432 protein-coding genes, 1 riboswitch and 2 other annotated features (1 of these 435 cut by a window edge) are annotated in these 461,373 nt (G+C 37.5%); of the genes, 355 read left to right on the top strand and 77 right to left on the bottom strand.

The genetic code is table 11. The features are described from left to right. Positions 1–18: 18 nt before the first annotated feature. From fliS to prfB, 6 genes are all read left to right on the top strand, one after another. Positions 19–429 carry a flagellar export chaperone FliS gene (fliS, locus tag ACMGGO_RS19260; protein ID WP_420282138.1) on the top strand — a complete coding sequence of 137 codons (411 nt, stop codon included), beginning with the start codon at positions 19–21 and terminating at the stop codon, positions 427–429. Between the two features lie 181 nt (positions 430–610). Further along, positions 611–994, top strand: coding sequence for a PilZ domain-containing protein (locus ACMGGO_RS19255; protein WP_048392058.1), 384 nt, complete (start codon positions 611–613; stop codon positions 992–994). A 90-nt stretch (positions 995–1,084) separates the two neighbouring features. After that, positions 1,085–1,636: a ribosome hibernation-promoting factor, HPF/YfiA family gene (gene hpf, locus ACMGGO_RS19250; protein WP_004227537.1), complete on the top strand. Its 552-nt coding sequence runs from the start codon at positions 1,085–1,087 to the stop codon at positions 1,634–1,636. A gap of 144 nt (positions 1,637–1,780) precedes the next feature. Next, entirely contained in the window at positions 1,781–4,291 is a 2,511-nt protein-coding gene (gene secA / locus ACMGGO_RS19245) for a preprotein translocase subunit SecA (RefSeq protein ID WP_054549768.1), read from the top strand. Positions 4,292–4,619: 328 nt separating this feature from the next. Then, positions 4,620–5,162 (top strand): competence protein ComK, encoded by a 543-nt coding sequence (locus ACMGGO_RS19240; RefSeq protein ID WP_048392056.1) that lies wholly within the window; start codon positions 4,620–4,622, stop codon positions 5,160–5,162. A 122-nt stretch (positions 5,163–5,284) separates the two neighbouring features. Continuing rightward, positions 5,285–6,389, top strand: a protein-coding gene (prfB, locus tag ACMGGO_RS19235; RefSeq protein ID WP_237497242.1) for a peptide chain release factor 2 whose coding sequence is annotated in 2 segments (ribosomal slippage) — positions 5,285–5,359 and positions 5,361–6,389 — 1,104 coding nt in all. Because the reading frame shifts where the segments join, the coding sequence is not laid out codon by codon here. A 43-nt stretch (positions 6,390–6,432) separates the two neighbouring features. Here the strand turns inward: prfB and ACMGGO_RS19230 are convergent. Next, entirely contained in the window at positions 6,433–6,942 is a 510-nt protein-coding gene (locus ACMGGO_RS19230; protein WP_048392055.1) for a competence protein ComK, read from the bottom strand. A gap of 227 nt (positions 6,943–7,169) precedes the next feature. Here ACMGGO_RS19230 and ACMGGO_RS19225 point away from each other — a divergent pair, with 227 nt between their 5' ends. The 12 genes from ACMGGO_RS19225 to ACMGGO_RS19170 all read left to right on the top strand — a co-directional run bounded on the left by ACMGGO_RS19225 (position 7,170) and on the right by ACMGGO_RS19170 (position 22,389). After that, on the top strand, positions 7,170–7,418 hold the full coding sequence (locus tag ACMGGO_RS19225) for an IDEAL domain-containing protein (protein WP_054549770.1): 249 nt from the start codon (positions 7,170–7,172) through the stop codon (positions 7,416–7,418). A 430-nt stretch (positions 7,419–7,848) separates the two neighbouring features. Then, positions 7,849–9,828: an excinuclease ABC subunit UvrB gene (gene uvrB / locus ACMGGO_RS19220; protein WP_115674275.1), complete on the top strand. Its 1,980-nt coding sequence runs from the start codon at positions 7,849–7,851 to the stop codon at positions 9,826–9,828. Between the two features lie 7 nt (positions 9,829–9,835). Then, positions 9,836–12,703, top strand: coding sequence for an excinuclease ABC subunit UvrA (uvrA, locus tag ACMGGO_RS19215; RefSeq protein WP_420282137.1), 2,868 nt, complete (start codon positions 9,836–9,838; stop codon positions 12,701–12,703). Between the two features lie 283 nt (positions 12,704–12,986). Then, positions 12,987–14,174 (top strand): DUF4097 family beta strand repeat-containing protein, encoded by a 1,188-nt coding sequence (locus tag ACMGGO_RS19210; RefSeq protein WP_420282136.1) that lies wholly within the window; start codon positions 12,987–12,989, stop codon positions 14,172–14,174. 240 nt (positions 14,175–14,414) lie between these two features. Then, on the top strand, positions 14,415–15,101 hold the full coding sequence (gene ftsE / locus ACMGGO_RS19205; protein WP_016991524.1) for a cell division ATP-binding protein FtsE: 687 nt from the start codon (positions 14,415–14,417) through the stop codon (positions 15,099–15,101). Beyond that, positions 15,091–15,975: a permease-like cell division protein FtsX gene (gene ftsX / locus ACMGGO_RS19200; protein WP_004227513.1), complete on the top strand. Its 885-nt coding sequence runs from the start codon at positions 15,091–15,093 to the stop codon at positions 15,973–15,975. The genes ftsE and ftsX overlap by 11 nt, the downstream gene beginning before the upstream one ends. Before the next feature lie 53 nt (positions 15,976–16,028). Further along, complete coding sequence (locus tag ACMGGO_RS19195) at positions 16,029–17,333, top strand: murein hydrolase activator EnvC family protein (protein ID WP_279493980.1); 1,305 nt, start codon at positions 16,029–16,031, stop codon at positions 17,331–17,333. A 650-nt stretch (positions 17,334–17,983) separates the two neighbouring features. Next, on the top strand, positions 17,984–18,616 hold the full coding sequence (locus ACMGGO_RS19190) for a hypothetical protein (RefSeq protein WP_054549775.1): 633 nt from the start codon (positions 17,984–17,986) through the stop codon (positions 18,614–18,616). Then, positions 18,613–19,200, top strand: a complete 588-nt coding sequence (locus tag ACMGGO_RS19185; RefSeq protein WP_048392048.1) for a redoxin domain-containing protein — start codon at positions 18,613–18,615, stop codon at positions 19,198–19,200. Before ACMGGO_RS19190 ends, ACMGGO_RS19185 begins: the two co-directional genes overlap by 4 nt. A gap of 221 nt (positions 19,201–19,421) precedes the next feature. After that, a complete protein-coding gene (locus tag ACMGGO_RS19180) occupies positions 19,422–20,864 on the top strand; it encodes a S41 family peptidase (RefSeq protein ID WP_048392047.1) in 1,443 nt (480 codons plus the stop codon). A gap of 122 nt (positions 20,865–20,986) precedes the next feature. After that, complete coding sequence (locus ACMGGO_RS19175) at positions 20,987–22,168, top strand: PDZ domain-containing protein (protein WP_259951056.1); 1,182 nt, start codon at positions 20,987–20,989, stop codon at positions 22,166–22,168. Further along, on the top strand, positions 22,168–22,389 hold the full coding sequence (locus ACMGGO_RS19170) for a DUF2198 family protein (protein ID WP_004227503.1): 222 nt from the start codon (positions 22,168–22,170) through the stop codon (positions 22,387–22,389). The genes ACMGGO_RS19175 and ACMGGO_RS19170 overlap by 1 nt, the downstream gene beginning before the upstream one ends. A gap of 34 nt (positions 22,390–22,423) precedes the next feature. Here the strand turns inward: ACMGGO_RS19170 and ACMGGO_RS19165 are convergent, their stop codons facing one another. Both ACMGGO_RS19165 and ACMGGO_RS19160 read right to left on the bottom strand, forming a co-directional pair. After that, positions 22,424–22,750, bottom strand: coding sequence for an AzlD domain-containing protein (locus ACMGGO_RS19165; protein ID WP_048392045.1), 327 nt, complete (start codon positions 22,748–22,750; stop codon positions 22,424–22,426). Further along, positions 22,747–23,481, bottom strand: coding sequence for an AzlC family ABC transporter permease (locus tag ACMGGO_RS19160; protein ID WP_420282135.1), 735 nt, complete (start codon positions 23,479–23,481; stop codon positions 22,747–22,749). Before ACMGGO_RS19160 ends, ACMGGO_RS19165 begins: the two co-directional genes overlap by 4 nt. 124 nt (positions 23,482–23,605) lie before the next feature. On the opposite strand from ACMGGO_RS19160, the gene ACMGGO_RS19155 reads away from it, so the two are divergent. From ACMGGO_RS19155 to ACMGGO_RS19120, 8 genes are all read left to right on the top strand, one after another. Then, complete coding sequence (locus ACMGGO_RS19155; protein WP_048392043.1) at positions 23,606–24,157, top strand: helix-turn-helix domain-containing protein; 552 nt, start codon at positions 23,606–23,608, stop codon at positions 24,155–24,157. An 11-nt stretch (positions 24,158–24,168) separates the two neighbouring features. After that, complete coding sequence (locus ACMGGO_RS19150; RefSeq protein WP_004227497.1) at positions 24,169–24,807, top strand: TVP38/TMEM64 family protein; 639 nt, start codon at positions 24,169–24,171, stop codon at positions 24,805–24,807. A gap of 323 nt (positions 24,808–25,130) precedes the next feature. Then, positions 25,131–28,640 carry a helicase-exonuclease AddAB subunit AddB gene (gene addB / locus ACMGGO_RS19145; protein WP_420282134.1) on the top strand — a complete coding sequence of 1,170 codons (3,510 nt, stop codon included), beginning with the start codon at positions 25,131–25,133 and terminating at the stop codon, positions 28,638–28,640. Between the two features lies 1 nt (position 28,641). After that, positions 28,642–32,358, top strand: a complete 3,717-nt coding sequence (addA, locus tag ACMGGO_RS19140) for a helicase-exonuclease AddAB subunit AddA (RefSeq protein WP_420282133.1) — start codon at positions 28,642–28,644, stop codon at positions 32,356–32,358. Positions 32,359–32,440: 82 nt separating this feature from the next. Next, entirely contained in the window at positions 32,441–33,607 is a 1,167-nt protein-coding gene (locus tag ACMGGO_RS19135; RefSeq protein WP_420282132.1) for a DUF418 domain-containing protein, read from the top strand. A gap of 124 nt (positions 33,608–33,731) precedes the next feature. Continuing rightward, positions 33,732–34,634, top strand: a complete 903-nt coding sequence (locus ACMGGO_RS19130) for a fumarylacetoacetate hydrolase family protein (RefSeq protein ID WP_048392038.1) — start codon at positions 33,732–33,734, stop codon at positions 34,632–34,634. A 200-nt stretch (positions 34,635–34,834) separates the two neighbouring features. Next, positions 34,835–35,203, top strand: a complete 369-nt coding sequence (locus ACMGGO_RS19125; protein ID WP_004227486.1) for a YisL family protein — start codon at positions 34,835–34,837, stop codon at positions 35,201–35,203. Positions 35,204–35,387: 184 nt separating this feature from the next. Continuing rightward, a complete protein-coding gene (locus ACMGGO_RS19120) occupies positions 35,388–36,854 on the top strand; it encodes an alpha-amylase family glycosyl hydrolase (protein ID WP_259951053.1) in 1,467 nt (488 codons plus the stop codon). A gap of 50 nt (positions 36,855–36,904) precedes the next feature. Here the strand turns inward: ACMGGO_RS19120 and ACMGGO_RS19115 are convergent, their stop codons facing one another. Beyond that, positions 36,905–37,762 (bottom strand): DegV family protein, encoded by an 858-nt coding sequence (locus tag ACMGGO_RS19115; RefSeq protein WP_036076685.1) that lies wholly within the window; start codon positions 37,760–37,762, stop codon positions 36,905–36,907. A gap of 139 nt (positions 37,763–37,901) precedes the next feature. Then, positions 37,902–38,711, bottom strand: coding sequence for a Cof-type HAD-IIB family hydrolase (locus ACMGGO_RS19110; protein WP_131522075.1), 810 nt, complete (start codon positions 38,709–38,711; stop codon positions 37,902–37,904). A 121-nt stretch (positions 38,712–38,832) separates the two neighbouring features. Here ACMGGO_RS19110 and ACMGGO_RS19105 point away from each other — a divergent pair, with 121 nt between their 5' ends. After that, positions 38,833–39,597 (top strand): prolyl oligopeptidase family serine peptidase, encoded by a 765-nt coding sequence (locus ACMGGO_RS19105; protein WP_066036275.1) that lies wholly within the window; start codon positions 38,833–38,835, stop codon positions 39,595–39,597. 53 nt (positions 39,598–39,650) lie between these two features. Further along, complete coding sequence (locus ACMGGO_RS19100) at positions 39,651–39,959, top strand: metal-sulfur cluster assembly factor (RefSeq protein ID WP_004227477.1); 309 nt, start codon at positions 39,651–39,653, stop codon at positions 39,957–39,959. Between the two features lie 60 nt (positions 39,960–40,019). On the opposite strand, the gene ACMGGO_RS19095 is transcribed toward ACMGGO_RS19100, so the two are convergent. Next, on the bottom strand, positions 40,020–40,706 hold the full coding sequence (locus ACMGGO_RS19095) for a Crp/Fnr family transcriptional regulator (RefSeq protein ID WP_048392033.1): 687 nt from the start codon (positions 40,704–40,706) through the stop codon (positions 40,020–40,022). A gap of 266 nt (positions 40,707–40,972) precedes the next feature. Between ACMGGO_RS19095 and ACMGGO_RS19090 the strand changes: the two genes are divergently transcribed. Next, a complete protein-coding gene (locus ACMGGO_RS19090) occupies positions 40,973–43,099 on the top strand; it encodes an ATP-dependent Clp protease ATP-binding subunit (RefSeq protein ID WP_131522073.1) in 2,127 nt (708 codons plus the stop codon). Positions 43,100–43,148: 49 nt separating this feature from the next. Here the strand turns inward: ACMGGO_RS19090 and ACMGGO_RS19085 are convergent, their stop codons facing one another. Further along, positions 43,149–43,343: a YjzD family protein gene (locus ACMGGO_RS19085; protein WP_004227469.1), complete on the bottom strand. Its 195-nt coding sequence runs from the start codon at positions 43,341–43,343 to the stop codon at positions 43,149–43,151. Positions 43,344–43,808: 465 nt separating this feature from the next. On the opposite strand from ACMGGO_RS19085, the gene ACMGGO_RS19080 reads away from it, so the two are divergent. From ACMGGO_RS19080 to ACMGGO_RS19070, 3 genes are all read left to right on the top strand, one after another. After that, positions 43,809–44,747 carry a beta-ketoacyl-ACP synthase III gene (locus ACMGGO_RS19080; protein ID WP_048392032.1) on the top strand — a complete coding sequence of 313 codons (939 nt, stop codon included), beginning with the start codon at positions 43,809–43,811 and terminating at the stop codon, positions 44,745–44,747. 30 nt (positions 44,748–44,777) lie between these two features. Further along, the gene (gene fabF / locus ACMGGO_RS19075) at positions 44,778–46,019 is read left to right on the top strand and encodes a beta-ketoacyl-ACP synthase II (protein ID WP_048392031.1); all 1,242 of its coding nucleotides are present in this window, start codon (positions 44,778–44,780) and stop codon (positions 46,017–46,019) included. Between the two features lie 106 nt (positions 46,020–46,125). Beyond that, complete coding sequence (locus ACMGGO_RS19070; protein ID WP_016994330.1) at positions 46,126–46,347, top strand: hypothetical protein; 222 nt, start codon at positions 46,126–46,128, stop codon at positions 46,345–46,347. A gap of 2 nt (positions 46,348–46,349) precedes the next feature. Here the strand turns inward: ACMGGO_RS19070 and trpS are convergent, their stop codons facing one another. Further along, positions 46,350–47,339 carry a tryptophan--tRNA ligase gene (gene trpS, locus ACMGGO_RS19065; protein WP_420282131.1) on the bottom strand — a complete coding sequence of 330 codons (990 nt, stop codon included), beginning with the start codon at positions 47,337–47,339 and terminating at the stop codon, positions 46,350–46,352. A 116-nt stretch (positions 47,340–47,455) separates the two neighbouring features. Beyond that, positions 47,456–47,677: a binding site (T-box leader), on the bottom strand. A 490-nt stretch (positions 47,678–48,167) separates the two neighbouring features. Between trpS and spxA the strand changes: the two genes are divergently transcribed. The 4 genes from spxA to pepF all read left to right on the top strand — a co-directional run bounded on the left by spxA (position 48,168) and on the right by pepF (position 52,846). Beyond that, positions 48,168–48,563, top strand: a complete 396-nt coding sequence (gene spxA, locus ACMGGO_RS19060) for a transcriptional regulator SpxA (RefSeq protein ID WP_025116803.1) — start codon at positions 48,168–48,170, stop codon at positions 48,561–48,563. Between the two features lie 433 nt (positions 48,564–48,996). Beyond that, on the top strand, positions 48,997–49,665 hold the full coding sequence (gene mecA, locus ACMGGO_RS19055) for an adaptor protein MecA (protein ID WP_004227456.1): 669 nt from the start codon (positions 48,997–48,999) through the stop codon (positions 49,663–49,665). A gap of 193 nt (positions 49,666–49,858) precedes the next feature. Beyond that, positions 49,859–50,977 (top strand): competence protein CoiA, encoded by a 1,119-nt coding sequence (locus ACMGGO_RS19050; RefSeq protein WP_420282130.1) that lies wholly within the window; start codon positions 49,859–49,861, stop codon positions 50,975–50,977. Between the two features lie 51 nt (positions 50,978–51,028). Beyond that, on the top strand, positions 51,029–52,846 hold the full coding sequence (pepF, locus tag ACMGGO_RS19045) for an oligoendopeptidase F (protein WP_420282129.1): 1,818 nt from the start codon (positions 51,029–51,031) through the stop codon (positions 52,844–52,846). Between the two features lie 391 nt (positions 52,847–53,237). Here the strand turns inward: pepF and ACMGGO_RS19040 are convergent, their stop codons facing one another. The 4 genes from ACMGGO_RS19040 to ACMGGO_RS19025 all read right to left on the bottom strand — a co-directional run bounded on the left by ACMGGO_RS19040 (position 53,238) and on the right by ACMGGO_RS19025 (position 56,043). Then, complete coding sequence (locus tag ACMGGO_RS19040) at positions 53,238–54,047, bottom strand: DsbA family protein (protein ID WP_004227450.1); 810 nt, start codon at positions 54,045–54,047, stop codon at positions 53,238–53,240. Next, the gene (locus ACMGGO_RS19035) at positions 54,040–54,447 is read right to left on the bottom strand and encodes a hemoglobin (RefSeq protein WP_004227447.1); all 408 of its coding nucleotides are present in this window, start codon (positions 54,445–54,447) and stop codon (positions 54,040–54,042) included. Before ACMGGO_RS19035 ends, ACMGGO_RS19040 begins: the two co-directional genes overlap by 8 nt. A 220-nt stretch (positions 54,448–54,667) precedes the next feature. After that, positions 54,668–55,426, bottom strand: coding sequence for a lytic transglycosylase domain-containing protein (locus ACMGGO_RS19030; protein WP_048392027.1), 759 nt, complete (start codon positions 55,424–55,426; stop codon positions 54,668–54,670). Positions 55,427–55,455: 29 nt separating this feature from the next. After that, positions 55,456–56,043: a CYTH domain-containing protein gene (locus tag ACMGGO_RS19025; protein ID WP_054549786.1), complete on the bottom strand. Its 588-nt coding sequence runs from the start codon at positions 56,041–56,043 to the stop codon at positions 55,456–55,458. 126 nt (positions 56,044–56,169) lie between these two features. On the opposite strand from ACMGGO_RS19025, the gene ACMGGO_RS19020 reads away from it, so the two are divergent. The 6 genes from ACMGGO_RS19020 (at position 56,170) to ACMGGO_RS18995 (ending at position 61,232) form a co-directional block, all read left to right on the top strand. Further along, positions 56,170–56,553, top strand: a complete 384-nt coding sequence (locus ACMGGO_RS19020; protein ID WP_004227440.1) for a hypothetical protein — start codon at positions 56,170–56,172, stop codon at positions 56,551–56,553. A 56-nt stretch (positions 56,554–56,609) separates the two neighbouring features. Beyond that, positions 56,610–57,281 (top strand): GTP pyrophosphokinase, encoded by a 672-nt coding sequence (locus ACMGGO_RS19015; protein WP_004227437.1) that lies wholly within the window; start codon positions 56,610–56,612, stop codon positions 57,279–57,281. Further along, on the top strand, positions 57,278–58,072 hold the full coding sequence (locus tag ACMGGO_RS19010; RefSeq protein WP_004227435.1) for an NAD kinase: 795 nt from the start codon (positions 57,278–57,280) through the stop codon (positions 58,070–58,072). The genes ACMGGO_RS19015 and ACMGGO_RS19010 overlap by 4 nt, the downstream gene beginning before the upstream one ends. Then, on the top strand, positions 58,047–58,982 hold the full coding sequence (locus ACMGGO_RS19005; RefSeq protein WP_328012704.1) for an RluA family pseudouridine synthase: 936 nt from the start codon (positions 58,047–58,049) through the stop codon (positions 58,980–58,982). The genes ACMGGO_RS19010 and ACMGGO_RS19005 overlap by 26 nt, the downstream gene beginning before the upstream one ends. Positions 58,983–59,400: 418 nt before the next feature. Next, positions 59,401–60,777: a magnesium transporter gene (gene mgtE, locus ACMGGO_RS19000; RefSeq protein WP_048392024.1), complete on the top strand. Its 1,377-nt coding sequence runs from the start codon at positions 59,401–59,403 to the stop codon at positions 60,775–60,777. Positions 60,778–60,830: 53 nt separating this feature from the next. Continuing rightward, the gene (locus tag ACMGGO_RS18995) at positions 60,831–61,232 is read left to right on the top strand and encodes a hypothetical protein (protein ID WP_231595610.1); all 402 of its coding nucleotides are present in this window, start codon (positions 60,831–60,833) and stop codon (positions 61,230–61,232) included. A gap of 63 nt (positions 61,233–61,295) precedes the next feature. Here the strand turns inward: ACMGGO_RS18995 and ACMGGO_RS18990 are convergent, their stop codons facing one another. Next, positions 61,296–61,820: a CotY/CotZ family spore coat protein gene (locus ACMGGO_RS18990; protein ID WP_004230953.1), complete on the bottom strand. Its 525-nt coding sequence runs from the start codon at positions 61,818–61,820 to the stop codon at positions 61,296–61,298. Positions 61,821–61,953: 133 nt separating this feature from the next. Here ACMGGO_RS18990 and ACMGGO_RS18985 point away from each other — a divergent pair, with 133 nt between their 5' ends. The 6 genes from ACMGGO_RS18985 (at position 61,954) to ACMGGO_RS18960 (ending at position 64,794) form a co-directional block, all read left to right on the top strand. Next, on the top strand, positions 61,954–62,358 hold the full coding sequence (locus ACMGGO_RS18985; protein WP_225340734.1) for a YhcN/YlaJ family sporulation lipoprotein: 405 nt from the start codon (positions 61,954–61,956) through the stop codon (positions 62,356–62,358). Next, the gene (gene spoVAC / locus ACMGGO_RS18980) at positions 62,359–62,814 is read left to right on the top strand and encodes a stage V sporulation protein AC (RefSeq protein ID WP_004230957.1); all 456 of its coding nucleotides are present in this window, start codon (positions 62,359–62,361) and stop codon (positions 62,812–62,814) included. It begins immediately after the preceding gene. Next, positions 62,808–63,803, top strand: coding sequence for a stage V sporulation protein AD (locus ACMGGO_RS18975; protein WP_054549787.1), 996 nt, complete (start codon positions 62,808–62,810; stop codon positions 63,801–63,803). The genes spoVAC and ACMGGO_RS18975 overlap by 7 nt, the downstream gene beginning before the upstream one ends. Before the next feature lie 16 nt (positions 63,804–63,819). Continuing rightward, complete coding sequence (spoVAE, locus tag ACMGGO_RS18970; RefSeq protein ID WP_369700615.1) at positions 63,820–64,179, top strand: stage V sporulation protein AE; 360 nt, start codon at positions 63,820–63,822, stop codon at positions 64,177–64,179. 65 nt (positions 64,180–64,244) lie between these two features. Beyond that, positions 64,245–64,415: a YjcZ family sporulation protein gene (locus tag ACMGGO_RS18965; protein WP_009374137.1), complete on the top strand. Its 171-nt coding sequence runs from the start codon at positions 64,245–64,247 to the stop codon at positions 64,413–64,415. A 130-nt stretch (positions 64,416–64,545) separates the two neighbouring features. Then, positions 64,546–64,794, top strand: coding sequence for a stage VI sporulation protein F (locus ACMGGO_RS18960; RefSeq protein ID WP_004230969.1), 249 nt, complete (start codon positions 64,546–64,548; stop codon positions 64,792–64,794). A gap of 119 nt (positions 64,795–64,913) precedes the next feature. Here ACMGGO_RS18960 and ACMGGO_RS18955 read toward each other — a convergent pair whose 3' ends face one another. The 3 genes from ACMGGO_RS18955 to ACMGGO_RS18945 form a co-directional block, all read right to left on the bottom strand. Beyond that, positions 64,914–65,342 (bottom strand): GNAT family N-acetyltransferase, encoded by a 429-nt coding sequence (locus tag ACMGGO_RS18955; protein WP_054549889.1) that lies wholly within the window; start codon positions 65,340–65,342, stop codon positions 64,914–64,916. Positions 65,343–65,345: 3 nt separating this feature from the next. Beyond that, on the bottom strand, positions 65,346–65,861 hold the full coding sequence (locus tag ACMGGO_RS18950; protein ID WP_054549788.1) for a YjcG family protein: 516 nt from the start codon (positions 65,859–65,861) through the stop codon (positions 65,346–65,348). Between the two features lie 83 nt (positions 65,862–65,944). Further along, positions 65,945–66,664 carry an alpha/beta hydrolase gene (locus ACMGGO_RS18945; RefSeq protein WP_054549789.1) on the bottom strand — a complete coding sequence of 240 codons (720 nt, stop codon included), beginning with the start codon at positions 66,662–66,664 and terminating at the stop codon, positions 65,945–65,947. A gap of 113 nt (positions 66,665–66,777) precedes the next feature. On the opposite strand from ACMGGO_RS18945, the gene ACMGGO_RS18940 reads away from it, so the two are divergent. Further along, the gene (locus ACMGGO_RS18940) at positions 66,778–67,359 is read left to right on the top strand and encodes a phosphatidylglycerophosphatase A (protein ID WP_054549790.1); all 582 of its coding nucleotides are present in this window, start codon (positions 66,778–66,780) and stop codon (positions 67,357–67,359) included. A 60-nt stretch (positions 67,360–67,419) separates the two neighbouring features. On the opposite strand, the gene ACMGGO_RS18935 is transcribed toward ACMGGO_RS18940, so the two are convergent. The 3 genes from ACMGGO_RS18935 to ACMGGO_RS18925 are packed head-to-tail and all read right to left on the bottom strand — an operon-like array spanning position 67,420 to position 72,184. Continuing rightward, positions 67,420–69,231: an ABC transporter substrate-binding protein gene (locus tag ACMGGO_RS18935; RefSeq protein ID WP_374806062.1), complete on the bottom strand. Its 1,812-nt coding sequence runs from the start codon at positions 69,229–69,231 to the stop codon at positions 67,420–67,422. 12 nt (positions 69,232–69,243) lie between these two features. Next, a complete protein-coding gene (locus tag ACMGGO_RS18930) occupies positions 69,244–70,740 on the bottom strand; it encodes an ABC transporter permease (protein ID WP_048392016.1) in 1,497 nt (498 codons plus the stop codon). 13 nt (positions 70,741–70,753) lie between these two features. Further along, a complete protein-coding gene (locus ACMGGO_RS18925; protein ID WP_054549793.1) occupies positions 70,754–72,184 on the bottom strand; it encodes an ABC transporter permease in 1,431 nt (476 codons plus the stop codon). A 121-nt stretch (positions 72,185–72,305) separates the two neighbouring features. On the opposite strand from ACMGGO_RS18925, the gene ACMGGO_RS18920 reads away from it, so the two are divergent. Next, entirely contained in the window at positions 72,306–74,045 is a 1,740-nt protein-coding gene (locus ACMGGO_RS18920; RefSeq protein ID WP_054549794.1) for an ABC transporter ATP-binding protein, read from the top strand. Positions 74,046–74,178: 133 nt separating this feature from the next. Beyond that, positions 74,179–74,799 carry a thermonuclease family protein gene (locus ACMGGO_RS18915; RefSeq protein ID WP_288581755.1) on the top strand — a complete coding sequence of 207 codons (621 nt, stop codon included), beginning with the start codon at positions 74,179–74,181 and terminating at the stop codon, positions 74,797–74,799. Positions 74,800–75,355: 556 nt separating this feature from the next. On the opposite strand, the gene ACMGGO_RS18910 is transcribed toward ACMGGO_RS18915, so the two are convergent. Then, on the bottom strand, positions 75,356–76,231 hold the full coding sequence (locus ACMGGO_RS18910) for a glycine betaine ABC transporter substrate-binding protein (protein WP_420282128.1): 876 nt from the start codon (positions 76,229–76,231) through the stop codon (positions 75,356–75,358). 220 nt (positions 76,232–76,451) lie between these two features. Between ACMGGO_RS18910 and ACMGGO_RS18905 the strand changes: the two genes are divergently transcribed. The 8 genes from ACMGGO_RS18905 (at position 76,452) to ssuE (ending at position 85,378) form a co-directional block, all read left to right on the top strand. Next, the gene (locus tag ACMGGO_RS18905; protein WP_048392011.1) at positions 76,452–77,024 is read left to right on the top strand and encodes a manganese efflux pump; all 573 of its coding nucleotides are present in this window, start codon (positions 76,452–76,454) and stop codon (positions 77,022–77,024) included. 311 nt (positions 77,025–77,335) lie between these two features. Continuing rightward, on the top strand, positions 77,336–77,863 hold the full coding sequence (locus ACMGGO_RS18900) for a YceI family protein (protein ID WP_420282127.1): 528 nt from the start codon (positions 77,336–77,338) through the stop codon (positions 77,861–77,863). Positions 77,864–78,049: 186 nt separating this feature from the next. Then, positions 78,050–78,991, top strand: a complete 942-nt coding sequence (locus ACMGGO_RS18895) for an NAD-dependent epimerase/dehydratase family protein (protein ID WP_420282126.1) — start codon at positions 78,050–78,052, stop codon at positions 78,989–78,991. A gap of 94 nt (positions 78,992–79,085) precedes the next feature. Next, complete coding sequence (locus ACMGGO_RS18890) at positions 79,086–80,363, top strand: AAA family ATPase (protein WP_066036265.1); 1,278 nt, start codon at positions 79,086–79,088, stop codon at positions 80,361–80,363. Continuing rightward, on the top strand, positions 80,360–80,935 hold the full coding sequence (locus ACMGGO_RS18885; RefSeq protein ID WP_048392008.1) for an RloB family protein: 576 nt from the start codon (positions 80,360–80,362) through the stop codon (positions 80,933–80,935). The genes ACMGGO_RS18890 and ACMGGO_RS18885 overlap by 4 nt, the downstream gene beginning before the upstream one ends. Before the next feature lie 125 nt (positions 80,936–81,060). Further along, positions 81,061–83,142: a catalase gene (locus ACMGGO_RS18880; RefSeq protein WP_054549798.1), complete on the top strand. Its 2,082-nt coding sequence runs from the start codon at positions 81,061–81,063 to the stop codon at positions 83,140–83,142. Positions 83,143–83,344: 202 nt separating this feature from the next. Continuing rightward, positions 83,345–84,682, top strand: a complete 1,338-nt coding sequence (lpdA, locus tag ACMGGO_RS18875) for a dihydrolipoyl dehydrogenase (protein ID WP_259951158.1) — start codon at positions 83,345–83,347, stop codon at positions 84,680–84,682. 162 nt (positions 84,683–84,844) lie between these two features. Further along, positions 84,845–85,378: an NADPH-dependent FMN reductase gene (gene ssuE, locus ACMGGO_RS18870; RefSeq protein WP_054549800.1), complete on the top strand. Its 534-nt coding sequence runs from the start codon at positions 84,845–84,847 to the stop codon at positions 85,376–85,378. A 43-nt stretch (positions 85,379–85,421) separates the two neighbouring features. Here ssuE and ACMGGO_RS18865 read toward each other — a convergent pair whose 3' ends face one another. Then, positions 85,422–85,577: a hypothetical protein gene (locus tag ACMGGO_RS18865; RefSeq protein ID WP_004224556.1), complete on the bottom strand. Its 156-nt coding sequence runs from the start codon at positions 85,575–85,577 to the stop codon at positions 85,422–85,424. A gap of 210 nt (positions 85,578–85,787) precedes the next feature. Between ACMGGO_RS18865 and ACMGGO_RS18860 the strand changes: the two genes are divergently transcribed. The 7 genes from ACMGGO_RS18860 to ACMGGO_RS18830 all read left to right on the top strand — a co-directional run bounded on the left by ACMGGO_RS18860 (position 85,788) and on the right by ACMGGO_RS18830 (position 97,576). Further along, the gene (locus tag ACMGGO_RS18860; protein ID WP_420282125.1) at positions 85,788–87,176 is read left to right on the top strand and encodes an aldehyde dehydrogenase; all 1,389 of its coding nucleotides are present in this window, start codon (positions 85,788–85,790) and stop codon (positions 87,174–87,176) included. Positions 87,177–87,494: 318 nt separating this feature from the next. Continuing rightward, positions 87,495–88,961, top strand: coding sequence for a UDP-N-acetylmuramoyl-L-alanyl-D-glutamate--2,6-diaminopimelate ligase (locus ACMGGO_RS18855; RefSeq protein ID WP_420282124.1), 1,467 nt, complete (start codon positions 87,495–87,497; stop codon positions 88,959–88,961). Positions 88,962–89,096: 135 nt separating this feature from the next. After that, a complete protein-coding gene (locus tag ACMGGO_RS18850; protein WP_048392002.1) occupies positions 89,097–90,674 on the top strand; it encodes a peptide chain release factor 3 in 1,578 nt (525 codons plus the stop codon). A 195-nt stretch (positions 90,675–90,869) separates the two neighbouring features. Further along, positions 90,870–93,923, top strand: coding sequence for an efflux RND transporter permease subunit (locus ACMGGO_RS18845; RefSeq protein WP_420282123.1), 3,054 nt, complete (start codon positions 90,870–90,872; stop codon positions 93,921–93,923). A 19-nt stretch (positions 93,924–93,942) separates the two neighbouring features. Then, positions 93,943–95,028: an SDR family oxidoreductase gene (locus ACMGGO_RS18840; RefSeq protein WP_269898988.1), complete on the top strand. Its 1,086-nt coding sequence runs from the start codon at positions 93,943–93,945 to the stop codon at positions 95,026–95,028. 325 nt (positions 95,029–95,353) lie between these two features. Continuing rightward, positions 95,354–96,109: a TerC family protein gene (locus ACMGGO_RS18835; RefSeq protein WP_054549805.1), complete on the top strand. Its 756-nt coding sequence runs from the start codon at positions 95,354–95,356 to the stop codon at positions 96,107–96,109. Between the two features lie 111 nt (positions 96,110–96,220). Next, positions 96,221–97,576, top strand: a complete 1,356-nt coding sequence (locus ACMGGO_RS18830) for a TrkH family potassium uptake protein (protein ID WP_054549806.1) — start codon at positions 96,221–96,223, stop codon at positions 97,574–97,576. 341 nt (positions 97,577–97,917) lie between these two features. Here ACMGGO_RS18830 and ACMGGO_RS18825 read toward each other — a convergent pair whose 3' ends face one another. After that, complete coding sequence (locus ACMGGO_RS18825) at positions 97,918–99,657, bottom strand: B12-binding domain-containing radical SAM protein (protein ID WP_048391998.1); 1,740 nt, start codon at positions 99,655–99,657, stop codon at positions 97,918–97,920. A gap of 260 nt (positions 99,658–99,917) precedes the next feature. Here ACMGGO_RS18825 and ACMGGO_RS18820 point away from each other — a divergent pair, with 260 nt between their 5' ends. After that, positions 99,918–101,336 carry a PAS domain-containing sensor histidine kinase gene (locus ACMGGO_RS18820; protein ID WP_231595608.1) on the top strand — a complete coding sequence of 473 codons (1,419 nt, stop codon included), beginning with the start codon at positions 99,918–99,920 and terminating at the stop codon, positions 101,334–101,336. A 122-nt stretch (positions 101,337–101,458) separates the two neighbouring features. Continuing rightward, positions 101,459–101,905: a MarR family winged helix-turn-helix transcriptional regulator gene (locus ACMGGO_RS18815; protein ID WP_004224579.1), complete on the top strand. Its 447-nt coding sequence runs from the start codon at positions 101,459–101,461 to the stop codon at positions 101,903–101,905. 84 nt (positions 101,906–101,989) lie between these two features. Here ACMGGO_RS18815 and ACMGGO_RS18810 read toward each other — a convergent pair whose 3' ends face one another. The 3 genes from ACMGGO_RS18810 to ACMGGO_RS18800 all read right to left on the bottom strand — a co-directional run bounded on the left by ACMGGO_RS18810 (position 101,990) and on the right by ACMGGO_RS18800 (position 103,629). Next, positions 101,990–102,682 (bottom strand): hypothetical protein, encoded by a 693-nt coding sequence (locus ACMGGO_RS18810; RefSeq protein ID WP_048391996.1) that lies wholly within the window; start codon positions 102,680–102,682, stop codon positions 101,990–101,992. Between the two features lie 61 nt (positions 102,683–102,743). Beyond that, entirely contained in the window at positions 102,744–103,361 is a 618-nt protein-coding gene (locus tag ACMGGO_RS18805) for a CPBP family intramembrane glutamic endopeptidase (protein ID WP_004224581.1), read from the bottom strand. 79 nt (positions 103,362–103,440) lie between these two features. Continuing rightward, a complete protein-coding gene (locus tag ACMGGO_RS18800) occupies positions 103,441–103,629 on the bottom strand; it encodes a YkvS family protein (RefSeq protein WP_004224583.1) in 189 nt (62 codons plus the stop codon). A 123-nt stretch (positions 103,630–103,752) separates the two neighbouring features. Here ACMGGO_RS18800 and ACMGGO_RS18795 point away from each other — a divergent pair, with 123 nt between their 5' ends. The 3 genes from ACMGGO_RS18795 (at position 103,753) to ACMGGO_RS18785 (ending at position 105,376) form a co-directional block, all read left to right on the top strand. Then, positions 103,753–103,941 (top strand): hypothetical protein, encoded by a 189-nt coding sequence (locus ACMGGO_RS18795; RefSeq protein ID WP_048391995.1) that lies wholly within the window; start codon positions 103,753–103,755, stop codon positions 103,939–103,941. A 92-nt stretch (positions 103,942–104,033) separates the two neighbouring features. Next, positions 104,034–104,210, top strand: coding sequence for an aspartyl-phosphate phosphatase Spo0E family protein (locus tag ACMGGO_RS18790; RefSeq protein WP_004224595.1), 177 nt, complete (start codon positions 104,034–104,036; stop codon positions 104,208–104,210). A gap of 299 nt (positions 104,211–104,509) precedes the next feature. Then, entirely contained in the window at positions 104,510–105,376 is an 867-nt protein-coding gene (locus tag ACMGGO_RS18785) for an NAD(P)-dependent oxidoreductase (RefSeq protein ID WP_048391994.1), read from the top strand. A 67-nt stretch (positions 105,377–105,443) separates the two neighbouring features. Here ACMGGO_RS18785 and ACMGGO_RS18780 read toward each other — a convergent pair whose 3' ends face one another. Beyond that, positions 105,444–105,836, bottom strand: coding sequence for a DoxX family protein (locus ACMGGO_RS18780; RefSeq protein ID WP_048391993.1), 393 nt, complete (start codon positions 105,834–105,836; stop codon positions 105,444–105,446). 157 nt (positions 105,837–105,993) lie between these two features. Here ACMGGO_RS18780 and ACMGGO_RS18775 point away from each other — a divergent pair, with 157 nt between their 5' ends. The 6 genes from ACMGGO_RS18775 to ACMGGO_RS18750 all read left to right on the top strand — a co-directional run bounded on the left by ACMGGO_RS18775 (position 105,994) and on the right by ACMGGO_RS18750 (position 114,709). Next, complete coding sequence (locus ACMGGO_RS18775) at positions 105,994–106,314, top strand: winged helix-turn-helix transcriptional regulator (RefSeq protein WP_016992449.1); 321 nt, start codon at positions 105,994–105,996, stop codon at positions 106,312–106,314. A gap of 203 nt (positions 106,315–106,517) precedes the next feature. Further along, entirely contained in the window at positions 106,518–107,840 is a 1,323-nt protein-coding gene (locus ACMGGO_RS18770) for an MFS transporter (RefSeq protein ID WP_048391991.1), read from the top strand. 65 nt (positions 107,841–107,905) lie between these two features. Then, positions 107,906–108,808, top strand: coding sequence for a chemotaxis protein (locus ACMGGO_RS18765; RefSeq protein WP_048391990.1), 903 nt, complete (start codon positions 107,906–107,908; stop codon positions 108,806–108,808). Between the two features lie 164 nt (positions 108,809–108,972). After that, complete coding sequence (locus ACMGGO_RS18760) at positions 108,973–110,520, top strand: Ppx/GppA family phosphatase (protein WP_048391989.1); 1,548 nt, start codon at positions 108,973–108,975, stop codon at positions 110,518–110,520. Beyond that, complete coding sequence (locus ACMGGO_RS18755; RefSeq protein ID WP_115673826.1) at positions 110,517–112,673, top strand: RNA degradosome polyphosphate kinase; 2,157 nt, start codon at positions 110,517–110,519, stop codon at positions 112,671–112,673. The genes ACMGGO_RS18760 and ACMGGO_RS18755 overlap by 4 nt, the downstream gene beginning before the upstream one ends. 29 nt (positions 112,674–112,702) lie before the next feature. Beyond that, the gene (locus ACMGGO_RS18750) at positions 112,703–114,709 is read left to right on the top strand and encodes a GGDEF and EAL domain-containing protein (RefSeq protein ID WP_115673825.1); all 2,007 of its coding nucleotides are present in this window, start codon (positions 112,703–112,705) and stop codon (positions 114,707–114,709) included. Positions 114,710–114,755: 46 nt separating this feature from the next. On the opposite strand, the gene ACMGGO_RS18745 is transcribed toward ACMGGO_RS18750, so the two are convergent. Further along, positions 114,756–115,367 carry a TetR/AcrR family transcriptional regulator gene (locus tag ACMGGO_RS18745; RefSeq protein WP_048391986.1) on the bottom strand — a complete coding sequence of 204 codons (612 nt, stop codon included), beginning with the start codon at positions 115,365–115,367 and terminating at the stop codon, positions 114,756–114,758. A gap of 235 nt (positions 115,368–115,602) precedes the next feature. On the opposite strand from ACMGGO_RS18745, the gene ACMGGO_RS18740 reads away from it, so the two are divergent. The 17 genes from ACMGGO_RS18740 (at position 115,603) to ACMGGO_RS18660 (ending at position 136,253) form a co-directional block, all read left to right on the top strand. Then, positions 115,603–116,496 (top strand): NAD(P)-dependent oxidoreductase, encoded by an 894-nt coding sequence (locus ACMGGO_RS18740; protein ID WP_259951166.1) that lies wholly within the window; start codon positions 115,603–115,605, stop codon positions 116,494–116,496. Between the two features lie 15 nt (positions 116,497–116,511). After that, a complete protein-coding gene (locus ACMGGO_RS18735; RefSeq protein WP_326141104.1) occupies positions 116,512–118,032 on the top strand; it encodes a CoA-acylating methylmalonate-semialdehyde dehydrogenase in 1,521 nt (506 codons plus the stop codon). 63 nt (positions 118,033–118,095) lie between these two features. Beyond that, a complete protein-coding gene (locus ACMGGO_RS18730; RefSeq protein ID WP_054549811.1) occupies positions 118,096–119,412 on the top strand; it encodes a GntP family permease in 1,317 nt (438 codons plus the stop codon). Positions 119,413–119,424: 12 nt separating this feature from the next. Continuing rightward, on the top strand, positions 119,425–120,186 hold the full coding sequence (locus tag ACMGGO_RS18725; protein WP_326141105.1) for a 3-hydroxybutyrate dehydrogenase: 762 nt from the start codon (positions 119,425–119,427) through the stop codon (positions 120,184–120,186). Positions 120,187–120,201: 15 nt separating this feature from the next. Continuing rightward, complete coding sequence (locus ACMGGO_RS18720; RefSeq protein WP_326141106.1) at positions 120,202–121,386, top strand: iron-containing alcohol dehydrogenase; 1,185 nt, start codon at positions 120,202–120,204, stop codon at positions 121,384–121,386. Between the two features lie 151 nt (positions 121,387–121,537). Beyond that, complete coding sequence (fadH, locus tag ACMGGO_RS18715; RefSeq protein ID WP_066037225.1) at positions 121,538–122,305, top strand: 2,4-dienoyl-CoA reductase; 768 nt, start codon at positions 121,538–121,540, stop codon at positions 122,303–122,305. Between the two features lie 64 nt (positions 122,306–122,369). After that, positions 122,370–122,609, top strand: a complete 240-nt coding sequence (locus ACMGGO_RS18710; RefSeq protein ID WP_048391979.1) for a hypothetical protein — start codon at positions 122,370–122,372, stop codon at positions 122,607–122,609. A gap of 195 nt (positions 122,610–122,804) precedes the next feature. Next, positions 122,805–123,245 carry a cyclic-di-AMP-binding protein CbpB gene (gene cbpB / locus ACMGGO_RS18705; RefSeq protein WP_004224640.1) on the top strand — a complete coding sequence of 147 codons (441 nt, stop codon included), beginning with the start codon at positions 122,805–122,807 and terminating at the stop codon, positions 123,243–123,245. Positions 123,246–123,313: 68 nt separating this feature from the next. Continuing rightward, positions 123,314–124,201, top strand: coding sequence for a LysR family transcriptional regulator (locus tag ACMGGO_RS18700; protein WP_048391978.1), 888 nt, complete (start codon positions 123,314–123,316; stop codon positions 124,199–124,201). Between the two features lie 161 nt (positions 124,202–124,362). After that, the gene (locus ACMGGO_RS18695; protein ID WP_416141374.1) at positions 124,363–126,756 is read left to right on the top strand and encodes a DUF7408 domain-containing protein; all 2,394 of its coding nucleotides are present in this window, start codon (positions 124,363–124,365) and stop codon (positions 126,754–126,756) included. Continuing rightward, on the top strand, positions 126,756–127,691 hold the full coding sequence (locus ACMGGO_RS18690) for an ABC transporter ATP-binding protein (protein ID WP_048391976.1): 936 nt from the start codon (positions 126,756–126,758) through the stop codon (positions 127,689–127,691). The genes ACMGGO_RS18695 and ACMGGO_RS18690 overlap by 1 nt, the downstream gene beginning before the upstream one ends. After that, a complete protein-coding gene (locus ACMGGO_RS18685; RefSeq protein WP_054549813.1) occupies positions 127,688–128,533 on the top strand; it encodes an ABC transporter permease in 846 nt (281 codons plus the stop codon). Before ACMGGO_RS18690 ends, ACMGGO_RS18685 begins: the two co-directional genes overlap by 4 nt. Positions 128,534–128,545: 12 nt before the next feature. Continuing rightward, the gene (locus ACMGGO_RS18680) at positions 128,546–130,039 is read left to right on the top strand and encodes a hypothetical protein (RefSeq protein ID WP_420282122.1); all 1,494 of its coding nucleotides are present in this window, start codon (positions 128,546–128,548) and stop codon (positions 130,037–130,039) included. 11 nt (positions 130,040–130,050) lie between these two features. Continuing rightward, positions 130,051–131,046 carry an AAA family ATPase gene (locus tag ACMGGO_RS18675; RefSeq protein WP_048391973.1) on the top strand — a complete coding sequence of 332 codons (996 nt, stop codon included), beginning with the start codon at positions 130,051–130,053 and terminating at the stop codon, positions 131,044–131,046. Further along, the gene (locus ACMGGO_RS18670; protein WP_066037221.1) at positions 131,043–131,918 is read left to right on the top strand and encodes a DUF58 domain-containing protein; all 876 of its coding nucleotides are present in this window, start codon (positions 131,043–131,045) and stop codon (positions 131,916–131,918) included. The genes ACMGGO_RS18675 and ACMGGO_RS18670 overlap by 4 nt, the downstream gene beginning before the upstream one ends. Positions 131,919–131,929: 11 nt before the next feature. Beyond that, a complete protein-coding gene (locus ACMGGO_RS18665; RefSeq protein WP_048391971.1) occupies positions 131,930–133,675 on the top strand; it encodes a vWA domain-containing protein in 1,746 nt (581 codons plus the stop codon). After that, positions 133,659–136,253, top strand: a complete 2,595-nt coding sequence (locus ACMGGO_RS18660) for a VWA domain-containing protein (RefSeq protein ID WP_279494037.1) — start codon at positions 133,659–133,661, stop codon at positions 136,251–136,253. The genes ACMGGO_RS18665 and ACMGGO_RS18660 overlap by 17 nt, the downstream gene beginning before the upstream one ends. Before the next feature lie 154 nt (positions 136,254–136,407). Here ACMGGO_RS18660 and thiW read toward each other — a convergent pair whose 3' ends face one another. From thiW to ACMGGO_RS18625, 7 genes are all read right to left on the bottom strand, one after another. Continuing rightward, positions 136,408–136,908 (bottom strand): energy coupling factor transporter S component ThiW, encoded by a 501-nt coding sequence (thiW, locus tag ACMGGO_RS18655; protein ID WP_054549817.1) that lies wholly within the window; start codon positions 136,906–136,908, stop codon positions 136,408–136,410. 94 nt (positions 136,909–137,002) lie between these two features. Beyond that, positions 137,003–137,110: riboswitch (TPP riboswitch) on the bottom strand. 66 nt (positions 137,111–137,176) lie between these two features. After that, a complete protein-coding gene (locus tag ACMGGO_RS18650; protein WP_048391968.1) occupies positions 137,177–138,373 on the bottom strand; it encodes an MFS transporter in 1,197 nt (398 codons plus the stop codon). Between the two features lie 490 nt (positions 138,374–138,863). After that, complete coding sequence (locus ACMGGO_RS18645) at positions 138,864–139,937, bottom strand: ABC transporter substrate-binding protein (RefSeq protein WP_054549818.1); 1,074 nt, start codon at positions 139,935–139,937, stop codon at positions 138,864–138,866. After that, positions 139,934–140,731 (bottom strand): ABC transporter permease, encoded by a 798-nt coding sequence (locus ACMGGO_RS18640; protein WP_048391966.1) that lies wholly within the window; start codon positions 140,729–140,731, stop codon positions 139,934–139,936. The genes ACMGGO_RS18645 and ACMGGO_RS18640 overlap by 4 nt, the downstream gene beginning before the upstream one ends. Continuing rightward, positions 140,728–141,537, bottom strand: coding sequence for an ABC transporter permease (locus ACMGGO_RS18635; RefSeq protein WP_048391965.1), 810 nt, complete (start codon positions 141,535–141,537; stop codon positions 140,728–140,730). The genes ACMGGO_RS18640 and ACMGGO_RS18635 overlap by 4 nt, the downstream gene beginning before the upstream one ends. Continuing rightward, positions 141,527–142,633, bottom strand: coding sequence for an ABC transporter ATP-binding protein (locus ACMGGO_RS18630; protein WP_048391964.1), 1,107 nt, complete (start codon positions 142,631–142,633; stop codon positions 141,527–141,529). Before ACMGGO_RS18630 ends, ACMGGO_RS18635 begins: the two co-directional genes overlap by 11 nt. Before the next feature lie 17 nt (positions 142,634–142,650). Beyond that, complete coding sequence (locus ACMGGO_RS18625; RefSeq protein WP_004224674.1) at positions 142,651–143,193, bottom strand: helix-turn-helix domain-containing protein; 543 nt, start codon at positions 143,191–143,193, stop codon at positions 142,651–142,653. A 406-nt stretch (positions 143,194–143,599) separates the two neighbouring features. Here ACMGGO_RS18625 and ACMGGO_RS18620 point away from each other — a divergent pair, with 406 nt between their 5' ends. From ACMGGO_RS18620 to ACMGGO_RS18585, 8 genes are all read left to right on the top strand, one after another. Beyond that, complete coding sequence (locus tag ACMGGO_RS18620; RefSeq protein ID WP_004224676.1) at positions 143,600–144,142, top strand: peroxiredoxin; 543 nt, start codon at positions 143,600–143,602, stop codon at positions 144,140–144,142. A gap of 149 nt (positions 144,143–144,291) precedes the next feature. Next, entirely contained in the window at positions 144,292–144,747 is a 456-nt protein-coding gene (locus tag ACMGGO_RS18615) for a TlpA family protein disulfide reductase (RefSeq protein ID WP_004224678.1), read from the top strand. 141 nt (positions 144,748–144,888) lie between these two features. Further along, positions 144,889–145,551, top strand: coding sequence for a potassium channel family protein (locus ACMGGO_RS18610; RefSeq protein ID WP_004224679.1), 663 nt, complete (start codon positions 144,889–144,891; stop codon positions 145,549–145,551). A gap of 6 nt (positions 145,552–145,557) precedes the next feature. After that, positions 145,558–146,037, top strand: a complete 480-nt coding sequence (locus tag ACMGGO_RS18605; RefSeq protein WP_279494043.1) for a hypothetical protein — start codon at positions 145,558–145,560, stop codon at positions 146,035–146,037. Between the two features lie 133 nt (positions 146,038–146,170). Beyond that, positions 146,171–147,274 (top strand): GNAT family N-acetyltransferase, encoded by a 1,104-nt coding sequence (locus ACMGGO_RS18600; RefSeq protein WP_420282121.1) that lies wholly within the window; start codon positions 146,171–146,173, stop codon positions 147,272–147,274. A gap of 17 nt (positions 147,275–147,291) precedes the next feature. Next, on the top strand, positions 147,292–147,438 hold the full coding sequence (locus tag ACMGGO_RS18595; RefSeq protein WP_155483381.1) for a hypothetical protein: 147 nt from the start codon (positions 147,292–147,294) through the stop codon (positions 147,436–147,438). Continuing rightward, a complete protein-coding gene (locus tag ACMGGO_RS18590) occupies positions 147,410–147,925 on the top strand; it encodes a GNAT family N-acetyltransferase (RefSeq protein ID WP_115673816.1) in 516 nt (171 codons plus the stop codon). Before ACMGGO_RS18595 ends, ACMGGO_RS18590 begins: the two co-directional genes overlap by 29 nt. Continuing rightward, entirely contained in the window at positions 147,922–148,902 is a 981-nt protein-coding gene (locus ACMGGO_RS18585) for a S66 peptidase family protein (RefSeq protein ID WP_326141113.1), read from the top strand. The genes ACMGGO_RS18590 and ACMGGO_RS18585 overlap by 4 nt, the downstream gene beginning before the upstream one ends. A gap of 37 nt (positions 148,903–148,939) precedes the next feature. Here ACMGGO_RS18585 and ACMGGO_RS18580 read toward each other — a convergent pair whose 3' ends face one another. From ACMGGO_RS18580 to ACMGGO_RS18570, 3 genes are all read right to left on the bottom strand, one after another. Next, positions 148,940–149,482, bottom strand: coding sequence for a GNAT family N-acetyltransferase (locus ACMGGO_RS18580; protein ID WP_420282120.1), 543 nt, complete (start codon positions 149,480–149,482; stop codon positions 148,940–148,942). Positions 149,483–149,578: 96 nt separating this feature from the next. After that, positions 149,579–149,782, bottom strand: a complete 204-nt coding sequence (locus tag ACMGGO_RS18575; protein WP_279494052.1) for a hypothetical protein — start codon at positions 149,780–149,782, stop codon at positions 149,579–149,581. A gap of 176 nt (positions 149,783–149,958) precedes the next feature. Next, the gene (locus ACMGGO_RS18570) at positions 149,959–151,221 is read right to left on the bottom strand and encodes a dicarboxylate/amino acid:cation symporter (protein WP_054549825.1); all 1,263 of its coding nucleotides are present in this window, start codon (positions 151,219–151,221) and stop codon (positions 149,959–149,961) included. A gap of 395 nt (positions 151,222–151,616) precedes the next feature. On the opposite strand from ACMGGO_RS18570, the gene ACMGGO_RS18565 reads away from it, so the two are divergent. Next, positions 151,617–153,218 (top strand): ATP-binding protein, encoded by a 1,602-nt coding sequence (locus tag ACMGGO_RS18565; protein ID WP_054549826.1) that lies wholly within the window; start codon positions 151,617–151,619, stop codon positions 153,216–153,218. Beyond that, entirely contained in the window at positions 153,219–153,926 is a 708-nt protein-coding gene (locus ACMGGO_RS18560; protein ID WP_048391959.1) for a response regulator, read from the top strand. A 366-nt stretch (positions 153,927–154,292) separates the two neighbouring features. Here ACMGGO_RS18560 and ACMGGO_RS18555 read toward each other — a convergent pair whose 3' ends face one another. Continuing rightward, positions 154,293–155,540 (bottom strand): MFS transporter, encoded by a 1,248-nt coding sequence (locus ACMGGO_RS18555; protein WP_054549827.1) that lies wholly within the window; start codon positions 155,538–155,540, stop codon positions 154,293–154,295. A gap of 538 nt (positions 155,541–156,078) precedes the next feature. Between ACMGGO_RS18555 and ACMGGO_RS18550 the strand changes: the two genes are divergently transcribed. Further along, a complete protein-coding gene (locus tag ACMGGO_RS18550) occupies positions 156,079–157,647 on the top strand; it encodes a glycoside hydrolase family 10 protein (protein WP_054549828.1) in 1,569 nt (522 codons plus the stop codon). Between the two features lie 61 nt (positions 157,648–157,708). On the opposite strand, the gene ACMGGO_RS18545 is transcribed toward ACMGGO_RS18550, so the two are convergent. Further along, positions 157,709–160,798 (bottom strand): efflux RND transporter permease subunit, encoded by a 3,090-nt coding sequence (locus tag ACMGGO_RS18545; RefSeq protein ID WP_103117526.1) that lies wholly within the window; start codon positions 160,796–160,798, stop codon positions 157,709–157,711. Between the two features lie 99 nt (positions 160,799–160,897). Between ACMGGO_RS18545 and ACMGGO_RS18540 the strand changes: the two genes are divergently transcribed. After that, positions 160,898–161,731, top strand: coding sequence for a TetR/AcrR family transcriptional regulator (locus tag ACMGGO_RS18540; RefSeq protein WP_004224709.1), 834 nt, complete (start codon positions 160,898–160,900; stop codon positions 161,729–161,731). A 46-nt stretch (positions 161,732–161,777) separates the two neighbouring features. Here ACMGGO_RS18540 and ACMGGO_RS18535 read toward each other — a convergent pair whose 3' ends face one another. The 4 genes from ACMGGO_RS18535 to ACMGGO_RS18520 form a co-directional block, all read right to left on the bottom strand. Then, positions 161,778–162,566: a protein kinase domain-containing protein gene (locus ACMGGO_RS18535; RefSeq protein WP_279494058.1), complete on the bottom strand. Its 789-nt coding sequence runs from the start codon at positions 162,564–162,566 to the stop codon at positions 161,778–161,780. Between the two features lie 408 nt (positions 162,567–162,974). After that, a complete protein-coding gene (locus ACMGGO_RS18530) occupies positions 162,975–164,324 on the bottom strand; it encodes an IS1182 family transposase (protein ID WP_420281576.1) in 1,350 nt (449 codons plus the stop codon). Positions 164,325–164,612: 288 nt separating this feature from the next. After that, the gene (rnjA, locus tag ACMGGO_RS18525; protein ID WP_004224711.1) at positions 164,613–166,280 is read right to left on the bottom strand and encodes a ribonuclease J1; all 1,668 of its coding nucleotides are present in this window, start codon (positions 166,278–166,280) and stop codon (positions 164,613–164,615) included. Positions 166,281–166,285: 5 nt separating this feature from the next. Continuing rightward, positions 166,286–166,495, bottom strand: a complete 210-nt coding sequence (locus ACMGGO_RS18520) for a DNA-dependent RNA polymerase subunit epsilon (protein ID WP_004224712.1) — start codon at positions 166,493–166,495, stop codon at positions 166,286–166,288. Positions 166,496–166,931: 436 nt separating this feature from the next. Here ACMGGO_RS18520 and ACMGGO_RS18515 point away from each other — a divergent pair, with 436 nt between their 5' ends. Then, a complete protein-coding gene (locus ACMGGO_RS18515; protein WP_279494061.1) occupies positions 166,932–167,702 on the top strand; it encodes a Cof-type HAD-IIB family hydrolase in 771 nt (256 codons plus the stop codon). Positions 167,703–167,760: 58 nt separating this feature from the next. On the opposite strand, the gene ACMGGO_RS18510 is transcribed toward ACMGGO_RS18515, so the two are convergent. Further along, entirely contained in the window at positions 167,761–168,516 is a 756-nt protein-coding gene (locus ACMGGO_RS18510; RefSeq protein WP_053075690.1) for a DeoR/GlpR family DNA-binding transcription regulator, read from the bottom strand. Positions 168,517–168,668: 152 nt separating this feature from the next. On the opposite strand from ACMGGO_RS18510, the gene ACMGGO_RS18505 reads away from it, so the two are divergent. The 5 genes from ACMGGO_RS18505 to phnX are packed head-to-tail and all read left to right on the top strand — an operon-like array spanning position 168,669 to position 173,944. Beyond that, complete coding sequence (locus ACMGGO_RS18505) at positions 168,669–169,421, top strand: ABC transporter ATP-binding protein (protein ID WP_048391952.1); 753 nt, start codon at positions 168,669–168,671, stop codon at positions 169,419–169,421. Next, a complete protein-coding gene (locus ACMGGO_RS18500) occupies positions 169,414–171,045 on the top strand; it encodes an ABC transporter permease subunit (protein ID WP_279494063.1) in 1,632 nt (543 codons plus the stop codon). The genes ACMGGO_RS18505 and ACMGGO_RS18500 overlap by 8 nt, the downstream gene beginning before the upstream one ends. Continuing rightward, entirely contained in the window at positions 171,042–172,028 is a 987-nt protein-coding gene (locus ACMGGO_RS18495) for an extracellular solute-binding protein (protein ID WP_279494064.1), read from the top strand. Before ACMGGO_RS18500 ends, ACMGGO_RS18495 begins: the two co-directional genes overlap by 4 nt. Positions 172,029–172,041: 13 nt before the next feature. After that, positions 172,042–173,142 (top strand): 2-aminoethylphosphonate--pyruvate transaminase, encoded by a 1,101-nt coding sequence (phnW, locus tag ACMGGO_RS18490; protein ID WP_279494065.1) that lies wholly within the window; start codon positions 172,042–172,044, stop codon positions 173,140–173,142. After that, positions 173,132–173,944, top strand: coding sequence for a phosphonoacetaldehyde hydrolase (gene phnX / locus ACMGGO_RS18485; RefSeq protein ID WP_374806182.1), 813 nt, complete (start codon positions 173,132–173,134; stop codon positions 173,942–173,944). Before phnW ends, phnX begins: the two co-directional genes overlap by 11 nt. A 41-nt stretch (positions 173,945–173,985) precedes the next feature. Here the strand turns inward: phnX and def (ACMGGO_RS18480) are convergent, their stop codons facing one another. Continuing rightward, positions 173,986–174,543 (bottom strand): peptide deformylase, encoded by a 558-nt coding sequence (def, locus tag ACMGGO_RS18480; protein ID WP_048391947.1) that lies wholly within the window; start codon positions 174,541–174,543, stop codon positions 173,986–173,988. A gap of 394 nt (positions 174,544–174,937) precedes the next feature. Between def (ACMGGO_RS18480) and pdhA the strand changes: the two genes are divergently transcribed. The 5 genes from pdhA (at position 174,938) to ACMGGO_RS18455 (ending at position 180,907) form a co-directional block, all read left to right on the top strand. Beyond that, a complete protein-coding gene (gene pdhA / locus ACMGGO_RS18475; RefSeq protein WP_004224731.1) occupies positions 174,938–176,053 on the top strand; it encodes a pyruvate dehydrogenase (acetyl-transferring) E1 component subunit alpha in 1,116 nt (371 codons plus the stop codon). 3 nt (positions 176,054–176,056) lie between these two features. Further along, positions 176,057–177,034 (top strand): alpha-ketoacid dehydrogenase subunit beta, encoded by a 978-nt coding sequence (locus ACMGGO_RS18470; RefSeq protein ID WP_004224734.1) that lies wholly within the window; start codon positions 176,057–176,059, stop codon positions 177,032–177,034. A gap of 47 nt (positions 177,035–177,081) precedes the next feature. Further along, positions 177,082–178,431 carry a dihydrolipoamide acetyltransferase family protein gene (locus tag ACMGGO_RS18465; RefSeq protein WP_066037206.1) on the top strand — a complete coding sequence of 450 codons (1,350 nt, stop codon included), beginning with the start codon at positions 177,082–177,084 and terminating at the stop codon, positions 178,429–178,431. Positions 178,432–178,436: 5 nt separating this feature from the next. Further along, positions 178,437–179,852, top strand: coding sequence for a dihydrolipoyl dehydrogenase (gene lpdA, locus ACMGGO_RS18460; RefSeq protein WP_004224738.1), 1,416 nt, complete (start codon positions 178,437–178,439; stop codon positions 179,850–179,852). A gap of 272 nt (positions 179,853–180,124) precedes the next feature. After that, a complete protein-coding gene (locus tag ACMGGO_RS18455) occupies positions 180,125–180,907 on the top strand; it encodes an SDR family NAD(P)-dependent oxidoreductase (protein WP_279494071.1) in 783 nt (260 codons plus the stop codon). Between the two features lie 52 nt (positions 180,908–180,959). Here the strand turns inward: ACMGGO_RS18455 and ACMGGO_RS18450 are convergent, their stop codons facing one another. The 5 genes from ACMGGO_RS18450 to ACMGGO_RS18430 form a co-directional block, all read right to left on the bottom strand. After that, complete coding sequence (locus tag ACMGGO_RS18450; RefSeq protein ID WP_420282119.1) at positions 180,960–182,486, bottom strand: tripartite tricarboxylate transporter permease; 1,527 nt, start codon at positions 182,484–182,486, stop codon at positions 180,960–180,962. A gap of 15 nt (positions 182,487–182,501) precedes the next feature. Then, a complete protein-coding gene (locus tag ACMGGO_RS18445; RefSeq protein ID WP_054549838.1) occupies positions 182,502–182,978 on the bottom strand; it encodes a tripartite tricarboxylate transporter TctB family protein in 477 nt (158 codons plus the stop codon). A 92-nt stretch (positions 182,979–183,070) separates the two neighbouring features. Further along, complete coding sequence (locus ACMGGO_RS18440) at positions 183,071–184,090, bottom strand: Bug family tripartite tricarboxylate transporter substrate binding protein (protein ID WP_279494073.1); 1,020 nt, start codon at positions 184,088–184,090, stop codon at positions 183,071–183,073. Positions 184,091–184,215: 125 nt separating this feature from the next. Next, the gene (locus tag ACMGGO_RS18435) at positions 184,216–184,905 is read right to left on the bottom strand and encodes a response regulator (RefSeq protein WP_048391939.1); all 690 of its coding nucleotides are present in this window, start codon (positions 184,903–184,905) and stop codon (positions 184,216–184,218) included. Then, the gene (locus tag ACMGGO_RS18430) at positions 184,892–186,550 is read right to left on the bottom strand and encodes a sensor histidine kinase (protein WP_279494074.1); all 1,659 of its coding nucleotides are present in this window, start codon (positions 186,548–186,550) and stop codon (positions 184,892–184,894) included. Before ACMGGO_RS18430 ends, ACMGGO_RS18435 begins: the two co-directional genes overlap by 14 nt. 282 nt (positions 186,551–186,832) lie before the next feature. On the opposite strand from ACMGGO_RS18430, the gene ACMGGO_RS18425 reads away from it, so the two are divergent. Then, positions 186,833–187,279, top strand: a complete 447-nt coding sequence (locus tag ACMGGO_RS18425) for a CidA/LrgA family protein (RefSeq protein WP_279494075.1) — start codon at positions 186,833–186,835, stop codon at positions 187,277–187,279. Continuing rightward, complete coding sequence (locus ACMGGO_RS18420; RefSeq protein WP_115673804.1) at positions 187,272–187,949, top strand: LrgB family protein; 678 nt, start codon at positions 187,272–187,274, stop codon at positions 187,947–187,949. Before ACMGGO_RS18425 ends, ACMGGO_RS18420 begins: the two co-directional genes overlap by 8 nt. Before the next feature lie 259 nt (positions 187,950–188,208). On the opposite strand, the gene ACMGGO_RS18415 is transcribed toward ACMGGO_RS18420, so the two are convergent. Beyond that, positions 188,209–189,678: an aminotransferase class I/II-fold pyridoxal phosphate-dependent enzyme gene (locus ACMGGO_RS18415; RefSeq protein ID WP_004224764.1), complete on the bottom strand. Its 1,470-nt coding sequence runs from the start codon at positions 189,676–189,678 to the stop codon at positions 188,209–188,211. A gap of 145 nt (positions 189,679–189,823) precedes the next feature. Here ACMGGO_RS18415 and ACMGGO_RS18410 point away from each other — a divergent pair, with 145 nt between their 5' ends. Together ACMGGO_RS18410 and ACMGGO_RS18405 are read left to right on the top strand one after the other, a co-directional pair. Then, positions 189,824–190,783, top strand: coding sequence for an NAD(P)H-dependent flavin oxidoreductase (locus ACMGGO_RS18410; RefSeq protein ID WP_048394725.1), 960 nt, complete (start codon positions 189,824–189,826; stop codon positions 190,781–190,783). Positions 190,784–190,803: 20 nt separating this feature from the next. After that, positions 190,804–191,091, top strand: a complete 288-nt coding sequence (locus ACMGGO_RS18405) for a UPF0223 family protein (protein WP_054549842.1) — start codon at positions 190,804–190,806, stop codon at positions 191,089–191,091. A gap of 103 nt (positions 191,092–191,194) precedes the next feature. Here the strand turns inward: ACMGGO_RS18405 and ACMGGO_RS18400 are convergent, their stop codons facing one another. Then, positions 191,195–191,821 carry a YktB family protein gene (locus ACMGGO_RS18400; RefSeq protein ID WP_279494076.1) on the bottom strand — a complete coding sequence of 209 codons (627 nt, stop codon included), beginning with the start codon at positions 191,819–191,821 and terminating at the stop codon, positions 191,195–191,197. A 126-nt stretch (positions 191,822–191,947) separates the two neighbouring features. On the opposite strand from ACMGGO_RS18400, the gene ACMGGO_RS18395 reads away from it, so the two are divergent. After that, on the top strand, positions 191,948–192,145 hold the full coding sequence (locus tag ACMGGO_RS18395) for a hypothetical protein (RefSeq protein WP_004224768.1): 198 nt from the start codon (positions 191,948–191,950) through the stop codon (positions 192,143–192,145). Positions 192,146–192,357: 212 nt separating this feature from the next. Next, positions 192,358–193,152, top strand: a complete 795-nt coding sequence (locus tag ACMGGO_RS18390; RefSeq protein ID WP_004224769.1) for an inositol monophosphatase family protein — start codon at positions 192,358–192,360, stop codon at positions 193,150–193,152. Between the two features lie 42 nt (positions 193,153–193,194). On the opposite strand, the gene ACMGGO_RS18385 is transcribed toward ACMGGO_RS18390, so the two are convergent. Continuing rightward, a complete protein-coding gene (locus ACMGGO_RS18385; RefSeq protein ID WP_004224770.1) occupies positions 193,195–193,380 on the bottom strand; it encodes a DUF5325 family protein in 186 nt (61 codons plus the stop codon). 138 nt (positions 193,381–193,518) lie between these two features. Here ACMGGO_RS18385 and typA point away from each other — a divergent pair, with 138 nt between their 5' ends. The 5 genes from typA to ACMGGO_RS18360 all read left to right on the top strand — a co-directional run bounded on the left by typA (position 193,519) and on the right by ACMGGO_RS18360 (position 198,557). Further along, positions 193,519–195,363 carry a translational GTPase TypA gene (gene typA, locus ACMGGO_RS18380; protein ID WP_054549845.1) on the top strand — a complete coding sequence of 615 codons (1,845 nt, stop codon included), beginning with the start codon at positions 193,519–193,521 and terminating at the stop codon, positions 195,361–195,363. Positions 195,364–195,393: 30 nt separating this feature from the next. Continuing rightward, complete coding sequence (locus tag ACMGGO_RS18375; RefSeq protein ID WP_004224772.1) at positions 195,394–195,792, top strand: YlaH-like family protein; 399 nt, start codon at positions 195,394–195,396, stop codon at positions 195,790–195,792. A gap of 216 nt (positions 195,793–196,008) precedes the next feature. Continuing rightward, positions 196,009–197,001: an ABC transporter substrate-binding protein gene (locus tag ACMGGO_RS18370; protein WP_004224773.1), complete on the top strand. Its 993-nt coding sequence runs from the start codon at positions 196,009–196,011 to the stop codon at positions 196,999–197,001. 1 nt (position 197,002) lies between these two features. Next, the gene (locus tag ACMGGO_RS18365) at positions 197,003–197,770 is read left to right on the top strand and encodes an ABC transporter ATP-binding protein (protein ID WP_279494079.1); all 768 of its coding nucleotides are present in this window, start codon (positions 197,003–197,005) and stop codon (positions 197,768–197,770) included. Beyond that, positions 197,763–198,557, top strand: coding sequence for an ABC transporter permease (locus tag ACMGGO_RS18360; protein WP_081010995.1), 795 nt, complete (start codon positions 197,763–197,765; stop codon positions 198,555–198,557). The genes ACMGGO_RS18365 and ACMGGO_RS18360 overlap by 8 nt, the downstream gene beginning before the upstream one ends. A 54-nt stretch (positions 198,558–198,611) precedes the next feature. Here ACMGGO_RS18360 and ACMGGO_RS18355 read toward each other — a convergent pair whose 3' ends face one another. Beyond that, positions 198,612–198,815, bottom strand: a complete 204-nt coding sequence (locus ACMGGO_RS18355; RefSeq protein ID WP_048394712.1) for a YlaI family protein — start codon at positions 198,813–198,815, stop codon at positions 198,612–198,614. Positions 198,816–198,826: 11 nt separating this feature from the next. Continuing rightward, entirely contained in the window at positions 198,827–199,327 is a 501-nt protein-coding gene (locus ACMGGO_RS18350; RefSeq protein WP_048394710.1) for a hypothetical protein, read from the bottom strand. A gap of 182 nt (positions 199,328–199,509) precedes the next feature. Between ACMGGO_RS18350 and ACMGGO_RS18345 the strand changes: the two genes are divergently transcribed. The 5 genes from ACMGGO_RS18345 (at position 199,510) to ACMGGO_RS18325 (ending at position 205,413) form a co-directional block, all read left to right on the top strand. Then, positions 199,510–199,791: a YlaN family protein gene (locus ACMGGO_RS18345; protein WP_004224778.1), complete on the top strand. Its 282-nt coding sequence runs from the start codon at positions 199,510–199,512 to the stop codon at positions 199,789–199,791. A 60-nt stretch (positions 199,792–199,851) separates the two neighbouring features. After that, positions 199,852–201,033, top strand: a complete 1,182-nt coding sequence (locus ACMGGO_RS18340; protein ID WP_374806186.1) for an FtsW/RodA/SpoVE family cell cycle protein — start codon at positions 199,852–199,854, stop codon at positions 201,031–201,033. A 12-nt stretch (positions 201,034–201,045) separates the two neighbouring features. Further along, on the top strand, positions 201,046–204,480 hold the full coding sequence (gene pyc / locus ACMGGO_RS18335) for a pyruvate carboxylase (protein ID WP_416141384.1): 3,435 nt from the start codon (positions 201,046–201,048) through the stop codon (positions 204,478–204,480). Between the two features lie 131 nt (positions 204,481–204,611). Further along, the gene (locus ACMGGO_RS18330; protein WP_115673800.1) at positions 204,612–205,232 is read left to right on the top strand and encodes a TetR/AcrR family transcriptional regulator; all 621 of its coding nucleotides are present in this window, start codon (positions 204,612–204,614) and stop codon (positions 205,230–205,232) included. Next, positions 205,225–205,413, top strand: a complete 189-nt coding sequence (locus ACMGGO_RS18325; RefSeq protein WP_004224783.1) for a hypothetical protein — start codon at positions 205,225–205,227, stop codon at positions 205,411–205,413. The genes ACMGGO_RS18330 and ACMGGO_RS18325 overlap by 8 nt, the downstream gene beginning before the upstream one ends. A gap of 62 nt (positions 205,414–205,475) precedes the next feature. Here ACMGGO_RS18325 and ACMGGO_RS18320 read toward each other — a convergent pair whose 3' ends face one another. Continuing rightward, positions 205,476–206,399, bottom strand: coding sequence for a COX15/CtaA family protein (locus ACMGGO_RS18320; RefSeq protein ID WP_048394700.1), 924 nt, complete (start codon positions 206,397–206,399; stop codon positions 205,476–205,478). A 336-nt stretch (positions 206,400–206,735) separates the two neighbouring features. Between ACMGGO_RS18320 and cyoE the strand changes: the two genes are divergently transcribed. The 7 genes from cyoE to ACMGGO_RS18285 all read left to right on the top strand — a co-directional run bounded on the left by cyoE (position 206,736) and on the right by ACMGGO_RS18285 (position 213,342). Next, positions 206,736–207,653 carry a heme o synthase gene (cyoE, locus tag ACMGGO_RS18315; RefSeq protein ID WP_048394698.1) on the top strand — a complete coding sequence of 306 codons (918 nt, stop codon included), beginning with the start codon at positions 206,736–206,738 and terminating at the stop codon, positions 207,651–207,653. 99 nt (positions 207,654–207,752) lie between these two features. Then, complete coding sequence (coxB, locus tag ACMGGO_RS18310) at positions 207,753–208,841, top strand: cytochrome c oxidase subunit II (RefSeq protein ID WP_048394696.1); 1,089 nt, start codon at positions 207,753–207,755, stop codon at positions 208,839–208,841. A gap of 40 nt (positions 208,842–208,881) precedes the next feature. Beyond that, positions 208,882–210,765: a cytochrome c oxidase subunit I gene (gene ctaD, locus ACMGGO_RS18305; RefSeq protein ID WP_004224787.1), complete on the top strand. Its 1,884-nt coding sequence runs from the start codon at positions 208,882–208,884 to the stop codon at positions 210,763–210,765. Further along, entirely contained in the window at positions 210,765–211,391 is a 627-nt protein-coding gene (locus ACMGGO_RS18300; protein ID WP_004224788.1) for a cytochrome c oxidase subunit 3, read from the top strand. Before ctaD ends, ACMGGO_RS18300 begins: the two co-directional genes overlap by 1 nt. Further along, on the top strand, positions 211,391–211,735 hold the full coding sequence (locus tag ACMGGO_RS18295; RefSeq protein ID WP_004224789.1) for a cytochrome C oxidase subunit IV family protein: 345 nt from the start codon (positions 211,391–211,393) through the stop codon (positions 211,733–211,735). Before ACMGGO_RS18300 ends, ACMGGO_RS18295 begins: the two co-directional genes overlap by 1 nt. 181 nt (positions 211,736–211,916) lie before the next feature. Then, the gene (gene ctaG / locus ACMGGO_RS18290) at positions 211,917–212,840 is read left to right on the top strand and encodes a cytochrome c oxidase assembly factor CtaG (protein ID WP_004224790.1); all 924 of its coding nucleotides are present in this window, start codon (positions 211,917–211,919) and stop codon (positions 212,838–212,840) included. Positions 212,841–212,880: 40 nt separating this feature from the next. Further along, positions 212,881–213,342 carry a DUF420 domain-containing protein gene (locus ACMGGO_RS18285; protein ID WP_016992774.1) on the top strand — a complete coding sequence of 154 codons (462 nt, stop codon included), beginning with the start codon at positions 212,881–212,883 and terminating at the stop codon, positions 213,340–213,342. A 14-nt stretch (positions 213,343–213,356) separates the two neighbouring features. Here ACMGGO_RS18285 and ytvI read toward each other — a convergent pair whose 3' ends face one another. Continuing rightward, positions 213,357–214,418: a sporulation integral membrane protein YtvI gene (gene ytvI, locus ACMGGO_RS18280; protein WP_081010996.1), complete on the bottom strand. Its 1,062-nt coding sequence runs from the start codon at positions 214,416–214,418 to the stop codon at positions 213,357–213,359. Positions 214,419–214,563: 145 nt separating this feature from the next. Next, positions 214,564–214,965, bottom strand: coding sequence for a YugN family protein (locus ACMGGO_RS18275; protein WP_004224795.1), 402 nt, complete (start codon positions 214,963–214,965; stop codon positions 214,564–214,566). A gap of 147 nt (positions 214,966–215,112) precedes the next feature. Between ACMGGO_RS18275 and ACMGGO_RS18270 the strand changes: the two genes are divergently transcribed. Together ACMGGO_RS18270 and ACMGGO_RS18265 are read left to right on the top strand one after the other, a co-directional pair. Beyond that, positions 215,113–216,267: a CAP domain-containing protein gene (locus tag ACMGGO_RS18270; RefSeq protein ID WP_048394693.1), complete on the top strand. Its 1,155-nt coding sequence runs from the start codon at positions 215,113–215,115 to the stop codon at positions 216,265–216,267. 151 nt (positions 216,268–216,418) lie between these two features. Next, the gene (locus ACMGGO_RS18265; RefSeq protein ID WP_048394690.1) at positions 216,419–217,891 is read left to right on the top strand and encodes a UDP-N-acetylmuramoyl-L-alanyl-D-glutamate--2,6-diaminopimelate ligase; all 1,473 of its coding nucleotides are present in this window, start codon (positions 216,419–216,421) and stop codon (positions 217,889–217,891) included. On the opposite strand, the gene ACMGGO_RS18260 is transcribed toward ACMGGO_RS18265, so the two are convergent. Next, positions 217,872–218,372, bottom strand: a complete 501-nt coding sequence (locus tag ACMGGO_RS18260) for a PaaI family thioesterase (RefSeq protein ID WP_066037197.1) — start codon at positions 218,370–218,372, stop codon at positions 217,872–217,874. The two genes, ACMGGO_RS18265 and ACMGGO_RS18260, sit on opposite strands and share 20 nt — an antisense overlap. A gap of 87 nt (positions 218,373–218,459) precedes the next feature. Between ACMGGO_RS18260 and ACMGGO_RS18255 the strand changes: the two genes are divergently transcribed. Continuing rightward, positions 218,460–218,906, top strand: a complete 447-nt coding sequence (locus ACMGGO_RS18255; RefSeq protein WP_004224800.1) for a YlbF family regulator — start codon at positions 218,460–218,462, stop codon at positions 218,904–218,906. Positions 218,907–219,013: 107 nt separating this feature from the next. Then, positions 219,014–220,066, top strand: coding sequence for a tartrate dehydrogenase (locus tag ACMGGO_RS18250; protein WP_259950995.1), 1,053 nt, complete (start codon positions 219,014–219,016; stop codon positions 220,064–220,066). A 90-nt stretch (positions 220,067–220,156) separates the two neighbouring features. Here the strand turns inward: ACMGGO_RS18250 and ACMGGO_RS18245 are convergent, their stop codons facing one another. Further along, on the bottom strand, positions 220,157–221,068 hold the full coding sequence (locus ACMGGO_RS18245) for a glycerophosphodiester phosphodiesterase (RefSeq protein ID WP_420282118.1): 912 nt from the start codon (positions 221,066–221,068) through the stop codon (positions 220,157–220,159). 400 nt (positions 221,069–221,468) lie between these two features. Between ACMGGO_RS18245 and ACMGGO_RS18240 the strand changes: the two genes are divergently transcribed. Then, a complete protein-coding gene (locus tag ACMGGO_RS18240) occupies positions 221,469–221,741 on the top strand; it encodes a YlbG family protein (protein ID WP_004224806.1) in 273 nt (90 codons plus the stop codon). A gap of 2 nt (positions 221,742–221,743) precedes the next feature. On the opposite strand, the gene ACMGGO_RS18235 is transcribed toward ACMGGO_RS18240, so the two are convergent. Continuing rightward, a complete protein-coding gene (locus tag ACMGGO_RS18235; protein WP_036077099.1) occupies positions 221,744–222,133 on the bottom strand; it encodes a DUF7147 family protein in 390 nt (129 codons plus the stop codon). A 56-nt stretch (positions 222,134–222,189) separates the two neighbouring features. Here ACMGGO_RS18235 and ACMGGO_RS18230 point away from each other — a divergent pair, with 56 nt between their 5' ends. The 3 genes from ACMGGO_RS18230 (at position 222,190) to coaD (ending at position 224,742) form a co-directional block, all read left to right on the top strand. Continuing rightward, positions 222,190–223,611: a hypothetical protein gene (locus ACMGGO_RS18230; protein ID WP_048394682.1), complete on the top strand. Its 1,422-nt coding sequence runs from the start codon at positions 222,190–222,192 to the stop codon at positions 223,609–223,611. A 71-nt stretch (positions 223,612–223,682) separates the two neighbouring features. Beyond that, a complete protein-coding gene (gene rsmD / locus ACMGGO_RS18225; RefSeq protein WP_048394681.1) occupies positions 223,683–224,249 on the top strand; it encodes a 16S rRNA (guanine(966)-N(2))-methyltransferase RsmD in 567 nt (188 codons plus the stop codon). Between the two features lies 1 nt (position 224,250). After that, a complete protein-coding gene (coaD, locus tag ACMGGO_RS18220; RefSeq protein ID WP_004224812.1) occupies positions 224,251–224,742 on the top strand; it encodes a pantetheine-phosphate adenylyltransferase in 492 nt (163 codons plus the stop codon). A gap of 59 nt (positions 224,743–224,801) precedes the next feature. On the opposite strand, the gene ACMGGO_RS18215 is transcribed toward coaD, so the two are convergent. Beyond that, a complete protein-coding gene (locus ACMGGO_RS18215) occupies positions 224,802–225,701 on the bottom strand; it encodes a hypothetical protein (protein ID WP_231595723.1) in 900 nt (299 codons plus the stop codon). A 118-nt stretch (positions 225,702–225,819) separates the two neighbouring features. On the opposite strand from ACMGGO_RS18215, the gene ACMGGO_RS18210 reads away from it, so the two are divergent. After that, the gene (locus ACMGGO_RS18210; RefSeq protein WP_048394679.1) at positions 225,820–226,866 is read left to right on the top strand and encodes a SepM family pheromone-processing serine protease; all 1,047 of its coding nucleotides are present in this window, start codon (positions 225,820–225,822) and stop codon (positions 226,864–226,866) included. A gap of 44 nt (positions 226,867–226,910) precedes the next feature. Here the strand turns inward: ACMGGO_RS18210 and ACMGGO_RS18205 are convergent, their stop codons facing one another. Next, the gene (locus ACMGGO_RS18205) at positions 226,911–228,122 is read right to left on the bottom strand and encodes a nucleotidyltransferase (protein WP_259950993.1); all 1,212 of its coding nucleotides are present in this window, start codon (positions 228,120–228,122) and stop codon (positions 226,911–226,913) included. A gap of 167 nt (positions 228,123–228,289) precedes the next feature. On the opposite strand from ACMGGO_RS18205, the gene ACMGGO_RS18200 reads away from it, so the two are divergent. From ACMGGO_RS18200 to ileS, 31 genes are all read left to right on the top strand, one after another. Continuing rightward, positions 228,290–228,823 (top strand): YceD family protein, encoded by a 534-nt coding sequence (locus tag ACMGGO_RS18200; protein WP_004224818.1) that lies wholly within the window; start codon positions 228,290–228,292, stop codon positions 228,821–228,823. Positions 228,824–228,847: 24 nt separating this feature from the next. Beyond that, a complete protein-coding gene (gene rpmF, locus ACMGGO_RS18195) occupies positions 228,848–229,021 on the top strand; it encodes a 50S ribosomal protein L32 (protein WP_004224819.1) in 174 nt (57 codons plus the stop codon). Positions 229,022–229,184: 163 nt separating this feature from the next. Continuing rightward, positions 229,185–229,952, top strand: a complete 768-nt coding sequence (locus ACMGGO_RS18190; RefSeq protein ID WP_305193122.1) for an enoyl-CoA hydratase/isomerase family protein — start codon at positions 229,185–229,187, stop codon at positions 229,950–229,952. Positions 229,953–230,063: 111 nt separating this feature from the next. Beyond that, a complete protein-coding gene (locus ACMGGO_RS18185) occupies positions 230,064–230,441 on the top strand; it encodes a transcriptional regulator (RefSeq protein WP_004224822.1) in 378 nt (125 codons plus the stop codon). Between the two features lie 377 nt (positions 230,442–230,818). Continuing rightward, positions 230,819–231,721: a ketopantoate reductase family protein gene (locus ACMGGO_RS18180; protein WP_387254941.1), complete on the top strand. Its 903-nt coding sequence runs from the start codon at positions 230,819–230,821 to the stop codon at positions 231,719–231,721. After that, positions 231,718–232,113: a DUF3397 domain-containing protein gene (locus tag ACMGGO_RS18175; protein WP_048394673.1), complete on the top strand. Its 396-nt coding sequence runs from the start codon at positions 231,718–231,720 to the stop codon at positions 232,111–232,113. Before ACMGGO_RS18180 ends, ACMGGO_RS18175 begins: the two co-directional genes overlap by 4 nt. A 397-nt stretch (positions 232,114–232,510) precedes the next feature. Then, positions 232,511–234,127, top strand: coding sequence for a bacillithiol biosynthesis cysteine-adding enzyme BshC (bshC, locus tag ACMGGO_RS18170; protein ID WP_420282117.1), 1,617 nt, complete (start codon positions 232,511–232,513; stop codon positions 234,125–234,127). Positions 234,128–234,381: 254 nt separating this feature from the next. Next, a complete protein-coding gene (gene mraZ / locus ACMGGO_RS18165) occupies positions 234,382–234,813 on the top strand; it encodes a division/cell wall cluster transcriptional repressor MraZ (RefSeq protein ID WP_004224832.1) in 432 nt (143 codons plus the stop codon). A gap of 62 nt (positions 234,814–234,875) precedes the next feature. Then, positions 234,876–235,826: a 16S rRNA (cytosine(1402)-N(4))-methyltransferase RsmH gene (gene rsmH / locus ACMGGO_RS18160; protein WP_048394669.1), complete on the top strand. Its 951-nt coding sequence runs from the start codon at positions 234,876–234,878 to the stop codon at positions 235,824–235,826. Beyond that, positions 235,827–236,198: a cell division protein FtsL gene (gene ftsL / locus ACMGGO_RS18155; RefSeq protein ID WP_004224836.1), complete on the top strand. Its 372-nt coding sequence runs from the start codon at positions 235,827–235,829 to the stop codon at positions 236,196–236,198. Then, positions 236,195–238,417 (top strand): penicillin-binding protein, encoded by a 2,223-nt coding sequence (locus ACMGGO_RS18150; RefSeq protein WP_115673792.1) that lies wholly within the window; start codon positions 236,195–236,197, stop codon positions 238,415–238,417. The genes ftsL and ACMGGO_RS18150 overlap by 4 nt, the downstream gene beginning before the upstream one ends. Positions 238,418–238,474: 57 nt before the next feature. After that, on the top strand, positions 238,475–240,391 hold the full coding sequence (locus tag ACMGGO_RS18145; RefSeq protein ID WP_048394665.1) for a stage V sporulation protein D: 1,917 nt from the start codon (positions 238,475–238,477) through the stop codon (positions 240,389–240,391). A gap of 125 nt (positions 240,392–240,516) precedes the next feature. Then, entirely contained in the window at positions 240,517–241,488 is a 972-nt protein-coding gene (gene mraY / locus ACMGGO_RS18140; RefSeq protein WP_048394663.1) for a phospho-N-acetylmuramoyl-pentapeptide-transferase, read from the top strand. Continuing rightward, the gene (gene murD / locus ACMGGO_RS18135) at positions 241,488–242,837 is read left to right on the top strand and encodes a UDP-N-acetylmuramoyl-L-alanine--D-glutamate ligase (protein WP_048394660.1); all 1,350 of its coding nucleotides are present in this window, start codon (positions 241,488–241,490) and stop codon (positions 242,835–242,837) included. Before mraY ends, murD begins: the two co-directional genes overlap by 1 nt. A 40-nt stretch (positions 242,838–242,877) precedes the next feature. Continuing rightward, positions 242,878–243,957, top strand: a complete 1,080-nt coding sequence (gene ftsW / locus ACMGGO_RS18130; RefSeq protein WP_048394659.1) for a putative lipid II flippase FtsW — start codon at positions 242,878–242,880, stop codon at positions 243,955–243,957. A gap of 21 nt (positions 243,958–243,978) precedes the next feature. Continuing rightward, entirely contained in the window at positions 243,979–244,812 is an 834-nt protein-coding gene (locus ACMGGO_RS18125) for a cell division protein FtsQ/DivIB (RefSeq protein ID WP_048394656.1), read from the top strand. Further along, positions 244,790–245,518: a DUF881 domain-containing protein gene (locus ACMGGO_RS18120; protein ID WP_048394654.1), complete on the top strand. Its 729-nt coding sequence runs from the start codon at positions 244,790–244,792 to the stop codon at positions 245,516–245,518. Before ACMGGO_RS18125 ends, ACMGGO_RS18120 begins: the two co-directional genes overlap by 23 nt. Before the next feature lie 123 nt (positions 245,519–245,641). Next, on the top strand, positions 245,642–246,361 hold the full coding sequence (locus ACMGGO_RS18115) for a DUF881 domain-containing protein (RefSeq protein WP_036077135.1): 720 nt from the start codon (positions 245,642–245,644) through the stop codon (positions 246,359–246,361). A 3-nt stretch (positions 246,362–246,364) separates the two neighbouring features. After that, positions 246,365–246,736: a small basic family protein gene (locus ACMGGO_RS18110; protein WP_048394651.1), complete on the top strand. Its 372-nt coding sequence runs from the start codon at positions 246,365–246,367 to the stop codon at positions 246,734–246,736. A 95-nt stretch (positions 246,737–246,831) separates the two neighbouring features. Further along, positions 246,832–248,115 (top strand): cell division protein FtsA, encoded by a 1,284-nt coding sequence (ftsA, locus tag ACMGGO_RS18105; RefSeq protein ID WP_004224856.1) that lies wholly within the window; start codon positions 246,832–246,834, stop codon positions 248,113–248,115. Positions 248,116–248,168: 53 nt separating this feature from the next. Next, positions 248,169–249,326, top strand: coding sequence for a cell division protein FtsZ (gene ftsZ, locus ACMGGO_RS18100; protein WP_004224858.1), 1,158 nt, complete (start codon positions 248,169–248,171; stop codon positions 249,324–249,326). A 182-nt stretch (positions 249,327–249,508) separates the two neighbouring features. Then, a complete protein-coding gene (locus tag ACMGGO_RS18095) occupies positions 249,509–250,342 on the top strand; it encodes a sigma-E processing peptidase SpoIIGA (protein ID WP_054549862.1) in 834 nt (277 codons plus the stop codon). Positions 250,343–250,355: 13 nt separating this feature from the next. Beyond that, positions 250,356–251,063 carry an RNA polymerase sporulation sigma factor SigE gene (gene sigE, locus ACMGGO_RS18090; protein ID WP_009373518.1) on the top strand — a complete coding sequence of 236 codons (708 nt, stop codon included), beginning with the start codon at positions 250,356–250,358 and terminating at the stop codon, positions 251,061–251,063. A gap of 114 nt (positions 251,064–251,177) precedes the next feature. After that, positions 251,178–251,951 (top strand): RNA polymerase sporulation sigma factor SigG, encoded by a 774-nt coding sequence (sigG, locus tag ACMGGO_RS18085; protein WP_004227313.1) that lies wholly within the window; start codon positions 251,178–251,180, stop codon positions 251,949–251,951. A 131-nt stretch (positions 251,952–252,082) separates the two neighbouring features. Beyond that, positions 252,083–252,325 (top strand): PRC-barrel domain-containing protein, encoded by a 243-nt coding sequence (locus tag ACMGGO_RS18080; RefSeq protein WP_225340754.1) that lies wholly within the window; start codon positions 252,083–252,085, stop codon positions 252,323–252,325. A gap of 119 nt (positions 252,326–252,444) precedes the next feature. Beyond that, entirely contained in the window at positions 252,445–253,149 is a 705-nt protein-coding gene (locus ACMGGO_RS18075) for a YggS family pyridoxal phosphate-dependent enzyme (RefSeq protein ID WP_054549893.1), read from the top strand. Then, a complete protein-coding gene (locus ACMGGO_RS18070) occupies positions 253,133–253,630 on the top strand; it encodes a cell division protein SepF (RefSeq protein WP_004227319.1) in 498 nt (165 codons plus the stop codon). Before ACMGGO_RS18075 ends, ACMGGO_RS18070 begins: the two co-directional genes overlap by 17 nt. Positions 253,631–253,650: 20 nt before the next feature. Beyond that, complete coding sequence (locus ACMGGO_RS18065) at positions 253,651–253,932, top strand: YggT family protein (protein ID WP_004227322.1); 282 nt, start codon at positions 253,651–253,653, stop codon at positions 253,930–253,932. 169 nt (positions 253,933–254,101) lie between these two features. Then, positions 254,102–254,890 (top strand): RNA-binding protein, encoded by a 789-nt coding sequence (locus ACMGGO_RS18060; protein WP_339280642.1) that lies wholly within the window; start codon positions 254,102–254,104, stop codon positions 254,888–254,890. Positions 254,891–254,985: 95 nt separating this feature from the next. Beyond that, positions 254,986–255,510: a DivIVA domain-containing protein gene (locus ACMGGO_RS18055; RefSeq protein WP_004227329.1), complete on the top strand. Its 525-nt coding sequence runs from the start codon at positions 254,986–254,988 to the stop codon at positions 255,508–255,510. A 96-nt stretch (positions 255,511–255,606) separates the two neighbouring features. After that, positions 255,607–255,830, top strand: a binding site (T-box leader). Between the two features lie 112 nt (positions 255,831–255,942). Beyond that, the gene (ileS, locus tag ACMGGO_RS18050; protein ID WP_103117547.1) at positions 255,943–258,711 is read left to right on the top strand and encodes an isoleucine--tRNA ligase; all 2,769 of its coding nucleotides are present in this window, start codon (positions 255,943–255,945) and stop codon (positions 258,709–258,711) included. A 99-nt stretch (positions 258,712–258,810) separates the two neighbouring features. On the opposite strand, the gene ACMGGO_RS18045 is transcribed toward ileS, so the two are convergent. Further along, positions 258,811–260,016, bottom strand: coding sequence for an AraC family transcriptional regulator (locus ACMGGO_RS18045; RefSeq protein ID WP_066037185.1), 1,206 nt, complete (start codon positions 260,014–260,016; stop codon positions 258,811–258,813). 202 nt (positions 260,017–260,218) lie between these two features. Here ACMGGO_RS18045 and ACMGGO_RS18040 point away from each other — a divergent pair, with 202 nt between their 5' ends. The 19 genes from ACMGGO_RS18040 (at position 260,219) to opp4C (ending at position 282,102) form a co-directional block, all read left to right on the top strand. Further along, positions 260,219–260,554 carry a hypothetical protein gene (locus ACMGGO_RS18040; RefSeq protein ID WP_048394642.1) on the top strand — a complete coding sequence of 112 codons (336 nt, stop codon included), beginning with the start codon at positions 260,219–260,221 and terminating at the stop codon, positions 260,552–260,554. Between the two features lie 24 nt (positions 260,555–260,578). Then, a complete protein-coding gene (locus ACMGGO_RS18035) occupies positions 260,579–262,147 on the top strand; it encodes a cation acetate symporter (RefSeq protein ID WP_004227344.1) in 1,569 nt (522 codons plus the stop codon). Positions 262,148–262,311: 164 nt separating this feature from the next. Continuing rightward, the gene (lspA, locus tag ACMGGO_RS18030; RefSeq protein ID WP_004227346.1) at positions 262,312–262,791 is read left to right on the top strand and encodes a signal peptidase II; all 480 of its coding nucleotides are present in this window, start codon (positions 262,312–262,314) and stop codon (positions 262,789–262,791) included. Further along, the gene (locus ACMGGO_RS18025) at positions 262,788–263,699 is read left to right on the top strand and encodes an RluA family pseudouridine synthase (protein WP_054549866.1); all 912 of its coding nucleotides are present in this window, start codon (positions 262,788–262,790) and stop codon (positions 263,697–263,699) included. The genes lspA and ACMGGO_RS18025 overlap by 4 nt, the downstream gene beginning before the upstream one ends. 240 nt (positions 263,700–263,939) lie before the next feature. Continuing rightward, positions 263,940–264,488 (top strand): bifunctional pyr operon transcriptional regulator/uracil phosphoribosyltransferase PyrR, encoded by a 549-nt coding sequence (gene pyrR, locus ACMGGO_RS18020; RefSeq protein ID WP_004227349.1) that lies wholly within the window; start codon positions 263,940–263,942, stop codon positions 264,486–264,488. Between the two features lie 14 nt (positions 264,489–264,502). Beyond that, positions 264,503–265,813, top strand: a complete 1,311-nt coding sequence (locus ACMGGO_RS18015; RefSeq protein WP_054549867.1) for a uracil-xanthine permease family protein — start codon at positions 264,503–264,505, stop codon at positions 265,811–265,813. Positions 265,814–266,007: 194 nt separating this feature from the next. Then, positions 266,008–266,886, top strand: coding sequence for an aspartate carbamoyltransferase catalytic subunit (locus ACMGGO_RS18010; RefSeq protein WP_048394636.1), 879 nt, complete (start codon positions 266,008–266,010; stop codon positions 266,884–266,886). A 1-nt stretch (position 266,887) separates the two neighbouring features. Continuing rightward, the gene (locus tag ACMGGO_RS18005) at positions 266,888–268,165 is read left to right on the top strand and encodes a dihydroorotase (protein WP_103117551.1); all 1,278 of its coding nucleotides are present in this window, start codon (positions 266,888–266,890) and stop codon (positions 268,163–268,165) included. Then, positions 268,165–269,265 carry a glutamine-hydrolyzing carbamoyl-phosphate synthase small subunit gene (carA, locus tag ACMGGO_RS18000; RefSeq protein WP_115673785.1) on the top strand — a complete coding sequence of 367 codons (1,101 nt, stop codon included), beginning with the start codon at positions 268,165–268,167 and terminating at the stop codon, positions 269,263–269,265. Before ACMGGO_RS18005 ends, carA begins: the two co-directional genes overlap by 1 nt. Further along, a complete protein-coding gene (gene carB / locus ACMGGO_RS17995; protein WP_420282116.1) occupies positions 269,258–272,455 on the top strand; it encodes a carbamoyl-phosphate synthase large subunit in 3,198 nt (1,065 codons plus the stop codon). The genes carA and carB overlap by 8 nt, the downstream gene beginning before the upstream one ends. Position 272,456: 1 nt before the next feature. Further along, positions 272,457–273,230, top strand: coding sequence for a dihydroorotate dehydrogenase electron transfer subunit (locus tag ACMGGO_RS17990; RefSeq protein ID WP_004227355.1), 774 nt, complete (start codon positions 272,457–272,459; stop codon positions 273,228–273,230). Continuing rightward, positions 273,227–274,138: a dihydroorotate dehydrogenase gene (locus ACMGGO_RS17985; protein ID WP_048394627.1), complete on the top strand. Its 912-nt coding sequence runs from the start codon at positions 273,227–273,229 to the stop codon at positions 274,136–274,138. The genes ACMGGO_RS17990 and ACMGGO_RS17985 overlap by 4 nt, the downstream gene beginning before the upstream one ends. Further along, positions 274,138–274,842: an orotidine-5'-phosphate decarboxylase gene (pyrF, locus tag ACMGGO_RS17980; RefSeq protein WP_054549870.1), complete on the top strand. Its 705-nt coding sequence runs from the start codon at positions 274,138–274,140 to the stop codon at positions 274,840–274,842. The genes ACMGGO_RS17985 and pyrF overlap by 1 nt, the downstream gene beginning before the upstream one ends. Positions 274,843–274,845: 3 nt before the next feature. Beyond that, positions 274,846–275,475: an orotate phosphoribosyltransferase gene (pyrE, locus tag ACMGGO_RS17975; RefSeq protein ID WP_048394623.1), complete on the top strand. Its 630-nt coding sequence runs from the start codon at positions 274,846–274,848 to the stop codon at positions 275,473–275,475. A gap of 880 nt (positions 275,476–276,355) precedes the next feature. Continuing rightward, positions 276,356–277,351, top strand: coding sequence for an ABC transporter ATP-binding protein (locus ACMGGO_RS17970; RefSeq protein ID WP_048395394.1), 996 nt, complete (start codon positions 276,356–276,358; stop codon positions 277,349–277,351). Positions 277,352–277,355: 4 nt separating this feature from the next. Then, the gene (locus ACMGGO_RS17965; RefSeq protein WP_048395393.1) at positions 277,356–278,345 is read left to right on the top strand and encodes an ABC transporter ATP-binding protein; all 990 of its coding nucleotides are present in this window, start codon (positions 277,356–277,358) and stop codon (positions 278,343–278,345) included. A gap of 54 nt (positions 278,346–278,399) precedes the next feature. Next, positions 278,400–280,133 carry an oligopeptide ABC transporter substrate-binding protein gene (opp4A, locus tag ACMGGO_RS17960; protein WP_048395392.1) on the top strand — a complete coding sequence of 578 codons (1,734 nt, stop codon included), beginning with the start codon at positions 278,400–278,402 and terminating at the stop codon, positions 280,131–280,133. 82 nt (positions 280,134–280,215) lie between these two features. Beyond that, positions 280,216–281,181: an oligopeptide ABC transporter permease gene (gene opp4B, locus ACMGGO_RS17955; RefSeq protein WP_016994271.1), complete on the top strand. Its 966-nt coding sequence runs from the start codon at positions 280,216–280,218 to the stop codon at positions 281,179–281,181. A 12-nt stretch (positions 281,182–281,193) separates the two neighbouring features. Continuing rightward, positions 281,194–282,102 carry an oligopeptide ABC transporter permease gene (gene opp4C, locus ACMGGO_RS17950; protein ID WP_048395389.1) on the top strand — a complete coding sequence of 303 codons (909 nt, stop codon included), beginning with the start codon at positions 281,194–281,196 and terminating at the stop codon, positions 282,100–282,102. Positions 282,103–282,653: 551 nt separating this feature from the next. Here the strand turns inward: opp4C and ACMGGO_RS17945 are convergent. From ACMGGO_RS17945 to ACMGGO_RS17915, 7 genes are all read right to left on the bottom strand, one after another. Beyond that, complete coding sequence (locus ACMGGO_RS17945; protein ID WP_048395387.1) at positions 282,654–283,580, bottom strand: ABC transporter ATP-binding protein; 927 nt, start codon at positions 283,578–283,580, stop codon at positions 282,654–282,656. After that, the gene (locus tag ACMGGO_RS17940) at positions 283,573–284,628 is read right to left on the bottom strand and encodes an ABC transporter ATP-binding protein (RefSeq protein ID WP_257961583.1); all 1,056 of its coding nucleotides are present in this window, start codon (positions 284,626–284,628) and stop codon (positions 283,573–283,575) included. Before ACMGGO_RS17940 ends, ACMGGO_RS17945 begins: the two co-directional genes overlap by 8 nt. A 13-nt stretch (positions 284,629–284,641) precedes the next feature. Next, positions 284,642–285,562, bottom strand: coding sequence for an ABC transporter permease (locus ACMGGO_RS17935; RefSeq protein WP_279494109.1), 921 nt, complete (start codon positions 285,560–285,562; stop codon positions 284,642–284,644). Continuing rightward, positions 285,562–286,491, bottom strand: a complete 930-nt coding sequence (locus ACMGGO_RS17930) for an ABC transporter permease (protein ID WP_279494110.1) — start codon at positions 286,489–286,491, stop codon at positions 285,562–285,564. The genes ACMGGO_RS17935 and ACMGGO_RS17930 overlap by 1 nt, the downstream gene beginning before the upstream one ends. 127 nt (positions 286,492–286,618) lie before the next feature. Continuing rightward, entirely contained in the window at positions 286,619–288,280 is a 1,662-nt protein-coding gene (locus tag ACMGGO_RS17925; protein ID WP_279494111.1) for a peptide ABC transporter substrate-binding protein, read from the bottom strand. Between the two features lie 907 nt (positions 288,281–289,187). After that, on the bottom strand, positions 289,188–290,873 hold the full coding sequence (locus ACMGGO_RS17920) for a methyl-accepting chemotaxis protein (RefSeq protein WP_279494112.1): 1,686 nt from the start codon (positions 290,871–290,873) through the stop codon (positions 289,188–289,190). 253 nt (positions 290,874–291,126) lie between these two features. After that, complete coding sequence (locus ACMGGO_RS17915; protein ID WP_279494113.1) at positions 291,127–292,824, bottom strand: Rqc2 family fibronectin-binding protein; 1,698 nt, start codon at positions 292,822–292,824, stop codon at positions 291,127–291,129. Positions 292,825–293,083: 259 nt separating this feature from the next. Between ACMGGO_RS17915 and ACMGGO_RS17910 the strand changes: the two genes are divergently transcribed. The 15 genes from ACMGGO_RS17910 to spoVM all read left to right on the top strand — a co-directional run bounded on the left by ACMGGO_RS17910 (position 293,084) and on the right by spoVM (position 307,505). Next, positions 293,084–293,959: a YicC/YloC family endoribonuclease gene (locus tag ACMGGO_RS17910; protein ID WP_066037833.1), complete on the top strand. Its 876-nt coding sequence runs from the start codon at positions 293,084–293,086 to the stop codon at positions 293,957–293,959. Positions 293,960–294,002: 43 nt separating this feature from the next. Continuing rightward, a complete protein-coding gene (gmk, locus tag ACMGGO_RS17905) occupies positions 294,003–294,620 on the top strand; it encodes a guanylate kinase (protein WP_004227379.1) in 618 nt (205 codons plus the stop codon). 4 nt (positions 294,621–294,624) lie between these two features. After that, the gene (gene rpoZ, locus ACMGGO_RS17900) at positions 294,625–294,852 is read left to right on the top strand and encodes a DNA-directed RNA polymerase subunit omega (protein WP_004227380.1); all 228 of its coding nucleotides are present in this window, start codon (positions 294,625–294,627) and stop codon (positions 294,850–294,852) included. A gap of 134 nt (positions 294,853–294,986) precedes the next feature. After that, positions 294,987–295,991, top strand: coding sequence for a bifunctional phosphopantothenoylcysteine decarboxylase/phosphopantothenate--cysteine ligase CoaBC (coaBC, locus tag ACMGGO_RS17895; protein WP_279494114.1), 1,005 nt, complete (start codon positions 294,987–294,989; stop codon positions 295,989–295,991). Beyond that, complete coding sequence (gene priA / locus ACMGGO_RS17890) at positions 295,988–298,399, top strand: primosomal protein N' (RefSeq protein WP_279494115.1); 2,412 nt, start codon at positions 295,988–295,990, stop codon at positions 298,397–298,399. The genes coaBC and priA overlap by 4 nt, the downstream gene beginning before the upstream one ends. Before the next feature lie 84 nt (positions 298,400–298,483). Then, positions 298,484–298,978 (top strand): peptide deformylase, encoded by a 495-nt coding sequence (gene def, locus ACMGGO_RS17885; protein ID WP_004227388.1) that lies wholly within the window; start codon positions 298,484–298,486, stop codon positions 298,976–298,978. Position 298,979: 1 nt separating this feature from the next. Then, a complete protein-coding gene (fmt, locus tag ACMGGO_RS17880; RefSeq protein WP_103117565.1) occupies positions 298,980–299,921 on the top strand; it encodes a methionyl-tRNA formyltransferase in 942 nt (313 codons plus the stop codon). Beyond that, positions 299,918–301,279, top strand: coding sequence for a 16S rRNA (cytosine(967)-C(5))-methyltransferase RsmB (gene rsmB / locus ACMGGO_RS17875; RefSeq protein WP_420282115.1), 1,362 nt, complete (start codon positions 299,918–299,920; stop codon positions 301,277–301,279). Before fmt ends, rsmB begins: the two co-directional genes overlap by 4 nt. Then, a complete protein-coding gene (rlmN, locus tag ACMGGO_RS17870; protein WP_048395368.1) occupies positions 301,279–302,421 on the top strand; it encodes a 23S rRNA (adenine(2503)-C(2))-methyltransferase RlmN in 1,143 nt (380 codons plus the stop codon). The genes rsmB and rlmN overlap by 1 nt, the downstream gene beginning before the upstream one ends. A 6-nt stretch (positions 302,422–302,427) precedes the next feature. Then, entirely contained in the window at positions 302,428–303,177 is a 750-nt protein-coding gene (locus tag ACMGGO_RS17865) for a Stp1/IreP family PP2C-type Ser/Thr phosphatase (RefSeq protein WP_054549883.1), read from the top strand. 2 nt (positions 303,178–303,179) lie between these two features. After that, positions 303,180–305,168: a Stk1 family PASTA domain-containing Ser/Thr kinase gene (gene pknB, locus ACMGGO_RS17860; RefSeq protein WP_048395364.1), complete on the top strand. Its 1,989-nt coding sequence runs from the start codon at positions 303,180–303,182 to the stop codon at positions 305,166–305,168. An 11-nt stretch (positions 305,169–305,179) separates the two neighbouring features. After that, positions 305,180–306,064: a ribosome small subunit-dependent GTPase A gene (rsgA, locus tag ACMGGO_RS17855; RefSeq protein ID WP_048395362.1), complete on the top strand. Its 885-nt coding sequence runs from the start codon at positions 305,180–305,182 to the stop codon at positions 306,062–306,064. A 2-nt stretch (positions 306,065–306,066) separates the two neighbouring features. After that, a complete protein-coding gene (rpe, locus tag ACMGGO_RS17850) occupies positions 306,067–306,735 on the top strand; it encodes a ribulose-phosphate 3-epimerase (protein ID WP_048395360.1) in 669 nt (222 codons plus the stop codon). Beyond that, positions 306,732–307,385 carry a thiamine diphosphokinase gene (locus tag ACMGGO_RS17845; RefSeq protein WP_048395359.1) on the top strand — a complete coding sequence of 218 codons (654 nt, stop codon included), beginning with the start codon at positions 306,732–306,734 and terminating at the stop codon, positions 307,383–307,385. The genes rpe and ACMGGO_RS17845 overlap by 4 nt, the downstream gene beginning before the upstream one ends. 18 nt (positions 307,386–307,403) lie before the next feature. After that, positions 307,404–307,505, top strand: coding sequence for a stage V sporulation protein SpoVM (gene spoVM, locus ACMGGO_RS17840; RefSeq protein ID WP_099805045.1), 102 nt, complete (start codon positions 307,404–307,406; stop codon positions 307,503–307,505). A 91-nt stretch (positions 307,506–307,596) separates the two neighbouring features. On the opposite strand, the gene rpmB is transcribed toward spoVM, so the two are convergent. After that, complete coding sequence (rpmB, locus tag ACMGGO_RS17835) at positions 307,597–307,785, bottom strand: 50S ribosomal protein L28 (RefSeq protein WP_004227417.1); 189 nt, start codon at positions 307,783–307,785, stop codon at positions 307,597–307,599. 186 nt (positions 307,786–307,971) lie between these two features. Continuing rightward, on the bottom strand, positions 307,972–308,715 hold the full coding sequence (locus ACMGGO_RS17830; protein WP_048395357.1) for an IclR family transcriptional regulator: 744 nt from the start codon (positions 308,713–308,715) through the stop codon (positions 307,972–307,974). A 305-nt stretch (positions 308,716–309,020) separates the two neighbouring features. Between ACMGGO_RS17830 and ACMGGO_RS17825 the strand changes: the two genes are divergently transcribed. The 105 genes from ACMGGO_RS17825 to ACMGGO_RS17305 all read left to right on the top strand — a co-directional run bounded on the left by ACMGGO_RS17825 (position 309,021) and on the right by ACMGGO_RS17305 (position 418,460). Further along, positions 309,021–309,893 (top strand): dimethylarginine dimethylaminohydrolase family protein, encoded by an 873-nt coding sequence (locus ACMGGO_RS17825; protein ID WP_054549885.1) that lies wholly within the window; start codon positions 309,021–309,023, stop codon positions 309,891–309,893. Between the two features lie 14 nt (positions 309,894–309,907). After that, positions 309,908–310,669, top strand: coding sequence for a dimethylarginine dimethylaminohydrolase family protein (locus tag ACMGGO_RS17820; protein ID WP_081010999.1), 762 nt, complete (start codon positions 309,908–309,910; stop codon positions 310,667–310,669). A 110-nt stretch (positions 310,670–310,779) separates the two neighbouring features. Then, entirely contained in the window at positions 310,780–312,207 is a 1,428-nt protein-coding gene (locus ACMGGO_RS17815; RefSeq protein ID WP_054549887.1) for an amino acid permease, read from the top strand. 39 nt (positions 312,208–312,246) lie between these two features. Then, entirely contained in the window at positions 312,247–313,851 is a 1,605-nt protein-coding gene (locus tag ACMGGO_RS17810) for a M20/M25/M40 family metallo-hydrolase (RefSeq protein WP_420282114.1), read from the top strand. Between the two features lie 171 nt (positions 313,852–314,022). Continuing rightward, positions 314,023–315,228 carry a diguanylate cyclase domain-containing protein gene (locus tag ACMGGO_RS17805; protein WP_420282113.1) on the top strand — a complete coding sequence of 402 codons (1,206 nt, stop codon included), beginning with the start codon at positions 314,023–314,025 and terminating at the stop codon, positions 315,226–315,228. Between the two features lie 108 nt (positions 315,229–315,336). Then, complete coding sequence (locus ACMGGO_RS17800) at positions 315,337–315,696, top strand: Asp23/Gls24 family envelope stress response protein (protein ID WP_004269431.1); 360 nt, start codon at positions 315,337–315,339, stop codon at positions 315,694–315,696. An 18-nt stretch (positions 315,697–315,714) separates the two neighbouring features. Further along, positions 315,715–317,364, top strand: a complete 1,650-nt coding sequence (locus tag ACMGGO_RS17795) for a DAK2 domain-containing protein (protein ID WP_374805826.1) — start codon at positions 315,715–315,717, stop codon at positions 317,362–317,364. 351 nt (positions 317,365–317,715) lie between these two features. Further along, the gene (gene sdaAB / locus ACMGGO_RS17790; protein WP_004269429.1) at positions 317,716–318,378 is read left to right on the top strand and encodes an L-serine ammonia-lyase, iron-sulfur-dependent subunit beta; all 663 of its coding nucleotides are present in this window, start codon (positions 317,716–317,718) and stop codon (positions 318,376–318,378) included. Positions 318,379–318,392: 14 nt separating this feature from the next. Further along, on the top strand, positions 318,393–319,301 hold the full coding sequence (sdaAA, locus tag ACMGGO_RS17785; protein ID WP_004269428.1) for an L-serine ammonia-lyase, iron-sulfur-dependent, subunit alpha: 909 nt from the start codon (positions 318,393–318,395) through the stop codon (positions 319,299–319,301). Between the two features lie 161 nt (positions 319,302–319,462). Then, positions 319,463–320,323: a LysR family transcriptional regulator gene (locus ACMGGO_RS17780; RefSeq protein ID WP_054550499.1), complete on the top strand. Its 861-nt coding sequence runs from the start codon at positions 319,463–319,465 to the stop codon at positions 320,321–320,323. A 296-nt stretch (positions 320,324–320,619) separates the two neighbouring features. Further along, a complete protein-coding gene (locus tag ACMGGO_RS17775) occupies positions 320,620–322,023 on the top strand; it encodes a YfcC family protein (protein WP_420282112.1) in 1,404 nt (467 codons plus the stop codon). A gap of 12 nt (positions 322,024–322,035) precedes the next feature. Further along, positions 322,036–323,187, top strand: a complete 1,152-nt coding sequence (locus tag ACMGGO_RS17770) for a M20 metallopeptidase family protein (protein WP_115673199.1) — start codon at positions 322,036–322,038, stop codon at positions 323,185–323,187. A 33-nt stretch (positions 323,188–323,220) separates the two neighbouring features. Continuing rightward, positions 323,221–324,324, top strand: coding sequence for a mandelate racemase/muconate lactonizing enzyme family protein (locus ACMGGO_RS17765; RefSeq protein ID WP_083225383.1), 1,104 nt, complete (start codon positions 323,221–323,223; stop codon positions 324,322–324,324). Between the two features lie 133 nt (positions 324,325–324,457). Continuing rightward, positions 324,458–326,503 (top strand): ATP-dependent DNA helicase RecG, encoded by a 2,046-nt coding sequence (gene recG, locus ACMGGO_RS17760; protein WP_054550503.1) that lies wholly within the window; start codon positions 324,458–324,460, stop codon positions 326,501–326,503. Between the two features lie 132 nt (positions 326,504–326,635). Beyond that, positions 326,636–327,208: a transcription factor FapR gene (gene fapR, locus ACMGGO_RS17755; RefSeq protein ID WP_004269421.1), complete on the top strand. Its 573-nt coding sequence runs from the start codon at positions 326,636–326,638 to the stop codon at positions 327,206–327,208. Positions 327,209–327,210: 2 nt separating this feature from the next. Next, on the top strand, positions 327,211–328,203 hold the full coding sequence (plsX, locus tag ACMGGO_RS17750) for a phosphate acyltransferase PlsX (RefSeq protein ID WP_048391651.1): 993 nt from the start codon (positions 327,211–327,213) through the stop codon (positions 328,201–328,203). A gap of 18 nt (positions 328,204–328,221) precedes the next feature. Then, a complete protein-coding gene (gene fabD, locus ACMGGO_RS17745) occupies positions 328,222–329,175 on the top strand; it encodes an ACP S-malonyltransferase (RefSeq protein WP_004269419.1) in 954 nt (317 codons plus the stop codon). Further along, entirely contained in the window at positions 329,168–329,914 is a 747-nt protein-coding gene (gene fabG, locus ACMGGO_RS17740; protein ID WP_054550504.1) for a 3-oxoacyl-[acyl-carrier-protein] reductase, read from the top strand. The genes fabD and fabG overlap by 8 nt, the downstream gene beginning before the upstream one ends. Positions 329,915–329,972: 58 nt before the next feature. Then, on the top strand, positions 329,973–330,209 hold the full coding sequence (acpP, locus tag ACMGGO_RS17735) for an acyl carrier protein (RefSeq protein ID WP_009371143.1): 237 nt from the start codon (positions 329,973–329,975) through the stop codon (positions 330,207–330,209). Positions 330,210–330,597: 388 nt separating this feature from the next. Further along, positions 330,598–331,362, top strand: a complete 765-nt coding sequence (gene rnc / locus ACMGGO_RS17730; RefSeq protein WP_012293239.1) for a ribonuclease III — start codon at positions 330,598–330,600, stop codon at positions 331,360–331,362. 3 nt (positions 331,363–331,365) lie between these two features. Further along, positions 331,366–334,947, top strand: coding sequence for a chromosome segregation protein SMC (smc, locus tag ACMGGO_RS17725; protein ID WP_279494161.1), 3,582 nt, complete (start codon positions 331,366–331,368; stop codon positions 334,945–334,947). After that, positions 334,944–336,221 (top strand): signal recognition particle-docking protein FtsY, encoded by a 1,278-nt coding sequence (ftsY, locus tag ACMGGO_RS17720; RefSeq protein ID WP_054550506.1) that lies wholly within the window; start codon positions 334,944–334,946, stop codon positions 336,219–336,221. The genes smc and ftsY overlap by 4 nt, the downstream gene beginning before the upstream one ends. A 295-nt stretch (positions 336,222–336,516) precedes the next feature. Further along, positions 336,517–336,852 carry a putative DNA-binding protein gene (locus ACMGGO_RS17715; RefSeq protein WP_048391643.1) on the top strand — a complete coding sequence of 112 codons (336 nt, stop codon included), beginning with the start codon at positions 336,517–336,519 and terminating at the stop codon, positions 336,850–336,852. A gap of 12 nt (positions 336,853–336,864) precedes the next feature. Continuing rightward, positions 336,865–338,223: a signal recognition particle protein gene (gene ffh, locus ACMGGO_RS17710; protein ID WP_048391641.1), complete on the top strand. Its 1,359-nt coding sequence runs from the start codon at positions 336,865–336,867 to the stop codon at positions 338,221–338,223. A gap of 94 nt (positions 338,224–338,317) precedes the next feature. Next, the gene (rpsP, locus tag ACMGGO_RS17705; RefSeq protein ID WP_004269411.1) at positions 338,318–338,590 is read left to right on the top strand and encodes a 30S ribosomal protein S16; all 273 of its coding nucleotides are present in this window, start codon (positions 338,318–338,320) and stop codon (positions 338,588–338,590) included. Positions 338,591–338,605: 15 nt separating this feature from the next. Beyond that, positions 338,606–338,839, top strand: coding sequence for a KH domain-containing protein (locus ACMGGO_RS17700; RefSeq protein ID WP_004269410.1), 234 nt, complete (start codon positions 338,606–338,608; stop codon positions 338,837–338,839). 373 nt (positions 338,840–339,212) lie between these two features. Then, positions 339,213–339,728: a ribosome maturation factor RimM gene (gene rimM / locus ACMGGO_RS17695; RefSeq protein WP_054550508.1), complete on the top strand. Its 516-nt coding sequence runs from the start codon at positions 339,213–339,215 to the stop codon at positions 339,726–339,728. Further along, positions 339,728–340,465: a tRNA (guanosine(37)-N1)-methyltransferase TrmD gene (gene trmD, locus ACMGGO_RS17690; protein ID WP_066037837.1), complete on the top strand. Its 738-nt coding sequence runs from the start codon at positions 339,728–339,730 to the stop codon at positions 340,463–340,465. Before rimM ends, trmD begins: the two co-directional genes overlap by 1 nt. A 116-nt stretch (positions 340,466–340,581) precedes the next feature. After that, positions 340,582–340,926: a 50S ribosomal protein L19 gene (gene rplS, locus ACMGGO_RS17685; protein WP_004269407.1), complete on the top strand. Its 345-nt coding sequence runs from the start codon at positions 340,582–340,584 to the stop codon at positions 340,924–340,926. Positions 340,927–341,031: 105 nt separating this feature from the next. After that, positions 341,032–341,601, top strand: a complete 570-nt coding sequence (gene lepB, locus ACMGGO_RS17680) for a signal peptidase I (protein WP_048391637.1) — start codon at positions 341,032–341,034, stop codon at positions 341,599–341,601. A gap of 57 nt (positions 341,602–341,658) precedes the next feature. Beyond that, positions 341,659–342,534: a ribosome biogenesis GTPase YlqF gene (ylqF, locus tag ACMGGO_RS17675; RefSeq protein WP_048391635.1), complete on the top strand. Its 876-nt coding sequence runs from the start codon at positions 341,659–341,661 to the stop codon at positions 342,532–342,534. A 164-nt stretch (positions 342,535–342,698) separates the two neighbouring features. Then, positions 342,699–343,460, top strand: coding sequence for a ribonuclease HII (locus ACMGGO_RS17670; RefSeq protein WP_054550509.1), 762 nt, complete (start codon positions 342,699–342,701; stop codon positions 343,458–343,460). A gap of 56 nt (positions 343,461–343,516) precedes the next feature. Then, the gene (locus ACMGGO_RS17665; RefSeq protein ID WP_374805828.1) at positions 343,517–345,406 is read left to right on the top strand and encodes a hypothetical protein; all 1,890 of its coding nucleotides are present in this window, start codon (positions 343,517–343,519) and stop codon (positions 345,404–345,406) included. Continuing rightward, positions 345,403–345,705 (top strand): EscU/YscU/HrcU family type III secretion system export apparatus switch protein, encoded by a 303-nt coding sequence (locus ACMGGO_RS17660; protein ID WP_048391628.1) that lies wholly within the window; start codon positions 345,403–345,405, stop codon positions 345,703–345,705. The genes ACMGGO_RS17665 and ACMGGO_RS17660 overlap by 4 nt, the downstream gene beginning before the upstream one ends. 162 nt (positions 345,706–345,867) lie before the next feature. Further along, positions 345,868–347,028, top strand: coding sequence for an ADP-forming succinate--CoA ligase subunit beta (gene sucC, locus ACMGGO_RS17655; RefSeq protein WP_036080495.1), 1,161 nt, complete (start codon positions 345,868–345,870; stop codon positions 347,026–347,028). A gap of 17 nt (positions 347,029–347,045) precedes the next feature. After that, on the top strand, positions 347,046–347,948 hold the full coding sequence (gene sucD / locus ACMGGO_RS17650) for a succinate--CoA ligase subunit alpha (RefSeq protein WP_004229280.1): 903 nt from the start codon (positions 347,046–347,048) through the stop codon (positions 347,946–347,948). Between the two features lie 198 nt (positions 347,949–348,146). Further along, the gene (gene dprA, locus ACMGGO_RS17645) at positions 348,147–349,043 is read left to right on the top strand and encodes a DNA-processing protein DprA (RefSeq protein ID WP_279494180.1); all 897 of its coding nucleotides are present in this window, start codon (positions 348,147–348,149) and stop codon (positions 349,041–349,043) included. 91 nt (positions 349,044–349,134) lie between these two features. Continuing rightward, a complete protein-coding gene (gene topA, locus ACMGGO_RS17640; RefSeq protein ID WP_279494181.1) occupies positions 349,135–351,213 on the top strand; it encodes a type I DNA topoisomerase in 2,079 nt (692 codons plus the stop codon). 19 nt (positions 351,214–351,232) lie between these two features. Beyond that, positions 351,233–352,546, top strand: coding sequence for an FADH(2)-oxidizing methylenetetrahydrofolate--tRNA-(uracil(54)-C(5))-methyltransferase TrmFO (gene trmFO, locus ACMGGO_RS17635; RefSeq protein WP_016994086.1), 1,314 nt, complete (start codon positions 351,233–351,235; stop codon positions 352,544–352,546). A gap of 287 nt (positions 352,547–352,833) precedes the next feature. Next, a complete protein-coding gene (xerC, locus tag ACMGGO_RS17630; RefSeq protein ID WP_004229272.1) occupies positions 352,834–353,733 on the top strand; it encodes a tyrosine recombinase XerC in 900 nt (299 codons plus the stop codon). 21 nt (positions 353,734–353,754) lie between these two features. Then, positions 353,755–354,300 (top strand): ATP-dependent protease subunit HslV, encoded by a 546-nt coding sequence (hslV, locus tag ACMGGO_RS17625; RefSeq protein ID WP_004229270.1) that lies wholly within the window; start codon positions 353,755–353,757, stop codon positions 354,298–354,300. Then, positions 354,300–355,700 (top strand): ATP-dependent protease ATPase subunit HslU, encoded by a 1,401-nt coding sequence (gene hslU, locus ACMGGO_RS17620; protein WP_048391623.1) that lies wholly within the window; start codon positions 354,300–354,302, stop codon positions 355,698–355,700. The genes hslV and hslU overlap by 1 nt, the downstream gene beginning before the upstream one ends. 87 nt (positions 355,701–355,787) lie before the next feature. Further along, positions 355,788–356,567, top strand: coding sequence for a GTP-sensing pleiotropic transcriptional regulator CodY (gene codY / locus ACMGGO_RS17615; protein WP_004229266.1), 780 nt, complete (start codon positions 355,788–355,790; stop codon positions 356,565–356,567). Between the two features lie 928 nt (positions 356,568–357,495). Further along, a complete protein-coding gene (gene flgB, locus ACMGGO_RS17610; protein WP_048391621.1) occupies positions 357,496–357,888 on the top strand; it encodes a flagellar basal body rod protein FlgB in 393 nt (130 codons plus the stop codon). Between the two features lie 3 nt (positions 357,889–357,891). Then, on the top strand, positions 357,892–358,353 hold the full coding sequence (flgC, locus tag ACMGGO_RS17605) for a flagellar basal body rod protein FlgC (RefSeq protein WP_054550512.1): 462 nt from the start codon (positions 357,892–357,894) through the stop codon (positions 358,351–358,353). Positions 358,354–358,379: 26 nt separating this feature from the next. Further along, the gene (fliE, locus tag ACMGGO_RS17600; RefSeq protein WP_004269303.1) at positions 358,380–358,685 is read left to right on the top strand and encodes a flagellar hook-basal body complex protein FliE; all 306 of its coding nucleotides are present in this window, start codon (positions 358,380–358,382) and stop codon (positions 358,683–358,685) included. 120 nt (positions 358,686–358,805) lie between these two features. Continuing rightward, a complete protein-coding gene (fliF, locus tag ACMGGO_RS17595; protein WP_279494188.1) occupies positions 358,806–360,401 on the top strand; it encodes a flagellar basal-body MS-ring/collar protein FliF in 1,596 nt (531 codons plus the stop codon). A 15-nt stretch (positions 360,402–360,416) separates the two neighbouring features. Then, positions 360,417–361,430 (top strand): flagellar motor switch protein FliG, encoded by a 1,014-nt coding sequence (gene fliG / locus ACMGGO_RS17590; RefSeq protein WP_008180783.1) that lies wholly within the window; start codon positions 360,417–360,419, stop codon positions 361,428–361,430. Further along, positions 361,423–362,211, top strand: coding sequence for a flagellar assembly protein FliH (fliH, locus tag ACMGGO_RS17585; RefSeq protein WP_066037815.1), 789 nt, complete (start codon positions 361,423–361,425; stop codon positions 362,209–362,211). Before fliG ends, fliH begins: the two co-directional genes overlap by 8 nt. Before the next feature lie 5 nt (positions 362,212–362,216). Further along, entirely contained in the window at positions 362,217–363,542 is a 1,326-nt protein-coding gene (fliI, locus tag ACMGGO_RS17580) for a flagellar protein export ATPase FliI (protein WP_066037836.1), read from the top strand. Next, the gene (gene fliJ / locus ACMGGO_RS17575; RefSeq protein WP_048391613.1) at positions 363,543–363,992 is read left to right on the top strand and encodes a flagellar export protein FliJ; all 450 of its coding nucleotides are present in this window, start codon (positions 363,543–363,545) and stop codon (positions 363,990–363,992) included. A gap of 4 nt (positions 363,993–363,996) precedes the next feature. Continuing rightward, a complete protein-coding gene (locus tag ACMGGO_RS17570; RefSeq protein ID WP_009371153.1) occupies positions 363,997–364,605 on the top strand; it encodes a MotE family protein in 609 nt (202 codons plus the stop codon). A 25-nt stretch (positions 364,606–364,630) separates the two neighbouring features. Beyond that, positions 364,631–365,902, top strand: coding sequence for a flagellar hook-length control protein FliK (locus ACMGGO_RS17565; protein WP_279494192.1), 1,272 nt, complete (start codon positions 364,631–364,633; stop codon positions 365,900–365,902). A 2-nt stretch (positions 365,903–365,904) separates the two neighbouring features. Further along, positions 365,905–366,597, top strand: coding sequence for a flagellar hook assembly protein FlgD (gene flgD, locus ACMGGO_RS17560; protein WP_257961813.1), 693 nt, complete (start codon positions 365,905–365,907; stop codon positions 366,595–366,597). A gap of 15 nt (positions 366,598–366,612) precedes the next feature. Continuing rightward, positions 366,613–366,981 (top strand): TIGR02530 family flagellar biosynthesis protein, encoded by a 369-nt coding sequence (locus tag ACMGGO_RS17555; protein ID WP_279494193.1) that lies wholly within the window; start codon positions 366,613–366,615, stop codon positions 366,979–366,981. Positions 366,982–367,067: 86 nt separating this feature from the next. After that, positions 367,068–368,036 carry a flagellar basal body rod protein FlgG gene (gene flgG / locus ACMGGO_RS17550; protein ID WP_279494194.1) on the top strand — a complete coding sequence of 323 codons (969 nt, stop codon included), beginning with the start codon at positions 367,068–367,070 and terminating at the stop codon, positions 368,034–368,036. Positions 368,037–368,129: 93 nt separating this feature from the next. Continuing rightward, positions 368,130–368,351: a flagellar FlbD family protein gene (locus tag ACMGGO_RS17545; protein ID WP_048391601.1), complete on the top strand. Its 222-nt coding sequence runs from the start codon at positions 368,130–368,132 to the stop codon at positions 368,349–368,351. Then, complete coding sequence (gene fliL / locus ACMGGO_RS17540; RefSeq protein ID WP_004269291.1) at positions 368,341–368,769, top strand: flagellar basal body-associated protein FliL; 429 nt, start codon at positions 368,341–368,343, stop codon at positions 368,767–368,769. Before ACMGGO_RS17545 ends, fliL begins: the two co-directional genes overlap by 11 nt. Positions 368,770–368,800: 31 nt before the next feature. After that, on the top strand, positions 368,801–369,796 hold the full coding sequence (fliM, locus tag ACMGGO_RS17535; protein ID WP_004269290.1) for a flagellar motor switch protein FliM: 996 nt from the start codon (positions 368,801–368,803) through the stop codon (positions 369,794–369,796). Next, positions 369,789–371,021 (top strand): flagellar motor switch phosphatase FliY, encoded by a 1,233-nt coding sequence (gene fliY, locus ACMGGO_RS17530; protein WP_066037810.1) that lies wholly within the window; start codon positions 369,789–369,791, stop codon positions 371,019–371,021. Before fliM ends, fliY begins: the two co-directional genes overlap by 8 nt. A 21-nt stretch (positions 371,022–371,042) precedes the next feature. After that, complete coding sequence (locus tag ACMGGO_RS17525) at positions 371,043–371,405, top strand: response regulator (protein ID WP_004269288.1); 363 nt, start codon at positions 371,043–371,045, stop codon at positions 371,403–371,405. 10 nt (positions 371,406–371,415) lie between these two features. Next, positions 371,416–372,093 carry a flagellar biosynthetic protein FliO gene (locus tag ACMGGO_RS17520; RefSeq protein WP_254660045.1) on the top strand — a complete coding sequence of 226 codons (678 nt, stop codon included), beginning with the start codon at positions 371,416–371,418 and terminating at the stop codon, positions 372,091–372,093. Continuing rightward, positions 372,090–372,755 (top strand): flagellar type III secretion system pore protein FliP, encoded by a 666-nt coding sequence (fliP, locus tag ACMGGO_RS17515; RefSeq protein ID WP_048391597.1) that lies wholly within the window; start codon positions 372,090–372,092, stop codon positions 372,753–372,755. The genes ACMGGO_RS17520 and fliP overlap by 4 nt, the downstream gene beginning before the upstream one ends. Before the next feature lie 13 nt (positions 372,756–372,768). Further along, entirely contained in the window at positions 372,769–373,038 is a 270-nt protein-coding gene (fliQ, locus tag ACMGGO_RS17510; RefSeq protein WP_004269285.1) for a flagellar biosynthesis protein FliQ, read from the top strand. 4 nt (positions 373,039–373,042) lie between these two features. Beyond that, positions 373,043–373,816: a flagellar biosynthetic protein FliR gene (gene fliR, locus ACMGGO_RS17505; protein WP_048391595.1), complete on the top strand. Its 774-nt coding sequence runs from the start codon at positions 373,043–373,045 to the stop codon at positions 373,814–373,816. A gap of 1 nt (position 373,817) precedes the next feature. Continuing rightward, entirely contained in the window at positions 373,818–374,906 is a 1,089-nt protein-coding gene (gene flhB, locus ACMGGO_RS17500; RefSeq protein ID WP_048391594.1) for a flagellar biosynthesis protein FlhB, read from the top strand. 23 nt (positions 374,907–374,929) lie between these two features. Then, complete coding sequence (gene flhA / locus ACMGGO_RS17495; protein WP_004269282.1) at positions 374,930–376,963, top strand: flagellar biosynthesis protein FlhA; 2,034 nt, start codon at positions 374,930–374,932, stop codon at positions 376,961–376,963. Further along, positions 376,960–378,156 carry a flagellar biosynthesis protein FlhF gene (gene flhF / locus ACMGGO_RS17490; protein WP_374805830.1) on the top strand — a complete coding sequence of 399 codons (1,197 nt, stop codon included), beginning with the start codon at positions 376,960–376,962 and terminating at the stop codon, positions 378,154–378,156. Before flhA ends, flhF begins: the two co-directional genes overlap by 4 nt. Then, positions 378,153–379,028, top strand: coding sequence for a MinD/ParA family protein (locus ACMGGO_RS17485; protein ID WP_066037807.1), 876 nt, complete (start codon positions 378,153–378,155; stop codon positions 379,026–379,028). The genes flhF and ACMGGO_RS17485 overlap by 4 nt, the downstream gene beginning before the upstream one ends. Further along, positions 379,029–380,183 carry a protein-glutamate methylesterase/protein-glutamine glutaminase gene (locus ACMGGO_RS17480; RefSeq protein WP_103117586.1) on the top strand — a complete coding sequence of 385 codons (1,155 nt, stop codon included), beginning with the start codon at positions 379,029–379,031 and terminating at the stop codon, positions 380,181–380,183. Between the two features lie 15 nt (positions 380,184–380,198). After that, a complete protein-coding gene (locus ACMGGO_RS17475; protein WP_048391586.1) occupies positions 380,199–382,271 on the top strand; it encodes a chemotaxis protein CheA in 2,073 nt (690 codons plus the stop codon). Between the two features lie 27 nt (positions 382,272–382,298). Then, entirely contained in the window at positions 382,299–382,745 is a 447-nt protein-coding gene (locus ACMGGO_RS17470; protein WP_004269272.1) for a chemotaxis protein CheW, read from the top strand. 9 nt (positions 382,746–382,754) lie between these two features. Further along, entirely contained in the window at positions 382,755–383,387 is a 633-nt protein-coding gene (locus tag ACMGGO_RS17465; protein WP_004269270.1) for a chemotaxis protein CheC, read from the top strand. 1 nt (position 383,388) lies between these two features. After that, a complete protein-coding gene (locus ACMGGO_RS17460; RefSeq protein WP_004269269.1) occupies positions 383,389–383,892 on the top strand; it encodes a chemotaxis protein CheD in 504 nt (167 codons plus the stop codon). After that, on the top strand, positions 383,892–384,263 hold the full coding sequence (locus ACMGGO_RS17455) for a hypothetical protein (RefSeq protein WP_054550522.1): 372 nt from the start codon (positions 383,892–383,894) through the stop codon (positions 384,261–384,263). Before ACMGGO_RS17460 ends, ACMGGO_RS17455 begins: the two co-directional genes overlap by 1 nt. A gap of 371 nt (positions 384,264–384,634) precedes the next feature. Next, positions 384,635–385,036 (top strand): nucleoside deaminase, encoded by a 402-nt coding sequence (locus ACMGGO_RS17450; protein ID WP_048391582.1) that lies wholly within the window; start codon positions 384,635–384,637, stop codon positions 385,034–385,036. A gap of 22 nt (positions 385,037–385,058) precedes the next feature. Then, complete coding sequence (locus ACMGGO_RS17445; protein WP_420282111.1) at positions 385,059–386,282, top strand: amidohydrolase; 1,224 nt, start codon at positions 385,059–385,061, stop codon at positions 386,280–386,282. Between the two features lie 28 nt (positions 386,283–386,310). Next, positions 386,311–387,534, top strand: a complete 1,224-nt coding sequence (locus tag ACMGGO_RS17440; RefSeq protein WP_420282110.1) for an amidohydrolase — start codon at positions 386,311–386,313, stop codon at positions 387,532–387,534. A gap of 436 nt (positions 387,535–387,970) precedes the next feature. Beyond that, positions 387,971–388,741, top strand: a complete 771-nt coding sequence (locus ACMGGO_RS17435) for a FliA/WhiG family RNA polymerase sigma factor (protein ID WP_036080567.1) — start codon at positions 387,971–387,973, stop codon at positions 388,739–388,741. A gap of 23 nt (positions 388,742–388,764) precedes the next feature. Next, positions 388,765–389,067 (top strand): hypothetical protein, encoded by a 303-nt coding sequence (locus tag ACMGGO_RS17430; protein WP_048391575.1) that lies wholly within the window; start codon positions 388,765–388,767, stop codon positions 389,065–389,067. A 9-nt stretch (positions 389,068–389,076) separates the two neighbouring features. Continuing rightward, positions 389,077–389,655, top strand: a complete 579-nt coding sequence (locus ACMGGO_RS17425; protein ID WP_048391573.1) for a hypothetical protein — start codon at positions 389,077–389,079, stop codon at positions 389,653–389,655. Between the two features lie 156 nt (positions 389,656–389,811). Continuing rightward, positions 389,812–390,531: a 30S ribosomal protein S2 gene (gene rpsB, locus ACMGGO_RS17420; protein ID WP_004269262.1), complete on the top strand. Its 720-nt coding sequence runs from the start codon at positions 389,812–389,814 to the stop codon at positions 390,529–390,531. Between the two features lie 101 nt (positions 390,532–390,632). Next, entirely contained in the window at positions 390,633–391,520 is an 888-nt protein-coding gene (gene tsf / locus ACMGGO_RS17415) for a translation elongation factor Ts (RefSeq protein ID WP_257961805.1), read from the top strand. Positions 391,521–391,736: 216 nt separating this feature from the next. Next, positions 391,737–392,462, top strand: coding sequence for a UMP kinase (pyrH, locus tag ACMGGO_RS17410; protein WP_004269260.1), 726 nt, complete (start codon positions 391,737–391,739; stop codon positions 392,460–392,462). Next, positions 392,462–393,019 (top strand): ribosome recycling factor, encoded by a 558-nt coding sequence (gene frr, locus ACMGGO_RS17405; protein WP_004269259.1) that lies wholly within the window; start codon positions 392,462–392,464, stop codon positions 393,017–393,019. Before pyrH ends, frr begins: the two co-directional genes overlap by 1 nt. Before the next feature lie 309 nt (positions 393,020–393,328). Beyond that, entirely contained in the window at positions 393,329–394,123 is a 795-nt protein-coding gene (locus ACMGGO_RS17400; protein ID WP_004269258.1) for an isoprenyl transferase, read from the top strand. Then, positions 394,120–394,920, top strand: a complete 801-nt coding sequence (locus ACMGGO_RS17395; RefSeq protein ID WP_048391571.1) for a phosphatidate cytidylyltransferase — start codon at positions 394,120–394,122, stop codon at positions 394,918–394,920. Before ACMGGO_RS17400 ends, ACMGGO_RS17395 begins: the two co-directional genes overlap by 4 nt. Positions 394,921–394,982: 62 nt before the next feature. After that, positions 394,983–396,128 carry a 1-deoxy-D-xylulose-5-phosphate reductoisomerase gene (dxr, locus tag ACMGGO_RS17390; protein ID WP_004269256.1) on the top strand — a complete coding sequence of 382 codons (1,146 nt, stop codon included), beginning with the start codon at positions 394,983–394,985 and terminating at the stop codon, positions 396,126–396,128. A 46-nt stretch (positions 396,129–396,174) separates the two neighbouring features. Continuing rightward, positions 396,175–397,437: an RIP metalloprotease RseP gene (rseP, locus tag ACMGGO_RS17385; RefSeq protein ID WP_054550529.1), complete on the top strand. Its 1,263-nt coding sequence runs from the start codon at positions 396,175–396,177 to the stop codon at positions 397,435–397,437. Between the two features lie 131 nt (positions 397,438–397,568). Beyond that, entirely contained in the window at positions 397,569–399,275 is a 1,707-nt protein-coding gene (locus ACMGGO_RS17380; protein WP_420282109.1) for a proline--tRNA ligase, read from the top strand. A 268-nt stretch (positions 399,276–399,543) separates the two neighbouring features. Further along, positions 399,544–403,875, top strand: coding sequence for a PolC-type DNA polymerase III (locus tag ACMGGO_RS17375; RefSeq protein WP_420282108.1), 4,332 nt, complete (start codon positions 399,544–399,546; stop codon positions 403,873–403,875). 335 nt (positions 403,876–404,210) lie between these two features. Then, complete coding sequence (gene rimP, locus ACMGGO_RS17370; RefSeq protein ID WP_004269252.1) at positions 404,211–404,687, top strand: ribosome maturation factor RimP; 477 nt, start codon at positions 404,211–404,213, stop codon at positions 404,685–404,687. A 24-nt stretch (positions 404,688–404,711) separates the two neighbouring features. After that, the gene (nusA, locus tag ACMGGO_RS17365; protein WP_048391564.1) at positions 404,712–405,851 is read left to right on the top strand and encodes a transcription termination factor NusA; all 1,140 of its coding nucleotides are present in this window, start codon (positions 404,712–404,714) and stop codon (positions 405,849–405,851) included. A 136-nt stretch (positions 405,852–405,987) separates the two neighbouring features. Further along, a complete protein-coding gene (gene rnpM, locus ACMGGO_RS17360; protein WP_004269250.1) occupies positions 405,988–406,266 on the top strand; it encodes an RNase P modulator RnpM in 279 nt (92 codons plus the stop codon). Continuing rightward, positions 406,263–406,571 (top strand): YlxQ family RNA-binding protein, encoded by a 309-nt coding sequence (locus ACMGGO_RS17355; RefSeq protein ID WP_004225011.1) that lies wholly within the window; start codon positions 406,263–406,265, stop codon positions 406,569–406,571. Before rnpM ends, ACMGGO_RS17355 begins: the two co-directional genes overlap by 4 nt. 14 nt (positions 406,572–406,585) lie before the next feature. After that, positions 406,586–408,868 (top strand): translation initiation factor IF-2, encoded by a 2,283-nt coding sequence (gene infB, locus ACMGGO_RS17350; protein WP_048391561.1) that lies wholly within the window; start codon positions 406,586–406,588, stop codon positions 408,866–408,868. Beyond that, complete coding sequence (locus tag ACMGGO_RS17345; RefSeq protein ID WP_008178987.1) at positions 408,868–409,146, top strand: DUF503 domain-containing protein; 279 nt, start codon at positions 408,868–408,870, stop codon at positions 409,144–409,146. The genes infB and ACMGGO_RS17345 overlap by 1 nt, the downstream gene beginning before the upstream one ends. Positions 409,147–409,224: 78 nt before the next feature. Next, positions 409,225–409,566, top strand: coding sequence for a 30S ribosome-binding factor RbfA (rbfA, locus tag ACMGGO_RS17340; RefSeq protein WP_004225003.1), 342 nt, complete (start codon positions 409,225–409,227; stop codon positions 409,564–409,566). A 115-nt stretch (positions 409,567–409,681) separates the two neighbouring features. Next, a complete protein-coding gene (gene truB, locus ACMGGO_RS17335; protein ID WP_004225000.1) occupies positions 409,682–410,593 on the top strand; it encodes a tRNA pseudouridine(55) synthase TruB in 912 nt (303 codons plus the stop codon). A gap of 12 nt (positions 410,594–410,605) precedes the next feature. Beyond that, on the top strand, positions 410,606–411,553 hold the full coding sequence (gene ribF / locus ACMGGO_RS17330; protein ID WP_004224996.1) for a riboflavin biosynthesis protein RibF: 948 nt from the start codon (positions 410,606–410,608) through the stop codon (positions 411,551–411,553). A gap of 174 nt (positions 411,554–411,727) precedes the next feature. Next, the gene (rpsO, locus tag ACMGGO_RS17325) at positions 411,728–411,997 is read left to right on the top strand and encodes a 30S ribosomal protein S15 (RefSeq protein WP_004224992.1); all 270 of its coding nucleotides are present in this window, start codon (positions 411,728–411,730) and stop codon (positions 411,995–411,997) included. Between the two features lie 440 nt (positions 411,998–412,437). Beyond that, positions 412,438–412,956: a DoxX family protein gene (locus ACMGGO_RS17320; protein ID WP_420282107.1), complete on the top strand. Its 519-nt coding sequence runs from the start codon at positions 412,438–412,440 to the stop codon at positions 412,954–412,956. Between the two features lie 120 nt (positions 412,957–413,076). Beyond that, positions 413,077–414,431, top strand: a protein-coding gene (locus ACMGGO_RS17315; protein ID WP_139111235.1) for an IS3 family transposase whose coding sequence is annotated in 2 segments (ribosomal slippage) — positions 413,077–413,530 and positions 413,530–414,431 — 1,356 coding nt in all. Because the reading frame shifts where the segments join, the coding sequence is not laid out codon by codon here. A 601-nt stretch (positions 414,432–415,032) separates the two neighbouring features. Continuing rightward, positions 415,033–417,147 carry a polyribonucleotide nucleotidyltransferase gene (gene pnp, locus ACMGGO_RS17310; protein WP_048391556.1) on the top strand — a complete coding sequence of 705 codons (2,115 nt, stop codon included), beginning with the start codon at positions 415,033–415,035 and terminating at the stop codon, positions 417,145–417,147. An 89-nt stretch (positions 417,148–417,236) separates the two neighbouring features. Further along, positions 417,237–418,460, top strand: coding sequence for a M16 family metallopeptidase (locus ACMGGO_RS17305; protein ID WP_054550531.1), 1,224 nt, complete (start codon positions 417,237–417,239; stop codon positions 418,458–418,460). Positions 418,461–418,807: 347 nt separating this feature from the next. Here ACMGGO_RS17305 and ACMGGO_RS17300 read toward each other — a convergent pair whose 3' ends face one another. The 4 genes from ACMGGO_RS17300 to ACMGGO_RS17285 all read right to left on the bottom strand — a co-directional run bounded on the left by ACMGGO_RS17300 (position 418,808) and on the right by ACMGGO_RS17285 (position 421,283). After that, the gene (locus ACMGGO_RS17300; protein WP_420282106.1) at positions 418,808–419,365 is read right to left on the bottom strand and encodes an ABC-2 transporter permease; all 558 of its coding nucleotides are present in this window, start codon (positions 419,363–419,365) and stop codon (positions 418,808–418,810) included. 67 nt (positions 419,366–419,432) lie between these two features. Beyond that, the gene (locus ACMGGO_RS17295; RefSeq protein WP_103117595.1) at positions 419,433–420,059 is read right to left on the bottom strand and encodes an ABC-2 transporter permease; all 627 of its coding nucleotides are present in this window, start codon (positions 420,057–420,059) and stop codon (positions 419,433–419,435) included. A gap of 2 nt (positions 420,060–420,061) precedes the next feature. Beyond that, positions 420,062–420,904, bottom strand: coding sequence for an ABC transporter ATP-binding protein (locus ACMGGO_RS17290; protein WP_004224974.1), 843 nt, complete (start codon positions 420,902–420,904; stop codon positions 420,062–420,064). A gap of 1 nt (position 420,905) precedes the next feature. Next, positions 420,906–421,283, bottom strand: a complete 378-nt coding sequence (locus ACMGGO_RS17285; protein ID WP_004224968.1) for a GntR family transcriptional regulator — start codon at positions 421,281–421,283, stop codon at positions 420,906–420,908. A 142-nt stretch (positions 421,284–421,425) separates the two neighbouring features. Between ACMGGO_RS17285 and ACMGGO_RS17280 the strand changes: the two genes are divergently transcribed. The 36 genes from ACMGGO_RS17280 to ACMGGO_RS17105 form a co-directional block, all read left to right on the top strand. After that, the gene (locus ACMGGO_RS17280; protein ID WP_004224966.1) at positions 421,426–421,689 is read left to right on the top strand and encodes a hypothetical protein; all 264 of its coding nucleotides are present in this window, start codon (positions 421,426–421,428) and stop codon (positions 421,687–421,689) included. Between the two features lie 9 nt (positions 421,690–421,698). Then, complete coding sequence (locus ACMGGO_RS17275) at positions 421,699–422,478, top strand: NAD(P)-dependent oxidoreductase (RefSeq protein ID WP_004224963.1); 780 nt, start codon at positions 421,699–421,701, stop codon at positions 422,476–422,478. After that, positions 422,472–423,062, top strand: a complete 591-nt coding sequence (locus ACMGGO_RS17270; RefSeq protein WP_004224962.1) for a dipicolinate synthase subunit B — start codon at positions 422,472–422,474, stop codon at positions 423,060–423,062. Before ACMGGO_RS17275 ends, ACMGGO_RS17270 begins: the two co-directional genes overlap by 7 nt. A gap of 82 nt (positions 423,063–423,144) precedes the next feature. Beyond that, positions 423,145–424,182, top strand: a complete 1,038-nt coding sequence (locus ACMGGO_RS17265) for an aspartate-semialdehyde dehydrogenase (protein ID WP_131521871.1) — start codon at positions 423,145–423,147, stop codon at positions 424,180–424,182. 13 nt (positions 424,183–424,195) lie between these two features. Then, entirely contained in the window at positions 424,196–425,095 is a 900-nt protein-coding gene (gene dapA / locus ACMGGO_RS17260; protein WP_048391545.1) for a 4-hydroxy-tetrahydrodipicolinate synthase, read from the top strand. A 277-nt stretch (positions 425,096–425,372) separates the two neighbouring features. Next, the gene (locus ACMGGO_RS17255; RefSeq protein ID WP_048391543.1) at positions 425,373–427,040 is read left to right on the top strand and encodes a ribonuclease J; all 1,668 of its coding nucleotides are present in this window, start codon (positions 425,373–425,375) and stop codon (positions 427,038–427,040) included. A 154-nt stretch (positions 427,041–427,194) separates the two neighbouring features. After that, positions 427,195–429,486 (top strand): DNA translocase FtsK, encoded by a 2,292-nt coding sequence (locus ACMGGO_RS17250; RefSeq protein ID WP_420282105.1) that lies wholly within the window; start codon positions 427,195–427,197, stop codon positions 429,484–429,486. A 199-nt stretch (positions 429,487–429,685) separates the two neighbouring features. Continuing rightward, on the top strand, positions 429,686–430,414 hold the full coding sequence (locus ACMGGO_RS17245) for a GntR family transcriptional regulator (RefSeq protein ID WP_036080379.1): 729 nt from the start codon (positions 429,686–429,688) through the stop codon (positions 430,412–430,414). 53 nt (positions 430,415–430,467) lie between these two features. Further along, entirely contained in the window at positions 430,468–431,553 is a 1,086-nt protein-coding gene (locus tag ACMGGO_RS17240; RefSeq protein ID WP_048391537.1) for a BMP family lipoprotein, read from the top strand. A 376-nt stretch (positions 431,554–431,929) separates the two neighbouring features. Further along, on the top strand, positions 431,930–433,477 hold the full coding sequence (locus ACMGGO_RS17235; protein ID WP_054550535.1) for an ABC transporter ATP-binding protein: 1,548 nt from the start codon (positions 431,930–431,932) through the stop codon (positions 433,475–433,477). Further along, the gene (locus ACMGGO_RS17230) at positions 433,477–434,523 is read left to right on the top strand and encodes an ABC transporter permease (protein ID WP_004224945.1); all 1,047 of its coding nucleotides are present in this window, start codon (positions 433,477–433,479) and stop codon (positions 434,521–434,523) included. Before ACMGGO_RS17235 ends, ACMGGO_RS17230 begins: the two co-directional genes overlap by 1 nt. 1 nt (position 434,524) lies before the next feature. Continuing rightward, positions 434,525–435,484 (top strand): ABC transporter permease, encoded by a 960-nt coding sequence (locus ACMGGO_RS17225; protein ID WP_048391533.1) that lies wholly within the window; start codon positions 434,525–434,527, stop codon positions 435,482–435,484. A 168-nt stretch (positions 435,485–435,652) separates the two neighbouring features. Next, entirely contained in the window at positions 435,653–436,924 is a 1,272-nt protein-coding gene (yfmF, locus tag ACMGGO_RS17220; RefSeq protein WP_054550536.1) for an EF-P 5-aminopentanol modification-associated protein YfmF, read from the top strand. Beyond that, the gene (gene yfmH, locus ACMGGO_RS17215) at positions 436,921–438,222 is read left to right on the top strand and encodes an EF-P 5-aminopentanol modification-associated protein YfmH (protein WP_420282104.1); all 1,302 of its coding nucleotides are present in this window, start codon (positions 436,921–436,923) and stop codon (positions 438,220–438,222) included. The genes yfmF and yfmH overlap by 4 nt, the downstream gene beginning before the upstream one ends. Beyond that, positions 438,219–438,947 (top strand): elongation factor P 5-aminopentanone reductase, encoded by a 729-nt coding sequence (gene ymfI / locus ACMGGO_RS17210; protein WP_274771975.1) that lies wholly within the window; start codon positions 438,219–438,221, stop codon positions 438,945–438,947. The genes yfmH and ymfI overlap by 4 nt, the downstream gene beginning before the upstream one ends. Before the next feature lie 45 nt (positions 438,948–438,992). Beyond that, positions 438,993–439,250: a DUF3243 domain-containing protein gene (locus tag ACMGGO_RS17205; RefSeq protein ID WP_004224939.1), complete on the top strand. Its 258-nt coding sequence runs from the start codon at positions 438,993–438,995 to the stop codon at positions 439,248–439,250. 216 nt (positions 439,251–439,466) lie between these two features. Continuing rightward, complete coding sequence (locus tag ACMGGO_RS17200; protein WP_026023397.1) at positions 439,467–440,252, top strand: DUF3388 domain-containing protein; 786 nt, start codon at positions 439,467–439,469, stop codon at positions 440,250–440,252. A 16-nt stretch (positions 440,253–440,268) separates the two neighbouring features. Continuing rightward, on the top strand, positions 440,269–441,198 hold the full coding sequence (locus ACMGGO_RS17195; RefSeq protein ID WP_175400707.1) for a helix-turn-helix domain-containing protein: 930 nt from the start codon (positions 440,269–440,271) through the stop codon (positions 441,196–441,198). A 47-nt stretch (positions 441,199–441,245) separates the two neighbouring features. After that, complete coding sequence (pgsA, locus tag ACMGGO_RS17190; RefSeq protein WP_004224936.1) at positions 441,246–441,824, top strand: CDP-diacylglycerol--glycerol-3-phosphate 3-phosphatidyltransferase; 579 nt, start codon at positions 441,246–441,248, stop codon at positions 441,822–441,824. Between the two features lie 16 nt (positions 441,825–441,840). After that, positions 441,841–443,100: a competence/damage-inducible protein A gene (locus ACMGGO_RS17185; protein WP_054550950.1), complete on the top strand. Its 1,260-nt coding sequence runs from the start codon at positions 441,841–441,843 to the stop codon at positions 443,098–443,100. Between the two features lie 161 nt (positions 443,101–443,261). Then, entirely contained in the window at positions 443,262–444,326 is a 1,065-nt protein-coding gene (recA, locus tag ACMGGO_RS17180; protein ID WP_016992835.1) for a recombinase RecA, read from the top strand. Positions 444,327–444,841: 515 nt separating this feature from the next. Beyond that, positions 444,842–446,401, top strand: coding sequence for a ribonuclease Y (gene rny, locus ACMGGO_RS17175; protein ID WP_004224930.1), 1,560 nt, complete (start codon positions 444,842–444,844; stop codon positions 446,399–446,401). A 226-nt stretch (positions 446,402–446,627) separates the two neighbouring features. Then, positions 446,628–447,356 carry a YveK family protein gene (locus tag ACMGGO_RS17170; RefSeq protein WP_420282103.1) on the top strand — a complete coding sequence of 243 codons (729 nt, stop codon included), beginning with the start codon at positions 446,628–446,630 and terminating at the stop codon, positions 447,354–447,356. After that, on the top strand, positions 447,356–448,057 hold the full coding sequence (locus ACMGGO_RS17165; protein ID WP_420282102.1) for a CpsD/CapB family tyrosine-protein kinase: 702 nt from the start codon (positions 447,356–447,358) through the stop codon (positions 448,055–448,057). The genes ACMGGO_RS17170 and ACMGGO_RS17165 overlap by 1 nt, the downstream gene beginning before the upstream one ends. Before the next feature lie 40 nt (positions 448,058–448,097). Then, positions 448,098–448,853, top strand: a complete 756-nt coding sequence (locus ACMGGO_RS17160) for a tyrosine-protein phosphatase (RefSeq protein WP_233732463.1) — start codon at positions 448,098–448,100, stop codon at positions 448,851–448,853. 95 nt (positions 448,854–448,948) lie between these two features. After that, positions 448,949–450,067 carry a glycosyltransferase family 4 protein gene (locus ACMGGO_RS17155; RefSeq protein WP_420282101.1) on the top strand — a complete coding sequence of 373 codons (1,119 nt, stop codon included), beginning with the start codon at positions 448,949–448,951 and terminating at the stop codon, positions 450,065–450,067. 114 nt (positions 450,068–450,181) lie between these two features. Next, the gene (locus ACMGGO_RS17150; RefSeq protein ID WP_420282100.1) at positions 450,182–451,372 is read left to right on the top strand and encodes a glycosyltransferase; all 1,191 of its coding nucleotides are present in this window, start codon (positions 450,182–450,184) and stop codon (positions 451,370–451,372) included. Beyond that, a complete protein-coding gene (locus ACMGGO_RS17145; protein ID WP_054550541.1) occupies positions 451,359–452,702 on the top strand; it encodes a hypothetical protein in 1,344 nt (447 codons plus the stop codon). The genes ACMGGO_RS17150 and ACMGGO_RS17145 overlap by 14 nt, the downstream gene beginning before the upstream one ends. 5 nt (positions 452,703–452,707) lie before the next feature. After that, a complete protein-coding gene (locus tag ACMGGO_RS17140) occupies positions 452,708–453,799 on the top strand; it encodes a glycosyltransferase (protein WP_066036554.1) in 1,092 nt (363 codons plus the stop codon). Further along, positions 453,789–455,300, top strand: a complete 1,512-nt coding sequence (locus ACMGGO_RS17135; RefSeq protein WP_420282099.1) for a lipopolysaccharide biosynthesis protein — start codon at positions 453,789–453,791, stop codon at positions 455,298–455,300. The genes ACMGGO_RS17140 and ACMGGO_RS17135 overlap by 11 nt, the downstream gene beginning before the upstream one ends. Positions 455,301–455,377: 77 nt before the next feature. Further along, a complete protein-coding gene (locus ACMGGO_RS17130) occupies positions 455,378–456,487 on the top strand; it encodes an acyltransferase family protein (RefSeq protein ID WP_420282098.1) in 1,110 nt (369 codons plus the stop codon). A 136-nt stretch (positions 456,488–456,623) separates the two neighbouring features. Beyond that, positions 456,624–457,421 carry a TIGR00282 family metallophosphoesterase gene (locus tag ACMGGO_RS17125; RefSeq protein ID WP_257521325.1) on the top strand — a complete coding sequence of 266 codons (798 nt, stop codon included), beginning with the start codon at positions 456,624–456,626 and terminating at the stop codon, positions 457,419–457,421. Between the two features lie 177 nt (positions 457,422–457,598). After that, positions 457,599–457,865 carry a stage V sporulation protein S gene (locus ACMGGO_RS17120; RefSeq protein ID WP_004224903.1) on the top strand — a complete coding sequence of 89 codons (267 nt, stop codon included), beginning with the start codon at positions 457,599–457,601 and terminating at the stop codon, positions 457,863–457,865. A 263-nt stretch (positions 457,866–458,128) separates the two neighbouring features. Then, positions 458,129–459,868, top strand: coding sequence for a 2-oxoacid:acceptor oxidoreductase subunit alpha (locus tag ACMGGO_RS17115; protein ID WP_221682722.1), 1,740 nt, complete (start codon positions 458,129–458,131; stop codon positions 459,866–459,868). Beyond that, positions 459,868–460,734: a 2-oxoacid:ferredoxin oxidoreductase subunit beta gene (locus ACMGGO_RS17110; protein WP_004224896.1), complete on the top strand. Its 867-nt coding sequence runs from the start codon at positions 459,868–459,870 to the stop codon at positions 460,732–460,734. The genes ACMGGO_RS17115 and ACMGGO_RS17110 overlap by 1 nt, the downstream gene beginning before the upstream one ends. 154 nt (positions 460,735–460,888) lie before the next feature. After that, on the top strand, positions 460,889–461,373 hold the 5' portion of the coding sequence (locus tag ACMGGO_RS17105; protein ID WP_420282097.1) for a lantibiotic protection ABC transporter ATP-binding protein. It continues 223 nt past the right edge of the window; 485 of the gene's 708 nt are visible here — the first part of the coding sequence; it begins with the start codon at positions 460,889–460,891; its stop codon lies off the right edge, out of view.

Below are 461,373 nucleotides of genomic sequence, written 5' to 3'. Positions count from 1 at the left end.
AAAAGGGGTTGACCTTGTATGTCAGCTAATTTATCGGCGCAAAATGCCTATAAACAAAATACGGTTTCTACTGCTTCTCCAGGAGAACTAACACTGATGCTTTATAATGGTTGCTTGAAGTTTTTACATCTGGCTAAGAAAGCTACTCAAGAAAAAAAGATTCAAGCTAAAAATACCAATATTCAAAAAGCGCAAGCTATTATTCAAGAGTTAATAGTGACATTAAACATGGATTATGCTATTTCAAAAAATATGTTAGCATTATATGAATATATGAACCAACGTTTAATGGAAGCTAATATGCTAGATGATGTAGCCATTATTGAGGAAGTGGAAGGATTGGTGACGGAATTTCGCGATACGTGGAAGGAAGTAATTCGCATTAATCGACAACAGCAATTTGGTCAGGGAAACAGCGGACAAATTTAGACACAATTAGAGACCATCGAAAGAGATGGTCTCTTTTTTGTTAAACCGTTATTATCATGAAATAGTCATAAATTAGGCTATTCAACGGTAAAATATGTTACTTATTCCCTGTGGCTGTTAGTTGGGCATCATGGCATAATCAAAGCAATAAACATGTTTAAAAGAGTACTGGGGTGGGAATATGATCTTTAAGCGTCAAGAAGGTTTCCGATTTAAATTTAAGGAGCCTATTCAAATAACTTTTGCTATTTATGAGAATGGGAAGGTCAATCATGGACAAACGGCTATGGCTGACTTGTTGGATATAAGTCCACGTGGATTAAAGATGTTTACGGAGGTGGATTTAGGTATAAACCCTCCTCCATTAGATATCCATTTTGTGCTTGATACACAAGAAGTTCGTGCTTATGGAGAAGTGATTTGGAGTCGTCCATTTGGGAGTGGCAAGCAATATGGCATCTATTTCAATAATCAAGGACCCGTGGAAGATTTGATTGTTGAAGAACTAAAGCTTCGACGAAAAAAGGAAGCAGCAGAAGCGAAAAAACAAAATAATAATTTATAAAAATTTTTGTAAAAAAAAGAATGATTTTAGAGGAATTTCACACACTTGTGTAGAAATAGATAGTATAGCAGTTATAAAGGAGGAGTTTACATGTTAAACTTTAACATTCGTGGTGAAAATATTGAGGTAACTCCAGCTATTCGAGAGTATGTTGAGAACAAAATCGATAAAGTTGAACGCTATTTTAACGAAGATGTTAATGCCAACGCTAATGTCAATTTAAAGGTTTACAATGACAAACAAACTAAAGTGGAAGTTACTATTCCAATGAAGAATCTAACTCTTCGTGCTGAAGAGCGTCATAATGATATGTATGCTGCTGTTGATCTAATTGTTGATAAATTAGAGCGTCAGATCCGCAAGCATAAAACAAAAGTAAACCGTAAATTCCGCGAGCGTGAAGGTGCAGGCCTTTATTTTGCTACTACTCAAGCAGCCGCTGATGCTGTGTCAGAGGAAGAAGAGTACTCAATTGTTCGTACAAAGCAATTTGATTTAAAGCCTATGGATCAAGAAGAGGCAGTTCTACAAATGAATATGCTTGGACATGATTTCTATGTCTTTACAGATGCTGAATCGAACGGCACAAATATTGTATATAAACGTAAAGATGGAAAATATGGCTTAATTGAAACAACTTAAAACTTCATGATGACGAAGGCTCTCGCGATGGCGAGGGTCTTTTTTTGGTATGACAATCATATGTAGTCGAGGTGACAGTTTGCATGAAACTGTTACACAATGGTAAAATGAAAGTTGAATCTATATAGGAAGTGAAAAACATTCATGGCAAACCTATTAAATAAATTATTTGATTTCAATAAACGTGAGCTAAAAAAATTAGAAAAAATCGCTGACCAAGTTGAGAGATTCGCTTCTCAAATGGAACAGCTTTCAGATGATCAACTACAAGCGAAAACAGATGAATTTAAAAAGCGCTATGCTGAGGGTGAGCATTTAGAGTCGATTCGTGCCGAAGCGTTTGCTGTTTGTCGAGAAGCGGCAAAACGTGTATTAGAGATGTACCCATTCCGCGTTCAAATCATGGGGGCAGCCGCTCTTGATGAGGGGAATATTGCGGAGATGAAAACCGGGGAAGGTAAAACTTTAACAGCGACAATGGCTGTTTATTTAAATGCCATCACTGGTAAAGGTGTACATGTTGTAACAGTCAACGAATACCTAGCGAGTCGTGATGCTGCTGAAATGGGACAACTTTATAATTTCTTAGGCTTATCTGTTGGGCTTAATTTAAATAGCCTTTCAAAAGATGAAAAACGTACTGCTTATGAGGCAGATATTACGTATAGTACAAACAATGAGCTAGGATTTGACTACTTACGTGATAACATGGTGCTTTACAAAGAGGAACGTGTACAACGTCCATTGCACTATGCTGTCATTGATGAGGTGGACTCGATCTTAATTGATGAAGCTCGTACGCCATTAATTATTTCGGGTCAAGCTGGGAAATCAGCACAGCTTTATAAACAGTCTAATGCGTTTGTGCGTATGTTAAATGCAGAGACAGACTATACGTATGAAGAGTCAACAAAAGGTGTTACGTTAACAGATGCAGGTGTGGAAAAGGCAGAAAAAGCATTTGGCATCGATAATCTATTTGATTTGACACATGTTCGTTTAAATCATGCGATCAATCAATCATTAAAGGCGCATGTTAGTATGCATAATGATGTCGATTATGTTGTGCAGGATGGCGAAATTGTGATCGTTGATGGCTTTACTGGTCGTTTGATGAAGGGTCGTCGTTATTCTGATGGCTTACACCAAGCGATTGAGGCTAAAGAAGGCGTTGAGATTCAAAATGAATCGATGACAATGGCGACAATTACCTTCCAAAACTACTTCCGTATGTATCAAAAGCTTGCAGGGATGACAGGTACAGCGAAAACAGAGGAAGAGGAATTCCGTAATATTTACAATATGAATGTTGTCGCTATTCCGACGAATAAACCAATTGCTCGTGATGATCGTGCTGACTTGATTTTTGCAACGATGGAAGGGAAATATAAAGCAGTTGCTGCTGATATCGCAGAGCGTCATAGAGCTGGTCAACCTGTTCTTGTTGGTACAGTTGCTATTGAAACGTCTGAGATTATTTCTAAACTATTGGATAAACATAAAATTCCTCATAATGTATTAAATGCGAAAAATCATGAACGTGAAGCTGAAATCATTGCGAACGCTGGTACAAAGGGTGCAGTGACAATTGCAACTAACATGGCTGGACGTGGTACAGATATTAAACCTGGCGAAGGAGTACTCGAAATTGGCGGTTTAGCGGTAATCGGTACAGAGCGACATGAATCACGTCGTATTGATAATCAGCTTCGTGGACGTTCTGGTCGTCAAGGGAATCCAGGGGTTACACAATTCTACCTATCCTTAGAGGATGATTTAATGCGTCGTTTTGGCTCTGATAATATGAAGTCGATGATGATGCGCTTAGGTATGGATGATTCCCAGCCATTGCAATCTAAAGTAGTGTCGAGAGCTGTAGAATCAGCGCAGAAACGTGTCGAGGGTAATAACTTTGATGCGCGTAAACGCTTATTACAATATGACGATGTACTACGTCAGCAACGTGAGATTATTTATAAAGAGCGTTATGATGTACTAGAAACAGAAAATATGCGTGTGCTTGTTGAGTCTATGATTCAAGAAACAATTGATAATGTTGTTAGCCTGTATACTCAAGGTGAACAGAAGGATTGGAACCTAAAGGCTATTGAAGACTTTGTAGCGGCTAATCTTTTAGAGGAAGGTCAACTTAAAGTATCTGATTTCCAAGGCAAGTCTGCTGAAGATATTAATCAGCTAATCTCTGATGCTGTTCATGTTCGTTATGATGAAAAAGAGGCAGAACTGACACCAGAGCGTATGCGTGAGTTTGAAAAGGTTATTTTATTACGATCAATCGATACAAAATGGATTGATCATATTGATGCAATGGATCAACTACGTCAAGGTATCCATCTGCGTGCTTATGGTCAAAACGATCCTCTTCGTGAATATCAACAAGAAGGCTTTGCGATGTTTGAGGATATGGTAGCCTCTATTCGCGAGGATGTTGCGAAATATGCGATGAAAGCAGAAATCCGCAATAATCTGGAGCGAGAAGAGGTGGCAAAGGGGCAGGCTGTTAATCCAAAAGAAGAAGGTGGCGCTGCGCCGAAAAAGCAACCAGTACGTAAAGCTGAAAACATTGGTCGTAATGATTTATGTCCATGTGGTAGCGGCAAGAAATTTAAAAACTGTCATGGCACAGCTCAATAATATCTAGGTGAAAAAATCATTTTAACTACGTGTTAAAATGATTTTTTCTTTATAAAATTACTTAAAAATGAAGAAATTTTAGTATTAAAAGTCAGAATTTATAGACAATTGAAAAATATGGGTATACAATAGCTGTAATAATAGGAATATAGTACAAGTCATTTATCCTATTATTATCCTGAATTTTTGATGGTGATACTAAGTCTTAAGGAGGATCGGAATTTTCAAGCAATCTTACTCATTGAAAATAGCGGGAATGTACGCATATTTGTATATTCCTTTTTATTTTGACTGGAAGCAACATAAAATGTATAAAGGGGGACTATAGATGCATAAAAAAGATATTATGAATAGTGAAACAATGATGTATATGCCTGTGTATGATTCCTTTGGAAATTTATGTACGCAGGTGTATGAGAAAAATAATGAGTATATATCTACGTTACCACCAACGAAATTATTGGACTTTAATCTGCGTTATTTTGGTTCTAGTTTAAGAGGAGCGTTCGATGGTTCGAAAATGATCCTAGGCAAGCTTAATAAAAATCCTATTGTCGTGCACGAACGTTGTAATATTTTATGGTTCCCTAGTAGGTCTCCTTTACATCCTGACTGTATCTGGTTCGCTGTTCATCATATAGATGACTATGTCGCTGTGGATAAAAAGAGGACAAAGGTTACTTTTATGAATGGCAAGGAATTTATTGTGGATGTCAGTGTCAATGCGTTAGAGTCTCGGATTCAAAGAGCTTTTTTATTAAAATATAGACTAGAGAAACGAACAAAATATTTACTTGTTCAGTATGACCGTGTGAAAGTATTTCAACGTCTTGCCAAGAATATGTTTGAGGACGAGACGCAGGATAGTTGACTTAATTCCACAAAACATCTGCTAGATAGTATGTTTTCGTTTCTAAAAACGTTATAATAAAAAGATACGGAGCTTTATGAATAAAGTGTTAGCTCCATGACTAACGTTCGGAGGATTTAACGATGATTGAATTAGCAGATGTACGCAATGTGTTAGACACTACAGCCAAAAAATTGGCGGACTTTAGGGGGTCTCTTTGACTTAGAGAACAAAGAGGCACGTATTCAGGAGCTAGATGAAATGATGCTAGAGCCAGGCTTTTGGGATGATCAGCAAGGTGCTCAGGTGATCATCAATGAAGGAAATGGCTTAAAAGCTATTGTCAATGAATATAAAGATTTAGTGGAAACACATGAAAATTTAGATATGACACTGGAACTTTTGCGTGAAGAACCAGACGAAGAATTACAAGAAGAACTAGGCAAAGAACTAGCAGAATTCCAACAAAAGATGGCTGATTTTGAGCTTCAATTACTGCTAAGTGGCCCATACGATCAAAACAATGCCATTTTAGAGCTACATCCTGGTGCTGGTGGTACGGAGTCACAGGACTGGGGTTCAATGCTATTACGTATGTATACACGATGGGCTGAGAAGCGTGGATTTAAAGTGGAAACAGTGGACTATCTACCAGGAGATGAAGCTGGGATTAAATCTGTAACATTGTCGATTAAAGGTCACAATGCTTTCGGTTATTTACAAGCGGAAAAGGGTGTGCATCGTCTAGTACGTATTTCTCCATTCGATTCGTCTGGCCGCCGTCATACGTCCTTCGTTTCCTGTGATGTTATGCCAGAGTTTGACGACAATATAGAAATCGATATTCGTACAGAGGATTTAAAAATTGATACGTATCGCGCAACAGGTGCAGGTGGTCAGCATATTAATACGACAGATTCTGCCGTTCGTATTACGCATATTCCTACTGGTACGATTGTACAATGTCAAGCTGAGCGCTCCCAGATTAAAAACCGTGAAAAAGCGATGACGATGTTAAAAGGGAAGCTATATCAATTAGAACTTGATAAACAGCAGGCACAATTAGATGAAATACGCGGTGAGCAAAAAGAAATAGGCTGGGGCTCCCAAATTCGTTCGTATGTCTTCCACCCATACTCGATGGTGAAAGATCATCGTACAAATGAAGAAACAGGTAATGTGGGTGCTGTGATGGATGGCGACTTAGATCCATTTATTAATGCCTATTTACGTTCAAAAATAAATTAATACCCAGATTCCCCAAGAGTGAGATGCTCTTGGGGAATTTTTGTTAAAAGGGTGGATGATAGGGTGCATCTTGGCTAAGCTGTTTTCGTTCATTCATGTAATATTTATACAGCATAGATGCGTTAAGAAATTGTTTACTAATGGAAGCATAACGAATAGGTAGTTCGATTTGTTTATCATTTTTTAACGTTACAATACACCCCAATTCACTAGGTGTAATATTAATAATTGCATGAAGCCCTATCCATATATTGTGAATGGAGCTGGGTGAATAAGTTGGCAGAAAAATACAGGGATAACCATAATCAAAGGCCACGACGATTGGTAGCTTGTGTTGATTGCCGAAAAAACGTTTAGCCGATTGTTTTGCGGCTTCATAAGTTGATCCTAATGAGAGACAGGATTTTCGAAGGACATGCATCGGTTTGCGTGTAACAATCAGCTCATTATGCTTATCAATCACATGCGTGAAGACTTTGGAGTCATGCTGAATAGGTTGCAGCAAATAAGTATTGAATGAAATTAAGTAGCCGTTTACAAAGTTAGTTGTCATATAGGGAGTGCCTCCTTTTTTCTAGTGATAACGGTAGTGTAAAACAGAATATGACTTTCTTAAATTAAATGAAATAGTTGAAAATCGTTCAGAAAAGCACGAAATGCCTAGAGAATTTGCTCTAAATATCAATTGATTAATAGCTAATCCAAGATATTTTCGAATCGTAAGCATTGCTTTTTAATTTCAATTTTCATATAATTTAGAAAAGGATCGAGGTGAGATCGTTGGATAAATATTATTCGTATACAGATTTTCTGAAAGCCGTTGGTCAGTCGAAAAAAGTTGATGAGGCAGAGAAATTATTAAACGAGATTTATTTAGATTTATTTTTAAATCGTATCCAGCGTATGCATCGGCAAGAGCAGCTCATGGTTCTGATAGATAGAGCACTCGATGAAAAAGATGAAAACGCATTTTATCAATACGCATCCGAACTAACTTCCTTACACCAAACAGAAGATGAATCATATTGACGAACCCGCTCTCCATATCTATTGGAGAGTGGGATTTTTTTGCCTTTGAAAATAGTTGCAGAGTATGTGAAGATTGTATGTTTTGGTTAGAAGAAGTGATCTTGCTTATAGAATGGGGAAAGTCATTTAAAAAGTTTGAGACGCTGTTTATTAAAAAGTGAGAGTCGCTCTAAAAGTACATAGCCCGACTCCTGAGAGAGTGTGAGCTGCACATAAAGCAAAACAGGAAATCCCATCCATCGATAAAGCTTGAAAACCTAATAAAACGGCTATTATAAGAGTAACAAGTTAAATTGACTGTATTGTTATGTATTAAAAATTTTAGAGATGAAAAAAATTTTTACAAACATTCGTTCGTTAAATGTTCGAAATTTTAATATTGCTATGCTAAAATATATGTACAAATTGGAAGGAAAGGACGGGGACATGAGTGCAAACATTTGATTTACAAGCGCCATATCAGCCTAACGGGGATCAGCCACAGGCCATTGCGGAATTAGTGGAGGGTGTGAAAGCAGGCAAACGTCATCAAACATTGCTTGGTGCTACTGGAACAGGTAAGACGTTTACCATTTCGAATGTCATCCAGCAAGTTAAAAAACCAACACTAATTATGGCACACAATAAAACACTAGCTGGCCAGTTGTATAGTGAATTTAAAGAGTTCTTCCCGAATAACGCCGTTGAATATTTTGTCAGCTACTATGATTACTACCAACCAGAAGCTTATGTACCGCAGACAGATACCTATATAGAAAAAGACTCTAGCATTAACGATGAAATTGATAAGCTGCGTCACTCTGCTACTTCTGCATTGTTTGAGCGTGAGGATGTCATTATTATTGCATCCGTGTCCTGTATCTATGGTTTAGGTTCTCCCGAAGAATATCGAGAAATGGTTGTTTCCATTCGTACAGGTATGGAAATTGAACGTAATCAGCTATTACGCAAGCTTGTAGACGTTCAGTATGAGCGAAATGATGTTAGTTTTACTCGCGGAACATTTCGGGTACGTGGAGATGTAGTGGAAATCTTCCCAGCCTCTCGTGATGAGCATTGTATTCGTGTGGAATTTTTTGGGGATGAAATCGATCGCATTCGTGAGGTAGATGCACTAACGGGAGAGATTTTATCGGATCGAGAGCATGTTGCTATTTTCCCTGCATCTCACTTCGTTACACGAGAAGAGAAAATGCGTAAAGCGATTGAAAACATTGAAAAAGAATTAGAGGAACGACTTGCATTATTACGTGCAGAAGATAAATTACTAGAGGCACAGCGTTTAGAACAGCGTACACGCTATGATTTAGAGATGATGCGTGAAATGGGCTTTTGCTCTGGGATTGAAAACTATTCACGTCATTTAACATTGCGTGAAGCAGGTGCTACTCCATATACTTTGCTAGATTATTTCCCCGAAGACTTTTTACTTGTGGTTGATGAAAGTCACGTAACACTTCCACAGGTTCGAGGAATGTACAATGGTGACCAAGCACGTAAAGGAGTGCTCGTAGAACATGGCTTCCGATTGCCATCTGCTCTAGATAACCGTCCATTACGTTTTGAAGAGTATGAAAACCGCGTACATCAAGCGATTTATGTATCAGCCACACCAGGTCCTTATGAACTGGAGCATACACCAGAAATGGTAGAGCAAATTATCCGTCCAACTGGATTATTAGATCCATTAATTGATGTACGTCCTATTGAAGGTCAAATTGATAATTTAATTGATGAAATACAAGATCGAATTGCGCGTGATGAGCGAGTTTTAGTGACAACGCTAACGAAGAAAATGTCTGAGGATTTAACGGCTTACCTGAAGGAAATGGGCTTAAAAGTAGAATACTTACATTCAGAAATTAAGACACTAGAACGTATTGAAATTATCCGTGAGCTACGCAAAGGAACGTATGATGTGCTAATAGGTATTAATCTATTGCGTGAAGGTCTTGATATCCCTGAGGTGTCCCTTGTGGCAATTTTAGATGCTGATAAAGAAGGATTTTTACGTTCAGAGCGTTCATTGATTCAAACCATTGGTCGTGCTGCTCGTAACGCGAATGGTCATGTCATTATGTATGCGGATCATATAACAGACTCGATGAAAAAGGCGATTGATGAAACGCAACGTCGTCGTGCGTTACAAATGGCTTATAACGAGGAGCATGGCATAACACCTCAAACGATCATTAAGAAAATCCCAGATGTGATTCGCGCAACACAAGTAGCAGAAGAAGAGGAATCGTATGTAACAAAGGCAACAAAAGGCAAAAAGCTGACAAAGGCGGAAAGAGAACAGCTCTTAGCTTCCCTAGAAGTCGAAATGAAGGAAGCAGCAAAAGCGCTTGATTTTGAACGTGCGGCTGAGTTACGAGATACAATATTTGAATTGAAGGTAGAAGGGTGAATGACTTGTGAAAAATACTGAAATTGTCGTGCAAGGCGCACGTGCTCATAATTTAAAAAATATCAATGTCACAATTCCACGTGACCAATTAGTCGTTTTAACAGGATTATCAGGCTCTGGAAAGTCTTCTCTAGCATTTGACACAATTTATGCGGAGGGCCAACGTCGTTATGTTGAGTCCCTCTCCGCCTATGCCCGCCAATTTCTTGGACAAATGGATAAACCAGATGTCGATGCAATAGAAGGCTTGTCGCCTGCTATTTCCATTGACCAAAAAACAACTAGTCGTAACCCGCGATCTACTGTCGGTACGGTAACGGAAATCTATGATTACCTACGTTTACTTTATGCACGTATTGGTAAACCGATTTGTCCAAATCATGGCATAGAAATCACTTCCCAAACGATTGAGCAAATGGTGGATCGTTTATTAACCTATCCTGAGAGAACTAAGATGCAGCTCCTTGCACCAATGGTTTCTGGACGTAAGGGTACCCATGTTAAACTACTAGAAGATTTAAAAAAGCAGGGGTTTGTTCGTGTACGAATTGATGGGGAATTGCGTGATTTAGATGATGCTATCGAACTTGATAAAAATAAAAAGCATTCCATCGAAGTAGTAGTGGATCGTGTTGTTATGAAGGAAGGGATTGCTGCTCGTCTGAGTGATTCTTTAGAAACGGCTTTACGCCTGGCAGATGGACGTGTGCTTGTCGATGTGATGGAACATGAAGAGTTATTATTTAGTGAGCATCATGCCTGCCCATTATGTGGTTTTTCTATTGGTGAGTTAGAGCCTCGTATGTTTTCATTTAATAGTCCATTCGGTGCTTGTCCAAGCTGTGATGGCTTAGGTTCAACACAAGAGGTAGATTTAGATTTAGTGGTGCCTGATTGGGATCGTTCCTTGTTAGAGCATGCCATCGCACCATGGGAACCAACAAGTTCGCAGTACTACCCACAATTACTAAAAGCTGTATGTGATCATTACGATATTCCAATGGACGTGCCTGTGAAGGATTTGCCAAAGGAAAAGATGGATAAAGTTTTATATGGCTCTGGAAAAGACAAGATACACTTCCATTATGAAAATGAGTTTGGCAATGTGCGAGATCAAATGATTGAATTTGAAGGGGTGGTGCGCAATGTTGAGCGTCGTTTTAAAGAGACGACATCCGATTATGTTCGTGAGCAGATGGAAAAATACATGGCACAGCAGGCTTGCCCTTCATGTAAAGGGTATCGATTAAAGCCTGAGACGCTAGCAGTGAAAGTAGCTGATAAACATATCGGTGAGGTCACACAATATTCAATTCAGGAAGCAGACACTTTCTTTAAAGAGCTTGATCTCACTGAAAAGGATATGCAAATTGCTCGATTAGTTTTACGAGAAATCGAAGAACGATTGGGCTTCCTTGTGAATGTTGGTTTAGACTATTTAACATTGAGTCGTGCAGCAGGTACATTATCTGGTGGAGAGGCACAACGTATTCGCCTTGCTACGCAAATTGGTTCACGATTAACAGGAGTCCTCTATATTTTAGATGAGCCTTCGATTGGTTTGCACCAGCGTGATAATGATCGGCTGATAAGCACATTACAAAATATGCGTGACATTGGGAATACGCTGATTGTGGTAGAGCATGATGAAGATACGATGCTTGCAGCAGATTATCTCATCGATGTAGGACCTGGAGCAGGCGTCCATGGCGGTCAAATTGTGGCAGCAGGTACACCAAAGGAAGTTATGAATAATGAAAAATCCTTAACTGGACAATATTTAAGTGGTAGAAAGTTTATTCCTTTACCAATTGAAAGACGCCAACCAAATGGCCGAAAGCTCTCCATTAAAGGTGCCAAGGAAAATAATTTACGCAATGTTAAAGTAGATGTTCCATTAGGCTTATTTGTAGCAGTGACAGGTGTGTCTGGTTCAGGGAAATCTACACTGATTAATGAAATTTTATATAAATCTTTGGCACAGAAGCTGAATCGTTCAAAGGTTAAGCCTGGCGAGCATAAAGAAGTGACAGGTATCGATGAGCTTGAAAAAGTAATCGATATTGATCAATCGCCAATTGGTCGTACACCTCGTTCAAACCCAGCAACTTATACAGGTGTTTTTGATGATATTCGCGATGTTTTCGCAGCAACAAATGAAGCAAAGGTACGAGGCTATAAAAAAGGACGCTTTAGCTTTAATGTCAAGGGCGGTCGTTGTGAAGCATGTCGTGGTGACGGCATTATTAAAATTGAAATGCATTTCCTTCCAGATGTTTATGTACCATGTGAAGTATGTCACGGCAAACGTTATAACCGTGAAACACTTGAAGTGAAGTATAAAGATAAGAGTATTGCAGATATTCTCGATATGACAATTGAAAATGCAGTAGTGTTCTTTGAAAATATTCCAAAGATCCAGCGTAAGCTACAAACGATTGTTGATGTGGGGTTGGGTTATATGAAATTAGGGCAACCAGCCACAACCTTATCGGGCGGTGAGGCACAGCGTGTAAAACTAGCCTCTGAATTACATCGACGCTCCACAGGGAAATCCTTCTATATTTTAGATGAACCAACGACAGGATTACATGCCGATGATATTGCTCGTTTACTTGTCGTTTTACAGCGTCTTGTTGAAAACGGTGATTCGGTATTAGTTATTGAGCATAACTTGGATGTGATTAAAACAGCTGATTATATCATTGACTTAGGTCCAGAAGGCGGAGACAAAGGTGGTACGATTGTTGCAACTGGTACACCTGAAGAGGTAGTAGAAGTAGCAGGCTCCTATACAGGCAAATACTTAAAACCAATTCTGGAACGTGATCGTATGAGAATGGATGCATTGCTAGCAGAAGCTACTAAGTCTTAAGGGTTTTACATTCGAACGGAAATGATTAATCTGGATTGAAAGGTGATCTTAAATTGGGGAAAGTCGCTCAATCCAGATTGAAAATGATTCGAAATGTGAAGAACCCACTAAAACAGAGGTCAGAAGTGATCCAACTAATCTAAAAAACGAGCAATAAAATCTTCAGAGGTAAAAGCCTGTCGATGTTGAAATGAAAAGACCCAATTTATTCAATTTTGCAGTGAAACTTTTCACATGATGAATCGTATAAATAGTATAACGAACTGAGGGAGGCTATTTATTTATGCAAAATGAACGTCAACGAATTTTAGAACTTGTAGAAAAAGGAACAATTTCGGCACAAGAGGCGATTACATTATTAGAAGCATTAGAGCAACCTGGCAAGTCTACTCAACATGTTATGAATGATGTGTCGAAAGAGACGCAATCCTTTTCAAATGAAAAAGAGCCATTATTTGAAGAAAAATCAAAAGATGGTGACAAGAAAAAAGATGATTTTATGAAATACTTCCAAGATGAAATGCAGGATTTTCGTAAGGATTTAACGCAAATCGGTTCTCTTTTTATGGATATGATGAATACGGCTGTTAAAAAGGTAAAGGAATTTGATGTAGCTTCTCCATTTGGAGATAAAATTGAATTTACCCATACAGAAGAAGTGGCTGCTGCCAATGTGGACAATATTATTGTTGAATTACCGAATGGTAACTTCTCATTGGAATCCAGTGAAGGGGAAACTATTCAGGTGATTTGCAAGGTAAAGGCACCTTTGATGAACGAAAGTGAAGAAGAAACTCGTAATCACTTCTTAGAGCAATTTGTTGTGAAAAAGGAAGCGCAATCACTTCGTATTTTGAGCCAATTAAAGCTTGTTCAAGTCAATGTGAAGGTGCTAGTACCAAAGGATAAACTTGAAAAATTATCTGTTCGTCTAATGAATGGTAGTGTTTCATTACAGGATACAGAATTTGAAGAATTAAAAGTGAAAACGTTAAACGGTGCCATTAAAGGTACGAAATTTAATTTTGGAAAAGCTGAAGTGGATTCTTCTAATGGTTCCATTGAATTAACGAATGTTCGAGGTAAGGATTTAGAGGCTGAAACATTGAATGGGCGTGTTTATTTGGATGGTGCATTGGATGAAGTTGAAGCTAAGTCTGTCAATGGACATGTAGTCGTAACAACATGCTCGACAAATTCTTCTAAAATTAAAGCTCAAACAGTTGCTGGAGCAGTGGAATTATATGTCCCAAGAACAATTTCATTGAGCGGTAAAGTCGTAACGAATTTCGGTAAAGTGGATGTGGGGATCCAGGATGTTTCTAAAATGGAGTCACAAGATCAATTCTTATCCAAAGTAGTCCGTTTCGACAAAGAAGTTGAAAATGCGAATCGCCTATTTATCGAGGGTGAATCGAAAACTGGTGCTGTTTTAGTGCGTTACACAACAACAGATGAACAACAAATTTAACAGTAGGAGCATTCAAGTTAAAGCTTGAATGCTTTTCTTTTCAAACAGGATTCGACCTAGCACATAGAGGCGAATCTTGTTTTATTTTTGTCATATTCTTAAGGATAATGGCAAGGAAAGAATGAAATAGAAGGAACTGCCACGGATTGAAATGAAACTGTAATAAAAAAACAGAAATAGAGTGCTATAATAGTAAAAGAAATACCTCTTACATAGATGAGAGTTTTAGGTGGTTTAATCATGATAGAAATGAAAAATGTGACAAAGAAATACCCAAACGGTGTTGTTGCGACAAATGGTATTTCAGTTAATATAAAGCAAGGCGAATTTGTGTATGTAGTTGGCCCAAGTGGAGCAGGGAAATCCACATTTATTAAATTGATGTACCGTGAAGAAAAAGCAACATCAGGACAAATAATTGTAAATGGTATTGATTTAGCAACTTTAAAGAATAAGAAGGTCCCTTTTTTGCGCCGTCAACTTGGTGTAGTTTTCCAAGATTTCAAATTGCTACCTCGTTTGAATGTCTATGAGAATGTAGCGTTTGCGCTTGAAGTAATAGAGGAAAAGCCAGATGAAATCCGACGTCGGGTTATGGAAGTGCTAGAACTAGTTGGATTGAAGCATAAAGCAAGAATGTTTCCAAATGAACTTTCAGGAGGAGAGCAGCAACGAGTATCGATTGCTCGTTCAATCGTCAATGTCCCAAAAGTGGTGATTGCAGATGAACCTACAGGGAATCTTGACCCTGAAACATCATGGGAAATTATGAATTTATTTGAGGAAATTAATGCACGTGGGACAACGATTGTAATGGCAACCCACAACCGTGAAATTGTAAATACGATTCGACGTCGTGTTATTGCAATTGAAGGCGGCTTAATTGTCCGTGATGAACACGGAGGTGAATACGGCTATGAAATTTAGTACAGTAAAGCGCCACTTCCGGGAAAGTATCAAATCACTTGGTCGAAATAGCTGGATGACCATTGCCTCTGTCAGTGCCGTTACCGTTACGCTCATTCTAGTAGGTGTTTTTGCGCTTATTATGATGAATTTAAATAAAGTAGCAACGGATTTAGAAAATGATGTCGAAATTAAAGTGTTAATTGATGAAACAGCAGATGAAGCTGCTGAAAAAGCACTCATCGAAAAAGTCAAAAAATTGCCTGGTGTCTCCGAGATGACGTATTCCACTAAGGAAGATGAGTTAACCAAGCTAGTAAAAGACTTCGGTGATGATTTTAAACTATTTGAACAAAGTAACCCTTTACGTAACGTTATTTATGTAAAAGCTGCTGATCCACAGCAAACAGCAAAAGTTGCGAAAACCATTGATAAATATGAGTATACATATGATGTAATGTATGGCGAAGGAAAAGTTGAAAAACTATTTAACTTCTTAAATATTAGTCGTAATGTAGGAATCGTACTTATTTTAGGGTTATTATTTACGGCAATTTTCTTAATTTCGAACACAATTCGTATAACGATTATAGCTCGACGTGATGAAATAGAAATTATGAAACTTGTAGGGGCTACAAATTCATTCGTGCGTATCCCATTCTTATTAGAAGGTATGTGGCTTGGAATTTTAGGTTCAATTATTCCGATTGCGGTTGTCACGACCCTTTACCACAATATATATAAAATTATTGCACCACGTTTACAAGGAGAGCTTGTTCAATTACTAGATTTTTCTCCACTTGTGTATCAGGTAAGCGGTCTTCTGTTACTCATTGGTGTACTGATCGGTATTTGGGGAAGTTTCATGTCAGTACGTAAGTTTTTAAAAATTTAGTCACAACGGATATTTGTGAAAAAGAAAAGAATAGTCGAAGGGGAGTTCAATCGGTGAAAAGTAAGGCGAAAAACATATTAAAAACACTTGCAGCAGCATCTGCTCTAATTCTTTTTATCCAAACTCCATCAGCATATGCAACAAGTTTATCGGATTTAAAAGAAGAAAAGAAACAAGTTGAAACAAAGAAGAATCAGTTAAATTCATCTATCAGCAATAAATCAAATGCAATTACAGCTAATCAAGAAAAGCAACAACAAATCTTAGATCAAATTCAAGCATTGAACGCTGAAATCGACAAAACTAATAGTAATATTAAAAAAGTACAAGCAGATATTCGGGCAACAAATGAGGAAATTAAAAAGTTAGAAGCTTCTATTGAAGAGCTTTTGCATAAAATTGAAGAGCGCGATTTATTGTTACAAGAACGTGCACGTGCCATTCAAGCTGGGGGCTCTGTAAGTTATTTAGATGTTTTGCTAGGCTCTAATAGTTTTGTAGACTTTATTGATCGTTTCTCTGCAGTTAATGCATTATTGGAAGCGGATCGTCAAATTATTCAAGATCAAAAAGATGATAAACAAAAATTAGAAGAGCAAAAGCAAAGTGTAGAAGAGAAACGTAAAAACTTAGAAGGTAAAAAAGCCGAGCTTGAACGATTAAAAGCATCATTAGACAGTCAAAAAACTGAGAAAAATAAACTAGTAGACCAATTAGAAAAAGAGCAAGAAAAGCTGAAATCAGAAAAGGTATTACTTGAAAAAGAATACTCAGAGGCTTTGGAAGTAAGTCAGGAATTGCAAGATCAAATTATTGCTGAACAAAATCGTTTGGCTGAAATTGCACGTCAGCAAGAGGCAAAACGTAAAGCAGCGGCCGCGGCAGCAGCTGCTGCTGCTAACAATGGTGGCGGATCATCTGGTGGTACAGTCCATGCGCCTCAATCAAACGGAACTTGGATAAAACCAACGAATGGTCGCTTAACATCACCATATGGTTGGCGAAATCTTGGAGCAGGTCCTGAATTCCATTATGGTGTCGATCTTGCAAATGCAACGGGAACACCAATATGGGCAGCAGCAGATGGCGTTGTTTCTTACGCAGCACCACTTAGTTCGTATGGTAATGTTGTCATTGTAACGCACTCTATCGATGGACAAATTTACACAACCGTTTATGCACATTTAAGTGCATTTAATGTTAGTGTAGGACAAGAAGTAACACAAGGTCAGCAAATTGCAGCCATGGGTAGTACAGGTCGCTCTACTGGCCCACACTTACACTTTGAAGTGCATATTGGTCCTTGGAAAGGACAAGCAGTCGGCAGTGTAAATCCACTGAAATATATTCCATTGTAAACATAAAAGCTATACACTAGCGTTTTCTAGTGTATAGCTTTTAATATTTCATCGAATGTTTCACCATTCACCAACTTATAGGTTTGCCCATTAATAGCCAATAAGCCATTTTTGCAGAACAGTATTTTTAATGTATGGTCAAAATAAGTAAGATCCAATTGATAGACAACATCAGCTTTTTTGTTATTTAATAAGGTTCTTTTTAATTCCAAAGTACGTAAGTCTAAACGCAAACATCTAATCGTGGATTTTCACGATTGAGAATGCAAAGCTTTTATTGGTACCATTGTCAACTTCCAAATCGTTATCTTATTTACTATTTCTAGAAGATCTTTATTAAGAAAAAATCTTGTAGTAAATTCTTTGTTCAATACTCTGAGTACAGCATCAGAACACTATTACTAAGACAAATAGCAGCAATCCATAGTATAAGTCGCTTTGAAAGCATAATTCCTCCCCTTTTCTCATTTTACGAAATATTCCATTGAAAGTTTCATCGCTATTATAAGATTCTAAATAATGTTATGATGAATATATACTTAGTGGGGTATTTTTATTGTTGTTATTTCTGAAGATTTTCTTAAAACAGTGTGAAATAGTCTTTTTTTAAAAAGGTTCTATGCTATGCTTTCGGAGGAGGATTCGTTGAATTGATAAATACAGAGTGGTACTCAATCCGAACATTAACTTTACCAGCTACTGCAGTCGCTTTACTTATTACTTTTTTTATTGTGTGGCTTATCTTGCGCTTACAATTTTCTAAAAAGTGGTCTGAGCTATATAGTGATGCCATTTTCACCTTTATTATTGTTTGGAAGTTAAGTTTACTTGTAACAGATTTCAAAACGGTAGTAAACAATCCAATTACATTGCTTTATTTTAATGGCGGAACAATGGGTGTTCTTCTCGGTGTCATTGTAGCATCTTTGCAAATATGGAGAAAGCGACAGAGTCTACAGCTTGAGGAACAGGAGATGATAGCTGGCAGCTGGGCTATTATTCTCACGCAATCCATTTATCAAATGCTTGCTGTGCTATTTAATGACAACAATATATCGAGTGAAGTTATAACATTAGCTGTGCTAAGTGTAGTCACGCTCGTCATATTATGGAGATTAGTAGCGGTGAAACAAGCTCTCATACTCTATACAATTAGCTATTTGATAGTGGCTATCTTCCAGCCGCTTGGTATAGGGCAAACAGCTGTGGCTGTCAGTGTAATACTACTTTGTTTGGGCTTAACTATTCAGCATGAACGAATCAATGTGGGAGGTAAGAAATGAAAAAAAATATTGGACTGCTGATCGTTGTGCTATTAGTGGTTGCGATGATTGGTACATATGTAAAACAACAAATTGACGAAGAACGTGCTATTGATAAATCGGCCCTAGGTAAGGATATGGAGGAGCTAGAAACCGGCTTAAGCAAAGGGGATATACCGCCTGATTTCACCTTAACAAGCTTAGACGGGGAAGATATCACGTTAAGCGATCTTCGTGGAAAAAAAGTCGTTTTAAATTTCTGGGCGACATGGTGCCCACCTTGTAAGGCGGAAATGCCTCATATGCAAAGCTTCTATGATGAGTATGCAAAAGAGAAAAACGTTGAAATTATAGCGGTCAATTTAACAGAAGCCGAACGTGATGTGACCGCTGATGCCAAAGTGGACACAGTGATGACATTTAGAGATAGCTTTGAGCTAACGTTCCCTATTTTATTGGACCCTGACAATGAAGCTGGCTTGAATTATCAAGTCATCACGATTCCAACCACTTATTTTATTGATTCCAAGGGCCTCATTCAACGCGCCATCAGAGGACCAATGGACGTGGATATGTTAAATGATTATGTAGATGCACTAGATTGATTCATAAAAAATCTGCTCGTTTTCTATAGTGGAAACAAGCGGATTTTTTTATTTTTCATGAAATCAAGGTGAATACTCGCGGGAACCAAGGTATATCCGTGCGAATCAACAGCCAACATCCATGTGTAAAGTGAAATATTCTCTCTTAACAAATTTGAAAGGTAATTTTGTATGTTTGAAAAAATAGAGTCATACAGTAAAAGAGACGGAGGAGGGAAGATTTGCGCAAATTAACAGCCGGTGTCGGAGTCCTACTTAGTAGTTTGGTGGTGGGCAGTGGTATTTACTTTGATTGGTTTAATATTGGCGATAAAAAGGAGCCTGTTACGGAGGTTGATACTATTGGTGAGGCTATGACAATCATTGAAGAAAAATCAGTATACAGTACAAAAAAGGATGAATTAGTGGAAGGGGCTCTTCGTGGGATGGCTGATGCCATTAAAGATCCTTATAGTACGTATTACTCCAAGGAAGAGGCTGAGCAACATCGGCAAATGCTAGCTGAGGAACGAGTAGGCATCGGTATTGAACTAACCGAAAATAAAGGGAAGTTTATTGTTGTGTCACCTGTTCGCTCATCACCAGCAGAGAAAGCAGGCATGCGTTCACTCGATGAAATTGTACAAGTTGATGGGGTACGGATTGATGGGAAAACGATGAGTGAATTAATGCATTTAATTCAAGGTGAAAAGGGAACGAAAGTAACCATTGTTGTCTATCGTCCAAGTGAAGATAAGCATATTAAGATGACGATGGAGCGTGCAGCAATTTCCAATAAAACGGTAACTAGTGAGGTAGTGAAGGTAGAAGATACAGCTATTGGCTATGTAGTGATCTCATTATTCGGTGAAAAAACCGCCAATGAATGGGTGGCAGAAACGAGTAAATTACTTCGTAAAGATGTGGAAGGAATTGTGATCGATGTACGGGATAATCCAGGTGGTTATTTACATAGCGTCGCAGCGCTACTGAGCACAGTATTGGACAATGGCAAAGTATTTGCATATATGCAAAATGCGGAAGGTGCTATGGAACCATTAAAAACGCAAACAAAAGGCTTTGATGAAAAATATATAGAAACGATGAATAAAATTCCAATTGTTGTTTTGCAAAATCAAGGTAGTGCATCTGCTAGTGAAGTATTGAGCGGAGCTTTAAAAGGCTGGGGACGCGCTTCACTTGTTGGGGTTAAGAGCTTTGGAAAAGGGACTGTACAAGAATCTTGGGAGCTTTCCAATGGCGGCGAGCTTAAATTATCAACCAATAAATGGCTAACACCAAAACGTGAATGGATTCATGGGCAGGGCATTGAAGCCAGTTTAATGATTGAGCAAAATGAGTTATTTGCTTTTCAACTTCATCCACTAACAGGTAAGTTTAAAGTGGGTGATATGAGTGAAGAGATTTCCTATTCACAAAACGCCTTGCAGAAACTAGGCTATCAAATCGATCGTTTAGATGGCTATATGGATGAAACGACCGCTGAGGCCGTTAATCTTTATCGTAAACAGAAAAAATTAAAGCTAGCAGAAGATGAATTTTATATGGACACGACTTTCTTTAATAGTTTAAACGAAACGTTAAAGGATTTTAAAGCCGATCGTCAAAATGACCAACAATTCCAAATGGCCACTAGTTTTTTACTGCATACGATTGACCAATAAAACTCGCAGACAGAACAAAAATACCATAATACAAAGCTTTCTATGAGTTTGTACTACGCAAGCGTGTAGTCCTTTGATACAATAAATTCATAGTATTCAAGATAGAAATGGCGGGTGTTCGTATGGTTAGTGAGATATTAATAGAAATTGTAACAGCGATTGGCCGCTTTTTACTCAACCCATTACTATATATAGTCATATTATTTGCTATTATTTTAGGTTATCGTCGAGTAAAACAGGAGCGTAAATATTTTAATAGACGTATTATTTGGGGCTGGACGGAGCTAATCGGACAATGGAAAGATGGGTGGCTCTATGCACTAATTATTTCTATCATTAGTATTGGAGCAGGTCTAACTGTCCCAAAGGAATTTTTAATCATTTTAACGGCAGTTTCTATAGTAGCACTTATCTTATTTGTCATGAATGCAATGTCGCCTATTTTGACAATGGGGATTGCCACACTTGCCATATGGGGTATGTCCTATTACAATTGGTCATTTTCCTGGTGGAAAATTTCAGTAGAGGATGTCCATTTAGAGAGTGGCGCAATTGTGACAATTACCATTCTTGCGGGCCTTTGTGTTATTGCAGAAGGGCTATTAATTCGACGTATGGCGATGAAGGTTACAACACCTTGTATTGAGAAAACGAAGCGGGGTATGCAGGCAATTGTCTATCGGTCAAAAAATGTATGGGTATTACCTATTTTCTTTGTTATTCCTGGTGATGCGATCTCGGCTATATTCCCATATTGGCCACAGTTTACGATAGGTCATAATAGCTTTGCACTTGTGTTATTTCCACTTGTCATTGGCTTTACTAAACTGACAAGAAAGGAATTACCAGCTTACATGTATCCAAAAATTGGCCGACCTGTCTTTTTACTAGGACAGCTTATTTTAATAGGAGGATTGGCTGCATATTTTGAGCCAGTGATTGGCTTCATTACACTTGCTGTTGGTGTAATTATCCGCATTATAATTGCTATCTACTTTGCACAACAGGAAAAAACAGATCATTATGCAGTTGCGCCAAGTACGAAGGGTGCTATTATTGCAGCTGTTCTTCCTGATTCACCTGCTGAGAAGATGGGCTTACTTGCAGGAGAATGTATCCGCAAAGTAAATGGTGTGTCAATTTTTACAGAAAATGAGTTATATGAAGCACTGCAATTAAATGCAGCTCATTGTCGTCTAGAGGTTTTAGACCGAAACAATGAATTACGTTTAACACAACATGTGATTTATAGCAATGATCATTACCGTATTGGATTATTATTAGCTGAGCCGAGGGAAGTATAATGGACGTTTTTGGGAAAATGATGCTAGCATTATTCATACCAGCTTTATTGGTATTACTATTCACTAGAATTACCTATAACCGCTATGTTGCATTATTATTAGCCATTGCACTTATTGCTGCCTCTGTATATGCAGGCTATACATCCCCACCTATTATTTTCGTTATCGATGCATTTTCATTAACAGTAGGCTTTTGGCTAGCAAGTAAAATGAATAAATAAGGAAAGGTCAGTCCAGGCAATAGGACTGACCTTTTTACATGAAAAATCGCACTGCTGCCATAATGATTACTCCTGCAACTACTGTAATCGATAAGCTTTTTGTGACAAGGGCAATAATAAGAGTAGGAACAAATGTAATAAAGACTGGCCAATCAAGTGTCACTACTTTGCCGCTTTCAGTATCTATTAAATTTTCAATGACAAGAGCACTTAATATACAAACAGGAATAAAACTAAGCCATTTTAGCACAACATCAGGTAGTGTTACACTACGCACAAAAATAAATGGAATGACACGCGGTAGCCATGTTACAAGTGCGCAGCCGATAATAAGCCAGACCATATAAGAAGTTGTTGTCATTTATCTGTCACCACCCCAATTGTTGCGACAATCACAGTTGCCAGTAGCACAGCCACATGTGAAGGGACTACAAAAGAAAGACCGTACATAATAACCGCCATATAGCCAATTAACTTGATATAATGCATGATTTTACTTTTACCAACACTGCTCAATTGCAAAACTAAAAGTGCAACAAACATGGCAACCAAGGCAAAATCTAAACCCCATTTTTCAGGATTTGCTACCCACTGTCCTAAAAAGGCACCCGTAACACAGGAAAGAATCCAGAAGATATAGGCTGTTATATTTAACCCATCCATCCATTTACCATATAATTTACCTGTTTGCATTTGCTTTGTTACTGCTACACCAAAGGTTTCATCCGTTAATAATGTACCAAAGCCCACATTTCTAAGCATGGAGTAGCGCGTAAAGTGAGGTGCTAATGTTAAACTCATTAATAAATGGCGTAGATTCACTACGAAAATGGTTACAATGATAGCAGAGGCAGGGCTACTTGTTAAAAGAAGTGCACAAAAAATAAATTGTGCAGAACCTGCATAAATCAGTATCGTTAATAGCGCGATTTCAAGGACGGATAACCCTGAAGCGGAACCTACAACCCCAAATGCAAGTCCTATACTAATATAACCGAGTAATGTAGGCACGCAATCTTTCACGCCTTGTAAAAAACTGTCATTGGAAGAGCTTGTTGTGTCATCATGTTGAAGCTCTGTTGTACTTGTCATAAATAGGTCATCCTTTCTTGATAATTTCCATGTATACTATTGATGGAATTGTTTGATAGTTCTTGATGTTTATTAAAGTATACATATGTCTGATAAAATAAACAATAGAAATTGGTGAGTAAAGATGGAACAAATGAGCCGAAATTTAGCATTTCAATTAAAGAAAATTAGACAGCAACGTCATTTAAGTCTCGATGATGTGGCCAAAGCGACAGGTGTCAGTAAAGCACAGCTTGCACAAATCGAAAAAGGAGAGGCCAATCCGACTGTTTCAACAATTTGGAAAATTGCAGCGGGTATGCGTATGTCATTCTCTTCATTATTACAGCCACCAACTGCCCATTACATGCGTTATAGCAGTAAAGATGTACCACATGTAGATGAGGATGAGGGACGCTATCGTGTTTACTCCATAATTCCGTATAATCCAGAGCGAGGCTGGGAGTTTTATAAGGTTGAAATGGAGCCAGGGGCAGTTAGTAGGAGTGAAGCCCATACAGAAGGGGTAGAGGAAACTGTAATGGTTATTAAAGGACAAGCAGTTATTTCTGCTGGAGACATGCATGAATTACTGGATGAAGGGGACACACTAGTATTCTCAGGGCATCAACCCCATGAATATCGCAATACTTCAGAAGGGTTAACAATTTTTCATTTAATTTTACAGTATAAATAGAGGTGTCGATATTGAATGAATGGTTTACTGTAGAAAATATTGAACAGGTTGCGGCACAGTATCGAACGTTCGGCCCAATCATTGGTTTACTGCTCCCGTTTTTAGAGGCGTTTTTACCATTCCTACCATTAGTCGTATTCGTTGTGGCGAATGCCAGTGCATTCGGCTTATGGCTAGGATTTCTATTATCTTGGCTAGGCTCTGTAGCTGGCTCCTATGCGGTTTTCTTACTTGTGCGTCATTTTGGCAAACATCCAAGACTACAATTTTTAACAGGTAGTAAAAAAGTACAGAAGCTTATTAAATGGGTGGATATGAATGGCATCAGCCCTCTTTTTGTCCTCCTCTGCTTCCCTTTTACACCATCTGTGATTGTCAATATTGTAGCGGGATTGTCACATATCCATAAAAAATTTTACTTAATCGTTTTACTTGCAGGAAAGTTTGTCATGATTTTAGGTATGAGTGTATTGGGCTATGATTTAAAATCGCTCTTGACTAGCCCAGTGAGATTGATAATTGCAGCAGTGGCCATTGTTATTTTATGGTGGGTTGGGAAGTTGATAGAGAAGCGTTTGAATGCCCGTGTAGAAAGAGATTTAAAGCAAGCGCGAAATTTGACGAAAAAGCAGGACCACCATGCCAGTTAGTAAAAATTTGTAGCCTCTTTCATTATGTGAAGAGGCTGCTTTTTTGTGTAATAAATTAACCTTTTTATAGGTAGGTGAAGGTTGATAGATAGTATTTACTAGTTTTTTTCGATAGAATTTAAGATAGATGATTTATGTTGTTTTTAGTAGGCTGGGAAAACTGCTCCACCATAGATGAGAAGCGATCAATAGTCTGGAGAAGCCGCTCCAAAATAGATGAGAAGTAATCAATTCAGTGAAAGAATCGCTCAAATAAAAGTACAAATTTTTATTTCATTAAAAGAGACACCCGCAACAGCAAGTTAATGAGGAGGGGAAAGTAAATGACATTGCGTATTGTTTCAGGACGTTCGGGAACAGGGAAATCAGCATTTATTCATCAGGAAATTGTTGAGCAATTAAAGACAGATCCATTGGGACATCCAATTTTCATTATAGTGCCTGACCAAATGTCTTATTCTACGGAATATGAGCTGACAAATAAGCATGGTTTACAAGGCTTGATTCGAGCACAGGTGATGACGTTTAAACGTTTAGCATGGTTGGTTTTACAGGAAACAGGAGGTATTGCTCGTAAAGAAGTGAATGGCTATGGCTATCGAATGCTTATACGTAAACTTTTGGAGGAACAAAAAAGCGAGTTTTCCTTATTTCGACAAGCAGCAGGAAAACGTGGCTTTACGGAGGAAATTGAAACCCTTTTAAGAGAATTTAGTCGCTATAGCGTCAATAGCTCAGTCTTGGCAGAGGTAACGGAATCGTTAAAGGCAATAGATGCACCTAATACATTGCAGGCGAAAGCGAATGATTTACATGTCGTTTTGCAGGCATTGGAGGAACGACTTGGTACGACCTATGTTGACAGCGAGGGCTATTATCCGATTTTAACGGAGCAACTGAAGTATGCAGAAACGATGAAGCAAGCGACCATCTATATTGATGGTTTCACCGCTTTCACTGTGCGAGAGTTAGAACTGGTTCGTGAATTGTTAAAGGTAACGAAGCAAGTAACTGTCGTCCTTCCATTTGATCATATGGATGAAGCCTTTGATGAACAAGCTTTATTCCATGAAGCAGCGTTAACGAATCAACGTCTTCATGATATAGCAAAAGAAGAGGGCATTGATGTTGAATTACCATTACATTTTTATAAGACTCAAAGATTTCATTCTAAAGATTTACAGCATGTGGAGGCAAAGTTTGCTGTTTTGGAGCCCCAAACGATAAAAACTTCAGGAGATGTAACCGTGCTTGAAGCATCAAATCGTCGAGCAGAGATACATGCGATTGCCCGGGAAATAACAAAACTGACAAGAGAAGACGGTTTTCGCTATCAGGATATCGTACTTTTGTATAGACAAGCAGATCTCTACGATCCACTTATTACAAGTATTTTCCAACAATATGAAATTCCTATTTTTACAAATACAAAAAAGACAATGCTACATCATCCATTAATAGAGCTAAGTCGTTCAGCCTTGGAGGTTATGACCTCGAATTGGAAATATGAGCCAGTTTTTCGTAGTGTCAAAACCGATTTGTTTTTCCCATTACAAGCGGAGCTAACAATTTGGCGTGAGCGAGCAGATCGATTAGAAAATTATTGCTTGGCACAAGGCATCTATGGTGAACGATGGTTTGAGGAGGCACGTTGGTTTTATAAAAAATATCGAGGTCTAGAATTCCATTCGCGTGTACAAACAGATGAGGAGCGTGCAATGCAGGCAGAAATCGAGGCCATTCGAGATGAAATTCGCCAACCTCTAAAACTTTTACAAGACAAGCTTGATAGCGCCAAAAATGGCAGGGATATTGCAACTGCTTTATTTGAACTTATAGAGTCATTACAGGTATATGATAAACTGCAAGCCATGAAAGATCGTGAGCTAGAGCGAGGTGACGCATTAGCTGCAAGTGAACATGAACAAGCTTGGAATGAATGGATTGCTGTTCTTGACCAATTCGTTTATATGTTTGGAGAGCAGGATATGTCTGTAGAGCAAGCAGCCAAAATTCTTGATGAAGGCTTTGATACATTAGAATTTTCAAGAATTCCGCCAACCCTTGATGAAGTAATGGTGGCTACTGTTGATTTAGCTCGTTTATCCAATATCAAAGTCGCTTTTGTAATAGGAATGAATGATGGTGTTTATCCAACTCGGATGGAGTATGAGGGCTTGTTGTCAGATATCGAACGTGAATGGTTTAGTCAAATTGGCTATGAGCTTGCTCCTACCTCTACTAATCGTTTATTACAGGAAAATTTCTTGTTCTATCGCGCTATTACAACGCCATCTAACAAATTATATATGACTTATCCTACGGCGGATGAGGAAGGCAAGGCACTTCTAGCCTCACTTTATATTAAGAAAATAATAGGAAATGACAAAAAGGCTGGCTTATTAAGTGGTGTTTCGATAGAACGAGTGGTAGTCGATCCGATTGAATTACTAGATGGGGATGTTTTACCATATTTACGCCATCCAAGGACTGCATTGGCACATCTAATGGTACAGCTACGTCAAGCTGAACATAGCCGTGAACTAGCGCCAGAATGGCTAGCTTTACAAAGATTTTATAAACAAGATCCGTATTGGGCACTCATTTTCGACCGCGTACTTTATCCAATTACCCATAAAAATGAGGCTGAGCCACTTGAAACCTATATTACACAGGAATTATATGGTCAGAAGCTAACATCCAGTGTGTCGCGAATTGAGAAATACTTCAGATGTCCTTTTTCTCATTTCACTACGTATGGCCTACGTCTTGAAGAACGAGCTGAGTATCGGCTAGAAACGTTTGCAATGGGTGACTTATTCCATGAGGCATTAAAGTGGATTACAGAGGAAACACATCGTCAGCAATTATCTTGGATTCGTTTAACAACAAAGCAAATTAAACAATTAGCACGTCAAGCAGTAGAACAAATTGTTCCAGTTTTTTCCCATCAAATCCTATTATCCAGTGCCCGCTATCGCTATATTCAGCGTAAGCTAATTCGAATTGTTGAGCGTACAATGACAGCACTGACACAGCATGCAAATGTATCACACTTCAAACCAATTGCAATTGAGGCGTCGTTTGGTCCTGGACAACATGAACAGCTACCACCATTAGAGATTGATTTGACTGGTGGTAAGAAAATGTTTATGCGTGGACGTATTGATAGAGTGGATAGTGCAACGATAGATGACCGCTCTTATTTGCGGATTGTCGACTATAAATCCTCAGCTCGTGACCTTGATTTAAATGAGGTTTATTACGGATTATCCTTACAGGTCCTAACGTATTTAGATGTGGCAATGGAAAATAGTTCTTACTGGCTCTCAGGTGAAGCAGAGCCAGCAGGGGTACTGTATGTCCATGTTCATAATCCGATGCTGAAGCTGGATAAAGATTTGACGGACAGTGAAATAGAAGAGGATCGTTTAAAGCAGTATAAAATGAAAGGTTTGCTATCTGAAAATGCTGAAGCGATTTTATCAATGGACGAACAATTAGAAGAAAGTAGTGGACATTCAAAAATCATTCCTGTCTATATGAAAAAAGATGGAACACCGTCAGAATCACAATCGCGTATAGTTCCTGTCAATGATATGAAAAAGTTGCAGCATTTTGTTCGTCGTAAACATCAGGAGGCAGGGAATGGTATCTTATCTGGTGATACGGCCATTAGCCCCTATAAATTAAAAGCTAAAACGGCATGTGATTATTGTCAATTTGCTGCGGTTTGCCAATTTGATCCATCAGATGGTAAACAAAGCTATCGTCAATTAATGCAAGCAAAGCCGAATGATATTGTCGATAAAATTCGGAAGGAGATAGAATAGCATGGTACAAACAATTCCTGTTAAGCCAGTAGATGTCACATGGACAGACGATCAGTGGAAGGCCATTTATGCTAGCGGTCAAGATACGCTTGTTTCGGCTGCAGCAGGGTCTGGGAAAACAGCGGTTCTGATCAATCGTATGATTGAAAAAGTCATTGCTACTGAAAACCCGATCAATGTAGATGAACTATTGGTAGTGACCTTTACAAATGCCTCAGCTGCTGAAATGCGCCATCGTATGTCTGAGGCATTAGAAAAGGCGATAGCAGAAAATCCAACATCTAATCATTTAAGACGGCAGCTAAGTCTTGTGAATAAAGCACAAATTTCTACGCTACATTCATTCTGTTTAGCAATTGTGAAGCAATATGCGTACTTACTTGATATAGACCCAGGCTTCCGTATTGCCAATGAAGCAGAAATAGCATTATTGCGAGATGATGTTTTAGCAGAAGTTTTAGAAGATGCCTACGATGCGGAGAATGAGGCTCACGTACAAGCCATCTATCGTCTTGTCGATAGCTTTACCTCAGATCGTGATGATCAAGCCATCGAAACGCTGATTAGTAAACTTTATGATACGTCTCGTGTCCATGCTGAGCCTCAAAAATGGCTTTGGAGCCTGCCGAAAGCTTATGAATTAGCTGAGGAAGTGACAATCGATGATTTAGAGCTATCTCAATACGTCAAATTAACCGTACGTCATATCCTGGAAGAGGCGTTTATGCTAATTTCTGAAATGCGCACAATTACATTACAGCCAGATGGACCTGCACCCTATGCAGAAACGGCAGAGGTAGATTTTGCTATGATTCAGGAAGGGATACGCATTAGTCAAAGTGGGACATGGCAGGAGCTATTTGATTATTTTGCAACGGTTAAATGGTCTACCTTAAAGCGGGTATCGAAGGATGCACTAGTTAATGTAGAGCTACAGGAGCTTGCGAAGAAAAAACGAGAAGCAGCCAAAAAAATGATGAATAAAATCAAGGAGACGTATTTTGTTCGTACGCCTGCACGGCTACTTGAGGAAATAAGGTTAATGGCACCGACCATTGCTACGCTAGTTGAATTGACCACTACATTTAGTGAACAATTTCGACTAGCCAAGTTAGAACGGGGAATCATTGACTTTTCAGATTTAGAGCATTATGCACTTCAAATTTTAACGGTAGAGATAGATGGTGCACTTCATCCATCACCGGTTGCACTAGATATGAAAAAGCGTTTTAAAGAAGTACTTGTGGATGAATATCAAGATACCAATATGCTACAGGAAACCATCTTACAGCTTGTCAAAACGGGTGAAGAACAAGACGGCAACCTTTTTATGGTTGGGGATGTTAAACAAAGTATATACCGTTTCCGATTAGCTGAGCCAAAGCTTTTTATGAGAAAATATAGTGAATACTTGGAGTCACCTGATGTAACGGGGATGCGAATTGATTTAAACGCTAACTTCCGAAGTCGAAAAGAAGTATTAAATGCTACAAACTATGTTTTTGCACAAATTATGGGTGAGCGTGTCGGTGAGATTTCGTATGATGACAATGCGTCACTAAAGCCTGCTGCGCCCTATGATGATAAAGAAATACCTGTTGAGCTGGTCGTATTGCATCCACCACAGGAAGAGGAAACACCAGAAGAACTGGAAGAACTAAGCAATGAGGCAACGGAGCTAGAGGAATTAAAAAAATCACAATACGAGGCACGATTTATTATCGATCGTATACGTCAAATGATGGAAGATGGAACAACCGTATACGATACGAAAACAAAAACAGAGCGACCATTAAAGTATAGTGATATTGTGATTTTAATGCGCTCGATGACATGGTCAACAGACTTAGTAGAGGAATTTAAGCTGGCAGGGATTCCACTCTATGCAGAATCATCTAAAGGTTATTTTGACGCACTCGAAGTAATGATTATGTTAAATGTCCTGAAGGTAGTCGATAATCCCTATCAGGATATCCCCTTAGCCTCTGTACTGCGCGCACCGTTTGTTGGTTTAACGGAAAATGAGCTGGCGAAAATTCGTTTAGCCGATCAAAAGGTACCTTTTTATGATGCTTTACGACAATTTATTCGTAGTGAAGGACATGGTGTGCAAACCACTACATTTGAGAAGTTGCAACGCTTTATGCTAGCCTTTGAAAATTGGCGTGATTTAGCACGTCGTGGATCATTATCAGATTTAATTTGGAAAATTTATTTAGATACACATTATTATGAAATGGTTGGGGCAATGCCGAATGGCAAACAGCGTCAAGCAAATCTACGCGTATTACATGATCGTGCATTAATGTATGAAAAAACAGCATTTCGTGGGCTATTCCGTTTTTTACGCTTTATTGATCGTATGCGTACGCGTGGCGATGATTTAGGTACTGCCAAATCAATTGGCGAAAAGGATGATGTAGTACGTCTGGTAACAATACACTCTTCCAAGGGTTTAGAATATCCAGTAGTTTTTGTGGCAGGAATGGGACGTCCGTTTAATAAAATGGATTTTCATCAGCCCTATTTGTTTGATCAAGATTTTGGACTAGCTGTTAAGGCCATTGATCCCGAAAATCGTATCACCTATACATCGTTACCGTTTTTAGCATTGAAGGAGAAAAAAGAACTGGAGATGCGTGCAGAAGAAATGCGTGTCTTATACGTTGCGATGACTCGTGCGAAGGAGCGTTTGATTTTAGTAGGCTCAGTGAAGAACTGGGAGAAAACACGCGACAACTGGCAGGACGCACAAAGTTTACCAATGGATGCACCGCTTCAAGAATATTTACGTGCAAGAGCTAACAGCTATTTGGACTGGGTTGGCCCAGCAGTAGCAAGACATGCAGATTTTGCAGTAGTAGCAAGCACATCTTATAAAGAAGTGGAGGATCAATCACATTGGTGGGTTCAAGTCATCAATACAAAGCATTATTCATATGAGATAGAGGCGATGGGCGATGAAGTACAGCAAGTGCTTGCGATGCAAGAGGATGAGGACTTGCTGGCTGAAATCACTACCCGCTTTCAAGCGCAGTATGTCTATCAAAAATCTACAAGAAAGCGCTCCAAAACATCTGTTAGTGAAATAAAGCGATTAGAAAATTTACAGCGCCAGGAGGAACCTGAATTTTATTTTGCCTCTCCTATCACGCAAAAGGCTTCGTCCATTGCACCTCGACCCGCTTTTTTACAGGAGCAACAGCTAACTGGTGCTGAAATTGGTACAGCTGTGCACACAGTGATGCAGCATGTTCCTCAATATGGCTTTAGTCATATCGATGCTGTAAGGGACTTTGTGGAGGATTTAGTGGCAAGACAGCTTTTAACAGAGGCGGAGGGCAAAGTAGTTCCGCAAGCGAAAATTTATCGTTTTTTTGAGACAGAAATAGGGCAACGCTTTCAACGCGCGAGGCAGATACGTAGAGAAATGCCGTTTACAATTAGTAGAATCGATGAAGATGGTGATGCTCAAATTGTGCAAGGGATCATTGACTGCCTATTTGAGGATGAATACGGTAATTGGGTCTTGTTGGATTATAAAACGGATCGTATACAATCTCATTTTGCGCAGGAGCCAGCCTTGTCAAAGGAAATACTAGGTCGTTATGCCGTACAGCTTCGTGTTTATAGCGAAGCCATTGAATCCATCTTACACATCAAGGTGAACGATAAAGTATTATTTTTATTCGATAATGAACAGATCATACACGCATAAAGAACTTGTTACGGGCAAAGTGGGGCAAAGTTTTTTCTTGCCCTGCTTTCACCATAGCTGTTAGTCAAGAGGAGGCTATTTTGTGGAGTTAAAACCAACAATGTTGCAAGAACGAATAGCAACATTAGATATTTTACGAGGTATTAGTTTAGTAGGTATCTTATTAGTAAATATGTATACCTTTTATTTGCCAATGCCGCATATTGATTTGGCATCATGGTTTACAACCCCATCAGATATTGTTTGGCAGAAAAATATAGATATTTATGTGCAAGGCAGCTTTTACCCGCTTTTTGCCATGCTATTTGGTTATGGGCTAGCCATGCAGTGGCAAAAGGCTCAAAGTCGTCAACAAAACTTTTATACGCTGGGGCTTCGTAGACTGTCCAACCTGTTTGCTTTTGGTTTTATCCATGCTGTGCTAATTTGGTGGGGCGACATATTAATGATGTATGCATTTTGTGGCGTTTTCTTAGTGCTTTTACTACGATTGAGTCCCATCTGGTTATTAGCGAGTGCTTTGATTATTAATGGCTTGATGCAAGCTTTTATGCTCTTTGTAGTAGGGATTGTAAATTTTAATACAAAAGTAGATGATTACTTAGATATCGTTTCAGTAGAGAAGGCCATCACGGCTTATGGGACAGGAAACTGGGTAGATGCCTTTTTGCAACGCTTAACAGATTTATCAACGCAGGCAGGCATCGAGATGTGGTTTGTCGCACTGTTCACGATTTTACCGTATATGTTAATAGGGGCCGCTGCCTCTAAATGGCATTTAGTAGAACGGGCTAAAGAATTGAAGTGGCTCTGGCTGACGTTTGCAATTGCTGGATTGGTCATCGGTATTGGTATAAAAAGCTTATCTATTATGTTTACAAGAACATATTTACTAGATTATTTAAAGGTATACATAGGGGGCCCAGTTCTATCGGTGGGCTATATTGGGGTCATTGTGTTACTTTGCTTAGTGCCAATAATGCCAAAACTACTTAGTCCTTTTGCTAAAATCGGACGCATGTCATTAACGATGTATATTCTTCAATCTATTATAGGTACTTGTTTATTCTACCAATTTGGCTTTGGCTGGTATGGTAAAGTAAGTGTAGAAACAGGGGTATTAATTGCTGTCGGCATTATTGTTGTGCAAATGATCATAGCAGAAATCTGGTTATCTAAGTGGAAACAAGGACCGTTAGAAACAATATGGCGTAAATTAACATATAAGCAAAAAGTAGAAGTGCGTTAATATATTCCTCTTCACATGCATATTTTATGAAGATATAACAACTTATAAAAATGTTGTCGCAAAAATGAGGTAATTTCTATCATATTGTTGTATTATGTAGAAAAAAGAAGGAGCTCTTTCAATCATGAAAATTTTATCATTCAAATTAGGTGGACATGTAAGCTTTGGACCAAAAGTAAAAAAAGAAGAAGCGGTATGGGATGTACTCGCTATTCAAAGTGAACTTCAAGTTCTCCCTTCTTTTTCAAGTTCAATCGTGGATGGCATTGCTTTAGGCTTTGATTTTGTGGAACAGATTCGTAAATTAGTAGAAGCAGCAGAAAAATCAGATAATGCTAATAGTTTTAAACGTGAATTTACAGAGATCGAATGGCTTTCACCAATTCCACGTACACCTAAAAATATTATGTGTATTGGTAAAAACTATGATGAACATGCAAAGGAAATGGGTGCAGAGGCAGCACCAACGGATTTAATGGTATTCACAAAATCACCAACTGCAATTGCTGCAGATGGACAAACAATTTCCATACATGCAGATCTTTCTTCAAAAATGGATTATGAAGGTGAGCTAGCTATCGTTATTGGTAAACGAGGCAAAAACATTCCTAAAAACTTAGCGTTTGATTATGTATTTGGTTATACTATTGCCAATGATGTAACAGCTCGTGATTTACAAGAGAAACATAAACAATTCTTCTTGGGTAAAAGCTTGGACGGTACTTGCCCTCTTGGACCATACCTTGTGACAAAGGATGAGATCCCAAATCCACAAGACTTAACAGTAGTGACAAAGGTCAATGATGAAGTACGTCAAAATGGCTCTACGAAAGATATGATGTTCTCTGTTGAAACGTTAGTATCCATCCTATCTCAGCATGTAACATTAGAGCCAGGAGATGTGATTTTAACAGGTACGCCAGCTGGTGTTGGCAAAGGGATGAACCCGCCACAATTCTTAAAAGCTGGAGATACAGTAAAAGTGTCTATTCAAGGAATTGGTACTTTAGTCAACCATTTTGAATAATGATGATATCAATCCGCGTGAGTCTATACTCCGCGGATTTTTTACTGCTTTAAGGCATAGTAACAGATGTAAAAACTATGAAATGCAAGGATTCCAAGTTTTAAATGATGTAAATTATGTGAACACTATTGTAATATTTGAAACCCTTTCCATCGCATGGTAGGATAGAGTTTGATAGAAAAAGAATGAGGGGGACAAACATGAGTTTTTTAACTAGCCAAACGCATTTGCATATTACTACGTGGGTAGTAGGTATTGTCATCTTTTTAATTGCGGCACTAATGGGCAAGCAATCAAAAGGCTTACATATGACATTACGTCTGTTTTATGTACTAATAATCATCACAGGTGGGGCATTATTTATCGAGGCAATGGACTATGGTAAAGGTATGCTTTACGGATTTAAGTTCTTAGGTGGCATACTTGTAATTGGCATGATGGAAATGGTCTTAGTGCGTCAAAAGAAAAATAAACCAACAGCTATGTTTTGGATTTTATTTGCAGTATTCCTATTAATCACTTTGTTCCTAGGATTTAAACTGCCAATGGGTCAAGATTTCTTAGCATAATGATTTAAAAGTCGTGAAGTAGTTGCTTCACGGCTTTTATTTTGTAAACGAAAACGGAAGACGGAATTGACACCTTTTTGTCGTAATTCATTTCGCTTTTACGCAAAATCTTTGGAAAAGATAGCGACGTGACAGAGTTATTTGGTAAAATGACGTTGATTGGTTTGAAAGAGAGGGAATAACAGTGAAATTTAAGAAGTGGATAAGTGCGACGGCTGCATCACTTTTATTAGCAACTTCATTAGTAAGTACTATACCAGTAGCACATGCGGATGAATCAGCGACTAGAACAATAGCAGAAGAAAGCATCTATGATTTACTCGTTGACCGTTTCTTTAATGGCTCGGGCACAAACGATTTTGATACAAATACGCAGGACCCTTCGAAATTTGCGGGGGGCGATTTTACAGGTTTACAGGATAAACTGAAATTTATCGGTGAGATGGGCTATACAATTGTTTCCATTGGGCCTATTTTTTCTACAGAGAAGTATGATGGATCAATGCCCACAAGTTATACTACAATAGAACGTCATTTTGGAACAACGGAAGAATTCCAAAGTACTGTAGAGGCCTACAAAGCTAAAAATATGTCCATTATGGTGGATTTTCCACTTACAAATGTGAGTCCAAATCATGAGTGGGCAAAGGATGCATCGAAAGCGGATTGGATTGCATCTACCAATAATGGACAAGTACAGTGGGATTTATCGAATAAGGATGTGCAAGAAGCACTTATTCAAGCAGTAACTGAATTTGTTTCTACATATGACATCGGTGGCATTCGTTTAACAAATATCGCAGGGGCTGATACAGCGTTTATCAATGCAGTAATAGCTGCATTAAAAGAGACAAAAACATCACTTTATGTGATAGCAAATGAAGAAAGCGATGCTGACTTTGATGCAACTTTCTCACCTGTAACGGCAGATATCTATCGTAATATATTTAAAAACGTGGATATGGATTCTTCTAAATTAATGGAACCCTTCACAGGAGAAAAACCGACACAAATTATGGTGGATTCACTTGAAACCCATCGTTTTACATTTGACTCTGCTAATGAAAATATGTTCCCACCTACCCGCTTAAAAATGGCGATGGGTGCTTTATTTATGCTACCAGGAATTCCTGTCGTACAATACGGGACAGAAATTGCTATGAATGGGGAAGCAAAACCAGATACACACCAGCTTTATAACTTTAAAACAGACGAAGAACTGATTGATTATATTAAAAATGTTCAATCTTTACGTAATCAATCAGCTACTTTACGTAATGGTGATTTTGAAGTCATTACAAATGAAAATGGCCTTCTTGTCTTTACACGTTCTTCTGACGAAGAAAAGTGGGTAATCATGGTTAATAATACTGGTAAAACACAACGCGTCGACTTAACACCTGAACAACTTGGTGAAGGGAAAATGCTGAACGGTATTTTACATGAGGAAAAAGTTCGCATAAATGAAAAAGAAGTCTATCCTGTTATTTTAGACCGAGAAATGGTTGAAATTTATCAAGTTCGCAATGATGAAGGCTTAAACACTCCTTATATGGTGGCTCTTGGCTTAGTATGGGTGATCTTTATTGGCTTTGTTGTCATCATCATTAAACGAGGGAAAGTTCGTCGTCAGGAGCAAGACGTCCAATAATAATAACACGACAAAAAAGCATGCCAGGAGCCATCCTAGCATGCTTTTTATTAGCCTTCAAAGCTTTTGTTTGTGAAGAAAATTGCAATAGTCCCAGGTCCGACATGTGAGCCGATCGCGGAACCTATCATGGTAATTTGCACAGCTTGAGGTGAAAAACGCTCCTGGATAGAGGCTTTTGCTTCATTCGCAAAGGCAGCGTCGTCACTATGGCTAATACCTACGATTTTATTTGTAAAGCTGCCACCACGCTCCTGCATTAAATCTAACATACGATTAAGTGCTTTTTTTCGACCGCGTGACTTTTCAATCGGTACAAGTTTGCCATCTTCTACATTTAAAATAGGCTTAATACTAAGAAGGCCACCTAAAAATGCACTAGCTTTTGATACACGACCACCTTTTGCAAGGTAATCTAAGTCTTCTACAGTAAATAAATGCTCGACCTGAGGTGCAAGGGTGTTTATTTTAGAGGCCATGTCTTCTAAGGATACTCCTATATTTCGCAGTCGTACAGCTTCTTCAACGACAAGGCCATGTCCTAGTGATGCGCATTTAGAGTCGATAATGACTAGTTTTAAGGAAGGATACTGCTCAAGTACCTGATTGCGAATCATTTGAGCAGTGCTATATGTGCCTGATAATTCTGATGAAAACGCGATATAAATACCTTCTTCATCATTTTTAGCTAGCTCCTCAAAATGCTTCAAAAAGAGCTCAGGTGACACTTGTGATGTTTTTGGCTGAGCACCTTGGCGTATTGCATCATAGATCTCTTTGGAATCAATTGAAATCACATCTTCATATTCTTTGTTGTTCAATTGCACTCGTAAAGGGAGTAGCACGACATCATTTTCTTCATAGTAAGATTTTGGTAGATCACATCCACTATCCGTAAAAATCTTCATTCTCTTGTCCCCCTAATTTCAACTTACTTTTGCTTTTTAACTTTATTCAGTAGATACTCACTTTAGATAAATGGAAGGGGTACCACTGAATAAAGTTAAACTGGTAAAAATGGAATGTTAACTTGAACTTACTACTTAACTATGATAATTTCAAGCGTTCAATGAGTATTTTTGCAATTCCATCATCATTATTCGTTGTCGTAATTTCATTGGCAATGTTTTTAAGACTTGAAATACCGTTCCCCATCGCTACACCAAGTCCAGCATATTCGATCATTTCTAAATCATTGTCTTCATCACCAAATGCGATGATGCGCTCACGAGGAATACCTAAATCTTTTGCCACATGTGCAATACCCACAGCTTTATTTAAGCCGCGACGCACAATTTCAATAATATGAAGTGGCGCGCCCCATCGACGATGCTCAATGACCTCAGCATGCACTGCCTGTAAATGATCACGTATAATTACCGAATTTGCTTCATTTGCCTGAATCAGCAAACTTGTGGGATTTTCCAAGAGATGTGTGTATAAATCGCCAAGTGTAATTCTTGGATTTCCCATATTAAAAATATTTAAAATACGATCGTCTTCTGTGTGGACATAAATATCATCTTTTACCTCAGCGATAATATTTTCGTATTCATAACTGTTAATAGAATCAACGACATCATGTACGACACTTAAATCAATTGGTGTGTGCATATGTTGCCAAGAGACATTTTTAGGATGATGCACATATGCGCCATTAAAATTAACAATGGGTGTAGTGAGCCCAAGTTCATGATAATAAAGATCGCTTGCACGGTATGGACGTCCCGTCGCAATCATCACTTGATGCCCTTGTTCCTTAGCCTGCAATAATGTTTTTTTCGTTTTTGCAGAAATTTGCTGTTGATCTGTTAATAAAGTTCCATCTAAGTCTAATACGATTAAATGCGGTTTCATAGCTCGTTGCCCCTTTCCTATAGTTTGAATAGTATCTCTTTGTCTTACATTCGTCAAAATTTTGTCACAGTGAAAAAAGTTTGCTAACATAAAGATGAGAGAATAGTTGGGAGTGACAATAATGTTTGTAGAAAAAGAAGTGTGGGGAAATATTCCTTTATTACATATACATACAGACAATATGAATGAAGAAACCCCGGTAGTCATTTTTTTGCATGGTTTTATGAGTGCAAAAGAACATAACTTACACTATGCATACCAATTGGTGCATAAAGGGGTGCGTGTCCTATTGCCAGATGCAAAATTTCATGGTGAGCGTAGCGAAGGCCTAACAGAAATGCAAATGAATTTAAATTTTTGGGACATTGTTTTAAATTCTATTCATGAAGTTCAACAATTATATGATGAATTAAAGAATAAAAATTTATTAGCTAGTCATAAAATTGGCATAGGAGGCACTTCAATGGGTGGCATCGTGACATCAGGCTGTCTGAAACTTTATGATTGGATACAAACAGCTGCAATATGCATGGGTGCACCTGGTTTTATAAAATTGGGTGAATACCAATTGCAACAATTTGCTAAAAGCGGAGTTAACTGGCCGATGTCAGAGGAAGACGTAGAAAAAATTAATGAAGCCCTTGCTAAATATGATGTCAGTTTAACACCAGAAAAATTCGCGGGTCGCCCTGTATTCTTTTGGCATGGAGAATTAGATAAAACAGTTCCTTTTCACGAAACGTATAAATTTTATGAAACATTACGGGAATACTATGAAGCAAACCCTGAATATTTAAAGTTCATGGTTAACAAAAGGGCTGGACATGCTGTACCACGTGACGGTATGCTAGCAGCTACAGCATGGCTTGCACAGCATTTGGCATAACAGGGTGCATCTGCTATGATAAGGTTAACACTATGATGGAAGGAGAAATACGAATGGATCAGGATATGAAAGATAGCATGTTAGGTGCTTTAGAAAACGTAATTGATCCTGAGCTTGGCATTGATATTGTCAACTTAGGTTTAGTATATGATGTGGAATTAGATGATGAAGGTGTTGCAACTGTTACGATGACACTAACATCTATGGGCTGTCCACTTGGTCCAGTCATTGTGGATCAAGTGAATACGGCGTTAGGTGAACTTCCAGAAGTGAAAAGTACAAATGTTAATATTGTATGGAATCCGCCTTGGTCGAAAGATAAAATGTCACGCTATGCCAAAATGGCATTGGGCGTACGTTAAAATGGCTTATTTAAAACCCTGCTTATTTTTCAATAAGCAGGGTTTTTGCTTGTAACGAAACTAATCGATACGGCATATTTGTAATGGACAATTTTCACAGGCAATTTCATTTTTTAAAAATTGTAAATCATGAATGGTAATAAATCCTTTATCAAAAGTGATAATCTCATGTTTTTTTAAATCATTCAGCATACGATTAATCATTTCCCGACTTGTCGCACACAGATTTGCAATTTCTGTATTTGTTAGCTGAAAATCAATAAAAATCGAGTCATTTTCTACAGGTTTACCATACGTATTGGACAGCCGAATGAGCGTTGAAAATAGAGCACCTTTTTTACCGTTTAACACTAAATCGCGCAAACGACTCTGATGCTTTAAGTTTTCTGTTTGTAGCCACTTCATGTATTCCACCATAACTGTCGGCTGCTCTTCTAGTAAATGCTCCAAAGATTTACGACTCAAAACATACAACGTAGAGGGTTCTAAAACTTTGGCAGTCATTGAATTATAGACGAGATTACAAAATAACGAACCTTCTCCTATTATGCTGTCAGGGCCACAAATACGAATGGTTAATTCCTTACCCGTCTCGGATTCTTGGCTAATCGAAATAACACCTGATTGGATGTAATAAATTTCTTTTGCCCGTTCACCCTCTAGAAAAATTTTATTTCCTTTATTCACTTTGATAAAAACACCGTGGTTTTGAAAAAGTTCTTTAATTTTTTCAAACATATTATCCATTAAAACCATATCTCCAACACATCGCTTTCTTTTTGTAATAAATGGCGATTATTACAAAAGGATAGTGGATTTCGATACTAAAACATAGAAACATACCATTATTATAACGTAAACTTCCATAATAAGTGAAAAAATTTTAGGACGATTTCTTTGCTAAGCATTGTCGAGTGATGTAAAATAAAGTTAGTCAAAAAAGGTCAAACTTTTTTAATGAATAAGAATGGGTATATAAATAATGAGAAATATGAAAAAAAGGAGTGCTAGCTATGCAATTTCAACAAACAGACAATAAAAAACCATTAGAACAATTTGGGCGCAATTTAATTGAAGAAGTAAAAAACGGCAAGATGGATCCTGTTATCGGGCGTGATGAAGAAATTCGAAATGTAATTCGTATTCTAACACGTAAAACGAAAAATAATCCTGTATTAATCGGTGAACCAGGAGTTGGTAAAACGGCAATTGTGGAAGGTTTAGCACAGCGTATTGTTAAAGGTGATGTACCAGAAGGCTTGAAAGAATGTGTATTATATGAATTAGATATGAGTGCGTTAATCGCTGGTGCAAGTTATCGTGGACAATTTGAAGAACGCTTAAAAGGTGTGCTAAAAGAAGTAAAAGAATCAGAAGGACAAATCATTCTATTTATTGATGAAATTCATACGATCGTAGGTGCAGGAAAAACAGATGGCGCTATGGATGCAGGAAATATGCTAAAACCTATGCTAGCACGTGGTGAATTACACTGTATTGGTGCTACTACCTTAGACGAATATCGTATGTACATTGAAAAGGATCCTGCCTTAGAACGTCGATTCCAGCAAGTACTAGTACGTGAGCCATCTATAGAGGATACGGTATCCATTTTACGTGGTTTAAAGGAACGCTTTGAATTACATCACGCAGTACGTATTCATGACAGAGCAATTGTTGCGGCAGCAGAACTATCCAATCGCTATATTACAGAACGATTTTTACCTGATAAGGCCATTGATTTAATTGATGAGGCTTGTGCAATGATTCGTACAGAAATTGATTCAATGCCACAGGAATTAGACGCAGTCACACGTCGTATTATGCAGCTTGAAATTGAGGAACAGGCATTGCGTAAGGAAAAGGACGAGGCAAGTAAAAAACGTCTGGAGCAATTACGCGAAGAATTAACTAAGTTAAAAGAATCATCTAAGGGCATGCGACAACAATGGGAAGCAGAAAAAGAAAAACTACACGATATTCAGAAAAAACGTGAAACATTGGATAAATATCGTCGTGATCTAGATGAGGCAGAAAGTAAATATGATCTAAATAAAGCTGCTGAATTACGTCATGGTAAAATTCCAACACTTGAAAAAGACATTCAGGTACTTGAAAAGGAATTAGAGAACGGTGCAGAATCTCGTATTTTACGTGAAGAGGTAACAGCAGATGAAATCGCTGCAATTGTTTCACGTTGGACAGGAATCCCTGTAACAAAATTAGTAGAGGGTGAGCGTGAAAAACTATTACGTTTAAAGGATACATTACATGAACGTGTGGTTGGACAAGATACAGCAGTTCAATTAGTGACAGAAGCGGTATGGCGTGCACGTGCAGGTATCAAAGATCCACACCGACCTATTGGTAGCTTTTTATTTTTAGGTCCAACTGGTGTAGGTAAAACAGAACTTACCAAGGCACTTGCTGCACAGTTATTTGATTCAGAAGATCACTTTATTCGGATTGATATGAGTGAATACATGGAGAAACATAGTGTGTCTCGACTTGTTGGGGCTCCTCCAGGCTATGTGGGCTATGAGGAAGGTGGACAACTAACGGAAGCAGTTCGCCGAAATCCTTATTCTGTGGTGCTACTAGACGAGATTGAAAAAGCTCATCCTGATGTGGCGAACATTTTATTGCAAATTTTAGATGATGGGCGCATTACAGATAGTCAGGGACGAATGGTGAATTTTACAAATACAGTAGTCATTTTAACTTCGAATATCGGATCAAGTTATTTAATGGAGGCAAAGGAAAATGATGCGGCTGTGGAGGACTTAGTCATGTCAGCCCTACGACAACATTTTAAACCTGAGCTATTAAACAGAATGGATGATATCATCTTCTTCCATGCATTATCTACTAAACATTTTACTGCGATTGCCTGGAAGTATGTGGAGCAATTGATTAAACGTGTCGCAGAGCAAGAAATTACTTTATCTGTCGAGCAAGAAGTCATTGATTGGGTAGTAGAGCAAGGTGCAGATGCCCAATTTGGAGCAAGACCACTAAAACGCTTTGTACAGCGACATATCGAAACAGCCGTTGCTAAAGAACTATTACGCGGAGAAGTTTTACCAGGGGAGACGTTGCATGTGAAAATGCATGAGGGTCAATGTGTTGTGGAAAAATAACAGAAAAAACCTGTTCGGCATGAAGCTGAACAGGTTTTTTCTAGCTGAATTAATGATGGTCTGCAGCTTCTGGTGTAGGGTCGTTTGGAATGATTGCTCCAATAATAAAGATAAGGATGGAGAATACAACAGAAACGATTGCCCCAGTTTTGAAATCAAATGGTACACCAAGTACAGAGCTGACTACGTAGTTTAACATAGAAACTAGTAGGAATGACCATATGAACGTTACGATATATTGCATTAATTTCACCTCAACCGAACTTTTTTCATCATAAGGTTTTACTCATATTCATTATCATATCATAACATAAATCAAAAAAAAATGAACCATTTATGTGAAACATGGCGATTTTGTCACAACAAATATGAGATTTAGTATTTTATGTTTAGTAATGTAAAGTATTTAGGAACAGCTCTGAAATAGGGGAATGCGCTCCTAAGCGGGTGAAAAGTGATCCAAAAGGGAAGAACACCGCTCATACATGATGCAAGGTGCTTTGAAAAATAATGAACAAGCTCAACAAAGTACGATAGATAAAGCTCTAAACAGAATAACCTCATTCCATAAAATTCTTCACTTCTATATTCAAAGAACACTACCCTCAGCCGCATAAATTTTAAATCATATTGCGTCATTCCTTTTATATGCGTTATAATTATGACCAGTTACTAATAATTGATAGTAAGAAAGCTGAGGGGTTGCTATATGAACGCTGGTATTATAGGAATAGGCAAATATGTTCCTGAGAAGGTCGTTACAAATTTTGATTTGGAAAAAATCATGGATACTTCTGATGAATGGATTCGTACTCGAACAGGCATTGAAGAACGTCATTTTGCGGCAGATGATCAGGAAACTTCAGATTTGGCAGTAGCTGCTGCAAAAGAAGCTATTGCAAATGCGGGTATTACGCCTGAGGAAATTGGTTTAATTCTTGTAGCAACTGTCACACAGGATCAAACTTTTCCAAGTGTAGCTTGTATGATTCAGGAACAAATCGGAGCAGTAAATGCTGCAGCAATGGATCAAGCAGCAGCATGTGCAGGATTTATATATAGTTTAGTGACAGCAAAGCACTTTGTTGAGGCAAATGCTTATAAATATGTCTTAGTAGTAGGTGTTGAAAAGCTGTCTAAAGTCGTTGATTGGGAAGATCGCAATACAGCTGTATTATTTGGCGATGGTGCCAGTGCAGCTATCATTGGGCAAGTCTCTGAAGGTAGAGGTATTCTATCCTTTGAACTTGGTGCAGATGGTACAGGCGGAAAGAATCTTTATTTAACGAAGCAAGATACAATTGCGATGAATGGTCGTGAAGTGTTTAAATTTGCTGTTCGACAAATGGGTGAATCGGCTGTTAATGTATTAGAGAAAGCGGGATTAACAAAAGAAGACGTTGATTTCCTAGTGCCACATCAGGCAAATATACGTATTATGGAATCTGCACGTGAGCGTTTAGAGCTACCACCAGAAAAAATGTCAAAAACGATTCATAAATACGGAAATACTTCAGCAGCATCTATTGGTATTTCCTTGGTAGATGAGCTCGAAGCAGGTAAGATTAAAGAGGATGATTTATTAGTCCTTGTAGGTTTTGGTGGCGGCTTAACATGGGGTGCCGTAGCCATGAGATGGGGAAAATAAGTAGGAAAAATGCTTGAGGGGAGTAAGACAATGAGTAAAAGACGAGTAGTAATTACAGGAATTGGCGCAGTTACACCACTAGGAAATAGCATCGAAGAAACATGGGCAAACATTAAAGCTGGTAAATCTGGCATTGGTGAGCTGACACGTTTAAATAAAGATCTTTTTGCCGCAAAAATCGCCGCAGAAGTAAAGGACTTTGATATTGAAAAATACATTGATCGTAAAGAAGCACGTAAAATGGATCGCTTCACACAATACGCATTAGCGGCTTCTATTATGGCAATGGAAGATGCACAGCTAACAATTGATGAAGAGCTAGCTCCACGAGCAGGTGTATGGATTGGTTCTGGTATCGGTGGGATGGAAACATATGAACAACAATTTTTAACATTCCAAGAGCGTGGCGCAAGACGTGTTAGTCCTTTCTTTATCCCAATGATGATTCCTGATATGGCATCGGGCCAAGTCTCTATTCACTTTGGTGCAAAGGGGATAAATTCTTGTTCTGTAACGGCATGTGCTTCAGGCACAAACTCTATTGGTGATGCCTTTAAAGTAATTGAGCGTGGAGATGCTGATGTTATGATTTCTGGTGGTGCTGAATCACCAATCGTAACAATGGCGGTTGCAGGTTTTTGTGCCAATACAGCACTATCATTAAATCAAGATCCACAAGCTGCATGTCGCCCATTCGATAAAAACCGAGATGGCTTTATTATCGGAGAAGGAGCGGGTATTGTCATTTTAGAAGAATATGAACATGCAAAAGCTCGTGGTGCCAAAATCTATGCTGAAGTTTTAGGTTATGGTGCAACTGGGGATGCGCATCACATTACGGCTCCAGCTCCAGAGGGTGAAGGTGCAGCACGTGCGATGACGCAAGCATTAACAGATGGTGGCGTAGAGCCATCACAAGTTGATTATATTAATGCCCATGGTACAAGTACGCCATATAACGATTTATTCGAAACACAAGCTGTGAAAACTGCTTTTGGTGATCATGCGTATAACCTTGCAATGAGCTCAACAAAATCTATGACGGGTCACTTATTAGGAGCAGCAGGTGGTGTGGAAGCTATTTTCACAGCATTAGCTCTTAAAGAGGGGATTTTACCACCTACAATCAATTTAAAAGATCCTGATCCTGAATGTGATTTAGATTATGTTCCAAACGAAGCAAGAGAAGCAAATATTCAATATGCAATGAGTAATTCTCTTGGTTTTGGTGGTCATAATGCAAGTCTCCTATTCAAAAAATATGAAGCATAATAGATAAACATAAAAAAACGTCAGCCAAATTTAAATGGCTGACGTCTTTTTTTATAGTTTTGTGAATAAATGATAAGTAAGAAGAAATAGAAAGGATGCCCTTACTATGTTTCGTCTCTTTTTATTTTTAGTAAGTTATGGCTTAATGATCCTCTCTGTAGGGAATCTCATATTGTATTTAAATTACCGCACACTAGGTTATTCATGGAAGGTTGTTTTCAAATTTATTTTTCAAACAACAGAATTTTATATGGCGGTAGGAGCCTGTATCATCATCTGCGCAGTTGTGCTTGATTTGGGCTTTGATCGATCCTCAGACAAGCCGTAAGTTTAGCGACGTGCGCGACCAAGACCCATAGCATCTTCCATACGTTTTAATGTAGCACTAGCAATCGCATTCGCCTTTTCAGCACCTTCATCTAGAATGACATCTAATTCTGATGATTCTACTAGATGATAGAATTTCTCTTGAATAGGTGTTAGGTGTTCAATTACTGCTGTTGCTACACCCTGCTTGAATCCACCATAACCAATTCCCTCATATTTTTTGACTAAATCTTTAACGGCTACCCCTGAAATAGCTGATTCGATTGTCAATAAATTTGAAACACCTGGTTTATTTTCCACATCAAATGCAACGATGCCGTCAGAGTCAGTTACAGCTGATTTAATTTTTTTCTCAATGTCTTTCGCAGTATCTAATAAGCGAATTGTCGCTTTCGTATTTGGATCTGATTTACTCATTTTCTTTGTTGGCTCTTGTAAGGATTTAATGCGTGCGCCAGCTTTAGGTAATTGAATTTCAGGAATTGTTAAAACATCGCCAAAGCGTTTGTTAAAGCGTTCTGCAAGGTCACGAGTTAGCTCAATATGCTGCTTCTGATCATCGCCGACAGGGACAATATTTGTGTTATAAAGTAGAATGTCTGCAGCCATTAGCGGTGGATATGTTAAAAGAGCAGCAGATACGCTTTCCTTACCATGTGATTTATCTTTGAATTGTGTCATACGTTCTAGCTCACCGATAGACGCAACACATTGTAACATCCATCCTGCCTGAGCATGCGCTGGCACCTCTGATTGAATAAATAATGTCGATTTTTTAGGGTCAATGCCAGTAGCAATGTAGGTAGCAGCAAGCTTACGAATACTTTCTCGTAATTCTTTAGGATCTTGTGCAACAGTGATGGCATGTTGATCAACGATACAATAAATAGCGTTTCCTTCATCTTGTAGTGCCGGGAACTGCTTGAATGCTCCTAAATAGTTCCCTAATGTTACGATACCTGTAGGCTGTACGCCAGAAAAAATAGTTGTCATTAAAAAATTCCTCCTCGAATTCAATTGCTGTAACTTGTGTCACAGCGTTGTCTTCACCTTTCAACTTGGTGATGAAGACAAAAAAACATCATGCGTCCTCATTAGATTTTTTCTAATGAAGGGACGAATGATGTTTGAATCCGCGGTACCACCCAGCTTGCCTAAAAAGGCCACTCAGCTTCGTAACGTGAAGGGACGAGCTTTGCTAATAGCTTCAAGTAGCGTTCACAAAGCTAACTCGGAAGTCCATTCCACATGCATCCACGATCTGTTTACAGCAACCACAGACTCTCTATACGTGAATTAGCATATGTACTACTCTTCGTCAGCGTTTTTCTCAATTTAAATTGTTCAAATTGATTTGATTGCAAAGAATTATATTATAAAGATTCCTTTGTGTAAAGTCAGACTTTTGACGGTGTTTTTTTTCTAGAAAAAATTATATGCTTTTTTTGTTATGTAATTTTGTTATAAATTTATAATTTTTTATTAAAAAATTGTTTGGATGTACACATGGGATTGACAATTTTCTCGATTATTTTTCTTAAATGAGAACAACTGAGATATCTGTTTAGATGTTTAAAATGCTTTAAAAATGGGAATGGTAGTAGTAGCACATAAGTTTGAAGAAAATACATCATATTTGAAAGCTGTATGAATAGACAGAATATTTATGGATAGGTTCAGATTTTTTTATTGGAACTATATTCAAATACAGCTGAGTACTGTATAATGGTACTGTGTATTTTACATTACATTAATTCTAATTTAACACATTGGTTCTGGTTTATAGATAATGATTTTTAAATGAAAGGATGTGTCAGAATGATCGTAACCCTATTTACATCACCAAGTTGTACCTCTTGTCGTAAAGCAAAAGCTTGGTTAGAGGAGCACGAAATTCCATATACAGAACGTAATATATTTTCTGAACCGCTTAGCATAAGTGAAATAAAAAAAATTTTACGAATGACAGAAGATGGAACTGATGAAATCATTTCCACTCGTTCTAAAATATTCCAAAAATTAAATGTGGATGTTGAAAGCTTACCATTACAACGTTTATATGAATTAATTCAGGAATATCCTGGCTTACTACGTAGACCAATCATTTTAGATGAAAAACGTCTGCAGGTTGGCTACAATGAAGATGAAATTCGTCGTTTCTTACCTCGAAAAGTTCGAGCATATCAATTACAAGAAGCGCAACGAATGGTGAATTAAACCTTTCTATTCTGAATAATATATGTAATAGATGTTACAGATGTGGAATACATGTTGTGACATCTTTTTTTTATGTTTTACTTCTGTAAAACCTTCTATATGAAGTATAATAATTAATAGGGAAAAGTCATATATTTCCGTAAAAGTATGTTAAACTTGATTTAAGTTAAATAGTTTACTACAATTTCAATAATTCAAATATCTTCTGTGAAACGGTGTATATCCTTTTCATTTTATGACAGAACAGCATACAATAGAGTTAGAGACAACTGTGAACACAAAAATTCATGTTTACGGTTACTCGATGGTTTTACTGTAGTGTGGTCAAAGGTTGAAAAACAAATGCAGTATGAAGGTTAAAAACAAAGAATAAAAGCATACTAATGAAACAAACTGTTTTTCGACATATGACAGTGAAGGGAGATGAGGTCTAGTGGACATCGAACGTGTAAATGAAAATACACTCAAGCTCTTTATTACGTACAATGATATAGAGGATCGCGGCTATAGTCGTGAAGAAATTTGGTACAATCGAGCAAAGGGTGAACAACTTTTTTGGGATATGATTGATGAAGTAAACACGGAGGATTATTTTGATGTAGAGGGTCCGATTTGGATTCATATCAATGCATCTGAAGTAGGCTTAGAAATCATTGTCACACGTGCACATATTTTAAAAGACGGTGAAACATTAGATGGTCATTCGAATTTTGATGAACACAAAGATATGTTTGCACCATTCGATGAAGTTGGAGAGGATCTTCTTAGCCAACTAACTCAATTTGGTGACATGGATGAGTCAGAATTATTTATGGATACAGACATTTATGTTTATAAATTTAAAGATATTGATGAGTTAATCCCTGTCGCAAAACGAATGACAGACGAATTAGTGGATTCCTCATTATTCAAATATGAAAATTGGTACTATCTAGTTGTTGATTTCGGAAACGCAGATGAGGATTTAAATCGTCATGATAGAAATGCAGTTATCAAGGAATTTTTAACACCATCCAATTTTACAATTCATCGTCTAGAGGAGTACGGTGAAAAGATTATGGAATTCAATTGCTTTGAAACAGTTCGAAAATACTTTGCATAGGCAATGAAATACTAATTATTTTAGACTGTAGTGAAACTCGTAAATGAATCGAGTTTCGCTACAGTCCTTTTTTATGTTTTCAGCATCAAAGAGCTTGAATAAGAGCGCATTTTTAAAATTTCAAGAAAAAGGTGCTTTATTTTTGTTAGTGAAAATCCATTCTATTATAGTTGGCTAAAAAGGAGCTGATACTATGCTGATTGCCTATAACAATCAACAGCAACTATTTCTCCCATATCAATATACGAGGAAAGCTTTACAGCGATATAGGCGGCAAATGAAATTTTATTGCCCTCAATGTTTAGAACAAGTTCAATTGAAAATAGGTAACTATAATATTCCCCACTTTGCTCACTTCACAAAAAATCAATGTTCACAGCTGTTCGCAGAAGGTGAATCTAAAATACATTTACAAGGTAAAGTGCAATTATATGAGTGGCTCCAAAAGCATGGACATCAGGTGAAACTAGAACCATATTTAAAGGAGCTTTCTCAGCGCCCAGATTTGCTTGTTACACTCGATAAGGAGCAGTTTGCAGTTGAATTTCAATGTAGTACTATCTCTCATGAAAAATGGCACCAACGAACAATGGGCTATGAAAGAAACGATATACAAGCAATTTGGCTTTTTCAAACTCCGCAAGGCAAAGAAGCTGTCAACGGCATCAGAAAAATTAGAATCTCTCCACTCTTGCAAAAGGCGTTTATAACGACAACGGATTTACCATATTTATTGACGTACAACCCGGTGACAGCCCAGTTTGTTTATTGGACGAATCTTCTTCATGTTCATGGGCATACTTTCATAGGTAAAGTACAGAAAATTTCGGTCGATCTACAACATTTCCCTTTTTATAGACCTCAACGTATTACCCCAGAAGAATTTCAACGCTATTGGCAGCTCTATAAACAGACTTGTAGGCAATTTGCGCATAGTCGTCTTTTACATAGCAAGAAGGGGGCACAAGATCCATTTTTACGTAATTGCTATGAATTAAATCTTTCTCTTACTGCTCTGCCACCATACATTGGTATTCCAGTGAAAGAAGGAGCAGCTATCCCTTTGTTTACGAGCGAGTGGCAAATAATGCTGTTTTATTTTAGTAAACAATTAGGACGTCTTCCATTTGAATTAACAAAGGGGCAGATGGAAAACTTTTTATGTAAGCATCAACTGGAAGTAACCGAACAAGCACTCAGGGCTATTCAAAATTATGGGTATCTTCTTAAGCGTATGCATCATGAGAATGGTTTACTAGATAATTGTGAGCAAGTCTATGTACATTTATTTGCAATTGCCACAATATACTGAGAAAATATGAGAGTAAAAGGAAAAAAGCACATATAAAGGGGGCTGGCATATATGGCTAGTAACAGTAATCAGGTTTTAGTTCGAAAAGAAGTACCAGAAGAATTAACATGGCGCTTAGAAGACATCTTTGCAACAGATGCAGCTTGGGAAGAGGAATTGAAGGAGGTTGCAGAGCTTGCTAAACAAGCACCTAGCTATGCAGGTACTTTAAATAATGGGGCAGAGGCATTATTAGCAGCTTTACAGTATCATGATCATATATATGAACGTGCAATGAAGCTCTACACATATGCTCATATGCGCTATGATCAAGATACTACAAATAGCTTTTATCAAGATATGAACAGCCGTATTCAAACATTGGCAACGAGTATCTCAGCTGGCCTTTCCTATTTAACGCCAGAAATTCTGTCATTAAGTGAAGAAACGATTGAACGCTACTTAACAGAAAATCAAGACCTACAACTATATAAGCAATCTTTAAAAGAAATTACAATGGCACGTCCACATGTATTACCAGCCGAACAGGAGGCATTGCTAGCGCAAATGTCTGAGGTGACAGGTACAGCTTCGAATACATTCAGCATGTTAAACAATGCCGATATGGTATTCCCTCATGTGAAAAATGAAGAGGGAGAAGAAGTACAACTTACGCATGGTAATTATATCAAGTTTTTAGAGAGCAAGGATCGCTCTGTACGTGAAGGCGCATTTAAGGCTATGTACGAAACATACGGCAAGTTTAAAAATACGTTCTCGGCTACGCTAACTGGTAATGTAAAGAAGCATAATGTAAGTGCTCGAATTCGTCATTATGAATCTGCACGCCACGCTGCCATGTCTAATAACTTCATTCCTGAAAATGTCTATGATCAGCTGGTGGAAACAATTCATAAGCATTTACCAGCTATGCAACGTTATATTTCGTTGCGTAAGAAATTATTGGGTGTAGACGAATTGCATATGTGGGATTTATTTGCGCCACTAGTTAAAGAGGTGGAAATGAAGGTCTCTTATGATGAAGCGAAAGATATTTTAGTAAAGGCTTTAGCTCCATTAGGGGAGGAATATCAAAGCATCGTTCAAAATGGACTGGATAACCGCTGGGTCGATGTTTTAGAGAATAAAGGGAAGCGTAGTGGAGCCTATTCTTCAGGCGCCTATGGTACGAATCCGTATATTTTAATGAATTGGCAGGATAATGTGAATAATCTATTTACATTAGCACATGAATTTGGCCATAGTGTTCATAGTTATTATTCACGTAACAACCAGCCTTTTGTTTATGGAGACTACTCTATTTTTGTGGCAGAGGTCGCTTCTACTTGCAATGAAGAGTTATTAAATGACTATTTACTGAAAACAATTGATGATCCACAACAAAAAATATACTTATTAAACCATTGGCTAGATGGCTTCAGAAGTACGGTATTCAGACAAACGATGTTTGCAGAGTTCGAACACCTTATTCATCAGATGGATAAGAACGGTGAATCCTTGACAGCAGATCGTTTAACAGAAGTTTACTATGAATTAAACAAAAAGTACTTCGGTGATGATATGGTGGTTGATGAGGAAATAGGCTTAGAATGGGCTCGTATTCCACACTTCTACTATAATTACTATGTTTATCAGTATGCGACTGGTAAATCAGCCGCTACAGCATTGAGTAAACAAATTTTAGAGGAGGGTGCACCAGCTGTAGAACGTTATATTAATAACTTCTTAAAAGCGGGATGCTCTGATTTCCCTATTGAGGTATTAAAGGCAGCAGGCGTTGATATGAACGTAGCTAAGCCAATTGAAGATGCATGTAAAGTATTTGAAGAACGTTTAAATGAATTAGAAAAATTTTTGTTAAATAACTAATTAATTGGGCTATAGGAATGTTCCTATAGCCCAATTCTTTTTATTAACAGCATAAATTAAAAGGAAAGAATAATGTTTTTTTTTGATTTCTAAATAGTTTAAAAGTGTGCATCTTGGAAAAATACTGTTTGTAATCGCTTTCTATTTGACAAATTTGTGAATCTAGTATTGGTTTCATTGCTAAATATATTATTCCATGATAGAGTAATTCTTGTGAAATAAATCACAAAACAAACATACACCCCTTTGTTTGAACGTGAACATTTCTCCCATCCCCTTTGTGAAAAAGAAGCGTCTCTATCGGTCGAGGATAGAGGCGCTTCTTTGTATTTTGCATTATCTTGAAAAAGGGACTCCATCATGATGATTGGAGTCCCTTTTGTTTATTTTATTATTTAAGACGCCATAACGTAGCGTGAGTAGTCTGGATTCGTTCGATCTTTTGTTGCAGCATGCGTTTCTTTAGTTCACGCTCTGCTGCTTGCTCAGTTAATGAATAGATAAAAGCTATTTCATTTGTAGAAAGAGTATGGAATTTAGAAAATAAGTCCTCTATTGATGGTAAAGGCTGACGGACAAGCTGTTCGTTCAGCATTTCTTGTAAAATATGTTCATAAACTTCATAGGAATAGCTACCACTAACTTTTAGTCCCTCATCTTCAATACATTCATTGAAAAATACGATACTTGGTACTTCATCTACTTCCATTTCGCGTTTAATATATAAATCGCATTGGAAAGCACGTGCTGCCTCTTTTGAACCAAAGTCAACAGTAAACTCATTCATATCGAGTTGAACATCCTCAGCTATTTTTAAAAGCGTTGCATAGGAGTTTACATCTTGATGACTTAATAATACGTATTCTTGTAGTTTCGACAAATAACGCGCACCTGCACGTTTCCCCTGTAATTCAGCTGCTTTAATAGCGATAGAAGGTAAAACAGGGTGATTAATATCAAGTTCGATGCCTGAAATACAGCCTTTGACACGTTTACTTAAGCAATTTAAAGAAGTAAGTTCTGTACTTAAAACAAAGCGCCATGTGAAGTAATGGTTGTATTCAAGCTGTAATTTACGAAGAGTTGCTTGCATACTGAAAGCTTCAGGGCAAAGTGGATCTACGAAAATATACAATTCAATTGGCTTGTTTGCAGTAGAAATCGTTGGCGTTGGCTCTTGCAACATTTGAATATTATTCACGTAACAATTCCCCCTCATCGTCATTTGGCGTATTAACCATGTGATGAGCTGTTAATACTAAACGTTGATAATAAGTTTCACGGAACTTCCCTTCCAAACCTACCTCATCCATTGCTTCTGACATACACTCTAGCCAAGCTTGAGCGCGGTCAGGTGTAATAGGAAAATTCATGTGACGTGCACGCATCATCGGATGACCATGCTCCTCAGTAAAAAGATTTGGCCCTCCTAAATACTGTGTTTGAAATTGAATTTGTTTACGGGCTGTTTCTGTTAAATCCTTTGGAAAGATTGGAATAAGATCAGGATGCTGAGCAACTCTTTTATAGAACGCATGAATGAGTTCTGACAGTTTTTCAGCTCCCAGCTCCTCATAAGGAACAGTGTATTTTCGACTCATAAGTTATATGCTCCTTTAATTCTTTATATCGTAAAGTACCATATTGTATACTTCATCCTCATCAAATTGTGAAATTCTTGTGACTACCTTCATTCTATCAACGTCTTTTCGTTAACACAAACAAAGAGCTCTTTCGAATTGCTGTTCGCTACAAAAGCACAAATTTCACCACTATGGGTGAAATTTGTTGGAAATGACATAGATAACAGGAAAGATGCGATTACACTGTAAAGTAATTCATCACTTTTTTGACATAATTCTGTGTTTCTTTGAAAGGAGGGATTCCTCCATATTTCGTAACACGAGATGCGCCAGCATTATAAGCTGCTAATGCTAGTGAAGGGTCATTATTAAACTTATCTAGCATTTGACGCAAATATTTTGCACCAGCCATAATATTCTGCTCTGGATCAAAAGCGTTAGTCACACCCAAATATTGTGCTGTTTTGGGCATGAGTTGCATTAAACCTTGCGCACCCGCATGGCTTACTACAGTTGGATTAAAATTAGATTCTTGTTTAATAACCGCTGCAATAAGCTTCGCGGGTATCTGATAAGTAGCGGCTGCTTTTTCAATAATGGCAGTATACTCATTTGATCCTGCTAGTGAATTAGCATATGCTGTAGAGCCTATTACATCGTCTGAAACATAGGAATCAAGTTTGTTATTAGCATATGTGTTTGCTAAAGCTTGTTTGACTGATTCAGGTATAAACACAGCATTAGACCCTTTGTAAAGTAATGATTCTAATGGACTTTGCTCCAAAGTAGCTAATTCTTTGACGAAATTTGAATTATTTGCTGTTCCTGTAGCAAGCAAGCTTGATAATTTAGCATTACTTGCTGTCGAAGTTTCTCCTAATAATTCGTTAATCATATCAGAAAAAATAGACTCATTGTCTGTGGGTGAACTTTCGCTTGATCCAAGTGTTTGCAAAGCCCGAATTTCTAGTAAAGATTTGAATGATTGAATATCCAAGGAGTCAGACACCTTCCTTTTTTCTACTTTTATAAATTTTGTGCTTTTAGTGCCTTCATAAAACGAGCAATTTTTTTATCAGTTGGTTGCTTATCAATACCATATTGTTGTAAAAATTCGTCGAAAATTATATTTCCTTTTATTGCATCTTTTGCTTCATATTCTACCTCATAATCGTCACGCTGCAAATAGAAAGAATGATCAAAAACGAGAAGTCCCTCTTTGTAGGGAATTTCGACACGATCTGTAGTGAGAGAACCAAATACATGCAATTGTTCTAAAGGAATGTGATGAAGAGCTAATCTTTTAGCTACCTCTTGAGCATAAAATCCTTTGCCATCTAACATTTGTTGCGCCTCTATTGCTGTTATTTCATCCGTCGTTTCAAGGTGAGCATGCTCGGCGTTTTTTTCCTTGAGCGTACATTCGTAATAATCACCAATTTGTCTAATACGAAGACCACTTTGTAGGTTGCGAATTGCTTGATTAGGTGTGTCAAAATAATGATTTGTTTGACGATGAATAGCATTTTGGCTAATGTGGAACTCTTGTAATAATTGCTCGTATTGTTGTTTTGTTAATAGATTTTTAAATTCAATTTCAATTTCTTGTGTCATTTATAGTCACCTATTTATTTTTTATTTTTCATCCGTTGTTTCGCTCGAATTAATATTTACACACTGCAACTATTTACCCTGTGTGCTAAAATAAGAGGAAGAGTACAACGAAAAGGGGAACCGCATGTGCGTAAAATTTATACAATAGATACATCGAATTTTGAACAAGATCAACTTCATTTTAGTTTAAACGACAATGAAGTAAATTTACAGTTAAAACCTGCTGGACAACTCATTGCAGATTCAGATGATTTTGCATTCATTTATTTACTTGATGCAGGTGAAGACTATCATTACTTGCGTTTTCCACCGAGTAGTTGGGAGAATCTTGTACATATTTTACAAAAAGGGAAAAATCCATTGCTACGAATAGGTGAAGAAGTGATTGAGCTGACAAATTTCTACGAGGAATTGGAAATGCTCGTGTATAATATTGAAGGAAATTACAATTATGGGGCAGAATTTGTCCAGGCAGTGGAACAACACTTCAAGGCTATTCTTGCTGAATAGAAAGACAAAACGAACAGACGGTGGTGTTCGATACCGATTGTCGGGAGGTTTTTACAATGGGACAATGGGAAATTTTTTTAAGTCCTTATAAACAAGCAGTAGACGAATTAAAAGTAAAATTAAAGGGCATGCGTTCGCAATTTGGTATTGTTAATGCCAATTCGCCAATTGAATTTGTTACAGGACGTGTCAAGCCTTTAGCAAGTATATATGACAAAACGTTAGAAAAAGGACTAGCTTTTGAGCCTTCTAAACAACTTGGTGATGAACTTGGTGATATTGCTGGCCTTCGGATTATGTGTCAATTTGTTGATGATATTTCAACGGTAACTGAGCTAATTCGTCAGCGAAAAGATATGCGTGTAGTGGAAGAACGCGATTATATTACACATAATAAGCCTAGTGGTTATCGCTCCTACCATATGATAGTGGAGTATCCTGTTGAAACAATTCAAGGAAAAAAAGTAGTATTAGCAGAAATACAAATCCGTACACTAGCCATGAATTTCTGGGCTTCAATAGAGCATTCTTTAAATTATAAATATAAGGGCATGTTCCCAGAAGAGATTAAGAATCGCTTGCAAAGTGCTGCCGAGGCAGCATTTCGGTTGGATGAGGAAATGTCATCCATTCGTAGTGAAATTCAAGAGGCACAGGCCTACTTTAGCGAATATAAAGAAGCATCGAATCCTAATTTACTAACGGAGAAGGAGCGTGACGCACAATGAAATTTTCGATTCAATCACGTAGAGATGCACAATCCAACGAGCTGATGGAACTTGCTAAAACCTATTTACAGGATTTTGGCTTGACCTATGATGAAGAGACGCCAGAAATTGTTGTTTCGATTGGAGGAGATGGCACACTATTGCATGCCTTTCATCGATACTCCCATTTATTAGATCAGGTAGCCTTCGTTGGTATCCATACAGGGCATTTAGGATTTTATGCGGATTGGAAACCATCTGAATTAGAAAAATTAGTTTTGTCCATTGCTAAGAAGGATTTTAATGTTGTGGAATATCCACTGCTGGAAGTAAGGGTAGAGCATCATAATGCCGAATCAAATACGTATCTTGCTTTAAACGAAGCAACCGTCAAATCGCCAGATGTTACACTTGTGATGGATGTAGAGTTAAATGGCAATCAATTTGAGCGTTTCCGTGGTGATGGTCTTTGTGTATCCACTCCCTCGGGTAGTACGGCTTATAATAAAGCTCTAGGTGGAGCCATCATACATCCTACACTAGCGGCACTCCAAGTCACTGAAATTGCCTCAATTAATAACCGCGTTTTCAGGACAGTAGGATCGCCATTAATCTTACCAGCACACCATCATTGTGTATTGCGTCCTGTAAATGAACAAAATTTTAATATGACTGTTGATCACTTGCAAATTACTCAAGGTGATGTCAAAGCCATAGCGTTTAATGTAGCAAATGAAAGAGTACGTTTTGCCCGTTTCCGACCATTCCCATTTTGGGAGCGAGTGCATGAATCATTTGTTGCAAATGAATAACGTGGATACAAGATTTACATTACAATTTGAGGCAAAGAAAAATGGCCAATTATTACGAGAGGCTCTTCAAGAGTGGCGTATTTCTAAGCGAGCTCTAACAGCTATTAAGTTTGATGGTGGCATGTTGACTGTGAATGATGTCGAACGTAATGTGAGACATATCCTGCAAGTTGGAGATTGTGTGAAAGTAACGTTTCCTCCTGAAGAAAAAAGTGAAGGGCTTGCTATCGAGCATGGAGATTTGTCCATTGTATACGAAGATGATGCCATCTTAGTGCTCAACAAACCAGCTCATCAAAGTACGATACCCTCACGAGAGCATCCAACCAACAGCATTGCAAATTTAGTTTGTGGCTATTTTCAGCAACAAGGATTGGCCTCTACGGCTCATATTGTTACAAGGCTAGACCGAGATACATCAGGTTTACTATGCATAGCTAAGCATGCTCATATTCATCATTTAACAGGGCTTGCTCAGCGTAAGAGAGAGATTTCAAGACAATATGAAGCCATTGTACATGGACATATCGAACAAAACTTTCAATCGATTATAGCTCCGATTGGTCGTAAAGAAGCTAGTATTATTGAAAGAGAAGTACGAGAAGATGGACAATATGCACATACGGATGTAAAGGTTCTGAAGCGTTTTTCACTGGGTGCTGAACCAATGACACATGTACGACTTCAATTGCATACAGGGCGTACACATCAAATTCGCGTGCACATGTCACATCTTGGACACCCACTTGTGGGGGATGACCTTTATGGTGGTAGTCGTCTTCAGATTGATCGACAAGCATTACATTGTGTATCTTTAAGTATGGAGCATCCTTTAACAAGTGTGCCATTACACTTTACAAGTATGCTAAATGAAGACATGCAAAGATTACTGAAGGAATCTTCAGCATAAATTTTTGATAAAAGGAGGTGTTCGCGCAAACGAGCATCTCCTTATCGTTTTTTGAATTAGGTTAAACTGCGTATTTCTTCACGAGGGAGATTCTTAATATCACAGGTTGTATGGTAGGTGAAAATTGGATGTATTGTTTATCTGCGCGTCAACAACAACTATCTTGGAGTTTGGCTAGAGAAGTAGATTATTTTTTACACCTTATTCATAACAAAGTGACAAAGGTAAGGTATAGTAAAATAGAATCGCCATGATTTTAGGCGTAATATTGAATTTTATAAAAATCTGCCCAATTGCTCATAAATATAACTTAAAAAAGAGTTTGCAGAAAAGGTACATTACACTCTATTATATAGAAGGTAGATTTACGGCAGCATTGCCCGTAAAATGATTGAAAGCTCGGAAGGAGGGGACAAGCATGATAGAGGAAAGAAATGAAAAGGATGATGTGCAATTTGATGAGGCACATCTACGAGAAATGCTGGAAGCACATAATATTGACGCATTCCGTGATGAGTTTTTAGAACTTCATCCATATGATCAGGCAACGTTTTATGAAAAGGTGGAACCTGATATAAGGAAAATCATCTATTCGTTCTTGTCTCCGACAGAAATGGCTGATATTTTTGAGGCAATCGATATTGAAGATGATGAGTATAAAGCATATCTTGCTGAAATGGATCCATCATACGGTGCAGAAATGCTATCTCATATGTATGCGGATGATGCGGCAGATGTCTTAAATGAACTGGATACAGCACAGCGCGAAAGCTATTTAGAAATGATGGATGAAGAAGCGGCAGAAGATATTAATGAGCTATTAAGCTACGATGAATATACTGCTGGTTCTATCATGACCACTGAATATGTCGCTATACCAGAAAATTCAACAGTTCGTTCAGCTATGGCCATTTTGCGTAAAGAGGCACCAGATGCAGAGACCGTTTATTATATTTTTGTTGTGGATGAAGAACATCGTCTAACGGGTGTTATTTCGTTACGTGATTTAATCATTGCTGACGAGGATACACTTATTCGTTCCATTATGAATGAACGTGTCGTGATGGTACATGTAGGCGATGACCAAGAAGAAGTCGCGCAAATTATGAAGGATTATAATTTTTTAGCGACACCTGTTATTGATGATAAAGGAGAATTACTTGGTATTATCACGGTTGACGATATTATTGATGTTATTGATGAAGAGGCTTCTGAGGATTACTCTAAATTGGCTGGTATTTCGGATATGGATAAATTTGATGTAACACCATTCCAAGCAGCTAAAAAACGTTTGCCATGGCTAGTAGTTCTACTGTTTCTAGGTATGTTAACAGCTAACCTAATGGGGCAATTTGAGGATACTTTAGATAAGGTTGCCTTACTAGCGGTCTTTATTCCATTAATTTCAGGAACTTCAGGTAATAGTGGAACACAGGCATTGGCCGTGGCCATTCGAGGGATTGCAACAGGTGATGTAGAAGAACATAGTAAATTGAAGTTACTATTACGTGAAGCAGGTACTGGCTTAATGTCAGGCATTGTTTGTGGATTAATTGTTATTGGGATCGTTTATTTTTGGAAACATGAACTTGTCCTAGGTATGTTAGTAGGGGCAGCGCTTTGTGGTTCTATTTTAGTGGCAACATTAGCTGGTTCATTTATTCCATTGTTAATGCATCGACTAAAAATTGACCCTGCTGTTGCATCAGGACCCTTTATTACTACATTAAATGATATTACAAGTATTTTAATTTATTTGGGCTTAGCAACAGTTTTCTTAAGCCAAATAGGCTAAGAACCAATTTGCTTACTTTCGCATATTGTATGGAAAAAAGGGAAGTGAGTAAAGTGGATCAAGAACCACGCTTGTTTATAAAATCACCATCATATTTTTTAAATATTTCTAAGGTGTTACATGAACTTGATTTGGATGAAAGTACATCTGTCTATGTAAAGGACACTATGTTCGATGAGCAAATAGTTGAAGAAAAAAATGAGACAGTGGATGAAGTACAAATAGATCCTTATTTACTGAAACAGCTCCAGTTTTTAGAAAAACCATTTCGTCAGAGAGCCTATCAGCCATTATTAGTTTGTTTAAAGGATGGTAGAAAATTAACTGGGACAGCTTCAGATGTACAGAATGATTCTTTAATGCTCACATCATTAGAATTAAAAATACAGGAAATCATTCATTTTGAAGATATACAGCAAATACTTTGGCGAGGAAGAAAATTGCCAACTTTATAAAAAAAGTGTACAGCAGAGGATGCTGTACACTTTTTTTATGTGTGTGTGTCAAAGGTGAAAGAATTAGTCACAAATCCCTAAGTCAACATCAGCGATACATTGTACAGCGCAGAAGCAAGATAAATCCACAGTAATACAGCTATCTGTTGAGCTCCAGTCATCTACTTTACAGATTTTCTTCATGTTGATACAACAACCATCTTTGCTTAGTAAGTCTACTGTACTTTCACTAGAGTCAAATGTACATAATGGCTCTAAAACACGTAAAGTAGCACAGCATTCATCAAACATATCTTCTACGCGGAAGAATACAGATGTACAAATACAAGGATCTGCTGTTGGAGAGTTAAAGAATGCTTTGAAAGGAGTACCATCTTTTGTAATTAACATGAAAACACGTGTATCTGCTTGTGAGCGTGCAGGACTAACAATCCCGCCTAGTGGCTCTAAGAAACAGTTTGCTGTACATGGAGAACACTCATCTCGCACCGCTTGATTTTGAATATCTAAAATAGCGCGAACTACGTCACAAACGCAGCCTGCTGAATGGATTGGTCCAATAGGATTTGTTGGCTTACCACAACCCATATTGTCACCCCCTTTCCTTGTTACTACTTCTACAATATGTACTTTTGAAAACTGGACTCGGGCTTTTGTGTATTTCTTTGAATGAATAGTTTTTTTATGTGTGGAGAAACTGTAAAGAAAAGGAGGGTAAAACTTGAGGCTACTAGGAATGACGTTACCTCTCTTAGTTGTTTTATCGCTGTTAAATGGTTGTGCTGAAAAGGAAAAATTTATCGTCTATGGGTCTCCACAAAATGAAAGTGAAGTCGAAACCCTTATTAAAGAAGAAGACTATGTTGATCGCTCAACGGTTATTCAATATGACGATAGTATGCTTATCGCAGTACAAATTAAACCATGGGAAAAGTGGAAAAAAACTAAGTTAGAGAAAAAATTGCAAAAGAAATTTGAAGAGAAATATCCAAACAAAGAAGTGTTTGTCTCCGCTGATTACAAAATTTTTTATGAAGCCAATAAAATAAAAAAGGATCAGATGGAAGATAATAAATTAAGCGATAAAATTACAGAACTAAAAGAGCTTGCAAAGGAGGAGACATAAATGGAAAAAGAGCAGTATCAACAGTTAGAGCAAAATGTTACACCAAAGCCCCCTTATTTAAAGAATGTAGCAAAAGCCTTTTTCGTTGGCGGTTTTATTTGTGCAATCGGTCAAGCTGTGTCTCTTTTTTATATTATTTTCTTCAATTTTACAGAAGCAACAGCAGGAAATCCTACGGTTGCAACGATGGTATTTTTCGCAATGATATTAACAGGTCTTGGCCTTTATAAAAGAATTGGTCAATTTGCTGGGGCTGGATCAGCAGTTCCAGTAACAGGCTTTGGTAATGCTGTTATTTCGGCAGCAATCGAGCATCGTTCTGAAGGGCTAGTATTGGGAGTCGGAGGAAATTTATTTAAATTAGCAGGATCAGTTGTTTTATTTGGTGTAGTGTCAGCATTTTTTGTAGCGCTCATTAAATATATCCTCGTAACGATAGGAGTGGTTTCATGGTAATTGTATTTCAATCGAAGCCCTCTCTTTTAGCAGGTGGTGTGGTAGCAGGTCCATTAGAAAATAGGAGTATTTTTAGTCAATATTTTGACTCTGTGTATGATGATGAACGTTGGCAAATGAAAACAAACGAACAGGGACATCGTAAAATGATCGAAGAGGCCTGTGAATTTGCTATGAAAAAAATGGGCGTACAAAAAGGTGATATCAATTATTTAATGGGTGGAGATTTAGTCAACCAAATGACGCCAACTAATTTTGCCGCTAGGGATTTAGAAATCCCTTTTATTGGACTCTTTTCGGCATGTGCCACATCTGTATCTTCAGTCATTATTGCATGCCTGTTAACCGAGTTAGGTGCTGCTAATTTTTCATTAGCAGGTGCCTCTAGTCAACATAATGCAATTGAACGCCAGTTTCGTTACCCCATCAATTATGGAGCACAAAAACCACAAACAGCTCAGTGGACTGTAACTGCTGCTGGTTATGCGTTAATTGGCAAGCATCGCGAGGAATATCCTTCTATAGAAGCGGCAACAATTGGCAAATCCGTTGACTATGGTATGGATGATCCTTTCCATATGGGTGCAGCAATGGCACCTGCTGCATTTCAGACGATTCAATCTCATTTACAACAGAGAAATCAAAAAATTTATCATTACGATTTAATTTTAACAGGCGATTTGGGCCAGCTTGGCTTAAAGCTATTGAAAGGAATGCTTGTGGAAAATGGCGTGAAAAATGAAGAGCTCACGTTATTACGTGATGCAGGTGCTGAATTTTATGGACAGGATGAAGCATTCCAATCTGGTGCAAGTGGTGCAGGCTGTTCGGCAGCTGTTTTTTTTAGTTATGTTATTCAACAAATGCGTGCAGGGAGCTATAAGCGAGTATTACTAGTAGCAACGGGTGCGTTATTATCTCCGCTATCCTATCAGCAAGGCGAGACGATTCCATGTACGGCACATGCGATAGAAATTACGATGAAATGAGGCAAAAAACATGGTTATGACTTTTGTATTTGCATTTATTGTTGGAGGCATTATTTGCGTCATAGGCCAATTATTAATGGATGTTGGCAATTTAACACCGGGCCATACACTAAGTACGTTAGTGGTTGTAGGTGCGATTTTGGATGGTATGGGCTTATATGAGCCATTAATTAATTTTGCTGGAGCAGGGGCGACAGTGCCCATTACATCCTTCGGGAATTCATTAACACATGGTGCTCTGGCGGAGGCAGAAAAACATGGACTTGTTGGCGTATTAACAGGCATGTTCGAAGTAACAAGCTCAGGAATCAGTGCTGCTATTGTGTTCGGCTTTATTGGTGCCTTAATATTTAGACCAAAAGGAAATATTGACTAGACGAATACCCCTCCCATTTTTACGACCGAAACATATTATAGGTTGTAGAAGGGAGGGGTGCTTTTATGGGATACCAAGGCTGGGGCTCACAACCGTACGGAAATAACGTTGGTGGGTGGAACAATAGCTACTGCGGAGGATACTCTGGAGGTAACAACTATGGTTATGGTTCTACATTTGTTCTAATTGTTGTACTATTCATTCTATTAATTATTGTTGGCGCTACTTACATCTAATTTGATGAACATAATAAAGGCTTTAGCTTTTATTTAGGAAATTCTAAATAAAGTTAAGGCCTCCACCATTTGCGAAATGTTTCGTGCAAGAAGCAAGGTCATATTGAGTTTTAATGATAGGAGGGAAAACATGCATCGCTCGTTTTTTAATTCGATTGAGCAAAAAACAGGTGTATCGATGGATGAAATCTTCGCATTAGCCAATGCCATTCAACATGCGGATTTTACCAGTGAAAAACAAGTAAGAAAAATTGTACGACGTGTTGCTAAAATATCTAACAGATCAATTACGCAAGAGTTAGAAGATAAATTAGTACAATCTATTATTCAAGATGGCGCATCACTAGATTTCGATAAAATCACTAGAATGATGAAGTAGCGCATGGCATATCTACTTGGCAATGCAGCTTGTTACGATAGAGTAGATAAATGGTGGCAAGCGAATTCGTCTCATAAAAAGGGGTGTTACGACATTATAAATATCGTAACACCCTTTCATTAAATATTCTTCTCCATAGCACGGTGTGGAATACCTGCATCCATAAACTCAGGTGAGGTAACTGTAAAGCCTAGCTTTTCGTAAAAGGGAATTGCATAGCTTTGTGCATGAAGTTTTAAGGTTTTTTTATTAATAGAAATGGCATGCTTCTCCATTTCCTTCATAATTAAAGCGCCTAATTTTTTGCCGCGTTGGGATTGTAAAATACAGACACGCTCAATTTTAGCTGTATTGTTGTCAATACTGCGTAAACGTGCTGCTCCTACAGGCTCATCGTTATCATACATAATGAAATGTGTTGCAGTTGCATCCTCAGCATCACATTCTAGATGAAGCGGAACACCTTGCTCTTCAACAAATACTTTTTTGCGAATAGCAAAGGCATCATCGTGTTCTTGCTTTGTTTCAACAATTTTAACGTTATACAACAATCACTCAGCTCCAGACAAACGGAATGTTTCGTAAGTTGTCCATGAACCATCTTCTAATTGATATAAAAGATGAATGCGATCAATTGTATCTTTTTCATCAACGCCTGTCATGCGTAATTGACCAAAAATGTCATCATGCTCTGAATCTGACATTTTTTGAGCGATTGTAATGTGTGGAACAAATACATGCTTCATTTCCCCATAAGGGATTTTTTCTTGAAGTTCATGTTGGAATGCTGCTAATTGTTCTGTTGGTTCAATGCGGAAGTAAATCGCATTTGTTGTAGGGAAAAACGAACTAATGCGAGATGCATGAATGTTTAAAGGTGCATATTTAGCAGCAAGTTCATCTAATTGCTTGACGATGGTTTGAATCTCTTCTTCAGACGCATCGAAGCTGTCCTTTAATGTCATATGCGGTGTAATCTTTGCATAATGAGGATCGTATCGTTTGCGATAAGTATTCGCTAAATCTTGCAATTTTTTTGATGGAAATGCCACAATACCGTACTTCATAGTCCATTACCTCCCGAAAATAAACAATTTTTCTAATTAAGTATAACAGAAATTTCAGTTTTCGTAATTTGAATCGCTTCATATTAATTGAAATTTTCAATTAATGCACGTCGAAGGTCTGGTTTCCAATATTTCCATGTATGATTGCCATCAAACTCGTCATAAAATGTAGTAAACCCTTTATTTATCATGAGATCATGCAATTGACGATTAGGTGTTAAAAAATCTTTGATGGTTTTATCCATTGTCACAACTTGATCTTCGCCTTTGCCGACGATATGGTAGATAGAAATAGATCCTGGATCTTTAAAATTTTCCACAGCCTTTAATACATCAGCATCTACATAAGGTGATTGTAGGATGACTTTGCCAAAGATGCTTGGATACTTTAAAGCAGCCATTAAGGAAGCAGTGGCAGCCATAGAGTCACCAATCACTCCACGACTCATACCCATTTGGTAAGTGGCATACTCCTGATCTAAATAAGGCACTAGCTCATGTGCTAAAAAGCGAAGATAGGCTTCATGTTGCTCACCGCTCGGGATATATTTATGACGTCGATCTTTTATGTCTTTGTAAGGAACAAATGCAATAATTAAATTTTCGATTTCATAGTCATCAATCAGTTCATCAGCTAGCTTTGTAATACCACCAAGTTGGAAATAATCTTTACCGTCTGATGCGATTAAAATGTTGTATTTATATAGTGGAGAATAATTTGCAGGAACATAAATATAGAGCTGTAATTCTTCCTGTAATGACTCACTGTAAAATGTTAAATCCTGTACTGTTCCCTTATCCAATGATGACACTCCTTCTTGTGTTTGTAACAAAATTGTACCATATTACGTAAGTAAAGGTATAATAGGTTGGGCTAGCATTATACTAGCAATAAAAATCGAAATGAGGGTTAAATATGCATAATAAAAGTATTCGTGTGCACTCTGACGAAGTAGCAAAGGCAGCTCAAGCCGCGTTAATTCGTAGAGGTGTAGCGATAGAGGATATCGCGCAAATTGTTTACGAAATGCAAAAAACCTATAATGAAGGTTTAACACTAGAGCATTGTGTTCATTCTGTTGAACGTGTATTACGTAAGCGAGAAGTGCAACATGCTTTATTAGTAGGGATTGAATTAGATGAATTAGCAGAGAAAAAATTATTATCTTCACCACTACAACAAATTATCGAATCAGATGAAGGTCTATTTGGTGTAGACGAAACAATTGCACTAGGATCTGTATTTACATATGGCAGCATTGCCGTTACTACTTTTGGTCATTTAGACAAGCAGAAAATAGGGATTATTAAAAAACTGGATACAGAACCCGGACATCATGTCAACACGTTCTTAGATGATTTGGTTGGTAGTATAGCAGCGTCAGCAGCTTCCCGTATTGCACATCGTATGCGTGACCTAGAAGAAGAAGGCGAAACATTCGCTGATATCGAACCTGAAGAGCTAGGACCAAAACCAAAATCACATAATGAAATTTAAAATGAGTTTCTTCTATATAAAAGTGAGCCTTCTCAAATTTTGAGAAGGCTCTAATTTGTATTACTTTTTATCGTTATATGCTTTTACCAATTCTTTTACTTTTTCGCTATCTGCTTCAAGTTTTAAACCAGTATCAATTAATGGAGAGACTGTGGATACAGCTGGTTTTTTATTGCCTTGATAATAGCTAATGAATTCATCTTGGTTAATAGAGTATAGAATTGCTTTACGTAAATCTGCTGAATCAGAAACCGCACGGCCAGATGTATTCATTTGTAGGTAAGACACAGCATTACTATCTGCCGTATTTAATGTTAATTTAGCATCTGATTTGACAATATCCAGTTTCGTTTCTGGTACTGTTTGCAGAACATGAATTTCACCATTACGTAATGCAGATAGGGCACTATCAACATCAGAGATAAAACGGACATTGATTTTAGCAATTTTTGGCTCATATTCGCTACCAGCTCGATAAGCAGGATTTTTCACAAACTGTGCTTCATAATCATTTTTCTTCACTAAAATGTAAGGACCACTTGCATATAACTGGTTATTGAATGTAGCTGAACCTTCCGTTACAGTAGCTTGATCACCATAGGCAATGTCCTTGTCAGGGTTGTAGTTAGCCACATCATACGTATTAACACTTGTTACTTGTTTTTCAGATACGATACCACCAGATTGGTGTGCTAAATAGTTTAATACTTGTGGGAAAGGTGTAGGTGTTGTAATTTTAACAACTTGGTATGCACCTGCTGCATTATTAACAGCACCTTTATCTTTTGCTAATTGCGCTACAGAAGCAGGTAGGTTTTGTGATAATGCTTCTAAAACGGATTGCTCAGAGCCTGCTACTTTTTTATTTTGTAATTCAGTTAATTCAGAAACGATTTCGACTGTTTCAATGTTTTCATGAATGCTGTAAGTACGATGATCTGGTACTGAATTAGCGTCTTTCGCACGGTTTAATGAAAAGACTACATCTTCAGCTGACACTAATTCACCTGAATCAACAGCTGCACCATCTTTCACTGCTGCAAAATTGATATCATCTCGTAAAATGAAGTAATATTCTTGATTCCCTTCAGCCATTACATGGTTGTAAGATAATGAACCATCTGACACAACTTCATCTGTGTCTGTTAAGTTAACAAGACGAACATACATATTCGTGTTTAATGTGTTGATTGAACCATCATTCCCTTTGATTGGGTCTAGTGAAGTAAGAGAATTGATTGTTTGGTGTAAAATTAAAGGTTCTGTTGTATTTTTAGATGTATCATTAAATTCTATTTTTTCCCAAACTTGTGCTCGAGATTTTGGTAAAAGTACTGTTTTAGGGTTTACAAGTTCAGAGTAGATACCTTGATACTTATTGGAAATATATAAAGGCGCAATATAAGCTTCATCGAATACTAATAATTGTTCTAAATCTTTATATTTAGCTGCTGCTTCTTCACCAGTCAATGTACTCGCTTCATCAATCAATGCATCTAGTTTTGAATCTGCCACCACACTGTAGTCACCGCCAGTTTTAAATAAACCACGAACAGCATAGTCTGGGTTCCCTGTAACTGTCGTCCAGCTTGAAAGAGCAAGATCATAATTACCTGCTTCTTTTTGAGCAGAGAAAGAACCGTAATCAGGTTGAATATTTAGCTTTACATCAAAACCATTTTTCACTAATTGGTCACGCACAATATTCATATCTTCTTCAGAAGCTGCCATCCCTAATACTTCAATGGCAACCTTGCCATTGCTCTTGTCACTATCTTTTGAATCTTTACTGCCTTCTACGTCAGTTTTTGTTTGTACACAGCCAGCCAAAGCTAGTACTGCAACGAATAAAAATACAAGTAATTTCTTCATAGTTACCTCCGATTAATTTGTTTTTGGATCTAAAGCATCTCGTAAACCATCTCCTAAGAAGTTAAAGGAGAGGACAAGAAGCATAATACAAAGACCTGGGAAAATCGCGACATATGAATGTGTTTCCAGGTACGTACTACCAACTTTTAAAATATTGCCCCATTCAGGAATGTGTGGCTCAATACCTAGCCCTAAAAAACTTAAACTACTTGTGGAAATAACAGCTCCACCAATCGTTAATGTTGCTTTCACAATCATTGGTGCTAAAGAATTGGGGACAATGTGCTTGAAAATAATAGCTGCATCAGATGCACCTAAAGCTCTAGCCGATTCTACAAACTCATAATTAGCAAGCTGCATAACATTTGCCCGCATTGTACGGGCATAGGTTGGAATTGCTCCAACACTAAGTGCAATAATAAGATTCACAGTATTAGCACCAAATGCGGCGATAATAGCAATGGCTAACAATATCCCAGGAATGGCATATAAAATATCGAGACTTCGCATGATGATATTATCAGTGGATTTACCATAATAGCCTGAAAATGCTCCTAATGCGCCACCAATAACTGCGGGGATAATCGTGGAGAAAAATCCGACGATTAATGATATTTGTGCCCCAAACACAATACGAGAAAATAAATCTCGACCATAATTATCTGTACCTAGTGGATATTCTAATGTCGGTGTTTGTAGCAATGCTCCATAATTATTTTCAGTAGCGAAATCATAGTCGAAAGTCCAAGAACTTGTAACGGATAACGAGAACATGAAAATAATGAAGAATAAGCCGAATACAGCCATTGTATTGCGTAAAATCTTCTCCCATATTTTTTGCCATTTCTCAATAGAAGATGGATTTGCCCTTCGAGCCTTTTGGATAAGGCTATATCCTAGTAAAGTCGCAAATAGATTACCAGTGAAAGTCGCCAATAATAGGACAATACCTGGAATGAGCATCCATTTAGGTGCCTCAGTTGCTGTGACATATTTCGTACATAAAATGGCCATCACGATATAGAGAAGCGAGAGTACTAAGAAAACGCCCATTGCCAGTACAAAGGTATCTGTGACATATGGCTTAAATAAATTCAATGCTGCAATACCTAAGATGAATAGCTGTGTTATAAAGGCATAGGCAGCAAAAGTATATTCAGCAGTCTTTCTTTTTGACACAAGCATAAATGCAAAGGATGTCGAAAAAATATTGCCTGACAGTATCGTTATTAAAAGAGGATAGCCAAACATTCGAGTATTTTTTTGAATGTCACCATACGTTGCTAAATCCTTTTTAATTCGTAAATTGACGAAGGCAACATATGCCGTAGTGATGACATAAATAACAAAAAGAAGCAGAACCACTGGTCGCCAGCTATTGCTGGAAAAATTATAGCTATAGGCTAGAAATAGTAAAGAAAACAGTAAGGAAAAGACAAAAGTAAAATGAGAATTGACATATTCCTGTGTAATCTTCAAGAGTAGTTTGACATGTAAGATGTTTTTCACAGGTGATCCTCCTTTAAGACTTCTTCATTTTCGAGCGAATGCGTGGATCAAAAAAGGCATACATGATATCAATGAATAAATTGACAATCGAAATGGTGATGGCAATATAAACAACGCCCCCAAGAATTGCCGGAATATCAGGGATAAATTGTTTATCGACGATATAGCTACCTATACCACTAATGTTGAATACCTTTTCTGTTACAGATGCGCCTCCCAACATACCTCCAAAAAGAAGTCCAATCACCGTAATAATCGGAATCATAGCATTGCGAATGGCATGTTTTGAAATCACTTTGAATTCATTTAAGCCCTTAGCTTTTGCTGTAATAATGTAATCCTCATGAATCACCTCAAGCATACTTGACCTTGTCATCCTAGCAATAGAAGCCGTAATGGATGTTCCTAAGACGACAATTGGCATGATAAGCGAGAGCCAATTATGAGGGTTATAGGTAGCTGGAAACCATTGTAGCTTTAGAGCAAATGTCAAAATAAAAATTAAACCTTGCCAAAAGCTTGGGATGGATAGACCAATTAAAGCAATGAACATAAATGTATAATCCAAATATGAATTTGGACGAACAGCTGAAATAATTCCAACTGGTATGGCAATAGCAATAGCCATTAGCAACGACAATACGGCAATTTCAAGAGTGACAGGAAATTTTGTAGCAATGCTATGTGTGATATCTTCTTTACCTGCAAAGGATGTACCTAAATCAAATGTAAATAGACCAGATAATGCGTTCCATAGCTGTGATAAATAAGGTTGATCCAAACCATGAATGCGATTAAAGTTTTCTATTTGCACAGGTGTTGCTTCAACTCCGAGTAGGTTTCTTGCTGGATCAAAAGGTGATAAATATAAAATGGTAAACACTAATGTAGCCACTCCAACAATCACAATGAAGCTTTGTAAAATACGTTCAATGATAAATTGCAGAAATGGATTCGCAAATAAGATAAGTACTACATAAAATAAAACAGCTGGTAGAAAGGTAAGAGCCACAAAACGTTTGTTAGTTAGTTGCTGATTAAAAAATTGGGCATAGGATAGTTGTTGTATGTCCTCTTTTTGTAAATCCTGATCCACTTGCTGTTGAAGCTTCCTTTGAGCTAAGTGCTTGGCTGTGAACTGAATTTGTGACTCCAATACAGCCTCTTTAAAAAATGTAGCTTTTGCTATTTCTTGTTGCTCAAATTCCTTTTGCCACTGGGCAACCAATCCATGCTCTATATAGTACTGACTACGCAATGCAAAAGCCTGATCATAAGTGTTTGAAAGTTTCCTTTTCCGATAGATAAAGTATGTAAAAGGGTGAACTAAAATACTAAAAAGAAAAAGAAGTAGATGATAAGGCTTTTGATGCATTAGTTTTTGATAAACCGTAGAAAAGAAAATAAATTTCTCTGGTTTTAAATGATTTTTTGAAGTAACCATGCATTTCCTCCAAACGTAAATAAAATATTCAGCATTATATTGTATAATTCCTATCAGTATTGTAAAGTATGGATTATACTTGAAAGTAAGTCAATCACAAATTTTAAAAAGGATGGGTCGAATGAGTGAAAAGCTTTTAGAAATCAATAATCTTCGCGTATCCTTTATCACAGGGGAGACAGAATTTGAAGCCGTTAAGGACGTTAACTTCCATCTAAATAAAGGTGAAACACTAGGAATTGTGGGAGAGTCTGGGAGCGGGAAAAGTGTAACGGCTCGCTCCATTATGCGTTTATTACCATCGCCACCTTCATTTTTGAAATCTGGCTCAATTGTGTTTAAAGGGCAAGAACTCACTGAATTTAGTGAAAAACAAATGGAAGGGATACGTGGACAAGATATTAGTATGATTTTCCAAGATCCGATGACATCCACAAATCCTACTATTCGAATAGGTGATCAAGTGGCTGAAAGTTTAATCAAGCATCAGTCAATGTCAAAAAACGAAGCCTATCAACAAACAATAGAATTATTAAAATTGGTTGGTATTAGAGACGCCGAAGAACGGTATCGACAATACCCTCATGAATTTTCAGGTGGTATGCGTCAACGGGTAATGATTGCTATGGCGCTTGCTTGTAATCCCTCACTGCTTATTGCAGATGAGCCAACAACAGCACTGGACGTTACTATTCAAGCTCAAATCCTAAAATTGATGCGCGATATGCAAAAGAAAATGGGAACGTCTATTATTTTAATTACACACGATTTAGGCGTTGTTGCAGGTATGTGTGATCGCATCATAGTGATGAAAGAAGGAGAAATAGTTGAACAGGGCACAACAGAAGAAATTTTTGCAAATGCCCAGCATCCGTATACCCAGAAATTATTGAATGCCTTACCAAAACTGCATGAGAAAAAGCAGCCAAAAGAGATTGCTACTATTCAGCCAGGTATCGATCGACATAAGCCGTTAATCGAAGTGACCCATCTATCCAAAGAATTTCCATTAGGTCGTGGTCAAACGTTGAAAGCAGTGAATGATTTATCGTTCTATATATATCCTGGTGAAACATTGGGCTTGGTTGGTGAATCTGGTTCAGGTAAATCGACTACAGGTAGGACGATTCTTCAACTTCATCAGCCTACAAATGGAGAGGTTCTATATCAAGGAATACCTGTAACGAGGCTATCGAAAAAACAGCTAAAGGCAATGCGTCGCCATATGCAAATTATTTTCCAAGACCCCTATTCATCGTTAAATCCTCGCAGAAAAATCTTAGATATTATTGGCGAGGCTCTTGATATTCATGGTCTGGTGAAGACACATGTGGAGAGGCGACAACGGGTAGAGGAATTGCTTGAACTTGTTGGTTTGAAAAAAGAGCATGCCATGCGTTATCCTCATGAATTTTCGGGAGGTCAGCGTCAACGAATTGGTATTGCGAGAGCATTAGCGGTTGAGCCAAACTTTATTGTTTGTGATGAACCCTTATCGGCACTGGATGTTTCCATTCAAAGGCAGATTGTTGATTTATTAAAAGAATTACAACAAAAGCTTGGGCTGACGTATTTATTTATTGCCCATGATTTATCCATGGTGAAGCACATCAGTGATCGTGTAGCCGTGATGTATGGTGGAAAGATTGTAGAACTGGCAGAAAGTGAAGAGCTATACGCTAACCCACAACATCCATATACACGTGCATTACTACGTTCTATTCCTATTCCAGATCCTGCAATTGAGAAGCAGAAATATACTGATGCTGATCATGCAGAAGACGTGAAAATACGTTATGAGGTAGAAAATAGTCAGTTAGTAGAGGTTTTACCAAATCACTGGGTAGCAGTGACAATATGATAGCTTGAATGTAGTAGCTTGATATTTTACAATAGAAACATCGTGAAACTTGTTGTCTTTCTGATGATGAGGTGCACAACTTATACGAATCGTAAGTATAAGCAATGATGATTAGTTGTGAGGGGCCTACTACATGAAAATGCAAGATATAAAAACATTAATAACAAGTGGTACGATTATTTTGGCTGTAGCATTGTACATGATATTTGGCAGATCACCTGCGGAAGATCAAAGTACTAAATCAGTTACAGATCAGCAAGGTACTATTACCATTGAACAAGTGGAAGGAAAAACAGGTAATAAACGCTTTGAGATAGACTATAATAAAGCATATGATGGGGATACGATTCAGGCGACAATTAATGGTGAGAAACGAAAAATTCGTCTATTAATGGTGGATACTCCTGAAATGAATTACAATAAAGGTGGCGCTCAGCCATATGCGGAAGAAGCAAAAGAGTATACGATCAATTTATTGGAAAAGGCTAAGAAAATTGAAGCGGTCTATGATGTTGGACCAGAAACAGACAATTATGATCGCCTTCTAGCCTACGTGTTTGTAGATAATGTCTTATTGCAGGAATCTTTATTAAACGAAGGGCTTGCAGTTGTACGTTATATTCATAAACCAAACAATACATTTGAAGATGCATTTAGAGCTATTCAACAAAAAGCTCAGGATGCAAAATTAAATATTTGGTCACATGAGGATTACTTCCAAAAAGATGGTTTTCACCCTGAAGTAGTTCAATAATCTATAAATCCATTACTATACGCTTTTAAGTTTAATTTTAGCTAGGAAGCTGCTTCCAGTATCTTACTGGTAGCAGCTTCCTATTTTAAATTCCCTTTGCAGAAGCTTTTGGCATGAGACGGTGTTTCCCTTTTCTAGGGTCGTCTCTCTGTATATAATGCACTCATGATATTGGTCGTAAAAATCTACTGTAGAGGTTCAGCACACGGTAGCGGAAAGCGATTGCACAAAGGAAAGCAAGATACCAGCAACGTTTTGTTTACTTAACAGTGGAAGACGGCTACTGATAAATGAAAAAATCATTTTTATTAATGTTGACAATCAATATGATAATGATTATCATTATCATATAAAGAATATTCCTTGTTCTACAATACAGTGTAGAGAGGATGAACTTTAGCTACTTTTCTCCAGAAGTTTGCTAGTTCATGATTACGCTCCTGAAACCCCCCTCATTTTTGGGAACGTTAAAAATTGTAGACGGCTCATTCTATAATAGAATGAGCCGTCTACAGTCTGAATCTATTTACTAATGAGTAGTAAATGGGTTCTCTTTTTATGCTTGTACATCTTTCGTCCATTCGGCTACTTTCTCTTGATTATTGGCAATCCATTTTTTCGCAGCATCTGTGGCACTCATGCCTTCCATTATATCAAACATTACACTTTCTATATCTTCAGTACTCCAGTTGAAACGGTCAAGGACGCTATAGGCTTCAGGGGCATCCTCTTTTAAACCATTCCGCGCAAAAGTGCCAATATATTCTTCGTCTCCATATAAACCTTTGGGGTCATCTAAGTACTTTAAATCATAGGCATTAAAGATCCAGTGTGGTGACCAGCCTGTGATGATGATTTCTTCATTATTAGAGATAGCTTGACTGAGGGCTGCGGTCATTGCACCAGCAGACGAGGTCAATACATTCCAACCTTCTAGATTCTTATATTCCTTATAGGCATTTTCTGTGGTAGCCATCATATTAGCTCCTGGTTCAATGCCTGTAATGGTTTGATTAGCTTGGTTTGTTAAATCTTCAATAGAATCGACATCCATATAACTTGGTACAACCAAACCAATCTTAGCACCAGTTAGGTTTTCTCCTAAGTTCTCTATCTTATTGTTGTATTTTTCTACTTGTGGAGCATGTGTTTGTGGCAACCAAGCAGATACCATACCATCGACCTCGCCGTTTGCAAGTGCTTCCCACATGATCCCATTGTCTAAAGGTGTCAGTGTTACCTTATATCCTAAATCTTCTAGTACTTGTCCTACTACATGTGTAGATGCAACCTCAGTATCCCATTCAACATATGCTAAATTGATTTCACCTTTATCAGTATTCTTTGTGTCTCCATTTTCTGAACCACATGCAGTTAACACAATAAGGCATATAAATGCTATTCCTATTTTCAATAACTTGATGAGTTTCATATTACATCTCCTTTCTATTATTTCTTACATAAAAATTAAAAATATTAACAAGTAACAACTTAATCTTATAAACAAGTTGTTACTTTTGTCAAATTGATGGTTTAGTCACACCGTGCTAAAAAGATGAAACATAATCAACTAACTTATTTGAGCCCATTAATTTTTTTATTGTTGTCATACGATAGGTGAAAATGGAGACGGAGATTTGAGGAGGCTTAGTATGCATTGGATTACAATTATTCTAATAGGAATCGCTGCGAATTTAGATAACTTGGGGATTGGTCTAGCCTATGGAGTTAAACAAGTTAAAATTCCAATTTTATCAAATGCTGTGATTGCTGTTATGTCGATGATTGTCACATATGTCGCAGTAACAGCTGGTAGCACAGTTGTTGAGTATATTTCACCGCATACTGCCAATTTACTAGGGAGTTTACTACTGTGTGTGATTGGTATATGGACTTTGATGTCCAATAATTTTTCTAATCAGCGGATAGCAGGAAATCCCGAATTATTTGATGAAGATAAAAATCTAGTAATCTCAACAAGAGAAGCAATGGCACTTGGCTTTGTCTTGTCAGCAAACTGTTTAGCAGGGGGGATTGCAATAGGCGCAAATGGCATCTCAGCCCTTTGGACAGTCATTTCCATCGGCGTATTTTCCTTTATCACAGTTGGAGTAGGAAGTAGATGTGGCTCTTTACTAGCAAAAACGTTTATTGGCAAGCATTCTACAGCAATCTCAGGATGGCTACTTATCATGATTGGTATTTTTGAGGTTTTTGCAAAATAATATATTGCTGCGGCTAAATATCACCAAATATTGGTGATATTCTTTTTATTACATAGAGAGGGATGTACCGATGACTCGACTTTTTTTATGTTTTAAAAATTTATTTTTAATTACTTGACGTAACTAAATTATTAATATATAGTAGGTTACAGAAAGTAATTAAAAACTTTTCATAAGCTAAGATGTAAACACATAAGTAACTACAAATGTTTATCCTATCCAATTTTGGGTAACATAAAAGATGTAGTTGCTTCATATTTTAAAATATATCTCGAAATCGAGATAAAATCAACCAATTGGAGGAATTTATAATGGCAAAATGGAACATTGATTTAGGACACTCAGCAATTAACTTTCAAGTAAAACACATGATGGTATCAAAAGTTAAGGGTGTATTTGACAGTTACTCAGCTGATATTGAGGCAGCAGATCTTGCAGATTTAACAACTGCTATCATTAGTTTTACAATCGATCCAGCAAGTATTAATACACGTAGCGAAGATCGCGATAATCATTTAAAAGCAGCAGATTTCTTTGATGCCGAAAAATATCCAACGATTACGTTTAAATCTACAAATATTGCTAAAAAAGCAGGCGATGAATATGCAGTAACTGGTGATTTAACAATCAAAGACGTTACAAAATCAGTAACATTTGATACAGAATTTAATGGAAAAGGCACAAATCCATGGGGTCAAGAAGTATACGGCTTTGAAGCTGAAACAACAATTAATCGTGAAGACTTTGGTCTAACTTGGAATGCGGCATTAGAAACTGGTGGGGTCCTTGTTGGGAAAGATATTAAAGTAACGGTTGAATTAGAAATTAATCCAGCTTAAAAATAGATAGCTAGGGCATGTTTGAAGTAATCTTCAAACATGCTTTTTATATAGCTCAAAATAGATACTTGTGAATGAAGAAATCTAGTAAAAAGAATTTGAGAAAAATTTCCAGTAAATAAGTTTCTTGCATATTTTTAGTAATTACTGCATATAAATCATCATATTGTTTTTGGGGGCGATAGGATGAATGTATTAGTGACAGGTGGCTATGGTTTTATTGGCAGTGCAGTAGGTAGGCGCTTTTTTGAAGAAGGTGCAACGGTTTATATTATTGATAATTTAAGTACGGGGCATTTACGGAATGTTGACTTCGAGCATAAATCCTATCTTTTAAATGTTGAGGATGAGGTTTGCGAGCATCTCTTTAAGGAAATAAACTTTGATGTGGTCGTCCATTGTGCAGCGCAAACGAGCGTGCAGCAATCTATCCAGGAGCCAGTAAAGGATATTTTGACAAATATAGTTGGGCTTAGCCAAATGCTTTTTTTATCATCCAAGTATAAGGTACAGCACTTTGTCTTTGCCTCCTCAGCAGCTGTTTACGGGGATAGTCACTATCCTCCATTAGAGGAATCAGATGTCTGTGAACCAATATCTATGTACGGATTAAACAAGAGCATTGGCGAAACCTACTGTGAGAAATGGCAAAAAGATTATCGTTTGCCCGTTCTTATCTATAGATTTGCCAATGTTTTCGGGCCAAGACAGCAAATGCAAGGTGAAGCAGCTGTGATTCCAAGTATGATAAAAAGCAGTATGGCAGGTAAACCATTTACAATTTATGGTGATGGTGAACAAACACGTGATTTTATTTATGTAGACGATATTGCTGATGCTATTTACGCAGGTGTATCTGCACGTTTACAAGGCACGTATAATGTATCCACTAATGAGGCTTGGTCAATTCACCAGGTCATCTTACTGCTCCAACACTTAAACCATCCACTTGAAATTCAATATGCCCCAGCACGAGAAGGAGATATTGAGCATTCATTTTTAAATAATGATAAATTAGCCAATGCAATTGGTTGGAAGCCTAAAATATCTTTTGCAGAAGGCATTGAACGTACATTGCATGCGCTACAAAATGAATCATTAGCAGAAATTCAACAAAAAAGTGGATAAAGTAAAAAGACATATTACATTGAGTAATATGTCTTTTTCTATGTCTATAGTATAATAATTCATTAAAGAAATGGTTGTGGACGGAGGTTTACATATGCTTGTAGATTTTAGAGTAAAGAATTGTTTAAGTTATAAAGATGATACGTTGTTTTCAATGGTAGCTGGAAGTCGCCTACGAAAATGGAAGGATACCCATACAATTCAGTTTGATACACTTCGTCTTGTAAAAAGCGCATTTATTTTTGGTCCAAATGGAAGCGGAAAATCTAATCTGTTTACGGCTATTAAAGTATTACGTTCCTTGCTTTTTAATTTTGAAAACTTAAATAATGTAAAGCAATTACGTCTACCCTATCAACCGTTTAAGTTAGGAAGTCAGCAAGACAAACCAACAGAGTTTATGATATCGCTTTTTTTGGACGGAGCTTTATATGATTATGAAATTCAGTATAATGCTTCTCAAGTTCTCTATGAACGTCTTGTGAAAACGAACAAGTCACTGAAGGAAGAATTATTTGTCAGACAATGGGATGGTACAGAATATTCTTATGAGACATTTCAAACAGCTTCACAGGAATTGACAAAATATACACGTAATAATACAGCCTTTCTATCCGTATTACATGTTTTTAATGATCCAGACGCTTTAAAGATATTCGATTGGTTTTTACATAAAATTCTTTTCCTAGATGAAGCAAATCGGTTATCAAGTCATCCTCTTATTCGTAAACTTGAAGAGGAGCCCTTTAAAAAGGAAGTGATCAAACTGCTAAAAATTGCAGACCTCTCCATTCAAGATGTCACGGCTAGACGTGTGGAACGCAGAGAGAAAAATACAATTGGCTATGAGTTTGATTCGCCTGAGGTGATACAAGAAGTAGATATTGATCTACATTATTTATCATTTGATGAAGCAGGTGCACCGATAGGGACAAAAACAATTAATTGGACAATGGATTCTAAGGGCACAGTGCGAATGCTACATTTAGCCTGTGTGATGGTGGATGCTTATAATAAAGGAAAAACCATTTTTATAGACGAATTCGACACAGCCTTCCATGTATCGATTTGTGAGTTTTTAATGGCTATTATGAATAGCAAACGCAATAGCAGTAATCAATTTGTCGTGACAAGTCATGAAATAGAATTACTTGATCAGCCACTACGCGCCGATCAAATTTGGTTTGTTAATAAAAGCTTTAAAAATGAATCGGAACTATACTCCTTATTTGATTTTGCAGATTTACAAAGGAAACGTGGAGATCTTTCTTATGCGAAACGCTATATGAAAGGGGAATTTGGTGCAACGCCTGTCATTAATGAGTATTTATCTGAACAATACTTAGAAGAAGCGGAGGTATCTGAGCAGTGAGAGTACGTCAACAAGGGAGCCGAACACTGCGTAAAACTATTTTAATTTATTGTGAAGGTGAAACAGAACGCATCTATTTTGAACAAATGCGTATTTTAAAGCGCTCTAAGATGGTTAGCGTCAAGATAAAAAACGTTAAACGTTCAGCGATTAAGCTTGCCCAACATGCTTATCGAGATTCCAGCTACCAATACTTTGATGAAGTTTGGATTGTTTTTGATAAGGATGATCTAACCGAAAAGCAACTAGAGGAAGTAAATCAATTTTGTGAGGAAAAAAATATTCATATTGCCTATACAAATGAAGCATTTGAATTGTGGTTACTCTTGCATTTTGAGGAAGTTGATAGTACAGAAAAGTACCCTCGTGCTGTCCTTAATGACAAAATGGAACAGCACCTTGGTGTGAGTCGTTATTTCCGGCATAAGGCTGATGAATCCCTCATAGCCCCCATTGCATTACGACATGAGTTAGCGATTAAAAATTGCACAGATATGATGGCACTTCGAGAGACAGAGAGCCGTGACAACCCATACTGTAACATACATGAAATGATACGATACATATTTTAAGATTGAGCAGGTTTTCTATTAACAAATAGAAGCCTGTTTTTTATCTTACATAATGCTTTATCGGAATGAAGGCATGTTTCTTTTTCCGAAACATATAGTGTATATGGAGCGAAATTAGTACATGTATGAAAGGGGATTGTGTGGATAACTCAAAGTCGAATCAATCCAAAAATGGAGAAGGAAACCCAAAGGATCATCAATTAGAGCCGTTTCGTGTCGAAAATGAGGGTACGAAAATGACAACGAATCAGGGACTAAGGGTGTCCAATGATGAGGATTCGTTAAAGGCAGGTGTTCGTGGTCCGACAATTATGGAGGATTTTCATCTTAGAGAAAAAATTACCCATTTTGATCATGAACGCATTCCAGAGCGTGTTGTACATGCCAGAGGTTTTGCAGCACATGGCGAGTTTGAATTATATGAATCCATGTCGGAATATACGAAGGCAAAATTTTTGCAGGATCCGAAAAAGAAGACACCTGTGTTTGTCAGATTTTCGACAGTGGTAGGGAGCTTAGGTTCAATGGACACAGCTCGTGATGTACGTGGGTTTGCAACAAAATTTTATACGGATGAGGGGAATTATGATTTAGTTGGTAATAACATCCCTGTATTTTTTATTCAGGATGCCATTAAGTTTCCCGATTTAATTCATGCCGTAAAGCCTGAGCCTCATAATGAAATGCCACAAGCAGCCTCTGCACACGATACTTTTTGGGATTTTGTAGCCAGTAATCAGGAAATTGCACATATGGTAATGTGGGTAATGTCTGACCGTGCCATTCCACGAAGCTTTCGTATGATGGAAGGTTTCGGTGTGCATACATTCCGTTTCGTCAATGACAAGGGAAGATCAAGATTTGTGAAATTCCACTGGAAGCCTGTGCTAGGAGTGCATTCTCTTGTTTGGGATGAAGCACAAATAATTGCAGGGAAGGATCCAGATTTTCAACGGAGAGATTTATGGGAAGCCATCGAAATTGGAGATTATCCAGAGTTTGAGTTAGGCATACAGATACTAGAACCTGAGGATGAATTTAAATTTGATTTTGATATTTTAGATGCGACAAAGCTTTGGCCAGAGGAATTAGTACCTGTGAAGAAAATTGGAAAGATGACCTTAAATCGCAATGTAGATAATGTCTTTGCTGAAACAGAGCAAGTTGCCTTTCATCCAGGTAATGTTGTACCTGGCATAGATTTTACGAATGATCCTCTACTACAAGGTCGATTGTTTTCCTATTTAGATACACAATTGATTCGATTAGGTGGACCAAATTTTGCAGAAATCCCTATTAATCGCCCGATTTGCCCAGTGCATAACAATCAACGTAATGGCTTTAGTCGACAGACCATTAATTTAGGCAGGGTAAGCTATCATAAAAATTCATTAGCAAATAATACACCAGCTACCTCTACTGCAAGAGAAGGCGGATATGTTCATTATGAAGAAAAGGTTGAAGGAAGAATCACGAGAGCGCGTAGTAAATCCTTTAACGATCACTTTTCACAAGCAAGGCTATTTTGGAACAGCATGTCTCCACCTGAAAAACAACACATTATCGATGCCTTTAGCTTCGAAGTAGGAAAAGTGAAAAGTAAATCTGTTCGACAGCAAGTAGTGGATATGTTTGTTCATGTGGATAAAGAAATGGCTACCACAGTGGCAGACAACGTTGGTGTTAATCGACCTAATGGCGAGCAGTCTAAAGTAACGGCCTCTTCACCTGCACTGAGTCAAGCCAATACCGTTAAATTACCCTATACGTTGAAAGTAGGCGTCTTAATTGGTGATGGCTTTGATGCAAATGAAGTCGGGGAAGTATTGAAATATTTAACAAGACAAGGTGTGCGCTATAGCATAATCTCTGATCGACTAGGTGTGGTAATAGGGAATAATGGTGTGCAATTAACGGCTACTGACACATTTATTACAACCGATGCTGTATTATTTGACTCATTATATGTTGTTGGAGTAAAGGCAAGTAATCAGGCGAAATTCAATACTTATATCGTCAATTATATAAATGAAGCATATCGCCACTTTAAGCCTATAGGATTTGCTGCAACTGGCACAACCTTCTTCAATATGTCGAATGCCAATGTAGGGCCAGGAATCGTTTTAGCTACAGGTAATAAAGATTTTCCGAAAAAGTTTGTAGCTGCCATTGCCCAGCAACGATTTTGGCAACGAAATATTTATTAAAAAGATCAATGAGCGTCGAATACTCATGAAAGAGAAGCAAATACCCGCGGAGAGAAAGCCTTATACCTGCGAAAGAGAAACGAATGCTCATAAACGTATATAAATAAGTCAAAAGGCCTTTCATTGTAATGAAAGGCTTTTACTATGTCTGTCATTGCATTCAAAATTTGCAAATGATATGGTGGTACATGAGGTGAAAATTATGGAAAATTTTGATATTGCTATTATTGGAGCGGGACCAGGTGGCTATGTGGCTGCCATACATGCAGCCAAGAATGGCAAAAAAGTAGCACTCATCGAACGAGATAAATTGGGAGGAGCCTGCTATAATGTTGGCTGCATTCCATCTAAGATTTTATTGGAGCATAGTAAACTTGTGCAGGAAATAAAAAGAGGGAATAGCTGGGGAATAGAAGTGCCTAAAGTGGAAATTAATTTTCCTCGACTAATGCAACGGAAAGATACAATTATTCATGAACTACTAACAAACCTTGAGCAATATATTATCAATAATCATATAACTTTATATCGTGGTGAAGCTTCAATCGGAAAGGACTTAACGATAACTATCGGGAATGAGACGATAATGGCATCAGATATAATTTTAGCGACAGGTAGTAAACCCTTTGTTCCACGATTCAAAGGGTTAGAGACATCCACCTACCATACGACGGACACATTTTTTGAGATAGACAAGCTTCCAGCACAGCTAACAATCATTGGCGGGGGCGTAATTGCCATTGAAATGGCGTTTAGTTTAGCACCACTTGGTACAAAGGTAACAGTGCTTAATCATAGCGAGGATATTTTACAAACGGAAGAGGCGGAAGCAAGACCGCTGATTCGAGAAAAGATGAAGAAACTTGGTATTGAACTTGTGACAGATTTTCAATTTGAAAAATTTGAAGGTAATATCATTCATACATCTAAAGGATCTTATACATATGAAAACCTTTTATTTGCAACTGGACGTCGTCCTAATATAGAAATTGCTGAGCATCTAGGATTAGCTTTTGATGGTCGATTAATAGCTGTCAATGAGCATTTTGAAACAAGCCTGCCGAATATTTATGCAATTGGTGACTTAGTGGGTGGTTATCAACTTGCACATTCTGCCAGTGCTGAAGGAATTTACGTTGTCGATTATATTGTAGGAAATCAACCAATACCAATTGATCAAACAAGCATTCCACGTTGTGTTTATACAAACCCTGAAATTGCTACATTTGGTTTACTAGAAGAGCAAGTAAAGGCACCGTACATTGTAACGAAAATGCCACTACAAACAAACCCAAAGGCATTAATGGAGGGGAATACTGAAGGCTTTGTCAAGCTAATTTCATCTAAGGATAATGGGCAAATTTTAGGGGCTTGTGTAGTAGCTGATGGTGCAACAGAAATACTTAATGCACTATTAGCAACAAAAAATGCTGGTGGTACAGCTCGAACACTTGCACATATGATTTTTCCACATCCTACTGTATCGGAGCATATTGGAGATGTGGCTAAAGCTGTGTTTGGGAAAGCAATACACCAATAAAAAGCTGTTGACATTCTAGAAATTTATGTTAAATTAATTTTATAAGAATACTAGGAATTTAAGTTAACTAGACATCTAGAGGCTTCTATTTTACAAAACGATGTTTCATCGATTTGTAGAATAGGGGCCTTTTTTATAACATTGCTAAAAGGAGTGGGCAAGATGACAAAAGCAGTCATTATTAATGGAAGTAATTCGAAAAATTCTAGAGTTACCGCCATTCATGAAAAGGTGGAGAATCATTTCATTGCACAAGGAGTAGAGGTTCACTCAAATTATATACATGAGCTCCCAGCTACAGATTTATTAACAGCGAATTTTTCTAGTAAGCAAATACAGTCTGAAAATGAGCATGTTAAGGAAGCAGATTTTATTGTCATCCTTACACCAATTTATAAAGCATCCTATACAGGTATTTTGAAGACTTACTTGGATCTACTACCGCAAAAAGCCTTGCTCGATAAGGCTATACTCCCTATTGCTGTAGGAGGTTCGATCAGTCATTTGTTGGCATTGGAATATGCATTAAAGCCAGTATTAGCTGTACTAGGAGCCACTTCCATTACCAATTCTGTTTACATTGTAGATAAACAAATTATACGTTTGGAAGAGGGCGGCTTTGCGATAGAAGAAGAGGCTATCAGTAGACTTGAAGCACAATTAGATCAGTTGCAGCAAGCATTCATTGTTAATTAGAAATAAAAACGCATTATAGGGGCATCCTATAATGCGTTATTTTTTAATTTCCTTCTGGATTTTCTTCATTCTCCACAGGTATTGTAGAGAGATATAAGAAAGCCTCATCTTGCAATAGCAATATTTTTTCTTCACAAATTCCATGCGATAATGGTCCAGAAAAAATGGACTCCCACCATGTTCCTGTTGTTGTTGTCATTCATCTACGCCCCCGTTTCGGTTTTAATATGTAGTTGTATATTTCCCGAGATGAAAAAACTAAAACATTTCATTTCACATATTGCTATTTCACCCCCTCGATGTAGAAAGAGGATTTTTGCCTCTCGATGTTGTATCGTATAGACAAAGATAGTTTGTTTCAAAATGAAAAAACTATGTATGCCATTTTAAAAAAAGGGGTGCTTTATTGATGAATTTTACGTCACAAGATGTGGAAAATATGATTACAGAGCAACGTCAATTTTATTTTTCCCGTGCTACAAAAAGTGTGAAATTTAGAAAAGAGCAATTAAAGAAATTAAAAACTTCAATTTTGAAATATGAGAAGGAAATATTGAATGCGCTTTACTTAGACCTTCGTAAAAGTGAATTTGAAGCGTATGCAACAGAAATTGGCATTGTATTAGATAGTATTTCATATATGGTAAAACATGTAGAAGAATGGATGGAACCAGAAGCAGTCAAAACACCAATACAATATCAAATGGGTAAGAGCTTTATTGTTCGTGAGCCCTATGGCGTAACGTTAATTATTGGGCCATTTAATTATCCATTCCAACTTGTAATGGAGCCACTGATTGGCGCCATAGTTGGAGGAAACACAGCAATCGTCAAACCATCAGAAACCTCTGTACACACAGCAGTCATTGTGAAAAAAATCATTGAGGAAACATTCCCGTCTTCATATGTACGTGTCGTGGAAGGCGAAAAGGAAGAGGTTACGGCTCTTATTCATGCTTCCTTCGATTATATCTTTTTTACAGGTAGTGTAGCTGTTGGTAAAGTAGTAGCAAAAGCTGCTGCAGAACGTTTGACACCAGTTGCGTTAGAGCTTGGTGGCAAAAGTCCAGCAATTGTCGATCAAACAGCAAATCTAGAGGTAGCAGCAAAGCGGATTGTGTGGGGTAAATTTACTAATACTGGACAGACATGTGTGGCCCCTGATTATCTGCTTGTACACAAAGACGTTTATGACCGTTTTATGAAAATATTAAAAGAAACAATCCGTTCGTTTTATGGCAAAAATCCTTTAAAAAGCCCTGATTATGGACGTATCGTTAATTTAAAACAATTTGATCGTTTACAGCAAATAATTGTGAACGAACGTGATGCCATTACATATGGTGGACGAATAGATCGGGATGATTTATATATTGAACCTACAATCGTAGAATATGTAAAATGGACAAGTCCATCCATGCAGGAAGAACTATTTGGTCCTATCTTACCTGTTATGATGTATAATGATTTGCCACTTGCCATTCATCAAATCCGGCAATTACCAAAGCCTTTAGCGGCATACTTCTTCTCAGAACATGAAAAAGCCATGCAATACTTTTTAGAAGAATTACCATTTGGTGGGGGATGTATTAACGACACCATCACACATGTTGGAAATTTACATTTACCATTTGGTGGTGTAGGTCCATCAGGTGTGAAAGCATACCATGGCAAAGCGAGCTTTGAAAACTTTACTCACCAGAAATCTATCTTGAAGAAATCTTCCAAGCTGGAGACAAATGTGTTGTTCCCGCCATATAAACAGAAAGTGAAAATTGTGCGCTCAATTATGAAATAGTTTAACAATGGAGGTATCTTCTTGATGCCTCCATTGTAACTATAAGCTTACCATGCATAGACAAGTGTTCTCTAAATAACCTTTTCTCGTTATGTCGAAAAATGCCGATTGGTGATTATAAATGAAAATTTGAAGAAAACATGATTTTTTCCTCAAATGAAAGCGGTTTCGTTGAAAAAACACTAGAGAGGCATTTTATTTATCATGAAATAAGTAGTAAAATAAGTTCAATAGAACGTGGGGGATTTCATATTGTCGTTTTTTGTCGATTATTAAGAATGATGACATGAGTGTAGAGATTGATTGGAGGATTATGAAATGTATGCAGAGGAATTGTTAAACGCATTACCTTTGAAAAAAATAATTGGCGTGCTGCCAGATCAGGTTAGTGATATCGTAGTAGATTCAAGAAGTGTGCAACCAAATAGCATGTTTGTTTGTATCAAAGGGTATACAGTAGATGGGCATGATTATGCGCAAAAGGCTGTAGATGGTGGCGCAACAATTGTTGTGACAGAGCGAGAATTACCGCTAGGAGAGACAATCGCACAAGTGATTGTGAAAGATACAGATCGTGCAGTAGGTTTACTAGCTGCAAAGTTCTTTGATTATCCTTCAAAGGACATAACGATGATTGGTGTAACGGGAACGAATGGTAAAACATCCGTAACAGGAATTATTCAAAATATAATGCATGGTATGGGCGAGAAATCGGCTTTATCCGGCACAATTGGCTTTAATTTAAATGGAATTTTATATGAATCAGCTAATACAACGAGTGATGCGTTATCGACACAACAAATGATTTTCCGTGCAAAAATGGAAGGCTGTCGATTAATGACAATGGAAGTTTCATCACACGGGTTAGCACTTGGACGTTTAGCAGGTGTTGATTATGATATCGCTATTTTTACGAATCTAACGCACGATCATCTTGATTTCCATGGTACGATGGAGGAATATGGCCATGCAAAAGGCTTATTATTTTCCCAACTTGGACAAGATTTAGAAAAAAATAAATTTGTTGTGTTGAATGCAGACGATGCTTGGTCAGAGAGATATGCTGCAATGACACCATTTCCAGTGTGGACATATGGTTTAAAAAATGAAAATGCTGATTTCCGCGCCATTAACTGTGAATATCACGACTATATGACATCATTTGACGTGGAAATGCCTGAAGGAATTTATCGTGTAAAAATGAATTTGCTTGGGGAATTTAATATTTATAATGTATTGGCAGCCATGATTGCGTTTTATGGTAGGGGCTATTCAATGGAGTCCATTATTGAACAAATCGAGCAACTACCGCCAGTCAAGGGTCGTATGGAGAAAGTATGTTCAGATCTACCTGTGCAAATTTTTATTGATTATGCCCATACTCCAGATGCAATTGAAAAGGCAATTCAAGCAGCGCAACCTTATAAAAAGGGCAAGTTGATTTTCTTAGTTGGAACAGGTGGCAATCGTGATAAATCAAAGCGTCCTGCCATGGCTGAAAAAGCGTCTGCTGCGGAATATGTTATTTTAACGACAGATGATCCACGCTATGAAGACTACGATAGTATTACAGGCGATCTTGCTAAAGGTATGCTTCATGATAATTATGCTTGTATTGGAGATCGTGCAGAGGCAGTGCGCCATGCGATTGAAATTGCTGAACCAGGTGACATGATTATTTTTGCTGGTAAAGGCCATGAGGATTATCAAATTATCGAAAATACCAAATTTCCACATAGTGATGCAGAAATTGCGATAGAAGCAGGCCGATTAAAATTCGTGTGATGAAAGCTAAATTCTTAGGAAACCCTTTTAGTTGTAACTAAAGGGTTTTCTTTTTTGAGATTTCATGTAAAAAGGTTGTACGAAAGGCAAGTCTTCTTTTATTATTATTAAGTATGAAAAAAGGAGAATGACGAGATGAATTCAAATTTAGAACAAGATATACTATCGCGTCGTACTTTTGCCATTATCAGTCACCCTGATGCTGGGAAAACGACGATTACAGAAAAGCTTTTACTTTTTGGTGGTGCCATTCGTGATGCAGGTACAGTAAAAGGTAAAAAAACAGGTAAATTTGCAACATCGGACTGGATGGAGATCGAAAAACAACGTGGGATTTCGGTTACTTCATCTGTCATGCAATTCGATTATAACGGCTCTCGTGTGAATATTTTGGATACCCCTGGTCACCAAGATTTCTCGGAAGACACATATCGTACATTGATGGCTGTAGATAGTGCCGTCATGGTAGTGGATGCTGCCAAAGGGATCGAGGCACAGACTTTAAAGCTATTTAAGGTTTGTAAAATGCGTGGTATTCCTATTTTTACATTTATTAATAAGTTAGACCGTCAAGGGAAAGAGCCGCTTGAATTGATCGAAGAGCTTGAAGAGGTATTAGGTATCAATGCATATCCTATGAACTGGCCAATCGGTATGGGTAAAGAGTTCCTTGGTATTTATGATCGTTACAATAAACGCATTGAGCAATTCCGTACAGATGAAGCGGAACGTTTCTTACCAATTGACGACAATGGGGAGCTTGCTGTGGAGCATCCAATGAAGGTGACTTCTTATTATTCACAAGCAATGGACGATATTTTACTTTTAGATGAAGCGGGAAATGCATATTCTGAGGAAAAAATTCGTCGTGGGGAATTAACACCTGTATTCTTTGGTTCAGCATTAACGAACTTTGGTGTTCAAACTTTCCTGGAAACCTATTTACAATTCGCACCGACGCCGCAGCCAAGAATTACTGAAGATGAGCAGTTTATTGATCCTGTGGAGCATGATGAGTTTTCAGGTTTTATTTTCAAGATTCAGGCCAATATGAATCCAGCACACCGTGATCGTATTGCCTTTGTACGTATTGTTTCTGGTAAATTTGAACGTGGAATGAATATGACGTTATCTCGTACAGGGAAGTCATTTAAAGTCACACAATCTACACAGTTCCTTGCAGACGATCGTGAGACAGTAGATGAAGCAGTTGCTGGTGATATAATTGGTTTGTACGATACAGGAACATACCAAATTGGAGACACTGTTGTAGGTGGCAAGAAAACATTCCAATTTGAAAAATTACCACAGTTTACACCAGAATTATTCGTCCGCGTAACGGCGAAGAACGTTATGAAATCAAAGCAATTCCATAAAGGGATTTTACAATTAGTGCAAGAGGGTGCTATTCAATACTATAAAACGCTGCATACAGAGGAAGTTATACTTGGAGCAGTTGGTCAATTACAATTTGAAGTATTTGAACATCGTATGAAAAATGAATACAATGTGGAAGTAAAAATGGAGCCAATTGGTTCGAAAATCGCACGCTGGATTGAAAATGAAGAGGATGTCAAAGAATCAATGTCATCAGGTCGATCAATGCTTGTAAAAGACCGTTTTGACAATCTTGTTTTCCTATTTGAAAATGAGTTCGCTATGCGTTGGTTTGCAGATAAAAACGAAAACATTAAACTTTATAGCCTTTTATAATTATAAAACACGAATCGACAATTTTGCGATTCGTGTTTTTTTGCAAGGAAAAATGACACTGTTTGTAGAATATGTACATTATTAGGAAATATAAGTTTCCTTAGAGATAGTATCTCAATAATGGGAGCTTATTTATAAAATAATCTCCTTTTCGGCTATCATAGAAAGGAAGAGGTAGAAAAGGGGTTTGTTTATATGAATATTAGTCATTTTTCTATTAAAAGACCTGTCTTTACGATTGTTACTATGCTTTTTGTCATCATACTAGGCGGTGTATCTTTATTAAAAATACCGATTACGTTAATTCCAGAGTTAAATCCTCCTATTGGAGTGGTTGTCACCTCTTATCCTGGGGCAAGCCCGACGGAGGTAAATGAAAAGATAACGAAGCCATTAGAGGCTACACTTGCCACCTTACCTGGTATCAAAAAAATCCAGTCAACCTCCCAGGAAGGCTCCAATTTAATTGTGCTTGAGTTCAACTGGTCCACAAATATGGATGTTGTCCAACTTGATATTTTACAGCGAATTGATATGACCCCATTGCCTAATGATGCTGGCAAGCCTAGTTTCCTAAAATTTGATCCGTCTCAATTTCCTATTATTCAGCTGTCTTTACGTGCGGAAAATAATCAAGTAGATGTACGTGTATTAGCAGAGCACTTAGAGAAGGAACTGCTACGGACAGAGGGTGTTGCCAGTGTGAATGTTTCTGGCAAATTGATTGATGAAATCCAAATAGAATTGGATGAAGCAAAGCTAGTTGAAAAAGGCTTGACTCAGACAGACGTGATGCAAATAGTTCAAGCGAATAATGTGTCTCTTCCTGGTGAGCCTGTTTCAACAGATGATGGCAAAATGCTAACAACACGTATAGTTAGCACATTATCTTCTCCGGAAAGTATTGCCAATTTAATTGTTTCGGTGGACCCTTTAACGGGCAAATCATTAACCATTGGTGATCTTGCAACCGTTGAGAGGACAGAACAACAATCTATTACCACAACACGAGCAAATGAGCATCCAGCAGTTCTTATGTCTGTATTACAGGAATCTGGTGCAAATACGGCAGAGGTTTCTAAGGATTTCCAGAAGGCCTTAGAGACATTACTAAAGAAAGATCAGTATAAAGGTATCACAGCAGATATTTTAATTGATCAAGGTAATTATGTGGATTTAGCGATTAGTAATATTGGCTCTTCCTTACTCTTAGGTGGATTATTTGCGATGTTCATCCTATTTGTTTTTTTACGTAGTGTAAAGAGTCCGATCATTATTGGTATTGCGATTCCTTACTCGGTTATTGTCACATTTGTTTTGATGTTTTTTGCGGATTTTTCCCTCAATATTATGACATTAGGTGCTCTGGCACTTGGAATTGGTATGCTTGTGGATAATGCCATAGTCGTTATTGAGAATATAGAAAGACATCTAGGACTAGAAAAGGACCCGATAACTGCAGCAAAGGAAGGAACAAAGGAAGTAGCCCTTGCCATTACAGCTTCTACTTTAACCACAATAGCAGTATTCATTCCTGTTATGTTCATCGAAGGATTGATTGGTCAAATATTTACAGAGTTTGCCTTAACAATCTCATTCAGCTTAATTGCATCTTTAGTAGTTGCGCTTACAGTCGTTCCGATGCTAGCAAGTCGACTTTTAAAAATGAAAAACAATAATTTTTATGTACAACGCAGTAAATCACGTTTTTATAGGCATTACAAGGCATCAATTGTATGGGTACTAAAGCATCGAATGCTTATACTGCTTTTTACAGTGGTTTGCTTTAGTCTTTCTTTGTTTGGACTGACTAGAATAGGTACTGAATTTTTACCGCCTACAGATGAGGGATTCACCTCTATAAGTGTCAATCTTGAAAAAGGTGTCGCTGTATCAGAAACAGAAAAGATTGTTAAGCAAATTGAGGAACGTTTAAAGCAGGAAAAGGATGTAGATGTGTATGTTAGTTTAATTGGCGGTACACAACAATCCCAAGCACGTGGACAAACTAGCGCCAACCAAGCTGAGATATATGTAAAGCTTGTCCCATTAGCAGAAAGGCAACGTTCCATTTTTAAATTTGTAGAAGAGCTAGAACAAGATATACAGGGAGAGCTTGAAGAGCAAGCTGAAATTACATTTAATGTATCGACAGCTACAGGATCGTCACCACACACCTTAACATTCCGTTTAACAGATTCCGATGAACAGAGGCTACAGCAAACTGTTAAGAAAGTGCAGCAGGAACTACTAGCGATTCAGCAAGTGACAAATGTCTCTACGGATTTAGATAATACTGTTCAAGAGATTCAAATTGAGGTTAATCGTGAAAAAGCAAAAGACTATGGTTTTGCTCCAGCACAAATCGCTCAAACTGTAAATCAAATGACAAAAGGTCAATTAACGTCCCAATTGATTACTGATGACGGCGCAGTATTACCCGTTTATACAGGTTTTGGGCAGTCATTTAATACGAGTATAGATGCTTTAAAAGCCATGCAGCTGCGTTCGCCTGCAGGATTATTTGTAAAATTAGAGGAAGTGGCTACTGTTTCTATACAAGAGGGGCCGGTATCCATTCGTCGTTCTGATCAAGCAGCAGCAGTGGCCTTTTTTGTAGATTATGAAACAAAGGAATCGTTGGGAGGAATCTCTGCAAAAGTAGATAAAGCATTAGAACAAGTTAATTTACCATCTACTACTCAAATTGTTTTCAGTGGGGACAGAGAGCTCTATGATAGTGCAATTGATGATATGTTACTAGCTGTGATGCTAGCCATCGTGCTTGTATATATTGTGATGGCAGCTCAATTTGAGTCATTTAAATATCCGTTTGTTATCATGTTTACTGTCCCATTAATGATCATTGGTGTGGCGATAGCTATGTTCCTAACAAATACTTTAATTGGTGTAACCTCAGTTATCGGTATCCTAGTGCTAGTAGGAATAGTCGTAAATAACGGTATTGTGCTGGTAGATTATATTAATCAGCAAAAGGCAATGGGCATGCCAGCTTATGAGGCAATTTTACTTGCTACCCAAGATCGGCTTCGTCCAATTTTAATGACAGCCTTAACAACTATTTTAGGGCTTTTACCACTCGCACTGGGCATTGGAGAAGGGACCGAGATGAATCAGCCAATGGGGATTGCTGTTATCGGAGGGCTTGTGACCTCAACTTTACTGACGCTGTATATTGTACCGATCATTTACAGTTTAATGGATAAAGATACAAGAAAGATGCACTAGGGTCAAGGGGGAATGTGAGATGAAGGTTCATTTTTTTACAGGTTTTCCTGGTTTCATTTCGAGTCAACTAATTCGAGCATTATTTCAAAAGAAACAAGCACAACAAGTAATTACCATCGTATTGGCTGGTGAAACCATAAAGGCACATAAAGAAAAAAACAAAATATTAGAGGATTTTCCTGACTGTTCGATTCGAATTGTGGAAGGCGATATTACACTACCAAACCTTGGATTAGAAAATCAAATCATCAAAGAAATTGTACCGCAAATTGAAGTGCTTTGGCATTTAGCTGCTATCTATGATTTAGCTGTACCACGTGATATTGCCTGGAAGGTAAATGTTCATGGTACAACAATGGTTAATGATTTTGTTCGCACCTTACCAAATATACAGCGCTATATGTATTTCAGCACTGCCTATGTGGCTGGTACACGTGAGGGCATACTGCGTGAAAATGAATTAATCCGACCAAGAGCATTTAAAAACCACTATGAGGAAACAAAATATGAGGCTGAGCACCGAGTAGAAGATTTAAAATCGGAAATACCATTGACAATAATTAGACCTGGAATTGTTCGTGGTCATTCCCAAACTGGTGAAACCATTAAATTTGATGGTCCTTATTTCTTCTTAAACTTAGTTGAACGTTTAAAGGGTTTACCTTTTATTCCGTACATTGGTCAAACTTCATCGACAATTAATGTAGTGCCAGTTGATTATATTATAAATGCTTCTACTTTTCTGGTTAGTGAACAGAGTGCAGAAGGGAAGACACTTCATTTAACTGATCCTAATCCTCACCCTGTACAGGAGGTATACCGTACAATGGTGAAACTAGTTACAAATTCTTATCCAAAAGGACGTTTACCATTTACATTGGCTAAGCTTTCATTGCAGATTCCATTTATTCGAAAAAAATTAGGTGTCGAACAAGAAACATTAGATTATTTAACATGGAATGCCTCATTTGATACGACTGAAGCACATCATATCTTACAAAAAGGTGGTATTACATGCCCTGATTTTATACAGACGATGCCAAAAATGATTGAGTTTTATTTAGCACATAAGGAAGAGAAGAGCTATCAAATTCAGATTAAGTAACGAAAAAAACATATAGATATTTTTGTCAGTTGTAAATGATAGTGCTATAATATTTGAAAGAAGATACCTTCGACAATTTGTCAAAGGGGAGTAGCTAACAGGTAATTAACTTTCCCTGGTTTCACATTCGTCAAGACATGGTACAACCATCGGGTGTGATAGTGAATGGCTCTATACGTATGACGTGTAGATTGAAGTACCATAAATAGAAAGGGTACGAATTTACTTAGCGAGACCTTTGCCTGAATTAGGGCAGGGGTTTTTTTCTTTTATACTTGAATGACAGGGTCATTGAGGGTATAGAGAGCTTAGAGGAGGCACTAGAATGGAAGCGATTTTATTACAATATGGCTGGGTGTTAATTGTCCTTGTTGTATTAGAGGGATTACTAGCAGCTGATAACGCGGTAGTAATGGCTGTTATGGTGAAGCATTTACCACAAGAGCAGCAAAAAAAGGCGTTATTTTATGGACTATTTGGAGCATTGATATTCCGATTCTCCGCATTATTTGTTATTACAGTTTTAGTGAATTATTGGCAAATACAAGCGGTCGGTGCAGCTTATCTATTATTTATGTCTGCGAAAAATATATATGATTTACGAAAACATAAAGATGAAGAAGAAGCAGCAACCGAAAATGGTGGAAAAAAGGGTTCTGGTTTCTGGTTAACAGTACTAAAAGTAGAGGCTGCCGATATAGCATTTGCTATTGATTCGATGCTAGCAGCCGTTGCAATTGCTGTAACTTTGCCACACTTAGGTGAATTTGATATTGGTGGCATCAATGGCGGTCAGTTCATTGTGATGCTCCTTGGCGGATTTATTGGTGTCATTATGATGCGGTTTGCTGCCCAATGGTTTGTAAAAATATTAAATGATTACCCTTCACTTGAAACAGCGGCATTTCTAATCGTTGGCTGGGTAGGTGTGAAGCTAGTGGTCTTAACATTGGCACATGAGAAGGTGGGAATATTGCCTAAAGAATTTCCACATTCCACGGCATGGGAGTTAACATTCTGGATTGTTCTAGTAGGTATTGCTTTTGTCGGCTATTTAGTCGGTGTAAGAAAGAAAAAATAAGTAGATGAACGTTGGAGGAATAGTTATCACTATTCCTCTTTCTTTTTTTATGTATTTTTTCTATACTATAATCTATCTAGTTGGGCATCATATGTGGGAGGAGTTGTTAAAGTGCCTTGGAAAAAATCATCAAATAAACTAGTCACACCATTTCAGGTACTTGTTTCTTATTATTTTATAGCGATAGCGATTTCCTTCCTGTTATTACGGCTTCCAGGCGTTCATCAAGAAGGTGTAAAAGTCTCTTTTTTAGATAGCTTGTTTACAGCAGTAAGTGCAGTAAGTGTTACTGGGTTAACAACCATTAATATTTCGGAAACCTATACTACCTTTGGGCTTGTAATGATTCTTGTTATTTTACAGTTAGGCGCCATTGGTATTATGTCACTTGGTACCTTTGTGTGGCTGCTTGTTGGGAAAAAAATAGGCATGCGTGAGCGACAGTTAATCATGATTGATCATAACCAGTACAGTGTCTCTGGTGTTGTTAAATTAATCCGCGAAATTTTAAAAATTTTATTTGGCATTGAATTAACGGGTACCATTATTTTAACGCTACATTTTACCAATTATTTTGATACATTAGAAGAAGCCTTTTTACATGGAATTTTTGCCTCTATTTCTGCTACGACAAATGGAGGATTCGATATAACGGGAATGAGCTTACTCCCATTCCATGATGATTATTTTGTACAGATGGTTACCATGGTACTGATTGTATTAGGTGCTATCGGATTTCCGGTATTAATTGAATTGAAGACTTTTTTGCTTAATCGACGCGAGAATTTCCGTTTTAGTTTATTTACTAAAATCACTACTTCAACATACGCTATTTTATTTATAGTTGGTGCACTTGTCATTTTACTCCTTGAATCATTCCATTCTTTTAAGGAAATGTCTTGGCATGAGGCATTATTTTCAGCAATGTTCCATTCTGTATCAACGAGATCAGCTGGACTGACTACTTACGATGTCACGACTTTTAGTGAAGCTACAGATATATTCATGAGCTTCCTGATGTTCATTGGCTCTTCCCCAAGCTCAGTTGGTGGAGGTATTCGCACCACAACTTTTGCCTTGGCCATTTTATTCTTAATTACCTTTGCTAGAGGAAGAGAGGATATCCAAGTATTTGGACGAGAAATTCATTTGATTGATGTCTTCCGATCATTTGTCGTAATTTTATTAGCCTTTTTCATGGTATTAGTTGCAACCCTTATCTTGCTTATAACAGAGCCACACGCATCTCTTATTCAAATTATTTTTGAAATTACTTCAGCGTTCGGTACATGTGGTATGTCGTTAGGCATAACATCTGATTTATCAGTGGTTGGTAAAATCATTATCATTATTTTAATGTTTATTGGTCGAGTTGGATTAATATCATTCCTTTATACTCTTGGGGGTGGCGGAAGAGGAAAGAAATCAGGCTTCCACTATCCGAAGGAACGAGTAATTATTGGTTAAATTTTTAAAGTATGTGAGGCATTAAGTAAGGAGTAATTCCATCGTAAACCTCATATAAAAGTAAAAAATATTATCTTGTCATAAAATATTCAAAAAATTTAAAATTTTATTTCCTGATTAGATAGATTGTTTTTTGGGCATTTTTTACAAAGTTTTATCAATCTTTATTTAAGGAATTTGACCTATATTGGTAAGGCTGGCTATGAGTACTTAACTAACCGAACAATGAAGCGCAGAAGGAATAAATTTAGCAGTCTTTATTGTTACTATGAGGATTTAAGAATCGTTTAAGTAATAAAAAAAGCTAGTCCTGATAGTTATGACAGGACTAGCGTTTCTTATTAGTTAGAGTAGATTGTTGCAAAGTAAGGTGCTTGACCATGTCGGAAATAGGTTAACAGATAGCCATTTTTTTGTACAATTTTGCCATTTGCAAACTCTTGGTAATCAAGAGCATGAGGGATAATCAAGGTATGCTTAAACAACTCTTTTTCAGTTAACTTAAAGTTAGCAAATTCCTCGCCTGCGATAGCTGGATCTTCTCGTAAAGCGTGATAAAGGGCTTTTTGTTGCTCTTCTGTAGGACGCTCATTCCACCATAGCTTCCGTGGTTGGAACTGCTGAGCCATTAAGTAATCAAGCTGCATTAAACTCTGGACAATGTTTAAATTCACATCATCAATCGTTTCTAAAAACATTAATAAACGACGGAATAAATCCTCTAGCTGATGACCAATACGAGACCAACCTTTTGTTTCCCAATATGTTCCGAAGTTTTGGAAGAAATCAAATGGTGTATCAAAGACCTCTGTAACCAAGTATTCAATCGTATGATCCATACGGTGATCATTCCAATACTTTTCAAGAACATCCTCTGCATGCTTAATACGGACGATATCATCAAATGTTAGAACATTATTTGAAAAGATTTCGTAAGGAGATAGATCCACATAGGTATAGCCAAACTTCTCGGCTTCTAATCGAAGTCCTGTGCCGCGTAAAAGTTTCAAAAATCCAAGCTGTAATTCCTCTGGCCGCATTGCAAAGACATCATTAAATGTTTGACGAAAACTAGCGTAATCTTCCTCTGGTAAACCTGCAATTAAATCTAAATGTTGATCTATTTTTCCGCCATCTTTCACCATAGTAACTGTTCGCTTTAGTTTTTCAAAGTTTTGACGACGTTTTACAAGAGTATTTGTTAAATCGTTCGTAGATTGAACACCTATTTCGAATCGGAACAAACCTTTTGGTGCATTATCATTTAAGAATTGAATGACTTCAGGGCGCATTATATCAGCCGTGATTTCAAACTGGAATACAACACCTGGTTTGTGTTCATCAATTAAAAATTGGAACATTTCCATTGCGTAGCTACGACTGATGTTGAAGGTGCGATCCACAAATTTAATTGTTCGAGCTCCGTTATCCATTAAGAAACGAATATCCTCTTTTATTTTTTCACGGTTAAAGTATCGGACGCCAACTTCAATAGAAGATAAACAAAATTGGCAGCTAAATGGGCAGCCTCGGCTTGTTTCGATATATTGAATTCGCTTACCTAGATAGGGAAGATCCTCCTCAAAACGAAAAGGACTTGGTAATTCGCGCAAATCAATTTTAGGTGGCATAGCGTGAATCTTGACTTTCTCGTCCTCTAAATAACAAATACCAGGAACATCTTCTAACAATATTTCACCGTGGAAATAGCGCAGTAATTGTTTAAATGAAGTTTCTCCTTCACCCATCACAATGAAGTCTACCTCAGGTATTCGACGTAACCAATGGTGACAATCATAAGAAACCTCAGGTCCCCCGAGCAGAATTTTAACATTTGGACAGACAGTTTTTAACATCTTGATAACGTGAATTGTTTCTTCGATGTTCCAGATATAGCAACTAAATCCAACGATATCAGGTTTTTTTTGGAATAAATCTGATACAATATTAAAAGCAGGGTCTTTAATAGTATACTCTGCTATAATTGGATTAAACTCCGGTAAAGCTGCGCCTTTTAAATAGCGCAATGCTAAATTTGTGTGAATATACTTTGCATTCAAAGTAGTTAAAATAGTATTCATGCAATAATCTTCCTTTCAACATCCTATTGTATCAGTCAAGTATCTGACATACAATATAATTCTTTTTACCTATTTATTTTGTGAACGGTTCGTGAAATAATTTAAAATACTTAAATTTACTAAATTTTGTAATAATAGAATCGTGCTGTCATAAAGTATAGTAAAGGCTCAAAATTCGATTTTAGAGGTTTTTTACTCTTTTGAAAGGTTCGGTGAGAAAGTTGAAGCAAAATGATATTAATCAATGTTTTGGAAATCTTATGAAAAGTACTTCGTCACCAACACTTATACTCAATAAAGCAGGGAAAATTTTAAACGTCAATGAGGCTGCTATCAATCTTTTCAATCTTAATTTAACCTATATTGGCTATTTAGCTATGGACGAGCCATCTAATTTTAAATGGACTAAGTTCGTCAAACAGTTACAAAATGATTTACGTTCAGAGGAAATTTTCAATATTCGCACAGTTGGAAATGACTACGAAATGTTATCTTTCAAATGCTTTTACGATCCTAATACAGAGGAAATTGTTGCGCAAATTTCAACATTAAATGATGATGTTGCCCATAAATTATATGTTAGCCAAGCACATGAGAGAGCGCAATCTTTTAATGCCTACGATTACTTACCTTATGCTGTTATTGTTAGTGACGCTAGTGGTATTATTCTTGGGCTAAATAAATATGCGGAAATGTTTCTGAAAGTTGAAAATTCGCAGCTTCTTCATAAAGCGCATCAGCATATATTTGATTCATTTACATTGAAAAAGGGGCAAATTACAACCTACCTTTCTAAGTTAATGGGTGAAAAACATGCAAGCATTCATGTAGTCGATGAAACACAAGTAAGCAGAACTTGCTATTATGAAATTTCAAGTATTTTTGATGAATACAATAATATTATTGTCACTGTGATTAATGATGAAACAGAGAAAAAGCAACTTCAACATAAAGTTGAGCATCAGCAAGCATTAAACGTTGTGGGACAGATGGCAGCGAGTATTGCACATGAAATTCGTAACCCATTAACTTCTTTAAAGGGTTTTACTGAATTACTAAAATTAAATGCTGATGATGAATCACGCATGTATCTCTCTGTTATTGACAGTGAGCTTCAACGGATGGAACAAATCTTATCCGAATTATTAGTATTGTCTAAGCCAACAACGATGAAAGTGGAATTATTAGAACTGGATCATATTGTAAAGCAAGTCATTGAGTTTATGCTACCAGATGCACTCATGAAAAATATTATGATTCAGTATATTTCAACCTCTAATCAAGTCTATATTGGCGGCAACGAGAATCGACTAAAGCAAGTGCTGATGAATTTAATTAAAAATGCAATGGAATCCATGAATAATGGTGGTACGATTACCGTCGAAATGGCAACAAATGACTGTGCGATTGTCGAACTTATGATAAAAGATGAAGGTGTTGGCATGGACAGCACGACACTTCAAAACCTATTCCAGCCTTTTTACACGACAAAATCAACAGGGACAGGACTGGGCCTTGCTTTCGTGAAAAAGGTGATTGAAGAACATGAAGGAGTAATTGGCGTTAGTAGTGAACTACAGAAGGGGACATGCTTCCATCTGCAGTTTCCAATTTACACATTCAATCAGATGGATACAATGGAAGTATCCACAAAAGATTCTGCTTATTTAGTAACATAAAGAAAGTAAAAATGGTTGCATAATGAACAACAAAACCTTCTAAATCATATATTGCTTTTGACAATGCTTTTCTAATGTCGCTATAATGTCATGTATAAAGAGCGAAGTGAGAGGAAAAGAATATGCCGTCAGAAGATCTAAAACAATCTTTAAAATTATATATTGTATTATCACGTGCACTAAAAGCAATTAATGAAACAACACATCAATTATTTCAGGATAATGGTTTAAACCCAACTGAATTTGCTGTTCTAGAACTTCTCTATCATAAAGGAAGACAGCCATTACAGCAAATTGGCAATAAAATTTTGTTAGCCAGTGGGTCTATTACGTATGTCATTGATAAGCTAGAGAAGAGAGGTTACTTATTACGAGTATCTTGTCCTGCTGATCGTCGTGTTACGTATGCAGAAATCACCCCTGAAGGTGAAGCTTTTATGGGAGAGCTGTTCCCAAAACACGAACAGCATTTGCATGAATTAATGAGTGTACTATCCCCAGAAGAAAAAGAGCAAGCTATTACGTTATTGAAGAAAATTGGCCTTTCTATCAAAGACCTATCTTATTAAAAAAGTTGTCTCATTGATTTGAGACAACTTTTTTGTGATCAAATAGAAGGACGATAGACTATGTCTATCGTCCTTAGCATTTTATTATTTTTTAGATATAGTTGCTGCCATATTAAGCATAGCATCTGTTAAATCTTGTTCATCATTATCATGAATAGTTAATTTTGTAATGAGACCATCTTTCTCAAGGACAACCCCAATTACTTTCTCAGTGTCGAAGTCCACAACATAACCCTCGATATTTTGAACATCTTTAAATGCTGCTAATTCCTCAGCAGTTAGAGCTACTGTTTCACCCACTGCGTTCATATAATCTTGCATAGTTGTTTTTACTTCTTCAAAGCTCGATTGTGAAGCTTCAATTGTTTCAATACGCATAAACACTTCGTCATCATCATTGGACACTAACATGTCTTTACCAGGCTCTTCTTGTGTCAGTGTAAAACCAGGAAGCTGTTGTAGTTTATAGCTTTGATCAACACTTGCTGATTCAGTTGCCTTTTCAGTTTTATCTACACCATTTTGGACGTATTTTACATCTTGTTGAGGCTGTTTAGAAGCATCCTCTGTATTTGTATCATTTGATGCAGGTGTATCTTCTTCTTCCTCATTTGATTCACCTGCTGTATCATCTCCAGATGGTTTTTGATCGGCAGCAGTATTTGATGGCTCATTTTGTTGAGCATCTGAATCCCCTGTTTTATCAGATGTATTACAACCTACAACTAATACGGCTGTTAGTAATAATGCAAGAATAGAAACTAATTTTTTTTGCATAAAAAACCCTCCTTTTCTAAATTAAACGTTAGTAAAGATAAAATGTTTCCAAATATTAATGTTATGATGTTAATGGCAACACTAAAAATAATAATAGTACAAAAACGACATGAGCTACAATAACAAGTGGCATACTTTTACGCCATTCATATAAGAAGCCCCAAATAATGCTTGTTACCAATGCAGCAATGACACCAAGCATAAATCCGCTAAGGGCAATTGATACAGCACATAATACTGCGGTAACTATGACAGCCAGCGGTGGGCGCATAAAACGTTTTAACTGTTGTTGGATATAACCACGCCAAAATAATTCTTCACCTATGGCAACGATAAATACTAGTAAAACATAGTGCCAAATATTTTGTGGTCCGTAGCTTGCTAAAAATTTTTGAACGGATTGTACTAAGTTATTATTAATATATGGAGCGAGCCAGTAACCAAAGCGAATAATACCATATGTGATGGTACCGTATCCAATACCAAAGAGTAAAAATTGCCAAGTAGGTAATTGATCTTCAATGGAGCCAGCTAAGATGGCAATGGCAATACATACTAGTAGAGTGAATGCATACATGTACCAAAATACAGCTTGGTTAGCAAAGGTAAAAGCAAGCATACCATAAACGAATAATAAAGAAAGGAGAAATAGTATTGTTTGTTTCGAATTTGTTAGCATATTCGACCTCCATACCTTAATCTTATCAAAAAAATAGTCCCTTATCATCTATTAAGACAAATAGGGACTATTCAGACTATTAAGCTTCATTAGTATATAAAATTTTATATCGTTTATGATTGACGACCGTTTTTTCTTCAATTTCAAGGGAATCAAAATTCTCCATATATGTTAAGTTAACGATCACCGAATTTTCATTTACCTTTTCTACAATACCTTGGAGACCATTTTTAAACTCGATAATATTTCCAACTTCAGCTATTTTCACAGACAGTCAGCTCCTTCATCGACTAATAATATACAGTTTGCATGAAAAATTGGTAAACGTAAAGCTTTTTTTAAATAATTCATAATTTATTACACAAATGAGGCAAAGAGAGGAATAAAGTTCATGGAAAAATACGAAAATATGCTTAAACAATTACAAAATGGGGAAAGAGAAAGTATTGAAATTCAAAAGGAAGAATTTTACGAATTTCGTGAAATTCTTGTAAAACACCCATTATTTAAACATTATAGAGGTGAGGCCAAGCAAAATGGGCGAATTATCTATACTTATACTGAAACACCTAGAAGTTAATTTGTCGAACATTGTCGTAAGTTAATGCTGTAAGAAATGAAATATAAATGTATAATAATGGTATGATTATTTGTGTGTGGAGGGTTGTATGAATGGTCAATCTACTCTTGAAACAAATGGAACAAACTCGTGAGATGATGATTCGCTCAGGTGTAGAAAACGGGTTACAAAATGCAAAAACCATTCAACTGAGTCGCAGATTAGATCAGTTAATGAATACTTATTATAGACAGATGGCATTTGAAGAAGAAAAAGATCAAGAAGACTAAAAAAGATTGTTCCAGTATTCAGAGTAAAAAACATTTTAACATATATGTTTAAAATGCATTTCAATGGGGAATAACTTACTATGAACACAGCAACATTCTCATTTCCCCCTTTAGAGCAGTGATCCCCCAATCACTTGCTCTCTTTTTTTGCTTATTCGGTATATATGCCCTACATATAAATTTTAGTACAAGTTGTGGGAAGAGTTTGAATTATTTCATTCCTTCACCTAAACTGAAAAGATATAGAGTTGGACTCTCACGGAGAGTACAGACATTCTAGAACAAAGGAGCATGTACATATGACAAAGAAACGTATTGCATTTATTGGAACTGGAGTAATGGGTGCTAGTATTATTAAGCATTTACTAAAAAATGGTCATGAAGTAACCGTCTATACTCGTACGCAAGAAAAGGCAGAGCCTCTTGTTGCCTTAGGGGCGTCATGGGCAAGCTCACCTGCTGAAGCATTTAAAAATCATGAAATTGCCTTTACAATGGTTGGCTATCCTTCAGATGTAGAGGAAGTATATTTTGGGGAAAATGGCCTCTTCCAAACAGCAGAACAAGGCAATATTGTCATTGATATGACGACTTCAGAGCCATCTTTAGCAAAGAAAATTTATATGTATGCTCAATCCATCGGTGTAGAGGCTTTAGACGCCCCTGTTTCAGGTGGGGATATTGGTGCTCAAAATGGCACTTTGTCTATCATGATTGGTGGCGATCAGGTCACATACGACAAGGTATTGCCAATTATGAAGCAATTTGGAGAAAATATAATTTATCAGGGTGAAGCAGGAGCTGGGCAGCATGCAAAGATGTGCAATCAAATTGTTATTGCCTCTGGTATGATTGGCGTGTGTGAATCACTAGCTTATGGACTAAAGGCAGGATTAGATTTACCTACCGTATTACAATCGATCTCTTCAGGTGCAGCAGGTTCATGGTCTTTAAGCAATTTAGCCCCACGTATGATAAAAGAAGATTTTGCGCCAGGCTTTTATATTAAACATTTTGTAAAGGATATGAAAATAGCTTTAGACGAGTCAAACAAAATGGGCATAACATTACCAGGACTTGCATTAGCCTATGAAATGTATGAGAAATTAATCGCAGCAGGCTATGGTGATAATGGTACACAAGCACTCTTAAAGTATTATAAATAATTCGCGATGGGATTCTGAATAGGAAACCTGAAGGCTCCTTAAATGGGAGACCTTCAGGTTTTTTGTTTTACTCTTTCCCGAAAAGTTGAGAATCCAGTGAGAAGCTGGATGCGCCTGCGAGAGTAAAGTAAAGAGCTATTGCACCTAAAGCTAAATCTAATTCATAACCAGCCAATCCATCTGCCCCGATAAAGCCGATGCTAAGTTTTGCTGTAAAGATCGCCACAATCATTGTAATGGTTAATAAAGCACCAAATATTCTTGTTGCTAAACCTAAAATGATTGCAATTCCTCCAACTAATTCAATAATTGCCACGATATACGCCATAAATCCTGGTATACCTAGGCTATCAAAGAAGTCAGCTGTATAGCTAATGCCACCTTGAAATTTTTGAAAACCATGCACTGCAAAAATAACGCCTAGAACGATACGTAAAATTGTTGAACCAATATTTTGCATAATAAAGTAACTCCTTATCTTTTTTGCTTACAATTCGTAACTTAGTTTATTTTTAAAAACAACTTTTGTCAAGTAACTTAATGTATTTTTAGAACAAGTTTTTTTAAAAAGTGATATACTCTTAAATAGGAACTAATATACAAAGGGGGGAAGTCATTTGGATCAAAAAAATATTTGTCCGCGATTTGAAAAAGCACTCATGATATTAAATCATCGTTGGAATACGCTACTTATTTATCAGCTATTAGATGGTCCGCAAAGGTATTCGACCATTAAAAATCAGTTGAATATTAGTAGTCGTGTATTAACAGAACGTTTAAAGGAATTAGAGACTGAGCAAATAGTGCTACGTACAGTAATTCCATCAACACCAGTTGTCATTGAGTATGAACTTACAGAAAAGGGTTATGCTATTGCACCTGTGCTAAAAGCGATTGAGCAATGGTCCTCTGAATGGGTAACCATAGATATAGAATGATAAAAAGGTATTCAAGCGAGGGGCTTGAATACCTTTTTTGGTTTTACACAGAAAATAAGCGTTCAATTATCGACCATTTGGCAGTTATTTTTCAGTGAATTTACTGTTATATTGTAAATAATATTAATTTTCTTTAAAAAAAGGTATTTTTTATTTCAGAGAGAAATTAATTGTTTATTATAGAGAATGGAGAGGAGGGTTTTATGAAGAAGAGTACAGCTATAGACGTACAACATCGAAGTCAATTAGCCATTTATTTATCATTACCGATACTTTCATGGGCATTTTATGATTTTGCGAATACAATTTTTTCTTCAAATATAAATACAATATTTTTTCCCTTTTACATGGATGAGGTTTTAGGAACAAATGAAGTCATGCAACAAGTTGCGAGCACCTTTATATCTTATGCAAATGCCATTGCAAGCTTGTTGCTCGTTATCTTTTCACCCCTTTTCGGTGTGTGGATTGATAACACAGGTTATAAAAAGAGATTTATTGTATGGTTTGCATCCATATCTATTCTATTTACATTTATGATGGGAATATTTGCTAATGCACAAACCACTGTCAATTACTCTGGTGTGCCTCTTAGTTTATTTTTGGTAGTTGCAAGTTTTGTCATAGCAAAATTTTTCTTTAATTCAAGTTTAGTATTTTACGATTCTATGATGGGTGATCTAGGGACAAAAGAAGAGATGCCGCTCATTTCAGGGTATGGTGTTGCAATCGGGTATCTTGGTACACTTTTTGGATTACTTGTTTACTTGTATGTTGGTAACAGCGATTTTCATCGAGCATTTATCCCAACAGCCATTCTGTATCTACTCTTTTCATTGCCATTATTCTTAATTAATAAAGATACACCGATCCCAAAGTCCCAACGAAAGTCCTTAAAGTTTTTAGATGGTTATAAAGAAATCATTCAAACATTTAAAGATATGAAGCAATATAAAGCAATCTTTACCTTTATGATTGCTTATTTCTTTCTAAATGATGCCATTGCTACAACGATTGCTATGATGGCTGTTTATGCGACAACGATTGTTGGCTTTAGTTCTGGACAATTTATCGTACTTTATTTGGTCTCTACTGTCTCAACAATCATTGGGTCACTTGCCTTTGGGTATATTACGAAATCAATAGGTGCTAAACGTGCCATTACAATTGTTGCACTTATTATGATTGTTGCTCTGGTATTCGCTGTTTTTGCTTCAGCACAATGGATGTTCTGGCTTGCTGGTAGTCTATTTGGTATATCACTTGGCTCAATGTGGGTGACATCTCGGACATATATTATTGAATTATCACCGAACGAAAAACGTGGACAATTTTTTGGGTTGTTTGCTTTTTCAGGTAAAGTATCCTCCATTATTGGTCCAGCTATATATGGAACTGTTACATTATGGATGAAGGATTATGGTACTATTGCTAGTCGTGTAGCATTATCAACGTTGATCGTTATGACTGTCGTTGGTCTATTGGTACATCTAAAAGTTAATGATAAAAATGGAAATAGCAAGTAGGAGAAATGTATTGCCTATGATACAATTGAATTATAAACAGATGTAGAGAAAGGAGCGGGGTTGCATTGGAACATAAAGGAATATTATTAGAAAGTGGCACAAATGAGCTAGAGATTGTTGAATTTGAAGTAGCAAACAATAAGTTTGGCATCAATGTTATTAAAGTAAAAGAAATTATTCAACCGATCCCAGTAACGTTTATCCCACACGCGCACCCGCATGTAGAAGGAATCATTCAATTACGAGGTGAGGTATTACCTGTTGTAGATATGCTACGAGTATTAGGAATTCAAGGTGCTGAGCGTAATCCACAACAAAAATATATTGTCGCAGAATTTAATAAACAACGTGTCGTTTTCCATGTAGATAATGTAACACAAATTCATCGTATTTCTTGGAATCAAATCGAAAAGCCTTCAGATATGTATCAAGGGGGTACATCACAAGTAATTGGTGTGATTAAACAGAATGAGCAAATGATTCTATTACTAGATTTCGAAAGAATTATGGTGGATATCAATCCTGCATCAGGAATTAGTGTGGAATCTGTTAAAAAGCTCGGTAAACGTGAGCGATCTGGAAAGCGAATTTTAATTGCAGAAGATTCACCGTTATTACGTAAATTACTGTTTGATACTATGAGTGAAGCTGGTTATGACAATGTTGAATTCTTTGAAAATGGCCGCGATGCTTATGAATACTTAGAGGGAATTGCAAAGAGTGGTAGTGACATAGCAGAGCATATTCAATTGGTGGTAACGGATATTGAAATGCCACAAATGGATGGCCATCATTTAACACGAAAAATCAAAGAGCATCCCGATCTTCAAAAGCTTCCTGTTATCATTTTTTCAAGTCTAATTACAGATGACCTTCGTCATAAAGGCGATCAAGTAGGGGCTGAGGATCAAATAAGTAAGCCAGAAATTGCAGAGCTCATTTTACGTGTTGACCAACTTATTCTGTAATCACCATGGCTTACATGATACTTCTCAATTTTAATAATGGGTATCCTGCAAGTATAAATAAATGAAAGTAAAGTCGGATGCCTTAATTAAGAGGGTCCGATTTTTTGTATATGTCCAAATATTATGAACAAAATAAATGGTAGATGCTTGAAGGATGTGATTATTTGAATGAATTAAAAACAGCTATTATTGATATCGGCTCCAATACTATACGATTAGTATTATATCAATATGATAATGAAGAGGGACTTCGTGAGCTTGGAAATATTAAGACGGTAGCACGTTTGCGTACATATTTACAGCCCTCAGGAGAGATGTCTGATGAAGGTATTCAAGTGTTATCAGAAACTTTATTAACATTTAAAGCCATGCTTGAGGATTTTGAAGTAACAGATGTAAAAGCTGCTGCGACTGCGGCTATTCGACAAGCCACTAATCGAGACAAAATTATAGAGGAAATGAAAGAACGGACTGGTATCCAAATAGAGCTTTTATCAGAAGAGGAAGAGGCCTATTTTGGCTACGTTGCTGTTGCTTACTCCATGGGTACAAAATCGGCCGTAACAATCGATATCGGTGGTGGTAGTACCGAAATTACGCTGTTTGAAAATAAAGAAATTCAGCAATCACATAGTTTCCCTTTTGGGACAGTTTCTTTAAAGCAACGTTTTGTAAAAGGTGACATTATCAATAGTAGTGAGAAAAAAGAGCTTCTTGCCTTTGTCAAAGAGCAGTTCCAAACACTCCCTTGGATAAAAAATGTTGCTCTACCTATTATCGCAATTGGTGGTAGTGCGCGTAATATTGCTCAAATACATCAACAAAAGCATGATTATCCTATTGCCAGCGTACATGGTTATGAAATGACAAAGGAAAATTTGGATGATTTAAGCTTATTTTTAGGGCAATTAAGCTTTCAGGAATTGAAACAATTGGATGGTCTCTCATCTGACCGTGCAGATATCATTGTTCCTGCATTAGAGGTATTTAGAGTGTTGATGGAGGTAGTTGGTAGTGAGACCTTCCAACTGACAAAGCGAGGTTTACGTGAGGGACTCATTATTCAACGGATTTTGCAAACAGATACAAAGGCGTTTGATAAATATAATGTATTTGAAGGAAATGCTAGAAGATTAGCACGTCAGTATGGTCGGAGTGAAGTGGAAGTAGATTATTTAATGCATTTAGCAGACCAACTGTATCGTGAATGTTGTCATTTAGGCTACTTGCAATATCATCCAGAAGATTTGCATTTATTAGCAAAAGCGGCGAAGGTTTTTAATATAGGAGAGTATATCGAATTAAGCTCTTCAAGCCAACATACTTTTTATTTAATTGCGAATCAATCCATTGATGGTTTAAATCATTTAGAACGAGTAAAACTAGCACTTCTTGCCTCCTATAAAAATAAAGATTATTTCGAACGATTTGCTGCTCCATTTGCTACATGGATGAGTCGGGAGGAACATCGTAAAATAAGAGATTTCGGAGCGTTATTAAAATTTGTCTATGCATTAAATGTTTCAAAACGCAATATAGTACATGCTATTGAAATGCACACCGAAGAAGATCATGTTCAACTTAATATTTATGTAAAAAAGAATGCTGCGGCTGAAAAGTATCAAGCCAATCGACATAGAAAGCATTTAGAACGTGCATTAAAAATCCCAATGAAGATCAATTTTATTGAAGAAGGGTGGAACAATGGATGACAACTGAAGTAACGAAAAACGAGCTACATGGGGAAGAGTTTTCCGAAAACTACAATCTATTGTTAGAGGAAATTGCAAAGCCTCAATATTATAATAATCGTGAATTAAGCTGGCTTGCCTTTAATGAACGCGTGCTAGAGGAAGCAGAGGATATTAATAATCCTCTGCTTGAGCGTTTAAAATTTTTAGCTATATTTAGTTCCAATCTAGATGAATTTTTTATGGTTCGTGTTGCAGGCTTACAGGACCAGGTACGTGCTGGTTTTCATAAGCCCGAAAACAAATCTGGCTTAACGCCAAAGGAACAGTTGGCCAAAATAGCAGAACGCACACAAGCATTAGTGCGTCGACAAACTGAGGTGTATAGACATTTAATCTATGATTTACTACCTCAACATAATGTACATATTGCGGACATGAAAGATTTAAATAGCAAGCAAAAATCATTTATCAATGAAATGTTTGCAGAAACTATCTTCCCTGTTTTAACCCCTGTTGCAGTGGATGCATATCGTCCATTCCCAACCTTGCTTGGTAAAACTTTGAATTTATTAGTGCTGTTAGAGCAGGATGAGTCAGATCTTGAAAGTCGTGAAAAAGTGGCGATTGTCCAGGTTCCATCAGTGTTAGATCGCTATATAAAAGTACCGTCCGAAGAAGGTAAGACAGTTGTAGTTTTATTGGAGGATGTGATAGTAGCGCATATTGAAAAGCTGTTTTATGGCTATAGCGTAAAATCAGCACAAGCCTTCCGCTTAACAAGAAATGCAGATTTAACTATCCATGAAGAAGGGGCTCGAGATCTTCTCGTGGAGATCGAAAAAGAGCTGAAAAAGCGAAAATGGGGAGTAGGAAGCCGTTTAGAAGTTCGAGTTGGAGAAATGAACGAGGAAGTGCTGCAATACTTACTAGATGAATTCGAAATAGAAGAATCGGATGTTTTCCATATTGATGGTCCTTTGGATTTAACGTTTATGTTCTCTTTTGTGAAAGGTATTTCAGTAGGTCGTGAGCATTTAGAATATGAAAGCTTTATCCCACAGCCACCTTTAGATTTACAGTCTGACGAAAATATTTTTGAAAAAGCACTTCAACAGGATATATTTTTCCATCATCCATATGAATCTTTTGCCCCTATTGTTGATTTTATTTCTGAGGCCGCTATCAACCCAAATGTGTTGGCTATAAAACAGACATTATATCGAGTAAGCGGAAATTCACCGATTATTCAAGCGTTAAAACTTGCCGCTGAAAACGGTAAACAAGTAACGGTATTAGTGGAGCTAAAGGCTCGCTTCGATGAAGAAAACAATGTGCACTGGGCAAAACAATTAGAACAAGCAGGTTGTCTTGTGATCTATGGGATGAATAATTTAAAAACGCACTCAAAAATCACGCTAGTCGTTAGTCGTCGTAACGGCAAAATTGAACGTTTTGTCCATTTGGGTACAGGAAATTATAATGATGCTACTGCAAAAATTTATACGGATATGGGCATAATAACGACAGATAAAGAGTTTGGCATTGATGCGACAAATTTCTTTAACTACTTAAGTGGCTATACAGAAAAGCCTACCTTTAATCATTTAGTCGTTGCACCATTTGATATACGCGATGAGTTTATTCGGTTAATGGATGAGGAAATTGCCTGTCATAAAAAATATGGAAATGGTTTTATTCGTGCAAAAATGAATTCATTGACAGACAAAGATTTAATGATGAAGCTTTATGAGGCATCGATTGCGGGTGTAAAGGTCGAGCTTATTATTCGTGGTATATGCTGTATTAGACCAGGAATCCCAGGTATTAGTGAGAACATTACCGTAACAAGTATTGTTGGTCGTTTCCTTGAACATTCTCGTATTTATTGGTTCCATCATAATGGGGAAAATAAAGTATATTTATCCTCTGCAGATATGATGACACGCAATATGATTAAACGTGTGGAAATTTTATTCCCTGTATATGCAAGTGAAGCAAAAACTCGTATTATTGACATAATGAATGCACAATTAATGGATACTGCCAAAGCCCGTATTCAAGACTCTAATGGTAAGTATCATTATAAAGAGTTTGATCGTAGCGAAGATCCATTAAATAGCCAGGAAATTTTCTTGAAGGATGCATTAAAGCCTACGCTAGACGAAGAATAGAGCAAACACGCTACTTAGTGAGGGATAGAATGAAAAAATGTAGAGAAAATGTAGCGCCATTTGCAGAATATCAACAGCTCATGCAACTGAATCCATTTGATGCAATCATTTGTTTGAGACAAGTTGATAAGACAGTGTTTGAGGTCGTTGAATTTAATGAAAAGCTATCGTCAATGATTGAGTTGGAGGATATAACAGCCAAAAACGCTGAGAACTTTTTTACTAAGCAATGCTGGCTGCAATTGTCGGGATTTCTAATTGAAGAAATCAATAAACAGCATACTCTAAAATTAGGTAACGGTCTTCAAGAGAAAACATTTATGCTTCATGTTCAGCACTTTTCTGAATCAATAGTTGCCATTATTCTTCGAGCGACACCATTTGAAGAAAATCCCTATTTACAGTTCATTGAACAACATATAAGTCCAGTGTTAACGACAGATTTACAAGGTCGAATAATTCATCAAAATATTGCTGCTACTGCTACACTATCGAGAGAGCAGCACAGTCTAATTGGACTAGATATTTTTTCATTACTCGAAAGTAAATATCTCAATGAGTTTAAACTATTATTTACCAAAACAATCGAAGGTTCAGCGTTTGGCATGCCTAAATGCTTATTGAAAGGTGATTTACTAAGCAAAGAGCCCTTTTATTTAAGAACGCATCCAACCTATTATAATGGAGAAGTTGTGGGTGTCCACCTATTTGTTAAAGATGCTAATTCATTTATGAATGATCATGAAGCATTCTATTACCTAGCACTAATGGATGAATTAACAGGTATTTGGAATCGAAAAGCTTTTAAGGAGCATTGGCTACAGCATTTAAATGATAAAAAGCAAGAGCATAAGCAAGCCGCTCTTATTTTAGTTGACATTGACCGTTTTAAAAAGTTTAATGAATCCCTTGGCGAGAGCAAGGGAGATGATTTGATGCGTATGTTTAGTCATAGGTTACGGGAGCTTTGCTACTCAAAGTGTTCGCTATATCGATATAATAGTGATGAGTTTATTTTTGTGCTAAAAGATGCAACCATCCAAAAAATTGAACGAACTGCAAACTTGATTATGGACGTATTAAAACAGCCATTTATGATAGATGGACAGGAATATTTTATTAGCGTATCGATTGGGATTTCACTTAGCCCAGCAGATGGTAAAGATATCGAGACACTTGTACGGAAAGCAGATAAAGCTTTATTTTCTGTTAAAGAACATGGTCGTTCACATTATCGCTACTACCGTGAAGATATGACGGCCATTTTTCCAAACGAAGCATTAATGGAGGCACATTTACGTCGAGCAATTGAATTTAATGAGCTAAGTCTTCATCTACAACCGCAAATGGATTTAGCAAATAATAGCATCAATAGCTTTGAAGCATTATTACGATGGAATAACCGTAAATTTGGTTTTGTATCACCAGCACAATTTATTCCTATTGCGGAAGCCTCAGGGTTGATTATTGAAATCGGTGATTGGATTATTGATGAGGTATGTCGTTACCAAAAAGAATGGCAATCGAAAGGATATCGTCCTGTACGGATTGCAGTCAATATATCCCCAAAACAGTTTAGAAAAGAAAATTTTGCCCGAAAAATTAAAACAGCTTTAAAGAAATATGGTGTACCCCCTGAATTATTAGAAGTAGAAATTACCGAAAGTTCCATGACAAATGTACATGAAACATTTTCGATTCTTACAGAACTGAAGCAATTAGGTGTTTATGTGTCTGTGGATGACTTTGGGACAGGCTATTCCTCATTAAGTTATCTCAAGCGTTATCCGATTGATATTATTAAAATTGATCAGTCATTTATTGCAGATATAGCAAAGGATGACAAAAATGAAGCCATCATAAAAGCCATTATTTCGATGTCTCATAATTTAGGATTAGAGGTCATTGCTGAGGGAATTGAAGAACCAATACAAGTTGATTTTCTCAAACGCCATCGTTGTCAAAAAGGGCAAGGCTATTTGTATAATAAACCATTACCAGTTGAAACGATTGTACAACAATATTTTGTAAGCTAGAAAACGGGTAGCACTTTCATCACAAAATAGATGAAGTGCTACTTTTTTATTTGCCGTTTTTAAGACCGTTTAAGACAATTGCTGTGAATTGCGCCATTTCAGAGGCTAGGTCAAAGTCTTCACTATGTATCAACCAATCATAGACATTCGCACGCATACAGCGCTGAATAAGTGTTTGTATGGTAGCAGCAGAAACATCTTGTCTAAATTCACCATGTTGAATTCCTTCCTCGATATATGTATTCATTATCTGAAAAATCTTACGTTGTGGATTGATTAAATAATGATCCTGTTCTACTTGGTTTGTCATAGCAGCCGTATATACTGTCCGTAATAAATCCTTTCCCACAATATTGGTTAAATATCTCATTTGCTCTTGATACACTAAGAGTATTTTTTCACTTGCTGGTAATGTGGGATCAATATTTTTTTCAACTGTACGATAAAAATTATCAAGCTCCTTAAATTTTTCTAAAATAACATCATATTTAGATGGGAAATGTGTATAAAATGTACCCTTTGAAACATTACATGCCTTTGTAATTTGTTCAACAGAAACATGTTCATAACCATGCTTGTTAAATAAATCTAAAGAAGTTTTCAATAATTTTTCACGTGTTTCTAATGCCTTTTTCTGTCTGCTTGTGAGTGTTTCCATTGGTAGCTAATACCTCCTATATTAAATATTGTAAAATATCTTTTGTAAAAAATATTCTGAAAATATTAATTTTTTAATTGACGAGATGGATTTCGATTGATTATGATTTAAATGACCGAAGTCAATGACTGCGGTCAATAATATTATCTCGTTCTTAATGTTACTTTAAAAAATGAAAGTTGGCTAGTATATCATCAAGTTTTCTGTTGTATTTTCAAGGAATGGGGAGGTCACAATGAAGAAAAAATTGGGTTTTATTGGCTTAGGGAATATGGGTTTACCGATGGCTATTAACTTATTAAGAGCAGATTATCAGGTATATGGTTTCGATACGAATGCGGAAGCAATGGAACAATTCGCAGCAGCAGGGGGTTTCGGCCTTGAGACAGCTATGGATATTGCGAAACAATGTGATGTTATTATGACAAGCTTGCCTACCCCTCAGGTTGTAGAATTGGTTTATCGATCAGAGCAAGGAATTTTACAACATGCAAAGAAAGGGTGCCTACTGATTGATTTTAGTACTGTTAATCCCGAATTGAATGATACGTTACATACAGAAGCTATAGCTTTGGGATTACGTTATTTGGGAGCGCCTGTCAGTGGGGGTGTCATAGGGGCTATCAATGCGACATTAACTATTATGGTTGGTGGTGGCACAGATGATTATATAAGTGCTGGTGAAATATTCAGAATAGTCGGTAAAAATATTTATCATTTGGGCACATCTTCAAGTATAGGAACGCGAATTAAATTACTCAATAACTTAATGATTGGCTTTTACACAGAGGCAGTCGCTGAAACGATTGTACTTGGCGAAAAAATGGGTATTCAGGCAGACACGCTCTATGAAGTATTAAATAATAGTTATGGACAAAGCCGTATTTATGAACGTAATTATTTGGAATATATGAAAAATGATAATTATGAGCCGGGCTTTTCGACAAATCTACTATTAAAAGATTTGAAGTTAGCTAAGGAAATGGCGGATGAAGCAGGCGTATCGCTGCGAATCGGCGAAAAGTTAGTGGATCTTTATAGTGAAATTGCTCAGCAGGGCTATGGAGAAAAAGATATGTCTGCAGCTTATTTAAGTTTAAAAGAAAAATGTAAACTAGAACAATTTTAAGAGGAGGAAATGGATATGACAACGACACAAGAGGTTAAAACATTAACACATTTTATTGGTGGCAAATTGGTTGAAGGAAAAAGTGGCCGATTCGGTTCGGTATTTAACCCAACAACAGGTGAAGTCATTGCTAAGGTACCCCTTGCAACAGTAGAGGAAACACAAGATGCAATCGAGCAAGCTCAAGCAGCATTTCCGGCTTGGCGTGATACATCAGTGGCTAAGCGTGCAGAAATTGTATTAAAGTTCCGTAACCTTATCACTGAAAATATGGAAGAGCTATTACAAATCATTTGTACTGAAAGCGGCAAAACGATTGAAGATGCCAAAGGTGAGATTACACGAGGACTTGAATCTGTTGACTTAGCCATTGGTGCGCCACATTTAATGAAAGGAGAATACTCCGTAAATGTTGGAGGTCAAATAAATGCTTATTCTGCAAAATATCCATTAGGGGTTGTGGCAGCAATTTCTCCATTTAATTTCCCCATCATGGTGCCTCTAGCACAAACGAGTATGGCCATTGCTGTAGGAAATGCGGTTATTTTAAAGGCATCTGAGCGTGTGCCAATGACTTCATTATATGTTAGTGAGCTTTGGAAGAAGGCGGGATTGCCTGATGGTATTTGGACAGTAATCAATGGTGATAAAGATGCGGTCAATGAACTTTTAGAAAACCCAGCTGTGCAAGCGATTTCATTTGTTGGATCAACACCAGTAGCTAAATATATTTATGAAACAGGATCAAAGTACGGTAAACGTGTCACGGCTCTTGGTGGTGGTAAAAACAATATGGTCGTGATGCCAGATGCGGATCTTGAACAGGTTGCTAATGCCTTTATTGGTGCAGCTTATGGAGCAGCATCCCAACGTTGCATGGCAATATCTACTATCATGCCTGTAGGAAAGGATACTGCTGATCGCCTAGTGGATATTCTTAAGGAAAAAATTTCTAATCTGAAAGTAGGCCCATATACAAACCCTGATTCAGATTTTGGCCCTGTTATTTCTCAGCAATCAAAAGAAGCAATTCTTACTGCAATTAATCGAGGGGAAGCCGAAGGAGCTTCAGTAATTTGTGACGGACGAGAACTTGATATTGTCAAAGAGTCTAAAGGGTTTTATGTAGGGCCTACATTATTAGATCATGTAAAGCCAGGCATGGAAGTTTACGAGCAAGAAATATTTGGTCCAGCTCGCAATGTTGTTCGTGTAGATTCCTTAGAGGAAGCTATTACACTTATCAATAAGCATGAGCTAGGTAATGGTGTCACAATCTTTACGAATGATGGATTAGCAGCTCGAAAATTTACAACAGAAATTGATGTTGGCATGGTTGGTGTCAATGTACCAATTCCAATTCCTGTTGGCTACCATAACTTTGCAGGCTTTAAAGGATCTCGTTTTGGTGAGGGGCATATGTTTGGCCCAGATCAAGCACGATTCTTTACAAAAACTAAGACAATTTCAGAGCGTTGGATGGCTAGCAATGCCTCCTCAGCATCCACGTTTGCATTCCCAAGCAATAACGACTAATAAAACCTAGAGCTGTAGAGTTATACAGCTCTTTTTCTAAAAAAGGGGATGGGTGGGGTGTAAATGTTAGAGTATATTGGTCTTTTTGGTAGTTTAGCATTATTAGTTTATTTAACAATGAAGGGTGTAAATCTACTTATTTCAGCACCGTTAACTGCGCTGTTAGCAGCCTTAACAAACGGTCTTGCATTTTTTCCTCAAACAGCTGATAAAGATCAGGCCAACTTTCTAACGAGCTATATGGATGGGTTCACCGGATTTGTTGGTTCATGGTATTTAATGTTCATGGCGGGCGCCATTTTCGGCAAAGTCATGGAGGACACAGGCGCTGCAGATAGTGTCTCTAAATGGATTGTAGAAAAAATAGGGGTGAAATATGCCACATATGCTGTAGTTTTAGCTGCAGCAGTACTCACATATGGTGGTGTTTCAGTTTTTATCGTAGCCTTTTCAGTTTATCCAATGGCTATTAGTTTATTTAAACAAGCAAACTTTCCACGACGTTTTATTCCTGCTGCACTGGGCCTAGGTTCTGTCACATTTACGATGACATCAGCAGGCTCACCTGAGATTCAAAATTGGATACCAATTCCATATCTTGGTACAACTCCATATGCAGGTTGGCAAGTTAGTATTGTCGTGGCTATTTTTATGGCCGTTGGTGGCTCGCTTTGGCTGAATTGGATGATTAAACGCGCTGTTAACAATGGGGAAATTTTCATTGAGCGCTCCACCGATCCAGTAGCTGATGAAACAAGAAAGCTTCCGAGTCCCCTTTTGAGTCTCATACCATTATTAGTTGTTTTAGTCATTTCTTATATTTTCCATGATTCACTTGGAACCTCTGCTTTAATTGTAGCCTTAACTAGTGGCTGTATCGTTGCTTATTTAGTGAGTTACAAATATGCAAAGTCAGTTGGCGCAACATTAGCAGCAGGTGCAATGGGTGCTATTATTGCCATTGCAAATACGGCGGCTGTTGTCGGCTTTGGCGGGGTAGTAAAAGCAACACCATCCTTTGTTGCAACTGTTGATGTAATGACCAATATCCCTGGCAGTCCGCTGATTGGAGGAGCCTTAGCAATTGCGGTTATTGCTGGTTTAACAGGTTCAGCATCAGGGGGACAAACAATTGCTATGCCCTTACTAGCACCGCATTATATCGAGATGGGTGTAGATACAGAGGCGTTGCATCGGACAATCGCTATAGCATCTGGTTCCCTAGATTCATTGCCGCACGGAGGATATGTTGTGACAACCATCAATTCAGTATGTAATGAAAAGCATAAGGATGCATATATGCCATTTGGAGCTTTGACGGTTATTATCCCTATCATAGGTACAATACTTGCAATCATATTATTCTCATTAGGGATGTAGGAGGGATGAAGTATGCAAGGAAAAACGGTTTTTATTACAGGGGCAGCTCGTGGTATTGGTCTTGCTATTGCACAAGCATTTGCTGAGCAAGGGGCTAATGTTGTGATATCAGATAAAAATGAACAGCTTCTTGAGGAAGCCGTCGCACAATACCCCTCTTTAACTTCCTATATATGTGATGTGACAGAAGAACAAGCCATAAGAGAAGCCATTGATTTTACGATTAATAAATTCTCAACATTAGATATTTTAATCAATAATGCAGGATTTCAACATGTGTCGCTTATTGAGGATTTTAAGACAGAAATTTTTGAGTCAATGCAAAAAGTGATGGTCGTTGCTCCCTTTGTGGCGATGAAGTATGCGTTACCACATATGAAGAAAAATCAATTTGGTCGTATTATCAATATGGCCTCCATCAATGGCGTCATTGGGTTTGCTGGGAAGGCGGGATATAATGCAGCAAAGCATGGTGTGATTGGGCTTACTAAGGTAACGGCACTAGAGGTGGCGACAGAGGGAATTACGGTAAATGCTATTTGTCCAGGGTATGTTGACACGGAATTAGTACGTAATCAGTTTATGGATTTAGCACAGACACGGGGTATTCAAGTGGAAGAAGTTCTTGAGCAAGTGTTATATCCACTTGTACCGCAAAAACGTTTACTTGATGTCTCAGAAATTACAGGACTTGCATTATATTTAGCAAGTGATGTAGCAAAGGGGTTAACCGGCCAGGCCATACTATTAGATGGTGGCTATACAGCTCAATAGCTTAGGAGGGAAAATATGATTCAAACAAAAACCATCTTTACTGTTCATTCTCCAGGAACGATTGTATATGGTCGAGATTCATTTGAAGAAGTAGGAGAGTATGCGAAAAAACTAGGTTCAAAGGCATTAATTATTAGTGATCCAATTATGGACAGTTTAGGCTTTATCAAGAAATGCCATACACTGTTAAAGACCCAAGGGATAGACGTCGTTTCATTTATAGGGGTGACAACTGAGCCAGATGATACGTATGTAGCAGAGGGATTGCAGCTTTTGCAGAAAGAAAACTGTGATATCATTATTTCTGTTGGTGGTGGTAGCTGTATTGATACGGCGAAGGCGATTGCAGTAGTGGCTACAAATGGCGGCTACATAGGAGATTATATGAAAATGGCAAAGGTTGCAGCTGAAGCACCAATTCCACACATTGCGATACCAACAACAGCAGGTACAGGCTCTGAAGCAACAGATGCCACTGTTATTACCAATACAAAAAGTGATGTGAAAATGATGATTAAGCAACCAGCTTTTATGCCCACTATAGCGATTGTTGATCCTATTTTAACCATTACCTCACCTCCAGCAATTACCGCAGCAACTGGAATAGATGCATTGAGCCATGCCATTGAGAGCTATTTATCGCGTTTAGCTCATCCTTATTCGAATGTGCTCGCCTTATCTGCTATGGAATTAATTGTGAATAACATCATAAGGGTTTATGAACATGGAGATGATGTTGATGCTAGGGAAGCGATGTCATTGGGTTCGATGCAGGCAGGGCTGTCATTTTCTAATGCTTCTGTTGCCCTTGTACATGGAATGTCCCGTCCGATTGGTGCACTTTTCCACGTACCGCATGGCATCTCCAATGCGATGCTTTTACCAGCTGTACTAGATTATTCAAAAGACGCTTGTATAGAACGATTGGCAGATTTAGGACAATTTTTTAATAAAACAAAAGAACGTCTATCGCAAGAGGAGCTTGCTCAGCTTGCTATTACGTCCATTAAAGATATGTGTAAGTATATGAAAATTGGCAATTTAAAGCAGTGGGGAATCAAGGAGCATGCTTATTATCAGGCTATTCCTAAAATGGCTGAGGATGCACTTGCAAGTGGGAGCCCTGGTAACAATCCGAAGATACCAACTTTAGAAGAGTTAATGGAGCTATATAAAATTGTCTATACGTATGAGTTTTAATGATATTGGAGAGCTATTCATTGAATGAATGGCTCTTTTATATTTTTTCAGAAAATAAACTCGCATTCTATAGAATTAATATGACATATTCGAGAATATATAGTAAACTTTTAGTGAATCACCATTCATTTTTAACAAAGGGGGAAATGGAATGTTGCAAGGGAAGACGATTATTATTACGGGTGGATCAAGTGGTATGGGGCTGTATATGGCAAAGCAGTTCGTAACTGAGGGAGCTAATGTTGTCATAACAGGTCGTAACGAAGAACGATTAGCAGAGGCAAAGAAATTTATAGCGGAGGCGGGTCCCTCTATTGAGACATTCCAAATGGATGTACGTGTACCTGAGCATGCTGAGGCTATGCTCGAATTTGCTATTGAAAAATTTGGTCAAGTGGATGGGCTTGTGAATAATGCAGCGGGTAACTTTATTGTACGTGCAGAGGATTTATCACCGAATGGCTGGAAGGCTGTTGTAGATATCGTATTAAATGGTACATTCTATTGCTCTTCAGCAGTAGGCAAGTATTGGATTGAGAATAAGATCAAAGGGTCTATATTAAATATGGTAGCGACGTATGCTTGGAATGCAGGAGCAGGTGTGATCCATTCAGCTGCAGCAAAAGCAGGGGTACTATCATTGACGAGAACGCTAGCTGTTGAGTGGGGGAAACAGTATGGGATTCGGGTTAATGCTATTGCACCAGGCCCGATCGAGCGTACTGGTGGAGCCGATAAGCTTTGGGAATCAGAAGCAGCGGCAGCTCGTACACTAGATTCTGTTCCACTAGGCCGTATAGGAACACCAGAAGAAATTGCTGATTTAGCTACATTTATGATGTCTAACAAAGCAAGTTATATGAATGGAGAATGTGTAACTTTGGATGGTGGGCAGTGGCTCAATCAATATCCATTCTAAAAAATCTTTGCATAACGAATAGCTGGGTTGACGCATACTAAGGGTAAAGAAAGGAGTTTTGCCGATGGGTATGTGGTTAATACCAGCAATTATTGCCATTGTGATCATTTCTGCTATTTCGTTTGTTTATACATTAAAAATAGCTAAAATGACTTCTGAACGGAAATCTGAAAATGATACCCCTATTTCAGAAACAGTTGAAGAATATGCAACGATGTTGAACCCAATTGTTTGGGTCTATGCAATTTTTTTACTTTTTTTAGGAATCATGATTTTTTACTACTGGAGTAAGGCTGGCTATTAGTTCAGAACCATCTTCATTCAGTCACGAAAACTTGACTGGATGAAGATATTCTAAGTTTTTGCTGTAAAGGCTAAAATAATTCATTGTTCATGAAAACTCTTCTCGGCCTGGTCATGGTCATACATAGAAAAGTTGTGATATGATGAAAGGGAAGGACTGTTCTACACAGTGAGGACAGAAAAGGAGAAGAAGTTCATGATTTCAACTAACAGCAAAGACTTATTAGCAATGCCAATTAGTGATTTTATCATTTCCTCTGAAAAAGTTGCGCATGTACAAAGTGGAAATAGTGCGGAACATGCACTCCTTGTACTAACACGTACAGGGTACTCGTCCATACCTGTATTAGATTTGAAATATCGACTTCAAGGTTTACTTAGCATGAAAATGATTACCGAATCGATTCTTGGACTTGAGCATATTGAATATGAAAAGCTACCTGATATTAAGGTTGACTCTATTATGGAAAAAGAGATCGCTGTATTGAAGCTGACGGATACTTTCCAGCGTGCTTTGGATTTAGTTATTAACCACGCCTTTTTATGTGTAGTGGACGAAGATGGTACATTTGCAGGGATATTAACAAGACGTGTTATTTTAAAGCAATTGAAAAAATATATTTATCAAAAAGAGTAGTAGCTTAAGAGGGAACTCAGATGAAAATCATGAGGCCCTCTTTGCTTGTATTGGAGGTTTACAGATTGATGGCAACAGAGGCAGAAATTTTAAAAATCTTAGCTGAAGAACGCAATATGCGGAAAGCAGCAGAACGTCTATTTTTATCCCAACCAGCCCTTTCACAACGATTGCAAACGATTGAGAAAGACTGGGGTGCACAATTATTTATTCGTTCACAAAAAGGTTTAACAGCAACACCTGCTGGTGAACAAGTTATTGCTTATGCAAAGGAAATGCTAGCCAAAAAGGAAGAAATATTTGAAACGATTCAATCCTTAACGACAAAGGTAAACGGGACATTGAAAATTGCTTGTGCATCCATTGTTGGTCAGAACTGGCTACCAAAAATCTTGAAGGAGTTTGTGTCAAAATATCCAGAGGCTAAAATATCACTGATGACGGGCTGGAGTTCTGAAATTGTGAAGGCTCTTTACGAGGGCGAGGCCCATGTAGGCATTGTACGAGGCCAAGTTGACTGGAAAGGAGAAAAGATCCACCTTTTCAGAGATACTCTTTATTTAGTGGACAAAGAGGTTAAAACAATTGAAGATGTGTTAAAGACAGACCGTCCATTTATTCAATATAAGAGTGATTCCAACTATTATCAAGAAATTCAGCAATGGTGGCAGCAGCATTTTGCCTCGAATCCAAGAAAACAAATTTTAGTGGATCAAATTGAAATTTGCAAGCAAATGGCATTAAATGGTATCGGTTATGCGATCTTGCCTTCTATTACGTTAAATGACCACGATGCCATTCACAAAATCCCTCTATCAAATGATGAAAAAGAGTTTGGTCTTACACGCGATACTTGGCTAATTGGTTATGAATCCTCTTTTGAATTAAGACAAGTAGAGGCGTTTGTGGAAGTAGTGCAGGATCATGCACGGTGTTTGTTTGATTATACTAAATAGAAAATCAGGCAGCTCCAGGTTGTTTTGGAGTTGCCTTTTTGCATTGTAGAATTCTTAAGAGTTTATGAATATTAATGAAGATAACATAAGAAATGGAACAAAATGCAATATAAATCGTATAATTATGTAACCATCTATTTACATAAAAAGGGGTTGAGCTTTTGAAAAAGACAAAATGGACGGCACTGGCCTTACTAGTCATGCTGGTAATGAGCTTTATCTTGCCTACAACTCAGGCAAGTGCTGCTGCTACGCTAGAGGTGAAAGCAACAGCGGGTGTTTCTGGTAAAGCGAAATATCAATCAGTAGTACCACTCCAAGTTACAGTGAAAAATAATGGAGCTGACTTCTCAGGAGATATGGCGATTAATTCATCAAATTCTTATGAGGCAGCTTCAGCACTTGTCGTTCCAATTGATATAGCAGCAGGAGAGGAAAAGACATTTACTTTCTATCTTGATGGTTTAGCTGACTATAGTTATTCGGACACCGATTTATTTGCTTTTTATGAGGGAAGCATTGAAAAAGGAAAAAAGATTGCCTATAAGGGAACTAAACGTCTGCAATCAAATTTTTTAGACCCCTCATCAACATTCATTTATACATTAACAGATAAAAGTGATCGTCTTTCTGCACTATTACGTTTATCAACATTTGTAGCTCAAAGTAATGTGGAAGTATTTAATATCAATCAATTAAAAGATTATACACTTCCAGAAGATTCGCAGGGACTTGCGATGGCCAATGTCATTGTTGTAGATGAAGTGGCTATTGCTGATTTAACACCGAAACAACAAGAAGCATTACTAAAATGGGTACAGGATGGTGGTACCTTACTTCTAGGTGCTGCTGACCAAATTAATGCTACAGCAGGGGTTTTTAAAGAGTATTTACCTTTGTCATTATCACAAGAAATGACTGCGATTTCTGCAGAAGCTTTAACTAAATTGTCAGGAGGCGGCATTTTTACACAGCCGATTTCAGTATACTCAGCTACTAGTAGTGAAGGAAGTTTACCTGTATTAACAGAAAATAATGAAGTGTTAGCAGCAAAGAAAAAAGTGGGTAGCGGGGAAGTGATTCAAACAACCTTCTCTTTAGGTGATCAACCACTTGCTTCTATGGACGGCTACGGAGCACTTTTAGCCAAAGTGATAAATATTCAAAGTATTTCACAGCAAGGAATGATGAGACAGGGACAATCTCCTCTCGATCAAATATCTTATGAACTTCGTAACATTAATGAACTATTTCCATCATTCGAAGTATCAGTGAGCTATATGCTAATTGTCATTATTCTTTATATTTTAATAATCGGGCCAATTCTTTATTTTGTCTTGAAAAAAGCGGACAAGCGTGAACATGCATGGTGGATAATACCGTCCATCTCTGTTGTTCTTTCCATTGTTCTCTTTATTGTCGGAGCGAAGGATCGTATTGTTCAGCCACAAGTTCAACAATCTGCATTCTATAAAGTAAATGAAGACAATAGTGTAAATGGCTATTATGTAGAGTCCATTCTAACGAATCGTAGTGGGGACTTTGTGGTCAATGCTGACCAAAATACAACTGCTGTTGCATTAAGAAATTATAATAACTTCACAGGCACGATGGGACCATTACATGAATCTTCTTATATAAAAGAAAATGCTAGCGGTTCAACACTAACATTACGTGATTTAAGCTACTGGTCTGTGCAATCCTTTGGTGGAAAAACATCAGCACAAAATATCGGGAAGATGGATATAGATATAACACTGAAAAATGAAAAACTAACAGGAACAGTTAAAAATAATTTCCCGTTTGCATTAAAAGATGTCACATTAATCTCTGGTGTGAAAGAAGTAAAACTAGGTGATATTGAAGCAAATGGAACATTACAGGTAAATAAGGAACTGAAAACAACGGTTCTTCAAAAACCATCTATTTTCAATAATTATAATTATAGTTACCCATCGAAAAAGGATGAGGTAAACCCAATGCGGATTGAACGAATGAAAACTTTAGCATTGCCGCTTGTCGAAAAGGATAACCAGCCAATACTTACAGCTTGGACAGATCAAGCTGTGGTAGGTGTTGAATTAGAAACAAGTGCCAATATGTCACCGATTACGATGCTTGTTCAACCATTTAAAGGAAAAGTTGAGCTAACAGGGCCATTTACAATGAAGCGTAATAACTTCTCGTATTCAGTAGAGCCACTATCAGCAAATGGCTATTATGAAAAGATCGAGGAAGAATTGAATAAATGGTACCTATCTGAAGGTTTGTACGAAGTAACGATGACCATGCCAGATCAATTCATGGATGCCGTTGAATCACTTAATGAGCTGACAATTTCTAATAAGGATGTCTCACGTATGCAGCTATCCATTTGGAATAATGAAACGAATATATATGAGCCTTTAGTCGATACAAAGCAAGTGTTTACAGACAAGATTTCCACATACTTTAATCAAGATGGAGAGCTTCGAATTGAAATCAAATATGGTCCCGATCCATCAGGAGAACAAACGAAGTTACCAGACATAGAGCTGAAAGGAGTGGCAAAATAATGATTGAAATTCGTGATTTAACGAAACGATACGGCTCCTTTACAGCATTAGATCATTTAAACTTATCTTTAGAAGAAGGCGTTGTATTTGGATTTGTTGGCGCAAATGGAGCAGGGAAATCAACGACATTCTCTATTTTAGCTACACTATTGTCACCGACTTCAGGAGATGCTCTGATAAATGGCAAAAGTGTTGTGAAGGAACCAAAAGAAGTTCGAAAGCAAATTGGTTATATGCCCGATTTCTTTGGTGTTTATGATCAGTTAAAAGTAGATGAATATTTAGATTTTTATGGAGCGAGCTACGGTATCCAATTAGCAGAGCGTCAAGTGTTAATTCCACAACTATTAGAACTAGTGAATTTAACAAGTAAACGCTATGAATATGTTGATTTATTATCACGTGGTATGAAGCAACGCTTATGTTTAGCTCGTGCACTCATCCATGATCCAAAGGTACTGATTCTAGATGAACCTGCATCAGGACTAGATCCGCGTGCTCGTGTGGAAATGCGAGATATTTTACGGAATTTAAAGTCTATGGGAAAAACAATTTTAATTTCGTCGCATATTTTACCTGAACTTGCTGAGATGTGTGATGAAATCGGTGTTATTGATAATGGTAAATTAATTGCACATGGAAATGTAGCCGCGATTCAGGCCCAGCTACAAGGAGAAAAGCGTATTGTGTTGAAAGTGACAGATCAATTGGATGCAGTACGAGCGTTTTTAGAGGAAGATCCTCATATTTCATCAATTGATGTCATTGAAAATCGTTTAGAAATAGCCTTTAACTATCGAGGAACAAATGCTGAACAGGTGGCATTGCTAAAAAAAGCTATGCTTACAGATTTACCAATCTATGCATTAAGTGAAGAAGAGAAGGATTTAGAGGATGTCTTTATGGCGATTACGAAGGGAGCGGACAATCAATGATGGAAAGATTTTATAATCCAGTACTTGTTAAAGAATTGAAGTTACGCTTCCGTTCTTTTAAAAGCTTTTCAGGTTTAATGTTTTATTTAGCGGTACTGTGTATTTTCATTGCAGGGTTTTTATTGCTTACAACTGAATTTACTGGCAGAGGCTTCTTTAAACCAGAGACAAGCTTTATGATGTTTGCTGTGCTAACCATCTTGCAAATGGCATTAGTTCTTTTCATTACACCAAGTTTGACTGCTGGTGCTATCAGTAGTGAGCGCGAAAAGCAAACATTAAATATTTTATTAACAACGACACAAAGTTCTACACAAATTGTTATTGGAAAATTACTATCCTCCGTAGCATTTCTAGTATTGATGCTGGTAGCGGGATTACCACTATACAGTCTAGTGTTTCTATTCGGTGGTGTGTCGCCTTCACAGCTTATTTCTATATTTTTATTTTATTTAGTCACTGTAGTAGCAATAGGTAGTATAGGCGTGATGTTTTCTACGATTACTAAGAGAACTATTGTTGCCATGATTGCCACATACGGCTCAATCATTTTCTTAGGAGGTATTACAGCATTCTTCTTCTTTTTAACAATGGCCTTTCATCAAATGGGCAATGCCATTGGAACAGGTGCCTCCTTTATGACCTATTTCTGGGCATCTATTAATCCAGGTGCCTTGATGCTGACACTTATTTCTCCAGAGATGGGGGATGCATTAGCAGAGCTGTCGGGTGTAGAACTACCTGTATGGATTACTTATTTAATTACTTATGTATTCATCATTGTGCTTTGTTTAACGATTGCGATTAAAAAATTGCGTGCCAACATGAAAAGTAACCGATGAGGAGGAATTGGTATGGAGCGTCGTAAGCAATTACGAAAATATATTCAGCGTGCAAAATCGAGATTAACTCTTGAAAGAAGCATTCCCATTGCACAATACGGTTTGTTTTTGGCATTGCTTTCGAGTGCTTCTCTCGTACTTATTTCCCGACTATTTGTCTGGCCATATTATCGCCAAATAGCGTTAGGAGCCTTTATTACCGTTATTATTTCAACCATTGCTTATATTTGGTGGAAACGGGTCAAAGAGAAAGAGGCATTGCATAAACTGGATCATTATTTCTCACATAATGAATTAGTGACAGCTTTATCATTTAAAGATGATCAGGATCCTCTTGTTCAATCATTATTATCGAAAGCTATCCAAAATGCTGAAAAAGCTTTCGCAGACTTTAAGGCTCGAAAGAAAAATCTATTTCGTCCAAAGGCGTTTATCGGTTTATTTATTACAACAGTTGTACTAGCCATTCTTTATATGTTCCCAGCAGCTACGCAAATTGAAGCAATAGAGGTTGAAAAGGAGCAAGCAGTTATCGAAGATATGAAGAAGGAAGTTGCTGAATTAGAGAAGAAGGCGGAAACAAAAGAAGTAAAGGAGCAATTGCAAGAACTTCAAAATACTTTAAAAGAGGCTGAAACAGCAGAAGAAGCTTTACGAGAAGTTGTCAAAAAGCAAAAGGAGCTAGCATTAAAGGAGCAGCAATTAAAGGATAAACAAACGGCTAGTCAAGATGGCACAACAGAAGGCCAAGGATTATCGAAGGAAGAGGTTGAGCAGCTAAAAGAGCTTGCCCAAATGCAGCAAGGGCTCACAGAAAATGCAAATGCCACACAAACTGCTATGAGTAAACTTGGTAAACCAGCGAGTAACTCCTTACAAAATGCAATTGCGAGTGCCAATAATGCCAGCAGCCACAATCAAAACAGTCAACAGTCATCTGGTAATTCCCAACCTAGTAATCAACAAAGCCAGTCTAGTCAAAATAATGCTCAAAGTGGTTCTCAACAGCAAAATGGTAGTAGCCAGAGCAATGGTCAAGGACAGGGCCAAGGACAGGGACAAGGCCAAGGACAGGGCCAAGGTCAGGGACAAGGCCAAGGACAGGGCCAAGGTCAGGGACAAGGACAAGGACAAGGACAAGGACAGGGACAAGGCCAAGGACAGGGCCAAGGTCAGGGACAAGGACAGGGCCAAGGTCAAGGTCAAGGTCAGGGACAAGGTGGTCAAGGAGCAGGAAGTGGCCAAGGCGGTCGGAATTTGCTAACGACACCGAATCGAATAGGTGGGGCAAGTGAGACATCAGTAGATGGTGGCGCATTAGGAGATGGTTCCCATGTATCTGAGCAACAAGGAAATGGTCCGATAACAAAAGGTTCTATTCGACCTTATGAAGAAGTAATTGGCTCTTATAAAGACAGCTATTTAGAGAGTTCAGAGCGCTTACAATTACCAAAGGATTTACAAAATGTCGTGCAATCTTATTTCACGTCAATTGAGTCGCAGTAGGAGGAAAAGAAATGGCCTTTACAGAGCAACAGTATGTAGATATGAGTACGAAATTACAACAAGTTAAAGAAGAAATCCATCGCTTCATTGTTGGACAGGAAGAAGCAATTGATTATACCCTGTATGCAGTATTAGCGGATGGTCATGCATTGTTAGAAGGTTTACCTGGTTTAGGAAAAACGATGTTAATTCGTACCATTTCAGAGGTACTTGATCTGTCGTTTTCACGTATTCAATTTACACCAGATCTTATGCCAGCAGATATAACAGGTACGAGCATGATTGAACGTACACCCGATGGGAAGCAGCAATTTACCTTTCAACCTGGGCCAATCTTTAGTCAAATGGTATTGGCTGATGAGATAAATCGCGCAACACCCAAAACCCAAAGTGCCTTGTTGGAAGCAATGGGAGAAAAAACGGTAACCATATTAGGGGATACAAAAAAAATGGCGAGACCATTTTTCGTGCTGGCAACTCAAAACCCTATTGAAATGGAAGGAACATACCCATTACCAGAAGCACAGATGGACCGTTTCCTTTGTAAAATTCTTGTACCCTATCCAGAAAAAAGCGAACTTATGGAAATTATGAAGCGAACGACAGGTGCCCAGGAAATTGGTTTACAGAAACAGATGGATACGGATGCTCTCATTCAAGCTCAGCAAATGGTAAAGGAAGTGATGGTTGCTGATGAAATGCTAGAGTATGCAACTGATCTAGTAGTGGCTACGCATCCTGAGAGAACAGATGCGCTTGATGAGGTTAAACAATATGCAATGTATGGCAGTGGTCCACGTGGTTTGCAGAGCTTAATCAAATTGGCAAAGGCAAGAGCTTTAATGAATGGTCGTTTTCATGTTTCTGTAGCGGATATTAAATCTGTTGCTAAGCCTGTTTTACGTCATCGCATGCTGTTGAATTATGAAGGGGAGGCTTCAGGAAAAACAGCAGACGATGTGATTGATGTTATTTTAGAAAAAGTTCAGCAAGGTATTAGCAAGTGACAGCAAAATACTTATTGCCCGAAGACTGGTTAGCGAAAATCAGTCGCTTTCAAGTAGCGACGGCCTCCAAACTACGCGGGCAACATAAGGGCTCGCACCGTTCTCAACGCTTCGGGGCATCCCTTGATTTCTCGGATTTTCGAGAATACCATTTAGGAGATGATGTACGCCAAGTGGATTGGAACGTCTTTGCTCGTACAGATAAATACTTTATTAAAAGGTTTTTAGATGAGCAAGAGATGCGTGTACATATTCTACTAGATGCTACCAAATCAATGGGGCAACATGCTAAGTGGTTATTTGCTCGTCAAATTGTGGCCTCCCTCGGTCTGATGGTATTAGGTCGAGATGATCGTCTATCCTTTTCTTTTGTCCAAGATGAAGTGAAGCCACCATTTCGACGGAAGGGTACCATGTATCGCCGAGCTTTTTTACAGCTAGTAACAGATATAGAGGAAGCTAATTACTCTAATCGTTTTGCCAAGGATGCACTTAAAGCTTTACCTAAAGATAGTACCGTATTATTCATTGTTACAGATGGATTAGAGCCAATTGAGGAATGGGAACAGCTATTAAAAAGGCTACCACGCTATGCTGGAGATGTTCGCATTTTGCAAATTGTAACGCAAGAAGAACTGTCACCAAATTATTCGGGTGATGTACGTCTCCTTGATCGTGAAACAGGTAATGATGTGAATGTGACGATGTCCTCTAAAGTATTAGAGTCCTACCATGCAAGACGCATACTACATGAAGAAGAATTTGAAGCCATTTGCCGTCGCTTTGGTGTTCGAAAATTACAATTGAAAGTGGAAGATGGATTGCAACATGCGATTTTCCAGCAATTATTAAAAGCACATTGGATTAGGTGAGGTGAGCCGTATTGGGCTTTAGTCAAATTATATTTAGCTGGACGGCCATCATCCCGGTCATTGTCCTACTTTATTATTTCTTTCGAAAAAAATATACAGATCAAACAGTTTCTTCGACGCTTTTTTGGTCGGAGATTATGCAGGAAACGCGAGTATCGCCTTATTTAAAGCATTTACAAAAAAATGCCCTACTATATTTACAGCTTCTTGCTTTACTGCTACTTGTTTTGGCATTGATGAATCCTTATATAAAAAAATCAACCATTGTTGGTGCACAAACCATATTTATTGTAGATACTTCAGCCACAATGCTGGCAGGTAAAGAGCAATCAACCTTTGACGCTCATAAACAGGAAATGCTGAACTTGATGAATGAATTGAATGGTCGACCTGTCACATTAATTACAACTGGTGCTGCACCAAAAGCTGTTTTACAGCAAGAAACAAACACGAGTGAAATAAAAAAAGCTATTCAAGATTTACAAGTAACCTATGAAACTGCTGAAATGAATAAGGCGCTGGATGTAGCACAGGCATTTGTGGGCGACACACCGACTTCTATCTATGTTTTTACAGATACACTTGATAAAAAGCAATTACCGATGGACAAGGATTCTGTGAAATGGCTAGTAAGAGGTGCTACAAAAGACTTAACAAATATCGCTATCACCCGCTTTGCTGCTACGACAGATGGGCAAGCTACGCTGGCACTTGTACAACTCCATAATGATACAAATACCGAGCAAAAGGTAACGCTCGCATTGAATAATGCAGAGGGTGAGGAGCTGGTAGCAGAAAGTGTCGTTGTGCCTCCAAATGAAGCCATTACGAAAACATTTAAAGATTTGCCTTTAGCAAAATCCATGACAGCTATTATTGATGCAAAAGATGATTATGACATAGACAATCAACAAACAGTTTTACTACAAACGACTACGTCAAAAATTATTGTTGATCAAGGCTTGCATCAACTGATACAAAAAGGTTTTCAAACAGTTAGTAGTGGCGTAAAAATCGTCCCTTCCTTGCAAGTCGCTGACAATCAAGATGCTACCATAATCACAAACCAATCAGCGTTATTGGAAAAGATGGACAATCCCCTCGTATTATTTGGTCGTGATGATGCAGAAAAAGTAGATGCGAATGGGACGGTAAGCACTAGCAGTGATGCATTATTTGCCTTTAGTGAACTAAAGGATGTTTATGTTAGTGCTGTTTATCCTGGTTTTGCGGACTATGAAACGATTGCTTCTGTTGGAGAAGAGCCGTTCATCCAACGCTCCCCAAAAGGAGATATCGTTGTTTTAGCCGATATTGCTGATACAGATTGGCCTTTACATCCATCATTCCCACTATTTCTATGGAGTACAGAGCAGCAGCTAACAGAATCAGTTGGGTCACTTGGGATTTTTTCACCCAATGAACAACGTGCAGTTGCTTTAGCGCAAGGAGACTGGAATGTTTATTCGCAAGAAGACGAGTTTCTTTCGTCTGTTACGAAGGGGATGCTAACTGCGCCCAAACAGCCAGGCATTTATATGGTACGCTCAAATAATGAGGAAAAACAATTGATTGTACAATTGCAAGCACAAGAACGTGTCATTGAACAAGGAACAAGTTTTACATTAGGTGATATTTCAGACAATGGAAAGGAAGAAGTGTCGATGACCTCTTTCGTGCCTTGGCTAATTGTAATTATTTTACTATTGCTTGTTTCAGAGTGGGAGGTGCAACGACGTCGTGGATTTACGAATTGATATGCCGTTAGTATTGTTGTTACTCCTTCCATTATTCTTGTATTTTGGATGGACATACTTTCATGAGCGACAGCGACTTAAAAGAAGTCATATTGTTGTACTTACTATTCGCATAGTGGCAGCAGGCTGTTTAGTTTTTGCACTCGCAGGTCCATATCTATTATTACCAATCAAAGAAGAACAAATTATTTATTTAGTAGACCGTTCTGCTTCTATGAATGGTACGGAAGATGAGATGGTTCAGTTTATACAGGAGAGCCTCCAATCAAAAAAAGAACCGCAGCTTGCGGGCATTTATTCATTTTCCTCTACTTTACAAACAGAAGCCATTTTATCTAAAACATTAAAGGAAGTACCGAAACTAACTGAAATTAAAGCTACCGATCAAACAAATATAGAACAAAGTCTACAGCTTGCTTCAGGGATTATAGATCCTAAAAAAGCAACTCGTCTTGTGCTATTAACAGATGGTAATGAGACAAAGGGCGATGCTTTAGAATTTGCTACGAAGTTGAAAGGCTCTAATATTAGTGTGGATATTAAGCCTTTTAGTCAACCAGTTGTCAATGATGTATCACTAAAAAGCTTTGTATCCCCTCAAGTTGCTTACGTTGGAGAGCAACAACAATTAGTGACTGACATACTTGCAACATCAGCAGGCCAAGGCGAGCTATTACTATATGAAAATGATGAGCTTATTCATCGAGAGGCAGTTGAGCTGACTGAAGGCACGAATGTGTTTACCTATAAACATGCAGCAACAGCTGAAGGACTTGTAAAATATGAAGCCGTTGTTCAAGTTGGTCAGGATGCCATTTTTGAAAACAATAAGTTAACTAGTGTCACAATGGTTCAAAGTGAACCACATTTATTAATCGTTAATGGTTATGAAACAGCTTCACCCATCGCAGCAGCACTTGGTAGTCAATCCATTGCCTATGATGTTGTAGCACCTAAAAGTTTACCAAATGAACTATCCAGCTATTTGCAATATAATGCTATCATCTTCGACAATGTACCAGGTCATTTAGTGGGTGAAGCAAAAATGAGTGTTATTGAGCAAGCAGTCAAAAACTTTGGAGTTGGTTTTACAATGGTGGGTGGAGAAAATAGTTTTGGTCTAGGTGGCTATTTTAAAACACCGATTGAAACCTTATTGCCAGTGGAAATGGAAATTAAGGGCAAAGAGCAATTACCTTCCTTAGGATTAGTGATTGTACTTGACCGTTCTGGCAGTATGCAAGGCTCGAAGCTTGAGCTTGCTAAGGAAGCAGCGGCACGTTCTGTTGAGATGTTGCGAGACGAGGATACATTAGGATTCATCGCCTTTGATGATCGTCCTTGGGAGATTATAGAGACAGGGCCTCTTAACAGTAAAGAAGAGGCTGTGGATACTATTTTATCAGTAACACCTGGTGGGGGAACAGAAATCTATAGTTCATTAGCTAAAGCCTACGAGAACCTTGCTGATTTAAAGCTCCAACGTAAGCATATTATCCTCTTAACAGATGGGCAGTCACAGGCAGGGAACTATGAGGATTTAATTGGTGAAGGGAAAGAAGAGGGTATAACCTTATCGACAGTAGCGATTGGACAAGATGCCGATGCGAACTTATTAGAAGCGCTTAGTGACATGGGCAGTGGACGTTTCTATGATGTGATAGATGAGCAAACCATTCCTTCTATTTTATCTCGAGAAACAGCTATGATTTCCCGCACCTATATTGAGGACAATCCATTCTATCCGGCAATTTATAATGCAGCAGGATGGAACTCACTGTTTGCTAATGGTGTCCCACAAATGAATGCATATATTGGGACAACGGCAAAACAGGGGGCTACTGTTGTAGCAAAAAGCGAGAAAGAAGATCCTGTGTTAGCGCAGTGGCAATATGGTCTTGGTAAAACATTTGCCTTTACATCTGATTCAACGGGTAAATGGACAGGAGATTGGGCAAGATGGCAGAATTGGGGAGCATTTTGGCAAACACTTATTTCTCAAATGCTACCAAGCTACAATGATGTAGCCTATGATGTAAGATTGGAAGCAGATGGTTCCTTTATGATTACAGACCCTACAAATGAAGCCGCATTTTTAGATATTGTAGCGGTAAATGAAGCAGGGGAGGAGCTAGAAACACAACTTGAAACCATTTCCGCATCTCAAGTTCGAGCTGTAGTACAAGCTGAACCTGGATTAATTTTCTTCCGTATAGCAGATGAAAAGCAGGCCATTTATCAGGCAGGGCTAAGTGTTCCTTATAGTGCTGAATACGAACTACTCCCTGTAAATAACCAACTGATAGAAGAGTTAACTCAACGAACAGGAGGCACTGTTTTAAAGGAACCACAAGATGTCTTCCGTGACTTTACGACAAAAGGAGCAGATCGGCAAAATATTGCCACATGGCTACTCTTAGCAAGTATGCTTCTTTTCTTTATTGATATTACGATAAGACGTTTTGGTTGGAATTTCCTAACGAATGCGAAGAAAAAAGAGCCGCTGGTTGAGGAAAAAACTATACCAGAAGACACGAATGTAGCACAGTTGTTAAAAGGCATGAAAAAACGATCTTAAAATAGAGGAAGCAGTGCAAATTCGAATAGTTTTGCACTGCTTTTTATATTCCTTGAAATAGAGAGTTATCCCCTTTGTAAAGAGGGTAAATGAGAAGAAAAGCGATCCAAATTGGACTACCCCAGCTCAATGAATGCTCATAATTCAATCTCTCTCAATAAAGAGAAGAATTAAACCTCTTTACTAGCTCTGTTTTACGCAAGCTACTTGCAACCATTACACCTAAAATAGCACCGATCGTACTTGATGTTAAAAAGGCTGGTAGGAAGAAGAATGCTGCTACAGATGTTCCCATGAATAATTTTGCATAAGGGACGGCAATAAGTGAAGCCAGAATGCCCGTTCCGATAACTTCTCCGATACCAGCTAACCACATTTTATTGCTATATTTATAGGCAAGGGCAGCACAGAACGCACCGATGATACTACCAGGGATAGCTAGTAGAGAGCCTGTTCCAGTAAGGATACGAATGATGGCAGTGACAAAGGCAACTATAACTGTTGGTACGGGTCCAAGTATAATGGCTCCTATCACATTAATAGCATGCTGAACTGGGTAAGCACGTGCGATTCCTGTTGGGATGGATACGAAAGTAGAGCCTGCAACAGCAACGGCTACTAATAAAGCCATGACTGTTAATTTACGAATTGACATAAAGTTCACTCCTTTTGGTAAAGTTCGTGAGGAAAAATAAAAAGGCCACCCCCTTTAAACAATAGGAAGCGGCCTTGCGTGTATATAGTGACAACAGCAAGTAGCGCCACTTCCCTCCGCTAGTGTGAACTAGATCAGGTTCAAAGGGTCCGTATATTACCATATACGTCTCAGCCTTTAAAAGACTCCCCTAGTGGTTAAAATCATTCAATTTTGTGAATCAACAATAATGTAACATACTGCTAAAAATAGTCAATGATTTTTCAGACTATTTTGTATCGGGATGCATTAAATGAGGTGCTTTTTTCACTGTCCAGATGAGCGCAAGGAAGAAACAGGCTAATAATATGATAGAACCGAAAATATATGGGCTATTCATATTCCAGTCAAATAATAAACCTGCCAAAGCGGGTCCAATCATATTTCCGAGGCTCATATAGGCATTATTCAAGCCCGCAGCAAATCCCTGCTCTTTCTCTGCAAGCTTTGAGATGAGTGTATTAACAGCTGGACGAATTAATGTCGTTGCTGTAGAGAAAATTGTTGCTACAACTAAAATAAGGGCAAAGCCAGAAACAAATAATATTAAGAAAATAGCAACGGATGCAATAAATAAATTTACTAGTACTACTTTCATTTCACCATAACGATTGAACAGTGGTGTAATAATAAACATTTGTACTACTACTCCAAAAGCACCACCAACAACTAATATAATCGCTATATCTACAGGTGTGTAATTAAACTTTTCTGTCACAAATAATGACAATGTCGTTTGGAAATTTGCAATTCCAAACGAGAACACCAGCATAATTATGAGCATAACAAAATAAGGCATATGTATGGAACGAGCCATTTGCTTCGCCAGATTGTCTTGCTTTTGTTTCTGTTGAGCAGTGTTTGGTTTGGTAGAAGGTAATAAAAAGTAAGATAAAATAGATGCTACAATGGCTGCAGCTCCAGCTGTGAAAAATGGGAAATGTAAGCTTACCTTTGCTAAAAAGCCACCAATACCTGGTCCAATCATAAAGCCAAGAGACATAGCGGCACCCAACATCCCCATACCTTTCCCACGTTCTTCATAGGTTGTGACGTCAGCGACAAAAGCCATAATAGGAGGTGCAACAAATGCGGAACCTAGACCACCTAAAAATCGTGCTAAAAAGAGCATCCATACATCTGTAGCAAGGCCAAATCCGATTTGTGCAAGACCTGTTACGATAAGACCGAAAATAATTAAATTTTTTCGTCCGTACTGATCTGAAAGATTCCCAGCAATAGGAGAAAATACGAATTGAGCTAAGGCGAACGTTGCGATTAGCATACCTAGAACTTGTCCTGCTGCACCAAATATTTTTAAATACTCTGGCATGACAGGAATAATAATGCCAATACTCCCCATTGCGATAAACATATTAAACATTAAAATATACAAAGCCGCCTTATTGGACTTCTGCTGGGTCATCGAATGAACCCCCTTTTTGTAATCAAATATAGTACAGTCTATCATAAAGAATTATTGCTTGGCTAATAGTTAAGATTATAGTACTGGTTCTATATTTAGAATGGTTTTCCACAAAAGTTTTTATCCACGCACCTATGCATGATGAAATAATACATTTTAGTCATAAAAGTTGAGGGAAAAGAAGCTATGGGAGGATAAATTAGTAAAGCAACAACAATTGAGGGACTTCTCTTATAAAGGGAGAATTAAAAATTTGGAGAGTCTGTCTGTAATGGTATAAAGCATGGCTATAAATTGTAGCGATGTTGAGCGTTAGAAGTTATGGACTATCAAAAATACACTAATGTGAGAATCTATTAAAATTTAGATAAAATATTTTATAAATATAATAATGCAAATAGTGATTGAAAATGTTCTTAGTTTAATAAACAGTTAGATAAGCAAAGTAAAAAACTAGCGAATTGGTGTGAAAACCAATTCGCTAGTTTAATTATCTGATACTCATTTTAAATTCTAAAAATAATTCGTTGTATTTCCCTAAATAATCAGGTCCTAAATTTTTGTAGACCTCTAATGTATCGCGTTGTTCTTCAGAAGGATAGTAGCGTTCGTCAGAAACAACTTCTTCGTCCATTAAGTCCATAGCGGCAATATTAGGAGTAGAATAGCCTACAAAATCAGCATTTTGAGCACCTGATTCAGCACTTAGCATGAAGTTAATAAAGGCGTGGGCACCATCAATATTTTTTGATGTTTTTGGGATGACCATATTATCAAACCATAAGTTTGAGCCTTCCTCAGGTACAGCAAAGTCTAACTCTTCATTTTCATACATCATATCAGCTGCTTGGCCAGACCATGTAAGGGCAACAGTTGCCTCATTATTGATCATTAACGGTGTGATTTCATCTCCAATGATCGCTTTAACATTTGGTGCAAGTGTAATTAATTTGTCAGTAGCTTCACGAAGTTCCTGATCATCTAGTGAATTCAGAGAATAGCCAAGACTGTTTAAGCCCATCCCAATGACTTCACGCGCACCATCTACTAAAAAGACTTTTCGCTTTAAAGAAGGGTCCCATAAATCGTCCCAAGAGGAGAAGTCTAAGTCTCCAACAAGGCTCGGATTGTAGACAATACCTACTGTTCCCCAAAAATAAGGGACAGAATATTTATTGTTAGCATCGAATGGTAAATCTAAAAAGTAAGGATCAATATTTTTTAAATTAGGGATTTTCGTTTTATCTAAAGGAATTAATAATTTTTCTTCCTTCATCTTCTCAATCATATATTCAGAAGGGACAGCAATATCGTAAGCTGTTCCGCCTTGCTGAATCTTTGTCATCATAGCTTCATTGGAATCGAATGTTTCATAGATGACATGAATGCCTGTTTCTTTTTCAAATTCTTTTAACAAATCAGGATCAATATATTCTCCCCAGTTAAAGATGGTTAACGTGTCTTTTCCACTTTTACCGCCTCCCGCACTTAAGGCATCAGCCGCATAGAATAAAAGGGCTGAAACGACAAGGATGGCGATGGTAGCTTGAATTAGTGACTTCATCGATGCCCCTCCATTCTTTTACTCGTACGACTTGTCATGAAATAATAACCAACAACAACTAAAACCGTAACAAAGAATACTAATCCAGAAATTGCATTCACCGTTAGAGAAATTCCTGCGCGGGCCATTGAATAAATTTCTACGGATAAAGTACTAAAGCCATTACCTGTTACAAAGAATGTCACGGCAAAATCATCTAATGAATACGTAAGGGCAAGGAAGAAGCCTGCAAAAATACCTGGCTGAATATAAGGAAGAATGACACGCATCATAACGTCCTTTTTCGTTGCCCCTAAATCTAATGCTGCATCGATTAATGAGTTATTCATTTCTAGTAGCTTTGGTAAAACCATTAATACAACAATCGGTACACTAAATGCAACATGGGCTAGTAAAACAGATGCAAAGCCCAGTTTAATGCCTACCATTGTAAATAAAATTAAGAAGCTAGCCCCGATAATTACGTCTGGGCTGACGATTAAGACATTGTTTAAGGATAATAAAGTATTACGCATTTTAGAATCCTTAACCGTCACAATTCCAATTGCTCCTAGCGTACCAATAATAGTAGAAATGAGAGCAGAAAGTAATGCCACGATGACCGTATTTATTAATATAACAAGAAGACGTGAATCTTCAAAAACAGCTTGATAATGCTCCAAAGTAAAGGATTCAAAATTATTCATGGAGCCGCCACTATTAAACGAGTAAAAGATTAAATAGAAAATTGGAGCATAGAGAACGATAAAAACAATTGTTAAATAGACTTTGGCTGAAGCAGATAGTTTGTTCATCGTACGCGACCTCCTTTATCCTTTTGTCCCGTAATTAGCATGATAATCACCATGAATAAAATTAAGAATACAGCAATAGTGGAGCCCATACCCCAGTTTTGCGTCACAAGGAATTGCTGTTCAATCGCTGTGCCTAGAGTAATGACACGGTTCCCTGCAATTAAGCGAGTAATCATGAACAGGGATAGGGCAGGGATAAAGACAACTTGAATACCAGATTTAACGCCATCCATTGTCAATGGTAAAACAACACGACGGAAGGTTGTAAAAGCCGAAGCACCCAAATCCCGTGCTGCATAAATGAGCGTTGGGTTTAAACGATCTAAAGAATTGAAGATCGGTAAAATCATAAATGGAATAAAAATATAGACCGACACAAAGACAAAGCTAATATCGGTAAAGAGCATTTGCTTTGGATCGAAGCCAAATACTTCGATAAATGCATTAATAGGCCCGTATAACCCAAAGATGCCGATAAAGGCATATGTTTTTAACAAAAGATTAATCCATGAAGGAATAATAATAAGTAGAAGCCAAAGTTGTTTATGCTTAGTCTTCGTTAAAAAATAAGCAGTTGGGTATGAAATTAATAGTGTAAAGAATGTAATTAAAAATGCATACCAAAACGAGCTCAAAGTCATCTTTAAGTAAACAGAAGAAAAGAACGCTTTATAGTTATCGAGCGTAAAGTTGCCATGTAAATCAAGCAGGGAATAATAGACAACGAGTGCAATTGGCGCGATAACGAAAAAGGCAATCCATAACACATATGGAAATAACGCTGATTTTGATGTTTTAGTTTGCATCTTCATCGTCTCCATACGATTCTAATCGTTTATCAAACTCTTCCTCTGTTTCGTTTAAGCGCATTACGTGAATCGCCTCAGGATCAAAGTCTAAGCCAATCTCAGTCCCTACTTCTGCTTTCTTCAATGAATGGACTAGCCACTCATTACCATCTTTATCGTATGTGGATAATTCATAATGTACCCCTCGGAATAATTGTGTATCCACTTTTACCACAAGTTTGCCTTTATCGATCGTTGTCATTTCTAAATCTTCTGGTCGAATGACAATGTCTATTTTTTCATTTGGCTTCATCCCTTGGTCGACACATTCAAAAACTTTGCCAGCAAATTCAACCTTGAAATCCTCAATCATCACGCCGGGTACAATATTGGATTCACCAATAAAGTCAGCAACAAAGCGGTTAATCGGTTCATCATAAATATCCACTGGTGTACCTGACTGCTGAATTTGTCCTTCACTTAAGACAAAAATTTCATCACTCATGGCAAGTGCTTCTTCTTGATCATGTGTAACAAAGACAAATGTTTTACCAAGACGTTGCTGTAATTCACGTAGCTCATATTGCATTTCTGTACGTAGCTTTAAGTCTAAAGCTGAAAGTGGCTCATCCAGTAAAATTACTTCAGGGTCATTGACAATGGCACGTGCAATCGCGACTCGTTGTCGTTGTCCACCAGACATTTCAGATATTTCGCGGTTACCATAGCCTGCCAAATTGACAAACTTTAAGGCTTCAGCTACACGCTCTTTTATGTCCTTTTCAGGAAGCTTTTTAATACGTAGGCCAAATGCGACATTTTCAAACACATTTAAATGAGGGAACAGCGCATAATCCTGAAAAACAGTATTAACTTGACGTTCATTGGCAGGAACTGCATTAATCTTTTTATCATGGAAAAATATATTTCCTGTTGTAGGTTCCGTAAATCCTGCAATAATTCGTAAAATGGTTGTTTTACCACAACCTGATGGACCAAGCAGTGTATAAAATTTCCCTTTTTCAAGCTCCAAATTGATATTTTTTAAAACGACGGTACCGTCGCTATATGACTTTGAAACATTTTCAAAGCGGATAATTGAATTGGTTGTCATGGATGCGCCTCCTTAAGCTATAAATAAGAATCTGTTGCGACAAGTAAAATTTTTGTTTCATCATCATGTGCATTAAAAATCTGATGATGGTCTGTCGCGTCATAATAAAGTGCGTTACCTTCACTTGCGATATACTGTTCATTCCCTAAAACGAGACGAATACGCCCTTTAACAACATAAATAAATGTTTCAGAAAGCGAAGGCTCAAACTGTTTAAACTCGCCATCTGCTGCAAAGGTTAAGAAAATGGGTTCCATCTCTTTTTCATTCGAAGTAGGAATCAGCCATTGAATTTCATATTTTTTTTCTTCATCTGTATAGGTAGATTGGTCTTCCTCTGTATAAACAACCTTCTGTTCAGGTGATTCATCATCAAAAAAGTCTTTGGGTCTTGACCCTAATACTTCTAAGATTGAAAATAATGTTTCAATTGAAGGTGAGTTTAGATCACGTTCTAATTGGGAAATATAACCTTTGCTTAAATCTGTACGTTCTCCAAGTTCCTCTTGGGTAAGACCTTTTTTTAAACGAAGCGCTTTAATTTTTGCTCCTATTTGCATCTTTTCCCTCCTAAGAGAAGTTTAGCAATGATAAACTTTCGAAATATGAAGTTTACTTTAACGAAACTTTTAGTTTACTAAAACCATTACAATTATACATAATAATAAAAAATTTGCAATCGTTTTTCGTGAAAAAAATAGCTGTAAAAAGTTAAAAAATAGGGTATAAATGAAAGTGAGAAAAATTTTGAATAGAGTAGAATATTATTGTCAAAAATAGCTTGTAGATAGACAATAGCAATAATTCCAGTTATGGATTTGACGAATTTTTGTCAATCCATTTTAATCATCCAAACGGGCGGAGTTTACTTGTTTGAAAAACTGCGGTTACTCTGCTATCGTAGAAGACGAGTTCGCTAGTGCGAATGGAATATATAAACTACATATTTATTCGGAGGGATTTATTATGGCAGAACGCATGGTAGGTAAACAAGCACCTGACTTTACAATGGAAGCAGTACTTTCAGACAAATCGTTTGGTAAAGTATCATTAGAAGATATTAAAGCACAAGATAAATGGACAGTTCTTTTCTTCTATCCAATGGACTTTACATTTGTATGTCCAACTGAAATCACTGCAATGAGCGATCGTTATGACGAGTTCGAAGACTTAGATGCAGAAGTAATCGGTGTTTCTACTGACACAATCCACACACACTTAGCATGGATTAACACAGACCGTACGCAAAATGGTCTTGGTGAATTAAAATACCCATTAGCTGCTGATACAAACCATCAAGTATCTAAAGAATATGGTGTATTAATTGAAGAAGAAGGTATCGCATTACGTGGTTTATTCATCATCAACCCAGAAGGCGAATTAAAATACCAAACAGTGTTTGATAACAACATCGGCCGTGATGTTGATGAAACACTACGTGTACTTCAAGCACTACAAACTGGTGGTCTTTGCCCAGCTAACTGGCGTCCAGGCCAAGCAACTCTATAATCTAAATAGAGTCGAATCATTATGCGAAAAATTAAAAGTCCCCACGACAAGCTTGTGGGGACTTTTAACTGAATTTTTGTTTTGGGAAAGAGTTTTTATACCGTTATCTAAATATTTGAAGACAAACGATCTTTTAGAGGAGGATTTTTATGAAACTTCGTGAACAAATGCCTGAATTAGTTGGCGCAACGACTTGGTTAAATGGTGAAGTAACTAAAGCAGAATTAGTAGGCAAAAAACCAACATTAATCCACTTCTGGTCAGTAAGCTGTCATTTATGTAAAGAAGCAATGCCAGATGTGAACAATTTCCGCGATCAATATAAAGATGAATTAAACGTTGTAGCAGTACATATGCCACGTTCTGAGGCAGATACTGATTTAGACACAATTAAAGCAGTAGCAGCAGAGCATGATATTGTGCAACCAATCTTTGTAGATAGTGAAATGAAGCTAACAGATGCTTTTGAAAACCAATATGTTCCAGCATATTTTGTGTTCGATAAAGATGGTCAGCTGCGTCATATGCAAGCTGGTGGTAGTGGTATGAAAATGCTAGAAAAGCGTGTAAACCGCGTGCTAGATGAGATGCGTAACGCAGAATAATAATGATATGTTGAAGACGGGGATTAAGGTCCTCGTCTTTTTTGTTGTCCACCATTGACGAATTGGCTCTTGTTTTGACAATACATATCGCAGAGAATAGGCTACAATGGTGGTATAGTAGTTTTCGGAGGGATTTTTATGATGAAAAAAGAGTTTGCAGTCATAGGGCTTGGACGTTTTGGAGGCAGTATTGTTCGTGAATTAATGAGTCAGGGCGCACAGGTAATGGCAATTGATCATTCTTCAGAGCGTGTAGATGAGTTTGCTTCCATTGCTACACAAGCTGTTATTGCAGATTCAACCGATGAATCGGTGTTGAATTCATTAGGTATTCGTAATTTTGAGCACGTGATTGTAGCAATTGGGGAAGATATTCAAGCAAGTATATTAACAACAATCATTTTAAAGGAAATTGGTGTTGAGCAAATTACAGTAAAAGCTCAAAACGATTACCATGAAAAGGTTTTACGTAAAATTGGCGCAGATTTTGTCGTCCATCCTGAGCGAGATATGGGTATTCGTATTGCTAATAATATGTTGTCGAATACTGTTCTAGATTATTTAGAGCTATCAGATGAACACTCCATTATGGAATTAAAGGCTAATGATGCGATTGCTGGCTATTCCATTATGGATTTAGATATTCGCGCTAAATATGGCATCAATATTGTAGGAATTAAGCGTGGGGCTGATATTATCGTATCTCCACAGGCGAGTGACAAGATTTTATTAGGAGATATTATGCTTGTTATAGGCGCTGATGTTGATATAAATCGCTTTGTTAAAAAGGCCTTGAATGGGTAAGAGCAAATGACGAAACGCAGATGGAGACTTGTTATATTCGCTGGTATTTTATTAGTCGGTGCTTTTATTATGCAAAACAGAGAAAAAAGTGAAGATGAAGCTATTTCTCTTGTTCTAGATCATGCCACAGAAATTGACGACATTGAATTATTCCAAGGAGATCAATCACTATTTCATGCTACAGGCGATGAAGCACAAGGCTTTATTGAGAAATATCCTTTAAGTCATGTAAGGAAGCTTTCCAAAAAGGAAAGAACTATTTTTGAAGAAAAGCCTGTATATCATATCGTTTATAAAATGAAGGATAAGCCTCTTTATGAGGTAGAAATATTAAAAGTGGCTATTAGTTCTGAACTTGATGAAGAGTTACAGCAAATGGTTTTTCGTGTGGATGATGCACAATATTTGGTTTATTGGGCAAAAGAGAAAAAGGTACTCGAACAATCGACCAACACGCAACGATTACTTGAACAATACGGGCAATAATGCAGGTAGTGATACAGCAATTCATGCTGGTCACTACTTTTTTATTCTATTTTTAAGAAAAAATTGGAAAAAATATTTGATTTCATCGAGAGAGTTAGATTAAACTTTGACATAAAGAAGGGGGCTAGATGTAATGAAAATCATGTCAACTAATTGTGTAATCGAACAATTACAACCAGAGCATTTTACAGATATACAAAAACTCTACTCTAATAAACAAGTTCGAACTTATCTCGGTGGTGTTCCATCAAACAGCTATATAGAAGCATCTTTTAAAGGCATGCTAGAAGCGCCATTCCCTAATACATATTTATATATTACTTTAAAGGAGACAGGTGAATTTATAGGTCTTGTCTCGATCGATGAATACCATGATAAGGAGTTATATGAGCTTTCCTATCAATTTTTACCTCAGTTTTGGGGGAAGGGGTTAGCTTTTGAAGTGCTAACGCAGGTAATTCAGGATGGTTTGAATTATCTGAATATAGAATCTATTGTGGCAGAAACACAAACAGCGAACAAGGCATCATGTCGCTTGCTCGAAAAATTAGGAATGAAAAATGTACAGATGTTAGAAAGATTTGGGCAGGAACAAGCTGTCTATGAATTAAGTAAAAATAATGATTCGATAAGACAAATCATCGCCCTATCAGGTGGTGGGTTTTCTCAGCAGAACCTTTCATTTATCGATGAGTACATTTTACGACAAACTCAGAAAAATGAACGAGTTAAAATTTGTTTTATTCCCACAGCAAGTAATGATGCGCAAGGGTATATCGAGAAGTTTTATGCAGCATTCTATCATTGTGATGCAACCCATATCTTGCAAAAAGATATGCATGATAGAAGCATTCGAGAAAAAGTACTAGCGCAGCATATTATCTATGTGGGTGGAGGGAATACAGGTTATCTTCTTGAAAAGTGGCGAGAATATGGTTTTGATAAATTGTTAAAGGAAGCTTATCAAAAAGGGATTATATTAGCTGGCATCAGTGCTGGGGCAATGTGTTGGTTTGAAAAATGCTATAGTGAAAATACATATGATGATTTTGAGGAATGGAATGGCTTAGGACTATTATCAGGTACCTATTGTCCACATTATAATGATCCAGAGAGAAGGAGGGCATTTGATCGCTGGATAGAAAATCATCCCACATTACAAGCATACACACTCATAGATACTGAGACACTCCATTTTAGGGATGAAAAGCTAGTAGCTAAAATTCAAACCTACTAGAAGGGACGAAGAAAAGTATGAGAATTCCAGCAAAATTAACACTGGGTGATGAGATACTTTGGTGGCAAGGTCCATATAAATACAAAAGAATTGAGGATTCAGGTGACTATATTTTAGAAGGAGAGCGTGTTCAACATGATCATAAGAGAAGCAACCCGACATGACAGTGAACGAATTATAGCTGTTATGGCAAATGCAGAGGCATCAAATTATATGTTATTTGGACCAGGTGAGCGCAATTTAGCACCTAAGCCATTTGGGGAGTATATAGACAAGCTATATCATAGTCACCACTCAGCTTTGTTCATAGCTGAAATGGATGAGCAGGTTGTGGCGTACTTAATTGTACAAGGCAATGAGCCGTCAAGAATTGCTCACCGTGCTTATCTTGTCATAGGCATACATAGTGACTATAGAGGAAGAAAAATTGGAACAGCTTTATTTCAACACGTAGAAAATTGGGCAATAGTGAATGGTGTACATCGTCTAGAATTAACCGTCATGGAAAATAATGAGGCTGGTGTTGCTTTGTATAAGAAAATGGGCTTTGATATTGAAGGAACGAAGCGGGCTTCGCTGTATGTAGATGGACAATATATTAATGAATACTACATGTCAAAACTATTGATTGGGAAAGGAACTACCGTATGACTTCAAAAATAAACATCGGCATTTATTCCCCGTCCTCCCCAGCAACGGTGACGGCTTTGGAACGATATGAACGTGCTAAAGCATTTCTCGAGAATAAAAATTTTCAAATCGTGACAGGTTCTCTAACTGGTAAAACTGATTATTATCGTTCAGGTTCGCCAAAAGAAAGAGCAGAAGAATTGAATGAGTTATTACGTAATCCAAATGTGGATATGATTATGTCTACGATAGGGGGCACCAATGCCAATAGTATGCTACCTTATATTGATTATGAGGCTTTTCGTCAACATCCCAAATTGGTCGTAGGTTATTCAGATGCAACGGCCGTTCTACTGGCACTTTATGCAAAGACGGGAATCTCAACTTTTTATGGTCCAGCCCTCGTACCTTCCTTTGGCGAGTTTGAACCATTGGTAAATGATACCTTCAAATTTTTTGAGCATTATTTCTTTAAGCCTCAAGCATTACCATACGAAATTCCAATGCCTTCTTATTGGTCGGATGAACCTGTTAATTGGCTAGAGAAGACAGTGGATAAAAAACTCAAGAAGAATGAATGGTTAGCGATTCAGGGTGGGGTTGCTGAAGGAAGGTTAATTGGCGGGAATGCCAATGCCATGTATGGATTTATTGGTACGCCGTATTTCCCTAAAATTGTGGAAGGTGATATTTTATTAGTGGAGGACTGCTTAAAAAATGCTGCTGTTGTTGAAAAGAATTTTGCAATGCTAAAATTGCATGGTGTCTTTAACAGAGTTAGTGGGATTATTTTGGGGAAACATGAATGCTACGATGATTTAGGAACGGATCGACAGCCATATCATATTCTACTTGAACAGTTGGATGGAATAAAGATTCCTATATTAGCAGAGGTGGATATTTGTCATACACATCCTATGCACCCAATTGCGATAGGCAAACGAGTAAGGATAGATGCCACAGCTAAGAAGATATACTGTTTGGAAAGATGGTTGTAATGATAAAGCCTTGCAAATCGTAGCAAGGCTTTATTTTCTAGAGGTTCCTATAATCATCATCAGTGATAGCGTACATTTTTACATTTTGGTATTGTCCCTTAACAAGCATACTTTTCCGTAATAACCCTTCAAACTGCATACCTGACTTCTCCATAACCTTTTGTGAGCCAATGTTTTCTTCAAAGCATCGTGCTTGGATACGTACTAAATCTAACTCATTAAAACCGAAGTCAATGAGTTTTTTTGTTGCTTCTGTTATGAACCCCTTATTCCAAAAATCCTCAGAAAGCACATAGCCAATTTCCGCGTATCTATGGGTGTCATTAATCGTCACAAAATCAATCGTTCCAATAATTGTGCCTGCATATTCAATACCCCATAACATCAAATTGCCTTGCTGATAGCCATTAAAAATTAATGCCATAAAAGCCTTTGTATCCTCTAAGCTCGTGTGTGCTTGCCATGTCACATAACGCGCCACATTTTTACTGGAAGAGTAGTCATACATTGCTTCTAAATCCCCATGTGTAATTGGTCTTAATAGTAACCTTTCCGTTTTCATAATTGGTATTTTACTCATGATTTACCCCCTTTAACAAATAGTATATAAAAAAGTCGACCTATAATTATGAATTAGGTCGACTTTTTATATTTATTCATTTTTGCAGCGATCACATTAAGGATAGCGCTTATCTGTTGCAGAGGAATCCTTAGTTTTGGTTTTATATTGTTCATCTTTCACTTTTTCATTCAATTCTTCGACAGGTATTGGATCTACTGTTTTCATGTCCTCGTGTTTATCAAAAATGCTTTCTTTATCTGTATCCAAAACATCAGGGTTATTCGTATTACGTGTTTTTGCCTGTTTTTTATCATTCATTCACTATCACCTCTTACTATTAACTTTCACTTTTTTACTAGAGTGTAAACATTTTATTTTGGGTGATAGTGTAAGCTAATTGTTTGTTGTCAGCGTCAATCCATAAGGACATAGCTTTTACTCGAATGATAATGAGTATAGTGAAACAGAGATGGCTATCATTCCTACCATTTTTGTTAGGAAGATATAGTGGTCTTTCCCTGAAGTGCACGTTCTTCCATAGCTGTGTCAAACTCTTTTTCAGATTTTGACACGACAACACAAGCTACGCCATTACCAATTAAATTTGTAACAGCTCGAGCCTCAGACATAAAGCGATCTACACCGATTAACAGCGCTATTCCTTCCACTGGTATCATTGGGAAGGCAGCCAAAGTTGCTGCTAATGTAATAAATCCTGAGCCTGTTACACCTGCTGCACCTTTAGAAGTAATCATTAAAATTCCGAGCAGTGTAATGATTTGAATCCAAGTTAGTTCCATTCCATATGCTTGTGCGATAAACAATGCAGCCATGGACAGGTAGATGGAAGTCCCATCTAGATTGAAGGAGTACCCTGTAGGAACGACTAAACCTACAACCTGCTTCGAGCAACCATAGTTCTCAAGCTTTCGCATCATAGATGGCAGAGCTGATTCAGAAGAGGAAGTCCCGATTACTAAGAAAATCTCATCTTTGATATAAGCGATAAATTTAAAGATGTTGAATCCAAAGAACTTTGCAATGGCACCTAAAATAAAGACAACAAATAAAAACATTGTTATATATACGGCAGCCATTAATAAACCTAGATTACCTAAAGATTTTAAACCAAAATTTCCAATTGTATAGGCCATTGCACCAAAAGCTCCGATTGGTGATATTTTCATAACCATACTTACAATCTTGAAGAATATCTCTGCTACTTGCTCAAAGAATGTGATGACTGGTTTTGCGGGTGCACCGATTGAGGCAGCTGCTAAGCCAAATAAAACAGCAGAGAATAGGACTGGTAATAATTGACCAGTTGCCAATGCACCAACTACATTTTCTGGAATAATACTAGAAATGAAGGCACCCAAGCCTTGCTCAGATTCAGCTGCAGCAGTTGTATATTTTGAAATATCAGCATCAGATGCACCTGATGTATCCAAGCCCGTACCAGGACTTACGATTAAAGCAACAGCAATTCCGATTGCTAATGCAATTGTGGAAACTATTTCGAAGTAAAGCAATGCCTTACCTCCGATTTTCCCGACCTTTTTCATATCTCCCATACTGCCGATTCCAATAACAACTGTTAGGAAAATAATAGGCGCAATTAACATTTTAATTAATTTGATGAATAGGTCTGCTAAGATTTTCAAGCTGGCACCGAACTCGGGGAAAATGGCTCCGACAATAATCCCAAGTATGATAGCCACTATAACCTGAATAGTCAAATTTTTCAGTAACTTCATTTTTTGCTACCTCTTTTCTAAATTTTCTCTTTGATATCGCTTTCACTAAAAGTATCATAGCGAATATTTCTTTAAAAAAGAGATTTAGAAAATAAGAATCATATCGTTCATTAAGTACATTTACTTACATTTACATATAAATATAGTAATATCAATAACTATCTCTGTTATGGTACGCTATAGTTAATTAATTATTGTTATAATACAAAAACATAGAGTGATAATTAAGTTCTTTTTAAATTATCAGTTTATAATATTGTTCATTAAATTCAATATTTTCTGCTACTTATATCGACTAAATATGTTGTCAAAAGATTTTTTTGCAGATAATCTTAAAACTAAATATGTGTGCCACTGATTATGAGAATGCAAATTTGAAAGGAAGGAATTTTTTAATGATGAAAATGCCTGTGAACGGCAAAATACTGTTAGTGACATTTTTAATCATTGCACTCTCCTTTTTACTAGGTGGTATTTTTTTACTCGGTAACCTATTATCTGAACAGGAAAAAGATTTTGGACAGCGAGCAATGCTTGTGGCAAGAACTGTATCAAATGTACCAGAGCTTAGTGTACATCTGGAAAATGCCAATATAAAAGAATCTGCAAAAAATATTAATAAAATTGTAGATGGCATTAGAGTGATTCATAAGGCCGAGTATATTGTTGTAATGAATATGGAGCGTATTAAACTATCACACCCAGTAAGTAAGGAAATAGGAAAACGCAGTGAGTCGCAGGATTTAAACGCCGCATTTAGTGAACATTATTATGTATCAAAGGCACGTGGAGAATCGGGTGTTATGATACGGGCTTTCGTGCCAATTATTAATGATAAAAGGGAACAAGTGGGCATTGTAGTCGTTGGCTATTCATTACCAGATTTTCTGGAAATGTTACAAAGTTATGAGCGAGAAATTATGATAACTATTGTTATATCACTGATTTTTAGTATTTTCGGTGCCTATACACTAGGACGACATATAAAAAAACAAATGTTTGGGCTTGAACCTCATGAAATTGCAAAAATGTATGTGGAAAGAACAGAAACCTTTAATGCCATGCATGAGGGAATAATAGCGGTAGATAAGGAAATGAATATCACCATTTTTAATGAAAAAGCGGCCGATATTTTAGGTGTTACTAGGAAAATAGAGGACTGTATTGGACAAAAGATTTATGACGTTTTGCCTGATACCCGTCTGCCTGAAATTGTTGAAACAGCAACACCTGTTTATGATCAAGAGCTTTACATTAATCATCATAGTATCTTAAGTAATCGTGTACCTATTATTGTGAATGGAGAGCTAGTTGGTGCAGTTGCTATGTTTAAAGATTTAACAGCTGTGAAAAAGCTTGCGGAGGAAGTAACAGGTGTAAAGGCCTTTGTTCAAGCATTACGTGTACAAACCCATGAGCATAAAAATAAGATTCATACGATTGCGGGACTACTGCAATTGGGACATACAAAGCAAGCACTTGAATATGTTACTGTTACTACTGAAAATGAAGCCTCATTAACGAAATTTTTAAATGAACGCTTTCATAATGAAAATATTTCAGGTTTGTTATTAAGTAAAGTAAGTTATGGAAAAGAACTGGGTATCGAGGTTGAAATTGATCGGAAAAGTCATTTTAAACGCTTTCCACCTCTATTAGATCATCATGATTTTGTTGTGTTGTTTGGCAATTTAATTGAAAATGCTTTTGAGGCATTAAATGTACTTTCTAAGGAAGATAAATATGTAGCCATCTCTGTAGACGAGCATGATGGCGTCTTAGCGATTGCAGTTACCGATAACGGGATTGGCATGACTAAAGAGGTGCAGGAGCGTATGTTTGAAAATGGATTTTCGTCAAAGGCTAGTGAAAATCGAGGCATTGGCTTGCATTTAGTCTATGAAATTGTAAGAAAAGGCAATGGAGATATTGAAGTAACAAGTGAATTTATGAAAGGAACAAGTTTCTTAATTTTATTTGAGTTAGGAGAAGTATAGATGGATGTAATAAATGTCTTATTGATTGAAGATGATCCAATGGTACGAGAAGTGAACAGACAATTTATTGAACAAATCAAAGGTTTTTCATTAGTTGGCTATGCTAGCAATGGAATTGAGGGAATTCAAAAAATTAAACAATTAACCCCAGAGCTTGTCTTTATGGACATTTTTATGCCAGAGCAGGATGGCATTATTACGTTAGGGAAAATACGAGAAGAGCATCTTCATGTTGATGTTATTGCTGTAACAGCTGCGAATGATATGCCCACTGTGCAGCGAATATTACACTTAGGTGTCTATGATTATATTATGAAGCCCTTTACGTTTGAGCGGATTGAGCAGACTTTAAAAAATTATCAAAGCTATAGAAGGAAAATAAGCGGGATGCAAGATTTAACTCAGCATGATGTCGATCATTTAATGCAACAGCGTCTTCCTGAACAAATTGTAGTAGAAACAACAGGAATGGATGCCATTCTTATAGAAGAACTCCCAAAAGGGTTTAATCGAGCTACCTTAGATAAGGTACTTGCATATATAAAAAAAAGTGGCGAGGCAGTATCAGCGGAGGAGGTATCAGCTTATATAGGTACAGCACGTGTTACAGCTAGACGCTATCTAGACTTTTTAGAAAAGCAGAAACTATTAAAAGTAGATATACAATATGGAAACGTAGGACGTCCTATTCATCGTTATTATATTTAGTTCAATTAGATTAAAGTCCGTATTTTAATAAGTTATGGTGAAAAATGTACAGATAAATTCTAAGCGTCCTATTTCCTAATACATATCTTTAAATTCCTTTAAGGGCAACATCTAAAATTTTTGGATACCGAAGTTGTTGCGTATTGGAAGAGATCTTCATGACCATTTAAATTTTAAATAATTACAATTCAGATATTGTGGGAAGCAAGATGCTAAAGCACAAAAAATTATTCCCAAGACATAAATTAAGATGGAAAAAGCCCTGCATAAAGCAAGGCTTTTTTAGCGTCAACGTTGTTTGAGATTGTGTATAGGCTAAATTTAAATGTTATTTTTTTTATTAACAATTTTCTTGAAATAAAATCTTCACTTTTTTTCTAGCGAGTCAACATGCTCAGCAGTAGGTTTACCAGCTTTTAATAAGACTTTACTGCCCAGAAGGAAAAATCCTTGGATGAAGAGTAATAATCCTGTACCGATGAGTAGCCACTCAATAGCAATAATATCAGCTATTGGCCCGAAAATTAGCATTCCTAAAGGCATCATAGAGGTAGATATCATACTAAGAATGCCAAATACTCTTCCCATATAGTCACTTTCCACTTTTTCTTGTAATAACACCGTTGCAGGTGTATTAAAGATTGGCATGGCTATGCCAGTAATGGCCATGATTCCGAGATACAACCAAAAAATAGGAATGACGCCGAGAGCTATTGTACAAAGACCAAATAACAAAGCAGATAATGTCATTGTATGCACTTTATTTTTAAAGCCACCCCATGTTGCGATTGCGATACCACCGATTAACATCCCAATGGCAAAGGCCATTTCGATGGCAGTCAAACGCCATACATCATTGCCAAAAGTTCGTGTAACTTGTAAAGGCGTTAAAAAGGCAGCAGGTGCAGCAAGCAGCATGAAAAAGGCAAAGAACAAGAATAATTGTTTCAAGAAAGCATGCTCTTTAATATAGATGAAGCCTTGTTTCATATCACTAAAATAGCCTGTTGTTTGTGGCTGATTAGCTTTTGCATGTGCAGGGATATGCAGAAATAATAAGAAGATAGCGATGGCAATAGCCGCTGTTGTCACATCAATAAAGAAAATGGATTCAATAGAAGCCATCGTTAATAATGCACCACTTGCCATAGGTGCAAGAATCATGATGAAGGCTTGAATACTACTATTTGCACCATTAACCTTCATTAAATGCTCTTCAGGAACAAATTGTGGCAAAATTGCGCCCACTGCTGGTGTTTGAATACCTGCACCAACTGCGCGTACGGCTGATATAACAAATAGTAGCCAGAGCTCATCATAGCCGATTAAAAATAAAATAGCTAGAATTAGCGTAGATAAGGCAATCATTCCATCTGCTAAAATAATAAGCCATTTACGGTTATAGCGATCTGCCCAGACACCAGCAATAGGTGCTAAGAAGAAGGTTGGTAAAAAGCCGCAAATGATCGCGATGGTCATCATGCTGCCTGATTGTGTTGTAAGTGTGATATACCATGTAATGGCATATTGCACAAGAGCAGAGCCAAAAAGTGAAATCGTTTGACTACTTAAAAAAAGTATTGTGTTACGTTTCCAATGTTCCAATTTCGTCATCCCTTTCTAACAGTAGTGCCTGTGTGGAAAGTAAAAGACAACACAAAAAAAGAGGGGAGTAGAAGTCCCCTCTTTTCCAGTATTCCTAAAACAGACTAGACCTAATTCCATTTCCCTTGCACAGCAGGCAAAGTGTACACATATTTAATTAATAAGGTGAAATCGTAGTCTAATTGAAGCTGTCATTTGGAATACCCTCCGTTCTATATAAGTTGTGTTGATTGTAGCATAAAGTTCATCGATGCGTAAAGAATGAATTAAGCAAAAACTAGGTTGAATTTAAAAATTTGGAAATTGTAAAATGAATCTCATAAAATGAAACGCCATGCATCTATATTTATCGATTTCTTTAAAGGAAAAGTACTATACATTGTCTTTTCAGTAGTTTTTTTATACATATTTTGAAACTATCGAGAACGTTTGTTAGAGATGAAACTTATTATCTGCTTGCATTGTTTCCGATAAAGTTGCTTCGGAGACGTGCATATAGCGAGTACTTGTCATATACTAAAATAGAAAAATAGCAAATGGAGGAAATATGAGAAAGAAAAATAGTAAATGGAAGATCTTAACTTTAGTCGCGATGATTTTTGTGTTATGCCTATCGACAATCCCTACAAAGACTGCCATGGCAAGCACGACACAGCCAAAAAGGGAGATGAGGGCTGTCTGGATTTCAACCGTTCTTAATCTTGATATGAAAGCAGGTATGACGAAGGAGCAGTACACGGCTTGGACACGCCAAACTTTGGATCAACTAAAAGCCAATAAATTCAATACTGTTATTTATCAAGTAAGACCAACAAATGATGCAATGTATGCCTCTGATTTAGCGCCATGGTCATCTTACATAACAGGCAAAAAGCAAGGCACGAATCCAGGCTACGATCCTCTTGCGATCATGATAGAGGAAAGTCATAAACGGGGTATGGAGCTACATGCATGGATGAATCCTTATCGTGTAACAATGTCTGGACAAAAACTGACAGACCTTGCTGCTGATAATGTGGCTAGAACACATCCAAATTGGGTTATCAAATACGGTAAGCAATATTATTTAAATCCTGGTTTACCAGAAGTACAAGACTATTTAGTTGAAGTAGTAAGAGAGCTAGTAGCCAATTATGATATTGACGCAGTGCATATGGATGATTATTTTTATCCATATAAAGTTGCTAATGAAGTTTTTCCAGATCAAGCAGCTTTTAAAAACTATGGTGCTTCCTTCAAAAAGGTGGAGGATTGGCGACGAGATAATGTCAACCGTCTTGTAGAAAATCTTTACACGGCCATTAAAGACACAAAGCCATATGTTCAATTTGGTATTTCACCATTTGGTGTATGGCGCAATAAATCGCTAGATAAAACAGGAAGCGATACAAGGGCTGGTGTTAATAATTACGATGATTTATATGCAGACGTCAGAACATGGATTCAAAATGGCACAATTGATTACATTACACCACAAATTTATTGGTCAAGAACATTATCTGTTGCGAAATATGGAACGCTGCTAGATTGGTGGAGCCATGAAGTGCAAACCTACGCAACAACACACCCTGTACATCTATACATTGGGCTTGCTGATTACAAAGTTGGCAATGATAGTGATGCAGCATGGAAAAATAAAATGGAGCTACCTAGTCAAATACTAGCGAATCGTTCGGAAAAGGTAGCGGCTGAGGGGCAAATGCATTTCTCCTTGAGAAGCTTTCAAAACAATAAACTAGGCTATGCAACGATTGTTAGTCAACAATTATATAATTACACAGCACTGACACCAGAAACAACTTGGGATGATGACACAGTGCCGAACGTGCCGACTTTTGTGCAAGTGACAAAGGAAGCGGCAGGTCGTAAGATAGAGATTATAGACGAAAATGAAACACAACCACGCAAGTATGTCATTTATCGTTTTACAGGAAACAAAGAAGGCTCTTATGATGACCCTCGAAATATAGTGGATGTTGTTTATAATATGGATGGATTCACTAAATTTGTGGACAAGTCAGCTCTTGCTAAGCATAGCTATACATACGGCATTAAGGCTGTATCAAATACAGGTGTGGAAAGCAAGGAAGTTTTTGTAGTAATAGAAAATCAATAAAAAGCTTAGGATAAAAAATAACCACTCGCGCAAAGATTGCATGAGTGGTTGTTTTTTTTTATTAATTTTCTTCAATATCTTTACGGTTTTTCTTTAACATTTTAGATAGCATTTCATAAACAATTGGTACAACAACGAGTGTTAATAGGGTAGAAGATAATAAACCGCCAATTACAGTAATAGCTAAGTCTTTGGAAATTAACCCACTACCGCCAGTACCAAGTGCCATTGGAATCATAGCTCCAATTGTAGCGATGGCTGTCATCAGGATAGGACGTAAACGTGTTGCTCCTGCTTCAAGGATCGCTTCACGCATGGCAAGACCATCATGTTCCATATGAATGATACGGTCAACTAATACGATGGCATTTGTTACGACGATACCAATCAACATCAATAGACCCATCATGACAGATACAGAAATAGTCTGCCCTGTAACGAATAAACCAATAAATGCACCAATTACTGCGAATGGTAGTGAGAAAAGAATAGCGAATGGAGCTAAACCTTCTCCGAATGTTACCACTAGAATGAAGTAAACAATGGCAATGGCTGCTAACATCGCAATACCAAGCTTAGTGAATGTTTCTTGCATATCTGCAGCAACACCAGCAACACCAAGTGTTACACCTTTTTGTAAATCTAATTTATCAATTTTTTTATCAGCAGCAGTAGTGGCTTTTGAAATATCGTCACCGATAATCGTACCAGATACTGTTGCGAAATATTCACCTTTTGAACGAGATAATGAGTTAAGTGTTGTACCTTCCTCAACATCTACTAATTCTCCGATAGTCATTGTTGTACCTAATGCTGTTTTAATTTCAGTGGCTAAGACATCATCAAGTGAAGTCGCAGCTGCTTTAGCATCGCGTTGAACGATGACATCGATATCTTTACCATCGTTTTTCACGGTAGTTAATACTTCTTGCGATGTATTTGAATTTAATGCCATCACGATTTGAGCTGTCGTTAACCCGTATTGAAGGACATTTTTTTGTTCAACTTTTAGCACATGCTCTACGTATGGATCTTCATTATCAGATTTAATATCTTCTAAGCCATCCACTTCTTTTAGAGCACCCTCTACTTGTTTCACAGCATCTCGAAGTTTATCTAAATCATCACTATACAGTGTATAGCTGACTTCGTTTGATGACATCGACATAGAAGTGAAGTTTTGAGACTTCCATTCTCCTGATTGCCCGATGTTAAATACATAGTCTTCAACCTCATCACGAGCTTTAGGGAAGTCTTCCATATCCGGATCAAAGATAAGGTACATTAAGGCACCGCCAGCACCTCCACCCATCATCATTGCTGATGGATCGACATTCTTCGCATCTGTAATGGAAACTTGTAAAATATCAACATCTTTACGTTTCATTAATTCTTTTTCTACTTTTTCAACATTTGCTGCCGTTTCGTCAGCCAGCTCTCCCGTTGCAGGCGTATACGTTAAGTACATAACTTTTTCTTCTTGTGAGCCCATAAAACTAAAACCAATAAGTGGTGTTAATGCAAGAGAACCAACAAGTAAAAGAATCGCAAGGACAGATGTAATAATTTTGTGATTTAATACTTTTTCTAAGACACCTTTGTACCAGGTAGCAAGTTTACCAACTTCTTTATGTTGGCTTTCAGTCTTCTCACCGTATAACTTTTTACGGAATAAGAAGTGAGATAAAGCAGGTACGATTGTGATCGCAACTAATAACGATGCACCTAATGCAAATGTCATTGTAAGGGCAAATGGCATGAATAATTCGCCTACCATACCACCTACGAAAATAAGAGGAGCGAATACAGCGACCGTTACCAATGTTGAAGAAAGAATTGGTTTGAACATTTCAATTGTTGCTTCGCGAATTAGGGCACGACCTGTAAGTTTTTCTTGTTTTAAGTGAATTCGTCGGTAAATATTTTCTACAACTACGATTGAGTCATCGATAACACGACCGATTGCGACGGTAATCGCGCCGAGGGTCATGATGTTTAAAGTAATATCCATCCAGTTTAATAGGAGTAATGCCATGAAGATAGAAACTGGGATAGAAATAATTGAAATAATCGTTGATTTGAAATCACGTAAGAATAGTAAAATGATTAATACGGCAATTGCGCCGCCAAAGACTGCTTTTTCGATCATTGTAAATACAGAATCTTCAATTGGGGCACCTTGGTCAAGAGAGATCTCTACGTTTAAGCCGTCTAATCGTTTTTCCTCATCCTTCATAAGGTCTTTTACGGCATTAACAACTGTTACCGTATTCGCATCTTGGCCTTTTACGATTTGAATAGCAATGGCATCTTGACCATTTGTACGTGAAACAGATTGCACTTTACCTTCTACTTCAATTTTTGCAATATCACCTAGACGAACGAAAGGTGAAGGATTTGTAGCTGAAGGTGTAACTGGAATTAATAAGTCTTTCAGTTCATCCACTGATTTTACCTTACCATCTACTGAAACGGCTTGTTCCCCGACAGTAAATTGATATAAACCAAGTGACAGTGACATATCACTTGCCTGAATCATTTGTTTAACAGTTTCCTCTGTTAAACCAAGTGCTGCCATTTTTTCTTCATCGTATTTAAACGATACTTGTTCAATATGCTGACCTGTGATGGTAGCAGATGCAACACCATCAATCTTTTCGATTTTAGGCAGTAAAACTTCTTCTACTGTTGAAGTTAAATCAACAATATCTTCCTTAGAGCTACTTACAGATAAAGCGACTACGGGCATCATGTTCATGCTGATTGCCATAATAGTAGGCTCTTGAGCACCTTCAGGTAGTTTAAGATTATCTAAAGCTGCTTCTAATTGACGTTTTTTCTCATCCATATCAATTCCATAGTCGTATTCCACTTGAACTTGTGCTACGTTGGAAGAGGAAGTTGAGTAAACAGCCTTCACATCTTCTAAACTTTCTATGGATTTTTCGAACGGAATGGAAAGTTCATTCATGACTTGTTCAGGCGTTGCGCCAGGATATACGCCCATGACAATTAAATACGGGATCGAAATATCAGGTATCGATTCCATTTTCATCCTTGTACCCGAATAAATACCAGAGACAGTGATGATAATTGTTAATAACCACACTGCCAATTTGTTCTTTAATACGAAATTAACTAAACCTTTCACCTTCACACCTACCCTTTATTGACTATCTAAATTCAATTATTTATACTAATGACTAATCGGTCATTTGTCAACGAAATGCATTAGGAGAGAGTTAAAAATATGTTAAAAAAGCAATTAATTATGGAGAAAGCGTTAGAACTGTTTTCTGAACAGGGTTTTGAAGCTACGTCAGTACAACAAATTACAGAACGCTGCGGGATTTCTAAAGGTGCATTTTATTTATCCTTCAAAACCAAAGATGAGCTTGTTATATCTATGGTTGATTACTATTTACAGCAGTTTATTACAGATGTTGACCAAGTAGTCAGAGGAACGTATAACAAAGAAACTGTTTTGGTTGAATTTTATAAAAGTATTTTTCAAGCATTCAAAGACCATTCTGCATCTGCACGTGTATTCTTTAATGAAAAGGTCTTTTTAACAAAAAAAGAGCTATTTCATAAAATAACAGCGTATGAAGCAGAAATGTCGAAATCAATTCTCTATATGCTTGAGCAGCTTTATCAGGATCAATTAAAAGAAATGAAATATGATGTAATGTACTGCATAAAAGGATTTATGAAGAGCTATGCTGAGCTTTTTATTTTTTCAGATATGCCACTTGATTTAGAGCAATTAGCTAAATCTTTAGCAGAAAAGACAGATATTATTGCCCATCATACAACCATTCCATTTATTACAGCAGATCTTGTGCCGTTTATTGCAAAGCCGTGTGAGGAAGACGTGTCAAAAGATGCTTTACTACAATTATTGGAGCAAAATATAAATCATACTGAGGATTCTATAGAAAAAGAATCCATTGAGTTGTTAAAGCAAGAAATAGAAAATCCTACTTATGGTAAAGCAATCATTAAGGGGCTAATTGAAAATCTACGTTTAGACCCAGCGTATCATTGGATTGCATATGTAACTGCAAAATACTTTAATATTTGAACTCTAGGATAGAATTGTTCACGTTTGGCGGTGAACAATTCTATTTTTAATGGTTTTTATCTATGAATGGGGGCATAGATTGCAAGGCCTCTAACGCACTTGCAAAGGGTTCTTGAATCCATAATAGGCGCTCAAGAAAATCTTGGACTTTGATTGGTAATTTTAATTCCTGCTGCCAAACTTTCTCTTTTTTCTTGCTTGGCTTGTAGTCTGAGTATAGTAAAAATAATAAAAAATGGCCGACAAAATAAAGATCACTAATATGATTTTCGGCGCGTTTTGGATTTTCAATCGTAGAGATATCGATTTGCTTTTGATAAGTGGTAGCTAGACCAAAGTCAATAATATGCAATTGCTGACCCACTAACAATATATTCGGAATCCGTAAATCGCGATGTACAATACCATAATTGTGTAACTGTACAATTTGCTCTAATAATTGCTTTGTAATAGCAAGGGATTGAGCAATTGTAAATTTGGTACCATTCTGAAAAATAAGCTCCTCAAAAGTTTGCCCATTGACATAGTCCATGATAAAAAATGGGCTGTCTGAAATTGTTCCTGCTGAATGGATGGTAGGAACATAGGGTAGTGAAAGTTGCTGGAGTATGTGAATTTCTTGTTGAAATTTATGAATGGTTTTCTGGTGGTGACGATGTTTGGGTCGCAAGCATTTTAAAACAAATAGACTTGCTGACGAGCAATCTTCAATTAAATACGTACGACCATATGAGCCATAGCCAAGGAATTTTTTAAAAGAAAAATCGGGATGTTCGGCTATGTAAAGTTCTACAGCCTGGTCAAAACTTTTTTCGGAAATTCGTTTCCACCACATTAGCTACTAAAGAAACTCATAGAGCTGAAAAAACTGCGTGAGCTTTTACGAGAGCCACGCTTATAATGCTTGTGACCATAATAATTATGTCGCTTTGAATATCTACTACGGCTACTTGATGAAGAATAATGGCGTTTGGATTTACTATTGAGTAAGGAATGAAGAATTTTATCTAGCATAAAAACGCTCCTTTTTGATGTTGTTATTACTATATACGCAAAAATAAAAAGGAGGTTTCAAAAATAAAAAAGAAACTATGTAAATTTTACATAGTTTCTTCAGACTGTAGACAAAAGCCATCGAGAGGTTCACTCTCGATGGGCTTTTGTCATTTTTCTTCCTATTTTATCTTTAACATTTGATAATATACTACCAAATTCAACATACTCTTCGAGCATAGCTACCTTCTTAAGCTGCCTGCCACGTCCAAGTAGCCAGTTTCTTTAAATTCATGGCAGCAAAAGTAAGCATCGCCTGCATGGACAATTTTTTTAGACCTCTTAAGGTTGTCCATCGCATACCATGCTTTTCTTTTGCATCCGCAAATACACGCTCAATCGTTTCTTTGCGCTTTGCATAAATCTGTTTGATGTCATAGGAATGGCGTAAATGTTCAGCTTCCTCCACATACGACTCCCAAATATGGCGTTGAATGAGTTTTTGATGATGCTTACTTTCTGTACATTGGGAAAGGCTTGGACACTTCGCACAAATCAAAGGATTCGATTTATATTGCCGATATCCTTCTTTCGTCGTTGTTGCATACTTCAATATCTGCCCTTGTGGGCAAAGATAACAATTATAGTGCTCATCATATATATACTCATGCTTTCGGAAGAATCCATCTTTCGTTTTAGGACGTGTATAAGGAAGAACAGGCAACATTTGATTCTCTAATAAAAAATTCGTAATCGCTGGTGTTTTATAGGCTGCATCTGCCGCAACAGCTAATGGTTTTTGAACGTTTTCAATGACTTTTTCCACAAGTGGCTGTAATACATGACTATCGTGCACATTTCCCGGAGTTACAATGGCACCCAAGACAAAGCCCTTTTCATCTGTCGCTGCATGAAAAGAATACGCAAACTGCTTCGTACGTTCATCCTTCACGTAATAGCCACTTTCAGGATCTGTCGTGCTTTCCTTTATTTCTTTCCATTCTTCCTTTTCAAACTTCTCCGGGGGAAAGGGCTTTTTTCCGTGTTCCTCACGATCAATATTTAACTCTAATTGAAGTTTCTCTTCATAAGCCCGTGTTTCTTTTCGCACAACTTTTTTATCATACTTTCGTTTATTCGCACTCGCTTTCACATGCGTAGAATCGATAAATAAATGGTCTGCATGGAGGAGTCCTTGATGCATAATCTCTTTTAATATACGATAGAATATCTGCTCAAATATATCAGTGTCTTGAAAGCGACGGACATAATTTTTACCGAAGGTAGAGAAATGCGGGACTTCTGTATGGAAGCCAAACCCTAAAAACCAACGATACGCCATATTCGTTTCAATTTCTTTGATGGTTTGACGCATGGACCGTATACCAAAAACGTACTGAATAAACGTCATTTTAAAGAGAACAACAGGATCAATACTAGGGCGTCCTTTAGCAGAGTAGAGGTTTTCTACTAAAGGATAGATAAATGAAAAATCAATAGCCGCCTCTAGTTTTCGTACTAAATGATCTTGGGGAACTAATTGATCAATCGTTAGCATTTCTAATTGTTCACGTTCATTGATTTGATTTTTCGTCATCATGGTTGATCACCTCGAAAGTGTACTTTTTATCAATAATTCTTTATGTAGAAGTTGATTGGAACGAAGGGTGGCGACTCCTGCGGGAAAAGCGGGAAAGTCGAGATCCTGGACTGAGCGAAGCGAGGGAAGCAGCTCGACCCCGCCCGCGGAAAGCGTCCGCCCGTAGTGGAAATCAACGGCTTTACTTTATTGTAAAAGAAAAAAGACTGTAGGCAAACTCAAAATTCATTGAGTTTGTCTACAGTCTGAAGAAACTATGTAAATTTTACATAGTTTCTTTTTACGAGGTTAAACCTCCATAATAATCGGTAAGATCATTGGACGACGTTTTGTTTTTTCGAATAGATAAGGTCCCAATACGTCTGTAATTTCATTTTTCAATTCTGTCCATTGAGGAGTTTTGCTTTGAATTGTTTCATTCAGATGACGGTTTAGCATTTTTTGTGCCTCGTTGATCATCGTACCTGATTCACGCATATAGACAAATCCACGTGAGATGATGTCAGGGCCAGAAACAATTTTTTGGTTTTCCATATCAACACTTACAACTACAATCACTAAACCTTCTTCAGAAAGAATACGGCGATCACGTAACACGATATTACCGATATCGCCAATACCATTGCCATCAATGTAAACATCTCCTGAAGGAATACGCCCAGCTACATGTGCTTCATTGGCACTTAGTGCTAGAACATCACCATTTTCCATAACAAATGTATTGTCTAGTGGAACATCGCAATCTTCAGCTAAATGTGTATGCATTTTTAACATACGGAATTCACCATGGATAGGCATAAAGAACTTAGGCTTCATTAAACGAAGCATCAGTTTTTGTTCTTCTTGAGATCCGTGACCAGATGTATGAATGTTGTTTAATGCACCATGAATGACTTCTGCACCTGCACGGAACAATAAATTAATGATTTTATTAACACTCACGGTATTACCTGGTACTGGTGAAGAAGAAAAGATAACTGTATCGCCAGGCTGTATTTGAATCTGACGATGTGTCCCGTTGGCAATACGTGACAAGGCAGCCATTGGTTCACCTTGAGAGCCTGTACATAAAATCATCACTTCGTTTGCAGGAAGTCGATTGATGCTTTGAGCATCAATAAATGTATCCTTTGGAGCAGTAATGTAACCTAGCTCACGACCAATCGTAATAGCATTGTCCATTGAGCGACCAAAGACAGCAATCTTTCTTCCGTATTTTACGGCTGCGTCTGTGGCTTGCTGTAAACGGTGAATATTTGATGCAAAGGTAGCAAAAATAATACGGCTATCCACCTTACGGAAAATCTCGTCGATACTTTTTCCAACTGTGCGCTCTGACATTGTGAAATTAGGCTTTTCAGCGTTAGTACTATCAGATAGTAAGCAAAGCACGCCATCACGTCCGATTTCAGCCATCTTTGTTAGGTTGGCTGGTTCACCCACTGGTGTAAAGTCAAATTTAAAGTCACCTGTGTGAACGATATTACCAGGTGGTGTTTTAACAACAATTCCATAAGCATCAGGAATACTATGTGTTGTTCTAAAGAAGCTAACAGATGTTTTTCTGAATTTAATAACATCCTCTTCTTTAATTTCAATGAGTTTTGTTGTACGTAGCAAGCCATGTTCTTCTAATTTATTACGTAATAAGCCAAGTGCAAGCTTACCGCCATAGACAGGGATATTTACTTGACGTAAAAGGTATGGAATACCACCAATATGATCCTCATGCCCATGGGTAATAAACAGTCCTTTGATTTTATCGACATTACGTACTAAGTACGTGTAATCAGGAATAACATAGTCAATGCCGAGTAAGTCGTCTTCTGGAAATTTTATACCGGCGTCAATTAAGATAATTTCATCTTGAAATTGAACGCCATAAGTGTTTTTGCCGATTTCGCCCAGTCCGCCGAGCGCGAAAACAGCTGCTTGGTCATTTTTAACAAACTTCATGTTTGTTAAATTTCCTCCAAGACGAAGTTCGGGCTTGCTTGTTCGTACTCTAAGTAGTTACCCTCAAGCAGTTGAATGAACTCGATGTTATAGTTTCGGTCTTTTAGCTTTTCACGTACTTCACGTTCTGAAGTAGCTTCTAGGTATAGACTTTTAGTATTTTCGCGAACTGGAATCTCATTTGCATTTTCTTGATAATAAACTTTGTAAATCATAGTTTGCTCTCCTTTAATTGCGTACAATTTTCTTGCACCTTTGACTACTACCACACACGTGCTACAAGAAAACAACGAATTTCTTTTATTGAAGAAATGTACGTTTGTAATACTTGTATCTCAATGCTTCAGATGTGCACTATGTTATAAAATTGTATAGGAAGTAGTGAGACAGTGGTTGCGTATAGCCAAATAAATGCATTTCCTTTATATTATCACGCACTTCCTCTAAAATAAAGAAAAGCCCTTCAAATAATGAAGGGCAAATGTTAGGCAATTGATTTTTTTCCGAGTACGCCGCGAAGTTGCTTCAATAATTTTCGTTTGAGTTTCTTCAGCATGGCACATCACTCCTTAGGATCATTATAATTAAAATTATTGTCTATGTAAAGTCATTTAGCTTGAAAGGATAATATTTATGGAAAGGGTTAATAGAATGAACAAAATTTTATTTTTTGATGTCGATGGTACTCTCTATAACAGTGAAAAAAAGTTACCTTCATCTGCAAAAGAGGCACTTTTGACAGCACGACGTAATGGTTATGAATTGGCAATTGCTACTGGTCGAGCACCATTTATGATTGAGTCATTGCTAGAAGAATTAGAGATCGATACGTATGTTACCTTCAATGGCCAATATGTTGTCTATAAAGGTGAGGTTGTCTATACAAATGGGATTGCGAAAGATGAACTAGCTAAAATTATTGCCTTTGGTGAGGCGCGTAACGAACCGGTAGTGTTTTTAGATGATAAACGGATGATTGCCTCAGTTGGCGATCATCGTATGGTAGCTGAAAGCTTAGATACTCTTAAATATCCGTATCCAGAATTAGACTCATCTTATTATATGCAGAACAATGTATATCAAACACTTATTTTTATGGAAGAAAAAGATGAACCTTTATATAATGAAACATTCCCAAATGTTCAATTTGTACGTTGGCATCGTTATTCTTGTGATATTTTGCCAAAGGGAGGTTCGAAGGCTGCTGGTATTGAAAAGGTGCTTGAAAAAATGGGCATCACTTTACAAGATACCTTTGCTTTTGGCGATGGCATAAATGATATTGAGATGCTACAGGCAGTTGGGACAAGTGTTGCTATGGGAAATGGCCATGAGCGAGTGAAGGCAGTTGCTCATCATATTGCAGACCATGTAGACGAGGATGGTCTCTCTAAAATAATGCGTAAGCTATCCATTATTTAAAAATGAAAAACAACTAGTTGTGAAATTTACAACTAGTTGTTTTTTATTGATTAATGGTCTATGCCATATTGACGGTTTTTATTTGAACACCTTTTTCCGAAAAATGTTGAATCGTCTTTTTGGATAGTGCGTCATCTGTGATAATGACATCTACGTCATCCACTGGACAAACTTGAATCGCTACATCTTTATTAAATTTTGAGGAATCTGTAGCTACGTAGACTTTTTGAGAGATGGAAATAATTTGCTTTCTAGTAATCGCTTCATCCAAGCTAAAATCAGATATGCCTTTTTCAATTGAAACGCCACTAGCGCAAATAAAAGCTTTATTGATATTAAGATGCTCGAAGCGAAATAAAAATTCATTTGATGTCACTGATTTTTCAGAATGGCGTACTTTACCCCCAAGCAGTATAACCTCAATGTTAGAGCCGATTAGATCAAATGCTACAGGTAGTGAATTTGTCACCACTGTTAGTTTTTCCTTGTCCAATAAAAATGGTGTCATTTGATAGGTGGTTGTTCCACTATCAATGAAAATACATTCCCCATCTTGAACGAGCGAAGCACATGCTTTGGCAATGGCGATTTTCTCTGTTAACTGTTCGTGAAGTCGGTGATCAATTAGTCCTTCTACTGGCTCAATATATTTAACGCCCCCATAAAATTTTTCAATTTTTTTGTCTTGCATCAACTGTTGGACATCACGACGGATCGTTTCCATTGAAACGTTAAACTCTTTTGTAAGTGTTACTAATTTTACTACCTTATGTTGACGTATAAACTGCAAAATTTGGTGTTGCCTTTCTATCATATACATTTCATCACCTCTACTAGATATTTACTCAAAATAACCATAACTTTGTCAACAGTTGGTCAGAATTTACTCAACATTTACACAAATAAGCATTTTCCTTTACAAATAGTCTCTATACTGAAGCTAAGAACTGAGTGAGGTGACCCAATTTGTTAGAGCTAAAAAATATCTCAAAAAGCTATAAAAATAAAAAAGTTTTAGTAGATATCAATGTAACCGTCGAATCAGGTGAGATTATTTCTTTGCTAGGGCCGAGTGGCTGCGGTAAAACTACTTTGCTTAATATCATTTTAGGACTTGTAGATCCAACTGCTGGTCAGCTTGTCTACAATGGACAAGATATTTCCAAGCAATCAATGCAAGAAAGAGGATTTAATATAGTGTTTCAGGATTTTGCGTTATTTCCTCATTTAAATGCATACGACAATATCATTTATGGATTAAAAAATAAAAATGTGAAAATGTCCAAAGAGGAGATACAAGAATACATTGATTTTTTAGAGCTAGCTCCTCATTTGCATAAGAAGATTCATGAATTGTCTGGTGGGCAAAAACAACGCGTTTCCATTGCAAGAACACTCGTGATGCAACCTAAAATTCTATTATTAGACGAACCACTAAGTGCACTAGATGGCGTTATAAAGGAATCTATAAAGGAACGTATTAAATCCATCGCCCGTGAATTTAATTTGACGACGATTATCGTGACACATGATCCGGAAGAAGCCCTTACCTTATCGGATAAAGTCATCATTATTAATGAAGGTACAGTTGCTCAATTTGGCACACCTCATGAAATTGTTACAGCGCCAAAAAATCAATTTGTAGAAGATTTTATCTTAAGGCAGCTTCATATTAAGCGACATAACATCTATCAATTGTTTGGAGAAACATATGCTTAAAACGAATAAAATAATGAAATTAATTTTTCTACCGATTCTACTATTTTTTCTATTCTTTTTAATTGTGCCATTGCTTTATATGTTTTGGCAGTCATTCAAAATAGGCAATGTCGTTACCACTCAAAATTATATAGAAGCTTTACGGAATATCGAAATTCGTGAAGCTTTTACGAATAGTTTTAAAGTTTCTTTTGTAGCATCAGTGATTACAACCATTTTAGCCTTTTGGTTGGCCTATGCTGTTCATTTTACTACGATGCATCGCCATACAAAAAAGCTAGTTCAAATTGGAATTACCTTGCCGATGCTACTGCCAACCATCACCTATGGCTTTGTATTGATTTATACATTTGGGAATCAAGGAATTCTAACAAAACTAGTGGGGCAGCCTCTTTTTACAATCTATGGGTATAACGGCTTGGTGATCGGTTACGTCTTATACACATTACCAGTTGCTTTTATATTAATGCAAAACTCCATGCAATATATCGATAAACGTTTTTTACTTGTTTCAATATTAATGCATGATCAGCCAATGCGTCGTTTTTATCATACCGTATACCGTCCTATGGTTGGGTCAATTGGCGGGGCATTTATTTTAACATTTGTTTTAAGCTTCACAGACTTTGGAATCCCTGCATCGGTTGGTGGCAATTACAGGGTAATAGCTACTGAACTCTACCAAGCTATGTTAGGTTCCATTGTGCATTTTGAACGTGGAGCAGTCATTTCTGTGTTAATGCTAGTACCTGCTGTATTAGGTGTTGTCATGCTAACGATTTTAGAGCGCTTTAATTTTCAATATAAACAGGTTGGGCAAAGTGAACTTGTAAAGCATCGTTTACGAGACGCGCTATTTACAATTTATTCAATTCTCTGTGTAACAGCTGTATGTATTATTTTTTCAACCATGTTTATCGTGCCTTTTACCAAAGGCTATCCGTACGATTTCAGCTTTACATTAGAGCATGTTCAAAATGTACTCGCAGAGAAAGATTTAACAAAGGTTTACATCAATTCTCTCATCGTAGCGGTTCTAACAGCAATATTAGGTGTGGGCATAACATTTATGTCGGCGCTTCTTAATACAAGGACACCATTAAAGGGAAGAAAAAGCTTAGATGTAACTTCTATGATGACAAATACAGTTCCAGGTATGGTACTTGGATTATCCTACTTATTTTTCTTTAATGGAAGTTCTTTAAAGGGTACTTTTCTTATCATTATCGCATGTAATATCGTGCATTTTTTTACGACACCTTATTTAATGGCGAAAAATTCATTGCAAAAAATGGATCCTACGTGGGAAGTGACAGCTGAGCTGTTAAAGGATTCGTGGTTAAAAACCGTGATACGAATTATTTTACCGAATATTAGGCCAACGATTTATCAAATGTTTAGCTACTATTTTTTAAATGCGATGGTTACAGTCAGCGGTGTTATTTTTCTTGTCAGCACAAAGACAATGCTTGTATCGACAAGGATAAAAGAGCTACAGCATTTCGCAAAGTACACCGATATTTTTGTTTTATCGATATTCATTTTATGTACAAACCTCATTGTGAAATTAGGTTGTGATTATATAGCAGCACATAAAGAAAAAACGGAGGAGATTACAAAATGAAGAAGTCAACAGGCATGATGTTAGGGACAGTAAGTGCAGCAGCAGTCGTTTTAGCTGCATGTGGAGGAGTAGCAGCAGATTCCAAAGAGCAAGTCATCATTTATTCAAATGCTGATGATGAAGCTATTGAAGTGATGGAAACTACATTAGATGATAAAGGCTATAAAGGTAAGTATTTAATCCAGTCGTTTGGTACTTCTGAGTTAGGTGGCAAAATGATGGCGGAAGGGACAGATATTGAAGCAGATGTTGTAACAATGGCTTCTTATTTTATAGAAAGTGCACAAACCTCAAAATCTATGTTTGTGGATATTTCTTCAGACTTAAAGCCTCTTGATGGGAGTGTTACGTATGCATTACCGATTTTAGGCAATATAGGCTCTATCTTTATTAATACAGAGGTATTACAACAAAAGGGGCTATCTATTCCGAAATCCATTAAAGATTTGACGGACCCTGCCTATAAGGATTTAGTGTCATTCCCAAACATTATGGACTCCTCAACTGGGTGGCTTCTAGTACAAGCTATTATAAAGGAATATGGTGAAGAGGAAGGGGAAAAAGTTCTAGCCGAGTTAATTAAAAATGCAGGACCACATATTGAAAGTTCAGGCTCTGGCCCTATTAAAAAGGTGAAAACAGGAGAAGTTGCTACAGGCTTTGGTTTACGTATCCAAGCTATTGATGCCAAAAACGAAGGGTTACCGATTGATTATATTGACCCGACAGAAGGAAATTTCACTTTAACGGAATCTGTAGCTGTTGTAGATAAAGAAGGTGAGGAAGCATTAGCAAAAGAAATTGCAAAGGTAATTGCAACAGAGGCTCGTGATGGTCTTCTAGAGCAATATCCTGTAGCTCTATATGAAGGAGAACAAGTAAAGGACGAGCACGTTCCTACCTATTTGAAAAAATGGGATACTACCTTAACCGTAGATTTATTAGAAAAACACCAAGCCTTCTTTAAAGAAGCACAGCGATAAGGAGTTATAGCAGATGAGTAACTATAAATTATTGACGCCAGGTCCATTGACAACAACTGAAGCAGTGAAACGAGAAATGTTAAAAGATCGTTGTACATGGGATGACGATTATAAAAATGTGACACAAGTGATTCGTAAGCAACTCTTAAAATTAGCAAAAGTTGATGAAGCTGATTACACTACGGTACTAATGCAAGGAAGTGGAAGCTTTGTAGTAGAGTCTGTACTAACAACAGCAATTGGTGAAAATGATAAGGTGCTGATACTAACAAATGGTGCTTATGGTGAAAGAATTGTTGAAATGGCCAAAGCCTTAAAGTTACAGCATGTTGTTTATAGTGCTCCTTATGATGAACAGCCCTCCTTGTTAGAAGTTCAATCCTTCCTTAAAAGAGATAGGAGTATTACTCATGTAGCTCTCGTACATTGTGAGACGACTACTGGTATTTTAAATCCTATTAAAGAAATTGGGGAAGTTGTTCATTCGTTCAACAAAACGTTTATTGTGGATGCCATGAGTAGCTTTGGAGGCGTACCAATGGATTTATCAAGCTTGCATATTGATTTTTGTATTAGTAGTGCCAATAAATGTATTCAGGGTGTCCCAGGCTTTGGTTTTGTTATCGCGAATACAAGAGCACTGGAAAAATGTAAGGGACAAGCTCGAAGTGTTGCATTAGATTTGCATAGTCAGTGGGAAGTAATGAAGCAAGATGGGAAATGGCGTTTCACATCGCCTACACATGTAGTGGCAGCTTTTGCGAAGGCGCTTGAAGAGTTGAATGAAGAAGGCGGAATTCATGCCCGCTACAAACGCTATGCGTATAATAATCAACTACTTCGCTCTCGCTTGTCGGTGCTGGGATTTAAAGCGTATATTTCGGAGGAGCTTCAATCACCAATTATCACAACATTTTTATTCCCGTATAAAGAGTTTTCTTTTGAGCATTTTTATCAGGAAATAAAAAATGCAGGTTTCGTTATCTATCCAGGTAAGCTGACGGATGTCGATACATTCCGTATTGGCAATATTGGTGATATTCATGAGGAAGATATTCTTGCATTATGTGAAATCATTGAAAATTATATGGTGGTGAAAAACAATGAAAATTGAGACGGTTATTTTGGACTGGGCAGGCACTGCAGTTGACTTTGGTTGTTTTGCTCCTGTTAATGTTTTTTTAACAATTTTTGAAGATGCTGGTGTAATAGTTACACTGGAAGAGGCTCGTAAACCAATGGGGATGCTGAAAATTGATCATATACGCACCATGCTAGAAATGCCAAGAATTAAAGCAGCATGGCATCGTGTACATGGACAATCCTTTACTGAAAAGGATGTACATGTATTTTATAATCATTTTGAAACAAAATTAATGGAGTCTTTGGCGACCTATACAGATCCTATCCAGCACGTGAAAACAACAGTACAGCAATTAAGAGATGCAGGTATTCGAATAGGCTCTACAACTGGCTATACAGATGCAATGATGGAAGTAGTGACAAAGCATGCTGCTGACAAGGGCTATCAACCTGATTTTCTTGTAACACCAACACAGGTTGGTGATAAAGGGCGACCATATCCATATATGATTTTTAAAAATATGGAGGTATTAGGTTCGCAAGCGACGAAGCAAGTTGTGAAGGTTGGCGATACAACATCAGATATAAAGGAAGCCTTGAATGCAGGTGTTTGGGCTGTTGGCGTTATTATTGGAAGCTCAGAAATGGGACTATCCGAAGAAGAATTCAATGCCCTGTCTTCAGAAGAACAGCAACAAATCATAGAGAAAACAAAATGTGTTTTTGAAGAATCTGGCGCTCATTATACAATTGAAACAATGGCGGAGTTGCCAGCATTAATTGAAACGATCAATGCTCGGTTAAATATGGATAGACAATTAGAATGTAAATAATAATTAACCTCGGCAGAAGTAAAAAACTGCCGAGGTTGTTTTTAGTCGCGCTCATATGGGATTGAATCTGGTATTTCCGCAAATGGATTCTTTTCATTAATACGGTCATAAAACATAATGCCATTTAGATGATCTAATTCATGCTGAAAGGCAATAGCTGGCAAGCCCTTAAGGCGCATTTTTTTCTCTTCACCATCAATTGTTTTAAATTTTACTGTGATGCGTGCATGGCGAGGTACATACCCAGGGATATTACGGTCAACAGAAAGACATCCTTCTCCTGCTGATAGGTATGTGTTTTCAACAGAATGGCTAACGATCTTTGGATTTATGGCTACAAAGCTTAATTGTTCACCAGCCTCATCTTTTAAATGAAGAGCAAACATACGCTGTAAGCTATTTACCTGATTGGCAGCCAAACCAATGCCACTACGCAAATTATATTTTTCTGCCATTTCAGGATCTTGGCTGTTGATTAAATATTGAAGCATATCCTCAGCAAGCTTTCTTGTTTCTTCAGTTAAAGGGAATTTAACTTCCTCTGCTTTTGTGCGTAAAGTCGGATGACCTTCGCGGATAATATCATCCATTAAAATCATAATAGTAATCTTCCTTTCAACTTTGTAGTGCTTACTAATAAGTATACATCACGTTTTCGTACAATCCCATGAAAAAAGTCCTTATTTGAATATACTCAAAAAATTTTTCTAATGCTATTAGATTTTCGAGAATGGGGTATTCTACTAGGGGAAAACCTGTTGGAAAACGTAAGAGTTGTATGGTGTGAGTAAGGTGTTGTAATACAGAATTTGAATATTAGTAATACAGTATAGGACAGTTGTGTTTGATTGTTATTCTAGAAAAAATCTTTGTATATAGCAGTAATAGATGATTGACCGACAGTATTTTATTCAGTATACTGAGTGTCAAGAATAAGTTGTACTAGTTAAAAAGGTGATTTATTTTAATACAGCTGAAAGGGAGATGTGACAAATGAGCAAGAAAAACAATAATATTTTTGATGCTAAACAAACGCTAACTGAAATCGAAGATAAGTTTGAAATGTTTCAAATTTTGAATGAAGAAGGCGAAATTATAAATAAAGAGGCAGATCCGAAATTATCAGATGAGGAACTAGTTGAGTTAATGACACGTATGGTTTACACACGTATTTTAGATCAACGTTCAATCTCATTAAATCGTCAAGGACGTTTAGGCTTCTATGCACCGACTGCTGGTCAAGAAGCTTCACAACTTGCTTCTCACTTTGCATTAGAACAAGAAGATTGGATTTTACCAGGTTACCGTGATGTACCTCAAATTGTATGGCATGGCTTACCTCTTGAAAAAGCATTTTTATTCTCACGTGGTCACTTCATGGGGAATCAGGTTCCTGAAGGTGTAAACGTTTTAGCTCCACAAATTATTATTGGAGCACAATATATTCAAGCTGCTGGGGTAGCACTTGGTATTAAAAAACGCGGGAAAAAAGCTGTTGCAGTAACTTATACTGGTGACGGTGGTTCTTCTCAGGGAGACTTCTATGAAGGCATTAACTTTGCAGGTGCATTTAAATCTCCAGCAATCTTCATCGTACAAAATAACCAATATGCAATCTCAACACCTCGTGAATTGCAAACAGCTGCTAAAACAATTGCACAAAAAGGTGTAGCAGCAGGATTACCAAGTATTTTAGTAGATGGAATGGATGCGCTTGCAGTTTATGTAGCAACTCGTGATGCTCGTGAGCGCGCGGTTAATGGTGAAGGCCCAACATTAATTGAAACAATGTGTTACCGTTATGGTCCTCATACAATGGCTGGGGATGACCCAACTCGTTACCGTACTTCTGATACAGATAATGAATGGGCTCAAAAAGATCCTCTAGTTCGCTTCCGTAAATACCTAGAAGCAAAAGGTATATGGGATGAGAAAAAAGAAGAAGCAGTTATTGAGCGAGCAAAAGAAGAAATTAAAGAAGCAATCAAAAAAGCAGATGCTGCTCCAAAACAAAAAGTAACAGAATTAATGGAAAATATGTATAAAGGCGAAATGCCATCTAATCTAAAAGAACAGTATGAAATCTATAAAGAGAAGGAGTCGAAATAACCTATGGCACAAATGACGATGATTCAAGCAATTACAGATGCACTTCGCACAGAATTAAAGAATGATGAAAACGTTCTTGTATTCGGGGAAGATGTAGGTGTCAACGGTGGGGTATTCCGCGCGACAGAAGGCCTACAAAAAGAATTTGGGGTTGACCGCGTATTTGATACACCATTAGCAGAATCAGGTATTGGTGGCTTAGCAGTTGGCCTTTCTCTTCAAGGATTCCGTCCAGTTCCTGAAATTCAATTCTTTGGTTTCGTTTATGAAGTAATGGATTCAATTAGTGGCCAGCTAGCACGTATGAGCTACCGTAGTGGTGGCGTCTACAATGCTCCAGTAACAATCCGTTCACCATTTGGTGGTGGTGTGCACACACCTGAAATGCACTCAGATAGCTTAGAAAGCTTAATGACAGCACAACCAGGATTAACAGTTGTTGTTCCATCAACACCATATGATGCAAAAGGTTTACTTATTTCTTCTATTCGTAATGACAACCCAGTTATTTTCTTAGAGCATTTAAAACTATACCGTTCATTCCGTGAAGAAGTGCCTGAGGAAGCATACGAAATTCCACTAGGAAAAGCGGATGTAAAACGTGAAGGTACTGATTTAACAATTGTTGCTTACGGTTTAATGGTTCATGAAAGCTTAAAGGCTGCAGAAGAACTTGAAAAAGAAGGACATTCTGTAGAAGTAATTGACTTACGTACAATTCAACCAATCGATGTGGAAACAATTATCGCATCTGTTGAAAAAACAGGTCGTGCAATCGTTGTCCAAGAAGCTCAAAAACAAGCAGGTATCGCTGCGAACGTAGTAGCAGAAATTACAGAGCGTGCAATTCTAAGCTTAGAGGCTCCTGTTCTTCGTGTGGCTGCACCAGATACTGTGTACCCATTCCCACAAGCTGAAGGTGTTTGGTTACCAAACTACAAAGATGTAATGGAAACAGCGAAAAAAGTTTTAACATTCTAATAAAGCTTCTAAACTTGAACAACAGTAAATAGAAAGGATGGGTACAAATGGCATTTGAATTCAGATTACCGGATATTGGCGAGGGTATTCACGAAGGCGAGATTGTGAAATGGTTCGTTAAAGCTGGAGATACAGTAAAAGAAGACGATATTCTTTGTGAAGTACAAAATGATAAAGCAGTAGTAGAAATCCCTTCACCAGTTGAAGGAACAGTAGAGGAAGTTTTAGTAGGAGAAGGAACAGTTGCCGTAGTTGGCGATGTTTTAATCCGATTAGACGCACCTGGCTATGAAGACTTAAAGCTAAAAGGTGACGATCATGCCGAAGCAAAAACAGAGGCACAAGTTCAAGCAACTGCTGAATCTGGTCAGAACGTAGAAAAAGCTCCTGCTAAAGAGGAAAAGGCACCAGAAAAAGCTCCCGAAAAAGCTCCAGAAAAAGTGGAGACAGTAGTTGATGAAACAAAACGTGTGATCGCGATGCCTTCTGTACGTAAATTTGCCCGTGATAACGATGTAAATATTCGTGAAGTGAAGGGTACAGGCAAAAACGGTCGAATCCTTAAAGAAGATATTGAAAACTTCTTAAAAGGTGGAGGCACTGTAGAGGCTGAAACTACAAATATCGAAACATCAGAAGATACAGTTCAACAAGAAACGTCTACACCAGCAGCACCAGTAGTTCTTGAGGGGGATTTCCCAGAGACTCGTGAAAAAATGTCAGGTATTCGAAAAGCGATTGCAAAAGCAATGGTACACTCGAAACAAACGGCTCCTCATGTTACACTAATGGATGAAGTCGATGTAACAGCTCTTGTAGCACATCGTAAAAAATTCAAAGATATCGCTGCCGAAAAAGGTGTTAAATTAACATACTTACCATATGTAGTGAAAGCACTTATTTCAACTTTACGCGAGTTCCCAGAATTTAATCGCTCTTTAGATGATGCAACACAAGAAATTATCCAAAAGCATTACTATAACATTGGTATTGCAGCAGATACTGAAAGAGGCTTACTAGTACCAGTTATTAAGCATGCAGATCGTAAATCTGTATTTGCAGTGTCTAATGAAATTAATGAATTAGCGACAAAAGCCCGTGAAGGTAAGCTAGCACCACATGAAATGAAAGGTGCTTCCATGTCCATTACGAATATTGGCTCTGCAGGAGGACAATGGTTTACACCAGTTATTAACCATCCTGAAGTAGCAATTCTAGGTATTGGTCGAATTTCAGAAAAACCTGTAATAAAAAATGGTGAAATTGTAGCCGCACCTGTGTTAGCATTATCATTGAGCTTTGATCATCGTATGATCGATGGAGCCACTGCGCAAAATGCTTTAAATCATTTAAAGCGTTTGTTAAGTGAGCCAGAATTATTATTAATGGAGGCGTAACAAAAATGGTAGTAGGAGATTTCCCAATCGAAACAGATACTCTTGTCATTGGTTCAGGTCCTGGAGGATATGTAGCAGCAATTCGTGCAGCTCAAACTGGCCAAAAAGTAACAATCGTTGAAAAAAATGTACTTGGTGGAGTGTGCTTAAACGTAGGTTGTATCCCATCAAAAGCATTAATTTCAGTAGGTCACCGTTTTGAGCAAGCTAAACATTCAGATGACATGGGAATCATCGCTTCTGATGTGAAATTAGACTTCTCAAAAGCACAAGCATTTAAAGACAGCGTTGTTAAGAAATTAACTGGCGGTGTTGAAGGCTTACTTAAAGGTAACAAAGTTGAAATAGTACAAGGTGAAGCTTATTTCGTTGACGCTCATTCAGTGCGTATCATCAATGGTGAATCTGCTCAAACTTACACATTTAACAATGTCATTATTGCAACAGGTTCTCGTCCAGTTGAAATTCCAACATTCAAATTCACTGATCGTGTATTAAATTCTACTGGTGCACTTTCTCTACAAGAAGTACCTGGTAAATTAGTTGTTATCGGTGGCGGTTATATTGGTACTGAGCTTGGATCAGCTTATGCGAACCTTGGCTCTCAAGTAACAATTATTGAAGGCGGAAAAGATATTTTAGCTGGCTTCGAAAAACAAATGACGCAAATCGTGAAAAAAGGCCTTAAAAAGAAAGGCGTTGAAATTGAAGTTAACGCATCTGCAAAAGGCGTAGAAGAAACTGAAAACGGCGTAGTAGTAACTTATGAAGTAGGCGGAGAAGAGAAAAAAGTTGAAGCTGATTACGTATTAGTTACTGTAGGACGTCGTCCAAATACAGATGAAATGGGCCTTGCTGAAATCGGAGTTGAATTCGGTGAACGTGGTCTAATCAATGTTGACAAACAATGTCGTACAAATATTCCAAACATCTATGCAATCGGTGATATCGTAGCAGGTCCACAACTTGCACATAAAGCATCTTACGAAGGTAAAGTTGCTGCTGAAGCAATTGCGGGTGAAAAATCAGTAGTTGATTATCTTGCTGTGCCGGCTGTATGTTTCACAGATCCAGAAATGGCGACAGTTGGTTACAACGAAGAACAAGCAAAAGCTGAAGGCATTGAATACACTGCAGCGAAATTCCCATTCGCAGCAAATGGTCGTGCTCTTGCATTAAACCAATCAGAAGGTTTCGTGAAACTTGTTGCTCGTAAAGAAGACGGCTTATTAATTGGTGCTCAAATCGTAGGTGCTGGTGCATCTGATATGATCGCTGAAATGGGCTTAGCAATTGAAGGCGGCATGACTGCTGAGGATATCGCATTAACAATTCACGCTCACCCAACATTAGGTGAAATTACAATGGAAACTGCTGAAGTATTACTTGGCAACCCAATCCACATTGTAGCGAAAAAATAATTTGAATAAAGGAGTGTAGATAAAGCGAGACATTCGCTTATCTACACTCTTTTTTTAGCCAATGTTTTATATGAACAATTAATTTTTCTATTAGCTTTTTCCTGTAACAGGCTTGAATGATAATGATAAGTAATAAGTAGCTCCTCATGGAAAATATTCAATTATTATAGCTTTTAAATCGTATTTCTACCTTTTACAAGCTCCTTTGATTATTCTGAATAATCGATAAATGCTATAATGATAGCATTGTAGAAAGTAAGGAGGATTTAATAATGGAGCTTAATTTAACGGGGAAAGTAGCAATTATAACAGGATCGAGTAAAGGAATTGGCTATTATACAGCCATGCAGCTTGTTAAAGAGGGTGCACAGGTTGTACTTTGCGCTCGTGGTGAAAAACAACTGCAAGTGGCTGCAGGATGCATAAAAAATGAAACAGGCGTAGATGTATTAATTGTTCCAACTGACATTACAAAAGAAAAAGATTGTAAGTATCTCATTGAGCGTACTGTAGAGCATTTTGGACGTGTGGATATTCTTATTAATAATGCTGGTACAGCTTCAGCGAATTCCTTTGAAACGGTGAGTAGTGAGCTGTGGCAGGCAGATTTAGATTTAAAGGTATTTGGAGCTATTCATTGTTCAAAATATGCTGCTCCATATATGCGAAAGGCTGGGGGCGGTGCAATCGTTAATGTGACTGCCGTGATGGCTAAAACTCCACCTGCAAGTTCACTTCCAACTACTGTAAGCCGTGCTGCGGGGCTTGCCTTGACAAAAGCGATGAGCAAGGATTTAGGGAAGGATAATATTCGAGTAAATTCTGTATGTATAGGACTTATTCGTAGTGATCAAATCGAAAAGAAATGGAAAAAGGAAGAACCAAATTTATCATGGGAAGAATATTCTCGTAAAGTGGGGCAAGTAATTCCGCTGGGTCGTGTAGGTGATACGCAAGAAGCAGCAAACGTTATCACTTTTTTAGTATCTGATGCGGCGAGCTATGTTACAGGTACAGCTGTTAATATTGATGGTGGCTCTGGTCACGCATTATAGAATAGTAAAAATCCACTATACTAATAGAAGTATAGTGGATTTTTAAGAATATTTATCCTTCTTCATTAATAAGAACATTTTTACCACGTATTTTCATAATCAGTGGTATAAGTAACCAAGAAATGGCAACCACTAAAAATAGTAATGATAAAGGCTTTGTTATAAAAATAGAAAAGTCTCCATTCGAAATGGTTAATGCACGGCGCATATTATTTTCAATCATCGGCCCTAGTACTAATGCAAGTACTAATGGAGCTACTGGGTAATCATTTTTAGCAAATAGATAACCAAGTACACCACAAGCTACTAATAAAAATAAATCAAACGTGGCGAATTGTACGGCATAAACTCCAAAAATTGAAATTGCAATAATAATAGGCAATAAATATTTTTTAGGTGTTTCGATGATTTTGGCAAAAATGCGGACCAAAGGCATATTTAATGCTAATAACATTAAATTTCCAATAAACATACTGGCAATTAATCCCCAAGCAACTTGTGGATGTTCATCAAATAATAATGGACCTGGCTGAATATTATACATAATAAGTGCACCCATTAAAATAGCAGTAGTACCTGAGCCGGGAATTCCTAAAGTTAGTAATGGGATCATTGCACCGCCTGATGCAGCATTGTTCGCTGATTCAGGTCCAGCTACACCCGCAATATGACCTTTTCCAAATTGCTCGGGTGTTTTACTGAATTTTTTCTCGGTAATATAAGAAAAGAATGAGGCAAGTGTTGCGCCTGCGCCGGGTAATACGCCGATGAAAAAGCCTAATAAGGAGCCGCGAGCAATAGGAACAGCACTATCCTTTAAATCTTGCTTTGTTGGTAATACACGATTAATTTTGGCTAATTGACCATCCTCTTCTTCTTTTTCAAGAATGGTTTTAAATACTTCGCCTAATGCAAATAAACCAACAGCGATGGTTAAAAATTCAATGCCAGAGAACAGCATTGGCTGACCAAATGTAAAACGTTCTATACCTGATACGGCATCAATATCAACTGTTCCGAGCATAAGCCCTAAAACAGTCATAATTAAAGCTTTGGTAATAGAACGTCCTGCTAGGCCACTTACTGCTGCAAGTCCTAATAACATCAAAGAAAAGTATTCTGCGGGTCCAAATTTAAGTGCTAATTTTGACAATGGATTAGCTAATAATATCAGACCTAGTAGTGCTACAACGCCTGCACAAAATGAGCCAATGGCCGCGATAGAAAGAGCACTTCCAGCACGACCTTGTTTAGCCATTTGATAGCCATCCAATGTTGTCACAACTGATGAGGATTCACCAGGCGTGTTTAATAGAATGGAAGTTGTTGATCCACCATACATGGCCCCATAGTATACCCCTGCAAGTAAAATAATTGAGCTGGTAGCGGCAGCCTCAGTAGGTAGTCCAGCTGTAATGGTTGCTGTAACGGGGATTAATAATGCAACTCCACTCATGGGACCTATACCTGGAAGTACACCAACTGCTGTACCAATTATGACACCAACAAGAGCGAATAAAAGGTTTTGCCATTGAAGGGCAACTGCAAATCCATCAGCTAAAAATTGCAATGTCGACATATGTTCACTCCTGTACTAAAAAATTGGGAAACTAGGCAATGACCCTCCTAGTAAACTTGTAAATAAATAATAGACGCCCAGTGAAAATCCAGCTGCAATAATAATTGAATAAATAAGTTTAGTACGTTCCATTGTTTGGAAACTAATACACAAAAATAAAAATGTTGTTATCATATAGCCAATTTTTTCAAGGAAAAATACATACGCAAGAGCGCTACCTAAAATAATTAAGAACTTTTTGAGCTCTGTTGAAGATATTTTAGAAGAAGTAGTTGGTCCTCCTGTGACTCGCTCTCTCACAGCTTTTTTCCATGATTCATAAAATAATTGAAGACTTAATAAACCTAAAATAATACCTAAACCTAATGGGAAAATTTTGGGACCAACTGTAGACCCATAAGCACTATCAGAAATCTGTGTTGCTTGAAAAATAAACAAAATACTAAGTGCTAAGAGGGTAATGCTAAATGTTTTATCAAATGTATAGCTCAACCGTTTTACACCTCCATTGAAAATAGATAAAGTTACACAAGTAGTTCTATATTTAATGGAAATACTTGTGCCTTTTTTAAAAAAACGATTCGTTATTTTTGCATACCAAGAGCTGTTAGTAGTTCAATGATTATTTTATTTTGACTGTCTAGATAAGCTGTAAATTCTTCCGCATTACGGTATTCTGCTTGCCAGCCATTACGTGTCACCTCAGCTTGCCATTCTTTTGATTCAGACATTGCCTGTAATTTTTCAGACCAATAGGCAATCGCATCTTCACTCATATTTTTTGGACCAAAGATACCACGCCAAATTGTAAACTCCTCATCAATACCGGCTTCTTTAAAAGTAGGAACCTCTGCTAGCTCACCTTCTAAGCGTTCAGAGGAACTGACAGCTAATACACGAACATCTCCGGATTTAACATAAGTAGCAATTGTGGAGGCATCTGTTGCAATTACATCCGCATTGCCACCTAATAATGCTGTAACTGCCTCACCGCCACCGTCATAAGAAACATATTTAATTGTTTTTAAGTCAATCCCCGCTTTATAAGCCGGGATAATTCCTACTAGATGATCCATCGAACCTGGTGCAGACCCACCTGCTAATGTGACATCTTTTGGTGAAGTTTTCATGGCATTTAAAACATCTGCAAGCGTTTGGAAAGGAGAATCCTTTTTAACAACGATTGCGCCATAGTCACGTGTTAATTGTGCTAAAGGTGTAGTATCCTTATAGCCAAATTTACTATTTCCTTCAGCCTTTTCATGATTTATAAGGATCGGTGGTGATTTAACCATTAATATATAATCATTATTGGCTTCCTTTGTAGCAAATGTTGCCATGAAGGCAGCACCACCACCACCTGGCTTATTCTCAACTTGAATCGCCTTATCAATCAACCCAGTATCACTCATTGTTTTTGCTACTGCACGAGCTGTTAAATCCCAGCCACCACCAGCACCTGATGGAGCAACAATGGTAATATTACTTTTTGGATAATCACTGGCATTCTTTCCCTCTGTTTTTTCTCCATTTGATGCTGAACAGCCAACCAAACTAGTAAATAGTAAGCCAGCTACCATTATTTTAGAAATGTTCCTCCACATAAAAATCCCCCTTAAAAATAAAATGGTAGCGCTATCAATTTAGCGCTACCCATACTATAACTTACTTCTCAATTTTGGAAATATTGTGATAATAATGTGGATTAACATCATTTTGTTCATAAAGTTTATGTGGAAATAAAGTATCGTCGTTCAGGACGCCCAACTGTACCATAAGTCAGTTCGGTATAGACCTGCTTTTGTGTAACTAAAAATTCTAAATAACGACGAGCGGTGGAACGGCTGACACCTATATTCTTTCCCAACAGCTCAGCTGTACTACCATTCTCCATTATACTTAAATGGTTGATAACATGATTCATTGTTGTTGGATCTATCCCTTTTGGTAATAATAACGGTGTTTCTTGAAGGGGGGATGAACCTGCTTTTGGCCAAAGGTATTGAATTTTTTCATGTGTAAATTTCTCATTATTTTTCAGCAATAGATACTTGTAACGGAATTTTTCTATACTCTCTTTTAGCTGTTCGAATGTAAATGGCTTTAAAATGTAATCAGTAACATTTTTCTGATAAGCTTTCTGTACTATATGTGCCTCTGTAGCTGCGGTAATCAAAATAATACTACTTGTTGGGCTCACTTCTTGGATTTTATCAATTAAATCTACTCCCAGTATATCTGGCAAAAAGACATCGAGTAATATAAGGTGTGGTGAAAATGATTGAAGCCAATCTAAAGCTTCTTCTCCCGTACTTGCCCGTGCAATTACTGTAAAGCCTTCAATTTTTTCTAAAAAACGACAATGTACATCTGCTACACGTACATCATCTTCAATTACTAGCACTTCAATATTGTTCATGGATCATAGTCCCCCTTTTGCTAATAGATACGATAAATAGGGCACCTCCTAAATCTCCTTCTTCAAGAGCAAGAGTACCGTTTAAATCATGGATACTGGAAATGACTTTCCTTAATCCATAGCCTCGATGCTTACTATCTTTCGTAGAAATATTTTCTGAAAATAGCACGTCTAGTTTTTCTTGTGCAAAACCTTGTCCCGAGTCCTCGACCTCAAAGATGATTTCCTCTCCATTATCAAATATAAAAAGCCTAATAATTGGTTGTCGCTCTTTGTTTTTTTCAACCTCTTCAAAAGCATTGGTTAATAAATTTCCAATAATAGAAATAATTAGGCTTTTTTCGATGCTTTCAGGGAATGTTTCTAAATAACTATCCTCATCAAAAATCAACTTGATTTTTAATTCACGTGCACGATTAAAAAATCCGATAATTAAACCATTTAAAAATGGGTCCTTTACACGCTTTGTTATAAATTGGGTTAGAGAAGAATGTCCTTGTACCTCTTTATGAATAATAGATAGTGCTTCATCAGATGCATTTAATTGAATAAGGCCTGATATTGTGTAAAGGACATTATTAAACTCATGTGTTTGAGCACGTAAAGCTTCCGTATATTGCTTTACTTGTGATAATTCGATAGCCATTTGTTCTATTTCTGATTGTAATCGGAAACTTGCAACTGCGCCGACAACTTTATCATTCACCTTCATAGGTACACGGTTAACAATAATTTCATGACCATTAACAATCATCAATTTATCAAGTTGTTTTTCACCCTTCATTAATACGTTTAGCAGATGTGTGTTTGGTATATGCTCTTCTATATTATCGCCCATGATAGAAGCTGAATCCGTTAAATGTAAGATTTTCGCGGCAGCATTGTTTAGGGTCGTAATTTCACCTTTCTGATTTACCGTAATAATAGCTTCACGGACTGATTCAATTAAAGTATTTTTTTCTGTTAATAGACTGGCAATTTCACTTGGCTCCAGATTAAAAATTTGCTTTTTAATGTTTCGGGATAAAAAAATAGAGCCGATAATACCAATGCCTAGTGCAATAACCATCGTATAAAAAATATTATCAAGGTATAAAAAATATAAGCGATCTAATTCACTTGTTAAGTAACCAATTGAAACAACACCAATAATCGATCCATTTGAGTCTAAGATAGGTGCTTTCCCACGAATGGATTGTCCCATTGAACCATTTGCAATGGAAATATAAGACTCACCGTTGATTAATGCTCGGTCATTATCATCTCCGACCATCGATTTACCAATACGGTCAGCGATAGGATGGGTGTAGCGTATACCATTTTTATCTCCTATTACAACATAAGTAGTTTTTGCAGCAAGCATAATCTCTTTGCTAATTTTTTGCAGACTTTCGGAAGGGTTATTTGTATGAAACGCTTCAATTACATCACCCCTGCTAGCCGTTGTTTCCGCCAAATATAGTGCCCGGTTTCCAATTTGTGTTTGCAATGCATCAGATATGGTCATATAAAAGAGGATGCCTGCTAAAATAACAATAATAAAAATTAAAAAACTGCTGTAATAGGCAAAGCGGGCTTGGAGTGTTAATGTTTTAAAGATAATAGTGAATCCCACCTTTGTGTTTATTCTAGAAATTTTAGTCATTGATAATACTAGTAATCTTTTGTAATTTTCGATTATATAAAAAAATTTCGAAATTTGCTAGATGATCATTAAAAAAGTGATTTGAAGTGGATAGGCACAATATAAAAAAGTTGATAAGTCATAATGATAAAAAGTGAAGTTCTTATAGAATAGGACTTTTAATACTGTTTCATAGAATTGCTTGGATATTTCGGTATTTGATTATTATTTTTCTAAAATTACAATAGACAGAAAATTCCTACAGATGTAGAATGAACGATATAGGGGGTGAAAAGTGGCGAAATGTTGAACGAAAATTTTGCTACGTTGTTGTTACGAGCTGTTCGGATTATTGTGCAAATCGGTATACTTACTATTTTCTATTACATGGGGGTTGGTTTTGTTTCTTATCTGCACATACCTCTTCCAGGAAGCGTTATTGGCTTACTTTTATTAGCACTTTCACTCAATTTTAAAATTATTAAGGTCGAATATATACAAGATGGAGCAGGTTTTTTAATTGGCATCTTAACGTTGTTTTTCATTCCAGCAACTGTAGGTGTTATTGATTATCCAGAGCTCATGACATTCACTGGTCTGCTCATCATTTTAGCAGTTATTGCTAGTACATTAATCTCTATTTATGTAACAGGATTGCTGACACAACTCATTGAAAAAAGAGAACTGGCCAAAAAAGAAAGCTCAAAGCCTAATGTGGAAGAAGGAAAGGGGGAATTAACTGTTGATTGAAGTAACGGTTGTCCTTAGCACCATCATCATGTTTATTTTATTTACAAAGCTCTATCAACGATTTCCTCATCCTATCATGATTCCCTTGGTCACGACTACGATTGTCAGTGCAATGATTTTACTTGTATTTGATATTCCTTATTCAACTTATATGCAAGGTGGGGAATGGCTTCAGAAAATGCTTGGGCCTGCTGTTGTGGCACTTGCATATCCTCTCTATAATCAACGAGCTATTATTATGAAATATAAGTATTCTATTTTATCAGGACTTCTAATCGGCATGATAACAGGCTTAGTGACAATTTTTGTGTTACTAAAATGGATCGGTGTAGAACCTAGCTGGATGCTGACAGCCTTACCTAAATCGTTAACAACGCCTGTTGGAATGCAGGTGAGCGAAACGATTGGGGGCATTCCTCCTTTAACGGCTGTTTTCGTCATGATTGCAGGGTTTGTAGGGGCCATTATCGGACCATTAGTCATTAAGTATGGCAAAATTGACTCTGCCGTGAGTAGGGGAGTGGCAGTAGGAAGTGCCTCACATGGGGTAGGTCTTGTGAAATTAAGAGAATATGGGGAACAGGAATTATCAGTTGGTTCCTTATCAATGGGTTTAACGGCTATTATCGGAGCCTTCTTCTGCCCTTTATTTGTGTATTTATTTTTATAATAGAATGGTGCTTTATAGAAAAAGGAGCTGTCTCAAAAAAGATAGGAAACAACCCTTTTGTTTTAAATAAATGGTTATTTCTAGAAGCAATTATTCATTGTGAAAATGAAATGAAAAAAACTTCAGATAATATTCTATTATAACTATTTTGTAATGAAGAGAATGTTTTCTGGTTGTGTTCAAGAAGAAGAATATACTCACATCTGTATTTATAAATATAAAAGCTAGCCCTTCTTATTGAAGAGCTAGCTTATATTTTTTAGAAAATTGGCTTACGTTCTTTGATAACACGAATTGTTTTTAATGTTGTATCCTCTGGTCCTTGAACGGGTAAACCTGCTTCAATATTCATTTGAATATAATGAATATTTTCTTGAGTAATTATTTCCCCGGGAATAAAAATAGGAATTCCGGGAGGATACACCATAATAAATTCTGCACAAATACAGTTATCTGCTTCTGCAAGTGGAACGACTTCTGTATCTGCATAAAAAGCATCACGTGGAGACATAGCAAGAGCTGGAATTTCTGGCACGTTTACCAAAGCCTCTGTTATAGCCGCTTCAGAATCAAATGCTTTTGACATACGAGTTAACGCATTTATTAAAAGATTAATTTCCTTTTTTGTATCTCCTAAAGTCACTAAACATAAGATATTATAAAGGTCAGACAATTCGACTTCAATATTGGCATTATAACGCAACCATTCCTCAGCTCGATGACCAGAAATACCTAAATCTTTCACACTAATCAGAAGTTTTAATGGATCCATATCATAAGTTGCAGAAGAATGTAACTTTTCCTTACCTGCGCACTTTAAATGTGGTATTTGATTGATGCGTTTACGAGCATCCTTTGCTAAACGTAATGCATCGTCAATTAAATCGTATCCATGAATGGCTAACTGACGTCGAGCTGTGTCAAGTGAAGCAAGTAATGGATAGGATGTCGATGTAGTTGTTAACATAGAAAATACAGCTTGTACACGTTTTGCAGAAACAAGACCCTCACGTACATTTAAAATAGACGTTTGTGTCATGGAGCCACCAAGCTTATGAACGCTTGTTGCTGCCATGTCAGCACCTGCTTCCATAGCTGAATATGGAAGGTCATCATGGAATTTTATGTGTACACCATGCGCTTCATCTACTACTACCGGAATATTACGGTCATGAGCAATCTCCACAATACGCTTTAAATCAGCTGTAAAGCCAAAATATGTTGGATTAATAACAAGTACTGCCTTTGTATCTGGGTAAGCATTTAATGCTTTTTCAACAGCTTCAGGAGATATGCCATGAGAAATCCCATATTCGCTGTCAACTTCAGGATGAATAAAAATTGGAATGGCACCAGCGAATACAATCGCCGACATAATAGATTTATGAACATTCCGTGGCACTAGAATTTTATCACCTGGACCGACGACGGTCAGAATCATCGTCATGATGGCGCCACTAGTACCTTGAACGGAAAAGAATGTATGATCAGCACCAAAGGCTTCAGCTGCTAAGTTTTGCGCTTCTTTTATAGCACCCTTTGGTGAATGTAAATCGTCTAGTGGAGCAATATTAATTAAATCAATTGATAAAACGTTGTCGCCGACGAATTCTCGGAAAGCAGGATCCATTCCTTGCCCTTTCTTATGGCCTGGAATATGGAACTGAATGGGATGTCTGTTCCGATGTTTTAATAATACGTCGAACAATGGAGTCTCTAATTGTGACAACGCAGGTACCACCTCACTTTATAATATCTAAGAAAACAAATGAATTATAGCACCTAACGACACGAAAAAATAGGCTTTTCCTAAAAAATAAAAGGATTTTTTTCAGGATACCGAGAAAATAGTATTGAACGAAAGGGGAGGTACTATGAATTGGAATACACGTGTGACGGATCTTTTACAGGTTAAATATCCAATTATTCAAGGGGGATTAGCCTATTTAGCATATGCTGATTTAGCCGCAGCTGTGTCGAATGCTGGTGGTTTAGGGCAAATAACGGCTATGAGTTTACGAGATCCTGAATTATTACGAGCAGAGATCCATAAGGTACGAACATTAACAGATAAACCATTTGGCGTAAATTTTGCGATTGGCATGCATGGTACAGGCTATGAGGATATGGTGCGCGTTGCAATCGAAGAAGAAGTTCCAGTTGTTACAATGACAGGGGGAAATCCAGCGCCTATATTTAATTTACTGGCAGGCACAGCTATAAAAAAATTAGTCCTTGTAGCTGCTCGTAGACAAGCTCAAAAGGCTGAACAGCTTGGAGCAGATGCTGTAATGGTTGTGGGTCAAGAGGGTGGCGGTCATCTTGGGCGTGATGATGTCGGTACAATGGTTCTTGTTCCCCAGGTGGTTGATAGTGTTAGTATTCCTGTCATTGCTTCAGGTGGAATTGGTGATGGACGCGGCTGGATGGCTGCTCAAGCATTGGGAGCTGAAGGCATTGAAATGGGCACTCGTTTTATAGCAACACGAGAGTGTGTTGATGCTTCTGAGGCTTATAAAGAGGCACTAGTTGCAAGTACTGAGGCAGATACAACCATTATTAAGCGCTCAATTGGTGCGCCGGCTCGTGCATTACGCAATGACTTTACTACAAAGATTTTGGAAATTGAGGAAAAAACACCAACATATGAGGCGTTGAAAGAATATATAAGTGGTTCAGCAAATAAACGCTTTATTTATGATGGTGATAAGGAACAGGGTTTTGGCTGGGCTGGACAAGTGACCGGAATGATTCACGATATCCCAACCGTTGATGACCTTATTAAGCGAATGGTTGCAGAAGCTGAAAGTATACGGTTAAAATGGGGGCAATAACGTAAAGGTGGTTTTGTCGAATGGAATACTCTTATCCGTTTTCAACTGATTGGTCCACAGAGGAGATTGTGGATGTTGTTCAATTCTTTGAGGGAATTGAGAAAGCTTATGAAAAAGGCATCAAGCGTGAAGTTATGCTAGCTAAATATCGACGCTTTAAAGAGATTGTTCCTTCCCAAGCAGAGGAAAAATCAATTTTTCGCGAATTTGAAGAGGCGAGTGGCTACATTAGCTATCCAGTTGTAAAACAAACAAAGGAAGCCGAAGATGGGATGATTATAAAAGTTACCCCAAGAAATGGCCATTAAAAAAGTGGATGTGAGATCAACTCACATCCACTCTTTATTTTTTTGTGTTAAAAAACGACATATTGCATAAACTACATCAATAAAAAAACTTTATAAGGTTAGCTTATTTTCCAACAATAATGTTGTAAAGAGGAAGTAAGCTGTTAAATGTGTCTTCTGTTAATTGATGTAATTCGCTTGCTGTTAGTTTGGTTGCTTGTTCTTTTGGAATATGACGGCCAATTAAAAACTCACCCTTTTTGACATCTCGTAGGCGAATAAGCATTTCTTCAAGCTTGTCTTCTTTTGCCACTTCGAGAGAAACGGCCTCAGGGGACATATGATCTCCTGACACGATAAAATCATCTGGAAGCTGCTCAATTAAAGATTTATGAGCTAGTAAACGCTCAGCCATAACATTTTTTTGAGGGGCTTCATAAATAATAGCTAAGACGATGAATAAATGTGTGCGCCATAGACCAATCTGAAAGTGAGGCAATGATTTATAACCTCTTTTATAAGGGGCGAAGGCAACCCAACTATCTTTTGGAGGGTTAACAGTTCTTCGAGCATGTTTAGCCACATGCGGGAAGAATTCTTCACCTAATTGGCTAGAGAAAAATGCAGAAAAATCTTCACCTAGCTGATTGAATTTTGGACGTACATGTAAATTTAAAGCATCCATTCTTTGTTCTAAACCGTCTATTGTAAAAACCTTAAAGTCTTTGTTTGTCCACTTTATTTTTGGCAATTTTATTTTACTCCTTTCGTTTTATAAGGTTTATTTTACGCTGAATTTGGGAAAAAATCTTATAACAAGAACTTTATCAAATGAGTAAAGTTTTTGTGAAAAAATTAAAAAAAGGAAGTGTTTTTTATGAAACCATTCGTAAAAATTATACGTAAAGTTGACATTGAAAAGCAATATGAGCACATTTTACAATTAGAATTAGATTATGAATTAGCTTCACTTTTTGCAGCAATGAATGAAAAAAATGACATGGAAATTGAAAAAAGTAAAAAACGTCTGGCAGAAATTCAGATGGAACTTGAAAGTTTGCACGCCTATGCGTAATCAAAATCTAATACCCATTTAAAAAATCACTTGCTGAATATTCCGACAGCAGGTGATTTTTATTGTGACAAAGGGTAAAATAGAAATTATATCATAAGGTAGTACTAGGTTTTATATAGCAAAAGTTGTGAAGTAGTGGGAAAAGGCATCATAAACATACGAGAGCGATTAATATAAAAGGCCTTTTCTTATATTCGAAGGGTGGGTTATGAGTGGATTTACAACAAATTGATAAATTTGCAAAAGATATTATTTTTGAAGCTGGGCGACGTATTCGAGAGGCTTTTTCGTATAATCTAGTAATTGAGACAAAATCAGGTGCAAATGACCTCGTTACCAATATTGATCGAGAGACGGAGTTATTCTTTATTGAGCAAATTAAAGCTTTTGATCCAACCCACAAAATTCTAGGGGAAGAAGGAATGGGCGAACAGGTTAAATCACTGGATGGTGTAGTTTGGATTATTGATCCAATTGATGGAACGATGAATTTTGTTAAACAGCATCGCCATTTTATGATTTCAATCGGTATTTTTGTCAATGGCGTAGGAAAGTTAGGTTACATATTTGATGTCATGCGGGAGGATTTATTTAGTGCCATAGAGGGGCAAGGGGCATGGTATAATGATTCACCATTGCGTAAACTACAGTCTGTTACAATGGAGGAGTCTGTCATTGGCATAAATGCACATTGGGTCGCACCTAATCGACATATTCACCATGAAAAGGTGATAGATATGGTTCGTAAAGTTCGCGGTACACGGTCCTATGGCTCCGCAGCAATGGAAATTGCATTTGTTGTAAGTGGCAAATTAGATGCCTATGTCTCTATGCGTTTAGCACCATGGGATATTGCAGGAGGGACCATCATTGCTCAGGAAGTTGGAGCAGTTGCTACAAATCTACATGGTGAAGGCTTTGATTTCCTTCATCAGGATACATTTATTATTGCTAATCCCGCTATTCATAAAGAATTATTAGAAAAATATATAGTGCCATATGAATAAAAAGGAGCCGTCTATTTATTAGACAGCTCCTTTTTATGTTCTTTAAAGTAATCCTTGCGCACGTAGTTTACGCTTCATTTTAAAGGCTGTCATGAAAATGACACAAGTAGCCACAATACCAGCTATTACACCAAATACATTACTAGCTGCAACAGAGTAGCCGATAGAACACATTGCTAATACAGCTGCCAATGCATAGATGGCCATTACGATTTTTGCACGATTCATAGCCTAGCCTCCTATATAAAAAATTTGTCGATCAAATATATTTTTTAGAATGATGGAAATTCTAATAAGGACATTTCTATCCTTCTTGTGCTATAATATCACAGTTAAACATTCGAAAAAAGAATATGGAGTGGAATAATGACAAACTTACGTCAAGATCTTCGCAATATCGCAATTATCGCCCACGTTGACCATGGTAAAACTACTTTAGTCGACCAATTATTAAAACAATCAGGTACATTCCGTTCAAACGAACATGTTGAAGAACGTGCAATGGACTCTAATGATATTGAACGCGAACGTGGTATTACAATTTTAGCAAAAAATACTGCAGTAAACTATAACGGAACTCGTATTAACATCCTTGATACGCCTGGACACGCCGACTTCGGTGGTGAGGTAGAACGTATTTTAAAAATGGTAGATGGCGTTTTACTAGTTGTCGATGCGTATGAGGGTTGTATGCCGCAAACACGCTTTGTACTGAAAAAAGCGTTGGAACAAAAGTTAACACCGATTGTAGTTGTAAACAAAGTTGATAAAGATTCAGCTCGTCCTTTAGAAGTAGTAGATGAAGTATTAGAATTATTCATCGAGCTAGGCGCTGATGATGATCAATTAGATTTCCCTGTTGTGTATGCATCAGGTGTAAACGGTACAGCTTCTCTTGATGCTGATCCAGCAAAACAAGAAGAAAATATGCAATGTCTATTTGAAAAGGTAATTGAAGCAATTCCTGCACCAGTAGACAACTCAGCAGATCCATTACAATTCCAAGTGGCATTACTTGACTACAATGATTATGTTGGTCGTATTGGGATTGGACGCGTATTCCGCGGAACAATTGAAGTAGGGCAACAAGTTGCTTTAATGAAGTTAGATGGGACTGTGAAACAATTCCGTGTAACAAAACTATTTGGTTTCTTTGGTTTAAAACGTGAAGAAATCCAATCAGCAAAAGCTGGTGACTTAATTGCTGTTTCAGGTATGGAAGACATCAACGTTGGGGAAACAGTATGTCCGGTGGAACATCAAGAAGCTTTAACACCATTACGTATAGACGAGCCAACATTACAAATGACTTTCTTAGTGAATAATTCACCGTTTGCAGGTCGTGAAGGGAAATGGGTAACTGCTCGTAAAGTAGAAGAGCGTTTACGTTCACAACTTCAAACGGACGTATCTCTACGTGTAGAAGATACAGATTCACCAGATGCATGGACGGTTTCTGGACGTGGTGAGCTACATTTATCAATTCTTATTGAAAATATGCGCCGTGAAGGCTTTGAACTACAAGTATCAAAACCTCAAGTTATCATTCGTGAAATTGATGGTGTAAAATGTGAACCATTTGAACGTGTACAAATCGATGTTCCAGAGGAAAATGTAGGTTCGGTTATTGAATCGATTGGTACGCGTAAAGGTGAAATGTTGGATATGGTGAACAATGGCAATGGCCAAGTACGTTTAACATTCCTTGTTCCTGCCCGTGGTTTAATTGGATATACAACAGAATTCATGTCTATGACGAAAGGTTTTGGTATCATTAACCATACATTCGATTGTTACCAACCATATATTCCAGGCCGTATTGGTGGCCGTCACCAAGGTGTTCTTGTATCAATGGAAACTGGTAAATCGACAACTTATGGTATGATGCAAGTAGAGGACCGTGGTACACTATTTGTTGAGCCAGGTACTGAAATTTATGAAGGTATGATTGTTGGTGAAAATACACGTGATAATGATATCACTGTAAACATAACAAAAATGAAGCAAAAAACGAATGTTCGTTCTGCGACAAAAGATGCAACAAACGTTATTAAAAAGCCGCGTCTATTAACACTAGAAGAAGCATTAGAGTTCTTAAATGATGATGAGTATTTAGAAATCACTCCAGAATCTATTCGCCTTCGTAAACAAATTCTAGATAAAAATGAACGTGAAAGAATAGCGAAAAAACTAAAAAACGCTGAACAATAATTTTTTGCTTCCACGAAAGGAAGAGGAGTCTTGGATCTGAAGTCCGCTTTATTGGGTGAACTAAATGTTATTCAAGTTGCTGCACAGACAGGTACAGATGAAACAACACGAGTTTATGGGAGAATGGCTGGTATCACTAGATTTTTATATGAAAATTTACCAAGCTATGAAATAGCAGGTTATGTTGTATTTCTTCTTGTATTTGTACTTTCTGCCATTGTCTATAAACTAGGCTTTGCCAAGAAATTAAAGTTATCTCAAAATATTATTATTTATGCGTTCCTATTTTTAGGTTGTATCATGCTTACATTCTTCGCCCTATTCTTACCAATGATTGAAGGTCTTATTGTAGCGGCCTTAATTCTAATTGTCTATAAAACAAGACTATGGCGTGAAAAAAGAGAAGAGCAACAAGCTACCAATCAATAACAATTACGTACTTTATAATAAGAACTTTTTATCTGTTATAAACAGTCTTAGCGGTTTTAATGCTAAGGCTGTTTTTTTGTATGTTTCCCCCTGTAGTCAAGCTGAGGAAAACACCCACACTCTACACAAATTAAAAAATGATAGGCACCGAAATCTTCTTATGTGAATAAGTTAATGTCGATAGGCTTATTTTCAACACATCAAGGAGGAAAGGGAATGCGTTGGCTTACAAAAGGTTTATTATTAGGTGTCATTGCTTTGTTACTCCTTTCTTTGACGGCATGTAATAAAGCAGAGCTAGAAAAAGTCAAAGTAGGAGAAGTAACTCGTTCGATTTTCTATGCGCCTCAATATGTAGCACTTGAGAAAGGTTTCTTCGAGGAGGAGGGTCTTTCTGTTGAGCTACAAACGATTGCAGGTGGCGATAAAACGATGACGGCGTTACTGTCAGATGGAATTGATATAGCTTTAGTTGGGTCTGAGACGTCTATTTATGTCACTTTACAAGGTGCAAATGATCCCATTCAAAATTTTGCACAGTTAACACAAACGGATGGTACCTTTTTAGTGGCAAGAGATAAGATAGATAATTTTTCGTGGGATCAATTGAAGGGCTCAACGTTTTTGGGGCAACGTAAAGGTGGAATGCCACAAATGGCAGGTGAATTCGTGCTGAAAAAACATGGCATCGACCCTGTAAATGATTTAACGCTCATTCAAAATATTGATTTTGCCAACATTGCTACTGCTTTTGCATCAGGTACTGGTGACTATGTTCAATTATTTGAACCTACTGCGAGTGTCTTTGAGAAAGAAGGAAAGGGTTATATTGTAGCTTCGTTTGGAACGGAGTCTGGTAATCTTCCTTACACGTCCTTTATGGCCAAAAGTAGTTATTTAAAGGATGAAGCTTCAACTGTTCAAGCCTTTACAAATGCATTGAAACGAGCACAGGATTTTGTGCAAAATGAGAGTGCTGCTGAAGTAGCAAAAATTATTCAACCGTATTTTGAAAATGTGGATATAGAGATAATTGAAACGGTAATTGAGCGATATAAAGCACAAGGCTCTTATGCTACTGACCCAATCCTTGATGAAGGAGAGTGGGATAACTTGCAAACAATTATGGAGGAAGCAGGTGAACTTCCTCAACGAGTGGAGTATGAAAAACTTGTGAACACTACTTTTGCCAAAAAGGCTGCTGAGTAATATGGAATTTTTACAGCTGGAGAATATTCACCATAGTTATTTTTCAAGTACACAGGCAAAGGAAGTATTACGTGATATCAGTTTAGCCATTCATGAAGGAGAGTTTGTTTCGTTTATTGGGCCGAGTGGCTGCGGTAAAACCACATTATTATCAATTATTGCAGGATTATTCCCTGCCACTGAAGGCAATGTTTATATAGATGGTGAAAAGCTATCAGCAAGTAATCAATCAAGCATTGGCTATATGCTTCAGCAGGACTATTTATTTCCTTGGAAGACCATTGAAGAAAACGTCACAATAGGATTGAAAATAATGGAAAAAAGTCATAAAACACATAAAGTAACGGCCAATGCGTTATTACAGGAAGTAGGATTACCGCATGTGGGGAACAATTACCCTCGAGAATTATCAGGAGGTATGCGGCAACGTGTGGCCCTTGCTCGTACCTTAGCTGTAAATCCTAAAATTTTATTATTAGATGAACCATTTTCAGCGTTAGATTATCAGTCGAAATTAAAGCTTGAGGATTTAGTGGTGGAAACATTAAAAACTTATAAAAAGACTGCTATTCTTGTGACACATGATATTGGTGAAGCAATCGCAATGAGTGAGCGCGTAGTTCTATTTTCTGCAAACCCAGGGGCAGTTCACAAAGTGTTTGAAATACCTGAAGCCCTTAATGAACTATCACCTTTTGATGTAAGACAGCATCCAGCCTATGCAGATATTTTCCAAACTATTTGGAAGGAGCTGGAGAGCCTTGGATAATACATTATTTAAGCAATATCAGCAATTGTTAAAAAAAGAAAAACGCTATGTTCGAATATATCAGCTTATTATTTTACTGCTATTCTTTGGTGGATGGGAGCTGCTTTCAAGATTAGAATGGATTGATCGGTTAATTTTTAGCTCGCCAACTCATGTATGGCATACATTTATTGAGAAAGTCATTGACGGTTCTTTAACATTGCATGTGAGTGTTACATTAATGGAGACCGTAATTGGCTTTTTAGCGGGGACTTTATTAGGAACATTGATAGCTGTTGTCTTGTGGTGGTCCCCGTTACTATCAAAAGTACTCGATCCCTATCTAGTAATTTTAAACGCGATGCCAAAAGTTGCACTTGGTCCGATTTTGATTGTTGCACTCGGCCCAGGTTATTTTTCTATCATAGCTATGGGTGCATTAATATCCATCATTATAACAACGATTGTTGTATATACGGCATTTAAAGGTGTCGATCCGAATTATAGTAAGGTTTTACAAACCTTTGGAGCGACAAGATGGCAAATCTTTCGTGAGGTCATTTTGCCAGCCTCATTTCCTACAATCATTTCGACCTTGAAAGTGAATGTTGGCTTATCATGGGTAGGGGTTATTGTAGGGGAATTTTTAGTAGCTTCAAAAGGACTTGGTTATTTAATTATCTATGGCTTCCAAGTATTTAATTTTAACCTTGTCCTTATGTCACTTCTGATCATTGCCTTTTTTGCTACCATTATGTATCAAGTTGTAGAATTAGTTGAAAAAACGATTATTAAAAATAATGGATAGTATAAAAAAGAGGTGTCTCAAAATAGAGGCACCTCTTTTTAATCTGTTCTTTAGTTAAAATTCTTTATCCATCTGGGGTGAAGTACGATAAAAACGGAAATTGCCTGTTTCCATTCGTGCTACAGTATTTTCCGAAATGCGATCATGACAAATATCGCACATATAAGTATGAATTGGTCGATTACGCAATTTTTTTGCTAAAGGTAAATTATCATCTAAATTATGAATCGTATCGCAAATAACGCATTTAACGCGCATTGCATTCCCTCCTATTCAGCGCGAATGGCTGATACGTTTTTAATAGGATTGTCAATATTTGAACCGTCTCTTAGTAATACATGGATGGGACCGTCTTCTAAAAGAGGCTTACCGTCTTGGCTATATTTTAAAATAAGTGTATAAGCTTCTTCAATTGTAAAAGGATATTCTTCGCCATCTTTGCAAGTTAAGACGATTTTTGTCGCTTCTGGTTTAATTTCAGCATTCTTCAAGAAGTGACTTAATTCGATACCAAATGTACCTGTCTCCATTCCTTTACGGTCAAATTTCCTTTCTGATTTTAATGTAGGTGGGAATGTTGCTCCTTCCATAATTTCACGTGACCAGTGTGCTCCTACTTCACGCATATATTTGACGTCAGCATCTTCCTCAACATTTTGAGTAGTGAAGTAAGTGTTTAAATCTAATTTACGATCATCGAAAATCCACACAGTAGGATCTAATGTTAGTTGGTATGTGACTGCACCTGTGATAGGAATTATTGTTTCCATAATAGAAATCCTCCTCAAATCTTGTATATCCATGACATAGTATAACGCTAATGCCTAGAGATAATAAAGAAATATAATTCGAATTCTCTATTTTCCAATGAAGACACTTGCATTTTTATCGACTAAAAGATAAACTTTATTAAGATAGAATCGAAGAAATATCAGATAATGGGGGCGTCCTCATGGATACGAAATCACAAACTTCTTTTCAAGAGAAGGCTTTGGAGCTATTAGTTGCTGATGCAGATAAGATTGCTCGCCTTATTCGAGTACAAATGGATCATTTAACAATGCCACAATGCCCTTTATATGAGGAAGTATTAGATACACAAATGTTCGGTCTATCACGTGAAATTGACTTTGCTGTGAAGCTTGGATTGATTGAACGTGAAAAAGGCAAAGAAATTCTCGATTCACTCGAGAAGGAACTTTCTGTACTACACGACGCGTATACAGACAAATAAAAAGAAAAACTCAAACGCTTCTTTGCGCTTTGAGTTTTTTTACTAGAACGAGGTTTTCCAATGAGACAATACTTAAAACGCTATGCACAAAATTTTGATTATCCCTTATTTTTCACGGTACTATTATTAAGTTTATTTGGGTTAATAATGATTTACAGTTCAAGTATGATGGTTGCTATTGCACAGAAAAAACAAGCACCTGATTATTTTTATCAAAAGCAAGTGATCAATTTAATGGTGGCTTTTCTCGGTTTTATAGTGGCGGCCTTTTTTCCATATAAACATTATGCGAATAAGAACATTATGTTATTGCTAACGGTCGTGTTGGCGGTGTTATTCACGTGGTTAAAATTGTTTGGTCATGGGGCAGATGAAGTAGGCTCTCAAAGTTGGATTGCTATTCCAGGATTAGGGAATTTTCAGCCTTCAGAGTATGCGAAACTATTTATAATTTTATATTTTGCAGCTGCTTTTTATCGAAAAGCGCAAAAATATACATTTGAAAAGCTACAACCTACTGAAATTTTTTACCCAATTTTTCTATGGATTTTAGTGGTTGCTGGGGTAGCCTTTGAAACAGACTTAGGAGCAGTCATTATTCTATGTGGTATTGCCGTTTCAGTTGTAGCTTCAAGTGGCATTCCGTTTAAAACATTTTGGAAATTTTTCGGTGTATTAGGTGCGTTTGGTACAGCTATTCTTGGTATTCTATGGATATTTAAGGGAGAGCTACTAACAGGAAATCGAAAAGGACGGATATTGTCTTACTTAAATCCATTTGAGTATGAGGATGGTAGTGGTCACCAAGTGGTGAATAGTTATTATGCCATTGGCGGAGGCGGCTTAGAAGGGCGGGGCCTTGGTCAATCCATTCAAAAATTAGGATATTTGCCTGAACCACAAACAGATTTTATTATGGCAATCATAATGGAAGAGTTAGGGATATGGGGCGTTTTGATTGTCTTATGTGGCTTGGGATTTATTGTATATAAAGGTTTTTCTATTGCATTGCGGACAAAAGATCCATTGGCACGCATGATTGCGGCTGGTATTGCGAGCTGGATAGGCTGGCAATCATTTATTAATCTTGGGGGTGTAACCGGGTTAATCCCGTTAACCGGTGTAACGTTACCTTTTATAAGCTATGGCGGTACATCTATAATCATTCTATCTTTAGCGATGGGAATATTGATCAATGTTTCTATGTTTGAAAAGGTAGAGAGGAAAAAAACACAATCATAAAGGGGGATACCTATGGAATCAATCAACAAAATTCTCGTAGCCAATCGAGGAGAAATTGCAATTCGTATTTTCCGTGCTTGTACGGAGCTGAATATCCAAACTGTTGCCATCTATTCAAGAGAAGATAGTGGTGCTTTTCATCGCTTTAAAGCAGATGAAGCTTATTTAGTGGGAGCTGGCAAGAAACCAATCGATGCTTATTTAGATATTGAAGGTATTATTGCCATCGCAAAAGATGCAGATGTTGATGCGATTCATCCAGGGTATGGTTTTTTATCAGAAAACGTGGAATTTGCACGTCGCTGTGAGGAAGAGGGCATTGTCTTTATCGGACCAACTTCTCAGCATTTAGATATGTTTGGAGATAAGGTCAAAGCACGTTCTCAAGCCATTGCGGCTGAGATTCCTGTTATTCCTGGTACAGATGGCCCAGTAGCCGATCTAGCAGAGGTAGAGACGTTTGCTAGCAATTATGGCTATCCAGTTATGATTAAGGCAGCACTTGGCGGTGGTGGTCGAGGGATGCGTCTAGTCCATACGCCAGAGGATCTTGCTTCCTCCTATGAAAGAGCAAAATCTGAGGCAAAGGCTGCTTTTGGTTCCGATGAAGTATATGTAGAAAAAGCAATCATAAAACCAAAACACATTGAAGTACAAATTATTGGCGATAAGCATGGCAATATTGTGCATTTATATGAGCGTGATTGCTCAATTCAGCGTCGACATCAAAAAGTGGTAGAAATTGCGCCATCTCATTCGATTTCACAAGAGTTAAGAAATCGTATTTGCGATGCTGCTGTGAAATTAATGAAGAATGTCTCGTACATAAATGCAGGGACAGTGGAATTTTTAGTCGCAGGAGACGATTTTTATTTCATCGAGGTAAACCCTCGCATTCAAGTAGAACATACAATTACAGAAATGATTACAGGTGTTGATATCGTCCATGCCCAAATTAAGGTAGCGGCAGGCTATGGACTTCACAGTGAAGAAATTCATATGCCAAAGCAAGAAGATATGCCAATGATTGGCTATGCCATTCAAGCACGTGTGACAACAGAAGACCCTGCAAATGACTTTATGCCAGATACAGGAAAGTTAATGGTTTACCGTTCAAGTGGTGGTTTTGGCGTGCGATTAGATGCTGGGAATGGCTTCCAGGGTGCTGTCGTTACACCATACTATGACTCTTTGTTGGTGAAAATTTCTACTTCGGGTATGAACTTTAAAGAAGCTGCTGCGAAAATGGATCGTAATTTAAAAGAATTCCGTATTCGTGGCGTTAAAACGAATATTCCGTTTTTAAATAATGTGGTGACTCATGAAAAGTTTTTATCAGGGGCCTTTGATACTAGCTTTATTGATACAACACCAGAGCTTTTCGAGTTCCCTGTGCGTAAAGACCGTGGAACAAAGCTGTTAAGCTATATTGGGAATGTGACCTTAAATGGCTTCCCTGGTGTAGAGAAGAAGTCAAAACCTATCTTTGTCCAGCCAAACCAACCTAAAATTGATCCTTTAATCGTACCATCAGCAGGTACAAAGCAGATTTTAGATACACAGGGAGCAGATGGCTTAGTGCAGTGGATTTTAGCACAGGAAGACGTACTACTAACAGATACTACATTCCGCGATGCTCACCAATCCCTGCTTGCAACACGTGTTCGTTCACAGGATATGTATCAAATTGCAGATGCAACAGCTCGCATGATGCATCAGTTATTCTCGCTGGAAATGTGGGGCGGTGCAACATTCGATGTAGCATATCGCTTCTTAAAAGAAGATCCATGGGAGCGGCTAGCGAAACTGCGTGAGCAAGTGCCGAATGTGTTATTCCAGATGTTACTGCGTGGAGCTAATGCTGTTGGTTATACAAACTATCCTGACAATCTAATCCGAGAATTTATCGCTGAATCGGCTTCATCAGGAATTGATGTATTCCGTATTTTCGATAGCTTAAATTGGATTAAAGGCATGGAAGTAGCGATAGATGCTGTGCGTCAATCAGGAAAAATTGCTGAAGCAGCCATCTGTTATACGGGGGATATCCTCGATGACAGTCGTGCGAAATATTCAGTGCAATACTATAAGGATATGGCGAAAGAGCTTGAAGCAGCTGGTGCCCATATTTTAGCGATTAAAGATATGGCTGGTTTATTGAAACCGGAAGCGGCGTACCGTTTAATTTCCGAGTTAAAAGAGACGACAAGTCTGCCAATCCACTTGCATACACATGATACTAGTGGCAATGGAATTTACTTATATGCTAAAGCGATAGAAGCAGGTGTTGATATTATTGATACAGCGCTTGGATCTATGGCAGGTCTAACATCTCAACCAAGTGCAAACTCCTTGTACTATGCAATGAAGGGCGGAAAACGTGAGGTACGAGCGGATATCGATGCATTAGAAAAATTATCGTACTACTGGGAAGATGTTCGTAAATACTATAAAGATTTTGAAAGTGGCATGATCAGCCCGCATTCTGAGATTTACGTACATGAGATGCCTGGTGGTCAGTATAGTAACTTACAGCAACAAGCAAAAGCTGTAGGGCTTGGTGATCGATGGGAAGAAGTGAAACGCATGTATTCCCGTGTAAATCTACTATTTGGTGATATTGTTAAAGTTACACCATCCTCCAAGGTAGTGGGTGATATGGCTTTATTTATGGTGCAAAATGATCTAGACGAAAATACAGTCTTAACAAGAGGGAAAACGATTGACTTCCCAGATTCTGTGATTGAATTCTTCCAAGGTTATCTTGGGCAGCCACATGGCGGGTTCCCAGAGGCATTACAACAAGTAGTGTTAAAAGATCGAGAAGCAATTACAGTTCGTCCAGGAGAATTATTAGAGCCTATTCAATTTGATCAATTAGAGGCTGTGCTAGAGGAAAAGTTAAATCGACCAGTTACGAAAAAAGATGTACTGGCTTATGCACTTTATCCAAAAGTCTTTGAGGAATATGCGAAAACAGCAGAATCCTTTGGCAATATTTCAGTTCTTGACACACCGACATTCTTATATGGCTTAAAGCTTGGTGAAATTATTGAGGTCGAAATTGAAAAAGGTAAAACATTGATTATTAAACTCGTTTCAATCGGGGAACCACAACACAATGGAACACGTGTCCTTTACTTTGAGCTTAATGGTCAATCGCGTGAATTGGTGATTCAAGATATGACTGTTGAGGTTGATGGCAATTTAGCATTAAAAGCCGATCCAAGCAATCCAAACCAAATCGGTGCTACAATGCCAGGTACTGTGTTGAAAGTTGTTGTTTCTAAAGGTAGTCCTGTTAAACGTGGTGATCACCTGTTAATTACAGAAGCCATGAAAATGGAAACAACTGTCCAAGCACCTAAAGATGGCATTGTAAAAGAGGTATATGCAAGTGCAGGAGATGCCATTTCAACAGGGGATCTATTAATTGAAATTGAATAAATAGTCATGAAAAAAGGTTATTAGATGCTTTTATTAGTATCTACATAACCTTTTTTATTGTGTTTAAGCGATAAATCATATAAAATCTGATTACTTAATCAGAAAAATGTTTGGTTAATCAGGAGAATTCTATGGATAACAATAAAAATACCTTTATTCAGGAAGCAAGAAAGCAGCAAATTATTGAAGCTACGATAGCGACACTTGATGATATAGGCTATGTAAAGGCAAGTTTAGCACAAATCGCTAAACGTGCTTCTATTAGCACAGCATTAATTTCTTATCACTTTGTAGATCGACAAGATTTAATCAACCAAAGTCTGCAAGCACTAATTGAGCAATCCACAACTTTCATTTTGACAAAAACATATACTGCCAGTGACCCTGTCACACAATTAGCAAACTTCATAGAGGCAAGCATTGCTTATCAAGCGACACACCCAAAAGAAAATGCAGCATTATTAGAAATTGTCTTCAACGCTCGGACTGCACATGACATCCCTTACTATAAACTGCCAGATGAAGAGGAAGACCCACTATTGACGGCATTATGTAATATTTTGGAAGATGGTAAAAAACAGGGGACTTTTAGTGTTCGCTCTGTCAATGTAATGGCAAAAGTAATTCAAGGAGCGATTGGTGAATATATGCTTATAGGGGGACCGCTTGCGATTGCGGCAGAGGATTACAGTCTCGAAGTAACAAATATTATATGGACAGCAATGAAAGTAGAGGGGCCAAAAAATGCTTAGAGCGCTATTTAACTGGATGTTAGTCATTGGTTTAATTTTATTAGGAGGCCGTCTCGTAACGCTAATTTGTCGATATTTCGACATTCCTTTTACAACATTTTTTAAAGATTATGCACTGGTATCCATGATTATTTTAATTGTTGGAATTATAGGGACTGAAGCTATGAAGAAACAAAAATAGTCATAGAAAAAAGATTCGACACATCTTTGGTGGCGAATCTTTTTTAATGGGCTATTTCTGGGCTATTTCTTTTTCTCATTATAATTACTTCGAGCAACTAGCATGATCATATAGCATAATAAACCGAATAAAAGGGAAATAAATAATGAATGCAGTAAAGCTACCGTTAAATTCAGTTTAGTAAGAACTACTAACATACCTGCAATAACTTGTAAAACTACTATAGTAAAGGCAATTATCCATCCATAGTAGATAACACGTTGATGTTTATATTCCTTTACAGCGTGCCAAGTTATGTATGCTATCCAAATGAAAATAATAAGAACAGCTAATCGATGTCCCATTTGCACCCATTCATACATATTATTCGGGGGTGCCAAAGGTGTTTCATTATAGCAAAATGGCCAATCGGGACAAATTAAGCTCGAATCTGTATGTCGAACTAGCGCCCCAGTATAAACGACTAAATAAGAATAAATTGTGACAGCAATTGTATGCCAACGTAACTTTTTACCGATAAATACGTTATCGGCATCAAATTTCCGATCGACTTCAAATACAATCATAGAGAGAAGAAGAACAGCGGCAAAGGAAATCAGAGATATCCCAAAATGAAGTGCTAAGATGAAATCACCTTGCCCCCATAATACTTGAGCTGCTCCAATAAGAGCTTGCGCAATTAAGAAAAACATTGCTAGGAAACCTAATAGTTTTACTTCGCGAATATGTCCGAGCTTACGCCATGTCCAAACGGTTAACACAAGAATTGAGATAGATACAACTCCTGTTACGAGACGATGTGAGAATTCAATAAGGACTTCTGGTGTAATCTCCTTTGGAATAAGAGATCCATTACAATCAGGCCAGTTTCGACCACAGCCTAGGCCACTATCTGTTTTGGTAACGAGAGCCCCACCTAGTAATATAAGGAGCATCCCTACTGTAGCGGCAACAGCAAACCACTTCAAATACCTGTTGTGTTGCATAAAATGAGTCACCTACTTTATCTATCAACATTACAAGAACGTAATGTTTCTGCTACTAGATAATATCGAAAATACGTATAAAAAACAACTTGTAAAGAGAAGGGACTACTAGATGTCGATTCCATTTCACAAATTGTTCATAATTTCGTGCTTTAACCTTCACAATTCATTTTAGAAAATGTTTTACTATAGATATGTTGTTTTTAATTATATTTCTAGACAAAACTAATTTTTACAACTTCATCTAAATTTCACTTAATGTCTAGAAATCAATCGCAAATTTCGCTATAGTTATTGTTAGCGGAATATGCTTACAAAAATGAAAGGAGAGGTATTATGTCAAACGGTCGTACACTGGCGGCTACTAGAAATCCTGGTCCAGAAACAACATCTGTTGTAAAAGATTTCTTAGCACTAATAAAAATTGGAATCGTTAACTCGAATCTTGTCACAACGTTTACAGGGATGTGGCTGGCTTTTCAGTTTACTAGTAGACATTTCTTGCAAGAGCTTGATGTCATATTTTACACCATGCTGGGTGCGGCATTAATCATTGGTGGCTCAGGTGCAATGAATAACTTCATTGATCAGGATATAGATCCCATCATGAAAAGAACTAAGGCAAGACCGACAGTGACAGGCAGATTTAAGCCAAACTTTGTGTTGACCATTGCCCTCTCATTTTTAATTGTAGGTGAAATTTTGTTATTTGCGGCATCGTTTGCAGCCGGCATGTGGGGACTAGTAGGAATATTTGCTTATGTCGTTCTGTATTCAATGTGGTCAAAGAGGAAGCATGTTAGTAACACGGTTGTAGGTAGTATTTCGGGGGCTATTCCTCCTGTTATTGGATTCGCAGCGATTGAGCCTGCCTTAGGTCCAGGAGCACTAGCCTTATTCCTTATCATGTTTGCATGGCAACCACCACATTTCTATGCGCTTGCAATGAAACGGACTGAGGAATATCGTGCAGCTAAAATACCAATGCTACCTGTTGTAAAGGGATTTAAACGTACAAAGTACTCAATGTTATTCTGGATTCTTTTATTATTACCGTTACCTTTCCTTTTAACAGAGCTTGGAATTGGCTTTTTAACTCTTGCTACTGCATTGAACTTGGGTTGGTTAATACTAGCTCTGAAAGGCTTTACAACAAAAGATGATATGAAATGGGCAAATAAAATGTTTATTTATTCGTTGAATCATATGACCATACTATTTGTAGCCATCATAATATTTGCGGTGTTTAGCTAAAGTTAGGGATTCTTTCTTTTTATAAGAATTCATATAGACAGAACTGATGTCCTAGGTACACATGAAAATACAACAAAGAAAGAGGGGTTTAATTAAGCTATGATGAAAGGGCTTAAAAAATGGCGTCTTTTTTCACTTCTAGCAGTGATGATGGTTTTCCTTTCAGGTTGTGGTGAAGATTATCTTTCTACACTAAAACCATCTGGAGAAGTAGGTAAACAACAATTAAATTTATTACTGTTAACTACTGTAATTATGACGCTAGTAGTAGTAATAGTATCTGTTATCTATTTACTTGCATTCCTAAAATACCGTCGTGCACGCGTAGGTGAAAATGTTATCCCTAAGCAAGTAGAGGGTAGTCATACTTTAGAAGTGATTTGGACAGTTATTCCGATTATTTTATTATTAATTATCGCTGTACCAGTTGTTACAACTACTTATAAATTTGCAGATGTTGCTGCAATGGATGAGGTAGATGAAGAAGGGAACAAAACAGCCCTAACAATCAATGTAACGGCAAAATTATACTGGTGGGAATTCGAATATCCTAACCAAGGTATCGTAACGGCTCAAGAGCTAGTGGTACCAACAGGTGAAAAAGTTTACTTTAATTTAAAAGCTGCCGATGTTAAGCACTCATTCTGGATTCCTGCTGTAGGCGGTAAAATGGATACAAACGTGGAAAACTTAAACAAATTCTACTTAGTATTCGATAAAGAATCAAAAGATCTTAAAGATGGCGTATTTTATGGAAAATGTGCTGAATTATGTGGACCTTCACATGCATTAATGGACTTTAAAGTAAAAACATTAAGCCCAGACGCATTTGATGCATGGGTTGATGCAATGAAAGCAACTGAAGGACAAACTGCTGACAAAGCTTCAACAGATCTTGGTGAAGCAACTTTTGCAAATAGCTGCTTAGGCTGTCATGCTATCTCTGGTTCAGGAGCAGGCGGTACACCAGGTCCAAACTTAACTACGTTTGGTGACCGTAACCGTGTTGCTGGTTTCTTAGAGCATAATGAAGAAAGTTTAAAAGCTTGGATTAAAAACCCTGAGGAATTTAAACCAGGTAACTTAATGATGAATGCTGATGGCACTGCGCCTATCTACGGTAATTTATCTGATGAAGAAATTGAAGCTCTTGCAACTTACATCATGGGCTTATCAGTAGAAAAATAATTTTCGTTCTATGTAACAAATTTTGAGGGAGGTAAAAGTTGTGAGCTCATACACACAGAAAAAGGGCTTTGGAGCAGCTGTCTGGGATTACATCACTACTGTTGACCATAAAAAGTTAGCAGTGATGTATTTATTAGCCGGTACATTGTTCTTCGCTATCGCTGGTTTTGAAGCATTATTAATGCGTATTCAATTAATGAAACCAAATAATGATTTCGTATCAGCTGGTTTTTTCAATGAATTATTAACAATGCATGGAACAACAATGTTATTCCTAGCTGCTACGCCACTACTATTCGCATTTATGAACATGCTTGTACCATTACAAATTGGTGCGCGTGACGTTGCATTCCCGTTCCTTAACTCATTAGGGTTCTGGTTATTCTTCCTAGGTGCAGTATTCCTTCACCTGTCATTCTTTATGGGTGGCGCTCCTGATGCGGGCTGGACTTCTTATGCATCATTATCTTTATACTCTCCAGGACATGGTATTGATTTCTATGTTCTTGGTTTACAAATTTCAGGGGCAGGTACATTAATTTCAGGTCTTAACTTTATCGTTACGATTATTACAATGCGTGCTCCAGGTATGACATTTATGCGTATGCCATTATTCACTTGGACTGCTCTTGTATCAAGTGCCTTAATCTTATTCGCATTCCCTCCATTAACAATTGGTTTATTAATGATGTTATTTGACCGTATGTTCGGTGGTAACTTCTTTGACCATACAATGGGTGGTAACACAGTAATTTGGGAACACTTATTCTGGATCTTCGGACACCCAGAGGTTTATATCTTAGTATTACCAGCATTCGGTTTATTCTCTGAGATTATTCCAGCGTTCTCTCGTAAACGTCTATTCGGATACTCTTCAATGGTATTCGCTACAATTTTAATTGGTTTCTTAGGGTTCATGGTTTGGGCTCACCATATGTTTACAGTTGGTCTTGGGCCAACAGCAAACGCAATCTTCGCTGTTGCAACAATGGCAATTGCGGTTCCAACAGGTATGAAAGTATTCAACTGGATCCTAACTATTTGGGGTGGATCTATTAAAGTTACAACACCAATGCTTTATGCACTTGGATTTATCCCGTCATTCGTTGCGGGTGGTGTTACAGGGGTCATGCAAGCATCTGCACCTCTTGACTATCAATTACATGATTCTTACTTTATCGTTGCTCACTTCCACTACGTAATCGTTGGTGGTATCGTTACAGCATTATTCGGTTCAGCGCACTTCTACTGGCCAATTTTCTTCAACCGTATGTTAAACGAAACGCTTGGTAAAATTACTTTCTGGGTATTCTTTATCGGATTCCATTTAACATTCTTCCTTCAACATTTCTTAGGTTTGATGGGTATGCCACGTCGTGTATTCACTTACATGGAAGGTCAAGGTTGGGATCAATTCAACTATATCTCTACAATCGGTGCATTAATGATGGGTGTAGGGGTTATCTTAATGGTAATCAACTGCTTAATGTCTATTAAGGGCAAACCAGCAGGACGCGACCCATGGGGCGATGGACGTACTTTAGAATGGTCAATTCCACAACCAATTCCATTCTATAATTTCCGTCAAACTCCACTTGTTCGTGGTTTAGATCCATGGTGGATTGAAAAACAAGAAGGTAATAAAGAAGTAACATTTGCTGAACCACTAGGTGATATCCATATGCCAAATAACTCAGCGATTCCATTCGTTATTTCATTAGGTATGTTTATTGCAGCATTTGGTGCACTTTACAATCCAGACGCAGATAAGCCATGGTCTATTTATGTATTAATCATTGGTTTAGCAATTACATTTGGTGCGATGATTGCTCGTTCTGTTAAAGACGATCATGGTTTCCATTTACACAAAGAAGAAATTCTTGAAATTGAAGAACATCTTTACGGCAAAGGAGGAAATAAATAATGGATTTCAATACTAAATTTACTCCTCATACTTGGCCAGATCATCCTGAACAAGCTACGATGGAAGGTAAAAATAAAGTCGTTGGTTTCTGGATTTTCCTTGCCTGTGAAGTTGTACTTTTCGCAAGTTTATTCGCTACTTATTTAGCGCTTAAGAACAAAGGGCCAGCTGGCATGGAGTTCACAACTCAAGGTTTATTTGAATTACCATTAGCATTTGCTATGACGATGTTATTATTAACATCATCACTAACATCTGTTTATGCAATTTACCATATGCGTAACTTTAACTTTAAAGGTATGCAAACTTGGTTAGCGATTACATTAGCTTTAGGTCTTGGATTCTTAGCACTTGAAATCTATGAGTTCAACCACTATGTGCACCTTGGTTTTACATTTAATCAATCTGCATTCGCAACAGCGTTTTATTCGTTAGTTGGTACACACGGTTTCCACGTAACTTTAGGTCTTGTATGGATTGGTACTTTAATGATCCGTAATGCTAAACGTGGATTAAACCTGTACAATGCACCTAAATTCTTCGTTGCTGCTTTATATTGGCACTTTATCGACGTAGTTTGGGTATTTATCTTTACAGTAGTATACTTGATGGGAGTGATCGGATAATGTCTTCACACGATACACCTATAGTTGCTAAGTCACAGGCACAGTATGAGTATGATCGTCATCATAATGCCGTTCATATGCGTAAACAAGTAATCAACTTTGCGATTATGATTTTCTTCACTTTTATCGCATTCGCAGTAGTTGCAGCTGATTTTTCTAAATACTTAATTATGCCATTCGTATTATTATTGGCTGGCGTTCAAGTTGTACTTCAACTTTATTCTTTCATGCACTTAGAAGATAAAAAAACTCACTTTGGTGGTGTTATTGGTTTCTTCATGTGGATGGGAATTTTAATCGCATTTACATTCTTCTTAGCATTTTTAACAATCATTTGGTGGTAATCACCAAAAAAGCACGTTCGTTATATTGTACGAACGTGCTTTTCTTATGTTTTGAGGTTATTTAGGTATCCAAAGAGGCAAACACTGTTGAAACTTAACATTTGTTCACCTTTCGTTCATTGCAGTATAGCTGTAAGCGTTTTATAATAGGAGTACTGAAGTTTAAAGGAGTGCGTTCCATATGCCACTTAGTATATTTGGTTTCCAAGCATTGTGGAGCCCGTATTTAATAGGGGTTCTTGTTTTTATAACAATCATCTATTTTTTAGTCACAACAAAGTGGCGTAAAGATTTTAAAGTAAGTGAACCTTTGAAAAAAAGTGAAGCTATTTACTTTGTTTTAGCTATGATTACCATCTATATTATCAAAGGATCTCCGATTGATTTAATGGCTCATATTATGTTTACCATGCACATGGTGCAAATGGCTATTCTGTTATTGCTGGTCCCTATTTTCTTAATTAAAGGGATTCCCTGGTGGGTTTGGAAGGTGGCTATTGAGGCACCTGTAGTTAGAACTTTGTTTAAAGTGCTAACATTACCAGTTGTTGCTGTCTTTGTATTTATCGGTCTATTTTCTTTCTATCATTTACCGTCCATATTGGATTACATTAAATTAAATGAAACATTACATGGTACCTATACATTTGTATTATTTCTATCTGCAGTGTTTATGTACTGGCCTTTAATTCAAAATATGCCAAATAGTAATCAAATGAAGCCTTTGCATAAATTGGCGTATATTATTGCTAATGCTGTTTTAATTACACCTGCTTGTGGATTAATCATCTTTGCGCCAAATGCAATGTATGAGACATATACAAACGGCGATGCATGGTTAAAGGCAATGGAGCTTTGTGTACCAGCCTCTACATTGTCAGGATTATCTTTATCTGGACCAGAGCTATTTACAGACATGAAACCAGTTGCAGATCAGCAATTAGGTGGCGTGTTAATGAAAATCTTACAAGAGCTTATTTTTGGTGTACTAATTGGTACGATCTTCACAAGATGGTATCGATCTGAGCAAAAAGATCCAGATAAAATCACTGCTGACGCTTTAGCTGCCCACCAAAAGAAGTGGGAAAGTCAACAGCAACATTAATTGAAGAATAGAAATTTACTTTGTGTAAGGGGTTTTGACAATGGAATTGCAAATATTGCCTACTATTAGTACATCGTTTATCGTTATTAGTGCTGTACTAGTAGCGATAGGGTGGGGCTTAATTATAAAAAGAAATGTAGAGGGACATAAGAAAGTGATGCTTGCTGCAGGTGTTGCAGCACTTATTTTCTTTATCATCTATGCGTCCCGTACAATCTTTATTGGAAATACAGCTTTTGGCGGTGGAGAAGATTTAAAACCATACTATACGTTCTTCTTGATTTTCCATATTATTTTAGCGACATCTGGAGCTGTGTTTGGTATCGTTAGTATTATTTCAGGTTTGAAAATGAACATTAAATTACACAGACGAATTGGGCCAATTACAAGTATTATTTGGTTCTTTGTTGCCATAACTGGTGTATTAGTTTATTTATTATTGTATATTTTATTTGAGCCTGGTGAAACAACATCAGTAATTAAAGCCATTTTAGGATTTTAAAAAAATCTCCCTCCTTATTTCTGTGCAGGAGGGAGATTTTTTATAGTTGGTTGGAATAGTGAAAGCACTACAACAACCAGTAATGGACCAATTAATATTCCAATAAATCCAAAGATTTTAAAACCAATAAACATGGCAATAAAGGTATTCAAGGAAGAAAGTCCAATTTTATCGCCAATAATTTTTGGCTCAATCATTCGTCGGACTAGAAATTGTCCAATGGTTAGTAAAATTAAGACAGCTGCATATAAATAATCGCCAGCAAAGACCTGATAGATTGCCCATGGGACTAATAAAATAAATGAATCAAGAAAAGGGATAAAGTCTAAAACAACAAGTAAAATTGCTAACAATATAGGGAATGGTGTTTTTAAAAAATAAAATGCAGCGAATGATATAGCAAAGATCCCTATCCCTACAAGTAATTGAGCTTTCAGAAATCCAAATAAGGCTAGCTTAACACGTTGGCCAATAAAGATAATTTTTTGATGGTAATGAAAAGGAACGGGTGATAATAATTTACGATTAATTGTTGGTAATTCTAAAAGCAACATATACAACACAATCCAATAAACAAATATATCAAAAAGACGTGTGGGAATATATGTTAGTAACGTTGACCAAACATTGACGTTCGTTAAGGATAAAGAAAATTTTTCGATGGATGCTAAAGCTTTTGCAATCATAAATTGAATTTGTGAAACTAGCTCTACCGGTAAATGATAGGTGTAATTGCTGAGCTTAGATTGCATTTGAATCCATAGGGCAGACAATTGATTAAGATAATCAGGTATATCAATAATAAAGGAAGAAAATTGTTTCCAGCTTATATAAAGGATTAGTGTACATAATAATAAAGATATACTTAGAAAAAACAAAAAAAAGAAGAAGACAACGATTTTCCGTTTTTTTCTAAACCGTTTGCTCATTCGAACGATGATTGGTTCTAACAATAACGCGGTTAAGTAGGCAAGTAAAATTGGTAATGATATGGAGATGGACCAAAGGATCAGTATACCCATTGCAATAACAATAATGGGATGACGAAAAAAAGGACGATTAAAAAATGATAACATTTTTCTCACCTACATCTTGTAATAGATATAGGTAGTATGAGAAAAAAAATTTTTTTTACTCAAAATAAAAAAGACTGGACCACCAGTCTTTTTACAACCATGAAGCTATTTACGCTTACTTGCCGTCACTTCAATGTACGAAAGATTAGCGTGCGTTAACAGGTTCAAAGTTATTTTTATTTGTAGGCTCGATTGAGAATTGATCTAACTCTAATTTAACCTTTTTTAAGATTTCTTCACATTTTTTTACAAGGTGTGCTGGATAAACCTCGTCATCTCCATATTCAACACCATGCGGATAATAGTATTTACCAAGGACTGGTTTCATTAATGTAAGGATAGCATCGTGTGCACCTACGTCACCAGAAATAGCATATGCGAATACGCGTAGGTAATAACGACCTTCACGAGTATCGAATCGTTTATCGAATGTCATACGCTCGTAATCCCAGCCGCCATCACATTCTAAACCATGTTTTTTCATAATGCTGACAAGTAGCTCTTGATCAGCTGTTAAATTTTCAAGGTTAGTATTTTCAAAATACATGTATAGTCCTCCTTTAGGTTCTCGTACAAAGTATACGCTCATTTTTATAATAGAGCATATTCGACATTGTTGCAATGACAACATTGTGTCAACCCAATTACAATTGATATAATAACTTACAATAATGGTGATGAAAAGGAGCCCTGTATGAAAGCTTTATTCCGCATTTTAATGGTTTGTGGTGCAGTTGCATTAATTGGTTTTATGTTTTTTAATACCCCTAAGGAAAATGAGCCACTAGAAGGCCCAAATACCAATTCGAATATCATACCTCAAACACAGCTAAAGCAGGAACCTGCAATAGGAGCAATGACACGTCCACAAACGGGTATATCCACATTGATAGGAAAAGGCACACAAACTGTTTTAGAACAATATGGGGAGCCTGCAAGAAAAGAGCCGTCTTCATTCGGTTATCAATGGTGGGTCTACAATGAAGACGTTTCAACTTTTTTTATGATTGGTATTGATAATAATATTGTGACACAAATTTACATAGCAGGACAAGAAATTGATGCATTTCCTTTTAAAGTAGGCCAAAAACGTGATGAAATATACAGAATGACGATCATTGATTATGAGGTAGCCGCCACTGTAGGCGAAAATATTTTCATTTTCTCAATGAGTGAAGAAGATATGCAAACAAGGCTGCTTATCAAATTTGATGGTCTTTATGCACAGCTTTACATAGATAGGGAGACAAGTGAGTTGCAAGGGATACGATATACAGACAGTGAAACACTTGTCCTTCATCAGCCATATGAAATGAGCTATCAAGGGGAGCTTGTTAGACGTGCTCCACCTTCCTCTTTCTTACAGCAAGAAATTGATGTGGCTAGTGCTAAACAATTAGACGATTTGCTAAATGTAACAAGAGTCCATCATGATTTACTTCCTTTAGAAATGGATGAATCATTGGAGGAAGCAGCAAGAATGCATAGTGAGGACATGAAGGTGCAAAATTTTTTAGCGCATGAATCTCCAACCTATGGTGATCTAAAAAAACGATTACAGACGCAAAAAATCGAGTATAGTGAAGCGAACGAAAACCTGGCAACTGCTTATTTTGATGCGATTGAAGCCATGCATGGCTGGACAAATTCTCCTGAACATAGAAAAGTTCTTTTGAATGATCGATATACACGCGTTGGTTCTGGCGCCTTTGTAGATTATTATACGCAAATATATCTTGAACCTACTACACAAGAAGTGGGTAGAGAAGAGCAAGATAATGAAGAGACGAAAAATGAAAAACAAGATAGCGAAGAATCTACAGATAAATCAAATCAAACCTTACCATAACAGAAGAATATTCAGATGAAGACAAGCTTTCAACAGACGGGCTTGTCTTCATTTTTTATGTGGAGTTTCTCCTTCTTTTAGGCTTCTACATTTTTCGTCACACCGTTACAAACGCCATCATATGATAGAGAACTGAAAGGGGGAATGAGGTTTGCAATTAGCAGAGTTATTAAAAGACTGGCCATGTAGCGTGACGGGAGGATCTATACGGACAGAAATTACTGGTGTAGAGGACTATGCACAGGCGGTACAACCTGGTGATATATTTATTGTGCGAAAAGGTAAAAAAACATCGGGAAGTCGGTTTGTCAAAGAGGCATTGGCACGTGGAGCTGCTGCCATCGTTTCAGAAGAAAGTATCTCTTTGCCAATAATAGATAAAGAAATTCCTTTTGTATGGGTTCCAAATACAGCATTATTTTTATCGTATGCAAGTGCGAAGCTTGCTGCTTTTCCAGCAGAAGCTTTAACTGTTATCGCCATTACAGGTACAAATGGAAAGACGACAGTGAGCCATTTTGTTAGTCAGCTTCTAAATGCACTACATAAACATGCAGCAGTTATTGGAACGGTTGGCTTTTTCATCAATGGTGAGAAACAACAAACGGCTTATGAGCAATTAACAACATTGCAAGCTAAAGAATTACACCCCATTCTTAAGCAATGTGTGCGAAAAGGTGTGACCCATGTTGTATTAGAAGCTTCTTCAATGGGGTTGCAGCAGCATAGGCTCGATCATTGTGACATTGACTGTGGTGTATTTTTAAATTTATCAGAAGATCATTTAGAAGATCATGGAGGTTTAGAAGCTTATAAACGTGCCAAGAAACGTTTAGCGGATTTATCAAAAAAGCTAGTATTAAATGGAGATGATAATTTTTGCCGTTCTGTTGGTATTTATGATAAGAAAAAATCTTGCTCATTTGGTTTTGATAATCACAATGATTTACATATTCAAATCGTCAGTGAATCAGTTGGAAAAACCGTACTTTGTTTACAGACTTCCGCGAGTGAGCATATTGTAGAAATTCCTTTTGTCGGTAAATACCATGTGCAAAATGCTGTTGCATCCTTAATGGCTGTATGGCGCTTAGGTGTCCCTATGGAAGATATAGTTGGACATATGTGGTCGTTAAGGCTACCAGAGGGCAGGCTAGAGAAGATTGAAAATCCATTAGGAATTGATGTTTATGTAGATTATGCCCATACAGCAGAAGCATTGCAAGCGGTATTGCAAACCTTTGATCGCTCTAAAACAATTTACCTTGTCTTCAGTTGTGGAGGAAATCGAGACAAGGCGAAACGCTTTGCAATGGGGGCAGTAGCAAGTAAATATGCTGATGTTATTTATTTAACAACAGATAATCCTCGTGATGAAGATCCTATTGTGATTAATGAAAGTATTATTGCTGGATTTACAGAGCAACAATATTATGAAATTTATTTAGATCGCAAACTTGCGATCCATCAAGCATTAGCAAAGGCAGAAAAGGGAGACATTGTCCTTGTTGCCGGAAAAGGGCATGAACAAACACAGCAAATTAAAAATCAAAAGTTCCCTTTTTCCGATCAACAATGTATTAAAGACTATTTTGCGAGTTTAATTACGGACGACGCTGAATAACGAAGAAAGATCCTGTAGCAATGGCAAGCCTTCGACCAGTCTCATCTTCAACATCACATTCCATGACAAGCGTTTGGCGTCCCTTATGAACAAAACGACCACGTGCAATCAATTCTTTATTTGTAGTGGTAGCAATATACGATATATTCATGTTCGTAGTAACTACATTATAGCCCTCAGGCACAGAGCGCGAAGCAAGCCCTCCCATAGCGGCATCAGCAATCGTTGCAACAATACCTCCGTGTGGCACCTTTATCGTATTATGGATGACCGGTGTAATAGGGATACGGACCTCACTGACCTCAGGCTCAAATTTACCTACCATATGTAAAGTAGCATTAATATAACGACGGTGAATGCCTTGCTGTTTCTCCCGTAGGCCATTTAAAAGATGTAATAAAACTTCTTCATCTTCCTCGGTACTGTCTTGTAAAATCTCGGCCACTAACTGTTCAACCTGCTCCTTAGATGTTGTCATCATTTGGAAAACCTCTTTCATTAAAATTATCATTAATGTAAAATTACCATAAAATCTGTTATGATGGGAAAGAGATTGGGGGAATTAAAGATGATGATGACCTCTGACTGGGTAATCATTTTGGATGAGGCGGAAGCGCTTTGTGAGATGATTCTTTCCTCAGAACCTGCGATGGCGCTACAACAAGCGTATGAAGCTGTATATAGTGATGCACAAATTGTAGAGGCTATATATGCATTTAATCGCATGAAAGAGCAGTACGAAGATGTACAACGTTTCGGAAAATATCATCCGGACTACCATACAATTATGAAGTCGATTCGCCAACAGAAAAGGGCACTTGACTTAAATGAGAAAGTTTCAGCCTTGAAAATTGCTGAAAACGATTTTCAGGATTTACTGGATGAGATTAGCCTATTAATAGGAAAAACGGTCTCTGAAGCGGTAAAAGTTCCTGTTAGTAATCCATTCTTTGCATCTGGTTCATCTTGTGGAGGTGGATGTGGCTCGGGCGGTTCATGCTCTTGCTCAGCGTAAATAGGATGTGTATATAACATATCTCTTCTAGACTGTAGACAACTCGAAGGCAATAACTGAGTTAGTTTACAGTCTTTTTTATAATTAAATTCAAGGAGGAAGCATTAATGAAAACTTATCGAATTGCCGTAATACCTGGGGATGGAATAGGAAAAGAGGTTGTGCCAGCTGCAATAAAAGTTCTTGATCAGGCAGCGTTGTTAGATGGACGCTTTCAATTTGAATGGACAATTTTTCCATGGGGCTGTGAATACTATTTAGAGACAGGAAAAATGATGCCTGATAATGGCATTGAGCTGTTAAAACAGTATGACCAAATATTTTTAGGTGCAGTTGGTATGCCTAACTTGGTTCCGGATCATGTATCATTATGGGGCCTTCTCATTAAAATTCGACGTGAGCTACAGCAATTTATTAATGTACGACCTGCAAAGCTACTTCAAGGGTTACCATCACCTTTACGACAACCAAATGATTTTGATTTTATTGTTGTAAGGGAAAATTCTGAAGGGGAGTATGCTGAAAGCGGAGGAAGAATACATAGTGGACAAGATGAGGTGGCAATCCAAAATGCTGTTTTTACAAGAAAGGGTACAGAACGGGCGATGCGCTATGCATTTGAATTAGCCAAAACACGTAATGGACATGTGACAAGTGCTACAAAATCAAATGGGATTACATATAGCATGCCTTTTTGGGATGAAGTGTTTACTCAAGTAGGAAAAGAATATGAAGAGGTAGGTCAAGCATCTAATCATATTGATACACTAGCGGCATTTTTAGTGATGAAGCCAGAAAATTTTGATGTTATCGTAGCATCGAATTTATTTGGGGATATTTTGACAGATCTAGGCGGTGCCATTATGGGAAGCATTGGTATTGCACCTGCAGCAAATTTAAACATTGAAGGGCTATATCCATCAATGTTTGAACCTGTCCATGGTTCTGCACCAGATATAGCTGGTCAAGGAATTGCCAATCCTATTGGACAAATTTGGACAGGTAAGATGATGCTCGATTTTCTTGGTTATCAAGATGTGGGAACAAGGATATTGAATGCTATAGAGCAAACATTAGCGCGGGGTATAAAAACGCCTGATTTGGGTGGAGCTGCCACACTACAAGAAGTAACTGATGCAATCATAGATTATTTAACTTAAGTATTACTGTAATGGGAAGTAATAATGGATCTAACATTTACATGAAAGGGAAGCACATCAGTTCAGTGTGCTTCCCTTTCATTCCTAGTCTTATTTAGACTCTTGAACTTGTAATAACTCAACTGCAATATCCGGACGATCTGTAATAATGCCCTTTGCTCCATTATTGAGTAATTTTTTCATCGTATCTAGGTCATTGATTGTCCAATAGTGGACAGGAATATTGAGGTTGTTTAAAAACTGAATAAATTTAGGAGAATCTAATGCAATAACCCCTGACTTTGGAGGGATTTGAAAAACATCCACTTTAGGGTGATATAAATGTCCAAACTGACTTGAGAAAGAAGCAAATGCTTTTCTGACATCTGATTCACCTGCACCAAGTGCTACTTGATTTTGAGCATATAAATTAAAACGATCTATTTGCTCACCATAAAAGCTTGTCATAACAACACGATGTTCAGCTTGAAGTTCTTCAATTAAGCGCCAAAGTTTAGAAGGCATCAGACTCCCTTCGTACGTATCAGGAGCATCTTTGATATCAATGTTGATTAACATATTTGGATAGGCTTCAAGCAACTCTCGTAAAGTTACGACTTTTAATTTATCCTCTCGATATGGGAAATTTCCCTCTAAATCTTCAAATTGGTAGCCGTGGTTCAAGGCATTGATTTCTGCCAACGTCATATCTGCAATGAGACCATAGCCATCCGTTGTACGTTCAACTGTCTCGTCATGGAAAACAATAATTTCCTCATCTTTTGTTAGGCGAATGTCGATTTCAAAGCCATCGACACCTAGCTGTGCAGCTTTTTCAAATGCAACCATTGTATGTTCTGGTGCTAAAAGAGCTCCGCCACGATGTGCAAGAATTATGGGGCGTTCGAATTGTAATGCTTGTTTACCTTCGCGTTGCTGTGGTTTTGAAATAGCTTTACTGCCTGCCCAAGCTGCTGCACTTGCTGCTGCAATTGCAAGCGCAATTTTTGTTTTCTTACCCATATTCGTCCTCCTTAACAATTATCCTCATATAAAAAGTAGTAGTGAATTCATTGTTTAATCAATAGTAGTAAGTACAGGGCCTACTATTAAAATTAGTTATATAAGTGAATGATGATTTTTTTATGCCGATTTTTGCCATCCTATTTGAAAAACAATCATTATGGAGGTGCAAATGTCTTGTAAAGGGTTCATTTGAGGCATGATCATCTTTCAGCATTCTTCTGTTCCTGTAATGATGCTACAATTGAATTTAATTAAAACAACTGATTCATCTTCACGATGTTCAACGTCGTATGCTTTTCCATTATAACGGAAAATTGAGCGTTCTGTCAGCTAAACTCTGTTGCTATCATTTTCTGGTCTATGGTATTCTTTTATGTAAGAAATGAGGGAATCCACTATGAACGAACGACAAGGGCTAATCGTTTACGTCCATCAATTAAAACATGCGAAGTCACTTCGGAAATATGGTCATGTTCTTTATATTTCTAGAAGGCAAAAATACGTAGTGCTTTACTGCGATCGTGAGGATATTGACATGATGACAACAAAACTACAACGCCTTCCATTTGTGAAAGACGTTGTGGCGTCTTATCGTCCTTTTGTAAAAACTGAATATGAAAATGCAAAACCAGATAAAGCAAAGGAATATGACTACAAAGTAGGTCTATAAACTTATGTTAATGCAGGTATATAGTTATTTAGTCTTAATATACCTATTAAGTATTGATAAAATAGTTTTGATTCCGAAAATATAGATGAGTGCTTTATTTCTACAACTACTGCTTTTCGACCGAGTTGTTCTATTTGTGCTTCAAACATTTTTTGTCGCTGTGTTGGCTGTTCTTCATTGTATGGGATGCCTTCTCGACAAATATAAATAGGCATGAACTTACTTTCGCCGACTGGTTTAAGGGCGACAGCTAAAGAAATCACCTTCTTGTCTTCTTTTGTAGATGTTAGTAAAAAGGCTTGATGAAAACGTTCCTGGTTGGTTTTAATAATTTCGAGTAGCTCGTAAACATCACCATAGCCTTCACCTAATTCTATAAATTGTTGTGGCATAATAATTGCACATCCTTTCCAATATTCATAGTATCATGCTGCGGGAGGTCAAGCACATGAAATTTGCATTAAGCTTTTTTTCTATTTTAGCACTAATCATTACAGGAACGGTATTTTTCCAATACCATGCTTATTCATCTGATTTAGAAACAGGCATAGGGGATTTTCATTATTCTCAGGAAATAGAAATTGTCTATCGCGAAAATAGCTTAGATATTCGTCAACATTTTAAAAACCTACCAAATCAAAAGGTGAAAATTAAATGGCCTGAAAAAGCAACAAACGCTAGTTGCTTTATTGAAAATGAAAAAAGCTGTGATCGTTTATCAGATGAAGTTTCTTACTTTGCAAAAGGGGAGACAAAATCACAATCTGTGTCATACATAATTCCAATTGAGGGTGGCTTAAAAAATAAGATGCTCCTTCAAAATGTTTTTGCTACACTTATAAATGGTGAAGCATCGTATTCAATTGTTTCAATTTCTACAGACAGTAAGGTGAAAGGACAATGGGTTACGGGTTTGCCCCTAGTAGGTCAACAACAACTTGTACTTGTCAATTACACAATGTTTAGAGGAAACGGTACTGTTCAAGATTTATATTGGCAAGCCGGGGAGCTTAAAGCGCAAGAACAGACACCGGTGTTATCAATTTATGCCCAGCAAGAAGTCCCTAATGATTTTCTAAAGTCATTAAAAAATTTACAGCTTCTAAGTGATGAGCATATTGCAATTATTCAAGAAAAAAGTCCAGTAGCAGTTCATGACGAAAGATTGTTATTTTTACCAACACTTACTGCACAAGCTGTAGAGCAAGAAGTAATTTTATCACAAATCAAATCACAATATAATTTTGTAGATTCCCCAGAATGGTTGCCTGAGGTTGTGGCATCCTATTTAATAAGCGATCCAATTGGTGGAGAAAAAACAAAGAAAATCATCAAGACATTAAATGATTACATGACGGATGCTCAACAACAAGCTTGGCAGGAAACATTGAAAAAGCTTGGAGATGAATCGATTTCACCAGATACAATGGACAAGTACTTATCACAGGTATTAGATGCCAAGACATCTTATTTTACATTAAATGCAGCTCAGCAAAATGGAACCTATCCACTTTTATTTGAGGATGCACGTGATGTCTATGTGGATGATACATTGAAGGAAGATGTTCATGTTATTCTCTATGAGGGACAGGTATTGTATACGGCAGATACATTATTGCCTTACCTCGGCTACTCAGCTGCGGAAGGAAAGAATGGCTATTATGTAAATAGTGAGCATCGTACATTCCGTTTCCCTAAAGAGCCTGGATTTTATGTATTCAACCAGCGTAGGTATTCGACTATCTCTGAACCAATCATTAAGATTGCTGATCATTATTATGTAGAAGAAGCTTGGTTACAGCGATTATTCCTAGTTGAACTACAAAAAAAGGATGAGCGTATTCAAGTATTAAAACAAGAGCAACAATAACTTTTGCAGCGGAGGGCCAACCTTTCGCTGCAAAATACTTTATATAGACGAAAGTACGGTGAGATGCTGATATGAGAGTTGTAGCAGGAGAGCGCAAAGGAATGCCGCTTAAAGCAATAGCAGGAAATACGACAAGGCCTACAACTGACAAAGTAAAGGAGTCCATTTTTAATATAATTGGGCCATTTTTTGATGGAGGTTTAGCGTTAGATCTGTTTGCTGGAAGCGGTGGCTTGGGGATTGAATCATTAAGTAGAGGAGCAGAACGTGCTATTTTTATTGAGAAAGATCCTAAAGCATTCCAGGTGCTACAAGAAAATATAAAAAAATGCCGTTATGAAGAATATACAGAGCTTTTTCGTATAGATGCAAAGCGCGCTGTGAAAGCGCTATTAAAGCGTGATATTACATTTAAACTCGTTTTTTTAGATCCACCTTACCATCAGCAGGAATATTATGACCTCGTACAGATTTTGGTCGATAACCGTAAAATACAACAAGATGGTATTATTTTATGTGAACATGCAAAAGAGATAGGATTACCTCAAAATTTTGGGGAGTTTGTTTTAACAAGACAAGAAACCTATGGCGGAACAATTATTTCTGTTTATCGCTGTACAGAGGAAGAGGGAGAATAAGTTGTCTGAAAAAATTGCTGTAGTTCCTGGAAGTTTTGACCCTGTAACATTCGGCCATTTAGATATAATTAAACGTGCGGCTGATGTGTTTGATATCGTATATGTAGCAGTATTAAACAATTCAGCAAAGAATCCTTTGTTTTCTGTAGAGGAACGTATGGCTTTGATGGCTGAAGTGACAAAAACCTTACCTAATGTTCGTATAGAGAGTTCTTCAGGCTTATTGATTGATTATGCTAAGGAAAAAAAGGCGAAGGCAATTGTTCGTGGCTTACGAGCAGTTTCAGATTTTGAATATGAGATGCAAATTACATCTATGAACCGTTTCCTTGATGAAACAATCGAAACATTTTTCATCATGACGAAAAATCAATATTCATTCCTAAGTTCTAGTATAGTAAAAGAGGTTGCGAAATACGGTAGTGATGTTAACGAGCTAGTCCCTACATGTGTCGTAAAGGCTTTAAAAGAAAAATATGGTTTTACACAATAAGGATGCAGAGGATGTCAAAAGAACGATGACATCCTCTTTTTTGATATTTAGAGCGATTGTTATTTTAGAAAAAATAGAGCATAAATAGTTGGTACAATGATTATGCTAAGGAGGCGGAATTTAATATAAGGTCGTACAGAAAGTTTTGCAGATTTGGCGATAACAAAAATTTGTAAGTGAATACTTATACTTTGCATCGTTAACAAAATCACAACAAGTAAATGGATATAAGGAAGATCTGGAAATGCTGTAACTGTCATTTTAAGACCGTTCGTTACCTCCAGAACAGCTGCTATGGAAAGCTCAATCGTATAGGGAAGCTTTGGTATCAGCTGATCTAAGCCTTGTTGTACAATGGTTTGAATCGTTGTGAAAAAGATGATGGTTGTACCAACTAGTAGAATGGTTGGGGCTGTTTCTTTAATACTTTCCGAAAATGGAGCACTATAGAGTGGTGTGTTGTGTACGGAGATATTAGGTGAATCAGTTTTGCGAAAGAAAAAGTAGCCAGTTACTAGGCAACAAATATTAAACGTATGTAGTAAACATAAAAACAACCATCCAAACGTATTACTGTGTAGTAAATCAAGGCTTACAAAACCTAATACAAAAAGTGGACTAGGTGCATGACAAACAGCTAGCAAGAAATTTGCCTCTTTAGGGTGTAATTGACCACTATTTTTCAAATAAACAATAGTGGTTGCACCAGTTGGATAGCCTCCAAGAGCACTAATAATATAGGCTTGTACGTATAAAGAAGCCCTTTTTGTTTTGGTACGCATAGGGGCTGTTAAACGCAGAAGCCATTGTGTTAACACAAGATACGGCAATAAGTACGGAAAAAGTGCTTCCATGAAAAGATTTAAGCCTAAATCAGTACCACTGTGAGCGGTTTGTGGGAATAACAAGAGTAAGAGAATTAGAATTACGCAGAGCACTATTTGAATTGTAGCAAACATGTTATCATCTCGTTTCAACTTTTTGTCATTCACATAGGCAAATGCTAAAATCAATATATGTGAGAAAGGCAAAAACATGAACGTATGGTTTTGCAAGCGTCCTAGGAGGTGTTTTCAAGTGAAGAAAAAAATTAGTATTTATGCAGTGTTGATAGTCGTGATTTGTTTTATGATGTTATACCGACTAGACGCGTATATTATGAAACCTGGCAGTGCCTATGATGTCAGTAAATTTGTTACTGTGGATAGTAAAGAGGCAGATAGTGAGGGGTCTTTAAGTTTAATGACAGTTGCTATGCAGCAAGCCACACCATTTTCGTATTTGTGGGCGAAAGTTCAAAAATATCAAAAGCTAATGGATATTGAACAAGTACGAAATCCTTTAGAGGATGATGAGGAATATAATATTCGACAGTTAAAGTTAATGTCTGATTCACAATTTAATGCCAAATATGTAGCCTTCCAAAGAGCAGGGCTAGAGACAAAGGTACTTTTTAATGGTGTATTCATATTAAACGTTTTAGACGGAGGAGCTTCGGACGGTATTTTAAAAGCGGGTGATGAAATTGTCGAGGTTGATGGACAAAGAATAACTAGCCAGCAAATGCTTGTGGATCTATTAAAACCTAAGCAGCTTGGCGATAAGGTAACCATTCAATTTATACGTAATGAAGAACAACACCAGGAGACTATTACACTACAGGAAATTCCTAACGCCCAAGAACATAGAGCGGGTTTAGGTATTTCTTATACTGAAAGCAAATCGATTGAAACTAATCCGAAAGTGACGATGAAAACAGAGGATATAGGGGGACCTTCTGCTGGACTGATGTTTACACTTGAAATATTAGACCAATTACTTGATGAAGATTTAACAAAAGGCTATGCAATTGCTGGAACAGGTGAAATGCTAATAGATGGATCTGTTGGAAGAATTGGTGGAATAGACTATAAGGTTATTGCCGCTGATCGTGACGGCATGGAAATCTTTTTTGCACCAGATGATGAAATCTCTCAAGAAATGAAAGCGAAGTACCCAGAGCTAGAATCGAATTATGCAACGGCTGTCAAAACGGCCAAAGAGATTAAAACAAAAATGAAAATCGTTCCAGTGAAGAGCGTTGACGATGCTATCAATTATTTAAAGCAACTTCAACCAAAATAATATAAAGGGATGCTAAAAGGACTTTAGCATCCCTTTTGATGTCTTTAGCAACGAATAGGTGGTGTTTGATAATCCTTCGGCAGCGTAAAATCCTTTGTTCCTTGCTCGATACTTAAATTATAAAGCTCTGCTGAATGTATATCGATAGCTAACATCGCATCATTTGTAGCTGCAACTCGACTGATTAAGGGTAATTCTATATTCTTTTTTTGCTGACCTAAATAAGCTTGTCCTGTCGAACTCATACCCAATAGCCGAATAAAAGAGGGCGCGTTAAAACTTTGAAGCTGCTTTTTGGTAAACCCTGTATAGATATGTGTTATCATCCGTTGAAGGCGGGTCCAAGTATAACGCTTAGATTTTATTTTTTCCATAAAGCTATAAAATGTAGAGCTGTTTTTGGCTGCTTTTACAATTGCGTTTTCTATGCCCTCTGTTACTTCTGCATAACGAGTAAGTTCTGAAGGGGTATGTCTTATAATGGTGAACTGTAATAACGGCCAAAATGTTTCCCAGCTTGCAAATTGGTTATACTTTGTATGCCAGTCTGTTAAATAATCAAAAGTAGCTGTAGGAACAACATTTTGTACACTTTGTAAAGAATTTGTAGAGGCAAGGGCTTTACGTATGCCAGTGGCACTGGCGATCGATGCATCTTCCTTTAATGCATCATGATATCCTGCTGCAACGCGAGGAATTGTTAATGGTTTAATGTTGCTGTTAAGTGCCCTCGCTGCTTCAAGATAATGAAAGCCCAATATATTATTTGGTTGTGCAAGATCGATGTATGGAGCAGGGTACATCTGAGAAAGCTGTTCATAGGCGTAATGTAGGCTTTTTGGGTAGCTGGCACCTGTTTTAAGGCTGTCTTTAATGAACAGGTCATATTCTGCACGGTGGCTGTCAATCAGCTCGAAAGTGTTTAGAAAGGGCTGTATAGAGCCGTCTTCACTTCCAAAGGCAAAAGAGTTGCAACCAACAGCACTTAATAAGGAAATGGCTCCTTTTGCGAAATCTGTAGCAGGTGCTGTACTATAGACATAAGGCAGTTCAATAACAATATCTACACCGCCAGAAAGCGCCATTTTAGTACGTGTCCATTTATCTACCATGGCAGGTTCTCCACGTTGTAAAAATGTGCCGCTCATAACAGCGATTACGAGATCTGCCTGTGCTGCTTTTTTAGCCTGTTCTAAATGATAAGCATGTCCGTTGTGAAAAGGATTATATTCAACAACAATTCCAACTGCTTGCATGCTTCTCCCCCTTATAATTTGTGTCTTTATTTTAAACTGTTAGGAGTAAATACACTTCTCATAGTATATAATTATAGGTGGGTTTTAAAGTGGTGACAAGAAATTATCTTGACATCTATTTTTACACATTATATAATCAACAGTGTTGTCTCGAGGTGATTAAACGAATGAAATGGTCAATTCATCAATTATCTAAATACCGCCAAAACGGGATGCCAATCGATGCCTTTGTCCAGCTGGATGAAGTGATGGAGCGAAACCAGGATATTCGAGCAATTTCGCCCGTTCATGTAAAAGGGCTATGTACTTTTGGTGCATCGCAAATGACATGTCAGTTAACTGTGACAGCAACGTTAACACTACCATGTGCTCGCACATGGGAGGATGTTGAGTTTCCAATTGAAGTTGAGACAGTTGAAATTTTTAGCTGGATTGACGAAGATAAACGAGGAGACGATGACGGAGACATTCACTATATTGACGGTGAAGTCATCGACATGAAACCGGTTCTTGAGGAATTAGTTTTGCTTGAGGTACCAATGCAAGTGTTCAAGGAAGATTCTGAAGGACAAGTGCATGGTGGTAAAAATTGGTCTTATGCAACAGATGAAGACGTAGAGCTACACAAAAAAGCTGACGAACAAAAAGTGGATCCAAGACTAGCTGCTTTAGCTAAGTATTTTGATCAAACAGACGAATAGACGATCTGTAAGGAGGTGCCATCAATGGCTGTACCATTTAGAAGAACTTCTAAAACTGCAAAAAGAAAGCGTCGTACGCATTTCAAATTATCTGTACCTGGTATGGTAACTTGCCCTAACTGTGGTGAGGCTAAATTATCACACCGTGTTTGCAAAGCTTGCGGACAATACAAAGGTAAAGAAGTAGTAAGCAAATAATACAGTGTTTGCTCACTTAAAAGGCTAGTAGAGAGACCATGGCTCTTTACTAGCCTTTTTGTTTGCTTAAAAAGACGGAATATTTCGTTGATTATGAAGTTCTTTACAATAGTGAAATAATTGTGTGATACAATTTATTCATTGCGACAAAGGGGGTAGTAATATGTCTTATACGATTGACAATCATGATGGCATTATGACGTTTACCATTAACCGTGAAGAGAAACGGAATGCTGTCAATGATGATGTGATGAACGGTCTTCAAGAAGTCATTACATATATTCGTGGGCATGAAGATGTGCGTTTCTTAGTAGTGACTGGTGCTGGCGATAAATCGTTTTGCTCAGGAGGGGATTTATCTGAGTTTCATTCTTTGGAAACAGAGGATGAGGCGTTTGGTATGTTAAGTAAGATGGGGAAAATATTATATGACCTTGCTACGCTTCCTGTACCAACTATAGCACTTATAAATGGTACCGCTGTTGGAGGGGGCTGTGAGATTGCAACAGCTTGTGATTTTCGTTTAGTAGCTAGCCATGCGAAATGTGGATTTATCCAAGGAACACTAGCCATTACAAGTGGCTGGGGTGGCGGTACATATTTATTTGAACGAGGTTTGCGTCATGATCGTGCGATGAAGATGCTCGTGGATGCGAAGCCTTACCCTGCGCAATTATTATATGAGATAGGATGGGCTATGCGTGTTTTTGAAGGCTCAAAAGAAGATGCCTTGAACGATTTTATTGAACATATGCGAAAAATTCATCCTTCTGTTCATAAAGCTTATAAGGAGATTGAGCTTAGAAAGTGGCGTGAACGAAATATGTATGAGCGTGTGATGGAAGAAGTTCGTACCTGTGCAAAGTTGTGGGAAAGTGAAGCGCACCATCAAGCGGTTAATAATTTCTTGACAAAGAAGAATAATAAGTAATGTATAAAGACAGTGTTGAGAGTGAAAACATCATCACTGTCTTTTTTCATGCAATGATTCTATTTTGCTTGCTTTTGCATATAGTAGTAAAAAATGCGAGGGTGATAGATTATGGAATTGAAAAAAAGAAAAGATCAATGGACAAAGGAAGATGATGAAAGACTAGCAGAAATCGTATTGCATAATGTGCAAAATGGCAAAACACAGCTAGAGGCCTTTGAAATGGCGGCCATAGAACTAGGTCGTACAAAACAAGCGTGTGGCTTCCGATGGAATAAAACATTGCGTGGTCAATATAGTCAGTCACTACTAGCTGTGCGAAATCAGCCCCAACAATCTATGCGAAGTCATTTGAAATTAGCGTTGACAAGTTTTGACGAATTAACGGAGGCTTATCAAACGCTTGAAATGAAGCATCGGGAATTGCAAAATGAGCATGAGAAGCTAGTGAAATGGCTTCAGCAAGGTTATTCATTAATGAAAGATTAAAATTATGATTACGTGGTTTTTGGAACATGAATTACATTGCTTTTCTTTTATGGACATAAAACCCTTTCTGTATATCGTCAATAATCAGTCTATCCTGTATAATAAAAGAACCTGCGTAGAAGGTGCCTTAGATGTATTCTAAGGCACCTTATTCTTATAGTTTTATGAATGTATACTATTCAGAGGTGAAGCATCAGATGGGTGTTTTAAAGTCTACTGTTATAGGAGGCATGCCAAAAAGTGCGTCACCCTTTTTGATGGTGTGAATAGTATCGTGTTGCTTCAAAGTATCACAGAGTGTTTTGAGTATTTTGGAATAATATGGATGTGGTGACATCGAGGAACATTGATCAGTAAAGATGGAAAGGGTGTAGACAATGAAAGTAGCGATAATTGGAGCAGGGGCAGTTGGTCAATTAACAGCAAGTTTTTTAGCGGAGTCTGGTGTACCAGTAACGTTGGTTGCCAGAAGGCAGGAACAAGTAATTGAACTAAATGCCAAGAAGTTAACACGTATCAACGTTGATGGGACTAAAACTGTGCAAAGGATTGTTGCTACTACAGATTTGGCTAATCTACCAAAGCAAGATTTACTAGTGATTGCTGTTAAATACGGACATTTGCAAAAGCTCTACAATCAATTAGCCTTATTCTCAAGTGAAATGCCGTTGCTTTTTATGCAAAACGGCTTAGCGCATTTTGAGGAGGCACTACTCTTGCCACAAAAAAATATCGCCTTTGGTTCAGTGACCTTTGGAGCTCAATTGTTGGACCATTCAACGGTTCAACATAGAGGAGTAGGGCTATTTAAAATAGCAATAGAACGAGGAGAACACCAGGCTTTTCAACAGCTACTACAATTACAACGTTCCTTATTTCCTATTGAATTGGCTAGTAAAGCAGAGCAAATGCTTTTTGCAAAAGCGGTACTTAATAGCTTAATTAATCCATTGACAGCTGTATTGCAAGTAAAGAACGGAGAGTTAGTGACTAATCAACAAGCATTTTTACTGCTAGAAAATATTTATCGAGAGCTTACGGAAGCTTTTGAAGATATTGAACACACCATATCTTTTAGTGATGTGATAGACTTATGTAGGAAAACGGCCAACAATACTTCATCTATGCTAGCGGATCGTCTGCAGGGGAGAAAAAGTGAAATCGAAACAATTGTTGGTGTCATTCTAAATAAAGCTTTAGCAAACGGTCATAATTTACCTACTTTGCGTACTTTATATCATCAAGTGCTTGCAATAGAGGAGAGCGGTGAAAGAAGTTGAAAGACCTTTTACATATAGTTATTAGTATCATTATTTTTTGTCCAATTGTTCTTTTCGTAATTGTTTATCTGGTTGGCAGGAAAGTTAAAATTCGAGGCACACATGCTTTTGGAGCAGCCTCTGATGTTACGACATTGTGCTTGTTTTTTTCTGTTCCGTTAGCTATCGGTGTGCTTTGGCGTGTGAATGTTGGGGCGCTTTTAGTGATCCTTGCGATAATGATGGCCATGATTTTTACATATATTGATTGGCGGACTAAAAAGGAAATAGAAGTAAAGCCGTTATTAAAGAAAATTTGGCGTTTTTTATTCTTAATACTTAGTACAGCTTATCTGGTGATATGTATCGTGGGTGTTATCCAATCCATTATGGAATATTTACAGGTTGTCTAAGCATTTTCTTTTCATGTTGAAGCTTTAAGCGTTAAAATAATAGCATTAAAATAGTTATAAAAATCATTCTGTGGGGATGAGAATATGGATTGCATTCATAAACCTTCGAAACTAGAAGTGTAGTTCAGTGATATGAGGAAGTGAACCAGCGCATGTTTTTTTCTACCGAAAGCAAAGTTAGGTATAGAAAATATTTCTCGAGGGAGAATGATGGCTTTTAAATCGAAATGTCTGCTGCAACATTGTTGCCTAAAAGCCGCTAATAGATGCCGCGGATTTTTTTGAGCAATTTGAATGTCAAGGCAACATTGAAAGCCTCATGTGCATAGTATGAATGAAATTCAATTTCTTGTTATGAGTAAGGAAATGATTTAGTGAGTAGAGGAGTTTATGTTAAATGAAACTGGAGTCAATCCAAGTACCTATAAAAAATCATGTACTAGCAGATTACTGGTCGCCAAATACTGCCATTCATCAATTTTTTGAGTATGAATACAATGATCAAGCTTTTGAGAAAAGAGCGGAGCATTTAGCGCGAAATTCCCGTGATCAAAAAGAGTTAACAACAATCATCCGTCAATTTATGGAGCCGCTGGGGTTATCCAAAAAAACGAATGAACATTTAGAACAACTAGAGCAAGGAGCTATGGTAATAGTTGGTGGACAACAAGCAGGTATCTTAACAGGCCCTCTTTACTCCGTTCATAAAGCTATTTCAGTTATTGCATTAGCGAAAGAGCAAAGTACGAAGCTTCAACAGCCTGTTATTCCTGTTTTCTGGATAGCTGGAGAAGATCATGACTTAGAAGAAATCAATCACACCTATACGGTACATGGGGAATTGCTGAAAAAAAGAGCTTATGGGGAGCGCTCTAGACGTAAAACGATGGCTTCTGCAACAGCCCTCAACAAAGAGTCGATGACGCAATTAATTAATACAATTATTCGTGATATTGGAGAAACAGAGTATACAGAAACGCTGATTAAGCAATTAGTTGACGCATTGAACAATAGTGAAACATTTACAGATTTCTTTGCCTGTCTAATGAATCAATTATTCAAAGAGGAAGGCTTATTATTAATCGATGCCGCTAACTTTGAATTCCGTCAATTTGAACATAAATATTTTGCTCAAATTATTCAATCCAATGAAGAAATTGCTAGAGTAGTAACGGAAAAGGAGCAAGAGCTTGAACGTGCTGGCTATGGTAAGCCTATTTTAGCAACATATGAAGCCGCCAATTTATTTTACGTAGAAGATGGGGAGCGACATCTTTTAGAAAGAAAAAATGATCTGTTTGTTAATTTAGCGGCAAACCTTAAATTTACACAAGAAGAGCTATTAGAAGTGGCGCATAATCATCCTGAACGTTTAAGTAATAACGTAGTAACTCGCCCATTGATGCAGGAGATGACATTGCCAGTATTAGCGTTTGTTGGAGGTCCAGGAGAGCTAGCTTATTGGGCGACACTGAAAAATGCATTTTCAGTGCTAGATTTACAAATGCCGATTTTTGCTCCGCGCCTACATATAACTATTGTCACTCGTCATGTAGAGCAATTATTACGCGAGCATCAACTAACTGTTACTGACGTATGGGAAGGGAAAGCATTACACCTGAAAGAACGTTTTATTGCAGATGTACAGGACAGTGAAGCCAAACGTCAAATTCAAGCTATGCAGCAGTTGTTAGTAGAAAAATATGAAGAGCTAGCCTCCTATTTAGAGAAACAACATCTGCAATTAGATAAGATTCTTGAGAAAAATCAAGAAAATCATGCGAAGCAATTTGACTATCTACAGCAAAAAATTGAACAAACTGTATTGGGTAAGCATGAAACGACGATTCGTAAATTTATGACATTGCAAAATGAATTATATCCGAATGATGGTTTCCAAGAGAGATCCTTTAATCCGTATCAATATTTCAATGAGTTTGGACCTATGTTAATTACTGAAATGCTGAAGCAAAATTATAGCATCGGTAAACACCACTATTTACTTTATTTATAAAATTAATAAACAGATACTTTTTACCTAAGTAGTAATTTGATATCCTGTGAATTTGATGAATAATGTCGAGATAAATAGTATTTAAAGAGCTATCCTACCAGGGGTGGCTCTTTTTTTGTATCATTTAGCACATGTCAAAAAAATTCCTAAAGGTCTAATTGCATATTAAGTGATAAAATGTCAAGTTTTTTTTAAAAAAAGTGGAGGAAAGTGGGGGGATGTGGTACATTATTTAATAAAGTGGGGTGAGTAGTATGTTCATGGGAGAATATCAACACTCCGTTGATGCGAAAGGGCGATTAATCGTACCGGCAAAATTTCGTGAAGCTTTAGGCGAAACGTTTGTTGTCACAAGAGGTCTCGATAACTGTCTATTTGGCTATCCTATGAATGAATGGCGAAAACTCGAAGAGAAATTAAAAGGTTTACCAATGACCAAAAAAGATACACGAGCATTTGCGAGGTTTTTCTTTTCTGGAGCAACAGAGGTAGAGATAGACAAGCAGGGGCGTATCAACATCCCAGCTACCCTTATGCAGCATGCGCATCTAGTAAAAGAATGTGTGGTGTTGGGTGTTTCAAATCGAATCGAGATTTGGGCTAAGGATGCTTGGGAAGCTTACTTTAGTGAATCTGAACAATCTTTTAATGAAATTGCAGAAAATATGATTGGCTTTGATTTTTAACTTGTAATAGGCATTACAACGTGATAGTTGAATGAGGTTAAGGCCTGAGAGGAGCGAGTGGTATGTTCGATCATACAACCGTGTTATTAAAAGAAACTGTTGATGGGTTGAACATAGATCCTGATGGTGTATATGTGGACTGTACACTAGGTGGTGCGGGACACAGTGAATATCTAGTACAACAATTATCAGATAAAGGCCGCTTAATTTGTTTTGATCAAGATATGACGGCTATTGAAAATGCGAAAATTCGATTAGCACCTTATATAGAGCGTGTTACATTTATCCATTCGAATTTCCGTTACTTAAAAGAAGAACTATTAGCTCATGGCATTAAGCAGGTTGATGGTATTTTATATGACTTAGGCGTATCTTCTCCACAATTAGATACACCTGAGAGAGGCTTTAGTTATCACCACGATGCACCACTTGATATGCGTATGGATCAAACTGCAACACTGACAGCATCAGATGTTGTTAATCAATGGGCATACGAAGATCTTGTTCGTATATTTTTCCGTTATGGAGAAGAAAAGTTTTCTAAACAAGTTGCCCGTAAAATTGAAGAGGCTCGAAAAACAGCACCGATTGAAACAACTGGTCAACTTGTAGAATTAATTAAAGAGGGTATTCCAGCAGCGGCACGCCGAAAAGGTGGACATCCGGCAAAGCGCATTTTCCAAGCAATAAGAATTGCTGTTAATGATGAGCTAGGCGCAGCAGAGGATTCATTAGTCGATGCGATTGATATGATTAACGTAGGGGGGCGCATTAGTGTCATTACGTTCCATTCATTGGAGGACCGCCTATGCAAGACAATCTTTAAGGAAGCGTCATCATTACCGGAATTACCGCCAAATTTACCTGTAATTCCTGATGACATGAAGCCAACTTTAAAGCTTATTACACGAAAGCCTATTATTCCTTCTGATGAAGAATTGGCAGTTAATAATCGTGCGCGTTCAGCGAAGCTTAGAGTGGTGGAGAAAATTAACGACAAAGGGCGTGAGTAAATGGCAGCAGTTCGTGTAAGGCAACAGCACCAACATCAACAAGTGCAACAACCGATAACACCACCTAGTCCACAACCCACTATCATACGTCGTAAAAAAACGAACCAGAAGTTTGAAAAGACAATGCTAATTGTTTTAATTGGCATTATTGCTGTACTAGGAATTCTTGTATTAAATAAACAAGCAGCGATTCAAACAACAAGTATAGACATTCAAAAAATCGAATCAGAAGCAGAAGAGATTGCGAAACAGAATGTTGACTTAACGGTTCGTGTAAGTGAACTTTCTACATACGAAAACATATGGAAAAAAGCCAAAGAACTCGGTTTAACTCAAAATGAGAAAAATGTAAAGGTAGTGCCGGGAGAATGAAAAAAAAGAGATTTCGATTCCAATGGGGAGCCTTTCTATTATTAATTTTTTATGGAGGGCTCTTTTTTCTATTATTCACAAGAATGGTGACATTACAGGCTACAGGTGAAGTGGAAGGACAAGAGCTTGCAGCGAGAGCAGCAGCTAAGTATGGTAAGGAAAGTGTAATTACAGCTAATCGTGGGAAGATTTATGATCAAAATGGACAAGTAATTGCAGAGGATACATTGAGTTATCGCATGATTGCCATTGTAAGCGAAAAGGCTACAACAGATCCAAAGAATCCTCGTCATGTAGTGGATTCGGAGAAAACGGCAAAAGTACTAGCGAAATATATTCCAGCGATGAAGGAAAAGGAAGACGAGATTGTTAAAAAATTGAACAATCGATATAGAAGTGATGGTGAACCTTTATATCAAGTTGAGTTTGGTAGCGCAGGCCGTGGCATTAGTCACGAGGTCATGAGTAAAATAAAGGAAGAAAAATTACCAGGAATTCTCTTTGTGAGTGACTTAAAACGGTATTATCCAAATGGTGTATTTGCCTCGCATTTAATTGGCTATGCTCTCAAAAAAGATAATGAAGATGGCACGGTTACAACCAAGGGAGAAATGGGTCTAGAATATACGTATGATAAAGAATTAACAGGCGTTAATGGCAAGGTGGAATATGAGACAGATGCTTTCCGCTATTTGCTTCCAAACAGTGAGAAAATGATTACACCTGCAAAAAATGGGGACGACATTTATTTAACACTTGATAAAACAATCCAAAGCTTCTTAGAGGAAGCAATGACAAAGGTTGAACAGGAATATAATCCTGAGTCCATGACCGCGGTAGTAGCAGATCCGAAGACTGGAAAGATTTTAGCAATGTCACAGCGTCCTACATTTAACCCAGAAACACGTGATAGTCAAAATATGAAGTGGCTGAATGAGGTGATTGAGGAGACAATTGAGCCTGGCTCGACGATGAAAACTTTCACGCTTGCTTCAGCTATCGATACGGGAAAATGGACACCGAATGACTCATTTAAATCAGGATCATATACAGTGTTTGACCGTACGATTCGAGATCACAATAGATATGGTTGGGGTTATATCACTTATTTACAAGGGTTCCAACGCTCTGCCAATACTGCTATGGCCCATTTATTAACAAAGATTGGCGATGATGTATTTATTGATTATCTAGACCGCTTTGGTTTTGGGCACAAAACGGGTATTGATTTACCGAATGAAGCAACGGGTACTATTTTATCGAAGTACCCTATTCAAAGAGTAACAACAACTTACGGCCAAGGTTCTACAGTAACACCTATTCAGTTAATCCAAGCGATGACTGCTATTGCGAATGATGGCAAGATGATGCAACCGTATGTTATCGACCGTATTGTTGATTCTTCTACTGGGAAAATTATTCAAAATCATGAGCCTGTTGAAAAAGGACAGCCGATTAAAGCTGATACAGCGAAACAAGTACGAGAAATCCTAGCTTCAACGTTAACATCAGAATATGGTACAGCTAAGGATTTTATATTGGAGGATTATGAGGTTGCAGGGAAAACGGGTACTGCCCAAATTCCGAAAGCTAGTGGTGGATATCTTTCAAACCAATACCTTTATTCATTTTTAGGTTTGGCTCCTGTAGATGATCCACAGCTAATTGTATATGTCTCAGTGAAAAAACCTAAGCTGAACAATGAGCTTGGATCTGTACCAGTATCAAAAGTCTTTAATCCAGTTATGTTAAATAGCTTAAAGCACCTTAATATCAACCCAGACGATGTTCAACATGTCAATAAAGTCAGTATTCAGGACTTTACAGGTCAAAGTGCTGAAGCGGTTGAAGTAGAATTAGCCAATGATGGTTTACAACCAATTGTTGTTGGTAGTGGTGGTAAAATTATTGAACAATATCCAACGAACACTCAAAAGCTGGTAAAAGGTAGTTTTGTATTTTTAAAGACAGATGGCGAGGTAACATTGCCTGACTTTACGAATTGGTCATTACGTAATTTACTAGTCTTCAAATCTATGACTGGACTAGAGATGGAAATATTCGGCGAAGGTTTTGTAGCAAGTCAAAGCGTTTCAGCTGGAACCGTCATCACTGATAGTTCCCCGATTGTTGTTAAGCTCAAAACACCTGCTGAAAGCTTTGTACAAGACGTTGAAGCTGCCTCTGAGGGTGAAGTTGAAGAAGTAGAGGATGAATAATACTGAATAGAAGTCCACTTTATTTCATACGTTGTAAAAAACAAGGTGTGATGTCGAATGAAGTGGATTTCTATCCATTCTAAAAAGCGTTTACGTATTTTATATGTGTTGTTTATGTGTGTAGCAGTGGCAATTGTTGTTAGGTTGTTCTTTTTGCAAGTGTTAGATCAAAAAGAATTGACTACTAAGGCAGAGGAGAACTGGGACAGGGAAATTCCATTTGCGAATGAACGAGGGCATATAACAGATCGAGATGGAGAGAGTATTGTAACTAATAAGCTAGCGCCTACTTTATATTTCATGCCTTCACAAAGTGATGATATTGAAGGAGCTGCTGAAAAAATTGCCCAGGTTCTAGAAGTGGATAAAGCGAAGCTATTAGAGAAAATGCAAAAAAAAGCGTACTTAGTGAAACTAGCACCTGAAGGCAAAAATATACCTTATGAAAAAGCAGTAGAATTACAAGGCATGCAAATTGAAGGATTGTATAGTGGTGTTGATTATTCTAGGGATTATCCTTATGGCACGCTATTATCTCGATTTTTAGGTTTTACGGGGTATGATGCCCAAGGATTAGCTGGGATTGAATATGAATATGATAAATTTCTGCAGGCTAATTCTTCTGCTATCCGTCTCTTTACAGATGCAAAAGGTAATAATTTGCCTAATGTTTCAAGTGCTTGGAAAGCAGGAGAAGATGGTGCTACGATTGAGCTAACAATTGACGTTGATGTACAGCAAGTCGTAGAGCGCGAAATATCGCAAGCAATGAAGCGCTATGAAGCTGACCAAGCACTAGCGATTGCGATGAATCCAAACACTGGCGAAATTTTGGCATTAGCCTCTTATCCTACTTTCCACCCAGCGGAATATCAATTAGTAGAGCCAGCCATCTACAATCGAAATTTACCTGTATGGATGACGTATGAGCCCGGTTCTACTTTTAAAATTATTACCCTTAGTGCTGCGTTGGAAGAAAACTTAGTGGATTTGGAGCATGAAACCTTTTATGATCCAGGTTATACGATGGTGGCGGGAGCAAAGCTTCGCTGTTGGAAACGTGAAGGACATGGGCATGAAACCTTTTTAGAGGTGGTTGAGAACTCCTGTAACCCAGGCTTTATAGAATTAGGTCAGCGTCTAGGCAATGAGCGATTACTACAATATATTAAAGACTTTGGTTTTGGAAAAAAGACAGGGTCTAATATAGCTGGTGAAGCATCGGGTATTTTATTTTCCAAGGATGCCTTTGGTCCTGTTGAGCAGGCCACCACTTCATTTGGGCAAGGGGTAGCCGTGACACCTATTCAACAAGTTCAAGCAGTAGCTGCTGCCATAAATGGAGGCAAGCTTTATACGCCATATGTTGTGAAAAAGGTATTTAATCCAAATACAGGTGAAGTCATACAAGAAACGCAACCAGTTGTTAAAAATCAGGTAATTCGTGAAGAAACCTCTGCTAAGGTTCGAGGTGCTTTGGAATCAGTAGTAGCGAATGGTTCAGGTCGACAAGCCTTTCGAGACGGACTGCGAATTGGTGGTAAAACTGGAACAGCGCAAAAAGTTGAAAATGGCCGTTATAAAAGTGGAGAATACATCGTATCCTTTATTGGCTTTGCACCAGCAGACAATCCGCAAATTGTTGTCTATGTAGCTGTTGACAATCCGAAAAAGACAACCCAGTTTGGTGGTGTTGTAGCAGCACCTATAGTGGGGCAAATTATTGAGGATGTTGCGCCTTTTGTAGGTATTGAAAAATCGAAGGAACAACTGGAAAAGGATTATCGTTATGGTGACCCAATTACTGTGAAGGTACCGAATTTTATTGGTCAAACAAAGGATGATATTGCCAAGCAATTTTATCCATTCCGTATTGAATGGCATGGAGAAGGGACTAAAATTGGTAATCAATTACCTGAAGTGGATAGTGTTATCAAACAAGATGGTACCATTCATTTATATTTGGAGAACTAAAATAACTTTACCTTTAAAAAATGGGAAAGAACCACTATTATTATGAAGGGTAGTAATAATAAAATGAAAGTTAATGCTTTTTTCTTAAAGAAGAAAGTGAAACAAGATTTAAAGGAGATTTTTCAATGAAACTCGCAACAACACTTACCATTTTAGCTCTTGCTTTTATAGTAACAGTTATCCTGGCACCAATTAGTATTCCACTTCTTCGTCGTCTAAAGTTTGGGCAAAGTATTCGAGAAGAGGGACCAAAATCACATATGAAAAAAGCTGGTACACCAACAATGGGGGGAATCATTTTCTTAATATCCATCCTCGTAACAACTGTTGGTGTAGGTAGCTTTTTAGATTTATTAACGACACAGACCGTAGTACTTTTATTAGTATTAGCAGGATTCGGCTTAATAGGTTTATTAGATGATGGTTTAAAGGTTGTATTTAAAAGAAATTTAGGTTTAACCTCTCTTCAAAAATTGATTGGTCAAATTGTTATTGCTATTCTTGCGTATTTCCTTCTACATGTAGGATCGTTTGATACAACGTTAGCTATTCCATTTACGGAGTGGACTATTGATCTAGATGTATTCTATGTAGCCTTTTTAATTTTTTGGTTAGTAGGCTTCTCCAATGCAGTGAATTTGACAGATGGACTAGACGGGCTAGTGGCGGGTACTGCCTCAATTGCCTTTGCAGCATTTGGTGTTATTGCGCTATTCCAAAGTCAGGCAGATATTGCACTATTTTCGTTTGCTGTAACAGGTGCTTTATTAGGCTTTTTATTATTTAATGCAAATCCTGCAAAGGTATTTATGGGGGATACGGGGTCATTAGCATTAGGTGGAGCATTAGCTATGGTATCTGTCTTAGTAAAAGAAGAATTCTTGCTTTTACTAGTTGGCTTAGTGTTTGTGATCGAAACACTTTCCGTTATTTTGCAGGTAGGTAGCTTTAAGCTTCGAAAAAAGCGTATTTTTAAAATGAGCCCTATTCATCATCATTTTGAATTATCCGGTTGGTCAGAATGGAAAGTAGTGCTTGTCTTCTGGTCAACTGCCTTAGCAGTAGCATTAATTGCAGTCTTATCGGAGGCGTTCTAATGAAAAACTATACAGATTTACAACATAAAAAAGTACTTGTGTTAGGTCTAGCAAAAAGTGGTGTGGCCGCTGCTGAAATTTTACATGAGCTTGGTGCATTTGTAACAGTAAATGATTCAAAACCATTTGATGAAAGTCCAGATGCACAAGGGCTCTTACAGAAGGGGATTACAGTTATCTGTGGTCGCCATCCTGAAGATTTACTTGATGAAGGCTTTGAGTTAGTGGTAAAAAATCCAGGTATACCTTATAGCAATCGAATTGTGGCTGATGCCCTTAGTCGAGAGATTCCAGTCTGGACAGAGATTGAGCTAGCTTTTTTAATTAGTGATGCACCATTTATTGGTATAACAGGCTCAAATGGCAAAACAACGACGACAACTTTAATATTCGACATGTTAAGTAACGGAAGTAAAAATCCTTTAATTGCTGGAAATATTGGGACAGTTGCTTGTGGCGTCGCAAAAGAAGCTAATCAAGATGACATCATTGTAACAGAATTGTCTTCTTTCCAATTGATGGGGATTAAAACGTTTAAGCCTAAAATTGCTATTTTGACGAATCTTTATGATGCGCATCTAGACTATCATGGAACATTTAATAACTATGCTGAAGCGAAGTTTGGCGTAACTCGTAATCAAGATGACAGTGATTATTTTATTTATAATGCCGACCAACCGATAGTGGTTGGATATGCAGCACAATCTCATGCACAGAAGATTCCATTCAGTTCGAAGGGGCGTACTGCAAATGGAATTAGTGCAGATGATACAACAATTTATTGGCAAGGTGAACCATACATGGATCGCGCGAACATTGCCTTGCCTGGTAAGCATAATTTAGAAAATATCCTAGCAGCCGTGGCAGCCTGTATTTTAGTTGGCTGTGACAAAGAGAAGATGGAAGAGGTTTTAGCGACATTTGGTGGAGTTAGACACCGTACACAATTCGTACGTGAATGGAACGGTCGTAAGATTTACAACGACTCTAAGGCAACCAATTGCTTAGCGACAAAGAGTGCTTTAGATGCTTTCCAAGCTCCTGTCATTTTACTCGCAGGTGGCTTAGATCGTGGACATTCTTTCGAAGAGCTTCGCCCTTGTATGAGTCATGTAAAGGGTGTTGTTGCGTTTGGAGAAACTGGCTTACGATTTGTAGAATTTGCAAAATCGTGTGGTGTCCAACATACCGTCATTGCTCAAAATGTAGAAGACGCTGTTCAATATGCAGCACCGATGTCTGCAGAAGGAGATGTTATTTTACTATCTCCAGCATGTGCAAGTTGGGATCAATATGACAGCTTTGAAATACGTGGAGATGTTTTTATTGATGCTGTAATGAAGCTGTAATGAGCCTGTAACTATTTTAGAATATACTTGACTTGGAAGGATGGCATTACTGAGAGGTAAAGAAAGCTACTTATTGCTCGTCACAACTTTGATGCTATCAATAATCGGCATTATTTTCGTCTATTCTGCAGGTACCTATTGGAGTGCCGTTCATTATAGTGGAAAAATGCCGTTTTATATGAAGCAAAGCGTATACTTTGTGGTAGCCATTGTCGTATTTTTAATCACGATTCGATTAAATATTTTGAGAGAGCAGTCCTTTTGGAAAATGGCCTATATATTTTCGTTAATTTTACTCGTTCTCGTCCTGATTCCTGGTATAGGATTAGTGCGAAATGGTTCGCAAAGCTGGATTGGTGTAGGTCCATTAACAATACAGCCGGCAGAGCTAACGAAAATTACCGTCATTGTGTACTTGAGCCATATATTAGCCCAACATAAAACGGGCACTCCTGTTGTTAACTGGCGACATGGTTTTATCCTGTTACTTCCTGTTGTTCTTATCATGTTGCAGCCGGATTTTGGCTCAGTATTTATTCTCGTTGTATCTGTGTTTTTATTGTTTTTTGTCGCTGGCTATCCTCTAAAATTATACGCCATGATTATGCTAGCTGGTGTCGCTGGATTAGTAGGTCTCATAGCGACAGCGCCATATCGTCTAAAGCGTATAGAAGCATTTCTTGATCCATGGGCTGATCCCTTGGTTAGTGGGTTCCAAGCGGTGCAATCTTTAATGGCTATCGGTCCAGCAGGGATTTTTGGGCATGGCTTTGGACAAAGCCGACAAAAGTTTCTGTATTTACCAGAGCCTCAAAATGATTTTATTTACGCCATTATTTTAGAAGAAGTCGGATTGATTGGTGGCCTCGTTATTTTAGTGCTTTTTGTACTAACGATCTATGCAGGCTATAGATTTGCTGTACAGGCTAAAAACCGAACGTCCTATTATGCGATTATCGGGCTAGTCACAATGCTTATGGTGCAGGCTTTTCTAAATATAGCCGTAGTAATAGGTTTAGTGCCAGTAACGGGTGTTACATTACCTTTTATTAGCTATGGTGGAACATCTTTAGTAACAATGTGGTTAATAATAGGTATTATTTATCAATTAGCGAAATAAATATAAAGGAGGAGTACTTTTATGGAGAAAGTAATTGATATAGAAGAACGCATACCTACGCTAAAAAAGCGACGAAAAAAGCGTACAAACCGGAAATTTATAGTGCTAATATTACTTTTCTTTATTGTGTTAGCAGTACTCCTTTATTTTCAATCTCCATACAGTAACATCAATAAAATCACTGTCAATGGTGCGAAGCTAGCGAATGACCAATATTATTTGGAGGCAAGTACTCTTGCGCCAGGAAAATCAATGTGGAGTTTCAAAGTGGAAGATATTGAACAGATTTTATTAAAGGATAAATGGGTAAAAGAAGTACAGGTTAACCGTAACTGGTTACAAGGCGTAACAATTGATATTAAAGAATGGAAAAAAGTTGCGTACTTAGCTGGGGATGGGACTTATTATCCTTTGCTAGAAAACGGCAAGCGCTTTGAACAAACGGGAAATGATACACCCATTGATGCACCTGTTTTTATCGGGATAACTGGTGAAAAGACAATTAATAAGCTTGTTGAACAGCTAGCACAATTAAAGCCCGAAGTATTAGCTTTAATTTCTCAGGTTAACACGAATAGTAATGAAGCAAATCCAAATGCAGTAAAGCTTTATATGAATGATGGCTACGAAGTACGTGCTGTTATTCAGACACTAGCGGAAAAGTTAAATTACTACCCCTCTATCGTCGCACAAATTGCTAACTTAGAAAAAGGTGTGATTGATTTAGAGGTCGGTTCATACTATCGTCCTTTTAACGAGGAATACAACAAGATTAGTATTGACATGGAAGTAAATGCAGATGGTGAAATGGTTAACCAGGAAGTGACAGAAGATGAACAACAAGAAGACGAATAGCAAAGGTAGTTTTTTTACTAGAAAACAATTCGAATTACTAATTGTTTGTGTAACAACAGGATTTATCATCGGCTATTCATACAACCAGGCGAAAGATAATCGAGAAGCAGGCACTATTAATTCTGAGCTTTTTGAGCAAGAAGATTCTTATCGTGAGGAGCTAATCACTCAACAAGAGCGCAATAAAGAACTTACGGAAGAACTAAATCATTTACAAGAACAAATTCGGAAGTATGAAAAATCCTTTGCTTCAAACGAAAAGGACTACAAGAAGCTTGTTGAGCAAGCAGAAGATTTACGGCTTTTACTCGGTGAACTAAAGAGTGAGGGGAAGGGCATACGCATAACCCTTCAAGATGGAGACTATGATCCAAAATCCTTAAATCCAAATGACTATATTGTCCATGAAAGTCATGTATTTAAATTGTTAAATGAACTAAAAATTTCAGGCGCGCAAGCTATTGCTATTAATGGACAACGTGTATTAGCGAGTTCTTATATTCGCTGTAATGGCCCAGTAATAACAATTGATGGTACACAACATCCAGCTCCGTTTGTAATCGAAGCGGTTGGTGATTCAGATACATTAATAGCTTCTTTAAACTTAAACGGGGGCGTGGTGGATCAATTATTAAATGACAATATTGTTGTGTCACTTGAAGAAAATCAGAAGCTTACCATGCCAAAAGTAAAAATAGAAAGTTAGGACAAGTTCTATACTTTAAACTTCATGTTTAATTTAGCCTTCAGTTATATAGTCGATTGTAGAAAATTATACAATTCAAAGTCGTATTCTGAGGGGCATACGATACGTCTAGGAGGGGCTATTTTGAAAAGAAATATGTACACCCGAATAACGATCGTGCTATTTATTATCGGTTTGATGATAGCGGTACAATACAATACCATACAAAAACCAGCTGAGCGAGATACACGAGATATTTGGGCAATAAGAGAGGAATTAGCACAAGAAAAACAAAGACATTCCGCACTACTGGCAGAAATTCGCTCACTTCATGAAGTAGTGGATCGCTATGAGCAATCTGAAAAAGTAAATCAGCAAGCAGCTTTAAATGAAACATTAAATCGTTTAAAGCTACAAGCAGGATTAACAGAAGTTATAGGGCCAGGTGTTGTACTTCGAGTTGAACCTGCACCTGAACTGATAGAAATGGGCTATGAAATTAAAGAGATTTCACCCGATTTGTTAACTCAATTATTGAATACCCTTTTTAAGAACAATGCTACTAATGTCTCAATTGATGGTAATCGGGTAGTACAAACAACAGCCATACGGGATATTAATGGTAAGACAACAGTAAACAGTATACCACTGTCTTCGCCTTCATTTGAGATATTTGTTGGGACAAGCGATTATAAAGCAGCACAAAAAATGTATAATTCCTTGCAGGCCTCAACATTTATAGACTCATTTTATTTAGACAATTTTAATTTAGTAATTGAAGAACCAATTGAACAGTTACAAATTCCAGCATTTGATCAGCCGTTGACAAATGATTATTTAGCAGAGGTAAAAAAAGGAGATTAATATATGTGGCTACCATTTTTAGGTTTGGTATTTGGACTTGCCCTTGGCTTGTTAACAAATATACAAATCCCCTCTATGTATGAAAATTATCTGTCAATAGCTGTTTTAGCAGCTTTAGATACATTATTTGGAGGTATTCGTGCTCAATTACAGCAAGTTTACGATGATAAAGTTTTTGTATCAGGATTCTTTTTTAATATAGTTCTAGCAGCAGGATTAGCTTTTATAGGAGTGAATTTGGGGATAGATTTGTATTTAGCAGCGATTTTTGCTTTTGGAGTACGTTTATTCCAAAATATAGCAATTATTAGGCGTATATTACTAACTCGGTTAGATGAGAAACGTCACAAGCGGAAAAAAACTTCCATAGAATGAGAGAAAAATTGACCAAAATACTCGATTTGCTTAGACATTATGCCAAATTTACAATAGAATGAAAACAAGAGCATTTTTCAAGGAGGTGCAGCGAATTGAATCAGCAAGATTTATACATTTCCCTTGATATTGGGTCCTCCTCTGTCAAGGTATTAATAGGTGAAATGAGTGACGGGCAATTACATGTAATTGGCGTCGGAAATGTAAAGTCGAATGGAGTTCGAAAAGGTGCAATTGTTGATATTGATGCAACAGTACAATCTATTCGAAAAGCAATAGAACAGGCCGAACGAATGACTGGTTATCAAATCCATGAAGTCGTTTTAGGCGTTCCAGCTAACCAGACGATGTTACAGCTAGTTAAAGGTGTTGTCGCTGTAAATAGTGAAAATAGAGAAATTACAGATGATGATTTAGACAGAGTGGTAGAATCTGCACAAGTCATGTCAATACCTCCTGAACGTGAATTAGTTAACATCATTCCAAGACAGTTTATTGTGGACAACCTTGATGAAATTAAAGATCCTCGTGGTATGATTGGCATCCGTCTTGAAATGGATGCAACAATGATAACGACATCCAAAACGCTTTTACACAATGTTCTTCGCTGTGTTGAGCGAGCGGGTTTAAGTATACGAGAAATATATTTGCAGCCATTAGCATCAGGCTACTTTGCATTAACAGAAGATGAAAAAAACCAAGGAACTGCCTTTATTGACTTAGGTGGCGGATCTACAACAATTGCAGTTTTTGAAGAGGGATTATTAACGCATACGGGTGTCATACCAGTTGGTGGTGATCATATAACGAAAGATATTTCAATCGTTTTAAAAACACCAACAGAACAAGCAGAACAAATTAAACACCAGTTTGGACACGCCTTTTATGATGACGCATCAGATGACGAACTCTTTGAAGTGCCTGTCGTGGGTACAGATTCTACTGATCAGTACAGCCAACGTTATATATCGGAGATTATCGGTGCTAGATTAGAAGAATTACTAGAGTTAGTTATAGATGAATTAGCACGTTTAGGTGTTAGAGATTTACCAGGCGGTGTAGTTTTAACTGGTGGTGTTGCAAAGCTTGAGGGGATTGCCCAATTAGCACGTCAAATTCTACAAACGCGTGTTAGAATCTATACACCCGATTATATCGGTGTTAGAGAGCCTTCATTTGCGACGGCAGTTGGACTTATTCGTTACGCCTATTTAGAAGATGATTTTTACGGTAAAAGTACGAATACGCAGCCTGTTGAATATGCAGTTGTAGGGGCTCAACCAGCTATAAGCAAAAAGCAAGAGTATTCTGCACCTTCAGAACCAAAAGAAAGCGTAATTGGGAGAGCAAAAAAATTATTTGATAAGTTTTTTGATTAACTAGAATGCGTAATGAATGATACAGAGTCGAGTTACCGTGGGAGGAAAAAGAGATGTTAGAATTTGATACAAGTGTTGATGAACTTGCAGTAATAAAGGTCATAGGTGTTGGTGGCGGCGGTAACAACGCTGTCAATCGAATGATAGAACATGGTGTACAAGGTGTTGACTTTATCGCAGTTAACACGGATGCTCAGGCATTAAATTTATCCAAAGCGGAAGTAAGGCTACAAATTGGGGCTAAATTAACGCGTGGATTAGGTGCAGGTGCAAATCCAGAAGTAGGAAAAAAAGCTGCTGAAGAGAGCAGAGAACAGCTAGAAGAGGTTTTACGAGGCGCCGATATGGTATTCGTGACTGCTGGTATGGGCGGCGGAACGGGTACTGGGGCAGCTCCAGTGATTGCACAAATTGCACGTGAATTGGGAGCCCTAACAGTAGGTGTTGTCACACGTCCATTTACTTTTGAAGGTCGTAAACGTCAAACACAAGCAATCGGTGGAATTGGCGGAATGAAAGAAGCAGTAGATACACTGATTGTGATACCAAACGACAAGCTACTACAAATAGTTGATAAATCAACACCAATGTTAGAAGCCTTTAGAGAAGCCGATAATGTATTACGTCAAGGTGTACAAGGTATTTCAGATTTAATTGCTACACCTGGTCTTATTAACTTAGACTTTGCTGACGTGAAAACGATTATGTCCAACAAAGGTTCAGCTTTAATGGGAATTGGTATTGCAACAGGTGAAAACAGAGCTTCTGAGGCTGCAAAGAAAGCTATTTCAAGTCCATTGCTTGAATCATCCATTGATGGTGCTAAAGGTGTCCTTATGAACATTACAGGTGGTTCAAATCTTAGCTTATTTGAAGTACAAGAAGCAGCAGATATCGTAGCTTCTGCATCAGATGAAGAGGTAAATATGATTTTCGGTTCTGTAATTAATGAAAATCTTAAAGATGAAATCATTGTTACAGTTATTGCGACAGGCTTCACAGAGGAAGCTTTACAGCAACAACGACCTACAGCAAAACCGACACTTAATATGAACAGACAATCTGCTCCACAGCAACAAGCACCTATTCGTGAACAACGACAAGAAATGCATGTTCAACATGAGCAGCCACGTCAAAATCAGCAAAATTATGCACAGGATGACATGCTTGAGGTTCCGGCATTTTTACGTAACCGCAAAAATCGTGGTTAATTAACTTCTAAAAAGCTCGTATTTTACATATGTAAAATACGAGCTTTTTATATTGTCTGCCATGATGTTCAAATGTGTAAGGAAACCATGTTTTTTGTCAAAACATTTTTAGGAAATGATGCGATTGTTTGACAATATTTGTGGGAGTAACGTGCTAACTTTGTAAGTAGGAGGCGGCTGTTATGTATGGAGAATGGCTGGTGCTCATTAATACGCTTTTTAATCTAGCGATACTCACGTTTACGGCAAGAGTAACAGGAGTCCTTGTAAAAAATTCAAGATTATTAATGAGTTCTATTTGTAGTAGTTTTGTAGCTGTCATTGGCGGTCAAATGCTGTGGACGACAATTCTTAGTTTTATATTGTTAATTGGTATAGCGTTTCACTTTAAGATTCGAAGCTTTCAGAAGCAAGGACCTATTGTGTTAACAGCAACGATCGTTATTGGCGGATTGTTAACAGCACTACAACCTTTTTTAAAAAATCTTTCTTCCACCCATTTCATTATGATTTGCTTTTTGCTTGCAGTTTTAAATCTTATTGCATTTTATAAGCAATGGGGTTTTGTAAAGTTAGAACGCTTAAGTGGTCAATTTGTATTTGATACAACTTTAACAATCTTTGGGGCAAAGATACCACTTTCTGCCTTTGTAGATACAGGAAATCAAGCCATTGAGCCATTATCAGGAAAGCCGGTTCATTTTGTTTCCTATACTGCTTTGAGACCACATTTACCTTCAGCGTTCCGGGAATCATTAATGGAATGGCAAGAAACAGATCCGTACAATGTATCTATGTTTTCAGAAGATTATCAGCGTTATATACGATTTATTCATGTCAATACAGTACAGCAGCAAACCGTTGTCCTTGGTTTTCGCTTTGATGAGTGGCATATAAAGGGGGAGCCTTCGCAAGTGAAAATGAATGAATATATCGTATTAACCAAAAAAGCTAAAAATTTTCCACATAGCACAGCAGCAATTTTACATTTTTCAGCGCTTTCAAATAACTCATAGAGGGGGAGAACTATTGCTTCTTAGGCTACTTGCTAGCTTGAAAAAATTATGGAGTAAGTTTCGGAGTCGTGAAACGTACTATATAGGGGGAAATGATTCATTGCCAGTGCCATTAAGTCGAGAAGAAGAAGTTACAGTCATTGCATCCTTTATGAATGGTGATTTACGAGCTAGAGACACACTAATTGAACGTAATTTACGTCTTGTTGTTTATATTGCTAGACGTTTTGATAATACGGGAACGCCAATCGAAGACTTAATCAGTATTGGCTCCATTGGTTTAATAAAAGCAATTGAGACGTTCAATACGGATAAAAATATTAAGCTTGCAACATACGCATCACGCTGTATTGAAAATGAAATTTTAATGCATTTACGAAAAACAAGTCGTATGAAGGGTGAAGTATCCTTAGATGAGCCACTAAATTCTGATGCAGATGGAAATGAATTATTACTGTCAGATATTTTAGGAACAGAAGAGCATATTATTTTAGATAATGTGGAGAAAAAAATTGAACGTCAGCATATGTTCCACGCTATTAATTTACTAGGTGCGCGTGAACGTTATATTATGGAATGTCGCTTTGGTCTCAATGGAAAAGTTGAAATGACACAAAAAGAAGTTGCAGATCATTTAGGCATATCGCAATCATATATTTCCCGTTTAGAAAAGAAAATTATTCAAGATTTACGTGAAAATTTAAATCAACCAATTTCTTAGAAAGGGAAATTTATCCTACCTAAAATTGGTCGCAGCTTTTGTGCATATTCTTGTTTCTCTCGGACAAACTGATGTCACGGTTTAGTCAGAGAATAACATCCGGAGGAATCGAATATGCGAACAAAAGTAGATCTTTGCGGCTTAGATACATCGACTTTGCCAATTCTAAAGCACGAGGAAATGAAGGAACTCTTTATCCGATTACAAGCTGGAGAAACAGAGATTAGAGAAGAGCTTGTGATGTGCAATTTAAGGTTAGTGCTTAGTATTGTCGGTAGATTTGCCTATAGAGGTGAACAGGCAGATGATTTATTTCAAGTAGGCTGTATTGGCCTCATGAAAGCCATTGATCATTTTGATTTAAAGCATAATGTACGATTTTCGACATATGCTGTACCAATGATTATTGGTGAAATTCGTCGCCATCTGCGTGATCATCATGCATTACGTGTATCTCGCTCTCTAAGAGATATAGCTTATAAGGCAATGCAGGCAAAAGAGCAATGGATAACCGATAATTTGCGAGAACCAACGATTGAAGAAATTGCCGAGATGATTGACATGAAAAAGGAAGACGTTTTATTTGCTTTAGATGCCATTCAAGATCCAGTTTCATTACAGGAACCCATTTATTCAGATGGCGGAGATGCTGTTTATATGATGGACCAATTACGTGATGATGATGTATCAGAAGATCAATGGGTTGCCTATGTGTCGGTAAAGGAAAGCTTGCAAAAGCTAGATGAACGTCAGCAAATGATCGTTGCCAAACGATTTTATTATGGAGAGACCCAAACTGAGATTGCCAAAGAACTTGGGATTTCTCAAGCACAAATTTCACGTCTTGAAAAAAATGCAATTGAAACAATGCAAAAAGATTACAAATAAAAAAATGCGCATCGTATAATTCGGTGCGCATTTTATCTTCATTCAATGAACAAATGATACATAAATATAAAGTAACAGCAAAGTTTGATGGTAGTAGAAATGTTTATACGAAAGTAAACAATAGAGGAGGTATGTCATTGCGTTTTTCGATGTTACAACAAAAAGAAGTCATTGAAGCAGGAAATGGACGATTTATAGGCTTTGTCATAGATGCTGAAGTATCAAAAGAAACAGGCTATGTGACAGCATTTTTGATTGCAGAGCCTCGCAAATATCTTGGTTTTTTTAAAGGTGAAGAGTCTGTGAGAAAAGTGTATATGAAGGATGTGCTTGTTGTTGGTAAGGATGTCATTTTAGTCAAAGCCCTTTCCTAAGACATAGGCACATTAAAATTGTGAGAATTGTATGCTGACATAGGTCAGGCTATTCATTGATAAATCAAGCATTGCTTGTTACAATAAAGGAAACTATTGTTGTAAAGTTGGGAAAAACAGTGACAAAAATCTTAACAAATTTAAACAAACTAAATGATTTAATAACAGCAGCAGAAAAAAAAGGGAATCGTGAGGGCGAAAAAGTCCAAATAATTGCCGTGACGAAGGAAGTTTCTGTTGAAAGAACACAAGAAGCAATTGAAGCAGGGCTCACTCATTTAGGAGAAAACAGACCAGAGGGCTTACATCGTAAAATTACTGAGATACATGCTGATGTTCATTGGCATTACATTGGGTCGCTTCAAACACGTAAAGTAAAACAAGTGATTAACAGCATTGATTATTTACACTCCTTAGATCGTTTGAGTTTGGCAGAAGAAATTGAAAAAAGAGCCGAACAACCTGTTAAATGTTTTGTACAAGTAAATATTTCTGGTGAAGAATCAAAACATGGTTTAACTATCGAAGAAGTTTTGCCTTTTGTAGAAGCGTTAAAAGGTTTTACTAAGATTCAAGTTGTAGGTTTAATGACTATGGCACCAAACACCGAAAACGAAGCAATTATTCGCTCTGTTTTCAAGCAATTAAAACAATGTCAACAGCAAATAGCCGAGCAAGGATTCGCACACGCACCTTGTACCGAGTTATCAATGGGCATGTCTAATGACTTTGAAATTGCGGTAGAGGAAGGGGCTACTTTTGTTCGAGTCGGAACGGCTCTTGTTGGAAATGAAAGAGGGGAACAGGATGAGCATGAAAAATAAGATTAAAAACTTCTTTTACCTTGAAGAAGAATTAGAAGAAGAAATCACGCAAGCTCCTATTCAGCAACAACAACCCATACAACAACAGCAACCGATTCATTCAGTTAAGCCAAAAAAAATGATGAAAGAACGCAAAGCACCTATTCATGAAATCATGCCACAAAGCACAGCAACTCCTAATAACATTGTCAGTTTGCAGGCAGCTATGAGTTCTAAGGGAGCAAAAGTTGTTTTAATAGAACCGAGAGTTTATGCAGAAGCACAAGATATCGCAGAGCATTTAAAAAATAAACGTGCAACAATTGTCAATTTGCAACGTATCGAAAGAGAACAAGGTAAACGCATTATTGATTTTTTAAGTGGCACAGTCTATGCTCTTGCTGGAGATATTCAACGTATTGGTAAAGATATCTTCCTTTGTACGCCAGATAATGTAGAAGTGACTGGTGAAATTACAAACTTTATTTTAGACGATAATTAATAGCGAGGATTGTAGTTTATATGACTTTTTTTATTATACTTGGTTATGTATCATTAGCATTTAAGATTTACTCATTCATGCTAATTGCATATATCTTAATGTCTTGGGTGCCTGCCGCTCAAAATTCAGCAATTGGTCGCATGCTTGAAAAAGTTTGTGAGCCATATTTAGGTATTTTTAGGAAATTCATTCCGCCTCTTGGTATGATTGATATTTCGCCAATTGTGGCCATCTTTATGCTGAATTTTATAGAAAGAGGGCTTTATATAGTCATTCAGAAAATATATTTTATGTTCGCTTAGAAGTAAATCCTCACGTTTTGGTGGGGATTTTTTATTTATTTTAATTTTCTATGCTACTAAAGCGACTAATAAAAAATTTAAAACAATGACGTTCAAACGTCATTAATTGGGAATACTAAGTTTCCAACTAACAAAGCAAAATGGAACTAGTGAAAGAGGAGACAACAAGATGGAACACTTAATCCAGCATTTTCGAAAAGATGAACAGCCCTTTATTGAACAGGTAATAAGCTGGCAGCGTGAGGTTGAAGATCGTTATGCGCCTAAGCTGACAGATTTTCTTGATCCAAGACAACGTTTTATTGTGACATCGATTATCGGGCAAAATGATACCCTAAAAACTGCATGCACAGGTTTATTTGAAGAGGCGGAGAGGCAGCGTATGCTTATTTTTCCTACTTACTATGAAGCAATAGAAGAAGACTTTCAGTTAGTGGCATTTACGATTCAATATCCAGTGAAATTTGTCCAATTACGACATCCTGATGTTTTAGGTGCGTTGCTTTCATTAGGTTTAAACCGTGGCAAATTTGGTGATATTCGTGTAAATGATCAGCAGGTGCAATTCGTTGTAGCTCAAGAGGTAGCAGAATACGTTCGATTACATTTAACAGGTATTGGTAAAGTTAAGGTGCATATTGAGTCTTTAAAAGAAGCGGATTCCCTTATTGTAAATGAGGAAGAATGGTTGGAGGAATCTCATACAGTATCTTCCATGCGCTTAGATGTAATAATTGCGACTGTATTAAATGTATCACGCCAAAAAGCTCAAGCTTTAATTACTGGGAAAAAAGTTCGTGTAAATTGGACAGAAAGAGATACAGTTGCTTTTGAATTACAAGAGGGAGATATTTTATCGATACGTGGAAGTGGTCGGGTGAAAATTATTATGACTGAAGGCCGAACAAAAAAAGATAAAATCCGTCTTCAAATCGGTCGATTGGCCCAAAAAAGCTGAAAGTGAAGTAAATTTCATTAATTTTTACTGCTAAGTTGTCGGAACAATTGTATAATAGGAATTACGAATGTACATGTAAAGGAGAGAAGGATTGTATGCCATTATCACCTATTGATATACATAATAAGGAGTTTACAAAAGCCTTCAGAGGTTATGCTGAAGATGAAGTAAATGAATTTTTAGATCAGATTATTAAAGACTATGAAATTCTGCTTCGTGAAAAAAAAGAGGTTGATAAGCAATTAGAGATGGCTTTAGAACAAGCGAGGCATTTCAACACCTTAGAAGAAACTTTGCAGAAGTCTATTGTCGTTGCACAAGAAGCGGCTGATGAAGTGAGAAGAAATTCTCAAAAAGAGGCAAAGCTCATTGTAAAAGAAGCTGAAAAAAATGCTGATCGAATTGTCAATGAAGCTTTGACGAAGGCTCGTAAGGTGACGATTGAAATTGATGAGCTTAAAAAGCAATCTAAGGTATTTCGTAATCGTTTCAAGATGCTTGTAGAAGCACAGCTGGATTTACTTAATGCAGATGACTGGGATCATTTGCTGCAATATGATATCGATTTAACAGAAATTCAAGCATCTGTTGAAGAAGCACAGGATTCTGAGGATATTTAACTTTTCTTTTTAATTGCTGTAATTGACAAATGAAACTTGACGCGATTGTTTGAATTTCATATACTTTGTAATAGTAATTATTTTGAACAGATATGCATAAAAGCAGAGACGAAGACAGTATTTGTTAGGCGTTGTTAAGCGATTTGGGGACAGTGAGAGCCCAAACATACAACTAGCATTGAACATCACTTCTGAGCTAAATAACTGAAAAAAGTAGGTTATTTCGTGATGCACGACGTTAAACGTGCTTTTAAGAGGTAGTGCAAATTTTTGTACTACAATTAGGGTGGTACCGCGAGTAGAAGCTTCTCGTCCCTTAGTGGGATTGAGGGCTTTTTTTGTTTGTTTCCGAATCGTTTTAGATAATTTTGCCAATAACTGTCTTATGAGAAAAATGTCTACCTGTTTGTGTAAAATAAAGGAGGAATTTTAATGGTTGAATACAAAGATACTTTATTAATGCCAAAAACAGATTTCCCAATGCGTGGAAATTTACCGGCAAATGAGCCAAAAATGCAAGAAAAATGGAATGGCATGGATATTAACAAATTACAGATGGAGCGTACGGAAGGTCGACCAGAATTTGTTCTACATGATGGTCCTCCCTATGCAAATGGTGATATCCATATAGGTCATGCTCTAAATAAAGTATTGAAGGATATGATTACACGTCATCGCTCCATGACTGGCTACCATGTCAATTATATTCCAGGTTGGGATACACATGGTTTACCAATTGAGCAAGCATTGACTAACAAAGGTGTAAAACGTAAAGAAATGTCAGTAGCAGCATTCCGCCAACTTTGTGAAGAGTATGCTTATGAGCAAATTGACAATCAACGTGCCCAATTCCGCCGTCTAGGCATTCGAGGTGATTGGGAAAATCCATATATTACATTAAAGCCTGAGTTTGAAGCTCGTCAAATTGAAGTATTCGGTAAAATGGCGGAAAAAGGTTATATCTATAAAGGGTTAAAGCCGGTTTATTGGTCTCCTTCTTCTGAATCTGCTTTGGCGGAAGCTGAAATTGAATATAAGGACATCAAATCTCCATCCATTTATGTAAGCTTTGCAATTAAGGATGCGAAGGGTGTTGTTCCAGCAGATGCTAAATTTATCATTTGGACAACAACACCATGGACATTACCAGCAAACTTAGGGATTTCTTTGAATCCTGAATTTATCTATGTAGTAGTTGCAGTGGCTAATAAAAAATTCATCATTGCCAAAGAGTTATTAGAGTCAGTGGCAACTACGCTTGGATGGGTAGACTATGAGGTTGTACAAGAGGTAAAAGGAGAGGCATTAGATCGTATTGTAGCACAACATCCATTCTACGATCGTGAATCGCTTATTATGGTAGGTGAACACGTAACTGCTGAAGCGGGTACAGGTTGTGTTCATACAGCCCCAGGGCATGGTGAAGACGATTATCATATTGGTAAACAGTACGGTTTAGGTATTCTTAGCCCTCTTGATAATAGTGGCTGTTATACAGATGAAGCACCTGGCTTTGAAGGCGTGTTTTATAATGATGCGAATAAACTCGTCACAGAAAAACTAAAAGAAGTAGGAGCGTTAGAAAAGCTTGATTTCTTTACGCACTCCTATCCACATGACTGGCGTACGAAAAAGCCTGTTATTTATCGTGCGACACCACAATGGTTTGCATCTGTTGAAGCATTCCGTGGGGAGTTATTAGAGGCTGTAAAAGCAACAGCATTTACACCAGCTTGGGGAGAAACTCGTCTTTATAATATGATTCGTGATCGTGGAGACTGGGTAATTTCACGTCAACGTGCGTGGGGTGTGCCGATTCCGATTTTCTATGCTGAAAATGGTGAACCTATTATTACACCTGAAACAATTAGTCATGTCTCAGCATTATTCCGTGAGAATGGATCAAATATTTGGTTCCAAAAAACAGCAAAAGAGTTATTACCAGAAGGCTTTACACATCCAGGTAGCCCGAACGGCGAATTTACAAAAGAAAATGATATTATGGATGTTTGGTTTGATTCCGGTTCATCACACCAAGGTGTACTAGTAGAACGTGGTATGAAATATCCAGCTGATCTCTATTTAGAGGGTTCTGACCAACATCGTGGTTGGTTTAATTCCTCTCTTATTACATCTGTAGCTATTAACGGCTATGCACCATACAAAGGACTTTTAACACATGGTTTTGTACTTGATGGTGAAGGACGTAAAATGAGTAAATCTTTAGGGAATGTGATTATTCCGCAAAAAGTAATGGATCAGTATGGAGCAGACATACTTCGTTTATGGGTTGCTTCTGTTGATTATACAGCAGATGTGCGCATCTCTATGGATATGTTAAAGCAAGTATCTGAAGTGTATCGTAAAATTCGTAATACTTTCCGTTTCTTACACGGCAATATTGCTGATTTCGATCCTACGAAAGATCGTGTAAGTTATGCTGAGCTTCGTGAAATGGATCAATATGTGTATATGCGCTTACAGGATGTCTTAAAAACTGTGCGTGCTGCCTATGATCGCTATGATTTTGCTGCTGTCTATCATGTAGTCAATAATTTCGTTGCTGTAGAGTTATCTTCATTCTATCTTGATATTGCCAAAGACGTAGTCTATATCGAGGGTCATGACAATAAGGATCGTCGTGCGATGCAAACAGTTATTTATGATACATTGATGACATTAGTAAAAATCATGACACCAATTATCCCACATACAACAGATGAAATGTGGTCTTATCTACATGCTCAAGGTATTGTAGAAGAAGTTTCTGTTCAATTAACAGATTTCCCAGAGGTAGATGTTCAAGCGAATTTTGACAGCCTACGTACAAAATGGGAAAAAATTATTGATGTACGCGATGATATTTTAAAAGCATTAGAGGAAGCACGTAATGCGAAAACAATTGGTAAATCACTTGAAGCAAAAGTCACTGTCTACGCGAAAGAAGATGTTGTCGCATTATTGAACGATGCCAACATTGACTTTGCACAACTTTCCATCGTTTCAGCTTTTGAGGTAGCTGCTATCGAGGAGGCACCTGCTGAAGCTTTAACACTTGAGCATGTTTCCATTGTTGTTGAGAAGGCTACAGGTGAGAAATGTGAGCGTTGCTGGTCAATTTCTGAAACAGTTGGTTCAAATGAAGCACAACCTACAGTATGTGCTCGCTGTGCAGAAGTTGTAGAAAAGTATTACGTTTAATCTATAAATAACAAGAATCTGCATTTTAATGTAGAGGATGTGCAAGTCTCCTTGTTGGAGGCTTGCTTTTTTCATGGAAGTTTTGCAGATTCTTTTCCATTATTTAAATAAAATTTCTGTCGTATTGCGATAGTCTGTTGGAGATATACCTACATATTTTTTAAAAGTTAAACTATAGTAATTTGGTGTATTGAAGCCACAGGTGGAGGAGATTTTTTCTATGGTGTAGTCGTACTTGCGTAAAAAAGGTAAGGTTTTGATAATGCGTGTATAAGCAACATAGTCAACAAAATTACGACCTGTTTCTTTTTTAAATAGTCTACTAAAATGAGTTGGGCTAAAGTTAATATATTTTGCAACATCACGAATGGTCAGTTGTTCGTCGTAATGTTCTTCAATATACTGAATAGCTTTTTGCAGCTGCTCATGCTTTGTTAAATCTTCGTAATATCGGATGTGTATATTATGGATAGGTGGTTTTCTACGTGCTTTTCTAGCCTGGCTATAGGATTCCTTCACTTGCATAGCATCCTGAAATACACCTCCAACCCCCATAAAAAGATGAATAGAACAATCCCTTTTTAGGGTCTCGATAACCTCTAATAAACAGGCTTCACCCTCAGTCCAATGTTTGAAAGAGTTGTAGTCAGTAGGAATTCGCATGAGAAGTAATAAATAGCGTTCAAAATGTAAAAAGGATAATGAGGCCTTCTCAGCAAAGTGCTGACGAAAAACAGTTGTAATACTACTACTTGCATCGTGTGGGACAGCTTTCTTATTAGCCCCATCAATATAGCCTTGAATTAAAAATACAATATTAGGTATACAGCTTGTCGATAAAAATGAAGCAGATTGTATTATTTCTTGTTCATTGTCAATTTCTCCACGGATCAGGCGTTTTAAAAATGCTTCCCTAAATGGAGAGGTATGTTGTTGGGATACTTGTTGTGATAGCTCAAGCATTGTAAGTGTACTCGCCTTTTTTTCCTGATAGGACGTATACAGCTTTTTTACAATTCGTAAAAATTTTGATTTTTGTAATGGTTTTATGAGAAGTGCGGGTAAAGCTAATTCAATTGCTATACCAGTCGAGTAGGTAAGGTGTTCTGTAACAAACGGGACAATAATACTATTAGGATAATTTCTTTTTAATCGATTAATCTTTACCCAATCAAATAACCGATTGACTTCATAGACAATAATGACCTCATCTTCTGGCTTTGGCACTTTACATTCCTCTAAAGCGTTTGGTAAAACCTCTTTTAACCATTCACTCATTTGCTGCTTGTCAAATGAGCTTTCCATATACCATACCACCTTTAAAATGCTACCAGCCCCCTACGAATAAAAAGATAAAAATATTTTAACTTAAAATAGCAATTTTTTGTACTAATACAGCAATATTTTATATCTATATTGAAGTTGAAATAGAATAGAATAATTGTAGTGAATAATAATTTGAAATTTCAGACAATTATTCACTTACCAAAAAAGGGGGAGTTGGCTTATGGCGGAAGTAGGCAGTCATGATTATGACTATGTAGAAGCAGGAACAATTGATGTGAAAGATCTACCACCTTTAGATGCAACAACAAACAAAATTATGAAAGATGAATTTACAACAGGTTTAGGTTTATCGATATTTTACTTTATTTTGATTTTTAGTATCCCTGTTATGAATTGGTTTGCGCCAGCATTTGCGTTTAAGAAGATCTGGGGTGGTATGACAGTCACATGGTTTGTGACAACGATTGTAATGATGGCTATGGCATTTATTATTGCATATGTTCACACAGCCATGTACGAGAAACGTCTAAAGCAATATGATATAGCAAATAAGTAGTTGGAACAAAGGGGGAAATGTTGAATGATGGAAGCTCTATTAGAACCAAAGATGTTAATGACCATTGCTTTAATGGGAACAATTGTATACATTACGTATTTAACAAAAAGAAATGCAACAGCTTCGGATTTCTTTGTAGGTGGCCGAAGCTTCGGATGGTTTACAAATGGGTCTGCCATTGGTGGGGATTACTTAAGTGCAGCAACATTTCTGGGTATCGCAGGGTTAACATTTCAACTTGGATATGATGGTGCTTATTATGCTTTTTGCTTCTCCATTGGGTTAACATTATTAGCGATTTTTGTGGCAGGTCCTTTAAGACGTTTTGGTGCATTTACCGTTGCAGATTTTTTAGGCTATCGTTTTCATAGTAGACGAGCTCGGCTTGTAGCTGTGGCAGTGGTGTTAGCTATTTCAGGCTTTTATGCAGCTCCCCAATTATTAGGTGCTGCACAGATTTTAAGTATGTTTTTCGGTACTTCTTATGAATTCGGCATTATATTTACTTGTGTTGTTATGATTTTTTATGTAGGTATTGGTGGTATGAAAGGAACAACCATCAACCAAGCATTAGAGTTGTGGATTCGTCTTGGTGCGTTTATTGTGATGTTAATTGCAGCAGTTTATGGCGGTTTACATTATGATAAAATTTTAGCAGCCATCCATTCATTTAGCGGTCCAATTACAGGCACTTCACCGTATGCCTTAGATGGCAATGATATCAATTTTGATGGTGCTGCTTGGACAGGCACGGGCTTTTATTTCCCCACGTTCTGGCAAACAATTAGTATGACGATAGGATTAGCGCTAGGAACAATTGGTCTTCCTCATATTTTATTGCGCTTTTATACAAACCCAAGTGCTAAAGCAGCCCGTAAATCTGCACTCATGGCCATTGGAATTGCAAGCGCGTTCTTCTTGTTAGCTGTTTATTTAGGTGTTGTAGGTCGATCTATTTTCATTTCTGGGACAGCTAGTGAGGAAGTCATGCGTGATTTAGTGCTGGGTGGGAATAATATGGTCATTCCTACTACAGCCCTTGCACTAGGTGGCAAATGGCTACTTGGATTAGTTATAGCAGGAGCATTTGCAGCTATTTTCTCCAATCTTTCAGGATTGTTTATTACAAGCTCAGGTGCACTAGCTCATGATTTATATGCCAATATCATGAAAAAGGATATTACACAAAAACAACGAGTTATTGCTGGGAAAGTGGCTATTGTATTATTAGGTATTTTATATGGAGCATTGGGTTTACTTGTAAAGGATGCATCCATTGGCCATTTAGTGGCGCTCGCTTTTACTGTCGCTGCAAGTACATTTACCCCAATATTCATTTTAGGTATTTGGTGGAGAGGCATGACAGAAAAAGGAGCCATTGCAGGATTATTAATAGGACTTGGCGTGTCTATGTGGATGATCTTTTTACCAGGAACGTTACCAAGCTTCTTGCAGTTTAAAATTCCAGGTATTGTGACAGTACCTGTGGGCTTCTTATCTGTTATCATCGTGTCATTAATAGATCGCAAAGTTCCTGCTGATGTTAATGACTTCATGAAGCGAGTACATTCAAAAGAATCTGAAACTGTCTAACCAATAAGTTATGGCTATTTCTATTGCTTAAACGTAATAGGGGTAGCCTTTTTATATTTCTTGAAGAGATTTAGAATCAGCCATATTTAGATATGATATTAGTTATTGTGAATGGTACTGTTATGGTAGAATAGGTAAGATGTTGAGTGAACGGAGGAATGTCTGTGTATAAATATTATGGATTAGCTGCTTTTGTCGTTTTACTGGATCAATGGACAAAATGGCTGATTGTGAAAAATATGGAATATGCTGAACGCATTGCTGTATGGGACCCATGGTTTGGTATTTTGTCTCATCGAAATAGAGGGGCAGCATGGGGGATGCTAGAGGGGCAAATGTGGTTGTTTAGTATTGTCACAGTTGCTGTTATCTGTGCGATTGTCTATTTTTATCATAAAGAAGCAAAGGGAAAGCCTGTTTTTCAAGTCGGCTTAATGCTCTTGCTTGGTGGTGCAGTAGGAAACTTTATAGACCGTCTATTTAGAGGAGAAGTGGTCGATTTTGTAGATGTTTTAATTCCAATTATTAATTATGATTTTCCTATTTTTAATGTGGCAGATGCTGCATTAACAATAGCGGTTGTCGTGCTGATGATTGGCTTAATTATGGAAGATAAAAAAGAGAAGAAACAGGTGAAACAATGACGCAAGTAACATATACAATCGAAGAACAGCAGCAAGGAGAGCGCATTGATAAAGCACTTTCTAGCTTACAATCTGAGTGGTCACGCACGCAAATTGGGAACTGGATTAGTGAGGGAGTCATTAAAGTAAACGGTGATGCTGTAAAGGCAAAATATAAGGTTAAAGCTGGTGACATCATCGCTATTGATGTACCAGAAGTGGAAGAATTGGATGTTGTCGCAGAAAATTTAGATTTAGATATTGTTTATGAGGATGCAGATGTTCTTGTTGTGAATAAACCAAAGGGTATGGTGGTACATCCAGCACCGGGCCATATGGGAGGTACACTGGTAAATGGCTTAATGTATCATTGTAAAGACTTATCAGGGATTAATGGTGTACTACGACCAGGAATTGTCCATCGTATCGACAAAGATACATCGGGCTTATTGATGGTTGCTAAAAACGATACGGCTCATGAATCATTAGTCAATCAATTAGTGAATAAAACAGTTACTCGTAAATATATTGCTCTTGTCCACGGGCATATTGCACATGATAAGGGGACAATTGATGCACCAATTGGACGTGACCAAAAAGATCGCCAAAAACAGGCTGTTGTCGATAATGGTAAACATGCTGTCACACACTTCCAAGTTGTTGAACGTTTTGGTGACTATACGCTTGTGGAATGTCGTTTAGAAACGGGCCGTACACACCAAATTCGTGTGCATATGAATTATATTGGCTTCCCACTTGTTGGAGATCCAAAATATGGTCCGAAAAAGACAATCGACTTTGGGGGACAAGTTTTACATGCAGCGACTTTAGGATTCGATCATCCTTCATCTGGAGAATACTTGGAGTTTGAAACACCACTTCCAGCTGATTATGAACAATTATTAAATGATTTACGAAATAGGCATTGACGTATACGAAAAGAAAGTCTATACTAACGACAGTGAATGAACAACATAACTAAATATTCACCTTTAATGGCAGTCCAGAGAGGCTGAGAAGGGACATGTGATAGTGTTGTGGAAATTTGTGCTGCAAATTTTTCCAACATGCTTTTTCGACACGTATACAACCCTCTCAGGCTATTCGCCTCGAGAGGTTTTTTTATGGACACATGGCCGATAATAGATTGAAGAGAGGAGGATACGAATATGGCACAAAATGAATTATTAGATGGCCCATCAATGACACGAGCATTAACACGTATTGCCCATGAAATAATTGAACGTAATAAAGGAATCGATGAATGTATTTTAGTTGGCATTAAAACACGAGGTGCCTTTCTAGCCAGACGTTTGGCGCAGCGAATTGAAAAAATTGAAGGTAAACCGATTCGTACAGGGGAACTTGATATTACACTTTACCGAGATGATTTAACAACGAAACATGAAAACGAACAAGCACATGTAGAACAAGTTGATATCGAGTATCAAGTGAAAAATCAAAAAATCATCTTAGTAGATGATGTACTTTATACAGGTCGAACAGTACGTGCAGCTCTAGATGCTGTAATGGATTTAGGAAGACCTGCACAAATTCAACTAGCTGTTCTAGTAGATAGAGGACATCGAGAGCTACCAATTAGAGCAGACTATGTGGGAAAAAACGTTCCAACTTCTGGCTCTGAGCGCATTGTTGTCAATTTACAAGAAGTAGACGGAGAAGATTGCGTCATTATTTACAAAGAAGACGAACAATAAAGTGAGGAAACAGTATGTCAAATGCAGTTTTAGATATTAAGGATAAACCGACCCCGCTCCAGCTAGTGACATTAAGTTTCCAGCATATGTTTGCGATGTTTGGTTCAACGATTTTAGTACCGCAGTTAGTAGGTCTTAGTCCAGCGATTGCCCTTTTAACAAGCGGAATTGCTACATTATTCTTCCTATTAATTACGAAATTCCAGGTACCGGCTTATTTAGGCTCATCCTTCGCCTTTATTGCACCAATCCTACTTGCTGCAGGTGGTTTAAATGAAGACGGTTCGAGTGTAAACCCAGGCAATGCCATGATCGGTGCTATGGCTGTCGGCATTACGTACGGAATTGTATCCTTAATCATTTGGAAAAGTGGTTATAAGTGGATTATGAAAATCTTGCCACCGATTGTGGTAGGTCCAGTAATTATGGTAATTGGGCTTGGACTTTCTGGTACGGCTGTGAATATGGCAATGAACGTTAATGGAGAGTATAGCTTTTTACACTTCTCAGCTGCTTTAGTTACGGTCTTTACAGCGATCATCTTTACGATTTTCTTTAAAGGAATTTTAAGCACTATGCCAATTTTGATGGGCCTAATTGTAGGTTACATTTACTCCATGATAATTGACATAGTAGACTATACACCGATTGCCAAAGCAAAATTCTTCGCTATGCCTGATTTCTTAATACCGGGTGTGCATTATGAGTTTGAAATAACAACAAAAATTCTACTTATCATGGTACCGATCGTTATTGTAACAATTTCAGAACATATTGGTCATCAACTGGTATTAGGAAAAGTAGTAGATCGGGATTATATTAAAGAGCCAGGACTACACCGTTCGCTACTAGGTGACGGACTTGGCACATTTGTGAGTGCTTTAATCGGAGGCCCTCCGAAAACAACGTATGGTGAGAATATTGGTGTACTAGCCATTACTCGAGTATACAGTATCTACGTTATTGCAGGTGCAGCAGTGGTTGCTATCTTACTATCATTCTTCGGGAAAGCAATGGCCGTAATTGCAACGATTCCAACCGCAGTACTTGGTGGGGTCTCCATCTTACTCTTCGGAATTATCGCAGCAAGTGGCTTACGTATGCTAGTAGATAATCATATTGATTTTGGTAACAGTCGTAACCTAGTAATTGCTTCAGTGATTTTAGTCATTGGTATTGGCGGTGCCAAGTTTGTTATCTCAGAATCATTGAGTGTTGAAGGAATGGCCCTAGCAGCGATTATTGGTGTGCTATTGAATGCGATTCTACCAGGTAAAAAAGAAGCTGATATACCCGTACAATACAATCAAAATAAAGATTCATAGTAGTACCTTTTAATGAATTGTCCAGAGAGGCAAAAAAAGGGAAGTTGTGGACAGGCTGAAGTAGGATGTATGTCTTGCTGTAGTTTGTCACGCCTCCTCATGCCTCGTTGATGACATCAACGGGGCTTTTACTTTATATACAGAGAACGTCAGACAAAGACGTTCACGATTCACAACCTAATGGAGGTCACATGATGAAGAACTTATTATCGATGGAACATTTAACAACAGAAGAGATTAACCAAATCCTAGATCTTGCGCAAGCATTTGAAAATGGTGAAACATCATCGTTATCTCGCACACACAAAGTGGCCAACCTATTCTTTGAACCAAGTACTCGTACAAAAACAAGCTTTGAAATGGCAGAATACAAAATTGGCTGTCATGTTATCCCTTTTGATGCAGGGTTTTCGAGTGTTACAAAAGGGGAAACGATGTACGATACGGTCAAAACATTGGAAATGATTGGTTTAGATGCTGTCATCATTCGAGCGTCAGAAGATGAGTATTACAATGAGCTGCTGAATGGTATCAACGTAGCGATTATTAATGCAGGAGATGGTGCTGGGCAACACCCTTCACAATCCTTATTGGATCTTTATACCATCAAAAAAGAGTTTGGCTATTTCGAAGGGTTGAATGTCACAATTGCAGGAGATATCTCTCATAGTCGAGTAGCGAAATCAAATGCAACAGCATTACAAAATTTAGGGGCAAATGTTCATTTCCTTTGCCCAGAAGAATGGTCTGGCGGTTTTGAAGCGCACCATTCATGGGATAATCTGATCGAAATAAGTGATGTCATTATGTTACTACGTGTGCAACATGAACGTCATAAAGTAAATAAAAGCTTCTCAAAGGAAGGTTACCATCAAGAGTTTGGTTTAACAATTGAACGAGAAAAGCAAATGAAAGAATCGGCCATTATTATGCATCCAGCACCCGTCAATCGTGATGTCGAAATTGCTTCTGAGTTAGTCGAGTGTGATCGCTCTCGAATTTTTGAACAGGTGCGGAACGGTGTTTACACAAGGATGGCTATTATGGAAACCATTTTAAAGGGGAGAGAATAACATGACAAAGGTACTTCAAAATGTACAAATGCTAGATGAACAAGGTGAATTGAAGACAGTCAATATTGCAATGGCAGACGGAAAGATTACGGCTATTGGTCAAGATGTGACTGTAGCAGGTGCAGAACTGATTGAAGGACATGGTTTAATCGTAGCACCAGGCTTTATCGATGTTCATACACATTTACGAGAGCCAGGATTTGAGCATAAGGAAACCATTGCAACAGGTTCGGCATCAGCAGCAAAAGGCGGCTTTACGACAATTTGCGCAATGCCTAATACTAAGCCAGTACCTGATTCGGTTGAAAACATGCAACTTATCAATGGGCTCATTAAGGACAGTGCGGTTATTCGAGTACTCCCATACGGTTCCCTAACAAAGGATATATCGGGTGAGGTTCGAACAAATATTGAAGAATTAAAAGCACATGGAGCAGTGGCATTCTCAGATGATGGTGTTGGTATCCAGCTAGCCTCAACGATGTATGAGCAAATGAAAGATGCGGCCCAGCACGATATGGTCGTTGTAGCACATTGTGAGGACAACTCATTAATCTATGATGGTGTGATGCATGAAGGAAAGCGTAATAAAGAGCTAGGCCTCCCAGGAATACCTTCCATTTGTGAATCCGTACAAATTGCACGAGATGTACTACTTGCAGAAGCAGCAGGCGCTCGTTACCATGTTTGTCACGTATCGACGAAGGAATCAGTGCGTGCGGTAAGAGATGCAAAGGCTGCAGGAATCCGTGTCACAGCAGAAGTTTGTCCACATCATTTATTACTAGAAGAGATGGATATTCCATCTGATGATGCTAATTGGAAAATGAATCCACCATTACGCGCAGCGGATGATAAAGATTCTCTACATGCAGCACTACTTGATGGCACAATCGACTGCATTGCAACAGATCATGCGCCACACACAGTAGAAGAAAAATGCTGCGGTATGGTTGGCGCACCATTTGGTATTGTAGGTTTCGAAACAGCTTTCCCACTACTTTATACACAGTTTGTAGAAACAGGAAAGTGGACGTTAAAACAATTAGTTGATTGGATGACAGTGAAAGCAGCTGAGATTTTTGATCTGCCATATGGCACATTAGAAGTGGGTGCTTCAGCGGATATGATTTTAATTGATACTCAAAAAGAACAAACGATTGATGCAGAAGGCTTTGTATCAAAAGGTCGTAATACACCATTCAACGGCTGGGTGGCAAAGGGTTGGCCAGTACTAACGATTTTTGAAGGCAATATCGTATATCAGGAGGCAGAGTAATGAAAAAACGTTTACTAGTTTTAGAAGATGGCACAGTATTTACAGGTACAGCATTTGGTAGCGAGCGCGCTTCACAAGGTGAGGTTGTTTTCACAACAGGGATGACGGGTTATCAGGAAACGATTTCAGATCCTTCATTCTATGGACAAATTGTCACTTTAACTTATCCTTTAGTTGGTAATTACGGCATTAACCGTGATGACTTTGAATCGATTACGCCAGCTATTCGTGGATTTGTTGTGCGTGAATTAGCTAAAAATCCTTCAAATTTCCGCTGTGATTTAACTTTAGATGATTATTTGACATCAAAGGATATCCCAGGAATTGAAGGAATTGATACACGAAAATTAACACGTATTATTCGTAGTAAAGGTTCCGTAAAAGCGATTTTGACAGCTGCTGATGAAGAAGTAAATGTGGATGAAATAGTAGCACAATTACAAGCAACGCCAGCCATTACGCACCATGTTCGTGAAGTATCACCAAAAGCGGCCTATCCATCTCCAGGGCGTGGTAAACGAGTTGTCCTAATTGATTATGGAATGAAGCATGGGATTTTACGTGAATTAAACAAACGTGATTGTGATGTGCTAGTAGTACCTTATAATACGTCAGCTGAGGAAATTTTAGCTTGGCATCCAGATGGCATCATGCTGTCAAATGGACCAGGAAATCCTGAAGATGTTCAAGAAGGCATTGAAACAGTACGTAACTTAATTGGAAAAGTGCCAATGTTCGGTATTTGTTTAGGCCATCAAATCTTTTCTTTAGCAAGTGGTGCAAAAGCCTTTAAATTACCGTTTGGACACCGTGGTGGTAACCATCCAGTAAAAGATTTACGCACAGGTCGTACAGATTTAACATCTCAGAACCATGGCTATGCCATCGATATCGAATCATTAAAAGATACAGAGTTAGAATTAACACATATCGCGTTAAATGATGGAACATGTGAAGGTGTGCGTCATAAAAAATATCCAATTTTCACAGTGCAATATCACCCAGAAGCATCACCAGGTCCAGAAGATTCAAACCACTTATTTGATGAATTCATCGAAATGATGGAAGTAGAAGCAGGGAAGGGGAAACAACATGCCTAAACGTACAGATATTGAAACTATTTTAGTAATCGGCTCAGGCCCAATTGTTATCGGACAAGCAGCAGAATTTGACTATGCAGGAACACAAGCATGTCTTTCATTAAAAGAAGAGGGCTACCGCGTTATTTTAATCAATTCAAACCCTGCTACAATCATGACAGATACAGAAATTGCAGACAAAGTCTATATTGAGCCAATTTCTCTTGATTTTGTATCGCGTATATTACGTAAAGAACGTCCAGACGCGATTTTACCAACACTTGGTGGTCAAACGGGCCTAAATATGGCGATCGAATTAGACAAATCAGGTATTCTAGATGAGCTTGGGATTGAAATTTTTGGTACTAAATTAGATGCCATCCATAAAGCAGAGGACCGTGATTTATTCCGTAATTTAATGTATGAGCTAGGAGCTCCAGTTCCTGAATCTGATATTATTCATAACTTAGATGAAGCGAAAAGATTTGTTGCGAAAATTGGCTATCCTGTCATTGTTCGACCTGCCTTTACACTTGGCGGTACAGGGGGCGGTATTTGCTACAACGATCAAGACTTAGAAGAAATTGTGACATCGGGTTTAAAATATTCACCTGTAACGCAATGTCTATTAGAGAAATCAATCGCAGGCTATAAAGAAATTGAATACGAAGTAATGCGTGATGCAGCTGACAATGCCATCGTTGTATGTAACATGGAAAACGTTGACCCAGTAGGGATTCATACAGGTGACTCAATCGTTGTTGCACCAACGCAAACATTATCTGATCGCGAAAACCAAATGCTACGTAATATTTCACTCGATATTATTCGCGCATTAAAAATTGAAGGTGGCTGTAACGTACAGCTTGCACTTGATCCATATAGCTTTAATTACTATGTGATTGAAGTAAATCCACGTGTCTCTCGATCATCTGCATTAGCATCAAAAGCAACAGGTTATCCAATTGCTAAGCTAGCCGCTAAAATTGCAGTAGGCTTAACGTTAGATGAAATTAAAAATCCTGTAACAGGCTCAACATATGCTTGTTTTGAGCCTGCACTGGACTATATCGTAGCAAAAATTCCTCGCTGGCCATTCGATAAATTCGAATCTGCTAAACGTAATCTTGGTACGCAAATGAAAGCTACTGGTGAAGTAATGGCGTTAGGTCGTACTTTTGAGGAAGCTATGCTAAAAGCGGTTCGTTCTCTTGAGACAGGTCAAGTACACTTAGAGTTAAAACATGCTGAAGAAAATTCAGATTCTTGGATTGAAAAACGCATTCGCAAGGCTGGGGATGAGCGTCTATTCTTCATCGGTGAAGCTTTACGTCGAGGTGTAACAATTGAACAAATTCATGAATGGTCAGCAATCGATCTATTCTTCTTAAATAAATTTAAAAATATTGTGGATATGGAACAAACGCTTGCTGACAATAAGAATGATAAAGACGTACTACGAACAGCTAAACGTTTAGGCTTTGCAGATAAGAAAATTGCTGAGCTTTGGGAAACAACACCAGAAGAACTGTATGCTTATCGTAAAGAGCATGGTATTATGCCAGTCTATAAAATGGTGGATACATGTGCAGCAGAATTTGAATCAGAAACACCATATTTCTATGGCACTTATGAAGACGAAAATGAATCGATTAAGTCAGAAAAACCTTCTGTGGTGGTACTCGGTTCAGGTCCAATCCGCATTGGCCAAGGGGTAGAATTTGACTACGCCACAGTACACTCAGTATGGGCGATTCAAGAAGCAGGTTATGAAGCGATCATCATTAACTCAAATCCAGAAACAGTGTCAACAGATTTCTCAATTTCCGATAAATTATATTTTGAACCATTAACAATTGAGGATGTTATGCATATTATCGACTTAGAACAACCAATTGGTGTTGTTGTTCAATTCGGTGGTCAAACGGCTATTAACCTTGCTGATAAATTAGCTGCTAATGGTGTGAAAATCTTAGGTACGTCTCTTGAGGATATTGACCGTGCAGAAAACCGCGATAAATTTGAGCAGGCGCTACGTGAATTAGATATTCCACAACCTCAAGGAGAAACAGCGGTTTCTACAGAGGAAGCTCTTGCCATTGGTGAGCGTCTAGGCTTCCCAGTGCTTGTCCGCCCTTCTTATGTACTTGGTGGACGTGCAATGGAAATTGTTTATAACCAAGAAGAATTACAGCACTATATGGAAAACGCGGTAGAGGCATCTCCAGATCATCCAGTATTAGTAGACCGTTACTTAACAGGACAGGAAATTGAAGTAGATGCTATCTGTGACGGTGAGAATGTGTTAATACCAGGAATTATGGAGCATATCGAGCGTGCAGGAGTTCACTCTGGTGACTCAATCTCTGTTTATCCACCGCAAAAATTAACACAGGCACAAAAAGATACATTAGTTGACTATACAACTCGTCTTGCGAAGGGGCTAGGCATCATCGGCTTAATGAACATCCAATATGTCATTTCACAAAACGAAGTATTTGTTATCGAGGTGAACCCACGTTCATCACGTACAGTACCGTTCCTAAGTAAGATTACAAATATCCCAATGGCTAATATTGCAACAAAAGCAATCCTTGGCAAATCCATTGTAGAGCAAGGCTATCCAACAGGCCTAGCAGCTGAGCAAAAAGGCGTATTTGTAAAAGTACCAGTGTTCTCATTCGCTAAATTACGACGTGTAGACATTACATTAGGACCTGAAATGAAATCTACTGGTGAAGTAATGGGGAAAGATGCAACATTAGAAAAAGCTCTTTATAAAGGCTTAGTTGCAGCAGGTATGGAAATACGAACAGAAGGTACAGTATTATTCACTGTGTCTGATAAAGATAAGGAAGAAGCGATTGCATTAGCAAAACGCTTCTCAACAGTAGGCTATCGCATTGTAGCAACTGAAGGTACAGCAAAAGCATTTGAAGCAGCAGGCGTACGAACTGATGTAGTAGGCAAGATTGGGGCGAAAGGACAAACATTGATTGACCTTATCCAAAATGGGGAAGCTCAGCTTGTTGTCAACACTTTAACAAAAGGCAAGCAACCAGCTCGTGACGGCTTCCGAATTCGTCGTGAGTCTGTAGAAAATGGTGTTCCTTGTCTAACATCTTTAGATACAGCAGAAGCCATGGTACGTGTTATCGAATCTATGACATTTACAGCAGAACAAATGCCAAAAGCGGAGGTAGTACACTAATATGATACGTCAAGAGAAAATGACGGTCGTCTCTCAAAAGCAAATTGCGACAAACATTTTCGAACTGACACTTCATGGTGAACTGGTTCAGGAGATGACTCCTGGCCAGTTTGTCCATGTAAAGGTGTCGGATTCATTGGAGCCGCTTTTACGTCGACCAATTAGTATTGCAAATATTGATAAAGACAACAATGAGTTTACAATGATCTATCGTGCTGAGGGGCGTGGTACGAAAGTTCTGGCAACAAATCGAGAAGGTCAGCTGGTCAACGTACTTGGACCAATTGGGAATGGTTTCCCAGTAGAAGCGGTGCAAGAGGGAGGTACTGCACTACTAGTTGGTGGTGGCATTGGTGTCCCTCCATTACATGAGCTAGCCAAGCAATTGAATGCTCGTGGTGTGAAAACAATCCACGTCTTAGGCTTCCAAACAAAAGATGTCTGCTTTTATGAGGATGAATTTAGTGCACTTGGTGAAACGCATTATGTTACGGTGGATGGCTCGAAAGGTACAAAAGGCTTTGTAACAACGGTTTTAGAGTCGCATGCTCCTGAATTTGATGTTTTTTATTCCTGTGGACCCTTACCAATGTTAAGAGCATTAGAAGGCTTTTATCCTGAAAAAGAAGGCTATTTATCATTTGAAGAACGTATGGGCTGTGGTATTGGAGCTTGCTTTGCATGTGTATGCAAAACAACTGATCAGGTTGAAAAAGACTATGTTAAAGTTTGCTCTGATGGTCCAGTTTTCCCGAAAGGAACGGTGGCACTATGAGTCGTTTAACAATTCAAATACCAGGCTTAGATTTAAAAAACCCTATTATGCCAGCCTCAGGTTGCTTTGGCTTTGGTCGTGAATATGCACAGCTTTATGATTTATCTAAACTAGGGGCTATCATGATTAAGGCAACAACGGTCGAAACGCGTGCAGGTAACCCTACGCCACGTGTTGCCGAAACAGCAGCGGGGATGTTAAATGCCATTGGTCTACAAAATCCGGGCATTGAAAAAGTGATGAATGAGGAATTAAAATTTTTAGAGGATTATAATGTGCCCATCATCGCCAATGTTGCTGGAACAGAGACATCAGACTATGTAGAAGTAGCACGCCGTATTTCAACAGCCTCAAATGTTAAAGCATTGGAGCTGAATATTTCGTGCCCTAATGTGAAATGTGGTGGTATTCAATTTGGAACAGATCCTGCTACTGCACGTGAGCTGGTCAAGGCTGTCAAGGCTGTGTCAGAAGTGCCAGTCTATGTGAAGTTATCACCAAACGTGACGAACATCGTTGATATTGCCCTAGCTGTTGAAGCAGGTGGAGCAGATGGTATTACCATGATTAATACATTGGTTGGTATGCGTTTAGATGAGCGTACAGGTAAGCCAGTCATAGCTAATGGCACAGGTGGACTATCTGGTCCTGCTGTAAAACCTGTAGCAATACGAATGGTTTATGAGGTGTACAAGGCTGTCAATATTCCGATAATTGGTATGGGCGGTGTAACGGAAGCACAGGATGTCATTGATTTTATGTCCGCAGGTGCTTCAGCTGTAGCAGTAGGAACAGCTAACTTTGTTGACCATTTCGTTTGCCCGAACATTATTGAAGAATTACCAGCAAAGCTGGATGCATTAGGTGTAGAACATATAACAGAGATTATTGGAAGGAGCCATCGTTGATGAATACGAAACCTATACTAGCTCTAGATTTTCCAGGAGAAAAAGAAGTATTCGATTTTCTTAAAAAATTCGATGAGCCTCTTTTCGTGAAAATTGGAATGGAATTATATATGCAAGAAGGACCTGATATCGTACGCAAAGTAAAGGATTTAGGTCATGATATTTTCCTTGATTTAAAATTACATGATATCCCAAATACAGTAGGCTCTGCGATGAAGGGGCTAGCAAAATTAGGGGTAGATTTAGTCAATGTCCATGCTGCAGGCGGACGTGCTATGATGGAAGCAGCTCTAGAAGGACTTGAAGCAGGAACACCAACAGGCAAAGAACGTCCTGCACTAATAGCTGTTACTCAATTAACATCCACAACAGAAGAACAAATGCAAGCAGAACAAAAGATTGCTCTTTCATTGCAAGAGTCTGTCCTACACTACGCAGGGCTGACAAAGGAAGCAGGCTTACAAGGTGTTGTTTGCTCTGTCCATGAGGCTAAGGCGATTGCTGAGGTGTGTGGAGATGAATTTCTACGTGTCACACCTGGGATTCGTTTAGCTGGAGGTGCTGCACACGATCAAAAACGTATAGCAACACCTGATGGGGCAAAGCGTGATGGTTCATCACTCATCGTTGTTGGCCGTGCTGTAACAGGTGCACAGGATCCAGTAGCAGCATATAAAATCGTAAGTGAATTATGGGAGGCATAAATTATGACATTACAAAATGAAATTGCACACGCTATGTTAAAAGTTGGAGCAGTAGAATTAAATCCTACAGAGCTATTTACATGGGCATCTGGTATTAAATCACCTATTTACTGTGATACACGTTTAACAATTTCCGATCCAGTTATTCGTAAACAATTAGCAAATGGTTTAGCCTCTGTCATCAAAGAAAATTTCGGAGCGACAGAAATTGTAGCAGGAACAGCTACAGCAGGTATCCCACATGCGGCATGGGTAAGTGATATTTTAGAATTACCAATGGTTTATGTACGCTCTAAAGCGAAGGAGCATGGCCGTGGTAATCAAATTGAAGGAAAATACGTAGCAGGACAAAAAGTAGTGGTTGTGGAGGATATCGTTTCTACAGGTGGTTCTTCCATTACAGCAGTAGAAGCATTGCGTGCAGCAGGCTGTGAGGTGCTTGGAGTTGTTTGTGTTTACACATATAATCTTCCACGCGCTGAACAAGCATTTGATGAGGCTGGCATTCAATACGTATCATTAACAAATTTTGATTATCTGATTGAAGCAGCAAATGAATCCGGCGCTATTAAAGAAGAAGATATTCCATTCTTAAAAGAGTGGCATGGAAAATTAAAAGCTGGAGAGCTATAATTAGAAATCTTGTAAAAGTAGTAGTGAAACATAGAGTTACTGGAATATAAAAGAGAGCAAATGCATAGAAACAACTATCGATACTTTTGTTGATAGTTGTTTTTTTGTGTTTTTTCGATGTAGTCAAAGGAAAATAAACTTTATTAACTTTTAAGAGAAGTATGGCCTATAGATTAAAGAAATTATAAAAATAATTTATTTTTTTAATGTAATATAAAACACTTCATTTGTTTAGTGCTTTAGTAAATAAAATTATTCGTTAATAATAATTAGGAAAATTTAGTATCATTCTCTGAATTAAATAAACAATAAAAATCCTTTTATAATCATGTTTTCCAAATAAAAGTAAATTTTGACGTAGTATGTGTGGATCAATTGAGTAGGTTATTATTATTTTAATAAAATAAAAAAATGATACTTTAGGCAAATAAAGTTGAAAATGAACTAATATTCAGTATGCTTAAACCTAAAGTGTCCAATTTGAAATGGTATAGTTGTATGGATTATTTTGTATGTAATATTATGAGAATTGTAAAAATTCACTTGATTAAATGTATTATTTCCAGATAAAATAGCATTACGCCTAATTGTCAGAATATTATATACTGATCCAGTTACTATTACATTTGGAAAATAGGATCAATTTATGTAATGAAGATGTTCTTTTTAAAATTTGATGTTTTTTTTAGCTAATATAATTTTGAAATAGGTTTAACATCTTAGGATCTAATTTTTCGGAATATTGAATCTTATGAAGGAAGTCAAAAGCTAATTTCTTTTTACATCTTTTACTTAAAGAATACATTTTAGACATATGTTTCTGTTGCTTACATAAAGGATGTAGTGATTTTTAGTAAAAAAATTAAAGGTGTGATATTAAATGAGCTTAATGTTAGAAGTGAAAAACCTTAAAACTGGTTTCGATATAGATGGGGATATCTATCATGCTGTTGATGATGTTTCTTTTTCAGTCAAATCAGGTCAAATTATTGGGGTAGTTGGAGAATCTGGATGTGGAAAAAGTGTCATGTCACTTTCAGTTATGCAGCTTCTTCCAAAAGGGATTGGCAAAATTACAGGCGGAGAAATTAAGTTTGAAGGAAAAAACATCGAAAATTATTCTAGCGATGACATGAATAAGATTAGAGGAAAAGATATCAGTATGATTTTCCAAGAACCCATGACATCATTAAATCCCGTTTTTACAATTGGTTCACAAATACAAGAGATTATCTTAAATCACTCTAAAATCTCAAAGGCTGAGGCTAAAAGTAAAGCAATAGACTTATTAAAGCAAGTCGGCATACCCAGAGCGGATCAAATTGTAGATGAGTATCCTCACCAATTATCTGGTGGTATGAGACAAAGGGTTATGATTGCCATTGCCATTGCATGTCAACCTAAACTATTAATTGCAGATGAGCCTACTACGGCACTTGATGTGACGGTGCAAGCTCAAATCTTAGAGCTATTAAAGACAATTCAAGCAAAAAATGATATGTCCATCGTACTTATTACACATGATTTAGGCGTCGTAGCCGAAATGTGTGATGAAGTAATTATCATGTACGCGGGGAAAATTGTAGAAAAAACAAATGTAGATAATTTGTTCCACAATCCGCAGCATCCTTATACAAAGCTATTAATGGCTTCTATACCAAGAATCGATGAGGAAGTTGAAAAGTTAACGACCATTCAAGGGATTGTACCTTCGTTGAAAAATATGCCCCAAATAGGTTGCCGTTTTGTGGATAGATGTCCTTCAGCTATGCCTGATTGTAGCAAGGTTACGCCGCAACTTTCCTTTATAGATGATGGACATGAGGTATCTTGTTTACTTTATGAAAGTTGCGATACTAGAAAGGGTGTGAGCTGACAACATGAATGAAACAATCGTAAAACAAAAAAAGGATAACTTATTAGAAATAATTGATTTGAAAACATATTACCCAATCAAAGGTGGCTTCTTAAGGCATACTGTTGGTCATGTAAAAGCAGTGGATAACATTTCTTTTTCTATTAAAAATGGCGAGACATTAGGGTTAGTTGGAGAATCGGGTTGCGGAAAATCGACAACTGGACGGACAATTTTAAGATTATTAGACTCGACGGATGGAAAAATTATCTTTGATGGTAAAGATATTACAAACTTGAGAGGGAAATCTTTAAGAGATATACGAAAAGATATTCAAATGGTATTTCAGGATCCATACGCATCTTTAAATCCTATGCAAATGGTAGGAAGCATTGTTGCAGAGCCAATTATGAATTTCAGTAACAAATCATTGAAATCATTAAAAGGCGAGGTAATGGAGCTATTAAGAAAAGTCGGCTTACCTGAAGATGCCTATTATAAATATGCTCATGAGTTCTCAGGTGGTCAGCGCCAGCGTATTGGTATTGCTCGGGCACTAGCACTTAGACCAAAGCTTATTATTGCAGACGAGCCTGTTTCAGCCTTAGATGTATCAGTACAATCACAAGTTCTTAATCTATTAAAAGAACTTCAGGATGAGTTTGATTTAACATTCCTGTTTATCGCACATGATTTAAGTGTGGTCAAGCATATGAGCGATCGAATTGGCGTGATGTATCTAGGAAATATTGTAGAAATAGCTGATAAGGAACATATTTACGATGAGCCATTACATCCTTATACACAAGCATTGATCTCTGCAATACCTGTGCCAGATCCGAGAAAGAAAAATAGTCGTATTGTTTTAGAGGGAGATATACCGAGTCCTGCTAATCCACCATCAGGCTGTCCATTCCATCCAAGGTGTCCAAAGGCAATGGCAGAATGTTCATTATCTAAGCCAGCTTTAAAGGAGGTGAAGTCGGGGCATAGTGTTGCTTGTCATTTATATTAAAAACTAAAAACGGAAAATAGTTATTGACAAAAATAAAATTACGGGGGGAAAAAAATGAAAAAATCAGCATTATGGTCATTTATGCTATTGCTAGTTATGGCATTATTTTTAGCTGCATGTAATAATGACTCATCAAAAACAGAGAAGGAAAATGAAAAGGATACAAGCGGGGATACAACGACAACAACAGATGAACCTTCTACAGAGGGTGGCATCGTAACATATGGTACGGATGTTGCACCTGAAGGCGTATATGATCCTGCTTATTCAGGTAGTATTGTAGACAGCTATATTCAAAATTTCACAATGGAAGGTATTTATGATGTAAATGATGACTTAGAATATGTTCCAAACTTAGCTTCATGGGAAATTAGTGAGGATAAATTAACGTATACGTTTACATTCCAGAAGGGTGTAAAATGGCATAATGGTGAGGAATTAACAGCTGATGACTGGGTTTTTGCTTTAGAAACTCTTGCGCATCCTGATTATGCTGGACCTCGCTACAATTATGTTGAGGGAATTAAAGGTGCCAAAGCTAAAAAAGAAGGTAAGGCTGACAAAATCGAAGGTATTGAAGTAGTAGATCCATACACTGTAAAAATCACTTTTGAACAAGTGAAAATTAATAATTTAGAAAATCTATGGTCAAATCCAATGCCGAAGAAACATTATGAAGGTATTGCTGTTAAGGATTTAGAGGAGTCAAAGCAAGTTCGTGAAAATCCTGTTGGCTTAGGGCCATTTAAGGTGAAAAAAGTTGTAGATGGAGAATATTCTGAATTAGAGCGTTTTGATGATTACTGGAAGGGCAAACCACAGCTTGATGGTGTTATTGTAAAAGTAATTGACCCATCATTAGCAACTGGTGCATTCCAAAATGGAGAAATTGACATTATGGATATTAGACCACAATCCGTAAAAGAATTAGAAGCATTAGGCAATGTACGTATTGAAGAAACTAATGGTGTGGGCTATTCATACATCGGACTTCGTTTTGGTCATCGTGATAAAGCTACATTAAAAAATGTGGCAGATTTTGATAAATTTAATGCAAAAGAATTACGTCAAGCATTATTATATGCAATTAACCGTCCAGCAATGATCGATGCTTTCTTAGAAGGAAAAGCAACAGTTGCCAACACTGTGATTCCAACTACTTTCTGGACTGCTGCACCAGAGTCAGAACTAAACCAATATGAATTCAACCCAGAAAAAGCAAAAGAGCTATTAGCATCTGCAGGTTATGTAGATAAAGATGGTGATGGTTTCGTAGAAGATCCAAAGGGACAACCATTTAAAATTTCATTTGGTCACTATGCAGGTTCAGCAGCATTTGAAGGACGTGCACAAGCAATTGTTCAATCTTGGAATGATATTGGTGTAAAAACAGAATTAGCGACAGGTAGTTTAATTGAGTTTAACTTATATAATGATATGAAAGATAATGATGATGCAGCTTTAGAAGCATTCTTCGGTGCGTGGAGTACAGGTGCTGATCCAGATCCATCAGGATTATGGGGTAATGACGCTGAGTGGAACTATGGTCGTTGGGTAGATCCTAAAAACCAAGAATTATTGGATAAAGGCTTAAGTGAAGAAGCATTTGACAAAGAAAAACGTATGGCAACATATGTTGAATGGCAAAAATACTTCAACGAAGAATTACCTGCACTTCCTTTATGGGAAAACTTAGATTTATATGGTATTAATAACCGTTTACAAGGTGTTCATGTCAACGCTGTTGGCTTCCAAACGGATGTTTATAAATGGCATATTAAAGAATAAGCTATTGTGTACTTTAATTCTTGCTAACTAAGTCCTTGAACAGAGGACTTAGTTAGTAAATTTATAGATAAGGAGACGTTACATGCTTCAATATACACTTCGACGACTACTTGGCATGATCCCATTGTTACTCCTTATTTCGTTGGTGGTATTCTTTTTAGCGAAAATGATGCCAGGAGATGCATTTGCTGGTGAAATTGATCCTTCTAATACGAATCCACAATATATCGAAGAAATGAGAGAAAAATTAGGCTATAACGATCCTATTATCCAGCAATACGGTAGATGGATTGTTAATTTTATGCAAGGGGATTTTGGTAAATCAACTGTTTATAAGAAACCAGCAGTAGAAATTATTGCGCAGCGTATACCTAATACCATATTTTTAGCTCTAACATCGTTAATTTTTACCTACATATTTGCATTTATCATGGGCATGTATGCTGGTAGAAAACCCTATACACTTGGGGATAATTTGATTGCAACGTATAATTATCTAGCTTTAGCCATTCCGTCATTTGTTGCGGGAATTGTAGCCATTTACTTTTTCTCGTTCAAATTAGGTTGGTTCCCATTTAACGGATCTGTTGGTGTCGGGCTAGAGCCTGGAAATTTGGACTACTATATAAGTAGATTCCACCATGTTTTACTACCTGCGCTTATATTAGGATTGATGGGAACAGCATCCTATACACAATTTTTGCGGAATGACATTATTGAAAATAGTAGAAAAGATTTTGTAAGAACTGCGAGAGCAAAGGGAACAAAAGAATCGAAAATTTATAACAAACATATTTTACGAAATTCTATTATTCCTCTTATTACGTTCCTTGGGTTTGATATCGCAACATTAATTAGCGGTGCAGTAATAACAGAAACAATCTTTACGTATCCTGGAATAGGTGCTCTCTTCCTTGAATCTGTTGGAAGAAGGGATTATGCAGTCATGATGTCGATCACAATGTTACTTTCGTTTTTAACACTTTTTGGAAATTTAATAGCGGATTTATTATATGGTGTAGTAGATCCACGTATTAGATTGGATTAAGGAGGGGGAAATATGACATTGGTAACGGATCAAGAAGTTTTAACGCCAAAATCGCCAAAGAAAAGCCCCTCGCCATGGGTAATTGCGAGACGAAAGTTCTTTAAAAATAAACTAGCCTTGATTAGCCTTATATTTCTACTGATCGTTATTATCTTATCGTTTCTAGCACCATATATTACAACTAAAGATATTGTCCGGGTTGATTTTACCCAAATAAGTAAACCACCATCTAGTGAAAATTGGTTAGGAACAGATACAAATGGACGAGATGTGTTTACAAGAATGCTCTATGCTGGTAGATCCTCCTTAACAGTAGGATTAAGCTGTATGTTCTTTATTGTTTTAATTGGAACTACTGTCGGCGCCATTTCAGGGTACTTTGGTGGAAAAATAGATCAAATACTCATGAGATTTACAGATTTTATCTTAATGTTTCCATTTATGATTTTTGTAATTGTTTTAAATCAAATTCTAATTGGAAAAGTATCTGGTCTATGGACTTTGATTTTTGTTATCTCACTGTTAATGTGGGGATCAGTTGCAAGGATTGTACGAAGTAGGGTGCTTGCTGAAAAGGAAAATGAGTATATATTAGCAGCTCAATCAATAGGATGTAAATCATCAAAGATTATTATGAAGCATTTACTACCTAATGTTGCTTCGACGATTATTGTACAAGCAACATTGCTGATGGCTGTAACAATCGTCGCTGAATCTGGTTTAAGCTTTTTAGGGTTGGGCGTACCAGCAGATACACCAAGTTGGGGGAATATGCTGTCCGAAGCTAGAAACTCAGAGGTATTAAAGGAGAAGCTTTGGATGTGGGTGCCTCCTGCAACAGCTATTACGCTAGTAATTTTGTCCATTAATTTTATCGGAGAAGGGTTAAAGGATGCATTAAATCCAAAATCTAGAAGGTAATTAAAAAATGGATATTAAATAAGTGACAAGAAAATAGGGCACCTTTAAATGTAAAAGTAATCACATTTAAAGGTGCCGAATTTTATAAAGGATAATAGTTTAATACATAGTAATATTGATTGTCCTTACAGAGACCATAGAGACCTGGAAATAATGTTTTGAGAGCAACTATTATGGTCTAATCACACAAGGCTTTGGACTGTGGCATGGACCAGGGTAGGCAGATGCTGTGGTAGAACCAACACTAATTAATACGATTGTAAAACAACATGTAGCAAGAAGAAGTTTCATACTTCTTTTCATTGAATACACCCCTTTATTCGTGTTAACTCTATCATAATATATTCCTTAAAATATTTAAACTAATTTTACATAAATGGTATTTATTTACTAATTATTTTATGTAAAATAAAAGAATGAAGGGAATTATAGTCTACTAAAAGGTAGTAAGTTTATTTAGGTTTAGTCTGATGGGGATATTGGGTAATAAAAGAAGAAAATTAAAAAAACTCCCATCACAGTTTTTATACTGTCGATAGGAGTTATAGCTTTTAGCGATTACCAACCCAAGTTTTTACTAGATCAGCAGTACCATAAACATAATGCTGGTCACCTACTTCATGGTAGGTTGCACTTTCGTCAACCTCTGTATGCTTGTACTGAATACGTTGACGGCGCTTCTCTGACATTGGATCAGGAAGTGGGATAGCTGATAATAAAGATTTTGTATACGGATGAACAGGGTGATTGTAAATATCATCTGCTTTACCGATTTCCATGATTTTACCACGGTACATTACAGCAATACGGTCACTGATGTATTTTACCATAGATAAGTCATGGGCAATGAAAAGATATGTTAAGCCACGTTCTTTTTGTAGTTGTTTTAGTAAGTTAACAACTTGCGCTTGGATAGATACGTCTAGCGCAGAGATTGGCTCATCTGCAATGATAAACTTAGGATCTAAACTTAGTGCACGGGCAATCCCAATACGTTGACGTTGACCACCAGAGAATTCGTGTGCGTAACGATTCGCGTGTTCTTTGTTTAAACCAACAGCTTCAAGTAACTCTTGAATTTTTGCACGACGTTCTTTTTTATCCTTGTAAAGGCCATGAATATCAAAGGCTTCACCAATGATCTCACCAGCCGTCATACGAGGGTTTAAAGAAGCATAAGGATCTTGGAAAATCATTTGCATTTGACGGTTAAATTTCTTTAACTCATTTTTAGATTTTTTTCCATGGACATTTTCACCATCGAAAACAATCTCGCCACCTGTAATATCATATAAACGAATTATTGAACGACCAGTTGTTGACTTACCACAACCTGATTCACCCACAAGACCAAGTGTTTCACCTTCGTAAACATCGAAGCTGATACCATCTACAGCTTTGATAGGATTACTTGGCGAACCAAAATGCTGCTGTAAATTTTTGATTTCAAGAATTTTTTTCGCACCAGTTTTAGTCATTTTCTTGTGCCTCCTTTGCTAAATACCCTTCAATACGTTTAGCAACCGCATCTGGAAGAGGAATCTTTGGTGCATCAGGATGCAACAACCAAGTCTTTGCAAAATGTGTTTCACTTACTTGGAACATTGGTGGCTCTTGTTCATAATCAATGGCCATAGCATACTCGTTACGAGCTGCAAATGCATCACCCTTAGGTGGATTCGTCAGATCTGGTGGTGAGCCTGGAATCGTACGTAATAGCTCATCAGTATCATTATCTAAATCTGGCATTGAACCAAGTAGACCCCATGTGTAAGGATGCTTTGGATTATAGAAAATATCATTTACAGTACCATATTCAACGATTTGTCCAGCGTACATTACTGCTACACGGTCAGCGATATTCGCCACTACACCTAAATCGTGTGTAATGAAAATGATAGATGTTTGCGAGTTTTTCTGAATTTCTTTCATTAATTCTAAAATTTGCGCTTGAATTGTTACGTCTAGAGCTGTTGTCGGCTCATCTGCAATTAATAGCTTAGGATCAGCTGCAAGGGCAATGGCAATAACAACACGTTGACGCATACCACCTGAAAATTCATGTGGGTATTGGTTATAGCGTTTTTCAGGGAAGGGGATACCTACCTGTGTTAAAAGCTCAATTGCACGTTTTTTCGCTTCGTCTTTAGAAACTTTTTTGTGTTGCAAAATTACTTCAGTTATTTGACGTCCGACCTTCATTGTTGGGTTCAAACTTGTCATAGGATCTTGGAAAATCATTGCAATTTCATTTCCGCGTACTTTAGACATTTCTTTATCAGTTAATGGAACTAAATCACGGCCATTGAATAAAATTTGTCCTGACTCATAAATACCAGGTGGCTGGGGAATTAGTTTCATTAATGCATTACTTGTAACACTTTTACCAGAGCCTGATTCACCTACTATAGCGAGTGTTTCACCCTCCTTTAAATCAAAGTTAACACCACGTACAGCACGGACAAGCCCTGCATAAGTTTTAAAGTTAATTCTTAAATCTTTTACTTCTAGAATTGTTTTACTCATTTCGGCCACCTCCTTATTTACGTAGTTTTGGATCTAAAGCGTCACGTAAGCCGTCACCAACTGCGTTAAACGCAAAGATTGTTAGTGAGATAAATACTGCTGGGAAAATCAAGCGCCATGGAGCATTGGCAATAGCTTTATTACCATCAGAGGCCATTGTACCCCAAGAAGCTGTTGGAGCAGGCACCCCAAGACCAAGGTAGCTTAGGAATGATTCAGTGAAAATAGCAGATGGAATTGTTAACGTCATCGTTACTAAGATTGCACCAAGAGCATTCGGAACTAAGTGTTTAATAATTAAATGACCTGTACTAGCACCTAATGTACGAGCAGCAAGAACATATTCTTGATTTTTAATAGATAATACTTCACCACGAACGATACGAGCCATGTTAATCCATCCAGTGATGGACAGGGCAATAATCATAGGAATTAAACCAGGTTGCATAACAACTAAAAGTACGATTACTACTAAAAGGTAAGGTACAGCTGTTAAAACGTCAGCAATACGCATCATGATGTTATCAACACGACCGCCTGCTAAGCCTGAAATACTTCCCCAAATTACACCGATGATTAAATCAATAACCGCTGCAGCAATACCGATAAATAGGGAAATACGAGCGCCTTCCCAAATACGAACGAAGATATCACGACCAAGGTCATCCGTTCCAAACCAAAATTGTGCAGATGGTGGTGCATTGTAAACACCTAGTTGATCACTTGATTTATACTGAGAAAACATTGGTACGAAAATAGCCATTAAAATAACAATGATTAAAATGATTATCCCAATGATGGCCATTTTGTTATGAGAGAAACGGAGAAATACTTCTTTCCAAAAGGAGACTGATTTATCAGCTAATTTTTCCGTTGCTTCATGATTTCCACCAACAATTTTAAACTTATCTTTTTCAATTTGTTGCTGTGTCATTATTTTTTCGCTCCTTTCAGTTTAATACGCGGATCAATCACACTATATAGTATATCAACGATTAATACCGCAAATAAAAGGATGATGGAATAGAACACCGTCGTACCCATAATGACTGTATAGTCACGGTTTGTAATACTTTGAACGAAGTGCTTACCAAGTCCAGGAATAGCGAAAATTTGCTCAACAATGAAACTACCTGTTACAACACCAGCTGTTAATGGGCCTAGGTATGTTACGACGGGTAAAAGAGCATTTCGTAATGTATGGCGGAAAACAACTGTCCATTTTCCAATCCCTTTGGCACGAGCCATTTTTACATAATCACTATTGTTTTGCTCAAGCATACTTGAACGTGTTAATTTTGCGATAAACCCCATATGTGAAAACGCAATCGCAAGGGCAGGTAATATGCTGTAAGTAAATCCTTTCCATCCACTAACTGGGAACAACCCTAATTTAAAGGATAAGAAATACTGCATTAAACCAGCTAAAATAAATGAAGGTACTGATATACCGAGCACCGCAAAGGACGTTGCCAAATAATCCGGGAACCTATTATGATATAGCGCGGAAACTACGCCAATTAAAACTCCAAATCCAACTGCTAATAGCATAGCTTCAATCCCTAATGTTAAAGACACAGGGAAACTTTCAGAAATCATATCATTTGTAGAACGCGCTTTATATTTCATTGACTCACCGAAATTGAAAGAGGCCGTATCGATTAAATAATCTTTATATTGAATATACCAAGGGTTATTTAATCCATACGTTTCGTTTAACTTCTCCTCGATTTGAGGTGGGAAATTACGTTCACTCGCAAATGGACTACCAGGAGCGAGACGCATTAAGAAAAACGTAACCGTTACGATGACGAAAAGCGCGAGAAGTATATACATCAGCCTTTTCAAAATATATTTAATCACATAAAACTCCTCCTTCTATTTGTCAATTGTCAGACAAATATATGCCTTCGTATTTTAAAAAGAGCTGACTCGAGCCTAAGAGACTACGAGGCAGCTCTTTTTTAAAGAGCTTAATTAAACAATAGAATTATTCAGCAATTTTAACATCTTTAAGTTGAATGATACCGATTCTATCTGGAGACATATTTTGTACTTTATCATCTTTAACATATAAGTTAGTGTAGTAATAAATTGGTCCAACTGGGAATTCAGTCATAGCAATTGCTTCAGCTTGTTTTAAGATTTCAGTACGCTTTGCAGTGTCTATTTCTGAAATAGATTGTTTTAGTAAATCTTTATATTGAGAGTTTTCCCAACCAGTATCGTTATTACCATTGGCAGCAGTATCGTACATTTCTAAGAATGTATAAGCATCGTTGTAGTCAGCAATCCATCCCATACGACCAACTTGATAGTCTAATTGGTTAAGTTTTTCTAAATATACTTGCCATTCAGAGTTATCAAGGTTTACTGAAATTCCAAGGTTTTTGCTCCAACCTTCTTGAATAAATTGAGCGATAGCAGCATGTCCTTCACTTGTATTAAATGAAAGGTTGATGCTGATTTCTTTTGGATCAGAAATACCAAGCTCTTTCATTCCAGCTTCAAGTGCAGCTTTTGCTCCTTCAATATCATTGTCTTTATAATAACCACGGTCTTCTTCAAAACCAGAAATTGCAGATGGAACCATACCTAGAGCAGGCTTTTGTTCTCCTTTAGTAACGTTATCGATTAAGCTTTGGCGATCAATTGCTAATGTTAAAGCTTTTCGAATGTTAGCGTTTCCAGTAATTTTATCTTTTGTATTAAATTTGTACCAATAAATAGCTGCATAGTCCTCAATTTGTAATGAGCCATCAGCTTTAAAACCATCAATTGCATCAAGTGCTACTGTTTGGTATGGAGAACCTAAGTAGTCAATTTCTCCATTTTTAAACATTGTTACTGCCGTAGCTTCATTCTCAACCATTCCGATATTAACTGTTTCAAGGTCTACATTTGCAGCATCCCAGTAATCAGCATTTTTCTTAAGAACTATTGAGTCACTGTGTTTCCAAGTATCTAAAACGAAAGGTCCGTTTGTTACATAGTTTTCACCAGCATCTGTATACCATTCATCATTACCTTCAACTACTTTTTGGTTAACAGGTGCGTACGTTTTGAAAGCAGTTAATTCTAAGAAGTAAGCAGTTGGATTTGCTAATGTAACTACTAAAGTTTTATCATCTTCAGCTTTAATTGCTACATCATCAACAGCCCCTTCACCAAGATTGTAAGCTTCAGCACCTTTAATTGGGTAGAATACAGAAGCATATTCTGATAGATTTTCAGGATTTAAAGCCCATTTCCAAGCATATTCGAAGTCACCAGCAACTACTGGATCTCCGTTTGTCCATTTTGCATCACGTAAATGGAAAGTGTAAGTAAGCCCATCTTCACTTACATCCCATTTTTCAGCCATTGCTGGAGTTGGTTTACCTTCTTTGTCTGTACGTGTTAGACCTTCAAAAATGTTAATTAATACTGCGCTAGATGTAGAATCCGTCGCAAGTTGTGGATGTAAAGATGGTGGTTCAGAAGTTACTACTAAGTTTAATTCACCACCTGATGAAGCAGTTTCAGATGAACCTGAATCTTTTCCATCGTCTTTTGATTTTTCAGACGAATCTCCGCCGAAGCCACATGCAGCAAGTACTAAAGAAAATACTGCAAGGACTGTTAGTAATAAAAACTTTTTGTTTTTATTCATGTGAATCCCCCTTATACAATTTTTAAGCCTTTTGTGAAGCTCCTATTTAATATACCAAAAAAATCATTGTGTACAAAATAAAAAAGATTCGAATTTATATAGTATTATCTGACATTTAGGAGAATAATAAATTTTTCCGATTTATCACACTAAAGAGGCGAAGTGTATATATATTAAAAATTTGATATTTACTTATTCTGAATATCAAAAATAAAGTAAAAATAAAAAAATGATTTACTATACGGAAAATTCCTATTTTTTTGATAATATTATCGATATTTGAAAAATGAATCAAAAGTCATAGATGTAATACCTTGAGGAATTTGTATAGATTTGTAGAAAATCTATGTAAAACTCAGTGAATTAGATTCTATTACAGGTAATTTCTTGTAATTTATTATCGCAAAACATGAATATTTTTATCTATTAATGATATATAAGAAACTTGTTTTGTATTTTTCTAGGATTATCCATTTGTGGGGAGGAAAAAGAAAAAAATGAGCATTTGTATGAAAAAAGGTACCCATACTAAGAAAAATTTGGATTTAGTGACAAGCTAGTTTACGAGATTAAGTTTTTTTGAAATAATTTTTGAGCTAGTTGTATATACATGCATATATGCAGTTGGTTACTGTTTTATTCATCAGTTAAAAAATAAAAGGAATGCTTCATTTCGCCTTGTATTCTTCCAAAGAGAACTGTTTAAATCGTATTGTTTTTTTGAGGATGTCATTTGTCTTACTGAAGAGGATTGATAATGCAAATAATTACTAAAAACCTGTTTATTCATCGAATGAAAACGTTAACAATAGCTATTCAGAAGGATATTCTTCCACTTTTTAAGTGGTATACCATGAAAAAATATAAAAAACAGTGCATCCCATTTATAAAATGCACTGTTTTTTATTTAAAGTTTAAATTGATTGATCTGATTCTGTAAATCTAAGGACTTTTCGCTTAGATCTGAGGCAACTTGGTTTACTTGTTGTACTGTTATAGATTGTTCTCTAGTTGCTGAAGCTACAATTTTTGTATTATCCGCGCTAGTTGAAGCACCATGGGCGATTTCTGCAACGGACGCTGCAACCTGTTCAGCGCTAGCTGAAATTTCTTCAGAGGTAGCTGATATATCTTCTATTTGATCTGTCATCGTATTAATTGCTTTCACAATTCCTTCAAAGGCTTGTCCTGCATGTCCGATGATTTTAACGCCCTCTGTGACAGAATGAAGTCCATCAAAGACTGCTTTTTCTACATTATGTGTATCCTGTTGAATATCTAGCGTTAAGGCAACGATTTGGTTGGCTGATTGTTTTGATTCCTCAGCTAACTTACGAACCTCATCTGCTACTACCGCAAATCCTTTACCATGCTCTCCAGCTCTAGCAGCTTCAATTGCTGCATTGAGTGCCAATAAATTTGTTTGATCTGTAATAGCTGTAATAACAGCTGTGATCTGACTAATCTCATCTGATTGCTTACTCAATTTTTGAACAAGATTATTAATCGTTTGTGTTGATTCATGGATGACATTCATTTGTTGCTGAGCTTCTTCTACCGTATCGTTTCCATTTGTTGCTAATTCTGAAGTTGTTATAGCATTCTGATGTAGTTGTTGAGTTGCCTCAGCTATTCGTTGAACACCTACAGCCGTTTCATCCATTGCGTGTGCGCTTTCGTTAGCTGCAACTGTAGCTGTCACTGCAGCCTCAGCTGTTTCGTTAATCCGTATTGTAATTTCATCAGCAGTGGCAGTAATTTCTTCAGTTGAGGCAGAAAGTTCCTCTACTGAAGCTGTTAAATGCTCTGCATTGTCCTGTATATGCGTTAATAAATTTTTCAAATTACCCTTCATGGCATTAAAAGCTGCTGAAAGCTGACCAATTTCATCTTTTGATTGATGGGTAATATCTGGATGAATTAATTCTCCATTAGCTACATGGTTTGCAGCCAGAACGACAGATTTTAAAGGGCGTGAGATTGTCCGTTGTATATAGAAAATAAGGAAAATACCTAGAGCGATACCAATAATGATTGCGATAATGGAAATAATTTGTGAATTAAACACGGCCTGTTTAGATTCTTTTGTCACAATATCTAGTTGTTCCTTTTGATAGTTTCCAATTTGATCAGATACATCTTGTATACCTTTATTAGCTTGTTGGACTTCACCATTTACCTTCTGCAAAGCACCTTCTAGATTACCAGCTTCAAATAAAGCTATTGCTTCAGTTGCTGCCTTGTTAAAAGAATCATTATGAACTTTTAATTCCTGTGCATATGTTTCCATTTCAGCTGAATTCGATTTTTCAGTGATTTCATCTACATGTGTGTCGAGCATACTTGCATATTTTGAGAAACTCTCTTTGTTAGCAGGTTTGTCTTCGATGATGATGGCACGAATGAAAAGACCTTGCATAGCCATTTCGTATTGAATATCATCTGCTAATTCTACAAGGGCAACATGTCCTTCTAATGCATTTTCAATCTTTTTTTCAATGTTTGAAAATAACAGGAACATAATGAACAAAGAAATGATTAATGTGAGAATAATTGCAAAGAAACCAAAGCTTAATTTTTTACCTACAGACATATAGATACGCCCTTTCCTGAATGCTCTATAAAAATTTTTATACTTTAATTTAGCGTTTCTCAGTAGTAGAAGTCAATATACGTTGAAGGAAACAGTGCAGATTATTCATGTGTTTTTATATTGTTATTATAATAAGGAAGATTGTCTGTAAAAATCAATCAAGATAAGGTTGTTTTCATCGTTTTATAGTACGGATTACGTGTACTCGTTATAAAAAGGAAGAAACCGATACAATTTGTATCGGTTTCTTCCTTTATGACTGTTTCTTTAACTGTAAAATGACTGCCTCATCCGGGTCAATATACAGTGTCTTTTGTTCAAAATAGATGACGAAACCAGGTTTGGCACCATTTGGTTTTTTGACCTGTCGTATTTCGGTATAATCTACAGGCACAGAAGAGGATTCTCTGGCCTTAGAAAAATAGGCGGCTAGTGTGGCAGCTTCTCGCAATGTCGTTTCATCGGGTTCACTTGAATGAATGACAACATGAGATCCAGGAATATCTTTTGTGTGTAACCAAATATCAGTCCGCTTTGCTAGTTTGAATGTCAGCATGTCATTTTGTTTATTGTTTTTTCCAACAGAGATTGTTACACCTGTAGAAGAAACATAGCGTTCTGGTTCAGGTTTCGCTTGTTTTTTCTTTTTCTTCGCATGACGTAGTTTTAAGTAACCTTGCTCTGCTAGCTCTTCACGAATTTCCTCAATATCTCCAGGAGAAGCCTGCTGAACTTGCTGTGCAAGCATTTCGAAGTAAGAAATTTCATCAGTAGTTTTTTCTAGCTGCTCTTGAACCATGACCAAGGCATTTTTTGCCTTTGTATATTTTGTATAATAACTTTGGGCATTTTCAATAGGTGTTTTACGTTCGCTTACTGGAATGGTTATTTCTTCGCCAGTTTCACTATAGTAATTTGTGACAGTAACTTCCTTAACTCCTTTTTCAAAGGCATAGATATTAGCCATTAATAGCTCACCATATAGTTGGAATTGATCGAGCTTGGAGGCACGTTCATAATCCTTTGTTAACTTTTTTGTTTTTAAAGCTAATTTGTCAATCTCATTTTGTAGCCAGCGCTCTAAATCGCCTGCTTGTTGTTTTACACGATCTCGCTCTGCACGGGCAAAGAATACACGATCAAGAAGCTCATGGACATTAGGATAGATTGTTATATCCCCATCATGCAAATGCGTTAATTCGATAGGGGAAAAGTATACTTTCTGATTGAAGAGTACGTACATAGGCTTCATTCCACCGTTCGCAAAGGAGGCCATAAAATCCTTGAAACATACTAGCGTATTTGAAGTCGTCTTCATTCGATACAATAATTCTTCCGCGTGAAGAGGTGAAAAACCAGCTAATTGTTGCACTAGCTCTTTAGAGGTTTTCCCTTCAGCAAAAAATGCTGTTAGCTCTTCATCTGTCACCGTTAAAGGATTCCATTTGTTTTGTGCGGGTGGTGCAATATACGGTTGCCCTGGTAGTACAGTACGGAAGCTATTGACTGAAGGCGGTAGATGTTTTAGGCTGTCAATAATTTTTCCCTGCTCTTGATCAATCAACAGTAGATTACTATGTCTACCCATAATTTCAGCATGTATTTCTCTTACAATTGGATCTCCAATTTCATTTTTACTTTCAATTTCTACTATTATAATGCGATCAAAATCACGCTGTTTTATAGAAGCAATAAAACCACCCTCTATATGCTTACGCAAAAGCATACAAAACATTGGCGGCTCTGCTGGATTTTCAATCACCTGTTCAGTAAGGTGTACACGTGCATAAGAAGAGTGGATGGAAAACAGTAATTTATGATTCTTTCCGTTCGCTCGCACATGTAAAATAACTTCTTGTGCATTGGGTTGATGTATTTTGGTAATCCGACCAGTGACTAGCTGTTGTAGGTCGGCAGTTATTGAATAAGTAAATAAGCCATCAAATGCCATATGAATTCCTCTTTCCAACGATATCAAGCATCTTGGTACTTTCGTATTTTTTTCTTAATGTATCTGCATGCACTATTTTTAAGCTCGCAAATACTCTTTTGGTATGTTTATCATAGCATTTTTTAGGTGAATATTAAAATATAGCTTCAATTGTGGTAGAATTAGCTTTTACTTTAACCAAATTTTTTTGGAGAGTCGTCATAATCGACAAAGCTTATGTTATAATAATCCCAGTATGCAAAGAAAGGTGTGACGAACCTTGGTGCGTAGTATGACTGGTTTTGGCAGAGGTGTCACAACAACTAGAGACTTTCAATTAACCGTGGAAATGCGCTCGGTCAACCATCGTTTTTTAGAAATTAACGCAAAATTTCCGAAAGAATGGCTTGAAGCTGAAATTTTTGCAAAGAAACTAATTTCTCAAGCTTTGTCACGCGGCAAAATTGATGTGATGGTATATGTGAAGGACTTAGAGAACGTAGAGCAATCTATTGAGATTAATTGGTCATTAATTGAAGCGTATCGTAAGGCAAAAGAGCAATTAGCAAGTAAAGTACCACTTGAAGAAAAATGGACGATGCAAGAGCTTTTATCGTTAGAGCAGGCACTTGTACAGCAAAAACCCCAGCTTACACCAGAGGATTTGCTCAGTGCTGTAGAACAAGCGATTTCACAAGCGATTTCACAGCTCGTTCAAATGCGTGAGCGTGAAGGGCAAGAATTACAAGAGGTTGTTGTACAATATAAAGAACAGTTAATGGAGCAAGTCAATCAGATTCGTTTGTGTTCTTCACTTGCTGTTGAAAAATATCGTACACGATTAATAGAGCGAATTAATGAAGTTGCAGATGGCACATTGCTAGAAGATCGTTTACTAGCGGAAGTAGCCATTTTTGCAGAACGAGTAGACATCTCCGAAGAATTAGACAGATTAGATAGTCACTTCAATCAGCTGGAGGAAACATTACTTGAAAAGATTTCGGTTGGGCGTAAATTGGACTTTTTAATGCAGGAAATACATCGCGAGATTAATACGATTGGTTCAAAAAATCAATCTACAGAAGCAGCGATTGCTGTTGTTCAGGCGAAAACAATTTTAGAAAAGATGCGTGAGCAAGTGCAAAACATCGAATAACTTGCACGTGTCTGTTATAAATTAAGGGAGATATAGAGAATAAATGATAAAAGAACGTGGATTATTAATTGTTCTGTCTGGCCCCTCTGGTGTAGGTAAAGGGACAGTGCGAAAAGAATTATTTTCTCAGCCGAATACGAATTATGAGTATTCCATCTCGATGACAACACGAAATCCTCGCGAAGGTGAAGTAGATGGTGTAGACTATTTTTTCAAGACACGTCATGAATTTGAAGTGTTAATCGAACAAGGTGGCTTATTAGAGCACGCTGAATTTGTCGGTAACTATTATGGAACACCATTAGCTTATGTAAATGAAACACTTGATGCAGGTCGTGATGTATTTTTAGAAATCGAAGTGCAGGGTGCAGCACAAATTCGTAAAAAAGCACCAGATGCCTTATTTATTTTCTTAGCCCCTCCAAGTTTAACGGAATTAAAAGATCGTTTAGTTGGACGTGGGACAGAAACGGAGGATATCATTGCCAAACGAATCGCTACTGCAAGTGAAGAGCTTGAAATGATGAGCTTGTATGATTATGTTGTGGAAAATGATGAAGTGACGAATGCCTGTGATCGTATAAATGCGATTATTAAAGCCGAGCATTGTCGTAGAGAACGTGTTGAAAAAAGATATTTGTCAATGTTGAGAGGAGAATAAAACAATGCTATACCCATCAGTAGACGCTTTAAAAAAAGAAATCGATTCAAAATATTCATTAGTGAGCCTTGCTTCTAAACGTGCTCGCCAAATGCAAGAAGAGCAAGACACAGAACGCTTACACAAGTATGTTTCCCATAAATATGTTGGGAAAGCGCTTGAAGAAGTAGCGGCAGGTGTACTTACGAAAGTATCACAGGATGAGTCAACTGTGTATGAGGACGAAATCTAACATCATGTAAAGAGCTTTACTATGTTTACATGCATGCTAGTCTAGTTAGCAGTAGATTTTAATTATACAGAATGCCGAAAGCTCCCAGGGAATCCTTCTTTGGGAGCTTATCATTTGAAAGGACGACACCTAGCATGAATAAAAATATTTTACTTTGTGTTTCAGGCGGGATTGCCGTATATAAAGCTGTGGCACTTGTAAGCAAGCTATCACAAGCAGGAGCCAATGTAAAAGTCATCATGACAGCCTCTGCTAGACAGTTTGTAAATCCATTAAGTTTTCAAGTGATGTCCAAAAATGATGTTTATTTTGACACGTTTGATGAAAAAGATTCAAGTGTGATTGCTCATATAGACTTAGCAGACTGGGCTGATTTAATTTTAGTAGCGCCCGCTACAGCAAATATAATAGGGAAAATGGCCAATGGTATAGCAGATGATATGATCACAACAACCCTGCTTGCTACGACAGCACCTGTATGGATTGCACCAGCCATGAATGTACACATGTACGACCATCCAGCGGTAAAACGTAATTTGGATAGGCTATCAGCTGATGGCTACAAATTTATTGAGCCTTCCGAAGGCTTTTTAGCATGTGGCTATGTCGGGAAGGGCCGTCTAGAGGAGCCAGAAAAAATCACTGCACTTGTACAAGATTTTTTTTCTGGAAAAACTACACCACTAACAGATAAAACAGTCATAGTGACTGCGGGTGCCCTACATGTACCATTGGATGAACAGCATGTAATTAGTCCACAGGCAAATGGAGCCATAGGCCGAGCTTTAGCACATGAAGCAAGAATGCTAGGCGCACATGTAATTGAAATAGAAAATTCTAATTTGTTTGATGCTATACAGCAACTGGAGGCTTATAAAATCCAATATCCTCAGGCAATATTGATCCATGCAGCAAATGTGCCGACTATAAAGGAAACGCCGATCATTTCGGTAGAAGGCATAAAAGCGATCACTTTCGGACAAAAAGTGCAAGGAACTCCAATGCTTAATATACTTTCTGAGAGATGGATTGATTTTAGTGAAAAAGCGCAGCTTAACGGACAGTTTTTGGCTACAATTAACCCACAACTTTTTGCTCAGACATTATGGTCATATATTATAAAGGGTGAGGAACAATGAGCTTCTTGATAGCAGAGGTCATTGTAGATGTCTCTACTTACCATGTAGACCGTCCATTTGATTATCAAGTACCTGTAGAATGGGTTAGTGTTATCGAATTAGGAAGTCGTGTTAAAGTGCCATTTGGTCCAAGGAATGTCCTGGGTTTTGTTGTTGGATTGAAGAAAGAAACAGATGTACCGTTAAATAAACTAAAGGCAATCAATCAAATTTTAGATATGGAGCCAGTCCTAACAGAAGAGATGTTGCGAATGGCGAAGTGGTTGAAGAACGATACGATTTGCTATGAAATAGATGCCTTGCAAGTGATGTTACCATCTGCACTTCGAGCCAAGTATGAAAAAATGATTAAGCTACAACAAGGTCAACAATTGCCACTAGAGGTACAGGCTATATTCGGGAAGCGTCAACGAGCAAATTTTAAAGAATTTGAGCGAGCAGGTTTACTACCCCTTTTGAAGCAATTGGTTGCAGAAAACATTGTTTCAATCGAAAATGTTGTGAAGCAACAGGGAAATGTGAAAGAAATTCGAATGGTTCAAATAACAGCAGACCAACAACTTATTGAACGTGCTTTAGAGCAATCATCCAGAGCAGCTAAACAACGGCTATTACTGCAATGGATGTGCCAACACTTAGGAGAGATTTTTACTCCCCAACAAATTTGTGACGAAGCAAGGGTCTCTATTTCAGTTTTAGAGGCAGTAATTGATAAAGGAGCTGCTCAATTTATTCAAGAGGAAGTATTTCGTGATCCATTTACGAAGGAAGTTTCACGTACACATGCCTTACAATTAACGAGTGAGCAGCAGGTTGCTCTCCAAGCTATTACTACAGCTATGGACCAGCAAATAGCGCAAACCTTTTTATTACATGGTGTAACAGGAAGTGGCAAAACAGAGGTTTATTTGCAGGCTATTCAAAAGGTATTAGAAGAAGGAAAAGAAGCCATTATGTTGGTACCTGAAATCTCTTTAACTCCACAAATGACCGAACGATTCCGCAGTCGCTTTGGTGAGATGGTTGCTGTGATGCATAGTGGATTATCTGTAGGGGAGAAATATGATGAATGGCGTAAAATCCAACAAGGCAAAGTGAAGGTCGTAGTTGGAGCTCGTTCAGCTATTTTTGCTCCTTTTACGAATATAGGGCTTATTATATTGGATGAGGAACATGAATCAACTTATAAGCAAGAAGATTCACCGCGTTATCATGCAAGAGATGTAGCCATCTGGCGTAGCGAATTTTATAACTGTCCTATTATTTTAGGGAGTGCAACACCAGCATTAGAATCATTTGCAAGAGCTAAAAAGGGAGTATATAAGCTACTCTCCTTAAAACACCGTGCTTTACATCAGGCTTTGCCGACTGTTTTTATTGCAGATATGCGTGAAGAGCTGAGACAAGGTAATCGTTCGATGTTTTCCCAATCACTGATAGAAGCAATCCGTTTAAGACTTGAGAAAAAAGAACAAATGGTGCTGTTTTTAAACCGTCGCGGCTATTCATCATTTGTACTCTGCCGAGATTGTGGAACAGTTGTCCAATGTCCAAATTGCGATATTTCATTAACCTATCATCGAACAACTGAAAAATTGAAATGTCATTATTGTGGTTACGAGGAACATGTTCCACAAATATGTCCGCAATGTCAAAGTGATCATATTCGTTATTTTGGTACAGGTACACAAAAGGTGGAAGAGGAGCTGTATAAGTTGTTTCCTGAGGCAAGAGTATTACGTATGGATGTAGATACTACGAAGCATAAAGGGGCACATGAAGAAATATTAGAGACATTTGGGGCAGGGCATGCAGATATTTTGCTGGGTACTCAAATGATCGCAAAGGGTCTGGATTTTCCAAATATTACGCTAGTCGGTGTACTTAGTGCTGATACATCCTTACATTTACCTGATTACCGCGCAGCAGAGCGAACATTTCAGCTATTAACACAGGTAAGTGGCCGAGCTGGGAGACATGACAAGCTAGGGGAAGTCATCATTCAAACGTATACACCTGAGCATTACGCAATTGATTTAGCTAAAACACAAGAGTATGAACCATTTTATGAACGTGAGATGTTTTTACGTCGCAGATCAAACTATCCACCTTATTATTTTGTAGCTCTTATTCAATTATCCCATGAAGATGTCATGATGGCTGCTGAATATGCTGGTCGAGTGGCTGATTGGTTACGAGGGAACTTATCGAATCAAGTAGCAATAATAGGACCAACAACTGCGAGTATTGCTCGTCTCCAAAATAGATATCGTTATCAATGTTTGATAAAATATAAAATTGAACCAAATCTAATTCCCGTGTTACAACGTTTACTTGCTATGTATAGAGCAGAGTGGATTAAACAAGGAATATTAATGACGGTAGATTTAGATCCGTCTACTATATAGTTAGCGTGTAATAATAGCACGATTTTTAATAAAAGTATCAATTAGCTAGTGCACTAGCTTTAAAGCAGAAATGAGGAAATAATAATGGCTATAAAAAAAGTAATTGAAAATCCTGCAAAAGTACTATCCACACCGTGTGCTGAAGTGACAGAAATTAATGATGAAATTATTACATTACTTGATGATTTATATGACACTATGGTGGAATATGATGGCGTTGGAATTGCGGCACCACAAATAGACGTAGGGTTACGGGTAGCAATTGTTGAACTAGGTGAAGAACGTGATATTTTAGAAATGATTAATCCAACTGTCGTTGAAACGGACGGAGCAGAAGTAGATATTGAAGGATGCTTGAGCTTTCCAGGGTTATATGGAGAAGTGGAACGTCCTAGTTATGTCAAAATTGAAGCATGTGATCGTGAAGGACGTGTTTATGAATTAGAGGCAGGTGGCTTTGATGCCCGTGCGATTTTACATGAAATTGATCATTTAGATGGTGTGCTTTTCGATTCAAAAATCAAGCGTATTGTCACAGCAGAAGAACTAGAAGAAATGTACGCTGAAGAGGAGGAATAAAATGACATCTATCGTTTTTATGGGGACACCTGACTTCTCCGCACCTATTTTGCGTATGCTACATGATGAAGGATATACTATTAAAGCAGTTGTAACACAACCAGATCGTCCAGTTGGGCGTAAGCGAGTATTAACACCGCCGCCAGTAAAGGCAACGGCTTTGGAACTTGGCTTGCCAATTATTCAACCTGAAAAATTGCGTGGCTCCGAGGAGTTACAGCAGATTCTTGCTTTACAGCCTGACCTAGTAATAACAGCAGCATTTGGACAGATACTACCAAAAGAATTATTAGATGCACCGGCTCTAGGCTGCATTAATGTCCATGCCTCCCTATTACCAAAATATCGTGGAGGGGCTCCGATTCACCAAGCCGTCATGGATGGTGAAAAAGAAACAGGAGTAACAATCATGTATATGGCAGAAAAGCTTGATGCGGGAGATATTATCTCTCAAAAAGCGATCCCTATTGAAGAAGATGATCATACTGGTGGACTTTTTGATAAGCTAAGTATGGTTGGCTGTGAATTACTTAAGGAAACACTTCCTTCTATTATAAATGGTACAAATAACCGTACAGTTCAAGATGAAGCACAAGTTACCTTTGCAAGTAATATTTCAAGGGAACAAGAACGGATTGATTGGACCAACGATGCTATTACTTTATACAATCAAGTGCGCGGTCTTCATCCATGGCCTGTTGCTTATACTACTTTTGAGGATGGTAATTTTAAAATTTGGTGGGCAACGATTGGCAAAAGTAAGCATGAGGCTAATCCAGGTACAGTGGTTGCCATTGATAAAGATCACTTTGAGGTAGCAGCTGGCAACGGGACAACTTTAGCATTATATGATGTGCAACCAGCTGGTAAAAAGCGCATGACCGCAGAGGAATATTTACGTGGGACAGGTTCTAAATTACAGATTGGGGACCAATTTAAATGAGTAAAAAAAGTGTAGTGATTTGGGATGGCAATGTACGAGATGCCGCATTGTCAATTCTATTAGCAGTTGATAAAAATCAGGCTTATAGCAACTTATTGCTAAATGAAACAATTAAACGGCATAAAATTGAAGCAAAAGATCGTGCTTTATTGACTGAAATAACGTATGGAACTTTACAGCATAAAATGACACTTGATTATTACTTAGAGCCATTTATTCGTGGTTCAATTGATCATTGGGTTCGCTGGTTATTAAGAATTTCGTTGTATCAAATCCATTATTTAACACGTATCCCTCCACACGCTGCAGTAAACGAAGCAGTAGAAATTGCCAAGCGTCGAGGGCATCGTGGAATCGCTTCTATGGTCAATGGCATATTAAGATCCGTGTTACGCAGTGGAGTCCTTTCAACAGATGACATAGCAGATCCAATTGAGCGCCTTTCAATAGAAACAAGTCATCCAATGTGGTTAGTTCAAAGATTTGTTGATAACTACGGTCTTGAAGTAGCGACTGAAATGTTGCATGAAAATAATAGACCGCCTGTGCAGACTGTGCGTGTTAATACGACAAAAGCAACTGTTCAGCAAGCAATTGCCAAGTTAGAGGCAGAAGGATTAACGGCTAATCAAAGCGACGTTATACCAGAGTGCTTATACATTACAAACGGTCAACCAGCTCGTACAAAAGCCTTCAAAGAAGGTATGATTACTATTCAGGATGAAAGTTCAATGATACCTGCTAATGTGCTAAATCCATCTCCAGGTATGCGTGTCTTGGATATGTGTGCGGCACCTGGTGGAAAAACAACACATATTGCCGAAATAATGAAAAATGAAGGGTCTATTTTAGCAACAGACCTTCATCCACATAAATTAGATTTAATCGACCATAATACAGAGCGTCTAGGGCTTGATATTGTTGAAACAGCCCCAATAGACGGAAGGAAAGCACCAGAATTTTTACAAGCAGCGTCTTTTGATGCTATCTTAGTCGATGCACCATGTAGTGGACTAGGAGTTATGCGACGTAAACCAGATATTAAATATACAAAGCGAGAAGAAGATTTAGAAAGTCTTCAAAAAATCCAATTAGCTTTACTTGATGCAGCAACGAAAGTTTTGAAAACAAATGGTAAGCTTGTATACAGTACGTGTACAGTAGACATACAAGAAAACGAAGGCACTGTGAAAGCCTTTTTAACAGCACATCCAGAAATGGAAGCTATACAACTAGAATCTTTACCAACAAAATTAGCGGAAAAGCAAGCTAATGGCATGCTTCAAGTCTTTCCACAAGACTTTGGCAGTGACGGTTTCTTTGTCGCCGCCTTTCGTAAAAAAGGAGAATCCAACTAATGGTGGATCAAGAGAAATTTAATGAACGTATTAACGATTTAGTCGAAGAAGCAGAAGAAAAGCCCGTTCGACGTGTAAAAAAAGAAAAGCCAAATTTAAAAGAATCCATTTATTCGTTACAACCTCATCAATTAGAAGAATGGCTAAAGGAAAATGGCGAAAAGCCTTTCCGTGCTGCTCAAATTTTTGACTGGCTGTATAATAAACGTGTAAAGACATTTGAAGAAATGTCAAACCTTTCAAAGGGATTACGCGAAAAACTAACTGCAAATTTTGCATTATCCACACTATCAACCATTATTAAACAAGAATCTAAAGATGGTACCATTAAATTTTTATTCCAATTACAAGATGGCTATTCAATAGAAACTGTTTTAATGCGCCATGAATATGGAAATTCTGTCTGTGTAACAACACAAGTAGGCTGCCGAATTGGCTGTACGTTTTGTGCATCCACTTTAGGTGGTTTGAAGCGACATTTATTAGCAGGGGAAATTGTGGAGCAAGTTGTCAAAGTGCAGCAAACATTAGATGAATTGGGCGAGCGAGTATCTCATATTGTCATTATGGGTATTGGTGAACCTTTCGATAACTATGATGCAATGATGAACTTCTTAAAAGTGATCAATCATGAAAAAGGTTTAAATATCGGAGCACGTCATATCACAGTTTCAACATCGGGTATTGTCCCTAAAATTTACCAGTTTGCGGATGAACAATTACAAATTAACTTTGCCGTTTCTCTGCATGCGCCAAACCAAGAAGCACGTCAAAAGCTAATGCCAATTGCCCGTGCTTATAAATTGGAAGAATTAATGGAAGCTGTGCGATACTATACAAAAAAAACAGGTCGACGAGTGAGTTTCGAGTATGGGCTGATGTCTGGTGAAAATGATTCAGTAGAAATAGCAGAGGAACTATCTGCTTTAATTAAAGGAATTAAATGTCATGTCAACTTAATTCCTGTAAACTATGTACCAGAACGTGATTATGTTCGTACATCTCGTAGTCAAATTTTTGCTTTTGAAAAAACATTAAAGAAAAATGGTATTAACGTAACGATCCGCCGAGAGCAAGGTTCAGATATCGCTGCTGCGTGTGGTCAATTACGTGCACAAGAGAGATCTGAAGAAACGAGGTGACCAGTATTGGAATACACAGTCGAAAGTGATATTGGTTTAAAACGATCCATTAATGAGGACCGTGCTGCATTCTTTAAACGTCCAGATGGGCTTGCACTAGCACTTGTAGCGGATGGCATGGGTGGTCATAATGCTGGTGATGTAGCAAGTGATATGGCAATTAAACAAATGGAATCCTTTTTTTTACAGGCAGACACACATCATTTTGTATCCACAACATCAAAAAAAGAATGGTTATTACAAACAGTTAAGCAATTGAATAAAACAATATATGACTATTCTTTATCACATGAAGACTGTAAAGGAATGGGCACGACATTTATTGCAGTGTTAATCGAAGAACAACATTGCTTCATTGCACATGTGGGAGACAGTCGTGTGTATTATTTCTTTGAAGATGGTGCACAACAAATAACAAGAGATCATTCATATGTGAACGTCTTGGTCGAAAATGGTGAGATAAGCGAAGAAGAGGCTTTGACACATCCAAAGAAAAATTTCATCTTAAAAGCGGTTGGGACAGAGGACACAATCGAACCAGACTTTTATGAAGTAGATTTAGCATCAGAATCGTATTTACTCATTTGTTCAGATGGATTAAGCAATAAACTAACTGTTTATGAAATGGCATCGATAATTACGTATCCAGACTCCATTAAGGAAAAGGGACGTAAACTTGTAGAATTAGCAAATGCCAGCGGGGGAGAAGACAATATCTCCCTCGTGCTATTAACAAAAAAGGATGAGGAGGTGTAAGAATGCTTGTAGGTAAAAGAATTAGTGACCGTTATAAAATTTTAGAACTCATTGGTGGCGGAGGTATGTCCAATGTTTATTTAGCACACGATATGATTTTAAATCGTGATGTAGCCATTAAAATATTACGCTATGATTTTTCCAATGAGGATGAATTACATCGACGTTTCCAACGTGAGGCACTGTCTGCTACAAGTCTTACACATCCAAATATTGTTAGTGTTTATGATGTAGGTGACGATGGAGATCTACACTATATTGTGATGGAATATGTTCAAGGAAAAACATTAAAGCAGTACATACAAGAATTTGCACCAATTTCTCCTGCTAGAAGTGTGCATATTATGAAGCAATTAACGTCTGCCATTGCTAATGCCCACGAAAACCATATTATCCACCGTGATATTAAACCGCAAAATATATTAATGGATGCGGAAGGTAATGTGAAAATTACGGATTTTGGTATTGCCATGACGTTAAGTGCTACATCATTTACTCAAACAAATTCTGTGCTTGGTACAGTCCATTATTTATCACCAGAGCAAGCTCGCGGCGGTACAGCTACAAACAAATCAGATATTTACGCACTCGGTATTGTGTTATATGAATTATTAACAGGTGAACTTCCATTTTCTGGTGAATCTGCTGTTTCAATAGCACTTAAGCATTTACAAGCCGAAACGCCTTCTGTCCGTGCTTTTGATGCAACGATTCCCCAAAGCTTGGAAAATGTAGTATTAAAGGCTACTGCCAAAGATTCATCCCATCGTTATACTACAGTGGAAGAAATGTATGAAGATTTGGAAACCGTACTAACACCATCTAGAATCAACGATCCCAAATTTGTCATACCTGTGGATAATGATGTAACGAAAGCTATTCCCATCATTAAAGAGCAGATGCATAAAAAAGACGAAGATCTAACTAAAACAAGAGTTATTGAACCGATTATGGAAGCTAAAGCACCTTCTCAACCACAACCTAAAAAGCCTGTAGAAAAGCCAGTTCCTGTAAAGGGAAAGAAGAAAAATTGGCCCAAATATGTTGCAGGACTATTCATTGCAGCGGTTGTCATTTTCTTATTCTTTATTTTTGCAAAAGATTTATTTAGCCCGAAAAAAGTGGCTATACCAGATGTAGCAAATTTAACAATAGAGGAAGCGACAAAAAAATTAGAAGCAGATGGATTTGTTGTTGGTGAAGAGCATCAGGAGCGAAATCATGAGGAAATAGAGAAGGGGAAAGTTATAGAAACGGACCCATCAAAAAATTCATTACGTGAAAAAGGTTCAGAGGTAGACTTAATCGTTAGTTTAGGTGTAGAGATGACGACTGTTGATAATTATGTTGGACAAAATTATAGTCAAGTTGAAGCTTTAATAAAAGGAAAGTATAAAGACGTAATAAAAGAGGATGTCCCTTCTAATGAGCCAGAAGGAAGAATTATTGAACAAAGCATACCACCAAATTCTGAGGTAGTAGCGAAAGAAGAAACAATCACGTTTAAAGTTAGCCAAGGAGTTAGAATGGTAAGGGTTGAAAATGTTGTAAATTATACGAAAGCTGATATGGATGACTATGTGAAAAGAGCAGGTCTCAATTGGCGTATATCTCGTGAAGAACATCATGAAACCATCCCAGCTGGCAGTGTAATTTCGCAATTGACAAAAGCGGGTACTATGGTAGAAGAAGGTTCTATGATATCGGTTGTAATAAGTAAAGGGCCAGCAAAACAGCCCGATAAACTACGTGTCATACCTGTAGTCATTGAGTATAAACCTACAGAAGAGGGAATAGCTCAAAATATTCGAATTGAAATTCAAGATAAAAATCATACATTGTCTGAACCTGTTGAAGTATTTGAAATTTTAAGTGATACGCCATACAACATTCAGCTTACAATTGAAGATGGCAAAGATGCGAGTTATAGAATAATTCGTGACTCAGAAATAATTTTAGAAGGCAAAGTTAATTATAATGATGTCGATTAAGGAGGAATTGGATGGCGCAAGGCCAAATAAGAAAAGCATTAAGTGGTTATTATTATGTATTTGATGGACATCAACTGATTCAATGCCGAGGACGTGGGGTATTTCGTAATCGTGGCGAATCCCCACTCGTAGGCGATATTGTAGAGTATACAATGGAAACTGAAGGCTCTGATGGGACAATACAAAAGATTTTTGAGCGCCAAAATGAATTAGTACGTCCGCCAATTGCGAATATTGATCAAGGTATTTTGGTGTTTTCTGTAAAGGAACCGAATTTCAATACCATTTTACTGGATCGTTTTTTAGTTGTGTTAGAATCCTTCCATGTACATCCTATTATTTGTTTAACAAAAATGGATTTGCTAGAAAATGATGAACGTGATGAATTACAAAATTATATAGCAGATTATGAAAGCATGGGCTATACAGTTTTGCAAACATATAAAGATGAAGAAGAATTAGTAGAACGGTTACGTCCTATTTTAAAGGGAAAAACCACCGTTTTAGCTGGCCAATCGGGCGTTGGGAAATCAACTTTGCTTAATACGCTCATTCCAGAGTTGAACTTAAAAACGGGTATTATATCCCAAAGCTTAGGACGGGGTAAACATACTACTCGACATGTTGAACTGATAGAGGTCTGTGATGGTTTATTAGCAGATACGCCTGGATTTAGTTCCTTTGATTTTGACGAAATTGAGAAAGAAGAATTAGGTGTATGTTTTCCTGAAATGGCTAGAGTAGCGGATGATTGTAAATTTAGAGGTTGCTTACACTTGAAAGAGCCAAAATGTGCAGTAAAGGCAGCAGTAGAAGCAGGGGAAATTCGAGACTACCGCTACAAGCATTATGAACAATTTATGCAAGAAATTATGGATCGAAAGCCGAGGTATTAATGATGATACAAATAGCACCATCAATTTTAGCAGCAAATTTTGCAAAGTTAGGTGAAGAAGTAAAGGAAGTAGAGCAAGCAGGTGCACAACTTATTCATATTGATGTAATGGATGGTCACTTTGTACCGAATATTTCATTTGGTTCTATTGTATTGGATGCTATCCGTCCATTAACGAAGTTACCATTAGATGTGCATTTAATGATAGAAAATCCAGATCAGTATATTGAACAGTTCGCAAAAGCTGGAGCAGATTATATTACAGTACATGTAGAAGCATGTCGTCATTTACATCGAACAATTCAATTAATCCGTTCTTTTGGTGTAAAAGCGGGTGTCGTATTAAATCCACATACACCGATAGAATCAATTCAACACATTTTAGAAGATATTGATATGGTATTATTAATGACTGTTAATCCTGGATTCGGTGGACAAAAATTTATTCATTCTGTTGTACCTAAAATTGAAGCATTATCAACAATAATTAAGGAGCGAGGCTTAGATATTGCCATTGAAATTGATGGTGGTATTACTGCTGAAACAATTGTGCCATGTGCACAGGCTGGAGCGACAATTTTTGTAGCTGGGTCAGCTATCTATAGTAAAGAAGATCGAACAGCTGCTCTTCAAGAGATTTTACTAGCTGGTGAGGCAGCGATTAAAGGATGACGACAGTCGTTGTTTGTGCAGGTGGTCCAAAAAATGAGCTTTGTTCATTTTCATCGTTTCAGCAACAACAGGATGTTGTGTTTATCGGGGCTGATCGTGGCGCTTTATATTTAATTGAGCAAGGAATTACGCCCCATGCTATTGTTGGTGATTTTGATTCTTTAACGGATGAAGAATATCGACAAGTAATGGCACAAACCAATGATCAACAACGTTTTCAAGAAGAGAAAAATGAAACAGACACGGATTTAGCTTTGCTTAAAGCCTATACGTTTGCACCACAAGAAATTATTTTGACAGGTGTGACGGGTGGGCGTTTAGATCATTACGAGGCAGCTGTTCGTTCTATTTATCGGTTACAAAAAGAGCATCCTCAAATTGAGTTAAAGATAATCAATCATACTAATATGTTGCAATTTTTACTACCAGGTACACATACAATTTATGCAGATGATCGATACCGATACTTGTCTTTTTTTGCTCACGAGGAGCCTATTCAAGGTGTAACATTACGACAAGTAAAATATGAAACAACGAATGAGGAAATTTCCTTAGGAACATCTCGATTTACAAGTAATGAAATAATAGGAACTTCAGGGTCTATATCTTTCTCGCAAGGCATATGTTTAATGATAAGAAGCATAGATTAGCGTAAGGGGGAGAGAGTCCTGAAAGTATATACGTTCCAATTGCCGAAATTCGTGAGTAGTATCACGCGTACGTGTATTAACCTATTTAAAAAAGATAAGAAAGTAAAAAAATCCGACTAGTGTTAGTCGGATTTTTTACTTTCTTCTAGAATACTAATCAAGAAAAAAATCGATTGCGCTCAATGCGAAATCGATTTTTTAGAAGCAGCGATTAAACGCGCTCGATTTTACCTGATTTTAATGCACGAGCAGAAACCCATACACGTTTTGGTTTACCGTCAACTAAGATACGAACTTTTTGAAGGTTAGCACCCCAAGTACGTTTGTTAGCGTTCATAGCGTGGGAACGGTTGTTACCAGTACGAGCTTTACGTCCAGTGATTACACATTGTTTTGGCATGTTGTATTCCCTCCTTACTGTTGATGCTGAAAGATTATTATTTCAGTTCGGTATTTCACATACCATAATAATTTAACATACGATGGCGTTCAGTGCAACAGTTTTCACATAACCTTTCAAGAAAAAAACCTTTACAGACATAAAACATTTATGAAAAGTAGAGAAGTTTAATGGGGAATAGTTCTCCTATCCTTTTCCTCGATAACCAAGTTTCAGCGATACACGTCTACCAGTATCAACTAATCGCTCAATCAATGTATTAATATGATCTTGAGAGACATTAAAGTTTACAAAACCAATACTGACTGCTCCTATCACTTCACCAAACCCATCTAAAACAGAGACAGCAATGGAGGAAGTACCTGCAGTTCGTTCTCCATGACTTATTGCATAGCCTTGTTGTCGAATTTGGTGAAGCTGCTCCTCTAATTCGGCCATTTCATCTTTAGTTACTAGTTGCTCTAGAATTTCTTTGGATTGTAGCGCTGACATTGAGGCAAGTATGGCCTTATTGGCCGCTCCGATATGCATAGGTATGCGAATACCCAACTGATCATAAATACGAATCGGATTAGCTGCACTGTCTATCCGTTCTATAATAATCGTATCTAATCCAGCTGGTTTACTTAAATAAACGCTTTCTTCAACCTCCCTGGCTAATCGTTCTAACTCAGGTCTGATTTTGCTAATATAATCCATCGTATCATACACCTGTAAGCCAAGTTCCATCCATATGGTTCCAAGCCGATAATATTTAGTCTGTTCATCTTGCTCAATCATCCCTTGTTTAATCATGGCTTTTAAAATTCTATGTAAAGTACTTAGCGGTAAATCGCATTTTGTAGAAAGCTCTGAAATGGACAAGCTACTGTCGTTTGCATCAGCTGCTAAAACCTTGGCAATTGTCATCGCCCGCTCTAATAATTGCATTTGTCCCACCTCCCTTCATCCTATTTTATTTTTATTCTCCATCTACGTCTAGTTCCAATATTCCCGTACAAATCAGAAGTCTAAACAAATGCTTATTTTAATTCACGAAAGCTACAAAAGGATCCTTTAAGAGGCTTCTTTAATAAACGATAGCATTTTTTCCAAGGGTGAACGCAATCTAGATTAAAAGAAAAATAAAAGTTTTCTAAATATATTGACAGTATAGCATAAAACGAATATATTCTTCATATAAACTTTCCTCTTAACGGAAACGTTTTCCACTACACGGAAATGGGGTGAAAGGAATGCATTATTGTTCATCAATGTATGCGCCTTTGAAACATGTTATTGTAAAAGATCCAAAAGATGCTTTCCGAAGCCAGACACATCTTAGTGAGGAATGGAAAACATTTAACTACTTATCTGAGCCTAATTATGAAGAAGCTCTAAGCGAATACGCTGAATTTATTGGGATTCTTGGAAAGTATGTTGAGACTATTGAATATCTGCCTATAGCAGATGAAGTAGGATTAGATTCTCTTTATGCACATGATCCAGTTAAATTCACTCCAAATGGTGCCATAATACTGAAATCAGGCAAAAAATTAAGACAACCAGAAGCAGCAGTATACAAGGACTTTTTACGGCAAAAAGGTATACCAATAATTGGTGAACTTACTGGAGAGGCAGTTTCAGACGGTGGAGATATTGTTTGGCTAGATGATCGAACGCTCGTTGTGGGTAGAGGTTATCGAACAAACGATGAAGCCATTCGTCAGTTAAAGGAAATGACAGCCGATATGGTAGATGAATTTATAGTTGTACAACTACCACATGATCTTGGTGAAGCTGAATGTTTACATTTAATGTCTTTCATAAGTATGGTAGACCGAGATTTAGCTGTTGTGCATTCGCGTTTAATGCCAGTATTTTTCAGACAACTGCTAATTGAGCGTGGCATCCAGCTAGTAGAAGTACCTAAAGATGAATACGATTCGTTAGGCTGTAATGTTTTAGCGCTTGCACCAAGGGTATGTGTGATTCCTCAAGGCAACAAAGAAACAAAGCAACAGCTACTTGATGCTGGAGCAACGGTGTACGAATATAAAGGCGATGAAATTACTGTTAAAGGAACAGGTGGGCCGACTTGCCTAACTTGCCCAGTAGTAAGAGGATAAAGGAGAAGATGAATATGTTTAAAAATGTTATTGTTAAAAATCCAGGTAATAGTTTTGTAAACGGTTTAACAACTAGTGATTTAGGAAAGCCAATTTTAGAAAAATTATTTGAACAACATGAACATTATGTAGAAGCTTTAAAAAAATGCGGTGTAGAAGTTACACAATTACCAGCAAATGAAGCATTTCCAGATTCAACATTTGTAGAGGATACAGCTGTATTAACGCCTGAATTTGCTATTATATCGAATCCTGGAGCAGCAGCTCGTAACCGCGAAATTGAAGAAATCGAACCAGCTGTAAAGCAATTCTATGAAAAAATTTACTATATTAAAGGTTCTGGAACACTTGATGGTGGAGATGTACTACAAGCAGAGAAAAAGTTTTACGTAGGGATCTCAGAGCGCACAAATGAAGAAGGCGCTCAGCAATTTAAAGAGATTGTTGAACTAGAAGGTTATGAAGCAACTATTATTCCATTAAAAGAATTCTTCCACTTAAAAACTGGAATTGCCTATGTTGGGGAAAATCGTATGGTGCTAGCTGGTGAATTTGTCGATCATCCTGCATTTGAATCTTACGAAAAAATCGTGATTCCTAAAGAGGATGAATATTCAGCTAACTGTATTCAAGTAAATGATTATATTATTATTCCAGCTGGCTATCCAGAAACAAATCGTAAATTACTGGACCTTGGCTATCAAACAATTGAACTTGATATGTCTGAATTTAGAAAACACGATGGTGGTTTAAGCTGTTTATCATTACGTTTTTAAGTAAATCTAACAATACCCAATCAATTTAAAAGAGAAAATTGATTGGGTACTTTCATTCTTAAAATATCAGAATATTTAATATTTTTACATTATATGGGAAGTAGGGATGGATGTTGAATAAAGGGGATCAGCTTCACAATAATCAATTAAAGCGTTCGATGAAAAGTCGTCACTTGTTAATGCTTTCACTTGGGGGTGTTATTGGAACAGGCTTATTTTTAAATGTAGGCTATACCATTAACCAGGCAGGACCCGGCGGTGCACTGATTGGTTACTTATTTGGTGGCTTAATTTTGTTTATGGTCATGAATTGTCTTGGGGAATTGGCTGTTTACATGCCTGTTACAGGTTCTTTCCAAACATATGCAACACGTTTCATTAGTCCTTCAGCCGGTTTTTCATTAGGTTGGATGTATTTTGTCGGATCTGCTGCCACAGCAGGCGTTGAATTTACGGCTGCAGGTATTTTAATGCAGCATTGGTTTCCAAGTGTACCAATTTGGATATGGTGTGCTGTGTTTATGGTTCTTTTATTTGTCTTAAATGCTTTAACAACGAAGGGCTTTGCTGAAGCAGAGTTCTGGTTTGCTAGTATAAAAGTTGTTGCAGTGATTGCATTTATCATTATTGGTGGAGCAGCAATCTTTGGTTTAATTCCATTGGCAGATCGTCCTACTCCACATCTCACAAATTTAGCACCTTCTGGTTTATTCCCAGCAGGTATTACGATTATTTTTGTCACAATGATGAATGTAATTTTTTCTTATCAGGGATCAGAGCTGGTGGGTATTGCAGCAGGGGAGACCGAGAACCCTGAAAAAAATATTCCTAGAGCGATTCGTACAATTCTATTTAGAATCATCGTTTTCTATATTGCTTCCATTATTGTATTATCGGCAATATTCCCAGCATCAGAGCTTGGGCTTATGGAAAGTCCATTTGTCACGTTAATGAATTTAGCTGGTGTACCATATGCAGCTGGTATCATGAACTTTGTTATTTTGACAGCTATTTTATCAGTCGGTAATTCATGTTTATATGCATCAACACGTTTATTATTTTCCATGTCACAAGAGGGGATGGCGCCCAAGTTATTTGGTCGATTAACGAAAAATAAAGTACCTTTAAATGCGCTTATTTTTACGATGGTATTCTCACTCTTATCTTTATTAACTAGTGTAATGGAAGCTGATGCTGTATTTGTATTACTAATGTCGGTAGCAGGTATATCTGTCACAATTTCATGGATGGGGATATGTGCTTCTCAGTTAATGTTCCGTTATCGCTATGTGAAGTCGGGAGGAAATGTGGCTGATCTAAAATTTAAAACACCACTATTCCCGTTGATTCCAGTATTTTGTATAATCTTTTGTGTTTTAATTTTAGTATTTTTAGCGTTTGATCCAACGCAAAGGATTGGTTTACTATACGGGATTGGCTTCTTTATTGCCTGTATGATTTTTTATCAATTGAAATTAAAGAAAGCGGCGACTGCTGCTACAGATAGCAAAAGTGAAGAAACACTAGAAGTTCGTTAATCGTACCTCTAACGAATGGGAGTAAAAGGAGAAAAAATCATGAATACTTTTATGTGGGATACACCCGAAAAACTACGTGCCCTATTATGTGAACTTGTGAGCTGGGAAAGCCGAACATTAACGGAGGGCGAAAATAAATTTGCCTTTCGACTAAAAGATAAATTGTTAACGCTTCCATATTTTGAGAAGCACCCAGACTTGATTGAATTACATGATGCAGGACTTGGCAGAAATGCAGTGACAGCCTTCTATAAGCATCCAACCGCAACTGAAACCGTTGTGTTAATCAGTCACTTCGATACCGTGCATACAGAAGAATATGGTGAACTAGAGCCGTTAGCCTTTTCTCCAGAAGAACTAACGAAAAAGCTAATGGAACCTAAATACCTAAAAGATTTACCAGAGGCAGCTCGCATTGATTTGGCGTCTGGGAATTATTTATTTGGACGCGGCACAATGGATATGAAAATGGGTCTTGCCTTACACATGCAGTTGATCGAAAAGGCAAGCTTAGAGCAATGGCCGATTAATTTAATTTTAACAACGGTCCCTGATGAGGAAGTCAACTCTGCTGGTATGAGAGCGGCTGTTGTGGAACTGGTGAGACTGCGGGAACAGCATGGCTTAACCTATAAATTATTTTTAAATAGTGAGCCATCGTTTTCACAAGGGCCTTCGGATACGAATGAATATATTTATTCAGGTACAATTGGTAAAATCATGCCTGCTGCTTTGTTCTATGGGAAAGAGACACATGTCGGCGAGCCATTAAAAGGGATCACGGCTCCCTTTATCGCTTCCTATATGACACAGCATATGGAGTGGAATCCCCTTTTCCGTGAAACAGATTTAGGCGAAAGCACACCATTACCCGTCTCTCTACAATTAAAAGATTTAAAAATGGAGTATTCTACACAAACACCATACCGTGCGGCGGCACTTTACAATGTCTTTTTATTAAAACGTACAGCGGCTGAGGTGATGGCTATTTTTGAGGAAGTTGCGTTACAGGCAATGGCTGCTTGCAATGCGCACTATCAGGACATTTGTACACGCGAAAATGTTCAGGGTGTGGGCATGGTAAAGGTCTTACGCTATGAGGCATTATTGGAGCATGCGATCCATAAGTTAGGAGCTGAGGAAGTACAAGCGATTAAGCACCAGGTTCAGCAGCATCGTGCATGGGATGATCGTGAAAAATCCATTCGTATTGTGGATCAGCTCATGATTCGCTGTCAGGAATTAGCACCTGCCACAGTTCTGTTATATGCACCGCCTTACTATCCAGCCATTAATTCATCCAACCATCCATTAGTGAAACAGTCGATTGAATTAATGAAGCAAACAGCTCAAACATTTGATATTGAGGTGGAGCAGATCCACTACTTTAACGGAATTTGTGATTTAAGCTATGTCAACTATTCAGATGCATCCAATGAGTGGCTAGCATTTGAGCGGAACACACCTGTATGGGGCGATACGTACCATATTCCATTCAAAGAGATGGCGGCATTACAAGGTCCTGTCTTAAATGTCGGTCCATTTGGTAAGGATGCCCATCAAAAAACAGAACGATTGCATGTGGATAGTGCGTTTAAAGAGATGCCTGTTATGATTGACACGCTTATTAAAAGTCTATTTTAGCCAAATAAATTTTTCGATATTTAATTGAATACAATGTAAAAAGTTGATGCTATAAAGGTATCAACTTTTTTATTTATCAGAAAAATTTAGATTGACTTGTATTTTTCGTTATCATGACGATACATATAGGACATTATAATTATTTGAAAGTGGGCATGAGGAGAGAGCATGATGGAAAATCAAGAAAAATTAGCTTTTTCTATTCGCGAAGAAATGGTTCAGTCGAATTTAAAAGGGATGAGAATAGTTGCTTGGACACTCATGTATGTATCAGTCATTATTTCGTTAATACATTATGGAGAGGTATTTTTTGTGAAGGCGGAAAGAGCCATGGTTCCCGTCTATATTGCCATTCATATCGCTATGTTTTATATAGATGTTGCAGTATTATTGTTTATCCGAGAAAAGCGAATTCATATTACTCCTGTTAATATACAGAAGTATGAACGGTTGGTTGTTGTTTATATTTACACAATAATGCTTTTGATTACTGCGATATCGGTATTGGATGTTTACTTTTTCCGTCATGCAGCACTCTATGAGGTTATTTTAATCATTATTTGTACAGTATTCGCGTTACCTTTACGAAAAATTGTCTGGATTATTTTGCTTTCTGCATCAGCCATTATTGTGAGTGCATATATGAGTGCTGGAATATCGAGTGAAAATATAAAAATTATATTACCCATGTCATTATTAATACCTATTGGTGTAATGATTCAATATCAGACCTATAAGGTTCGTAAACAAATCCATACCCAGCATATTTTATTGAATGAGGAAATGACTAAAACGAAGCGACTATCAGAATTGTTGGCTATTAAAAATAATGAATTAGCAGAGCAAGCATTAAAAGATTCTTTAACGAATCTACCTAATCGACGTGCATTTAACCAAAAATTGAATAAGATAGGACAGCAACTTTATCAAACACAACCTTTAACAGTCATAATGATTGATATTGATTGCTTTAAAAAATTTAATGATTATTATGGTCATTTGCAGGGAGATGCAGCAATTGTCAAAGTCGCATCTCTATTGGAGGAAATTGCAGGGAAGTATAATGCATTTGTTGCCCGTTGGGGTGGCGAGGAGTTTGTTATGATAAGCCAGCATACTCATAAGGTTGCTGAACCTGTATGTGAAGAAATCTTAGAAGAAATTCGACAACTTAATATCCCGCATTTACAATCTACTATTGCCCAACAAGTTACTGTTAGTATTGGAATGTGTCAAGCTAAAATCGCAAAATATGAGCATTTACAAACATGTTGTGAATTAGCTGACCAAGCGCTATATTTGGCAAAGCAAAACGGACGAAATAACTATTTCCGCAAAATGGAAATTTTTGATGAAGAAGCAAATGCGTCTATTTGAAGTCAGAAAACGTTGCTACGAAGCCCTTCAATACCCCCTTAGGTTGCTTAAATTATAACGAAAGTGTTACAATATAGTTTAGTCAAAAAGAGCCAAGGGGGCATTTCTATGTCAATTGAATTAAACAATGAATTCGGCCAAATTGATATTTCAACAGATGTACTTGCACAAATTGCTGGTGGAGCTGCTGTAGAATGCTACGGTATTGTTGGCATGGCATCTAAACATCAAATTCGTGATGGTCTAACTGATATTTTACGTAAAGAAAACTTCGCAAAAGGTGTTGTAATTCGACAACAGGACGACGATTTACATATAGATATGTACATTATTGTTAGTTACGGGACAAAAATTTCGGAAGTGGCTTATCAAGTACAATCGAAAGTGAAATATACAGTAGATAAAACATTAGGTATGAGCGTAAAATCTGTCAATATCTTTGTACAGGGCGTTCGTGTAGCGAATTAAGAGGAGGAACTAAATCGAATGCAGTCTTTAGACGGTATAAAGTTTGCTGAAATGGTACAAATGGGGGCGCATCACCTATACCAAAATGCAAATTATGTAGATTCATTAAATGTTTTCCCCGTTCCAGATGGTGATACAGGTACAAATATGAACTTATCGATGACATCTGGTGCAAAGGAAACAGAGCATGCTGCTTCAGAGCATATTGGTAAAACAGCACAGGCATTATCAAAAGGCTTGTTAATGGGAGCGCGTGGGAATTCAGGCGTTATTCTATCTCAGTTATTCCGTGGTTTTGGGAAGTTTATTGAGAAGGAGTCAACAATTGATGCAAAGGGCTTTGCTGGAGCATTCCAAGCGGGTGTTGATACGGCATATAAAGCTGTTATGAAGCCAGTAGAAGGAACAATTTTAACGGTGGCACGTGAAGCTGCGAAAAAAGGTGTAGAAGTAGCAGAAACTGAAAACGATATCATTGCCGTAATGGAAGCTTTTACAGCAGAGGCAAAGGCATCGTTGGATCGTACACCTGACCTACTGCCTGTTTTAAAAGAAGTTGGTGTGGTAGATAGTGGTGGTCAAGGCTTACTATTTGTGTATGAAGGATTTTTAGCTTCCTTAAAGGGGGAGGCTCTTCCGGAGAAAAATGATGCGACGCTAGATGATTTAATCAATGCAGAACATCATAGAGCCCAAGATTTCATGAACACTGCTGATATTGAATTTGGTTACTGTACAGAAATAATGGTACGCTTAGAAGAAGGAAAAGAACCTTTTAATGAAGAACAATTCCGTAATGAATTAAATCCTTTAGGTGATTCTTTACTTGTTATTTCAGATGAGGAAATTGCGAAGGTTCATATCCATTCCGAGCAACCAGGTTCTGTTCTATCAATTGGTCAAAAATACGGTAGTCTTATAAAAATTAAAGTTGATAATATGCGTGAGCAGCATTCAGCAATCGTTGGCGAGGAACATAAAGCCCCTACGCCTGCTAAAAAAGTAGAAAAACATCCATATGCTATTGTAACGATTGCTATGGGTGAAGGTGTGGCAGAATTATTGCGCTCTATCGGTGCTTCCTATGTCATTGAAGGCGGTCAAACAATGAATCCTTCAACTGAAGATATCGTGAAGGCTGTACAAGAAATCGGTGCAGAGAAAGTATTAATCTTACCGAATAATAAAAATATAGTGATGGCAGCGGAACAAGCGGTTGAACTATTAGAAATTGATGCAGCAGTAGTTCCTACGAAGACGATTCCTCAAGGAATGGCAGCGATTTTAGCGTTTAACCCAGAGGCAGCTGTTGATGTAAATAAAAAAACAATGTCAGAAGCATTTACAAATGTGAAGACAGGTCAAGTTACCTATGCAGTGCGTGATACATCTATTGATGGTGTTGAAATTCACAAAGATGATTTTATGGCATTGGCAGAAGGGAAAATTGTCCTTTCTACACCAGCACTAAAGGATGCAGCTGAAAAAGTAATTAAGGATTTAGTCGATGAAGATGCTGAGATTGTTACAGTCATTTATGGTGAAGATACAACTGAACAAGCTGCCTCTGAGTTGGTAGCTTTCATAGAAGAGAGCTATCCGGATGTAGAAGTTGAATTATTTGATGGTAAACAAGGGTTATATCCATATATTATTTCAGTAGAATAATTACATGCTACTTTGCTATTCCGTAAAGAAAGCAGTGCACAAAACGTGTACTGCTTTTGTTTATGCTACAAAGAGAATGTTGAATTAAATTTATTAAAAACGTACTAAATATGAATCATTCAATGTACGTACCCACAGGATATAAAATTTGGAAATATTGGAATGTCGCCGCTTTCGTAGTTGTGTATATATGGTACGGACAATAAATAAGTATAAATATTTACTATAAATTATAGTAGTGGTAATTTTCTGAAAGTTGATAAATTAAATGCTTTACTTTTATAGTAACTATCAAGCATGATATAAATAAAAATAAATATTATTATACGGATAGAATAGAGGGGTGTTTGTATGAAGTTTACTTCAGTATTTGATATTATTGGACCAGTCATGATTGGGCCTTCCTCCTCTCATACGGCAGGAGCAGCTCGCATCGGGCGTGTTGCAAGGGATTTATTTGGTAGACAACCTAAATGGGCAAAAATTCATTTATATGGATCGTTTGCAGAAACGTATAGAGGGCATGGTACAGATGTTGCGATTGTAGGAGGCTTATTAAATTACGATACATTTGATGATCGTATTAAAACGGCATTTGAAGATGCCAAAAAAGCAGGATTAGAATACGAATTCATTCCTGAAACAGCTAATACCGAGCATCCAAATACGGCTCGACTTGTCATTGGAGACGATGAAGGGGAAATGTCAGTAGTCGGTATTTCAATTGGTGGCGGAAAAATTGAAGTCAGTGAAGTCAATGGCTTTAAGTTACGTTTAACTGGTGGTATGCCAGCTATTCTTGTTGTTCATGACGATCGTGCTGGCTGTATTGCCAATGTAGCCAATTGCTTGGCGATGCATGAAGTCAACATTGGGCATATGGAGGTATCACGTATCGAACGTGGTTTAACTGCTTTGATGGTGATTGAAGTTGATCAAAACATTGAGGATAAGGTGCTACAGCAAATATCTTTAATTCCATATATTACAAAGGTCTCAAAAATTAATAACTAAGGAGGTGTCCCGTGATGGACGTTTTATTTCATAATGTTCGTGAACTTGTTGAACGAGCAGAGAAAGAAGATAAATTAATATCAGAAATTATGATTGAACAAGAAATATTGATAACTGGTAGAACGCGTGAAGAAATCATCCAGCAAATGGATCGAAATTTAACAGTGATGGAAGAAGCAATTGAACGTGGATTACAAGGTGTGCAATCAGTAACAGGTTTAACTGGTGGGGATGCCGTATTACTTCAAAATTATATTGCACAAGGAAAGTCACTTTCAGGTGATTTATTATTAGATGCAGTAAGTAAAGCGGTTGCAACTAATGAAGTAAATGCTGCAATGGGAACAATCTGTGCAACACCAACAGCAGGTTCAGCAGGTGTAGTACCAGGAACACTGTTTGCAGTAAAAAACAAACTAAATCCAACTCGTGAGCAAATGATTCGTTATTTATTTACGTCAGGAGCATTTGGATTTGTGGTAGCCAATAACGCTTCCATTTCTGGGGCTGCTGGTGGTTGTCAGGCAGAGGTTGGTTCAGCTGCAGGTATGGCTGCAGCTGCTATTGTCGAAATGGCTGGAGGTACACCACAGCAATGTTCAGAAGCGTTTGCCATTACACTAAAAAACATGCTAGGTCTTGTTTGTGATCCAGTGGCAGGCTTGGTTGAAGTGCCTTGTGTCAAACGTAATGCAATGGGTGCATCTAACTCCCTAGTAGCGGCGGATATGGCACTTGCTGGTGTAACAAGTCGTATTCCATGTGATGAAGTAATTGGTGCTATGTATCGCATTGGACAATCTATGAGTCCTAATCTTAAAGAGACGGCACGAGGCGGTCTAGCAGCAACACCAACAGGGAAGGCGATCAGTAAAGCCATCCTTGAAAATGGTGGCTTACAAAGCATTAAAGCACTTCAATAAAAAATAAGAAACATGCTATCTAAATAGGTAGCATGTTTTTATGTTGGTTGATAACTTACTGGAAAGAAAAAACCTCTTACGTACATAGTCGATTTAAGTATAATTAAATTTTAATAAGGAAATGTATTTATCTTAATTATATAGCAGGGACGTGAATAGAGATGGATTTGCGTAATTTGAAAACATTTCATGTTGTTTCAACTTACCTCAACTTTACAAAAGCGGCTGAAATTCTTAATTATAGCCAGCCTACAATTAGCCAACAGATTAAAGCGTTAGAGGAAGAGTTAGGGCATATCTTAATTAATCGAATGGGTAAGAAAATGTTTCTTTCTCAAGTAGGAAAAATAGTAAAGGAACATACAGATCAATTATTTGGGATTATTGAGGAAATGGAACAGGATTTGAAGAATTTCGAAAAGCCATTTGGTCATTTGACAATCGCTGCACCAGAGTTTTATTGCGGCTATTATTTATCACATATTATCGGCTCGTTTTTAAAACAGTACCCTCAGGTAAACCTAAAACTTCTTTGTGCCAATAGTAAAGAAACAGCCAAACTTGTGAGTTCAAACCAAGCAGATATAGGTTTTGTAGCTGGATCCCCTAGTTACGCTGGTGTAGAGGAGATTTTATTGGAGGAAGAGGATTTAGTATTGGTTGGAAATCCGCTTATTATAAAGGATCGTACTGTGCAGGAAATATTTGATGATTATCCCTTTATAACCTATGGAATGGATGACTGTATTGTCAGTTGCCTGCAAGAAATTAAGTGTAAGCCACAAACAATAGTGGAATTTGGAAGCGAGGAAGCAATTAAGAGAGCAGTAATGGAACAAGTGGGTCTAGCCTTGTTGAGTGATATTATTATTCAAAAAGAGGTAACAAAAGGGAGTCTTCAAGTTCTGTACCGATTCCCTAAAAAGTTACCCACTTATTTAATTTTTCCTCAAAATGCTAAAACATTTAGTAATGTAAGTACATTTATTGATTTAGTTAAAGACACATGGAAAACAATTTAATTGGTTTGTATATCGAAAAGAATGAAAAGAATGTTGCTGCCTGGTGAAATCGCAGGGATGTAACGTTCTTTTTATTTGTAATTTTTTTGATGTATCTCGATGAATTTATATGTAAATTTATCAATAGTAACTATTCAAAATACTAATTTTTTATTTATTTTTTTATCAATTACAATGAATAAGACGGAAATTTCAAAAAAAGGGGATGGCTTTTTATGTTGGAGAGATATGTTACGTATTGATAGTGGACATAAAAATTTGTATTTATTCAACGATTCAACTAAGGAGGATGGCGGATGAGTAAATTTATAGCTAATAAAGAAATAGAGCAACAAAAAGGAATCAATGTTTATGTGTTAATCTTTTGCCTTATTGTTGTATCTTCCATTTTAACGTATTTTATTCCAGCTGGTTCATTTCAACGGGAAGAAGTTAATGGACGTCAAGTGATTCAACCTGGGACATTTAGTTTTACAGATATGAACCCCATTGGCTTTCTGGATATTTTTAGCAGTGTACATTCAGGCATGATGCAAGGAGCAAGTATTATTTTCTTCGTATTGATTGTAGGAGGTACCTTTGGAATACTATCAGCCACAGGGGCATTAGAATCCTTTATCGCCATGCTATCTGTAAAAATGGCAAAACGCGAAATGTTAATAATACCAGTATTAATGTTGTTTTTCGCCTGTGCTGGGTCATTAATGGGGATGTCTGATGAAACGATTGTATATGTAGGGATTCTTGCACCGCTTGCTGTTGCCCTAGGGTTTGATGCAATTACAGGTTTTGCAATTGTTATTCTTGGTGCATCTGTCGGATTTTCGGCAGCTGTTATGAATCCGTTTACAGTAGGAATAGCGCAAGAGATTGCGGGCTTGCCATTATTTTCAGGGATTGCTTTTCGAATTGTCATTTTTGTTGTCTTATACACAGTAGCAACAATATATGTTTATCGCTATGCAAGAAAAGTGAAAAATAATCCTAAACTCGGCTTTTATGGAAATTTTCGCAATGATGAGGGTGATTTCGTACAGGGGAATTCGAAAATGGAAATAAGACATAAGCTTGTTATGGCTACATTTCTTTTGAATTTTATCGTATTGATGTACGGGGTTGTAAAACTAGGTTGGTACATTACTGAAATAGCTGGTTTATTTTTATTGTTTGGTATTTTAATGGGGCTTATTGGCAAATTATCACCTTCGCATATTGCTAATTCATTTATGAAGGGCGCAGGTGATTTAGTTGGTGGCGCTCTTATCATTGGGTTAGCTCAGTCTATTTTAGTGATTTTCAATAACTCAGGATTAATTGATACAATTCTCTTTTACACATCTGCATTGCTTGATTCAGTTCCACCTGCACTAAATGCTGTAGGGATGTTTATCTTCCAGTTATTTTTAAATTTTTTAGTACAATCAGGAAGTGGACAGGCTGCCTTAACGATGCCAATTATGGCACCTTTATCAGATATGATCGGTGTTACAAGACAAACAGCCGTACTTGCCTATCAATTTGGCGATGGTATGTCGAATATTATATTCCCAACAGTAGGTTTTTTAATGGCGGGATTATCAATTGCGGGTATTCCTTGGGGTAAATGGATAAAGTGGATTTTTCCGTTTATGCTTATTCAAGTAACAGTTGCGGTAATATCGCTCATTATTGCACAAGTCATACAATACGGACCTTTCTAAAGGAGTTTAACAATGGAAATAATGAATATAAAAAAATTAGCAGAAAAGGCAATAGAGGATCGCCGTCATCTGCACCAATACCCAGAGCTTTCTGGTGAAGAATACGAAACAAGTGAGTTTATTCGCAAAAGACTAGAGGAGTTAGATATAGAAATTCTAGATTATGAACCTCCAGGTGTAGTGGCGTTTATAAAAGGGACAAAGGGAACAAAAACTATTGCATTACGTGCCGATATAGATGCCTTACCTATAAAAGAAGAGGGAGACAAACCGTACATTTCAGACAGGCAAGGTGTTGCTCATATGTGTGGCCATGATGGTCATACAGCGATTTTATTAGCAGTTGCAACATGGATAAGCTTAAATAGAGAGAAAATCGAGCCGAATATCAAGCTTATATTTCAATCAGCAGAGGAAATCACGCCAAGTGGCGCTGATTTATTAATTCAAAAAGGTGTGTTGGAAGATATAGATGCTATTTTTGGCATTCACTTATGGCAAGGTTTAGAGAAAGGGAAGATAGGTTTAACACATGGACCGATGATGGCTTCTATTGATGATTTTGAAATTATAATTCAAGGGTATGGTGGTCATGGTTCGATGCCACATGAAACAATTGATCCTATTTATATAGCTAGCCATTTAATGCAAGCTTTTCAAAGTATCATAAGTAGAAATGTCAATCCTATCGATGCGGGTGTCATTACAGTTGGTAATATACAAGCGGGAACCACTTATAATATTATTCCTGATACGGCAAAATTAACTGGAACGATCAGAGCATTGACACCGAACACTGTAAAAATCATTAAAACGAAAATGGTAAGTTTAACAGAAGGGATTTGCCGAGCATTTGGAGCAGAAGGAAAAATCGATTTTATTTTAGGAACACCTCCGCTCGTCAATTATCCAACACAATCACGATTTATTGAATCGATTGTACGGGAACAATTCGGAGATACCGCATTTAAGGTAGTCGAACCAGTCATGGGTGGAGAAGATTTTTCTTATTATTTACAACATAAGCCTGGAGCATTTGTTTTTGTAGGTATGGGTGGTGAAAAAAGCCAATATCCACATCATCATCCACGATTTGATCTAGATGAAGATGTTTTCCCTGATGCGATTCAACTATTTATAAATATTATCTTGCAACATAAATAATCAGACTATTTATACGAAAAGGAGTTTTACATCGTGATAAAAAAGATTGAAGTGTTTGCAGCACGTTTACAATTAAAGGAACCCTTCGTTATTTCTTATGTTCATTTAGATGATATGCCAACTATTCTTACCAGAATCGAGACGGATGAGGGTGTAGTTGGCTGGGGCGAAGCTGTGCCTGATCAAAATGTGACGGGTGAAACTTGGGAGAGCACGTATCACGTTATTAAACATGAACTAGCGCCATTACTGATTGATGAAGATCCATTTGCAGTAGACCGTATCCATAAAAAGTTTAATGAAAAAATTGATGGAGTCCCTTCAGCAAAAGCCGCATTGGACATTGCACTCTACGATTTGATGGGGAAAATGACTGGTCAACCAGTTTATCAATTAATTGGTGGAAAAGCACATGAGGAATTACAGGTGCCAAGAGTGATTAGCATTAAGAGTCCTGAGGAAATGGCTAAAGATGCAAGTGAATTTGTAAAATCGGGTTTCCGTAATATTAAAATTAAGGTTGGTACAAATGCTGATTTAGATATTGCTCGTATTCGTGCTGTAAGAGAAGCAATAGGTGAGGAGGTGCAACTGCGAGTAGATGCCAATCAAGGTTGGAATAGAATGGAGACACTAAAAGTAATAAGAGAAACTACAGCTTGTCATGTAGACTGGTACGAGCAACCTGTAAAAGCACATGATTTAAGAGCGTTAAAAGAAATCAGAGCCCTTTCACCTTGTAGTATTATGGTAGACGAAGGTGTTCATAATATTTATGATTTAGTCGATGTCATAGAAATGCGTGCTGCCGATATGCTAAATATAAAATTAATGAAATCAGGTGGAATCTATCCAGCTTTAGCGCTTGCAAGTCTTGCGGAGGCTGCAGAGATGCCTTGCCAAGTTGGCTCTATGGTTGAATCAGCAATCGGAACAATGGCTGGGGCACACCTAGCCATCAGTAAGTCGATTATCCATACAAACGAGATGGTCGGACCATTAATGTTTGTAAAAGATGTGGCAAATGTTACATACTATAAAGACATCCTGCAGTTAAGTGATAAAGCTGGATTAGGAATAGAAGTTGATGAGCAATATGTGAAAGAAATTACATGTTTCTCCTGTGAAATTAAATAATCAAAAGTTTAACCCTATCAATCATTGGTAGGGTTTTTGCTTATGTGTAGGGTTAGGGAAATAATTTATGGTACATTAGATAGAGAGAGTATAACACTACATAAACAATCAATGAAGGGAGTTGTGGGATAAGATGACTGAATTATATGGACCCGTCAATGAATTAAAAGGCGTCGGGAAAGAAACAGCAGCCCATCTTGAATCACTAGGAATCAATACAATAGCTGATTTATTATGGACGTTCCCACATCGACATGAAGATTTTCGTTTAAAAGATTTAGCGCAAACACCACATAACGAACGGGTTACAGTTGAGTGTAAGGTGGAGCGGGAGCCTACGATTTTATTTTTAGGTCGTAATAAGTCAAGACTCCAAGTAACTGTTTTAGCAGGAAGACATTTAGTGAAAGTCGTATTTTTCAATCAGGGCTATTTAAAGCAAAAGCTTGTACCTGGTTCCATTATTACGGTGACTGGTAAATGGGATCGCGGTAGACAAGTAATCAATGGCACTTCAGTTACATTTGGTCCTAAAACAGATCAAGTTGACTTTGAGCCTGTCTATAGTCTGAAAGGCTTGATCCCCCAAAAAAGATTTCGAAAATATATGCGACAAGTGTTAGACGATTGTGGAGAAGTACTGCCAGAGACCATTCCATATTATTTACAAGAGTCGTATAAGCTTGTTTCAATAAGAGAGGGCTTGGAGGGTATTCATTTTCCACTGGATGCTGGGCATGCTAAACAAGCAAGGAGACGCTTTGCCTATGAGGAGCTATTAAACTTCCAATTGCGTATTCAAGCTTTACGGAAAATAAGGAAGGATAGTGAACACGGTACAGTTATTCAATTTAATGTGCATAAGTTACGAGATTTTATCGCTTCCTTACCCTATGAATTAACGAATGCTCAAAAACGCGTGGTGAATGAAATTTGTAAGGATTTGAAGGAGCCGCATCGAATGAATCGCTTGCTACAAGGGGATGTAGGTTCGGGTAAAACCGTTGTAGCAGCAATAGGGCTATATGCAGCCGTAACAGCAGGTTTTCAAGGAGCCTTAATGGCACCAACTGAAATATTAGCAGAACAGCACTTAGAGAATTTGAAAGAATGGTTCCAACCATTTGGTGTTCGTGTTGCACTCTTATCCGGGTCCACTAAAACAAAAGAGCGACGTGTGATATTAGCTGATTTGGCAAATGGAGATCTTGATATTGTTATTGGTACACATGCTCTAATCCAGCCAGATGTTATTTTTCATAAACTTGGCTTTGTCATCACGGATGAACAGCACCGCTTTGGTGTGGAGCAACGACGTATTTTGCGTGATAAAGGGGAGAATCCCGATGTGCTTTTTATGACAGCTACCCCGATACCACGAACACTAGCTATTACAGCATTTGGGGAAATGGACGTATCGATGATTGATGAAATGCCAGCAGGGCGTAAGCAGATTGAAACGCATTGGATGAAGAAAGAACAATTCGGCTCTGTTTTATCTAAGCTAGAATTAGAGTTAGCTGCTGGAAGACAAGCCTATGCGATTTGTCCGCTTATCGAGGAATCCGATAAGCTTGATGTTCAGAATGCTGTGGAAATTTATGAGCAGCTAGCGACTTATTTTAAAGATCGTTATCATGTCGGTTTAATGCATGGGCGTTTATCAGCTGATGAAAAAGATGCGGTTATGCGTGCTTTTAGTGAAGGGACTATTCAAGTTTTAGTTTCTACAACCGTTGTAGAGGTAGGTGTAAATGTACCAAATGCTACCTTTATGCTTGTCTATGATGCTGAACGCTTTGGCCTAGCGCAGTTGCATCAGCTTCGAGGTCGTGTTGGTCGTGGTGAGCACCAATCATACTGTATTTTACTTGCAGATCCTAAGTCTGATGAGGGGAAAGAACGTATGCAATCGATGACAGAAACAAATGATGGTTTCCGTTTAGCTGAAAAAGATCTTGAATTAAGGGGACCAGGAGACTTTTTTGGTAGAAAGCAAAGTGGTTTACCTGATTTTAAAGTAGCTGATTTAGTACATGATTATCGTATATTGGAGACCGCTAGAAAAGATGCCTCAGAGATGCTTGAAACAAAAGAGTTTTGGCAGGATGACGACTATCAATACTTGCGTAAAATGCTAGAAGATACTGGTGTTTTACAAGGAGAGCGCTTCGATTAATCTGAGAAGCTTGTTAGCACAGAAAGAATGTAAGTACTTGATTTCAAAACAAGTCTTGCATTCTTTTTTTATACTCTATATACTGATATTAGTACCAAGTGCTAATAACAACTCAAAAGGTGGCGAATGAAGTTGAGACGAACGAAAAAAGAGCGACAGCGACTACTATCTGAAACGATAGCTGAAAATCCATTCGTCACAGATGAACAGCTAGCAACACAGTTTCAGGTAAGTGTCCAAACAATTCGTTTAGACCGTATGGAATTATCAATACCAGAATTACGCGAGCGAATTAAAGATGTTGCTTCAAAAAACTATGAAAATGAAGTAAAATCTCTCCCGATTGATGAGGTCATTGGGGAGATAGTAGATATTGAATTAGATCATCGAGCACTCTCGATTTTTGATGTACAAGAAGAGCATGTTTTTCAGCGTAATGGCATCGCACGTGGGCATCATTTGTTTGCGCAAGCAAATTCATTAGCGGTTGCAGTAATTGATGACGAACTAGCATTAACCGTACATTCCAATATTACGTTTGTGAAACCTGTACGAGCTGGAAATCGTGTTATTACAAAAGCGATTGTTATCGGACGAGATGAACAAACACACCGAACAAAAGTTGAGGTAACATCTACCGTTAATGGTGAAACCGTTTTTGTTGGTGAGTTTGATATGTACCGCACGAAAGGTAAAGGTGAGTAACAATGAAATTAGCGCTTGATGGAATGGGTGGAGACAATGCACCAAAGTCAGTTGTTGAAGGTGCACTTTTAGCATTAGAGCAAATTCCAAACTTAGAAATTCAACTATATGGTCATCAAGATAAGCTGGAACCATTTTTAAAACAACATGATCGATTAAAGGTTATACATTGTGAGGAAGCAGTAGAAGGAACTGATGATCCTGCCCGTGCTGTTCGTAGAAAAAAGGATTCTTCCATGGCACGTATGATGGATGCAGTAGAGGAGGGTAAAGCAGATGCTTGCCTTTCTGCAGGGAACACAGGGGCCCTGATGGCGGGTGGCCTATTTAAAGTAGGTCGCATTGAGGGAATAGCTAGACCAGCATTAGCTACAACGCTACCAACATTAGACGGTAAAGGGTTTTTAATGCTTGATTTAGGGGCAAATGCAGATGCTCGCCCAGAGCATTTAGTGCAATATGCCATTATGGGTGATATTTATGCTAAAAAGGTTGGAGGTTTGCAAAAACCACGAATTGGCTTATTAAATATCGGTACCGAGGATAAAAAAGGGAATGAATTAACAAAAGCTGCCTTCGAATTATTGAAGGAAGCAGATTTGAATTTTATTGGAAATGTAGAAGCACGTGATTTACTTGAAGGAGTAGCTGATGTTGTTGTAACAGATGGCTTTACAGGAAATATGGTGTTGAAGTCTATTGAAGGGACAGCAGGTGCTTTATTTTCTATGTTAAAAGAGGCCTTTATGTCTTCAACGAAAACGAAAATTTCAGCAGCGCTCATGAAAAATAATTTACGTGACTTGAAAAATAAAATGGACTATACAGAGTATGGTGGCGCAGGATTGTTTGGCTTACAAGCACCTGTTATTAAGGCACATGGATCATCAAATGCGAAAGCGATTTTCAGTGCCATTCGACAAGCCAATACGATGGTAGAGCATACGGTTATTTCGACGATTACGGAGACAGTACGCCACATAGAAATTGATTAAGCAAAGGGGATTATTCAAATGACAAAAATAGCATTTATTTTTCCAGGACAGGGTTCACAAGTAGTTGGAATGGGTCAAGAGTTTGTTGAAAATGCTGCAGAAAGTAAAGCATTTTATGATCGCGCAGATCAAGCTCTTCAATTTGAATTATCTAAATTAATGTTAGAAGGTCCAGCAGAAGAGTTAACACTGACATATCATGCACAGCCAGCGCTACTTACTACTGGTGTAATGGTGGCTGAAAAGTTACGCGCAGCAGGTATTCAACCACACTACGCAGCGGGTCATTCACTTGGAGAATATGGTGCATTGGTGTTAGCAGGTGTTATGTCATTTGATGATGCTGTGTCAATCGTGCATAAACGAGGTCTTTATATGAATGAAGCTGTGCCAGCAGGTCAAGGCGCAATGGCAGCAATTTTAGGAATGGAACTAGAGGCATTGAACGAGGTAACAGAGCAGGTATCAGCATCAGGTGACTCTGTTCAGGTGGCTAATGTGAATTGTCCAGGACAAATTGTTATTTCGGGCACTAAAGAAGGTGTGGATAAAGCAAGTGTTGCTGCCAAAGAAGCTGGTGCAAAACGAGCAATACCTTTAGTTGTAAGTGGTCCCTTCCACTCTGATTTAATGCGTCCATCTTCAGAGAAACTGCAAGCAGCATTGGCAGAGATTTCTTTATCTGCACCTGAAATTCCTGTAATTGGCAATGTGATGGCGAAGGAATTAAAAGATGTAGCAGCAATACAACAAGAGCTAGTTGAACAGGTATACAGTGCTGTTCAATGGGAAGCTTCTATGCGTGAAATGCTTGCGCAAGGTGTTGACGTCTTTATCGAATGTGGACCTGGTAAAGTATTAAGCGGTCTCTTGAAAAAAATTGATCGCTCTGTTGCAACTTATTGTGTTTATGATGAAGCTTCGTTAGAAGCAGTTTTAGAAGCGTCGAAGGAGTGGTCAATTAATGCGTAAATTAGAAGGAAAAGTAGCTGTTGTAACAGGAGCTTCAAGAGGGATTGGACGTGCTATTGCTTTAAAGCTTGCAGAAGAAGGTGCTAAGGTTGTTGTGAACTATAGCGGCTCTCAGGCAAAAGCAGAAGAAGTAGTAGCGATGATTCAAGAAAACGGTGGCGAAGCAATTGCTGTACAAGCTAGCGTCTCTCAGACAGAAGAAGTGACAGCATTAATGGATGCTGCTGTGAAAACATACGGCTCCCTTGATATTTTAGTGAATAATGCTGGTATTACAAGAGATAACTTGCTCATGCGTATGAAAGAAGACGAATGGGACGATGTATTAAATACGAACCTTAAAGGTGTTTTCCTTTGTACAAAAGCGGTCACACGTCAAATGATGAAGCAACGTGCAGGTCGCATTATTAACATTTCTTCCATCGTTGGTGTAGCGGGTAATGCTGGTCAAGCCAACTATGTTGCGGCTAAAGCAGGTGTTATTGGACTAACGAAAACGACGGCAAAGGAATTAGCTTCTCGTAATATTTTAGTTAATGCTATTGCACCAGGTTTTATCGAAACAGAAATGACAGAACAATTGCCAGAGGATATCAAACAAGGTATGCTAACACAGATTCCTCTTGCGAAACTTGGTCAGCCAGAGGATATCGCAAAAGCAGTAGCTTTCCTAGCATCGGAGGACGCAAATTATATGACTGGACAAACGCTTCATATTGATGGCGGTATGGTTATGTAATTTCAATTAGGCATATAAGCTGATTTTTTGTATAATCATTTGAGGGGAGGTGAATCATTTGTCTACAGTATTAGAACGCGTAACAAAAGTAATCGTGGACCGTTTAGGTGTGGAAGAAAGCGAAGTAACGCTAGAAGCTTCTTTCCGTGATGATTTAGGTGCTGACTCATTAGACGTAGTTGAGCTTGTAATGGAGCTTGAAGACGAATTCGATATGGAAATTTCTGATGAAGATGCTGAAAAAATCTCAACAGTAGGTACTGCAATCTCATACATCGAAAGTAAATTAAACTAATTTCGTTAAAACTTTATTTAGTGAAAATAGATCACCTCTAATGGTGTAATGGTCATCGTAATCATACAATGGTTTTATGGTAGCTTGAATAAAGTAGAAATTACTTTTTCTGCATTCCTTGTTTGAAGGAGCAGATTCAATGAATGAAGATGTATTTAAAGGGGACGAAATGGATCGGTTTTCGATCTATTAACGTCCCTTTTTTATGTTAAAAATCTAATGACCAGTCAGCTTCAAAATTCTCTCTAATGGGAGATGCATGCTGTATTAAGAGGAATTTTCGGAAAAATTTCCAAAACATTGTGTTTAAGCCGAAATACTTTTGCATAAACGCCCTGAAAAAGGTACACTAAAACGGTAGAAACTATTAGGAAGGCAGATTTGTTCAATGGCTATGAAAAGAAAAGGAACTATGCAGAAATCTGGCGTACTTCCTGAAAAAGTACGCAACCAATTTGAGCTGTTACAGCATGAATTAAATATCACATTTATTAATAAAAATTTATTGTATCAAGCATTCACGCATTCATCTTATGTGAATGAGCATCGCCGTAAATTATTTACGGATAATGAGCGTCTTGAATTTTTAGGAGACGCAGTACTTGAACTGTCTGTTTCTAAATATCTTTTTGAGAAATATCCAAATATGAGCGAGGGTGAGTTAACAAAGCTAAGAGCTTCCATTGTATGTGAGCCATCACTAGTGATATTTGCTAACGAGCTAGGCTTTGGACGCTTTGTATTACTTGGAAAAGGTGAGGAATTAACAGGTGGTCGGGAACGTCCAGCGCTGCTTGCAGATGTCTTTGAATCATTTGTAGGTGCACTCTATTTAGATCAAGATTTACAAACGGTCGTGTCATTTTTAGAACGAATCGTGTTCCCAAAAGTAGAAGTCGGTGCTTTTTCGCATGTGATGGATTTTAAAAGTCAATTGCAAGAAATGGTACAGCAAACGAATAATGGACTTCTTCATTATGAGATTATCGATGAAAAAGGCCCAGCACATAATCGTACCTTTGTATCAAGCGTATTATTAAATGGACAAGAGCTTGGTATTGGTCGTGGAAAATCAAAAAAAGAAGCCGAGCAGCAAGCTGCACAATGTGCAATGCGGATGATGCGTGAAGAAGCTGCAAAAGAGGAGGCTTAATAGATGTTCCTAAAACGACTAGAAGTGATTGGCTTTAAATCTTTTGCGGAACGCATTGGAATTGATTTTGTACCTGGTGTTACAGCCGTTGTTGGACCAAATGGCAGTGGAAAAAGTAATGTCACAGATGCGATTCGTTGGGTACTTGGGGAGCAATCGGCAAAGTCGTTACGTGGAGCAAAGATGGAAGATGTTATTTTCGCTGGGAGTGACTCTCGTAAGCCACTCAACTTTGCAGAAGTAACACTTATTTTAGATAATACTGATGAGCAACTTGCTTTTTCTTATACAGAAGTCAGTGTAACAAGACGCGTATACCGTTCAGGTGATAGTGAATATTTATTAAATAACCAACAGTGTCGCCTGAAGGATATTACGGACTTGTTTATGGATTCAGGACTTGGGAAAGAGGCATTTTCAATTATCTCTCAAGGTCGTGTTGATGAAATTTTAAATAGTCGACCTGATGACCGTCGTTCTATTTTTGAAGAGGCAGCTGGCGTTTTAAAGTATAAAATAAGAAAGAAAAAAGCTGAGCATAAGCTTGTTGAGACAGATGAAAATTTGTATCGTGTATTAGACATTCTCCATGAATTAGACAACCGATTAGAGCCGCTTGAAATGCAGGCATCTAGTGCAAGAGATTATGTACAAATGTCTTCTGAGCTAAAGGATTTTGATATTGCAATTCTTGTGCATGATTTTAAAAATTGTGCACAATCTTTGCATGCGCTTAAAGAGGAATTTACGGAGCTTTCTGCAACAGAGCTAGAACAAGCTCAAAATATTTCAATGATTGATAAACAGACCGCCAATATACGTAAGCTATTAAAAGATCTAGATGATTATTTGGATGTTTCGCAGGCTGAGCTTGTCAATGCCACTATGGAGGTAGAGCGTTGGGATGGTCGTAAGGCATTAATGGCTGAAAAACGCCAAAATGCATCGAATCAACTATTACAACTGAATACAACATTACAAGAGGCTAAGGCGGAAGTAGAGTTACTCCTGGTTCAAGAACAGGAGAAAAAAGAAGTGTTCTCCGAGAAGCAACAAGCCGTATCAGTATTAAAGCAGAGCATCAAGCAGTTAGAACAATCATTAAATCGGTCTGTGACAGAAATCGAGGAAGAAATAGAAGACTATAAAAATCGATATATTGATTCATTAAATGAAGAAGCAACAGTCAAGAATGAATTAAAAAATATCGATCAGCAATTAGCTCAACAAAAGGCAATGGCGGCAAAAATGTCCGATCAAACAGATGAAATTGGACAAGAGCTTATGCAAATCATTGCTGAAAAAGAAAAGCTAGTGGTTGAACATGCTTTGACAACCAATGATTTACAGAAAAAATTAGAGCAATATGAAACCTTACAAATACAGTTGAAAAATGTCAATATTTCTTTTAGCGAAAAACAGGATATGTTGTACAAAGCGTATCAACACCAACAACAACTAAAGGCTAGAAAAGATACATTAGCTGAACTCGAAGCTGATTTTTCTGGGTTCTTCCAAGGTGTTAAAGAAGTCTTGCTTGCTCGAGATAAAGGTGATTTACAAGGTATTGAGGGTGCTGTAGCAGAGTTAATCCAAGTTGAAGGAAAGTATTCACAAGCTATTGAAACAGCTTTAGGTGCTGCCTCTCAACATATTGTCACAACCAATGAGCGCCATGCGCAACAGGCTATTCACTGGTTAAAACAAAAACGGGCTGGACGTGCTACTTTTTTACCGAAAACAGTCATGAAATCACGCAAAATTAATCCAGGAACTATTCAGCTAGCAACTGAACATCCTGCCTTTGTTCAAATGGCAGATGCACTTGTCACTTTTAATGAAGATAATCGAACAATTGTTGAAAATCTATTAGGGAATGTCATCGTGGCATCAAATTTAGAAGGCGCAAGTCAAATTGCCCGATTATGTGGTTTCCGATACCGAGTTGTCACACTTGAAGGAGATATTGTTAATGCAGGGGGTTCCTTAACAGGTGGTGCACTGAAACAGCAATCCTCACTCTTTACAAGAAAAGCAGAGTTAGATGATTTAATCATTAAGCTAGAATCGTTACAGGCTTCCATTTATAGTGCTGAACAGGCTGTTGCAGCCGAAAAAGAGAAGCTTGCAGTACTGCGAGATCAAGTAGAGCAATTAAAGCTTGAAGGAGAGCAATTACGAAAAGATGAGATGCAACAGTCAAGTCGTATTCGTGAGCTAGAAGTCGTAGAAAAAAGCTTATCGGCTAGAGTAACCTTTGCTTCAACTGAAACAAAAGATGTAAAAACACGTGAGGAAGCATTGTTAACACAAAAGCAAGCAGCAGAGGAGCGCTTAAATACCCTTGCTGTAGAGCTTGTCGAAATCAATGAAACTGTCGAACAATTAAGTAAGGTAAAGTTACAGGGGGAGACAGAGAAAGATGTCTTACGAGAACAGCTTGCCGAAAAACGTTCACAGCTAGCGGTTATGCAAGAACAAATGTCACAAGTTCAAATTACGACTGCTGAACTGGCACTACAATTAAACAAAGCACAACAAAAAGTTAAAAATATTTCTCAGGAAATAATGTGGCTTCAATCTGATGAATCGACAAATCATTTAAGTGATGAAGAGGTCGAGGAACAGGTTGTGACATGGAAAGCAAGAAGAGATGCCTTACAAGAGACTATTTCTGAAAAGAAAGAGCAGAAAATAGGACAACAACAAGAACTCTCTACATTAGAAGAACAACTCAAGGAACTACAGCGTATTCATAAAGGATATCTTGAAGCAATTCGTGCCAATGAGTTAAAACGTAATCGTGTAGAATTTGAAATGGATAATTTTATCGAACAACTCGAAGAAAATTATCAGTTAACTTTCGAAGAGGCTGAGAAAGAAGCTCTGGCAATAGAAGATGAAGAGTTTGTGCGAAGACGTGTTAAATTGTTAAAAAGATCTATTGAAGAGCTAGGACCTGTTAATTTAAGTGCGATTGAGGAATATGATAGAGTACTAGAACGTCATACTTTCTTAACTGAACAACGAGAGGACTTGCTTGCTGCACAGGAAACATTACATGAAGCAATCAAAGAAATGGATGAAGAAATGACGATGCGCTTTAGTGAAACGTTTTATGCTATTAGAGAGCAATTTAAACGTGTTTTCCGTGAATTGTTTGGCGGGGGGCAAGCTGATTTGGTTTTAATTGACCCACAAAATTTATTGGAAACAGGTATTGAAATTGTTGCACAGCCTCCAGGAAAAAAATTACAGAATTTAAGTTTGCTTTCTGGTGGTGAGCGTGCACTTACGGCCATTGCTTTACTATTCTCCATCTTAAATATTCGACCTGTACCATTTTGTATTCTGGATGAAGTAGAGGCGGCTTTAGATGAAGCGAATGTTGTGCGTTATAGCCAATATTTGAAAAAGTTTAGTCTCGACACACAATTCATTGTGATTACTCATCGTAAAGGAACAATGGAGGGAGCTGATGTCTTGTATGGTATAACAATGCAAGAATCAGGTGTGTCGAAACTTGTATCAGTAAAACTAGAAGATGAACCCGTACTTGCGGAGCAAAGGAGCGAACAAGCATGAGTTTTTTTAAACGTTTAAAAGATAAATTAATGGGTAATCCAGCAGAGGAAGAGAAGCTAGACGCAACCGACAACGAACAGGAATCTGACCATTCGGAGCCGGAGTTTAAAGAATCAAACGAACCTGCTGCCATTGAGACCGTTGATCTAAAAGTGTCTGAACAAGATGAAGAATCACCAGAAATGGCGATTGTGAAAGAAGTCGACGTGGAAGCCGAGCCCTCACCTGAAATAGAAGAAGCACAGCTAGATCTTCAGGAGCTAGCAGTAGTAGAGGATGAACCACTGGAAGAGAAAAAGCCTTCTGCTTGGTCAATAACACAAAAATTCAAGGCTGGCCTTGAAAAAACACGTAATTCTTTTACATCAAAAGTGAATGACCTTGTTGCACGCTATCGTAAAGTGGATGAGGATTTCTTTGAAGAATTAGAGGACTTACTATTACAGGCTGATGTTGGATTTGAAACAGTCATGGAACTCATGGATAAACTGCGTTATGAAGTGCAACGTAAAAATATTAAAGATACAAATGGCATTCAAGCTGTGATTTCTGAGAAGCTTGTAGAGATTTACGAGCAAGGTGAAGAAGATTTAATTGAACTAACTATGCAGCCAGATGGTGAACTAACGGTTATTCTATTTGTTGGCGTAAATGGTGTTGGGAAAACAACAACGATAGGTAAGCTAGCACACCGTTTAAAGTCTCAAGGGAAAACGGTTGTATTAGCTGCGGGTGATACGTTCCGTGCAGGTGCTATTGATCAATTACAAGTATGGGGAGATCGTGTTGGTTGTGAGGTTATTAAACAATCAGAAGGCTCTGACCCAGCAGCAGTTATGTATGATGCGATTCGTGCAGCAAAAAACAGAAAAGCGGATGTGTTGATTTGTGATACAGCGGGACGCTTGCAGAACAAAGTGAACCTAATGAATGAGCTTGAAAAAGTTCATCGTGTTATTTCACGTGAAATTCCAAATGCTCCACATGAAGTATTATTAGCATTAGATGCAACAACTGGCCAAAATGCGCTTGTTCAAGCACAAACATTTAAAGAGGCAACGAATGTGACAGGGATTGTTTTAACAAAGTTAGACGGTACTGCTAAAGGGGGGATTGTTCTTGCTATTCGTAACAAGCTGCACATTCCTGTAAAATTTGTGGGTCTTGGTGAGAAAATGGATGATTTACAGCCATTTGATGCAGAACGATATGTCTATGGACTATTTGCTGATGGTTTGGATAAGGAACTACAAAATAATGATGAAAACAGCTAACAGTGGCTGAATAGTTTTATATTGAATGCCATATATCTCTTTTCTATTCAGAAAGCAGGATGCTTAGTTTGCTTCAGCTTTTGAACAAAATTGGATAAAGTGACACTGACACATAATAGATAAAAACGCTCGATTGTGTATAGGTGAATTGACTTGTTTAAAAGAGTAATACTAGCCAATGGCAAAAAATGCCTGAAAGCTGTAATTTAGGCTTTTAGACAAGGAGATTACCTTGACACAGACGGGCGCTTTTCGTTATGATACAAATGACTAATAGCGGGAGGAGAAACATTCGATGCTACTTGAAAAAACAACACGCATGAACTTTCTCTTCGACTTTTATCAAGCATTATTAACAGATAAGCAAAGAAGTTATATGGAGCTATACTATTTGGATGATAACTCTCTAGGAGAAATCGCTGAATCGTATGGTGTTTCACGCCAAGCTGTTTACGATAATATTCGTCGAACTGAAGCGATGCTTGAGGAATATGAAGAAAAATTATGTTTACTTGAAAAATTTCAACAACGTACCCAAATGCTGTCACAGCTAACACAGGGGATTACAGAAAAAAGTATGACAGCTGAAGAGCAGCTAGCACTTATTGAGCAGCTGAAAGAATGGGATTAGGAGGCGAAAGCAATGGCTTTTGAAGGATTAGCGGAACGACTCCAAGGAACGATCCAAAAGATTAAAGGCAAAGGAAAAGTGTCAGAGCAAGACGTTAAAGAAATGATGCGAGAAGTCCGATTTGCTTTAATCGAGGCGGATGTTAACTTAAAAGTAGTCAAAGAATTCGTGAAAAAGGTAAGTGAACGTGCTGTCGGTGTTGATGTTATGCAAAGTTTAACACCAGGTCAGCAAGTTATTAAAATTGTACAGGATGAACTAACAGAATTAATGGGGGGCGAACAAAGTCCCATTAAGTTCAATACGAAGCCACCCACTGTCATTATGATGGTTGGTCTACAAGGTGCGGGTAAAACGACCACTACAGGTAAATTGGCAAATGTTCTACGAAAAAAATATAATCGTAAACCATTATTAGTTGCCGCTGACGTTTATCGTCCAGCAGCTGTCCAACAATTACAAACATTAGGAAAACAGTTATCACTACCTGTTTTTGCGCTAGGTACTGAGGTATCTCCTGTAGAAATTGCACGTCAGGCAATTGAATTGGCAAAGGAAGAGCATCATGATGTAGTGATTATTGATACAGCTGGTCGACTTCATATCGATGAAGACCTAATGCAAGAGTTAAAGGATATTCGTGCATTAAAAGAGCCAGATGAGGTTTTCCTAGTTGTTGATGCCATGACGGGTCAAGATGCAGTCAATGTAGCAGAAAGCTTTAATGAAGCAATCGGTATTACTGGGGTTGTTTTAACAAAACTTGACGGTGATACGCGTGGTGGTGCTGCATTATCTATCCGTTCTGTGACGCAAAAACCAATTAAATTTGTCGGGATGGGCGAAAAAATGGATGCGCTTGAACCATTCCATCCAGAGCGTATGGCGTCTCGTATATTAGGTATGGGCGATGTTCTGTCCCTTATCGAGAAAGCTCAGGCAAATGTAGATGAAGCCAAGGCAAAAGAATTAGAAGAAAAGTTTAAATCTCAAACATTTACTTTTGATGATTTTGTCGAGCAATTACAGCAAGTCAAGAAAATGGGCCCTCTTGATGAAATTTTAAAAATGCTACCAGGTGCTAACAAAATCAAAGGCTTAGATAATGTAAAAGTTGATGATAAGCAAATGGGGCGTGTAGAGGCCATTATTTACTCGATGACGCCTGCTGAAAAGACCAACCCAGAAATCATTAATGGTAGCCGTAAAAAGCGTATTGCGAAAGGCTCTGGGACATCTATTCAAGAGGTGAATCGTCTCATTAAACAATTCGATGAAATGAAAAAAATGATGAAACAAATGACTGGAATGGCAAGTGGTAAAGGGAAGAAAAAAATGAAATTACCAGGCTTTGATTCATTGTTTAAATAATAATTTTTAGGTGTTAAGAAAAAACACTTTACAAACAACCTAAACATTGATAATATACTATCTTGTGTGAAACTTATTCGGAGGTGCTATTAAAATGGCAGTTAAAATTCGCTTAAAACGTATGGGAGCTAAAAAATCTCCTTTCTATCGTATCGTAGTTGCAGACGCTCGTTCACCACGTGATGGTCGTCAAATCGAAACAGTTGGTACTTACAACCCACTAACTCAACCAGCTACTGTAAACATTGATGAAGAGAAAGCTCTTAAATGGTTAGCTGACGGTGCAAAACCATCAGATACAGTACGTAACCTGTTCTCAGAACAAGGTATCATGGAAAAATTCCATAACCAAAAATTCAGTAAATAATCGGGGGCGACGTCTTTGAAGCAGCTGATTGAAGCAATCGTTTTACCGTTAGTCGATTATCCAGAAGAAGTTCGTATTGAGACGGATGAAAATGCAAATCGAATTGTTTATAAACTTTTTGTTCATCCAGAGGATAGAGGGAAAGTCATAGGCAAGCAAGGGCGAGTAGCAAAAGCGATTCGTACAATTGTTTATTCAGCGGCAGGTAGTCACCATCAAAAGAAGACCTACGTCGATATATTGGATTAATAGAAAAGATTTTCACGCTCTTGCAACAAGTACTAGTGAGTCCTGATAGGTGTGTTTACATGTCGCTTAGGAGTTCAAAGTGGCCTTTTAGTATAAAGCGTAAAATCTGGACGAAAAAGGAGGGAGCTTGTAGGTTCCTTCCTTTTTTTATCTTTTTTTAACATCAGCATATCGCTATAACTTCTGTTTAAGTGGAAATTAAAGCTTAAATAAGGAGTATAGATAAAGGATATTGCTTATATTATTGTTGACAAGACAAATGAGTCTTAGCTAAAACTACATTCTTCCAAAGCACATCTGCAAGAACGGAACCTTTTTTGGATGAGCCAGATGCATTGTGAAGATAAGCATGTTTTTTACGAGGTGAAATAGAATGGAATGGTTTAATGTAGGTCGAATTGTCAATACGCACGGTATTCGTGGTGAGGTACGTGTATTATCGACAACAGACTTTGAAGAAGAGCGTTTTGCAGTAGGAAATAAGCTTGCTGCCTTTAAAAAAGACGATAAGAAGCCAACCTGGGTAACGATTGACTCTATGCGTCGTCATAAAAACTTTATTTTATTAACTTTTGAAGGCATGAACAATATCAACTTGGTTGAGCCATTTAAAGAAGGCATGCTGAAAGTGACAAAAGATCAAATGACTGATGATCTTCTTGAAGAAAATGAGTTCTTTTTCCATGAAATAATAGGCTGCACAGTTATTTCTGAAGAGGGCGAGACAATCGGTATAGTAGCAGATATCCTGCAAACAGGGGCAAACGATGTATGGGTAGTGAAAGGGACTAAGAAAGAACACTATATCCCTTATATAGAAGATATCGTGAAAGATATTGATGTTAGGGACAAAAAAATAGTCATTCATGTTATGGAAGGCTTATTATGATGAATATTCATGTATTGAGCCTGTTCCCTGATATGTTTTCAGGTGTTTTTGGTGCATCTATTTTAAAGAAGGCACAAGAAAAGGGAGCTGTAAATTTAGAGGTAACGGATATTCGTACATTTTCAGGGAACAAGCATAATCAGGTTGACGACTATCCATATGGTGGTGGTGCAGGTATGGTATTAAAGCCTGAACCAATGTTTAGTGCAGTAGAGGCTATAACTGCAGGGAAACAGCCGCGTATCATATTAATGTGTCCTCAGGGAGAACGATTTACGCAGAAAAAAGCAGAGGAGCTAGCGCAGGAGACAGAGTTAGTGTTCTTATGTGGTCATTATGAAGGCTATGATGAGCGTATACGTCAGCATCTCGTGACAGACGAGATTTCCATTGGCGATTTTGTCTTAACAGGTGGAGAATTAGGCGCTATGACTGTTATTGATAGCGTAGTTAGATTGTTACCAGGTGTCTTAGGACAAGAGGATTCTCATATTCAGGATTCTTTTTCAACAGGTCTCCTTGAGCATCCACATTATACACGTCCTGCGGAGTTCCGTGGTATGAAGGTACCTGATGTTTTATTATCGGGGAATCATGCTAAAATCGAGCAATGGCGAGAGGAACAGTCGCTGAAAAGAACTTTTGAGCGTCGTCCTGACTTACTGGAGCAATACCCATTAACAGACAAGCAAAAATTGTATCTAGAAAAACTAAAAAACAATCGTCTAGATGCTTGATTGCCGAATCTATTTATGATAACATCTAATCTGTACTTCTATGTGGAGTACTGAATTACGGTGTTCCGCTGTGGCATAGATTGCGTGCAAGAGCATCTGTCTAAGGAGAGAAAACAATGTCAAACATTATTGCAGAAATTACAAAATCTCAGCTTCGCTCTGATCTACCAACTTTCCGTCCTGGTGATACTGTTAAGGTACACGTGAAAGTAGTAGAGGGTACTCGTGAACGTATCCAAATTTTCGAAGGTGTAGTAATTAAACGTCGTGGTGGCGGAATTAGCGAAACTTTCACAGTTCGTAAAATTTCTTACGGTGTAGGTGTTGAGCGTACATTCCCTGTACACACACCAAAAATCGCTAACTTAGAAGTTGTACGTCGTGGTAAAGTACGTCGTGCTAAACTTTACTACCTACGTAACCTACGTGGTAAAGCTGCTCGTATTAAAGAAATTCGATAATTATGACTTAAAAGTGAGGGGCTTGTGTTCAAGCCTCTTTTCTTTTTGCTTGTCATCTTTATTCACTATCATCTAAAATGGTGTTAGACAAGGGGGCAATTCTCAATGGAAAAACAAGTGAAAGAAAAAAATGAATTATGGGAATGGACAAAAGCACTATTAATTGCATTTGCGATAGCTGCAGTTATTCGATATTTTTTATTTACACCCATTGCAGTTGATGGAGAGTCCATGATGCCAACCCTTGAAGATGGCGACCGAATGATTGTGAATAAAATTGGTTATAAAATAGGTGAGCCTAAACGTTTTGATATCGTTGTATTTCATGCACCCGAACAAAAAAATTACATAAAGCGTGTAATTGGATTGCCAGGAGATACATTAGAGTATAAGGATGATCAATTGTATATAAATGGTGAGCCAATTGAAGAACCCTATTTAGATGCCTATAAAGCGCAAATCACAGAGGGAACTTTAACAGAAGATTTCACCTTAAATGACATTGATGTTTCCTTGGATAGCAATACCATTCCTGAGGGGTATATCTTTGTTATGGGAGATAATCGTCGATATAGTAAAGACAGTCGACATATTGGTCTTGTTAACCAAAAAGAAATTATCGGTAATACCAGTCTGATTTTCTGGCCATTTAGTGATATAAAAATTGTAAAGTAATGTAAGAAAGGGAGAGCATAATCACTCCCTTTTTCTTTTAGTTTAGGAGGTATAGCTGTGACGATACAATGGTTTCCAGGGCATATGGCTAAAGCCCGACGTGAAGTAACTGAAAAATTAAAGCTTGTCGATATTATCTTTGAATTAATAGATGCACGTTTACCGCTATCCTCACGTAATCCGATGATTGACGAAGTCATTAACCAAAAACCTCGTCTTTTGATCTTAAATAAAGCGGATATGGCAGATGAACAAGAAACACGGAAATGGGTAGAGTATTTTGCAAAGCGTGGCCATAAAGCAGTAGCCATTAACTCACTTGAGGGCAAGGGCTTACAGCAAGTCACAAAAGCGGCACAAGATATTTTAAAAGAAAAATTTGATCGCATGAAAGCAAGAGGAATGAAGCCTAGAGCTATTCGTGCCATGATTGTGGGTATTCCAAACGTGGGAAAATCAACATTGATAAATCGATTAGCGAAAAAAAATATCGCTAAAACAGGCAATACACCAGGTGTGACAAAGGCACAGCAATGGATCAAAGTTGGTAAAGAGCTTGAACTATTGGATACACCAGGTATTTTATGGCCAAAGTTTGAGGATCAAGAAGTAGGCTTTAAATTAGCTTTAACCGGTGCTATTAAGGATACTATTACAAATATGGAAGACCTAGCTGTCTATGGATTACGCTTCTTATCTAATCATTATCCAAAGCGTATGGAAGAGCGTTACGGTCTTGAGTTTATCCATGAGGAGTTAGTGGATACTTTTGACCATATTGGTAAGCTGCGTCGTGTGTTTGGTCCTGGTGGAGAAATAGATTATGATCAAGTAGCTCAACTAATTGTTCGAGATATCCGTGGATTACAATTAGGTAAACTTACCTTTGATTTTGTGGATGAACAGTTAGAAAAGGAAACTGAACAATTATAAGTATTTAAAACTGTCACACGTTCTTTTGTGACAGTTTTTCTTTTAGGAATACATTTTTTAACCGATAATGACTATAGAGAGGAAAATAGTTTTCAAGTTAAAGAGACTACATAATAACTGAACATGATATAGTTTGAATGAATAGAAGCAAGAAGGAGTACACAATGAAAACGATTAAGGAAATTACAACTGCATTGAAAGCTGCTGAGGAATGGCAAGATTGGATGAAAGAAGTTGCAGCCGATGAAAGAGCAGGTGTACAAAAGGCATGGCTAACTTGGCAAAAGAGACAAGATAAAAAACATCAATTACTGCAAGAGCATCAAAAAAAAGTTACATTCGATTTAAGCTATGGGGGAACAGATACATTTATTGCGGGTGTAGATGAAGCAGGAAGAGGACCACTAGCAGGGCCAGTCGTAACGGCAGCAGTAATTTTACCAACAAATTGTGAGGCACTTGTTGGTCTGAATGACTCAAAGCAATTATCGAAGGATAAACGAAACGGCTTTGCTAAATTAGTTAAAGAGCATGCCATAAGCTATTTTATTCATTTTCAATCTGCCCAACAAATTGATGAACTGAATATATATGAGGCAACAAAACAATCTATGAAGGTAAGTGTTGAATCATTGTCAACGAAGCCGGATGTTGTTTTAGTAGATGCTATGACATTACCTATTACAATTCCTCAAGATTCGATTATAAAAGGAGATGCTAAGAGCTTAGCGATAGCAGCCGCATCCATTTTAGCTAAAACGGCACGGGATGAGTATATGGAGCAATTAGACGAGGAATTTCCAATGTATGGCTTTGCGCAACATGCAGGGTATGGGACTAAGCAACATTTAGAAGCGTTAGAAGAATTTGGACCGACTATTCACCATCGTAAATCATTTGAACCAATAAAATCTATGTTTTCATAAAGTTAAAAAACGGTAGACAATTACACGAAGGAGTAATTGATGAAAGGAGTATGTATATGACAGCCACATCATTTAATCCAATTCAGATACAGCAAAATGCAATGACTTCGACAAATCAACCACTTGCTTTAAAACAAGGACAAGTATTTCATGGAACAATTAAGCAATTATATCCAGATCAAATGGCAGAAATACAAGTAGGTAATCAAAAATTTATAGCTAAACTCGAAGTGCCGTTAAAAGCCGGGGATGCCCATTTCTTTCAGGTAACAGGGACAAATCCACAAACGGAATTGAAAATAGTGACTGGACCGATGGCGCAGGCATCTACACCGAGTCAGCAAATTAATCAGTTATTAGAATCCATGAATTTGCCAAAATCTGCAGAGATGCAGCAATTATTAGGGCATTTTATGAAAGCGCAGCTACCCATTTCTAAAGAGCAAATGCTGCAAGCTGAAATGTGGTTAAAGGCATTGCCAGAGGGTATATCAAAAGTAGATGCTCTACAAACCATTCAAAAAATGATAGAGCTTAAAATGCCTATGATAAACGATGTGTTTCAAGCATTGATGAGTGGTCAAAAGACATCTGGTATGACCGCTATCATGGATAACTTTGCTCAGCTTTTAGCGAAGGATACAACCCTATCTGAGTCATTGAGGCAAAATTTAATGCAACAAGTACAAGCGATTGCCAAGCCCTTTGAAGTAGAAACAGGTAGTGCAGTGCTTGCAAGGCTTTTACAAAGTTTAACGAATAGTTCTGCGACAATGAATGAAAAAATGCAAGCTTTATCAATGCTAAAAGAGTCAGGGATTCTCCCCCAGCAGACTACATTGCAAAACTGGTCAAAAATGAATGAAGCAAAAGCCTTTCAGCCAATACAGCAAGCTGGTCAAGTTATTCAAACCATTCTTGCTACAAAGCCAGAAAATGCTAGACAACTGGTGGAACAGCTTAAATCATGGACCGAAAGTCAAAATTTATTAACGAATGGACAAAAACAGCAAATCAATCAGCTTGTGGATCGTTTTAATCAACTACCAGTATCAAAACAAACGCTAGATGTTTTTGCTAAACAAATGCAGGATCAGTTATTAAAAGCTTTTACTCAAAATACAGCTGATCGTTTATTTACACAGGATGCCCACACACTTTCGATGAAAGATCATTTGTTATCCTTATTTAAACAAGAGGCCAATTCTCCTTCACAGTCTGAGGCACTCATGCGCAATCTGGTGAAAAATAGTATTGATTCTTCGCAACCATTTATACAGCAAGTTGTGACACAAGCAGAAGCACTAGTACAAAATTCAATGGATAGTAAAGCGATGGAACATGCACTTAAAACGGTGTTGAAAAATTTAGGAATTAGCTACGAGGCTACACTCGGAAACAAGTCGGCTGATTTACACATGATTGCGCATCAGCTAAAGCCACAGCTCCATACATTATTGCAGGAAACTAATATACCACCTCAAATGAAGGAAGCGGCAGAGATGCTTATGACGCGTATGAATGGAATGCAGTTATCTTCAGGAGAAAATGGTCATCAACATCAGCTCATCATGCAAGTTCCACTTGAATTTTTTGGCAAGAAGATGGATGCAACCTTACAATGGAATGGTCGCATGAAAGATAATGGCAAAATTGATGCAAACTATGCACGCGTATTATTTTATTTACAAATGGCATCTATGCAAGAAACAGTGATTGATATGCAGGTTCAAAATAGAGTTGTCACAGTAACGGTCTTTAATGAAAATTCGGAAATTCAATCACTTGCTGAGCCGTTGAAGGCTGCTTTAAAAATTGGACTGGCTGAAAAAAATTATCAACTTTCAGGTGTGTTTATTAAACAATTTGATAAAGGGCAAACGGAAAAAGTAGGTCCTGTAGTAGAACAGCGAGAGGAGCAGAGTGGGGTGGATATCCGCGTATGAGCGAAGAAAAACTTACTCGAAAAGAGGCAATTGCGCTTACGTATAAGCTTGGTCAATTTGATAGTCCCACTGTTGTAGCAAAGGGAAAAGGGAAAATTGCCGAGAACATTTTGGCAAGAGCAAATGAGCATAATGTGCCGATTTATGAGGATCCTAACCTTGTGCAGTTACTTGGTCAATTAGATTTAAATGAGTCTATTCCTGAAGAATTATATCAGGCAGTAGCAGAAGTTTTCGCATTTATTTATCGTTTGGATCAGCAACATGCGCAAAAATATAGAAAAAATGAATTATTCTGATTATTTTTACAAGCTGTTTTAGTACACAAAATAGAAAAAAGCGTCATAATAAGAGAGAAAATTCGAACTAAAGACAAAGTGTAGACTTTATCAGAATCTTTCGTTAGAATAGTCTATGTTAGTAAAACAATTCTATGCAAATGTTTGATGGGAGGATGTATTATGAATATCCATGAATATCAAGGGAAAGAGATTCTGAGAAAATATGGTGTAGCTGTACCAAACGGAAAAGTTGCTTTTTCCCCTGATGAAGCAGTAAAAGTAGCGAAGGAACTTGGCTCAAACGTAACAGTAGTCAAGGCGCAAATCCATGCAGGTGGACGCGGTAAAGCAGGCGGTGTCAAAATCGCTAAAAACCTTGACGAGGTGCGCACATACGCAAAAGAGTTATTAGGAAAAATTTTAGTGACTCATCAAACAGGTCCAGAAGGAAAAGAAGTAAAACGTTTGTATATTGAAGAGGGTTCTGATATCCAAAAAGAATACTATTTAAGTCTAGTATTAGACCGTGCCACATCTCGTGTAACAGTGATGGGATCTGAAGAAGGCGGTATGGATATTGAAGAAGTAGCAGAAACAAATCCAGAAAAAATCTTCAAAGAAGTTGTAGATCCTGTAGTTGGATTAACAAGCTTCCAAGCACGTCGTATGGCGTTTAATATGAATATTCCAGCAAACCTTGTAGGGAAAGCTGTTAAATTAATGTTAGGCTTATATCAAGCATTTATCGACAAAGATGCATCAATTGTAGAAATTAATCCACTTGTTGTAACTGGACAAGGCGAAGTAGTAGCATTAGATGCTAAATTCAATTTTGATGCCAATGCATTATATCGACATAAGGATATTGTCGAATTACGCGATTTTGACGAAGAAGATGCAAAAGAAATCGAAGCTTCGAAATATGACCTAAGCTATATTTCATTAGATGGAAATATTGGCTGTATGGTTAACGGTGCTGGTCTTGCAATGGCAACGATGGATACAATTAGTTATTATGGCGGAAGCCCTGCTAACTTCCTAGATGTAGGGGGCGGTGCAACAGCTGAAAAAGTAACAGAGGCTTTCAAAATTATCCTTTCTGATCCAAACGTAAAAGGCATTTTCGTAAACATCTTTGGTGGAATTATGAAGTGTAACATTATTGCTGAGGGTGTTGTAACGGCTGCTAAAGAGATTGGTTTAGCTGTGCCATTAGTTGTACGCTTAGAAGGTACAAATGTTGAACTTGGAAAAGAAATTTTAAATGCATCTGGTTTAAACATCGTTGCAGCGGATTCAATGGCTGACGGTGCACAAAAAATTGTGGGACTAGTAGGCTAAGGAAGGCAGGGAGAACAATGGCTGTATTTATTAACAAAGATACGAAGGTAATTGTACAAGGGATTACGGGCGAAACAGCTCTTTTCCATACGAAGCAAATGCTTGAGTATGGTACTAAAATCGTAGCAGGTGTAACACCAGGTAAAGGTGGACTTGAAATCGAGGGAGTTCCTGTTTTCAATACAGTAGCAGAAGCTGTAGCTGCAACAGGTGCTACAACTTCAGTTATCTATGTACCTGCACCATTTGCGGCAGATGCAATTTTAGAAGCTGTTGATGCTGAATTAGAATTAACAATCTGTATCACAGAGCATATTCCTGTCCTTGATATGGTTAAGGTTAAACGTTATATGGAAGGTAAAAACACTCGACTAGTAGGTCCAAACTGTCCAGGTGTTATTACAGCTGATGAATGTAAAATTGGTATCATGCCTGGTTATATTCATACAAAAGGCCATGTAGGAGTTGTTTCTCGTTCTGGTACATTAACATATGAAGCAGTACACCAATTAACACAAGCTGGAATTGGTCAAACAACTGCAGTAGGTATTGGTGGAGACCCTGTCAACGGTACAAACTTCATTGATGTACTTGAAGCCTTTAATAATGATCCAGAAACATACGCAGTTGTTATGATTGGTGAAATCGGTGGTACAGCTGAGGAAGAAGCAGCGGCATGGATTAAGGCAAATATGACAAAACCTGTTGTAGGCTTTATTGGTGGACAAACTGCACCTCCTGGCAAACGTATGGGTCACGCTGGTGCTATCATTTCTGGTGGTAAAGGAACAGCAGCTGAGAAAATTAAAGCAATGAACGAAGCTGGTATTGAAGTTGCAGAAACACCTTCTGTAATTGGTGAAACATTGATTAAAGTAATTAAAGAAAAAGGGCTATACGAAAAGTGTAAAACCCATTAAAATGGAAGATGTAGCCATTACGGCTACATCTTTTTCATTATTTATACACTGTTTATCATACTTCATTCAACAATTACCTACTTACTTATGAAGAAATCAACAATTTTGTGGCAGATGTTATAAATAATAATGCAATGTTGTGTTGAAAATTATCATGCGGTCATTTAATTTCTTCTATTATAAAAGGAGGTTTATTGAATGATTCTCGCAGTAGATACGCAGAGATTACTAGCCTTACATTATGTGTACCCATTACCACTACAGAAACTTCAGCAATTGTTGTCCCCTGTGAATATTTTAAGCTCTTTTGAAGACATTCATTATGACGACCTCGCAAAAGTTTTACAAATATCGGCACAAAAAGCACATCAACTTTCTCAGCGCTTTCGACAAATTATGACAACACCACTTGAAGAGGCCTATGCACGGGCTAATATATTCCCCATCCCGTTTTATCATCCCTATTTCCCGGCGCAATTATTTGAAATATCAAGTCCACCTACTGTATTGTATGTGAAAGGTCAATATTCCCTGTTAACAAACAAAAAACAGATAGCTATTATAGGCTCTAGGAAGGCGACAGCGTATTCAAAAAGAGCGATAGACTTAATTGTCCCGCCGCTTATTCAACGTGATTATACGGTTGTTAGTGGGCTTGCAAGAGGTGCAGATACAATGGCACATAGGGCGACTATCGATATGGGCGGTCATACAATAGCTGTGCTTGGACATGGTTTTAATTATCTCTATCCATCAGAAAACCGCATTCTTGCTACGCAAATGGCAGAGCACCAGTTATTAATGACAGAATATCCTCCTTATATGAAGCCTGAAAAATGGCATTTCCCAATGCGTAACCGAATCATTAGTGGTTTATCTCAAGCATTAGTTGTGACAGAAGCGGCATTAAAAAGTGGCACGCTTATTACAACAGAGCTTGCATTAGAGCAAGGAAAAGATGTGTTTGTGGTGCCAGGACCTATAGACGCAACGCAATCAAAAGGGACAAATCAATTGCTTTTTGAAGGAGCAATTCCCATAGTGAATGGTCATCAAATCATTGAAACATTAGACCTCTTTTCTAACAAAAATTGAAAAAAAGTTGCATTATCTTAAAATCTGTTATACATTTTGCAACAGGTAACTTAAAAAATTAGTAATAGACCTCGCTAAGGGGGAGACATAGATGGCGGATTATTTAGTGATTGTAGAATCACCAGCAAAAGCAAAAACAATTGAACGGTATTTAGGAAAGAAATATAAAGTGAAAGCGTCGGTTGGACACGTACGGGATCTTCCACGTAGTCAGATGGGCGTTAGCGCGGAAAATAATTTCGAGCCTAAATATATTACGATACGTGGTAAAGGACCTGTGTTACAGGAATTAAAGTCTGCTGCTAAAAAAGTAAAGAAAGTTTATCTAGCGGCCGATCCAGACCGCGAGGGAGAAGCAATTGCTTGGCACCTTGCGACTGCATTAAATATTGATATTCACTCAGATTGTCGTGTTGTATTTAATGAAATTACTAAAGATGCAATTATAGAGTCTTTTAAAAACCCACGTCCAATTAACATGGATTTAGTAGATGCGCAGCAAACAAGACGTATATTGGATCGACTTGTTGGCTATAACATTAGCCCAATTCTATGGAAAAAGGTAAAAAAAGGTTTATCAGCGGGTCGGGTACAATCTGTAGCACTACGCATGATCATTGATCGTGAAAATGAAATTAAAAACTTCCAACCTGAAGAATATTGGACAATTGAAGGAACGTTTGAAAAGGGAAAAAAATCATTTGATGCCCTTTACTATGGAAATGGTAAAGACAAAATAAAATTAACAAATGAAGCACAAGTAAAGGCAATCTTAAAAGATGTTAAAGGAACAAACTTTGATGTTGTCAATGTAACGAAAAAGGAACGTAAGCGTAATGCTGCACCAGCCTTTACAACATCATCTTTACAGCAAGAAGCTGCACGAAAATTAAATTTCCGTGCTAAGAAGACCATGATGCTAGCTCAGCAATTATACGAAGGTATAGATATTGGAAAAAAAGAGGGGACAGTCGGGTTAATTACTTATATGCGTACCGATTCCACACGTATTTCTGATACGGCAAAAGCAGAAGCGGTTACGTACATTGAGGATAAATATGGAAAAGAATACATTGCAACAGAAATAAAACAAACAAAGAAAGCTTCAAATGCACAGGATGCGCACGAAGCAATACGTCCAACAAGTACAATGCGGACACCAGATGAATTAAAGGCGGTACTTAGCCGTGATCAGTTACGCTTATATCGCTTAATTTGGGAGCGCTTTATTGCGAGTCAAATGGCACCGGCAGTACTTGATACTGTAGCTGTAGATCTTCAAAATGGTGATGTTTTATTCCGTGCAAATGGCTCACAAGTTAAATTCGCAGGCTTTATGAAACTATATATTGAAGGTACTGATGATCAAACTGAAGAGACGACAAAACTTTTACCTGAGATGGAAATTGGTGATCAAGTAAAATCGCTTGAAATCGAGCCTAAACAACATTTTACACAGCCACCACCACGTTATTCTGAGGCGCGACTTGTTAAAACAATGGAAGAACTAGGAATTGGGCGCCCGTCCACATATGCACCGACCCTCGATACAATTCAGCGCCGTGGCTATGTTGTATTAGATGCTAAACGCTTTATGCCAACAGAGCTAGGAGAGATCGTACACCAACTCGTACTAGAATTTTTCCCAGATATCATAAACATCGAATTCACAGCACAAATGGAACAAGATTTAGATGATATTGAAGAAGGCAATCGACAATGGAAAAAAGTTGTGGAGGAATTTTACAAAGACTTTGAAGTCCATGTAAAACATGCGGATGAAGCTATGGAAAAGGTTGTCATTAAAGATGAGCCTGCAGGAGAAGACTGCGAGCTTTGTGGATCTCCAATGGTCTTTAAGCTTGGACGATATGGCAAATTTATGGCTTGTTCTAATTTCCCGGATTGTAGAAATACAAAAGCGATTATGAAGCCTATTGGTGTGAAATGTCCTTCCTGTGAAACGGGCGAGATTGTGGAGCGAAAAAGTAAAACAAAGCGTCTATTCTATGGTTGCAATCAATATCCTGAATGTGAATTTGTCTCATGGGACAAGCCGATTAATAGACCATGTCCAAAATGTAGTGCATTATTAGTAGAGAAAAAGATAAAAAAAGGTGTGCAAATTCAATGTACGAAGTGTGACTATGAAGAAGCACCAACTCAATGATAGGAAGATGGTAAGAAACATGACTGAACAAGTAGTAAATGTAATTGGAGCAGGGCTGGCAGGTAGTGAGGCAGCTTGGCAAATTGCTAAGCGGGGTATAAAAGTTAAACTTTATGAAATGCGTCCAGTAAAGCAGACACCAGCGCACCATACTGATAAATTTGCTGAGCTTGTTTGTTCTAACTCATTGCGGGCAAACGGGTTAACAAATGCTGTAGGCGTTATAAAAGAAGAAATGCGTATGTTAGATTCTGTTATCTTAAAGGCAGCAGACCAATGTTCAGTACCTGCTGGAGGTGCCTTAGCAGTAGATCGTCACGAATTTGCAGGGTATGTAACTGAAACTGTGAAAAACCATCCACTTGTGGAGGTTATTCATGAAGAAGTCACAGAAATTCCAGAAGGTATTACAGTTATTGCAACAGGACCATTAACTTCAAAAGCTTTAGCTGAAAAAATTCAAGGTTTAACGGGTTTAGATTATTTATACTTTTACGATGCAGCAGCTCCTATTATCGAAAAAGATAGTATTGATATGAATAAAGTTTATTTAAAATCTCGTTATGATAAAGGGGAAGCGGCTTATTTAAACTGTCCTATGACAAAGGAAGAATTCGATCGTTTCCGCCAAGCATTAATCGAAGCTGAAGTTGTACCATTGAAGGAATTTGAAAAAGAAATTTACTTTGAAGGTTGTATGCCAATTGAAGTCATGGCAGCTCGTGGAGAGAAAACTATGTTATTTGGTCCGATGAAGCCAGTAGGTCTTGAGGATCCAAAAACAGGAAAACGTCCATATGCAGTTGTTCAACTTCGTCAAGACGATGCAGCAGGCACGCTTTACAACATTGTAGGCTTCCAAACGCATTTAAAATGGGGGCCACAAAAGGAAGTGCTACAGCTCATTCCTGGGTTAGAGAATGTAGAAATTGTTCGCTATGGCGTCATGCACAGAAACACCTTCATTAATTCACCGAAAGTTTTAGAAAAAACATATCAACTTCGTGAGCAAAAGAATATTTTCTTTGCAGGTCAGATGACTGGTGTGGAAGGCTATGTTGAATCAGCAGGTAGTGGATTAATTGCAGGAATAAATGCAGCTCGTTTAGCATTAGGACAAGAGCCAATTATTTTCCCATTCGAAACGGCATTAGGAAGCATGGCGCGTTATATAACAGAAGCACAGTCGAAAAACTTCCAGCCTATGAATGTAAACTTCGGCATCTTCCCTGACTTACCACCTGGTCGTCGTTCTAAGCCAGAGCGTGCGGAAATGCATGCAACACGCGCAATAAGCACAATTCGAAATTTTGTGAATTCACAAACAATTTAATTGCCAAAAGCCTCTAAAAGTTGTTATACTCTTAGAGGCTTTTTCTTTTTGTAGACAAAATGCTTAATTAGACGTATTTTATTATTTTGTATGGAGTTTTTCTCAAAATATAACTATTTACACTTGCTATATTATGAAGATAGGTTTAGTGTCAATATGTATGTTTATTAATGATAAGGAAAACGATACAAACTTGTAAGAGATGACAAAGGATTGTATATCCGTTATATTACAAGTGTCAGTCATTTAAGAAAATTATTAATAAATTATTGGTGGTGAATCTTTCTGTGTTAGTTTCGTCCCAAGATGCACTCGAACAGTTCATGCTTTACATCCAAGTTGAAAAGAACTTCTCTGTTCATACAGTGCGAGAATATGAATCAGACCTGCTAGATTTTTTAACCTTTTTACAAACAGAGGGAATCGATGATTTAGCAAGTGTTGAATATATACATGCACGTCTTTATGTAACAAAGTTGTACGATGAGAAAAGGGCAAGGGCTTCTATTTCAAGGAAAATTTCCTCGATACGCTCCTTTTTCCGCTTTCTAAATAGACAGTACGGATTAGATGACGGGGCATTTCGTTCGCTTTATCATCCGAAAAAAGAATCACGTTTACCTAATTTTTTCTACGAAGAGGAATTGAAACAGTTATTTGATGCGAATACTGGTGATGATTTGAAATCATTAAGAAATATAGCTATATTAGAGCTGTTATATGCAACAGGTATTCGTGTGAGTGAACTGACTTCAATTCAAGTAGAGGATGTAGATTTTCATTATTCGATTATACGAGTAATGGGAAAAGGTCGAAAAGAACGAATCATTCCATTTGGTCAATTTGCGAGTTTAGCAATGCAGGACTACATAGAGCAAGCTCGTCCACGATTGATGAAAAAAACGAATCATCTGCAGTTGTTTGTCAATATGCGTGGTGGGGAACTTACTCCTAGAGGGGTACGTCATATTTTAAACGAAATGATTGATAAGGCCTCACTCCATACGAAAATTTACCCACACATGCTTCGCCATACTTTTGCTACTCATTTATTGAATAATGGCGCAGATTTACGGACAGTGCAGGAGTTATTAGGTCACTCACATTTATCTTCTACACAAGTTTACACACATGTAACAAAAGAGCATCTTCGTCAAACATATATGAATGCTCATCCAAGGGCATAATAGAGCTAAGGAGGAAGGCAGATGGGACAAATTCATGCAACAACGATATTTGCGGTTCATCATAACGGAGGCTGTGCTATGGCTGGTGATGGTCAAGTAACATTGGGAAATGCAGTTGTGATGAAGGGTACAGCAAGGAAGGTCAGACGTCTGTTTAATGGGCAGGTCCTCGCTGGTTTTGCAGGTTCAGTTGCTGATGCCTTTACACTTTTTGAAATGTTTGAAGGCAAATTAAATGAGTATAACGGTAATTTGCAACGGGCAGCCGTTGAGGTAGCGAAACAATGGCGTGGTGATAAAATGCTGCGCCAGTTAGAAGCAATGCTACTAGTAATGGATAAAACGACTTTATTACTCGTTTCGGGTACAGGAGAAGTGATTGAACCTGATGATGGCATTTTGGCCATTGGCTCTGGAGGCAATTATGCATTGTCTGCAGGTAGAGCATTAAAAAAATATGCAGGTGAAACAATGACTGCTCGTGAAATAGCTGAAGCGGCATTAGAAACAGCTGCTGAAATCTGTGTATTTACAAATCATAATATTATCGTGGAGGCGCTGAACTAATGACACAAAAAAATTTAACGCCAAGACAAATTACTGAGCATTTAGATCGTTACATTGTTGGGCAGAATGAAGCTAAGCGAGCAGTAGCTATTGCGTTACGAAACCGCTATCGTCGTTCGTTGTTAAATGAAGATATGAAGGCTGAAGTTATTCCGAAAAATATTTTGATGATTGGGCCAACTGGTGTCGGCAAAACAGAAATAGCGAGAAGGATTGCAAAGCTTACTAATGCACCTTTTGTAAAAGTTGAAGCGACAAAGTTTACCGAAGTAGGCTATGTGGGTAGAGATGTTGAATCAATGGTCCGTGACTTGGTAGAAGCTTCTCACCGTCTAGTTAAAGAAGAAATGATGGAGTCTGTCAAGGAACAAGCAGAAGAATTAGCAAATGAAGCAATCGTGAAACTTTTGGTGCCTTCTTTACGTAAAAAACAGGCGATGCAAAATCCGTTTGAAATGCTATTTGGTGGGAAAGAACAACCAACAAATGATGATTCATCAGCAGATGATGGAGAAGTTCGCTCGAAGCGTGCTCAAATTGCCATTGATTTACGCAATGGTAAGTTAGAAAATGAGTGGGTTACTGTAGAGGTAACAGAACAAAATCCATCCATTTTTGATGCGTTACAAGGAACTGGGATGGATATGTCTGCGAATAGTGGTATGCAGGATATGCTCTCTAGTTTAATGCCTAAAAAACAGAAGAAACGCCGTGTGCAAGTAAAAGACGCGCGTCGTATTTTAACAATAGAAGAAGCAAATAAGCTGATAGATGCTGATGAAGTAGCACAGGAAGCCATTAAAAGAGCTGAGCAAACAGGTATCATTTTTATTGACGAAATCGATAAAATTGCTAGTAAAGAAGGAAATACTTCGGCGAATGTCTCCCGTGAAGGAGTTCAACGTGACATTTTACCAATTGTAGAAGGTTCTACGGTTACTACAAAGTATGGTGCAGTGAAAACGGATTATATGCTGTTTGTTGCTGCTGGGGCATTTCATATGTCAAAACCATCAGACCTAATTCCCGAGTTACAAGGCCGTTTCCCAATTCGAGTAGAGCTAGAAAAATTAACAAAACAGGATTTTGTCCGTATTTTACAAGAACCAGATCAATCATTAATTTTGCAATATAAAGCACTTTTAGAGACAGAAGGCGTAGAAATTCATTTCACGACAGATGCTATTGAACGAATTGCTGAGATAGCAACTGAAGTGAATCAGGAAACAGACAATATCGGAGCTCGTCGTTTACACACGATATTAGAACGTTTACTGGAAGAACTATCGTTTGAGGCATCTGAAATTGCGCCTGCCAGTATCCCAATCAATGCGGCGTATGTGGATCAAAAACTTGCGGGAATAGTAAAAAACAAAGATTTGTCACAGTTTATACTGTAAGATAAAGCTGATTAGTATCATTCAATAGTAAAAACCTTTAGAATATTTAGTAAATACTCTTCGGATTATTTATAGGAGGAACATATAATGAATTTATTAGAAAAAACACGTAAAATTAACTCGATGCTTCAAGCTTCTGCTGGTAAGCCAGTAAACTTTAAGGAAATGGCCGATACATTAGGCGATATTATCGATAGTAATGTCTATATTTTAAGTCGTAAAGGTAAATTATTAGGTATTTCAATTCACCAACAAATTGAAAATGAACGTATGAAAAAAATGTTCGAAGAGAGACAGTTCCCAGAAGAATATACACATAGCTTATTTACGATCTCTGAAACATCATCAAATTTAGATATTAATAATGAACATACTGCTTTCCCGGTAGAAAATAAAGATTTATTCCAAAATGCTTTAACAACAATTGTACCAATCGTTGGTGGTGGTGAGCGTTTAGGAACATTAATCCTTGCTCGTTTATCTTCACAATTTGAAGATGATGATCTAATTTTAGCTGAGTATGGTGCAACAGTGGTTGGTATGGAAATTTTACGTGAAAAGTCGGAAGAAATTGAAGAAGAAGCTCGTAGCAAAGCTGTCGTGCAAATGGCTATTAATTCACTTTCGTACAGTGAGTTAGAGGCAATTGAACACATTTTCGAAGAACTTGATGGTAATGAAGGCTTACTAGTTGCTTCTAAAATTGCTGATCGAGTGGGTATTACACGCTCGGTGATCGTAAATGCATTACGTAAACTTGAATCAGCAGGTGTCATTGAATCTCGTTCTTTAGGTATGAAAGGTACTTATATTAAAGTACTAAACGATAAATTCTTAAATGCTTTAGCAGAAATTAAAATGAAATAAATACTTCTTTTAATAAGCTAATGAAAGCGTCTATGGTAAACATAGACGCTTTTTATGTTGTTGAAAAAGATAATATTGAAAAAGACCTTTTAGAAAGGTGAGGGGTGCTTTAGGTTTCGTCATCGTCCAATCAAGAGGAGCGTACAATGAATCCGTTAGTCGAACATGAGGAAAAGTGACTTTTAAGACTAGTGATTGTAATTTTTGCTTTTAATGTAGAACGGTGGAGTAGAAGGCTAATTGATTCCCCTGTGAGAAAGGGGAGACCTTAAACAGAGCGGTAGTTTTGTACTTTAAACTGAGTGAGAGAGAAGTATAGTGGCAAGCAGGTAGTGTGGAATGAAAGCCGTTTTCATCTTTCATAAAATGTATTGTTTTTCAAAACAATGATGGTGTCTATGGTAAATATAGACGCTTTTTTGTGTATTTTCGAAATTTTAGGGCATTTGTTTTTTAGAGAATTAATATAAAAACATGGATTTCGTTGCTTTTATCCTAAAAATGTTCGATAATTTGTCACTACAATTAGCATATAAAAAATGCTGATATGTTACTTTTGAATAATGGTGAATAAACTTATAGTCACTGTATAAAAAATACTCCCATAGTGATTAAACTAGTAAAAAGGGACCTTTATTTAAAAGGATTAAAAAAGGCGATAAACCTCATAAAAAGGCATTTTTCACAATAAAATCGTAAACACTGTCGAAATGGTGTAAAATAACTAGATGATTATTAATCTTTACTGAAGCCTAGAGACGCAAAGGATGGGGAAGTTTTGTCATGGTTGAGAGGGAGAAAAAATAGGGCGTATAGACTATTAAAAAGTGACAAAAGACAATAGACACTAGGTATCATCTTAATTACAATTGTATTATTGGATAAATTAACAAGTACATAGATTTTAAATAAAATGAGGTGAACAGTTTTGAATTTATTTGGAGGAACTATTAGTAGCCTGGAAAATGGACTTTCCTATGCCACTTTAAATCATAAAACAATCGCAAATAATATCGCGAATGTCGATACACCTAATTATAAGGCGAAAAATGTTAGTTTTAAGGATATGTTGGAAGAGCAGAAGAGCATAGCTATTTCTGCATACCGCACTGATAATAGACATTATGATTTCACGTTTCGACAATCTACACCAGGTGTCAATATTGTTGAGAACTTGCGATATAGAAACAATGGCAATGCTGTAGATATGGATGCTGAGCAAGCGAAATTAGCAGAGAATCAAATTTATTATAATGCTCTAATCGATCGTGTTAATGGGAAATTAAACACATTGAATACTGTTATTAAAGGAGGTAAGTAATAGATGTCTATTTTTCATGGGATGAATACCACTGCCTCCGCATTAACAGCGCAGCGTTTACGTATGGACGTTATTTCTTCTAATATGGCTAACATGGATACAACTCGCGCTCGTCAAGTGAATGGGGAATGGGAACCATATCGACGTAAGTCCGTGACGCTGTCAGCTCAAGAAGGACAATTTTCTAATTTTTTGAATATAGCACTAGGTAAAAATGCAAAAAGTGGTGTTGGTAATGGTGTGAAAATTACTCGAATCTCAGAAGATCAAGAAACACCTTTCAAACTTGTATATGACCCAACTCATCCAGATGCGAATGCAGATGGTTATGTAAACATGCCTAACGTCGATCCATTAAAAGAAATGGTTGATTTAATGTCGGCTACTCGTTCTTATGAGGCGAATATAACTGTATTTAATGCGAATAAATCCATGCTTACAAAGGCTTTAGAGATTGGTAAATAAATTTAAGTAGAAAGGAAGATACATACATGGCCATTTCGTCCATTTCGCTAATGACACCTACTCAGGTTGTAAATAACACGAATAAACTGAATGCTACACCTTATGAAGCGCAACAAAGCTTCGCGAACTCGTTAAAAGAAGCAATTGCAAAAGTAAATGATCAACAAATAACTTCTGATAAATTTACTCAGAAGCTAATTAAAGGTGAAGATGTGGAGTTGCATGAAGTGATGATTGCTTCGCAAAAGGCAAGCATTACCCTAAACGCAACAATTGAAGTTCGCAATAAGGTGATTGAAGCTTACCAAGAAATAATGCGCATGAGTGTTTAATTTTATTGTAAAGATAAGAAACCTCTTTTCAATATAAATTAACAACCACAAATCAGAGTGGCTCATTATGTTCGCAAATTATTGATGGCTAGGTTATTCACTATAACCGGAGGATTCATAATGAATGAACGATTGACAAAAATAAAAAACGACACCAGTCAATTTTGGACAAGTCGAAGTAAAAAGCAAAAAATAGTTATGATTGGCTCCGTGGTAGTTGTAATCGCACTAGCAGCAATTGTGACATTTTTTGCTTCCAAAACTACATATGTTCCACTTTATAAAGATTTATCAACACGGGAAATTGGACAGGTAAAGGAAGCGCTAGATTCCCAAGGTGTGACCTATCAAATTGCTCCAGGTGGAACATCTATTTTAGTGCCAGAAGAGCAAGTTGACTCCTTATTAGTGCAATTAGCTTCAGAGGGATATCCACAAACAGGATCAATCGATTACTCATTTGCTAATAGTTCAGGATTTGGTATGACTGATAATGAATTTAACCTATTAAAAAAAGCAGCTACTGAAACTGAAATTGCTAAACTTTTCAAAAATCTGGAAGGTGTAAAAGATGCAAAAGTGATGATTACTGTTCCTGAGGAAGGTGTATTCGTAACGGATGTTCAAGGAGAGGCAACAGCATCTATCGTTTTAAATACTGATCCTGGCTATAAATTTACGGAACAGCAAATAACTACAATGTACAATTTAGTGTCAAAAAGTATTCCGAATTTAAAGACTGAAAATATCGTGATCTCTAACCAATTTTCAGAGTACTTTGATCTGAATGCAGCAACAGCTGATGGTACTTCCACAACAACAGCTGAAGGCCAATTACAAATGAAGAAATTGGTAGAACGAGATCTACAACGTCAAGTACAAAATATGCTTGGAACGTTGATGGGACAAGATAAAGTAATGGTTTCTGTCACAACGGATATTGATTTCAAGAAAGAAAATCGAGAAGAAAATCTTGTGACACCTGTTGATGAAGAAAATATGGAAGGTATTGCCATAAGTGCTCAGCGAATTACAGAGCAATATTCTGGTACAGGAGCAGCTGCCGCTGCTGGAACACCTGAAGCTGAAACAACTACTGATAACTTCACAACTTATAATGAAGGTACAGCAGGAAATGGTGATTACGAACGTACGGAAGAAACGATTAATAATGATGTGAACCGTATACGTAAGGATATTCAAGAAGCTCCTTATAAAATTCAGGATATTGGGATACAAGTAATTGTTGAACCACCGACAGCAACTGACGCAGCGTCATTACCAGACGGTGTTCGAGAAGATATTGAGAAAATTTTAAGTACAATTGTACGTACAACAATTTCCAAAGACGTAGCAGCAGAACTTACTCAAGAGCAGATCGATGAAAAAGTGGCGGTATCTGTACAACCATTATACGGTAAGGCAACAGAGGTAGCTGATGAAAAACCAATCATTCCATGGTGGGTTTGGGTTATCGGAGGTATTTTGTTAGCTGTTATCTTATTACTAGCATTCTTCATTATCCGTTCACGTAAACGTGCGAAGGAAGAGGAAGAGTTAAGTATCCTAGAAGAACAAGAAGAATTAATGGTTGAAGATATTAATGAAGAAATTGAAACGGAAGCTACAATGCGTCGTAAGCAGCTAGAAAAAATGGCCAAAGAAAAGCCAGACGATTTTGCAAAGTTACTGCGTAGTTGGATTGCTGAAGACTAACTAGGAGGTTCGGCTGTGTCCAAGAAAGATAAAGAATTAACCGGAAAACAAAAGGCCGCTCTCTTGTTAATTTCATTAGGGCCTGAAGTTTCAGCTTCTGTCTATAAGCACTTAACAGAGGAAGAAATTGAACGTTTAACATTAGAAATTTCAAGTGTTAAAAAAGTAGAATCAAATGTAAAAGAAGAGATTATTGAAGAATTTCACAATATTGCACTCGCGCAGGACTATATCACACAAGGTGGTATTGGCTATGCAAAAACAGTATTAGAAAAAGCACTTGGCGTAGAACAAGCACAAACAATCATTAATCGACTAACATCTTCATTACAAGTACGCCCGTTTGATTTTGCTAGAAGAGCTGATCCAGCGCAAATTTTTAACTTTATCCAAAATGAACATCCTCAAACAATTGCCCTAATCCTCTCTTATTTAGAGGCAGGGCAAGCGGGGGTTATTTTATCTTCTTTACCACAGGAAGTACAAGCTGACATTGCTAAACGTATAGCGGTCATGGAATCGACTTCACCAGAAGTGATTAGCGAAATTGAATCTGTGTTAGAACGTAAATTATCATCAACCGTTACGCAGGATTATACAGAAACTGGTGGTATTGATGCAGTTGTTGAAGTTTTAAATGGAGTAGATCGACAAACAGAAAAAACAATACTCGATGCACTGGAAATACAAGACCCAGAACTTGCAGAGGAAATCAAAAAACGTATGTTTGTGTTCGAGGATATTGTTACACTCGACAATCGTTCCATTCAGCGTGTTATTCGTGATTGTGAAAACGAAGACTTACTGCTTTCAATGAAGGTATCAAGTGAAGAGGTAAAAGATATTATATTCCGCAATATGTCACAACGTATGGCTGAAACATTTAAAGAAGAAATGGAAATTATGGGACCTGTACGTTTACGTGACGTAGAGGAGGCACAATCTCGAATTGTTGCTGTTATTCGTCGTCTAGAGGATGCTGGAGAGATTATTATTGCTCGTGGTGGAGGAGATGACGTCATTGTCTAGAATCATCCGTTCTATTTACACTAAGTCTGATAGCGATAATGTCAAAGAAATACAAATCCGTGATATGTTTGAAGCGATGGAAGAATACCAAGAAGAAGGACCTCCTCAGCATCAATTAACGTTGGATGAAGTCGTGGCAGAGCGAGATCGTTTACTTACTGAAGCTAGAACTGCTTTGCAAGCTGAACGAGAGATGTTTGAACAGGAAAAGCATAGGCACTTTCAAGAAATTGAACATTTAAAGCTAAATTGGGAGGAAGAGAGACCCAATCGTGTTCAAGAAGCTTATGATGAGGGATTTGGACAAGGCTATGAAGATGGTATGAATAAGGCCACTGAAGCAATGGCTCAGTCACTTCAAACAGCGAACGAAATAATGATGTTAGCGAAAGAAAATGCTCAAAAATATATTGAAGATCAAGAAGCGGTAATTTTAGAGTTAGGTTTAACTGCTGCAGAAAGAATTATTGGTACTTCGTTAGAACAGGATAACGAACTATTTGTATCGATTGTGCGTAGAGGGCTAAAAGAAGCAAGAGAAATGAAGGAAATTAAAATTTATGTTTCGCCAGCTTATTATGCTTTAATTACGACCAACCGAGATGAATTAGCAGAAATGTTCCCAATAGACGTACCATTAATGATTTTTGTTAATGAAGATTTGGATAATGAGACAGATTGCTATATTGAAACAAATCATGGAAGAATTATGGTTAGCATCGATGAGCAATTAAATGCTCTCAGATTAAAGTTACATGAAATATTAGAGAGTAAGGAATGATCTTGATGAAAGCGGCTCAATTAATTGAACAAATTCCGCATATCCCAACTTTTAAAAAGTTCGGTAGGGTTACTAGAGTTGTTGGCTTAATGATTGAGTCGCAAGGTCCAGATAGTTCTATAGGTGATGTCTGTAAAATTCATGTGGAAACTGTAAATCATGGTCACCAGATTATTTTAGCAGAGGTCGTTGGTTTTAAAGATGAAATAGTCGTCTTGATGCCTTTTACCTCCTTACGTGAAATATCTATTGGCTGCCTTGTTGAAGGAACGGGAGCTCCACTGGAAGTAAAAGTGGGTCCTGAGTTAATCGGCAAAGTATTGGATTCTATGGGGAATCCAATTGATGGCACTCTATTACCTAAAGGTCTCATGACAGTCCCTACAGAACAAGATCCACCAAACCCACTAACTCGTCCACCAATTAATGAAAGGCTTGAAGTGGGAGTCAAGGCTATTGACGGTATGCTAACAGTTGGAAATGGACAACGTGTTGGTATTTTCGCTGGTTCTGGGGTAGGTAAAAGTACTTTACTTGGTATGATCGCAAGAAATACACAAGCAGATTTGAATGTTATTGCGCTAATAGGTGAGCGTGGTCGTGAGGTTCGGGAATTCATCGAACGTGATTTGGGTGCTGAGGGCTTAAGTCGATCGATTGTTGTTGCAGCCACATCTGATCAACCAGCATTAATGCGGATTAAAGGGGCATTTACAGCTACAGCAATCGCCGAATATTTTAGAAATCGAGGCTTAAATGTCATGCTGATGATGGATTCCGTGACACGTGTGGCTATGGCACAACGTGAAATTGGACTTGCCACAGGAGAACCACCAGCACAAAAAGGTTATACGCCTTCTGTTTTTGCGATATTGCCTAAATTACTAGAACGTACAGGCACCAATGAAAAGGGTTCTATAACAGCATTCTATACTGTTTTAGTAGATGGTGACGATATGAATGAACCAATTGCGGATACTGTGCGAGGGATATTAGATGGTCATATTGTATTGGATCGAAATCTTGCCAACAAGGGGCAATATCCAGCCATAAACGTCTTGAAAAGTGTGAGTCGTTTGATGAATCATGTTGCAGAGCCAACTCATAAGAAAGCTGCTGAACGATTAAGAGAACTCTATTATACTTACGACAAATCAGAGGATTTGATCAATATTGGTGCTTATAAAAGAGGAACCTCTAAAGAAATTGATGAAGCAATTCATTATGAACCGCTCATTACTGCTTATCTTAAACAGGGTTACTTAGATAAAGTGACACTAGAAGAAAGTGTCAATGAGTTAATAACATTATCGAACGGTGGTGCGAAATAGATGGTCAGTTATGTGTATCGTTTTGAAAAAGTGTTAACTATTCGCGAACAAGAAAAAAACGAAACCGAAATGGCTTATAAGGAATCTGTCCGTTCTTTTGAAGAAATAGCAACAAAATTATATGACTTGCTAAAAAAGAAAGAAGATTTAATTGCATTTCAGCAGGAGCGTTTAATGGTTGGTTCATCCATAGATGAAATTCATCATTATAGTCGTTTCATTGATAGTCTCGAAAAAACAATTGCAGATGTACAACAGAAAGTGATACAAGCTCGTGCAAAGATGAATTGGCACGAAGAAAAACTATTAGAAAAAAACTTGGAAGTACGTAAATTTGAAAAAATGAGAGAAAAGGATTTTAAGCATTTCCAACAAGAGCAAGATCGTATAGAAAGCCTTTTTTTAGATGAAATTTCATTACAAACGTATAACAAGAAAGAAATCAGGTGATTTCATGGCAAAGAAAGACAATCGATTAGCAACAGAGTTAGTAGAAGAGCAACCAAAGAAAAAATCTGGGGGCTTTCTTAAGTTTTTTACTTGGATTGTACTGCCGATTATGTTTGTAGTAGCGGTTTTGCTTGTTGTGGCAACATTAATGAATACAAATGTCTTTGATTTAGGAAAAAAGGCAATTGGTAGTTTACCTTTTATTCCCTCAGAAGAGCAACAAGCAAAGGATGCTGTCGTTAATAACGACTCTAAAATAGTGAGTTTACAGGCAGAGGTACAAGAAAAAGAAGCAGAGATTACCCAGCTTCAAAAAAAATTAGATTCAACAATAACTGAAAAAGAGAAGCTGCTGACAGAAAAGGAACAGCTTCAATTTGAAATTGAAAAACTAAATCGTGAACAAGATGATGTGAAGCGTGACTTTAACGATATTTTATCAACATTTGATAAGATGTCGCCGAAAGCTGCGGCACCTGTGTTAATCAATATGAGTGATACAGAAGCACTGCGGATTTTAACGAATTTAAAGCCAGATAAATTAGCAGCTATTTTAGAAAAAATGGATGCAAAAGATGCAGCAAAATATACGGAGCTTATGGCTAAACAGTAGGATAATTGAAAGGAGGTGAAAAATAGTGGATGTAGCAATGATGCAAATGATTAATAAAACAGTACCTACTAAAACTGCAGCAACAAAATCAACAACAGTTGGAAACGCTGAAGGAAAAATAGGCAGCACACCGAATAAAGAAAATTTATCAAATTTTGGTTCTGTTTTTGGGCAAGTATTAACTTCTTCAACTCAAACAACCCAGTCATCACAGACGACTTCAACAAATGAACTCGGGGATTTACAAGCGTTATTAAATGCTGAATCAATGGAGGAAGTACTAGATTTACTGGGGATTTCTCACGATGATGGTTTATTATTGCTTCAATTTGGAGAAGACGGTAAGGCAGTGGCACTGGATGAAATGCTTCATTTAGAAAATATATTAAATGCATTAGGGATTGATGAAGAGCAGCTTCAAAAAATCGTCCAACAGCTACTAGGAGAAGAAAAGGAAGCAAGGGATGTTTGGGAGCTCTTAACTTTAGTAGATGCCCAAGCGCCGGTACTACAGGCGAATATAAGCACTGCTTTACAAGGCGAAGGTCAAGTGACACCAAAAGAGGCATCACAACTTCTTCAAGTGTTGAAATTAGCGCAATTGGTAGGACAAAAGACAGACTTAACAGCACCTCAAGAAGACCTGTTAACAACGGTGAGAAGCCTATTAACGACTTTACAAACGCAGGTAGAAACTTTGCAGGTAACAACAACTAAAACAACTGTTACATTGCCATTACAAGGCTTCCAGCAAGTTGTTCAGCAAGTCCAAATGACGAAACAAAGTGAAACAAATACAAATGACATGGTTACACCACAAACTGTACAAACGAAACCAGACACATTCCATGTAACGTTACCAACGGCTAAGCCTGCTCAATCCGAAGCTTTACTAAAAGAAATGCAAGCCATTATCAATCGAGCGCAGATTTCGAATGCTCAAGGCATTACACGCTTAACCATAAAATTGTATCCAGAAAATCTAGGGACAGTTCGTATTGAACTTGTACAAAATGATGGAGTTCTTACAGCCCGTATACTGGCTTCTACAGCCCATGGACGTGAATTGCTTGATAACCAAGCACACCAGCTAAAACAGGCTTTTGCTCAGCAAAATATACAAGTAGATCGTCTTGATATTGCACAATCTCTGCAAGATGCCGATCGTCAACAACGTGATCAAAGCTTCTTCAATAATTTCTTTAAACAACAGCAGGACGAAGAACAGGATCAAAAAAGTGATGATGAAGATGAAGGAATGTCCTTTAGTGACTATTTAATAAGTGAGGAGGTGTAACAATGGCAGATACTACTACGAAGGTGACAAATCCGGCTATAACTGATGATTTTTATTACTCAAATTATCAGAAGCCAGTGAAGCAAACAGGCAATAGTGAGCTTGGTAAGGATGCCTTTCTACAATTGTTAATTACACAATTACAGCATCAGGACCCAACAAATCCAATGGATGATCGAGAATTTATTTCTCAAATGGCGCAGTTCTCTTCTTTAGAGCAAATGCAAAATATGACAAAGGCAATGGAATCTTTACTAGCATCTCAGCAACAAACACAGATGATGAGTTATACAACTTTTATTGGCAAAGAAGTCAAATGGCATGAGATTACAGAGGAGAAAGATGAAAAAGGTAATCCTGTGGTTAATGAAGGAACAGGCGTCATTGAATCCCTTAAATTTGTAGATGGAAATGTTGTGTTCAAATTAGCTGATGGGAAAGAGATTGCTCCTGGTAATATATCTGGTATTTTAGGTGGAGCTAGCGATTCTAGTTCCAATGGCAATAATAATGTACCTGAATCTCCATTAGTGAAAGCTAGCCAATTGATTGGTAAAAATGTAACGTATAAAGACGGTGACCAAGAACTAAAAGGACGAATCGTCTCTGTTTCCAATAAAGATGGGGTCATTAATTATGTATTAGATAATGATAAAAGACTAACAGATAAAGATTTTACAGTGATTAGCGAATAAAGGTGGAGAAAAGTGATGGATAAATTTTCAATTCATCGTGTACCCTTGCATCCATCTATTCGCTCAACACAGCCTAAGCCAATTAATACACAACAATCGTTTAAGGCTCATTTACAGGAAGCTTCTAAACAAGAGCTAAAGGTGAGTAAGCATGCGAATGAACGTATTATTGAGCGTAAAATTAATATCACTGAACATGAATGGCAGGTTGTATCGGATAAGGTATTTGAAGCACACTCAAAAGGTGTCAAACAACCATTAGTCTTGATGGATCAAGCAGCTTTAATTGTCAGTGCTAAAAATGCTACTGTCATTACAGCAATGGATCGCACGGAAGCAAAACAGCAGTTATTTACAAATATTGATGGCACGATTGTGCTTTAAAGGCTGGACCTTCTTACGTAAGGAAGCCTTGGTGATGCTGAGTGATAGAAGCTCACCTATATAAAACGAAGGGAGAACGAAAACATATGTTACGTTCTATGTATTCAGGTATTTCAGGTCTTAAAAACTTCCAAACAAAGCTAGATGTGATTGGTAATAATATTGCCAACGTGAACACTTATGGCTTTAAAAAAGGGCGAGTAATTTTCAAAGATTTAATGTCGCAAACATCAGCGGGTGCTTCAGCTCCTTCAGGTACTATAGGAGGTATTAACCCAAAACAAGTTGGGTTAGGGGCAGAACTTGCATCTATCGATACTATTCATAATCCAGGATCACGACAATATACTGGACGCGGATTAGATTTAGCTATAGAGGGAGAAGGTTTCTTCATAGTAGGTGATTTAGTGTCAGGAACTGGTGAAGGAACTGGTGAAACGCCATTTACAAATACTCTCTATACACGTGCAGGGAATTTTTATATGGATGAACAAGGTTTTCTAGTTAATGCAGATGGTAAATATCTAATGGGGTCTGCGGCTGCTAACTCTGAAAATTTAGATTCAATGTCTACTGACTTCGATGCACCAGCGGAGTTGGATGAAGTAACAAGTGAGGATTTAAATGTTGATGGCACTTGGGGTTTACCAACAGCGGCCACAGAAAACAGTGGAGAATGGGGACGTATCCGTATTCCAACTGATGCAAAATCGATGAGTATTGCACCAGACGGTCAAGTTACTTTTGTTGATGCAAATGGAGACTTGAAATGGGGTGGTCAATTGGTAATGGCTAAATTCTCCAACGCAGGTGGTCTTGAGAAAGTTGGCGGTAATTACTATACAGTTTCAGCAAACTCTGGAGAACCCTATTTACAAGCAGGTGGTCAAGCAGGTTTAGGCAAACCGATAGCAGGTTCACTTGAAATGTCGAACGTAGACCTTTCAGAGGAATTTACTGAGATGATTGTGGCACAACGTGGTTTCCAAGCAAATACGCGTATCATCACAACATCTGATGAAATATTACAAGAACTAGTAAACTTAAAACGATAATAAAATAGTCCTTTCAAAACGGACGTTTTAACAAACATATTTTCATATGAGGGAGGGTCGGGCCGGCTCTCATGCTAGACCCGGCCCTAATTCATGATTGAACTAACACGTCTAAATGGCAAAGCATTTACATTAAATGCTTTATACATAGAAACAGTCGAATCATTTCCAGATACGACTATTACATTAACAACTGGAACAAAATTAATTGTTTTAGAGAGTGAAGATGAGGTGCGACAAAAGGTTACTGCCTTTTATAACAATATACAAATACTATCCAACCCGCATCTACGAGGTGAAGAAGATGAAGAATAATAAAATGCTAACAATGATTATTATTTTACTAGTAGCAGTCATTCTGATTGGGGTTATTTTGTTTGTATTGCTTACGCAATTTAATAAGCCCACAGGAGCTGTTGAGCCGTCCATTGATGAGATTGTAGAGGCAACAGTGGAGATACCAGAGATCACGACAAATCTTGCAGATAAAAGAGTTGTTCGCTTGTCATTGAAAATTCAAACGACAAGCAAAGATGCTGCTGCAGAATTAACAAAGCGCGTTTTCCAAGTGCAAAACATCGCCATTCAAGAGCTTTCTGAAATGGAGCAAAAGGACTTAGAAGGTAAGCAAGGGAAACAAATTTTCCAAAAATCATTAAAAACAAGATTAAATGAGTTGATGCAAGAGGGAGAAGTCCAGGAAGTATATTTTACCTCCTTCATTACTCAATAAAACAGAAACTGCTTGAATTGGAGGTGGGCAAATGGCAGGAGATGTGTTATCTCAATCCGAGATAGATGCGCTGCTTTCCGCTATATCGACAGGGGAAATGTCAGCGGATGACATAAAAAAAGAGGACGAGGGACGTAAGGTTAAAGTTTATGATTTTAAACGAGCACTTCGATTCTCAAAAGATCAAATCCGAAGTTTGACCCGAATACATGAAAATTTCGCACGACTATTGACAACCTTTTTCTCTGCACAGCTTAGAAGCTATGTACAAATTACGGTTGCATCAGTAGACCAAATACCATTTGAAGAGTTTGTTCGTTCCATTCCAAATATGACACTCATTAATGTATTTGAAGTGCCACCATTAGATGGTAATATATTAATGGAAATTAATCCGAATATTGCCTATTCGATGTTAGATCGCCTAATGGGCGGTAGTGGGGCAAGTCATAGTAATGTAGATAACCTAACGGAAATAGAAACAAAAATTATGACAAACCTTTTTGAACGCTCATTCGACAATTTACGCGAAGCATGGGAAAATGTTGCGGAAATTGATCCTATATTAGTGGAACTTGAAGTAAATCCACAATTTTTACAAATGATTTCACCTAATGAAACGGTTGTCGTAATTTCATTAAATACGATAATTGGTGAGACAAGCGGTATGATTAATATTTGTATTCCGCATGTTGTATTGGAGCCAATTGTTCCAAATCTTTCGGTTCGCTATTGGATGCAAACCAATACGAAAGAGATGTCACCAGAGCAAACAAAAATGCTTGAAACACGTGTGAAACAAGCCCAATTACCACTCTCAGTTGAATTAGGATTAACGGACATCACTATTGAAGATTTCCTAACAATGCAAGTTGGGGATGTCATACAGTTAGATCAAAAAATTGAAGCGCCATTACTACTAAAAGTAGGTACATTGCCGAAGTTCACTGTTCAACCAGGTAAAAAGGGCAAAAAATTAGCAATCCAGATTATCGACCCTTTGAAAGGAGGAGACGAAGATGAGTGATGAAATGCTCTCCCAAGAAGAAATTGAAGCGCTATTAAGGGGCGAGACGTTGGGAGATAAAAACAACGACACTGATGCTTCAACAAATGAAGAAATAAATGAGATACGAGTGGAGGATTACCTTGATTCGTTTGCACAAGATGCATTAGGAGAGGTAGGCAATATATCCTTTGGTAGCTCTGCCACAGCTCTTTCAGCGTTATTGGGTCAAAAAGTAGATATTACAACTCCAAGTATTTCGATGATTAATCGTAATAAATTAGAAGAGGAATTTCCTCATCCATATGTAGCTGTACAAGTTGAATATACAATTGGTTTGACAGGTATGAATTTACTTGTTATTAAACAATCTGATGCAGCAATTATCGCAGATTTAATGTTAGGTGGCGATGGATTAAATCCGAAGCCAGACTTAGGTGAAATTCAGCTAAGTGCTGTTCAAGAGGCTATGAATCAAATGATGGGCTCAGCTGCTACATCTATGTCGACGGTCTTCAACAAAAAAGTAGATATTTCTCCACCGACAATTGATTTAATGAACATCTCGCAAGATGAAGGTCGAGAAAATATCCCAGAAGACGATTTGCTGGTGAAAGTTTCATTTAGATTAAAAATTGGTAATTTAATTGATTCGAATTTAATGCAATTATTACCGCTTAAATTTAGTCAAAATATTGTAAAATCATTATTAGGTGAAACAGGAGTGTTTGAGGAACCTGTGGCAGCAACTATTGCACCTGAGGTTCCACCAGTTACACCACCGCCTGTTCAACAGCAAATACCTGTAGCACCACCATCTGAACAACCAGTTTATCAACAGCAGTCAGTACCGATGCAGCAACCGATTTATCAGGAGCCACAACAATTTGCACAACCAGCAAGACCTGCACAACCAGCACAACCTGTAAATGTGCAACAAGCCCAGTTTGCTAGCTTCGATACAAATGTAATCTCTCAATCTGAAGCTAGAAATTTAAATATGCTACTTGATATTCCATTGCAAGTTACTGTAGAGTTAGGACGTACGAAACGTTCTGTTAAAGAGATTTTAGAACTATCAAGTGGTTCAATTATTGAACTGGATAAATTAGCGGGAGAACCAGTTGATATTTTAGTCAATAGTCGTTTAATTGCTAAAGGGGAAGTCGTTGTTATTGACGAAAACTTTGGTGTCCGTATTACAGATGTTTTAAGTCAAGCAGAGCGTTTAAATAATTTAAGATAGTTTCAATTGGAGGAGTTAACCATGTCTAAAAGAATTTTGATTGTAGACGACGCTGCATTTATGCGCATGATGATCAAGGATATTTTATCAAAAAATGGATTTGAAGTTGTTGGAGAGGCAGCAGATGGTTTACAAGCTGTCGAAAAGTACAATGAACTAAAACCAGATTTAGTAACAATGGATATCACAATGCCAGAGATGGACGGTATTGCAGCTCTTAAAGCAATTAAGGGAACAGATCCAAGTGCAACTGTAATCATGTGTTCAGCAATGGGGCAACAAGCAATGGTAATCGATGCGATTCAAGCTGGTGCAAAAGACTTTATCGTAAAACCTTTCCAAGCAGATCGTGTAATTGAAGCGATTCAAAAAGCGCTAGGATGATTGCATGAAAATGTTAAAATCATTTCGTTTAACGATGATTTTCGCATTTCTTGTATCCTTCCTGTTTTTGTACCCGACACCGACTTCTGTCTATGCAGACGTTGATACAAATAGTGTCACGGATTGCATTAAAGACCCAGAAGCTTGTAATGGAGATACGACTGATCCAGCTGCTAAACAAGAAACAACTGTAACAGCAGCTGGAGATATATCTGCATGGGAATACATAAAAATGGTTTTGGCGCTTATTTTTGTTGTAGCTTTATTTTATGGATTGATGAAGTTTTTAAATAAACGAAATTTAAACTTCCAACGTAATCAAATGGTACAAAATTTAGGCGGTTTATCGTTAGGTGCACAAAAGTCAGTTCAGCTTTTACAGGTAGGTAAAACATTGTATTTAGTTGGGGTCGGAGAAGACGTTCAGCTATTACGAGAAATTACAGATCCTGAAGAAGTTGAAGCTCTTTTAGCCCTTTATAACGAAAGACAAGAATTTGCAGCAACATCACCGTATATTGTAGAAGTATTTTCTAAGTTTAAGAGAAAAGATAGCGCGAAGGTGCAAAATGATCAGCAAAAGCAGGATTCATTTGGCAATCTATTCGAAAAAAAGCTATCAGAAATAAAACAGGAGCGTAGTGATGAGATAGAGAGATGGAAGCAGAAGGAGAAGGATGGTAAATGAATGATTTAATCAATATTTTTTCCAACAGCGATCCAACGAATGTCTCTACATCTGTAAAGCTCTTACTTTTACTAACAGTTTTATCACTTGCACCAAGTATTTTAATTTTAATGACTTCCTTTGCTCGTATAGTCATAGTCTTATCCTTTGTGCGTACAGCATTGGCAACACAGCAAATGCCACCAAATCAAGTGATTATTGGGCTGGCACTATTTTTAACATTTTTTATCATGGCACCAACCTTTCAAGAGGTCAATAAAGAGGCATTACAACCATTGTTTGCTGAAGAAATTGGTATAGAAGAAGCCTATGACCGTGCTAGTGTGCCATTTAAAGAGTTTATGAGTAAGCATACTAGGCAAAAAGATCTTGATTTATTTTTAACATATAATCAAGCAGAAAAACCAGCATCAGTGGAGGAAATCCCACTGACTATGCTTGTACCTGCCTTTGCTTTAAGCGAAATTAAAACAGCATTTCAAATTGGTTTTATGATTTTTATTCCATTCCTAGTGATCGATATGATTGTCGCAAGTACATTAATGTCGATGGGGATGATGATGTTACCGCCAGTAATGATTTCATTGCCATTTAAAATATTATTATTTGTACTGGTTGATGGCTGGTATCTCGTTATGAAATCGTTACTACAAAGTTTTTAGGGGATGATACAGTATGACAGGTGAGTTGGTTATTTCCATTGCAGAGCGTGCTATAATGATTATCCTTCTAACAAGCGGTCCGCTACTATTAGTTGCTTTAATCTCGGGTTTAGCGGTAAGTATCTTTCAAGCCACAACTTCGATACAAGAGCAAACGTTAGCATTTGTACCAAAAATTATTGCTGTCTTAGTGGCCATCGTATTCTTTGGCCCTTGGATGCTATCTCAAGTTACAAGCTATGCGAGAGACATATTCGAGAATTTAACGCGTTATATAGGGTGAGTACATGAATGAATTAATTCCGCATTTAACGGTTTTCTTATTAGTACTTGTACGTGTCTCAGCCTTTTTTGCTACGGTTCCTTTTTTTTCCTATAGAACCATTCCACCTCAAGTCAAAATTACTCTCGCACTGGTTTTAGCTTGGATGATGTACTATACAATTGATGTTGAGCCATTTGCATTCAATGATGATTACATATTATTAGTGGTGAAAGAAGCACTAGTTGGACTATTACTCGGTCTAATGGGCTATATCATCATGTCCGCAATTCAAATTGCAGGAAGCTTTATCGATTTTCAAATGGGTTTTGCCATTGCTAATATAATTGACCCGCAAACAGGTGCTCAAAGTCCATTAATCGGTCAGTTTTTTAATATGCTAGCACTGCTTTTATTGTTAGCGATTGATGGCCATCATATGATTCTTAATGGAATCTACTACAGCTATCAATTTTTCCCGATGGATCAATTCCCTAGTTTTATGAACGAAAACTTTCCTCAATTTATTATCACCACTTTCACAGCAGTTTTTGCCATAGCATTCCAGATGGCTGCTCCTGTTGTAGCGACCTTATTCTTGGTCGATTTAGCTTTAGGGATCACTGCAAAAACAGTACCGCAATTAAATATATTTGTTGTCGGTTTTCCTATTAAAATTGGTGTTAGTTTTTTAGTGTTATTTACAATGATGGCCGTTATGATTCAAGTTATTCAAAAGCTTATTACGATTATGATTTATGGGATGCGTGATTTAATGGCCATTTTAGGTGGTGGATAATATGAGACTACTACTGAATTTAGAGCTACAATTTTTTGCGGGTGAAAAAACAGAAAAGGCAACCCCTAAGAAACGACAGGATGCTCGGAAAAAAGGGCAAGTTGTCAAGAGTCAAGATATTTCTAGTGCCATTGTAATGTTAATGGTATTTATCTTTTTGTTTTTCTTTGCAGGTTCTTTGCGTGACGAGCTTTTAGCTTTTTTCAGGCAAACCTTTATTCATAACATACGCATCGAATCACTGACTATTGATAGTGTGATGCACCTATTTACAGAAACTTTGATTCAAATGGCTTTTATCATTGTGCCCATTATGGCAATTGCATTTGTCGGAGCACTTGCAGGTAACTTTTTGCAATTTGGTTTTCTTTTTACGTTAGAGCCAATGAAGTTTGATTTGAAAAAGATGGACCCTATTAAAGGGTTAAAAAAGATATTTTCTGTCAAAGCCATTGTGGAGTTAATAAAGTCTGTTTTAAAGATTGGTTTTATCGGAAGTGTTACAACAATTATTATTTGGTCAAACTTACCAGAAGTTTTGGCGTTATCGTTTAAAAGTCCATGGATGACTCTCATTACGGTAGGGAAGCTTGTTGGTATTATGGGTATAGCAGCTTCTTTAGTATTACTTTGTGTATCCGTTTTAGACTGGATGTATCAAAAACATGAGTATGAAAAAAATCTTAAAATGTCTAAGCAAGATATTAAAGATGAATATAAAAATAGTGAGGGTGACCCCTTAATCAAATCAAAAATCAAACAACGCCAACGTGAGATGGCGATGAGACGTATGATGTCAGAGGTCCCGAGTGCGGATGTAGTTATTACCAACCCTACTCACTATGCAATTGCCCTCAAATATAATGAGGACAGTATGGATGCTCCTCGTGTTATTGCGAAGGGGACAGACTTTATTGCTCAAAAAATTAAACTGATCGCCAAAGAACATGATGTAATAATGGTTGAAAATCGACCTTTAGCACGAGCTATGTATGACCAGGTAGAAATAGGCGATCAGGTACCAGAAGAATTTTTCAAAGCAGTAGCAGAGATACTCGCTTATGTTTACCGTATTAAGCGAAAAATTTAAGGCTTTTTGTAGGAGGGACACAAATGAAAGTTCGCGATATTGGGGTTTTAGGTGCGGTTATTTTAATCGTTGCGATGCTCATCATCCCTCTTCCTCCGTGGATGTTAAGTTTTTTAATTGTCATTAATATTACATTAGGATTAATTGTACTGCTCACAGCAATGAGTATGAAAGAAGCATTGGATTTTTCCATTTTTCCTTCGGTAATTTTACTATTAACTTTGTTCCGATTAGGACTAAGTGTTTCCACTACTCGTGCCATCTTAGCAAATGGAGATGCAGGTTCGGTCGTTGAAACTTTTGGTGATTTCGTAGTTGGAGGAAATATACTTGTTGGTTTAGTCGTCTTTTTAATTTTAGTGTTAATTCAGTTTATTGTTATTACAAAAGGTGCAGAACGAGTAGCAGAAGTAGCGGCACGTTTCACACTTGATGCGATGCCAGGTAAACAAATGAGTATTGATGCTGACTTAAATGCGGGGATTATTTCCGAAAAGGAAGCACGTGAACGTCGTGAAAAAGTATCAGGAGAAGCCGACTTCTACGGAGCAATGGACGGTGCTACAAAATTCGTAAAAGGGGACGCCATTGCCTCGATGGTAATGGTTATTATCAATCTATTATTTGGTATCATCATTGGGGTTGTCCAAATGGGACTTCCATTTGCGGAAGCAGCAACACATTTTTCGAAACTAACAGTTGGGGACGGTATTGTATCCCAAATTCCTGCCTTGCTTATTTCGACTGCTACAGGGATTGTCGTAACACGAGCCTCTTCTAAAGGTAGTCTTGGTCAAGACATTACAGGCCAATTATTTGCTCAAGCTAAGCTGCTTTATGTAGCAGGAGGTACCATTGTATTACTAGGGCTATTTACGCCAATACCAAACTGGGTAACGCTGCCAATAGGTCTTTCATTAATTGCGGGAGCTTATATGATGGAACGTAAGAAGCCAGAGGATGAAGAAGAATTACAGGAGATTGAAGAAGAAGTGGCTACTGACGGCATGAAGAGCCCTGAGAATGTTGTGAATTTATTAAATGTGGACCCAATTGAATTCGAATTTGGTTATGGATTAATTCCCTTAGTAGATGCCGCTCAAGGTGGGGATTTATTAGACCGTGTTATCATGATTCGTCGACAGCTTGCTTTGGAGTTAGGTATCGTGATCCCAGTAGTCCGTATTCGAGACAATATTCAGCTTCAACCAAATGAATATCGAATTAAAATAAAGGGGAACGAAATGGCACGAGGCGAACTTTTACTAGATCATTATTTAGCGATGAGCCCTGGAGACGATGATTCTATTGAGGGTATTGATACTGTCGAGCCATCATTTGGATTACCAGCTAAATGGATTACAGAGCAAGTAAAAGAGGATGCGGAAATGTATGGTTATACAGTTGTGGACCCACCAAGTGTGGTGTCAACACATTTAACTGAAATAATTCGAGCAAATGCTCATGAGTTATTAGGCCGTCAAGAGACAAAGCAGTTAATCGATCACTTACGCGAATCCCATCCAATTTTAGTAGAAGAATTAACACCTGCACCTTTATCTACTGGAGAAATCCAAAAGGTACTGGGTAAGCTTCTGCGAGAGAATGTATCAGTGCGTAACTTACCTATTATTTTTGAGACACTTGCAGACTATGCAAAATTAACGAGTGATACAGATATCTTAGCTGAATATGTGCGTCAAGCATTAGCTCGTCAAATTACAGCGCAATATGTTGGGGATAGTTCAGTATTAAAGGTGATTACGGTTTCAGGTAAAGTAGAAAAAATGATTGCTGATAGTATCCAACAAACGGATCACGGTAATTATTTAGCTATGGACCCACAAGATTCTCAAACAGTATTAGAAACTATTGCAGCGGAAGTAGAGCGTGTTTCGTTTATGGAGCAATCAGCTATTATATTATGCTCGCCAGCCGTTCGGATGTATTTACGACAACTAACGGAGCGTTATTTCCCACAAATTCCGGTTCTATCCTATAATGAATTGGATGCTTCGGTTGAAATTCAAAGTGTTGGGGTGGTGAATGTTCAATGAAAATGAAAAAGTATTATGCATCATCCATACCAGAGGCGATGAAGCAAGTGCGAGCAGAATTAGGTGAGGACGCAGTCATTTTAAATTCAAAAGTCGTCATCACAAAGAAATTTTTTGGCATGATAAAAAAGAAAAGTTTTGAAGTGGTTGCGGGTATTGATGCAATGGAGCCCCAGCAAGTGTCTTCAGTTCCAACACCAGCTGTACTGCCTGTAGTAAAAAAAGAAAATGCAAGGTTACAAGAGATTACAAATGCTATTCAAGCAAAAATGCATCAGGAACCACCCCTTGATGTAGCAGCAGTACATGAGGACGCTAGCATGTCAGAAGAATTGAGAAAAGAAATTGCTGATTTAAAATCATTAATGCAATCGATGCATAAAAAGACTACCCAAGCTCAATATCCCGATGAACTCTTACCCTTCATTGAATACTTAAGACAGCAAGAGCTAAGTGAAGAGCTCATCACAACGATAGGTGATGAGCTTTTTATGCATTTTAGAGAAGCATCCGAAATAAATTTTTCACAATGTAAATTGATAGCAAAAAATTTATTACGTAAGAAGCTAGAAGTACTTCCAGTCGGAGGATTATCCTACGAAAGAAAATATATAAACATTTTAGGGCCAACAGGGGTTGGTAAGACTACAACTATTGCTAAAATGGCTGCTAGAGCTGTGTTAGAAAAAAAGAAAAAGATTGGCTTTATTACGACAGATACTTATCGGATTGCGGCAATAGAGCAGCTTAAAACATATGCTGGTCTTTTACAAGCTCCTGTAGAAATTGCTTACAATGCAACAGATTTTGAACAAGCAATCCAGAGATTATCACATTTAGATTTGGTTTTTATTGATACAGCTGGTCGAAATTATAAAGAAGTCAAGTATGTTGATGATCTCCAACGCCTCATAAAATTCGATGATCATGCAGAATCTTATTTAGTGCTTGCAATGACAACGAAAGAAAGGGATATGGAGAATATTGTAGATCAATTTAAGCAATTACCAATTCAAAAATTTATTTTTACAAAAATTGATGAAACAAATTCTATTGGCACAATGATCAATTTAATGATTAAATATAATAAAGGACTTGCTTACTATACGAATGGTCAAGAAGTACCAGAAGATATTGAAGAAGCTGATTTAGAAGCAGTACTTAATTTGTTTTTTCAAGGTGAAGAAAAATGAGAGACCAAGCTGAAGCATTACGCTTAAAAATGATGAAACAGCAAGGCGAACTAGGTAGAGCGATTGCAGTTGTAAGTGGCAAAGGTGGAGTAGGTAAAAGTAACTTCACAATGAACTTTGCCATGACTTTAGCCCAAAAGGGAAAAAGAGTTGTCATTGTAGACATGGATATTGGGATGGGGAATATCCATATCTTAATTGGGAAAAATGCTTCTTATAGTTTAAAAGATTACTTAGAAGGAAATAAGCTACTAGATGAGGTAATATTTGAAGGGCCTTACGATTTAAGGTATATTTCAGGTGGGTCAGGTATGACGAGTGTGCTTGATTGGTCTCATAGTATGTTTGAACGACTTATTCAAGCATTTGAAGAACTTCAAAAAAACTATGATTATATTTTATTTGATATGGGCGCTGGTGCTACTAATTGGTCGTTAGATTTACTCACATCTATTGATGAAATTATCGTCATTTCAACAGCGGAACCTACTTCTATTACAGATGCGTACTCCATGATGAAATATATTCATGTTCGAGATCCAGATAAGCAGTTTTATATTCTCTGTAACCGCGCTTTCAGTAAAGAAGAAGGAATAGAAACGAATGAACGTTTACAGTTAACAATGAAACGTTTTTTAGACAAAGAAACGATCATTCTTGGTTCATTACCTGAAGACCCTGTTGTGCGTAAGGCAGTGCGCGAGCAAGTGCCATTCTCACTTGCTTATCCAGACGCATTAATATCAAAGACATTGCAACTTATAGTCGTTCGTTTTATGGAGCAACGTGCGGGGGAAATACATGCACATGATCAAACAACGAAAAAATTTTTAACGAAACTTAGAAGTATTTTCTCGAAAGGGCGTGATTAATTGGACTTTTTGCATAAAAGCAAGCTTTTAGTTGTGGATGATTCTGCTTTTATGAGAAAGCTAATTAGTGACTTTTTTGTTGGCAACTCGAAGGTGGAAGTAGTTGGAACAGCTCGAAATGGAAAAGATGCGATCAAAAAGATACAATCGTTGAAGCCAAACGTTGTGACAATGGATATTGAGATGCCTGAAATGAATGGGCTCGATGCTTTAAAAGAAATTATGATACAATGTCCAGTTCCTGTAGTAATGCTCTCAAGTACCACTCAACGTGGGACAGAAAATGCAATTGCTGCAATTGAGGGCGGGGCAGTAGATTTTGTTGCCAAGCCGAGTGGGACCATCTCCCTTGATTTACATAAAATTCAAAATGAACTTGTGCACAAAGTGGAACAAGCTGCAACGGTGCCAATTTCCAAATTGAAAAAACCTTCTGGTAGTAAACGACAACAAGAACAAGTGACAAGGGTGAGTACCGTAATAAAGGAACCACAACAGCATGGACGAACAAATACGTCTATTAATGTTGTTTCTACTAAGGTAGCCGTAACTAAACCAATGGTAGAATGGAGTAAAATAGGAAAGAAGATTGTGTTAATTGGCACATCAACAGGAGGACCTCGCGCACTTCAGGAGGTTGTTACTAAAATTCCTAAGTCTATTCAAGCTCCCATATTAATTGTACAGCATATGCCTGCTGGATTTACTAAATCGCTTGCTAACCGACTTGATCAGCTAAGTGAAATTTCTGTTAAAGAAGCTGAACAGGGCGATATTTTGCAAAATGGAGTAGCTTATATTGCACCAGGTGGATATCATTTAAAACTTAGAAAAGTAGGGACAACTTTTGGCATTGTTCTTGATAATCAAGAAGCACCAAGATCTGGCCACCGACCTTCTGTAGATGTAATGTTCGAAGATGTTAGTCAATATAAAGATTTTGATAAAGTAGCAGTGATTATGACAGGTATGGGTCATGATGGCTCTAATGGTCTAAAAGCATTAAAAAATACTGGCAATGTCATTGCTATTGCAGAATCAGCAGAAACTTGCATTGTATATGGTATGCCAAAAGCAGCAGTAGAAACGCAACTTGTTGATGAAGTTGCAGATGTAGATGATATTGCACAAACAATAATGAAATATTTGCCTTAAAAGGGGTGTCCTCTTATGGAAGTCAATCAATATTTAGAGATGTTTATTGAAGAAAGTAAAGAGCATTTACAAGCGTGTAGTGAACATTTATTAGAATTAGAAAAAAATCCAGATGATTTGGCAATTGTTGGGGAAATATTCCGCTCTGCACATACATTAAAAGGTATGTCTGCCACAATGGGCTTCGAAGATTTAGCAGATTTAACCCATAAAATGGAGAATGTTTTAGATGCCATCCGTAACGAGAAGATTCATGTTACACCTGAAATTTTAGATGTCGTATTTGAATCTGTTGATCATTTAGAAGAAATGGTAATGGATATTGCTAACGGTGGAGATGGTAAGCGTGATGTTTCCTCAACTGTCGCACAACTAAAGCGTATAGAACTAGGTGAGGAAGTAATACCAGAGGTGGTAGCAACGGTTGCTGCACCGGTTGTTGAAAGTGTATTAGAATATGATTCGTTTGAACAAACAGTCATTACACAATCGGCTGAACAAGGCTTTAATGCTTTTGAAATTTCAGTAACATTACGTGAGGATTGCCTTCTTAAGGCAGCACGTGTATTTATGGTGTTTGAGATTTTAGAAAAAGATGGGGATGTCATTAAATCAAGTCCATCTGTTGAAAAGCTAGAAGATGAGCAGTTTGATCAACAATTTTATGTAGCTTTTGTCACAAAAACAACAGCTGAGGATATGCAGAAAAAGCTAATGAAAGTTTCTGAAGTTGATGAGGTTATTGTGACTACAATTGACCAAAGGAAATTTAGTGAAAAAGTATTTGAAGCGCACCAAGAAGTAGCAGCTACTGCAACAGCAGTGGCTGAGGTAGCCGCAATACCAACAAATACGCCTGCTGCTAAAGCCGAGCCTGTTGCAAAACCTGCTAAAGAAGCTACACCTTCCAAGGCTGACAAAAATCATGCACCTGTAGGTAATAAAACAATTCGTGTAAATATTGAACGTCTAGATATTTTAATGAACTTGTTTGAAGAGCTTGTCATTGATCGTGGTCGATTGCAATCTATCTCTACTGAAGTAAATCATGGCGAACTAAATGAAACAGTAGAGCGTATGAGTCGTGTGATGGGTGATTTGCAAACTATTATTTTAACAATGCGAATGGTACCTGTAGAAACAGTTTTCAATCGTTTCCCGAAAATGATTCGTCAGCTATCACGTGATTTAAATAAGAAAATCAACCTTGAAATTATTGGTGCTGAAACCGAACTAGATCGTACAGTAATTGATGAAATTGGAGATCCGCTTGTTCACTTGATTCGTAATTCTGTGGATCATGGCATTGAGAATCCAACTGCTCGTCGTGCAAAAGGCAAGCCTGAAGAAGGAACGGTCGTATTGCGTGCCTATCATAGCGGAAATTACGTCTTTATTGAAATTGAAGACGATGGCGCGGGCATAAATCGAGAAAAAGTATTAGCGAAAGCTATTTCAAAAGGTATTGTTACACAAGAACAATCCTATTCAATGTCTGATAAACAAATTAATGAGCTTATTCTAGCTTCAGGCTTCTCCACTGCAGATGTTATTTCAGATGTATCTGGTCGTGGAGTAGGTTTAGATGTTGTAAAAACAACCATTGAATCACTAGGTGGCAATATTTCAATTGAATCAACACAGGATGTTGGATCCATCTTCTCGATTCAATTACCACTGACATTATCAATTATTTCAGTTATGCTTGTGGAGATTGAAAAGGAAATTTATGCAATTCCACTATCTTCTATTATTGAAACATCTATTATCCGTTCATCAGAGATTATGAATGCGCATAATCAAAAAGTAATCGACTTCCGTGGCAAAGTTGTTCCGTTGGTATTCTTAGAGGAAATCTTTGAGGTACCTCGTCAAGAGCATCAAGATGAAGAATTCCACTCAGTAGTGATCGTCCGTAAAGGTGAAAAACTTGCTGGTTTAGTGGTGGATTCATTCATTGGCCAACAAGAAATTGTCTTGAAGTCTTTAGGAAATTACTTAACAAATATCTTTGCCATTTCAGGAGCAACAATCTTAGGCAATGGTAAAGTAGCCTTAATTGTAGATTGCAACGCACTAATTAAATAAGGTGAATGAATAAGAGAGGTGTAAAGTATGACAAATGCAGTGGAGCAAGAAAGTATTAAAGTAATAGTTTTTCAGTTAGCAGATAAAGAATATGCAATTCCAGTGTCCCATGTTCAAGGAATTGAGAAATTAATGCATATTACTCGTGTACCGAAAACAGCGAAATACGTAAAAGGTGTAATCAATCTACGAGGTGTTGTCACACCAATTGTGGATTTACGTGAACGTTTTGAATTACCTATTTCTGAACATGAAGAAACAACACGCATTATTATTATTTCATTAGAAGATATGGAAGTAGGCTTTGTAGTGGATTCCGCTAACGACGTTATCGATATTCCTGCAAGTGCTATTGAACCGCAACCAGAAGTCGTTGGCTCACTTGAAGAAGAATTTATTTCAGGCGTTGCTAAAGTAGAGAAGCGATTATTAATCTTATTACATTTAGAAAAAGTATTAAATCCACTAAAGTAGGGATCGATAATGACATTTAATCAAAAAATTACATCACTACATTTAGATGTATTAAAGGAGATTGGAAACATCGGTGCTGCGCATGCCGCGACAGCACTTTCCAATTTACTTGGGAAAAAAATTGATATGCGTGTTCCAAAGGTAGAGATGGTGTCCTTTAACGATATGATGGAGTTGGCTGGCGGATCAGAAAACGTAGTTGTTGGCATTTACCTTCGTATTGAAGGTGATGCAGAGGGAAGTATGTTCTTTATTTTACCTATCGAACAAGCAAACCGCTTTATACGTCGGCTTATTTTCGATGACTCTTTTGACTTTAAAAAACGACCTGTTTCAGAGTTAGGTTTATCAGCTATGCAAGAAATGGGTAATATTTTATCGGGCTCCTATTTATCTGCCTTATCGGATTTTACTAATTTAAAAATTTATCCAACTGTGCCAGGTCTAAGTGTTGATATGTTTGGAGCTATAATAAGCATTGGTTTAATAGAATTATCTCATGTCAGTGATAATGTTATTGTGATAAATACATCCATTTTTGAAGAAGGTGTGGAAGACCATGAAACGGTGAGGGGCCATTTCTTCCTACTACCAGATCCTGACTCGTTTGATGCCATTTTTAAAGCATTAGGGGTTTCGTGATATGTTAACCAATAGTAGTGGACAAGTGATTAAAGTGGGAATTGCACAAATGGATGTAGTAAAGCTACCTAACACGATTCGAACTTCTGGTCTTGGTTCATGTGTTGGTGTTATTTTGTATGATGAGTCAAAAAAAATTGCTGGTTTAATCCATGTGATGTTACCAGATTCAAGTTTAGGAAGAGCTGAGTCAATCAATGTCGCGAAATTTGCAGATTCAGGGATTGCTGCAATGATTGATTTACTAAAGTTAGAAGGCGTTCAAAAATTTAAACTCAAGGCAAAAATTGCAGGGGGTGCGCAGATGTTCCAATTTACTTCCGACAAAGATACAATGCGTATTGGTCCCCGCAATGTAGAAGCTGTCAAAAATGAATTAAAGAGGCAGGGCATCCCTTTAGTGGCCGAGGATACTGGTGGAAATAGTGGTAGAACGATTGAATTTAATCCTGCAACGTCGATATTACATATCCGAACAGTTAACCAGGGAGTGAGTGAAATCTAATGTTTGGTTCTATATTTTACAATCTATGGGGAGCATTAATTGCCTTTTCTATTTATTTTTTTAGTACATTTCAAAAACCATTTACGCCTCTGCGAATCCTGATTGGCTCTTTTATTGTAGCAATCATCGCATTTTTTGTAATGTTTATTGTACGTTTTTTAATTGCTTACATCTTGTTTACACCAGAGGAAGATGAGGAAGCAGTTGAAGTCGATATAGAAGAAAAGGAACTTGAATCAATAGAAGGCGTAAAACAAGAAGTGCCAATAGCTAATTCCACGGTTGAATTTCAAGATGAAAATTCCGAGGAAATTGCACAAGTAGTAAGAACGATGATGAATCGAGAAGAAGATCAACAAGTAAATGCGTAAAAGTAAGAGTCGTGACTAACGACTCTTTTTTATTTTGGCTTTGGAGTTTGTAGTATACGAAAAACTTAAGTGAAATTAATTATTTTTATATTATTCATATATATAGTCCTCATGTTAGCATATTTATACAAAGGAAATAGCTTTAAATCTAAAAACTCCAAAATATAAAAATGTAGCTTGTCCGGGGAATTTATCAACTGAAAAGATAGTGATTATGGCACCATTTACTGGTCTTGTAAGAGAAACACCTCAGACGGCAGTGCTTAGTTTTTCACAGGAGCATGCATTGGCAGTAGCATATTTCCAATAAATGGTCCATTTCAATATATAAAAAGAAAAGAGAATTTCGCTTTTTCTAGGAGGGGAACGACATGAAATCTCATGACTTTATGAAACAAGCACTTGAGTTAGCTAAAGAAAATGAAAGAACAAAACATGGTGCTCCTTTTGGTGCAATTGTAGTTAAAAATGGACAGATTATTGGCTCTGGTGTAAATGAGGTTGCAATCACTAATGATTTGACGAATCATGCAGAGATTCAAGCAATCCGTCAAGCTTGTCACGCACTGAAAACGACCAATTTAGAAGGTTGTGAAATGTATGCAAGTACAGAACCTTGTCCTATGTGTTTGAGTGCCATTTACTATTCTAAAATTTCTACAGTTTATTATTTTAATGCTAGTAATCCTAGTCAAGATTATATCTATCATGAACTTTCTTTACCCCATCAGGAGAGGGCCATTCAAATGGTTCATCTAGCTATCAATCTTTAATAAATTTCGGGAGGTTCAATCAATGATACCAACAGCGTATTGGCTAACAAATGTACGATTAGAAACAGGATATCATTACGATAATGGGGTCGTTATAGGAACAAAAACTGCTCTTTTTAATGTACAAGTAGAAAGTGGTGAAATAAACCAAATTCTTAGCGTAGATCAGCCTTTAAAAACTGATTTGCCTAAGCGAGATGCACATGGTTACTTAATGCTCCCTTCTTTTAGAGATATGCATATTCATATAGATAAAACCTATTTTGGTGGACCATGGAAGGCTCCTTCGATTCCCACAGAAGGTCTTATTACAAGATTAAAAGAAGAAGAGATTCTACTGCCAGGGTTATTGCCTGTTGCAGAGGAACGAGCAAAAAAGTTACTAGATTTGCTTATACATGCAGGATCAACACATATTCGTACTCATTGTAATATTGATCCATTTATTGGGTTGAAAAATTTAGAAGCAGTCTTAAGAGCTAAAGAGGCTTACAAAGATAAAGTTGATTTAGAGGTTGTCGCTTTCCCACAACATGGCCTCTTACGTAGTAAATCCATTTCTTTAGTAAGGGAAGCTTTGCGAAGTGGAGCGTCTCTAGTAGGCGGTGTAGACCCTGCATCGATTGATGAAAATATAGAAAAATCCTTACAAACGGTGATGGAATTAGCGGTAGAAGCTGATGCAAATGTTGATTTGCATATCCATGATCCTGGTCATCTTGGTATTTTTACCTTTAAACGATTAGCTGCATTAACGGAGGAAGCGGGTTGGCATGGCCGAGTGACAATTAGTCATGCCATGGCCTTAGCCGATGTTTCAACTAATGAAGCAAGTGAAGTGGCAGCGTTACTAGCTCATCACGGTATTGACATTACTTCGTCTGTTCCATTGGATCATACCATTCCTATTCCGTTATTAGATCAAAAAGGTGTTCAAATCTCTTTGGGTGAAGATAGTATTACAGATCACTGGTCCCCGTTTGGTATAGGTGACAGCCTAGAAAAACTAGGCACGCTAGCTGAACGCTTTGGCTTAAGTGATGAACATTCACTTAGTCAAAGTCTAAAGTATATTGCTGGAGGCATAACACCTTTAAACAAGGATGGACAGCCCCAATGGCCGAAAATTGGAGATATGGCGAATGTCGTGTTTGTAGATGCAACTTGCTCCGCAGAAGCAGTTGCAAGAAGAGCAAGAAGAGTGGCGGTGCTCTTTACAGGGAAAATAGTTGCGGGTGAGCTTTAATTTTTGAAGAAGAAAGGATAAATCTGAAATGAATTCTACTTTTTGGTTAACAAATGTACGTCTTGAAACAGATTATCACTTTGAAAACGACACGATTACTAAAACGAACTCGGCTTGTTCTCATCTATTCATTAAAGATGGGAAAATTGCAGAAATAGTATCTGCTGATAGCCTATTATTAGATGATGATTATCCAAAAAAAGATATGAAACAGCTATTAGCACTACCTTCATTTATAGAAAAACATTGTCATTTGGATAAAACTCTGTTGAGCGACAAATGGCGGGCAGTCACACCAGTGAATAATATTTTTGAACGTTGTGAAATTGAAAAAGAGGTACTTCCAACCTTACATACAACTACGCAACAACGCGCTGAAAAACTACTTAGTCGTTATGTCCAGTTTGGAGTTACACATGTACGTACGCATGTGGATTTATATCCTGAGGTAGGGTTGAAAAATTTAGAAGAGGTTCAAAAAGCTTTACAAAATTTTGAAGGAAAGTTGTCTTATGAAATCGTTGCCTTTCCTCAACATGGTCTATTACGAACAAAGGCAACCAATTTAATAAGGGAGGCTCTACGTTTTGGGGCAGGATTTGTAGGAGGTGTCGATCCAGCTACTGTGGATGGAGATATTGAGGCTTCCTTACAACAAATGGTGGAACTCGCTGTTGAAGGAAACGCAGGGATTGACTTGCATTTGCATGACCCAGATCAATTAGGTACTTTTACAATGAAGAGATTAGCCCAATTAACAAAGGAAGCTGGTTTACAAGGCAAAGTAGCCATTAGCCATGCCTTTGGGCTAGGAGATGTTTCACACTCTGAGGCAGAAGAAATGGCGGACATCTTACGTGATGCAGGTATTACGATTGTAACGAGTGTCCCTCTGCGTAGAAAGTTTCCACCTGTTGGTTTATTACACAGTAAAGGAGTACCCGTTGCAATTGGGTGTGACAATATCTTTGATGTTTGGTCCCCATTTGGTAACGGAGATTTATTAGAACGAGCTGGTCGTTTGGCAAAAAGCTCAGGTTGGGAAGATGAACGCTCATTAGCCCAAACCCTTCAATTTATTACAGGGGGAAAAACCCCACTCAATCAAGCGGGTGAGCAAACATGGCCAAAAGTGGGAGATAGTGCAAATATGGTGTTTGTGGATGCTTCTTGCTCTGCTGAAGCAATTGCTCGAAGATCTCTACGTAAGGCAACTATATTCAATGGAAACTTTGTCTTTAGTTCGATTTAAAGCATAATTTATCGATAAAGAGTGGTTTTTTATATTGGGTATTATTGCTCTTTTGTTTAATTTGTTCTTTGCTCTACAGTAGTGCTAAAACTAAATCAAAAGAATTCAGTAGCTTCTTAGTAAAAGCTTAATCATATCCAACTGTATCCAAGTGTCATTACACAATTAGGATACAGTTTTTCTATGTCTTTCAAAAACAAAGGAATATATTAGAGACTAAGAGAAACAAATGAAATTATAGTCGATTCTTGTTATAATATAGGAAAGATGGCAACTGCTTATCGGGCTTTAACGATTCAGGCTCACGTCTAGATTAGCTTAAATGTGGATTTTTATAAAAAACAACTAAGAAATCCTGTTGAATGATAAATTTTAAGAGCGCAAGTAGTCGTTAGTAAACAGGCGTGAAAAAGCGTTTTTTAGAGAGGTGGATTTCATGACACAACCAATTCTGAACGATGAGCAAAAACTGTGGAATCGCTGGATACATGAGCGTGATCCCGATGCTGGTGATTTACTTATAAAAAAATACATTTCTTTAGTATCTTATCATGTCCAACGTATTGGTGCAGGTCTGCCCAAAAGCGTATCACGAGACGATTTAACGAGCTTAGGGATGGTAGGACTTTTTGATGCATTAAATAAATTTGACATTAACAGAGATTTAAAATTTGATACATATGCTTCGTTTAGAGTAAGAGGAGCCATCATCGATGGTTTACGAAAAGAAGACTGGTTACCACGGTCAGCGCGTGAAAAAGCCAAAAAATTAGATGCACAAATTGAACAACTAGAACAAAAATATATGCGTCATGTAACACCTGAGGAACTTGCGGAGCATATGGAAGTATCTGTTGAAGATGTTTATCAAACTGTACAAGAGCATTTTTTTTCAAATGTTCTTTCTATTAATGAACAACAGGACCAAGAAGAAACAGATGGCAAGTCATTTGTCATACGAGACGATACAACAAAAACACCTGAGCAAGCTATCATTAAATCAGAATTGTTAGATGATCTTGCGGAAAATATTCAGAAACTCAATGAAAAAGAACAGCTTGTCCTTAGTTTATTTTACACGGAGGAGTTAACCTTGACAGAAATTGGTGAAATGCTTGAACTATCAACCTCTCGTATTTCACAAATTCATTCAAAAGCGCTATTAAAGCTACGAAAGCTATTATCTAGTGAAATGATTAATGCGTAAATATCCTTGAGGGAGAGATTCCAATGAGTTTAAAAGGTGTTGAGTTACAGATTGCTATTCCAAAAACATTTGAAGCAGGAAAAATGGTTGATCAGGCACAGCAGCAAGTATTGGCTCAGCAAGCACATGCAAATGAAGCATTAAAAAAAGAAGTAGAGCGCAAGCAAAAAATTGTCAACACATCAGAAGGTATGGATGAAATTAGTGAGGATGAAGATGCAGGTGGTGAGTATTTAACAGGGATTCATAAAAAGAAAAAAAAGGATCAACAAGAAAAACAGGCACAACATCCGTTTAAAGGGAATTTCGTGGATTTTAGTGGATAGGAGTTTACAATGACAACCATTCTAATAGCGGTGCTATTCTTTTTACAGCTAATTTCATTTTACTTTCTTATCATTTTAAATACAAAGTTAGCAAAGTTTAAAGATTTGGAAAAGAAGCAAGAACGTTTAATGAGAGAAATGGACGACACCATTAGTGTGTATTTAGCTGAAATGAAAGATGAAAATGACCGTCTTATTAAAGAGCTACAAAGTGTCTCACAGTCGGAAATAGCTGCTAGTAGCTTGCATCAAACGGAACAATATATGACACCTCAGGAGCAGCCAACTTTGCCTGTAGTACACGAGGTGAAAAGTGATAGTTCTCTATCTTTAGAGAAAGATGCACGTATCTATGTACCTAAAAATATTGTCGCAAATGCTTATTCACGTCAGCAACATACAAGCTCGAAAATGGTGAAAACAGCTCCACCTCTAAAAGTGGAGGAGCAAAAAGAAGCTGAAAAATTGCTGACAGTGGAACAACAGGCTCTAGAATTAGCAAAACAGGGAAAATCACCAGAGGAAATAGCTAAACAACTGCAAAAGGGTAAAACAGAAATCGAGCTTTTACTGAAATTCCATCACTAAATTGTTGCGAATCGTTCAAAGCTATGATATAGTTGCAAATGGTGTTATTACTACACACGCATTTTGATGCAGTAAGTGGTGCTCTAAGATTAGGGTAGCTTGTTGTAGATGATAAATGCGGAGGATAAAAACCAAACATATTAGGAGGAAATTCACATGTCAGTAATTTCTATGAAACAATTACTTGAAGCTGGTGTACATTTCGGTCACCAAACTCGTCGTTGGAACCCAAAAATGAAGAAATATATCTTCGTTGAACGTAACGGGATCTACATCATCGACTTACAAAAAACTGTAAAAAAATTAGAGGAAGCTTATGACTTCATGCGTCAAGTTGGTCAAGACGGTGGTAAAGTTCTTTTCGTTGGTACGAAAAAACAAGCACAAGAAGCGATCAAAGATGAAGCTGAACGTTCAGGCAACTACTACATCAACCAACGTTGGTTAGGTGGTACTCTTACAAACTTCGGTACAATTCAAAAACGTGTTGCACGTATGAAACAAATCGAAAAAATGGAAGAAGAAGGAACTTTCGAAGTTCTTCCTAAAAAAGAAGTAATCCAACTTAAAAAAGAACACGAACGTCTAATCAAATTCTTAGGCGGTATCCGTGATATGCACGATCTTCCAGACGTAATGTTCGTGGTTGACCCACGTAAAGAACGTATTGCGGTTGCAGAAGCTCGTAAATTAAACATCCCTCTAGTAGGTATTGTTGATACTAACTGTGATCCAGATGAAATCGACTACGTAATCCCTGCTAATGATGATGCTATTCGCGCTGTTAAACTTTTAACTGCTAAAATGGCTGACGCTTTAATCGAGTCAAAACAAGGTGAAGAAGAAGCTCCAGCTGTAGAAGCTGCTGCTGAGTAATTCACGTTTACAAAAAGGTGATAAGTGGCTCAAAACCCTTATCACCTTTTTTAGAACCTATCATTAAATTATGTTCAACCAATTTGAGGAGGAAACACTAAATGGCAAACATTACTGCACAATTAGTAAAAGAATTACGCGAAAAAACTGGCGCTGGAATGATGGATTGTAAAAAAGCGTTAGTACAAACTGATGGCGACTTAGAAGCAGCTATCGACTTCCTACGTGAAAAAGGTCTTTCTTCAGCTGCTAAAAAAGCTGACCGCATCGCTGCAGAAGGTACAACTTATATTTTAGAACAAGGTAACGAAGCAATCATCCTTGAAGTAAATGCTGAAACTGACTTTGTTGCGAAAAACGACAAATTCCAAGTATTAGTTGCATCTTTAGCTGAGCAATTACTTGCTGCTAAACCTGCATCAGTTGAAGCTGCTTTAGAGCTTGCAAATACTGAAGGCGTAAAAATTGTAGATCAAATCTCAACTGCTATTGCAACAATTGGAGAAAAAATTACACTTCGTCGTTTCGAAATTAAAACAAAATCTGATGCAGATGCATTCGGTTCATACTTACACATGGGTGGCCGTATCGGTGTATTAGTAACTTTAGAAGGCTCTACTGATGCAGCAGCTGCTAAAGATGTTGCTATGCACATTGCAGCAATCAACCCAACTTATGTTTCTCGTGATGAAGTTTCTGCTGAAGAAGTTGAACGTGAGCGTAAAGTATTAACTGAACAAGCTCTTAACGAAGGTAAACCAGAAAACATCGTTGCAAAAATGGTTGAAGGCCGTCTTGGTAAATACTTCGAAGATGTTTGCTTACTTGACCAAACTTTCGTTAAAAACTCAGATCAAAAAGTACGTGATTTTGTAGCTTCAACTGGTGGTTCTGTAAACGGCTTTGTACGTTACGCTGTTGGTGAAGGTATCGAAAAACGTGAAGATAACTTTGCAGAAGAAGTAATGAGCCAAGTTAAAGGTAACTAATTTAGCTTGCATTTGATTCTAATCAAATAATATCTAGATTATCTAGACAAAAAAATGGGGAACACAACATAGCGTGTTCCCTATTTTTCCGAAGTGAATGAAAAAATGAAGATAATTTTCTATTCTGCCTTATTCACAACTAGCAATTATTGTTAGATATACTATAATGGAAAAGGGAATAGGGATGTTTTAAATAAAGTCTTACGGAGGTTTACAATGAGTGTACCGCAATATAAACGAGTAGTTATTAAACTAAGTGGTGAAGCGTTAGCTGGAGAAGCGGGCTTCGGTTTATCACCAAAAATAATCAAGTCTGTTGCAGAAGAAGTAAAAGAAGTAGTAGATCTTGATGTAGAAGTTGCTGTTGTTGTAGGTGGCGGTAATATATGGCGTGGGAAAATAGGTAGTGAAATGGGAATGGATCGTGCTGCTGCGGACTACATGGGCATGCTGGCAACCGTAATGAACTCCCTAGCTTTACAAGATGCACTTGAAAAATTAGGCATTGAAACACGTGTTCAATCTTCTATTGTGATGACTCAAGTAGCGGAGCCATACATTCGTCGTAAAGCAGTTAGACATCTTGAGAAAAAGCGTGTCGTTATCTTTGCAGCAGGGACAGGTAATCCATTCTTCTCTACTGATACGACTGCCGCATTACGAGCAGCAGAAATTGATGCTGATGCAATTTTAATGGCTAAAAACAATGTCGATGGCGTTTATTCAGCGGATCCTAAAGTGGATGAGACAGCCATTAAATATGATACACTCACATACTTAGACGTTATCCAACAAGGCTTACAAGTAATGGATTCAACGGCTTCAACTTTATGTATGGATAACGATATCCCGCTAATTGTTTTCTCAATTACGGAGCCGGGTAACATTAAACGTGCTGTACAAGGCGAAAAAATCGGAACAGTTGTTAGGAGGAATGTATAATGGCTAAACAAGTTTTAGAACAAGCTAAAGAAAAAATGAACAAAACAATCGCAGCTTTCTCACGCGAACTAGCATCTATTCGTGCAGGTCGTGCGAACGCATCTCTATTAGATCGTATTTCGGTTGATTACTATGGAGCAGCAACACCAATTAACCAACTTGCGGGTGTTTCTATACCTGAAGCTCGTTTATTAGTAATTACACCTTACGATAAATCTATTTTAGGTGATATTGAAAAAGCAATTATGAAATCAGATATTGGTATCACACCAACAAATGATGGTTCTGTCATTCGTCTTATGATTCCTGCTTTAACAGAAGAGCGTCGTAAGGATCTAGTAAAACAAGTGAAAAAAGAAGCGGAAGATGCAAAAATTGCTGTACGTAATGTTCGTCGTGATGCAAATGATGATTTGAAAAAACTTGAAAAAGCTGGCGAAATCACAGAAGACGATCTACGTGGCTATGGAGAAGATATTCAAAAGTTAACAGATGAATTCATTGTGAAAGTAGATCAAGTAGCGAAAGATAAAGAAAAAGAAATTTTAGAGGTGTAAATAAACCTTTTACACGTCTATGATGGAACTTTTTGATGAGATGAAGGCGTCCTATACTTAACAGGACGTCTTTTCTCTTTATTATTCATAGCCAAATTGCTTACTCAAATAGAGAGCATGTATGAATGTGAAAAGGTCATTAATGATACAATCATCATTATTTAACAAACTCATTCTTTAATATGTGTATAGTTCTAAAATAAGCTAGTACATACATAGTCAATTTAGAGGGAAAAAAAAGACAAAAGGCGCTTTTGTTTGTTATGATAGGTTAGTATACGTCCGATTAGTTGTAGTGGGGGAGTTAGCATGTTTAAAAAGCTATTAGGTAAACAAATAAATATGGATACACTATCATTGGAGGAGCGTGTGGCCCTAGCTAAAAGCGAGCCGATTCCTGCTCATGTAGCGATTATTATGGACGGAAATGGACGTTGGGCGAAGAAAAGAGCTATGCCACGTGTGGCTGGTCATCATGAAGGAATGAAGACGGTGCGTAAGGTGACGAGATTTGCATCAGACTTGGGTATTAAAGTCTTAACTGTCTATGCATTTTCCACTGAAAATTGGAAGAGACCAAAACCTGAGGTAGATTTTCTTATGCGGCTACCTGTTGAGTTTTTAGGTTCCTTTTTACCAGAAATGATGGAGCGTAATGTACGTGTCGAAATGATTGGAGACCCATCTTTATTACCTGCCCATACACAAAAAGCGTTGTATGAGGCAATGGAAGAAACGAAGCATAATACAGGGCTTATTTTAAATTTTGCACTGAATTATGGTAGTCGTTCTGAAATGGTCAATGCCATGAAAATGATGCTTCAAAAAGTGCAGGACGGTCAATTAACGATGCAAGACATAACAGAAGATTGCTTAACATCTCATTTAATGACGGCCCATTTACCTGAACCAGATCTTTTAATTCGTACAAGTGGTGAAGTGCGATTAAGTAACTTTATGCTATGGCAGCTCGCCTATACAGAATTTTGGTTTACAGATACATTGTGGCCAGATTTTAGTGAGGAAAACTTACTCGAAGCGGTGGAAAACTATCAGAAACGTAATCGCCGTTACGGTGGGTTGAAGGGAGAAGAAACAACTTGAAACAAAGAATTATTACCGCAATAATTGCAGCAGCACTTTTTATCCCATTCGTTATTTATGGAAAAGTACCATTTGCCTTACTTGTGCTAGCAATGGCTATTGTCGGTTTTTATGAAATACTTAAGATGAAAGGGATTTCCATCTTATCTGTGCCTGGCTTCTTAGGACTGATCACTTTAATTTTACTGGTTATCCCGAAAGACTGGAGTGAAAGGGTTGTAGAATTAATAGGCTATTCGTCTAATCTAATGGTAGTCTATGGTCTAATGATGCTACTTCTTATTTACGTGGTTTTAGTAAAAAATAAAATTACTTTTGACGAAGTTGGCTTTATTTTATTAGGCGCATTTTATGTGGGATTAGGATTCCATTATCTAATTGAAACTAGAAATGTTGGATTAGAGTATGTTGTCTATTGCTTATTAGTTGTTTGGACAACGGATTCAGGTGCATATTTTGTAGGTAGAAAATTAGGGAAAAATAAGTTATGGCCAGAAATTTCACCTAAGAAAACGATCGAAGGCTTTATAGGTGGAATAGTCATTGCTGTTATTTTTGCAGTAGGTATGCAACTCATTTACCCATTCGCAAATGGTTATATATCACTTGTTTTTGTAACGATTTTTGCCTCAATTATTGGTCAAATGGGCGATTTGGTAGAATCTGCTATTAAACGTCACTTTGATGTAAAAGATTCAGGCAATATTTTACCAGGGCATGGAGGAATTTTAGATCGCTTTGATAGTCTATTATTTGTCGTGCCTCTACTTCATTTTTTACATTTATTTGGTAATTAATTGTATAGGAAAAGACATTTTGCTAAATCATTTGCTTAGATAGAAAAAGGGGACAATTTGTTGTGAAAAAAATTAGTTTATTAGGTGCAACTGGTTCAATTGGTTGGCAAACCTACGATATCTTAAAAGAACAACGTGATGCTTTTCAATTAGTAGCTTTTTCATCAGGAAAGAACCTAGAGAAAACGCGAGAAATGATTGAAACATTAAAGCCCGAATTAGTTTCTGTGCAATTAGAAGAAGACGCACTAACACTAGCTAAAGAGTTTCCAAATATCCAATTTACGTTTGGAGCAAAAGGACTTGTAGAGGTCGCAACACATCCAGATTCGACTGTACTTGTCAATGCTGTGCTTGGAAGTGTAGGCCTTGAATCAACATTAGCAGCCATTCGTATGGGCAAAACGATTGCTATTGCTAATAAAGAAACGCTTGTAACTGCTGGTCATTTAGTGATGGCAGAGGCCAAAAAATACAAAGTAGCCATCTTGCCTGTAGATAGTGAGCACTCTGCCATCTTCCAATCGATGAATGGTGAGAATCCGAAAAATATCGAACGTTTGATTATTACCGCTTCTGGTGGTAGCTTCCGTGATAAAACACGAGAACAATTAAAACACGTGACGGTCGCAGATGCACTGAATCATCCAAACTGGTCTATGGGTGCAAAGATTACGATAGATTCCGCTACAATGATGAATAAGGGATTAGAAGTCATCGAAGCACATGTTTTATTTGATATGCCTTATGATAAAATAGATGTACTTTTGCATAGAGAAAGTATTATTCACTCTCTAGTTGAGTATCATGATACTAGTGTTATTGCTCAGCTAGGTACACCCGATATGCGTGTGCCAATCCAATATGCTTTAAGCTACCCAGACCGTATACCATTACAAAATGGTCAGCGACTAAATTTAGCGCAAATTGGTCAACTACATTTTCAAGAGATGGACTTTGAGCGATACCCTGCTTTGCGTTTAGCGTATGAGGCTGGTCGTATGGGTGGTACGATTCTGACAGCAATGAATGCAGCAAACGAAGCGGCAGTTGCAGCCTTTTTACAAGGGAAAATCACATTCCTTGAAATTGATGAGACGATTGAACGTGTGATGCAGGCACACCAAAACATTGCAGTACCAGATTTACAAACCATATTACATGTGGATAGTGAGACAAGAAAAATAGTGTTAGACATGGTAAAATAACGAAAGCACTGTATCGTTAACTAATCGCTATTAAAGGTGGGGTATTATGCAAACAGCCATTGCATTTATATTAATATTTGGTATGCTCGTCTTCTTCCATGAACTTGGACATTTCTTATTCGCCAAACGTGCAGGTATCTTAGTACGTGAATTTGCGATCGGAATGGGTCCCAAAATTTATGGAAAAACGCATGGTGAAACAATGTATACTATTCGATTATTACCAATCGGGGGATACGTACGTATGGCCGGCGAGGATATGGATGGCACGGAATTACAGCCAGGCTACCGAATAGGGCTTATTGTGAATGAAGATAATGTTGTTAAAAAAATTATTTTCAATCAAAATAATAAGCAGTTACCAGATTTATTATTTTTAGAAGTTGAACGCGCCGATTTAGAGAAGGAGTTATTTGTAGAGGGTTATGATGAAGAAGAACGTCTAGTTCGTTATCAAGTAGCTAGAGACTGTGTGCTTGTGGAAAATGGTCGTGAACTTGTCATTGCGCCACACGATCGTCAATTTAATGCAAAGACAGTTGGTCAACGAGCAATGACTATCTTTGCAGGCCCTTTGTTTAACTTTATTCTCGCATTTGTGATTTATTTAGTGATTGGATTGATCCATGGTGTACCAACATACGAGCCAATTATCACAGAAGTAGTAGAGAATGATCCAGCTGCACAGGCAGGGATGCTGGCAGGAGATAGAGTAACAGCTATTAACGGACAAGCAGTTGAAAAATGGCAAGATTTAGCTGCAATCGTTCAAGATCATCCAAACGAAGATATTGCTGTGACAGTTGAACGAAATGGACAATCAGTGAACTTAAATATGACCGTTAAGGAAATCCAGCAGGATGGCGAGAAATATGGTCAAATAGGTGTACGCTATGAAAGTCCCAGAGAATTTAACCCATTAAAGGCAGTTGTTTATGGAGCTCAAGAAACCTATAATATGACAGTGAAAATATTTGAACTATTAGGTATGCTAATTACTGGTAAGTTCACAATAGACGCACTTTCAGGTCCTGTAGGTATTTATAAAGCAACAGAGCAAGTTGCCCAGTATGGTATTATGAACCTAATGAATTGGGCAGCAATGCTAAGTATTAACTTAGGAATTATGAACCTACTTCCATTACCAGCACTTGACGGAGGCCGTTTATTATTCTTTGGCTTTGAAGCTTTACGTGGTAAACCAATTGACCGTCAAAAAGAAGGTATTGTACATTTTGTAGGAATCGTCCTACTCATGATTCTAATGGTGGTTGTTACATGGAACGATATACAAAGATTTTTCTTTTAATTCATTTACAGTTAAATGAAATTTGATTTCCTAGCTTTGAGCGCAATTTCGATGAAACATTGCGCTCAAAGCTAAATTTGTTTATGCTATTGAGAGTATAAACTTATCTATTGAAAAAGGTGGAACACTGAATGAAGCAAAGTAAAACATTTATCCCAACGTTACGTGAAGTACCTGCTGATGCTGAGGTAAAGTCACATAAGCAATTACTACGTGCAGGGTTTATTCGTCAAAATACAAGTGGGGTATACTCGTATTTACCGCTTGCAAAACGTGTGCTTACAAAAATTGAAACAATTATCCGAGAAGAAATGGAAGCTATCAACTCCATTGAGCTACTAATGCCATCTCTACAATCTGCTGAGCTATGGCAGGAATCAGGTCGCTGGGAAAAATACGGACCTGAATTAATGCGCTTAAAAGACCGACATGACCGTGATTTTGCATTAGGGCCAACACATGAAGAAGTCATTACAACTTTAGTCCGTGATGAAATTAAATCATATAAAAAATTACCGCTAACATTGTATCAAATTCAAACCAAATTCCGTGATGAAAAACGTCCTCGCTTTGGCTTACTACGAGGAAGGGAATTTATCATGAAAGATGCTTATTCTTTCCATGCGTCACGTGAAAGTTTAGATGAAACATATGAAGATATGTATCGTGCTTATTCTAATATTTTCTCCCGTCTCGGCTTAAACTACCGTGCTGTTATTGCAGATGCAGGTTCGATTGGCGGTAAAGGAACACATGAATTTATGGTCCTTTCTGAAATTGGGGAAGATACAATTGCGTACTCAGATACTTCTGATTATGCAGCAAATATCGAAATGGCTGAAGTAATTGTTGACTATCAACCATCTGATGAAGCTTTAAAAGATGTAGAAAAAGTAGCAACTCCAGAGCAAAAAACAATTGAAGATGTTTCAGCATTCTTAAAAGTAGAACCTGCTAATGTCATCAAATCTCTAGTTTTTGATGTAGATGGAGAGCTTGTAGTAGTGCTTTCACGTGGGGATCATGAAATTAATGATATCAAATTGAAAAATGCACTTGATGCAGGGTCTGTGGAACTTGCAAGTGAAGAAGCGATTCAAGAATTATTAGGTTGTGGCGTTGGCTCAATTGGTCCAGTGAAATTACCGGTAGACGTAAAAGTAGTAGCAGACCATGCTATTAAATCTATCCGTAATGGTATTGCAGGTGCCAACGAAGATGGATTCCATTTAGTCAATGTTAACCCTGAGCGTGATTTTGCAGTTAATGACTATTTAGATATTCGTTTTATTCAAGAGGGAGATCCTTCTCCTGATGGACAAGGTAACATTAAGTTTGCAGAAGGTATCGAGGTTGGTCATATTTTCAAATTAGGTACTACATACTCTGCTAAAATGAATGGTACTTTCTTAGATGAGCAAGGTAAGGCTCAACCATTTATTATGGGGTGCTATGGTATTGGTGTTTCTCGTATTCTAGCTGCTGTAGCGGAGCACTTCCAAGATGACAATGGCTTTACATGGCCAACACAATTAGCGCCATATGATATTCATGTTGTGCCAGTAAACACAAAAGATGAGGCACAAGTGACATTAGCGGAGGAGCTTTATGGCTTATTAAAATCATACCGTTATGATGTGTTACTAGATGATCGTCCTGAACGAGCGGGTGTAAAATTCGCTGATGCTGATTTAATTGGCTTACCTGTTCGAGTAACTGTTGGTAAAAAAGCAACAGAAGGTATTGTAGAAGTGAAATTCCGTCAAACGGGTGAAACATTTGAATGGAAAAAAGAAGAAGTAATTGATCGTCTGAATGAATTTTTTCGTAAAAATTAATGACGAGCTAAAAATTGGTGATAATTAGAATTTGATGCTTTTAATAGAGGCTTTCGTATAATTTTGATAAGATAGATATAAATAATTCGCGACACTTCTGCGGGACAGTGAGCCAAGCAAGCAACAACAGATGGTAAAATATCTGTTAAACTTGAAGAGCGCCCGCAGTGTGGGAGCGAATTTTTTTCTTGAATTCATCATGCGTTTGAGACGAATTAGAACATGAGGCTAAAGAAATTGCCTCTTTCTGAAAGTAGGTGTCATTAGATTGGAACAGCAACAAGAGGCAAGAATGAGACTTCGAATGCTCTTGCAACAACTAGAGTTAACAGATGATGTATATATGTCATTTTTTGAGGAAGGTGAACTATCACGCCTGACAGTTCATAAAAAGGATAGACTTTGGCATTTCACAATTAAGTTAAAGGATATATTACCGTTTCCGCTATATCAGCTTTTCCGTACGCATTTGACAGAGAAATTTTCAACGATAGCACAAGTTAATACGACATTTGAAACATTAGAAAAAAATGTCACAGAGGAACTGGTGCAAGCGTACTGGCTAAATGTTGTGGAACAAATTGATGAGATGGCTCCAACGCTTAAAAATTGTCTCATTACCCAAATACCAACATGGAACGGCCAAAAAATGACTTTATCCTGTATGCAGGAAATGGAATTTATGATGCTCAAATCGAAGTATGCGGACAAACTAACAGAAAGCTATGGTCAATTTGGTTTCCCTCGTATGGCAATCGACTTTGTGCTACAAGAAGAAACGGAAGAAATGATAGCGGCACAGGAAGCATTTATGGAGCAGATACGTCTGGAAGAAGTGGCTCTGGCACAGCAAGCGATGCAAGATTTCCAAAAGCGTGAGCAAGAGAAGAAAGACAATCCGGCACTGGCCAACCTTGGCGACCGTCCATTCCAACTTGGGATGCATATTAAAGATGATGAAATCATGGAAATTAAACGGATTGTTGAAGAAGAACGCCGTGTTATTATTGAAGGATTTGTCTTTGATACGGAAATAAAAGAATTAAAAAGTGGACGCTCCTTATTACAAATCAAAATTACCGACTATACAGATTCCATCATTGTTAAAATGTTTTCTCGTGACAATGATGATGCTGAATTAATGCAACATCTGAAAAAGGGCATGTGGGTTAAAGTTCGAGGCTCTGTTCAAACCGATACGTTTATTCGTGATTTAATCGTCATGGCGAATGATATTAATGAAATCAAAAAAGAAACACGACAAGATTTAGCACCAGAGGGTGAAAAGCGTGTTGAGTTACATTTGCATACACCAATGAGCCAAATGGACGCTGTTACACCTGTGGATCGGCTTGTTGCTCAAGCTGCAAAGTGGGGGCATCCAGCAATAGCTATTACAGATCATGCGGTGGTACAATCATTCCCTGAAGCATATGCAGCGGGCAAAAAACATGGCATTAAGATTATTTATGGTCTGGAGGCAAATTTAGTTGATGATGGTGTACCAATTGCCTATGCTCCAGAGCATCGTTTATTGGCAGACACAACGTATGTTGTTTTTGACGTAGAAACGACAGGGCTATCAACTGCATATGATACCATTATTGAATTGGCAGCAGTTAAAATTAAAGATGGACAAGTTATTGATAAATATGAAAGTTTTGCAAATCCACATCATCCACTTTCGGCTACTACCATTGAATTAACAGGTATTACGGATGATATGGTTCGAAATGCACCAGAGGTAGAGCAGGTCATTAAAGAATTTCATGCCTTTATTGGAGATGCAATCGTTGTCGCTCATAACGCATCATTTGATATTGGCTTCCTATATACAGGCTATAAAAAATTTGGTCTTGAAGACACAGTCCATCCTGTCATTGATACATTAGAGCTAGCAAGATTGCTTTATCCTACAATGAAAAACCATCGCTTGAATACACTGTGTAAAAAATTCAATATTGAATTAACACAGCATCACCGAGCAATTTATGATACAGAGGCGACAGGATTTCTACTCCTGCAGCTATTAAAGGATGCTGATGAGCTAGCTATTAAATACCATGATGACTTCAATAAGCATATTGGTGGTGGGGATGCCTATAAAAAAGGTAGACCTATGCATTGTACAATTTTAGCAGTTGATAATGCAGGCTTAAAAAACTTATTTAAAATCGTCTCCCACTCTCATACAAAAACATTCTATCGTGTTCCTCGGGTGACACGTGCTGTGCTTGAACAATATCGTGAGGGTTTATTAGTTGGATCAGGTTGCAGTAATGGTGAAGTATTCGAAACAATGATGAATAAGTCTCCAGAGGAAGCAGAGAAAGTCGCTCGTTTTTATGATTATATTGAGGTGCAACCGAAGGCTGTATATGCACCATTAATCGAACGCAATGTTGTACGTGATGAATGGACATTAGAAGATATTATCCGTAAACTTGTTAAACTCGGGAAGAAGCTAGATAAACCTGTTGTTGCAACTGGAAATGTTCATTATTTAGATCCGACAGATGGGATGTTTAGGCAAATACTTATTGGTTCACAAGGTGGAGCAAATATTTTAAATCGTTCTAAGCTACCAGAAGTCCATTTTAGAACAACTGATGAAATGCTGAAAGAATTTGATTTTTTAGGACCGGATCTTGCAAAAGAAGTGGTTGTGACGAATGCTCAAAAAGTAGCAGCAAGTATTGGGGACGTTAAACCGATTAAGGATGACCTATATACACCAAAAATTGAGGGCTCTGATGATGAAGTAACCAATTTAACTTATGAAATGGCCCATCGTATTTATGGTGAGGAGTTACCGGAAATTGTGAAAGCTCGAATTGAAAAAGAGTTAAAATCGATTTTGGGACACGGTTTTGGTGTTATTTATTTAATTTCTGCCAAGCTAGTGAAAAAATCATTAGCTGATGGCTATTTAGTAGGGTCACGTGGTTCGGTGGGTTCCTCATTAGTAGCCACTTTTATGGAAATCACAGAGGTTAACCCATTACCGCCTCACTATATTTGTCCTAGTTGTAAACATTCCGAGTTTTTCGATGATGGATCTGTCAGCTCAGGCTTCGATTTACCAAATAAAGACTGTACGGAATGTGGAACACCTTATAAAAAAGATGGACAAGACATACCATTTGAAACCTTCCTTGGATTCAAAGGTGATAAGGTACCAGATATCGATTTAAATTTTTCGGGTGAATATCAGCCTCAAGCGCACAACTATACAAAGGTGCTATTTGGTGAGGATTATGTATTCCGTGCTGGAACAATCGGTACAGTTGCGGAGAAAACAGCATATGGCTATGTGAAAGGCTATGCAAATGACCATAATTTACATTTTCGTGGAGCAGAAGTTGATCGTTTAGTGCAAGGCTGTACAGGAGTAAAACGTACAACTGGGCAACACCCTGGAGGAATTATTGTTGTTCCAGATTATATGGACATTTATGATTTTTCTCCAGTGCAATTCCCTGCAGATGCGCAGGATGCAGAATGGCGTACAACCCATTTTGATTTCCACTCTATTCATGACAATATTTTAAAGCTAGATATACTTGGACACGATGATCCAACGGTGATCAGAATGTTACAGGATTTATCGGGAATCGATCCTAAAACAATTCCGACCGATGATCCTGTCGTCATGAAAATTTTTAGTTCTCCTGAATCTTTAGGTGTTACAGAAAAGCAAATTGGCTGTAAGACAGGGACACTAGGTATACCAGAATTCGGTACGCGTTTTGTACGTCAAATGCTAGAAGATACGAAGCCTTCGACATTCTCGGAGCTTGTACAAATTTCTGGACTTTCCCATGGAACAGACGTATGGCTAGGGAATGCACAAGAATTAATTCAAAACGGTACATGTGTGCTAAAAGAAGTAATTGGTTGTCGTGATGACATTATGGTGTATTTAATTTATCAAGGTCTAGAGCCGTCACTAGCCTTCAAAATTATGGAATCTGTTCGTAAAGGGAAGGGATTATCAGAAGAATTTGAAGCCGAGATGCTCGCCAATAAAGTACCAGGTTGGTATATTGAATCTTGTAAAAAGATAAAATACATGTTCCCGAAAGCCCATGCCGCAGCATACGTGCTAATGGCAGTACGAATTGCCTGGTTCAAGGTACATTTTCCAATCCTTTATTATGCAGCGTATTTCACAGTTCGAGCAGATGATTTTGATTTAATTGCAATGGTGCAAGGATCGCAAATGATTCGAGCACGGATTGATGAAATCAATATGAAAGGCTTAGATGCATCCACTAAAGAGAAAAACTTATTAACGGTGCTGGAGCTTGCATTGGAAATGTGTGAGCGAGGTATGAGTTTCCAAAAGGTTGACCTATATCGTTCCCAAGCTAGTGAGTTTGTCATTGATGGCAATTCACTAATCCCTCCGTTCGATGCAATTCCGGGTCTTGGAACCAACGTGGCGAAAACGATCGTAGCTGCTCGTGAAGAGGGAGAGTTTTTATCCAAGGAAGATTTACAGCAACGTGGTCGTGTTTCCAAAACGCTTATCGAATACATGGACCAGCTTGGTTGTTTAGAAGGCATGCCTGATGCTAATCAGTTATCGCTATTCTAGTATTACAATTGTTTTGCATGGAAAGGTCACAATGTAAATTCAAATTCCTGACACAATATGGTTATCTATAATGAAGGAAATTTGCATTGTGTCGAGAACTGTGCTATTCTAATGGTAATAATTTGTTGATATTTTTCCAGCAAAAGAGTGGGGCATACCCGCTCTTTTCTGTTGTTTAACCGTAGCAAAACAAATTTTGACTAACAGCAGGTAAGACCGTAAAATTTCACCAAAGCAACTGGTGGAATTTCTGTTTTATTATGGTTCATTACTGCGTTAACCTGATAGTGATGAACAATTCATACGCTAGAATTTGATAAATACAGGAGGAAATAATGAGCAAAGTACCATCTTTAATTGAAGAGCTCGCTAAACCAATTGTGGATGAGTTAAATCTTGAGCTAGTGGATATTGAGTTCGTAAAAGAAGGACGAAACTGGTTTTTACGTGTCTATGTTGATACACCTGAGGGTGGAATTGACATAGATCAATGTGCTCAAGTGAGTGAACGACTAAGCTTGTTATTGGATGAAAAAGATCCAATTACACAAAACTATTATTTAGAAGTTTCTTCGCCTGGAGCGGAACGTCCATTAAAAAAAGATACGGATTTTGTCAAAGCAGTTGGCAAGTTTATTTATGTAAAAACCTATGAGCCCATCAAGGACATGAAGGAATTCCAAGGCTACTTAACGTCATACGATGAACATACATTAGTGATGGAAGTGCGTATTAAAACACGTAAAATAACAGTAACAATTGAACAAGAAAAAATCGCATTGGCACGACTTGCCATCGATTTTTCTGCATAAAGCATATTTAGGAGTGAAAACAAAATGAGTAGTGATTTGTTAGATGCGCTGAATGCGCTAGAAGAACAAAAAGGAATTTCAAGAGATGTGTTAATCGAAGCCATTGAAGCGGCATTAGTTACAGCTTACAAACGCAACTTTAACCAAGCACAAAATGTTCGAGTAGACTTAAATTTAGATAAGGGCTCAATTCGTGTATTTTCACGTAAAGATGTTGTGGAAGAGGTAGAAGATGATCGTTTGCAAATTTCTTTAGAAGATGCAAAAGTCATTAATCCAGCCTATCAGCTAGAGGATATCGTGGAGCAGGAAGTAACACCACGTAACTTTGGACGCATTGCTGCACAAACAGCAAAGCAAGTAGTTACACAACGCGTACGTGAAGCGGAACGAGGTTTAATTTATGAGCAGTACGTAGACCGTGAAGATGATATCGTAACTGGCGTTGTTGAACGTTTAGATGCTCGTAATATCTATGTAGGTTTAGGGAAAGTAGAAGCGGCATTGCCTGTTAATGAACAAATCCAAGGTGAATCTTATCATCCACATGATCGTATTAAAGTGTATATTACAAAAGTGGAACGTACAACTCGTGGACCTCAAGTGATTGTGTCTCGTACACATCCTGGTTTATTACGTCGATTATTTGAGATGGAAGTACCTGAAATTTATGAGGGTATTGTAGAGATTAAATCAATTGCACGTGAAGCTGGAGATCGCTCTAAAATTTCTGTTTTCGCTCATAATGAGGAAGTGGATCCAGTTGGTTCATGTGTTGGGGCAAAGGGAGCTCGTGTACAAACAATTGTCAATGAACTAAATGGTGAAAAAATTGATATCGTAGAATGGTCTGAAGACCCAGTTGTATTTGTAGCTAATGCATTAAGCCCATCAAAAGTATTAGATGTACAAGTGAATGAAGAAGAAAAGTCGACAACAGTCGTTGTACCAGACTATCAATTATCTCTAGCTATCGGTAAACGTGGGCAAAATGCTCGTCTAGCAGCCAAGCTTACTGGCTGGAAAATTGATATTAAGAGTGAGACTGATGCTCGTGAATTAGGTATTTATCCTTCGGCTACAAGCACTTTCATCCCTGCTCATGATGAAGAAAGTGATTTTGATGATGTAGCAGTTGACTTATATCAAGACGACGAAGAATAAGTAAGAAAGCCCGTGTGACAAGTTAGCTGACAGTATTCAGTGGGCCCCCTACGCCGACTGAATACTGTCAGAGCGTCAAGTAGAGCATGACTTGTCCACCTCTTACGACAAGCTTCAGAGAGGAATGGTGATTCTTATGGCTGTAAACAAAAAAGTACCTCTTCGTAAATGTGTAGCAACTGGAGAAATGCTACCAAAGAAAGAGATGATACGTGTTGTTCGTTCGAAAGAGGGCGAAGTAAGTGTAGATGTCTCCGGGAAAAAGCCTGGGCGTGGTGCCTATGTCTCTAAATCAGAGCAGGCAGTTGACCTCGCGCGTAAGAAAAATGTATTAGGGCACCAACTTGATGTGAAAATTCCTGAAGAAATATACGAGGAACTTATTTTGCTGATTCGTAGGGAGTCAATTTTATGATAAATCAAGCAATATTTAATTTGCTTGGAATCGCAGCAAGAGCACGTAAGGTGATTTCAGGAGAAGAGTTAGTAGTAAAGGAAGTCCGCAATGGCAATGCTAAACTAGTACTGCTTGCAAACGATGCTTCTAAAAACTCTAGTAAAAAAATTCAAGATAAGTGCACGTACTACAACGTTGAGTATCATGTAATTGGAGATCGATATGATCTAGGACATGCTACAGGTAAGGAGGCCCGTGTGGCTTTAGCTATTACCGATAAAGGTTTTGCAAGTAAATTGTCTAGTCTACTCAACGAAAACTAATCGGGGGTGAGCAGATGACCAAAATCAGAGTTCATGAATATGCGAAGCAAGTGAATAAAACGAGTAAAGAGGTTATTGAAGCACTAAGTAAATTAAATGTGAGTGTAACAAACCATATGTCTATGTTGGAAAAAGACGCTGTGGCAAAGTTAAATCAAACATTTAAAGCAACACCTGAGAAAAATGTAGCAAAACAATCAACTCAAAACATGGCACAAAAACCTCAATCAAATGGCCAGCAAAAACCACAGCATTCGGTGAAAAAGCAAGAAGGACAAAGGCAGCAATCTGCTACTTCTAAGCCAAAAGTAAACAATCAGCAACATGCACAGCAAAACTCAAATTCGTCTAACGAAAAATCTAAGAATACAAAAGGTAATCAAAATAGAAATATGACACAAAATAATAATAATAACAATAATAATCGTAGAGGTGGCGGTGGTTACAACCAACGTCCAAAACCAGGGATTCATGGAGGCAAACGTCGCCATCCAAAAACGCATCAACCATCAATTCCAGTGAAACAAAAGGAACTTCCAGAAAAAATTACTTTTGTTGAATCATTATCAGTTGCAGAATTAGCAAAAAAATTACACCGTGAGCCATCTGAAATCATTAAAAAATTATTCATGCTTGGCGTAATGGCAACAATTAACCAAGAATTAGATAAGGATGCAATTGAATTAATTTGCGCAGACTACGGTGTAGAAGTGGAAGAAGAAATTCGTGTAGATATTACGGATTTAGAAACACACTTCGAGCAAACAGAAGAAGTAAACGAGGCAGATTTATCAGAACGTCCGCCAGTTGTAACAATTATGGGTCACGTTGACCATGGTAAAACAACTTTATTAGACTCTATTCGCCATACAAAAGTAACAGCAGGAGAAGCTGGTGGTATCACACAACATATTGGTGCATACCAAGTTACAGAAGGCGACAAGAAAATTACATTCCTTGATACACCAGGACATGCAGCTTTCACAACAATGCGTGCGCGTGGTGCAAAAGTAACGGATTTAACAATTTTAGTTGTAGCTGCTGATGATGGTGTTATGCCACAAACAGTAGAAGCGATCAATCATGCCAAGGCTGCTGAAGTACCAATAATTGTGGCTGTGAATAAAATGGATAAACCATCGGCAAATCCAGATCGTGTGATGCAAGAATTAACAGAACATGGCTTAGTTCCTGAAGCATGGGGTGGAGATACAATTTTCGTTCCAATTTCAGCGTTAAAAGGTGAAGGCATTGATACATTGTTAGAGATGATTTTACTTGTAGCTGAAGTAGGCGAGCTTAAAGCAAATCCAGAACGTTTAGCACTTGGAACAGTAATCGAAGCTCAGCTTGATAAAGGTCGTGGCTCTGTTGCTACACTTTTAGTACAAGATGGAACATTAAAAGTAGGTGACCCAATCGTTGTAGGTCATACGTATGGTCGTGTACGTGCGATGGTAAATGACAAAGGTCGTCGAGTAAAAGAAGCTGGCCCATCAACTCCAGTTGAAATTACAGGTTTAAATGATGTACCTCAAGCAGGTGACCGTTTCGTTGTCTTTGAAGACGAGAAAACAGCACGTCAAGTTGGAGAAACAAGAGCAATGTCAGCGATTCAAGCACAACGTTCAGAAAAACAACGTGTAACGCTTGATAACTTATTTGAACAAATGAGCCAAGGCGAAATGAAAGAGCTCAACTTAATTGTGAAAGCTGACGTTCAAGGTACTGTTGAAGCTATGGCAGCCTCCCTAATGAAAATTGATGTGGAAGGCGTAAATGTGAAAATTATTCATACAGGTGCTGGAGCTATTACCGAATCTGATATTTCTCTTGCAGCAGCTTCTAATGCCATCGTTATTGGATTTAATGTACGTCCGGATGTTAACGCAAAACGTGCAGCAGAAGAAGAGGGTGTAGATATTCGCTTACACCGCATTATCTATAAAGTAATTGAAGAAATTGAACAAGCAATGAAAGGTATGCTTGATCCTGAATTTGAAGAAAAAATTATTGGTCAAGCAGAAGTTCGTCAAACAATTAAAGTATCAAAAGTTGGTACAATTGCTGGTTCATATGTAACAGAAGGAAAGGTAACACGTGATTCAGGTGTACGTGTGATCCGTGATAATGTCGTTATTTTTGAAGGTGAGCTAGATACGCTTAAACGCTTCAAAGATGAAGTAAAAGAAGTGGCAAAAGGATACGAATGTGGTATTACGATTACAAACTTCAACGATATTAAAGAAGGCGACATTATTGAAGCCTATATTATGGAAGAGGTTAAACGCGCCTAATGATCGTGTATGCAGAGGTTGAATTTATCATTCAAACTGCCCATTCGTTAAAGGAAAAGCGTGCTGTCTTACAGCGTATGATTACCCGCACAAAGCAGAAATTTAACGTTTCTATTGCGGAAATTGACCATCAAAATGTATGGCAGCGTACGAAATTAGCACTTGTTGCTGTTTCTTCGTCCAAAGAAGCAGCTGAACGAGAAATTAATCACGCGCTCCACTATTTAGAGTCAAATCCGTCATGGGAACAGCTTAATGTGTGGCGAGATTATTTATAAGTAGTAGTAGATAGTTGTCTAGCTTACGAAAGCATGGAACACACAACTATCTGTACATCGAAATAGAGGTGACAAATTATGTCTCTACGTTCAAACCGTGTTGCCGAGCAAATGAAAAAGGAGCTTGGTGATATTCTTGGCCGTAAAATAAAAGATCCGCGTGTTGGTTTTGTGACTGTTACAGGTGTTGAAGTAACGGGTGATTTACAGCAAGCGACAATTTATATTACATCTTTAGGCAACGAACGTGAACGAGAGGAAACGCTTAAAGCTTTAGTAAAAGCTTCGGGCTTCATTCGCTCTGAAATCGGATCACGCATTCGTTTACGACGTACACCAGAATTAATCTTTGAATTTGATTCATCGATTGAATATGGGAACCGTATTGATTCATTGTTAAGAGATTTACACAAAGAATAAGCAAAAAAAGTCTGCCACATGCATGTTTATGCAGGCAGACTTTTTAGCTTCATGGAAAAAGTTATATTGCCAATGAATAAATAAATGATAGAGTAAGCAATTTGGGAGGAGCTATATGAACGGTATTTTACCGCTTTGGAAAGAAAGAGGCATGACAAGCCATGATTGTGTCTTTAAATTACGCAAAATTTTGCGGACAAAAAAAGTTGGGCATACAGGTACACTGGATCCAGGTGTTGAGGGCGTACTACCAATTTGTATTGGCCAAGCAACTCGAATAGCAGAATATTTAACTGACGCAGGGAAAACCTATGAAGCAATCATTTCAATCGGTCGTACCACGACAACCGAGGATGCAGAAGGTGAAACCGTTGAAGAAGATCTTACGATAAAAAAATTTTCTCGTGAGCAGTTGTTAGAGGTTTTAGCTTCATTGACTGGAGTTATTGAACAAACACCACCCATGTTTTCAGCAGTAAAAGTTAATGGGAAGCGCCTCTATGAATATGCGCGAAAAGGTGAAAGTGTTGAAAGACCAACTCGCCAAGTAACAATTTATAATTTAGAGCTACTTGATGAGCTAGCACATTATGAGGGACAAGAAATCACATTTCCAGTACGTATCGCCTGTAGTAAAGGGACATATATTCGAACACTAGCTGTGCAAATTGGTGAGGCGCTTGGCTATCCAGCACATATGAAGGAGCTTGTACGTACTGCTTCTGGTACTTTTACACAGGATAACTGTTTTACGTTAGCACAGGTTGCTGAGCTAATGGAGACTGAGCAAGTAGCTTCCTGCATTTTACCTGTCGAGTATGCATTAGCAGACTATCCATATATTGAGATTACAAATGCCAATGAAAAAGAAATTTTCAATGGACAAGTGCTTCCAGCAGATGCATTATTAAATAGTCATGATAAAATTGTGTATGGAATCAATGGAAAGGCAGTTGCGGTTTATCAAGCTCACCCAACAAAGGATGGTTTGATGAAGCCACATAAGATGTTTCCGACGATAGAGTAGGAGGATTTTTCAATGGAGGTCATTCATTTAAAATACCCACATCAATTACAGCAACGAGAAAGCATGCAGCCGTATTCATTAGCTCTTGGCTTTTTCGATGGTGTACATAGAGGGCATCAAGCAGTTATCAAGGCAGCTAAGGAAGAGGGCAACAAGCGACAAATTCCAACTGCAGTGATGACATTCGATCCACATCCTTCATTAGTCCTTGGTGGACGTAACGAAAAGGTTTTTTATATTACACTCTTACAACAGAAATTACAGCTGTTTGAAGAACAGGGTGTGGATACGGTATTCGTTGTCCACTTCACTTCAGATTTTGCCAAACTTTCACCAGCGGCATTTATTGATACATTTATCCGTGGATTAAATATTCAGCATGTGACAGCTGGCTTCGATTATTCGTTTGGAGCATTTGGTAAGGGAACAATGGAAGATATGCGTTTATTAAGTAATGGTGATTATGGCGTTACAATTGTTGAGAAGAAAACAGATGATGTTGAGAAAATCAGCTCTACCCGTATACGCAAGCTATTACAAGAAGGCGATATGGAAGAAGCAACAGTTTTATTAGGGAGACCGTTTGAAATCAATGGGATTGTTGTCCATGGTGATAAACGTGGTCGTACTATTGGTTTCCCTACTGCAAATGTCCAAGCATTAGAAGGAACGTTTATTCCAGCTAGTGGTGTTTATGCTGTTCGTCTGCTTGTACAAAATAACTGGTATGATGGTGTTTGCAACGTGGGCTATAAGCCAACTTTCAAAGATCCAAATGATAAGCAATTATCGATTGAAGTCCATATTTTAAACTTTGATAAAAATATCTACGGTGAAGAAGTACATGTGGCATGGTATAAACGTATACGAAGTGAACGGAAATTCGATGGTATTGAGGCCTTGAAAACACAAATTGAAAAGGATAAACAAGAAGCAATCCGTTACTTTAACCAGCTATAAGAAGTACTTCATTACTGTAGTCACATTAGCCAAGTCGACGTTTTACTTGCTTGACTATGTGATTTATGGTAATATTCATAAGTGCATAAATGCTTAACCTTAGCTCGGTATATCGATGACTCCAACGTTTACTGTGCTAATGGGGATTAATTATAATTTAGGAGGTCCATACAAATGGCTATTACAAAAGAACGTAAAAACGAAATTATCGCTGAGTACCGTACTCACGAAAGTGACACTGGTTCACCAGAAGTACAAGTTGCAGTATTAACAGAGGAAATCAATGCTCTAAATACTCACTTACGTACTCACAAAAAAGATTTCCACTCTGAGCGTGGTCTTCTTAAAATGGTAGGTCGTCGTCGTCACTTATTAAAATACCTTCGTGAAACAGACGTACAACGTTACCGTGAATTAATCAACCGTTTAGGCTTACGTCGCTAATTAATAGCAAAAGTAATCCTATATTAGACTGTAGACAAACTGATGTTTGTCTACAGTCTTTTTTTGAGATAATCTTGTTAATTTTGTTCAACAATAAGCCATAACTTTTTTACACTACGATGAACGATAGATAAAAATGATTTGATACTTGATAAAAGGGTGATATATTCTAATCACATTTCACAGCCCATTTATAGTCATTGTGATCATCATTTGCAAGTGTAATTGAAGTAGATAAATTGAAGGCTAGATTGCTATTATATTTCATGAAATACAATCCAGCAAATTATAGGATAGAGGCTCAAAATTGGTACATAAGCGTCAATCATACAATCTAAATGCTATCATTGAATACTAGTAAACGATGGCTATGGGTTAGAAAACTTTCTATGTTAATCGTTGGTGAAATGTAAACTAAATCATTTAGAAGGGTGAGTAGGATGTTTAACCAATTATTAAGAGAGAATAATATTGTTGCAGGTATTTTAACAGTTATTCGTGTTTATTTAGGCTGGCATTGGCTTACAGCAGGTTGGGGAAAATTGTTTAATGGCTTTGATGCATCTGGCTTTTTAGCCAATGTTATTGCAAATCCAGTGACAAGTGGAGAAGAGCTCGCATACCCACTGTATGTAAAGTTTATTGAATCATTTGCTTTGCCAAATGCTGAGCTAATTAATATTCTTGTGCCTTGGGGAGAATTTTTAGTAGGGCTAGGATTAATTCTGGGATGCTTAACGACATATGCTGCATTTTTCGGTATGGTCATGAATTTTGCCTTCCTAATGGCAGGTACTATATCTAGCAATCCTTGGGATATTTTACTTGCGATCTTTATAGCCGTTGCTGGTTACAATGCTGGGAAATTCGGGCTTGACCGCTTCATTATGCCAATCATAGGTGAAAAGATGGCGAGAAATAAGAAAAAAGAAGTTGTTCAACCTGTTAAAATTACATAATAAACTTTTTACATATCTTATATTAGGAGACTACTCATTAGTCTGAATATACCCCGCCCATTATATTGAACTGCTCCCCAAATGTTAGACACATCTAACATTTGGAGGAGCAGTTTTTATATGGCTAAATTTACATCGGAAGAAAAACTACAAGCAGCCTTACGTTACATAAAAGGCAATGAAAGTTCACATGAAATTGCTAAATCTATCGGAACAGATCACAAAGCAATTCTTAATTGGGCGAAACAATATGAGTATAATGGCGTAGAAGCGTTTATAAAGCGATATACAAATTATTCGGCACAGTTTAAACTAGACGTACTAAACTTTATGATTGAAAATGGTACGTCCTTACTTGAAACAGCAGCTATCTTTAAGATAGCTACGCCTTCTACACTTCGTAGTTGGAAAAAGCAATTTAAAACAAAAGGATTCGATGCCCTTCAATCAAGGAAAAAGGGGCATCCATCCATGAAAAAAGAAACGAACAAACAACCAAAACAAGCACCAGTAGAAGGGACACCTGAAGCACTTCAAGCAGAAATCAATCGTCTACGTATGGAAAATGAGTACTTAAAAAAGTTGAACGCCTTAGTTCAAGCCAAGGAAAAATCACCAAAGAAGACAAAGTAAAGGTCATCTATGAATTAAGGCATAAATACTCGGTGAAGGCGCTTGCGAAATTCGCAGGCATTCCACGTAGCACGTACTATGATTTAGTGAAGAAGATGGATCGTCCAGATCCAGATGCCGAGTTAAAGGCCGAAATTCGAGCAATTTATAACGAACACGAAGGTCGTTATGGTTATCGTCGTATTCGTGATGAGCTAGCAAATCGTGGGAAAAAAGTGAATCATAAAAAGGTTCAACGTATCATGAAAGAATTAGGTTTAAAGTGCTTAGTGCGTATGAAGAAATACAAATCTTATAAAGGGACAATCGGTAAGATTGCGCCTAATAGATTGGATCGTAACTTCATAGCAGAAGCACCGAATGAAAAATGGGTTACAGATATTACGGAGTTTAAGCTGTTTGGTGAAAAGCTCTATTTATCACCTATTTTAGACTTATTTAACGGCGAAATTATTACGTACACAATTGGTCATAGACCAACATATTCGCTTGTATCAGAAATGTTGGAGAAGGCACTAGAGAGGTTGCCAGAGGAACATCAATTATTGATGCATTCAGATCAAGGTTGGCATTACCAAATGAAACAATATCGCCACGCCCTTGAATCAAGAGGCATTGTGCAAAGTATGTCACGTAAGGGAAACTGTTATGACAACTCTGTCATGGAGAATTTCTTCGGCATCATGAAGTCAGAATTCCTCTATTTAAAGGAATTTGATAGTGTCGAGCATTTTAAAAAGGAACTTGAAAAGTATATAACGTATTACAACACGAGACGTTTAAAGGCAAAATTAAAACTGAGTCCGGTAGAATACCGAACTCAGTTTACCCAAGCTGCCTAAACGAAATAACCGTGTCTAACTTATAGGGGTCACTTCATTCATATGGGTGGGGTATTTAAGTTGTTGAAAAAAGAAATGTCACTAGCAGAAAAGCCCTTTTTGCAAGGTGAGGGGGTGATTTCTGTTCCACTGGGCGTCCGATGATCCAGCTTTACTCACTTACGCAAATTTCACAAAAATTCTATTGATGGTTTTACTTTTCAACACTATGTAAATCCCGACTATTATTTGCCTGACTTACTAACTTTCCTAGATGATCCAACTTTCTTTTACCTTATAGGATGTTGTATGATAAGCTCCATGTTATAATAAGTCTATTGTTTAAACTTGTATTTGAAAAACTAATGTTAGCGAAGCAGTTATTTCCATTTACATACATTACTTTTCGTCAAGAAGGAATCAATATAAAAAAATCCATATACCAAAAATGCTTTTTCAATAAAATAATGAAATAAATCTTAAATAAATTGGCAATAACTGAATTTAAATGTATGATTATTTCATGAAATATTATTTAGCATAGAACAAGCATTTTTGGTACACTTACTATTAGTACATACAGACGAAGTAAGTGTTTTTATAATAGAGAGGGGTTCATTGAATGAACGAAAAGAAAGTCTATTCCTATGAATGGGCTGGCCGTCCACTTGTAATTGAAGTAGGACAGTTAGCAAAACAAGCAAACGGAGCCGCATTAGTACGCTATGGCGATACTTCTGTACTTGCTACAGCAACAATGTCAAAATCACCTAAACCACTTGATTTCTTCCCATTAACAGTAAATTATGAAGAGCGTCTATATGCTGCAGGTAAAATTCCTGGCGGCTTTATTAAGCGTGAAGGACGTCCATCTGAAAAGGCGATTTTAGCAAGCCGTTTAATCGACCGTCCGATTCGTCCGATGTTCCCGGATGGTTTCCGTAATGAAGTACAAGTTATTTCTATGGTTATGTCAAATGATCCTGACTGTACATCTGAAATGGCAGCAATGGTTGGTTCATCATTAGCATTAGCGATCTCTGATATTCCATTTGATGGGCCAATAGCAGGTGTACAAGTTGGTTATATTGATGGGGAATTCATTGTAAACCCTACAGTAGAGCAATCGAATCGCTCAACAATTCATTTGTCTGTAGCAGGGAACAAAGATGCTATCAATATGGTTGAAGCGGGAGCACTTGAAGTACCAGAGGAAATCATGTTAGAAGCGATTATGTTCGGTCATGAAGAAATCAAAAAAATCATTGCTTTCCAAGAGCAAATTGTGGCAGAGGTTGGTAAAGAAAAGTTACCAGTGACACTATTTGAAATTGACGAAGCAATTCAAGCCGATATAAAAGCAGCTTGTGAGACTGATATGCATGACGCAATTCAAACGGCAGAGAAACATGCTCGTGATGAGGCAATCCAAGCTGTTAAAGAGCGAGTTATCGCTTCCTATGAAGAGCAAGAAGCAGATGACGAAACAATGAAACAAGTGTACACAATTCTTGACAAGATGGTAAAAGAAGAAGTACGCCGTCAAATCACGGAAGATAAGATTCGTCCAGATGGTCGTAAGCTCGACGAAATCCGACCACTTTCTTCTGAAACAGGCTTATTACAACGTACACATGGTTCAGGTCTGTTTACACGTGGACAAACACAAGCACTTTCTATTTGTACATTAGGTGCGCTTGGTGATGTACAAATTATTGACGGTTTGGGTGTGGAAGAGTCAAAACGCTTTATGCACCATTATAACTTCCCACAATTTTCTGTAGGGGAAACGGGTCCAATTCGTGGGCCAGGTCGTCGTGAAATTGGTCATGGTGCGTTAGGTGAGCGTGCACTTGAAGCAGTCATTCCTGATGAGTCGGTCTTCCCTTATACAATTCGTTGTGTATCAGAAGTACTTGAATCAAACGGATCAACTTCTCAAGCTTCTATTTGTGCGTCTACATTAGCCATGATGGATGCAGGTGTCCCATTAAAAGCACCAGTTGCAGGTATTGCAATGGGCCTTATTAAAAAAGGTGAACATTATTCTATTTTAACGGATATTCAAGGAATGGAAGACCATTTAGGCGATATGGACTTTAAAGTGGCTGGTACAGCTAAAGGTGTAACAGCTCTACAAATGGACATTAAAATTGATGGTTTATCTCGCAATATTTTAGAAGAAGCACTGACACAAGCAAAAGTTGGACGTATGCATATTCTAGAATCAATGCTTGCTACACTGCCAGAGCCACGTAAACAATTATCTGCGTTTGCACCAAAAATTGTTATTGTAAAAATTAATCCTGATAAAATTCGCGATGTAATTGGACCAGGTGGTAAACAAATTAATAAAATTATTGAAGAAACGGGCGTTAAGATTGATACAGAGCAAGATGGTACAATCTATATTTCTTCTGCTGATGAAGCAATGAATGCACGTGCAAAACAAATTATTGAAGATATTGTACGTGAAGCAAAAGTAGGGGAATACTACTTATCAACAGTGAAACGTATTGAAAAATTCGGCGCCTTTTGCGAAATCTTCCCAGGGAAAGATGGCTTGCTTCACATTTCTGAAATTCAAGAGGAACGAACAAAGCAAGTGGAGGACGTCTTAAAACTTGGCGATCAATTACTTGTGAAAGTGATTGAAATCGACAAGCAAGGTCGTGTGAATTTATCTCGCAAAGTAGTAATTCAAGAGGAAAAAGAGCGCGCTGAACAAGAAAAATAATATTGGTTAAAAGGCTGCGTAAATTGCGCAGCCTTTTTCGATAGTAGCAAGAAGAAAAGTAGAGGATTTTTATAATTGGGGGAGATAGTTTGGTTCAAGTACATACATGTCAGAATGGTGTTCGAATTGTATCAGAGCAAATTGATCATGTAAGATCAGTGGCATTAGGTATCTTTGTGAACGCTGGCTCTCGCTATGAGCTACCTGAAGAGAATGGTATCACACATTTTATTGAGCATATGTTGTTTAAAGGCACAACAACTCGTTCAGCTCGTCAAATTGCTGAAGAATTTGATCGAATCGGAGGAGAGCTAAATGCCTTCACATCGAAAGAAAATACATGTTACTATGCTAAGATTTTAGATCATCATGCGGAGCTTGCGGTCACAATACTAGCAGATATGTTTTTCAATTCTACCTTTGCGGAAGAAGAATTAGAAAAAGAGCGACAAGTAGTATTAGAAGAAATTTTAATGAGCGAAGATGCTCCTGATGATGACGTTCATGAGAAGCTGTGGGGTGTCATGTATCCGAATGACGCACTCGGTCGTCCAATACTAGGTACGGCTGCTACATTAAAGACATTTACAGCAGATGCTATACGACAATATATGGATAAACATTATGGGCCAGAGTCCGTTGTTATTTCTATTGCAGGTAATGTTTCATCTCAGCTTATGCAAACGATTGAAGATTTATTTGGTCACTATCAACCTTCACCGCATGCTATGGCACCTGTCCTGACAAATCCTTCATTTTATCCAGGGGAAATTACAAAAATACGCGATACAGAGCAGGCACATGTCGCGATTTCCTATCCAGCAATTGGTGTAAAAGATCCAGATATGTATAGCTTTATTGCGCTTAACAATATAATTGGAGGCAATATGAGTTCTCGATTGTTTCAGGAAGTACGAGAAGAACGTGGGCTAGCCTATTCTATTTTCTCCTATCAATCGTGTTATGCAGATGTAGGTGCTTTTACGATTTATGGTAGTACTAGTCGACAGCAATTAGCACAGCTTCAGCACACGATTGATGCCACTTTATTAGATATTGTAGCGGGTGGTGTGACAGAGGAGGAGCTTGATAATGCGAAAGAGCAGCTTAAAGGAAGCTTTGTCCTTGGATTAGAAGGGACGGGAGCTCGTATGAATCGAAATGGAACAAGTGAACTTGTTCATCGCAAGCATCGAACAGTAGACGAGGTTCTTAAATCGATAGATGCCGTATCGATGGAGTCAGTGGATCGGCTGATTGCTAAAATTTTAAAAGCAGAGCCAGCTATCTCAATCATAGGTCCTAGCGAATAAAGATATTTTAATAAGATAGCATTTGTTCAAGCTATTATTAGATAGGAGATTGGCATTTATTTTCAATGTGGATAAGTGACAACAGCCCTCCATAAAATGAGTAGTGAAAACCTTTACCCAAAAGGTAACACTTTATTAAACTGGCGAGGAAGGTACTTGATTCCCGGGGATAGCGAGACATGTCACCCTCTCTAAATGGAGAGGTAGCGAAGGAAGCCGCTCTGCATATGCTCATAGGAAAGCAAGTAGCCTGCAATGAAATCCATTTCCTTTTAATTGACTGTTTTGCTATTCAACACGATTAAAAATAGGCTGCCAAATAAGGCAGCCTATTTTTTGATGAATGTTTAGCAAATTTCCTTTGCCAAATATAAATAAAGACATTTGTGAAACACAAGAAAAGTGATGAGGATACTAACCAGTGTTGGTATGAATAAGATAATTAAATTTGCAGCTACTAGTGATAAATAATAATGAATAACAAAATTTAGCAGAATGATAAGCACAATAGCTGTAAGCATTCTAACCGTTCGCATTCTCTCTGTTTCATCAAGATGCTGAATATAAAATTGACTACAGATGAGGAAAGAGGCGCTACTTATATAAGCAAAGTACATAGCAAGATGCTCGATAAAATTTTCAGATGCATCAGGTTGTGAGAAATACATAGGCGCAAGGATAATAAAGAGCAATGCAATAAGGCCATAGCAAAATAAAAAATCGGATTGCAATTGTGTTTTCTTTGATAGAGGTAGCGTATTGACATACATTGTCCACTTTACTTGACGGTCGCCTTTATATAAATTATCTACGATGTTGGCAGAAATAACGACAACAAATAATCCGATAGAAGGACTATCTACAAAAGGTAAATGTACAAAATGAAGAAGTAAACATATCGTCATTGTAAAAAGAATAGTCCATTTTTATACGACAATTCTTTGTAACAACAGTGCTCGCATGAGATCCCTCCTAAAACTCTTTTCTTTTATAAATAGCAGTAGAAACTAGAGAGGAGAGGCAGAGCAGTATTAGCCCGCCCAAAGGTGCTAAATAGACGTATTGCTTTAAATATAGAAACGTTTGAGTCATATCAGGGATATATTCTTTAAACATCCCCGTTAAGAAGCCAGGGATAAAACAAAACGCAATGAGGACTATTCTTCCTTTAATAGAGCCAAATTTAATATAGATAGGTAGTAATACGGCTAATAAACAGAGCGCCGATGTTATGATCAAATTAAACGTTAGGAAAAATTCTGAAGTGATGTCGTTTTTGGTAAAAAAATTGATAAAAAATAGGATAGGTAATGCCATAACAAGTCCGAAAATCATTAACATCACACTAAGTATATATTTACTAAAAACGATATCTGCTTTAGAAATTGGTAAAGTATTAGCGTATTTATCCCACTTACTTTGTTCATCGTAGCTAAGCGCAGTTATCGCTTGTATCGTAACAATAAAAACAATAACAGCTAGAAGCATTGCGCTTTGCTGCATAAAAATCGCCATCATAAGAAGAAATATAAGAACAAATGCTTGTGCTTTCATTTGTCGTTGAATGGTCATTAAATCTTTTAGGATAAGTCCTACCATATTTAAACACTACCTTTCACGAAAAATAGCATGATATCTTCTATAGAAGGCCTTTCAAGTCTGAAAGCCTCATTTACTTCATTTTTCAGAACTAATGCTTCTATTCCAAACGCACCAGGACGGGTTCTTAGAATAGCATGCTCTGGCAAGTCGTTTACTTCCTCACTGTTACCTTTGAAAATACCATATTCATATAATAGAGCATCTTTACTCTCGCTCAATAAAATCTCACCATTATGAATTAACGTAATATAGTCAGCAATTTTTTCTAAATCGCTTGTAATATGCGAAGAAAATAAAATGCTGTGCGTTTCATCCTGCATAAATGCTAAAAATAAATCCAGAATTTCATCCCGAATAATAGGGTCTAATCCACTTGTTGGCTCATCTAAAATCAATAATTTTGGATGATGTGCCAATGCTAAGGCAATTGATAGCTTCATCCTCATTCCTCGTGATAGTTCCTTTATCTTCTTCCTCTTTGGCACCTTAAATTGAGCTAATCTTTCAAAATAATAGTCTGAATCCCATGTTTGAAATACTTTTCTCATGATTTTGTCGAGTTGCGTCGCATTTAGCGTTTCTGGTACATGTAAATCGTCAAATACAACGCCGATGTCGTTTTTTATCGATAGTTCGTGTTCGACATGATCTTTGCCAAATAGCAAAATTTCGCCATATTCTTTTTTTATTAAATTCAGCATGCATTTTATCGTTGTTGATTTGCCAGCCCCGTTTTCTCCAACAAAACCCATTACCGTGCCTTGAGGGACGGAAAAACTTATATCTTTAAGAAAAAAGCCTTCAAAGCCCTTATGTAGATCATGAATTTCAATGGCATTCATATTACTTATCCTCCTCTAACATTAAAGATAGTAGTTCTTGTAATTCTTCACTAGAAAGTCCAGCGGTTTTCGCTATTTTTGCTGCCTTTTGCAAATGCCCCTCTACCTGCCGTAATAGCTCCTCACGTAGAAAGTCTTGATTTCGTTCTGTGACAAAGCTCCCTTTACCAGCGACAGTTTCAATGAAACCATCTCGCTCTAAATCAGCATAGGCACGTTTAGTGGTCATCACACTTATTTTTAAATCCTTTGCTAAAGCGCGGATAGACGGTAGTGCATCACCAGCCTGTAATTTATTAGCTAAAATAGCCTCTTTGAGCTGTATGGTGATTTGCTCATAAATAGGTTTTTCACTCGCATTACTTAAATGGATATGCACAAATCATCACCTCTTATAACTGTATATATACACTATATACAGAAGGCGATGGAAATGCAACATATTCGTACTTTAGGTAGGGGTCACGATTTGCAAAAAGTCCGCATATATTGAGGTAACGGCTCAAGGAGGGAGATGAGGCATGCTACTATCTGAGATGGTGGATAAGGAGTTAATTCAAATTGAGGGTGGCGTACATTTTGGCATCCTGGCACATACAGAATGCCTATTAGATGTGCAAACAGGAAAAATACATGGTTTTGAAATTGTGAAAGATAAACTACCATTCCAAAAAAAGAAAATGAAAGTTAGTGAAATGATACCTTGGCACGAAATTATTTTAATTGGTGAAGATCGTATTTTATTTAATAAGACATCTACAGTACAGTCAGAATATTTACAGTGAGGTGAGCTTTTGGAAAACGAAAAATGGCTTGTTATCGGTGAGGACTCCCGATTAAAGGAACTAGCTACAATGCTAAGAAGTCCATCGAGAACAGTATTTTATAAAAGAACAACCGTATGGAACGAAGAGTTAAATAAACTTGTTTTAGAATTCCAGCCTAATAAAATCGTATTACCTATTCTTCCATTAAAAATAGAAGTTGAGCAGCTCTATGGTATATCACAAGTGAAATTTTATACAGGTCGATTAACAATGCATTGGAAGCAATTACTAGAGAAAAATGAATCTATTTGCTATTTACAACAAGAATCATTTATTTGGCAAAATGCTCGATTAACAGCGGAGGGATTTATCGCCACGTTTTACGGACTCGAGCAAAAATGTATTTACGGACAAAATTTCACAATCGCAGGTTTTGGTCGCATCGCAAAAATGCTCGCCTCTTTACTAGTTAAGATGGGTGCAAATGTTCATATTGTTGCACGTTCAGTTGTACAAGTGAGTGAAGCAAAAGCTTATGGTTATAAAGCCACGAATTTAGATGATCGCCAATGGTCTATTACAGATGGCATTTTTATTAATACAATTCCTGCTAAATGGATTACAGAGTCTTTTATAGAGCATGTTCCAACTGTTTTATATGACTTGGCTTCAGAGCCAGGATGTTTAGATATAGATTCTGATCAATTACAAACGTATGTACTATTGCCATCATTGCCTGGGAAATACTTTGCACATGATGCAGCTACAATATTGTGCAAGGCAATAGAGGAGGAAGAAAATTGTTAACGGGGAAACGAATTGGCTTAGGTATTACTGCTTCTCATTGTACGTATGAAGATGTAGTACCTAAAATCCAAAATTTTATTGATGTCGGAGCAACAGTTATTCCAATCATTACCCATTCCGTTTTACATGCAGCTACACGCTTTGGTACAGGTGAAGAGTGGATTGCCAAAATAGAAGCTTTGACAGGAGAAAAAGTTATTTCTTCTATAAAAGAGGCGGAGCCATTTGGCCCATCCAATCCATTAGATGCAATGGTCATAGCCCCCATGACAGGGAATAGTATAAGTAAATTTGCTAATGCGGCAACAGATAGTCCTGTGTTAATGGCAGCAAAGGCAACTTTGCGTAATGGTTCGCCTGTAGTTTTAGGTATTTCCACAAACGATGCACTAGGCTTAAATGGCATAAATATTATGAAGCTGTTAAATGCTAAAAATATATATTTTATTCCCTTTGGTCAGGATGCCCCTCACTCCAAACCAAATTCTTTAATTGCTGATTTTGAGCAAATGGTGGATACTGTTCATGCAGCAATTACGCAGAAAAAGCAATTACAACCGCTGTTGATACAATATTTCAAATAAATAAGAGATTACACACAATTTTCAGTATTTTTGTGATACAATAGCACACATTATGGAACATGTATTCAAGGAGAGATGACAGATGACAAAGCAGTTAACAGTTGCGGTTGTTGGGGCAACAGGTGCAGTAGGATCGAAAATGATGGAGCAGTTGATTAAACGTAAATTTCCGATTGGACATATTAAATTTCTAGCTTCTGCTCGTTCAGCAGGAAAATCAATCGAATTTGATGGGGAAACATATACAATTGAAGAAGCGACACCTGAGGCTTTCGAAGGCGTCAATGTCGCTTTATTCTCAGCTGGTGGTTCAGTATCAGCTGTGCTTGCACCAGAAGCAGCTAAGCGGGGTGCAGTAGTTATTGATAATACGAGCCATTTTCGTATGGATCCAGAGGTACCGCTTGTCGTGCCTGAAGTGAATAGAGGCGACTTAGCGAAGCATAAGGGAATTATTGCGAATCCAAACTGCTCGACAATTCAAATGGTAGCTGCGCTTGAACCAATTCGTCATGCATTTGGTTTAACAAAAGTAATTGTTTCAACTTATCAGGCAGTATCAGGTGCAGGGATTTCTGCGATCCAAGAATTAAAGGCACAAAGCGAAAACTGGGATGCAGGTAAAGATGTAGAAGCAAATATTTTACCGTCTGGTAGTGATAAACGTCATTACCCAATTGCTCGTAATGTCATTCCACAAATCGATAAATTCACAGATAATGGATTTACATACGAAGAAATGAAAATGATTAATGAGACGAAAAAAATCATGCATGCACCAGAGCTAAAAGTAGCTGCTACTTGTGTTCGTGTGCCAGTCGTTTCAGGTCACTCTGAATCTGTTTATATTGAGGTAGAGAAAGACGCGTCAATCCAAGAGATTTTCGAAGTATTACGCAACGCACCAGGTGTGGTATTACAAGATGATATTGCAACACAAACTTACCCAATGCCTATTTATGCAGAAGGGGAAGACGCTACTTTTGTAGGACGTATCCGTCAAGATTTAGACAACAGCAAAGGGTTCCATCTATGGATCGTTTCTGATAATTTATTAAAAGGCGCCGCATTAAACTCTATCCAAATTGCAGAAGCAATGCTTGAGGATAACTTACTATAAGAGGGGTGTAAGGATGAATTTAGGTCGAATTGGAACGGCAATGATTACGCCGTTCAAAAATGATGGCACGATTAATTATCCAGAACTAGAACGTATTATTAATCATTTAATAGACAATGGTACTGATTGTATTGTTGCTTGTGGTACGACTTCTGAAAACCCAACTATGTCTACAGAAGAGAAAATTGAAGTTGTACGCTTTACCGTAGAGAAAGTAGCAGGTCGCGTACCAGTTATTGCAGGTACTGGGGATAATGAAACAGCTTACTCTATCGCGATGACACATAAGGCAGAAGAAAATGGAGCAGACGGCATTATGCTTGTAGCTCCTTACTATAATAAGCCAAATCAACGTGGGATTTATGCTCACTTTGAAACCATTGCTAAACAAACGAGTCTCCCTGTTATGCTTTATAATGTTCCAGGGCGTACTGGGGTCAATGTTGCCTATGAAACTTCTGTTGCATTAAGCAAGATTCCTAATATTGCTTGGATTAAGGAAGCTAGCGGTAACTTAGATCAGATGGGTGATGTTATTGAGAATGTTGATCCAGCTGATGATTTCTTAGTGTATAGTGGGGACGATGGTTTAACACTCCCACTAATGGCCATTGGTGGAGCAGGTGTTATTTCTGTAGCTGCCCATGTGGTAGGCAATGATATGCAATTAATGATTAAAGCGTTTGAAGAAGGAAATCATAAGCTAGCAGCCCAAATTCACCGAGCCTTATTACCTTTAGTACGTGCGCTGTTCGCTCAGCCCAACCCTTCACCGATTAAATATGCGATGACAAAATTAGGATTTGATACACTCAATGTTCGTTTGCCGATGATGGAAATGACAGATGAAGAGAAAGCTAATTTTGACCGAATTTGGGATACGTATCAAGAAAAAGCGAAAAGTTTTAGATAAATAAGAGCGAGGCTGATAGCATTTCAGCCTCGTTTTTTATATTTTTTAAATAAAAAGTATGTACAAAATTTGTAACTCCTCGTCCTTACAAATACTTATTTAGCTCTATTTATACAGGATAGCCAATATTTGTTTTCCATCTGCTAGTAATAAGCAAATAGCAGGAAAATCTATTTCCTACGTGAAACATGTATTTTTAATTTGTGCAAAAGCTTTGCAAACCGTATAATAAATGTTAAGTGGTTGCTGTTCGGGATATTTTTTAGGAGGAAATAAATTGACAAAAAAGAAAAATGAATTAATCCGCATCATCCCTCTTGGTGGTGTAGGCGAAATTGGGAAAGCCATGTACGTAGTAGAAATTGATGAAGAGCTATTTGTGGTGGATAGCGGCTTAATGTTCCCAGAAGATGAAATGCTAGGTATAGATATCGTGATTCCTGACATTACTTACTTAGAAGAAAATAAAGAACGTGTGAAAGGTATTTTCTTAACACATGGTCATGAAGATGCAATTGGCTCTATTGCCTATGTATTACAAAAAATAAAGGCACCTGTGTACGGATCGAAATTAACTATTGCATTAGCAAAGGAACATTTAAAAGAATTACCTGCACCACATCAAGTGAAGTTTTTTGAAGTAACAAACCGTAGTCGTATGAATTTTAACTCAACGTATGTAACATTCTTCCACACAACACATAGTATTCCCGATTCGTTAGGGGTAGTGTTCCATACATCTGAAGGCGCGATTGTTCATACAGGAGAGTTTAAATTCGATCAGTCAGCGACAGGTAAATTTAAACCTGATTTAGCAAAAATGGCACAGCTAGGAGAAGACGGCGTTTTCATTTTACTATCTGAGTCTTGCGAAGCTGAGCGACCAGGATATACGACATCAGAGATTGTCATTGAAGAACAATTATCAAAAACATTCCACTCAGCACCAGGTCGTATTTTAGTAGCTGTTTACGCATCGAATTTTATTCGAATTCAACAAGTATTTGCTCAAGCACAGAAATCATTCCGTAAGGTTGTAATTGTGGGCAAACCATTGGAAAAGGCAGTTGATTTAGGCGTACAGCTTGGTTATTTAACAGTCGAAGAAGATACAATTATTCCGATCTCGGAAATGCAAAAATATCAAGATGATGAAATTATCATTATTGCAACAGGCAACAGAGGAGAACCTCTCGATGCTTTAGAAAAAATTGTCCGTAAGCACCATCGTGACATTAAAATTAAACAAGGTGACACGGTACTAATTACCTTTACACCTTCTCCTGGCATGGAAGTTCAAATGGCGAATACAATGAACTCTATGTCAAAAGCAGGCGCTGAAATTTTGACTTCTAGCAAAAATGTCCATGTTTCAGGACATGGTAGCCAAGAAGATTTAAAGCTGATGCTAAACTTGATGCAACCAAAGTACTTTATTCCCGTACAAGGAGAATACCGTATGCTAATTGCGCATTCTAAATTAGCACAACAGCTAGGTATGCAAAAATCCCAAATTTTTATCGCTGATAAAGGGGATATCGTAGAATATAAAAATAATAAAATGCGCATGAGTGGTCGTGTACAAGCTGGTAATGTCTTAATTGACGGTATTGGTGTAGGCGATGTAGGTAATATTGTCCTTCGTGACCGTAAATTATTATCGCAGGATGGTATTTTCATTGTGGTGGTAACATTAAATCGAGCACAAAAGAAAATTGCCTCTGGGCCAGAAATTTTATCACGAGGCTTTGTCTATGTACGAGAATCAGAGGAATTAATGATTGAGGCTTCTGACATTGCGAGGAATGTGATAGAAAAGTACGTTGGGAAAGAAACCTTTGAATGGACGAACATAAAACAAGAAATTAGAGATACGCTAAATACGTATTTATTCCAAAAAACAAAACGTCGCCCAATGATTATTCCTATTATTATGGAATATTAATTGAACAAGCTCATCGTATATGCTTTGAGGAAAAAATAAATGATAAAGGATTTTCTCCCAATTGCGGTGGAAAATCCTTTTTTTGAAATATTCAAGTTCTACATGTGATGATTCGCTACATATATAGAATGGATTGCAGAAGAAGGTGAATTTGATGGCAGTTAGTAAGAGAAAAAAAGTTACTAAAAGTAAAGCGACAACAGAAAAAAAAGAAATGCATCCGCTTATGTACGAAATATTAGGGTTGCTCTTAATTGCATTAGCAGTCATTATGATTTTTGAATACGGCATGATCGGGCGGATTCTACAAACAATCGCCATGTTCCTTTTTGGTAATTTACATTTTGCTGTTCCATTTATGCTTATATTTGTTGCATTGTTAATGATGATTGGTCGTAAAAAAGTTGGGATAAAGGATCGATTAATACTTGGCATGTTCCTCATTGTTATGAGCTTAACGATTTTTAGTCATGGCATATTATTTGAACAACTATCCAAATCAGGTGGTCTACTATCTGATTCTGTGCTACGTGAATCATGGCGAATTTTGATTAATACAGATGGTATCATTCATCGTAGTAATGCTTTAGGGGGTGGCATGATTGGTGCCCTACTATTTAGTGGGCTTCATGTGCTGTTTGAAGCCTCGGGGGCAAAAGTTGTTGCTTGGGTTATTTTCTTTATTGGTTTAATTCTTGTCACTGGTAAAGCATTAGTGCCTTATTTAGCAGAAAAAACGCCAGATATATTTGGTAAATGGAAAAAAAAGCATCGTGATAAGAAAAAAAATACACCGAGAAAACCAAATAATCGTCGTTCAAGAGTAGAGAGTGGGGATGAAGTAGCAGCTGTTAATCAATCTATAGATATGCTTGAACAAGAAGAAGAAATACCACATGAACCAATTATTTCTGCTTTTACACAGAATGTTTCACAGGAAAGAGAAGTGATTGATACAACTCACATGGTGGAAAATGAACTTGAAGAAGCATCGGATGATGTCCAGATTCAGGGCACAGATGCAGTAGAAAATGCAGATTATCAGCTCCCATCATATAATTTATTACAATTACCTCCACAACATGATCAAAGTGGTGAATATTCAGTGATTCAGGCAAATGCCAAAAAGCTTGAGCAGACATTACAAAGTTTTGGCGTAAAGGCAAAGGTGACACAGGTGCATTTAGGTCCTGCTGTTACGAAGTACGAGATTTTACCAGATATCGGTGTGAAAGTAAGCAAAATTGTCAATTTGCAAGATGATCTTGCATTAGCATTGGCAGCTAAAGATATTCGTATGGAAGCGCCAATTCCTGGGAAATCTGCGATTGGTATAGAAGTACCTAATAGTGAGGTAGCCATTGTAACACTTCGTGAGGTATTAGAATCGAAAGATGGTGCTAAGCCTGAAGCATTATTACAAGTAGCATTTGGTCGAGATATTACAGGACAAGCTGTATTAGCAGAGCTCAATAAAATGCCACATTTACTTGTAGCTGGTTCTACAGGTAGTGGGAAAAGTGTTTGCATAAATGGCATTGTTGTATCCATACTAATGCGTACAAAACCGCATGAAGTGAAGCTCATGATGATAGACCCAAAAATGGTTGAATTAAACGTTTATAATGGGATTCCACATTTATTAGCGCCTGTCGTAACGGATGCACGTAAAGCTTCGCAAGCACTGAAAAAAGTGGTATCTGAAATGGAACGCCGCTATGATTTGTTTTCTCATACAGGTACAAGAAATATTGAGGGCTATAATGCACATGTCCAAAAGGTTAATGATCAAACAGAGGAAAAGCATCCAAAGCTACCTTATATTGTGGTTATTGTAGATGAGTTAGCGGATTTGATGATGGTCGCATCAAGTGATGTAGAGGATTCGATTACACGTTTAGCGCAAATGGCAAGGGCAGCTGGCATTCATTTGATTATTGCCACACAACGACCAAGTGTAGATGTTTTAACAGGTGTCATTAAAGCAAATATTCCATCCAGAATTGCTTTTGCAGTTTCTTCCGCGATTGACTCAAGAACAATTTTAGACATGGGTGGAGCTGAACGATTATTAGGACGAGGCGATATGTTATTTTTACCTGCTGGAGCTTCTAAACCAAAAAGGGTGCAGGGTGCCTTTTTATCAGATCAAGAAGTGGAGGCAGTCGTTCATTTTGTTATAGAACAGCAAAAAGCTCAGTATCAGGAGGAGATGATTCCTACTGAAGAAGAGACCATTTTAGAGGAAACAGATGATTTGTATGATGAAGCAGTCCAATTAGTTGTCAATATGCAAACAGCATCTGTCTCTATGCTTCAACGTCGCTTCCGTATTGGTTATTCAAGAGCTGCACGTATTGTTGATCAGATGGAGCAACGCGGTATTGTTGGGCCTCCAGAGGGTAGTAAACCTCGTCAAGTACTTGTTCACCAATACGATAACTAAGCAAAAAATGAAGACGAAAATGGTGAGAGCATTTGTATTTTTGTCCAAAAATTTGCAGATAAAATAAAGAAAGAATGAATTCTATAACAGATTTTACTCAAAACTGTTTATTTCATTCTGCAAAAATGTTATATTTATGAACGATTAGTAGGAATGTTGTACATCAGATGTCTGATCTCTGATTTTGGTGGTGATATATGTGACTATTAAAGCAGATCATCGTCATCTCTATCTTCAAGTAATCGATCGTTTAAAATCTGACATCGAGGCTGGCATTTTTAAAGAAAATGAAAAGCTGCCTTCAGAATTTGAATTATCGAAATCACTAGGAGTCAGTCGAGCAACACTTAGAGAAGCACTTCGACTGTTGGAAGAGGAAAATGTGATTGTGCGCCGACATGGGGTTGGGACTTTTGTCAACCCGAAGCCGTTGTTTACATCAGGCATCGAGCATTTATCTAGTATTTCTTCTATGATCGAGGCAGCAGGTATGGAGCCAGGTTCGCGATTTTTAAAAGCGACTGAGCATGTGCCTTCTGAGGAAGATTTAAAACGCTTCCAAAGTGATGGCGACGATAAAATACTCACGATTGAACGTGTCAGAACAGCGGATGGTGAGCCAGTAGTATACTGCATAGACAGGCTACCTGCAAGCTTCCTGCCTACTGACTTTGTCGAAAAAAAAGAAGTTTCACTGTTCTCTGCACTTGAGCAATCTGGCAAAATTCATGTAGCTTATGCTGTAACCTATATTGATCCAGTTGGGTATCATGAACAAGCCTCACCGATTTTAAATTGTGGACGTGAGACAGCTCTTTTAGTGTTAAAGCAATTGCATTATGATGATCATGATCAAGTAGTGCTCTATTCAAAAAATTATTTCCGAGCTGATAAATTCAGCTTCCATGTAGTTCGTAAACGGGTGTAGAACATTTCTAAATTTTTTCCTGCTAATTACAATACCTTTGGGGGGTTAATTAAATGAAAAAACGTAAATTTGGTTTAGTATTAACATCAGTATTAGCGGCAAGTGCTATTTTAGGTGCTTGTGGTACGAAAGACGACGAAAAGCCAGCGAAAGAAAATGACAATGCTTCAGGTGGCGAAAGCACAGAAGAAGCTTTCTCAGTAGCGATGGTTACTGACGTAGGTGGCGTTGATGACAAATCATTCAACCAATCTGCATGGGAAGGTGTACAAGCTTACGGTAAAGAGCATGATTTATCAAAAGGTGATGGTGGTTTTGACTACCTACAATCAGCTTCAGATGCTGACTATGAAACAAACTTAAACAACTTAGTTCGTCGTGACTTTAACTTAGTATTTGGTATCGGATTCATGATGGCTGATGCAATTGATGCAGTTGCTTCTGAAAATCCAGATAACCACTTTGCATTAATCGATGCTGAAGTAGAAGCAGACAACGTAGTAAACGTACTGTTCAAAGAGCAAGAAGGTGCTTTCTTAGCAGGTGTTGCTGCAGCGAAAACATCTAAAACAGGTAAAATCGGCTTCGTAGGCGGCGTTGATATTCCAGTTATTAACCGTTTCCACGCTGGTTTCGTTGAAGGGGCTAAAGCAGTAAACCCAGATATCGATATTCAAGTAAAATATACTGGTGCGTTTGATAAAGCAGATCTTGGTAAAATTACAGCGAACAGCATGTATTCTTCAGGTGTAGATGTAATCTTCCACGCTGCTGGTGCAACTGGTAACGGTGTATTCTCTGAAGCAAAAGAGCGTAAAGCGAAAGATCCAAATGCTGATGTATGGGTTATCGGTGTAGATGCTGACCAATACGAAGAAGGTAAAGTAGACGATAAAACAAACGTTACATTAACTTCTATGTTAAAAGGTGTTAATACAGCAGTAGTAGATATTTCAAATAGAGCGAAAAATGGTGATTTCCCAGGTGGAGAAACACTTGTTTACGGTTTAGCTGAAGACGGCGTTAAACTTGCGGATTCTCGCGGTGCGATTCCAGAAGATGTACAAAAAGTAATCGACGAATATAAAGAAAAAATTGCTAAGGGTGAAATCAAAGTTCCAGAAAAAGTGGAAAAATAATTCATCTTTTGATCATCATAAGGGACTCTTAGAAGGACCTTATGATGATTTTTCAATCTATCGTTATATTTAGATTATTCGCAATACTCTATTTAACTAGATTTATAGAAACCTTATAGAGGTAGTAATTATGATTTGAATAATGATGGTAACAAGTTAATAGAAGAAAGGTTTCTAACGATGACCTTTCCTGTATTAATTTAGCAAAACATCTACCTCTATAGGTGGGATATTAAATCGGTAATAAAATATAGCCTCTAGTAGAAAATTTATTACTGGACGTATGGCTTATCTGTACCATCCATCATGTAGCAGCAGATACTATACGCTAAGATGAAAATACTTAATAATAGTGCCTATTAAGGGAGTGACAAATTTGGATTATGTGATTGAAATGCTAGGAATCCGTAAAGAATTCGGTAATTTCGTGGCGAATAATAATATCACCCTCCAACTGAAACAAGGCGAGATTCATGCATTGCTAGGTGAAAATGGTGCAGGTAAATCGACTTTGATGAACGTCCTTTTTGGTTTGTATCAACCAGAGGGTGGCGAAATTCGTGTACGTGGGAAGGCTGTAAAAATTACAAACCCGAATATTGCCAATGATTTAGGGATTGGCATGGTGCATCAACATTTTATGTTGGTAGAAAACTTTACGGTAACAGAAAATATCATTTTAGGCACTGAGCCTACTAAAATGGGAATTGTGAATATAAAAGATGCGGCTAAGAAAGTACAAGCACTTTCTGAAAAGTATGGATTAGATGTTGATCCGAACGCCAAAATCGAGGATATCACGGTTGGTATGCAACAGCGTGTAGAAATATTAAAAACATTGTATCGTGGTGCCGAAATTTTAATTTTTGATGAACCAACTGCATCATTAACACCGCAAGAAATTACCGAATTAATTCAAATAATGCGCCGTCTTATCGCAGAGGGTAAATCCATTATTTTAATTACGCATAAGCTAAAAGAAATTATGGAAGTTTCAGACCGTGTGACGATTATCCGTAAGGGAGAAGGGATTGGCACAGTTGTAACCGCTGCCACAAATCCTGATCAGCTTGCTGAAATGATGGTTGGCCGTCAGGTTGAATTCAAAACGGAAAAAACGGATGCAACCCCGACTGACGAAGTGCTTGCGATTGAGAACTTGGTTGTTACAGACTATCGAAATATTGATAAAGTTAAAGGTCTTAATTTAAATGTTCGTAAAGGTGAAATCGTAGGTATTGCTGGTATTGATGGTAATGGTCAATCCGAGTTAATAGAAGCCATTACAGGTCTACGCAAAATTAAAAGTGGTAAAGTCAAGCTGAATGGTAAAGATATTACTAACATGAAGCCTCGTAAAATTACAGAGGAAGGCGTAGGACATATTCCACAAGACCGTCATAAGCATGGATTAGTTTTAGATTTCCCAATTGGTCATAATATTGCATTGCAAACATATTACCAATCTCCAATAGCGAAGGGCTTTGTGATGGACTATAAAAAGGTGTCAGAGAAAGCTCGCCAAATCATTAAAGAGTATGATGTGCGTACTGGTAATGGAGAGATGACACCAGCTCGTGCATTATCTGGTGGTAACCAACAAAAAGCAATTATTGGTCGTGAAATTGACCGTAACCCTGATCTACTAATTGCTGCTCTACCAACACGTGGACTTGACGTAGGAGCTATTGAATTCATTCATTCTCGTCTAATTGAGCAACGTGATAAAGGGAAAGCCGTTTTGTTAATCTCATTTGAATTAGATGAGGTGATGAATGTTTCGGATCGAATTGCTGTTATCTATGATGGACAAATTGTTGATGAGTTAAATCCGAAAGAAACGACTGAACAAGAGCTAGGCTTACTAATGGCAGGACAAAGTAAAAAAAATATAAAGCGTGATGCGAAGGAGGGGAACGACTAATGTCAAATCGTGTCATTAATATCCTCGTTCCTATCATCTCTATCATTATCGGTTTAATTGTAGGGGCTATCGTTATGGTAGTCAGTGGCTATGACCCAGTGCAAGGTTATATCGCTCTTTGGACAGGTATTTTTGGAGATTCATATTCAATCGGGAACACAATTCGTCAAATTACACCATATATTTTAGCAGGTCTTGCGGTAGCATTTGCATTCCGTACAGGGCTCTTCAATATCGGTGTTGAAGGTCAGCTAATTTTAGGTTGGCTAGCCGCTGCTTGGGTAGGTTATGCGTTTGAACTTCCTAAAATCATTCACTTACCATTAGCATTGCTTGCAGCAGCTGCTGCAGGTGCATTTTGGGCCTTTATTGCAGGTTTCTTAAAAGCGAAATTTAAAGTTCACGAAGTTATTGCGACAATTATGCTGAACTACACTGCACTTTATATTGCAAATGCAGTGATTAAAAAATTGTCCGATGGCAGCTTTAAAACAGAACGTATCCATGAGTCAGCTTCTTTACGTTCTCCGTTTTTAAGAGAGCTTACAGACAATTCAAGTCTTCACTATGGGATCATTGTTGCACTTTTAATGGTAGTTGTGATGTGGTTCATTTTAGAAAAAACAACACGTGGCTACGAGCTAAAAGCAGTAGGTTTTAACAAAAATGCTGCTGACTATGCAGGTATGAGTGTCAATAAAAATATCATTTTAGCTATGACGATTTCTGGTATGTTTGCAGGTCTTGGTGGTGCGATGGAAGCTTTAGGGACATTCCAAAACGCATCCATTAAACCTGGCTTTACGGGAATTGGGTTTGACGGTATCGCCGTTGCGCTTCTTGGAGCCAATACACCACTTGGAGTAGTGTTTGGAGCATCCCTTTTTGGTTCTTTAAAATATGGTGCATTAAATATGCCAAATGCTGCGGGTATTCCAGAAGAAATCGTATCCATTATTATTGCATTGATTATCTTCTTCGTTGCATCAGGCTATATTATTCGAGTAGGCTTACAAAAGCTGAGCAAGAAAAAGGAGGGACAATAACATGAGCTTTTTAGAAATGTTATATTTCATCATCCCTTCAGCGATTCTTTATGCAACACCTTTGATTTTTACGGCCATCGGTGGGGTATTCTCTGAACGCTCTGGTGTTGTCAACATCGGGCTAGAAGGCTTAATGATTGTCGGTGCGTTTGTTGGTATTTTTGTCAATTTAGAATTCGCTTCATCATTAGGGGCAGCAACAGTTTGGGTGGCAATGCTAGCAGCTGTTGTGATTGGTGCTGTGTTCTCACTTTTCCATGCTGTAGCTTCTATTTCTTTCCGTGCCGATCAAACGGTATCAGGGGTAGCTATTAACTTACTAGGTTTAGCTGCAACCGTATTCTTAGTAAAAATGATTTATGATAAAGGTCAAACAGATATGATTGACCAACCGATTCGTCGTTTCGGTGTCCCTTACTTAGAGGATATTCCGTTCTTCGGTCGTTTACTGTTCCATGATGTTTACAGCACATCTATTTTAGCGTTCGCTGTAGCATTCGGGGCATGGTTTATCATTTATAAAACGCCATTCGGCTTGCGTTTGCGTGCCGTGGGTGAACATCCAATGGCAGCAGATACAATGGGTATAAATGTAAATAAAATGCGCTATATTGCCGTGATGATTTCAGGGGCATTAGGTGGTCTTGGTGGTGCAGTGTATGCACAAACAATTACACACGACTTCTCACATGCAACAATTGCTGGTCAAGGTTTCATGGCTATTGCCGCAATGATTTTCGGGAAGTGGCATCCAATTGGAGCACTAGGTGCAGCCTTATTCTTCGGTTTAGCACAAACATTAAGTATTGCAGGGAATCAAATTCCGCTAATCGAGAATGTTCCAGCAGTATATCTACAAATTTTACCGTATGTGTTAACAATTCTTGCTTTAGCAGGCTTTATTGGTAAAGCAAACGCTCCAAAAGCGAGTGGACAACCTTATATTAAAGGTAAACGCTAAGAAAAGCATTTTAAGGACTGGGCCTATGCTCGGTCCTTTTTTTATTATAATTGGCGTAATTTTTAATTTTTCCCATACATACTTTGGATTCCTTTTGCAATTATAGACAATAGACATGTATAGTATGTGTAGTACATCGTTATATTAAGAAGGATAGGAGGGTTTCATATGTTTAAAACAATACCTTTTGCAAAAGGTGTCAATTTGCATATCCGACAAACGACCCAATTTAAAACCGTAAATTTTTCAATTAAATGGAGAAGAGCATTAACGGCTAAAAGTGCATCAGAGCGTACAGTATTAACAAATGTACTGCAGCACAGTAATGCTAAATATAAGACAACTGCTGCTTTTCGAAGCTTTTTAGATGACTTGTATGGTACAGTTTTGTATTTTGATACATCGAAGCGTGGAAATGAGCATACGGTTCTTATGAATGTAGAGACTGTTAATGATCATTATCTAGCAAATACAAGTGTCTTAAACGAAGTCCTTGGTTTATTGCATACAGCTATTTTTGAGCCTAATCTAGAAAATGGTGTCTTTAAGGAATCCGTTGTTGAGCGTGAGAAAAAGACAGTTATTCAACGTATTGAATCTATTTTTGACGATAAATCTCGCTTTGCTCAATTCCGTCTTCAACAAATCTTGAGACCAAATGAGCCAGCATCAATTTCAGCGAATGGTAGTGTCGAAGAAATTCAAAAGATTACCCCTGCCTCATTATTTGAGGCTTATCAATCGATGCTAGCTAACGACAAAATCGATATTTATGTAGCTGGAGACATTAATGAAGAGGAAATTGTTGCGAAATTAAAAAAAGCGCTACCATTTAAGGATCGTACTCCTGAGGAAGTTCCAGCAGTACTCCCCCAACAACATCCAGACAATGATTATGTAAGAGAACAGCATGAAATGAAACAAGGTAAACTTCATATTGGCTTTAGCACACCTGTTAGATTTGGTGATGCAGATTTCTCTAAGATGCAAATTTTTAATGGGATTTTTGGTGGATATCCACATGCTAAGCTGTTTATGAATGTTCGTGAAAAAGAGAGTCTTGCTTATTATGCTTCTAGTTCCTATGCTTCGCATTATGGACTTGTATTTGTTGTATCTGGGATTGAAGCTAAAAATGAAGAAAAAGCGCTATCTTTAATTAAAGAACAACTTGCCGTCATGCAGGCTGGGGACATTACAGATTTAGAGCTGGAGCAAACAAAGGCTATGCTGACGAATCAGCTAAAAGAATCCTTAGATTCGGCACGAGGTCAAATTGAAATTTTTGATCAATATAAGGATTTACCTGAGGAATTCTCAGTTCAAGCCTGGGCAAATAAGTGGAAAGCTGTGACAAAAGAAGATGTTGTTGCAATGGCAAAGCAAGTGCAGCTTGAAGCGGTCTATTTCTTATGTGGAAAGGAGCAAGCCGCACAATGAAAACAATAGAATTTAAACAATTAGATGAAATACTTTATTATGAAAAACTAGACAATGGCTTAGATGTTTATATATTGCCGAAAAAAGGCTTTTCCAAAACATTTGTTACATTTACAACAAAGTACGGCTCTGTCGATCGTACGTTCGTGCCAATTGGTGAAACAGAAAGTATTACTGTACCAGATGGTATTGCACACTTTTTAGAGCATAAAATGTTCGAAAAAGAGGATGGAGACGTTTTCCAAAAATTTAGCGAATATGGTGCTTCTGCGAATGCATTTACATCGTTTACGCGTACAGCTTATTTATTTTCATCTACTGACAATATTTATAAAAGTACAGAAACATTATTGAATTTTGTCCAAGAACCATACTTTACAGAAGCTACTGTCAATAAAGAAAAAGGAATTATCGGGCAAGAAATTACAATGTATGATGATCAACCAGACTGGCGTCTATACTTTGGCACAATCGAAAATATGTATCATCATCATCCTGTAAAGATTGATATCGCTGGTACAATTGAATCGATTGATGGCATTACAGCCGAGCACTTATATACGTGCTACAATACGTTTTATCATCCTTCGAATATGTTGTTATTTGTGATTGGTGCTGTTGAACCAGAAGAAATGATGACGTTTATTCGTGAGAATCAAGGTAAAAAAGAGTTCCCAGAACCAACGCCTATTCAACGCTTCTTTGATATAGAACCAACAGAGGTAGCTATGAAAGAACGTACATTAAATATGGATGTTCAAAAACCAAAAATTTATGTAGGTTTAAAAGCGAAAGACACTAATTTATCAGGTCAGGACATGTTAAAGCATGAGTTGTCGGTTCAAATTGCACTTGAGCTTATTTTTGGACGTACCTCTGATTTTTATGAACGTGTTTACGAGGAAGGTTTAATTGATGAGACTTATGCTTTTGATTTTACCTTAGAAAATGGTTTTGGGTTTGCCATGATCGGATCAGATTCAGCAGAGCCTGATAAATTGGCAAAAACGATTATGGACGAATTAGCAAAATATGAAGGAAATAGCCAGTTTGATCGTGCTGGTTTGGATCGTATAAAACGCAAAAAAATTGGGTTCTTCCTACGTGCACTAAATTCGATCGAGTTTATCGCAAACCAATTCACACGATATTCCTTTAATGACATGAATTTATTTGATGTAGTACCAGTACTTGAGACATTAACTGTGGATGATTTACAAAAAGCATTCGCTTCTATCCAAGGTGAAACACAGCAAACGGTCTTTAAAATTCTGCCAAGTAAGCAGGATGCACAGTGAAAAAATTTGCCCTTGTTTTAGGTGCATCAGGTGATATCGGTCATGCCATTTGTCAAAGCTTAGCTGAGGACGGCTGGTCTATCTATGTACATTATTCAAACAATCAAAATGCGGCACAGAGATTATGTGAAATGCTTTCCGAAAATTTCCCTGCACAAGAATTTATGCTTGTACAGGGGGATTTTTCAATTGTTAATGGAGCAGAATTAGTAGCCGCGCAAATTTTCAATGTGCAGGCTATTGTTTTTGCCAATGGACAAGCCCACTATTCATTGCTTGAAGATACGACAGTCGAGGATATGGATGCTTTATGGCGTGTTCATGTTCAAAATCCTATGAGACTAACAGCTTTACTTTCTGGAAAACTTCGCAAGCATGAAGTGAGCTATGTACTATTTATAGGTTCCATTTGGGGAGAAGCTGGCTCAGCGGGGGAGGCACTTTATGCAACTGTTAAGGGTGCGCAACATGCTTTTGTTAAATCCTATGCAAAAGAAGCGGCATTATCTCGGATTAGAGTGAATGCTATTGCTCCTGGTTTTATAAATACCTCAATGAACAGCCATCTAAATCAAGAAGAGCTTCAATACATTTTGGACGATATCCCACTAGGCTCCATTGGACAAACAAAAGATGTGGCTGAAATGGTACGTTTTTATTTGTCTGGTAAAGCTGATTATGTGACAGGACAAATCGTACGATTAAATGGAGGCTGGTACATATAATAATCTCTTTTGCACATACTACTTGTGTAAAGGAGGAGGAAGAATATGACCATTTTAGAAAACTGGCAAAAATGGACATCGTTTTTAGGACAAAACGTTATGCAAGCTGAATCAAGCGGTATGCCGAAGAAAATGATTCAAACGGCTGCTGTCCAAATTGGGGAATATTTGGCGACTAATGTCGATCCTAAAAACGAACAAGAGCGAGTGCTGTCGGATTTATGGGGCGTTGCCTCTGAAGATGAAAAACATGCATTAGCGAATTGTGTCATTAAGCTTGTACAAAATAAGCATGTGCAGTAAATAAAAGAGGAGAGCCAATCTCCTCTTTTTGCTATACAATAAACTTTTTATCTGTGAAAACGGGAACGTATGTAAGCCTATTTAACAGTCATCAAAAAAAATTAGTAAATAACACTGTAATTCCATGTATTCTAACTTTCCATTACATAAAAAATCAGCTATGATGGAACTTATAAAGGATTTTTTACGTTAACTAATAGGAAGGGAACGAGTGTGTTGAGCGATTGGTACTTTGAATATGAAATTCAGGTGAATCGCCCTGGATTATTAGGAGATATTGCTTCACTTTTAGGGATGCTTCGTGTCAATATTATATCAATAAATGGTGTAGATGAGGATCGACGTGGTATGTTAGTGCATACAGACAATGATGAGGCAATTGAGCGTTTTCGTACAATTGTTTCGACAATGGAACATATTAACGTAACCAAATTTCGACAACCAAAACTTCGCGACCGTTTAGCCATTAGGCATGGTCGTTATATTCCTCGAGATGCAGATGAAAAAAACACATTCCATTTCGTAAGAGATGAATTAGGTATTTTAGTCGACTTTATGGCAGAACTCTTTAAAAAAGAGGGACATAAGCTGATTGGTATTCGTGGCATGCCACGTGTTGGAAAAACTGAATCCATAGTAGCCGCCAGTGTCTGTGCCAATAAAAAATGGATCTTTTTATCATCTACAATGATTAAGCAAACAGTTCGTAATAAGCTTGTGGGAGATGAATTTAGTCGTAACAATATTTTTATTTTAGATGGTATTGTGACTCGACGTTCATCTGATGAGAAACATTTGCAATTAGTGCGTGAAATGATGAATATGCCTTGTATCAAAGTTGTAGAGCATCCAGATATGTTTGTTCAGCATTCAGAATATAAAATAGAGGATTTTGATTATATTATTGAACTACGTCATCACACTGATGAAGAAATTACTTATGAAATAATGGAAAAAAATCATATGTCCGAATCGGATTCTTTTGGAGGATTTAATTTTTAATTTGATGTTAAAGTAGGTGTTATTAGTGGCAGAATTAGGGACTCGACTGAAAGAGGCGAGACTGTCTAAAGGCTACAGCTTAGACGATTTACAAGAAATAACGAAAATCCAAAAACGTTATTTAGTAGGAATTGAAGAGGGCAATTATTCCATTATGCCTGGTTCGTTTTATGTACGAGCTTTTATCAAACAATATGCAGAAGCTGTTGGGTTGGATGCGGAAGAAATCTTAGAGACATATAAAAATGAACTACCGAGCACTCCAAACGATCAAGTAAGTCAATCGATGACGAATAGCCCCAGCAGAAGAAAAGTAACGAAAGGCCCTTCGAATAAAATGATGGAGGCTATGCCAAAAATCATTGTTGCTTTATTTATTGTAGTCATTATTGTGGCTATATGGGTGCTATGGCAATCAAAAAACAGTCCAGGGACAAGCGAAGAAGTAAATCCAACTCCTGAGATTGAATATGACACAAATGTCAAGCCAATTGATAGTGAGAAGGATAAAAAAGAACAAGAAAATAAAGATGCACAGAAAAATGATAAAGAAGATACAAAAGCTACAGAAGAAACACCAACTGATGAAGATGACACTGATCAAACTGAAGAGATGAAGCAAACAATTTCCGCGGGTACTGTTGAAGCAGATGGAGCGACAACTTCTTATACGTTAACAGGGACGGATACAATGAAACTGAAAATTGAAATATCAGGCCCTACATTTGTTGGTATTCGCAATCAACAGCAACAAGAAATCTTAACAGATACGCGTGTCTATAATGCCGGGGAAGTAGTTGAATTTGACGCCTCAACACAAAACTATGTTCGTATTCGTCTCGGTAATTCAACGCAAGCTAAAATCTATATTAATGACGAACTTCTAACGTATGCACAACAAATTGTAACGCAAAATATCGTCATCAATTTCAATAAAGAACAGTAGTCATCACATGATGACTACTTTCTTTCATCATGAAAGGTGTTAGAAAAATGAACATTCCAAATAAAATTACCATCTCTCGAATCTTACTTATTCCATTCTTTGTCATTGTTATGATGTTTGATTTTGGCTGGGGAACATTATCACTTTTTGGTGCAGAGATGCCAATTCATCATTTTATAGGCGCACTTATTTTTATCTTTGCTTCAACAACCGATTGGGTGGATGGTTATTACGCACGTAAGTATAATCTTGTAACGACATTTGGGAAATTTTTAGATCCCTTAGCTGACAAGTTACTTGTCTCAGCAGCCTTTATTTTAATGGTCGAGCTTAAGATGGCACCTGCTTGGGTAATTATCATTATTATTAGTCGTGAATTTGCTGTAACGGGTTTACGTTTGATTTTGGCAGGTGGAGGAGAAGTCGTAGCTGCCAATCAGCTTGGTAAAATTAAAACTTGGGCACAAATTGTAGCGATTGCTGCTGCTCTTTTACACAATACAATCTTTACATTGGTTGGTATTCCATTTGATACAATCATGCTCTATGTTGCATTGTTCTTTACACTTTGGTCAGGATGGGATTATTTCTATCTAAATCGACGTGTATTACTTGAGTCTAAATAAGAAAGGTCTTGGGATCATGAATGCTGAAATTCTTGCGGTTGGCTCAGAACTATTATTAGGTCAAATTACGAATACAAATGCGAGATTTATCTCAAGCCAGCTATCCGAGCTTGGCATCAACGTTTTCTATCATACCGTAGTAGGCGATAATGCAAAGCGTTTAGAACAAGCTATCGAAGTGGCAGAGTCTCGTGCAGATCTCATTATTTTTTCGGGAGGACTTGGTCCAACAAAAGATGATTTAACGAAGGAAACGATTGCACGTCATCTTGGTGTTTCTCTTGAGTTTGATGAAGTAGCATTGACGTATATTGAGCAATTTTTTGCTAAACGAGGACGTCCAATGACGGAAAATAATCGTAAACAGGCATTAATTTTAGCTGGGAGTGAAGTATTAGCTAATCACCATGGAATGGCTCCAGGTATGATCTTCACAAAAAATGATCGCACTTATATTTTATTACCAGGACCTCCAAAAGAGTTAGAACCAATGTTTCAATTTGAGGCTAAACCTAAACTTGCTGCGATGCTTAATGATGGAGGGATCATTGCATCACATGTTATGCGATTTTATGGAATTGGTGAGGCCGAGCTTGAAGTACAAGTTCAAAATATTTTAGATGCACAAACCAATCCAACAGTTGCTCCACTTGCTTCTGATGGTGAGGTAACGTTACGCGTAACAGCTAAAGCCGCAACAGAGCAACAAGCTGGCCAGCTTATTAAGGCAAAGGTTGCAGAAATACAAGCACTTGTTGGTGATTATCAATATGGTGTAGATGATGATTCCCTTGCCTCAAAAACGGTAGAAATGCTACTGGATAATGAGCTAACAATTGCGGCTGCAGAAAGTTTAACTGCTGGTTTATTTCAATCTGAACTTGCGGAAATTCCAGGGGTAGGCAATGCACTTATAGGAGGCGTTGTTACCTATGCAGCAGATGCGAAAGTAAAACAGCTAGGCATTTCACAAGAATTAATTGATACACATGGTGTTGTGAGTGCTGAGTGTGCAGCGGCAATGGCAAGTGCTGTTCGTGAGAAATTTGCTACAAATATTGGGATTGGTCTTACAGGAGAAGCAGGTCCCACTGCACACGATCATCAGCCAGTAGGTACGGTTTGGATTGGTATTGCCATAAATGACGAGGAGCCGCTTACATATTTACTTCATTTATCAGGCATGCGGAATACGAATCGACTCCGTGCGGTGAAATTTACATGCCATTATTTAATGCAGCTTTTAGAAGAACGTGGCTACACAAAACGTTATTAAAATAGAGTAAAACATAGGAATTTGGGTAGAGGAAAACTATCCAAATTTTTATTTTGAAGAAAAATCGAATAAATGTTCGCTTTTTTCTTGCGTGTTTTCTCAAAAACAAGTATAGTAGAGATAGATAAAAACAGTGAACAGTTTTCGAAGGAGGAAAATGAATGAGTGATCGTAAAGCAGCCTTAGAACAGGCTCTAAAACAAATTGAAAAGAATTTTGGTAAAGGTTCCATCATGAAACTCGGTGAAAAAACCGATTTAGAAATTGCGACATCTTCAAGTGGTTCACTTGCACTTGATGCTGCATTAGGAGTGGGTGGATATCCACGTGGACGTATTATTGAAGTATACGGTCCAGAATCATCGGGTAAAACAACTGTTGCTCTACATGCCATTGCTGAAGTACAAGCAACAGGTGGACAAGCAGCATTTATCGACGCTGAGCACGCATTAGACCCGATCTATGCACAAAAATTAGGTGTCAATATTGATGAGCTATTATTATCACAGCCCGACACAGGTGAGCAAGCACTTGAAATCGCAGAAGCATTAGTGCGCAGTGGTGCTATTGATATTATCGTCATTGACTCTGTTGCTGCCTTAGTGCCAAAAGCTGAAATTGAAGGGGATATGGGTGACTCTCATGTCGGCCTACAAGCACGTCTAATGTCTCAAGCTTTACGTAAACTTTCAGGCGCGATTAATAAATCAAAAACCATTGCTATTTTCATTAACCAAGTTCGTGAAAAAATTGGTGTCATGTTCGGTAATCCAGAAACAACACCAGGTGGACGTGCGCTTAAGTTCTACAGCTCTGTCCGTTTAGAAGTGCGTCGTGCAGAAGCTATTAAACAAGGTAATGATATTGTTGGTAACCGTACTAAAATTAAGATTGTTAAAAATAAAGTAGCACCACCTTTCCGTACAGCTGAAGTAGATATTATGTATGGAGAAGGAATTTCTAAAGAAGGCGAAACAGTCGATTTAGGCGTAGAATTAGACATTGTACAAAAAAGTGGTTCTTGGTATGCATATGGCGATGAGCGCTTAGGTCAAGGACGAGAAAATGCTAAACAGTATTTAAAAGAAAATACTGCTGTCCTAGAAGACATAGCAAATAAAATCCGAGCTTCTTATGGTATTGCAGCTTCTTCTTATACAATTGCTGCCCATGATGATGAAGAAGAGATGGATGAAGAATTAATGTTACTTCTGGAAGAAGAATAATTAATGATTGCATTGTTCCCACTTTATTGAGGGGGCAATGCATTTTTTTGTCTATATTCTTAAATTTTTACACATAATAAGAGAGAGGCTATGTGTTTATTTCTTATGTACTGTTTTTTTTAAAATTGTATTTAACATGAAAAATTTTCTAGTGAAATAGTAATAGGGAAAAAATTCACTGAATGGATAGGACTTACTTTTTTTGGCTAAGGTGGCGAACATACGCCTGACTATCCTTGACAGAGCATGAGGCTAGCTATACAATTAAATATGTATAATTTCTGAATTATGACTTTAAATAGGCAGTACATTTTATCCTCATTTAGCAAATGTTTTATAGTGAAATATCCTTTAAAATGGATGTCTAAACGCCTACTGGATGAAGATAATGCCTTTGGCCAATGAAACGGGTTTTGCATAAATTTTAACAAAATCTGGTGCATTTTAGCTAAGGCGACATAGATGTATGCGCCGACTGAAACTGTAATACCCAAATAGCAAGAGGAGGTGTTCATATGGATGGAATTACTATCATCTCCGCTTTGCTTGGACTCATCGTTGGTGCCGCTGTTAGCTATATCTACATGAAAAAAGTGAATGACTCAAAAATCACTGGTGCTAAACATGTCGCTGAAACAATCGTTGAAGAAGGAAAACGAGAAGCGGAGGCAATGAAGAAAGAAGCACTACTTGAAGCCAAAGATGAAACTCACAAATTTCGTACTGAAGCTGAAAATGACATTCGTGAACGTCGTTTAGAACTTCAAAAACAAGAGAACCGTTTATTGCAAAGAGAAGAGAATCTTGATCGCAAAGATGATGCTCTAAATAAGAGAGAAGCTGGCTTAGAGCGCAAAGAACAAGCTCTAGCTGAAAGACAACAGCATATTGAACAGATGGAGAGCAAAGTGGACGAGCTCATGGCATCACAAAAAACAGAGTTAGAACGTATTTCTGCTTTAACTAGGGATGAAGCTAAATCAATTATCCTCAATGAAGTAGAAAAAGAGTTATCAACTGATATTGCTGTGATGACGAAAGAAGCTGAAACACGTGCGAAAGAAGACTCAGATAAAAAAGCACGTGAAATTTTATCATTAGCACTACAACGCTTTGCTGCAGATCATGTAGCAGAAACAACTGTATCTGTTGTGAACTTGCCAAATGATGAAATGAAGGGACGTATTATTGGTCGCGAAGGCCGTAATATCCGTACATTGGAAACGTTAACAGGAATTGATTTAATTATTGATGATACGCCAGAAGCGGTTATATTATCAGGCTTTGATCCAATTCGCCGTGAAACAGCTCGACTTGCACTTGAAAAACTTGTACAGGATGGTCGTATTCACCCAGCTCGTATTGAGGAAATGGTGGAAAAAGCTCGACGTGAAGTGGATGAACAAATTCGCGAAACAGGTGAGCAAACTACATTTGAAATTGGTATTCATAACTTACATCCAGATTTAATGAAAATTTTAGGCCGCATGAAATATCGTACAAGCTATGGACAAAATGTTCTAAAACATTCAATTGAAGTCGCACATTTAGCAGGATTACTTGCTGCTGAACTTGGTGAAGATGTAGCATTGGCTCGTCGTGCAGGCTTATTACATGATATTGGAAAAGCAATTGATCATGAAGTTGAAGGAAGCCACGTCGAAATCGGTGTGGAATTAGCAACAAAGTATAAGGAACACCCAGTTGTCATTAATAGTATTGCTTCGCATCATGGTGATACTGAAGCAACATCTGTTATTGCGGTATTAGTCGCTGCAGCTGATGCATTATCAGCAGCTCGTCCAGGTGCACGTAGTGAAACACTTGAAAACTATATCCGCAGACTTGAAAAGTTAGAGGAAATTTCAGAAAGCTATGATGGCGTAGAAAAATCTTATGCGATTCAAGCTGGACGTGAAATTCGTATTATTGTACAACCTGAAAAAATTGATGATTTAGCGTCTCATCGTCTTGCGCGTGATATTCGCAAACGTATTGAGGAAGAACTCGATTATCCAGGTCATATTAAAGTAACAGTTATTCGCGAAACACGTGCTGTGGAATACGCGAAATAAATATTAAAATAATAGGCATCCCTTGACCAAGGTCAGGGGGTGCCTTTTTGTATGTGAATAAATTCGATGTGATCTACCCAGTAAGAATAAATGGATGATTCCAACAATATAGTATGGAATAAAGCATAGTGAACTAGCCTCAACATGAATACCTTTTAAAAATTAACCAGCCTAGTTATACTCCATTTTTACAACTGGTTTATGTTTTGACAAGGAGTGAAGAGCATTGAAAGAAACAATCACATTACAAGATATATTGAAAATAGTCCGAGAAAACTTTCTTTTTATCATAAGTTTTACACTTTTTGCAGCGTTGGTTACAGCCTTTATTAGCATCTTTGTGTTAAAACCTACCTATGAGGCAGAAACGCAAATTTTAGTTAATCAAAAAAATATAGAGCAACCACATTTAGGTGTACAACAGGTTGAAACAGATCTCCGACTTATTAATACGTATAACATTATCATAACAAGTTCTGCTATTTTATCTAAAGTTATAAATAAGCTAGATTTGGATGTCACACCTGAAGTTTTAATGGATCAAATTACTGTATCTAGTGCCAATAACTCACAAGTTGTCAATATTAATGTTGTAGACAAGCAAGCAGGGTTGGCTGTCGAAATTGCCAATACAATAGCAGATGTGTTTCAAGAGGAGATCCAAGTTTTAATGACGGTTGATAATGTTAATATTTTGTCAGTTGCACATTTAGATAAGGAACCTGTACCGATTGCGCCAAATAAAACCCTTTATATAGTAGCAGCCTCGTTTATTGGTTTTGTTTTAAGTGCTGCTCTCATAATCATAATAGAGAGCTTAGATACTACAATCAAGACGGAGCAAGATATTGAAGAGCTAATAGGACTACCGATTATTGGCTTGATTAGTCAAATTAGTGATGCTCACAATAAAAGCACTAGGATAAAATCTCGTAAAACGAGGAGAGGATCATAATGTTTTGGAAAAAAAAGAAAAAGAAGAAGTTAGTGAAAATGGGACGAAAACTTGTGACGATTGCAAATGGCCATTCTTTTATTTCTGAACAATTTCGAACAATCCGAACAAATATTACTTTTTCAATGCCTGATAGAGAAATTAAAACAATATTAGTAACATCTGCAACACCAGGTGAAGGAAAGTCAACCAATGCAGCCAATATAGGTGTTGTTTTCGCACAAGAAGGAAAACGGGTCGTCATCGTAGATGCAGATTTACGAAAACCAACAATGCATTATACGTTTCTATTGCAAAATGCTAGAGGTCTATCAAATTTACTAACAAGACATTTTACAATTTCCGAAGTCGTCAATAATACAGATATTGCTAATCTATATGTCTTGACAAGTGGGCCTATTCCCCCCAATCCTGCAGAGTTACTAGCTTCTACCTTAATGGGGAGTGTAATTGAGGAACTAAAGAAAGAGTTTGACATCATTATTTTTGATGCGCCACCCCTATTATCTGTAACAGATGCTCAAATTTTGTCTAATAAATGTGATGGTACATTATTAATTGTGAACAGTGGAGTTGCAGAAAATGAAAGTGTGTTAAAAGCAAAGTCAAGCCTTGAAGCCTCAAAAGCAAATATTTTAGGCGTAGTATTAAATAACTATAAAATGCCACTCCATCAATATTATGAGCAATATTATCGTTAATTCAAGTATCTAGACAGGGAAGTGAAGTACAGTGATTGATATGCACAGTCATATATTATTTGATGTCGATGATGGTCCGAAAACGATTGAAGAGACACTTTGTTTATTTGAGCAGGCAGTTTTGGAGGGGATTTCAACGATTGTTTCCACTTCGCATGCTTTACATCCATTGTATAATGTCCCCTTTGATGTCGTGAATGAGCAAATTGTACAGTTACAAATGGCAATTGACCAACGTAATATGCCGTTAAAACTTTACACGGGACAAGAGGTACGCTTGGCAGGTAACATTCTAGAATTGTATGAAAAAAAACAATTACATACATTAGCAAATTCCAATTATTTGCTGTTGGAACTTCCCTCTAATCATATTCCCAAATATACAAAGGATATCATTTACTCGTTATTAACAGCAGGCATAACACCAATTATTGCACACCCAGAGCGAAATAGAGTCATTTCAGAAAATCCAAGTCATTTGGAACAAATTATACGCGAGGGGGCAGTTGCACAAATTACATCAGGGAGTTTAGCAGGATTGTTTGGCAAAACCGTCCAAAAACTTTCGCTAAATTTAGTGCGCTCGAATCTTGTCCATACATACGGTTCAGATGTGCATAACTTAAATACACGTCCTTTCTTATTTGAAAAGGGACTTAGATTTTTAGAAAAACAAAAAGATTTGGATATGGTAGAATTTTTGCTTGAAAATAACGAACGAATCATTAATAATCTTCCATTAATTGTATATGAACCAGATGATACTTTCACAAAAAAATGGTGGAAGTTTTTTTAAAATGGGAAAGCACCTTTAAGTTGTAAGGACATAAAAGGAAGCGAAAAGTAGCTGAAGCACTAGAGACATTCAGTGTTTAAGGGGGGGCATATGAGATGCGAGTTGTTTTTATGAGGAGTAACCCTGTTTCTCCAGATCCAAGGGTTGAAAAGGAAGCACATTGCCTTGCGAAAAATAATTGGAAGGTTCACATTTTAGCTTGGGATAGAGATAAAAAATATAAAATAAAGAACCAGCTGTTAGAAGGTGAACAGGCAATTCGTATTACAAGGTTTGGTATTCCGGCAACATTTGGAGGAGGTTTGAAAAAGAACTTAGTCCCATTTATAAATTTTCAACTTAAACTTCTTCAATGGTTACTTCGCCATAAAAATACGTATGATATGATTCACGCTTGTGATTTTGATACAGCGTTAATAGGTACAATATGTGGGAAATTACTTCGTAAAAAAGTAATCTACGACGTATTTGATTCGTATACTTCACCATTTTATGGACCGGAGATTATTGGAAAGGTCATTGCTAGTCTAGATATACGCCTTATGAATAGTGTGGATGCAGTCATTATATGTACAGAAAAGCGCAAAGAACAGATTGCTAAAGCTTCACCTAAAAAAATAGAGGTCATATATAATACTCCACGTTATATAGATTCCAATGATTGCTTAGAGTTGAATCCGAAAAAAGTAAAAATAGTCTATGTAGGTATACTTACTGAAAATCGATTGATTAGTGAATTGGTTGAAGTAGTAAAAAATACGCCAAGTTATGAGCTGCATATTGGTGGATTTGGTAAGTTAGCTGATACATTGCTGCAAGCTTCGAAAATGCATGACAATATACACTTTTATGGTAAGTTACCCTATGAAAAAACAATAGAGTTAGAAAATAGTTGTGACATTATGACGGCTATTTATGATCCTACCATCTCTAACCATTATTATGCTGCACCTAATAAATTCTATGAAGCATTAATGCTTGGTAAGCCTTTGATTATGGTGAAAAATACGGGAATGTCAGAAGTAGTTGCAACAAATAATTTTGGAGAACTTATTGATTACAATAGAGAGAGTTTACAAAACGGAATTGAGAATTTGGTAAAGCGTAGAAAAGAATGGCCAGAAATTTCTCGTGAAATGAAGGCACTGTACGAAGAAGGTTACAGCTGGGCGAAAATGGAGAAACGGATAACAGATTTATACAGTAATTTATAAAAGCTATGCGGAGTGTGAGCAGCAAAGGGAGTAGCTCGTAGCGGCTATCGATCCGTTTTTTATTTACGTAAGAGCAATATGAAAATTTACAGTAGTATTTTTAGGGGGGCTAATATGAAAATATTATTTGTTGCACAAAATTTTCAAATGGGTGGCATCCAAAAGGCGTTAATTAATATGCTAAAAGAAATCAGCCTCTACGAGAAATATGAGATAGATGTTTTCACATTTAGTGGAGGGGAATTAATGAACGATATTCCCTCCAATGTGAAGGTAACTACAGGGAACTTACTGTTACAACTAATTGCTACACCTTTTGCTGAAGTGAAAAAAAGAAATAACGTATGGCATATTATTTTACGCATTGTGTGTATGATAGTTGTTCGATTAATAGGTTCCCATAACTTCTATTCGATGCTTTTAAAAAAACATCGCAATAATTGTCATTATGATATCGCCATATCTTATTTTAATGATGTACCCAATCAATACTTCAATAAGGGGACCAATTTATTTGTAGATCAGTTTGTGATAGCAGATCGTAAGTTAGCATGGATTCATACAGATCCCATTAAAGCGAATTTTAATTATGAGGCTTGTGTCAAAACCTATAAAAATTTTGATCGATTGTTATGTGTTTCAGTAGCATGTAAGGAAAATTTAATACATTTTCTTCCACAATATCAACATAAAATTCAAGTGGTTTATAATTTTTTTCCAATCGAAGAGATTAAAGAACTGGCATGTCAATATACACCGTTTCATAAAAGCGAGTTGGATTTAATATCTGTCGGGCGAATTGAAAATAGTACAAAAAGGTTCGACCTTATTCCACATCTGTGTAAGTTGTTAAAGGAAGCTTCTATAAATAATTTTCGCTGGCGCATTTTAGGGGATGGACCAGACCTACTTTCAAATCAGCAATTAGCTTTGCAACTAGGTGTAGAGGATGTAGTTGAATTTGTAGGAGAAATGAAAAATCCCTATCCATTTATAAAATGTAGTGATGTATTCGTTTTAACATCTGCCTACGAAGGCTATCCAATGGTCATTGGGGAGGCATTAATTGTACAAACGCCTGTTATTACAACGGACTTTGCCGCAGCAGGTGAACAAATTTGTAATGGTCATAACGGATTGATAACAGGCTTTAACATTCAAGACATCTTTCAAGTCATTTCTAGTGTTATGAAAAATACAGAATTACTACACAATATGAAAAATTACATAGAGGAAAATCACTACACAAACAAAAAAGCTCAAGAGCAACTTGTATTGGAGTTTGATGTACATGATAGAATCTAAGAATTTTAGTGTGCTCATTTGTATAATTTCAAGTATCTTTGTCGTATTCAAAATATATACAGGTAGTAATCTATTTCTCTGGCTCTTCTTCCTTTTAACTAGTTTGGCGATGCTGCTAGATAAGCAGCAGCATCGAATTGACTATTTATTGTTTTTTATTTCGTGGGTGTATGTCATTAAATTCGATATATCAGGATACTCACTGCTTGTTGTACTTAGTTCTTTCTATATTTTGTTAAGTATTTTGACGCTCTTTTTACAAAAGCAAGGTATTTCAAAACGACTCCTATTAACCTATTTTTTATTTGCATTTTATACGGTGGCCGTAACGATAGTTAGTGGTGGTAATCTTATTGCAGTTTTAGGCTTTGTGTTGAATTATAGTGTGCTCTTTTGTGCAATATTGACCCTCGATGATAAGGCATATTTCAGAAGGTATACGTATATCTATGCATCGGGTTTACTAGCTGCTTCAATCGTTCGATTGATTAGTTATTCTATCCCAGAAATTGATCATTTCATAGAGTCAATGACCATTGTGAATACAGTGAAGACAATGAACTCGATTAGTACAAGATTTACGGGTTTAGATTTAGATCCAAATTACTTTAGTTTGCAAGTATTAATAGCTATGGCTTGTTTATTAGTGCTTTTTAATCTGGATGGAAAAAAGGAGAAAAAGTCAATTGTATTACTCGTGATATTAGCATTTTTTGGCATACTGACATATTCCAAAATGTTTATTATTACATTAATCGTTTTCATTATGATGACATTTGTTGTATTCATTAGAAATAATGTGAAGACTGCTATTAAATTTTCGTCTTTTATCGTGATTATTTGTGGGGGTGCCCTCTATTTTTTTTACGAGAAGTTATTCGAAATTTATTGGATTCGGTTTTTTGGGTCAGGAATATCGACAGATGCCATTACCACTGGTCGAGTGAGTAGTTGGAGCCTATTTGTAAATGAAATCCTTCAAAACACGAAAGTATTTGTTTTGGGTGCAGGCTTTGGCACAAGCTTTGCGAAGGTAAAGATGGCACATACAATGTACTTATCAACTCCCTATTATATAGGTTTAATCGGAATAGTCTTGTCAGTACTATACATTTCAAGCCTCTATAAAGTACTTAGAGAGAATGTCGGAATTATGAATAGACCAGGCTTTCAAATCCTTTCAATCAACGCTATTCCTCTCTATATCATGTTAATAGCGAATATAGGACTTGATTCATTTGTCATGGATTATTTTCCATATCATATTTTATTAATTATGTTTGCACTGACTATGAGTAAAAGTAAGGGAACTACTATGAATGAGAGGTGAGGTGAGTGCCATATTTAAGCATTATTGTCCCCGTCTATAATACGGAACCTTACTTAAAAATGTGTCTTGATAGTATTCTGAGACAGGAATTCGTAGATTTTGAGTTGATATTAGTAAATGATGGCTCGACTGATAGCTGCTCGGTAATCTGCGATGAATATGCCGAATCTGATACAAGAATTACCGTCATTCATCAAGCAAATAGTGGTGCTGTCAGTGCCCGTAAAGCAGGGCTAAGGGTCGCCAAAGGACAGTATATTGGTTATGTAGATAGTGATGATTGGATTGAAGTTGATATGTATAAATCATTATGTAATACTGCCCGTGTTTTTGATGTAGATATTGTTATTTGTGACATTGTAGAAAATTATCCACTCCAAGAAGTGAAGAGACCACAGCTTGTCTCGCCTGGTTTGTACAGGAAGGATAGAATGGAAAAAGAAGTATATCCAATTATGCTATATTCGGGCGAGTATTACCGTTTTGGCTTATATCCATCTTTATCTAACAAAATATTTAAAAGAGACCTATTAGAGAAAAATCTCTTTGATGTGGATGATCAAATTTGCATGGGGGACGATGTTGCTTGTACATATCCTAGCTTACTTGATGCAGAAAGTATTTATATATTAGAAAATCAGTATCTCTACCATTACCGTCAGCATTCTTCTTCCATGACGGCTAGTTATGATCAGATGTTTTTTAAAAAAATACTTGTGTTGTATGAACAATTGAAAGTTTTAAAGTACAGGAAAGCAGACCAGGTTCCTAATTTTGCTGAACAACTTCAGTATTATTTTACTTATTTAGTGATGGCAGCGGTGAATAATGAATTGAATAGATTCAACCATAAGCGTTTACATGAAAAGCGTACCTTTATTAAGAAAATGTTGATTCATGAAGCGTTTCATGGATCGTTGCATGCGATTCGGATGACAAATATGCCGCTCAAATCAAAGATCTATACTTGGTTATTAAAGAAAAAACAAATTCTTTTACTTTTCATGTTGAATAGGTTTAAACAGCGGATCAGTGATTGCAAAGGCTTAATCCCTACTTTTACTAAAAGAAAAGGTGCTTACCAGCATGAGAACTAAGAGAGTAGTTTTAAATTTAATGTCTAATGTATTACTACAAGTTGTAGCAGCGGTTATTAATTTCATTTTACCTCGACTATTTATGACAACATACGGCTCTGCTACAAACGGGCTTGTTTCGTCGATTAAGCAATTTTTAAGTTATTTAAAAATAGTAGAGGCTGGGGTTGGTAATGCATCGATAGTGGCACTTTATAAGCCACTAGCCAAGGGTGATAAAGACCAAATAAATGGAATTCTTTCAGCGACTAATCGTTTTTATAGACGTTCGGGTTATGTCTTTGTTGGATTAGTCGCCATTTTGGCTATTTGTTATCCGTTATTAGTAGGAGATGAAGTGAATCCGCGAACGGCTCTTTACATGGTACTTATTTTGGGGATTAGTGGCATGTGGGAGTATTTTTTTATAGGGAAATATTTAGTTCTACTGTCGGCAGATCAAAAAAGCTTTGTTATTTTTCGCATTCAAACAATGTTGCTTTTTGCGAGTGCACTATTGTCAGTTACTTTGATAGCATTTGGTTTTTCCATCGTCATTGTTGTTGCTAGTTCAAGTGCCTTATTGTTACTGGATGTTCTTTTTTTAAGATTGTATGTTAAAAAGAAATATCCATATTTCAATTGTAAAAAACAAGCGAATACGTTAGCAATTAAAGATAAATGGGATGCTTTAATTCATCAAATTGCCTCGTTAGTGGTGTTTAACACGCCGTTTATTTTAATAACGATTTTTCTGGGCTTAACAGAAGTCAGTGTGTTTACAGTTTATAGTATGGTGTTTAATGCAGTCACATTGTTTATATCCACTTTTTCAGGGGCGATATTAGCAGCTTTTGGAGACATTCTTGTCAAAGAGGATAAGGACGTTCTTCGGAAATATTTTCATCACTTTGAATATATTTTTTATGGCATCATTGCTTTTAGCTACACATGTACAGCTATTTTAATATTGCCATTTATAAAGATTTATACAGCAGGGATTGAAGATGCCAATTACATAAGGCCCTGGTTAGCAATATTGTTTGTCATTGTAGGAGTAGCGAATACAATTCGGATTCCTGCCAATACGTTAGTGAATGCTGCAGGCCATTTTAGAGAGACGAAAAATCGTGCCATTATGGAAGCATTAATCAACCTTGTAGTTTCTCTTGTTTTTGTACAGTTTTTTGGCGCAGAAGGAATATTACTGGGAGGAATTTGTTCATACGGCTATCGTACTTATGATTTAATCATTTATTCTTCTAAAAAGATTTTACAAAATTCACCTAAAGATACTGTCAAAAAAATTGTGCAAAATAGTATTTTTGCACTTACTGCAGCAATACCATTTATATTTTTTATCGAGCTCCATATTACATCTGCAGGTTCATGGCTTGTAGCCGCTATATGTATTTCCTTGTGGACGATGTTTATTTTATTAGTAGGTAATTTTATTATTGAGCCTCAAACAATGCGAGATATTTTGGTGCAATTAAAGAGAACAACTACCAATAGTAAATAATTTTATCCCTGCATTGAGTAAGGTAAGTAGCATAATTGAAAGGCAAATTGATTCCTTTGAAATGGCAGGTGAGGGTGATGAAGCGAGAAGTCAAAGAAATATATTTACTACGATACGTTGCTTGCTTAGGGATTGTGTTAATGCATAGTGTTACGTTGGCATTGAACATGTATGACATAGAAGAAGGTCCACTATTCGTAATCCTGACATCTATTCAGCTGATCTTTATGTTCGGGACACCTCTTTTTATATTTATCTCAGAGTTTGTCATTGCCTATTCCTATTCAGATCGTTTGCCGAAAAAGTTTTATGTAAAACGTTATAAATATATGTTAACGCCATTTCTTTTTATTGGACTACTTGATGCCGTTCTTAAATCAATTGAATCGCCTTCTATTGAATTTGCCAAAAAACTACTACTAAATTATTTGGAAGGTGATTTCCATGGTTATTTTATCGTGATCATTTTTCAGTTTTATATCATTCATCCATTTTTTGTGAAATTTATTGCCTCAAGATACCCTGCCTATAAAGTAATAATGACTGCTTTTATCATTAATTTTGGTTACTTAGCCTTTTTTAATTTTTTGGATCCATTTAAGTATTTTCCTGATTTAGCGTATACTAGTTTACAATGGGATTTTTTTAATAAGATGCCATTTCCTGCGTGGATTGCTTATTTTGCAGTAGCTTATTACTGTGGAAAAAATTATGATAAATTTCTATCGTGGTTACAGCGTTTTCGTTATTTGTTACTAGCAGTATTACTAATCACAGTAAGTCTTTTGCTAACCACTCAATTATCAGGTATTATTACGGAAGTTCATTCAAAGAGAATAGACGTTATCCTTTATACATTCAGTGTAGCTTTTCTGTTATTTTTCATCGCGAGTAACAGAAGAAAAATGCCGAAATTTATCATTTTTATTAGTCGTTATTCCTTCGGTATATATTTATTACATCCCCTAGTTAATAGCCTACTTAAAATTTTTTTAACGAATTTTATCAAAACATTAAGTGTATTTTCTGTCATTGCCATTTCATTTATTGTCAGTCTCAGTTGCTCCATTTGTATAACATATATAATGAGTAAATGGAAATTAGGCGCTTTTTTTATAGGGCAACTCAATACCAATGGGGCCTCATCTAATAAAAAAGATGCACAATTTCCCATCCAGCAATCCTAGATAAACTGGTGCTAATCAATAAGATAATAGTATTTAAACGTGTAAATTGAGTAAGGCTTGCGTTTTAATTTTGCGATTGCCAAAGCAAAGATGGTAAACTAAAAGATGTTATTTAGAGAAAGTGTGGTCTTGCATAATGAAAGTTCTATTTATTGGTGATATTGTTGGTTCAATTGGTCGAGATGCGGTGGAAAAATATTTACCTCGCTTAAAAAAGAAGTATAATCCAGATGTTGTGATTGCAAATGGGGAAAATGCTGCGGCAGGACGAGGGATTACTCGTAATATTTATAATAGCTTGCTACAAATGGGTGTAGATGTTATTACAATGGGTAATCATACATGGGATAATAAAGATATTTTTGATTTTATTGATGACGCGGATTACTTAATCCGTCCGGCAAACTTTTCAAGTGAAGCACCTGGTAAAGGTATGGTCCAGATTTCTAAAAAGGGTGTGACATTATCTGTCATTAATTTACATGGTCGCGTATTTTTACCACCACATGAGGATCCATTTGCAATGGCAGATCAATTGATTGCAGAGGCTCGACAAATATCTCCACTTGTCTTCGTGGATTTTCATGCTGAAGCGACTAGTGAAAAAATCGCCCTTGGTTGGCATTTAGATGGAAAGGCTTCAGCGGTTGTTGGGACACATACACATGTGCAAACAGCAGATGCAAGAATTTACCCGCAAGGTACAGCTTATATCACGGATGTTGGTATGACAGGGCCGTATGATGAAATTTTAGGTATGACGAAGGAAAGTGTCATCTATAAATTCCAAACAAACATGCCATCTCGTTTTGAAGTTCCGAAAAAAGGGCGAGAGGTTTTAAGTGGTTTCTTTGTAGAGATGGACGATCGAACAGGAAAGGCTATTGCCTGTGAACGCATTTATATAAATGAAGACTATCCATTTCAAGGGTAGATAAGTCGAAGAATGTTTTTTTACGTTTCTTTTACGGGGATATAGGTTTCTTTGTCAAACTAGTCTATTTCCGTTTTGCGGAGCATAAAATGTGCTACGGACAATAACTTGAGGTCCAAAAAGGGGGACATGAGTTGTTGAGCGTAAACACTATTCGCGAAACGGGGAGGAATAATTGTGGATTCATTAAAAGTATCATCACGCTCTAATCCAAATTCAGTTGCAGGTGCATTAGTCGCGGTAATCAGAGAAAAAGGGCAAGCAGAAATGCAAGCAGTTGGGGCAGGTGCACTTAACCAAGCCGTGAAAGCAGTGGCCATCGCACGCGGATTTGTAGCGCCAAGTGGCACAGATTTAATTTGCGCGCCGGCGTTTGCCGATATTTTGATTGCTGGAGAAGAACGAACAGCATTAAAGCTGTTAGTGGAAAAACGTATTCGATAAAAAAGTAATGAAGTAAAATGCTCTGTCACATACTATTGTGGCGGAGCATTTTTTCGTTTTCCTGTTTTACATATGATAGATGTCACTTGAAATAGGGGCGTGATTTTGCTTAGATTTGAAAATTACAACTTTATGAACAGGATTTTCAGTCAAAGGTCTGATTTTCGCCTAAATCGTGGAGAAACAATAGTCCAGACGGTTTCTTCGTGTTAAACTTATGAAGGAAAAATAATAGTACACATTGGATTTAAGGAGTTGTTGACATGTTACATCAGCTTTCATGGAAAGTCGGTGGGCAACAGGGTGAAGGGATTGAGAGTACAGGTGAGATTTTCTCAATGGCAATGAATCGTCTAGGTTATTTCCTATACGGTTATCGTCACTTCTCTTCTCGAATTAAAGGTGGCCATACGAATAATAAAATTACAGTTCGTCCAACAGAAGTACGTTCAATTGCGGATGATTTAGATATTTTAGTGGCATTCGATCAAGAAACAATTGATGTCAATTATAAAGAGCTTACAGAAAAGGGTATTATTTTAGCCGATGCAAAATTTGATCCTGTTAAACCAGAGGATTCAAAAGCACCATTATTTGCAGTACCGTTCACAGAAGTAGCAGCAGAGCTTGGTACTTCGTTAATGAAAAACATGGTGGCTATCGGAGCAACTGCGTCATTGCTAAATCTAGAAGATGCAGTATTCCAAAATGTTGTCGATGATATTTTTGGTAAAAAGGGCGAAGAAGTCGTTCAAAAAAATATGGAAGCCATTACACGTGGTCGTCAAATTATGAATGAGCTTTTAGTTGATCGTATAGGCGAATGGGAGCTTGCACCTGCGGATGGAAAACGTCGTATGTTTATGATTGGGAACGACGCAATAGCACTTGGCGCAATAGCTGCTGGGACACGCTTTATGGCAGCATACCCAATTACACCTGCTTCTGAAATCATGGAATACTTGATTAAAAAATTACCGAAATTCGGTGGTACGGTAATCCAAACGGAAGATGAGATTGCAGCAGCAACAATGGCTATTGGCGCTAACTTTGGTGGCGTACGTTCCTTTACCGCTTCAGCTGGTCCTGGTCTTTCATTGATGATGGAAGCAATCGGTCTTTCAGGTATGACAGAGCAACCTTTAGTAGTAGTGGATACACAACGTGGAGGCCCTTCAACTGGGTTACCAACTAAGCAAGAACAATCTGACTTGATGGCTATGCTTTACGGTACACATGGAGAAATTCCTAAGGTAGTCATTGCACCTTCTACAATGGAGGAAGCTTTCTTTGATACGATCCAAGCATTTAACATTGCAGAGGAATTACAATTACCAGTAATCTTAATGACAGATCTACAATTATCTTTAGGAAAACAATCTGTAGAGCCATTTGATTATAATAAAATTGAAATTCGTCGCGGTAAAATTGTGATGGATGATCTTGAGGAAGCGGCAGATAAAGCCTACTTCAAGCGCTATGAAGATACAGAAGATGGGATTTCACCTCGTGTATTACCGGGTACATTACATGGTATTCACCACGTTACAGGTGTTGAACATGATGAAACAGGGAAGCCATCTGAGGCAACGGGTAATCGCCAAACTCAAATGGATAAACGCTTCCGTAAATTAGAGAGTTTGAAATTTGATAACCCAGTCTTTGTCAATGCACCACATGAGGAAGCCGATATTTTATTAGTAGGCTTTAACTCAACAAGAGGTGCTATTGAAGAAGTGCAAGAGCGACTGAATGCGCAAGGAATGAAAGTGAATCATGCACATATTCGATTAATTCACCCATTCCCATCTGCAGAAATAGCACCTCTTGTTGCACAAGCGAAAAAGGTGATCGTTGTAGAAAATAACTATACAGGTCAATTAGCTAATATTATGAAGATGAATGTTGGTGGTCACGATAAAATCGTGACAATCACTAAATATAACGGTACACCATTCTTGCCAGGTGAATTAGAAAATCGTGTGAAGGAGTTGACTCGCTAATGGCAACATTTAAGGATTTTCGTAATACAGTGAAACCAAACTGGTGCCCAGGCTGTGGAGACTTCTCAGTACAAGCAGCTATCCAACGTGCTGCTGCAAATGTCGGCATTGAACCAAATGAACTTGCTGTCATTTCAGGAATTGGTTGTTCAGGTCGAATTTCAGGATATATCAATTCTTATGGATTCCATGGTATTCATGGCCGTGCACTTCCGATTGCACAGGGATTGAAAATGGCTAATCGTGATTTACATGTTATCGCTTCTGGTGGTGATGGTGATGGATTTGCTATTGGTATGGGGCATACAATTCATGCCATCCGCCGTAATATTGATATAACTTATATTGTAATGGATAACCAAATTTATGGTTTAACAAAAGGTCAAACATCTCCACGTTCAGCTGCTGGATTTATTACAAAATCTACACCAGGTGGAGCGATTGAGCCATCATTGAAACCATTAGAGGTAGCGTTAACAAGTGGTGCAACATTTGTGGCACAGGGCTTCTCTACAGATATTAAAGAATTAACAGCACTAATTGAAGCTGGTATTAACCATAAAGGTTTCTCATTTATCAATGTCTTTTCACCTTGTGTAACGTATAACAAAGTGAACACATATGATTGGTTTAAAGAAAATTTAACAAAATTAGCAGATGTTGAAGGTTATGATCACTCAGATCGTGGTATGGCAATGCGTACAGTGATGGAACACGAGGGCTTAGTAACAGGCATTATTTATCATGATACTGAAACAACGTCGTATCAAGAAAAAGTACCTGGCTACTCTGAGTTACCATTAACAGATATCGATATCAAAATGAGCGAAAATGATTTTAATGATTTAGTAAAAGAATTTATGTAAATTTGATAGGGTCGAAGCATTTGGAATGAAGTCATTCCAAATGCTTTTTTTATGCTTTAGTAATCGATCGCAAGTAAGTAATTGTTATGGAATCCTTATAAAATCCTTATATTTATTTTTTACACTAAGGTCATCGAAAGGATGATGACTAATTATGAAAGATTTGATGTTGAAAACAAACAATCTGAATAAAGCGTTTAAAGGACAAAACATTGTAGATAATTTATCGTTAGAAATTAAACGTAATTCAGTTTATGGCTTACTTGGACCTAACGGAGCGGGAAAATCTACAACCTTAAAGATAATAACGGGCATGCTACGACCTAATGCTGGAGATATCATTTTTAATGGACATCTATGGTCACGAAAAGATTTGCAGGATATCGGGGTCTTAATTGAAACACCACCCTTGTACGATAATTTAACAGCTAAAGAGAATCTAAAAGTTCGAACGATAGCGTTAGGCATACCACAAAGTCGGATTGACGAAGTATTGGAGATTGTAGATTTAACGAATACGGGGAAAAAACGAGCAGGTCAGTTTTCTTTAGGGATGAAGCAACGATTAGGTATAGCAATTGCGCTGTTAAACAAACCGAAACTGTTAATTTTAGATGAGCCGACAAATGGTTTGGATCC

The organism is Lysinibacillus sp. BNK-21, from assembly GCF_048684915.1.
In the GTDB taxonomy this organism is placed as follows: domain Bacteria; phylum Bacillota; class Bacilli; order Bacillales_A; family Planococcaceae; genus Lysinibacillus; species Lysinibacillus capsici.
The sequence above is the reverse complement of the archived record's forward strand: the minus strand, read 5'-3'. Positions and strand labels throughout refer to the sequence as shown.

Excerpts from the sequence above, each read along its gene's own strand:
- ACMGGO_RS17145 (WP_054550541.1), top strand. The coding sequence starts at position 451,359 with ATGATAGAATCTAAGAATTTTAGTGTGCTCATTTGTATAATTTCAAGT.
- ACMGGO_RS18205 (WP_259950993.1), bottom strand. The coding sequence starts at position 228,122 with ATGCAAGCAGTTGGAATTGTTGTTGAATATAATCCTTTTCACAACGGA.
- lepB (WP_048391637.1), top strand. The coding sequence starts at position 341,032 with ATGGAAAAACAAGTGAAAGAAAAAAATGAATTATGGGAATGGACAAAA.
- typA (WP_054549845.1), top strand. The coding sequence starts at position 193,519 with ATGACAAACTTACGTCAAGATCTTCGCAATATCGCAATTATCGCCCAC.
- topA (WP_279494181.1), top strand. The coding sequence starts at position 349,135 with ATGGCGGATTATTTAGTGATTGTAGAATCACCAGCAAAAGCAAAAACA.
- ACMGGO_RS18025 (WP_054549866.1), top strand. The coding sequence starts at position 262,788 with ATGACGCAAGTAACATATACAATCGAAGAACAGCAGCAAGGAGAGCGC.
- ACMGGO_RS18190 (WP_305193122.1), top strand. The coding sequence starts at position 229,185 with ATGTCTTATACGATTGACAATCATGATGGCATTATGACGTTTACCATT.
- ACMGGO_RS17460 (WP_004269269.1), top strand. The coding sequence starts at position 383,389 with ATGTTAACCAATAGTAGTGGACAAGTGATTAAAGTGGGAATTGCACAA.
- ACMGGO_RS18685 (WP_054549813.1), top strand. The coding sequence starts at position 127,688 with ATGATGGAAAGATTTTATAATCCAGTACTTGTTAAAGAATTGAAGTTA.
- ftsZ (WP_004224858.1), top strand. The coding sequence starts at position 248,169 with ATGTTAGAATTTGATACAAGTGTTGATGAACTTGCAGTAATAAAGGTC.
- ACMGGO_RS17800 (WP_004269431.1), top strand. The coding sequence starts at position 315,337 with ATGTCAATTGAATTAAACAATGAATTCGGCCAAATTGATATTTCAACA.
- ACMGGO_RS18080 (WP_225340754.1), top strand. The coding sequence starts at position 252,083 with ATGTCATTGCGTTTTTCGATGTTACAACAAAAAGAAGTCATTGAAGCA.
- ACMGGO_RS18630 (WP_048391964.1), bottom strand. The coding sequence starts at position 142,633 with ATGACAACCAATTCAATTATCCGCTTTGAAAATGTTTCAAAGTCATAT.
- ACMGGO_RS17805 (WP_420282113.1), top strand. The coding sequence starts at position 314,023 with ATGGAAAATCAAGAAAAATTAGCTTTTTCTATTCGCGAAGAAATGGTT.
- ACMGGO_RS18440 (WP_279494073.1), bottom strand. The coding sequence starts at position 184,090 with ATGTGGAGGAACATTTCTAAAATAATGGTAGCTGGCTTACTATTTACT.
- ACMGGO_RS18835 (WP_054549805.1), top strand. The coding sequence starts at position 95,354 with ATGGAAGCGATTTTATTACAATATGGCTGGGTGTTAATTGTCCTTGTT.
- bshC (WP_420282117.1), top strand. The coding sequence starts at position 232,511 with ATGAAACTGGAGTCAATCCAAGTACCTATAAAAAATCATGTACTAGCA.
- dprA (WP_279494180.1), top strand. The coding sequence starts at position 348,147 with ATGATTCTCGCAGTAGATACGCAGAGATTACTAGCCTTACATTATGTG.
- rpsP (WP_004269411.1), top strand. The coding sequence starts at position 338,318 with ATGGCAGTTAAAATTCGCTTAAAACGTATGGGAGCTAAAAAATCTCCT.
- ACMGGO_RS18070 (WP_004227319.1), top strand. The coding sequence starts at position 253,133 with ATGAGCATGAAAAATAAGATTAAAAACTTCTTTTACCTTGAAGAAGAA.
- ACMGGO_RS19155 (WP_048392043.1), top strand. The coding sequence starts at position 23,606 with ATGGAACAAATGAGCCGAAATTTAGCATTTCAATTAAAGAAAATTAGA.
- ACMGGO_RS18845 (WP_420282123.1), top strand. The coding sequence starts at position 90,870 with ATGAATATTAGTCATTTTTCTATTAAAAGACCTGTCTTTACGATTGTT.
- ACMGGO_RS17380 (WP_420282109.1), top strand. The coding sequence starts at position 397,569 with ATGAAGCAAAGTAAAACATTTATCCCAACGTTACGTGAAGTACCTGCT.
- nusA (WP_048391564.1), top strand. The coding sequence starts at position 404,712 with ATGAGTAGTGATTTGTTAGATGCGCTGAATGCGCTAGAAGAACAAAAA.
- ACMGGO_RS17820 (WP_081010999.1), top strand. The coding sequence starts at position 309,908 with ATGTTTAAAAATGTTATTGTTAAAAATCCAGGTAATAGTTTTGTAAAC.
- ACMGGO_RS18320 (WP_048394700.1), bottom strand. The coding sequence starts at position 206,399 with ATGCAACACAACAGGTATTTGAAGTGGTTTGCTGTTGCCGCTACAGTA.
- flgD (WP_257961813.1), top strand. The coding sequence starts at position 365,905 with ATGGCAGATACTACTACGAAGGTGACAAATCCGGCTATAACTGATGAT.
- ACMGGO_RS18235 (WP_036077099.1), bottom strand. The coding sequence starts at position 222,133 with ATGCCACAACAATTTATAGAATTAGGTGAAGGCTATGGTGATGTTTAC.
- ACMGGO_RS17915 (WP_279494113.1), bottom strand. The coding sequence starts at position 292,824 with ATGGCATTTGATGGCTTATTTACTTATTCAATAACTGCCGACCTACAA.
- fmt (WP_103117565.1), top strand. The coding sequence starts at position 298,980 with ATGACATCTATCGTTTTTATGGGGACACCTGACTTCTCCGCACCTATT.
- ACMGGO_RS18710 (WP_048391979.1), top strand. The coding sequence starts at position 122,370 with ATGGGTATGTGGTTAATACCAGCAATTATTGCCATTGTGATCATTTCT.
- ACMGGO_RS17160 (WP_233732463.1), top strand. The coding sequence starts at position 448,098 with ATGCACAGTCATATATTATTTGATGTCGATGATGGTCCGAAAACGATT.
- yfmF (WP_054550536.1), top strand. The coding sequence starts at position 435,653 with ATGTTTAAAACAATACCTTTTGCAAAAGGTGTCAATTTGCATATCCGA.
- ACMGGO_RS17425 (WP_048391573.1), top strand. The coding sequence starts at position 389,077 with ATGACAACCATTCTAATAGCGGTGCTATTCTTTTTACAGCTAATTTCA.
- ACMGGO_RS17555 (WP_279494193.1), top strand. The coding sequence starts at position 366,613 with ATGGATAAATTTTCAATTCATCGTGTACCCTTGCATCCATCTATTCGC.
- def (WP_004227388.1), top strand. The coding sequence starts at position 298,484 with ATGGCTATAAAAAAAGTAATTGAAAATCCTGCAAAAGTACTATCCACA.
- spoVAC (WP_004230957.1), top strand. The coding sequence starts at position 62,359 with ATGGAAAAAGAGCAGTATCAACAGTTAGAGCAAAATGTTACACCAAAG.
- ACMGGO_RS17185 (WP_054550950.1), top strand. The coding sequence starts at position 441,841 with ATGAATGCTGAAATTCTTGCGGTTGGCTCAGAACTATTATTAGGTCAA.
- ACMGGO_RS19240 (WP_048392056.1), top strand. The coding sequence starts at position 4,620 with ATGCATAAAAAAGATATTATGAATAGTGAAACAATGATGTATATGCCT.
- ACMGGO_RS18565 (WP_054549826.1), top strand. The coding sequence starts at position 151,617 with ATGATGAAAATGCCTGTGAACGGCAAAATACTGTTAGTGACATTTTTA.
- ACMGGO_RS18940 (WP_054549790.1), top strand. The coding sequence starts at position 66,778 with ATGCATAATAAAAGTATTCGTGTGCACTCTGACGAAGTAGCAAAGGCA.
- hpf (WP_004227537.1), top strand. The coding sequence starts at position 1,085 with ATGTTAAACTTTAACATTCGTGGTGAAAATATTGAGGTAACTCCAGCT.
- addB (WP_420282134.1), top strand. The coding sequence starts at position 25,131 with ATGACATTGCGTATTGTTTCAGGACGTTCGGGAACAGGGAAATCAGCA.
- sigG (WP_004227313.1), top strand. The coding sequence starts at position 251,178 with ATGCGAACAAAAGTAGATCTTTGCGGCTTAGATACATCGACTTTGCCA.
- ACMGGO_RS17445 (WP_420282111.1), top strand. The coding sequence starts at position 385,059 with ATGATACCAACAGCGTATTGGCTAACAAATGTACGATTAGAAACAGGA.
- coxB (WP_048394696.1), top strand. The coding sequence starts at position 207,753 with ATGATGAAAGGGCTTAAAAAATGGCGTCTTTTTTCACTTCTAGCAGTG.
- cbpB (WP_004224640.1), top strand. The coding sequence starts at position 122,805 with ATGATTTCAACTAACAGCAAAGACTTATTAGCAATGCCAATTAGTGAT.
- ACMGGO_RS18355 (WP_048394712.1), bottom strand. The coding sequence starts at position 198,815 with ATGCGCGTTAAATGCGTTATTTGCGATACGATTCATAATTTAGATGAT.
- gmk (WP_004227379.1), top strand. The coding sequence starts at position 294,003 with ATGATAAAAGAACGTGGATTATTAATTGTTCTGTCTGGCCCCTCTGGT.
- ftsL (WP_004224836.1), top strand. The coding sequence starts at position 235,827 with ATGGCAGCAGTTCGTGTAAGGCAACAGCACCAACATCAACAAGTGCAA.
- ACMGGO_RS19175 (WP_259951056.1), top strand. The coding sequence starts at position 20,987 with ATGGTTAGTGAGATATTAATAGAAATTGTAACAGCGATTGGCCGCTTT.
- phnW (WP_279494065.1), top strand. The coding sequence starts at position 172,042 with ATGAGTAACTATAAATTATTGACGCCAGGTCCATTGACAACAACTGAA.
- ftsY (WP_054550506.1), top strand. The coding sequence starts at position 334,944 with ATGAGTTTTTTTAAACGTTTAAAAGATAAATTAATGGGTAATCCAGCA.
- ACMGGO_RS17965 (WP_048395393.1), top strand. The coding sequence starts at position 277,356 with ATGAATGAAACAATCGTAAAACAAAAAAAGGATAACTTATTAGAAATA.
- ACMGGO_RS17925 (WP_279494111.1), bottom strand. The coding sequence starts at position 288,280 with ATGAATAAAAACAAAAAGTTTTTATTACTAACAGTCCTTGCAGTATTT.
- ACMGGO_RS18850 (WP_048392002.1), top strand. The coding sequence starts at position 89,097 with ATGAATTCAAATTTAGAACAAGATATACTATCGCGTCGTACTTTTGCC.
- frr (WP_004269259.1), top strand. The coding sequence starts at position 392,462 with ATGGCTAAACAAGTTTTAGAACAAGCTAAAGAAAAAATGAACAAAACA.
- rimM (WP_054550508.1), top strand. The coding sequence starts at position 339,213 with ATGGAATGGTTTAATGTAGGTCGAATTGTCAATACGCACGGTATTCGT.
- rseP (WP_054550529.1), top strand. The coding sequence starts at position 396,175 with ATGCAAACAGCCATTGCATTTATATTAATATTTGGTATGCTCGTCTTC.
- ACMGGO_RS18295 (WP_004224789.1), top strand. The coding sequence starts at position 211,391 with ATGTCTTCACACGATACACCTATAGTTGCTAAGTCACAGGCACAGTAT.
- ACMGGO_RS18385 (WP_004224770.1), bottom strand. The coding sequence starts at position 193,380 with ATGAATCGTGCAAAAATCGTAATGGCCATCTATGCATTGGCAGCTGTA.
- fliE (WP_004269303.1), top strand. The coding sequence starts at position 358,380 with ATGGCCATTTCGTCCATTTCGCTAATGACACCTACTCAGGTTGTAAAT.
- yfmH (WP_420282104.1), top strand. The coding sequence starts at position 436,921 with ATGAAAACAATAGAATTTAAACAATTAGATGAAATACTTTATTATGAA.
- def (WP_048391947.1), bottom strand. The coding sequence starts at position 174,543 with ATGATTTTAATGGATGATATTATCCGCGAAGGTCATCCGACTTTACGC.
- ACMGGO_RS17225 (WP_048391533.1), top strand. The coding sequence starts at position 434,525 with ATGAGCTTTTTAGAAATGTTATATTTCATCATCCCTTCAGCGATTCTT.
- ACMGGO_RS18895 (WP_420282126.1), top strand. The coding sequence starts at position 78,050 with ATGAATGTATTAGTGACAGGTGGCTATGGTTTTATTGGCAGTGCAGTA.
- ACMGGO_RS18125 (WP_048394656.1), top strand. The coding sequence starts at position 243,979 with ATGGAGAAAGTAATTGATATAGAAGAACGCATACCTACGCTAAAAAAG.
- ACMGGO_RS18745 (WP_048391986.1), bottom strand. The coding sequence starts at position 115,367 with ATGGAAACACTCACAAGCAGACAGAAAAAGGCATTAGAAACACGTGAA.
- ACMGGO_RS17110 (WP_004224896.1), top strand. The coding sequence starts at position 459,868 with ATGGCAACATTTAAGGATTTTCGTAATACAGTGAAACCAAACTGGTGC.
- ACMGGO_RS18040 (WP_048394642.1), top strand. The coding sequence starts at position 260,219 with ATGGCGGAAGTAGGCAGTCATGATTATGACTATGTAGAAGCAGGAACA.
- recG (WP_054550503.1), top strand. The coding sequence starts at position 324,458 with ATGACTGAATTATATGGACCCGTCAATGAATTAAAAGGCGTCGGGAAA.
- flgC (WP_054550512.1), top strand. The coding sequence starts at position 357,892 with ATGTCTATTTTTCATGGGATGAATACCACTGCCTCCGCATTAACAGCG.
- ACMGGO_RS18790 (WP_004224595.1), top strand. The coding sequence starts at position 104,034 with ATGGTCAATCTACTCTTGAAACAAATGGAACAAACTCGTGAGATGATG.
- ACMGGO_RS19165 (WP_048392045.1), bottom strand. The coding sequence starts at position 22,750 with ATGACAACAACTTCTTATATGGTCTGGCTTATTATCGGCTGCGCACTT.
- rpmF (WP_004224819.1), top strand. The coding sequence starts at position 228,848 with ATGGCTGTACCATTTAGAAGAACTTCTAAAACTGCAAAAAGAAAGCGT.
- ytvI (WP_081010996.1), bottom strand. The coding sequence starts at position 214,418 with ATGTTATCATTTTTTAATCGTCCTTTTTTTCGTCATCCCATTATTGTT.
- ACMGGO_RS19085 (WP_004227469.1), bottom strand. The coding sequence starts at position 43,343 with ATGCAATATATCGTAACGTTCATATGGTCATTCCTACTAGTTTCTATG.
- flhA (WP_004269282.1), top strand. The coding sequence starts at position 374,930 with ATGAAAGTTCGCGATATTGGGGTTTTAGGTGCGGTTATTTTAATCGTT.
- spoVAE (WP_369700615.1), top strand. The coding sequence starts at position 63,820 with ATGACTTTTGTATTTGCATTTATTGTTGGAGGCATTATTTGCGTCATA.
- ACMGGO_RS17715 (WP_048391643.1), top strand. The coding sequence starts at position 336,517 with ATGCTACTTGAAAAAACAACACGCATGAACTTTCTCTTCGACTTTTAT.
- ftsX (WP_004227513.1), top strand. The coding sequence starts at position 15,091 with ATGAAATTTAGTACAGTAAAGCGCCACTTCCGGGAAAGTATCAAATCA.
- flhB (WP_048391594.1), top strand. The coding sequence starts at position 373,818 with ATGAGACTACTACTGAATTTAGAGCTACAATTTTTTGCGGGTGAAAAA.
- ACMGGO_RS19230 (WP_048392055.1), bottom strand. The coding sequence starts at position 6,942 with ATGACAACTAACTTTGTAAACGGCTACTTAATTTCATTCAATACTTAT.
- ACMGGO_RS18610 (WP_004224679.1), top strand. The coding sequence starts at position 144,889 with ATGAAAAAAGAGTTTGCAGTCATAGGGCTTGGACGTTTTGGAGGCAGT.
- ACMGGO_RS17150 (WP_420282100.1), top strand. The coding sequence starts at position 450,182 with ATGAAAATATTATTTGTTGCACAAAATTTTCAAATGGGTGGCATCCAA.
- ACMGGO_RS18255 (WP_004224800.1), top strand. The coding sequence starts at position 218,460 with ATGATGATGACCTCTGACTGGGTAATCATTTTGGATGAGGCGGAAGCG.
- ACMGGO_RS18530 (WP_420281576.1), bottom strand. The coding sequence starts at position 164,324 with ATGATGACGAAAAATCAAATCAATGAACGTGAACAATTAGAAATGCTA.
- sucC (WP_036080495.1), top strand. The coding sequence starts at position 345,868 with ATGAATATCCATGAATATCAAGGGAAAGAGATTCTGAGAAAATATGGT.
- ACMGGO_RS17400 (WP_004269258.1), top strand. The coding sequence starts at position 393,329 with ATGTTTAAAAAGCTATTAGGTAAACAAATAAATATGGATACACTATCA.
- ACMGGO_RS17295 (WP_103117595.1), bottom strand. The coding sequence starts at position 420,059 with ATGGTAGGACTTATCCTAAAAGATTTAATGACCATTCAACGACAAATG.
- ACMGGO_RS17155 (WP_420282101.1), top strand. The coding sequence starts at position 448,949 with ATGCGAGTTGTTTTTATGAGGAGTAACCCTGTTTCTCCAGATCCAAGG.
- ACMGGO_RS19115 (WP_036076685.1), bottom strand. The coding sequence starts at position 37,762 with ATGAAGATTTTTACGGATAGTGGATGTGATCTACCAAAATCTTACTAT.
- ACMGGO_RS18470 (WP_004224734.1), top strand. The coding sequence starts at position 176,057 with ATGGCACAAATGACGATGATTCAAGCAATTACAGATGCACTTCGCACA.
- ACMGGO_RS18925 (WP_054549793.1), bottom strand. The coding sequence starts at position 72,184 with ATGGTTACTTCAAAAAATCATTTAAAACCAGAGAAATTTATTTTCTTT.
- ACMGGO_RS19105 (WP_066036275.1), top strand. The coding sequence starts at position 38,833 with ATGTTTGTAGAAAAAGAAGTGTGGGGAAATATTCCTTTATTACATATA.
- ACMGGO_RS17665 (WP_374805828.1), top strand. The coding sequence starts at position 343,517 with ATGACAGCCACATCATTTAATCCAATTCAGATACAGCAAAATGCAATG.
- coaBC (WP_279494114.1), top strand. The coding sequence starts at position 294,987 with ATGAATAAAAATATTTTACTTTGTGTTTCAGGCGGGATTGCCGTATAT.
- cyoE (WP_048394698.1), top strand. The coding sequence starts at position 206,736 with ATGTCAAACGGTCGTACACTGGCGGCTACTAGAAATCCTGGTCCAGAA.
- fliL (WP_004269291.1), top strand. The coding sequence starts at position 368,341 with ATGAAGAATAATAAAATGCTAACAATGATTATTATTTTACTAGTAGCA.
- ACMGGO_RS18615 (WP_004224678.1), top strand. The coding sequence starts at position 144,292 with ATGAAACTTCGTGAACAAATGCCTGAATTAGTTGGCGCAACGACTTGG.
- pepF (WP_420282129.1), top strand. The coding sequence starts at position 51,029 with ATGGCTAGTAACAGTAATCAGGTTTTAGTTCGAAAAGAAGTACCAGAA.
- ACMGGO_RS18120 (WP_048394654.1), top strand. The coding sequence starts at position 244,790 with ATGAACAACAAGAAGACGAATAGCAAAGGTAGTTTTTTTACTAGAAAA.
- ACMGGO_RS18960 (WP_004230969.1), top strand. The coding sequence starts at position 64,546 with ATGCATCGCTCGTTTTTTAATTCGATTGAGCAAAAAACAGGTGTATCG.
- ACMGGO_RS17830 (WP_048395357.1), bottom strand. The coding sequence starts at position 308,715 with ATGCAATTATTAGAGCGGGCGATGACAATTGCCAAGGTTTTAGCAGCT.
- opp4B (WP_016994271.1), top strand. The coding sequence starts at position 280,216 with ATGCTTCAATATACACTTCGACGACTACTTGGCATGATCCCATTGTTA.
- ACMGGO_RS18555 (WP_054549827.1), bottom strand. The coding sequence starts at position 155,540 with ATGACGAAATTGGAACATTGGAAACGTAACACAATACTTTTTTTAAGT.
- ACMGGO_RS18645 (WP_054549818.1), bottom strand. The coding sequence starts at position 139,937 with ATGAAGTCACTAATTCAAGCTACCATCGCCATCCTTGTCGTTTCAGCC.
- ACMGGO_RS17845 (WP_048395359.1), top strand. The coding sequence starts at position 306,732 with ATGACGACAGTCGTTGTTTGTGCAGGTGGTCCAAAAAATGAGCTTTGT.
- ACMGGO_RS18890 (WP_066036265.1), top strand. The coding sequence starts at position 79,086 with ATGCTTGTAGATTTTAGAGTAAAGAATTGTTTAAGTTATAAAGATGAT.
- ACMGGO_RS18580 (WP_420282120.1), bottom strand. The coding sequence starts at position 149,482 with ATGAGTAAAATACCAATTATGAAAACGGAAAGGTTACTATTAAGACCA.
- ACMGGO_RS17810 (WP_420282114.1), top strand. The coding sequence starts at position 312,247 with ATGAATACTTTTATGTGGGATACACCCGAAAAACTACGTGCCCTATTA.
- ACMGGO_RS18690 (WP_048391976.1), top strand. The coding sequence starts at position 126,756 with ATGATTGAAATTCGTGATTTAACGAAACGATACGGCTCCTTTACAGCA.
- murD (WP_048394660.1), top strand. The coding sequence starts at position 241,488 with ATGAAAAACTATACAGATTTACAACATAAAAAAGTACTTGTGTTAGGT.
- pyrF (WP_054549870.1), top strand. The coding sequence starts at position 274,138 with ATGAATACGAAACCTATACTAGCTCTAGATTTTCCAGGAGAAAAAGAA.
- rpoZ (WP_004227380.1), top strand. The coding sequence starts at position 294,625 with ATGCTATACCCATCAGTAGACGCTTTAAAAAAAGAAATCGATTCAAAA.
- ACMGGO_RS18755 (WP_115673826.1), top strand. The coding sequence starts at position 110,517 with ATGACAACTGAAGTAACGAAAAACGAGCTACATGGGGAAGAGTTTTCC.
- ACMGGO_RS18590 (WP_115673816.1), top strand. The coding sequence starts at position 147,410 with ATGATCATAAGAGAAGCAACCCGACATGACAGTGAACGAATTATAGCT.
- sucD (WP_004229280.1), top strand. The coding sequence starts at position 347,046 with ATGGCTGTATTTATTAACAAAGATACGAAGGTAATTGTACAAGGGATT.
- truB (WP_004225000.1), top strand. The coding sequence starts at position 409,682 with ATGAACGGTATTTTACCGCTTTGGAAAGAAAGAGGCATGACAAGCCAT.
- ACMGGO_RS18500 (WP_279494063.1), top strand. The coding sequence starts at position 169,414 with ATGCTTAAAACGAATAAAATAATGAAATTAATTTTTCTACCGATTCTA.
- ACMGGO_RS18675 (WP_048391973.1), top strand. The coding sequence starts at position 130,051 with ATGGCCTTTACAGAGCAACAGTATGTAGATATGAGTACGAAATTACAA.
- lpdA (WP_004224738.1), top strand. The coding sequence starts at position 178,437 with ATGGTAGTAGGAGATTTCCCAATCGAAACAGATACTCTTGTCATTGGT.
- ACMGGO_RS18340 (WP_374806186.1), top strand. The coding sequence starts at position 199,852 with ATGAGACAATACTTAAAACGCTATGCACAAAATTTTGATTATCCCTTA.
- ACMGGO_RS18045 (WP_066037185.1), bottom strand. The coding sequence starts at position 260,016 with ATGGAAAGCTCATTTGACAAGCAGCAAATGAGTGAATGGTTAAAAGAG.
- ACMGGO_RS19035 (WP_004227447.1), bottom strand. The coding sequence starts at position 54,447 with ATGAGTCGAAAATACACTGTTCCTTATGAGGAGCTGGGAGCTGAAAAA.
- ACMGGO_RS18425 (WP_279494075.1), top strand. The coding sequence starts at position 186,833 with ATGTTGAACGAAAATTTTGCTACGTTGTTGTTACGAGCTGTTCGGATT.
- ACMGGO_RS18350 (WP_048394710.1), bottom strand. The coding sequence starts at position 199,327 with ATGGAAACAATAATTCCTATCACAGGTGCAGTCACATACCAACTAACA.
- ACMGGO_RS18975 (WP_054549787.1), top strand. The coding sequence starts at position 62,808 with ATGGTAATTGTATTTCAATCGAAGCCCTCTCTTTTAGCAGGTGGTGTG.
- ACMGGO_RS17430 (WP_048391575.1), top strand. The coding sequence starts at position 388,765 with ATGAGTTTAAAAGGTGTTGAGTTACAGATTGCTATTCCAAAAACATTT.
- tsf (WP_257961805.1), top strand. The coding sequence starts at position 390,633 with ATGGCAAACATTACTGCACAATTAGTAAAAGAATTACGCGAAAAAACT.
- ACMGGO_RS18625 (WP_004224674.1), bottom strand. The coding sequence starts at position 143,193 with ATGCAAATAGGAGCAAAAATTAAAGCGCTTCGTTTAAAAAAAGGTCTT.
- ACMGGO_RS18585 (WP_326141113.1), top strand. The coding sequence starts at position 147,922 with ATGACTTCAAAAATAAACATCGGCATTTATTCCCCGTCCTCCCCAGCA.
- ACMGGO_RS18575 (WP_279494052.1), bottom strand. The coding sequence starts at position 149,782 with ATGAATGATAAAAAACAGGCAAAAACACGTAATACGAATAACCCTGAT.
- ACMGGO_RS18260 (WP_066037197.1), bottom strand. The coding sequence starts at position 218,372 with ATGATGACAACATCTAAGGAGCAGGTTGAACAGTTAGTGGCCGAGATT.
- fliJ (WP_048391613.1), top strand. The coding sequence starts at position 363,543 with ATGGTCAGTTATGTGTATCGTTTTGAAAAAGTGTTAACTATTCGCGAA.
- ACMGGO_RS18550 (WP_054549828.1), top strand. The coding sequence starts at position 156,079 with ATGAGAAAGAAAAATAGTAAATGGAAGATCTTAACTTTAGTCGCGATG.
- secA (WP_054549768.1), top strand. The coding sequence starts at position 1,781 with ATGGCAAACCTATTAAATAAATTATTTGATTTCAATAAACGTGAGCTA.
- ACMGGO_RS18535 (WP_279494058.1), bottom strand. The coding sequence starts at position 162,566 with ATGTGGTGGAAACGAATTTCCGAAAAAAGTTTTGACCAGGCTGTAGAA.
- ACMGGO_RS17770 (WP_115673199.1), top strand. The coding sequence starts at position 322,036 with ATGGAAATAATGAATATAAAAAAATTAGCAGAAAAGGCAATAGAGGAT.
- rpsB (WP_004269262.1), top strand. The coding sequence starts at position 389,812 with ATGTCAGTAATTTCTATGAAACAATTACTTGAAGCTGGTGTACATTTC.
- ACMGGO_RS19095 (WP_048392033.1), bottom strand. The coding sequence starts at position 40,706 with ATGGATAATATGTTTGAAAAAATTAAAGAACTTTTTCAAAACCACGGT.
- ACMGGO_RS18915 (WP_288581755.1), top strand. The coding sequence starts at position 74,179 with ATGAAAATGCAAGATATAAAAACATTAATAACAAGTGGTACGATTATT.
- fliP (WP_048391597.1), top strand. The coding sequence starts at position 372,090 with ATGAATGATTTAATCAATATTTTTTCCAACAGCGATCCAACGAATGTC.
- rpmB (WP_004227417.1), bottom strand. The coding sequence starts at position 307,785 with ATGCCAAAACAATGTGTAATCACTGGACGTAAAGCTCGTACTGGTAAC.
- pyrH (WP_004269260.1), top strand. The coding sequence starts at position 391,737 with ATGAGTGTACCGCAATATAAACGAGTAGTTATTAAACTAAGTGGTGAA.
- ACMGGO_RS17815 (WP_054549887.1), top strand. The coding sequence starts at position 310,780 with ATGTTGAATAAAGGGGATCAGCTTCACAATAATCAATTAAAGCGTTCG.
- fabD (WP_004269419.1), top strand. The coding sequence starts at position 328,222 with ATGACAAAAATAGCATTTATTTTTCCAGGACAGGGTTCACAAGTAGTT.
- ACMGGO_RS18430 (WP_279494074.1), bottom strand. The coding sequence starts at position 186,550 with ATGACTAAAATTTCTAGAATAAACACAAAGGTGGGATTCACTATTATC.
- smc (WP_279494161.1), top strand. The coding sequence starts at position 331,366 with ATGTTCCTAAAACGACTAGAAGTGATTGGCTTTAAATCTTTTGCGGAA.
- ACMGGO_RS19090 (WP_131522073.1), top strand. The coding sequence starts at position 40,973 with ATGCAATTTCAACAAACAGACAATAAAAAACCATTAGAACAATTTGGG.
- ACMGGO_RS17320 (WP_420282107.1), top strand. The coding sequence starts at position 412,438 with ATGTTTAACCAATTATTAAGAGAGAATAATATTGTTGCAGGTATTTTA.
- rimP (WP_004269252.1), top strand. The coding sequence starts at position 404,211 with ATGAGCAAAGTACCATCTTTAATTGAAGAGCTCGCTAAACCAATTGTG.
- ACMGGO_RS18805 (WP_004224581.1), bottom strand. The coding sequence starts at position 103,361 with ATGCTAACAAATTCGAAACAAACAATACTATTTCTCCTTTCTTTATTA.
- ACMGGO_RS18815 (WP_004224579.1), top strand. The coding sequence starts at position 101,459 with ATGCCGTCAGAAGATCTAAAACAATCTTTAAAATTATATATTGTATTA.
- ACMGGO_RS18520 (WP_004224712.1), bottom strand. The coding sequence starts at position 166,495 with ATGATTTACAAAGTTTATTATCAAGAAAATGCAAATGAGATTCCAGTT.
- ACMGGO_RS17920 (WP_279494112.1), bottom strand. The coding sequence starts at position 290,873 with ATGTCTGTAGGTAAAAAATTAAGCTTTGGTTTCTTTGCAATTATTCTC.
- ACMGGO_RS17485 (WP_066037807.1), top strand. The coding sequence starts at position 378,153 with ATGAGAGACCAAGCTGAAGCATTACGCTTAAAAATGATGAAACAGCAA.
- ACMGGO_RS18700 (WP_048391978.1), top strand. The coding sequence starts at position 123,314 with ATGGCAACAGAGGCAGAAATTTTAAAAATCTTAGCTGAAGAACGCAAT.
- ACMGGO_RS18215 (WP_231595723.1), bottom strand. The coding sequence starts at position 225,701 with ATGTTTGCTACAATTCAAATAGTGCTCTGCGTAATTCTAATTCTCTTA.
- ACMGGO_RS17135 (WP_420282099.1), top strand. The coding sequence starts at position 453,789 with ATGAGAACTAAGAGAGTAGTTTTAAATTTAATGTCTAATGTATTACTA.
- ACMGGO_RS19050 (WP_420282130.1), top strand. The coding sequence starts at position 49,859 with ATGCTGATTGCCTATAACAATCAACAGCAACTATTTCTCCCATATCAA.
- pknB (WP_048395364.1), top strand. The coding sequence starts at position 303,180 with ATGCTTGTAGGTAAAAGAATTAGTGACCGTTATAAAATTTTAGAACTC.
- ACMGGO_RS18990 (WP_004230953.1), bottom strand. The coding sequence starts at position 61,820 with ATGGGTTGTGGTAAGCCAACAAATCCTATTGGACCAATCCATTCAGCA.
- ACMGGO_RS18275 (WP_004224795.1), bottom strand. The coding sequence starts at position 214,965 with ATGTATTTTGAAAATACTAACCTTGAAAATTTAACAGCTGATCAAGAG.
- ACMGGO_RS18410 (WP_048394725.1), top strand. The coding sequence starts at position 189,824 with ATGAATTGGAATACACGTGTGACGGATCTTTTACAGGTTAAATATCCA.
- phnX (WP_374806182.1), top strand. The coding sequence starts at position 173,132 with ATGAAAATTGAGACGGTTATTTTGGACTGGGCAGGCACTGCAGTTGAC.
- ssuE (WP_054549800.1), top strand. The coding sequence starts at position 84,845 with ATGACAAAAGCAGTCATTATTAATGGAAGTAATTCGAAAAATTCTAGA.
- ACMGGO_RS17470 (WP_004269272.1), top strand. The coding sequence starts at position 382,299 with ATGACAAATGCAGTGGAGCAAGAAAGTATTAAAGTAATAGTTTTTCAG.
- ACMGGO_RS18450 (WP_420282119.1), bottom strand. The coding sequence starts at position 182,486 with ATGTCGACATTGCAATTTTTAGCTGATGGATTTGCAGTTGCCCTTCAA.
- ACMGGO_RS18750 (WP_115673825.1), top strand. The coding sequence starts at position 112,703 with ATGAAAAAATGTAGAGAAAATGTAGCGCCATTTGCAGAATATCAACAG.
- opp4A (WP_048395392.1), top strand. The coding sequence starts at position 278,400 with ATGAAAAAATCAGCATTATGGTCATTTATGCTATTGCTAGTTATGGCA.
- ACMGGO_RS17935 (WP_279494109.1), bottom strand. The coding sequence starts at position 285,562 with ATGACACAGCAACAAATTGAAAAAGATAAGTTTAAAATTGTTGGTGGA.
- ACMGGO_RS17940 (WP_257961583.1), bottom strand. The coding sequence starts at position 284,628 with ATGAGTAAAACAATTCTAGAAGTAAAAGATTTAAGAATTAACTTTAAA.
- ileS (WP_103117547.1), top strand. The coding sequence starts at position 255,943 with ATGGTTGAATACAAAGATACTTTATTAATGCCAAAAACAGATTTCCCA.
- ACMGGO_RS18770 (WP_048391991.1), top strand. The coding sequence starts at position 106,518 with ATGAAGAAGAGTACAGCTATAGACGTACAACATCGAAGTCAATTAGCC.
- ACMGGO_RS18820 (WP_231595608.1), top strand. The coding sequence starts at position 99,918 with ATGAAAAGTACTTCGTCACCAACACTTATACTCAATAAAGCAGGGAAA.
- ACMGGO_RS18720 (WP_326141106.1), top strand. The coding sequence starts at position 120,202 with ATGATTCAAACAAAAACCATCTTTACTGTTCATTCTCCAGGAACGATT.
- ACMGGO_RS18595 (WP_155483381.1), top strand. The coding sequence starts at position 147,292 with ATGAGAATTCCAGCAAAATTAACACTGGGTGATGAGATACTTTGGTGG.
- rpsO (WP_004224992.1), top strand. The coding sequence starts at position 411,728 with ATGGCTATTACAAAAGAACGTAAAAACGAAATTATCGCTGAGTACCGT.
- ACMGGO_RS17355 (WP_004225011.1), top strand. The coding sequence starts at position 406,263 with ATGATAAATCAAGCAATATTTAATTTGCTTGGAATCGCAGCAAGAGCA.
- ctaG (WP_004224790.1), top strand. The coding sequence starts at position 211,917 with ATGCCACTTAGTATATTTGGTTTCCAAGCATTGTGGAGCCCGTATTTA.
- sdaAA (WP_004269428.1), top strand. The coding sequence starts at position 318,393 with ATGGACGTTTTATTTCATAATGTTCGTGAACTTGTTGAACGAGCAGAG.
- ACMGGO_RS17570 (WP_009371153.1), top strand. The coding sequence starts at position 363,997 with ATGGCAAAGAAAGACAATCGATTAGCAACAGAGTTAGTAGAAGAGCAA.
- ACMGGO_RS18810 (WP_048391996.1), bottom strand. The coding sequence starts at position 102,682 with ATGCAAAAAAAATTAGTTTCTATTCTTGCATTATTACTAACAGCCGTA.
- fliQ (WP_004269285.1), top strand. The coding sequence starts at position 372,769 with ATGACAGGTGAGTTGGTTATTTCCATTGCAGAGCGTGCTATAATGATT.
- fabF (WP_048392031.1), top strand. The coding sequence starts at position 44,778 with ATGAGTAAAAGACGAGTAGTAATTACAGGAATTGGCGCAGTTACACCA.
- ACMGGO_RS17130 (WP_420282098.1), top strand. The coding sequence starts at position 455,378 with ATGAAGCGAGAAGTCAAAGAAATATATTTACTACGATACGTTGCTTGC.
- ACMGGO_RS18855 (WP_420282124.1), top strand. The coding sequence starts at position 87,495 with ATGTATGCAGAGGAATTGTTAAACGCATTACCTTTGAAAAAAATAATT.
- ACMGGO_RS18920 (WP_054549794.1), top strand. The coding sequence starts at position 72,306 with ATGAGTGAAAAGCTTTTAGAAATCAATAATCTTCGCGTATCCTTTATC.
- ACMGGO_RS18180 (WP_387254941.1), top strand. The coding sequence starts at position 230,819 with ATGAAAGTAGCGATAATTGGAGCAGGGGCAGTTGGTCAATTAACAGCA.
- ACMGGO_RS19255 (WP_048392058.1), top strand. The coding sequence starts at position 611 with ATGATCTTTAAGCGTCAAGAAGGTTTCCGATTTAAATTTAAGGAGCCT.
- rnpM (WP_004269250.1), top strand. The coding sequence starts at position 405,988 with ATGGCTGTAAACAAAAAAGTACCTCTTCGTAAATGTGTAGCAACTGGA.
- ACMGGO_RS17945 (WP_048395387.1), bottom strand. The coding sequence starts at position 283,580 with ATGACTAAAACTGGTGCGAAAAAAATTCTTGAAATCAAAAATTTACAG.
- ACMGGO_RS18005 (WP_103117551.1), top strand. The coding sequence starts at position 266,888 with ATGACAAAGGTACTTCAAAATGTACAAATGCTAGATGAACAAGGTGAA.
- ACMGGO_RS18570 (WP_054549825.1), bottom strand. The coding sequence starts at position 151,221 with ATGAAGTTACTGAAAAATTTGACTATTCAGGTTATAGTGGCTATCATA.
- ACMGGO_RS17440 (WP_420282110.1), top strand. The coding sequence starts at position 386,311 with ATGAATTCTACTTTTTGGTTAACAAATGTACGTCTTGAAACAGATTAT.
- ACMGGO_RS19010 (WP_004227435.1), top strand. The coding sequence starts at position 57,278 with ATGAAATTTTCGATTCAATCACGTAGAGATGCACAATCCAACGAGCTG.
- ACMGGO_RS18395 (WP_004224768.1), top strand. The coding sequence starts at position 191,948 with ATGAAACCATTCGTAAAAATTATACGTAAAGTTGACATTGAAAAGCAA.
- ACMGGO_RS18325 (WP_004224783.1), top strand. The coding sequence starts at position 205,225 with ATGCTTAGAGCGCTATTTAACTGGATGTTAGTCATTGGTTTAATTTTA.
- ACMGGO_RS17475 (WP_048391586.1), top strand. The coding sequence starts at position 380,199 with ATGGAAGTCAATCAATATTTAGAGATGTTTATTGAAGAAAGTAAAGAG.
- ACMGGO_RS18010 (WP_048394636.1), top strand. The coding sequence starts at position 266,008 with ATGAAGAACTTATTATCGATGGAACATTTAACAACAGAAGAGATTAAC.
- ACMGGO_RS17970 (WP_048395394.1), top strand. The coding sequence starts at position 276,356 with ATGAGCTTAATGTTAGAAGTGAAAAACCTTAAAACTGGTTTCGATATA.
- ACMGGO_RS18865 (WP_004224556.1), bottom strand. The coding sequence starts at position 85,577 with ATGACAACAACAACAGGAACATGGTGGGAGTCCATTTTTTCTGGACCA.
- ACMGGO_RS18060 (WP_339280642.1), top strand. The coding sequence starts at position 254,102 with ATGGAACACTTAATCCAGCATTTTCGAAAAGATGAACAGCCCTTTATT.
- ACMGGO_RS18405 (WP_054549842.1), top strand. The coding sequence starts at position 190,804 with ATGGAATACTCTTATCCGTTTTCAACTGATTGGTCCACAGAGGAGATT.
- rbfA (WP_004225003.1), top strand. The coding sequence starts at position 409,225 with ATGTCTCTACGTTCAAACCGTGTTGCCGAGCAAATGAAAAAGGAGCTT.
- addA (WP_420282133.1), top strand. The coding sequence starts at position 28,642 with ATGGTACAAACAATTCCTGTTAAGCCAGTAGATGTCACATGGACAGAC.
- ACMGGO_RS17465 (WP_004269270.1), top strand. The coding sequence starts at position 382,755 with ATGACATTTAATCAAAAAATTACATCACTACATTTAGATGTATTAAAG.
- carB (WP_420282116.1), top strand. The coding sequence starts at position 269,258 with ATGCCTAAACGTACAGATATTGAAACTATTTTAGTAATCGGCTCAGGC.
- ACMGGO_RS19080 (WP_048392032.1), top strand. The coding sequence starts at position 43,809 with ATGAACGCTGGTATTATAGGAATAGGCAAATATGTTCCTGAGAAGGTC.
- ACMGGO_RS17780 (WP_054550499.1), top strand. The coding sequence starts at position 319,463 with ATGGATTTGCGTAATTTGAAAACATTTCATGTTGTTTCAACTTACCTC.
- ACMGGO_RS18285 (WP_016992774.1), top strand. The coding sequence starts at position 212,881 with ATGGAATTGCAAATATTGCCTACTATTAGTACATCGTTTATCGTTATT.
- ACMGGO_RS18950 (WP_054549788.1), bottom strand. The coding sequence starts at position 65,861 with ATGAAGTACGGTATTGTGGCATTTCCATCAAAAAAATTGCAAGATTTA.
- ACMGGO_RS17230 (WP_004224945.1), top strand. The coding sequence starts at position 433,477 with ATGTCAAATCGTGTCATTAATATCCTCGTTCCTATCATCTCTATCATT.
- ACMGGO_RS17345 (WP_008178987.1), top strand. The coding sequence starts at position 408,868 with ATGATCGTGTATGCAGAGGTTGAATTTATCATTCAAACTGCCCATTCG.
- carA (WP_115673785.1), top strand. The coding sequence starts at position 268,165 with ATGAAAAAACGTTTACTAGTTTTAGAAGATGGCACAGTATTTACAGGT.
- ACMGGO_RS18035 (WP_004227344.1), top strand. The coding sequence starts at position 260,579 with ATGATGGAAGCTCTATTAGAACCAAAGATGTTAATGACCATTGCTTTA.
- ACMGGO_RS18515 (WP_279494061.1), top strand. The coding sequence starts at position 166,932 with ATGAACAAAATTTTATTTTTTGATGTCGATGGTACTCTCTATAACAGT.
- hslV (WP_004229270.1), top strand. The coding sequence starts at position 353,755 with ATGGGACAAATTCATGCAACAACGATATTTGCGGTTCATCATAACGGA.
- ACMGGO_RS18300 (WP_004224788.1), top strand. The coding sequence starts at position 210,765 with ATGGATTTCAATACTAAATTTACTCCTCATACTTGGCCAGATCATCCT.
- ACMGGO_RS18965 (WP_009374137.1), top strand. The coding sequence starts at position 64,245 with ATGGGATACCAAGGCTGGGGCTCACAACCGTACGGAAATAACGTTGGT.
- fliI (WP_066037836.1), top strand. The coding sequence starts at position 362,217 with ATGAAAGCGGCTCAATTAATTGAACAAATTCCGCATATCCCAACTTTT.
- ACMGGO_RS18365 (WP_279494079.1), top strand. The coding sequence starts at position 197,003 with ATGGAATTTTTACAGCTGGAGAATATTCACCATAGTTATTTTTCAAGT.
- ACMGGO_RS17670 (WP_054550509.1), top strand. The coding sequence starts at position 342,699 with ATGAAAACGATTAAGGAAATTACAACTGCATTGAAAGCTGCTGAGGAA.
- ACMGGO_RS19025 (WP_054549786.1), bottom strand. The coding sequence starts at position 56,043 with ATGACACAAGAAATTGAAATTGAATTTAAAAATCTATTAACAAAACAA.
- ribF (WP_004224996.1), top strand. The coding sequence starts at position 410,606 with ATGGAGGTCATTCATTTAAAATACCCACATCAATTACAGCAACGAGAA.
- ACMGGO_RS19125 (WP_004227486.1), top strand. The coding sequence starts at position 34,835 with ATGAGTTTTTTAACTAGCCAAACGCATTTGCATATTACTACGTGGGTA.
- ACMGGO_RS19210 (WP_420282136.1), top strand. The coding sequence starts at position 12,987 with ATGCAAAATGAACGTCAACGAATTTTAGAACTTGTAGAAAAAGGAACA.
- ACMGGO_RS18900 (WP_420282127.1), top strand. The coding sequence starts at position 77,336 with ATGGCAAAATGGAACATTGATTTAGGACACTCAGCAATTAACTTTCAA.
- ACMGGO_RS19130 (WP_048392038.1), top strand. The coding sequence starts at position 33,732 with ATGAAAATTTTATCATTCAAATTAGGTGGACATGTAAGCTTTGGACCA.
- ACMGGO_RS19070 (WP_016994330.1), top strand. The coding sequence starts at position 46,126 with ATGTTTCGTCTCTTTTTATTTTTAGTAAGTTATGGCTTAATGATCCTC.
- ACMGGO_RS18605 (WP_279494043.1), top strand. The coding sequence starts at position 145,558 with ATGACGAAACGCAGATGGAGACTTGTTATATTCGCTGGTATTTTATTA.
- fliY (WP_066037810.1), top strand. The coding sequence starts at position 369,789 with ATGAGTGATGAAATGCTCTCCCAAGAAGAAATTGAAGCGCTATTAAGG.
- pyc (WP_416141384.1), top strand. The coding sequence starts at position 201,046 with ATGGAATCAATCAACAAAATTCTCGTAGCCAATCGAGGAGAAATTGCA.
- ftsW (WP_048394659.1), top strand. The coding sequence starts at position 242,878 with ATGGCATTACTGAGAGGTAAAGAAAGCTACTTATTGCTCGTCACAACT.
- ACMGGO_RS17455 (WP_054550522.1), top strand. The coding sequence starts at position 383,892 with ATGTTTGGTTCTATATTTTACAATCTATGGGGAGCATTAATTGCCTTT.
- dapA (WP_048391545.1), top strand. The coding sequence starts at position 424,196 with ATGAATTTAGGTCGAATTGGAACGGCAATGATTACGCCGTTCAAAAAT.
- ACMGGO_RS18065 (WP_004227322.1), top strand. The coding sequence starts at position 253,651 with ATGACTTTTTTTATTATACTTGGTTATGTATCATTAGCATTTAAGATT.
- ACMGGO_RS18055 (WP_004227329.1), top strand. The coding sequence starts at position 254,986 with ATGCCATTATCACCTATTGATATACATAATAAGGAGTTTACAAAAGCC.
- rnjA (WP_004224711.1), bottom strand. The coding sequence starts at position 166,280 with ATGAAGTTTGTTAAAAATGACCAAGCAGCTGTTTTCGCGCTCGGCGGA.
- rplS (WP_004269407.1), top strand. The coding sequence starts at position 340,582 with ATGTCAAACATTATTGCAGAAATTACAAAATCTCAGCTTCGCTCTGAT.
- ACMGGO_RS19110 (WP_131522075.1), bottom strand. The coding sequence starts at position 38,711 with ATGAAACCGCATTTAATCGTATTAGACTTAGATGGAACTTTATTAACA.
- thiW (WP_054549817.1), bottom strand. The coding sequence starts at position 136,908 with ATGTCAATTCGTAAATTAACAGTCATGGCTTTATTAGTAGCCGTTGCT.
- pgsA (WP_004224936.1), top strand. The coding sequence starts at position 441,246 with ATGAACATTCCAAATAAAATTACCATCTCTCGAATCTTACTTATTCCA.
- ACMGGO_RS17520 (WP_254660045.1), top strand. The coding sequence starts at position 371,416 with ATGTTAAAATCATTTCGTTTAACGATGATTTTCGCATTTCTTGTATCC.
- fabG (WP_054550504.1), top strand. The coding sequence starts at position 329,168 with ATGCGTAAATTAGAAGGAAAAGTAGCTGTTGTAACAGGAGCTTCAAGA.
- ACMGGO_RS18795 (WP_048391995.1), top strand. The coding sequence starts at position 103,753 with ATGGAAAAATACGAAAATATGCTTAAACAATTACAAAATGGGGAAAGA.
- priA (WP_279494115.1), top strand. The coding sequence starts at position 295,988 with ATGAGCTTCTTGATAGCAGAGGTCATTGTAGATGTCTCTACTTACCAT.
- ACMGGO_RS18240 (WP_004224806.1), top strand. The coding sequence starts at position 221,469 with ATGAACGAACGACAAGGGCTAATCGTTTACGTCCATCAATTAAAACAT.
- ACMGGO_RS18200 (WP_004224818.1), top strand. The coding sequence starts at position 228,290 with ATGAAATGGTCAATTCATCAATTATCTAAATACCGCCAAAACGGGATG.
- ACMGGO_RS18825 (WP_048391998.1), bottom strand. The coding sequence starts at position 99,657 with ATGAATACTATTTTAACTACTTTGAATGCAAAGTATATTCACACAAAT.
- rny (WP_004224930.1), top strand. The coding sequence starts at position 444,842 with ATGGATGGAATTACTATCATCTCCGCTTTGCTTGGACTCATCGTTGGT.
- ACMGGO_RS17265 (WP_131521871.1), top strand. The coding sequence starts at position 423,145 with ATGACAAAGCAGTTAACAGTTGCGGTTGTTGGGGCAACAGGTGCAGTA.
- lpdA (WP_259951158.1), top strand. The coding sequence starts at position 83,345 with ATGGAAAATTTTGATATTGCTATTATTGGAGCGGGACCAGGTGGCTAT.
- ACMGGO_RS18905 (WP_048392011.1), top strand. The coding sequence starts at position 76,452 with ATGCATTGGATTACAATTATTCTAATAGGAATCGCTGCGAATTTAGAT.
- ACMGGO_RS17435 (WP_036080567.1), top strand. The coding sequence starts at position 387,971 with ATGACACAACCAATTCTGAACGATGAGCAAAAACTGTGGAATCGCTGG.
- ACMGGO_RS19170 (WP_004227503.1), top strand. The coding sequence starts at position 22,168 with ATGGACGTTTTTGGGAAAATGATGCTAGCATTATTCATACCAGCTTTA.
- ACMGGO_RS18345 (WP_004224778.1), top strand. The coding sequence starts at position 199,510 with ATGGATACGAAATCACAAACTTCTTTTCAAGAGAAGGCTTTGGAGCTA.
- infB (WP_048391561.1), top strand. The coding sequence starts at position 406,586 with ATGACCAAAATCAGAGTTCATGAATATGCGAAGCAAGTGAATAAAACG.
- ACMGGO_RS18640 (WP_048391966.1), bottom strand. The coding sequence starts at position 140,731 with ATGAACAAACTATCTGCTTCAGCCAAAGTCTATTTAACAATTGTTTTT.
- fadH (WP_066037225.1), top strand. The coding sequence starts at position 121,538 with ATGTTGCAAGGGAAGACGATTATTATTACGGGTGGATCAAGTGGTATG.
- ACMGGO_RS18330 (WP_115673800.1), top strand. The coding sequence starts at position 204,612 with ATGGATAACAATAAAAATACCTTTATTCAGGAAGCAAGAAAGCAGCAA.
- mgtE (WP_048392024.1), top strand. The coding sequence starts at position 59,401 with ATGATAGAGGAAAGAAATGAAAAGGATGATGTGCAATTTGATGAGGCA.
- rsmD (WP_048394681.1), top strand. The coding sequence starts at position 223,683 with ATGAGAGTTGTAGCAGGAGAGCGCAAAGGAATGCCGCTTAAAGCAATA.
- ACMGGO_RS18730 (WP_054549811.1), top strand. The coding sequence starts at position 118,096 with ATGTTAGAGTATATTGGTCTTTTTGGTAGTTTAGCATTATTAGTTTAT.
- ACMGGO_RS17660 (WP_048391628.1), top strand. The coding sequence starts at position 345,403 with ATGAGCGAAGAAAAACTTACTCGAAAAGAGGCAATTGCGCTTACGTAT.
- ACMGGO_RS18245 (WP_420282118.1), bottom strand. The coding sequence starts at position 221,068 with ATGGGTAAGAAAACAAAAATTGCGCTTGCAATTGCAGCAGCAAGTGCA.
- ACMGGO_RS18150 (WP_115673792.1), top strand. The coding sequence starts at position 236,195 with ATGAAAAAAAAGAGATTTCGATTCCAATGGGGAGCCTTTCTATTATTA.
- ACMGGO_RS17115 (WP_221682722.1), top strand. The coding sequence starts at position 458,129 with ATGTTACATCAGCTTTCATGGAAAGTCGGTGGGCAACAGGGTGAAGGG.
- ACMGGO_RS17250 (WP_420282105.1), top strand. The coding sequence starts at position 427,195 with ATGGCAGTTAGTAAGAGAAAAAAAGTTACTAAAAGTAAAGCGACAACA.
- mraZ (WP_004224832.1), top strand. The coding sequence starts at position 234,382 with ATGTTCATGGGAGAATATCAACACTCCGTTGATGCGAAAGGGCGATTA.
- rsmH (WP_048394669.1), top strand. The coding sequence starts at position 234,876 with ATGTTCGATCATACAACCGTGTTATTAAAAGAAACTGTTGATGGGTTG.
- ffh (WP_048391641.1), top strand. The coding sequence starts at position 336,865 with ATGGCTTTTGAAGGATTAGCGGAACGACTCCAAGGAACGATCCAAAAG.
- ACMGGO_RS18735 (WP_326141104.1), top strand. The coding sequence starts at position 116,512 with ATGACAACGACACAAGAGGTTAAAACATTAACACATTTTATTGGTGGC.
- flhF (WP_374805830.1), top strand. The coding sequence starts at position 376,960 with ATGAAAATGAAAAAGTATTATGCATCATCCATACCAGAGGCGATGAAG.
- ACMGGO_RS17795 (WP_374805826.1), top strand. The coding sequence starts at position 315,715 with ATGCAGTCTTTAGACGGTATAAAGTTTGCTGAAATGGTACAAATGGGG.
- trmFO (WP_016994086.1), top strand. The coding sequence starts at position 351,233 with ATGACTGAACAAGTAGTAAATGTAATTGGAGCAGGGCTGGCAGGTAGT.
- pdhA (WP_004224731.1), top strand. The coding sequence starts at position 174,938 with ATGAGCAAGAAAAACAATAATATTTTTGATGCTAAACAAACGCTAACT.
- mraY (WP_048394663.1), top strand. The coding sequence starts at position 240,517 with ATGAAACTCGCAACAACACTTACCATTTTAGCTCTTGCTTTTATAGTA.
- ACMGGO_RS19100 (WP_004227477.1), top strand. The coding sequence starts at position 39,651 with ATGGATCAGGATATGAAAGATAGCATGTTAGGTGCTTTAGAAAACGTA.
- ACMGGO_RS18510 (WP_053075690.1), bottom strand. The coding sequence starts at position 168,516 with ATGATAGAAAGGCAACACCAAATTTTGCAGTTTATACGTCAACATAAG.
- ACMGGO_RS18560 (WP_048391959.1), top strand. The coding sequence starts at position 153,219 with ATGGATGTAATAAATGTCTTATTGATTGAAGATGATCCAATGGTACGA.
- trpS (WP_420282131.1), bottom strand. The coding sequence starts at position 47,339 with ATGACAACTATTTTTTCTGGCGTACAGCCTACAGGTATCGTAACATTA.
- fliF (WP_279494188.1), top strand. The coding sequence starts at position 358,806 with ATGAATGAACGATTGACAAAAATAAAAAACGACACCAGTCAATTTTGG.
- ACMGGO_RS18250 (WP_259950995.1), top strand. The coding sequence starts at position 219,014 with ATGAAAACTTATCGAATTGCCGTAATACCTGGGGATGGAATAGGAAAA.
- ftsE (WP_016991524.1), top strand. The coding sequence starts at position 14,415 with ATGATAGAAATGAAAAATGTGACAAAGAAATACCCAAACGGTGTTGTT.
- ACMGGO_RS18740 (WP_259951166.1), top strand. The coding sequence starts at position 115,603 with ATGAAGAAAAAATTGGGTTTTATTGGCTTAGGGAATATGGGTTTACCG.
- ACMGGO_RS18935 (WP_374806062.1), bottom strand. The coding sequence starts at position 69,231 with ATGAAGAAATTACTTGTATTTTTATTCGTTGCAGTACTAGCTTTGGCT.
- ACMGGO_RS18785 (WP_048391994.1), top strand. The coding sequence starts at position 104,510 with ATGACAAAGAAACGTATTGCATTTATTGGAACTGGAGTAATGGGTGCT.
- ACMGGO_RS18780 (WP_048391993.1), bottom strand. The coding sequence starts at position 105,836 with ATGCAAAATATTGGTTCAACAATTTTACGTATCGTTCTAGGCGTTATT.
- ACMGGO_RS18880 (WP_054549798.1), top strand. The coding sequence starts at position 81,061 with ATGAAAGGGGATTGTGTGGATAACTCAAAGTCGAATCAATCCAAAAAT.
- ACMGGO_RS18435 (WP_048391939.1), bottom strand. The coding sequence starts at position 184,905 with ATGAACAATATTGAAGTGCTAGTAATTGAAGATGATGTACGTGTAGCA.
- plsX (WP_048391651.1), top strand. The coding sequence starts at position 327,211 with ATGAAATTAGCGCTTGATGGAATGGGTGGAGACAATGCACCAAAGTCA.
- ACMGGO_RS17125 (WP_257521325.1), top strand. The coding sequence starts at position 456,624 with ATGAAAGTTCTATTTATTGGTGATATTGTTGGTTCAATTGGTCGAGAT.
- sdaAB (WP_004269429.1), top strand. The coding sequence starts at position 317,716 with ATGAAGTTTACTTCAGTATTTGATATTATTGGACCAGTCATGATTGGG.
- ACMGGO_RS19015 (WP_004227437.1), top strand. The coding sequence starts at position 56,610 with ATGGGACAATGGGAAATTTTTTTAAGTCCTTATAAACAAGCAGTAGAC.
- ACMGGO_RS18540 (WP_004224709.1), top strand. The coding sequence starts at position 160,898 with ATGTTAAAAAAGCAATTAATTATGGAGAAAGCGTTAGAACTGTTTTCT.
- ACMGGO_RS18635 (WP_048391965.1), bottom strand. The coding sequence starts at position 141,537 with ATGCAAACTAAAACATCAAAATCAGCGTTATTTCCATATGTGTTATGG.
- ACMGGO_RS18840 (WP_269898988.1), top strand. The coding sequence starts at position 93,943 with ATGAAGGTTCATTTTTTTACAGGTTTTCCTGGTTTCATTTCGAGTCAA.
- ACMGGO_RS18465 (WP_066037206.1), top strand. The coding sequence starts at position 177,082 with ATGGCATTTGAATTCAGATTACCGGATATTGGCGAGGGTATTCACGAA.
- ACMGGO_RS19185 (WP_048392048.1), top strand. The coding sequence starts at position 18,613 with ATGAAAAAAAATATTGGACTGCTGATCGTTGTGCTATTAGTGGTTGCG.
- ACMGGO_RS17775 (WP_420282112.1), top strand. The coding sequence starts at position 320,620 with ATGAGTAAATTTATAGCTAATAAAGAAATAGAGCAACAAAAAGGAATC.
- ACMGGO_RS18110 (WP_048394651.1), top strand. The coding sequence starts at position 246,365 with ATGTGGCTACCATTTTTAGGTTTGGTATTTGGACTTGCCCTTGGCTTG.
- ACMGGO_RS18185 (WP_004224822.1), top strand. The coding sequence starts at position 230,064 with ATGGAATTGAAAAAAAGAAAAGATCAATGGACAAAGGAAGATGATGAA.
- ACMGGO_RS17545 (WP_048391601.1), top strand. The coding sequence starts at position 368,130 with ATGATTGAACTAACACGTCTAAATGGCAAAGCATTTACATTAAATGCT.
- ACMGGO_RS17985 (WP_048394627.1), top strand. The coding sequence starts at position 273,227 with ATGAGTCGTTTAACAATTCAAATACCAGGCTTAGATTTAAAAAACCCT.
- ACMGGO_RS18015 (WP_054549867.1), top strand. The coding sequence starts at position 264,503 with ATGTCAAATGCAGTTTTAGATATTAAGGATAAACCGACCCCGCTCCAG.
- ACMGGO_RS18270 (WP_048394693.1), top strand. The coding sequence starts at position 215,113 with ATGAAAGCTTTATTCCGCATTTTAATGGTTTGTGGTGCAGTTGCATTA.
- ACMGGO_RS18145 (WP_048394665.1), top strand. The coding sequence starts at position 238,475 with ATGAAGTGGATTTCTATCCATTCTAAAAAGCGTTTACGTATTTTATAT.
- rsmB (WP_420282115.1), top strand. The coding sequence starts at position 299,918 with ATGAGTAAAAAAAGTGTAGTGATTTGGGATGGCAATGTACGAGATGCC.
- ACMGGO_RS18725 (WP_326141105.1), top strand. The coding sequence starts at position 119,425 with ATGCAAGGAAAAACGGTTTTTATTACAGGGGCAGCTCGTGGTATTGGT.
- pyrE (WP_048394623.1), top strand. The coding sequence starts at position 274,846 with ATGACATTACAAAATGAAATTGCACACGCTATGTTAAAAGTTGGAGCA.
- ACMGGO_RS18650 (WP_048391968.1), bottom strand. The coding sequence starts at position 138,373 with ATGACCCAGCAGAAGTCCAATAAGGCGGCTTTGTATATTTTAATGTTT.
- opp4C (WP_048395389.1), top strand. The coding sequence starts at position 281,194 with ATGACATTGGTAACGGATCAAGAAGTTTTAACGCCAAAATCGCCAAAG.
- ACMGGO_RS17165 (WP_420282102.1), top strand. The coding sequence starts at position 447,356 with ATGTTTTGGAAAAAAAAGAAAAAGAAGAAGTTAGTGAAAATGGGACGA.
- fliR (WP_048391595.1), top strand. The coding sequence starts at position 373,043 with ATGAATGAATTAATTCCGCATTTAACGGTTTTCTTATTAGTACTTGTA.
- ACMGGO_RS19160 (WP_420282135.1), bottom strand. The coding sequence starts at position 23,481 with ATGACAAGTACAACAGAGCTTCAACATGATGACACAACAAGCTCTTCC.
- ACMGGO_RS18230 (WP_048394682.1), top strand. The coding sequence starts at position 222,190 with ATGAAATTTGCATTAAGCTTTTTTTCTATTTTAGCACTAATCATTACA.
- ACMGGO_RS18600 (WP_420282121.1), top strand. The coding sequence starts at position 146,171 with ATGAAAATCATGTCAACTAATTGTGTAATCGAACAATTACAACCAGAG.
- rlmN (WP_048395368.1), top strand. The coding sequence starts at position 301,279 with ATGGTGGATCAAGAGAAATTTAATGAACGTATTAACGATTTAGTCGAA.
- rnc (WP_012293239.1), top strand. The coding sequence starts at position 330,598 with ATGGCTATGAAAAGAAAAGGAACTATGCAGAAATCTGGCGTACTTCCT.
- ACMGGO_RS17450 (WP_048391582.1), top strand. The coding sequence starts at position 384,635 with ATGAAATCTCATGACTTTATGAAACAAGCACTTGAGTTAGCTAAAGAA.
- codY (WP_004229266.1), top strand. The coding sequence starts at position 355,788 with ATGAATTTATTAGAAAAAACACGTAAAATTAACTCGATGCTTCAAGCT.
- ACMGGO_RS17525 (WP_004269288.1), top strand. The coding sequence starts at position 371,043 with ATGTCTAAAAGAATTTTGATTGTAGACGACGCTGCATTTATGCGCATG.
- hslU (WP_048391623.1), top strand. The coding sequence starts at position 354,300 with ATGACACAAAAAAATTTAACGCCAAGACAAATTACTGAGCATTTAGAT.
- ACMGGO_RS17205 (WP_004224939.1), top strand. The coding sequence starts at position 438,993 with ATGACCATTTTAGAAAACTGGCAAAAATGGACATCGTTTTTAGGACAA.
- rsgA (WP_048395362.1), top strand. The coding sequence starts at position 305,180 with ATGGCGCAAGGCCAAATAAGAAAAGCATTAAGTGGTTATTATTATGTA.
- ACMGGO_RS18455 (WP_279494071.1), top strand. The coding sequence starts at position 180,125 with ATGGAGCTTAATTTAACGGGGAAAGTAGCAATTATAACAGGATCGAGT.
- ACMGGO_RS18860 (WP_420282125.1), top strand. The coding sequence starts at position 85,788 with ATGAATTTTACGTCACAAGATGTGGAAAATATGATTACAGAGCAACGT.
- ACMGGO_RS17280 (WP_004224966.1), top strand. The coding sequence starts at position 421,426 with ATGCTACTATCTGAGATGGTGGATAAGGAGTTAATTCAAATTGAGGGT.
- ACMGGO_RS17290 (WP_004224974.1), bottom strand. The coding sequence starts at position 420,904 with ATGAATGCCATTGAAATTCATGATCTACATAAGGGCTTTGAAGGCTTT.
- ACMGGO_RS18370 (WP_004224773.1), top strand. The coding sequence starts at position 196,009 with ATGCGTTGGCTTACAAAAGGTTTATTATTAGGTGTCATTGCTTTGTTA.
- fliM (WP_004269290.1), top strand. The coding sequence starts at position 368,801 with ATGGCAGGAGATGTGTTATCTCAATCCGAGATAGATGCGCTGCTTTCC.
- ACMGGO_RS18095 (WP_054549862.1), top strand. The coding sequence starts at position 249,509 with ATGTATGGAGAATGGCTGGTGCTCATTAATACGCTTTTTAATCTAGCG.
- ACMGGO_RS19005 (WP_328012704.1), top strand. The coding sequence starts at position 58,047 with ATGAATCATTTGTTGCAAATGAATAACGTGGATACAAGATTTACATTA.
- ACMGGO_RS18495 (WP_279494064.1), top strand. The coding sequence starts at position 171,042 with ATGAAGAAGTCAACAGGCATGATGTTAGGGACAGTAAGTGCAGCAGCA.
- rpe (WP_048395360.1), top strand. The coding sequence starts at position 306,067 with ATGATACAAATAGCACCATCAATTTTAGCAGCAAATTTTGCAAAGTTA.
- ACMGGO_RS17825 (WP_054549885.1), top strand. The coding sequence starts at position 309,021 with ATGCATTATTGTTCATCAATGTATGCGCCTTTGAAACATGTTATTGTA.
- recA (WP_016992835.1), top strand. The coding sequence starts at position 443,262 with ATGAGTGATCGTAAAGCAGCCTTAGAACAGGCTCTAAAACAAATTGAA.
- ACMGGO_RS18620 (WP_004224676.1), top strand. The coding sequence starts at position 143,600 with ATGGCAGAACGCATGGTAGGTAAACAAGCACCTGACTTTACAATGGAA.
- flgG (WP_279494194.1), top strand. The coding sequence starts at position 367,068 with ATGTTACGTTCTATGTATTCAGGTATTTCAGGTCTTAAAAACTTCCAA.
- fliS (WP_420282138.1), top strand. The coding sequence starts at position 19 with ATGTCAGCTAATTTATCGGCGCAAAATGCCTATAAACAAAATACGGTT.
- ACMGGO_RS17990 (WP_004227355.1), top strand. The coding sequence starts at position 272,457 with ATGATACGTCAAGAGAAAATGACGGTCGTCTCTCAAAAGCAAATTGCG.
- ACMGGO_RS18680 (WP_420282122.1), top strand. The coding sequence starts at position 128,546 with ATGGAGCGTCGTAAGCAATTACGAAAATATATTCAGCGTGCAAAATCG.
- ACMGGO_RS18910 (WP_420282128.1), bottom strand. The coding sequence starts at position 76,231 with ATGAAACTCATCAAGTTATTGAAAATAGGAATAGCATTTATATGCCTT.
- pyrR (WP_004227349.1), top strand. The coding sequence starts at position 263,940 with ATGGCACAAAATGAATTATTAGATGGCCCATCAATGACACGAGCATTA.
- ACMGGO_RS17240 (WP_048391537.1), top strand. The coding sequence starts at position 430,468 with ATGAAAAAACGTAAATTTGGTTTAGTATTAACATCAGTATTAGCGGCA.
- ACMGGO_RS17300 (WP_420282106.1), bottom strand. The coding sequence starts at position 419,365 with ATGACGATATGTTTACTTCTTCATTTTGTACATTTACCTTTTGTAGAT.
- pnp (WP_048391556.1), top strand. The coding sequence starts at position 415,033 with ATGAACGAAAAGAAAGTCTATTCCTATGAATGGGCTGGCCGTCCACTT.
- trmD (WP_066037837.1), top strand. The coding sequence starts at position 339,728 with ATGAATATTCATGTATTGAGCCTGTTCCCTGATATGTTTTCAGGTGTT.